The organism is Pseudomonas sp. NFX71 (assembly GCF_048079215.1).
Lineage (GTDB): Bacteria > Pseudomonadota > Gammaproteobacteria > Pseudomonadales > Pseudomonadaceae > Aquipseudomonas > Aquipseudomonas fluorescens_B.
Window position 1 is genome coordinate 3,682,152 of sequence record NZ_CP182230.1, and the last position, 453,242, is coordinate 4,135,393.

Sequence of the window (453,242 nt, forward strand, 5' to 3'; positions counted from 1 at the left end):
TCTTTGTCATCGCCACCGGCCCAAGCCTGGAACAGCACTTTGCGACCTTGCGTGCAATTCGCAATCAAGTCGAGCGGCCCTTGTTTATCTGCGTCGATACCGCCTATCGTCCGTTGCTCAAGCATGGCATTCGCCCCGATGTCGTCGTCAGCATCGACCAGCGCATTTCGGATCGACACCTGCCGGCTGAAAACACGGCCGACATCATGCTGGTGTACATGCCGATGCTCGATCCGCTGGTACTTGAGGGCTGGCAGGGGCCACGTTACGCCGGTTTTTCGGCGAGCCCGATCTACCAGGCATTACGTCGGCAAATGCCTAGGGGCGAGTTGTATGCTGGCGGCAGCGTGATTCATCCGGCGGTCGACCTAGCGGTGAAAGTGGGCGCCAACCAGATCACGTTGTTCGGAGCCGATTTCGCCTTCCCGGGCGACAAGACCCACGCTGACTGGAACGATGGCGATCTGGGGCCGCAACTGGGCGCGGCCAAGCACTGGGTACTCGATGGTCATGGTCAGCGCATCAAGACTCAGCTCAACTTTCGCAGCTATCTGTGTGAGCTGGAGCGTTTTATCGCGGGCCATCCGCAGGTACGTTTCTATAACAGTGGGCGCGCCGGGGCGATGATCGCAGGAACCGTTTTTCATCCGGAGTTTGCGTCATGAACGCGCTTGAAACCTTCGTCGTCGATGTGCAGCACTGTGCAGCCTTATTCCGTCTGGGGCGTGATGTAGAGGCCGGGTTGGTGATGATCGATCTGATGGGGGCGGTGCATGCGACATTTGAGTCCAGGTCGCAGGCCACTCAGCAGCAGTGGATATTTGTGCTCGACCAGATGTTCGCGTGCCAGGAAGCGCAGAACTGGCTAGCGCTGGCAGATTACCTGGAATATGAACTGGTCGAGGTGCTGACCGAGAGTCAGTCTGTTTAAGTCGTTTTGCTTCTGTCGGTGCCGGCGAATCTCGCCAACCTGTTGCCGACATTTCCCTGGCGCCATTTTTTGCTTTCGGAAGGTCGCCATCCCCTTGATTTACGGGGGGTGGCAACGTGATGGCAAATATTTTTGAAAATCCCCTAAAGCAACCTGCATTCCCGACGATAACTATTACGAAGGTTCTCTAGGCCATACCCGGCGGTTGCCAGGGCCGGAAGCCGCAGTACCCAACCAACGAGGAATTCGTCATGGCTTTAACAGTAAACACTAACGTCACATCGTTGAATGTTCAGAAAAACCTGAACAAGGCTTCCGATGCTCTGTCCACCTCGATGACTCGTCTGTCTTCCGGCTTGAAAATCAACAGCGCCAAAGACGACGCCGCTGGCCTGCAGATCGCTACCCGTATGACTTCGCAGATCCGCGGTCAGACCATGGCTATCAAAAACGCCAACGACGGTATCTCCATTGCTCAGACCGCTGAAGGTGCTCTGCAAGAGTCCACTAACATTCTGCAGCGTATGCGTGAACTGGCTGTTCAGTCGCGAAACGACAGCAACGGTACTGATGATCGTGTTGCACTGAACAAAGAATTTGCTCAGATGTCCGACGAGCTGACTCGTATCGCCAACAGCACTAACCTGAACGGCAAAAACCTGATCAACGGCGACGCTGGCACCATGACCTTCCAGGTCGGTTCCAACTCCGGTGCTGACAACCAGATTACCATCACTCTGTCCGACTCGTTCGACGCTGTGCAACTGGGTGTTGACTCCGACGCTATCGCGATCACCGGCTCCGACTCGGATACCGCAGAAGCTAGCTTCGCAGCTTCCATCGCGGCAATCGACACTGCTCTGGCGACCATCAACTCCAGCCGTGCCGACCTCGGTGCTGCACAAAACCGTCTGACCAGCACCATCTCCAACCTGCAGAACATCAACGAAAACGCCAGTGCTGCACTGGGTCGCGTACAAGATACCGACTTCGCTGCTGAAACTGCACAGCTGACCAAGCAACAAACTCTGCAACAAGCTTCCACCGCAGTTCTGGCCCAGGCCAACCAACTGCCATCCGCTGTACTGAAACTGCTTCAGTAATAGCTGGGTGAGTTTTGGCGGGGGAGTGCGCACGCGCGCTCTCTCGCTTTTTTAGTTTAAGAGGTGATGGACATGGATATGAGCGTGAAGCTGAACTTGTCTTATCCAGCTGCGAAGCCGGCGACTACTGTTGCTGACAAGCCGGTGGAGAAGCCTCGAGCCGATGCTGCCACAGTGGCAACGGTCAAGGATGAGCCGAAAGACGCGGTAACCGAGCAGGACAAACTTAAGATGGCCGTTCAGGAAATTGAAGATTTTGTCCAGTCGGTCAAACGTAATCTGGAGTTCTCTATTGACGAGCCTTCAGGCAAAGTTATCGTCAAAGTCATTGCCAGTGGCTCCGGTGAGGTGATCCGTCAGATCCCCAACGAAGAAGTCCTGAAACTGGCCAATAGCTTGAATGACGCAAGCAGTCTGCTGTTCAGCGCCAAAGCCTGACAGCTGGCACGAAATTTGTTGCTATGTTCTTTTGGGCGTTGTAGTGGTCAAAAGACCGGCGAGACACTGAAGGGAGATGGATCTACATGGCAAGTCCAATTCTACCGGGCCTGGGCTTAGGCTCTGGGCTTGATACCACTGCTATCGTCAAAGCGCTGGTTGATTCCGACAAGGCGGCTAAGCAGGGTCAAATCACCCGTGGGACTACGACCAACACCGCGAACATCTCCGGTATTGGTACCTTGAAATCCCTGATGGCAGCGTTTAAAAAGTCCATGACGGATTTGGGAAGCAAGACTTCCCCACAGTTTGGAGGATTTGCCGCAACTTCCTCCGATGTGAAAATCGCCACTGCCACGGCAGGTAACACGGCTGTCAACGGGACCTACAAACTTGACGTCAAGAACCTCGCGACCGCTTCCAAGGTGGCCAGCGCAGCGTTTGCCGGCGGCAATACCAGTCCGATTACAACAGGCTCGCTCACCATCACTCAGGGCGGCGGCACGTTCAACCTGGACATCACGGCGGGTGCGACGCTGCAATCGGTTCGTGATTCGATCAATGCAGATGCCTCGCTCAAGGGTGCCGGGATCAGTGCCAACATCGTGACGGACTCCTTCGGTTCGCGCTTGGTGCTGGGTTCTACCGCCACCGGCGCTGGCTCGGATATTTCGGTCAGTGGCATTCCTGAGCTGGCCATCGATGGATCGACAGTTGTCGGCACGAGCGGTGCGCCGATGACTGCCGCGTCCGCCGGTTCCATCGGTGCGTTGGCGGTCGACGCGAACTTCACTGTTGACGGCATGGCATTGACCAGCAAATCCAACACGGTGGATAAAGCTGTATCCGGGTTGACCTTCAACCTGGTGTCGGTGGGGCAAACGACCGTTACGGTAGCTCCTAACACCGACGGCCTGAAAGCATCGATCCAGAAGTTTGTCGACGCCTACAATGCAATCGCCAACAGTGTTACGTCGCTCACCAAACCCTCGCTGGACGCCGACGGCAAGCTGACCGTTCCAGCGGCATTGACCGGCGATGCATTGCCGCGTTCGATACTGTCAGCCATTCGCGGGCCTTTGTCGGAAACCGGCGCGGGTGACAAGCTCACCGTGCTGGCGCAGTTGGGGATTACCACCAACCAGAAAACCGGCGCTCTCGATTTTGACAGTACAAAGTTTACAGCTGCGATGAATGACAAAAAACTGGGCGGAGAAGTCCAGGAGTTGTTCACCGGTACTAACGGCCTGCTCGAGCGCATGGGCAAGGCTATCGCGCCGTTTGCGGACACCGGCGGTATTCTGGATCAGCGCACGACCAGTCTGAACAAGACCAAAGTCAAGCTGGCCAATGACCAAGAGGCTCTCGATCGCCGCATCGAGACGCTGACTGCGGTACTGACCAAAAAGTACAACGACATGGACTCGCTGGTCGGCAAGTTGAAGGCGACAGCCAGTAATATTACCTCGATGTTCGAGGCCATGACCGCGCAGCAGAAAAACTCGTAACACCCAAAGCGCCAAAAGCCCGGCAGCGTCGTTCAACGCTCCGGGCTTTTGTGTTTGGCGGCTAAAGTTTTTTGACGCGTCGTCGATACACTGGTTATACGAACCACAGATTTTTTGATGAGGTACAACATGAATCCAATGTTAGCCCTTCGCCAATACCAGAAGATTGGCGCCCAGGCGCAGACTTCCGAAGCCAGCCCGCATCGTCTGGTGCAGATGCTGATGGAAGGCGGCCTGGATCGTATCGCCCAGGCCAAAGGCGCGATGGAGCGTAAGGACATTCCGAACAAAGGGGTTCTTATCGGTAAGGCCATCGGTATCATCGGCGGTCTGCGTGAAGGTCTTGACCTGGAAAATCAGGCCGAATCTGTAGGTGAACTGGATAACCTCTACACCTACATGATGAAGCGTCTGACCGAAGCCAACACCAAGACCGATCCAAAGATTCTCGACGAAGTCGCCGATCTGCTTCGCACCGTCAAGGACGGCTGGGACGCTATCGCCGCGCCGGGTCCGCAGTTTTAAGGAGATCACCATGAGTCTTGTTTTGCAGCGAATCGAAGAAACCCGTGAAGGCCTGGTCGGTGCCCTGGCCGAGCGAAACTGGGAAGCCATTGGTGAATTGGACCTGGCTTGCCGTTCCTGCATGGAAGACGTCTTGAGTGAAGCTTCGGTGGACGAGGCCGCGTTGCGCGACAACCTTGAAGAGTTGCTGGGGGTCTATAAACAGCTTCTTGAGGCGGCGACGGGGGAGAGGCAGGCAATAGTCGATGAGATGTCGCAGATCCATCAAGCACAGAACGCAGCAAAGGTTTACCATCTGTTTGGTTAATTAATCCTAAGTTAATCCATGCCGTGTGCGCCATAAATTTGACTGTGCACGGTTTTTTGACTTAACTAGTGGCTGGTTGCAGATTTCAGGCGTCTACAGGCATAACGTGTCTGCAAGCGTCTAGCTTGCCCCCTCATTTCGGGCATTGAGTTGACTAGGGAAGTTGCTATTGCATGTGGCGTGAAACCAAAATTCTGCTGATTGATGACGATAGCGTCCGCCGCCGCGATTTGGCGGTGATTTTAAATTTTCTTGGCGAAGAAAATTTACCCTGCGGTAGCCATGACTGGCAGCAGGCTGTCGGCTCTTTGTCATCAAGTCGTGAAGTGATCTGTGTCCTCATCGGGACGGTCAATGCTCCTGGCGCACTTCCGGGCTTGTTAAAGACACTCTCTACCTGGGATGAGTTCCTTCCGGTTTTGTTAATGGGCGATAATTCTTCCGTTGACCTGCCCGAAGACCAGCGTCGGCGAGTGCTTTCGACCCTCGAAATGCCGCCCAGCTACAGCAAACTGCTCGACTCGCTGCACCGCGCCCAGGTCTATCGCGAGATGTATGACCAGGCTCGTGAGCGCGGGCGCCACCGTGAACCCAATCTTTTCCGCAGTCTTGTCGGCACCAGTCGGGCGATTCAACACGTCCGCCAGATGATGCAGCAAGTCGCCGACACCGACGCCAGTGTGCTGATCCTCGGCGAGTCCGGGACTGGCAAGGAAGTGGTCGCGCGCAACCTGCACTACCACTCCAAGCGTCGTGATGCGCCGTTTGTGCCGGTCAATTGCGGGGCGATCCCGGCCGAGTTGCTGGAAAGCGAACTGTTCGGTCACGAGAAGGGTGCCTTCACCGGGGCAATCACCAGCCGCGCCGGTCGTTTTGAGCTGGCCAACGGTGGCACGCTGTTCCTCGATGAAATCGGCGACATGCCGCTGCCGATGCAGGTCAAGTTGCTGCGCGTATTGCAGGAGCGCACTTTCGAGCGCGTGGGTAGCAACAAGACCCAGAGCGTCGATGTGCGCATCATTGCGGCGACCCACAAGAATCTCGAAAGCATGATCGAGATCGGCACCTTCCGCGAAGATCTCTACTATCGCCTGAACGTGTTCCCGATCGAGATGGCGCCGCTGCGTGAGCGCGTCGAAGACATTCCGTTGCTGATGAACGAACTGATCTCGCGCATGGAGCACGAGAAGCGTGGCTCGATCCGTTTCAACTCCGCCGCGATTATGTCGCTGTGCCGGCACGGCTGGCCGGGCAACGTCCGCGAGCTGGCGAACCTGGTGGAGCGCATGGCGATCATGCACCCGTACGGGGTCATCGGCGTCGTCGAGCTGCCGAAAAAATTCCGCTACGTCGATGATGAAGACGAGCAACTTGTCGACAGCCTGCGCAGCGATCTGGAAGAGCGGGTGGCCATCAACGGTCATACGCCGGACTTTACCGCCAATGCCATGCTGCCGCCGGAAGGCCTGGACCTGAAAGACTATCTCGGTGGTCTGGAGCAAGGCCTGATCCAGCAGGCGCTGGATGATGCCAATGGCATCGTGGCGCGCGCCGCCGAGCGACTGCGGATTCGCCGCACCACGCTGGTGGAGAAGATGCGCAAGTACGGCATGAGTCGTCGCGACGGTGATGAACAGGCGGATGATTGACGCCTGTTTTTCAAGTCGTTCAGTTGTAGGCAGTTTTTTTTAGGCACGGGTATTGCTACATCCCTCGCAACGTTCCGTTTAACTGACGGTCAGCCACGCGAGAGAGCACGATGCCCCACGCCGCCCAGATGTCTCCTGTCCCTGACGCTTCGGGGCACCCGTCGTCCGTAGAGCAGGCAAGCCGGCTTGGCCTTGAGCAGGCGTTCGCGCTGTTCAATCAGATGTCGAGCCAGTTGACCGACTCCTACAGCATGCTCGAGGCACGGGTCACCGAGCTCAAGGGCGAGTTGGCGGTGGTCAGCGCTCAGCGCATGCAGGAGCTGGCAGAAAAAGAACGCCTGGCCAACCGCCTGCAAAACCTCCTCGATCTATTGCCTGGCGGCGTCATCGTCATTGACGGCCAAGGCATCGTGCGCGAAGCCAACCCCGCTGCCTGTGAATTGCTGGGGCTGCCCCTCGAAGGCGAGCTGTGGCGTCATGTCATTGCCCGTTGCTTTGCGCCGCGTGAAGATGATGGTCATGAAATCTCGCTCAAGGACGGTCGGCGCCTGTCGATCGCCACTCGCTCGCTGGATGCCGAGCCCGGCCAACTGGTGCTGCTCAACGACCTGACCGAAACCCGTCACCTGCAAGATCAACTGGCCCGCCACGAACGCCTGTCGTCACTCGGCCGCATGGTCGCGTCGCTGGCTCATCAAATCCGCACGCCCTTGTCCGCCGCGTTGCTCTACGCCAGTCATTTGACCGAGCAAGAGCTGCCGGTGGCCACGCAGCAACGTTTCGCCGGCCGCCTGAAAGAGCGCCTGCATGAGCTGGAGCATCAAGTGCGCGACATGTTGGTGTTCGCGCGCGGCGAACTGCCGCTGACTGACCGTGTCACGCCGAAGATGCTCATGCAGTCCTTGCAGTCGGCCGCATTGACCCACGTGCAGGACCTGCCGATTCGCTGGCAGTGCGATAGCCATGCGGGAGAATTGCTGTGCAATCGCGACACCCTGGTCGGAGCGATCCTGAACCTGATCGAGAACGCCATCCAGGCCAGTGCCGGCGACGTCCGTTTGAAAGTTCATCTCTACAGTCGTGACAACACCCTGCGAGTCTCGGTCAGCGACAGCGGCAGCGGTATCGATGCGAAAGTGCTGGCGCGTCTCGGCGAGCCGTTCTTTACCACCAAAACCACCGGAACGGGCCTCGGTCTGACCGTGGTCAAGGCCGTGGCGCGTGCTCACCAGGGAGAATTGCAGCTGCGCTCGCGGCTGGGGCGCGGCACTTGCGCGCAGGTGATTCTGCCGCTTTTTTTTGATGAAAAGCGTAGCGCTCAGGGAGCGGAGTGAAGGACATGGCAATCAAGGTTTTACTGGTCGAGGATGACCGCGCGTTACGCGAGGCGCTGGCGGATACGCTGTTGCTCGCGGGGCACGACTACGAGGCTGTCGGTTCGGCGGAGGAGGCGCTCGAGGCAGTCGGCGCCGAGACGTTCAATCTGGTGCTCAGCGACGTCAACATGCCGGGCATGGATGGTCATCAGTTGCTCGGTTTGCTGCGGGCTCGTCAGCCGCAATTGCCCGTCTTGCTGATGACGGCTCATGGCGCCGTGGAGCGCGCGGTCGATGCAATGCGTCAGGGCGCGGTGGATTATCTGGTCAAGCCGTTCGAGCCCAAGGCGCTGCTGGATCTGGTGGCGCGTCATGCGCTGGGCAGCCTCGGCGCTCCCGACAGCGAAGGGCCCGTTGCGTATGAGCCGGCCAGTGCGCAATTACTCGAATTGGCGGCGCGAGTGGCGCGCAGCGATTCCACCGTATTGATCTCCGGTGAGTCCGGGACCGGTAAGGAAGTGCTGGCGCGCTACATCCATCAGCACTCGCATCGCGCCAGTCAGCCATTCATTGCGATCAACTGCGCGGCGATTCCCGACAACATGCTTGAAGCGACGCTGTTCGGTCACGAGAAGGGCTCGTTCACCGGCGCCATCGCAGCGCAGGCCGGCAAGTTCGAGCAGGCCGACGGCGGCACCATCCTGTTGGATGAAATTTCCGAAATGCCTCTCGGCCTTCAGGCCAAGTTGCTGCGTGTGCTGCAGGAGCGCGAAGTCGAGCGAGTGGGGGCACGCAAGCCCATTGCACTGGACATTCGTGTTGTCGCGACCACCAACCGTGACCTGGCGGGTGAAGTGGCGGCGGGCCGTTTTCGTGAAGACCTCTACTATCGCCTGTCGGTATTTCCCCTGGCCTGGCGTCCATTGCGCGAGCGCACCGCCGATATCCTGCCGCTGGCCGAGCGCCTGCTGGCCAAGCACGTCAATAAAATGAAGCATGCCGCGGCGAGACTCTCGCCCGAGGCGCAGGCGTGCCTGATCGGTTACCCGTGGCCGGGCAATGTGCGAGAGCTGGACAACGCGATTCAGCGTGCGTTGATTCTGCAGCAGGGCGGTTTGATTCAGCCTCAGGATTTTTGCCTGGCCGGACCGGTTGCCTGTGCGCCCTTGCCGACATTGGCGTCGGTGCCGATGCGGTCGATGGAGGTCGAGGCCGAATCGGCTGGGGCGCTGGGGGACGATCTGCGTCGTCGCGAATTCCAGATGATCATCGACACCCTGCGCTCTGAGCGTGGGCGCCGCAAAGAAGCGGCCGAGCGTCTGGGAATCAGTCCGCGGACGCTGCGCTACAAGCTGGCGCAAATGCGCGATGCCGGAATGGATGTGGAAGCTTATTTGTTCGCCACCTGATTCGCAGGCAAGGCAAAGCCTGGAAGGCTTTTGTTCAGGGCGGCCACGGAGCTGGCACCCTTGTTGCTAACACCTCACTACCCGCCGAGTGAGTGTCAAAAAATTGCGGGTCGCCAATGAGAGTAGACCATGAGCCAAGGTATTGAATTTAATCGATTGATGCTGGATATGCGTTCCATGCAAATGGATGCCATGTCTGCGCCTAAATCGACTGCCGCCGTCCCTGAACTGAGTGGCAGCAGCTTTTCCGACATGCTCGGTCAGGCCGTCAATAAAGTGAACGATACACAGCAGGCGTCCAGCCAGTTGGCCAATGCCTTCGAAATCGGCAAAAGCGGCGTGGACCTTACCGATGTGATGATTTCCTCGCAGAAGGCCAGCGTGTCTTTCCAGGCGTTGACCCAAGTGCGTAACAAGCTGGTTCAGGCTTACCAAGACATCATGCAGATGCCGGTTTAAGGACGAGATTGAGTCATGGCAGAAGCAGTCGCCGATAATGTTCCGGCCAAGGCCACTCCGATAGACGGCAAACCGCCGCTGTTCGGCTTGTCCTTCCTGGAAAACCTCTCCGAGATGACCATGTTGCGTCAGGTGGGCCTGTTGGTCGGCCTGGCTGCGAGCGTGGCGATTGGCTTCGCCGTGGTGTTGTGGTCCCAGCAGCCGGACTACCGGCCTCTGTACGGCAGCCTTGCCGGTATGGACGCCAAGCAAGTCATGGATACCCTGGCGTCCGCTGACATTCCCTACACCGTAGAACCGAATTCCGGTGCCTTGCTGGTCAAGGCCGATGACTTGTCCCGTGCGCGACTCAAGCTCGCGGGCGCTGGTGTCACTCCCAGCGACGGCAACATCGGTTTCGAGATCCTCGACAAGGACCAGGGCCTCGGTACCAGCCAGTTCATGGAAGCGACCCGTTATCGTCGCGGCCTCGAGGGCGAACTGGCCCGGACCATTTCCAGCCTGAACAACGTCAAGGGTGCCCGCGTGCACCTGGCGATTCCGAAGAGTTCGGTGTTCGTTCGCGACGAGCGCAAACCAAGTGCTTCGGTTCTGGTTGAGCTGTATTCCGGCCGCTCACTGGAGCCGGGTCAGGTGCTGGCGATCATCAACCTGGTCGCGACCAGCGTGCCTGAACTCAGCAAGTCGCAGATCACCGTCGTCGATCAGAAGGGCAACCTGCTTTCGGATCAGGCGGAGAATTCCGAACTGACCATGGCCGGCAAGCAATTCGATTACAGCCGTCGCATGGAAAGCATGCTCACCCAGCGCGTGCACAACATCCTGCAACCGGTGCTGGGCAACGACCGCTATAAAGCCGAAGTCTCCGCCGACGTAGACTTCAGCGCCGTCGAGTCGACCTCCGAGCAGTTCAATCCGGACCAGCCGGCGCTGCGCAGCGAGCAGTCGGTCAACGAGCAACGTACCGCCAGCAATGGCCCGCAAGGTGTACCGGGGGCGCTGAGCAACCAGCCGCCATCACCTGCTTCGGCGCCGCAAACCACCGGTGGCGCCACCGCGCAGGCCGGCATGGTGCAGCCAGGCCAGCCACTGCTGGACGCCAATGGTCAGCAGATCATGGACCCGGCCACCGGCCAGCCGATGCTGGCGCCGTACCCGGCGGACAAGCGTCAACAATCCACCAAGAACTTTGAACTCGACCGTTCCATCAGCCACACCAAGCAACAACAAGGGCGTTTGAATCGCCTGTCGGTGTCGGTAGTGGTGGACGATCAGGTCAAGATCAACGCAGCCAACGGTGAAACCACCCGCGCACCGTGGAGCGCCGATGAGCTCGCACGCTTCACCCGTCTGGTGCAGGACGCCGTCGGCTTCGACGCCAGTCGTGGCGACAGCGTCAGTGTGATCAATATGCCGTTCTCCGCCGAGCGCGGTGAAGTGATTGCCGATATTCCGTTCTACTCCCAGCCATGGTTCTGGGACATCGTCAAACAAGTGCTGGGTGTATTGTTCATCCTGATACTGGTGTTCGGTGTGCTGCGTCCGGTGCTCAACAACATCACCAATGGCGGCAAAGGCAAGCAACTGGGCCTGGGCAGCGACGTAGAGCTCGGTGGCATGGGCGGCCTGGACGGCGAACTGGCCAACGACCGCGTCAGCCTCGGTGGCCCGACCAGCATCCTGCTGCCGAGCCCGAGCGAAGGCTATGATGCACAGTTGAACGCAATCAAGAGTCTGGTGGCAGAAGACCCGGGTCGTGTGGCCCAGGTCGTGAAAGAGTGGATTAACGCAGATGAGTGATAACCGAGCCGCTGTCGCCAAACTGTCCCGGGTTGATAAAGCCGCGATTCTGCTGCTGTCCCTGGGGTCTACCGATGCCGCGCAAGTGCTGCGCCACATGGGGCCCAAAGAGGTCCAGCGTGTGGGTGTGGCCATGGCGCAGATGGGGAACGTGCACCGCGAGCAAGTCGAACAGGTGATGAGCGAGTTCGTCGACATCGTCGGCGACCAGACCAGCCTGGGCGTCGGCTCCGACGACTACGTGCGTAAAATGCTGACCCAGGCCCTGGGCGAAGACAAGGCCAACGGCCTGATCGACCGGATCCTGCTGGGCGGCAACACCAGTGGGCTCGACAGCCTGAAGTGGATGGAGCCGCGCGCCGTCGCCGACGTGATCCGTTACGAGCACCCACAGATCCAGGCGATCGTCGTGGCGTATCTCGACCCGGACCAGGCCGGCGAAGTGCTGGGCAACTTCGACCACAAGGTACGACTGGACATCATTCTGCGGGTTTCCTCGCTGAACACTGTGCAGCCAGCGGCCCTGAAAGAACTCAACCAGATTCTCGAGAAGCAGTTCTCCGGCAACTCGAATGCCTCGCGCACCACCCTGGGTGGCATCAAGCGTGCGGCCGACATCATGAACTTCCTCGACAGCTCGATCGAAGGCCAGTTGATGGACTCGATCCGCGAAGTCGACGAAGACCTGTCCGGTCAGATCGAAGACCTCATGTTCGTGTTCAACAACCTGTCCGATGTCGACGACCGCGGAATTCAGGCGTTGCTGCGCGAAGTGTCCTCCGATGTGCTGGTTCTTGCCCTCAAGGGCTCGGACGAAGGCGTCAAGGAAAAGATCTTCAAGAACATGTCCAAACGGGCGGCCGAACTGTTGCGCGACGACCTCGAGGCCAAAGGCCCGGTGCGCGTCAGCGACGTGGAAACTGCGCAGAAAGAAATCCTCACCATTGCTCGCCGTATGGCCGAAGCCGGAGAAATCGTTCTCGGCGGGAAGGGCGGCGAAGAGATGATCTAAGGTCACTATGTCGTCCAAACATGATGAGTCCCAGACCGACCTGATCCGTGCCAAGGACGTCGGTGGTTTCGATGTCTGGTCGCTGCCCAGTTTCGACCCGCATGTCCCGGAGCCCGAGCCTGAACCTGAGCCCGAGCCGCCGGAAATGGAAGAAGTGCCGCTGGACGAAGTTCAGCCACTGACCCTCGAAGAACTCGAAAGCATCCGTCAGGAGGCCTACAACGAAGGCTTCGCGACGGGCGAGAAAGAAGGATTTCACAGCACCACGCTCAAGGTTCGTCAGGAAGCCGAGGCCGTGCTGGCGCCGAAAGTCGCAGCACTTGAGCAACTGATGGCCAACCTGTTCGAGCCTATCGCCGAGCAGGACACGCAAATCGAAAAATCCTTGGTCGACCTCGTGCAGCACATCACCAAACAGGTGATTCAGCGCGAACTGGCCATCGATTCGACGCAGATCGAACACGTCATGCGCGACGCCCTCAAGCTGTTGCCGCTGGGCGTGGGCAATGTGCGGCTGTACATCAATCCGCAGGATTTCGAACAGGTCAAAGCCCTGCGCGAGCGCCATGAAGAAACCTGGCGCATCGTCGAGGACGAAGCGTTGTTGCCTGGCGGTTGCCGGGTCGAGACTGAGCACAGTCGCATCGACGCCACGGTCGAAACCCGGATCGCCAGGGTCATGGACAAGCTGTTCGATCAGTTGCACGAACAGGCCTTGCACCCGGCCGCGCCGGATCTGAGCCTGGAGCTGCCGATCGACGACAAGCCTGCCGTCGAAGTCGAACCGGAAGAACCCGATGCGCCTTGACCGCACCAGCTTCGCCAAGCGCCTGGGCGGTTACACCGAGGCCACGGAGCTGGCCGGCGCGCCGATCCTTGAAGGCCGTTTGCTGCGGATGGTCGGCTTGACCCTCGAAGCCGAAGGTTTGCGCGCGGCCATGGGCAGTCGCTGCATGGTGATCAACGACGACAGTTACCATCCGGTGCAGGTCGAAGCTGAAGTCATGGGGTTCTCCGGCAGCAAAGTCTTCCTGATGCCGGTCGGCAGCGTTGCCGGCATCGCGCCCGGCGCCCGTGTGGTGCCTATGGCTGACACCGGTCGCTTGCCAATGGGCATGAGCATGCTCGGGCGGGTGCTGGATGGCGCCGGTCGGGCGCTGGACGGCAAGGGCGGGATGAAGGCTGAAGACTGGGTGCCGATGGACGGCCCGACCATCAACCCGCTCAAGCGTCACCCGATCAGCGAGCCGCTGGACGTAGGCATTCGTTCAATCAATGGTTTGTTGACGGTCGGGCGTGGGCAGCGGCTCGGGCTGTTCGCCGGTACCGGCGTCGGCAAGAGTGTGCTGCTGGGCATGATGACCCGCTTCACCGAGGCCGACATTATCGTCGTCGGGCTGATCGGTGAGCGCGGTCGCGAAGTTAAAGAGTTCATCGAGCACATCCTCGGTGAAGAAGGCCTCAAGCGTTCGGTGGTCGTGGCGTCTCCGGCGGATGATGCGCCCCTGATGCGCCTGCGCGCCGCGATGTATTGCACGCGGATTGCCGAATATTTCCGTGACAAGGGCAAGAACGTCCTGTTGCTCATGGACTCCCTGACCCGTTTCGCCCAGGCCCAGCGGGAAATTGCCCTGGCCATCGGCGAACCGCCCGCAACCAAGGGTTACCCGCCATCGGTGTTCGCCAAATTGCCGAAACTGGTGGAGCGGGCCGGTAACGCGGAGAAGGGTGGCGGTTCGATCACGGCGTTCTACACCGTGCTGTCTGAAGGTGATGACCAGCAGGATCCGATCGCCGACGCGGCGCGGGGTGTACTCGACGGGCACATCGTCCTGTCCCGGCGTCTGGCCGAGGAGGGGCATTACCCGGCCATCGATATCGAAGCGTCCATCAGCCGGGTCATGCCGTCGGTGGTGTCGCCGGAACACATGGCCCGCGCCCAGTATTTCAAACAATTATGGTCGCGCTATCAACAGAGTCGTGACCTGATCAGCGTGGGCGCCTACGTCGCCGGCGGAGACCGGGAAACCGACCTGGCGATTTCCCTGCAGCCGCAGCTGGTCAAATACCTGCGTCAAGGACTTAACGACAACATCAGCCTGGGCGAAAGCGAATCCTACCTCGGTTCGATCTTCGCGCCCGCGGCTGGCGGCTAATCGATCATGGCCCAGAGTCGGGCGGGGCGGCTGGCGCCGGTGGTCGAAATGGCCGAGAAGGCCGAGAAAACCGCCGTACAGCGTTTGGGCCATTTTCAGGGGCAGGTTCGCCTGGCTGAAAGCAAGCTCGCCGACCTTGAGGCCTTTCGTCTCGACTACCAGGAACAGTGGATCATTCGCGGCAGCAGCGGCGTTTCGGGCCAATGGTTGCTGGGCTATCAGGGCTTTCTTGCGCAACTGGGCGTCGCCATCGATCAGCAGCGGCAAAGCCTGGCGTGGCATCAGAATAATTTGAACAAGGCGCGGGACACCTGGCAGCAGGCGTTTGCCCGGGTTGAAGGCTTGCGCAAGCTGGTTCAGCGCTATGCGGATGAGGCGCGGCAGCTGGAAGACAAGCGCGAGCAGAAACTGCTGGATGAGTTGTCCCAGCGGTTACCGCGGCAGGATCCGTATTGAATCAGTGGGACCGCGTTATCGTTCTTCGCGCGGCTTGCCCGCGAAGGGGGCCTTCAATATTCCACAACTTTCCAGCCTTGCCCCTATCCCCGCCAAGTGCTAAACCTTGTACACGTACGTTCGCCAATGACAAGGAAGCCGTTCAATGTCAGTCGTTACAGAAGTATCTCCGGATGGACAAAAGCTGACGATATCGGTCAAGGGACGATTCGATTTCGCCAAGCATCAGGAATTTCGTGAATCTTACGAAAACCTTCAGCCAAAACCCGAGTCCTTTGAAGTGAACCTGAAGGACGCCACCTACCTCGACAGTTCAGCGCTTGGCATGTTGTTGCTGCTGCGTGATCACGCCGGTGGCGAGCACGCCGAGATCAGGCTGACCCACGCCAACGCCGATGTGCGCAAGATTCTCGCCATCTCCAACTTCGAACAGATCTTCGACGTGGCGTGAAGGCCATGCAGCCGTTGTTCGAACCGCTGACGATCCTGATCGCTGAAGACAGCGCGGCTGACCGCATGCTGCTGTCGAGCATTGTCCGCCGCCAAGGCCATGAAGTGCTGACGGCCGCCAATGGCGCCGAAGCGGTCGAAGCGTTTCGCCAACAACGCCCGCAACTGGTGTTGATGGACGCCATGATGCCGGTGATGGACGGTTTTGAGGCGGCGCGGCAGATCAAGGCGCTGGCCGGGGAAACCCTGGTGCCGATCATCTTCCTGACCTCGCTGACCGAAAGCGAGGCGCTGGCCCGCTGTCTTGAGGCTGGCGGCGACGACTTTCTGGCAAAGCCCTACAACCAGGTGATTCTCGCCGCCAAAATCAAGGCGATGGACCGTTTGCGGCGGTTGCAGGCCACTGTGCTGAAGCAGCGTGATCAGATTGCCAGGCATCACGACTATCTGCTCAACGAGCAGCGTGTGGCCAAGGCCGTCTTTGATAAGGTCGCCCATTCCGGCTGCCTGAATGCCCCCAATATCCGTTACCTGCAATCGCCCTATGCGCTGTTCAACGGCGACCTGTTGCTGGCGGCATTCACCCCGGCCGGCGACATGCATGTGCTGCTCGGCGATTTCACCGGCCATGGCTTGCCAGCCGCCGTCGGGGCCATGCCGCTGGCTGAGGTCTTCTACGGCATGACCGCCAAGGGCTACGGCCTGTCGGAAACGTTGCGCGAGATGAACGCCAAGCTCAAGCGCATCCTGCCGGTGGACATGTTCTGTTGCGCAACATTGCTGTGCCTGAGTTTCCAGCGGCGTTCGGTGGAAGTCTGGAACGGTGGGATGCCGGACGGTTATCTGCACAGCATCGCCAGCGGTGAGCGCACGCCGCTGAAGGCCCGGCATTTGCCGCTTGGCGTGCTGAGTCCGCAGACCTTCGATGACCGCACCGAAGTGTTTCCGATGGCTGTCGGCGATCGGGTCTTCCTGTTGTCCGATGGCGTCATCGACACCTGCGACGCCAATGAGCAGCTGTTTGGCGTCGAGCGATTGCAACAGGTGTTTGCGGCCAACCGTCAGCCCGACCGGCTTTTCGAAGAGATCGAGCAGGCGTTGCGGGATTTTCGCGGTGAGGCCCGCGACGATGTCAGCATGGTCGAAGTCAGCCTGCTCGAAGCCGCGCAGCTGATTCCACCCGCCCTGGTCTATTCCGACAGTGGTCAGTCCTGCCCGCTGGACTGGTCGGTGAGTTTCGAGTTCCGTGCCGCGACCCTGAAGCGCTTCAATCCGCTGCCGTATCTTTTGCAATTGCTGTTGGAGGTCCATGGTTTGCGCGCGCAGAGCGGGGCGCTCTACAGTGTGCTGGCGGAGCTGTATTCCAATGCGCTGGAGCACGGCGTGCTGGGTCTGGATTCGAGCCTCAAGCGCGACGCTTCGGGTTTTACCCTCTATTATCAGCAGCGCAATGCACGTCTGGATGAGTTGCAGGACGGCTATGTGCGGGTGCATTTGCAGGTCGCACCAAAGGATGACGGCGGTTGCCTGGCGATTCGGGTCGAAGACAGTGGCAAGGGTTTTGATGTCGCGCGAGTGATGGCGCGCCCCGTTGATGGCATCCGTCTGTCGGGACGTGGTATCAGTCTTATCCGCCAGTTGGGCCGCAACGCCAGCTGGTCCGACGAAGGTCGAAGTGCCCGCGTGGAATTTTTCTGGGAGGCTCTGGCATAATCCGCGCATTCTTGATCAAGGAGTGAGCAAGTGGCTGCCACACATCTGGACCGCGACGTACTGAGTGCGTTGCAAGCTGTCATGGAGGAGGAGTATCCGACGTTGCTGGATACTTTTCTCGCCGATTCCGAAGAACGGTTGAGTCTGTTGCACGAGGCTGGGGCGGATGCCAAGTCGCTGGAAGAGGCCGCACACAGTTTCAAGGGCAGTTGCAGCAACATGGGTGCCCTGCGCCTCGCCGAGCTCTGCAATGAGCTCGAGCAGCGAAGCAAGAAGAGGTCTTTGGAAGGCATCGAGAAACTGGTCGGAGAAATCGACGGCGAATTCGCTATTATCCGTCCCCTCTACGAAGCAGAGCGCCAGCGCTTTCTCACTGACAATGCGACCGTCCGGCGCTTTTAGCGCCGCTTGAGCAAAACTGGCTCAACCCTTGCACGTATCACCGCAACTGTACCTACGATCCCAGTGCAGCGGAGACCGTTCATGCCCGTTACCCCCAATATTCTTCTCCAGGCCGCCGCGCAGGCCAAGACTCAAGCCGCCTCCGCCAATACACCGGCGCTGTCCGCTGAGCCCGGGGACAAGGCGTCCAGCTTCGCTCAGGTTTACGCCACTCAGGCCCAGAACAAACCCTCTGCGGCCTCTGATGGATCGGCGAAGCCGGTGCGCGATAAAACCCCGGACAGCCCCGTAAAAACGGACGTCGGCAACGACAAGTCTGCCGCTCCGGAACCGACGGTTGCCGATAGCGGCAAATCCTTGCCCGCCGATAAACCGGCGCCGAGCGACGACAAGGCCGCCAACGAGGATGTCGCCGATACGCCAGTGGTCGACGCTGCACCGGCCGATCCAGCGCTTGATCCTTCATTGCTGCCAGAGTTGCAACCCGTTGTGGCGGCGCCAGTTGCGGAGTCGGCACCTGTTGTCGCCACTGAGCAACCCAAAGTGGAAATACCTGTCACGCCAACGGTGACGACGGCGCAGACACCTGTGGCAGCGGCGGATAGCGATTTCGATCCCGAGGCCGACCCTCTCGATGCTCTCCCCGCTGTGCGCATGGCCATGGAGCAGGGCGGTCATATTTCGGCTGCCAGCCAGGCACAGCCCAAGGCAGCGCCGACGCCGGCCCAGACCCAGGCCGATGGCGAGCCTACCTCGGCGCAGAACTTTGCCGCCGGTATGGCTGGCATGCTCGATGTGCAGGCTGACAAGGACAGTACCAGCCAGGGGGGCGAAAAAGCTTTCAGTGGGTTGATCGATGATGGCCTCAAGGATTTGAAGTCTGCCACCAGCGATACCCGCGTCGATGATTTCGCCAATCGTCTGGCTGCACTGACCCAGGCTGCCACGCCGAAAACAGCCAATGCCATACCGGTGAATCAGCCGATTGCCATGCATCAGAGCGGCTGGACCGAAGAAGTGGTGAACCGGGTCATGTACCTGTCCAGTGCCAACCTCAAGGCGGCCGATATCCAGTTGCAGCCTGCCGAACTGGGTCGCCTCGATATTCGGGTGAACATGGTGCCGGACCAGCAGACCCAGGTGACCTTCATGAGTGCGCACCCAAGCGTTCGCGAAGCGCTGGATGGCCAGATGCATCGCTTGCGAGACATGTTCGCGCAACAGGGCATGGGTCAGGTAGACGTCAACGTCTCCGACCAGTCCCGTGGCTCTCAGCAAGGTCAGGACCAGGCGCAACAAAGCCAGAGCGGACGCACCAACGCCAGCGGCGGTCGTCTCGACGGCATGGATGAAGAGCTCGCGCCGACCGTTGCCGACGTGGCGGCCAGTGCGACCAGCGTCATCGGCTCCAGCGCGGTCGACTACTACGCCTGATAAAGCGCGGTGCCTCTCAAAAGATCGCAGCCTTCGTCAGCTCCTGCAGGGTATATACCTTCAAAATGCAGGAGCTGCGAAGGCTGCGATCTTTTGATTTTGGCTGCTGGCTGCCGCAGTCCACATACCCTCCGACACTTCTGGCATAACACTTGCTCTTGCCTTGCCGTGCGACTGTGAAAACCCGAATAGTGACGGATTATTGGCATGGCGAAGAGCGAAGCAGCAGTAAAAGACCCCGCAACCAAAGGCAAATTCAAGCTGATCATTGTGATCGTGGTGGCCCTGCTGCTGGCGATCGGCTTGTCCGTGGGGGCGACCTGGTTCTTCATGCACAGCGCCCAGAGCAAGCCTGCCGCCGCGGCTGAAGTCGCCCCGGTCGGCAAGCAGCCAGCGGTTTTCGAGCCCATGGCGCCGGCCTTCGTTGCCAACTACAACCAGAACGGCCGTCAGCGTTACATGCAGGTGAGCATCACCATGCAGGGGCGCAACCAGGCCGATCTGGAAGCGCTGAAAGTCCACATGCCGGTGATCCGCAATAACCTGGTCATGCTGTTCTCCGGACAGGATTTCGCGACGCTGGCGTCGCCGGTCGGTCAGGAAATGTTGCGTCAGAAGGCGACGGCCAGCGTCCAGGAAGTGGCGCAGAAAGAGCTCGGCAAAGTGGTCATCGAACAGTTGCTTTTCACTAATTTCGTACTGCAGTAGGAACACGACATGGCCGTGCAGGACCTGCTGTCCCAGGATGAAATCGATGCGCTGTTGCATGGCGTCGATGATGGTCTGGTACAGACCGATACCGCTGCCGAGCCCGGCAGCGTCAAAAGCTACGACCTGACCAGTCAGGACCGCATCGTCCGTGGACGCATGCCGACCCTGGAAATGATCAACGAGCGTTTTGCCCGCTACACCCGCATCAGCATGTTCAACATGCTGCGCCGCTCGGCGGACGTTGCCGTCGGTGGTGTGCAGGTGATGAAGTTCGGTGAATACGTGCACTCGCTGTACGTGCCGACCAGCCTCAACCTGGTCAAGATCAAACCGCTGCGCGGCACCGCACTGTTCATCCTCGACGCCAAGCTGGTGTTCAAGCTGGTGGACAACTTCTTCGGCGGTGACGGACGTCACGCGAAGATCGAGGGGCGTGAGTTCACCCCCACCGAACTGCGGGTGGTGCGCATGGTGCTGGAGCAGGCCTTCGTCGATCTGAAGGAAGCCTGGCAGGCGATCATGGAAGTGAACTTCGAGTACATCAACTCGGAAGTGAACCCGGCCATGGCCAACATCGTCGGCCCAAGCGAAGCCATTGTGGTGTCGACCTTCCACATCGAACTCGATGGTGGTGGCGGTGACCTGCACGTGACCATGCCGTACTCGATGATCGAGCCGGTGCGCGAAATGCTCGACGCCGGCTTCCAGTCGGACCTCGACGATCAGGACGAGCGCTGGGTCAATGCCCTGCGCCAGGACGTGCTGGACGTTGACGTGCCGATCGGGGCCACGGTTGCCCGTCGCCAGTTGCGCCTGCGCGACATTCTGCACATGCAGCCGGGGGACATCATCCCGGTCGAGATGCCGGAAGAAATGATCATGCGCGCCAATGGCGTGCCTGCGTTCAAGGTCAAGATGGGCTCGCACAAAGGCAACCTCGCGTTGCAAGTGATCGAGCCGATCGAGCGCCGTTAAGCGGCGCTGCTCCCATTCGCTATTAACTGACGGCACCCCGTTCAAGGGGTGCCCGCCGAGGACACATGATGGCTAACGACATGAATACCCAGGACGACCAGGCGCTGGCCGATGAATGGGCTGCGGCCCTGGAAGAAACCGGCGACGCCGGGCAGGACGATATCGATGCCTTGCTGGCCGCCGACGCCGCCAGTTCGCCGTCCAACCGTCTGCCGATGGAAGAGTTCGGCAGCGTGCCGAAAAACAACGATCCGGTCACGCTGGATGGTCCGAACCTGGATGTGATCCTCGACATCCCGGTGTCGATTTCCATGGAAGTGGGCAGCACCGACATCAACATCCGCAACCTGCTGCAGCTCAACCAGGGTTCGGTGATCGAGCTTGATCGCCTGGCCGGCGAGCCGCTGGATGTGCTGGTCAACGGCACGCTCATCGCTCACGGTGAAGTGGTGGTGGTCAACGAGAAGTTCGGCATCCGCCTGACCGACGTGATCAGCCCAAGCGAACGAATCAAGAAGCTGCGCTAAGTGAAAAAGGTTCTGGGGTTAGTGCTGGCCTTGCCGTTCAGTGTCCTGGCGGCCGAGCCCGTGGCGACTGTTGCCGCGGCACCTGCTGTCAGCAGTGGTGTGGCGGGACAATTGACGCAGCTGGTGCTTGGTTTGCTGCTGGTGCTGGGGTTGATCTTCTTCCTCGCCTGGCTGTTGCGCCGGGTCCAGCAGGCCGGGCCGGCCGGCAAGGGGCAGGTGATCGAACTGATCGGCTCCCGCGCCCTGGGCCCGCGTGACCGTTTGATGCTGGTGCAGGTTGGCAACGAGCAGATTCTGCTCGGCTTGAGCCCCGGCACCATCACTGCCTTGCATGTGCTCAAGGAGCCGGTGCAGGTGCCGGTTACCGAGAAAGCGACCCCGGAGTTTGCCCAGCGCCTGATGGAGCTGTTGGGCAAGGATCAGAAGGATAAGAAGTAATGGGTGCGCTACGCATCATCTTGACGCTGGCCCTGATGCTGGCCGCGCCGCTGGCCTTCGCCGCCGATCCGTTGTCGATCCCGGCGATCACCCTGGGCACCAATGCCCAGGGCGCCCAGGAATACTCGGTCAGCCTGCAGATCCTGCTGATCATGACCGCGCTGAGTTTCATTCCGGCGTTCGTCATGCTGATGACCAGTTTCACCCGGATCATCATCGTCTTCTCGATCCTGCGTCAGGCCCTGGGCCTGCAACAGACGCCGTCGAACCAGATTCTCACCGGCATGGCGTTGTTCCTGACGCTGTTCATCATGGCGCCGGTGTTCGACCGGGTTAACCAGGATGCCTTGCAGCCCTATCTGGCGGAAAAACTCACCGCGCAAGATGCCGTGGCCAAGGCCCAGGTGCCGATCAAGGACTTCATGCTGGCCCAGACGCGCAGTAGCGATCTTGAGCTGTTCATGCGTCTGTCCAAGCGCACCGACATCGCTACGCCGGATCAGGCGCCACTGACCATCCTGGTGCCGGCCTTCGTCACTTCCGAATTGAAAACCGCGTTCCAGATCGGGTTCATGATCTTCATTCCCTTCCTGATCATCGACCTGGTCGTGGCCAGTGTGCTGATGGCGATGGGTATGATGATGCTCTCGCCACTGATCATTTCCCTGCCGTTCAAGATCATGCTGTTCGTGCTGGTGGATGGTTGGGCATTGATCATCGGTACGTTGGCCAGCAGCTTCGGCGGTGTCTCTCCATGACGCCGGAAGTTGCGGTAGACATCTTTCGTGAAGCGCTCTGGCTGACCACCATGATGGTTGCCGTGCTGGTGATTCCGAGTTTGCTGGTGGGTCTGTTGGTGGCCATGTTCCAGGCTGCCACTCAGATCAACGAACAGACCCTGAGCTTCCTGCCGCGCCTGCTGGTGATGCTGGTCACGCTGATCGTCGCCGGCCCGTGGCTGGTGCAGACCTTCATGGAATACATTCTGCAGTTGTACGGCAATATTCCTCGGGTCATCGGCTAAGCCATGTCACTGCTGCAGCTGACCGACACCCAGATCAGTACCTGGGTCGCTTCGTTCATATTGCCGTTGTTTCGCATCGGCGCCGTCCTGATGACCATGCCGATTTTTGGCACGACCCTGGTGCCGACCCGTGTGCGATTGTATTTCGCGCTGGCAATCACAGTGGTTGTCGTGCCGGGCCTGCCACCGATGCCGCAGGTTCATGCGCTGGATCTGAGCGCACTGCTGCTGATCGCCGAACAGATCATAATCGGCGCATTGATGGGGCTCTCGCTCCAGCTGTTTTTTCAGGCGTTTGTCGTCGCCGGGCAGATCATTTCGATTCAGATGGGCATGGGGTTCGCCTCGATGGTCGACCCCACCAACGGTGTGTCGGCGGCAGTCATCGGGCAGTTCCTGACGATGCTCGTGACCCTGCTGTTTCTCGGCATGAATGGGCATCTGGTGGTGTTCGAAGTGCTGACGGAGAGTTTCACCACGATGCCCGTCGGCAGCGCCATGCTGATCAATCACTTCTGGGAACTGGCCAACAAGCTGGGTTGGGTGCTGGGGGCAGCGATGCTGCTGGTCATGCCGGCGATCACGGCGTTGTTGGTGGTTAACATTGCCTTCGGCGTGATGACTCGGGCGGCGCCGCAGTTGAACATTTTCTCCATCGGTTTTCCCCTGACCCTGGTGCTGGGGCTGGTGATTTTCTGGGTCGGTCTCGGCGACATTCTCAATCAGTATCAGCCCTTGGCCACCGAGGCCCTGCAGCTGTTACGTGACATGGCACAGGCGCGCTAGCCATGGCCGAGAGCGAGAGCGGTCAGGACAAAACAGAAGACCCCACGGAGAAGCGCAAAAAGGACTCCCGGGACAAGGGCGAGATCGCCCGCTCCAAAGAGCTCAATACCCTGGCAACCATGATGGCCGGTGCCGGGGGATTGTTGATCTATGGCGGCGGTCTGGCTCTGGATCTGCTGGAAATCATGCGCCTGAACTTTTCCCTGCCGCGGGAGGTGTTGCTGGATCCCGGGCAGATGGGGGAGTACCTGCTGCATTCAGGAAAGATTGCCCTTCTGGCGGTCCAGCCGATATTGCTGTTGCTGCTGCTGGCGGCTTTTCTGGGGCCGATTTCCCTGGGTGGCTGGCTGTTTGCCGGCAAGAGCCTTGCACCCAAATTCAGCCGGATGAACCCGGCGGCGGGGCTCAAGCGGATGTTCTCCAGTACGGCCGTGATCGAGCTGCTCAAGGCGCTGGCTAAATTTCTGCTGATCCTGTTTGTGGCTTTGTCCGTCCTGCGCTCTGACATCGATGACTTGCTGCGTATTGCCCATGAGCCGCTGGAACAGGCAATCATTCATAGCGTTCAGCTAGTGGGTTGGAGCACGTTGTGGATGGCGTGTGGGCTGATTCTGATCGCGGCGGTGGATGTTCCGGTGCAGCTTTACCAGAGCCACAAGAAACTGCTGATGACCAAGCAGGAAGTGCGCGATGAGCACAAGGATCAGGAGGGGAAGCCGGAGGTCAAGCAGCGGATTCGCCAGTTGCAGCGCGAGATGTCCCAGCGGCGGATGATGGCCGCGATTCCCGAGGCCGACGTGGTCATTACCAACCCGACGCACTACGCCGTGGCCCTCAAGTACGATGCGGAAAAAGGTGCTGCACCGGTACTGCTGGCCAAGGGTAGTGACTTCCTGGCGTTGAAAATCCGCGAGATCGCCGTGGCCAATGAGGTGTTGCTGCTGGAATCGCCGGCCCTGGCGCGTTCGATCTACTACTCCACGGAGCTGGAGCAGGAAATTCCAGGTGGGTTGTATCTGGCGGTCGCCCAGGTATTGGCCTACGTCTATCAGATCCGCCAGCACCGCGCTGGCAAGGGCAAGCGTCCTGAACCGCTCAAGGATGATTTGCCGATTCCGCCGGATCTGCGGCGCGATTCCTGATTACCTGCACTGACAGTGATGGCCCCATCGCGGGCAAGCCACGCTCCCACAGGTTCTGTGTTCAGCCCCGGTCTCTGTGGGAGCCGGGCTTGCCCGCGATGAGGCCGGTCCAGGCATCACCCATTCCGCTCAATAAACCCCTCTGTTCCAACCCTCGGCAAAAGTTGGAAGGCTTCTTGCAGTAGCCGCTCTGCGCCTGCTTCGGGCGTCAAAAGTTTGCTTTAAAGGAACGGGGAAAACCGGTGGATCGCTCTCAGTTTATCAACAATGCCCGCACAAACGTCGCCGACCTGAGTCGGGGCAATCTGGGCGTGCCGTTGTTGCTGCTGGTCATGCTGGCCATGATGATGCTGCCCGTGCCGCCGTTCCTGCTGGACGTGTTCTTCACGTTCAACATTGCGCTGTCGATTGTCGTGTTGCTGGTCTGCGTCTACGCCCTGCGGCCGCTGGATTTCGCGGTGTTCCCGACCATTCTGCTGGTGGCAACGCTGTTGCGGCTGGCGCTGAACGTGGCCTCCACGCGGGTGGTGATGCTCCACGGTCAGGACGGTCATGCCGCCGCCGGCAAGGTGATCCAGGCGTTCGGTGAGGTGGTGATCGGCGGTAACTACGTGGTTGGTATCGTGGTCTTCGCGATTTTGATGATCATCAACTTCGTCGTGGTGACCAAGGGTGCCGGGCGGATTTCCGAGGTGAGCGCGCGTTTCACCCTCGATGCGATGCCCGGCAAACAGATGGCGATCGACGCCGATTTGAACGCCGGTCTGATCGATCAAAACCAGGCCAAACTGCGTCGGATGGAAGTGGCCCAGGAAGCCGAGTTCTACGGTTCCATGGACGGTGCCAGCAAGTTCGTGCGCGGTGATGCCATTGCCGGTTTGCTGATTCTGTTCATCAACCTGATCGGCGGTATGGCCGTCGGTATTTTCCAGCACGGCATGACCTTCGGTGATGCTGGCAAGGTTTACGCGCTGTTGACCATCGGTGACGGTTTGGTGGCGCAATTGCCATCACTGTTGTTATCGACAGCCGCCGCGATCATGGTGACCCGTGCTTCCGGTTCGGAAGACATGGGCAAGCAGATCAATCGCCAGATGTTCGCCTCGCCCAAGGCGCTGGCCGTGGCGGCGGGTTTGATGGCGGTCATGGGCCTGGTGCCCGGCATGCCGCACTTCTCTTTTCTGAGCATGGCGGCCCTCGCGGCCGGCGGCGCGTACCTTTTCTGGAAGAAGCAGAACACCGTCAAGGTTCAGGCCTTGCAAGAGGTCAAGCGTCAGCAGGAGCTGCTGCCATCGCCGGCCCGCGCTCAGGAAACCAAAGAGCTTGGCTGGGACGATGTGACGCCGATCGACATGATTGGCCTGGAAGTCGGCTATCGCCTGATCCCGCTGGTGGACCGCAATCAGGGGGGGCAGTTGCTGGCGCGTATCAAGGGCGTGCGCAAGAAGCTGTCACAGGACCTGGGTTTCCTGATGCCGACTGTGCATATCCGTGACAACCTCGACCTCGCACCAAGTGCCTATCGACTGACCCTGATGGGGGTGATCCTGGCCGAAGCGGAGATCTATCCGGATCGGGAACTGGCGATCAACCCGGGCCAGGTCTACGGTTCGCTCAACGGCATCACCGCCAAAGATCCGGCTTTCGGGCTGGAGGCGGTCTGGATCGAAGTCAGTCAGCGTGCGCAGGCACAATCCCTCGGTTACACCGTGGTAGATGCCAGTACGGTAGTGGCAACCCACTTGAACCAGATTTTGTACAAGCACTCCAGTGAGCTGATCGGCCACGAAGAAGTGCAACAACTCATGCAATTGCTGGCCAAAAGCTCGCCTAAACTGGCCGAGGAGCTGGTGCCGGGCGTGGTGTCGTTGTCGCAGCTGCTCAAGGTGCTCCAGGCGTTGCTGGCCGAACAGGTGCCCGTACGGGACATTCGCAGCATCGCCGAGGCGATCGCGAACAATGCGGCCAAGAGTCAAGATACTGCCGCGCTGGTGGCTGCCGTACGCGTCGGCGTATCCCGTGCAATCGTCCAAAGCATTGTGGGGACTGAGTCGGAGCTGCCAGTTATCACTCTTGAGCCAAGGTTGGAACAAATATTGCTCAATAGTCTTCAGAAGGCAGGACAAGGCTCGGAAGAGGGCGTTCTGCTGGAGCCAAGCATGGCTGAAAAACTGCAACGCTCGTTGATCGAAGCGGCGCAGCGTCAGGAAATGCAAGGTCAGCCGGTGATTCTGCTGGTGGCCGGTCCGGTTCGCGCGATGCTGTCGCGATTTGGCCGGTTGGCAGTCCCGGGTTTGCATGTGTTGGCTTACCAGGAAATCCCTGACAACAAGCAAGTGACCATCGTTGCGACAGTAGGGCCCAACGGCTGAGGTAGTGGTTTATGCAAGTTAAGCGTTTTTTCGCCGCCGATATGCGTCAGGCCATGAAACTGGTTCGTGATGAGCTGGGCGCTGATGCCGCCATCATTGGCAACCGCCGGATCGCCGGTGGTGTCGAGTTGACGGCTGCCCTTGATTACAAACTGTCGGCGCTGGCTCCGCGTGTTCCGAACATGGAACTCGAGGACGAGCTGCGCAAGACCCAGTCGCGGATCGTGACCGCCCAGGCCGAACTGAGCCTGCGTAGCGAGGGCGAGAGCGACAAGTCCACCAATCGCCAGTTGTTCGCCGGCCTGCCACTCACCGCCGCCGAACCGCTGATCGAACCGACCTACACTGAACCCCGCCGTGCAGCCCCGGCCCCTGCGCCAGCCTCCGGCGGTGTCGATCCGCGGGCTTTCGATTCGATGCGTTTCGAACTCAACAGCCTGCGCGAACTGATGGAAGTACAACTTGGCTCCCTGGCCTGGAATCAGCTGCAAGGCAGCCGTCCGGCCCAGGCCAACCTGTGGCGTCGCCTGCAGCGCATCGGTTTGTCCGGTCCGTTGTCCCGCGATCTGCTGGAACTGATCACCGGCATTGACGAACCTCGTCAGGCCTGGCGCATGTTGCTGGCGCACCTGGCACGGATGATTGCCACGCCGGAAGTCGAGCCACTGGAAGAGGGCGGCGTGATTGCCATGGTTGGCCCTGCCGGCATGGGCAAGACCACCACGCTGGCCAAGCTCGCGGCCCGTTACGTGCTCAAGTACGGCGCGCAGAACATCGCGCTGGTGAGCATGGACAGCTACCGTATCGGCGCTCAGGAACAACTGAAGACTTTGGGTCGGATCCTCAACGTGTCGGTCACCCACATCGACCCGGGCCAGTCCCTGGTGCAGGCGCTGGACCCGTTGCTGCGCAAACGTGTAGTGCTGATCGATACCGCGGGTCTTCAGGCCAGCGATCCGGCACTGCGCATGCAGCTCGAAAGCCTGGCCGGTCGTGGCATCAAATCAAAAAATTATCTGGTTCTGGCAACCACCAGCCAGAAACAGGTTCTAACCGCCGCTTATCACAGTTACAAGCGCTGCGGGCTGGCTGGCTGCATCCTGACTAAACTGGATGAAACAGCAAGCCTGGGTGAGGTGTTGAGCCTGGCAATCAGTCATGAGTTGCCGGTGGCTTACCTGACCGATGGACCGCGGATTCCGGATGATTTGCATCTGCCGCGTCGTCATCAGCTGGTGAGCCGCGCCGTCAGCGTGCAAATGCAGGAAGAACCCAGCGAAGAAGCCATGGCTGACATGTTCGCTGATATTTACCACAGTCCGACCAAGCAGGTTGGCTGAGGTATTAATGAACAGTTTTTGTACCTACATCGATGGTCTGCCATGCATTGTTCCGTTTGTGAACGCGCAGCCAGTAATGTGGCCTCCGTCTATGCAAGACAAGGTAAAGAAATAACATGGGCAGCATGCATCCCGTACAGGTGATCGCGGTGACCGGCGGCAAAGGTGGCGTCGGGAAGACTAACGTGTCAGTGAACTTGTCCCTGGCTCTAGCTGAGCTCGGCCGGCGCGTCATGCTGCTGGACGCCGATCTGGGGCTGGCGAACGTTGACGTCCTGCTGGGACTGACACCCAAACGTACCCTGGCTGACGTAATCGAAGGCCGCTGTGAGCTGCGCGACGTGTTGTTGCAGGGGCCCGGCGGTATCCGCATCGTCCCGGCGGCGTCCGGCACGCAGAGCATGGTGCATCTGAGCCCGGCGCAACATGCCGGCCTGATCCAGGCGTTCAGCGATATCGGCGACAACCTCGACGTCCTGGTGATAGACACCGCTGCAGGTATTGGTGACTCGGTAGTCAGTTTCGTTCGCGCCGCGCAGGAAGTCTTGCTGGTGGTCTGCGACGAGCCGACCTCGATCACCGACGCCTACGCGCTGATCAAGCTGCTGAACCGCGACTACGGCATGAACCGCTTCCGCGTCCTGGCCAACATGGCCCAGAGCCCGCAGGAAGGTCGCAACCTGTTCGCCAAGTTGACCAAGGTCACGGATCGCTTCCTTGACGTCGCCTTACAATACGTCGGTGCGGTGCCGTACGACGAAAGCGTGCGCAAGGCCGTTCAGAAGCAGCGCGCGGTTTATGAAGCTTTCCCGCGTTCCAAGTGCTCCCTGGCCTTCAAGGCCATCGCACAAAAGGTCGATACCTGGCCGCTGCCTGCCAACCCGCGCGGACACCTGGAGTTTTTCGTCGAGCGCCTCGTGCAACAAACGGCAGGACCCGTGCTATGACAGCCAGCGGTTACAACCTTTACAAGAAATCGGCACGTGACGCGCAGTACGAGCTGATCGAGCGTTACGCGCCACTGGTCAAACGCATTGCCTATCACTTGCTGGCGCGATTGCCGGCCAGTGTCCAGGTCGAAGACCTGATCCAGGCCGGCATGATCGGTCTGCTTGAAGTGTCGACCAAATACGACGCCAGCAAAGGCGCGAGTTTCGAGACGTACGCGGGCATTCGAATCCGCGGCGCGATGCTCGATGAAGTCCGCAAGGGGGACTGGGCGCCACGCTCGGTCCACCGCAATACCCGCATGGTCAGCGACGCAATTCGCTCGATTGAAGCTAAAACCGGCCGTGACGCTAAAGATCACGAAGTTGCGGCCGAACTCCAATTGAGTCTCGACGATTACTACGGGATTTTGAACGACACCCTGGGCAGCCGGTTATTCAGTTTCGACGATCTTTTGCAGGACGGCGAACACGAAGGGCTGCACGAGGATGGCGCGAGTGCTCATCTCGAGCCGTCACGCGATCTGGAAGATGAACGCTTCCAGGCGGCGCTGGCGGACGCGATTGCCAATTTGCCGGAGCGTGAGCGACTGGTGTTGGCGCTGTACTACGACGAAGAGTTGAATCTCAAGGAAATCGGTGAGGTCCTGGGGGTCAGCGAATCTCGGGTCAGCCAGTTACACAGCCAGTGCGCGGCCCGTTTGCGGGGGCGTTTGGGGGAGTGGCGAGCGCGCTGAAGGCAGTGTGGGGACACTGCGAACGTGGCTGGTGTGGTGTTGAACTGCGCCGGTCTCGATCTGTTGTGCTCCAGACAGTCATTGAGTGCTTTGCCGGATTGATTGAAATGGCGCGTCCAGGTGCTGGGCGCGTTTAAGACTGCTTGGAGGTCGAATTGGACAAGAACATGAAAATCCTCATCGTTGATGACTTCTCAACGATGCGGCGGATCATAAAAAACCTGTTGCGTGACCTTGGGTTCACCAACACGGTGGAGGCTGACGATGGCACTACTGCCATTCCGGTTCTCAACAGCGGGAGCATCGACTTTCTGGTAACGGACTGGAACATGCCTGGCATGACCGGCATCGATCTGCTGCGCCACGTGCGCGCCGATGAAAAGCTCAAGCACCTGCCGGTGCTGATGGTGACCGCTGAAGCCAAGCGCGAGCAGATCATCGAAGCGGCCCAGGCTGGTGTTAACGGCTATGTGGTCAAACCCTTCACGGCCCAGGCGTTAAAAGAAAAAATCGAGAAGATTTTCGAACGCATCGGTTGAGAAACTGCGCCACGGGGGAGCTATGGACCACAACGAATCTTCACAGGGCGATTTTGAATCGACCCTGAAAAAACACGCGGTCGAATTGGTCGAAAGCCTTGAAAAAGGCAGGTTCGGCGACGCTGTGCAACTGATCCATGAGCTCAATCAGACCCGTGACCGCGGCCTGTATCAGGAAGTGGGCAAGCTCACCCGCGAGCTGCACAGCGCGATCGTCAATTTCCAGATTGACCCGCACATGCCGCAAGCCGAGGAAGTGTCGCAGATCACGGATGCCACTGAGCGCTTGGGCTACGTGGTGAAGCTGACCGAGGCTGCCGCCAACCGCACCATGGATCTGGTCGAAAACTCCACACCGCTGGTCAACAGCCTGAGCGATGAAGCTCAGGCGCTGAGCACGGATTGGGGGCGGTTCATGCGTCGCGAAGTCGGGGCCGAGGAGTTCCGCGAACTGGCTCGGCGTGTCGACGGTTTCCTGACACGCAGCAGCGCGGACAATCGCGCAGTGTCGAGCAACCTCAACGACATTCTGCTCGCTCAGGATTACCAGGACCTCACAGGTCAAGTGATCAAGCGTGTGACCCAATTGGTCACCGAAGTTGAAAGCAACCTGCTCAAGCTCGTGCTTATGGCCAGTCAGGTGGACCGCTTTGCGGGCATCGAACATGACCGTGAAGCGATGCTTGCTGAAAAAGATCCGCAAAAACATCTCTCTCAGGGTGAAGGTCCGCAGATTCATGCCGATAAAAGAGAAGACGTTGTGTCCGGTCAGGACGATGTGGACGATTTGCTATCCAGCCTGGGATTTTAGAAATTTAGAATTTTAGGTTTTTTAGGTTTTTAGACCTGTTAGGAGCACCCCCTTAATGAGCTTCGGCGCCGATGAAGAGATCCTTCAGGATTTCCTGGTTGAGGCCGGCGAGATTCTAGAGCAACTGTCCGAACAGCTGGTCGAGCTTGAAAGCCGACCGGATGATGCGGACTTGCTCAATGCAATTTTTCGCGGTTTTCACACTGTAAAAGGGGGCGCCGGCTTCCTCCAGCTCAACGAGCTGGTGGAGTGCTGTCACATCGCCGAGAACGTGTTCGACATCCTGCGCAAGGGTGAACGTCGCGTCGACTCGGAATTGATGGACGTGGTACTCGAAGCGCTGGACGCGGTGAACAGCATGTTCAGCGAAGTCCGCGAACGCAGCCCGATCACGGCTGCCACGCCTGAATTGCTCGCGGCCCTGGCCCGTCTGGCCGAGCCGCAAACCGCCGATGAAGCCGCACCTGTGGCTCAAGTGGTGGAAGAACCGGCTGCCGAAGCCGAATCAGGCGACATCACCGATAACGAATTCGAACAACTGCTGGACTCGCTGAACGCCGTCAAGGCTCAGGCCGAGGCGCCGGTGGCGGCTGCGCAGCCTGCCGCGGACGCAGCAGCCAGCGACGAAATCACCGATGCAGAATTCGAGTCGTTGCTCGATCAATTGCACGGCAAGGGCCAGTTCGCCGTCGACGCGGTGGCGGCACCTGCAGCCCCCGCCGCACCGGCTGCCCCGAAAGCGGCAGGCGACAGTTCCGACATCACCGACGACGAGTTCGAAGCACTGCTCGATCAACTGCACGGCAAGGGCAACTTTGCCGTCGACGCGCTGGAGTCGGCCATTGCTTCGGCCCCGGCCGCCGCGGTGCCTACCGCTAAAGCGGCCGGCAGCGATCTGATCTCGGACCACGAGTTCGAATCGCTGCTCGACGAATTGCACGGTAAAGGCAAGTTCACCGAAGTCGGTACCGGTTCTGCCGCTTCTTCGGTAGCCGCGCCTGTCGCCAAAGCCCCGGCACCTGTCGCCAAGGCGCCCGAGCCAAAAGCCGAAGCATCGAAGCCTGCTGCCGCTGCTGCACCGGCCCCAGCCCGTGCGCCGTCCGCGCCGCCGGCGGAAAAACCGGCCAGCGAAGCCGAGACCACCGTGCGGGTCGACACCGCGCGCCTCGACGAAATCATGAACATGGTGGGCGAGTTGGTACTGGTGCGTAACCGCCTGGTTCGCCTGGGTGCCAACAGCGCCGATGAAGCCATGTCCAAAGCCGTGTCGAACCTCGACGTGGTCACAGCTGACTTGCAAACCGCGGTCATGAAGACCCGGATGCAACCGATCAAGAAAGTCTTCGGGCGCTTCCCGCGTCTGGTTCGCGACCTGGCTCGCCAGCTCAAGAAAGAGATCAACCTGGAGCTGGTCGGCGAAGAAACCGACCTCGACAAGAACCTTGTCGAGGCACTGGCCGACCCGCTGGTCCACTTGGTGCGCAACTCGGTCGACCACGGTATCGAAGAGCCGGCTGACCGCGAAGCGATGGGCAAGCCGCGTAGCGGCAAAGTGATCCTGTCCGCTGAACAGGAAGGCGACCACATCCTGCTGTCCATCTCCGATGACGGCAAGGGCATGGACGCCGACGTGTTGCGCGGCATCGCGGTGAAGAAAGGCTTGATGGACAAGGATGCGGCGGACCGCCTGAGCGAGTCCGACTGCTTCAACCTGATCTTCGCGCCGGGTTTCTCGACCAAAACCGAGATCTCCGACGTGTCGGGCCGTGGCGTGGGCATGGACGTGGTGAAAACCAAGATCGCCCAGCTCAACGGCACCATCAACATCTACTCGACCAAGGGCAAAGGCTCGAAGATCGTCATCAAGGTGCCGTTGACCCTGGCGATCATGCCAACGCTGATGGTCATGCTCGGCAACCAGGCGTTTGCGTTCCCGCTGGTGAACGTCAACGAGATCTTCCACCTCGACCTGTCGCGCACCAACGTGGTGGACGGCCAGGAAGTGGTGATCGTGCGGGACAAGGCGTTGCCACTGTTCTACCTCAAGCGCTGGCTGGTCAGCTCCGCCGCTCACGAAGAGCAGCGCGAAGGCCATGTGGTGATCCTTTCGGTGGGCACCCAGCGGATCGGCTTCGTCGTCGATCAACTGGTCGGCCAGGAAGAAGTGGTCATCAAGCCATTGGGCAAAATGCTCCAGGGAACTCCGGGCATGTCCGGCGCCACCATCACCGGTGACGGCCGCATTGCGCTGATTCTCGATGTTCCGAGCATGCTCAAGCGTTACGCCGCACGGCGTATTTGATTCTGGGGGAGCGGGGCGACTGAGCCTCGCCCCCGCCTAACGGAGTGTTTATGGTAGTCAAGGTCCTGGTGGTGGACGATTCGGGGTTTTTCCGCCGCCGCGTCTCGGAAATTCTTTCAGCGGATTCGAATATCCAGGTTGTCGGCACGGCAACCAACGGAAAAGAGGCGATCGATCAGGCGCTGGCCCTCAAGCCGGACGTGATCACCATGGACTACGAGATGCCGATGATGGATGGCATCACGGCAGTGCGGCACATCATGCAGCGCTGCCCGACACCGGTGTTGATGTTCTCCTCGCTGACGCACGAAGGCGCCCGGGTCACCCTGGATGCGCTGGACGCCGGCGCGGTGGATTTCCTGCCGAAGAATTTCGAAGACATCTCGCGCAATCCCGAGAAGGTCAAGCAACTGCTGTGCGAGAAGATTCTCAGCATTTCGCGCAGTAACCGTCGTGTCAGCGCTTACAGCGCGCCGGCACCAGCCCCGGTCGCCGCGCCAGCCCCGACCCCAGCGCCCTCCAGCGTCGGCAGTTATGGCAGCAACGCGCCGGCACGCCCGGCACCGATCCCGGCCCGTGCACCTGCGCACGCACCGTCGTCGCCCGCGCCGAAACGCAAAGCCTACAAGCTGGTTGCCATCGGCACGTCCACCGGCGGCCCGGTTGCCCTGCAGCGTGTATTGACGCAATTGCCGGCCAACTTCCCGGCCCCGATCGTGTTGATCCAGCATATGCCGGCGGCGTTCACCAAGGCCTTCGCCGAACGCCTGGACAAACTCTGCCGCATCAGTGTCAAGGAAGCCGAGGATGGCGACATCCTGCGTCCGGGCCTGGCGCTGCTGGCACCGGGTGGCAAGCAAATGATGATCGATGGCCGTGGCGCGGTGAAAATCCTGCCGGGCGACGAACGTCTGAACTACAAGCCGTGCGTGGACATCACCTTTGGGTCTGCCGCCAAGTCCTACGGTGACAAAGTTCTGGCGGTCGTACTGACCGGCATGGGCGCCGACGGTCGTGAAGGTGCGCGTCTGCTCAAGCAGGGCGGCAGCTCGATCTGGGCTCAGGATGAAGCCAGCTGCGTGATCTACGGCATGCCGATGGCCATCGTCAAAGCCGAACTCGCCGATGCGGTGTACGGCCTCGATGACATAGGCAAGCACCTGGTCGAGGCGTGTATCTGATGGATGTACTCAGCCTTATCGGGATCATCATGGCGTTCGTCGCCATCATCGGTGGCAACTACCTTGAAGGCGGTCACCTCGGCGCGCTGGCCAACGGCCCGGCGGCGTTGATCGTGCTCGGCGGGACCGTCGGCGCTGCGCTGCTGCAATCGCCGATGAGCGCCTTCAAGCGCGCCATGCAGATTCTCGGCTGGATCCTGTTCCCACCGCGCGTGGACCTCGCCGGCGGCGTCGATCGCGTGGTGAACTGGAGCCTGACCGCCCGCAAGGAAGGTCTGCTCGGTCTGGAAGGGGTGGCCGACGCCGAACCCGACGCTTACTCGCGCAAAGGCCTGCAACTGCTGGTGGACGGCGCCGAGCCGGAAGCGATTCGCAGCATTCTGGAAGTGGATTTCTACACCCAGGAAAGCCGTGATATCGAAGCCGCCAAAGTCTTCGAAAGCATGGGCGGCTACGCGCCGACCATCGGCATCATCGGTGCGGTGATGGGCCTGATTCACGTGATGGGCAACCTGGCCGATCCGTCGCAGCTGGGCAGCGGCATTGCCGTGGCGTTCGTCGCCACGATCTACGGCGTGGCCAGTGCCAACCTGGTGCTGCTGCCGATTGCCGCCAAACTCAAATCCGTTGCATTGCGCCAATCGCGTTATCGCGAAATGTTGCTGGAAGGCATTCTGTCGATCGCCGAAGGTGAGAACCCTCGCTCTATCGAGTTGAAGCTTCAAGGCTTCATGGATTGATGGGGGTAATGGACTATGGCTCGTCGCCGGCAACCTGAAGAACATGTAAACCATGAGCGCTGGCTGGTTTCCTACGCCGACTTCATTACGTTGCTGTTCGCCTTTTTCGTGGTGATGTACTCGATCTCTTCGATCAACGAAGGCAAGTACAAGATCATTTCGGAAGCGTTGATCGGCGTGTTCACCGATTCGGATCGCGCGCTCAAGCCGATCCCCATCGGTGAAGAGAGACCGAAAACCGTGACCCCGGCCAAGCCGTTGGTCAAGGACAGCGAGCAAGTCGACGCCGGCATTGCCGGGGCCAGTGATCCGCTGAAAAGCATTGCCGATGACATCAGCGCCGCGTTCGGCGACTTGATCAGCTCCAATCAGATGACCGTGCGCGGTAACGAGCTGTGGGTCGAGATCGAACTCAATTCCAGCCTGTTGTTCGGCAGCGGCGACGCCATGCCCAGCGACATGGCGTTCAACATCATCGATAAAGTCGCCGCGATCCTGAAACCGTTCGACAACCCGATTCACGTCGAAGGGTTCACCGACGATCAACCGATCCGCACCGCGCAGTACCCGACCAACTGGGAACTTTCCTCGGCGCGTTCGGCGAGCATCGTGCGCATGCTGGCGATGCAGGGTGTGAATCCGGGTCGGCTGGCGTCGGTGGGTTATGGCGAATTCCAGCCGGTGGCCAACAACGCCACGGCGGAAGGCAGGGCACGCAACCGTCGCGTGGTGCTGGTCGTGTCACGAAATCTCGATGTACGCCGCAGCCTCACCGGCACCGGAACCGCCCATGCGCAACCGGATGCCGCGTTGAAGCGCGCTGGCACACAAACTGCACCTGCACCGGTCAAGTCGCCGGGACGAGAGAACGCCGTCAATTCTCCGTCACCCGCATTAATACGTTGAGCTATTTCCCGGTCGAGTCGACCGGGAGGAACAATCCGAATGAGAGTCTGGGCCGTTGCCAATCAAAAGGGTGGTGTTGGTAAAACCACTTCCTCTATCGCTTTAGCCGGGTTGCTGGCCGAGGCGGGCAAGCGCGTGGTCGTGGTCGATCTCGACCCCCACGGCTCGATGACCAGCTACTTCGGTTACGACCCCGACAGCCTGGAGCACAGCAGCTACGACCTGTTCCTGCACAAGGGCAGCGTGCCGCAAGGCTTGCCCGGTCAGTTGCTGTTGCCCACCAGTCACGCGAGTATTTCCCTGTTGCCGTCGAGCACTGCGCTGGCGACGCTTGAGCGTCAGTCGCCGGGCCAGAGTGGTTTGGGCCTGGTGATTGCCAAGAGCCTGGCGCAACTGTGGCAGGACTTCGATTACGCCGTGATCGACAGTCCGCCGTTGCTCGGCGTGCTGATGGTCAATGCCTTGGCGGCCAGTCAGCAATTGGTGATTCCGGTGCAGACCGAGCACCTGGCCGTCAAAGGCCTGGAGCGCATGGTCAACACCCTGGCGATGATCAACCGCTCACGTAAACAGCCGCTGGCATTCAGCATCGTTCCGACCCTGTTTGATCGGCGCACGCAAGCCTCGCTCGGGACTTTGCGGGTATTGCGCGACAAATATCCCGAAGAAATCTGGCAAGGCTACATTCCGGTGGACACGCGTTTGCGTGACGCCAGCCGCGCCGGTGTGACGCCTTCGCAATTCGACGGCAAGAGCCGCGGCGTTTTGGCCTATCGCGCACTGCTCAAGCACATGCTGACGCAGCAATCCGTTGCGCAGGTGGCGTGAGATGAATCGCCCGGTAAAAATCACGTCCCGTCCGCAACTTGCGCTCCAGTCCTATCTGGACAGCTTGCTGATGGACGCGACCGAGGAGTTGTCGCCGGAAATCGAAGCGATTCCCGAGGTGGTCGAGGTTGAAGCGGCGCTGGACGAGTTCCAGGCTGCGGTGCTTGAAGAGCAGGCTCGTGATGCGCAAAAACCGGCTGAGAAACCGACAGCCGTTGCCGCTCCGGTCGCAGCACCTGTGGTGAAAGCCCCGGTGGCACTGATCGAGGCGCCGGCGCCGGTTCTGGCCCCCGTCTCGACCATCGCGCCGCTGCTGCAAGCCCTGGTGCCACCGATCGTCGAAGTCCATCTGCCACCGAGCAACACGCCGCCACCGGTGGAAACCGACGGTCGTCCTGCCTGGGCCGCCGAGCCGTTCGAATGTCTGTTGTTCGATGTCGCCGGGTTGACCCTGGCGGTGCCGCTGGTGTGCCTGGGCTCGATTTACTCCCTGGCTGGTCAGGAGCTGACGCCGCTGTTCGGCCAGCCTGAATGGTTCCTCGGGATCCTGCCGAGCCAGGCGGGCAACCTGAAAGTGCTCGATACCGCCCGTTGGGTCATGCCCGACCGCTATCGCGATGACTTCCGTCAGGGCCTGCAATACGTTATTTCGGTTCAGGGCTACGAGTGGGGGCTGGCGGTGCATCAGGTCAGCCGCTCGTTGCGCCTGGACCCGAACGAAATCAAGTGGCGCAGTCACCGTGGTCAACGGCCATGGCTGGCGGGCACGGTGATTGAACACATGTGTGCGTTGCTTGACGTATCCGAACTGGCCGAGCTGATCGCCAGCGGTGGGGCAAAGCACATGAGCGGCAGCAAGCCGAACCACAAACCGACATAACAACACGCGGGGCAAGTGACTTGCCATCGCACCGAACACACACCGCTAGCGCGGTTTTTCGAGGGGTCAGGGTATGAATGATAAGGCGTCGTCTGCAAAAGGTTCCGAAGATCCGATCCTGCAATGGGTAACCTTCAAGCTGGACAATGAAACCTACGGCATCAACGTGATGCGCGTTCAGGAAGTCCTGCGTTACACCGAAATCGCCCCGGTCCCGGGTGCCCCGAGCTATGTGCTGGGCATCATCAACCTGCGCGGTAACGTGGTCACCGTGATCGACACCCGTCAGCGCTTCGGCCTGATGAATGCCGAGATCAGCGACAACACCCGGATCGTCATCATCGAAGCCGACAAGCAAGTGGTCGGCATCATGGTCGACAGCGTGGCCGAAGTGGTTTACCTGCGTCAGTCGGAAATCGAAACCGCGCCGAACGTGGGTAACGAAGAGTCCGCCAAGTTCATTCAAGGCGTGTGCAACAAGAACAACGAATTGCTGATCCTGGTCGAGCTGGACAAGATGATGAGCGAAGAAGAATGGTCGGAACTGGAGAGTATCTGATTGATTCTCGAGGTAGCGGTCATTGTCCTGTTCCTTTTCTGGGCAGGCACGCTGGCGATGTTTCTGGCGTATATTCGGGGCCAGCGGCAGATCGCTGCGCAACAGGCCCAGGGCGATGCGCTGCGTGATCAGCGCATCAAGGACCTGGCCAAGCGCGTTGACGACTATCAGAGCGGCAATGTGCGCATGGGTGAAGACCTGCACGAGCTGCGCGCCGTCGTCGGGCCGTTGCCGGACAAGCTGGCCCAGCTTGAGCAGCGCGACCCGTCGAGCCTGTCGTTCGCCCAGGCAGCACGCCTGGTCGGAATGGGCGCGAGCGTCGATGAACTGACTCAGTCCTGCGGGTTGACCCAGGCTGAGGCGGAGTTGATGAGCAAGTTGCACAAGAACTGACAGATCAAAAGATCGCAGCCTCGTCGAGTGCAACGAGGCCGCGATCTTTTGCATTCAACACACATCAATAATCATCCCCGCGCTCGGTGATGTCTTTCTCGACCATCAACGCACTCGGATCATGCCCCTGCGGGAACTTGCCCTTCAGATTCCATGCAAACGCAATGATCTCGGCAATCGTCCGATACAACTCCTCCGGAATACTGTCCCCCAGCTCCATCCTGGCCAGCAATTTCACCAGCTCGGCGTTCTCGTAAATCGGCACTTCATAATCGCGTGCAATCCTCAGGATTTCTTCCGCCAGCTCTTCGTCGCCCTTGGCCGTGAGGGTCGGTGCGTGGGTGCCGTCGTATTTGAGGGCGATGGCCTGGCGTGGCGTATCGGAATTTCTCATGCGGTTTCGTCGACCCAGCGTTGTTCGAGACGGGTTTGCGGCCCTTGGGGTGGTGTGCCGTGGTGGCAATCGAGATCGCCGACGTTCAGGCCGGCCGCCAGCAAGCGTTCGCGCAGGCTGGCCAGATTGCTCTCGATCAGGCTGGCGGTGTAGGGCCGCTCGGCCCACAGCTGGCTGGACAGGCTGCCGCCAATCAGCTGTGCCTGAATCTGCAGAGGGCCCAGCGGCTCCATGTCGAAGGCCAGGTCCACGCGCCACAACTGCTGCTTGGGCTCGCGTTCGTCACGGCGCTCATTGGGTTGATCTTTTTCGGGGGCTTCCTCGCGCTGGAACTTGAGCTGCAGCGGGACGATGTCCTGCATATTGCGCATCGGAATTTCCAGCTGCCAGGTGCTCATCAGCCGACCGTCGTTCGTCACGCCGGTCTGCTCCAGGCTAGACAGTTGATGGCTTTGCAGGCGTGAGACTGCCGCGGCGGCCAACCGCAGCAAGTGCTCCAGATCATCTTCGCCTTCCAGGCTTTGCAGGAAACGCTCGGGCAAGGGGAAACCGGTCGGCTGCGGTTTGGCGCTGACCTGACCGAGCATGCCGAGGGCGCTGCGCACGAAGCTCGGCATCGTCTGGGCCAGGGTATTGGCAGCAATGATCGCGTTGAGGTTGGTATTGGCCGGCAGCCCCTGGCTCAGTTGCGCGATCAGCTTGAGCAGGTCGCCTTTCATGTCTGGCGCCAGTGTCGGATTTTGCCCGGTGAGCAGTTTCGCCTCGAGAAACAGGCCGCTACTGGCCAGTGCCAGGGCCAGGCCTTTGGGCGTGCTCAGTTGCTGAACGTCCGGCAGACCGGCGAGCAGCTTGTCCACGGCGGCTCGCAGATCGCTGGAGGTCTGATTCGTGGCGGGCAGGTTTTGCAAGAGTTTGAGTAATCCGTCCAGCGAGCCCTGGCGGCTTTGCTGGCTGACCAGTTGCTGGGTGACTGCCAATTGTTCCTGCCGATTGCTCAGCGGGACGAATTTCAGGGTCTGGGTGTCTTGCACCAGCGCGCTCAACAACGTGCCGATGCGCAACGGCGTCGGGCTGTCGATGCTCAGGGTATTGCCGCTCAGTGACGTGTTGAGCAGGCTCACCAGCGAACGAAACACCGTCGGCTGCCCCGGCACTTGCGGCATTACCTGGGAAGTCAGCACTTTGCCTTGCAGCAAGGTGCCCACCGGCAGTTGTGCCGTGTCGAGGCGGGTGAGGGTGGCAACGCTGGAGGCGATGGCCTGTTGCACGGTGATGGCAAGGTTGCTCGCCGATGGCTGGGTGATCGCCAGGTTCGTGCCCTGAGGCAGCGGCTGACTGCTGGTGGCCTGAACCGTGGTCTGACGGCCGCTTTCGAGGGTGACCTTGAGCAACAGTTGAAAGGTCTGATCCGCCTGCTTGAGCGACAGCACTTCGGCCTTGGCGGATTGCCCGGCGGTGATCAGGCCCTCCATCGGCGTCAGCAGCTTCAGCAAATCGCCACTCACCACCTGCGGACGTGACGTCGCGGGCGTGGTCGGTGGTAGCGGGAGGATGTTCATTTCGCCTGTCATACGCGGTCACAACCTGAGGAAATTGCCCTCTTTAGAGTAGGGCATGGCATGTATAATGCCGCCCGTCTTTCGGAGAGTGGCGAAAACATTGCAATTGTTTGACGCAGCTCTCTAGAACAGGCCGCCAATGCATCTATGCTGCATCTCTTTAGCGGCCGCTCCGCCGCCGACTTGAACCGCAAAAGGCCCGTGATCTCTTGACCAGTCCTGTCCTGCAAACCGTTGCCCTCGCCTGTGAGCGAGACCTTCGGCTGCTCTTCGAAAATCTCGAATTGAGACTGGCCAGTGGCGAAATGTTGCAAATCAGCGGCCCCAACGGCAGTGGCAAAACCAGCCTTTTACGTCTGCTGTCTGGCCTGATGCAACCGACCACCGGTCAAGTACTGCTCAACGGCCAACCGTTGAACGAACAACGCAGTGAACTGGCGCGCAACCTGCTGTGGATCGGTCACGCCGCCGGCATCAAGGATTTGCTGACCCCGGAAGAAAACCTCAGCTGGCTCTGCGCCCTGCATCGACCGGCCTCCCATGAAGCCATCTGGGCCGCGCTTGCCGCAGTCGGACTGCGCGGTTTCGAAGATGTTCCCTGTCACACCCTGTCCGCCGGCCAGCAACGCCGTGTGGCGTTGGCGCGCCTGTACCTGGACAGTCCGCTGCTGTGGATCCTCGACGAGCCGTTCACCGCGCTCGACAAGCAAGGCGTTGCGCAACTCGAAGAGCACCTGGCCGCGCACTGTGAGCGTGGCGGTATGGTCGTGCTGACCACTCACCACACGCTGACCCGGATGCCGGTCGGCTATCGCGACATTGATCTGGGGAACTGGGCCGTATGAGTGTTTTCGGCCTGTTGGTCGCCCGTGAGGCTCGCTTGTTGTTCCGCCGTCCGGCGGAGTTGGCCAATCCGCTCGTATTCTTCGCCATCGTGGTTGCTCTGTTCCCGTTGGCGGTCGGTCCCGAGTCTCAATTGTTGCAAACCTTGTCTCCGGGACTGGTCTGGGTCGCGGCCCTTTTATCGGTTTTGCTCTCGCTGGACGGGCTTTTCCGCAGTGATTTCGAAGACGGTTCCCTTGAACAGTGGGTCCTTTCGCCGCACCCCCTGCCTCTTCTGGTTTTGGCCAAGGTACTGGCACACTGGGCATTCTCTGGTCTGGCACTGGTTTTGCTCGCTCCACTGCTGGCGTTGATGCTCGGTTTGCCAACCGCCTGTCTGCCGGTGTTGCTGCTTTCCCTGTTGCTCGGTACACCGGTGCTCAGCCTGCTCGGTGCGGTGGGCGCCGCCCTGACGGTGGGGTTGAAGCGTGGCGGCCTGTTGCTGGCGCTGCTGATTCTGCCGTTGTACATCCCGGTGTTGATTCTTGGCAGTGGCGCCTTGCAGGCGGCCTTGCAGGGAATGCCGGCGACCGGTTATCTCCTGTGGCTTGGTAGCCTGACCGCCTTGGCGATAACCCTTACACCTTTTGCAATAGCTGCTGGCCTGAAGATCAGCGTCGGCGAATAATAATGAGGTCTGATCATTTTTTGATCGCTTTCTTGTAAGAAAGGCAGACCCTTCGCTACTCGTGATGGCGAGTAGCACCCGTGATGGAAACAGTAATGAACTGGACCTGGTTTCATAAGCTCGGCTCACCCAAATGGTTTTACGGCATCAGCGGCAAACTGTTGCCATGGCTGAGCGTCGCGGCGTTGCTGCTGATCGGCGTCGGTGTCGTTTGGGGGCTGGCCTTCGCGCCGCCTGACTACCAGCAAGGCAACAGCTTTCGCATCATCTATATCCACGTTCCGGCCGCCATGCTGGCGCAGTCCATCTACGTGATGCTGGCGGTCTGCGGGATCGTCGGGCTGGTGTGGAAGATGAAACTGGCTGACGTCGCCCTGCAATGCGCGGCCCCCATCGGCGCGTGGATGACCGCCGTGGCGTTGGTCACCGGCGCGATCTGGGGCAAGCCGACCTGGGGCTCGTGGTGGGTCTGGGATGCGCGACTTACGTCCATGCTTATTCTGCTGTTCCTGTACTTCGGTCTCATTGCGCTGGGCAACGCCATCAGCAATCGTGACAGCGCGGCCAAGGCCTGCGCGGTGCTGGCGATTGTCGGCGTGATCAACATCCCGATCATCAAGTACTCGGTGGAATGGTGGAACACCCTGCACCAGGGCGCGACCTTCACCCTCACCGAAAAACCGGCAATGCCGGCCGAGATGTGGCTGCCACTGCTGCTGACGGCGCTGGGTTTCTACTGTTTCTTCGGCGCGGTACTGCTGCTGCGCATGCGCCTTGAAGTGCTCAAGCGCGAAGCCCGCGCCAGTTGGGTCAAGGCAGAAGTACAGAACAGTCTGGAGGCCGCTCGATGAGTTTTGCTTCATTCGGCGACTTTCTCGCCATGGGCCATCATGGCCTGTATGTCTGGTCAGCCTATGGCATCTGCCTGGTGGTGCTGGCCCTCAACGTGGCGGCGCCGGTTCTGGCCCGCAAGCGGTATCTGCAACAAGAGGCGCGTCGACTGCGCCGGGAGAACGGCAAGTGAATCCGCTGCGCAAAAAGCGTCTTATCATCATTCTCGCGATCCTGGTCGGTGTCGGCGCTGCTGTCGGCCTGGCCCTGAGCGCCCTGCAGCAGAACATCAACCTGTTTTACACACCGACGCAAATCGCCAATGGCGAAGCGCCGCAAGACACGCGCATTCGTGCCGGCGGGATGGTCGAAAAAGGTTCGCTGCAACGTTCCGGCGATTCGCTGGACGTGAAGTTCATCGTGACTGACTTCAACAAGTCCGTAACCATCAGCTACCGCGGCATCCTCCCGGACCTGTTCCGCGAAGGGCAGGGCATCGTCGCCCTGGGCAAGCTCAACGCCGACGGCGTGGTGGTGGCTGACGAAGTGCTGGCCAAGCACGACGAGAAATACATGCCGCCGGAGGTGACCAAGGCCCTGAAAGACAGCGGTCAGTCGGCACCCATTCCAGCAAAAGAGGGCTAATTGATGACATCCGGAATCTTTATCCCTGAATTGGGCCACCTGGCGATGATTCTGGCGCTGTGTTTCGCGCTGGTTCAAGCCGTGGTGCCGTTGCTGGGTGCCTGGCGCGGCGACCGCTTGTGGATGAGCCTGGCTCAGCCGGCCGCCTGGGGCCAGTTTGCCTTTCTGTTGTTCGCCTTCGGTTGCCTGACCTACGCATTCATGGCTGACGACTTCTCCGTTGCCTACGTCGCCAGCAACTCCAACAGCGCATTGCCGTGGTACTACAAGTTCAGCGCCGTGTGGGGCGCGCACGAAGGTTCGTTGCTTCTGTGGGCGTTGATCCTCGGTGGCTGGACCTTCGCGGTGTCGGTATTCTCCCGGCAGTTGCCTCAAGTGATGCTGGCCCGCGTGCTGGCGGTGATGGGCATGATCAGCACCGGTTTCCTGCTGTTCCTGATCCTCACCTCCAACCCGTTCGCCCGCATCCTCCCGCAAATTCCAGCGGACGGTCGCGACCTCAATCCGTTGCTGCAAGACATCGGCCTGATCGTCCACCCGCCGATGCTCTACATGGGTTATGTCGGGTTCTCCGTAGCGTTTGCGTTCGCCATCGCCGCGCTGCTGGGCGGCCGTCTTGATGCGGCGTGGGCGCGCTGGTCGCGTCCATGGACCATCGTCGCCTGGGCCTTCCTCGGCATCGGCATCACCCTCGGTTCGTGGTGGGCTTATTACGAACTCGGCTGGGGCGGCTGGTGGTTCTGGGACCCGGTGGAAAACGCCTCGTTCATGCCATGGCTGGTGGGTACCGCGTTGATTCACTCGTTGGCGGTCACGGAAAAGCGTGGCGTGTTCAAGAGCTGGACCGTGCTGTTGGCCATCGCCGCCTTCTCGCTGAGCTTGCTGGGAACCTTCCTCGTGCGTTCCGGCGTGTTGACCTCGGTTCACGCCTTTGCCTCCGACCCGGAGCGCGGCGTGTTCATCCTGATCTTCCTGCTGTTTGTGGTCGGCGGTTCGCTGACGCTGTTTGCCCTGCGCGCGCCGGTGGTGAAAAGCCATGTCGGCTTCAACCTCTGGTCCCGGGAAACCCTGTTGCTGGGCAACAACCTGGTGCTGGTGGTGGCGGCTTCGATGATCCTGCTCGGCACCTTGTATCCGCTGATCCTCGATGCCATGACCGGCGCCAAGCTGTCGGTCGGCCCGCCGTACTTCAACGCACTGTTCATTCCGTTGATGGCGTTGCTGATGGTGGTGATGGCGGTCGGCATGTTGGTGCGCTGGAAAGACACCCCGGTCAAATGGCTGATGAGCATGCTGACCCCGGTGCTGCTCGGCAGTGCCGCACTGGCGGTGGTGGCTGGCGTCGCTTACGGCGATTTCAACTGGGCGGTGATCGCGACCTTCATGCTCGCGGCCTGGGTGTTGCTGGCCGGCGTGCGCGACATCTTCGACAAGACGCGACACAAAGGCTTGATCAAAGGCCTGCCGACCCTGACCCGCAGCTACTGGGGCATGCAAATTGCGCATTTGGGCATCGCCGTGTGCGCGCTCGGTGTCGTGCTGTCGAGCCAGAACAGTGCCGAACGCGACCTGCGCCTGGCGCCGGGCGAATCCATGGACCTGGGCGGTTACCAGTTCGTGTTCGAAGGTGCCAAACACTTCGAAGGCCCGAACTTCACCTCCGACAAAGGCACCGTGCGGGTGATCCGCGACGGCAAGGAAATCAGCGTGCTGCACCCGGAAAAACGCCTGTACACCGTGCAGAACTCGGTGATGACCGAAGCCGGGATCGACGCCGGTTTCACCCGTGACCTCTACGTCGCACTCGGCGAACCGCTGGGCGATGGCGCCTGGGCCGTGCGCGTGCACGTCAAACCGTTCGTGCGCTGGATCTGGTTCGGCGGTTTGCTCACCGGGCTCGGCGGGTTGTTGGCGGCGATGGACCGGCGTTATCGGGTCAAGGTAAAAAGCCGCGTGCGCGAAGCACTGGGCATGTCGGGAGCGACTGCATGAGACGTTGGTTGATGCTGTTGCCACTGGTGATTTTTCTGGTGGTGGCTGTGTTCCTTTATCGCGGTCTGTACCTGGACCCGGCCGAGCTGCCTTCGGCAATGATCGGCAAGCCGTTCCCTGAGTTTTCCCTGCCAGCGGTGCAGGGCGACAAGACCCTGACCAAGGCTGACATCGTGGGCAAACCGGCGCTGGTCAACGTCTGGGGCACCTGGTGCATTTCCTGCCGGGTCGAGCACCCGGTGTTGAACAAACTGGCCGAGAAAGGCGTGGTGATCTACGGCATCAACTACAAGGACGTCAACGCGGACGCCTTGAAGTGGCTGAAGGAATTCCACAACCCGTATCAACTGGACATCCGCGACGACGAGGGCACGCTGGGCCTGAACCTTGGCGTGTATGGCGCTCCGGAAACCTTCTTCATCGATGCCAAGGGCATCATCCGCGACAAGTTCGTCGGTGTGATCGACGAACAGGTCTGGCGGGAAAAACTGGCGGCCAAGTATCAGGCGCTGGTCGACGAGGCCAAACCATGAAGCGCTGGATAGCTGCTGTTGTGCTGGGGCTGAGCATGGCTGGCGTGGCACACGCGGCCATCGACACCTATGAGTTTGCCAAAGAAGGCGACCGCGAGCGTTTTCGCGAGCTGACCAAAGAGCTGCGTTGCCCCAAGTGCCAGAATCAGGACATTGCCGATTCCAACGCACCGATCGCCGCTGACCTGCGCAAAGAGATTTTCCGCATGTTGGGCGAAGGCAAGGACAATCAGCAGATCATCGACTTCATGGTCGATCGCTACGGTGATTTCGTCCGCTACAAACCTGCTCTGAACGCCAAGACTGCCTTGCTCTGGTTCGGCCCGGCCGGCCTGTTGCTGGGTGGTTTTGTGATCATCGCCGTGATCGTCCGCCGTCGTCGCGTGCAACGCGCCGACAGCCCGGACGCGCTTTCTGCCGAGGAGCGCGAGCGCCTCGACCACTTGTTGGATAAAACCAAGAATGATTGATTTCTGGCTCGCTGCAGGTCTGCTGCTTCTGGTTGCCCTGAGTTTTCTGTTGATCCCCGTTCTGCGCGGCCGTCGCGCTCAGCTGGAAGAAGATCGTACGGCCCTGAACGTCGCGCTGTATCAGGAGCGCGTGGCCGAGTTGCAAACCGAGCAGGAAGAGGGTGTGCTCAACGCGTCGCAACTGGAAACCGGTCGCGCCGAAGCTGCCCGAGAGTTGCTCGCCGACACTGAAGGCGTCGAGGCACCGCGCGTGGCGCGCCTGGGCAAACCGTTGCCCTTGCTGGCGGCGATTCTGGTGCCGGTACTGGGGCTTGGGCTGTATCTGCATTTCGGGGCGAGCGACAAGGTCGAGCTGACTCGCGAATTCTCTCAGGCACCGCAGTCCATGGAAGAGATGACCCGTCGCCTGGAGCGCGCCGTCGCGGCTCAACCGGATTCGGCAGAAGGCCTGTACTTCCTCGGTCGGACCTACATGGCACAGGATCGTCCTGGCGATGCGGCGAAGATCTTCGAACGCACGGTGAACCTGGCCGGTCGTCAGCCGGAATTGCTCGGGCAATGGGCGCAGGCTCAATACTTCGCCGACGGCAAGAAGTGGTCAGACAAGGTTCAGGCCCTCACCGACGAAGCCTTGAAAGCCGATCCTAAGGAAGTCACCAGCCTGGGTCTGCTCGGCATTGCCGCGTTTGAAAGCGCGCGTTATCAGGATGCCATCGACTACTGGAATCGTCTGCTGGCGCAACTGCCGCCGGACGACAACTCCCGGGCGGCGCTGCAAGGCGGTATTGCCCGCGCCACTGAAAAACTCGAAGCCAGCGGTGGCAAGGTTGCCCAGGCGCCTGCGGTCAAGTCGGCACTGATCAAAGTCAGCGTCGATCTGGCGCCAGCGCTCAAGGCCAAGGTTCAACCGGGTGACAGCGTGTTCATCTTCGCTCGCGCCACCAATGGCCCACCGGCGCCACTGGCCGCCAAGCGCCTGACCGTGGCTGACTTGCCGGCGACTGTCGAATTGGGCGATGCCGACGCAATGATGCCGCAGTTGAAACTGTCGAACTTCCCTGAAGTCCAACTGGTTGCGCGCATCTCTCGTGCCGGCCAACCGACTGCCGGCGAATGGATCGGTCGCAGCCAGCCGCTGGCCAGCAGCACCACCGCGCCACAAAAACTGACCATCGACAGTCCGGACAAATAACAGGAAAACGCAACCATGACCGCTATCGCTCGTATCACCCTGCTCAGTCTGGTCCTGGGGTTAAGCGCGTGCGCGGTCCAGCGGCCGGAGCCGACGTCGCTGCCGCCGATTCCGCCCTCGCAGCCCAAGCCCACGCCGTCTACCTCGCCGACCCCGAGCAAGCCGAGCGTTCCGGCCAAACCTGCCAAGCCACTGCCACGCACCTCCGCCAGCTTCGCGCCGCCGCCGGGTGGCAACAGCCATTGGGATCCCAAGCTTGGTGTTTATGTGCTGGATGACCAGACCAATACCTTCTACCGCCAGCGCACGTATTATCGCTTCGACAATGGCTGGAGCCGGTCGATCAGCCCGAACGGGCCTTGGGAAGAGACGGATATCCATGGCGTGCCGGGTGGGCTGGGACGGCAATTCGGGCAGTAACGCAAAGGCGACCCTTCGGGGGTCGCCTTTTTTGTGGGCGTTGTGGTCCAGCAGGCGACAAGCGAAGAGGATGTTTTGATGTCCGGCAGGTTGATCTATCTCATCGGGCCTTCAGGTTCGGGCAAGGACAGCCTGCTGGATGCCGCTCGAACGCGCTTGGCCGAACGCGGCTGTCGTATCGTGCGGCGGGTCATTACCCGCTCCGCGGAAGCGGCCGGGGAGGCGGCGCTGGGCGTCAGCCTGCAGCAGTTCGCCGAGATGCGGGACCAGGGTGCATTTGCCCTCAGCTGGCAGGCTCATGGCCTGGCTTATGGCATCCCGCGGGAAATCGACGAGTGGCTGGCGGCGGGGGACGACGTGATGGTCAACGGTTCGCGTGCGCATTTGCCGCAAACCCGTGAACGTTATCCAGACGTGTGGGTGCTGTTGCTGACCGTGAACCAGGCGGTGTTGCGTCAGCGCCTGTTGGCGCGCGGACGTGAGTCGGAGGCCGAGATCGAACAGCGGCTGGCGCGTAATGCCCATTTCAGTGAGCGCCTGTTGGCGGAGGAACCGAGCGTGCACGTGCTCGACAACTCCGGATCGCTGGAGCATACCGTCGAGAGCCTGCTGACCTGCATCGGCAAGCCCGACCTATGCATTTGATCTTGTAGGGCATTGATCAGAGCATGGCCTTTCTGATTGAAAGTGATGATGACGCTCGCGTTACAGCGAATGCCTGCCGCCAGCACATGGCGATCGTCCATATCGGGCAACGTTAATCCTTCGATCAAATCTTCGTGACCCGTCACGCACGCCTTAACGCTTGTGCCTGCTCGGCGAGAAGCTTCATTGCTTGCTCGCTGGCAATGTTGCGCCGGGTTTTATAGTCCATCAAATCGGCAAAGTGCACACGTCGGTGCTTGCCGGTTTTGGGGTAGGCATCCTCCACAAACGCTCTATCTTGGCGGCAATCACACTTCGTAAAACAACCGAACGTCGTGATCAGGATTTTTGTGCTTGAGTAAAGATAACTCTAGAGTTACTTTTGTCTGGGCCGGAGCAAGGAGGCTGGTGGTGCAAAGCAGGTTATTGATCAAGGAGCTGGAGGAGGCGGGCTGGACGCTGGATCGTATTACCGGCAGCCATCATCTCTTCACCCATCGATACAACCCGTACACGATTCCCGTCCCTCACCCGAAAAAGGATTTACCGACCGGGACGGTTAAAAGCATCAGGAGGCGAGCCGGGCTTTACTGCCCGCCAGCCAGTTACGCAGGAGATCCATAATGCAATATCCAATCTGTATCGAGTGGGGCGACGAGACCACCGCCATCGGTATTCAGATCCCCGATATTCCGGGCGCCGCAACGGCCGGGGATACGTTTGAAGATGCCTATAACGCGGCGATCGAGATTGCCCATATCCTGCTTCAGGAAATAGCCGCTGACGGGGAATCGATTCCGATGCCGACTTCGGCAGCCGTCCATCGTGGCAACCCGGACTTTGCCGACATGGGATGGGGAATGCTGGAGCTGGACATCGCGCCGTATATGGGCAAGACCGAGAAGGTCAATGTCACGTTGCCCGGCTATGTGATCCAGCGGATTGACCGGTATGTGCGCGAGCACAATGTCAAAAGCCGTTCTTCCTTTCTGGCAGATGCGGCGATGGAGAAGCTGGTTCGGCACTGAATCGTGCCAGTGCCATCGATATCGCGAGCAGGTTCGCTCCCACAGGTTCGTGCAAACCCTTTGAGAGCGAACCTGCTCGCGAAAAGCCTTACGCCGTTGCCAGGGAAGGTTCTTTGGAAACACTCAAGAACCGCAACAATGCCAACAACGGAAACGCGCTGCCCACGATCACGATCCACAACCAGCCGCCGTGCTCATACACTGCACTGGCGACCGAGGAGCCGAAGGCGCCGCCGATGAAAATGCTGGTCATGTACAGCGCATTCAGGCGGCTGCGGCTTTTGGCGTCGAGGGCGTAGACCGCGCGTTGGCCCAGGACCATGTTCATTTGCACACAGAAGTCGAGCACCACGCCGGTGACGGCAAGGCCGATGACGCTGTAGGCCGGATGGATGAACGCCGGCAGGAAGCTCAGGCTGGCGAACAGCAGGGCCAGCAATGAAGCGATGCGGGTGTGGCCTGCGTCAGCCAGTCGACCGGCGATCGGCGCGGCGATCGCACCGATGGCTCCCACCAAAGCGAAGATCGCGATCTGGGTTTGCGACAGGCCGTGATTGCGTGCCAGTTCCAGCGGCACCGCTGTCCAGAACAGGCTGAACGTGGCGAACATGCAACCCTGGTAGAACGCACGCTGACGCAGTACCGGTTGCTGGCGCAACAGCGTCCACAGCGAGCCCAGCAATTGGCCATAAGAGGCGCTGTGATCGGGCTGGCGCTTGGGAATCGTCACCGCCAGCACGATGCTGATCGCCGCCATCAACACGGCGGCGATCACGAACATCGCGCGCCAGCCGAAGTGATCAGCCACAACGCTGGATACCGGCCGCGCCAACAGAATCCCCAGCAGCAAACCGCCCATGATTCCGCCGACCACCCGGCCACGGGTCTCCTCGGGCGCCAGGTGCGCGGCCAGTGGAATCAGGATCTGCACCGACACCGAGCTGAAACCCACCAGCAACGAGATCAACAGAAACACGTTGGGTTGATCGGTAAACGCAGCGCCCAACAGACTGGCAATCGCCACCACCGTGGTGATGATCATCAACCGGCGGTTTTCCAGCAGATCGCCCAGCGGCACCAGGAAGAACAGGCCCAGCGCGTAACCAATCTGGGTCAGCGAAACGATCAGGCTCGCCATGGTGCTGGTCAGGCCAATGTCCGGCGCGATCAGGCCGATGATCGGCTGGGCGTAGTAAATGTTGGCAACAATGGCGCCACAGCAAAAGGCGAACAGCAGCACCATGCCTTTGGTCATTGTCGTGGCGCCGTGAGGTGCCTGGTTCGCTGGGTTCATAACGTGTCTCGCTGAGCAAAATGGAATGCGCGCAGGCTAAGCGGCTGGCCGCAACGGCGGAAGTGGGATTGGAGTGATAGCAATCATTCCATTGCGGAATGAGAGGCGCCGGTGTGTACCGTTGCCGATGAACCCTGCGCCAGAATTTTGAAGTCTGATGATACATTCACTTACATCTTGTTCGATAGCGTGCTTATGTTCTCTTCACGATTCATAACCGGAAGGCACTTTCATGAACGCGATGTTCCGTCACCTGATTTGCGGCGCTTTGATCGGGTTGTTTATGGCAAGTCTCGCGCAGGCGGCCGACGCGCCGGGCATGCGCATCGGCTTGCGCGGCGAGATCACCGGAGTGACTCCAGAGGTGCTGAAAGTCCACGTCAACAGCGGCGAAAACGTAGTCATCAATTTGACCAGGGACACCAAGGTCCGCGCTGTAACCCTGGCCAATATCGAAGACATCAAACCGGGCAGCTACATAGGGTCCGCGGCCATTGCGCAGGAAGACGGTTCGCTCAAAGCCCTGGAAGTCCATGTCTTTCCACCGGAGCTGGCCGGCAGCGGCGACGGCCATCGGCCTTTCGATCTGGTCAAGGGCAGCAGCATGACCAATGGCAGCGTCGGCGATCTGGTGGTGAGCAATGGTCGTGTGCTGACCGTCAACTACAAAGGTGGTCAGCAGAAGATTCTGGTGCCGGAGGATGTGCCGATTGTGAACCTGTTGCCAGGGGACCGCAGCTTGCTGAAAGTGGGTGTGAAGATCGTGACGTTCGTGACGCAGAGTGCCGACGGGACGCTGACGGCGCAGTCGATTTCGGCCGGCAAGGATGGCGTCACACCGCCGATGTAGCTGCTTGGGGCAGAACCTGTGAGAGCGAGCCTGTGTGGCGAGGGAGCTTGCTCCCGCTGGGTCGCGAAGCGGCCCCAAAAACTTTGTGATTGCTTCGCAGCCGAGCTGGAGCAAGCTGCCTCGCCACACAAGGCTCGCTTGCACACTGATTCGTGGCGAAAAACGCCTACAAAAAAGGCGACCTTCTCGGGTCGCCTTTTTCATTGGCTCAGGAATTACTGGCCGTTGTAAATCTGATCAAAAATTCCGCCATCATTGAAGTGAGTCTTCTGCACGGTGCGCCAGTCGCCAAAGGTCTTCTCCACCGACAGGAAATCCACCTTCGGGAAGCGATCGTTGTACTTGGCCAGTACCGCCGGATCACGTGGACGCAGGTAGTTGGCGGCGGCAATTTCCTGACCTTCCGGCGACCACAGGTACTTCAGGTATTCCTCGGCTGCCGCGCGGGTGCCTTTCTTCTCGACCACTTTGTCGACCACAGACACCGGCGGCTCGGCTTCGGCGGAGACGGTTGGGTAAATGACTTCGAACTGGTCGCGGCCAAACTCGCGGGCAATCATTTCCGCTTCGTTTTCGAAGGTCACGAGCACGTCGCCGATCTGGTTGGTCATGAAGGTGGTGGTGGCGGCACGGCCACCGGTATCGAGCACGGGCGCTTGTTTGAACAGTTTGCCGACGAAGGCTTTGGCCTTGTTCTCGTCACCGCCGTTTTTGAGCACATAACCCCAGGCCGACAGATAGGTGTAGCGGCCGTTACCCGAGGTTTTCGGGTTCGGCACGATCACTTGCACACCGTCCTTGAGCAGGTCAGGCCAGTCTTTCAGCGCTTTCGGGTTGCCTTTGCGAACGATGAACACCGTTGCCGAAGTGAACGGCGCGCTGTTGTTCGGCAGGCGTGTGACCCAGTTGTCCGGGACCAGTTTGCCGTTGTCCGCGAGTGCGTTGATGTCGGTGGCCATGTTCATGGTGATGACGTCAGCCGGCAGGCCGTCGATCACGGAGCGCGCCTGTTTGCTGGAACCGCCGAAGGACATCTGCAGGGTGATGTTTTCGTTGTGCTCGGCTTGCCAGTGTTTCTGGAAGGCAGCGTTGTAGTCCTTGTAGAAATCGCGCATCACGTCATAGGAAACGTTGAGCAGAGTCGGTGCAGCCTGAGCCACGCTGGCCAATGCCAGGCCAGCGGCCAGAAGTGAGGCGCCAAAGAGTTTTTTCACTGCGCTTTCCTTGTTCTAATTTAAAAATGAGGCGATTTGCCAGCGACTATAACTGCGCTTGCATAGTCCTTTAAAGATTAAAAAGTACTTTGCTTATTCCTGTTTCTTAAACAGAGCATTGCCGCACCGCGAGCAAAATGCAGCGCCATGCTCATGGCTGTTTTTCTTGCACACCGGGCAGTCGTGTTGCAACTGTTCGCCGCGCATGGCGTTTGCCAGCTCCGCGGTGAAAATCCCCGTCGGCACCGCGATGATCGAGTAACCGGTGATCATCACCAGCGAGGAAATCACCTGGCCCAGCGGCGTCTTGGGCACGATGTCGCCAAAGCCTACGGTGGTCAGCGTCACGATTGCCCAGTAGATACCTTTCGGAATGCTGGTAAAGCCGTGCTCCGGACCTTCGATCACGTACATCAGCGTGCCGAACACGGTTACCAGTGTGCAGACGCTGACCAGAAACACCACGATCTTCTGCTTGCTGCCGCGCAGCGCCGACATCAGGTAATTGGCTTGTTTCAGATAAGGGCTGAGCTTGAGCACGCGGAAAATCCGCAGCATCCGAATGATCCGGATAATCAGCAAATACTGCGCATCGGCGTAATACAGCGCGAGGATGCCCGGCACGATCGCCAGCAAATCCACCAGTCCGTAAAAGCTGAACGCGTAACGCAATGGCTTCGGCGAACAGTAGAGCCGCAGGCCATATTCGATGGCGAAGATGACGGTGAAGCCCCACTCGATGTACGCCAGCACGTTGGCGTAGTTCTGGTGGATCGTGTCGATGCTGTCGAGCATCACGATGATGATGCTGGCAAGGATGATCAACAGCAGGATGCCGTCGAAGCGCCGTCCGGCCTTGGTGTCGCTCTGGAAAACCATGACGTAAAGGTCTTCACGCCAGTTTTTGCTGCTGTCCATGGAAAACGCCTGAATCGAGAATCAGCGCAGCCTAGGGTGATTCTCCCCGGTAGCGCAAGGCGCACTGTCGACGGCGGCCTGACGCAGCACGCGAATGCCTGCGCGGATCAGCCAGCACGCGAGGATGAATGGCGCGGTCAGCGTGGCCAGACCGAGCGCGGCGAAGCCCGGTGTGAGCAATACGGCAAGGGCAATGCCCAGCAGTGGCAACCAGGGCCGGCGGCGTTGTCCGCTGAAGGCGAGAGCGGCGAGCACGGCGTTGTAACCCCCGAGCCCCAGCAGCGCGGTTGACGTTTCGTGATGAAGCAAGGCGAACCCGAGTCCGACAACGGAGCCCAGCAAAGCCCACATAAACGCGCGACGGTCGGCGAGCAGCAAGCCCGCGGCAATCAGTGCCCCCGCCAGCGGATGACCGAGAAACATCACCTGACCAAGCCCCTTCAGCGCAGCGGCGAACAAGTTGAACGTGTTCATTTCGATCAGTGGCGCGGGGTGTTGTGGCGCGGCAAACGACAGCAGCAACCAGCTCATGCCGACGAAGGGCGCGGTGTAGGCCGGTAGGCAATAATGGTCGCGGGCGCGTTTCAACCATTGCTGGGTGAGCATGGCACTCAGTCCGCCAGCGGCAATGATCAGCGGCGGCAACAGGGCGGACCAGGGGAAATACAGGCTCAGCAGCAAGCCGAGGAGGACACCGTTGTAGCTGAACAGTCCGGCCTGACGATCGGCCTTGGCATAATTGCGACGTTGCGCGGTGAGCAAACCGGCGAGGCCGCCCAGCAGGGCACCACCCAGCAGGGCCGGTGCGGTAAAAAGAATCGCCAACAGACACAGCAGGCCGCACAGCGGATGGCGCTGGAGGAAAATCTGACTGAAGCCGTTGAGCAGGGCAGTCGCCCAATCGGGGCAGTGGGTGTTGAAGTGGTGGGCAGGCATGATGAAGTCTGGGGCAGTGGGAAAAACCAAGGTCTTGCATAAACGTTGTGGCGAGGGAGCTTGCTCCCGCTGGGCCGCGAAGCGACCCCGATTCGGCGAATGCGGTTTTTCTGTTGGAACCGTCATGCCAAAGCGACGGCTGCTTCGCCGTCGAGCGGGAGCAAGCTCCCTCGCCACAGAGCTCGTTCTTTAAATCAACGTTTCTATACGCAACGAGTTAGTCGACCCCGGCTGCCCAAACGGCACCCCCGCCGTGATCAATAATGTATCCCCGCGCTGCGCCATACCCTGCGCCTGCGCAATCTCCAGCGCCGTCGAACACACTTCGTCCACCTGCCGCAGCCGATCATTCACCACGGAGTGCACGCCCCACGCGACCGTCAAGCGGCGAGCTGTCTGCAGGTTCGGCGTCAGGTTCAGAATCGGCACGGTCGGCCGTTCCCGCGCCGCACGCAGGCTCGACGCCCCCGACTCGCTGTAATTGACCAGCACCGCCACCGGCAGCACGTTGCTGATACGGCGGATCGCGCAGCTGATCGCATCGGAAACGGTCGCCTCAGCCTTCGGCCGGCTGACGTCCAGTTGCGTTTGATAGTCCGGGCCGTTTTCCACCTGGCGGATGATCTTGCTCATCATCTGCACGGCTTCCATCGGGTACTCCCCGGACGCGGTTTCCGCCGACAGCATCACCGCATCCGCACCTTCGGCCACGGCGTTGGCCACGTCGGTGACTTCAGCGCGGGTGGGCGCCGGGGAGAAGCGCATCGACTCGAGCATCTGTGTCGCCACCACCACCGGTTTACCGAGTTCGCGGCAAATGCCGATGATGTTTTTCTGAATCTGCGGCACGCTTTCGGCCGGCACTTCGACGCCGAGGTCGCCACGGGCAACCATGATCGCGTCGCTCAGTTCAGCGATTTCCCGCAGCTGAGTGACTGCCGACGGTTTCTCGATCTTGGCCATCAAAAACGCTTTGTCACCGATCAGCTCACGCGCTTCGCGAATGTCTTCCGGGCGCTGTACGAACGACAGCGCGACCCAGTCCACACCCAGCTCCAGGCCGAAACTCAAGTCTCGACGATCCTTGGCCGTCAGCGGGCTCAGTTCCAGAACCGCCTGCGGCACGTTCACGCCTTTGCGGTCCGACAACTCACCGCCATTGAGCACCGTGGTGTCGATGGCATCGGCGTACTTGGTGACCACGCGCAGACGCAGTTTGCCGTCGTCCAGCAGCAGGTCCATGCCCGGCTCCAGTGCGGCGATGATCTCCGGGTGCGGCAGGTTGACCCGGCGTTGGTCGCCCGGCGTCGGGTCCAGATCCAGGCGCAGCGCCTGGCCACGATGCAGTTGCACCTTGCCTTCGGCGAACTTGCCGACCCGCAGTTTCGGGCCTTGCAGGTCCATCAGAATGCCCAACGGGTAATTCAGCTGACGCTCGACTTCACGTATCCATTGATAGCGCTGGGCGTGGTCGGCGTGATCGCCGTGGCTGAAGTTCAGGCGGAAGATGTTGACTCCGGCCTGCACCAGCTCGCGGATGTCTTCGAGGCCATCGGTGGCCGGGCCGAGGGTGGCGAGGATTTTGACCTTTTTATCAGGCGTCATGTTTAGGGCTCTCGAGAATCAGAATGGCGCGGAAATCGTTGACGTTGGTGCGGGTCGGCTCGGTAACGATCAGTGCGTCCAGCGCCGCGAAATAGCCGTAGCCATTGTTGTTGTCGAGTTCATCGCTGGCGCTCAAACCGAGGGCGGCGGCGCGGGCGTAGCTGTCCGGGGTCATGATCGCGCCGGCATTGTCTTCGGAGCCGTCGATGCCATCGGTGTCACCGGCCAGCGCGTAGACGCCGGGCAGGCCTTTGAGGCTGTCGGTCAGGCTGAGCAGGAATTCGGCGTTACGTCCGCCTCGGCCATTGCCGCGTACGGTGACCGTGGTTTCGCCGCCCGAGAGGATCACGCACGGCGCCGGCAATGGCTGGCCATGCAAGACCACTTGCCGCGCAATGCCGGCGTGCACCTTGGCGACTTCGCGGGACTCGCCTTCGAGGTCGCCGAGGATCAGCGGGCTGAAACCGGCCTGACGCGCTTTCACGGCGGCCGCTTCAAGCGACTGCTGTGGACGGGCGATCAATTGGAAATGACTGCGCGCGAGGCTCGGATCGCCGGGTTTGACCGTCTCCGAGTCGGGGCTTTGCAGCCAGTTGCGCACCGAGGCCGGGACCTCGATGCCGTAGCGCGTGAGAATCGCCAATGCTTCGGCGGAGGTGCTTGGGTCGGCCACGGTAGGGCCGGAGGCGATGACCGTGGCGAGGTCGCCGGGCACATCGGAAATGGCATAGGTATAAACAGTGGCGGGCCAGCAGGCCTTGCCGAGGCGACCGCCCTTGATCGCCGAGAGGTGTTTGCGTACGCAGTTCATCTCGCCGATGGTCGCGCCGGATTTGAGCAGGGCTTTGTTGATCGATTGCTTGTCGGCGAGGCTGATGCCGGCAGCGGGAAGTGCGAGCAGTGCAGAGCCACCGCCCGAAAGCAGGAAGATCACGCGGTCGTCTTCCGTCAGGTTGCTGACCAGTTCAAAGACGCGCCTGGCGACCGCTTGACCGGCGGCATCCGGCACCGGGTGCGCGGCTTCGACCACTTCGATTTTTTCGCATGGGGCGCCGTGGCCGTAACGCGTCACCACCAGACCGGACACTTCACCCTGCCAGCAGCGCTCGACCACCTGGGCCATGGCGGCGGCGGCTTTGCCGGCGCCGATCACGATCACTCGACCCGTGCGATCGGCGGGCAAATGGGCTTCGAGTACTTGCTGCGGATGGGCCGCGTCGATGGCTGTGGCAAACAGCTCGCGCAGGAATTGTTGCGGATCGACCGACATGGCGGGCTCCCGGAATTCTTGTTATTGGAAGAGCAACTCGGGTTCCTGTGGGAGCTAGCCTGCTAGCGATTCAGGCGCTGAGGTCTTTTAGACGCACCGCGTCGATTTCATCGCTGGCAGGCCAGCTCCCACAGGTTTCAGGGCAGGGCTTACTGCTTATCGCGAATCGAGAAATTCGCCATGTGCTCCAGGCCCTTGATCAGTGCCGAGTGATCCCAGTTGCTGCCACCGATGGCCGCGCAGGTGCTGAACACTTGCTGGGCGTTCGCGGTGTTCGGCAGGTTGATGTTCAGCTCCCTGGCGCCTTGCAGGGCCAGGTTCAGGTCCTTCTGATGGAGGCTGATGCGGAAGCCCGGGTCGAAGGTGCCTTTGATCATGCGTTCGCCGTGCACTTCGAGGATCTTCGATGAAGCGAAACCGCCCATCAGCGCTTCACGTACCTTGGCGGGATCTGCACCGTTTTTCGAGGCGAACAACAGGGCTTCGGCGACGGCCTGGATGTTCAGCGCGACGATGATCTGGTTCGCCACTTTCGCGGTTTGGCCATCGCCATTGCCACCGACAAGGGTGATGTTCTTGCCCATGGCCTGGAACAGCGGCAGTGCGCGTTCGAAGGCGTCGGCATCGCCGCCGACCATGATGCTCAGGGTCGCAGCCTTGGCGCCGACTTCACCGCCGGAAACCGGTGCGTCGAGGTACTGCGCGCCTTTTTCGTTGATTTTGGTCGCGAAGGCTTTGGTGGCGGTGGGCGAGATCGAGCTCATGTCGATCACGATTTTGCCTTTGCCGACACCGGCCGCTACGCCGTCGGCGCGGAACAGTACGTCATCGACCTGCGGAGTATCCGGCACCATGACGATGATGAATTCGGCTTCTTGCGCGACTTCTCTCGGGTTGGCCAAAGCGACGGCGCCACCGGCAACCAGGTCGGCAGGCGCGGCGTCGTGGTGCGCCGACAGGAACAGGCTGTGACCGGCTTTTTGCAGGTTCAACGCCATTGGGTGGCCCATGATGCCGGTGCCGATAAATCCGATTTTAGCCATGAGAAATTCCTCTTGTTTTTGTCTTGCCAAATAATGTGTGCAGCACACCCTGTGGCGAGGGGGCTTGCTCCCGCCGGGGGGCGCAGCGGCCCCAAAACCAACCGCTGTGGTGTATCAGGCAGAAGCGGCATTCAGGTTTTGCGCCTGCTTCGCAGCCGAGCGGGAGCAAGCTCCCTCGCCACAGTGGTTCTGCGTCAGCTTCAGATCGCGTTATGGGTTTTCAGCCAGCCCAGACCCGCTTCGGTGGTGGTCAGCGGCTTGTATTCACAGCCAACCCAACCTTGATAACCAATGCGGTCCAGGTGTTCGAACAGGAAGCGGTAGTTGATTTCACCGGTGCCCGGTTCGTTGCGTCCAGGGTTGTCGGCCAGCTGGATGTGGTTGATCTCGCCCAGGTGCGCGGCCATGGTGCGGGCCAGGTCACCCTCCATGATTTGCATGTGATAGATGTCGTATTGCAGGAACAGGTTGGTACTGCCGACCTGTTCGCGAATCGACAGGGCTTGCGCCGTGTTGTTCAGATAAAAACCCGGGATGTCGCGGGTGTTGATCGCTTCCATCACCAGTTTGATACCCGCCGCCTGCAGCTTGTCGGCCGCGTACTTGAGGTTGGCGACAAAGGTTTTTTCCACGGTGGCATCGTCGATGCCCTGTGGACGAATACCGGCCAGGCAGTTCACCTGGGTGTTGCCCAGCACTTGTGCGTAAGCGATGGCCAGATCGACACCGGCGCGGAACTCTTCGACCCGGTCCGGCAGGCAGGCAATGCCGCGCTCGCCCTTGGCCCAGTCACCGGCCGGCAGGTTGAACAGCACCTGGGTCAGGCCATTGGCGTCGAGCTTGGCCTTGATGTCGGCGGAGCTGAAGTCGTAGGGGAACAGGTATTCGACACCACTGAAGCCGGCCTTGGCGGCCGCTTCAAAACGGGCGAGGAAATCCTGTTCGGTGAACAGCATGGACAGGTTGGCTGCGAAACGCGGCATGGTGGTCTCCCGTATGTGTGGGGTGGTCGTTCCCGGATCCTTGTGGGAGCGACCCTACAAGTTAATCGAGCAACGAAATCGCCGTCGGCGCATCGTTGCCGACCAGCGCCAGGTCTTCGAATTCGTTGACGGCGTTGATCTCGGTGCCCATGGAAATGTTGGTCACGCGCTCCAGAATAATCTCGACGATCACCGGCACCTTGAACTCTTCGATCAGTTCCTGAGCCTTGCGCAGGGCAGGCTGGATCTGACCCGGTTCGAACACACGCAGCGCCTTGCAACCGAGGCCTTCGGCGACCGCGACGTGATCGACGCCGTAACCGTTGAGTTCCGGAGCGTTCAGGTTATCGAAGGACAGCTGCACGCAGTAGTCCATGTCAAAACCGCGCTGGGCCTGACGAATCAGCCCCAGGTACGAGTTGTTTACCACAACATGGATGTACGGCAGTTTGAACTGCGCGCCCACGGCCAGCTCTTCGATCATGAACTGGAAATCATAGTCGCCCGACAGTGCCACGACCTTGCGGGTCGGATCGGCCTTGACCACGCCCAGCGCTGCCGGAATGGTCCAGCCCAGCGGGCCGGCCTGACCGCAGTTGATCCAGTGACGCGGCTTGTAGACGTGCAGGAACTGCGCGCCGGCAATCTGCGAAAGACCGATGGTGCTGACGTAGCAGGTGTCTTTGCCGAACACCTGGTTCATCTCTTCGTACACGCGCTGCGGCTTGACCGGCACGTTGTCGAAGTGGGTCTTGCGCTGCAGGCTGGCTTTGCGCTGCTGGCAGTCTTGCAGCCAGGCGCTGCGGTTTTTCAGTTTGCCGGCGGCCTGCCATTCGCGAGCGACTTCGATGAACACGGTCAGCGCGGCAGCGGCGTCGGACACGATGCCCAGGTCCGGGGTGAACACGCGGCCGATCTGAGTGCCTTCGATGTCGACGTGAATGAACTTGCGGCCTTCGGTGTACACGTCGACCGAACCGGTGTGACGGTTGGCCCAACGGTTACCGATGCCGAGTACGACGTCGGATTTCAGCATCGTGGCGTTGCCGTAACGGTGCGAGGTCTGCAAGCCAACCATGCCGACCATCAGCGGGTGATCGTCCGGAATGGTGCCCCAGCCCATCAGGGTCGGAATCACCGGAATACCGGTCAGCTCTGCGAATTCCACCAGCAATTCGCTGGCGTCGGCATTGATGATGCCGCCACCGGCCACCAGCAACGGACGTTCGGCCTGATCAAGGAGGGCCAGGGCTTTTTCCACCTGAACGCGGGTCGCGCTCGGCTTGGCCAATGGCAGCGGCTGGTAGGCATCGATGTCGAATTCGATTTCGGCCATCTGCACGTCGAACGGCAGATCGATCAGCACCGGACCCGGGCGGCCGGAGCGCATTTCGAAGAACGCCTTCTGGAACGCGTAAGGCACCTGGCCCGGCTCCAGAACGGTGGTTGCCCACTTGGTCACTGGCTTGACGATGCTGGTGATGTCGACGGCCTGGAAGTCTTCCTTGTGCATCCGGGCGCGGGGTGCTTGCCCTGTGATGCACAGGATCGGGATCGAGTCGGCCGAGGCGCTGTAGAGCCCGGTGACCATGTCCGTACCGGCCGGGCCGGAGGTGCCGATGCACACGCCGATGTTGCCGGCCTTGGTGCGAGTGTAGCCCTCGGCCATGTGCGAGGCGCCTTCAACGTGGCGAGCGAGGACGTGATCGATGCCACCGACCTTCTGCAAGGCGTTGTACAGCGGGTTGATCGCGGCGCCCGGGATGCCAAAAGCGGTATCAACCCCTTCGCGGCGCATCACCAGAACGGCGGCTTCGATTGCTCTCATTTTGCTCATGGTTTTGTGCCTCTTACGTTTTGTAATTGTATACAAGTGGCTTTGCGCAGAGTGTATTCACGGCGGACGGCGCAGGTCAATCCATTTTCTCAAGCGACTGTTTCATTCGTCGGAAGCCTGTTCTGCTGTGGCTTTTCGTCGCATGGGGCGCTTTTCGATAATTATTGTATACAAAAAAATAACTCATTGTGTTCTATTTGTTGCATCGGTCTGCAGCACAAACGCGCAGTCCATTCGCTTTCCCTATAACAAAATGAGGACGGCACCATGAGCGCTTTAACCTTGAAAATGGCAGTCAACCTGACCAGTCAGGCCATCTCCGCCGCGCGTGCGATTTCGGCGGCCCCGTTGACCATTGCCGTGCTGGATGCCGGCGGGCATCTGCTTTCGCTGCAACGCGAAGACGGCGCCAGCCTGCTGCGACCGCACATCGCCATCGGCAAAGCCTGGGGCGCGATCGCACTGGGCAAAGGCTCTCGCCTGCTGGCACTGGATGCCCAGCAACGCCCGGCGTTTATTGCGGCTTTGAACGGTCTGGGGCAGGGCAGTGTGGTGCCGGCACCGGGAGGCGTGTTGATTCGGGATCAGGACGGGAATGTGCTGGGAGCGGTGGGGATCAGCGGGGATCTGTCGGATGTCGACGAACAGTGTGCGATCAATGCAATCGAGGCGTTGGGGTTGCGGGCGGATGCGGGGGTGAGTGCTTAATCTTTATTGATTGATCTATCGCCATCGCCGGCAGGCTGGCTCCCACAGGGGAATATCTGAGCATCAGAGATCACTGTGGGAGCTAGCGTGCAAGCGATAAAGTCACCGCAATCTTAATGATCCGGCTCACATCCTTTAAGCACCAACCGAATAATCGTCCGCGCCGCGGCTTCATAATCCTCTTCATCCAGCTTGGCCTTGCCGGTAATCGCGGTGATCTGCCAGTCAAAGTCGGCGTAGGTCTGGGTCGCGGCCCAGATGCTGAACATCAGGTGGTTGGGGTCGATGGGGGAGATCTGGCCGCGGTCGATCCAGGTCTGGATGCAATCGATGTTGTGCTTGGCCTGGCTGTTCAGTTGTTCGACCAGGTCGGCGCTCAGGTGCGGGGCGCCGTGCATGATTTCGCTGGCGAACACCTTGGAGGCGAAGGGCAGGTCGCGGGAGATGCGGATTTTCGAGCGAATGTAGCCGCTCAGCACTTCACTGGGCACGCCGTCGGCGTTGAACGGCGTCGAGGCCTGCAGGATGGGCTCGATGATGCTTTCCAGGACCTCGCGGTAGAGGTTTTCCTTGGATTTGAAGTAGTAGTAGACGTTGGGCTTGGGCAATCCCGCCTTGGCTGCGATGTCACTGGTTTTGGTCGCAGCGAAGCCCTTGTCGGCAAATTCTTCACTGGCGGCACGCAGGATCAGTTCTTTGTTGCGCTCGCGGATAGTGCTCATAAACCAGGTGGTTCCTTGCCTGTTCTGGCGGTTGCGCATGGTAGCACCGGCCTCGCGCGACGCTCAAGAATGCCCCGTGTGGTGCTCGGCCACGCTATGCTGCGCAGTATTCATTCAAGAAGGACACCTGATTCATGGCAGGAAGCAGTTTACTGTTGCTGATCGACGACATTGCCGCCGTACTCGACGACGTGGCGTTGATGACCAAAATGGCCGCCAAGAAAACCGCCGGCGTGCTCGGTGACGACCTGGCGCTCAACGCCCAGCAGGTCAGTGGTGTACGCGCCGAGCGGGAAATCCCGGTGGTCTGGGCGGTTGCCAAGGGCTCCTTTCTCAACAAACTGATCCTGGTGCCCTCGGCGTTGGCGATCAGTGCGTTCATTCCCTGGCTGGTCACGCCGTTGCTGATGGTCGGCGGCGCCTACCTGTGTTTCGAAGGTTTCGAGAAGCTCGCGCACAAGTTCCTGCACAGCAAGGCTGAAGATCAGGCAGAGCATGCGGAATTGGTCGAAGCCGTGGCCGATCCGGCGGTCGATCTGGTGGCGTTCGAAAAGGACAAGATCAAGGGCGCCATCCGCACCGACTTCATTCTTTCAGCGGAAATCATCGCCATCACCCTCGGCACCGTGGCGGATGCGTCGCTGACCCAGCAAGTCATCGTGCTCTCAGGCATCGCCATCGTCATGACCATCGGCGTCTATGGTCTGGTGGCCGGCATCGTCAAGCTCGATGACCTCGGCCTGTGGCTGACCCAGAAGCCCGGCCAGATGGCTAAAAGCATCGGCGGCGGGATTTTGCGTGCGGCGCCCTACATGATGAAAAGCCTGTCGGTGATCGGCACAGCGGCGATGTTTCTGGTGGGCGGCGGGATTCTCACCCACGGCGTACCGGTGGTTCATCACTGGATCGAAAGCGTCAGCGCGGGGGCGGGCGGTGCCGGGTTTATCGTGCCGACATTGTTGAACGCGGTGGCGGGGATTGTGGCGGGTGCGGTGGTGTTGGCGGGTGTGATGGTTGTCAGCAAGATCTGGAAAACAGTGAAAGGCTAACGCCTGACACAGTTGATTTGTGGTGTTTGAAGTACCGCGCATGAAAAAGGCCATTCGACTCGCATCGAATGGCCTTTTTTGTTGCTGCCGGATTACTCGGCGATCTGCAGCTTGCGCGACTCGGTGTACACGTAGCGCACCTTCTCATACTCGAACGGCGAGTTCAGCTGGCCATAGCGGAAGCTGGTCTGGTGGCGCTTGTCGATGCTGCGCAGGATCCACACTTCAGGGTGGTTGGAGCTGACTTCGGCGACGTTCAGGAAGTTGATCGCGTTTTCGGCGGTGAAGTCCACGGCCAGGCCGCCGGTGTCGCGGATGTTGGAAGGGCCGAGGATCGGCAGCACGAAGTAGGCGCCGCCCGGTACGCCGTAGAAGCCGAGCGTCTGGCCGAAATCTTCGCTCTGGCGCGGCAGGCCCATGGCGGTGGCCGGGTCCCACAGGCCGGCAATACCGATGGTGGTATTGAGCAGCAGGCGCGCGGTGGTTTCCATCGAACGCTTGCCCTTGAACTGCAGCAGGCTGTTCATCAGGTTCGGCACGTCGCCGAGGTTGTTGAAGAAGTTGCTGACGCCGGTGCGCAGGAAACCAGGCGTGATGTAGCGATAACCGTCGACCACCGGCAGGAACACCCATTGGTCGAAGCGGTAGTTGAAGTGATACACCCGGCGGTTCCACTCTTCCAACGGGTCGTACACGTTCAGTGCGTTGAGGGTGGAGCGCTCGAACTCGCGCTGGTCCAGGCCCGGGTTGAATTTCAGTTTGCTCAACGGCTCCTTGAAACCGTCATTGTCGATGACAACTGGCGCGTTGGCTTTGCTGTTGTCGGCATTGGCGACGCCTGCACAGAGTAACGCTGCGATAAGCAGGAGGTATTTAGCCACGGAAGAACTCCAGCATGGCGTCGCTGTTGACGCGGTAGTTAAGGTTGCCGCAATGGCCGCCCAGTGGATAAACGGTCAAGCGATCGCCGAAGGTCTTGCGCAGGAAACCGAGGTCGCCAGGGCCGAGAATCACATCGTCGGCGTTATGCATGACCGCGATTTTCGGGCTGTCGTGCAGGTAATCCTTCAAGGCATACAGGCTGACCTGGTCGATCAGTTGCAGCAGGCTGCCGCCGTCGGTGCGCGCGCGCCACATCGGGATCACTTGTTCGGTGATGTAGCAGTCGAAGTCGCACTGCAGCGCACGCTTGAGGTACGGAGTGAGCGTCGTGCCTTCTGTGATAGGCGTTTTCGGCGGCGTGATCAGGCCGCGACGGTTGATCAGGTCCGAGGTAAAGGCGATGTCGGCGGCCGAGAAGCGGAACGACGTGCCGATGAGCATGGCCATCTGTTCGTTGGTCAGGTGTTGCTTGGACTGCTGGAAGTCATAGAGCAGGGCATCGTTGAGGTCGATGTAGCCTTTTTGCTGGAAGTAGCGGGTCAGTTTGTTCAGTACCAGTTCATAGAACGTCGTGCTGTTGTTGATGCCCTTGACCTCTGTCTGGACGAGCCTGTCCAGGTTGGTGATCGAGGTGTAGAGGTTGACCGGCGGGTTGAGCAGCAAGACTTTCTTGAAATTGAAGCTGCGGCGGGTTTCGTCCAGATGCGCGACGAATGCGGCGTCCAGGGCACCCAGGCTGTAACCGGTCAGGTAGTAATCGGTGACGGCCACTTTCGGGTTTTGTGCCCGCACGGCCTGCATCACCCGGTACATGTCTTCGGCGTCATCCTTGGTGATACCGGGTGTGGCAAAGCGTGACGCAGCGCTCATGAAGTCGAAGCTGGTGGGCGACGACAGCTGTACTACGTGGTAACCGGCTTTGTAGTAGAGCTTTTTCAGGTATTCGTTGAGGCTGCTGTCATAGCGCGCGCCAGTGCCGGCGATCAGGAAGATCAGTGGGGCCGCTTTATCCTGGGTGGCGATGCGATAGGTCAGTTTCTTCACCGGCCAGAAGTTGTCCGGCAGTTCGAACTCACGCTCCGGGCGCAACGTGACGCTGCGGGTTTCCTGGTCGATGTCATCGTCAAGCGGCAACTCCGGACGCAGGTCCGGCGGCGTCGTGGCGATAGTCGCCTCGAACGGGTTGGTCAAAGGGTAGCCATAACTGGCGGCGTCGATATCGACCGCCAGTGCGGACGCACTCAAAATAAGGCCGCCAAACAGGGCGGCGAAGCGCAAGGAACGGAGCATGACTAGATCCCTTAGAGAGAATGGTGCCGGATGAAGTTCGCAGGCTATGACCACAGGGGTTGCGTCAAAGTGCCATGCATCGGCACCAATCAGGCCTAATTTCGGAGTAATGGTAGGTGGACGATACACTTTGCAGCGATTGACTGCCCAGTTAACTGTTGTTAACGCTTGCGTCAGGCTGTCGTCGGATTAAGCTGGCCGCCGTTTTCGCTTATTGGAGTGCCTCATGTCCCGCCGTTTGCCCGTGATTCTGCTGCTTGTCTTGCTGCCTTTATGGCTGGCCGCCAGTTATGGCGCGCGTTATGGCTTCATGGAGGATGCGCAGTGGGTCGGTCTCTGCGTCGACGACGCGAGCCGCTGGGAATGCGTGGTCCGTTCGAACCTGGGCTTGATGATTCATTTCCAGGTATTGGGCTGGACCGCCCTGGCGGCAGCGGTGATCGGCTTTGTGTTGCCGGGCCGGGCAGGGTGGTGGTTGGCGATACTGGCGCTGGTGTTCGGGTTTCCGGCGCTGGCGTTGTACAACACGACGATGGCTGTGTTTGCTGTGGTGATTGCTGCTTTGCGACTGGTCCGGGCGCCTCGTAGCGCCTGATCGTCAGCCCTCGCGGGCAAGTCGCGCTCCCACAGGATCTTTGTCGTACACAAAATCTGTATTCGCTGAAGAACCTGTGGGCGCGTGGCTTGCCCGCGTCAGGGCCGGTAGCAGCACTGAAAGATCAGCCCTTGCGCACCCGCAAACTGCGCCACAACGCCGCCACCATCAACACGCTCACCAATGCCCAGCCCCAGGCCTGCTGGTTTTGCAAACCTTCGCGATACAACTGCGGCGCAATGCCGGCACCGACGATGAAGGTCAGCAGGGCAATCTCTCGACGTGGCACGCTCACCGGACGGCACAGGTAAACCAGCGCCGGCAGGATGAACGCGACACTCGGGAAGCTGCGATAACGCGGATCCAGCACCAGCTCCAGCATCATCACCGCCGCCGCAAAACCTGCCACTGCCAGCAACCAGCCCGCCCTACGTTCCAGCGCAGCGAAGGCTTGCCCACGCCAACCCGTGCGAGCGCTCAATGTCAGCGCTGCATGCGCCAGCACCAGCAGGTTCAAACCGGTCAGCAAGGCGACCCACAACCATTCACTGGTAAATCGCGTGGTAACCCGCGCCAAATCGCCCCATGCACCAATCGAACAGGCTGCCAGCGCGCCCAGAAGCGGCAGAACCAAGGCCGCGCGGGTGCTGCGTACGCGTCCGCCCAGGATCAGTGTGCCGAGGAAGATCACGCCACCCACCACCAGCCACTGCGACCAGTACGGCACGTTCGACACTGGCCCCGCCAGCACGCCCTTGTCCTGACGATCGGCATCGAACAGCCCCCAGTAACCACCGACCGCCCCTTCACTGGCGCGTTTCCAGGGTTGGTCGAAGGCTTCGATCAGGTTGTAGTGCCAGCCTTCTTGCTCGGCCATGATCACAAAGTTGCGAATGAACTTGGCCTCGTTGACTCGGCTTGGGAGGGCGGTTTCGCGCTGACGGCCTTCGCTTGGCCAGCCGGTTTCGCCGATCATCACGTCTTTGGGTGCGAATTTGTTGCCGAACACCTGACGCACTTCGCGAACATGCTGCAGCGCGGCGTCGATGTTCGAAGGCTCATCCTCCCAGTAGGGCAGCAGGTGGATGGTCAGGAAGTCCACTGCGGGGGCGATTTCCGGGTGTTTGAGCCAGAACTCCCAGACGTCGGCATAAGTGACAGGCTGCTTGACCTGACTTTTGACCTTGCCGATCAGCCTGGCCAGCTGAGCGCCGGTGATTTCCTTGCGCAATAGAGTCTCGTTGCCGACGATCACCGACGTCACCACGTCCTGGTTGGCGTTGGCGGAGGCAATCAGCAGGTCGACTTCTTTCTCGGTGTCCACCGGATTGCTGTTGACCCAGGCGCCGATCATCAGCTTCAGGCCATGCTTTCGCGCCAGATCGGGCAGGGCCTCGAGGCCGGTCATGGAATAGGTGCGGATGCATTCGAAGCGGGTGGCCAGCAAAGCGAGGTCGGCGTCCATGCGCTCGGGGCGCAACTTGAACGGCTGATCGAACGGCGATTGGTCTTTGTCGAATGGGGTGTAGGAGGCGCATTGCAGCTTGTGCGTTGCGCTGGCCACGTCCGGCAGACTCACCGGTTTGCCGAGTCCGTACCAAAAACCGCCAAGGGCAAAAAGCCCCAGCAGGCAGGCGAATAAATATGCAAAAAAAGGAAAGCGTGATGTCGCGGGCATGGTCAGGCCGTCTGGGAGCAAAGCCGCGCATGTTACCTGCAATTGCCCCGCGCTTGGTGGCCTGCATGATTTTGACATGCAAAGTTCGGGCGGATCGGCGGGAGCGCTGAAGGTGGTCGTGATTAATGGCGTTCTGATGTCGTTTCTCGATGCCTTGAGGTCGCTGACAGCACAGGTTCCGGTTGGCGTCAGGTTGATTATCGAGGCGTCAGTTCCCTTGTTGATAAATCGCGCTGATGATCGAACGAGTTTGCGGTGGGCGTGATGGGGGCGCTGTGCACCATAACAATACGTTGACGCGACTCGGCATCCGTCGAGCGCAGCACTTTCGGGGAAGTAACGATGAAGATGCGACGACTTTTAGGCGCAGGTGCCGCTCTGGTACTTGCGATTGGCTCCACATTCGCCAATGCCGAGAGCAAGACCCTGAGCATCGGTTACGTTGATGGCTGGTCCGACAGCGTAGCGACCACCCATGTGGCCGCCGAAGTGATCAAGCAGAAGCTGGGTTATGACGTGAAGCTGCAAGCCGTCGCGACCGGGATCATGTGGCAGGGCGTGGCGACAGGCAAACTCGACGCCATGCTGTCGGCCTGGTTACCGGTGACTCACGGTGATTACTGGGCCAAGAACAAAGACCAGGTCGTCGATTACGGCCCGAACTTCAAGGACGCGAAAATCGGTCTGATCGTGCCGGAGTACGTCAAGGCCAAGTCGCTTGAAGATCTGAAAACAGACGATAGCTTCAAGAAGCGCATCGTCGGCATCGACGCCGGTTCGGGCGTGATGCTCAAGACCGAGCAGGCCATCAAGGACTACGACCTGACTGGCTATCAACTCAAGGCCAGTTCCGGCGCCGGCATGATTGCCGAGCTGACCCGCGCCGAGAAGAAAAACGAATCCATTGCCGTGACCGGTTGGGTACCGCACTGGATGTTCGCCAAGTGGAAACTGCGCTTCCTCGAAGACCCGAAAGGCGTGTATGGCGCGGCTGAAACCGTGAACAGCATCGGCAGCAAAGAGCTGGCAACCAAAGCACCGGAAGTGGCCAAGTTCCTGAAAAACTTCCAATGGTCTTCGAAAGACGAAATCGGCGAAGTCATGCTGGCCATTCAAGAAGGCGCCAAGCCTGAAGCGGCCGCGAAGGATTGGGTCGCCAAGCACCCGGAGCGCGTTGCAGACTGGATCAAATAATCTGAGCTGACGCGTTGGGTCAGCACCTCTGAAGGCCCCTTGGCACAAATGCCTGGGGGCCTTTTATTTTCTGCATGCTGGAAAATGGCGATTCTGTCATGTCGTTCTAATACTAAGGTCGTCTGGAACCTGCCCCGCAGCCGCATAGAGTGGATACCGTTCCACCAATAATCTGTGCTGCGAGGATAAAAACAATGAACGACAGCATTTACCTCTCGATTCAAAACAGCCCGCGCTTCAAGGAGCTGGTTAGTAAGCGAGAAAGGTTCGCCTGGATTCTTTCGGCGATCATGCTTGGGCTTTACTCCGGATTCATCCTTTTGATCGCTTACGGGCCGCATATTCTGGGCGCGAAGATCAGCCCTGAGTCATCGATAACCTGGGGCATACCGATCGGTGTCGGGCTGATTCTTTCGGCCTTCATCCTCACCGCGATCTACGTTCGACGCGCCAATGGCGAATTCGACGACCTGAACAATGCGATTCTCAAGGAGGCTCAGCAATGATCCGGCGTCTAATGGCTCTTTTGAGCATCGCAGCGTTCGCACCTGGCGCCTGGGCGGCTGAAGCCCTGACCGGTGCAGTGACCAAACAACCGCTGAACGTCGCCGCGATCCTGATGTTCGTGGCGTTTGTCGGCGCGACTTTGTATATCACCTACTGGGCTTCGAAGAAAAACAACTCGGCGGCCGACTACTATGCGGCCGGCGGCAAAATCACCGGTTTCCAGAACGGCCTGGCGATCGCCGGCGACTACATGTCCGCGGCGTCCTTCCTGGGTATTTCCGCCCTGGTGTTCACCTCCGGATACGACGGCCTGATCTACTCGATCGGCTTCCTGGTGGGCTGGCCGATCATTCTGTTCCTGATCGCCGAGCGCCTGCGTAACCTGGGTAAATACACTTTTGCCGACGTGGCGTCCTACCGCCTTGGGCAAACCCAGATTCGCTCGCTGTCCGCTTGCGGTTCGCTGGTGGTGGTGGCGTTCTACCTGATCGCGCAAATGGTCGGTGCCGGCAAGCTGATCCAGCTGCTGTTCGGTCTCGACTACCACGTTGCAGTGATCCTGGTCGGTATCCTGATGTGCATGTACGTGCTGTTCGGCGGCATGCTGGCGACCACTTGGGTGCAGATCATCAAGGCTGTGCTGTTGCTGTCCGGTGCCTCGTTCATGGCGCTGATGGTAATGAAGCACGTCAACTTCGACTTCAGTGCCCTGTTCTCCGAGGCGATCAAGGTTCACCCTAAAGGTGAGGCGATCATGAGCCCGGGCGGTCTGGTGAAAGATCCGGTCTCCGCGTTCTCCCTGGGCCTGGCGCTGATGTTCGGTACCGCTGGCCTGCCACACATCCTGATGCGCTTCTTCACCGTGAGTGATGCGAAAGAAGCTCGCAAGAGCGTGCTGTATGCAACCGGCTTCATTGGTTACTTCTACATCCTGACCTTCATCATCGGCTTCGGCGCGATCCTGCTGGTCAGCACCAACCCGGCTTTCAAAGATGCGGCTGGCGCGCTGTTGGGCGGCAACAACATGGCGGCGGTGCACCTGGCCAATGCGGTCGGTGGCAGTATTTTCCTGGGCTTCATCTCGGCGGTAGCGTTCGCGACCATTCTGGCAGTGGTTGCCGGTCTGACCCTGGCCGGTGCTTCGGCGGTGTCCCATGACCTCTATGCCAGCGTGATCAAGAAAGGCAAGGCGAACGAGAAGGACGAGATTCGTGTCTCGAAAATCACCACCATCGCACTGGCGGTGCTGGCGATCGGTCTGGGTATTCTGTTCGAAAGCCAGAACATCGCGTTCATGGTGGGCCTGGCGTTCTCCATCGCGGCGAGCTGCAATTTCCCGGTGCTGCTGCTTTCCATGTACTGGAAGAAGCTGACCACCCGCGGTGCGATGATCGGTGGCTGGCTGGGTCTGGTCAGTGCGGTAGGCTTGATGGTCCTCGGGCCAACCATCTGGGTGCAGATCCTGCATCACGAGAAGGCGATCTTCCCGTATGAATACCCGGCGTTGTTCTCGATGATCATTGCGTTTGTGGGGATCTGGTTCTTCTCGATCACTGACAAGTCGACTGCTGCGGATAATGAGCGGGCGCTGTTCTTCCCGCAGTTTGTTCGTTCGCAGACGGGTCTGGGGGCGAGTGGGGCGGTTTCGCACTAAGGTTTCGAGAGTGTTTGTGTAAGTTGGGTTGAACAGAAATGCCCCGGTCGAGAGATCGGGGCATTTTTCTGTGGGCGGTTATCGGACCCTTTGGGGCGATGGTCCCGACCGGTTTTTTTGAATATGTGCATATCCGTGTTTGGTGTAACGGCGCCTGCTAGTTTCGAGCTGACCTGACGGTTAGTTCGGTCAGGTGATCGCAGGTGAACACCAATGCCATGCCCAACGAAATTCCCACTGTGTGCGAGCCTGCTCGCGATGCCGGACTTCCATTCAACATTGATGTTGACTGGGACGACGCTATCGCGAGCAGGCTCGCTCCCACAGGGATTCATTGCAAATCGAGAGTGTGTGCACAGTCGCTTGCCACCCCGGTCGGCCCGAAGGCCGTCGAGGTTTTGATTTTGATCTAAGGCGCCCCGTTAAACCACGCTGGCCGAACGCAGGTATTGCGCAGCGGGTAAACCGGCAAGGATGCCGGTTTAGCCGCGCTGGGCCAGGGATGGCCCATCGCGGCGACCCGCGGAGCAATGCCTGTGTTCGGGCACACCGAGCTCAAGCGAGGTGCCGAGTGGTGGGGCAAGAGCGCTTGGTTACTTGGCGCTTTTCCAAGTAACCCGCTGTAAAAGCGGAACCAATAGGCGCCGTTACCGCAGGAATGGATATGCACATCCACATCCACACATTCAAAGCGCACAAACAAAAACGGCCTCTATATAAGAGGCCGTTCTCGATACAACTTTAAGACGTTATCGCAAGACAAGTCTTATTTGCGGTCTTCCAGCTTGGTGATATCACGCGACTCGTAGCCGGTGTACAGCTGGCGCGGACGGCCAATCTTGTACGGGCTGGAGAGCATTTCTTTCCAGTGGGAGATCCAGCCGACAGTCCGCGCCAGAGCGAAGATTACCGTGAACATGCTGGTTGGAATGCCGATCGCCTTGAGGATGATCCCCGAGTAGAAGTCGACGTTCGGGTACAGCGAGCGCTCGATGAAGTACGGATCGGTCAGGGCGATCTCTTCCAGGCGCATGGCCAGTTCGAGTTGCGGATCGTTGTTGATGCCCAGTTCCTTCAGCACTTCGTCGCAGGTCTGCTTCATCACGGTGGCGCGTGGGTCGCGGTTTTTGTAAACCCGGTGACCGAAGCCCATCAGCTTGAACGGATCGTTCTTGTCCTTGGCCTTGGCGATGTACTTGTCGATGTTCGAGACATCGCCAATTTCATCGAGCATGGTCAGAACAGCTTCGTTCGCGCCGCCGTGGGCAGGGCCCCACAGTGCAGCGATGCCGGCAGCGATACAGGCGAACGGGTTGGCACCCGAAGAGCCGGCCAGGCGTACGGTGGAAGTCGATGCGTTTTGCTCGTGGTCGGCATGGAGGATGAAGATCCGGTCCATGGCCTTGGCGAGTACCGGGCTGATCGGTTTGATCTCGCACGGGGTGTTGAACATCATGTGCAGGAAGTTTTCCGCGTACGTCAGGTCGTTGCGCGGGTACATCATGGGTTGGCCCATGGAGTACTTGTAAACCATCGCTGCCAGGGTCGGCATCTTGGCAACCAGGCGGATCGCGGAGATTTCGCGATGCTGCGGGTTATTGATGTCCAGGGAGTCGTGGTAGAAGGCCGAGAGGGCGCCGACTACGCCGCACATGACAGCCATCGGGTGGGCGTCGCGACGGAAGCCGTTGAAGAACGTCTTCAACTGCTCGTGAACCATGGTGTGGTTCTTCACGGTGCTGACGAACTGGGCCTTCTGTTCTGCGGTCGGCAATTCACCGTTGAGCAGCAGATAGCAGGTTTCCAGGTAGTCCGACTTTTCAGCCAGCTGTTCGATCGGGTAGCCGCGGTGCAGCAGAATGCCGTTGTCGCCGTCGATATAGGTGATCTTCGACTCGCAGGAAGCGGTCGACATGAAACCAGGGTCAAAGGTGAAACGGCCCGTGGCCGTCAGGCCCCGAACATCGATAACATCGGGACCAACGGTGCCGGTTAAAATGGGCAGCTCGACGGGGGCTGCGCCCTCGATGATCAACTGCGCTTTTTTGTCAGCCATGTGGCCTCCTATTTATGCTTGAAATCATCAGACAGACCCCCCACGCAGGGCCCGCACCACTATAGTGAGATAAATTCGAATGTCAATTTGCCTAAAGTCTTGCTCCAGAAGGCTTTAACCGGACTTTTTCCTCGAAATTGACTGCCATTTACGCCTTTTATGCAACTTGTGCAATGCGCTATTAGGGGAAGGGGAACGCGTTGTCATTAGTAGCCTAACTGTCTATACTCGGCCTCCGACCGCCAGGGGCTTTTGGGCCTGCTTTATTGGGGGTCGCACTCCCTGGGTGGTGGGTACCTGACCAGTGCACTCCCCAACAACTTTGCCCTGATTGTTAGGGGCTCTTCAGTGTGAAAAAAAGCCGTGAATAGCCAACGACCTGTAAACCTAGACCTAAGGACCATCAAACTCCCAGTCACTGCTTACACGTCCATTCTTCACCGAATCTCCGGTGTCATCCTCTTTGTCAGCCTGGCCATCATGCTTTATGCATTGGACAAGTCGCTCGACTCGGAAGAAGGCTTCGGTCAGGTGAAAGCGTGTCTGACCAGTCCGCTAGCCAAGCTAGTGATTTGGGGCATCCTGTCCGCCTTGCTGTATCACCTGGTTGCCGGTGTGCGCCATTTGATCATGGACATGGGCATCGGTGAGACGCTTGAAGGCGGCAAACTGGGCTCGAAAATCGTTATCGCCGTTTCCGTGGTGGTAATCGTTCTGGCAGGAGTTTGGATATGGTAACTAACGTCACGAACCTGTCGCGTTCGGGCCTCTATGACTGGATGGCACAACGTGTGTCTGCGGTCGTTCTCGCGGCTTACTTCATTTTCCTGATCGGATACGTGGTTGCCCATCCCGGCATCGGCTACGCCCAATGGCATGAACTGTTCGCAAACAACTGGATGCGTATTTTCAGTCTCCTGGCCCTCGTTGCCCTCGGCGCTCACGCCTGGGTCGGCATGTGGACCATCGCGACCGACTACTTGACGCCAATGGCGTTCGGCAAGTCCGCGACTGCGATACGTTTCCTCTTCCAGGCAGTATGCGGCGTTGCGATGTTCGCCTACTTCGTCTGGGGTGTGCAGATTCTTTGGGGTATCTGATTCATGTCTACTACAGTTAATACGCTTTCGTTCGACGCCATCATCATTGGCGGCGGCGGTGCCGGCATGCGCGCTGCGCTGCAGCTGGCACAGGGCGGTCACAAGACTGCCGTTGTCACCAAGGTTTTCCCGACTCGTTCGCACACTGTTTCAGCCCAGGGTGGCATCACCTGCGCCATCGCGTCCGCCGATCCAAACGATGACTGGCGCTGGCACATGTACGATACCGTCAAGGGTTCCGACTACATCGGTGACCAGGACGCTATCGAATACATGTGTTCCGTAGGCCCGGAAGCAGTCTTCGAGCTCGAGCACATGGGCTTGCCGTTCTCCCGTACCGAACAGGGTCGCATCTACCAGCGTCCGTTCGGCGGTCAGTCGAAAGACTTCGGTAAAGGTGGCCAGGCTGCCCGTACCTGCGCCGCTGCCGACCGTACCGGTCACGCATTGCTGCACACCCTGTATCAGGCCAACCTGAAGGCCGGCACCGTATTCCTCAACGAATATTACGGCGTCGATCTGGTGAAGAATGAAGATGGTGCCTTTGTCGGCATGATCGTCATCTGCATCGAAACCGGTGAAACCTCCTACGTTCGCGCAAACGCCACTGTACTGGCGACTGGTGGTGCGGGCCGTATCTACTCGTCCACCACCAATGCCCTGATCAACACCGGTGACGGCGTCGGCATGGCTCTGCGTGCTGGCGTGCCGGTACAAGACATTGAAATGTGGCAGTTCCACCCGACCGGTATCGCCGGCGCCGGTGTACTGGTAACAGAAGGCTGCCGCGGTGAAGGCGGCTACCTGATCAACAAGCACGGCGAGCGTTTCATGGAGCGTTATGCTCCGAACGCCAAAGACCTCGCCGGTCGTGACGTTGTTGCTCGCTCGATGGTTAAAGAAATCATCGCTGGCAACGGTTGCGGTCCCGATGGCGACCACGTAATGCTGAAACTCGATCACCTCGGTGAAGAAGTTCTGCACAGCCGTCTGCCAGGCATCATGGAACTGTCCAAGACCTTCGCTCACGTCGATCCTGCCGTTGCGCCGATCCCGGTCGTTCCAACCTGCCACTATATGATGGGCGGCGTTGCCACCAACATTCATGGTCAGGCAATCACTCAGGACGCTGACGGCGTTGATCAGATCATTCCTGGTCTGTTCGCGGTAGGTGAAGTGGCGTGCGTATCGGTTCACGGTGCCAACCGTCTGGGCGGCAACTCGCTGCTCGACCTCGTGGTGTTCGGCCGTGCCGCTGGCCTGTTCCTGGAGCAGACCCTGAAAGAAGGTGTTGATTACGCCCGTCCACGCCAGTCCGACATCGACGCTGCCCTGGCGCGTCTCGATGGCCTGAACTCGCGTACCGAAGGCGAAGACGTCGCCACTCTGCGTAAAGAGCTGCAAAGCTGCATGCAGAACTACTTCGGTGTATTCCGTACCGGTGAATACATGCAGAAGGGCATCGCTCAACTGGCTGATCTGCGTGGCCGTATCGCCAACGTCAAGATCAACGACAAGAGCCAGGCGTTCAACACTGCGCGTATCGAAGCGCTGGAACTGCAGAACCTGCTGGAAGTTGCTGAAGCCACCGCCATCGCTGCAGAGATCCGCAAAGAGTCCCGCGGTGCTCACGCCCGTGAAGACTACGAAGATCGCGATGACGAAAACTGGCTGTGCCACACCCTGTACTTCCCGGGTGACAAGCGCGTGACCAAGCGTGCTGTGAACTTCTCGCCGAAGACTGTTCCGACTTTTGAACCTAAGATTCGGACTTATTAAGGGTGGCCGCCATGTTGCAAGTCAGTGTTTATCGCTACAACCCTGATCAGGACGCTGCGCCGTTCATGCAGGAATTCCAGGTCGATACCGGTGGTAAAGACCTGATGGTGCTGGACGTGCTGGCCCTGATCAAAGAGCAGGACGAAGGTTTCTCCTATCGTCGCTCTTGCCGTGAAGGCGTTTGCGGTTCCGACGGCATGAACATCAACGGCAAAAACGGTCTGGCGTGCGTCACGCCGCTGTCTTCTGTCGTAAAAGGTAACAAGCTGATCGTTCGTCCGCTGCCAGGTTTGCCGGTTATCCGTGACCTGGTCGTCGATATGAGCATCTTCTACAAGCAATACGAGAAGGTTAAGCCATACCTGCAGAACGACACGCCGGCTCCGGCCATCGAACGTCTGCAGACTCCGGAAGAGCGTGAAAAGCTCGACGGTCTGTACGAGTGCATCCTGTGCGCTTGCTGCTCGACCTCTTGCCCGTCCTTCTGGTGGAACCCGGACAAGTTCCTGGGTCCAGCTGCTCTGCTGCAAGCGTATCGCTTCCTGGCAGACAGCCGCGACACCAAGACTGCCGAGCGTCTGGCTTCGCTGGATGACCCGTTCAGCGTATTCCGCTGCCGCGGGATCATGAACTGCGTCAACGTCTGTCCGAAAGGCCTGAACCCGACTAAGGCCATCGGTCACGTGCGTAACATGCTGCTGCAAAGCGGCGTGTGATTCAGCTGTAACTGCAGGACCGCTGTACCCGTAGATGCTACGGCGCAGGCTTCAACCGGCGCCGTAGTTTTAACCTGGGCAGCAGCTTACAAGGCTGCGGCTCTTATTTTGAAGAAATGAGACAAGCAGGGGCATCCGGGCTGGTACCCGGACTATCAGCGTGATCCTAAGTGGCTTGTTTTGGTCGCTGCATTCGGACTTCTGCAAGTTTGCTCGGTGTCGACGCCGGTGGTGTTCCCCTAACCGAGGGTGACCAAGCATGCAAGAAAGCGTGATGCAGCGCATGTGGAACAGTGCCCACCTTTCAGGTGGAAACGCTGCCTATGTGGAAGAGCTTTATGAGCTCTACCTGCACGACCCTAACGCTGTGCCAGAAGAGTGGCGCACCTACTTTCAGAAGTTGCCTACTGACGGCAACTCTGCCACCGATGTTTCGCACTCCACAATTCGCGATCATTTCGTCTTGCTGGCAAAGAACCAGCGCCGCGCACAACCGGTTTCCGCCGGCAGCGTGAGCAGTGAGCACGAGAAGAAGCAAGTTGAAGTGCTGCGATTGATCCAGGCCTACCGTATGCGTGGCCACCAGGCAGCCCAGCTTGACCCGCTGGGGCTGTGGCAGCGTCCTGCACCTGCAGACCTGTCGATCAATCATTACGGCTTGACCAATGCCGATCTTGATACGACCTTCCGTGCCGGCGACCTGTTCATCGGCAAAGAGGAGGCGAGCCTACGCGAAATTCACGAAGCGTTGCAGCAGACATATTGCCGCACCATCGGCGCTGAATTCACGCACATCACCGATTCCGAGCAGCGCCAGTGGTTCCAGCAGCGTCTGGAAAGCGTGCGTGGTCGTCCGACGTACTCCGCCGACATCAAGAGCCACCTGCTCGAGCGCGTGACTGCCGGTGAAGGTCTGGAAAAATACCTGGGCACCAAATACCCGGGCACCAAGCGTTTCGGTCTGGAAGGCGGCGAGAGCCTGATTCCAATGCTCGACGAGCTGATCCAGCGTTCCGGTTCCTACGGCACCAAGGAAATCGTTATCGGCATGGCCCACCGTGGCCGTCTGAACGTGCTGGTCAACACCTTCGGCAAGAACCCGCGCGAGCTGTTCGACGAGTTCGAAGGCAAGAAGAAGGTTGAACTGGGTTCCGGTGACGTTAAATACCACCAGGGCTTCTCGTCCAACGTCATGACCACCGGTGGTGAAGTTCACCTGGCCATGGCGTTCAACCCGTCCCACCTGGAAATCGTATCTCCAGTGGTCGAGGGGTCCGTTCGTGCCCGTCAGGATCGTCGTAACGACCCTACCGGCGAGAAGGTTCTGCCGATTTCCATCCACGGTGACGCGGCGTTCGCCGGTCAGGGCGTGGTCATGGAAACCTTCCAGATGTCGCAGACCCGCGGTTTCAAGACCGGCGGCACCGTGCACATCGTGATCAACAACCAGGTCGGTTTCACCATCAGCAACCCGCTGGACTCGCGTTCCACCGAGTACGCGACCGACGTTGCGAAGATGATCCAGGCGCCGATCCTCCATGTGAATGGTGATGATCCGGAAGCCGTATTGTTCGTGACCCAGCTGGCCATCGACTACCGCATGCAGTTCAAGCGTGACGTGGTGATCGACCTGGTCTGCTACCGTCGTCGCGGCCACAACGAGGCCGACGAGCCAAGCGGCACCCAACCTCTGATGTATCAGCAGATCACCAAACAGCGCACCACCCGTGAACTGTATGCCGATCGCCTGACTCAGAGCGGTGTGCTGGACGTTGAGCGTGTTCAGGCGAAAGTCGATGAATACCGCAACGCGCTGGACAACGGTCTGCATGTAGTAAAAAGCCTGGTCAAAGAGCCGAACAAAGAGTTGTTCGTGGACTGGCGTCCGTATCTGGGCCACGCCTGGACTGCGCGTCACGACACGCGTTTCGATCTGAAAACCTTGCAGGAACTGTCTGCCAAGCTGCTGGAAATTCCGGAAGGCTTCGTGGTTCAGCGCCAGGTCTCGAAGATCTACGAAGACCGTCAGAAAATGCAAGCCGGCGGCCTGCCGATCAACTGGGGTTACGCCGAAACCATGGCGTACGCGACCCTGGCGTTCGAAGGTCACCCGATTCGCATGACGGGTCAGGACATCGGTCGCGGTACGTTCTCGCACCGTCACGCTGTCTTGCACAACCAGAAAGACGCGGGCACCTACATCCCGCTGCAAAACCTGTACAACGGCCAGCCACGTTTTGACCTGTACGATTCGTTCCTGTCCGAAGAAGCCGTGTTGGCGTTCGAATACGGTTACTCGACCACCACGCCTGAGGCGCTGGTGATCTGGGAAGCCCAGTTCGGCGACTTCGCCAACGGTGCCCAGGTGGTTATCGACCAGTTCATCACCAGTGGCGAGCACAAGTGGGGCCGTCTCTGCGGTCTGACCATGCTGCTGCCGCACGGTTATGAAGGTCAGGGTCCGGAGCACTCTTCGGCTCGTCTGGAGCGTTACCTGCAGCTGTGCGCCGAGCACAACATTCAGGTTGCCGTACCGACTACGCCGGCTCAGATCTACCACTTGCTGCGCCGTCAGGTGATTCGCCCGCTGCGCAAGCCGTTGATCGTCCTGACTCCGAAGTCGCTGCTGCGCCACAAACTGGCCATCTCGACGCTGGAAGATCTGGCGGAAGGTTCGTTCCAGACCGTTATCCCGGAAATCGATGCCCTGGACCCGAAAAAGGTCGAGCGCGTTGTTCTGTGTAGCGGCAAGGTCTACTACGACCTGCTGGAAAAACGCCGTGCCGAAGGTCGTGATGACATCGCCATCGTGCGTATCGAGCAACTGTACCCATTCCCTGAGGACGACTTGAAAGAAGTCCTGGCTCCTTACACCAACGTCAAAAATGCCGTCTGGTGCCAGGAAGAGCCGATGAACCAGGGTGCGTGGTACTGCAGCCAACACCACATGCGTCGCAGCATCAGCAATCTCAACAAGTCTCTCGTACTTGAGTACGCGGGCCGTGAGGCTTCTGCTGCACCTGCATGCGGTTACGCATCGATGCACGCTGAGCAGCAGGAAAAACTGTTGCAAGACGCCTTTACTGTTTAACGCCTCGCGCACCTGAAACCGAATTTAAGGACTCACAGATAATGGCTATCGAAATCAAAGCCCCCACTTTCCCGGAATCGGTTGCCGACGGCACCGTTGCCACCTGGCACAAACAACCGGGCGACGCTGTAAAGCGTGACGACCTGATCGTCGACATCGAAACCGACAAGGTTGTGCTGGAAGTGTTGGCCACCGCTGATGGCGTGCTGGGCGCTATCGTCAAGAACGAAGGCGACACAGTTCTGTCCGACGAAGTCCTGGGCTCCATCGAAGCGGGCGGCGCTGCTGCCGCTGCTCCGGCTGCCGCTGCTGCTCCGGCCGCTGCACAGGCTGCTGCTCCTGCCGCCGAAGGCGAAGACGATCCTGTTGCTGCACCGGCTGCTCGCAAGCTGGCTGAAGAAAACGGCATCAACATCGCTTCCGTTGCCGGCACCGGCAAAGGCGGTCGTGTGACCAAGGAAGACGTGGTGGCCGCTGTTGCCGCCAAGAAAGCCGCTCCGGCTGCCGCACCTGCCAAGGCTGCCGCTCCGGCTGCCGCTGCTCCTGTGTTCGCCGCTGGCGACCGCATCGAGAAGCGCGTACCGATGACCCGCGTTCGCGCTACCGTGGCCAAGCGTCTGGTAGAAGCTCAGTCGAACATGGCGATGCTGACCACCTTCAACGAAGTCGACATGACCGAAGTCATGGCCCTGCGTTCGAAGTACAAGGACCTGTTCGAGAAGTCCCACAACGGCGTACGCCTGGGCTTCATGTCGTTCTTCGTGAAAGCGGCCACCGAAGCGCTGAAACGCTTCCCGGCTGTCAACGCGTCGATCGACGGTGCCGACATCGTTTACCACGGCTACGCCGACGTCGGTGTTGCTGTTTCCAGCGACCGCGGTCTGGTTGTACCGGTTCTGCGTAACGCCGAACTGATGAGCCTGGCTGAAATCGAAGGCGGCATCGCTACCTTCGGCAAGAAGGCTCGCGACGGCAAACTGTCGATGGATGAAATGACCGGCGGTACGTTCACCATCACCAACGGTGGTACCTTCGGTTCGATGATGTCGACTCCGATCGTCAACCCGCCACAAGCGGCCATCCTGGGCATGCACAACATTCTGCAGCGCCCTATGGCGATCAACGGTCAGGTCGTTATCCGTCCGATGATGTACCTGGCTCTGTCCTACGATCACCGTCTGATCGATGGCAAAGAAGCTGTGACCTTCCTGGTTACCATCAAGAACCTGCTGGAAGACCCGGCTCGTTTGCTGCTGGATATCTGATTTCGTTGCATGGGCCGCTGCAGGATGGCGGCCCACCTGTAATGACCAGCTTCGTCCCACGACGGTCCCCAAAAGGGGCCGTCCGGTTTGATTCGAGAAGGAATGACACATGACTCAGAAATTCGACGTGGTAGTGATTGGCGCGGGCCCTGGCGGCTACGTGGCTGCCATCAAAGCAGCGCAACTGGGCCTCACCACTGCCTGCATCGAGAAATACACCGACAAGGAAGGCAAACTGGCCCTCGGCGGTACTTGCCTGAACGTCGGCTGCATTCCATCCAAGGCGCTGCTGGACAGCTCCTGGAAGTTCCACGAAGCCCAAGACGGTTTCGCGATCCACGGCATCAACCACGCTGGCGTGACCATGGACGTGCCAGCAATGGTCGGCCGTAAAGCCAACATCGTCAAAGGCCTGACCTCCGGCGTTGCCACCCTGTTCAAGGCTAACGGCGTTACTTCGATCCAGGGCCACGGCAAACTGCTGGCTGGCAAGAAAGTCGAAGTCACCAAGCCTGACGGTTCGGTAGAAATCATTGAAGCCGAGAACGTGATCCTGGCTCCAGGTTCGCGTCCGATCGACATTCCACCGGCTCCGGTCGACCAGAATGTGATCGTCGACTCCACCGGCGCTCTGGAATTTCAATCGGTTCCAAAACGTCTGGGCGTGATTGGCGCTGGCGTGATCGGTCTGGAACTGGGTTCGGTCTGGTCCCGTCTGGGCGCGGAAGTGACTGTTCTTGAAGCGCTGGACACCTTCCTGATGGCCGCTGACGCAGCCGTTTCCAAGGAAGCGCTGAAAACCCTGACCAAACAGGGCCTGGACATCAAGCTGGGCGCTCGCGTCACCGGTTCGAAAGTGAACGGCGACGAAGTCGTTGTGAACTACACCGATGCCAATGGCGAACAGAACATCACTTTCGACAAGCTGATCGTAGCCGTTGGTCGCCGTCCGGTCACCACGGATCTGCTGGCCGCCGATTGCGGCGTGACCCTCGACGAGCGCGGTTTCGTGCACGTTGACGATCACTGCGCCACCACCGTACCGGGCGTTTACGCCATCGGTGACGTGGTGCGCGGCATGATGCTGGCTCACAAAGCTTCGGAAGAGGGCATCATGGTCGTCGAGCGCATCAAGGGCCACAAAGCCCAGATGAACTATGACTTGATCCCTTCGGTTATTTATACTCACCCGGAAATCGCATGGGTCGGCAAAACCGAGCAGGCCTTGAAGGCTGAAGGCGTTGAAGTTAACGTTGGCACCTTCCCGTTCGCAGCCAGTGGCCGTGCCATGGCAGCCAACGATACCGGCGGTTTCGTGAAAGTCATTGCCGATGCCAAGACTGACCGCGTATTGGGCGTCCACGTGATTGGCCCGAGCGCTGCAGAACTGGTTCAGCAGGGCGCGATCGGTATGGAATTCGGCACCAGCGCTGAAGACCTGGGCATGATGGTTTTCTCCCATCCGACCCTGTCTGAAGCCTTGCACGAAGCAGCTCTGGCAGTGAATGGCGGCGCCATTCACATCGCCAACCGCAAGAAGCGTTAAGACAATAAGAAACCACGGCGGTATGGCCCGTCGTGAGCCTTGCATGCAAGACTCACCGCGGAATATCCGCTGGACGCAGTCTTGCGTAGCTGCACCGGTTGTCCGGAAAGGCTACGCAAGCAGCAGTCACAGGTGGTGCGGCACTTGAACAAGTGCAGCACCGAATGCGCAGTACCTAACGAAGACGGTAATAAGCATGAATCTTCACGAGTATCAGGGTAAGCAGCTGTTCGCTGAGTACGGCCTGCCAGTTTCCACCGGTTATGCGGTAGACACCCCGGAAGCAGCAGCAGAAGCTTGCGACAAAATCGGCGGCACCGAGTGGGTTGTCAAAGCCCAGGTCCACGCTGGTGGTCGCGGTAAAGCGGGCGGCGTAAAGCTGGTTCGCAGCAAAGAAGACGCCAAGGCATTCGCACAGCAGTGGCTGGGCAAGCGTCTGGTGACTTACCAGACTGATGCCAATGGTCAGCCAGTCACCAAGATCCTGGTTGAATCGTGCACTGATATCGCTAAAGAGCTGTACCTGGGCGCTGTCGTTGACCGTTCGAGCCGTCGCATCGTGTTCATGGCTTCCACCGAAGGTGGCGTGGACATCGAGAAAATCGCTCACGACACTCCAGAAAAAATTCTGAAGGCCACTATCGATCCACTGGTTGGCGCTCAGCCATTCCAGGGTCGCGAGCTGGCATTCCAGCTGGGTCTGGAAGGCAAGCAGGTTGCTCAGTTCGCCAAGATCTTCGTAGGTCTGGCCAAGCTGTTCAAGGATCACGACCTGGCTCTGCTGGAAGTGAACCCGCTGGTGATCAAGGCTGACGGCGATCTGCATTGCCTCGACGCCAAGATCAACATCGACGCCAACGCCATGTACCGTCAGCCTAAGCTGAAGACTTTCCACGATCCGTCGCAAGACGATCCGCGCGAAGCGCACGCTGCCAAGTTCGAACTGAACTACGTAGCACTGGAAGGCAACATCGGTTGCATGGTCAACGGTGCTGGCCTGGCCATGGGTACCATGGACATCGTCAACCTGCATGGCGGCAAACCAGCCAACTTCCTCGACGTGGGCGGCGGTGCTACCAAAGAACGCGTTACCGAAGCGTTCAAGATCATCCTGTCCGACACTAACGTCGCTGCAGTACTGGTCAACATCTTCGGCGGCATCGTTCGTTGCGACATGATTGCCGAAGGCATCATCGGCGCTGTGAAAGAAGTCGGCGTGAAAATCCCGGTTGTTGTTCGCCTTGAAGGCAACAACGCTGAGCTGGGCGCTAAAGTACTGGCAGAAAGCGGTTTGAACATCATCGCTGCTACCAGCCTGACCGACGCTGCTCAACAAGTCGTTAAAGCTGCGGAGGGCAAATAATGAGCGTCCTGATCAATAAAGACACCAAAGTTATCTGCCAGGGTATTACCGGTTCGCAAGGTAGTTTCCACACCCAGCAAGCCATCGAATACGGCACCAAGATGGTTGGCGGCGTAACTCCTGGTAAAGGCGGCACCGAGCACCTGGGTCTGCCAGTGTTCAACACCGTGAAAGACGCTGTAGCTGCCACTGGCGCCACCGCCAGCGTGATCTACGTTCCAGCTCCTTTCTGCAAGGACTCCATCCTGGAAGCGGCATTCGGCGGCATCAAGCTGATCGTTTGCATCACCGAAGGCATTCCTACCCTGGACATGCTGGATGCCAAGGTCAAGTGCGACGAGCTGGGCGTAGTCCTGATCGGTCCTAACTGCCCAGGCGTGATCACTCCAGGCGAATGCAAGATCGGCATCATGCCAGGTCACATTCACTTGCCAGGCAAGGTCGGTATCGTTTCCCGTTCCGGCACCCTGACCTACGAAGCTGTGAAGCAGACCACTGACGCCGGTTTCGGTCAGTCGACTTGCGTCGGCATCGGCGGTGACCCGATCCCGGGTTCGAACTTCATCGACATCCTGAAGCTGTTCCAGGAAGACCCGAAGACCGAAGCGATCGTGATGATCGGCGAGATCGGCGGTTCGGCTGAAGAAGAAGCGGCTGCCTACATCAAGGCAAACGTGACCAAGCCGGTTGTTTCCTACATCGCTGGTGTGACTGCCCCTGCGGGCAAGCGCATGGGCCATGCTGGCGCAATCATCTCTGGCGGCAAAGGCACTGCAGACGAGAAGTTTGCTGCCCTGGAAGACGCAGGCGTTAAAACCGTGCGTTCGCTGGCAGACATCGGCAAGGCTTTGTCCGAGCTGACCGGTTGGGCGATCAAGTAAGCCTCGCGCTTAGCTGACGCTTCACCAAACAAAGGCCACCTTCAGGTGGCCTTTGTCGTTTCCGTGATTCCATATCTCCACAGGCCACAGTGCTTTTTGTGGCGAGGGCGCTTGCTCCCGCTGGGCTGCGAAGCGGCCCCCAAATCACGCAACCGAGGCATGTCGGGTGCGCCGCATTTCATGGTTTTACGGCTGCTTCGCAGCCGAGCGGGAGCAAGCGCCCTCGCCACAGGGTTCTGTGCAGGTAAATTAGATATGTAAACGCGACACGGAAATGTCGTAGATCGGAATGTTCGCCCTCTAACAGTGCGTTTTTAGCTCAAGTTCGTTAGGCTAGCCGCCATTTTGCGTCCGCGACCCACAAGGTTGCTTCGCGCTAAAGGGTCAGTCCTATGCGGACCGACAGCATTTCCCTCACCCATAAAGGGAAATCCCTCTCTAAATTCCGATTCAGTAGTGTGGTATTTCCTTAATGAAAGTGTTGAAAGGCCAGGACATCCTGGCACTTGGTTTTATGACGTTTGCCCTGTTCGTCGGGGCTGGCAACATCATCTTCCCGCCTATCGTCGGTTTGCAGTCCGGGCCTCATGTCTGGATGGCGGCGCTGGGCTTTCTGATCACCGCGGTCGGTCTGCCGGTGATTACCGTCGTGGCCCTGGCCAAGGTCGGCGGCGCCATGGATGCCTTGAGCAGTCCCATCGGCAAAGTCGCTGGCGGCTTGCTGGCCGCTGCATGCTACCTCGCGGTTGGTCCGCTGTTCGCGACGCCGCGCACTGCGACCGTATCGTTCGAAGTGGGCCTGGCGCCGCTGACCGGCGAAAGCCCGCTGGCGCTGTTTCTCTATAGCTCGGTGTACTTCCTGCTGGTGTTCTTCATCTCGCTCTACCCGGGCCGCTTGCTGGATACCGTTGGACGGTTTCTCGCACCGCTGAAGATCATCGCCCTGGCGGTTCTCGGCATTGCCGCGTTTGCTTTGCCTGCCGGTGATATCGGCGTGGCGACGCCTGAGTATGTCGCAGCACCGTTCTCCCAGGGCTTCATCAATGGTTACCTGACCATGGATACCCTCGGTGCGCTGGTGTTCGGCATTGTCATCGTCAACGCCATCCGCTCCCGCGGCGTCGAGTCGCCGGTGTTGATCACCCGCTACGCGATCATTGCCGGGCTGATCGCCGGCGTCGGTCTGGCGCTGGTGTATGTCAGCCTGTTCCGTCTCGGTTCGGGCAGCCATGAAGTGGCTGCCGGCGCGACCAACGGTGCGGCGGTATTGCACGCTTACGTTCAACACACTTTTGGTTCGTTGGGCAGCGGTTTCCTTGCGGTGCTGATCTCGCTGGCCTGCCTGGTCACGGCGGTCGGTCTGACCTGCGCCTGCGCCGAATACTTCAGCCGTGTGCTGCCGCTGTCCTACAAAACATTGGTCATTATCCTGGCCGTGTTTTCCCTGTTTGTGTCCAATCTGGGCCTCACCAAGCTGATCGCGTTCTCGATCCCGGTACTCACCGCGATCTACCCGCCGTGCATCGCGCTGGTCGCCCTGAGTTTCTGCAAGGACTTCTGGCATGAACAGGGGCGCATCGTCGGTCCGGTGATGCTGGTGTCGTTCATCTTCGGTCTGATCGACGCGCTCAAGGGCGCGGGTCTGGCGGACTGGATGCCGACGCAACTGGCTCACTTGCCGCTGAGCGAGCAAGGCCTGGCGTGGCTGGTGCCATCGGTCATGACGCTGGTGGTTGCAGTGGTATGCGACCGCCTGCTGGGTAAACGCGAAGAAGCCCTGGCTTAAGTCGCTTCATGCCCGCCACAAGCGGGTCTTGAGCTATAACAGAAATGCCCCGTATCAATCGATACGGGGCATTTTTTATGCGCGTGATGCAGTGCCTTTTTTTGTGAGCTAACGTCGAAACACTGCAAATCCCCTGCGGGAACCTCCGCAAACACATCACAAGGACCTGCATGTCGTTCATCCACGCCAACCTGATCCACATTCTCGCCGCCGCCTGGTTTGTCATCTGTTGGGGCGGCTATACCCGCTATGCGACATGGAAGGGCCGCGACACCGCGTGCCTGGCCAGTGTGCTGCACCTGTACCGCGAAGACTGGATGCGCCGCATGCTGCTGCGCGACAACCGTATCGCCGACGCCAGCGTGGTCGGCAACCTGGAACGCAACGCTTCGTTCTTCGCCTCGAGCACGCTGATTATCCTGGCTGGCATTCTCACCGTGCTGGGCGCGTCGGAACGGGCCGTGTCGTTGCTGGCGGATATCCCGATGGTGCAGCAGGCCTCCCAGGGGATGTCCGAGATCAAGTTGCTGTGCCTGGCGCTGGTGTTTGTGTATGCGTTCTTTACGTTCAGCTGGTGCATGCGCCAATACAACTTCGCGGCCATTCTGATCGGTTCGGCACCCATGGTCGGCGAGCGCCATGTCTCGGAGCAGGAGCGTAAAGCGTTTGCGGCCCGGGCGGCGCGTGTCATCTCGATGGCCGCCAACCAGTTCAACTTCGGCCTGCGCTCCTATTACTTCGGCATGACCATGCTGGCCTGGTTCGTCAGCCCCTGGTTGTTCATGTTGATGAGTGCCGGCGTAGTGCTGGTGCTCTATCGCCGGGAGTTTCATTCCGACGTTCTCGACGTGATGGTCTATACCCCTACAGAGGCGCCCTTGCCTGAAGCGAACAAAGAGGCTGCTTGATGAGTATTCCGTTCTGGTGTGTGTTGATCAGCGCCTTGCTGATTTACGTGGCCCGCATGCCGGTGGCCAAGGCCATGAAAGATCAGGGTGGTTACAACAATCACCTGCCTCGCCAGCAGCAGGCCCAACTCACCGGCTTCGGTGCCCGCGCGGTAGCGGCCCATCAGAACTGCTTCGAAGCCTTCATATTGTTCGCGGTGGGGGTGTTGATGGCGCACACCACGCAGACGGCGGGATGGCTGATTGACTCGCTGGCAATCATCTTTGTGATCACGCGAGTCATTTACTTACTGTGCTATTGGGGCGATCTCGCCTGGCAACGAAGTCTGGTGTGGGTTGTCGGGCTAGTGTGTTCGTTGCTACTGATGATTAGTCCGACTTTTAGAACTATTTTGCTCTAGCAGGGCAAATGACAGGCAAAAGAAAACCCGCACTTGGCGGGTCTTCTTTATCACGCTAAAAACTGATTTAGTTTTTAGGTGCTTCTTTCACAGCGGCTTCGTTCGATTCAGCCTGAGCTTTGGCGGCTTCGGCGTTTTCTTTCGCTGCGTCGTTCACTTTATCCTGAGCTTTGTTCATGTCTTGCTGAGCCTGCTCAGCATGTTCGTTGGCTTCTTGAGCTTTGTCCTCGGATTTTTTATCGCAGGCTGCGAGACCGAGGGAAGCGGTCAACATCAAGGCAATAGCTAAAGTCTTACGCATGGGGTGTTTCTCCTTATGGAAAATATCTACTTGGCCTTTCGAGCACAGCCAACAGGGTTAAGTTCCTCAATTCGTTCAGATATATAAGATAATTCCCACGGGAACTTTTACCGAATCCGCCTAGTGCGGTGTCGGAATACTAAGAAGAGTTTTTATCAAATGGCCGAAAACCCCGTTTTTGAGCGTGCGACGCGATTTTTATCGGCATTGCGACACTGTCAGGTACTCGGGCTGCGAGTTCACAGCGTCAGCAGTGGCGGGCTTACCGTGATTCTGCCGTACAGCCCGCAAATCATCGGTAACCCGCAAACCGGCGTGATCCACGGCGGTGCGCTGACGACCTTGATGGACACCGCGTGTGGCATGTCCACCCTTTGCGTGTTGCCCGAGTTCGAAGTCTGCCCGACCCTCGATCTGCGCATCGACTACATGCACGCGGCCGAGCCGCACAAGGATGTGTATGGCTTTGCCCAGTGCTATCGGGTCACCACGGACGTGATCTTCGCCCGTGGTTTTGCCTATCAGGATGATCCCGAACAGCCTATCGCCCATGTGGTGGGCACGTTCATGCGCATGGGCAAGGGCGTCAAAGGCACCAAAGGCTTCGGTGGCGCCATCGCCGGAGGGGCGAAATGATCGACAACTTCAAGGAACAACTGCAACAGGCCCATGAGCAGGGCGACTACGCCGCGCTGCTGCACCTGATTCCCTACGCCAAACTGATCGGCGTCGAATGCTCGCGGGTCGGGGATGACCTGCTGTTTCGCCTCCCGGCGAACAAGGACAACATTGGTAACCCTTTGCTGCCGGCAATTCATGGTGGTGTGATTGCCGGGTTCATGGAGCTGTCCGCCGCGCTGCACCTGCTGATTCTCACCGGTTCGCCGGGCGTGCCGAAGATCATCGACTTTTCCCTCGACTACCTGCGCACGGGGCAGTTTCGCGACACCTGGGCCAGATGCCAGGTGTGTCGTCAGGGTCGACGTGTCGCAAACGTGGCGGTAACCGCCTGGCAAAGCACCGAAGCCGAGCCAATTGCCACCGCCCGTGCCCACTTCAAAATCGATGAGCCCTTGAAATCCTGATCCGAGCCCCCAACTTTGATGACAACCCGCCGCCGACCCTGAAGGTCGCGGCCACTGCCATCTGATTGGAGTTTGATGACCATGAGTGTGGAAACTCAAAAGGAAACCCTGGGCTTCCAGACCGAGGTGAAGCAACTGCTGCACCTCATGATCCATTCGCTGTATTCCAACAAGGAAATCTTCCTTCGCGAATTGATCTCGAACGCCTCTGACGCTGTCGACAAATTACGTTTCGAAGCCCTGTCCAAGCCTGAGTTGCTGGAAGGTGGCGCCGAACTGAAAATCCGTGTGAGCTTCGACAAGGACGCTAAAACCGTCACCCTCGAAGACAACGGTATCGGCATGAGCCGTGAAGATGCGATCACGCACCTGGGCACGATTGCCAAATCCGGCACCGCCGATTTCATGAAACACCTGTCTGGCGATCAGAAAAAAGATTCGCACCTGATCGGTCAATTTGGCGTGGGTTTCTACTCCGCATTCATCGTCGCCGACAAAGTTGACGTGTTCAGCCGTCGTGCCGGTGCTGCCGCCAGCGAAGGCGTGCACTGGTCGTCGAAGGGCGAAGGCGATTTTGAAGTGGCCACCGTCGAGAAAGCCGAGCGCGGCACTCGCATCGTGTTGCACCTGAAGTCCGGTGAGGACGAGTTCGCCGATGGCTGGCGCCTGCGCAACATCATCAAGAAGTACTCCGACCACATCGCTTTGCCAATCGAGTTGCCGAAAGAAGTGGCCGCCGCCGAGGGTGAAGAGAAGCCAGCCGTTGAGTGGGAAACCGTCAACCGCGCCAGCGCCCTGTGGACCCGTCCTCGCACCGAGATCAAGGACGAGGAATATCAGGAGTTCTACAAGCACATCGCTCATGACTTCGAAAACCCGCTGAGCTGGAGCCACAACAAGGTCGAAGGCAAGCTCGAGTACAGCTCGCTGCTTTATGTTCCGACCCGTGCTCCGTTCGACCTGTACCAGCGTGAAGCGCCGAAAGGCCTGAAGCTGTATGTGCAGCGTGTGTTCGTGATGGATCAAGCCGAGTCGTTCCTGCCGCTGTACCTGCGCTTCATCAAAGGCGTGGTCGATTCCAATGACCTGTCGCTGAACGTGTCGCGGGAAATCCTGCAGAAAGACCCGATCATCGATTCCATGAAGTCGGCGCTGACCAAGCGTGTTCTGGACATGCTGGAAAAACTGGCGAAAAACGAGCCTGAGCAATACAAGGGCTTCTGGAAAAATTTCGGTCAGGTCATGAAAGAAGGCCCGGCAGAAGACTTCGCCAACAAAGAGAAAATCGCCGGCTTGCTGCGTTTCGCGTCCACTCAGGGTGAAGAAGGGGAGCAGGTCGTGGGTCTGGCCGAGTACCTGGCTCGCGCCAAGGAAGGTCAGGACAAGATTTACTACCTGACTGGCGAAACTTACGCGCAAGTCAAAAACAGCCCGCACCTGGAAGTCTTCCGCAAGAAAGGCATCGAAGTGCTGCTGTTGACCGATCGTATTGACGAGTGGCTGATGAGCTACCTCAGCGATTTCGACGGCAAGAGCTTCGTTGACGTGGCGCGCGGTGACCTGGACCTGGGCAACCTGGACTCGGAAGAGGACAAGAAGGCCGCGGAAGAAGTCGCCAAGTCCAAAGAGGGTCTGGTCGAGCGTCTGAAAACTGCACTGGGTGATTCGGTTGCTGAAGTGCGGGTTTCCCACCGTCTGACCGACTCTCCGGCGATTCTGGCTATCGGCGAACAGGACCTGGGCCTGCAGATGCGCCAGATCCTCGAAGCCAGTGGTCAGAAGGTTCCGGATTCGAAGCCGATCTTCGAGTTCAACCCGGCCCACCCGCTGATCGAGAAACTCGACAACGAGCAGAGCGACGAGCGCTTCGGCGACCTGTCGCACATTCTCTTCGATCAGGCGGCCCTGGCGGCCGGCGACAGCTTGAAAGACCCGGCCGCGTATGTGCGCCGCCTCAACAAGCTGCTGGTTGAACTGTCGGTTTAACGGCGTTGTACAAAAAAACCCGCTTCGGCGGGTTTTTTTATTCCTGGGCTTTAGCGGGCGGGGGGCAGTTCGATCCGCTCAACTTCCCCGGGCACCGTCGGCCAATCCCCGGCTGCCCAGCGCCGACGGGCTTCATCGATAGCCGCCGGATCGCTTGCCACAAAATTCCAGTTGATCCTTCGTGGCCCATCCAGCGGCGCACCACCCAACAGCACCGCATGACAGTCGCTCTCGGCGAACAACGTCATCTCTTCCCCCGCAGGCAGCACCACCAGCGCATGGGGGTCTATCAGCTCGCCATCGAGCTGCAATTCGCCGCTCAACACGTACAGCGCCCGTTCTTCATGCTCGGTGGGAATCAGCAGCGTGGTCGCTGTCTGCAGGTTCAGTTCCGCGTACAGCGTAGGAGAAAGCACCGGCACCGGCGATTCCAGGCAGAAGCCTGACCCGGCGATCATCCGGATCTTCACCCCGAGGTTGTCGCTGACCGGCAGTGTGGCCGCCGGATGGTGGCTGTAGTGTCCCGGTCCCTGCTCATGTTCCTTTGGCGATGCCAGCCAGATCTGCAAGCCGTGCATCGTGAATCCGCTGTCCTTCAATGCCTGGGGCGTGCGCTCGACGTGGGCAATCGCGCTGCCGGCGGTCATCCAGCTGACGTCTCCGGCCTCTACCACCTGATCGGAACCGAGGCTGTCCTTGTGCTGGATTTTTCCTTCGAACAAGTAGGTGAGGGTCGATAGACCGATGTGCGGATGCTGACGGATGTTCATGCCTTTGCCCGCTGGATAACGGGTTTCGAGCATGTGGTCGAAAAACACAAAAGGCCCGACGCTGCGGCATTTGGCTGACGGTAGCGGACGAAGAATCGGCTGGCCTTCAACATCTTCGGCGCGGGGGCGGATCACGAGGGGAGTGTTCATGGTGCATTCCAGGCTGAGCGGGTGACGCGTGGAGCATAACCCGCTTGCCCGGCCCTTGCCGCTATTGGCTGAACGCGCCTTCGGACAGATGGGTTTCGATGCTGACTTCAGTGGTGGTCATCAGCTTGTGCACAGGGCAACGGTCAGCCACGCGGTGCAGTTCGTCACGTTGCGCGTCGGTGAGCACACCTTTGAGGGTCAGTTTGACGTGCAAGACATATTTGCCTTTCTGTTCTTCGCTGTTGTCGCGTTTGACCTCGACACCAACACCCGTCAGCGGAATGTCTTTTTTCTTCGCGTACAGCTTCAGGGTCAGGGCCTTGCACGCGCCGAGCGCTGCGTCGAAGTAATCATGTGGCTCGGGTGCCGAGCCTTCACCGCCGGCGGAAGTCGGCACATCGGCAAAGAGTTCGTGGTCATCGATTTGTACGCTGTGACGATAACCTTCGGCGGAAACGGTATTGACGGTGACTGTCATGGGAAACCTCGGCAGTAGGAAAAGTCATTCGATCAAAAAAGACCTTGAAGGTATAGAGCATTCCTCCTGATACGCGTTCCACTTTCTTGTTTGAAGCAATTGCAATTCCCTGTGGCGAGGGAGCTCGCTCCCGCAGGACTGTGTAGCAGTCCCTTTTTTTGGGGGCGCTTCGCAACCCGGCGGGAGCAAGCTCCCTCGCCACAGGTTACTTTGCGTCAGGCGAAAAAAAGCCCCGCATTAGCGAGGCTTCTTGTGTCGATCCGGATCAGCTGCCTTTGACAGCCTTGCCGTTGACCTTGCCGTCGAGGAGCATGATGTTGTACTCCTTGCCGTCGGTTTCGACCTGTTGCAGGCGGACCAGCAGGTAATCCCAGTCCTTGGCGAACCACAGCACGGTGATGCGCTTGCTTTGTGTCGGATCGCGCACGCGCTCGACCTTGATCGCGTCGATCTGGCCAGCCTTGGTGTCGACTTTTTCCGAACCCAGCACGCGGAAGTCATAGGTATCGACTTCACCATCATCGACCACCTGATAGCTCATGCTTTTCTTGCCGGCGGCCACGTCGTGTTGCAGGGCCAGCTGATAGGTGGATTTGTCGACCATGCCGCGGTTGAGCGGAATGTTGACGGCGTCACCACGATCGGTGCCGGTGACCTTTTTGGTGGTCCAGTCGAAATCCAGGTCGGCCTTTTTGGCTTTGCCCAGGCCCCCGCGTTCAAAGTGGTAGGACTGTGGCAGCAGGGTGTCCTTGTCCAGGGTCAGGGTGCTTTCTTCGGTCAGGCTGGCGATCATCATCGAGGCCTTGAAGCTGAGCTTCCAGACGCCGTTGGCTTCCTTGGTCAGGCTGCGCTCGGCAGTGCCACTCATTGGAAGCTGCTTCCAGTCGGCGGTGTAGCTGGCGGAGAAGGGTTGAAGTTCTGTGGCCTGCGCGAAAGGCAGGGCAAGCAGAGCGCAAGCGAAGAGCAGGGCGCGACGCATAAAATCTCCTAGGTTCGAATCAAGTGGCCGCTGGCCGCGAGTAACTTGCCATCCAGTAAAGCACCTTGTTCACCGAGAGATAAACGACCTTCGGCAAACCAGCGTACGGCCATCGGGTAGATCAGGTGTTCCTGGGTGTGAACTCGCTGCGCCAGACTCTGCGGCGAATCATGCAACTCTACCGGTATTACTGCCTGTACGACCAGTGGTCCGCCATCGAGTTCCTCGGTGACAAAGTGCACGGAACAGCCGTGTTCAGTGTCGCCGGCCTCCAGCGCGCGCTGATGAGTGTGTAACCCTTTGTATTTGGGTAGCAGCGAGGGATGGATGTTGAGCAGGCGTCCCGCGTAGTGGCGCACGAAGTCAGCGCTGAGGATGCGCATGAAACCGGCCAGGACCACGAGTTTGGGATTGAAGGCGTCGATCAGTTCGATCAGCGCGGCATCGAAGGCTTCGCGGCCTTCGAACGCCTTGTGATCCAGGGAGCGGGTGTCGATGCCCGCATCCCTGGCACGTTGCAGGCCGTAGGCGTCGGCGCGGTTGGAAATCACCGCGGCGATGCGGACCGGGCTGTCGCCGGTCCGCGTGCTGTCGATCAGGGCCTGCAAGTTACTGCCGGTGCCGGACAACAGCACCACCACATCACAGGTCTGAGACATCAATGAGCCTTGAGGTTCTTCAGTTCAACCTGGGCCGCGCCTTCGGCAGCGGTGGCGATCTGGCCGATGACCCAAGGCTGCTCGCCCGCTTCACGCAGTACGTTCAGCGCGGTTTCAACGTGCTCTTGAGCCACGCAGATCACCATGCCAACGCCGCAGTTCAGCACGCGGTGCATTTCGTTTTCGTCGACGTTGCCTTTCTCTTGCAGCCAGTCGAACACGGCAGGGCGAGTCCAGCTTGCAACGTCAACCACCGCTTGAGCGCCTTTTGGCAGCACGCGCGGGATGTTGTCCAGCAGGCCGCCGCCCGTGATGTGGGCCATGGCTTTGACGGCGCCGGTGTCCTTGATCAGCTTCAACAGCGGCTTCACGTAGATGCGGGTCGGGGCCATCAGCAGGTCGGTCAGCGGCTTGCCGTCGAGCTGGATGTTTTCGATGTCGGCACCGGACACTTCGATGATCTTGCGGATCAGCGAGTAGCCGTTGGAGTGCGGGCCGGAAGACGGCAGGGCGAGCAGGGCATCGCCGGCAGCGACTTTCGAACCGTCGATGATTTCGGATTTTTCCACGACGCCGACGCAGAAGCCGGCCAGGTCGTAGTCTTCGCCTTCGTACATGCCCGGCATTTCAGCGGTTTCGCCGCCCACCAGGGAGCAACCGGACAGTTCGCAGCCTGCGCCGATACCGGTCACGACCTGGGTCGCGGTTTCAACGTTGAGTTTGCCGGTGGCGTAGTAGTCGAGGAAGAACAGCGGCTCGGCGCCGCAGACCACCAGGTCATTCACGCACATGGCCACCAGGTCGATGCCGATGCTGTCGTGCTTGTTCAGGTTCAGCGCCAGACGCAGCTTGGTGCCGACGCCGTCAGTGCCGGAAACCAGCACAGGCTGCTTGTAGCCGGCCGGGATTTCGCAGAGGGCGCCGAAACCGCCCAGGCCGCCCATGACTTCCGGGCGCGCAGTGCGCTTGGCGACGCTCTTGATGCGTTCGACCAATGCTTCACCGGCGTCGATGTCTACACCGGCGTCCTTGTAGCTCAGGGAGGGTTGCTTGCTCATGATCCAGGCCTTTAGGGGGGATTCAGGGGTAACGACCGAGTCCAGTGGGACCGCCGAAACAAACGAAGGGCATGTGCCTTGCGCGAATTTCAGGGTGCCCGGCTGTTGCCGGTCTGCGAAGGCGCGCGATTTTATCAGGCTTGAGGGGCAGCGGCCATCCTCAGGCCGACAGCAGGGGCATATCGATACAAAAAAACCACGATTGCCCGTGTTGGTCGCCTCCCGCTTGGCTGTATAAGGTATCGCGATTAACCGTCTATCGTTATGGCAGTGCGAAAAACTTAACCGGGACGCGTGAATGTTTTACGTCGGGCGATGGTCACAGCCTTGCTCGATTGTCTTCATGCGGTCAGTTCCAGCCGCCCTTGTCGTCAGGAATCTTCCATGCGTTTTTTCAGATCATTGTTTGTGGGCTGTTTGTCTCTGGCCAGCCTGGCGAGTCATGCCGAAACCGTCAAAAGCCTTTATCAGGTGCGCGAGCCTGTCACCAGTCAGGCGCCAGAAGAGCGTGATCAAGCCACCCAGCGCGCGCTCGACACGCTGGTGTTGCGCCTGACCGGCGATCCCAAGGCCGGGCAAAGTCCGGGGTTGGCGGCCATTCGCAAGGACCCGCAGCAGATCATCAGCCAGTACGGTTTCGAAGCCGGTCCGCCGGAAGTGCTGAAGGTGGATTTCGACCCGGCCAGCACCGAGCAGGCGTTGCGCCGTGCCGGGCTGTCGCTGTGGGGCGCGAACCGGCCATCGATCCTGACGTGGTGGCTGAACGACTCAACCGAAGGTTCGAGCCTGGTGGGTGATGGCCAGGCCAGTGCGGCGCCACTGCGTCGCGCGGCACAACACCGTGGTCTGCCGCTGCGCCTGCCACTGGCGGACCTGAGCGAGCAACTGGTCGCCACCGCGCCGAATCTTGAAGGCACCGATGCGACGCCGTTGCGCGGCGCATCGGATCGCTACAATGCTGACGCCTTGCTGGCCGTGCATGCCCGTGAAGAGGGTGGTCAGTGGCAGGCCAAATGGCATTTGTGGCTGGGCGATCAGAAGGAAGCGGGCAGCGTGCAGGGCGCGGATCAGGCCGCGGTCGCCGATGCGGTACTGCTCGCGGTCAGTCAGCGCCTGGCGCCCCGCTTTGTGGTCAAGCCCGGCAGTTCGGGCGAGCAGTTGCTGGAAGTGCAGGGCATGAACCTGGAGCGTTACGCGACACTTGGGCGTTTGCTGGAGCCGTTTGGCGCGCGCCTGCAGAGTGTTGACGCTGACCGGGCTCTCTACCGGGTCAATGGCAGCGCCGAACAGTTGCGGTCGCAGTTGTCGCTGGCGAAGTTGCAAGAGGTTCCGGCGGGTGAGGCCCCGGCACCGAGCGTGCCTGTTCAGCCGGTGGCCCAGGGTTCGGCGCCTGCTGTCGCGCCACCGCCCGCACCGGTGCCGCAGTTGCGTTTCCGTTGGTAAGGTTTTCTTTCTTTATATAGATGCATATGGAGTGGTACATGGCCGATACGCGGCGTTGGTTCTGGTTGGGTGGGGTGGTTCTGCTCTGCGCGTTTATCTGGCTGTTGCATCCGATTCTCACGCCGTTTCTGGTGGCGCTGCTGTTGGCCTATTTGTTCGACCCGCTGGTGGATCGGCTGGAAAAGGCCGGTCTGTCCCGGACCTGGGGCGTAGTGGCGGTGTTCGCGCTGTTCACCTTGATCTTCACCACCTTGTTGCTGGTGCTGGTGCCGATGCTCGCCAAGCAGTTGTTTCGCTTGTATGAACTGGCGCCGCAGATGCTCGACTGGTTGCAGCACACCGCATTGCCATGGGCGCAATCGAAGTTCGGGTTGTCGGATGGTTTCTGGAAGTTCGACAAGCTCAAGGCGGCGATCAGCGAACACATGGGCCAGACCACCGACATCGTCGGCGTGGTGCTGAGTCAGGCGACTGCATCGGGCCTTGCATTGATCGGATGGCTGGCCAATCTGGTGCTGATCCCGGTGGTGAGCTTTTATCTGTTGCGGGACTGGGACCTGATGATGGCCAAGATCCGCAGCCTGTTGCCTCGTGACCGGGAAGAGCGCGTGGTGATCCTGGCGGGCGAATGCCATGAAGTGCTCGGCGCGTTCGTGCGCGGGCAATTGCTGGTGATGGTGGCGCTGGGCGTGATCTATTCGGCGGGCCTGATGCTGGTAGGGCTCGAGCTGGGGCTGCTGATCGGGATGATCGCCGGCCTGGCGGCGATTGTGCCGTACATGGGGTTTGTCATCGGGATAGGTGCGGCGCTGATTGCCGGCCTGTTCCAGTTCGGTGGCGACTTGTACCCCATGGTTGGCATCGTCGCGGTGTTCATGGTTGGCCAGGCGCTGGAGGGCATGGTGCTCACACCGTTGCTGGTGGGCGACCGGATCGGTCTGCACCCGGTGGCGGTTATCTTTGCGATCCTGGCCGGTGGTGAGCTGTTCGGTTTTACCGGCGTGCTGCTGGCGCTCCCGGTGGCGGCGGTGATTATGGTTCTTGTGCGCCATGTGCATGATTTGTATAAAGATTCGGATATCTACGGTGGCGTCGACGAACCTGAGCTCTAGAGGTCTTCGATGACGCGTCGCGGGCAGCCTGGTCCAGTGCCAGGCTGGCCTCTGTCCCATGGGCGGCTGTCACATGCGCCGCCAAAGAAACGCTCATGAAACCAGTGCGATAACGCAAACCTTTGATTTTGCTTATGGTCTGTCGCATTGTGCGGCCAGCTTCACGGGTATAAACTTCGCAAACTTTACACAGAGGCCACTAACGGTTCCTTTGGAACTGTTCAGTCAGCATGAAACCGATTCAGCTGCCCCTAGGTGTGCGTCTGCGTGATGACGCTACCTTTATCAATTACTACCCAGGCGCCAATGCCGCTGCACTCGGCTATGTCGAGCGGCTGTGCGAAGCCGACGCCGGCTGGACCGAAAGCCTGATTTATCTCTGGGGCAAGCACGGGGTAGGGCGTACGCATTTGTTGCAGGCGGCCTGCTTGCGCTTCGAACAGATGGGTGAGACGGCGGTGTATCTGCCACTGGCCGAGTTGATGGATCGCGGCATCGAAATTCTCGACAACCTCGAACAGTACGAACTGGTCTGCCTGGATGATCTGCAGGCGGTGGCCGGCAAGGCGGACTGGGAAGAGGCGTTGTTCCATCTGTTCAATCGCCTGCGTGACAGCGGTCGGCGCCTGCTGATTGCCGCATCGACGTCACCGCGTGAACTGCCGGTGAAGCTGGCGGACCTGAAATCCCGACTCACGCTGGCGCTGATCTTCCAGATGCGACCGCTGTCCGACGAAGACAAATTGCGCGCCCTGCAACTGCGTGCGTCCCGTCGCGGATTGCACCTGACCGACGAAGTCGGACATTTTATCTTGACCCGTGGCACTCGCAGCATGAGTGCGCTGTTCGAGCTGCTTGAGCGTCTCGATCAGGCCTCCCTTCAAGCTCAGCGCAAGCTGACCATTCCGTTTCTAAAAGAGACGCTGGGCTGGTAAAGCCCAAGTCCTACAAGGCTTTTGGCATATTTCAGGCGCCAAAAAGTTCGCGTTCCTACAGGGTGTAGGCAGCGCAAGCGTCTAAATGGGGCTTAAGCGCTTAGATGGAAACGCGAAACCGGAAAGTCACATAAAGTTCGATTGAATTTGCAAATGAGGATGATAGCGGGCATAGTCTCGGCTTCTTTACAACTATCAGCCACGGTCGTGCCCATGCTAAATCGCTTTGCACCCCTCGTGCCTCTCGCACTCGTCACCCTGTTGTTCGGTTGCGCTGCCCACTCTCCAGTGTCGGAGCAAGCGCCTCAACAGCAGGTAAAAAATTCAGTTACTGCGCAATCCTCTTCCGTTCTTTTCCAGGAAGAGCTGGCCACCGATAAAGAGCTGGCTGACTTCGCCGACGGCAAGTCGTACCAGCTTCCGGTGCTCGCCGACAGCATCCTTGAGCGTGGCATGTCCCTGATCGGTACCCGTTACCGTTTCGGCGGCACCTCCGAGGCGGGTTTTGATTGCAGCGGTTTCATCGGTTACCTGTTCCGGGAAGAGGCCGGCATGAACCTGCCGCGCTCAACTCGCGAAATGATCAACGTGGACGCGCCGCTGGTTGCTCGCAGTGCGCTCAAGCCGGGCGATCTGCTGTTCTTCGCCACCAATGGCCGCCGCGGTCGTGTCAGTCACGCCGGGATCTACCTCGGTGACAACCAGTTCATCCACTCCAGCAGCCGCAAAAGCGGTGGGGTCCGGGTCGATAGCCTGGGCGACAGCTACTGGAGCAAGACCTTCATCGAAGCCAAGCGCGCACTCGCGATGGCCCCGACCGTGGTCACGGCACGCAAGTAATGCTTGATCCTGTCGCCACGTCAGTGGCGACAAAAAGCCTCTCTGCAACAGAGTAGGCGGATAGTTTGTAAGGCGAACTTAAAGTCTTACTTGAAGTTTGCCGCATAGCCGCTAGAATCCTGATCTATTATTGATGGCAAACCGCCTGCGTCCTGCGCAGGCGGTTTTCTTTTCTGCCCTGTCGGCAGAAAAAAGCCGCAGCCAGATCAGGATGTTCTGCTTATGACGATGTCGGCCCGCCTCGCACTCATGTTCTTCGCAGCGCTGCTCAGCGCCTGCGCCAGCCGTACACCGCCACCTGCGCCGGTGGTTCGTGCGCCGATTGTTTTCGGGTCACCCCAACCCTTTTCCCCTGAGGCCGAAGACGTGCTGTTTCGCGCGTTGGGTCTGGTGGGCACGCCTTATCGCTGGGGCGGCAACACGCCGGATTCCGGGTTCGATTGCAGCGGCCTGATCGGTTATGTCTACCGTGACGTCACCGGCATCTCGCTGCCGCGCACCACCCGCGAGATGATCAGCATGCAAGCGGCCAGTGTCGGCAAGGAAGGCCTGCAAACCGGCGACCTGATTTTCTTCGCCACCAATGGCGGCTCTCAGGTCAGCCATGCCGGGATCTACGTCGGTGAAGGCCGCTTCGTCCATGCGCCAGCCACGGGCGGCACGGTGAAACTCGACAGCTTGTCCAAAGCTTATTGGCAGAAAGCCTACCTCAGCGCCAAACGTGTCCTGCAACCTGAGCATCTGGCGCGTAACCCTTGATTCGCAGAGGTCGTCATGACCGCTCGCACGCTCAATCTCGATGATTCCCTGTATCAATACCTGCTCGACGTTTCCCTGAGGGAAACGCCGCTGCTCAAGCGTTTGCGCGATGAAACCCAGGCCCTGCCGATGGCGCGCTGGCAGGTGGCGCCGGAGCAGGGGCAATTCCTCGCATTGCTGGTAAAACTCACCGGTGCCAGGCGCCTGCTGGAAGTCGGCACCTTCACCGGTTACAGCGCGTTGTGCATGGCGGCGGCGTTGCCGGATGGCGGTTCACTGATCTGCTGTGACATGCCTGGTGACTACAACGCCACGGCGCGCCGTTACTGGCAGGAAGCAGGGCTCGCCGAACGAATTGACCTGCGCCTGGCGCCTGCGCTGGAAACCCTGGCTCAGTTGGATCAGCCCGGACAATTCGATTTGATGTTCATTGATGCCGACAAGGCCAACTATCCGGCCTACCTGGAGCACGCGCTGCGTCTGCTGCGCGTTGGAGGCCTGGCAGTGTTCGATAACACCCTGTGGAGCGGGCGGGTGCTGGAGCAGAATCCCGAGAGCGAAGACACCCGAGCCATCCAGGCGCTTAATCTCGCCTTGAAGGATGATGCTCGTGTGGATCTGTCGCTGTTGCCGTTGGGCGATGGATTGACGCTTTGCCGCAAGCGCTAAACGCGGTCCCCTGTGGGAGCGAGCCTGCTCGCGATAGCGGTGCGCCAGGTACATCAATGTCGGATGTGCTGACCCTATCGCTAGCAGGCTTGCTCCCACAGGTCTTGCGTGTGGCAGCTACTTTGCCGCAGAAACCCGCCACACTTTGTTCCCCACATCATCCGCCACCAGCAAGCTACCCTGCTGATCGATCACCACACCCACCGGCCGACCCATGGCTTTCTCTTCGTCATTGAGGAAGCCCGTGAGTACATCAATCGGTTGCCCAATCGGCTTGCCGGCACTGAACGGTACGAAAATCACTTTGTAGCCACTGTGCGGTTTACGGTTCCACGAACCGTGCTGCCCAATGAATGCGCCTTCCTTGAATTGCGCTGGCAGCGAGTTGCCTTCAGCGAACGTCAGGCCCAGCGATGCGGTGTGCGGGCCGACCGCGTAGTCCGGCGCGATGGCCTTGGCGACCAGGTCCGGATTTTGCGGTTCGACGCGAATGTCGACGTGCTGGCCGTAATAGCTGTAAGGCCAGCCGTAGAATCCGCCGTCCTTCACTGAAGTGATGTAGTCCGGCACCAGGTCGCTGCCGATTTCATCCCGCTCGTTGACGGCCGTCCACAGTGCGCCGGTCTGCGGCTCCCAGGCCAGGCCATTTGGATTGCGAATCCCCGAGGCGAAGATCCGGTGATTGCCGGTGGCGCGATCCACTTCCCAGATCGCCGCGCGACCTTCTTCCTGGTCCATGCCGTTTTCGGCGACATTGCTGTTGGAACCCACCGTGACGTACAGCTTGCTGCCGTCCTTGCTGGCAATGACGTTTTTGGTCCAGTGGTGATTCAGTGTGCCGCCCGGCAGATCAACCACTTTGATCGGCTGCGACTTGATGGCCGTGTCGCCATTCTCATAGTGGAAGCGCAGCAAGCGATCCGTGTCGGCGACATACAGGTCATTGCCAACCAAGGTCATGCCGAAGGGCGAATTGAGGTTTTCCAGAAACACCGTACGGGTTTCGGCGATGCCGTCATGGTCCTTGTCCCGTAACAGCGTAATGCGATTCGGGCTCGGTACACCGGCACCGGCGCGGCCCATGACTTTCTTCATGACCCAGCCTTTAACGCCTTTGCCATCGTCGGGTTTGGGCGGCGCGTTGGTTTCGGCGACGAGCACGTCACCGTTCGGCAGCACGTACAGCCAGCGCGGATGATCGAGATCTTCGGCGAACGCCGCCACCTGGGTGCCCGCTGCGGTGGTGGGTTTCGCACCGTCCGGCCAGCCGATTGCCGGGGCGATGTTCACCGTCGGGATCAGGGTTTTGTTCGGTTCTGGCAATTTGGGTGACGGGCCGGTGCCGTCGGAGACTTGCAGGCTGGAGGTTTCACCGCAGGCGGCGAGCCCTCCGGCCAGGGCGATGACGAGAACGAACGGGGGCTTGTGCATGCTGATCTTCCCTATAAATGCAGTGACCTGATCAATAGAGAAGCGCACACCCGCGATGGTTCAACCGGTCAGCCGCGGGCTTCCTTGAACAGCACGGCGATGCCAGGATGATAGTTGCCCGTTTCATTACGCAACTTGCGGTAGGCATAGGGGAAATACCAGGCGACGGCGCAGGAGTGTTCCTTTTGCAGATCGTCGACCATGTCCTGGAGTTCTTCCGGGGTGGCGCCATGCTGGGCTTTTTGCGGTGCAACGAACAGGCAACCGAGTTTCAGGTCACTGGCGTAGCTGATTCGCCTGGCGTCGCTGGTGATATCGGCCAGCGCCTGTGTCAGGTTCAGGTTGTTGACCCGTGGCCAACGCTGCGTGGCTTGAAGGTAGGCGCGTTCTTCGCTGGTGGCGATGAACAGGTCGGCGCGGGCGTTGCGTTCGCCTTCCTCGTTCTGTTTGCGGGTCGGTGTCTGTTGCAGCGTGACCATTTCCGCGGTCCATGCGGCGGCGGAGAGCAAGCCGAGGTTGGCTTTTTCGTCGTACCAGTAAGGCGTGTCGTTATCGCCGCGCACGGCGTTGTAACGGTCGATACAGTCAAACCAGCGCTCCAGCACCGGGCGCAGGAATTCCAGCTTCGGATTGCTGATGATCATGCCTTGCATGTGGCTCACCCTTGTTATTGTGTTGTCAGGTTGTGGCGCTTTGATATCACTGCTGAGAGTGTGGCACAAGATTGGCGTCAGTTAATTGATCAACGGCAGTTAATCGCCCGACGGCGTCCCGGCTTTAATTGACGCTCCACCCCCAACCCTCTAACCTTCGCGGCTTGTTTCAGGTGCTCTGTGGCCTTGGTCGACAGAGTGAAACAGGGAAGCCGGTGAGTGCATTCGTTCCATTCATGAACAATCACGATCCCGGCGCTGCCCCCGCAACGGTAAATGAGTGAAGACTGAGCATTGTTGCCACTGTGTCGATATCGGCATGGGAAGGCGCGCAGTCAGGCGGAGTGCCGCTCATGAGCCCGGAGACCGGCCTGATCCATCCAGCGGCATCACGGTGGGCGATGCCAGGCTTCTTGCCGTCTATTCTTGTGCCTGCCCGCCGTTATCCAGCCTCAACGGAGAGCTCCCCATGACTGATACTCCCGATCGTGACGAACGCCATCTGGCGCGCATGCTGCGCAAAAAAGCCGTGATCGATGAACGCATCGCCAACTCGCCGAATGAATGCGGCCTGCTGCTGGTGCTGACCGGCAACGGCAAAGGCAAAAGCAGCTCGGCGTTCGGCATGCTCGCCCGCTCCCTGGGCCATGGCATGCAATGCGGCGTGGTGCAGTTCATCAAGGGCCGCAACAGCACGGGCGAAGAACTGTTTTTCCGGCGCTTTCCCGAGCAGGTGCGTTTTCATGTGATGGGCGAGGGCTTTACCTGGGAAACCCAGGACCGCCAACGCGACATCGCCGCCGCCGAAGCCGCCTGGGCAGTGTCCCGTGAACTGCTTCAGGATCCGTCGATTGGCCTGGTGGTGCTGGATGAACTGAACATTGCCCTCAAGCACGGTTACCTCGATCTCGATCAGGTGCTCAGCGACTTGCAGGCGCGGCCTCCGATGCAGCACGTGGTGGTCACTGGTCGCGGCGCCAAGCCGGAAATGATCGAACTGGCCGACACCGTTACAGAAATGGGCGTCATCAAGCACGCCTTCCAGGCCGGCATCAAAGCGCAAAAAGGCGTCGAATTGTGAGTCAACCACGTCATTGCCCGGCGGTCTTGATTGCCGCGCCGGCTTCCGGTCAGGGCAAGACCACCGTCACCGCCGCGCTGGCCCGTTTGCATCGCAATCAGGGGCGCAAGGTGCGCGTGTTCAAATGCGGTCCGGACTTTCTCGACCCGATGATTCTCGAGCGCGCCAGCGGTGCGCCGGTCTACCAACTGGACATGTGGATGGTCGGCGAGCAGGAAAGTCGTCGACTGTTGTGGGAAGCCGCCGATGAAGCCGATCTGATCCTGATCGAAGGCGTCATGGGGCTGTTTGACGGCACGCCGTCCAGCGCTGACCTGGCGCGGCATTTCGGTGTGCCGGTGCTCGGGGTGATCGACGGGACGGCGATGGCGCAGACCTTTGGTGCGCTGGCGTTGGGGTTGGCGAAGTATCAGCCGGACCTGCCGTTCGCTGGCGTGCTGGCCAACCGGGTGGGCACCTTGCGCCATGCGCAGTTGCTTGAAGGCAGCCTGACTGAAGGCTTGCGCTGGTACGGCGCATTGTCCCGGGAGACCGGGATTGAATTGCCGAGTCGGCACCTCGGTCTGGTTCAGGCCAGCGAGTTGAACGATCTCGACCTGCGTCTCGATGCGGCGGCCGAATCACTGGCCAACAGCTGTGACGTTGCGCTGCCGCCACCTGTGGAGTTCGCCGCTCCAGAAGTGATCGCCGCCGAACCGTTGCTGGCCGGTGTACGGATTGCCGTGGCCCGTGATGAAGCCTTCGCTTTCACCTACGGCGCGAGCCTGGATTTGCTGCGAGCCATGGGTGCCGAATTGTCATTCTTCTCGCCGATCCGCGACACGCAATTGCCGGAGGCTGACAGTCTCTATCTGCCGGGCGGTTACCCGGAATTGCACCATGTCGCGCTGGCACAGAACACCTCCATGCTTGGCGCCATTCGCGCTCACCATGCGGCGGGCAAACCGTTGCTGGCCGAGTGTGGCGGCATGCTGTATCTGCTCGATTCGCTGACCGATGTCGAAGGTACTCGCGCAAAACTGGTGGGGTTGCTGGCCGGTGATGCGGTGATGCAGAAACGGCTGGCGGCGCTGGCGTTGCAGGCGGTGGAATTGCCCGAAGGTTCGCTGCGCGGCCACACCTATCATCATTCGTTGACCAGCACCGAACTTGAGCCGATTGCCCGTGGCCTCAGTCCTAACGGCGGGCGCGGAGCGGAGGCGGTTTATCGGCAGGGGCGGATGACGGCTTCCTATGTGCATTTCTATTTCCCGTCCAATCCGAACGCTGTAGCTGCGCTGTTTGCGCCTGACCGTGAAGCTGCCATCGCTGGCAGGCCAGCTCCCACAGTTGACCGTGTATTACCTGAAGAAACGCAGATCCCTGTGGGAGCTGGCCTGCCAGCGATGAGGCCATGACCGACAACGCATTCAGTGAAGCCGAGCGGGAAGCAGTGTATCGCGCGATAGCCGAACGCCGCGACATGCGCCACTTCAGCGGCGGCACCGTCGAACCTGAGTTGCTCCGGCGACTGCTCGAAGCCGCGCATCAGGCCCCAAGCGTCGGCCTGATGCAGCCTTGGCGATTCATCCGCATCAGCGATCGCACCCTGCGCGGCAAGATCCAAGTGCTGGTGGAAGAAGAACGCATCCGCACCGCCGAAGCCCTCGGCGAACGCACCGACGAATTCATGAAGCTGAAAGTCGAAGGCATCAACGACTGCGCGGAAGTGTTGGTCGCCGCGCTGATGGACGACCGCGAACGCCACATTTTCGGCCGCCGCACCTTGCCCGAAATGGACATGGCCTCGTTGTCCTGCGCGATCCAGAACCTGTGGCTAGCCTCCCGCGCCGAAGGACTGGGCATGGGCTGGGTCTCTTTATTCGAACCGCAAGCCCTGGCCGACCTGCTGGGTTTGCCCGCAGGGGCCAAACCTTTGGCGATTCTTTGCCTCGGGCCGGTCAAGGAATTCTATCCGGCGCCGATGCTGGTACTCGAAGGCTGGGCGCAGGCGCGTCCGCTAAGCGAATTGCTGTATGAGAATTATTGGGGAGTGAGTCAATGAGTGTGGCGTTGTTGAGTGTCGCCGCAGTGGCGCTGGATGCGCTGCTGGGTGAACCCAAACGCTGGCATCCGCTGGTGGCGTTCGGCCGTTTTGCCGACCGCATCGAACAACGTTTCAATGGTGAAGGACGCGGCTGGCGCAGCCACGGCGTTACCGCCTGGGTGATCGCGGTCGTGCCGCTGACCTTGCTCGCCACGGCTTTTTCCTGGGCGCCTTATGTCGGCTGGATCGTCGAGATTCTCGCGCTCTATTGCGCCCTCGGCCTGCGTAGCCTCGGTGAACACGTCACGCCGGTGGCCACGGCGCTGCGCAGTGATGATCTGGAGGAAGCGCGCACGCGTGTCGGTTACCTGGTCAGCCGCCAGACCAGTGAGCTGGATAAAACCGAGGTCGCCCGCGCCGCCACCGAATCCGTCCTGGAGAACGGCAGCGACGCGGTGTTTGCCGCGCTGTTCTGGTTTGCAGTGGCCGGCGCGCCCGGAGTGGTGCTCTACCGATTGAGCAATACGCTGGATGCGATGTGGGGTTATCGCACCGAGCGCTTCGAACGTTTTGGCTGGGCCGCGGCGAAGATCGACGACGTGCTCAACTACATTCCTGCGCGACTGGTGGCGTTGACCTACGCGCTGCTGGGCAAAACCCGACTCGCCTTGAAATGCTGGCGCACCCAGGGTCCGACATGGGACAGTCCGAACGCCGGCCCGGTGATGGCCGCGGGTGCTGGTTCGCTGGGCGTCGAGTTGGGCGGGGCGGCGATTTATCACGGTGAACTGCATCAGCGTCCGCAACTGGGCGAAGGCGCGCCGGCGGACGCCGACTCCATCGACCGAGGCTGGCAATTGGTCCAGCGCGGGGTATGGTTATGGCTGCTGATTCTCTGCGTGGGGGCTGAATTCTATGCTTGAGCATGGTGGACGGTTGCGCAAGGCGGCGCTCGAATACGGCATCGCCGAAGCTGATTGGCTTGATCTGTCCAGCGGCCTCGCGCCCTGGCCGTTTCCGGTCCCCGACATTCCGTTGCGCGCCTGGGCGCGATTGCCGGAAACCGATGACGGACTGGAACAAGCCGCCTGCGATTACTACGGTGCCGCGCAGGTGCTGCCAGTGGCCGGTTCGCAAATGGCGATCCAGTTGCTGCCGCGTTTGCGCCGGGTCGGCAAGGTCGGCGTGCTGTCGCCGTGTTACGCCGAGCACGCCGAAGCCTGGCGCCGCAGCGGCTACATCGTGCGTGAAGTGCTGGAGCAAGAGGTCGACTTTTTCCTCGACAGTCTCGATGTGCTGGTGGTGGTCAACCCCAACAATCCGACGGGCCTGAGCCTGACCCCGAGCCGTCTGCTCGACTGGCATTCCAGACTGGCCCAGCGCGGTGGCTGGCTGGTGGTGGACGAAGCGTTCATGGACAACACGCCACAGCTGAGCCTGGCGCCGTGCGCTCATCAGGTCGGCTTGATCGTGTTGCGCTCCTTCGGCAAGTTTTTTGGCCTGGCCGGTGTCCGGCTGGGGTTCGTGCTGGCGGAGCGCAAGCTGCTCAAGCTGCTCGCCGAACAAGTCGGGCCCTGGGCCGTCAGCGGACCGACTCGCGTGTTGGGGCAAGCCTGTCTGCAGGATACCGAAGGCCACGCCAGACAGCGTGTGCGCACCGAAGCGGCCAGCGAGCGTTTGGCTGCACTGTTGGAAAAGCACGGTTTCAAACCTCAGGGCGGTTGTGCCCTGTTTCAGTGGCTGACCACCGAACACGCCGAAGCACTCCATGAATTCATGGCCCGCCACGGCATTCTGCTGCGGTTGTTCACCCACAACAGCAGCCTGCGGTTCGGCCTGCCCGGTGAAGAAGCCGACTGGGCACGACTAGATCAAGCGTTCGACGCCTACGCCAGGGAAACCCGATGACAACGTTGATGGTGCAGGGCACGACTTCGGACGCCGGTAAAAGCACACTGGTGACGGCGCTGTGTCGCTGGGTCACGCGGCAGGGCGTACGAGTCGTGCCGTTCAAGCCGCAGAACATGGCGCTCAACAGTGCCGTGACCGCCGACGGTGGCGAGATCGGACGTGCACAAGCGGTGCAGGCTCAGGCCGCTTATCTCGACCCGCATACCGACATGAACCCGGTGCTGCTCAAACCCAACAGCGACACTGGCGCCCAAGTGATCATTCACGGGCGCGCTGTCACGACGATGAACGCGGTTGCGTATCACGACTACAAAGCCATCGCCATGCAAGCGGTGCTCGCGTCCCATGAGCGGCTGAGCGCGGCGTATCCGGTGGTGATGGTCGAAGGCGCAGGCTCGCCGGCCGAGATCAATTTGCGGGCCGGCGACATTGCCAACATGGGGTTTGCCGAGGCGGTGGATTGCCCGGTGCTGCTGATCGCCGACATCAATCGCGGCGGCGTTTTCGCACATCTGGTGGGCACGCTGGAATTGCTTTCTCCCACCGAGCAGGCGCGGATCAAAGGCTTCATCATCAACCGTTTTCGCGGCGACATTGCCTTGCTGCAACCCGGCCTCGACTGGCTGGAAGCGCGCACCGGCAAACCGGTGATCGGCGTGCTGCCCTACGTGATGGACCTGCACCTGGAGGCCGAGGACGGCATCGATCAGCGCCAGACCGACAAGGCCGACCAGGTGCTGAAGGTCGTTGTGCCGGTGTTGCCGCGCATCAGCAACCACACCGATTTCGATCCGCTGCGCCTGCACCCGCAAGTGGACCTGCAATTCATCGGCCCCGGCCAGGCGATTCCACCCGCTGACCTGATCGTTCTTCCCGGCTCGAAAAGCGTGCGCAGCGACCTCGCGTATTTGCGCGCCAATGGCTGGGACACCGCCATCGCCCGGCATTTGCGCTATGGCGGAAAGGTGTTGGGGATTTGCGGCGGCCTGCAGATGCTCGGCGAGCAGGTGCACGACCCGTTGGGCCTCGAAGGTGCGCCGGGCTCCAGTGCCGGTCTGGGTTTGTTGGCGTTCGAAACGCAGCTCGAAGAAGAGAAGCAACTGCGCAATGTGCGCGGGCGCCTGACGCTGGAAAACGCTGAAGTCAGCGGTTATGAAATTCATGCTGGCGTGACCACCGGACCCGCGTTGGAAAATGCCGCCGTGCAGTTGGACGATGGTCGTTGCGACGGCGCGCAAAGTGGTGACGGACAGATTTTCGGCACCTACCTGCATGGCCTGTTCGAATCGCCGGCGGCGTGCAGTGCGCTGTTGCGTTGGGCGGGTTTGCAGGAGGTGCAGGACGTGGATTACCACGGCTTGCGCGAGCGGGATATCGAACGTCTGGCGGATCTGGTGGAGAAGCATCTGGATACCCGGCTGCTGCGTGAGCTCTGCGGGATTTGATGAGGCCGGCACAGTCACCGAAGATTGAAAGGAATGAACCATGCTGCAACTGATCCTCGGCGGTGCCCGCTCCGGCAAAAGTCGCCTGGCCGAGAAACTCGCGTCCGACAGCCACCTGAGCGTGACCTACATCGCCACCAGCCAACCCCTGGACGGTGAAATGAACGAACGGGTCGCCCATCACCGTGCACGCCGTCCGGCCGAGTGGGCGCTGATCGAAGAGCCCGTTGAACTCGCCCGCGTCCTGCGCGAATCCGCCCGCGCCGATCGTTGCCTGCTGGTGGATTGCCTGACCCTGTGGATGACCAATCTGCTGATGCTCGACGACGCCGAGCGACTGACCGCCGAGCGCGAAGCCTTGCTGGACTGCCTGGCCGAATTGCCGGGTGAAATCATTTTTGTCAGCAACGAGACCGGAATGGGTGTCGTGCCGCTGGGCGAATTGACTCGCCGCTATGTCGATGAAGCCGGTTGGCTGCATCAAGCCTTGGCCGAGCGCTGTCAGCGAGTCGTCCTGACCGTCGCCGGCCTGCCCCTGACCTTGAAAGGAACTGCGTTATGACTCAAACCTGGTGGCTGAATCCGTGCAAGCCGGTTGACGCTCAAGCCGTCGAACAGGCTCAGGCACGGCAACAGCAGCTGACCAAGCCCGCCGGCTCTCTTGGGCGGCTCGAGTCGGTAGCGGTGCAATTGGCCGGGTTGCAGGGGCAGGTCAAACCGAGCCTGGATCAGTTGTGGATTGCGATTTTTGCCGGTGACCATGGCGTGGTCGCCGAAGGCGTGTCGGCGTTTCCCCAGGAAGTCACCGGGCAGATGCTGCACAACTTCGTCAGCGGTGGCGCGGCGATCAGTGTGCTGGCGCGCCAGCTCGGCGCTTCCCTCGAAGTGGTCGACCTCGGGACCGTGACGCCATCGTTGAATCTGCCGGGCGTGCGGCACTTGAACATCGGCGCAGGCACCGCGAATTTTGTTGAAGGTCCCGCCATGACTCAAGCGCAGGGCGCGCTCGCCTTGCAGGCCGGTCGTGACAGTGTGCAGCGTGCCAGCGCCGCCGGTACGCAGTTGTTCATCGGTGGCGAAATGGGCATCGGCAATACCACGGCGGCCAGCGCGTTGGCTTGTGCGTTGCTGGATTGCCCGGTGCTGCACTTGACCGGGCCGGGCACCGGCCTGAGCGCGGCGGGTGTCAGCCTCAAGGCCCAGGTCATCGAACGCGCTTTGGCTTTGCACCGCGCTCAGCGTGACGACGCGCTGCAAACCCTATTCAGCCTCGGCGGTTTCGAAATTGGAGCGTTGGTCGGCGCGTACCTGGCGTGTGCCCAGGAAGGCATCGCAGTGCTGGTCGACGGGTTCATTTGCAGCGTTGCGGCGTTGGTGGCGGTGCGCCTGAATCCTGACTGCCGCCCGTGGCTGTTGTTCGGTCATCGCGGCGCCGAGCCGGGTCATCGTCATGTGCTGGAAACCTTGAACGCCGAACCGTTGCTCGATCTCGGCCTGCGTCTGGGTGAAGGCAGCGGCGCTGCGTTGGCCGTGCCGCTGCTGCGCCTGGCGTGCGACCTTCACGGACAAATGGCGACGTTCGCCGAAGCGGCCGTGGCGGATCGTCCGGCATGACTTTGCGCCTTGATCTGTTGCGCCACGGCGAAACCGAACTCGGTGGCGGCCTGCGCGGCAGCCTCGACGACGCGTTGACCGACACAGGTTGGGCGCAGATGCGCGCGGCGGTGGTCGAGCAGGGGCCTTGGGATCGTCTGGTCAGTTCGCCGTTGCAACGTTGTGCGCGGTTCGCGCAAGAGCTCGGGGCGCAACTGGGCTTGCCCGTGCAGCTGGATAAGGATCTGCAGGAACTGCATTTCGGTGCGTGGGAAGGGCAGAGCGCGTTGGCGTTGATGCAAACCGATGCCGAAGCGCTGGGCCTGTTCTGGGCTGACCCTTATTCGTTTACGCCACCTCAAGGGGAGCGGGTCGAGGATTTTTCGACGCGGGTATTGGCGGCTGTCGCCCGGTTGCATGCGGCGTATGCGGGCGAACGTGTTTTGCTGATCAGCCATGGCGGCGTCATGCGTTTGTTGCTGGCGCAGGCGCGGGGCTTGCCACGTGAGCAGTTGCTGAACGTTGAAGTCGGCCATGGTGCGCTGTTTTCTCTGAGCATCGAGACTGGCGTCATCCTCAAGGAAGCGATCTGATCATGTTGCCGTTCTGGATCGCCCTGCAATTTTTGAGCAGTCTGCCGATTCGTCTGCCGGGCATGCCGGCGCCCGAGGAGTTGGGGCGCTCCCTGCTGTTTTATCCGTTGGTGGGGCTGCTGTTTGGCGCGATCTTGTGGGCGCTGAATTGGCTGTTGCTCGGCACGCCTTTGATACTGCACGCAGCGCTGTTGCTGACGGTTTGGGTATTGCTCAGCGGAGCGTTGCACCTCGACGGTCTGGCCGATAGCGCCGACGCCTGGCTCGGTGGATTCGGCGACCGTGAACGCACGCTGACGATCATGAAAGACCCGCGCAGCGGTCCGATCGCGGTGGTGACGCTGGTGCTGGTGTTGCTGCTCAAGTTCGCTGCGCTGCTGGCATTGATCGAGCAACAACACAGCGTTTTCCTGATCGTCGTTCCGTTGATTGGCCGTGCCGCGTTGCTGGGGTTGTTCCTGACCACGCCCTATGTGCGGGCCGGTGGTTTGGGGCAGGCACTGGCCGATCATCTTCCGCGATTGGCGGGCAAGTGGGTGCTGGCGGTCAGTGCGTTGGCGTGTGTGCTGATTGCAGGTCTCGGCGGTGTTTTGGCGTTGGTAATCGCTTTACTGGTCTTCTTTTGGTTGCGACAGGTGATGCTGCGGCGACTGGCCGGGACCACGGGCGATACGGCCGGTGCATTGCTAGAGTTGCTGGAAATGACGGTGATCGTAGGGCTTGCATTAGTTTTGTAGGATCGCCGCACCGCTTGCTCCTACGGGTGACATGTTTTAAAAATTTGCTTTCATTTAACCGCGGGTATATACACGCACCATGCTCGAATCCCAATGTTTATGCATCAACCTGCGTCGCGCCGCCCGTGGCGTCAGCAGGCATTACGACGGCGCTCTCGACGGCTTCGGAATCAACGTTGCCCAGTATTCTTTGCTGTGCAATCTGCAGCGTCTGAATGAACCGAGTATTTCCGTCCTGGCGGAGGCCATGGGCCTGGACCGCAGTACCCTCGGTCGTAATCTGCGAGTGCTGGAGGGCGAAGGCCTGGTCAGGCTGGTCGAGGGCGAAGACATGCGCAATCGCATCGTCAAGCTGACCGAGGCTGGCGCTGAGCGTTTGACCGCGGCGTTGCCAGCCTGGGAGGCGGCGCAGCAGCGACTGGTTGATCGACTGGGTGCCGAAAAACGCGAAATTTTGCTGAAGTTGCTGGACGAACTGGCGTGACGCCGGTTTTTCCGATCTTAAGCGGGTATATACCCGCTACCGGAGAATAAGAATGACATCGATGTGGCGTACTTGCGGTTGGGTTTTAGTGGGGAGTGCGCTGATCCTTGCGTTGTCTCTGGGCGTGCGACACGGCTTCGGGTTGTTCCTGGCGCCGATGAGTGCCGAATTTGGCTGGGGGCGTGAGACGTTTGCCTTTGCCATCGCCCTGCAAAACCTGATCTGGGGGCTGGCGCAGCCCTTCACCGGTGCGCTGGCCGACCGCTTCGGCGCGGCGAAAGTGGTGCTGATCGGCGGCGTGCTCTACGCGATGGGCCTGCTGTTCATGGGGTTGTCCGATTCGGCGGTCACCCTGTCGTTGAGCGCGGGCCTGTTGATCGGTATCGGGCTGTCGGGCACCTCATTTTCGGTGATCCTGGGCGTGGTTGGCCGCGTGGTACCCCCAGAGAAACGTAGCATGGGCATGGGCATCGCCAGCGCAGCCGGCTCTTTTGGCCAGTTCGCGATGGTGCCTGGCACGCTGGGTTTGATCGGTTGGCTCGGCTGGTCGGCGGCATTGCTGGCGCTGGGCCTGCTGGTCGCGCTGATCGTGCCGCTGGTGAGCATGCTCAAGGACAAGCCGTTGCCAGTTTTCGGTCATGAACAGACCCTCTCCGAAGCCTTGCGTGAAGCCTGTTCCCATTCGGGCTTCTGGCTGCTGTCGTTCGGCTTTTTTGTCTGCGGTTTCCAGGTCGTGTTCATCGGCGTGCACTTGCCGGCGTATCTGGTGGATCAGCATTTGCCCGCCACGGTCGGCACGACGGTGCTGGCGCTGATCGGCTTGTTTAACATCTTCGGTACTTACACGGCGGGCTGGCTCGGCGGGCGGATGTCCAAGCCGCGTTTGCTCACCGGCCTGTATTTACTGCGGGCCGTGGTCATTGTCCTGTTTCTGTGGGCGCCGGTGACGACGACCACGGCGTATCTGTTTGGCATGGCCATGGGCTTCCTGTGGCTGTCGACGGTGCCATTGACCAACGGCACCGTGGCGACCTTGTTTGGCGTGCGAAATCTGTCCATGCTCGGTGGGATTGTTTTCCTGTTCCACCAGCTCGGATCATTCCTGGGTGGCTGGTTGGGCGGGGTGGTGTATGACCGGACCGGGAGCTATGACTTGATCTGGCAGGTAGCGATTCTCTTGAGTCTGTTGGCGGCTGCCCTGAACTGGCCGGTGCGTGAGCGGCCGGTGGCGCGCCTGCAAACCCGGATGAGTGCGACATGAACAGCCTCTGGCCGCGGATCGCCGTGGCAACGGGCGGCGTGTTACTGCTGGCGTTGGCGTGGTGGGGTTGGCATCAGGGCGGGCTGGCGTTGATGCAATTGGGTATGGGTGCTTGCTAGCACGAGGTGAGGGCGAGTAAGTTCGTTTCAGACGACTTTTCAAGGAGGTATGGACATGCTGATGCGCTGGCTGGCCGTTCCCGCGTTACTGGTGGCGTTTACCGGATTGTCACAAGCCACCGAGTGCCCGGAGCTGTTGCAAGGCTCGTTGCCCAAGCTGCGCGCCAAGGAATCCATCGACCTGTGTCAGCGCTTTGCCGGTAAACCGCTGGTGGTGGTCAATACCGCCAGCTTTTGCGGTTTCGCTCCCCAGTTCAAAAGCCTTGAGGCGCTGAACCAGCGTTACAAGGGCCAGGGCCTGGAGGTGATTGGTGTGCCTTCCAACGACTTCAAGCAGGAGTCCAAGGACGGCGAAGAGACCGCCAAGGTGTGCTACGTCAATTACGGTGTGACCTTCACCATGACCGAACCGCAGAAAGTCCGCGGTGACGACGCGACCCACCTGTTCCGGGTGCTCGCTTCGCAGAGTGATGCGCCGAAGTGGAACTTCTACAAATACGTGGTCGATCGCAAGGGCAAAGTGATCGCCAATTTTTCCAGCCTGACCAAGCCTGATGACCCCGAGTTTATCGAGGCGGTGGAGAAAGCACTGGCCTCGCAGCCCTGATCGATACCCACTAAAAAGCCCCGCCTCTGTACAAGAGCGCGGGGCTTTTTTGATTCAAGCGGCGAGCGGTTCAGGCTCGCCGTGAGTCATCAGAAGCGGTAGGTTGCACCCACACCGAAACCGTTTGCCGAGTTTTCATACTTGGCGGTGTAGTTCTGGTTGCGAGCGTTGGTCTCGTTGATCTTGACCGACTCTTCGACCAGGTACGAATACGCGACGTCGATGGTCAGGTCGTCGGTCGGGCTCCAGCCGGCGCCCAGGCTGAAAATCTTGCGATCGCCAGTCGGAATGCGTGGGGAACGGTTCTCGTTGTTGGTCGGCGCCTGATCGACGGAGAAACCGGTACGCAGGACCCATTGCTTGTTCACTTGATACGAAGCACCGATGGCGTGAGCCCAGGTGTCATGCCAGTTCTGTTCTTCGGTGATGGTGCCAAACTGAGGGCGCAGGGCCGCTGGAACGCCTTCGTTCTCGACGGAGATCTCTTTCAGGCGGCTCCAGCGAGTCCAGGTGCTACCGGCGTAGAGCGTCCATTGGTCGTCCAGCTTATGAGTCAACGAGAAGTCGACCGATTCAGGCGTGGTGATGTCCAGCGACGCGTCGTACTTCTGGCTCGGGTTCTGACCCTGCAGCGCGAAGAGTTGGTAGTTGACCTTGGTGTTGCCCTCGAGCTTGTATTTCACTTTCGAGTGATAGGTCAGGCCGACGCGAGTGCTATCGGTGGCTTGAACCAGGATACCGAAGTTGTAGCCAAGCGCAGTGTCGTCACCTTCGATCTTGACCTTGCCGTCTGGACGGGCCTGCGTTGCCGACAGGTTCGATTCCAGAGTGCCGTCAATACGGTTGATGGTCGGACCGAAACCGATCGACACCTTGTCGTTGAAGGCATAGCTGACGGTTGGCTGCAGGGTGACGATTTTGACTTCGCTCTTGCTACCGAAGTAACGACCGGCAAAGTTGTTCTCATAGTCGGTCACCAGGCCGAACGGTGCGTATACACCGAGACCGAATGCCCAATGATCGTCGATAGGCTTGACGTAGTAACCCATAGGGACGCCCATGAAAGGGACCATGTCACCTTTGTTGGAGCCACCATTAGGGCGGGAACTGGCATCACTGATGTCTGTGTGTGCGTCAATAAATGCAACGCCACCGGTTACTTGTTCGCGCTTGAGGCGAGACATACCGGCAGGGTTGCCAAAAACGGTGGAAGCGTCGTCGGCAGAAGAAGATCGCCCGGCAAAACCTGTCCCCATTCCGCTGATGCTTTGCTCATTGAGGGCGAAGCCACTTGCGAAGATTTGGGTGGAGGCCACGGCAACGGCAAGGCTAAGGGTGGTTTTGAGCATTACTTTTTTCATTATTAGAACTCTTGGTGATCACCGGGCCGAAAATTACCAACATTTTCGTCCCAGCGCCATAGGCTGTATGCCTTGATTTAGAGCGGTTTTGTAGGACAATCCGACCAAATCGCGGCGTGTTGCGCGATCTTCGGAAAAGGGGGGGGATTAGCAGGCAACCTGATTCAATGGTGAAACACAGGTTTGCCAGGCATAGGTGAAGTCTCTCAGGCGTCCTTGAGGCTGGAAGGTCTGGCGCCAGATGCGGGCCATTCCCAGCAGGTCGTCTGCTTCGGGAAGCGGAGTGTTCTGTTCTTCGACCAGCAGCCAGGCGATGGCGGTGGCATAACGCAGGTTGACGGTCAGTTCGAGGTGCGGGCCGCTCAGGAAAGCATGCTGGCTGGCCAGGCCGCGGACCAGGCTGGCGCGCTCCGGATCAAGTGCCAGGTAATGGTCCCAGAGTGCCTGGTGGCGGGGTTCGGCGATTCGGTACAGGCCGTGTCCACGGCGATCGTGCAGGGCGGAGCCCAAGGCTGACTGACTGGCGGCGATGCCCAGCAGCAGGGATTCGGCGGTTGCGCTATGGCGCCCAAGGTAGATCAATGTCGGACGTATCACATAGCGGCACAGTTCGCTGGCAGCGATACCCATAAAACCCTCGAACATGAAGTGGTCGGCGAGTCCTGAAGGTAGCGTTGGCAGCGGGTGGATCGAATCAGGCTCGCCGGAAGCGGCTCAGGCCGCTTGAGTTGAAGTGTAGTGTCATATTCGCGCTGTAAAGGACTGTTTTTAAAATATTTCCGGCAGCCAGTTATAACCGTTATATCGGTTAGTGCTTACGCGGCGGGCGCGAAAACAGAAATATCGGGCAATAAAAAGCCCCGCTTTTCAGCGAGGCTTCTGAGGTTTTCAGCCTTTGCGGCGTATCAGGCAACCAGTGCCTGACGGGTACGCTCGATCACAGCCTGCAGCGGCTCGGCGCTGGAGTATTGATCGGGGTACAGGCGTTCGCTGTGACGAGCGATGCCGTGTTCGTTGACCAGTGTGAAGCTGAAGCAGCCTTTGCGAGCGGCCATGATCAGGCAGTTCATTGGGGCAAAAGCGTTGGTTAGGGTGCGGATAGCATCCTGGGTGTGGATTTGAGTAGTCATTTAATGGGTGTTCCTACAAGCGACACGGATAAGAACCGTGCAAAGTTAAAACGTTCCAGTGACGACGACCACCATTGGTCGAACGAAGAACCCGACTGGAACAAAGCAGCCAGTTTGAAGCGCTGATTAAATTGGCGCGCTTGGGCTGGCAGGTAGGTACTTAGGAGGGCAGGCAACACATCAAGGGCAAAGGTTCTGGGCCCGGGGTGAAGATCCTGATCAATTTGCAGGCTGGTTCGGTCAGAGTAAATGAGCTTCGCAACACCCTTTGTTTTCGATTCAAAGGCAGTGTTGACGCAAGTTTTACCTGGAAACCATCGAGGTGGTCGATCCCGCTTGTTCGATTGATGCTTCCTGTTGGAAGGCATATCGGGGGGATTTGTTCGACCAGAATTGACTTTCAGCTTGGTACTAACGCCGCGGATAGTAACGGATTGAATTGCAGAAAGGAAGTGTGTTAGCCAAAAACATCTTCTGGTATCACCTCGCAGGTGTTAATTGGCAGCCATGATCGCCTTGTAATGGCTCAAAATCCGACGGTCGGTCTGCGACGTTCATCGGGTCAAAGTAAGCCTGAACCAAGGGTTTGGCAGGGTTTATCCCCAGACCGGCTAACAAAATGCGCCGAAAAAGCGCATCGATATAACTGTCTCGGAGGCACTTGTGCACATAAGTTGCGCGAGTTGTCACCCCACTGTCATCTTGCCCTCCAGCGCAGTGGGTGCCTGCAACCAAAATTTAAGTCAATGAAAAACATCGCTTTTTTTTACTGGTGAAAAAATCGTCAGTTTGACTGCGAGCCCCATTCCACAGGGCTTTGCGAGAGTTCAAGGGCGGTTGTCCACTGAGTTATCCACAGCTTCTGTGGATTGTCCCGAGCGCTTGCTCTAGCACGGGCGTGCCGGGTTTTTTTAGGCTTTACCTGTAAGAAAAAAAGAGTAGAGTGGCGCGCCTTCCGATCTGCCCCACAGTGCTTTATGAAGTTTCGCTCAGTACCCGTTTCTGTAACCTCTACACCTCCCCGTGTTACCCCGCCCAAGCGCTTTTCGATGCGTGTGGCCGAGTGGCTGCTCGACAGCCCGCGCCTGGGTGAAAACAGCAACGTCAAACACTTCGCCGGGCGATTGCTCAAGCAACCGGCCCGAGAAGGCGTAGTGGCCGCGCAAAGCCGTCTCGGCCAGTTGATGTGCCGCGAATGCGGGAATGCCCGGGATCGCCGAATCGGCCAGGACCTTTTGCGTCAGGCCGCGCGGGCAGGGGATCGACGCGCCCAACAGGAACTGGGCCTGATCGAAGACTGAGCTGTCCAAGACCTGACACCTTGGTTAACCTTCAAGCTTTATCGAATGGGCAGGAATGGCGATGGCGATGGACTTGACCAGCATATTGCTCGGGCTGGCGGGGGCTGCACTGCCGTTGTTGGCATTGGCCTGGCAACTTCAGCGCCGGGCGAGCGCCTCGCAGTCGGATGTTGCCCTGCTGGAAGAACGCCTGGCCATGACCCAACTGGCCCAGGATGGACTGAACGCCCAGCTCGAAGCCTGTCGCGACGAGATTGCCGATCTGGGGCAGGCCAACGCCGCCAAACAGGCAGACCTTGCCGCGATGCGCCGTGAAGTCGAACTGTTGCAGATCGAGCGCGATGACGCCCGCGATGCGTCCCACGCCTGGAATATCGAACGGGCCGGCAAAGAGGCTGAGTTGCGACGTCTGGACGCCCAGGCCGCCTCCCTCAACGCCGAGCTGCGCGAGCAACAGGAAAGCCATCAGCAGCGTCTCAACGACCTGCAAGGCTCGCGAGACGAATTGCGTGCCCAGTTCGCCGAACTGGCCGGCAAGATCTTCGACGAGCGCGAGCAGCGTTTCGCCGAAACCAGTCAGCAGCGTCTGGGCCAGTTGCTCGATCCTTTGAAGGAGCGCATCCAGTCGTTTGAAAAGCGGGTCGAGGAAAGTTATCAGGCCGAGGCGCGCGAGCGCTTCTCGCTGGCCAAGGAGCTGGAGCGCCTACAACAGCTGAACCTGCGCCTGAGCGATGAAGCCACCAACCTGACCCGCGCCTTGAAAGGGCAGAAAACCCAGGGCAACTGGGGCGAGCTGATTCTTGAGCGGGTGCTTGAACACGCCGGCCTCGAGAAGGGCCGCGAGTATCAGACCCAAGTCAATCTCAAAGGTCCGGACGGTGAGCGGTTCCAGCCAGACGTGATCATTTATCTGCCGGGCGACAAGCAGGTGGTTGTCGACTCCAAGGTCAGCCTGACGGCTTATCAGCAATACGTGTCGGCGGAAGACGATGCCATCGGCCAGATCGCCATCAAGCAGCATGTGCTGTCGCTACGCACTCACGTCAAAGGCCTGGCCGGCAAGGATTACAAGCGGCTCGACGGTTTGCACAGCCTGGATTTCGTCTTGCTGTTCGTCCCCATCGAAGCGGCATTTTCCGCGGCGTTGCAGGCGGAGCCGAGCCTGTTCCAGGAGGCTTTCGACCGTAACATCGTGATCGTCAGTCCGACCACGTTGCTGGCCACCCTGCGTGTCATCGACAGCCTGTGGAAGCAGGAGCGCCAGAGTCAGAACGCCCGGGAAATCGCCGAACGGGCAGGTTGGCTGTACGACAAGTTCGTGCTGTTCATTCAGGACCTGGATGAAGTCGGCAATCGCTTGCAGCAACTGGACAAGGCCTACAGCTCGGCGCGTAACAAGCTGACTGAAGGCCGTGGCAATCTGGTCAGCCGCAGTGAGCAGCTCAAGTTGCTGGGCGCGCGAGCGAGTAAAAGCCTGCCGGCGGACCTGCTGGAGCGGGCGATGACCGATGTGGACGGGTTGGCAGAGTTGCCCGAGTAAAATCAAAAAGATCGCAGCCTTCGGCAGCTCCTGCAGATGTACACAAAACCCTGCAGGAGCTGCCGAAGGCTGTGATCTTTTGGGCTTACAACGGCAAATGCCGACTCAACAACGCCCGCAACGCTGCCGGTTTCACCGGTTTGGCCAGGTAGTCCAGCCCCGCTGCATGCACCTGGGCCACGGTTTCCGGGTGCCCATCGGCGCTGATCACCACGCCTGGCACCGGCTCGCCCAGGCGGGTTCGCAACCAGGCCATCAAGTCGGTCCCGGTCTCGCCATCGTCCAGGTGATAATCCACCAGCACCAGTTGCGGATGCATGCCATTGCCCAGCAGGGCCGCACATTCGTCGCGGTTGCGCGCTGTCCAGACCTGACAACCCCAGCGGGTCAGCAGGCTGTTCATGCCAACCAGGATGCTGTCTTCGTTGTCGATGCACAGCACCTGCGCGCCGCTCAGGAGTTTGCCGTTGAGCTCGGTGACGTTGGCCGGCGCCGCGATTTGCGCCTTGGCTAACGGAACGGTGACGCTGAATACACTGCCGCGCCCCGGCCAGGAACGCACTTGCAAGGTGTGGCCCAGAACGCGGCACAACCCGTCTGCAATCGCCAGGCCCAGGCCCAGACCTTTCTCGGCACGGGTCTGGTGGCTGTCCAGGCGTTTGAATTCTTCGAAAATCACTTTCAGTTTGTCTTGTGCAATCCCCGGCCCACGGTCCCAGACCTCCAGGCACAGTTCGCCCTTGTGCCGACGAACCCCCAGCAGCACGGGCCCCTTGGCGTAGCGAAAGGCGTTGGTCAGAAAGTTCTGCAAGATCCGACGTAACAGTTTGATGTCGCTGTTGACCCGGAGCGTGCTGCCGCGAACGCGGAATTTGAGCCCTTGGTCCCGGGCCAGCGCCTTGAATTCTGCGCCGAGCGTGTCGAACAGTTCATTGAGCACAAACGGCTTCGGATCCGGGTTGATCTTGCCGTTTTCCAGGCGGGAAATGTCCAGCAGATCGCTGATCAGGTCTTCGGCCGAGCGCAATGACGAATCCAGGTGATGGACCAGTTTCTGCGCTTCGCTGGACAAACTGTCTTCCTGATGGGACAGCGCTGCAGAAAACAGTCGCGCGGCGTTCAGCGGTTGCATCAGGTCGTGGCTGACCGCCGTGAGGAAACGGGTTTTCGACTGGTTGGCCGACTCGGCGGTGCCCTTGGCTTCGGTCAGCGCCACGTTGAGTTGCGACAGCTCGTGGGTGCGCTCGGTGACCCGCCGCTCCAGGCCTTCGTTGGCTTCGGTCAGCGCCTGCTCGGCTTCGCGGAACGCGGTGATGTCGGTAAAACTCATGACGAAACCGCCGCCCGGCATCGGGTTGCCGATCAGCTCGATCACACGACCATTGGGGAACAGTCGTTCAGAGGTGTGGGCGCGGCCCTGGCGCATCCAGTGCAAACGGCGGGCGACGTGCACTTCGGCTTCGCCCGGACCGCACAGACCGCGTTCGGCGTTGTAGCGAATGATGTCGGCAATCGGCCGGCCAACGCTGATCAAGCCGTCCGGGTAGTTGAACAGCTCCAGGTAACGCCGGTTCCACGCCACCAGTCGCAACGACTGGTCGACCACGCTGATGCCTTGTGTGATGTTCTCGATCGCGCCTTGCAGCAGTGCGCGATTGAACTGCAGCACTTCCGAGGCTTCGTCGGCGATTCGCACGACATCCTCGAGTTGCATTTCCCGACCTTCGATAGCGGCTTTTACTACGGCGCGGGTCGAGGAGGCGCCGAGCACACCGGCCAGCAAGCGCTCGGTGTGGGCGATCCATTCACCGTCGGCGTTCTGGTTCGGGTTGAAGCCTTTGCCCTGTCGGTAAGCGAAACGGATAAAACTCTGACGGGCGCGTTCTTCACCGACAAACCGTGCGGCCAGATGCAGCAGATCGTCGATTTGCACCGCCAGCATCGAGCGGGCGCTGGGGCGGGCACTGATCTCCTGGCCGATGAAACGGCCAGCCTGCCAGTGTTCCGAAACCCGTGTGCGCGACAGCACCGATACCCAGGCGAACAAGGTGAAGTTGGCGGCCAGTGACAGCACCACGCCCTGGGTCAGTGGGGTGAGCGGCAGGTTTAGCGGGTTGCTGTGCAACCAGGCCAGGCCGGGGAAACTGCTCAACGATAAACCGAGGCTGTGGGCGGCAATCGGCAGGACCAGCGTGTAGAACCACAGGAATGTCCCGGCGGCGAGGCCGGCGAACACGCCGCGGCGGTTGGCCTGTTTCCAGTACAGTGCGCCGAGCATGGCCGGTGCCAGTTGGGTCACGGCGGCGAAGGCGATCTGGCCGATGGTCGCCAGGCTCGCGGTGGAGCCCAAAAGGCGATAGCTGACGTAGGCCAGCAGCAGAATCACCACGATGCTGACGCGGCGCACCGAGAGCATCCACTGGCGGAATACTTCGAACGGCCGCTCGGCGTTATTGCGGCGCAGCAACCATGGCAACAGCATGTCGTTGGACACCATGGTCGACAGCGCCACGCTGGCCACAATCACCATGCCGGTTGCCGCCGAGGCACCGCCGATAAAGGCCAGCATCGCCAGCGCGGGGTGGGCTTGCGCCAATGGCAGGCTGATGACAAACGAGTCCGGCAACACCGAGCTGGGCAGCAGCATCTGACCGGCCAGGGCGATTGGGACAACGAACAAGGCCGCCAACGCCAGGTACGCCGGGAAGACCCACTTGGCCAGGCGCAAATCCTGTGGGTCGATGTTTTCCACCACCGTCACGTGGAACTGCCGGGGCAAGCAGATGATCGCCATCATCGCCACGCCGGTTTGCACCACCATCGATGGCCAGTTGATGGTTTCCTTCCAATACGCTTCAAGGCGCGGTGCGAGCATCGCCTGATCGAACAGGTCGTCGAAGCCGTCGTACAGGCCGTAGGTCACGAACGCGCCGACCGCCAGAAACGCGAACAGCTTGACCAGCGATTCGAAGGCAATCGCCAGCACCATGCCCCGGTGGTGTTCGGTGGCGTCGAGGTTGCGGGTACCGAACACGATGGTAAACAGCGCGAGCACCAGCGATACAATCAACGCCGTGTCCTGGGCGCGAGTGCCCATGGCGTCGGCACCGGCACCGATCAGCAGGTTCACCCCGAGCACGATGCCTTTGAGTTGCAACGCGATGTAAGGCAGTACACCGACCAGGCAGATCAACGCCACGACAATCGCCAGCGACTGGGATTTGCCGTAACGGGCGGCGATGAAGTCGGCAATGGAGGTGATGTTCTCCTGCTTGCTGATCATCACCATTTTTTGCAGGACCCACGGTGCGCAGACCAGTAGCAGGATCGGCCCGAGGTAGATCGGCAGGAACGACCAGAGTTGTTCGGCGGCCTGGCCAACGGCGCCGAAGAACGTCCAGCTGGTGCAATAGACCGCCAGCGACAAGCTGTACACCCAGGCGCGCACCCGCGGCGGTAACGGCGTACTGCGACGGTCACCGTAGAAGGCGATGGCGAACATGATGGCCATATAGGCCAGGGCAACGGCGGCGATCAGCCCGCTGGACAGCGACATGGGAACTCCAGACAAAAGATACCGGGACTCCCGCCCGGACAGACAGTCTCGCACGACCGTCTGCGTTAGTCAGTGTCGACCAAGGTCGTGGCGTGGTGGGGTGTCGCAGGCGGTGTTTCGGATGTATCCAAGGTGTTTTTTCAGGCCCCTTCTCGAGCAAGCCCGCTCTCACATTCGGCTGCATGCTTATAGGAAAACTCGGTTAAATGTGTGGGCCTTGCTCGCGAAGAAGCCCTCACTGACTCAACGCAATCTCGATCAACTGATGCAGCTCCTCAACCTCCAGCGGTGCCGCCGAAAACAGAATGCGAAACACCGAAGGCGCCGCCACCAGATTGATCAGTCGATCAACATTCGGTTTCGGTTGATCAGGATAGCGATCCAGAATCGTTTGCAACTGCCCGCCAATGAGCGCTGTGCAAAAGCCCGGCGTCAGGCTCGATTGCACATCGCGCAGCATGTTGCGGCCAGGTTCGGAGCTCATTTCGTCCAGATACTGCTCCGCCCACGCTCGCACGTCTCCCCGCAAGCTGCCGGTGTTGGCCGGTTCGCTATCGGGCTGCATGCGCGCCAGGGCAACATCCGCCAGCAATGTCGACAAATCGCCCCAGCGTCGATAAATGGTCGACGGCGTAACCCCTGCGCGCGCAGCAATTTGCGGGACGGTCACGGTGGAACGGTCCTGCTCTTCAAGAAGTGCGCGGACCGCCGAGTGAATCGACTCTTGCACCCGGGCGCTGCGTCCGCCAGGGCGTAAACCTTCTTTAATAGCCATGCATCGGACCTTAACACTAATAATTTGCTTTAAGCGCTGGCGAATAGCACACTCCGCAAAAGCAAAAAATTAGCTTTTGCGGAGTGTGCGCATGTCGAATTCAGCTTCCAACCGTTCAAGCCTGTGGTTTCTGGCGATCACTTTACTGAGTTTTCTCGCCGCTTCCACGGCACCGACGCCGTTGTATCACTTGTATCAGGAGCAAATGCAATTCTCGGCAACGACCCTGACCGTGATTTTTGGTGTGTACGCCATCAGTTTGCTGGTGGCGCTGCTGACCGTCGGTTCGCTTTCGGATCATCTGGGGCGCAAGCCGGTCATTTTCACGGCTGTCCTGCTGAACCTGCTGGCGATGCTGCTGTTTATCAATGCTGACAGCGTAGTTTGGTTGATCAGTGCGCGGGTCCTTCAGGGGTTTGCCACCGGGATGGCCACTGCCGTATTGAGTGCCGCGCTGCTCGACATCGATCGCCATCAGGGGCCGCTGGTCAACAGCGTTGCACCGCTGCTCGGCATGGCGATTGGCGGTATGGGCTGCGGCTTGCTGGCCGAGTTTGCGCCGCTGCCGTTGCAGTTGACCTATTGGGTGCTGCTCGCGCTGTTTGTGATGCAGGCGCTGTACGTCTGGCGCCTGCCGGAAAGCGTCAGTCCGCAGCCGGGGGCATGGGCCTCGTTGCGCCCAACCCTGCATGTACCGACCCAGGCACGCGCCACTTTGTGGCGGGTGTTGCCGCTGAATCTCTCGACCTGGGCGCTCGGCGGTTTTTTTGCCTCGCTTGCCCCCTCGTTGTTGCGCACCGCTACCGGTTCAACCTCGAATCTGATGGGTGGGGCGGCAGTAGCGGCATTGACACTGACTGGCGCTCTGATGATCTTCATCCTGCGTAACCAGCCCGCCGCCAAGGCTCTGAAGTTAGGGGGCACCTTCCTGCCAGCAGGTGTCGTGTTGCTTTTACTGGGTGTGCACAGCGCCAGCCTGCCTTTGTTTTTCCTTGGCACACTGGTGGCCGGTTGCGGATTCGGTGCCGGATTCCTCGGCTCGGTGCGCAGTCTGGTACCACTGGCGCTGCCCCATGAACGGGCAGGGTTGATGTCAGCATTTTATGTGCTCAGTTACCTGGCGTTCTGTTTGCCATCGTTGCTGGCGGGGAGCCTGACGCGGACGTTTGGCCTGGTGACCACCACCGACGGTTATGGCGCGGTGCTGATCATCCTGTCTGTCGGTGCCTTATTGGCGTTGCAGCGTGAGCAGCCCATCAAAGTCTGTAGCGCCGATGTTTAATGATCGCTAGCCTTGGCACTGCCATTCATTTCCACGGACCGACCATGAAAATCATCCGCAGCCAATCCTTCACCGCTGACCGTGCCTGGGGTGCGCTCGACATCGCGAACATGAATGGCATCACCACCCGTTTGCACTGGACCGACCAGCCCTACAAATGGCACATCAATGACGGTCAGGAAGTGTTCGTCGTGCTCGATGGCCAGGTGCAGATGCACTACCGCGAAGCAGGTCTGGAGAAAGAGGTGATGTTGAATGTAGGAGATATCTTTTACGCCGCTGTAGGCACCGAGCATGTGGCGCATCCGCTGGGTGTGGCGAGGGTATTGGTGATCGAATCGGAAGGCAGTGTCTGATGCTATATCTGCTAAATAGATAACAGTTAGAGATATTACCCGTTATATCGATATTCGATTCGGATCTACCATGGATTCCACCTCAACCGAGGAGAGGAATTCGACATGACATGCTCTGAAACCGCCAAGCCCGGCCTTAAACCGTTCAGTCATTTGCAGCATCCGCGCGAAGTGATCCGCCAATTCACTCCGAACTGGTTCGCCGCGACCATGGGCACCGGCGTTCTAGCGCTGGCGCTGGCGCAGTTGCCGGTCGCGAGCACGGGCTTGCAAGCGATTGCCGAAGCCCTCTGGCTGTTCAATATCTTTCTGTTCGCTGTGTTCACGGTACTGTACGCGGCACGCTGGGTGCTGTTCTTCGACGAAGCACGACGGATTTTCGGCCACTCCACGGTATCAATGTTTTTCGGCACGATTCCCATGGGACTGGCGACGATCATCAACGGTTTTCTGGTGTTCGGCCTGCCGCGCTGGGGCGAGGGCGTGATTCATGTTGCCGAAGCGCTGTGGTGGCTCGACGTGGCGATGTCGCTGGCCTGCGGGGTGCTGATCCCCTACATGATGTTTACCCGCCAGGAACACAGCATCGATCAGATGACTGCCGTCTGGCTATTGCCGGTGGTGGCTGCGGAAGTGGCGGCGGCCAGCGGCGGCTTGCTGGCGCCGCATCTGGCCGACGCTCATTCGCAACTGATGGTGCTGGTCACCAGCTACGTGCTCTGGGCATTTTCCCTGCCGGTGGCGTTCAGCATTCTGACGATCCTGTTGCTGCGCATGGCGCTGCACAAACTGCCCCACGAAAACATGGCCGCTTCGAGCTGGCTGGCGCTCGGCCCGATTGGCACCGGGGCGCTGGGGATGTTGCTGCTGGGGGGCGACGCACCGGCGATCTTTGCCGCCAACGGTTTACCGGGAATCGGTGAGATCGCCGCCGGGCTTGGGCTGGTGGCCGGGATCACCTTGTGGGGCTTTGGTCTGTGGTGGATGCTGATCGCGTTGTTGATCACCGGCCGTTACCTGCGCGCCGGCATACCCTTCAACCTCGGCTGGTGGGGGTTCACCTTTCCGCTGGGCGTCTATTCTCTGGCAACGTTGAAACTGGCCAGTACCTTGAACCTGACGTTTTTCAGTGCCTTTGGCTGTGTGCTGGTGGCGATGCTGGCCGTGATGTGGCTGATCGTCGCCAAACGCACCGTGCAGGGCGCATGGCGGGGCGAGTTGTTTGTCTCGCCGTGCATTGCAGGATTAAACAAATAACCGGCAAAGATTAGGTAAGGTGTGGCCTGGATCGACGATCGACATTCCAACAATGGTATCCACGCCACTCTCTACCCAAATTCAGGAACACGGAAGATGAGTCACCCCTCACAGTTCAGCCTGCTTCGCACTCGGCGCTTCCTGCCGTTTTTCGTGACCCAGTCCCTCGGGGCGTTCAACGACAACGTCTTCAAGCAGTCGTTGATCCTCGCCATTCTGTACAAGTTGACTATCGAGGGTGATCGTTCGATCTGGGTCAATCTGTGTGCGCTGCTGTTTATCCTGCCGTTCTTTCTGTTTTCGGCGCTGGCCGGTCAGTTCGGCGAGAAGTTCGCCAAGGACGCGCTGATTCGCCTGATCAAGCTCGGGGAGATCGCGATCATGGCGGTCGGTGCAGTCGGATTTGTCTTCGATCACCTGTCGCTGATGCTGTTGGCGCTGTTTGCCATGGGGACGCACTCGGCGCTGTTCGGGCCGGTGAAATACTCGATCCTGCCTCAGGCCTTGCGTGAAGAAGAACTGGTGGGCGGCAACGGGCTGGTGGAAATGGGCACCTTCCTGGCCATCCTCGCCGGGACCATCGGCGCCGGGATCATGATGTCGTCCGCGCATTACGCACCCATCGTGTCCACGGCGATCATCGGCATTGCAGTGCTGGGTTATCTGGCCAGTCGCAGCATTCCCCGGGCAGCGGCTTCATCGCCGGAAATGTGCCTGAACTGGAATATCTTCAGTCAATCATGGGCTACCTTGAAACTGGGCCTGGGGCAAACCCCGGCGGTATCGCGCTCGATTGTCGGTAACTCATGGTTCTGGTTTGTCGGGGCGATTTACCTGACGCAAATCCCGGCGTATGCCAAGGAGTGGATGCACGGTGACGAAACCGTGGTGACGCTGATTCTTACCGTGTTCTCGGTGGGTATCGCACTCGGCTCGCTGCTCTGCGAAAAACTGTCCGGACGCAAAGTCGAGATCGGGCTGGTGCCGTTCGGATCGTTCGGTCTGACCGTGTTCGGATTGTTGCTGTGGTGGCATTCCGGCTCAATTCCCGACAGCGTCAACGGCCATGGCTGGATCGAAATCCTCGGCTTTGGTCACACCTGGCTGGTGTTGATCGACATTCTCGGCCTCGGGGTTTTCGGCGGTTTCTACATTGTGCCGCTGTACGCGCTGATTCAGTCACGCACCCCGGAGAACGAGCGGGCGCGAGTGATCGCTGCCAACAACATTCTCAACGCGCTGTTCATGGTGGTCTCGGCGATTGTTTCGATCGTGTTGCTGAGCCTGGCCAAGTTGTCGATCCCGCATCTGTTCCTGGTGGTGTCGCTGCTGAACATCGGCGTCAACGCCTACATCTTCAAAATCGTCCCCGAATTCAGCATGCGCTTCATGATCTGGCTGCTCAGCCACTCCATGTACCGCGTGGAGCATCGCAATCTGGAGGCGATTCCGGATGAGGGCGCGGCGCTGCTGGTGTGCAATCACGTGTCCTTTGTCGACGCGTTGCTGATTGGCGGCGCGGTGCGTCGGCCGATTCGCTTTGTGATGTACTACAAGATCTACAACCTGCCGGTGCTGAACTTCATCTTTCGCACGGCCGGGACCATTCCTATCGCGGGACGTCAGGAAGACATTCAGATTTACGAAAGGGCCTTCACGCGCATCGCCCAATACCTGAAGGACGGTGAGCTGGTGTGCATCTTCCCTGAAGGCAAACTGACTACCGACGGCGAGATCAGCGAATTCAAGGGCGGGCTGACGCGGATTCTCGAAGAGACGCCGGTGCCAGTGATTCCGTTGGCATTGCAGGGGCTGTGGGGGAGTTTCTTCAGTCGCGATCCCGACAAAGGCGTGTTCCGTCGGTTGTGGTCGCGGGTGACCCTGGTGGCGGGGCCGGCGGTGGCGGTCGAGGTGGCAGAGCCTGCCAGGTTGCAAGGGATGGTCGGGGAACTGCGTGGCGCTGTGCGCTGATTCCTGTCAATGCGGGCCGCTACGGTTGCGAGCCCGCCGGCGACTCTTCAGCCCGCCATCGCCAATCGGTTGCGTCCTTCACGCTTGGCCACATACAGCGCGCTGTCGGCCCGGCGCAACAGGCTTTCGACTGACTCGCCGGGCAGCAGGGTCGCACAGCCGAGGCTGACGGTCAGCTCGATCAGCTTGCCATCGGCCAGATAATCCTTGGCCTGGGCGGCAAACCGCAGCCGCTCGCCGACCATGGCCGCCGCCTCGCGGCCGGTGTTGGACAGCAGAATCAGGAACTCTTCGCCGCCAAAGCGAAACACCATGTCGACGTTGCGCAACTGGCCTTTGATCGAGGCTGCAACGGCTTTGAGCACATCATCGCCGGCACTGTGGCCGTGGGTATCGTTGATCTGTTTGAAGTGGTCGATGTCCAGCATCAGCAGCGACAAAGGTTGCAGATGCCGACGCGACATGTCGATTTCCCGTTGCAGCGTCTGGTCCATGGCAATGCGATTGCCGGTGTCCGTGAGGGGGTCGCGCAAGGCGCTTTGGGTGGCGGCGCGGTAGAGCAGGGCATTACGCATCGGGTACAGCAATGCGGACAGCAGCGACTCGAGGTTGCCCTGCTCCTGCTCGCTGAAGCGCTGATTTCTGCGGAAAACCAGTTCGCCCAGGTGCTCGCCTTCATGGCTGAGGGTGTAACTGATCGAGTGGTGACCGCGCAGACCGAGCTCCAGCCGCAAGTCGCTGGCTTTGTGCTGGTAGCTTAAGGCGTCGAGCGGCACGAGTCGGTGAATTTCACGGTAGAAGAGCCCGAGAATGCGTTGTGGCTCAAGCGTGGTTTGCAGTTGCAGGCTCAGTTGCTGGCGCACTTGCGCAAGACTGACCGGCCGCTTCAGAAGCAGGGGCTGTTGACCAAAGCCCAGGCGTTGCAATTTGGCGCTATCGAAGTCAATTGCGTTGGTCTGGGAAGGTGATTTCATATGGCGTGCGCCCCTAAGCAGTAAGGCTGTCTTACAGGCTGGGTGAGAGCGGCTTTGGGCTGCGCGTCGTACTGGTCCATCAGTCCCGTAGGACATTTGGCGCAAGTCTAATCTGCTTTGTCGAAGATTAGTAACCTATCGACGCGAGCGTCGGCCCGTCTGCTTTCACACGGCGTGTCTGAGCAGATATAGAGCGAAACTCGTGCCATTCGTTTCATTCGGATTAAATTGCTTGTTAATCAATAACCTGTGTCGTTTTTCGGCGGTTTTTGCCGAGCCGGATGGCATTTATTTGACTGGCATGACCTTCAGTTATGTCACTTGTTGAGTGCCATGACAAAAATTCGCCACGGCACAAAAGCGACGCACGGCGTTACTGGGCGTTGAACGCCTGGCCGTTGATGCCGGTGCTGTCCGGACCCATCAGGTAGAGATAGACCGGCATGATCTCCTCGGGCGTCGGGTTGTTCAGCGGGTTTTCGCCGGGGTAAGCCTGGGCGCGCATGCTGGTGCGGGTGGCGCCGGGGTTGATGCTGTTCGAGCGCACCGGGGCCACGGTGTCGACTTCGTCGGCCAGGGTTTGCATCAGGCCTTCGGTGGCAAACTTGGAGACGCCGTATGCACCCCAATACGCACGGCCCTTGCGGCCGACGCTGCTGGAAGTGAACACCACCGAAGCGTCCTGCGACAATTTGAGCAGCGGCAACAACGTGCTGGTAAGCATGAACATGGCGTTGACGTTGACTTGCATGACGCGCATGAAGTTTTCGCCGGACAGCTGTTCGATCGGGGTGCGCGGACCAATGATCGATGCGTTGTGCAGCAAGCCGTCGAGGTGGCCGAACTCGGTTTCGATCATCGCCGCCAGCTCATCGTATTGATGGGGCAGGGCGGTTTCGAGGTTGAACGGGATCACGGCCGGTTGTGGATGGCCGGCGGCCTCGATTTCGTCATAGACCTGAGTCAGGTTGGCTTCGGTCTTGCCCAGCAACAGTACGGTGGCGCCGTGGGCGGCATAGGTTTTCGCAGCGGCAGCGCCGATGCCGCGACCAGCGCCGGTGACCAGAATGACCCGGTCCTTGAGCAATTCAGGGCGGGCGGAATAATCAAACATAAAAACCTCGTCAAAATCGTGCATCGAACCAGTGGCGAGCGGGCTTGCCGTGGCGAGGGGATTTATCCCCGTTCGGCTGCGGAGCAGCCGCAATTAACGGTTTGGGGCCGCTTCGCGACCCAACGGGGATAAATCCCCTCACCACTATGTTTCCGGCAAACCATCGGTTTAGCAGCTACAAAGCGCGCTATCCAAAACCTTGCGCAACTCCAGCGGATGATCGACCACCACATCCGCCCCCCAATGCCGCGGGTTATCGTCCGGATGAATGTAGCCATAGGTCACGGCGGCCGTTCGGGTGCCGGCATCGCGGCCGGACTCGATATCACGCAGGTCATCACCCACGAACAGCACGCTGGCCGGATCGAGGTCGAGCATCTTGCACGCGAGGATCAACGGCTCCGGGTCCGGCTTGCTGTTCTTCACGTGATCCGGGCAGATCAGCAGCGCCGAACGCTCGGCCAGCCCCAGTTGCTGCATGATCGGCTCGGCAAACCGCAGTGGCTTGTTGGTGACCACGCCCCAGATCAGGTTGGCTTTTTCGATATCGGCCAGCACTTCCACCATGCCGTCGAACAGCTTGCTGTGAACCGCACAGCCCGCGAGATAACGCTCGAGGAACTCCAGGCGAAGTGCTTCGAAGCCCGGAGATTCCGGGTCCATCGAGAAGGTCACGGCAACCATCGCCCTGGCGCCGCCGGAGATCTCGTCGCGGATGTGCTTGTCATTCATCGGCGGCAGGCCGCGGTCGGCACGCATCGCCTGACAGATCGCAATGAAGTCCGGCGCGGTGTCGAGCAGGGTGCCGTCCATGTCGAAAAGAACTGCTCTGATACGCATCTGCTTACTCCTCGCGCAGGGTCTGGATCATGTAGTTGACGTCCACGTCGGAGGCCAGTTTGTAGTGCTTGGTCAGCGGGTTGTAGGTCAGGCCGATGATGTCCTTGACGGTCAGGCCGGCCATGCGGCTCCAGGCACCGAGCTCGGAAGGGCGGATGAATTTCTTGAAGTCGTGGGTGCCGCGCGGCAGCAGCTTCATGATGTATTCGGCACCGACGATGGCGAACAGATACGCCTTCGGGTTGCGGTTGATGGTGGAGAAGAACACCTGGCCACCCGGCTTGACCATTTTGAAGCAGGCGCGGATCACCGACGACGGGTCCGGTACGTGCTCGAGCATTTCCAGGCAAGTGACCACGTCGAACTGCTCCGGCATCTCTTCGGCCAGGGCTTCGGCGGTGATCTGCCGGTATTCGACGCTCACGCCGGATTCCAGCTGATGCAGCTGAGCAACGGCCAGCGGCGCCTCGCCCATGTCGATGCCCATCACGGTCGCGCCGCGTTGAGCCATGGCCTCGCTGAGGATGCCGCCGCCGCAACCGACGTCGAGAACCTTCTTGCCGGCCAGGTTGACGCGTTCGTCAATCCAGTTGACCCGCAGCGGATTGATGTCATGCAGCGGTTTGAACTCGCTTTCGCGGTCCCACCAGCGATGGGCCAGGGCTTCGAATTTGGCGATTTCGGCGTAGTCGACGTTACTCATGGTTCATCCTCTAAAACTTGAAAAATCCTGTTGCCCCGGCGGTTCGCCCCGGGGTGCTTACGATTCGGTGTGGCCGCTGATGCGCCGGCCCCAGGCCTTGGCGGTGGCGCAAAGCTGTTCTTCATCGAGACGGGTCAGGCGACGGTCGTCGAGCAGTTGCTTGCCACCCACCCAAAGGTGTTTCACGCAGTCGCGACCGGTGGCATATATAAGCTGCGAAACCGGGTCGTAGACCGGTTGCTGCGCCAGGCCGGAAAGGTCGAACGCGACCATGTCCGCGGCTTTGCCGATTTCCAGCGAGCCGACCTCCGCCTCGATGCCCAGGGCGCGTGCGCCGTTCAGGGTGGCCATGCGCAGGGCGCGATGGGCGTCCAGCGCGGTGGCCGAGCCGGCGACGGCTTTGGCGAGCAATGCGGCGGTGCGGGTTTCGCCAAGCAGGTCGAGGTCATTATTGCTGGCCGAGCCATCGGTGCCGACGGCCACATTGACGCCAGCCTGCCACAACCGCTCCACCTGGCAGAAACCGCTGGCCAGCTTCAGGTTCGACTCTGGGCAATGAATCACATGGGTGTTGCTTTCTACCAGCATCACCAGGTCTTCATCGCTGATCTGAGTCATGTGAACCGCCTGGAAGCGTGGCCCCAACAGGCCCAGGCGCGCGAGTCGGGCCAACGGGCGTTCGCCGCGCTGCTCGACCGATTGCTGCACTTCGAAGGCGGTTTCGTGGACGTGCATGTGAATCGAGGCGTCCAGCTCTTCGGCGATCACCCGGATTTTCTCCAGGTTTTCGTCGCCCACGGTGTAAGGCGCGTGGGGGCCGAAGGTGACTTTGATGCGCTCGTGGTGCCTGAGATCGTTGAACAGTTCAACGCCCTGACGAATGGCTTCGTCCGCCGTGCTGGCGCCCGGGATCGGGAAATCGAGGATCGGAATCGCGATTTGTGCGCGAATGCCGCTGTTATGCACGCGTTCGCTGGCAACCTTCGGGAAGAAATACATGTCAGAGAAACAGGTGATGCCACCTTTGATCTGTTCAGCGATGGCAAGGTCGGTGCCATCGCGTACAAAGGCTTCATCGACCCACTTGGTCTCGGCGGGCCAGATGTGGTTTTCCAGCCAGGTCATCAGCGGCAGATCGTCTGCCAGGCCGCGGAACAGCGTCATCGCCGCATGCCCGTGAGCATTGATCAGGCCGGGGCTGAGCAACATGTCCGGCAGTTCGCGGATTTCGGTGGCGTCAAGCTTCAGCGCAGCCGCGCGCGGGCCGATAAAGACAATGCGCCCGTCGCGAATGCCCAGGCCATGCTCTTTGAGGACAACGCCAGCGGGTTCGACGGGTACCAGCCAGGTCGGCAGCAATAACAGGTCGAGCGCAACGGCAGTGTTCGGCATCGAGGGTCGGTTCCAGTGCTTTTGTAAAGGATGGCGAAGTATACCCGAGCGTCTTCGCGGGGGGATCGCTATAATCGGCGGCTTTGTTACTGAGTACGGGGTGTGGGATGCGCGATCGACTGTTGGCTGCGGAGAAGGTGAAGGCCATCGATTGGCGTGATGGCGCCCTGTACCTGCTGGATCAGCGTATTTTGCCATTCGAGGAAACCTGGATTGCCTACACCAGCGCTGCTGGCGTGGCCGAAGCCATTCGTTCGATGGTGGTGCGTGGTGCTCCGGCGATTGGCATCAGTGCTGCGTATGCCATGGTGCTGGCAGCCCGTGCCCGAATTGCAGAAGGCGGTGACTGGCAGGCTGCGTGGGAAGAGGATTACGCGTTGCTGGCCGATTCCCGGCCAACGGCGGTGAATCTGTTCTGGGCCTTGAGTCGCATGCGTGACCGCCTGGATCGTCTCAAGGAAGATGCAGACCCACTGGCGGCGCTGGAAGCGGAGGCCATTGCCATTCACGAAAGTGATCGCGAAGCCAACCTGACCATGGCGCAACTGGGTGTGGACCTGATCCGCAAGCATCAGGGCAACGCGCAGGCGATCCTGACCCACTGCAACACCGGCGCGTTGGCCACCGGCGGCTTCGGCACCGCGCTGGGGGTGATTCGCGGGGCGTTCATCGAGGGCATGGTCGAGCGCGTCTACGCCGACGAAACCCGTCCGTGGCTACAGGGTTCGCGTCTGACGGCGTGGGAGTTGGCCAACGAAGGCATTCCCGTGACCTTGAATGCCGACTCTGCCGCTGCCCATATCATGAAGACCAAAGGCATTACCTGGGTCATCGTCGGCGCCGACCGGATCACCGCCAATGGCGACGTGGCCAACAAGATCGGTACTTATCAACTGGCGGTGAACGCCATGCACCACGGCGTGCGCTTCATGGTGGTGGCGCCGAGTTCGACCATCGACATGAACCTGGCCAGTGGCGACGACATTCCGATTGAAGAGCGTGACGGCCGCGAGTTGCTGGAAGTGGGCGGCAAGCGAGTCGGGGCGGATGTCGATGCGTTCAACCCGGTGTTCGACGTGACCCCGGCGGATTTGATCGACGCGATCGTCACCGAGAAAGGCATCGTCGAGCGTCCGGATACTGCGAAGATGGCGCAGTTGATGTGCCGCAAGCGACTGCATTGAGGGCGTTCAGCGTCTTGTGAGTGGCCATCGCCAGCAGGCTGGCTCCCACAGGTTTTGTGATCGACACCGATCCTGTGGGAGCCAGCCTGCTGGCGATGAGGCACCCAATGCCAATAAACATCCGTAATTCGGTCGCGAATTCTGCATTCGGAGTGGCTCTGAGCCTCTCTCGTCGCCGTTAAGCCTGCCACCAGTCAACTAACTACACTCCATGCGCATCTGGGGGATAGGTGCGTGGCGGCTCTTGTGATAACATCCGGCGGTTTCCAAGGTAGCCCGATGTGGCTGCCTTTACTGCGCAGATCCATGGCATAACTCGTTGATTTGTCGTAAGTCGGTGCACTGGCAATCAGCCTGCATCGGCGAGCTTCGTTCGTCCCATATGGATGTGACGAAGTTTCACCAGAAAAAGGAATCAGGCTTCTCATGGGCGAACTGGCCAAAGAAATCCTCCCGGTCAATATCGAAGACGAGCTGAAGCAGTCCTACCTCGACTACGCGATGAGCGTAATTGTCGGGCGGGCACTGCCGGATGCGCGCGATGGCTTGAAGCCCGTGCACCGGCGTGTGCTGTTCGCGATGAGCGAGCTGGGCAACGACTTCAACAAGCCGTACAAGAAATCTGCCCGTGTTGTCGGTGACGTGATCGGTAAGTATCACCCTCACGGTGATACCGCGGTTTACGACACCATCGTTCGGATGGCGCAGCCATTCTCGCTGCGCTACCTGCTGGTAGACGGCCAGGGCAACTTCGGTTCGGTGGACGGCGACAACGCCGCGGCCATGCGATACACCGAAGTGCGCATGACCAAGCTGGCGCACGAACTGCTGGCCGACCTGCATAAAGAAACCGTGGACTGGGTGCCGAACTACGACGGCACCGAAATGATCCCGGCGGTCATGCCGACCCGTATTCCCAACCTGCTGGTCAACGGCTCCAGCGGTATCGCCGTGGGCATGGCGACCAACATTCCGCCGCACAACCTCGGTGAAGTCATCGACGGTTGCCTGGCCCTCATCGACAACCCCGAGTTGACCATCGATGAGTTGATGCAATACATCCCCGGCCCGGACTTCCCGACTGCCGCGATCATCAACGGTCGCGCCGGCATCATCGAAGCCTACCGCACCGGTCGCGGTCGCATTTACATGCGCGCCCGCTCGATCATCGAAGACATCGACAAGGTCGGCGGTCGTCAGCAGATCGTCATCACCGAACTCCCTTACCAGCTGAACAAGGCCCGTCTGATCGAGAAGATCGCCGAGCTGGTAAAAGAGAAGAAGCTGGAAGGCATCACCGAATTGCGCGACGAGTCCGACAAGGACGGTATGCGCGTCGTGATCGAGCTGCGTCGTGGCGAAGTGCCTGAGGTGATCCTCAACAACCTCTACGCCCAGACCCAGCTGCAAGCGGTGTTCGGTATCAACATCGTTGCGCTGATCGACGGCCGTCCGCGGATCCTGAACCTCAAGGACCTGCTGGAAGCCTTCGTTCGCCACCGTCGCGAAGTCGTTACCCGTCGTACCGTGTTCGAGCTGCGTAAAGCCCGCGAACGTGGTCACATTCTGGAAGGTCAAGCGGTTGCCCTGTCGAACATCGACCCGGTCATTGCCCTGATCAAGGCCTCGCCAACCCCGTCGGAAGCCAAGGAAGCGCTGATCAGCACGCCTTGGGAATCCTCCGCCGTGGTCGCGATGGTCGAGCGTGCCGGTGCCGATTCGTGCCGTCCGGAAAACCTCGATCCGCAATACGGTCTGCGCGAAGGCAAGTACTTCCTGTCGCCGGAACAGGCGCAAGCCATTCTGGAACTGCGACTGCACCGCCTGACCGGTCTGGAACACGAAAAACTGCTGGCCGAGTATCAAGAGATCCTCAACCAGATCGGCGAGCTGATCCGCATCCTCAACAGCGCCACGCGCCTGATGGAAGTGATCCGCGAAGAGCTGGAAGTGATCCGTGCCGAATACGGCGACGTGCGACGCACCGAAATTCTCGATGCCCGTCTCGACCTGACCCTGGGTGACATGATCCCGGAAGAAGAGCGCGTCGTGACCATTTCCCATGGTGGCTACGCCAAGACCCAGCCATTGGCTGCGTACCAGGCCCAGCGTCGTGGCGGTAAAGGCAAATCGGCTACCGGCGTCAAGGATGAGGACTACATCGCTCACCTGCTGGTCGCCAACAGCCACACCACGCTGTTGCTGTTCTCCAGCAAAGGCAAGGTGTACTGGCTGAAAACCTACGAAATCCCGGAAGCGTCCCGCGCAGCCCGTGGTCGTCCGCTGGTCAACCTGCTGCCGCTGGACAGTGATGAATACATCACCACCATGCTGCCGGTCGAGGAATACACCGAAGGTCACTTCATCTTCATGGCCACCGCCAAAGGCACCGTGAAGAAGACCCCGCTGGAATCCTTCAGCCGTCAACGCAGCGTCGGTCTGATCGCGCTGGAACTGGATGAAGGTGACGTACTGATCTCTGCCGCCATTACCGATGGCGATCGTGAAGTCATGTTGTTCTCCGACGGTGGCAAGGTCACTCGCTTCAAGGAAACCGACGTCCGCGCCATGGGCCGTACCGCTCGCGGTGTCCGCGGCATGCGTCTGCCGGAAGGCCAGAAGCTGATTTCCATGCTGATTCCGGAAGAGGGCAGCCAGATCCTTACCGCCTCGGCCCGTGGTTTCGGCAAGCGTACGGCGATCACCGAGTTCCCTGAGTACAAGCGTGGCGGTCAGGGCGTTATCGCCATGGTCAGCAACGACCGTAACGGCCGTCTGGTCGGCGCGGTTCAGGTGCTCGACGGCGAGGAGATCATGCTGATTTCCGACCAGGGTACGTTGGTTCGCACCCGTGTCGACGAAGTCTCCAGCCTGGGTCGTAACACCCAGGGCGTGACCCTGATCAAGCTGGCCAGCGATGAAACGCTGGTAGGGCTGGAACGGGTTCAGGAGCCGTCGGAAGTCGAAGGTGAAGAGCTGGAAGGCGAAGAGGGCGAAGAAGGTGCAGTGTTCGACGGTGAAGTCGTGATCGACGACGCTGCCGAAGACCAGCAACTCGACGCCGCTGCCGACGAAGAACCGCAAGAGTAAGCGGACAAACAGGGGGCGGATGAAAATTCGCCCCCTTGTTGTTTGTCCTCCAGGAACTGTGGAATTGATTTTAATGTAGGAGCTGTCGAGCGAAGCGAGGCTGCGATCTCTTGATCTGGCTCTTGCTTTCACTTGGCTCTAAAAGATCGCAGCCTCGCTCTGCTCGACAGCTCCTACAGATTTATTGCGTGACTACCACCAAATCAGAGCGAGATTGGATGTGAGCAAGAGAGCCTATAACTTCTGTGCCGGTCCTGCGGCACTTCCCGAAGCTGTCCTGCAGCGCGCCCAGGGTGAACTCCTTGATTGGCACGGCAAGGGCCTCTCGGTCATGGAAATGAGCCATCGCAGTGATGAGTTCGTGTCCATTGCGACCAAGGCCGAGCAGGATCTGCGGGATCTGCTGAATATCCCCTCGAACTATAAAGTGCTGTTCCTGCAAGGTGGTGCCAGCCAGCAATTCGCTCAGATTCCTCTGAACCTGTTGCCGGAAGGTCGCACCGCCGACTATATCGATACCGGTATCTGGTCGCAGAAAGCCATCGAAGAAGCTTCGCGCTACGGTCACGTCAACGTCGCCGCCACCGCCAAGCCTTACGACTATTTCGCTATCCCTGGTCAGAACGAATGGAAGCTGTCGAAAGACGCGGCCTACGTTCACTACGCACCGAACGAAACCATTGGCGGCCTGGAATTCAACTGGGTCCCGGAAACCGGTGACGTTCCGCTGGTCGCCGACATGTCCTCGGACATCCTCTCGCGTCCGATCGATGTTTCGCGCTTCGGCATGATCTACGCCGGCGCCCAGAAAAACATCGGCCCGAGCGGCATCGTCGTCAACATCGTTCGTGAAGACCTGCTGGGTCATGCCCGTTCCCTGTGCCCGACCATGCTCAACTACAAGGTCGCGGCCGATAACGGCTCGATGTACAACACCCCGCCAACCCTGGCCTGGTACTTGTCCGGCCTGGTGTTTGAGTGGCTGAAAGAGCAGGGTGGTGTCGAAGCCATCGGCAAGCTCAACGAAGTGAAACAGCGCACGCTGTACGACTTCATCGATGCCAGCGGCCTCTACAGCAACCCGATCAACAAGTCTGACCGCTCGTGGATGAACGTGCCGTTCCGTCTGGCTGACGATCGTCTCGACAAGCCATTCCTGGCCGGTGCCGACGAGCGTGGGCTGTTGAACCTCAAGGGGCACCGTTCTGTGGGCGGCATGCGCGCCTCCATCTATAACGCCGTCGACATCGTTGCGGTCAACGCACTGGTTTCGTACATGGCAGAGTTCGAGAAGGAACATGGCTAATGTCTGAGCAAGAACTCAAGGCACTGCGCCTGCGCATTGATGCCCTGGACGAAAAAGTCCTGGAGCTGATCAGTGAGCGCGCACGCTGCGCCCAGGAAGTTGCGCGAGTAAAGATGGCCTCGCTGGCCGAAGGCGAAGTGCCGGTGTTCTATCGTCCTGAGCGCGAAGCTCAGGTGCTCAAGCGCGTGATGGAGCGTAATCAGGGACCGCTGGGCAATGAAGAGATGGCGCGGTTGTTCCGCGAAATCATGTCCTCGTGCCTGGCCCTCGAACAGCCGCTGAAAGTGGCTTACCTCGGCCCTGAGGGCACCTTCACCCAGGCCGCGGCCCTGAAACACTTCGGTCACGCGGTGATCAGCAAGCCCATGGCGGCGATCGACGAAGTGTTCCGCGAAGTGGCGGCCGGTGCGGTGAACTTTGGCGTGGTCCCGGTGGAAAACTCCACCGAGGGCGCGGTCAACCACACCCTCGACAGCTTCCTCGAACACGACATGGTCATCTGTGGTGAAGTCGAGTTGCGGATTCACCACCACTTGCTGGTCGGTGAAAACACCAAGACCGACAGCATCAGCCGTATCTATTCCCATGCCCAGTCGCTGGCCCAGTGCCGCAAGTGGCTGGACGCACACTATCCGAATGTCGAGCGCGTGGCGGTGTCGAGCAACGCCGAAGCCGCGAAGCGGGTCAAGGGTGAGTGGAACTCGGCGGCCATTGCCGGCGACATGGCCGCAGGCCTGTACGGGCTGACCCGTCTGGCCGAGAAAATCGAGGATCGCCCGGACAACTCCACGCGATTCCTGATGATCGGCAGCCAGGAAGTGCCGCCGACGGGCGACGACAAGACCTCGATCATCGTCTCCATGAGCAACAAGCCAGGCGCGCTTCACGAGTTGCTGGTGCCGTTCCACGACAATGGCATCGACCTGACGCGAATCGAGACACGTCCTTCGCGCAGCGGTAAATGGACCTACGTGTTCTTTATCGACTTCGTCGGCCACCATCGCGATCCGCTGGTGAAAGGTGTGCTGGAAAAAATCAGTCAGGAAGCAGTGGCACTTAAAGTGTTGGGTTCCTACCCGAAAGCCGTTCTCTAAGGGGTAGCAAATGAGTGGCAACTTCCTCGCTCTGGCACAGCCAGGCGTGCAACAACTTTCGCCTTACGTTCCGGGCAAACCTGTGGATGAACTGGCGCGCGAGCTGAATATCGATCCGGCCAGCATCGTCAAACTGGCGAGCAACGAAAACCCGTTGGGTGCCAGTCCGAAGGCGCTGGCGGCGATTCGTGAAGAGCTGGCCGAACTGACTCGTTACCCGGACGGCAACGGTTTTGCGCTCAAGACCCTGCTGGCCGACCAATGCCGCGTCGAGCTGAATCAGGTGACGCTGGGCAATGGCTCCAACGACATCCTGGAACTGGTCGCTCGTGCTTATCTGGCACCGGGCCTGAACGCGGTATTCAGCGAGCACGCGTTTGCGGTCTATCCGATCGTCACGCAAGCTGTCGGTGCTACGGCCAAAGTGATTCCGGCCAAAGACTGGGGTCATGATCTGTCGGCCATGCTGGCTGCAATCGATGCCGATACCCGCGTGGTCTTCATCGCTAACCCGAACAACCCGACCGGGACCTGGTTTGGCGCCGAAGCGCTGGACGAGTTCCTGCAGGACGTACCGGAACACGTGCTGGTGGTGCTGGACGAGGCCTACATCGAATACGCCGAAGGCAGCGACTTGCCGGATGGTCTCGACTACCTGGCGGCCTACCCGAATCTGTTGGTCTCGCGCACCTTCTCCAAGGCTTACGGCCTGGCGGCGCTGCGGGTCGGTTATGGCTTGTCCACCGCGGTGGTTGCCGATGTGCTGAACCGTGTGCGCCAGCCGTTCAACGTCAACAGCCTGGCCCTGGCCGCTGCTTGCGCTGCACTGCAAGATACCGACTACCTGGCAGAAAGCCGTCGCCTGAACGAAACCGGCATGCAGCAGCTTGAAGCGGGTTTCCGTGAGCTGGGGCTGAGCTGGATTCCATCCAAGGGCAATTTCATCTGTGTCGACCTGGGTCGTGTGGCGGCCCCGGTTTTCCAGGGGTTGTTGCGCGAAGGCGTGATCGTGCGTCCGGTGGCCAACTACGGCATGCCGAACCACTTGCGCATCACCATCGGCCTGCCGGCGGAAAACAGCCGCTTCCTTGAGGCGCTGACCAAGGTCCTGGCTCGTGGTTGATGTCACTGCTCTGCAATCTGCTGAACCTATGATCGGTCGCCTGGTGGTGGTCGGTCTGGGGCTGATTGGCGGTTCGTTCGCCAAGGGTTTGCGTGAAAGCGGCCTGTGCCGCGAAGTCGTCGGTGTCGATCTCGATCCGCAGTCGCGCAAGCTTGCGGTTGAATTGGGCGTGGTCGATCGCTGCGAAGAAGACCTGGCGGTCGCTTGTCAGGGCGCAGATGTGATTCAGCTGGCCGTACCGATCCTTGCCATGGAGAAGATGCTCGGCCGCCTGGCCAGCATGGACCTGGGGCAAGCGATTCTGACCGACGTCGGCAGCGCCAAAGGCAATGTCGTGCGCGCCGCGACCGAAGCGTTTGGCGGCATGCCGGCGCGTTTCGTGCCGGGCCATCCGATTGCCGGTTCCGAGCAGAGCGGGGTGGAAGCCTCCAATGCCGAGCTGTTCCGTCGCCATAAAGTGATTCTGACACCGCTGGATCAAACCGATCCGGCGGCACTGGCAGTGGTTGACCGTTTGTGGCGCGAACTGGGCGCCGATGTCGAGCACATGCAGGTCGAGCGCCACGATGAAGTGCTGGCGGCGACCAGTCACTTGCCGCACTTGCTGGCGTTCGGTTTGGTCGATTCGCTGGCCAAGCGCAATGAAAACCTTGAGATCTTCCGGTACGCTGCCGGCGGTTTCCGCGATTTCACAAGAATCGCAGGAAGCGACCCGGTCATGTGGCACGACATCTTCCTCGCCAACCGCGAAGCTGTCCTGCGCACACTCGATACATTTCGCAGTGACCTCGACGCCTTGCGCGACGCGGTCGATGCAGGGGATGGGCACCAATTGTTGGGCGTATTCACTCGCGCCCGGGTTGCCCGCGAACATTTCAGTAAAATCCTGGCCCGCCGGGCTTATGTGGACGCTATGAACTCCAACGACCTGATTTTCCTGGCACAACCTGGTGGCCGCCTGACTGGGCGGATTCGTGTACCGGGCGATAAATCGATTTCCCACCGTTCGATCATGCTCGGCTCCCTCGCCGAAGGCGTCACCGAAGTCGAAGGCTTCCTCGAGGGCGAAGACGCCCTGGCGACCTTGCAGGCCTTCCGCGACATGGGTGTCGTGATCGAAGGTCCGCACCACGGGCGCGTGACCATCCACGGCGTCGGCCTGCATGGCCTGAAGCCTGCGCCGGGCCCGATCTATCTGGGCAACTCCGGCACCTCGATGCGCCTGCTGTCCGGCCTGTTGGCTGCACAGAACTTCGACAGCACCTTGACGGGTGATGCCTCGCTGTCCAAGCGTCCGATGAATCGCGTGGCCAACCCGCTGCGTGAAATGGGCGCCGTGATCGAGACCGCTGCAGAAGGTCGTCCGCCGATGATCATTCGTGGTGGCAACAAGCTCAAAGGCCTGACCTACACCATGCCGATGGCCAGCGCCCAGGTTAAATCCTGCCTGCTGCTGGCGGGGCTGTACGCCGAAGGCAAGACCACCGTCACCGAGCCTGCGCCAACCCGCGACCACACCGAGCGCATGCTGCGCGGCTTCGGCTATCCGGTCACCGTCAACGGTGCGACCGCGTCGGTCGAGTCCGGCCACAAGCTGACCGCCACCCACATTGAAGTGCCGGGCGATATTTCGTCGTCCGCGTTCTTCCTGGTGGCCGCTTCGATCGCTGAAGGCTCGGAGCTGGTGCTCGAGCACGTCGGCATCAACCCGACCCGTACCGGCGTGATCGACATCCTGCGCCTGATGGGCGCTGACATCACCCTGGAAAACCAGCGTGAAGTCGGCGGCGAGCCGGTAGCGGACCTGCGCGTGCGTGCGGCTAAACTCAAAGGTATCGAGATTCCCGAAGCGCTGGTGCCATTGGCCATCGACGAGTTCCCGGTGCTGTTCGTGGCGGCGGCATGTGCCGAAGGGCGCACCATCCTGCGCGGTGCGGAAGAGCTGCGAGTCAAAGAGTCGGACCGGATCCAGGTCATGGCTGATGGCTTGCTGGCGCTGGGCGTCAAATGCGAACCGACTCCGGACGGCATCATCATTGACGGCGGCCAGATCGGCGGCGGTGAAGTTCACGGTCACGGCGATCACCGGATTGCCATGGCCTTTAGCGTTGCTTCCCTGCGCGCCACTGCGCCGATCCGCATCCATGATTGCGCCAACGTCGCGACCTCGTTCCCGAACTTCCTGGCGCTGTGCGCACAGGTCGGTATCCGTGTTGCACAAGAGGCTCAGTCGTGAAAATCATTGCACCGGTCATCACCATTGATGGGCCAAGCGGCTCCGGCAAGGGCACTGTAGCCGGGATCCTGGCCAAGCGTCTGGGCTGGAATCTGCTGGATTCCGGTGCGCTTTATCGTTTGCTGGCGTTTGCCGCGCATAACCATGGCGTCGACCTTACCAACGAAGAGCTGCTGAAAAAACTGGCCGCTCATCTGGATGTGCAGTTCATCGCGGCGACCGACGGTCAGTTGCAGCGCATCATTCTTGAGGGGGATGAAGTCAGCGACGTCATCCGCACCGAAAGTATTGGTTCCGGCGCTTCCCAGGTCGCGGCGTTGCCGGCTGTGCGCGAGGCGCTGCTGCAGCGCCAGCGCGCTTTCCAGGAAGCACCGGGCCTGGTGGCTGATGGTCGCGACATGGGCACCGTGGTTTTCCCCGATGCGCCGCTGAAGATATTCCTCACTGCCAGTGCCGAGGAACGTGCGCGCCGTCGATACTTGCAGTTGAAGGGCAAAGTCGATGGTGTTAGTCTGTCGAGTCTGCTAGATGAGATACGTGCACGCGATGAGCGTGACACCCAGCGAGCGGTAGCCCCGCTCAAGCCGGCGGCTGACGCCATACAGCTGGATTCCACGGAATTATCCATCGATCAGGTGCTGGAACGCATCATGAGTGAGATCGCCATTCGCGATATCGCCGGGTGACCAAGAAGCTTCGCAGGGGACCAGTCATAGTCCTGCGGTGCTTCTTTTAAATGAAACTAACCCACATCGTCTGGGATGTGGAGATGGGCGTATTCTTCGCCCTCATCAACAGGAATTAAAATGAGCGAAAGCTTTGCGGAACTCTTTGAAGAAAGCCTAAAAACCCTGAACCTTCAGGCAGGCTCCATCATCACCGGTGTTATCGTTGATATCGATTACCAAGCTCGCTGGGTAACCGTTCACGCTGGCCTGAAGTCTGAAGCACTCATCCCGCTTGAGCAGTTCTACAACGACGCTGGCGAACTGAACATCAACGTCGGTGACGAAGTTCACGTTGCTCTGGACTCGGTTGAAGACGGCTTTGGCGAAACCAAGCTGTCCCGTGAAAAAGCCAAGCGCGCTGAATGCTGGATTGTTCTGGAAGCAGCCTTCGCAGCCGAAGAAGTGGTCAAGGGCGTTATCAACGGTAAGGTTAAAGGCGGCTTCACTGTCGACGTTAACGGCATCCGTGCGTTCCTGCCAGGTTCTCTGGTTGACGTCCGTCCTGTGCGCGACACCACGCACCTGGAAGGCAAAGAGCTGGAATTCAAGGTCATCAAGCTGGACCAGAAGCGCAACAACGTTGTCGTTTCCCGTCGTAGCGTCCTGGAAGCCGAGAACTCCGCCGAGCGCGAAGCTCTGCTGGAATCCTTGCAGGAAGGCCAACAAGTCAAAGGTATCGTCAAGAACCTCACCGATTACGGCGCATTCGTCGATCTGGGTGGCGTCGATGGCCTGCTGCACATTACCGACATGGCTTGGAAGCGTATCAAGCATCCTTCCGAAATCGTCAACGTTGGCGACGAGATCGATGTCAAGGTTCTGAAGTACGATCGCGAACGCAATCGTGTTTCCCTGGGCCTGAAGCAGCTGGGCGAAGATCCATGGGTTGCTATCAAAGCCCGTTACCCAGAAAGCACTCGCGTCACCGCTCGTGTAACCAACCTGACCGACTACGGCTGCTTCGCTGAGCTGGAAGAAGGCGTTGAAGGTCTGGTACACGTTTCCGAAATGGACTGGACCAACAAGAACATCCACCCTTCGAAAGTCGTACAAGTCGGCGACGAAGTGGAAGTTATGGTTCTGGACATCGACGAAGAGCGTCGTCGTATCTCCCTCGGCATCAAACAGTGCAAATCCAACCCATGGGAAGATTTCTCTGGCCAGTTCAACAAGGGCGATAAAATCTCCGGCACCATCAAGTCGATCACCGATTTCGGTATCTTCATTGGTCTGGACGGCGGCATCGACGGTCTGGTTCACCTGTCCGACATCTCCTGGAACGAAGTGGGCGAAGAAGCCGTTCGCCGCTTCAAGAAGGGCGACGAGCTGGACACCGTTATCCTGTCGGTTGACCCAGAGCGCGAGCGCATCTCCCTGGGTATCAAGCAACTGGAAAGCGATCCGTTCTCCGAGTACGTTCAAGAGAACGACAAAGGCGCAATCGTTAAAGGCATCGTGAAAGAAGTTGACGCTAAAGGCGCCATCATCACTCTGGCCGACGATATCGAAGCGACTCTGAAAGCCTCCGAAATCAGCCGTGACCGCGTTGAAGACGCGCGCAACGTTCTGAAAGAAGGCCAGGAAGTAGAAGCCAAGATCATCAGCGTTGACCGCAAGAGCCGTGTAATCCAGCTCTCCATCAAGTCGAAAGACGATGCTGAAGAGAAAGAAGCCATCCAAAGCTTGAAAGACAAGCCTTCGGATAGCATCGCTGCTGGTCCTACCACTCTGGGCGACCTGTTGCGTGCACAAATGGAAAAACAGAACTAAGTTCTGTCAGACCATAGAAAAAGGGCGACTTCGGTCGCCCTTTTTTGTGCCTGCGATTTGATGCAGCCAGGGATCGTCCGGTACAGAGTGTTCGCCCATGAAACCAACAGTCCCGCGAAGCTGTCTCTTTCTTTAATCGGATCAATCGCTTATTTGCAGCTAGTCTTTAGCAAAAAGCGAACGGCAGTCGGGCAGGGCGCCCGGCATAAGGAAAAGAATGAACAAGTTCATTGTCGCAATAGCATTAATGACATTGGCGGGTTGTACCACTAATGCCAGGACCCATGCGGTGCGCGGTGTCAGCGGTATTGAGGTCGATTGTTCAGGATTGGGGTCAGGGTGGGAAAAGTGTCACAAGCGCGCTGCCAAGGAGTGCAAGGGAGCCGGTTACAAGGTGGTCACGCGATCCGATGATGCCAAAGAGGAAGATGAGTATCCTTTCGGCTTCAATCCCGCGGGTTACCTGACACGCACCATGCTGGTTATCTGCCGATGAGCGGGGCCGGGGGCATGATCAATGTTCGCGCTGAATACCGCTGAAGATATGTAAGATCTCGGGCTGTTCAAATTCTTCCGGGCATGCTAAAACCTTTGAAGCGCTTTTCCTAGCTGCTTGAAAAAGAAGGGAAAAATATGACGAAGTCGGAGTTGATCGAACGAATTGTCACCCATCAAGGGCTGCTCTCATCAAAGGATGTGGAGCTGGCTATCAAGACTATGCTTGAACAAATGTCCCAATGCCTGGCCACTGGAGATAGAATTGAGATTCGTGGATTTGGTAGCTTCTCCTTGCATTATCGGGCGCCGCGAGTAGGGCGTAATCCGAAAACCGGTCAGTCCGTCAGTCTTGACGGTAAATTCGTTCCTCATTTCAAGCCGGGGAAAGAGTTGCGGGATCGGGTGAATGAGGAAGAAGAGAATGATCTCTGATGATCGGCAAGAGGTGTAGATGACTAGAGCAAACCGAGTAATCGCACTGACGTTGATAATGTTGCTAGTTGCGCTGGTGATCGTATTCATCCTGGAAAACAATCAGCCTGCAGCGTTAACCTTTTTCGGATGGTCCACTCCGCAACTTCCTTTAGCAGCTTATATCGTCCTGGCATTGTTGTTCGGTTGGGGCGCCGGTCCGGTAATGAGTCTGGTTATAGGTAAGGGAGTCAGGCGCCGAGGCAAGCGAAGAGACGGCTTAAAGGATTGAGTTGACTGAGAAGCGGAGCACTCTATGCAAAGGCCCCGCCTGAAACCGCCATTAGCCTATTACTGTTCTGCTCGTTCGCTGTCGGTTCCTCCCAAAAATACCCTAAGGCAATCAAGCCTCGAGTTGGCCTGCATGATATTTCGAGGCGAGAATAATCAGTGGGGCATAAGCGATAATCACTCCCCAGGTACCATCTAGTCCCAATTGAGTTACACAGTAAGCAATTGGCAATAACCAAAACAAATTGATGGCGCCGACGGCGAGCGTTACTGGTAAATGCTTGCCATATTGGCGTGACGCGAATTGATAGGCATGGCTGCGATGAGCCTCATAGACCTTATCGCCGCGAAGCAACCGACGTATCAATGTGAAGGTTGCGTCGACGATGAATACGCCTAACAGAATCAGCCAGGCCCAGAATAAATCCGAAGAAACCCAAGCAGCCAGCAAAGACAAAACTCCCAAGGAAATGCCCAGGAATCCACTCCCTGCGTCCCCCATGAATATTCGCGCTGGCGGGAAATTCCAGTACAGGAAGCCGAGCACGGCCACGGCCATCGTCAATGGTCCCCAGATAAGGCTCGAGGCGCCACTTAACCCATAGAGCAAACATGCGCTGAGACAAGCGGACAATGCTTCAATGCTTGCGATGCCATCAATTCCATCCATGAAATTGTAAAGATTAAGCAACCAGACCAGATAAACCACCGCGAGACAATGACCGATCCAGTGCAGGTTCAGCGTGATACCGAAAAACACTATCGGAGGAAGTCCACCCAGCCAGGCAAGCGCCCAAATGCCTGCTGCAAAATGCCCGAGCAGTCGCCACCGGGCCGCAATATGACCATGATCGTCCATAAAACCGATAACAGCCACGATCGCTCCACTTCCGCCTATTGCGATCGACTGCTGCCAAGGGACCAGTTCCAATACCCCAAAAACCGGTAGTGAAAGCAGGAACGTCACTACGATAGCAACACCGCCACCACGCGGCGTTGGAATGGTATGAGAGCTACGGGCATTAGGGATATCGATGATGCTTCGAGACAGCGCATATCGTCGCAGGGCTGCAGTTAACGCGAGAGAAAGAAGAGCAAGAGCCGTTGCCAGCCACAAGTAAATCATTGTTATTGATGTTCCCGAAAGTGCATCGCAGTGTTTCCCAATGCTTCATTCACGCTCAATGGGAGGCTGCCTGAAAGTTTATGAATATGTGTGATATCGACTTGGAACGACCCGCACAGACGCTGGTAAATTGTCTTTTTACCCAAGAGAGCGGTTCTGTGCTGAAGTACCCGCGAGGTATGGGAGCAAGTATAACTGGTCCGTCGGGTGCCTTTGCCAACTTTCTCGGCAAAGCTGTCGTAGATCATTCTTCCCCCCCCTGACACCCTCGACTGTTTCATATTCTGTAACCAACACATTTTTGACAGACTCCATCCATCGCCTAAATTTGAAAAGCAGCTTCGGAAAAGCTGCTTTCTCAATCGATGTCATGGAGCTTCATTTATGCGTACTGGCTACTTCTACTCTCTGGTTTTTGCCCTGCTCACCAGCACCTCCTTTACAGCTATTGCTGCGCCGACGGTCAAATCCGGGACTGAAAACGCACCTCTGGTCATGGAGATTTCCCCTCAGGTTCAGTCTGACAAGGTGGATTTGAACCAGGCCGATGCCTCAACACTGCAGCGCGAGCTGACGGGTGTAGGGGAAGCGAAAGCCAAGGCGATTGTTGCGTATCGGGAAAGTAATGGGCCATTTTCCTCAGTGGACGAACTGCTCGAAGTGAAGGGCATTGGCAAAGCCATCCTCGATAAAAACCGCGAAAAGCTCGAGGTGAACTAAGCTTGTAAATTCAGCGCCAGGGGCCGGTCATTGACCGGCCTTTTTGCTTTTCGGGGTCTGTGGAGATGGATTGCCTCCCGTCGGCGGAGGAAAAATTACGACTATCATATTGTATTTAAATTATGTCTATAATGAATACGTGAGGCGTTCTGAAGCGCAGGCACTTGTCTTCCTCTACATATTTCCAGGAGCACTGTCATGAATTCTCCCCAGACCCAAGGCACAGCCCTAGTCACCGGTGCTTCCTCCGGTATCGGTGCCATCTACGCTGAGCGGTTGGCGGCGCGTGGTTTTGATTTGTTATTGGTCGCTCGTGATCAGGAGCGGCTGGAGGCGGCGGCGAGCAAACTACGCGCCGAGCATGGTGTTCAGGTCGAGGTGCTCAAGGCGGACCTGACGCAAAAGGATGATGTGCTCAAGCTCGAGCAGCGCCTTCGCAGCGATTCGAGTATCAGCCTGTTGCTGAACAATGCCGGTGTCGCGGCGGATGGCTTGCTGGCCAACTCCGATCTGGATCAGCTGGAGCGCCTGATTCAACTGAACGTTACGACGGTCACGCGTCTGGCCTCAGCGGCTGCCGCCAGTTTCGCCAAGGCGGGCCGGGGCACAATCATCAACATTGCGTCAGTGGTGGCGTTATTCCCCGAGCGTTTCAACGCCACTTACAGCGCCAGCAAGGCTTATGTGTTAAGTCTGACGCAGTCGTTGAACGCCGAGCTGGATGGCACGGGGGTCAAGGTGCAGGCCGTATTGCCTGGCGTGACGCGCACCGAAATCTGGGAGCGCTCCGGTATCGACGCGAGCCAGATTCCGGATGACATGGTCATGGACGCAGGGGATATGGTCGACGCGGCTCTAGCGGGTCTGGACCAGGGCGAGTTGATCACCATTCCGTCGTTGCCGGATGCCAGCGAGTGGCACGCCTTTGTTGCGGCGCGACACGTGATGGCGCCAAACCTTTCCAAAAGCAAAGCCGCTGCGCGTTACAAATAAAGCGCCAGCATTGGCATGAGGATATTGCGGTATGAGTGATCGTCGAGTGGTTGTAACGGGCATGGGGCTGGTGTCGCCGCTGGGTAGTGGTGTCGAAGCGGTGTGGGCACGCCTGTTGTCCGGACGTTCCGGTTTGCGCAATTTACCGGACGACGTCGTGGCCGATCTGCCGGCCAAGGTCGGCGGTGCAGTGCCGACGCTGGCCGATGATGCCGAGGCCGGTTTTGACCCGGACCGGGCCACCCCACCCAAAGAACAGAAGAAGATGGACCGGTTCATATTGTTCGCCATGGAAGCGGCGCGTCAGGCGATCGAGCAAGCCGGTTGGCAGGCGCAAACCGCCGATGCTCAGGAGCGCACGGCTACCATCATCGGTTCGGGCGTCGGCGGTTTCGGTGCAATTGCCGATGCGGTGCGCACCACGGACAGCCGTGGCCCGCGGCGTTTGTCGCCATTCACCATTCCTTCTTTCCTGGTCAACCTGGCCGCGGGCCATGTGTCGATCCAGCATGGTTTCAAAGGTCCGCTGGGTGCTCCGGTAACGGCGTGTGCGGCCGGGGTTCAGGCGATTGGTGATGCGGCGCGGCTGATTCGTTGTGGCGAAGCGGATATTGCGGTGTGTGGCGGCGCGGAAGCGGCAATCGATCGGGTCAGCCTCGCCGGGTTCGCCGCTGCCCGGGCCTTGTCCAGCGGTTTCAACGACACCCCGGAACGTGCTTCGCGCCCGTTCGACCGTGATCGAGATGGCTTCGTCATGGGTGAGGGCGCAGGTCTTCTGGTGATCGAATCCCTGGAACATGCTCTGGCTCGTGGCGCGCAACCGCTGGCGGAACTGGTCGGTTACGGCACCAGTGCCGATGCCTATCACCTGACTGCGGGCCCCGAAGATGGCAGTGGTGCGCGGCGGGCGATGTCGTTGGCGTTGGCTCAGGCGGGTATTTCTGCGGACCAGGTACAGCATCTCAACGCTCACGCCACCTCGACACCGGTAGGGGATTTGGGGGAACTGGCGGCGATCAAGTCGTTGTTCGGGTCAGACAACAAGATAGCGGTCACGTCGACCAAGTCGGCCACCGGCCATTTGCTCGGCGCGGCGGGCGGGATCGAGGCGATCTTCACGCTGTTGGCGATCCGGGACCAGATCGCGCCGGCCACGCTCAATTTCGATAACCCGGACCCGGCTGCGCAAGGTGTGGATATCGTCCACGGCAAGGCGCGGCCGATGGCGATCGAATATGCGCTGTCCAACGGTTTCGGCTTTGGCGGGGTCAATGCCAGCGTATTGTTCAAACGCTGGCAGGGTTAATCCCGGGGTTGTTTGAGAAATGTGCGTGTGATGTCGAGAATCCGCTGAGCCAGTTCGGGGCTCTCGACACTGCGTGACAGTAGCAACGCCCCGACCAGCGCGGACATGATAAAGATGCTCTGGTCGGCGGCGTCCTCGCCTTCAAGCGTCCCCTGTATTTGTTCGAGCCTCGCATTGAGCACCACGTCCGAGGTCGGGCTTGGCTGTCCACGCAAACCGAGTTCCGATGACATCGTTGGCAGCGGACACCCTTCATCGGGTGAAGTCTGGTGCCATTCGGACAGATAGGTGTCGATGAACGCCTCCAGCGGATGCTCCTGGGCGAACAGCTGGGCGCAGGTGACGTCACATTGCTCGCCAGCCGCCTGCAGGGCTTTTTCTACCAGTTCATCCTTGGATTTGAAATGCGAGTAGAAGCCACCGTGAGTCAGGCCCAGCGCTTTCATCAGAGGTTGAAGGCCGGTAGCGCCAATACCGTCGCGGCGAAACCGCGCTGAGGCTTCCTTGATGATGCGTTGATGGGTCTGGGCTTTATGGTCCTGCGAGTAACGCATCTTGAATCTCCGCAACAATGCGCCATCTTAACCAATGAAAATGGGATGGTGACTGTACTTCTACTTCTAAAAAGCATGCAGATGCGTCCAACTCTGTCACAGCGCATTGAATAATCTGGCACGAATAGTGATTACTCATTCGCTGACGATTGTTGAACAATCAAGAGGCGATGAGCATGAACAGCGGACTGTCCCTGGCCGATCACATCACGTTGGAATTGCGCGCCGACATCATTGGCGGACGTTTGCTGCCTGGCATGGCGCTGGTGGAAAACGACCTGGTCTCGGCCTACAACGCTTCCCGCAACACCATTCGCGAAGCCTTGCATCGTTTGGGACAGGAAGGTCTGACCCGTTATGTGCGCAACAAAGGCGTGATGGTGCGCAAGCTGGGGGCTGCGGATGTGCGGGACCTGTTCAACGTGCGGCGCACCCTCGAATTGCAAGCCATCAGCGCGAGTCAGCCGCTGCGCGATTATCAGTCCGACCGGATGCTGGAGGCGCTGGAAGCCACCGAACTGGCCCGTGAACGCGAGGACTGGCGCGCCGTCGGCACCCACAGCCTGGCGTTTCATCAACATATCGTCGGATTGCTGCGCAGTCCGTTGTTCGATGAATTCTTCACCAATGTCGTCGCGCAACTGCGCCTGGTGTTTTGCACCGCGCCCGATGAATCGAGGTTCCAGGCGCCCTGGCTGGCGCGCGACCGGCAGATCCATGAGCTGCTCGCCGAAGGCGACAAGCGCGCTGCCGGAGATGCCATGAGCCTCTATCTCGACGACTCCGAACAGCTCCTGTTGCAAATGCTTGCTCCAAACTCCCATCACTGATCGAGGATTCGTGCCATGTACAAAGACTATCCGGCGGCTTATCAAGTGAGCAAAGGCTCGGCGTTGCAGGTGGACAAAGCCTTATACGAGAAGATCCGGGATTCGAAGGAGGGGCGCACGCTGATCGAGCAGTTTGAAGTGCCGATCCGCACCGGTCGCGCCTGGAACGTCCCGGCCGGGCACGTGTTTCGCGTGACGACGCCGGTCGGTCCGCAAGTAGGTGATTTCAACGTCTGGAATGCCAATGATCCGCGTGAACGCTTGTGGGCGGCGCGAACCCGCCAGTTGCAGGGCGCGCACGTCAGCACCCATGACCGGCTCTGGTCGAACCTGCCTTTTTTACGGCCGCTGGTGACCATCACCGATGACAGCCTGGCCGGTTACGGCATCGACGAACATGGTGGTCGCCTGCACGACTTGCTCGGCACTCGCTGCGATCCCTACGTGAACAAAATGCTCACCGGCGAAGACTTCCATCACCACTGCCACTCGAACCTGACCCGCGCGGTGTTGCCCCATGGCCTGACCGAATTCGACGTGCATGACGTGTTGAACATTTTCCAGTGCACGGGCCTCAACCACGACGACATGTATTTCATGAAAGCCTGTCCGGCGCAGAAGGGCGATTACCTGGAGTTTTTTGCCGAGATCGATCTGCTGTGTGCGCTGTCGACCTGTCCGGGCGGCGATCTGTCGCTGGCGATGTGGGGGCCGGATGCGCAGGACCCGCTCAGCGTGTGTCGCCCGCTTGGAGTAGAGATCTACAAGTTAGAGAATTCGTTGCTGGAAGGCTGGAGCCAACCGGAGCGGGCGGCCTACAAAGGGCTGCATGGCTTGCACATCGCCAAGGCCGATTGGGAAAAGTAACAGCGCTGTTGTGGCGAGGGAGCTTGCTCCCGCTCGACCGCGCAGCGGGCGCAAAAAAAAGTGCGAGGGACATCGAGGGCCGCTACGCGACCCAACGGGAGCAAGCTCCCTCGCCACAGTTATATGTCAGCGGTCCTGCGCATCCTTGGCGTCCGCTTGCGCATTACGTTCAGCGACTCGCTTGCGTTGCTCGTCGGTGAGTTCGACTTTGTTGGCGGTGTCGCGCAGCATCATCAAACCACCCACAATCGAGCCGATTGCAACGACCAGAATCAACCAGGCATACCAGGGCATAGGGCTCTCCTTGAGGGCAGGCCGATTGGCGGGTTTTGCCAACCGGTCGTGCATACCACTTTGAGCGATTCAATTTCGCAGTGGTTCCATTCTATGCCTGATCTGCCCGCAACACCTGCTGCGATTCAGAGCCCGGTCAACATCGCATCCGCCGGCGCATCCGCCCGCAGCTGTGCCGTCAGCATGAAGTACACGAAACCCGCCGCCATGAAGCCGAGGAAGATCGCCCCGATCAGGGTGTTGAACCAGGCCATCGCCACCAGGCACACCACCGCCAGCACCAACGCAATGAACGGCACCAACGGGTAGCACGGCGCGCGGAATGTGCGCTCCAGGTTCGGTTCGGTTTTACGCAGTTTGAACAGGCTGAGCATGCTCATGATGTACATCACGATCGCGCCGAACACCGCCATGGTGATCATCGCCGCCGTCAGCGTCATGCCGCCCAGGTTGATCAAGCCGTCGCTGTAGATCGCGGCGATGCCGATGACACCGCCGGCGATGATGGCCCGGTGTGGCGTCTGGAAGCGCGAGAGTTTGGCCAGCGACGCCGGCAGATAACCGGCGCGGGCGAGGGCGAAGAACTGCCGCGAGTAGCCGAGGATGATCCCGTGGAAACTCGCGACCAGACCGAACAGGCCGATCCACACCAGCATGTGTAACCAGCCGGAGCTTTCGCCGACCACGGTTTTCATCGCTTGTGGCAGCGGGTCGTTGATGTTGGACAGGGTGCGCCAGTCGCCGACGCCGCCGGCAAAGAACATCACGCCCATGGCCAATAGCACCAGGGTCAGAATGCCGCTGATGTACGCCTTCGGAATCGTGCGTTTCGGGTCCTTGGCTTCTTCGGCGGCCATGGCGGCGCCTTCGATGGCGAGGAAGAACCAGATCGCGAACGGGATCGCCGCAAACATCCCGGCAATCGCCGGTGCGCCGAACACATCGGAACCGGCCCAGCCATTCAGCGCAAAGTTGCTGAAACTGAACGCCGGCGCCACCACGCCCATGAACACCAGCAACTCGGCGACTGCCAGGACGCAGACCACCAGCTCGAACGTCGCTGCCAGTTTCACGCCGAGGATGTTCAGGCCCATGAAAACAATGTACGCGCCGACTGCCGCGTGCTTCGGATCAAGTGCCGGGAATTGCACGTTCAGATACGCGCCGATCGCCAGGGCAATGGCCGGTGGGGCGAAGACGAATTCGATCAGCGTCGCCAGCCCGGCGATCAATCCGCCTTTCTCGCCAAAGGCGCGGCGGCTGTAGGCAAAGGGACCGCCTGCATGAGGAATCGCGGTGGTCAGCTCGGTGAAGCTGAAGATGAAGCAGGTGTACATGGTGGCGACCATGAAGGAGGTCACCAGAAATCCCAGTGTCCCGGCCACGCCCCAGCCGTAACTCCAGCCGAAATACTCACCGGAAATCACCAGTCCGACCGCAATGCCCCACAGGTGCAGCGTGCCCAGCGTGGGTTTGAGTTGTGTGTTCATCGTTTGCTCCCTGAACGGTTTGGAAAGCTCGGGGAGGGCGTGTGCAGTGGGCGTGCCAGTGTTGTGATGGCAGTCGTAAAGCGTAAAAAGGTGTCGTATCGGGGATGTTTGCTCATGGATGCACGCATCTTTGTGCGCCAGTTGAGGGCAGGGTTGCCAGTTCTGCCGTCATCGCGAGCAGGCTCGCTGCCACATTGGACTGCGGTGGCCCAAACAACATCAAACCCCTGTGGGAGCTAGCTGTGATCTCTCTGTAGGTTGTTCACTCGGGGCTTTTCCGGGAAATTGGAGGTGCGAACCAAACCAAGCACCCGGAGGCCCCGAGTGAACGCTCATAAAAATGCCCGATTAACCGTTTCCGGTCGAGCCCTTCTTGTTCAACGAATCCTTAAGGAAGGCCTGAGACCTGTTGAGGTAGCTCAGTCTCAAGGAGTCAGTGTTCGCACTGCCTACAAGTGGCTTAATCGCTATCGAGCTGAAGGCGAGGAAGGACTGCAGGATCGTTCGTCCCGGCCCAAGTTCTGTCCGCATGCGCTTCCTGAGATGCGCCAGGAACAAGTGCTTGAGCTACGTCGCCAGCGAAAAACCTATCGCCAAATCAGCCAGGACTTGAAGGTGGGACACAGCACTGTGGGCAGGTTATTGAGCCGTAACGGCCTCAACCGTTTGGCATACCTGGAGCCGCCACCGCCAGTGATTCGCTACGAATATTCTCAGCCCGGAGGTCTGCTTCACCTGGACATCAAGAAGCTGGGGCGTTTTAACAAACCAGGTCATCGAGTGACACGAGACCGCCTAAAAGGCCGCTCTTACCATGTCGGTTGGGAATACGCCCATGTTGCCATCGACGATAACAGTCGAGTGGCACACAGCGGTTTGTACGCAGACCAAAGTGGGCGTAGCGCCTGCCTCGCGCTGATCCGGGCCCTGCGCTACTACGCAAGCCTTGGCGTTTGCTTCGAGCGGGTAATGACCGATAACGGCCCTTGCTACAAGTCCGGACGTTTCAAGCGTCTATGTCGACGGCTGGGGCTTAAACACATCTATACCAAACCTTACACACCACGAACGAATGGCAAGGCAGAGCGATTTATCCAAACCGCTCTGCGCGAATGGGCCTACGCCAGAAGTTACGAAAGCTCAGACCAACGTGCGACCTACCTGACGTCGTGGTTGCACGAGTACAACTGGCATCGCCCGCATGCCAGCCTGAGTTATTTGCCACCAATTAGCCGAATAGCATCCGTGAACAACGTGGTGGGTTTACACAGCTAGCCTGCTAGCGATGGGGCTCGCCCAAACACCGCTGTAACAACGCCATAAACCCACTCTTTACGCTTTCTTTATGCACAGCCAACACCCTCGATCTCGCTCCTTTACAGCCTTCGTTCCGACAATGACTCCACACGCGGCAATACGCCGTAACACGGAGAACTTCCATGAGCGTTCTGGACGGGGTGTCACTGCTGTTGGCAGTGGGGCTGTTCATTTATCTGTTGGTTGCGCTGTTGCGCGCGGACCGGAACTAGGAGCGGCTATGCACAGTTATGACTATTGGCTGATCCTGGCCTTCTTCGCCGTGGTGCTGATTCCGGCACCGTTTCTCGGGCGGTTCTACTACAAGGTCATGGAGGGGCAGCGCACCTGGCTGACACCGATCCTGGGACCGGTGGAGCGGGGCTGTTATCGGGTGGCCGGCGTTGATCCGCAGGCCGAACAGAGCTGGCAGAAATACACCCTGGCCTTGCTCGCCTTCAACCTTGCGGGCTTCTTGCTGTTGTTCGCGATTCTGTTGTTCCAGGACCACTTGCCGCTCAACCCGCAAAACCTGCCGGGTCAGGAGTGGACGCTGGCGTTCAACACCGCCGTCAGTTTCATGACCAACACCAACTGGCAGGCCTACAGCGGCGAAGCCTCGCTGAGCTACCTGAGTCAGATGGCCGGCCTTACCGTGCAGAACTTCGTCAGCGCCGCCACCGGGCTCGCTGTGCTGGTTGCGCTGTGCCGCGGTATTGGTCGCAAATCGACCAAGACCCTCGGCAACTTCTGGGTCGACATGACCCGCGCCACCCTCTACGGCCTGCTGCCGCTGTGCCTGCTGCTGGCGCTGTATCTGGTCTGGCAGGGTGTGCCGCAAACCTTCGCGCAGTACGTGAACGCAGTGACGATGCAAGGCGTCGATCAGGTGATTCCGCTCGGCCCGGCCGCCAGCCAGATTGCGATCAAGCAGCTGGGGACCAACGGCGGTGGCTTCTTCGGCGTCAACTCGGCGCACCCGTTCGAGAACCCGACGGCGTGGAGCAACCTGTTCGAAGTGTCCTCGATCATCCTGATCCCCGTCGCCCTGGTGTTCACCTTCGGCCATTACGTGAAGGACCTGCGTCAGAGTCGGGCGATCATCGCCTGCATGCTGGCGCTGTTCCTGATCGGCGGCGCCACCTCGCTGTGGGCTGAATACCAGCCGAACCCTTCCCTGAACAACGTCGCCGTCGAACAGACCGCGCCGCTGGAAGGCAAGGAAGCACGCTTCGGCACTACCGCCACGGTGCTGTGGTCGGTGACCACCACCGCCGCGTCCAACGGTTCGGTCAACGGTATGCACGACAGCCTTAATCCGCTGAGCGGCATGGTCGCGATGGTCAACATGATGGTCGGCGAAGTGATCTTCGGCGGCGTCGGCGCCGGGCTCTACGGCATGTTGCTCAACGTGTTGATCGCAGTGTTCCTCGCCGGCCTGATGATCGGCCGTACTCCGGAATACCTCGGCAAGAAATTGCAGGCCAAGGAAGTGCAACTGCTGGTGGTGACCTTGCTGGTGATGCCGGTCGGTGTGCTGGTGCTCAGTGCGATTGCCGCCAGCCTGCCAGGTCCGGTGGCGTCGGTAACCAACCCCGGCCCCCACGGTTTCAGCCAGTTGCTCTATGCCTATACCTCGGCCGGCGCGAACAACGGTTCGGCGTTCGGCGGTTTCGGCGCCAACACACCGTTCCACAACCTGATGCTCGGTCTTGGCATGTTGATCGGTCGCTTCGGTTACATCCTCCCGGTACTGGCCTTGGCCGGCAGCCTGGCGATGAAGAAAACCGCACCGATTGGCCAGAACAGCTTCCCGACCCACGGTCCGTTGTTCGTGACCCTGTTGACCGTGACCATTTTGCTGGTGGGCGGCCTGACCTTTCTGCCGACCCTGGCGTTGGGCCCAATCGCTGAACATCTGAGCATGGGCTTCTAAGGAGTCAATGATGAATATGCCCGCAACCAAACCCGCTGCCGTGAAGGCGCCGGAACAACCGAAAACCGCGATCTCGGCCCTGTGGCGCCCGGCGCTGGTGCAAGCCTTCGTCAAGCTAGACCCACGGCAATTGCAGCGTGCGCCGGTGATGCTGGTGGTCGAACTGACCGCCGTGCTGACCACCGTTTTGTGCTTTATTCCCGACAGCGCCGTGCCCACTTTCGTCGCCGCGCAAATCGCGCTGTGGCTGTGGTTCACCGTGCTCTTCGCCAACTTTGCCGAAGCCCTGGCCGAAGGTCGCGGCAAGGCCCGCGCCGACAGCCTCAAGGCTGGCAGCGAAGGCTTGAGCGCACGCCGCAAAACCAGCAACGGCGCCTTTCAAGTAGTGCCGGCCACCAGCCTGCGCAAGGGCGATGTGGTGCGCGTCGAAGCCGGGGAAATGATCCCCGGTGACGGCGAAGTCATCGAAGGCATCGCGGCGGTCAACGAAGCGGCGATCACTGGTGAATCCGCGCCGGTGATCCGTGAATCCGGCGGCGACCGTTCGGCTGTCACCGGCAACACTCGCCTGGTGTCTGACTGGCTGCTGGTGCGCATCACCGCCAACCCTGGCGAGTCGACACTGGACCGCATGATCGCGCTGGTCGAAGGCGCCAAACGCCAGAAAACCCCGAACGAAGTGGCGCTCGACATCCTGTTGATCGGCCTGACCCTGATCTTCCTGCTGGTCGTCGTGACCCTGCAACCGTTCGCCCACTTCGCCAACGGCAGCCTGCCGCTGGTGTTCCTGGTGGCTTTATTGGTCACGCTGATTCCGACCACCATCGGCGGTTTGCTCTCGGCCATCGGTATCGCCGGTATGGACCGTCTGGTGCGCCTGAACGTGATCGCCAAATCCGGCCGCGCCGTGGAAGCGGCGGGGGACGTGCATGTCCTGCTGCTGGACAAGACCGGCACCATCACCTTCGGTAACCGTCGTTGCACCGCGGTGTATGCCGCGCCAGGTGTGAACGCCAGGGAACTGGCCGAGGGCGCGCTGTTCGCCTCGCTGGCCGATGACACGGCGGAAGGTAAATCCATCGTCGAGTACTTGCGGGGCCTGCATCCGCAGCCTGAGCCGAGCACCGAGCTGTTGACCGCCGTACCGTTCAGTGCTGAAACGCGCCTGTCCGGCGTTGACTATCAGGGCCGCGTGTATCGCAAAGGCGCAGTGGATTCGTTGCTGGCGTTCGTCGGCCTGAAACGCGCTGATCTCGCCCCGGCCCTGTCCCGTGAAATCGACAAGATTGCCCAGAGCGGCGGCACGCCGTTGCTGGTCTGCGTCGACGGTAAGTTGCTCGGTGCGATTCACCTCAAGGACGTGGTCAAGCCCGGCATCCGCGAACGTTTTGCCGAGCTGCGCAAATTGGGGATTCGCACCGTCATGGTGACCGGCGACAACCCGCTGACCGCGGCAGCCATTGCGGCTGAAGCGGGCGTCGACGACGTACTGGCCGAAGCCACGCCGGAGAAAAAACTGGCGCGTATTCGTCACGAGCAGAACGACGGGCGCCTGGTCGCGATGTGCGGCGACGGTGCCAACGACGCCCCGGCCCTGGCCCAGGCAGACGTCGGCATGGCGATGAACGATGGTACGCAAGCCGCACGCGAGGCGGCGAACATGGTTGACCTCGACAGCGATCCGACCAAGTTGCTGGACGTGGTGCAGATCGGCAAGGAATTGTTGGTGACCCGTGGTGCGCTGACGACCTTTTCCATCGCCAACGACGTGGCCAAATACTTTGCGATCCTGCCGGCGCTGTTCGCCTCGATCTACCCGCAATTGGGCGTGCTGAACGTCATGCACCTGAGCAGTCCGCAGAGCGCGATTCTGTCGGCCATTGTGTTCAACGCCTTGATCATCGTGGTGTTGATTCCACTGGCGCTGCGCGGTGTGCGGGTGCAGGCGGCGAGTGCGGCGGCGTTGCTGCGTCGCAATCTGCTGATCTATGGACTGGGCGGGATTCTGGTGCCGTTCGTGGGCATCAAGGCGATCGACATGCTGTTGACGGCGTTGCATCTGGTTTGATGGTTAGCGTTGGCCTTTGTGGCGAGGGAGCTTGCTCCCGCTCGACTGCGCAGCAGTCGTAAAACCAGCCGATGCGGTGTACCTGAATAAACACTGTGTCCAGGTGGGGCTGCTTCGCAGTCCAGCGGGAGCAAGCTCCCCCGCCACAGGGTGATGTGCATGTTTTTAATGAATTCGAGGATTTTGAAATGTCCACAATGATACGTCCGGCCCTGAGCCTGCTGGTCTTGATGACCCTGATCACCGGCGTCGCTTACCCCTTGGTGGTCACCGGTGTCGCCCAGGTCGCGTTCCCGGATCAAGCCAACGGCAGCCTCGTACACGACGCCGATGGCAAGGTCCGCGGCTCCTCGCTGATTGCCCAGGATTTCACCGGTGATGCCTGGTTCCATCCACGGCCATCCGCCGGTGCTTTCGCCACGGTATCGAGCAGCGCCAGTAACCTCTCGCCAAGTAACCCGGCCTTGGCCACTCGGGTGATCGACGATGCCAACAAACAGCGAGTGCCAGGGCAGGGGCCGGTGCCGTTGGCGCTGGTGACCACTTCTGGCAGTGGCCTCGATCCACACTTGCCTCCGGCCGCAATTGCCTATCAACTGGCGCGAGTTGCGGCGGCGCGGAACCTGCCGGTGGCGACGCTCCAGAACCTGTTGGATGCGCACATCGAGCAGCCGCTGGTGGGGCCGCCGGTAGTGAATGTGCTGGCATTGAACATGGCGTTGGAAAAACTGTAGATCGGTGGTGGCGCCAATCGCCAGCAGGCTAGCTCCCACAGGGAGTGCTGAATTCTTGTGGGAGCCAGCCTGCAGGCGATGACGGCAGAACAATCACCTCATCAACCTCTGAAAAAAAGAGATATCAAAGCATGAGTGACTCTGGCCGCGCCGACGCGCTGTTAGCAGACCTGCCCCGTGACGGTCGTGGACGGCTCAAGGTTTTCCTCGGCGCCGCGCCTGGTGTCGGCAAGACCTACGCCATGCTGCAAGCCGCCCATACCCAACTTCGCCAAGGCGTGAAGCTTATTGCCGGCGTCGTCGAAACCCATGGCCGCGCCGAGACCGAGGCGCTGCTGGGCGGCTTGCCGCAGCAACCCTTGGTGCGCTCGGAATACCGGGGCGTGACCCTCGAAGAAATGGACCTCGACGGCTTGCTCGCCGCCAAGCCGAAACTGGTGCTGGTGGACGAGCTGGCCCACACCAATGCACCGGGCAGTCGTCACGCCAAACGCTGGCAAGATATTCAGGAACTGCTCGCCGCCGGCATTGACGTGTACACCACGGTCAACGTTCAGCACCTGGAGAGCCTCAATGATCAGGTGCGCGGGATCACCGGCGTGCAAGTCCGCGAAACCCTGCCGGACTGGGTGTTGCAAGAAGCCTACGAATTGCTGTTGATCGACTTGCCGCCACGGGAGCTGCTTGAGCGTCTGCGTGACGGCAAGGTCTATGTGCCGGAGCAGGCGCGGGCGGCCATCGATGCGTACTTTTCCCAGACCAACCTCACTGCCCTGCGTGAGCTGGCGATGCAAACCGCTGCGGCTCAGGTCGATAACGACCTGGCCCAGGGGTATCGTCAGCTTGGTCAGGCAGCACCGACGGTGCGCGGTCGTTTGCTGGTCGGTGTCGATGGCGATGCCCAGGCCGAGCGTCTGGTACGTCACGCCAGCCGTGTCGCCCAGCGTCGGCATCTGCCGTGGAGCCTGGTGCATGTGGACAACGGCAGCGTGCGTGATGAGCAATCACGCCTGCGTCTGCAAAGTGCCCAGCAACTGGCCGAACGCCTCGGCGGTGAAGTGGTGTTGCTGCGGGCCGGTGAGGTGGCGAAAACCCTGATTCAGCACGCCACTGAACGACGTGCCAGCCTGGTTCTGGTCGGCCAGTCCCGGCAGCGATTGCGCCGTCGGCTGTTCGGTGGCGGCCTGGCGGCGCGTTTGTTGCGCCATGCTCGCGGGCTCGAAATCAACGTCATCGACAGCGATCACGAACAGGATCCGCCACGACAACGCCCGGTACAGTCGCTGGTGTGGTTCGACTATGCGCTGGCGCTGGTCGCGACCGTGCTCGCCACTGCCCTGGCCTGGGCAGTGGCGAGTGTCTTGCCGCTGCCCAATATTTCGCTGGTGTTCCTTGCCGCCGTGTTGCTGGTGGCGGTGCGCAGCAGCCTCGGCCCGGCGCTGGCCTGTGCTGCGCTGTCCTTCCTGACGTACGACTTCCTGTTCATTCCACCGAATTTTTCCTTCAGCATCCAGCGTGAAGAAGACGTGCTGACCTTGCTGTTCTTCCTGTTGATGGCAGCGCTCACCGGCAACCTCGCGGCGCGCCAGCGGCGGCAATTGCAGGCCTTGCGCGACACCCAGGAGGAAACCACCGAACTGCTCGACCTGTCACGCAAACTTACGGCGGCCACTGACCGTCAGGCCGTGGTCAATGCCGCTGCCCAGCACCTCGAGGGCTGGAGCGATCTGCAATTGTGCCTGCTCAATCGCGATGGCCAGAGCGGCTGGAAAGTCGAAACCGGCGGCCCGCTGGAGTTTTCCGAAGCCGAGCGCGCGGCCGCCGACTGGGCCTGGCAACACGATCAACCGGCGGGCGCGGGCACTGGCACGTTGCCGTTCGGGCGTTGGTGGTGGTGGCCGCTGTCGGTGGAAGACGGGCCGCTGGCATTGCTCGGTGTCTGTGCCAAAGAAGGGCAGACCTTGAGCGGTCAGCGTCGACGGTTATTGACCGCGTTGAGTCAGCCGCTGGCCCAGGCCCTGGCTCGCGCGCAATTGGCCGAAGACCTGGAAGCGGCGCGGCTGCACGGCGAAACCGAGCAACTGCGCAGCGCCTTGCTGGCGTCGGTGTCCCACGATCTGCGCACGCCGTTGACGTCCATGCGCGGCAGCATCGACAGCCTGTTGGCGCTGGGCGAGGCGATCCCGCTGGAGGATCGTCGCGAACTGCTCGAAGGCACCCGGGATGAAGCCGAGCGCCTCGATCGCTACATTCAAAACCTGCTGGACATGACCCGCCTGGGCCACGGCGCATTGAAGCTGGCACGGGATTGGGTGTCGCCGGCCGACATTGTCGGCAGCGCCCTCAATCGCCTGCGTGCGGTGCTGGCACCGCTGCAGGTCAGCACCCAAGTGCCGGCCGAATTGCCGCTGCTGTACGTGCATGCCGCGCTGATCGAGCAGGCACTGGTCAACGTACTGGAAAACGCCGCGCGTTTTTCGCCACCTCACGGCCGTCTGCAATTACTCGCCGGCGCCGATGACAGCGAGCTGTTCTTCTCGGTCAGCGATGAAGGCCCGGGCATTCCGGAGGAGGAGCGGGCGAAGATTTTCGACATGTTCTACACCGCCGCGCGTGGAGATCGAGGCGGGCAGGGCACGGGGCTTGGACTGGCGATCTGTCAGGGCATGGTGGGCGCCCATGGCGGGCGAATCAGCGTCGGCGACGGTATCGAAGGGCGTGGCACGTGCATCACTCTTCACTTGCCTTTGCAGGAACAACCCGACGTTGACAGTGAGGGCTGACAGTGAAGCCTGATACCCTTTGGATTTCTCCATGCCACGATCAGAAACCATGAGCCAGACCGCGACCATTTTGGTCATCGACGACGAACCGCAGATCCGTAAATTCCTGCGCATCAGCCTCGCTTCCCAAGGCTATAAAGTGCTGGAGGCCGGCACCGGCACGGAAGGCCTGGCACAGGCCGCATTAAACAAACCGGACCTCCTCGTGCTCGACCTCGGTCTACCGGACATGGACGGCCAGCAAGTGCTGCGCGAGTTTCGTGAATGGTCGACAGTGCCGGTGCTGGTCCTGTCGGTGCGTGCCAGCGAGGGGCAGAAGGTGGAAGCGCTGGATGGCGGTGCGAATGACTACGTGACCAAGCCGTTCGGTATTCAGGAGTTTCTGGCGCGGGTGCGTGCCTTGTTGCGTCAGGCGCCGGTGGGTGAGGCGCAGCAAGCGGCGCTGGCGTTCGGCCCGTTGACCGTGGACCTGGCCTATCGCCGGGTGCTGCTCGACGGCGTCGAAGTGGCGTTGACCCGCAAGGAATACGCGGTGCTGGCGCAACTGGCGCGGCACCCGGGGCGGGTGATCACCCAGCAGCAATTGCTCAAGGACATCTGGGGGCCGACCCATACCGAGGACAGTCATTACTTGCGGATTGTGGTCGGGCACTTGCGGCAGAAGCTGGCGGATGACCCGACGCAGCCGCGGTTTATCGTGACAGAGGCGGGGGTTGGGTATCGGCTTTTGAGTGAAGGTGGTCTTTAGGGTTTTGTGTTGCTTGATCCGGCCCGATCGCGAGCAGGCTCGCTCCCACAGTGGATTTAGGTGATCCACAAATTTTGTGTCTACCAAAGATCAATTGTGGGAGCGAGCCTGCTCGCGATGGGGCCCTCACATTCACTCGAGAAACCTCAGGAATCCCGCTCACTCTCGTATCTATCCAACGTATCCCGCGCAATCTCGCGCCCCAGCGCGATCAATTCCGGCGCCTTGTAGAACTCGAAAAACCGGCACACCCGCTTCGGCACGTTGATCAGGATATCCGGTGGATAACCGGCAATCTTGTACTGCGCCAACGACGTCTGCATCACTTCGAAACTCTGGTTGATCAAATCCAGCAAGGACGCCGGCCCCACGTTGTCGATGATGAACGAGCCGGTGGCTGATTTCGGCGCGCCATCGCGTTCCGGAGCGGCCGCCGGTTGCTGGGCTTCGGGTTCGGCGGATTCGATCCAGGGGTTGATCTCGGCCGCTTCTGCGATCAATGCCTCCTTTTCCAGCAGCAGCAACTTTTCCGCTTGTTTGCGACGGAATGGCAACTTCGAGCCGACCGAGCTCATCAGGCTGTCGAACCGGGTCTTGAACGCGGCCGGGCGCTGGATCACCGGCAGTTGATAGTGGCGCTGGTTGGTGGAGTTGAGGTTGACCGCGATGATCAGGTCGCAATGGCTCGACACCACCGGCACGATCGGCAACGGGTTGAGGATACCGCCGTCCACCAGCATGCGATTGCCCTGCATCACCGGCGTGAACAGGCTCGGAATGGCCGCCGAGGCGCGCATCGCCTGGTGCAGGCAACCTTCCTGGAACCAGATTTCCTGCTGGTTGGTCAGGTCGGTGGCCACCGCCGTGTAGGGGATGCGCAAGTCTTCGATATTGATCTCGCCAACGATCTTGCGGATCTGCCCGAAGACTTTCTCCCCGCGAATCGCACCCAGTCGAAAACTGACATCCACCAGGCGCAGCACGTCGAGGTAATCCAGGCTCTCGATCCAGTTGCGGTATTCATCCAGTTTGCCGGCGGCATAAATCCCGCCAACCACGGCGCCCATCGAACAACCGGCGATGCAGGCGATGTCGTATCCACGCCGCTCGATCTCTTCAATGACACCGATATGGGCATAGCCCCGGGCTCCACCGGAACCCAGCACCAATGCGACACGCTTTTTCATGAATCGCCCTCGTCTGACAAGGTTCAACAATGCACCCAACGAGGGGCGTGCTTCAATCGCTAAGGTCGTTCAGCAGGGTGAACGCGTCGTTTTTTCGACACTCCATGGCGGCAGATGGTTATTCTCGCGAGCGCTATAGTTTCCGCAGCGGGCCAAGGCACTTTTCACGCGCCGGACCGTCTTACCTGCACGACTGTTTACCTATCTTTGAGGTGTGAGTGATGAAAGCCTGGATCTGTGTGCCTTTGATTGCGCTGGCGCTCGCCGGTTGTGCCGGCAAGACTGCGTACCGTGACAGCTGCGGTAGCGGGATCGATGCCGCGTGGCGTGAGCTGGACCTGGCCAAGGCCGAAGGTTTCGCCGGCACCGTCAGTTACTCCAAGGCCCTGTCGTTGCTGACCGGCGCCAAGACCCAGCAGCAATTCGAAGCGTTCGAAGGCTGCACCAAGAAAGCCGAGAAGGCGCGCTTTTATATTCGTGAATCACGCGCCGGGCGTTGAGGCATGATGTAGGCATCAGTAATTCGATTCAGGGAGCAAACGATGTCTGCCTTGGTTGATCGGTTAGTGGCCCATGTTCTGGGCCTGGAAGTCCGCCTGCTGTCGTGTCAGGCACGTTTGAATGCCCGCACCGATCCGGAAGCGTTGCATGATCTGCGCACCACGGTTCGCCGTTTGCGCAGTCTGCTGCGGCCGTTGCGCGGCTTGCCTGGGGTCGAGCAGCTGGAAGTGGCGGCGTCCCGGGTCGGAGACCTGACCACGCCGTTGCGCGATCGCGAAGTACTGGCGGCGTATTTGCTCGAGCACGATCAACCCGAGGCAGCGCAACGTCGCATGGCGCAGATGGCCGTGGCCTATCCGGCGGTCGCGGCAAGCACCGAGCTGGCGCAGTTGCTGATGATTTTCGACGCCTTCCCGCGTTTTCTGCGGGCATCCCAGCGACAGGGGTTGCTCAAGGGACTGCGCAAACGCATCGAAAAGCGCCTGGGCAAGCAGTGGAAAAAACTCGATGAGGCTTTGCACGACCCTGCCCATGATCGCCATCGACTGCGCTTGTTGATCAAGCGTGTACGGTATGGCATCGAGGCCTACCCTGAACTGGACCGTTTGCCGAAACCGGCCTTGCCGAGGCTCAAGTCGGCTCAGGCGGCCTTGGGGGATTGGCACGATTGCTGGCAATGGCTGGCCCGGGCCGAACACGAAGCGGATCTGCAACCTTGTGTGGCCGTGTGGAAAACCACCATGGCCAAGGCCGAAGGCCGTGCCGACATTGTTCTCGACAAACTCAGCGCCGCCTGTTTCAAATCCTGAAGCCACCACGGCCCAGCAGGAGCCGCCGAAGGCTGCGATCTTTTGATCTTTTGCGTCGTCATTCACGCCAAAATCAAAAGATCGCAGCCTTCGGCAGCTCCGACAAAGAGTGTGTACATCCGGCCCATCTGTCAGTGCTTTTGGCCAGAATAAGCGCTGTGCCATCCTCGCTGGCTGGTTAACATCGCTTCATTCCATATCTGCCCTTGAGGTTTTCATGCGCTTTTCCGATCTGCTCGACGCCGTCCGCAGCCAGCCGCTGGAGCTGTCTATTCCGGCCGAATGGGCGCAGGGGCGTGCCAGCTTCGGCGGTCTGGTCGCGGCTTTGCAATACGAAGCCATGCGCGCACGGGTGCCGGTGGATCGTCCCGTGCGCTCGCTGGCGATCACCTTTGTCGGGCCCGTCGAACCCGAAGTGCCGGTCAGTTTTGAAGTCGATGTCCTGCGCGAAGGCAAGGCGGTCAGCCAGGTGCTGGGCCGGGCGATGCAGAAGGGACAAGTGGTGACGTTGATCCAAGGCAGCTTTGGCGCCTCGCGGCCGTCCGAAGTGGCCGTAGCCGCCACGCCGGCTCCCGACATGAAGCACTGGGACGACTGCCAGGAGCTGCCGTATGTCAAAGGCATGACTCCGGAGTTCATGCGCCATCTGGCGATGCGCTGGAGTGTTGGCGGCCTGCCGTTCACGGGCAATAAATCCCGCGAGATGGGCGGCTGGGTGCGCTTGCGTGGTGATGTGAAGGAAGAGGCGGTCACTGAGGCGCATATCCTGGCATTGGTGGACGCCTGGCCGCCGGCGCTGTTGCCGCACCTGAATAAAGTCGCGATGGGCAGCACGCTGACCTGGACCATCGAATTCGTCCAGCCCTTGCTCGAGCTCAGCACCCTGGACTGGTGCAAATACCTCGTAGAAATCGAACATGCCGCTGACGGCTATGGTCATGCGGCCGCGAAGCTGTGGAGCGCGGACGGTCAGCTGATCGCCATGAGTCGCCAGACCGTGACGATTTTTGCCTGATCAGTGACGACGGTGGCGCTCACGCCAGGCGCGCCACCAACCGCCGCTGAGGAAAAAGCGCGGAAAGGTCAGGAACTGCTCGACCAGCAGGCGCGACACCGCATCTTTGCGATCACTGAACGGCTCGGAGGCCTGCGCCTCCAGGCTGTGCCCGTGGCGTTGCAGGCCCAATGCAGCGAGCAGGCCGATGACGCCAATCGCGAAGTTTGCAAAGCTCAGGCTGAACACCCCGCACACCAGCAGCAGAAACGCCACGATGAACAGCGGCACGGCAATCAGGTGCAACACCAGATTGGCCGGGTGCTGGTGGTTGTCCGGGTACGCGCGCCATTGCCAGGCGGGAAGGTTGGGGTGACGTTTGCCCATGATGCTGATCCTCGATCCATGTTGAACACATGATTGAAGAATAGGCGTGGCATGGGCGGGCGGCGAATCAAGGATGGCTATCGCAGTGATAGGTGCCATGGTCAGAATTGATGTTGATTGAGCCGGCGAAGGGGCCCTTACAGCTTGAGCAACCCTATCGCCTTGCTCAACTCCCCGGCCAACGCCGCCAACTCATGACTGGTCGTCGCCGAATCCACCGTCTGCTGCACCGTGTTCTCGGTCACATCGCGAATGCTCACCACCGCCCGGTTCATCTCTTCCGCCACCTGGCTCTGCTGTTCGGCCGCCACCGCGATCTGCGTGTTGCTTTCACGCATCTGCGCCACGGCGCTGGTTATTTCCACCAACGCGGCGCCGGCCTCTTGAGCCTGTTGCACGCAGTCGTCGGCCTTGAACGAGCTTTCCTGCATGAAATCCACCGCATCCCGGGTTCCGGCCTGCAACGCCGAGACCATCAGGGTGATTTCGTCAGTCGAGGCCTGTACACGTTTGGCGAGGTTGCGCACTTCATCGGCGACCACCGCAAAGCCACGTCCCATTTCCCCGGCCCGGGCCGCTTCAATCGCCGCGTTCAGCGCCAGCAGGTTGGTTTGCTCGGCGATGCTGTGGATCACATTGACCACGCCGTTGATCTTCTGACTGTCCTCGGCCAGACGCTGAATCATCTCGGCCGTTTGCTGTACGCCAGTGGACAGCCCGGCAATCGACTTCTGTACGCGACTGACCACTTCCTGACCGCTGCCGGCCAAGGTGTCGGCGGTTTGCGAGAGGTCGCGGGTGGCGCCGGCGTGCTGGGCGATGTGATAGACGGTGGCGGTCATTTCGTTGATCGCCGTGGCGGCCTGGTCGGTTTCGCTTTGCTGGCCCAGCATGCCGTGACGGACCTCGTTCATGCTCGATGCCAGGCGCGCCGCGCCGACATCCAGTTGCCGGGCGGTGCTGGCAACAGTGGTGACCACCCGTTGGTAACCGGCCTGCATGGCGTTGAACGCGCCGGCCATCTGCCCGACCTCGTCGGTGCAGGCCAGCGGCACACGGGCAGACAGATCGCCGGTTTTTTCAACGTGGAGCATCACGTCTTTCAAAGTGTTGAGCTGACTGAGCAAAAAACGGATCAACAGTTGCGACGCTCCGAGCATCGCCAGCATCAGGATGAACACCGCCACCGCGTAATTGGCGAAACGCTCGCCAAACACCTGGGTCAGGCTCGGGCCATGAGCGATCACTGCCACCTGCTGACCATCGGCGCGCGTGAACACCTCCGCGCCCATCAGCGGGTTGTCGCCAAACAGCGGCATCGAGTTGATCTTGACCCAGCCGTTGGCATCCGCCAATTCCAGCACGGGCTGCTCGTTCAGCAACGGCGCCTGCCCGCGGCTGAACGTCAGCAGGTTATCGGCCTTGGGCAGCGCTTGCCCGGCAGGCCAGGCGTTGAGCAATCGCGCCTGCGCTTGAGCAGACGCTTGAGCAGCCTGACTGCGGGCCTGCTGTTCGAGTTGTACGGCGTACAGCACCAACAACAGGGTGGTGACGAAGGCGACAGCGTTGACCGCCCAGAATTTATATTTCAGCGAGATGTTGCTAAGCCAGGCACCCATGGAGGTCTTCTCTGATAGCGGAAACAGCATTGGCAAGGTGCCAGCATTGTGCCGCTACCCGAGTCGGCGGATCTTGATGTGCATCAACATTCCCGACCGTGTTCCCGCGCAGGAATTGCGGGGCGTAATGCGCTATCCTTCGCGCCTTCAAAATTCCCTCGCTACAGGATTCCGCCCCCATGAAAGCCGCACTCGTCGAACTCATCAGCAAAATCAGCTCCGGGTGCATGAGCGAAGCCGAAATCCTCAAGGTCGCTGACGAAGCGGCCCAGGCCTACGCCGATCCAGAGGCTTTTCTGATGGCCAATCCGGACATCAACTACGACGACACCTTCCCGATTCCGTTGGGCGAATGGGTGGTCGTCGGCAGCCTGCCGGAAACCGTGCTGTTCCAGGCTGACACCTATATGGACTTGTTCGCGCAGATCGTCGCGTCGTTCGGCCCGGGCGTGGATTTCAACATCAAACCCAAGCAATTGGCCAAGACCGAAGCGCTGACCGCGCTCAATCGCATCCAGGTGCAGATGGGCAGCATGAACAAGGAAAACGGCGGCTACACGCTGATGAACTTCAGCCAGTTGCTGGACGACGAACTGCAAGTGGTGCTGGTCTATGGCAACGACGTACCGCGTGTGCTCGAGTTGTGTGCCGAGGTCGGCATCGCGGCCGCACCTTCCCTGGAAGCCCTGAAAGTGGCGATCCACGTTTGAATAAAACGGAACCCTGACAACGGCCGGCTATCCTAAGAGTGCACATCACTCTTAGGGAGCGACACCATGGGTTCCACGTTCAACGGCCTGGTTGGCCTGATCATTCTTGCCCTGGACATCTGGGCAATCATCAACGTGCTGAAAAGTGGCGCCGACACCGGGATGAAAATCGTCTGGGTCCTGCTGATCCTGCTGTTGCCGGTCCTGGGCCTGATCATCTGGGCCATCGCCGGGCCGCGGGGCAACGTGCGAATCTGACCCCTAAACACCGCCAAACCTGTGGGAGCTGGCCTGCCAGCGATGGCATCACTGCGGAGTCTCTGATAGACCGCAGCGATACTATCGCTGGCAGGCCAGCGCCCACAGGTTCGGCGTCGAGCCGTCAACTGACGTTCGACCTGTCATCTTCCGCGACGTAGAATGCGCGCCTTTCCCGGGCAATCGAGCTGATCGATTGGCCTTCATGGGCGGGTAACCGTCCGTTGCCACCGCATTCATCGGAGCACTTCCCATGAGCAACACTCCAACCAGCGATTACCTGGAAACCCTCTACGAAGGCTACGGCCAGCGTTTTCGCATGGAAAAACTGCTGCACGAAGTGCGCACCGAACACCAGCACCTGGTGATTTTCGAAAACCCGCGCATGGGCCGGGTCATGGCGCTGGACGGCGTGATCCAGACCACCGAAGCCGACGAATTCATCTACCACGAAATGCTCACCCACGTGCCGATCCTCGCGCACGGCAGCGCCAAACGCGTGCTGATTATCGGTGGCGGCGACGGCGGCATGCTGCGTGAAGTGGCCAAGCACGGTGGCGTCGAGCACATCACCATGGTCGAGATCGACGGCACCGTGGTCGACATGTGCAAGGAATTCCTGCCGAACCACTCCAAGGGTGCGTTCGATGATCCACGCCTGAACCTGGTGATCGACGACGGTATGCGCTTCGTCGCCACCACCACCGAAAAGTTTGACGTGATCATCTCTGACTCCACTGACCCGATCGGTCCGGGCGAAGTGCTGTTCTCGGAAAACTTCTACCAGGCCTGCCGTCGCTGCCTGAACGAGGGCGGTATCCTGGTGACCCAGAACGGCACGCCGTTCATGCAGATCGAAGAAGTCAAAACCACCGCCGGCCGCCTGCGCAGCCTTTTCCCGGACTGGCACTTCTATCAGGCCGCCGTGCCGACCTACATCGGTGGCTCGATGACATTTGCCTGGGGCGCGACCAATACCGCCTATCGCAAATTGTCCCGCGAAACCCTGCAACAGCGCTTCGCCGGCAGCGGCATCATCACCCGCTACTATAATCCGGAAATCCACATTGGCGCGTTTGCCTTGCCGCAATACGTACTGCAAGCCGTGAACAAGCCAAGCAACGACTAACGTTATTCACATCCCCTGTGGAAGCTGGCCAGCTCCCACAGGGTCAGTGTGTTTTCATGTGGGTGTGCCGTAATCCGTTTGAACGATCAGTCAGGCCAAAAGTCCAGATAGATGTACGCCCATTTGCGGGTTTGTTCGAGGAGGCACTGATGCAAAAGTGGAAAATCACTTTCGTGGATGATCACGGCGAAACAGTCGATGAAGTCTTTGAGTGCGACGAATGCCCGGACAACGAGCATGCCGCCAAACTCATCAAGGCCCGTCTCCTTCCTGTCGCTGCCGAACTGGATCTGAACGATCTGGAAGGGCGCACTGCTGATGCGAGCGTCAAGAATCTCAAGTCCCAGAACAGCATACAAATCCTCGGCATCACTCCCGTCTGAAACACTCTCTGGCACACTCGTGAAACACCAGGCCTTGGCAGCGGCGCTTACTTGAGGCTACTCTGCAATCGAGATCAGCGATTGGATCGCTAAGGTCTGGTCTTGTCAGCTACATGCTTGTTTCCCTTCGGCAACGTGGTTGCCGCAATGCTTGCACCATTCGGTTGCAGGCGTCGGGAGTACGGAAAGTCTATCCATCGGTTTGAGGAGGACGTTTCATGAGCACAGCCTATCAAGAAGACATCAGCAGCTCGGTGCTGCGCCGCATGAAAGAAGGCGGTTTCGACTTTTCACGATTCCATCCCATTGAGTTCTACGCCATTTTCCCGGACGAGGAGCGGGCACGCAGGGCGGCAGGGCACTATTCCGGCGAATCCATGAATGCTCAGATCAGCGTACGCGATGACGGCGCATGGGCCCTGGAACTGAGTAAAGTGATGTCCGCCACCTATGACGGCATCGGCGACTTTGAGCAGGACTTCGAGGCGGTGGTCGAGCCTTTGGGCGGCATCATCGAAGGATGGGGCGTCAAGCAGGAGGTACGAGGGCTACTCGCATAACACTATGAACAGCGACAACATCCACTAACGGCTGACCTTCGGGTTGGCCGTTTTCGTTTGTGCGTCTGAACATCAAAAGATCGCAAGCCTTCGGCAGTTCCTGCATAGGAATGCGTAGGAGCAGCCGAAGGCTGCGATCTTTTGACGTATTTTTGATTCATGACATTTCAAAGAAGCAAAAAAAAGCCGCCTGAACAGGCGGCTAAAAGGGAAGTTCGGTGAGCATTACCAGCGAATGCGCCAATTATCCACAGCCACTGCCGGGCAGTGAAATCAACTCTGACTATGCTGGTGATAGGCGAAAGCATTGCTTCGCAATGAAGCGGGGGCGATCAGGTTGGGGCAATTACCGCACAGGAATGGTGCGGTCGCTGCGCGACGAATATCCAACCGATTGATATCAAAGCGTTTATGCCGATGGCACGGGCCTTGCGAAGGTCTGTATGTCCGGGTGACAAGGAGTACGGCATGATCCGCACCTATTTTGATGAGATGTACGATGCCGGCGGCCAGGTCCGCCCGCATTATCGGGAGTTTGCCCGTTGGCTGGCCGAGACGCCTGACGAACTTCTCGCCCAACGGCGACGCGAGGCCGATCTGTTGTTTCATCGCGCCGGGATTACTTTCACGCTCTACGGGGACGAGCAGGGCACAGAGCGCCTGATTCCCTTCGACACCATTCCGCGCAGCATCCCCGCCAGCGAATGGCGGATTGTCGAACGTGGCTGCATCCAGCGGGTCAAGGCGTTGAACATGTTCCTCGCCGACCTCTATCACGAACAGCGCATCATCAAGGCCGGCATCATTCCGGCCGAGCAAGTGCTGGCCAACGAGCAATACCAGTTGGCGATGCAAGGCCTGGATTTGCACCGGGATATCTACTCGCACATCTCCGGTGTCGATCTGGTGCGCGATGGCGACGGCACGTACTACGTGCTCGAAGACAACCTTCGTACACCGAGCGGCGTGAGCTACATGCTCGAAGACCGCAAGATGATGATGCGCCTGTTCCCAGAGTTGTTCTCGGCCCAGCGCATCGCCCCTATCGATCATTATCCGAACCTGCTGCTCGACACCCTGAAAAGCTCCAGCCCGATCGATAACCCGAGCGTGGTGGTCCTGACGCCGGGTCGCTTCAACAGTGCGTTTTTCGAGCATGCATTTTTGGCGCGAGAAATGGGCGTCGAACTGGTGGAAGGCGCGGACCTGTTCGTGCGTGACGACAAGGTGTTCATGCGCACCACGGACGGGCCGAAAGCGGTCGATGTGATCTACCGACGCCTCGACGATGCGTTCCTCGATCCGCTGGCGTTCAACCCGGATTCGATGCTCGGTGTGCCGGGGCTGCTGTCGTCCTACCGCTCGGGCAATGTGGTGCTGGCGAATGCCATCGGCACCGGGGTGGCGGACGACAAATCGGTGTATCCGTTCGTGACGGACATGATCCGTTTCTATCTGGATGAAGAGCCGATCCTGAAGAACGTGCCGACGTTCCAGTGCCGCAATCCTTCTGAGCTGTCCCACGTGCTGGCCAATCTTCCGGATCTGGTGGTCAAGGAAACCCAGGGCTCCGGCGGTTACGGAATGCTGGTGGGGCCGGCGGCGACAGCGGCGGAAATCGAGTCGTTCCGCGCCCGCATCAAGGCCAAGCCACACGCGTACATCGCGCAACCGACGTTGTCCCTGTCGACTTGTCCGACCTTTGTCGAAAACGGCATCGCGCCACGCCACATCGACCTGCGTCCGTTTGTTTTGTCTGGCCGCGAAACCCGGGTCGTGCCCGGCGGTTTGACCCGAGTCGCCCTGCGTGAAGGCTCCCTGGTGGTGAATTCCTCCCAGGGCGGCGGAACCAAGGACACCTGGGTGGTCGAGGATTGAAGGAAGCCTGCCATGTTAAGTAGAACTGCCTCGGATTTGTATTGGATGTCGCGTTACCTGGAGCGGGCGGAAAACCTCGCACGGATGCTCGACATCAGTTATTCGCTGTCGCTGATGCCGCAGGATGGTCGCGGTGATGGTCTGCATGAGCTCGCCATGCCGCTGCTGATTACCGGCACCCTGGACGATTACCTCGAACGCCACGGCGAGTTGCATGCCGAACGGCTGCTGCACTTTTTCGCCCTGGACGCGGCCAACCCGGCGAGCATTTACAGTTGCCTCGGTTCGGCACGGGCCAGTGCCCATGCGGTGCGGGGGCGAATCACCGCCGACATGTGGGAAAACATCAACGCCACCTGGCTGGAAATACGCGGGATCGCCGAGCAAGGCTTGAGCCGCTACGGAATGAGCCGTTTCTGTGAGTGGATCAAGGAACGTTCGCACCTGTTTCGTGGCGCGTCCTACGGCACCATCATGCGTAACGATGCGTTCCGTTTCATTCGGCTGGGCACGTTTATCGAGCGCGCCGACAACACCTTGCGCCTGCTCGATGCTCGCTACGAAATGGCTGGCGATCAGGCCGAAGCGGTCAGCGACGGCACGGCCCACGCTTATTACCAGTGGAGTGCCTTGTTGCGGGCGTTGTCGTCGTTCGAGGCCTATACCGAAATCTACCGCGATGCGCCCGGTGCCCGGCATGTGGCCGAACTGCTGCTATTGCGTGCTGATGTGCCACGTTCGCTACGGGCCTGCACCGAAGAAATCGACCAGATCCTCGCCCAGCTGCCCGGCGCCAACGGCCGTCCCGCGCAACGCCTGGCCGCCGAGATGGACGCGCGCCTGCGCTACACCGGCATCACCGAAATTCTCGACGAAGGCCTGCACGCCTGGTTGACCGAGTTCATCCCGCTGGTGCGCCAGTTGGGTAACGCCATACACAGTTCCTACCTGGAGGCGGCATGAGACTTTCCATTAGCCACGAGACCACCTATCACTATGAAGATCAGGTGCGGGCGAGCATCCAGTACCTGCGACTGACCCCTCACGACAGCGAGCGCCAGCACGTGCTCAGCTGGCAACTCGACCTGCCGCGCCCGGTGCGTGCGCAACTCGATCCGTTCGGCAACATTCTGCACGTGCTGACCATGGACGAGCCGCATGAAGCGATCATCATCGGCGCCCGTGGCCAGGTCGACATCGACGAACTGCGTGAGGCCGAGCACGAGAGCCAGTCGGCGCTGCCGTTTTTGCGTTTCACACGCCTGACAGAAGCCGACGAAGCCCTGCGCGCTTTCGCGGAAAAGGAATGCAAGCAACGCCGGGATCGCACAGCGTTGATCGACTTGATGCATGGGCTGAACCAGCACATGACCTACACGCCAGGCTCCACCGAAGTGGATACCAGCGCGGCCCAGGCCTTTGCCGGGCGTTCTGGCGTGTGTCAGGACCACACCCACGCGTTCCTCGCCTGTGCTCGCAGCCTGGGCATTCCGTCGCGTTATGTATCGGGATATTTGTACAGCGAGAACTGCGAGCACCTGGCCAGTCACGCGTGGGCGGAAGCCTGGCTGGACGACGCGTGGTACAGCTTTGACGTGACCAATGAACTGGCGCGGCCGGAGCGCCATTTGAAGCTGGCGGTGGGCCTTGATTACCTGGATGCCTGTCCGGTGCGCGGGATGCGTCGCGGCGGCGGGTGTGAGCAGATGCATGCGAAGGTGTTTGTGTCGCCGACGCCGATGCCTGTGATCTCGGTCCAACAACAGTAATCACGAATTATCGGGGAGAAGGCGCTTTTGTGGCGAGGGAGCTTGCTCCCGCTCGACTGCGCAGCAGTCGTAAATCCGATAAAAGTGGTTTGCATGACGGATCGCATCGCCTGACTTGAGGGCCGCTTCGCGGCCCAGCGGGAGCAAGCTCCCTCGCTACAGGTCTATCTGCTACTTATTGGCTGTGATGTGCTTGCGTCCAGCCATATGCTTCAAATACCCCACCAACATCTCCAGATCGCCGTCGGGCAACACCTGCGCCGAAAACCCCGGCATCTTCGCCTGCGGCCACTGCCGCAAGCTCTGCGGATCGCGGATATACCGCTTCAAAAAGTCCGCGCCAAAATATTCGGTCGGGTTAAACGGAATATTAAGATCCGGTCCGAACTGCGCATCCCCGGCGCCATTGAGACGATGACACGCCAGGCAGTTCTTCTGAAACAGCGCAAACCCCAGATTCACCGGATGATCCGCCTTTAACGCCGGATCCGGCAACAGGGCAGGGAAGCGCTCTGCCACCGGCGCCATGCGCTTGATGCTCGCCACTTGAAAGGGCCATTGTTCGGGACTGATGTTGCCCGCCTGCGGGTTGGTCCAGACCAGATAAAACGGCCCCGCACCTGGCTTGCCTTCGGACAGTGGCGGCCACGGCATGGCCGGGTCTTCAATCGCCAGCCAGGCCCGCGCGCCCTTGGCATTGAGCAACGGCGCGGCTGCCAGTTCAGCGGCAAAACCATCCAGTGCCACCGCTTGCAAGTGATCGTCAGGCGTGATGCCGGTCAACAACGCCGCCAGGGGCACGGCGCGATAGCTCATGTCCCGTTTATAGGAAACGTCGTTGGTAATCGTGAGGGTCTGCACCTGAGGATGCTTGAGCAATTCCTCGGTTTGCCAGGTGCGACTGTTCGCGCCCAGCTCCAGGTTCAGCTGTGCGGCATAAAGGGGCGAGCCGAACAGCAAGGCCCCGAGCAGAATGAGCGTTTTCAAATGATCGCCGTCCATGTCGTGGAAGTGCCGCAAAGGTTGGCACACCCACGCTGGCCCGGGTAGCGAGCCAGTCACATTTTTGATGAGGCGATAAAAAACCTTGGCGCCGTATTTTAATAACCGACTAGCCGATCACCTTGGTCAGGTTCGGCAAAATCAACAACAGCGTAGTGGCGAAAAGAATAAGTCCGGCTTGACGTACTTTCGAATGTTTGAACATGGCTTGACCGCCTTTTTTGTTATTTCCTGATGCCTGCCTGCATATCTCCATGACGGCAGCGCGTTGCACTTCCTGTAGAGCGAGCGCCTCGGCAAAACCCGACGACAACTTCGCATATGTTCACCTTAGGGCCCGCGTCACTCGTGGTTTAGATCCCTTTCGTATGGAGCGCGCACAAATTGCTTTAAAAAAGGCATGAGGCCTATTGCCAGCTTCTTTGCCGCCCTTTTGCTAGACAGCTCGGTGTCCTGAAACGGTTAATCCGGTAACACACTACCGTCCGTCTGAGCGTGTCCGTCAACGTCTGTGAGCATTGCGGTCATTGAATCGGCGGTGGCTCGGCATAAGGTGAAGGCTCAGTATTTTCACCGTCAGGTTCGAGGACGTCATGACCCAAGCTTTGATTTTCGACGCGTTACGCACGCCCCGTGGCAAAGGCAAGGCCGATGGTGCCTTGCACAGCGTCAAACCGGTGAACCTGGTGGCCGGGTTGCTCAGGGCGCTGCAGCAGCGCACTTCTCTGGACACCAGCCAGGTCGATGACGTGGTGCTGGGCTGCGTGACGCCGGTCGGCGATCAAGGCGCCGACATCGCCAAAACCGTGACACAAGTGGCCGATTGGGACGTCAGCGTGGCAGGTGTGCAGATCAACCGCTTCTGCGCGTCGGGGCTCGAGGCGGTGAATCTCGGGGCGATGAAAGTGCGTTCCGGCTTTGAAGAACTGGTGGTGGTCGGTGGCGTCGAGTCGATGTCCAGGGTGCCGATGGGCAGCGACGGCGGCGCCTGGGCGCTGGACCCGGAAACCAATCTGCACAGCCATTTCACACCGCAAGGCGTGGGCGCCGACCTGATCGCCACCCTTGAAGGCTTCAGCCGTCAGGACGTCGATGCCTACGCGCTGCATTCCCAGCAAAAAGCCGCGCGGGCCCGGGCCGATGGATCGTTCAGTAAATCGCTGGTGCCGGTACGGGACCAGAACGGCATTCTCCTGCTCGATCACGATGAATTCATCCGCGCCGACTCCACGCTTGAAGGCCTGGGCAAGCTCAAGCCGAGCTTCGAGATGATGGGGCAAATGGGCTTCGATGCCACGGCGTTGCGGGTCTACAGCCACGTCGAGCGAATCAACCATGTGCACACGCCGGGCAACAGTTCCGGGATCGTCGATGGCGCGGCGCTGATGTTGATCGGCTCCGAAGCCAAGGGGCGCGCGCTGGGCTTGCAGCCACGGGCGCGGATCGTCGCCACGGCGGTTACCAGCACCGACCCGACCATCATGCTCACCGGCCCGGCGCCGGCCACGCGCAAGGCGCTGGCCAAGGCCGGGCTGCGGGTCGAAGACATCGACCTGTTCGAGGTCAACGAGGCGTTTGCCTCTGTCGTACTGAAATTCATCAAGGACATGACCATCGACCCGGACAAGGTCAACGTCAACGGCGGCTCCATCGCCATGGGCCATCCCCTCGGCGCGACCGGTTGCGCAATCCTCGGCACGCTGCTCGATGAGCTGGAAACCCGCCGCCTGCGCTATGGCCTGGCGACGTTGTGTGTCGGCGGCGGCATGGGCATTGCCACCATCATCGAACGCCTCTGAGCCCCCGATTTTCAGGAAAACAAGAGCCATGAACGAAGCAATCCGTTACGAAAAAGGGCAGGACCAGATCGTCGTCCTGACCATCGACATGCCGGGCCAGAGCGCCAACACCATGAACGCGGTCTACCGTGAGGCCATGGCTGCCTGCGTCGCCCGTTTGGTGGCTGAAAAAGACAGCATCGCCGGCGTCATCATCACCTCGGCCAAGAAAACGTTTTTCGCCGGTGGCGACCTGAATGAACTGATCAAGGTCGGCAAGCCTGAAGCCAAAGCGTTCTATGACATGGTGCTGACGCTGAAGGGCCAGTTACGCACCCTGGAAACCCTGGGTAAACCTGTCGTCGCCGCGATCAACGGCGCGGCGCTGGGCGGTGGCTGGGAAATCTGCCTGGCATGCCATCACCGCGTGGCACTGGACAATTCATCGGTGCAGCTCGGTTTGCCTGAAGTCACCCTCGGCCTGTTGCCTGGCGGCGGCGGGGTGGTGCGCATGGTGCGCATGCTCGGTCTGGAAAAAGCCTTGCCGTATCTGCTTGAAGGCAAGAAGGTCCGCCCGCAACAAGCCTTGCAGGCGGGTCTTATCGATGAACTGGCATCGGATGGCGAAGAGCTGCTGGCCAAGGCTCGAGCCTGGATCATCGCCCATCCAACGGCTGTGCAGCGCTGGGACGTGAAGGGCTATCAGATACCGGGCGGTACGCCATCGAATCCTAAAGTCGCGCAGATGCTGGCGATAGCGCCGTCGATCCTGCGCACTAAAACCCAGGGCTGCCTGCCCGCGCCGGAGAAAATTCTTTGCGCGGCGGTTGAGGGCGCGCAGGTGGATTTCGATACCGCGCACCTGATCGAAACCCGTTATTTCACAGAGCTGACCACCGGCCAGGTCTCGAAGAACCTGATCGGCACCTTCTGGTTCCAGCTCAACGAGATCAATGCGGGCGGCTCGCGGCCTCACGGGTTTACACCTTATGTGACACGTCGAGTGGGCGTTTTGGGCGCCGGGATGATGGGCGCCGGGATTGCTTTTGTCAGCGCATCGGCGGGCATCGACGTGGTGCTCAAGGACATCAACCTCGCGGCAGCGGAGAAGGGCAAGGCACATTCGGCGGCATTGCTTGACAAGAAAGTTGCCCGCGGCCAGATGAGCGCCGAGCAGCGCGATGCAGTGCTGGCGCGAATTAAAACCACCGAAAAGGATGCCGATCTGGCCGGCTGCGATCTGATCATTGAAGCCGTGTTCGAAGATCGCGAACTGAAAGCCAAAGTCTCTTCCGCCGCGCAACTTATCGTTGGCCCTGACGCAGTGATTGCTTCCAACACGTCGACCTTGCCTATCAGCGGTCTCGCCACCGCCGTACCGGACCAGAGCAAGTTCATCGGCCTGCATTTCTTCAGCCCCGTGGAAAAAATGCCCTTGGTGGAAATCATCAAAGGCGCCCACACCAGTGACGAAACCCTGGCCCGAGGGTTCGATTTCGTACTGCAAATCAAGAAAACGCCGATTGTGGTCAACGACAGTCGTGGCTTTTTCACTTCTCGAGTGTTCGGCACCTTCACCAACGAAGGCATTGCCATGCTTGGCGAAGGCGTGAGCGCAGCGATGATCGAGACCGAAGCCCGCAAGGCTGGCATGCCGATCGGGCCTCTGGCGATCTCCGACGAAGTTTCCCTCAGTCTCATGAGCCATATCCGCCAGCAAACCGCCAAAGACCTGCAAGCAGAAGGGAAACCGCTGATTGAGCATCCCGCGTTTGCCGTGATTGACTTGCTGCTCAACGAATACAAGCGTCCAGGCAAAGCCGCGGGCGGTGGTTTCTACGAGTACCCGGCCGGCGGCCAAAAGCATTTGTGGCCTGAGTTGAAAACCCGCTTCGAGAAAGCCGACGGACAGATTTCGCCAAAGGATGTGCGCGATCGCCTGCTGTTCGTGCAGGCCCTCGAAACCGTGCGCTGCGTGGAAGAGGGCGTACTGACATCGACGGCGGACGCCAATGTCGGGTCGATCTTCGGTATCGGTTTTGCGGCCTGGACTGGTGGCGCGCTGCAGTTCATCAACCAGTACGGTGTGAAAGACTTCGTCGCCCGCGCGCAATACCTCGCCGAACAGTACGGCGAACGGTTCGCACCACCGGCGTTGCTGCTGCAAAAAGCCGCCAGCGGGGAGGCGTTTTAAGGGACCGATGACGCACTCCGGGGCTTGCCTTGTCACCCTGTTTCGAGGCAGGCTCTGGGGTGTGCATTATTCCCATCACGTGTCAGGTATTTTTTATGTCGTTACGCATCTGCATTCTGGAAACCGACATCCTGCGTCCGGAACTGGTCGATCAATATCAGGGTTACGGGCAGATGTTCCAGCGTCTGTTTTCGCAGCAGCCTATCGCGGCCGAGTTCACCGTCTATAACGTGATGCAGGGCGAATACCCAAGCGATGATGAGGTTTTTGACGCCTATCTCGTCACCGGCAGCAAGGCCGATTCCTTTGGCACCGACCCGTGGATCGAAACCCTCCGTGCTTACCTGCTGACCCGTTACGAACGCGGCGACAAACTGCTGGGGGTGTGCTTCGGCCATCAGTTGCTGGCGTTGCTGCTGGGCGGCAAGAGCGAGCGCGCGACCCAGGGCTGGGGCGTCGGCACGCACAGCTACAAACTGGCGGCCAAGGCGCCGTGGATGAGCCCGCTGCGCGAAGAGCTGACGTTGTTGATCAGTCACCAGGACCAGGTGACGTCGCTACCGGAAAACGCCACGGTCATCGCTTCCAGCGATTTCTGCCCGTTTGCCGCTTACCACATCAACGATCAAGTGCTGTGCTTCCAGGGGCATCCGGAGTTCATTCACGATTACTCGCGGGCGTTGCTGGATATTCGCCAGGAAGTGCTGGGCGAGCAGATTTATTCGAAAGGCATGGCAAGCCTTGAGCATGAGCATCACGGCACCACCGTTGCGGAGTGGATGATGCGGTTTGTGGCGCATAAGCCAGAGGCGCAGTCGGTTTAGCAAGCTGACACAACACTTGTGGCGAGGGAGCTTGCTCCCGCTGGACTGCGTAGCAGGCCCATCCTATGGGGCCCCTTCGCTGCCCAGCGGGAGCAATGGGTTGTCAAAGCCACCCTGACTTCTTGAAACTCCCCCACAAACTCACGCACCCCACCGCTATAAACCCCAACACCGCGAAATATCCGTAATGCCAGGTCAGCTCCGGCATGTTCTGGAAGTTCATCCCGTAGATCCCGGCCACCGCCGTCGGGAACGCCAGAATCGCCGCCCACGCCGCAAACTTGCGCTGCACCACGCTTTGCCGTGAGGCCTCCAGCAACACCCCGACTTCAATCGTCTGACTGGCGATATCCGCCAGGGTTGTCAGGTCTTCCATCTGCCGTGTCACATGAATCTGCACATCACGAAAATACGGGCGCATGTTCTTGTCGATAAACGGAAAATTCAGTTTCTGCAGTTCCTCGCCGATCTCCACCATCGGCGCCGCATAACGACGCAGGCGCAATACGTCTCGGCGCAGGCCATGAAGCTTCTGGATGTCATGTTCATTCAGCGCGCTGCACAGCACGTTTCGCTCGAGCTCATCGATTTCGGCATGGATTGCTTCGCCTACCGGCTGGTAGTTTTCAATCACAAAGTCGAGGATGGCATAGAGTACGAAATCTTCCCCGTGCTCCAGCAACAGTGGACGCGCCTCACAACGCTGTCGGACAAGGGCGTAGGACGCCGAGTGACCGTTCCGGGCGGTGATGATGTAACCATTGCCGGCAAAGATATGAGTCTCGATGAACTCCAGTTTGCCTTCGTTGCGAATCGGCGAATACGTGACGATAAACAGGGCATCACCGAAGGTTTCCAGCTTCGGTCGACTGTGTTTTTCCAGGGCGTCTTCGATGGCAAGTTCGTGCAGGTTGAACTGGCGTTGCAGGTTCGTCAGCTCTTGGGCATTTGGTTCTTCAAGGCCGATCCAGACAAAGTGGCCGGGCTTGGCAGCCCAGGCCGCGCCTTCGTCGAGGGTAATATTGGAGACTTTCTTTCCAGCGCTGTAAACCGCAGCAGCAACAACTCTACCCATGATTCAGGTTCACTTCTTATTTGGCAGGTGGCAGTAGCAGGCATTGATCAGCTTAGCCTTGTCTGCTGCTTGAGAGTCAGTGAAATCTGCAGAGTTCGAAGCTCGCAGGCAAAAGAAAACCCGCACAGGGCGGGTTTCGTTTCACGCGGCTTGCAGTTGCCGATCCATCGAGGCGATGCAATCGCGCATCTGCTCGCGGCACTGGGCGATCAGCAGGGGCATGTCGTCCAGGCTCAGTCCGGCGGTTGGAATCGCCGGCAGTGAACGGATCAGAATTTTCCCACTGCGCCAGCGGTTCAATCGCATGTGCTTGACGTAACTGCTGACACAAACCGGGACGATCGGCACACCCGCCGCGATCGCCATCTGGAAAGCACCTTTCTTGAAGGGCAGCAGTTCTTCACCGAGGTTGCGCGTGCCTTCCGGGAATACCCAGATCGAGGTGTCTTCATGCTGCAAGGTGTGCGTCGTGGTCAACATGGACTGGCGCGCCTTGTGCGCATTGCCACGGTCGATCAACACATTGCCGGCCAGCCAGAACAACTGGCCGAACAACGGCACCCACTTCAGGCTCTTCTTGCCGATGCACACGGTGCGGCGGGGCACCACATTGCCGAACACAAACAGATCGTAGTTGGACTGGTGGTTAGCGATGATCACGCAGCTGTCAGGTTTGTCCATCAACGGACCGACCTCGGCCTTCACCCGCAAACGCAAAATACACATCGCCGGCCACGCATACAGACGCGCGCACAAACGGCTGTTGTCAGGATTGAACGGCCGACACAGACCCAGAATCACCCCGAGTACACCGGCCAGGATAAAGTGCAAGCCCATCAATAACATACGAAGCACGAACAGCATTTGCAGGCCCCACCGGGACAAAAGGTGGCGCAGTGTACGGATGTGCACTGTTTTCGGCAATTGCCGCTAAAAGGTAGGAGATGGCCGATGTTTGAGCGCATGTTTCCGACTTATTGGTCAGACGTGTTCTAGAGCGGTTGTAGGCTTTTCAACAGAGCTCGTATGAAAAAGCCCGACACGACGGTCGGGCTTTTCGGTGTAGCACGCTTGGGCTTAACCCATATGTTCCTGATCCAGGATGATTGCGTTATCCAGCGTATCCAGCAGTGCCTTGCGCACCTTCAGCTTGGTGTTCTTGTGTGCGTTCATGTTGATCTTCTTCAGTTGACGCGCCGCCGCCAGTGCAGCGCCCTGCAACTCTTCAGCCGATACCACCACGTCAAGGAAGCCTGCAACCACGGCACCCTGCGGATTGAACATCTCGCCATTGATGACCGAACGGTTGAATGCCGCTTTGCCCAAGCGATCACGGGCGATCTCGATACCGGCGTGGTGCATGGTCATGCCAATCTGCACTTCGTTCAGACCAATGCTGAACGGGCCGTCGACACCGATGCGGTAATCCGCCGACAACAACAGGAACGCACCCTTGGCCACGGCATGACCCGGGCATGCAACGATCACCGGGAACGGGTGCGACAGCAGGCGACGGGCCAGGGTTGAACCGGCCGTCACCAGCGCCACGGCTTCTTTAGGGCCGGCTGTCATCACCTTCAAGTCATAACCACCGGACAGAATCCCCGGCGTACCGGTAATGATCACCACTGCACGATCAGCCACCGCCTGATCCAGCGCAGCATTAAACGCAGCAATCACGTCCGGGGAGATGGCATTGACCTTGCCGTTGCTCAAAGTCAGGGTCGCGATACCGTCTTCGAGGTGGTAGGAAATCAACTCACTCATGACGCTATTCCTTGTATGAAAGTTGAGGCAGACGTTACCCACCGTCGCAGGCCAGGTAAAGCGCCGTGACTGACCCGCCAGTCACACTTTCCCCTCCGGGCAAGCCCAACCCGCCACGCCCGCCATGCCTCGCCTTCTATATAGATAAGAGAGTGCGAAGCCGGAGATTGGCGGGTTTGCCTTGCCCAGAGACCTGCAGAACGTCTAAATCGCTAACCGCATGAAAATTCTGCAAAAAAAGTTTGCCATCAGAAAAGCTTTCGACTACATTAGCGCGCCTCGACAGACAGAACATGTATGACGAGATACGGTGAAGTGTCCGAGTGGCTTAAGGAGCACGCCTGGAAAGTGTGTATACAAGAAATTGTATCGAGAGTTCGAATCTCTCCTTCACCGCCACATTCTGCAAACACAAACCCCTGATTTTCCTAGAGAAAGTCGGGGGTTTGTGGTTTCTGGCGTCTGAAAAATGTCCCAAGGGACTTTTATGGGGCTCAAGGGGCATCCTGGGCTGAGCTTGTCACACTGGGCAACAAGGGGACGGAGGCCAGAATATGTCCCGCCCACCACTGCTTAATGTGGCTAATGGCAAGGCGAATACGGCAGCGCGTTCGCCTATTTTACGGTGGACTCCATCGGCACTCCGTTTGCCGGCGGTGGCTTGAATACCGGTCTGCGGGACCTGGCGCGGTTTGGCGAGATGCTACGCAATGACGGTCGGGTCAATGGCCAACAGATCGCGCCCAAAGCCGTGGTCGATCCCTCGGCCGAGAGGGTGATTGTTCGGTACGCTTCCCATCCCGTTGCCGGCGTTTGATGCGCTGGCTCAACATTTATCCCGGTTGCCTTGAGTGCCAGGGCCATGAAAAAGGAAAACCTATGATCACCACCACAACCCACGCCATCGAAGGCCGACAGATCACCGCCTACCTGGACATTGTCAGCGCCGAGTCGGTGCAGGGCGTCAACGTTATTCGGGACATGTTCGCCGGGATGCGCGACTTCTTCGGCGGGCGCTCTCAGACATTGGAGCGTGCGTTGAAAGAAGCGCGGATTCAGGCGACCGATGAGATCAAGGAACGGGCGCGGGCGATTCAGGCCGATGCCGTGGTGGGGCTCGATTTCGAGATCAGCATGCCGGCCGGGAAGGGCGGGATGGTGGTGGTTTTCGTCACCGGGACGGCGGTTAAACTGAGGTGAGTCCGGTACGAATTGTTGTGTTGGTTTTGTAGGAAGCGGTGTAGCCCATTCGTCGGGCATCGGTGATATGAATTACAAGTCCGGTAATGACCGGCTAGTCTCAAAAGCTTGGTGGTCGATATGTTTCAGGCAAATAGGGCTTGCCGGTGTCGATCCCGCATTTTGAGAGGGGTGAAAAGATGGCTGATCCGTATATCGAAGACGACGGGGCTGAATTTCCGATCAACAATTGCGTGCAGTGTGGCCAGACAGACTATGAGTCGGGCTTTGGTGACGACAAGGTCAAGCTCGGCAAGATGAAAACCATGGTGCGCCAGGGACCGAAGGCGAAATTTCTACCCAAGGTAGCGACGCCGGTCAGGAAGTAGCTTCCATGAATAGACCCCGCATCGAGCGGGGTTTTTTATGCCTGAATGATTTTTGTCGAGGCTTGTTTTTTTTGGTCCGGCCTTTTCACAAAGTTTTCACAAGGTCCTACGTAATCTCAACTCATCCGTTAGAAAGCAACACCTGGCCCGTCTCCCCAGCGGGCTTTTTTTTGCCTGTCATAAAACCTTTTCCATAAACGTTGTCCAACCGTCGCCAATGGCGAGGTCGGGTTCGTGCGTCTGGACTTTCTCGCCGCTAAAGCATTCAATCTCGACCCTTTTTGATTTCCCCCTATTTTTGAGGTTCTTGTCATGCGTTTAACACTGCCCGCCCTGGTTCTGGGGCTTTTGGTTGCTCAAGGTGCAATGGCTGCTGGCGACGGCACGGCCGCGCTGGGTGGCGGTCTGGGTGGCGCGCTGGGTAACGTCGTCGGTCAAAGCATGGGCGGCAGCACCGGCGCAGCGATTGGTGCCGGTGTTGCGGGCGCAGCCGGCAGTGCCGTGGCAGCACGCAAAGGCAGCCGTACCAAGGCGGCGATCGGCGGCGGTGTGGGTGCAGCTGGTGGTTCGGTGATCGGCAACAGCCTGGGCGGCAAGACCGGTTCCACCATCGGTGCTGGTTTGGGCGGTGCGTTGGGCGGTGGCGTTGGCAGCAATCTGGCCAAGGGTCACAAGCGTCACTGATCCTGAGTGATCAGTTCAAAAGCCCGGCTTTGATGCCGGGCTTTTTGTATCTGGCTGTTTCTTCTTCGCAGCTAGCGCATCTTTGGCGGTCCAAACATCATCGCTGACCGGATTCAGTGGGGCAGGTGCTAGACTCCGCCGACCCGCAGCGCGTTCTTTTCCCCCGATGCGGAATTAGAGGTTCATATCATGCGTTTGACATTGTCCACGTTGGTTCTGGGACTTTTGGTCGCTCAAGGTGCGATGGCTGCCGGTGATGGCACCGCGGCTGTTGGCGGTGGTATTGGCGGTGCACTGGGTAACGTGGTCGGCCAGCAAATGGGCGGCAGCACAGGTGCAGCGATTGGCGCAGGTGTGGGTGGCGCGGCGGGCAGTGCGGTTGGCGCGCCTAAAGGCAGTCGCACCGCAGCGGCCGTTGGTGGTGGTTTGGGCTCGGCGGGTGGCTCGGTGATTGGTAACAGCCTCGGTGGCTCGACCGGTTCCACTATCGGCGCAGGCCTGGGCGGTGCAGCGGGTGGCGCGGTGGGCAATAACCTGGGCACCGACAGCGGCAGTTCCCATTCCGGAAACGGGCACAAAAACAAACACAAGAATAAACACAGGAATAAACATCGCTGACCCGATCGCGAATGACAGTAGAAACCCGGCCTGGCGCCGGGTTTTTTCGTTTGCGCGAGAAGTACTCCGGAACGTTTGCTCCCAGTCTGCCTCGAACTTCATACACACCTGAATATCGAGAGGTATGCCATGACACCTGAAACCGAAGGCAAGGAAGAAAAAGGTCCGAGCGGACTACCGTTTATCAATGATCCGGGTAATGAAGATCCGGGGTCGCTGATGGATGATGCAACGGTGCCGCTCAACGATGCCGATGAGGCGGGTGACATGGGCCAGACAGAGTTTGAAGACGAGGATGACGACGAAGACGAACAATGATCAGTCGCTGCGATCGGGGCGACCGATCGTCCCCCTGATCGAACTGCGTTCGTCACGCTGTCATCAAAATGTCAGGACCTGTTTTTCAGGCCCCTTGAGAGGTGACTTATGAACGCTGGCCCGAAAGACACCGATGACGATACCCCGGAGTACCCACTGCCTTCGCCGACCGACTCGCTGAGTCGCGATCAGCGGCCGCCGGATGATGACGAGGCGGGGGTGGAGCAGGTGCCTGATAGTGATGTAAAGCGCACTGATACTGATGTTGAAGCGTTGCCGGATGATCCGGATGTTGCAGGGGGAGATGGAGCTCACGAACCGAGTTAGATTATATTTTGTGGTCTTTCACCGCGTCGTCTTTAAGCTCGGCTGACTTTTTTTGTTTTCCAATAAAATCATTCCTCCATAAATCAAAGAAAGCTATTTGTTCGGAAATATCCTTGACGATGTTTTCGTCTTCATAATCGAAGGTGCGGACAATATCTTCGAATGATGCTGATTGCCCCAAAGTCATCTCATAGGCTACTGACCCATTGCTCATCTGAGAGCACATTCGCGATGGGAATACATTAAGTTTTGATCCTTTGCAAAGAAACTTTATTTCAGGAAATTCCTTGCGGATTTGTGCGAGGCAAAAAAATTGGTCGTGGTCGCTGTATGTTTTTCTGAATCCGTTTTCTCTTATAAAGGTTAAAGAGTCTAGATGCGCTTCAATTATTGCATTTTCAATTTTTGTGCCTGTTTTAAGTTTTATTTTATGTCTGAGCATCTGCGTTCTCGTTGTAATGTGGCGGCTGTGGAGTTTAAGTAATAAATGTTTCCAGGGTGGCGGGTTTTTATGGCGTTTCAGAATTGCCTTTAGATTCCTGGCCGCGTATGGTCAATGAAATTCCAAGTGACTCCAGCCAACGTTTGTAAAAAGTTCTTTGCTCTTCGATATTATTGGTGAGGTTTTCGTCTTCGTAATCAAAAATTCTTACCAGGTCCTCTTCCTCACTAGGGATCCCTAGTTTCAGTTCGTATGCAACAAGTCCGGTGGACATTTGCGAAGACATGCGAGAGGGATGAACATTCAGTTTGGCGCCTTTGCATAGAAATTTTATTTCAGGGTGGTCAGCTCTTAATAAACCGAAGCACGCATACATGTCATAGTCGCTGTAAGTTTTGGTTAGGCCATTTTTCATTATAAAAGTTAGTTCAAGCTTTCTCCTGTTGCATTGAATTGTGGCTGTTTCAATGGTTCCGTTATTGTCTATTGATATTTCTAGGTCTTTCATGGTCATTTCCTGAAAGGGTTGGGTATTGAATAGCCTTTATAGCTACCATCCTCATAAACGGGCGTAGCACCGACGATGTCATCGTTTTTTATGCCTCCCGGGACAGCTATTTCTACTTCGCGTCGATGAGGGGACATTAATCCAAGTTCTTTGTTTACATCGAGCCCACTTATATTTTTTAGTACATAAACATAACCGTCGGCAATCCAGTGGCCCGTGGCAAATTTTTTCGCTTGTTTTTCCTCTGTCGAAGTACTAACAAAGTAGCTTGGAGGGTTTTTGTTATCTACTGCGTGCAGGTACAGGTCTTCGCTGTCTCCCCATGGCTCAAATCCCCCCTCAAAAATTTCCCACGGTTCTCGCTCGTCACCTCGGTACAAATAATAGTTATCCTTTTTGATATTTGGAGTTTTGGGCTCCCCCTGATCAACCGTAACCCTGTCCACCAGGTCCTTGTCACCAGATGAAGTCCGCTTACACCCGTCCCCTCCCGGACACTCACTCAACCCCAACGGATCAACCCACCCCGTCGGACTCCGCGTGTACTGGTACTGATTCAATCCCCCGGCCAGCTTGCTCGGATCCGGCGTCAGGTACCGTCCAACATCCGGCTGGTAATACCGATGGCGGTTGTAGTGCAGGCCGCTCTCGGCATCAAAGTACTGCCCCTGAAACCGCAAGGGCTGGTCGAGGATCTGGTGGGTGTCGCGGTTAAGGCGGGTGAGGCGGCCATAGGCGTTGTATTGGGCTGCCCAGACGATTTCGCCGCTGTAATCCGTCAGTTCCTGCGGTGTACCGAGGTGGTCGAGTTGGTAATAGAACGGGCATGCCTTTAGCGGTCCCTTGCCATCAAGCATGGCCAACGGACGGAAAGTGCCCGGTTCGTAAACGTAACTGCGGTAGTGCTCGCGGCTGCTTTCGGCGACGAGGTGGTCGCCTTGCCAGAAGAATTCTGTGGTTTTGCCGTCGACGGTTTTGCCGATGCGGCGGCCGAAGGCGTCGTAGCGGTAGCTGGCGCAGCGGCCATCCGGGGTGGTGACGCCGATCAGCCGGTGCTGGCAGTCGTAGCTGTATTCGGTGACCAGTTTTTGCCCGGTGCCGCGGCGTTCGCGGATCAGGTTGCCGAAGGCGTCGTAGTCGTAGTGCCGGTCGCCCTGCCTCAGCAGGCGATTGCCGTTGACGGTGGTCGGGCCGGGGCGGTCCTGCATCAGCAGGTTGCCGGCCGGGTCGTGGGCGAAGCTTTCCGGTGGCTGGTCGCGAGAGTGGCGGACGCGGGTCAGTCGGTTGAGAGGATCGTAGTGGTAACTGCGCTGGCCGTGGCGGCTGTCGGCGAGGCTGTCGAGATTGCCGTTGAGGCTGTAGGCATAATCGCGGCGGTACAGCGGTTGCTGGTGTTGGCTGACGGCATGCGCCTTCAGACGGCCTTGATCGTCGTAGGAGAATTCGCTTAGCAGTAGGCCTTGCTGGCGCTGCTGTTCGCGACCGAAGGTGGATTGGTGGGTGGTGAGCCGCGTGCCGTTGAGATCGATGGCGGTCAGCGCGCCGCCCTTGGCGTGGCGATAATCGAGTTTGCTGCCGTCCGGCAGACGCATCCGCTTGAGCTGGCCGCAGGCGTCGTAGCCATAACGCAGCGTGCCCCAGCCCTGGTGTTCGGTGATCAGCCGATCCTGTTGGTCGTACTCGAATTCCAACGGGTGATCGTGACCGTCGTCAACGCTGACCAGCCGTCCCAGGCTGTCGTAGCAATATCGAATCTTGATGCCGTCGGGCAGGGTCTTGACCAGCAAGCGGCCGGCCGAGTCTCGTTCATAAGCGGTGACGAGTTGCGAGCCATCGTCGCCAGCCTCGGTTTTCTCCAGCAGATGACCATTGAGGTCATAGGCATACGCGGTGCGACGGCCGTCGAATCCGGTTTCCTGTCGGATCAAGCCATTGGGCGTGTAGTCCAGCCGATATTTTTCGCCTGACTCGTTTTCGATCTCGGTGAGTAACAGCTGTGCGTTGTCGTAGCGATAACGCAGCTGAGTTCCGTCGGGATTGATCCGGCGGCTGACCAGGTGCAAATCGTCGGCGTATTCGTAACGCGTGACGCGGCCCAGTTCGTCGCGCTCGGCGGTTATCTTGCCGTAGGCGTTGTAGCTGAAGGCGCGGACGGTGCCCGTGGGAAGCGTCGTAAGAACCAGCCTGCCCACGGCGTCCCATTGATAGCGGGTGACCGCACCGTGTTCGTCCTGACGAGTCGTCTGCCGGCCCAACGCATCGTAGGAAAACCGCCGCTGACCACCGCCCGGCAAGGTTTCTTCGACCCGTTGCCCCAAGGTATTCCAGACGAAGAGATGACGGCTGTTGTCCGGGTAACGGATCGACAGCAACTGACCTTTTTCGTCGTAGTGATAGTGGGTCGTCTCACCGTCAGGATCGGTCGCCTCGGTGATGTCACCCTGAGTGTTGCGCTGGTACTTCCACACCGCTTTGCCGCGATACCGCGCGTGCAGGAAACCGTTGCGGTACTCGTAGGACGTGGGCTCGTCCTCCGATGGAATCAGCGCAATCAGCCGTCCGACATCGTCGTAACGGTACTCAGTGACCGCGCCCTGCGGATCCTGCTCGGCAACCAGACGGCCCTTATCGTCATAGGCCTTTAGCGCTTCGCCACCTTCCAGCCCGACCCGGCGTACCAGGCGTGCGCGGTCGTCGTGTTGATAAACCTCTTCACTGCCATCACTGTTGCGGACCGTGACACTGCCCGCGTCATCCCAGACATACCGCGTGTCCATTTGCGAAAACGACGCCCAGTGTCGGACGCATCGCACAGCCTTGCCGGACCCTTCCCACTCCCAGAAGAAACTCGCGCCACCGGCCAGTTGCCGCTGCAAAATGACCTGTTGGCCGTCGTAGTCGTAGCGTTCGCTTTCACCGAGGGCATTGGTGGCTTCGATCAAGCGATGACAGGCGTCGTAGCGATAGGCAACGAGTGTCTGCTCGGTACGCCAGGCGTCTTCCAGCGTGGCAGCTGGGTGAAAGCTCTGATACTCGACGGCGACGAGGTGTCGGCGCTCATAGCGCAATCGCAGTGAACGCCCTGCGCCGCTGTCGAGGCGCGTGATTCTGTCGGATCTGTCGCGCTGCACCGTCAGCCGGTTGCCATAAGCGTCGCTGATCGCCGTCAGTCGTCCTGTCCGGAAGTGGTAAAAGCGCGTTGCTTCGCCGGCCAGTGCGAGGACCAGTTCTTCCGGCTCACCCCCCAGATAAATGGCCGCCCGCGACAGGCTGTTGTGGATGGCCGGTCGTTCGCTGTTCGGCAGCGGGAAAGTGATGCAGCGGTTTTCGTGGTCGATCCAACTGACGTTGTCGCCATCGATTTCCAACCGGTGCGCCAGGGAGTGACTCCAGCCAAATCCGAGCCCGCCGTCGATTTCGACGGCACTGGTGCGATAAACGCGGGTGAACTCGAACGGCAACAGACCATCCAGCGAGCCATCGATCAGCGTCAGCAGTTCTTCGCCGGTGACCATCGACACCGGGCAGCCGTTGGTCGCGGTGTTGTCCGCTGAATCGACACTGTCGCCGTTCGGGTTTTTCGCCGGGGCGGAGGCATCATCGCGATGTTCCTGCCGGGTCAGGCGGGTCCTGGTTTGGGATTTGTTGCGGGCAATGGCGAGTGGATTGTTGACCTGCACAACCGCTGATTGACGGTCGGTAATGCGCATTGGAACCGCTGGCGCAGGTTTGAGCGGCGCATCCCGGGCATTGACGATCAAAGGTTTAAGCGCACCTGCGTGACGGGTAAGGTCAGCGCTTGCCGTGAGCCCGGCCAGGCGCGAACTTGCCGCCGCCAGCCATTGTCGGGCTCGTTCGGACTTGATCTTGCCCAGTACTTTGGCGCTCATGCCGACGTGCAGTCCGGCAGGCCCCGTGAGGCGCACCAGCAGGAAACCGATCAGTATCTCTGTACGAATTTCCGCCACCACCTCGGCGACGTACTGCGGTGGCAACAGGCGCAACCAACTGGTGAAGGCCGCGAGGTGAATGAACATCAACGGCTCATCGCTTAACACCAGCAGGACGTTGGCGATGGCTTCGGTCGATGCGTTCAACAGCGTTTCGAGCTCAACCTCGCTCAGGTACTCCAGGAGTTTTTCGCTGTTGGCTTGCAGGTCTGCCATCAGGGCAAATACCTGCTTCACGTCATCCCACAAACCGTGCAGCGATTTCTCGAAGCCACGCCAATCGGCCCGCTGCAGCAGGCCATAGCGTTCAGTGAAACCTGCCTCGGTAAAACCCGCCCACAGCGGTTGAAACTCGGTTGTCCATTCGTTGCGCAACCAACCTTCAAGTTCGTCGATCACGCTTTGATAAGAGGCGTAAAGCGCTTTGACGTGTTCGGTGGATACGTCGGGAAAGAACGTGATGCGGTAACGCTGGCCACGCCAGCATTCAGGGATTTCGAGAATGCCGCTGGGGCCAATGACTTTGTGAATCGGCTCGCCAAACGTCGGTAAGCCGTTGTCCTCGGCCAGCAGGGGTTCGAGCATCACCGGCGTATCGCCGATCGGCACGAAACGCGCAGCTTCAAACAGGTGCACCAGGGTCAACGGGCCGCTGGCCGGGCACGTGGCGAGTGTCGAACTGACAGGCGCGGTGGAGTCCTTCGGTGCACTCAAGCGAACGTCGTTGCCGACCTTGAACACCTGCTCGACGTCCAGCGCCCAACCGGTCCAGAAGTTTTCCGCCCAGGCCTCGTAGTCGTTGAGGCAGAGGCGAAAATCCCCGAGCAACGCTTCGACGTCCGGTTGCCCCGGGTTCATGGCGGCGACCACGAGCAATCCGATGGCGTTGTTCAAGGCCAGGACCTTGTCGGGGTTGAACATTCGCAGTCCCTCGCGCGGATCAATTTTGATCGCGAGACTTTGCGGGGGATCAACGGGGAAAGAAGTCGGGAAAGGAGGCGTTTGGTGTAGGGCAAATCGCTAAATAATCGGCAGCACTTCCGAACCGGTGCTGGACCGTCGGGAGATTGCCCGTTGCTCTATGTCGGCCGCGCTCGTTATGCTGCTGAACCCTTTAATCAAATCCGCGATTCAGCCGTACTGGAGTCGGTCGGGATGTCATTAAAAACGGATCAGATGCGATGAATGCACCGCTGAAAGAGTTCGGCCCGATCAAAGCCGTGATTTTCGATATGGACGGCTTGCTGCTGGACACCGAGGGCATTTACACCGAGGTTACGTCGATCATTGCCGGGCGCTATGGCCGGACCTTCGACTGGAGCGTCAAGCAGAACATCATCGGCCGCGGCGCGGGCGATCTGGCGCGTTATGTGGTCGAGGCGCTGGAGCTGCCGATCACCGCCGAGGAGTTCCTGGTGATCCGCGAGCCGCTGATGCGCGAGCGTTTTCCTACAGCGTTGGCGATGCCTGGTGCAGAGGAGCTGGTTCGGCATTTGAAGGCCAACAACATTCCGATTGCGGTGGGCACCAGTTCTTCGCGTCAGTCGTTCGGCCAGAAAACCACGTTGCACCGCGACTGGTTTGCGCTGTTCGACTTCATTGTGACGGCCGATGACCCGGAGGTTGGCGCAGCCAAACCGGCGCCGGATATCTTCCTCACGGCAGCACGACGCCTGGGCGTGGCGCCTGAAGATTGCCTGGTGTTCGAGGATTCGCCGTTCGGTGTCACGGCGGCGAAAGCGGCGGGGATGACGGCGATTGCGATTCCCGATGCGGCGATGGCTGACGAAAAATACGCACACGCGGATGGCATTCTTCGTACGTTGAAAGCGTTCACGCCAGGTGCTTGCGGTTTGCCCGCGCTTGAGTGGGCTTAACGCGACAGGCAGCAAGACACAGGCAACTGTGGGAGCGAGCAAGCTCGATCCCACAGTTTGTGTGTTGACTGATCCGTATCAGGCACCGAAACCGCCGTCGATAGTCAAGCTGGCACCGGTGATGTAACCGGCTTCCGGCCCAACAAGGTAAGCGACGAAGCTGGCGATCTCTTCCGCTTTACCGTAACGACCCACCGCCATCAACGGGATCAGGCTTTCGGCGAAGTCGCCGCTGGCCGGGTTCATATCTGTATCGACCGGGCCCGGTTGCACGTTGTTGATGGTGATTCCACGCGGGCCGAGGTCGCGGGCCAGGCCCTTGGTCAGGCCGACCAGCGCCGATTTGCTCATGGCATAAGGGCCGCCACCGGCGAAGGGCATGCGGTCGGCGTTGGTGCTGCCGATGTTGATGATGCGACCGCCTTCGGTCATGTGTTTTGCGGCAGCCTGGGTGGCGATGAACACGCTGCGGACGTTGATCGCCAGCGTCTGGTCGAAGTCTTCGAGTTTGAAATCTTCCAGCGGGGCCACGGCCAGCACGCCAGCGTTGTTGACCAGGATGTCCAGGCGTCCGAAGGCTTTGACGGTGGCGCTCACGGCGTTGCGAATGGCCTCGGCGTCGGCACTGTCAGCCTTGATGGCCAGCGCTTTGCCGCCGCTGCCGGTGATGCTGTGTTGCAGTTCTTCGGCCTTGGCCGTGGAGCTGACGTAGGTGAAGGCAACGGTCGCGCCTTCAGCGGCCAGGCGTTTGACGATGGCAGCGCCGATGCCGCGGGACCCGCCTTGAATCAAAGCCACTTTGCCGCTGAGGTTCTGAGTAGTCATGTCGATCTCCAAAATCCCGAGGCGAGATGTCTCGGTTGATGGAGCCTAGTATCGATTCCCGATTACACGCTGAGTAGCCGGTAATTGCGATAGTCTGTGTAAACCAGAAGTTTATAGTGGCGCCTATGGAAACCTTCAGCAGTATCGAATGCTTCGTGCGCAGTGCGGAAGTCGGCAGCTTTGCCGAAGCCGCGCGGCGACTGAGCCTGACACCCGCAGCGGTGGGCAAGAGTGTGGCAAAACTTGAGGCGCACCTCGGCGTGCGGCTGTTTCAGCGCAGCACCCGCAGCCTGACGTTGACCGAGGCCGGTCAGTTGTTTCTCGGCGAAGTCAGTTCCAGTCTGCTCACCATCCAGAATGCGGTGGCAAACCTCGCCAGCGCCGAAGGACGCCCGGCCGGTACGCTGAAAGTCAGCATGGGCACGATGTTCGGCCGTTTGTATGTCGTGCCCCTGTTGGGCGAGTTTCTGCGGCGGTTTCCGGCAATCAACCCGGATTGGCATTTCGATAACCGACAGGTCGACCTGATCGCTCAGGGATTCGATGCCGCGATCGGTGGGGGATTCGAGCTGCCGCAAGGCGTTGTGGCGCGCAAGCTGACGCCAGCCCATCGGGTATTGGTGGCTTCAGCCGACTATCTGGCGGAGCGCGAGGCGATCGTCGAGCCCGATGATCTCAAGCATCACGATGGCATCCTCATTCGGTCGCCGCAGACGGGGCGCGTGCGTTCCTGGCAGTTGACCAGTCGCACTCGGCAACACAGTCCCCTGACACTCAAGGCGCGGATGACCATGAGCGATTCGGAAGCGGCCTGTGCGACCGCGGCTCAGGGGTTGGGCATTGCGCTGGTGAGCATGCCGTTTGCCGCGGGGTATCTGGAGGCCGGAACGTTGCAGCGGGTGTTGCCCGATTGGTATGTCGACGATGGCAATATTTCTATCTATTACGCTGAGCACAAATTGTTGCCGGGCAAGACTCGGGCGTTTGTAGATTTCATTATTGAGCAGTTTGCGGAGCAGGGGTTGGGGGCGCGGTTCAGTGCGGTTTGAGCCTGGCTTTGGACCGAGATGCTGCCATCGCGGGCAAATAGGGGATTTGTGAACGGCATAGATCCCTGTGGGAGCGTGGCTTGCCCGCGATGAACGATAACGCGGTCTACCGGCCAAACCGCCCCGGCCACCCAACGATGTTCTTCGGCCGCGGCGTGGCATACGTCCGCACTTTCGACGTCGACAACCCCAACCGCACCAGCGATTCGGCAATGGTCACCGCCGCCGTCACACCATCCACCACCGGAACCCCGGTGCGCCGGCGTATCTGTTCATCCAGCCCGGCCATCCCGCCGCAGCCGAGGCAGATCACCTCGGCCTTGTCTTCAACCACCGCCCGCTCAGCCTGACGAACAATCGCTTCCAGTGCCCGCTGCGGATCGGCTTCCAGCTCCAGCACCGCCAGACCACTGGCTCGCACCGAGGCACAGCGGTCCCAGAGCCCGGACAGTTTCAGGCGGTCTTCGATCAGCGGCACCGTCCGGTCCAGCGTAGTGACGACCGAATAGGCATGACCGAGGAACATCGCCGTGCTCGCCGCCGCATCGGTGATGTCCACTACCGGCACGTTGAGCAATTCTTGCAAGCCTTCGCGACCGTGCTCGCCATAACCGGCCTGGATCACCGCATCGAAAGGCTGGTCGTAGGACATCACCCGGTCCATCACAGCGATGGCGGCCAGGTAGCTTTCGAAATTGCCTTCGATGGAGTCGGCGCCGAAATGTGGCGTCAGGCCGATGATTTCGGTGCCTGGCGCGGCCACGGCTTGCGCCGAACGCGCAATGGCCTGGGTGATGGATTCAGTGGTGTTGACGTTGACCACGAGAATTCGCATGGGAAGTCCTTATAGCGGGTGGTTCTGCGGCCCGACGATGCCGGGCCGTCGTGGGGTTAATGGCTGACGTTGTCGACCGCGATGGCTTCACCGCTGACGTCCGCGTAGTGGGGCTGCCGCTTGGCGATAAGCAGGTAGAGCATCCCGGCAATGCCGGCGCCGATCAGCCAGGAGAAGGGTGATACGAGGTGGAAACCCGGCACCAGCGCCAGGACGATGGCGATCAGCGCTGCAGGAATGAACGCCGCCACCGCACGTAAATTGACGCCACGGCTGTAGTAATAAGCGCCGGCGGGATCCTCGCTGTACAACTGCGGCACGTTGACCTGACCTTTTCGTACAAGCCAGTAGTCGACCATGATCACGCCATACAACGGGCCGAGCAGGGCGCCGAGACCGGACAGGAAATACACGATCACCAACGGGCTGTTGTAGAGGTTCCACGGCAGGATCAGTACCGCAATGGTCGCGCTGATCAGCCCGGCGCGACGGAAGGTCAGGTATTTCGGCGCCAGGTTACTGAGTACGAAGGCCGGGGCGACGAAGTTGGCCATGATGTTCACCGCCACGGTGACGATCAGGAATGCCAGGCACCCGAGCACCAGAAAGAAGGTGTTGGGAATCGACGCGATGATTTCCGTCGGACTTTCGATGATCCGGCCGTTGATCTGAAATTGCGCACCGCACAGCAGGACGGTGATGCCGGCGAACACCAGAATATTCACCGGCAGGCCCCAGAAATTTCCGACCTTGATCGTCTTGCGGCACGGCGATGAACGGGCGAAGTCGCAGAAGTTGAGAATCAGCGTGCCGTAGATCGCCAGCCACAACGCGCCGCCAGCGAAGATATTGCGCCACATCTCGCCGCCGGTCAGCGGCTCGCGGATCGACCAGGCGATGGTCGCGTCGGCCTGAAAGTACATCCAGGCGGCGAGGGCCGCGACGGTCAGCAGAATGACCGGCCCGGCAAACGCTTCGTAGCGCCGCACCATTTCCATGCCGTAGGCGAGGATCGCCAGTTGCACCAGCCAGATGGCGACAAAACACACCCAGCCCAGGCTCGACAAGCCAAGGATCGAATCGTGATCGTAATCGGCGAAGCCCGGATGCACCGCTGTCAGCAGCACGCGAAACACAACCGAGGCGAGGTATGTCTGAATACCGAACCAGGCGATGGCGATCACGGCGCGGATCAGTGCAGGAATTTGCGCCCCGTGGATACCGAAACTGATCCGGCTGATGACCGGAAACGGCACCCCGGTTTTCTGGCCCATGTAGCCGGACAAGTTCATGAAGCAATACACCAGCGCTGCGCCGATCCCAAGCGACAGCAGAATCTGCCAGCCGCCCAGGCCCAACGCATACAAGCCGATGGCGAAGGAGTAGTTGGCGATGTTGTGAACGTCGTTGGTCCATAGCGCGAAAATGCTGTAGCGGCCCCAGCGCCGGCCTTCGGCTTTGGTCGGCGCCAGGTCTTTGTTGTGCAGTCGCGGGCTGAGCACCACAGGTTCTTGAAAGGTCTGATCGTGAGCGGTGGGTGGAAAGGAGGGCAGATCCAGCGCGATGTTGTTGGAGAGGCTAGTACGCATTCCGGCAGGCTCCGAGCTTGGCGTCGCGATGACTGTGCATGAGCGTTGGCTCGACAAATCTTCGTCGCGGGCGACAAGCATCATTGGTTACGGGGCATCTGCAGCCTGTACGGGATAGGGCGCTTCAGGCTTGCGGATCTTGAGTGTGTGTATGTTTTGAACTGATTGTATACAAAACATGTATGCACTTAAGCCAGATCCATGCCAGCCACAGGTCTATGATTTTTGCTGCTAATTTCGTTTTGTTATCGATATGAAATAAGTGGTTGAAATCAAGGCGATAAAAATTGACCGGATGAACAGGTATTTATTTTTCGGAGGGATTCGCTAGGGAGGCCTAGGAAGGAATTCAGGCAGGGCGGATGTAACAATTTGGGTCGAAGAAACAAAAAGTGCACACATAAATGGCACCGATGGTGACATTCGTGTGTACACATTTGTAGGCGGAACACTAACCCTGTGGGAGCGAGCCTGCTCGCGATTACGGACTGACATTCAACATTATTGTCGACTGTTACACCGCTATCGCGAGCAGGCTCGCTCCCACAAGGGATTGCACAGGGTAGGGGATTACACCTTCGACTTGCTGATAATGTTACCGGCGTGCAACCCGCATTCTTTCTGCGTCGCCTCTTCCCACCACCAACGACCTTCACGCTCGTGCTGGTTCGGCAGCACCGGACGGGTGCACGGCTCGCAGCCGATGCTGATGAAACCGCGCTCATGCAGGCTGTTGTAAGGCAGTTCAAGCATACGGATGTAACCCCAGATCTCCTCGCTGGTCATTTGCGCCAGCGGATTGAACTTGTACAGGGTGCGTTCCGGAGTGGAGAAGGCAGTGTCGATTTCCAGCACCGCGACGGCGCTGCGGGTGCCGGGGCTCTGGTCCCGACGCTGGCCGGTCGCCCAGGCGGTCACGCCGGACAATTTGCGGCGCAGCGGCTCGATCTTGCGGATGCCGCAGCACTCCCCATGGCCGTCCTTGTAGAAGCTGAACAGGCCTTTTTCCTTCACGAACGGCTCAAGTTTCGTGTAGTCCGGGGACACCAGTTCGATGTCGATCTTGTAGTGCTCGCGCACTTGATCGATGAAGCGGTAAGTCTCGGGGTGCAGACGGCCGGTATCGAGGCTGAACACTTTGACGTTCTTGTTCAGCTTCCAGGCCATGTCTACCAGCACCACGTCTTCGGCGCCGCTGAAAGATATCCACAGGTCATCGCCGAACTCGGCAAACGCGAGTTTGAGGATGTCCTGGGCGGATTTGTTGGCATAGGTCGTGGCGAGTTCCACGACATCGAACGATGGGCTCATCAGGGCGGCTTCCTACAGGTCGGTGGCGCTGGGCGCTCTATGTGGGCCTGATGGTAACAAAATCCTGCGGTGGCTGGCGCGCCCTCTGCGTTGCGCACGCCCGCCCGAGTCGCTAGAGTTCGGCAGTCCTTTTGCTCGCTCGACTCAATAATCAATACAAATGGGGTGTCTTGTGGAAATTGCCTGTCTGGATCTGGAAGGTGTGCTGGTCCCGGAAATCTGGATCGCGTTCGCCGAAAAAACCGGGATCGAATCCCTCAGGGCCACCACCCGGGACATTCCCGACTACGACGTGCTGATGAAGCAGCGCCTGCGGATCCTCGACGAGCATGGCCTGAAACTCGCCGATATCCAGGAAGTGATCGCCACGCTCAAGCCGCTGGACGGCGCTGTCGAGTTCGTCAACTGGCTGCGCGAGCGCTTTCAGGTGACGATCCTGTCGGATACGTTCTATGAGTTTTCCCAGCCGCTGATGCGTCAGTTGGGCTTCCCGACCTTGCTCTGTCATCGTCTGATTACCGACGACGCCGGGCGAGTGACGAGCTATCAGCTGCGTCAGAAAGATCCGAAACGTCAGTCGGTTCTGGCGTTCAAGAGCCTTTATTACCGAGTGATTGCAGCGGGGGATTCGTACAACGACACCACGATGTTGGGCGAGGCGGATGCGGGGATTCTGTTCCATGCGCCGGATAACGTGATTCGCGAGTTTCCGCAATTCCCGGCGGTGCACACCTTTGAGGATTTGAAGCAGGAGTTCATCAAGGCTTCGAATCGGGCGTTGAGTTTGTAGTCGCAACCCTGTGGCAGCTTGCTCCCGCTCGGCTGAAGACCAGCCGTAAAACCGGCGAATGCGTTCTGACTGAAGGTGTGCGGCGTCTGGTTTTGGGGGCGCTTCGCACCTCAGCGGGAGCAAGCTCCCTCGCCACAAGCTAAAGGTTTTGCAGGGTGTCGAGCAGTACTTTCACCTTGGTGATCGATTCCTGATACTCGGCCTGCCACTCCGAATCCGCCACGATCCCGCCGCCGCCCCAGCAACACACCTGCCCGTCCTTCACCAGCAAGCTGCGAATCGCGATGGAGCTGTCCATCTCGCCGCGCACGTCCAGATACAGCAATGAACCGCAATACAACCCGCGTCGGGTCGGCTCCAGCTCATCGATGATCTGCATCGCGCGAATCTTCGGCGCTCCGGTAATCGAGCCGCCCGGGAAGCTGCCGGCGATCAGGTCCAGGGCATCACGGTCATCCGCCAGTTCACCGGTCACGCTGCTCACCAGGTGATGCACATTCGGATAGCTTTCCAGACTGAACAACTCAGGCACCCGCACCGAGCCGATACGGCAAGTGCGGCCCAGATCGTTGCGCAACAGATCCACGATCATCAGGTTTTCCGCGCGGTCCTTGGGGCTGGCCAACAATTCGGCGGCGTTCGCCGCATCTTCGGCGGCAGTCAGGCCACGGGGACGGGTGCCTTTGATCGGGCGCGTTTCAACGTGGCGTTCGCTGACTTTGACGAAGCGCTCAGGCGACAGGCTCAGCACCGCGCCACCGGCGGGCAGGCTCTGGAAGCCGGAGAAGGGCGTCGGGCACGCCGCGCGCAACGCGCAGTAAGCGGCCCATGGATCGCCTTCGCACTCGGCGCGAAAACGCTGGGCGAAGTTGACCTGGTAGCAATCGCCAGCCTGGATGTACTGCTGAATACGCTCTAGTGCCTGGCGATATTGATCAGCGCTCAGATCGGCCTGCATCGGCGCTTTCAGTTGAAATGCCTCGACCGCTGCGACCGCAGGTTGAGTGAACAGCGTAATCAGACGCTGACGTTCGCTGTCGATCAGTGACGGGTGGAACACCAACTGACTGGTCATCCGTTGATGGTCGCTGATCAGCGCCCAGTCGTAGAGTCCGAAACGCGCATCGGGCAATTGAAGATCGTCCCGCGCCTGACTGGGCAGGTGTTCCAGATGCCGACCGAAGTCATAGCTCAGATAGCCCATCAAGCCGCCAGCGAAGGGCAGATCAAACGGAACTGCCGCTTCGCCGAGTCGTGTCAGGTTTGTGCGCAGACGCTGAAGGAAATCGCTGCCACTTTCGTCGGGCAACACCGTCAGTTGCTCGAGCGGCCAGGCGCTGAGCAGGTCATAACGCCCGCGATCGGCCGTTGGCCGGCCACTGTCGAGCAGCACGGCACCAGGAGCATGACGGATCGCCGCGAAGTACTCGGCGGGGTTGGCGCGATAGGGCAGCGGGTGTACGGAACAGGTCAGCATGGGCGGGGCAGATCAGCCATCGAGGCGGGGTGGCGATTGTAGTCCCCTCGGGGAATTGCTCCTAGAGGGGATGTCGCGAAGTGACCGATTGGCAGCGGCTGGCGCTAGGCCTGTGGCGAGGGAATTTATCCCCGTTGGACTGCGCAGCAGGCCTGATTTTGGGGCCGCTTCGCAGTCCGACGGGGATAAATCCCCTCGCCACAAGGTCAGCCTTCGACGGCCGGAATATGCCCGAACATCTCCTGAACAAACTCGACCCGCTCCTGCACCGTCTCGGTGATCCCGCGAGCCTTCAGCTCTTCCAGTCGCGCCTCGACCGCATGGGTGCGCAATGTCAGCCCGCAATCATTGGCAATCTGGATGTTCAGCCCCGGCCGGGCATTCAGCTCGAGAATCAGCGGTCCCTTTTCCTGGTCCAGCACCATGTCGACACCGATGTAACCCAGCCCGCACAGCTCGTAACAGCCGGCGGCGAGTTTCATGAAACCGTCCCAGTAGGGCAGTTGCACTCCGTCCACCGCGTTGGTGGTGTCCGGGTGTTTGGTAATGATGTTGTTCAGCCAGGTGCCGCGCAGGGTCAGGCCGGTGGCGAGGTCGACACCGACGCCGATGGCGCCCTGGTGCAGGTTGGCCTTGCCTCCGGACTGACGCGTCGGCAGGCGCAACATCGCCATCACCGGGTAGCCCATCAGCACGATGATGCGGATATCCGGCACGCCTTCATAACTGATGCTTTTGAAAATCTGATCGGGTGTCACGCGGTATTCGATCAGCGCACGATCCCGGTGACCGCCCAGTGAATAGAGGCCCGTCAGGATGCTGGAGATATGGTGCTCGATTTCCTCATGGCTGATGATCTTGCCGGACACTGTGCGATAACGCCCCTCGAAACGGTCGGCAACCACAATGATGCCGTCGCCACCCGCGCCCTGGGCCGGTTTGATCACGAAGTCGTTGCGTCCGCCGATGATCTTGTCGAGGTTGTCGATCTCTTTCTCGGTGGAGATCACGCCATACAGTTCCGGCACATGAATGCCGGCGGCGATCGCCCGTTCCTTGGTGATGATCTTGTCATCGACGATCGGGTACAGGCTGCGCTTGTTGTACTTGAGCACGTAGTCTGCGTTTCGCCGGTTGATCCCCATGATGCCCCGGGCTTCAAGGGCCTTCCAGGTCTTCCAGAAGCCGAACATCAGACGTCAGCCTTCTTCAGGAACGCCTTGAAACGCACCAGTTCAGTCAGGCGATAACCACGATAGCGTCCCATCGCCAGCATGAAGCCCACCAGAATCAACAGGACCGCCGGGAAGGTGAACACGAAGTAGGTCAGCTCTGGAACGCTCATGATCAGGTGTGCCAGGGTGGCGGCAAACAAGGTGCCGATCGCGACTTTCATCGCATGCCCGGAACCGCGTTCTTCCCAGGTAATCGACAGGCGTTCGATGGTCATGGTCAGAATCACCATCGGGAACAGCGCCACGGACAACCCGCGCTCCAGGCCGAGCTTATGGCTGAACAGGCTGATCGCTGCGATCAGTACCACCACAAACGTCAGCACCACCGACAGCCTTGGCAACATCTGCAGTTTCAGGTGCTCAAGGTACGAGCGCAGCGAGAGCCCCAGCGCGGTGATGATGGTAAACAGCACGATACCGAAGCCGAGCTGGGTTTCGCGGAAGGCGAGGGCGATCAGCACCGGGGTAAAGGTGCCGAGGGTCTGCAAGCCGATCAGGTTGCGCAGGATCAGGATCACCAGCACGCCGATCGGGATCATCACCATGATCATGAAGGTCTGCTGGGTTTGCAGCGGCAGGCCGTACAACGAGTATTCGAGGAAGTTGGCGTCGGTGTTTTCGTCGGTCAGCTTGGCCAGGCGAATGGCGTTCATTTCGCTGTTGTTCATGCTGAACGTGACGGTGGCTTTCTTGCCGCCATCGACAGTGATCAGGTTTTCATCGCCGGTCCACCACAGCAGGCGGTCGGTCGGCAGGCCTTGCTCGCCGGTTTCCGGGTTGAAGTACAGCCAGTCGGTGCCGTTGAAGCTGCGCAGCCAGAGTTCAGGTGTTTGCGGTTGGTCGGCGACCAGACGGATGGTGTGGACCTTTTCCACCGGCACGTGGGCGATAGACAGCACCAGTTCAACGATTTTGGCCTTGTGCCCACTGGACGGATCACCCCCCAGCAACAGTTTCACGTTGTCGTCATTGACGTTGTTGACCCGCTTGATCGCCTCGCCAATGAAGGTTTCGACGTCGGCCGAGTGCTGGCGAATCGGCGCGAGCAGGGCTTCGGCGGCGATTTTTTCCGGGCCTTCGACGGCGATGCTGTCGCGGAAGGTCGGGCCTTTGATCTTGGATTTTTCACCGGTGTAGCGCTTGGTCAGCACCAGGCGGTAATAAAGCGTCTGGTTGCCCTTGGCCCGGCGCGCCGACCAGGTGACCTTGCGGTTGCCGTCGACACGGTTTACGGCCACGCCGTAATTATTGGAGATGAAGCTTTCATTCAGGCTGACGTAATCGCGGCTCAGAGGCGGCACGAACATCTGGATCTTGACCGGGTCCTTGGCACTGGCGACGAACTCGACCTTGGCGTCGATGTTCCACAAGTCGTCGGTGGCGTCTTCGGTCACGGGAATGCCGAGCACGAAAATCTGATAGGCCGTAACTGAAATGCCCAGCACCACCAGGATGGCGATCAGCATTTTCAGATGGAGGGTAAGAGAGCGCATTGGAATTACTCTGCGGTATGAGCGTCGGTGGCGCAGGCGGGTTTGCCAGCAGCGTATTTAAGGCTGGGGTCGACCAGCGCATCAAAGCGCTTGAGCGCTTCGGAGCCGATCAGGAGCGGATATTGGAAGGCACTTCGGTCGGTCAAGTTCACTTCGATGCTGCGTAAAGCCGAACCCATGCAGATATCCAGCTCGATCACCGGACGGGCGGTGTATTTCTTGCCTTCGTCCGGATCGTAGTCGCCGGCGCGGCGCTTGATCTTGCTGACGCGGGCCAGTGGCCGTTCGATCGGGTGCGAGTGCGCCGCGTCGATCGCCAGATAGAAGCGCACCCAGGATTCGCCGTTGCGCTTGAAGCGTTTGATGTCGCGGGCGCTCAGGGAGGCGGTTTTCGCCCCGGTGTCGAGTTTGGCCGCGACTTCCAGGTTGATGCCGTCCAGCGAGGCGTACTCGTTGAGGCCGTACACGGTTTTTTCCCCCGCCGCGGCGACACCGGGCAGGCAGAGCATATAAAGGAAGGTGGGGAAGGGCTTGAGTCTCATAAATCCTGGTGCGCAGCGGTCCGTGTTTCGATTCAAGGCCCTGGCATCGCTGCGCAAGCTCCCTCGTATGCCTATCAGCTATTTATGACAGGCCGTGCAGATGTCACAAACAAATGCGGGCGGCATTCTAGCACGGTGGTTTCATGGCGCCAGCGCCGGGAGGCGGCTATAAACAGAGATGCTGCTTCGTTATGGGGCGGCCGGTTATTAGACGATTGTCGACAATATCCATTTATCCTTTGACTGCCAGACCTATATTCGCTAGTTTTTGCCGCATCAGCTTTCAAGGTGTCGACAATATGCTGGATCAACTCGATCCCCCGATCATTGCTCAGGACGATTCGGAAACACTTTCCGAGAACGTCTTTCGACGCATTCAGGCGGCCATCGTCAAGGGCGAGATCGCCCCGGGCAGCAAAATCTCCGAGCCGGAACTGGCGCGCACCTATGGCATCAGTCGCGGTCCGCTGCGCGAAGCGATCCACCGTCTGGAAGGCCAGCGCCTGCTGGTTCGCGTGCCGCACGTCGGGGCGCGAGTGGTTTCCCTGAGTCACGCCGAGCTGCTGGAACTCTACGAAATCCGCGAATCCCTCGAAGGCATGGCCTGCCGTCTCGCGGCGGAACGCATGACCGTCGAAGAAATCGACGAACTGCGCCACGTCCTTGAAACCCACGAGCGCGATGCGGCGTTTCAGGCCGGTGTCGGTTATTACCAGCAGGAAGGCGATTTCGACTTCCACTACCGAATCATCCAGGGCAGCGGCAACCGCACCCTGACGCAGATGCTCTGCGGCGAGCTTTATCAACTGGTGCGCATGTACCGCATCCAGTTTTCCACCACGCCCAATCGCCCGCGCCAGGCCTTTGCCGAGCACCACCGGATTCTCGACGCCATCGCCGACCGTGACGGTGAACTGGCCGAGTTGTTGATGCGCCGTCACATCGGCGCCTCCAAACGCAATATCGCCCGTCATTACCAGGACGGCGCCACTAAGACAGCCACTGAACGAGGTGAGTCATGAGTTCCAACAAGAGCACTCCAGGCCAGCGTTTCCGCGATGCGGTCGCCAGCGAACATCCGCTGCAAGTGGTCGGCGCGATCAACGCCAACCATGCGCTGCTGGCCAAGCGCGCCGGTTTCAAGGCGATTTACCTGTCGGGTGGCGGGGTGGCTGCCGGCTCACTCGGCGTGCCGGACCTGGGCATCACCAGCCTGGACGACGTGCTGACCGACGTGCGCCGCATCACTGACGTCTGCGACCTGCCGCTGCTGGTGGACGTGGACACCGGTTTCGGCTCCTCGGCGTTCAACGTCGCGCGCACCGTCAAGTCGATGATCAAGTTCGGCGCGGCGGCGATTCATATCGAAGACCAGGTCGGCGCCAAGCGCTGCGGTCACCGTCCTAACAAAGAAATCGTGTCGCTGCAGGAAATGGTCGACCGCATCAAAGCGGCGGTTGATGCGCGCACCGATGACAGCTTCGTGATCATGGCCCGCACCGACGCCCTGGCGGTGGAAGGTCTGGAGTCCGCACTGGATCGCGCTGCGGCGTGCATCGAGGCTGGCGCCGACATGATCTTCCCGGAAGCGATCACCGAACTGGAGATGTACAAGCTGTTCGCCAGCCGCGTGAAAGCGCCGATCCTGGCCAACATCACCGAGTTCGGCGCGACGCCGCTGTACACCACCGAGCAACTTGCAGGAGCGGATGTGTCGCTGGTGCTGTACCCGCTGTCGGCCTTCCGCGCCATGAACAAGGCCGCGGAAAATGTCTACACCGCGATTCGCCGCGACGGCACGCAACAGAACGTGATCGACACCATGCAGACGCGCATGGAGCTTTACGATCGCATCGACTACCACACCTTCGAGCAGAAGCTCGATGCGTTGTTTGCCGCGAAGAAGTAAAGATCCAAAGATCGCAGCCTCGTTTCACCCGGCAGCTCCTACGGGGATGTTGCCGGACGCAGTCGATGTAGGAGCTGCGGAAGGCTGCGATCTTTTTGGCAACACCCAAATTTGCCGATTCCCTAACAAATTCAAGAAAACTGGAGACAGCAATGGCCGAAGCAAAAGTACTCAGTGGCGCCGGGCTCCGTGGCCAGGTTGCCGGGCAAACCGCACTGTCCACCGTGGGCCAGTCGGGCGCAGGCCTGACCTACCGCGGCTACGACGTTCGCGAACTGGCGGCTGACGCCCAGTTCGAAGAAGTGGCCTACCTGCTGCTGTACGGCGAACTGCCGACCCAGGCGCAACTGGACGCCTACATCAACAAACTGGGCAAGTTGCGCGACCTGCCGCAAGCGCTCAAGGAAGTGCTGGAGCGCATCCCCGCGGATGCCCACCCGATGGACGTGATGCGCACCGGTTGCTCGTTCCTGGGCAATATCGAACCGGAGATGGATTTCTCCGAGCAGCACGACAAAACCGACCGCCTGCTGGCCGCGTTTCCGGCGATCATGTGTTACTGGTATCGCTTCAGCCACGACGGCAAACGCATCAACTGCGTGAGCGACGAACAATCCATTGGCGGCCACTTCCTGCACCTGCTGCACGGCAAGAAGCCAAGCGACCTGCACGTCAAAGTGATGAACGTTTCGCTGATCCTGTACGCGGAACATGAGTTCAACGCTTCGACCTTCACCGCTCGGGTGTGTGCATCGACCCTGTCCGACCTGTTCTCCTGCATCACCGCGGCCATCGGTTCCCTGCGCGGCCCGCTGCACGGCGGCGCCAACGAAGCGGCGATGGAAATGATCGAGCGTTTCTCGTCGCCGGAAGAGGCGGTCGAGGGCACCCTCGGCATGCTGGCGCGCAAGGACAAGATCATGGGCTTCGGCCACGCGATCTATAAGGATAACGATCCGCGTAACGAGGTAATCAAGGGCTGGTCGAAAAAACTCGCTGACGAAGTGGGCGACACCGTGTTGTTTCCAGTGTCCGAAGCCATCGACGCAACCATGTGGGAACAGAAGAGACTGTTCCCGAACGCTGACTTCTACCATGCGTCGACGTACCACTTCATGGGTATTCCGACCAAGTTGTTCACGCCGATTTTCGTTTGCTCGCGCCTGACCGGCTGGGCGGCGCATGTGTTCGAACAACGTGCCAACAACCGCATCATCCGCCCGAGCGCCGAGTATGTCGGCGTCGAACAGCGCAAGTTCGTGCCAATCGAACAACGCTGAATGGTGAAGGCCTGCACCGGGATCTGAACGCTACGCAGATCCCTGTGGGAGCGAGCCTGCTCGCGAAGACGGACTGACATTCAACATCGATGTCGGCTGATACACCGCTTTCGCGAGCAGGCTCGCTCCCACAGTGGATTGTGTGCATTTCAGGTGCTGTGCCAGGCCCCACCCTTTGAAACTACCGTGACCGAGTCCTGACGATGAACACTGAATTCCGTAAACCGCTGCCCGGCAGCCATTTGGATTACTTCGACGTCCGTGCGGCGGTCGAAGCCATCCAGCCCGGCGCCTACGACACCCTGCCGTACACCTCCCGCGTGCTGGCGGAAAACCTGGTGCGTCGCTGCGACCCGGCCACGCTCACCGAATCCCTGAAGCAATTCATCGAGCGCAAACGCGACCTCGACTTCCCATGGTTCCCGGCCCGCGTGGTGTGCCACGACATTCTCGGCCAGACCGCGCTGGTCGACCTCGCCGGCCTGCGTGACGCCATCGCCCTGCAAGGTGGCGACCCGGCGCAAGTGAACCCGGTGGTGCCAACACAACTGATCGTCGACCACTCCCTGGCCGTCGAGCGCGGTGGTTTCGATCCGGACGCGTTCGAGAAGAACCGAGCCATCGAAGACCGTCGCAACGAAGACCGTTTCCACTTCATCAACTGGACCAAGAAAGCGTTCAAGAACGTTGACGTGATTCCGCCCGGCAACGGGATCATGCACCAGATCAACCTGGAGAAAATGTCTCCGGTGATCCAGGTGCGCGATGGCGTGGCGTTCCCTGATACCTGCGTCGGCACCGACAGTCACACCCCGCACGTCGATGCCCTGGGTGTGATCGCCATTGGCGTCGGTGGCCTGGAAGCCGAGAGCGTGATGCTTGGCCGCGCATCGTGGATGCGTCTGCCGGAAAGCGTCGGCGTCGAACTGACCGGCAAACTGCAACCGGGCATCACCGCCACCGACATGGTGCTGGCGCTGACCGAGTTCCTGCGCAAGCAAAAAGTCGTCGGCGCGTGGCTGGAGTTCTTCGGCGAAGGCGCCTCCGCGCTGACCCTCGGCGACCGCGCAACCATTTCCAACATGGCCCCGGAATACGGCGCCACCGCGGCGATGTTCTACATCGACCAACAGACCATCGACTACCTCAAACTCACCGGCCGTGAAGACGAGCAAGTACAGTTGGTCGAGAACTACGCCAAGACCACCGGCCTGTGGGCCGACAGCCTGAAGGGTGCGCAATACGAGCGCGGCCTGACCTTCAACCTGTCCTCGGTAGTGCGCAACATGGCCGGCCCGAGCAACCCGCACGCTCGCGTTGCTACGTCTGACCTCGCCGCGCAAGGCATCTCCGGGAAATGGGACGACGTACCTGGCCAGATGCCGGACGGCGCGGTGATCATCGCCGCCATCACCAGTTGCACCAACACCAGCAACCCGCGCAACGTGATTGCCGCCGGCCTGCTGGCGCGCAATGCCAACAAGCTCGGGTTGACCCGCAAGCCGTGGGTCAAGTCGTCCCTGGCACCGGGTTCGAAAACCGTGGCGTTGTACCTCGATGAAGCGGGCCTGACGGACGAACTGGAACAACTCGGTTTCGGCGTCGTGGCCTTTGCTTGCACCACCTGCAACGGCATGTCCGGCGCGCTGGACCCGGTGATCCAGCAAGAGATCATCGACCGCGACCTGTACGCCACCGCCGTGCTCTCGGGCAACCGCAACTTCGACGGGCGGATTCACCCTTACGCCAAGAATGCATTCCTCGCTTCGCCGCCATTGGTGGTGGCGTACGCCATCGCCGGCACCATCCGTTTCGACATCGAAAAAGATGTGCTGGGCCTGGACGCAAACGGTAAGGAAATCCGCCTGAAGGACATCTGGCCGAGCGACGAAGAGATCGACGCGGTGGTGAAAGCCTCGGTCAAACCTGAGCAGTTCCGTCAGGTCTACATCCCGATGTTCGCCATCCACGAAGACACCGGTCCTAAGGTCACGCCGCTGTACGACTGGCGCGAGATGAGCACCTACATCCGCCGTCCGCCGTACTGGGAAGGCGCACTGGCCGGTGCGCGCCCGCTCAAGGGCATGCGCCCGCTGGCGGTGCTGCCGGACAACATCACCACCGATCACCTGTCGCCGTCGAACGCGATCATGCTCGACAGCGCCGCCGGCGAATACCTGGCGAAAATGGGCCTGCCGGAAGAGGATTTCAACTCCTACGCCACGCACCGCGGTGACCACCTGACCGCGCAACGCGCCACCTTCGCCAACCCGAAACTGTTCAACGAAATGGTCCAGGAAAACGGCAAGGTCAAGCAGGGTTCGCTGGCCCGCGTGGAACCGGAAGGCAAGGTCATGCGCATGTGGGAAGCCATCGAAACCTACATGGAACGCAAGCAGCCGCTGATCATCATCGCCGGCGCCGATTACGGTCAGGGTTCGTCCCGCGACTGGGCGGCCAAAGGCGTGCGTCTGGCGGGTGTGGAAGCGATTGCCGCCGAAGGGTTCGAGCGTATTCACCGCACCAACCTGGTGGGCATGGGCGTGTTGCCGCTGGAGTTCAAGCCGGGCACCAACCGCCACACGCTCGCCATCGACGGCAGCGAAACCTACGACGTGATCGGCGAACGCACACCGCGCGCCGAGCTGACGCTGGTGATCAATCGCAAGAACGGTGAGCGCGTCGAAGTGCCGGTGACCTGCCGCCTCGACACTGCTGAAGAAGTGTCGATCTATGAGGCCGGCGGCGTGCTGCAACGCTTCGCGCAGGACTTCCTCGAAGAATCGGCGGTTGCCGTCTAAATCAAGCTGTGCGGACGCGGGACTTCAAGTCCCGTGTCTGTCTTGAAGGAGCACCCATGGCTCACGCACCCCAGATCAAAATCGCCGCCACCTACATGCGCGGCGGCACCAGCAAAGGCGTATTTTTCAGCCTGAAAGACCTGCCCGAAGCGGCACAGATTCCCGGCCCGGCGCGCGACGCCCTGTTGCTGCGGGTGATCGGCAGCCCCGACCCGTACGACAAGCAAATCGATGGCATGGGCGGCGCGACTTCCAGCACCAGTAAAACCGTAATCCTGTCGAAAAGCCTCAAGGCCGATCACGACGTCGATTACCTGTTCGGTCAGGTCTCCATCGACAAGCCATTTGTGGACTGGAGCGGCAACTGCGGCAACCTGTCGGCGGCGGTCGGTTCGTTCGCCATCAGCAACGGCCTGGTGGACGCCAGCCGCATTCCGCACAACGGTGTGGCGGTGGTGCGCGTGTGGCAGGCCAACATCGGCAAGACCATCATCGCCCACGTACCGATCACCAATGGTGAGGTGCAGGAAACCGGTGATTTCGAACTCGACGGCGTGACCTTTCCGGCAGCCGAAGTGCAGGTCGAATTCATGGACCCGGCGGCGGAAGAGGAGGGCGGTGGCGGTTCGATGTTTCCTACCGGGAATCTGGTGGACGACCTCGAAGTGCCCGGCGTCGGGACGTTCAAGGCAACCATGATCAATGCGGGTATCCCGACTATTTTCGTCAATGCCGAAGACATCGGTTACACCGGCACCGAGTTGCAGGGCGCTATCAACGGTGATCCGAAAGCACTGGCGATGTTCGAGACCATTCGTGCTTACGGTGCGCTGCGCATGGGGCTGATTTCCAATCTGGATGAAGCCGCGAAGCGCCAGCACACGCCCAAGGTTGCCTTTGTGGCCAAGCCTGCGGATTACGTCGCGTCCAGCGGTAAAGCGATTGCGGCAGGTGATGTCGATCTATTGGTGCGCGCATTGTCCATGGGCAAGTTGCACCACGCGATGATGGGCACTGCGGCGGTCGCTATCGGCACTGCCGCCGCCATTTCCGGCACGCTGGTAAACCTCGCAGCGGGCGGCATCGAGCGCAATGCCGTGCGTTTCGGCCATCCGTCGGGCACCTTGCGCGTCGGTGCCGAGGCCAGCCTGGTGGACGGTGAATGGACAGTGAACAAAGCCATCATGAGCCGCAGTGCGCGGGTGTTGATGGAAGGGTTTGTTCGCGTGCCGGGAGATTCTTTCTGAACCCGACACGGAACCAGAGATAAACACAAAACCCTGTGGGGGCGAGCCTGCTCGCGATGGCGGACTGACATCCAGCATTCATGTCGACGGATACACCGCAATCGCGAGCAGGCTCGCTCCCACAGTGGACTGCATTTCAATCATAAGAATTTTTCATTAACTGAGATTGCCCTGAACCGAGGTCCCATCAACGAACCACTTCACGAGTGAATCGAACATGAGCACCAACGTCGACCAAAACAACCGCCCCGACTACGACACGGTCCTGCAGGACATTGCCGATTACGTCCTCAACTTCAAGATCGAGTCCAGGGAAGCTCTGGACACTGCCCGCAACTGCCTGATCGACACCCTCGGCTGCGGCTTGCTGGCGCTGCGTTTCCCCGAATGCACCAAACACCTCGGGCCGATCGTCGAAGGCACCGTCGTCCCGTTCGGCGCCCGCGTACCCGGTACCAGCTATCGTCTCGACCCGGTCAAAGCGGCGTGGGACATCGGCTGCATCGTGCGCTGGCTCGACTACAACGACACCTGGCTCGCCGCTGAATGGGGCCATCCGTCCGATAACCTCGGCGGCATTCTCGCGGTGGCCGATCACCTGTCGCAAAAGCGCCTGGCCAATGGCGACGCGCCGCTGACCGTTCGCGCCGTCCTTGAAGCCATGATCATGGCCCATGAGATTCAGGGCGTGATCGCGCTGGAAAACTCCTTCAACCGTGTAGGCCTTGATCACGTCATCCTGGTGAAAGTCGCTTCGACCGCCGTTACTGCCAAACTGATGGGCGCCAATCGCGAGCAGTTGCTGTCCGCGCTGTCCCATGCCTTTGCCGACGGGCAAGCGTTGCGCACCTATCGGCATGCGCCGAATGCCGGTTCACGCAAATCCTGGGCGGCGGGCGATGCGACCAGTCGAGGTGTGCGTCTGGCGGACATCGCGATGCGTGGCGAGATGGGCATTCCCGGGGTGCTGACCGCCAGGCAGTGGGGCTTCTACGACGTGTCGTTCAGCCACACCAACAACGACCTGGCGCTCAAGCCCGAAGACAGGCGTGCCTTCCGTTTCACCCGCTCCTATGGCAGCTACGTGATGGAAAACGTGCTGTTCAAAATCAGCTTCCCGGCCGAATTTCACGCGCAAACCGCTTGCGAAGCGGCTGTGACGTTGCATCCACAAGTCAGGAATCGCCTGCACGAGATCGACAGAATCGTCATCACCACCCACGAGTCGGCGATCCGCATTATTTCCAAGGTCGGCCCGCTGGCCAATGCGGCGGACCGCGACCACTGCATCCAGTACATGACCGCCGTGCCGCTGGCCTTCGGCAATCTGGTGGCCGAGCAGTACGAAGATGACTTCCATGCGGCGCATCCGATCATCGATGTGCTGCGCGAAAAAATGGTCATCGTCGAAGACCCGCAATACACCCGCGAATACCTGGAGGCGGACAAACGCTCGATCGCCAATGCGATACAGGTGTTTTTCAAGGACGGGTCCGGCACCGGGAAGGTGGTGGTTGAATACCCGATCGGCCATCGTCGGCGCCGTGCGGAAGGTATTCCGCTGCTGGAAGACAAGTTCAGGGCGAACCTGCTGACACGATTCACGGGTCAGCGTAGCGAGGAGATTTTTGCGTTGTGCAAGGATCAGGAGCGGCTTGAGGCGACGCCGGTCAACCGGTTTGTGGATTTGTTTGTTATCTAGAGGACCGCGTTATCGTTCAATCGCTAGCAGGCTGCTCCCACAGTTGATTTGTGTTCACCGCAGATCAACTGTGGGAGCCAGCCTGCTAGCGATGAGGCCAGAACAGGCAACAGAGAATTACTTGAACCGCCGCTCCACGCCTTTCTCCACCAGAATCTTCGCCGAAATCTCTTCAACGGAAAAATGCGTGGAATTGATGTGTGCAATGTTCTCGCGACGGAACAGATTCTCCACCTCGCGCACTTCGAACTCGCACTGCGCGTAGCTCGAATAGCGGCTGTTGGGCTTGCGCTCGTTGCGGATCGCGGTGAGGCGGTCCGGGTCGATGGTCAGGCCGAACAGTTTGTGCTGGTGGGCGCGCAGGGCGTTTGGCAGGGTCAGGCGTTCCATGTCGTCTTCGGTCAGCGGGTAGTTGGCCGCGCGGATGCCGAATTGCATGGCCATGTACAGGCACGTCGGTGTCTTACCACAACGCGACACCCCCACTAGGATCAAGTCGGCCTTGTCGTAATAATGCGTGCGCGCGCCGTCGTCGTTGTCGAGGGCGAAGTTCACCGCCTCGATGCGCTCCATGTAGTTGGAGTTGCCGCCGATCGAGTGAGACTTGCCGACGGTATAGGAAGAATGCTCGGTCAGTTCCTGTTCAAGCGGTGCCAGGAAGGTCGAGAAAATGTCGATCATGAAACCATTGGACGTCGCGAGGATCTCACGAATGTCCTGATTGACGATGGTGTCGAAGATGATCGGCCGAAAGCCGTCGGTTTCGGCGGCTTTGTTGATTTGTTGTACCATGGCCCGCGCTTTATCCACGTTGTCGATGTACGGTCGCGTGAATTTGCTGAAGGTAATGTTTTCGAACTGCGCCAGGAGGCTTTGACCCAGGGTTTCGGCTGTGATGCCGGTGCCATCGGAGATAAAGAAAGCAGATCGTTTCATTTGCACCTTGGGCCTTAAGCTAGTAACGAATCTTGGATATGATAGGCGCGATTTGCCGGCCGCCCTTGGCCCGCATTCTCACTTATTTTCCAGGTCCAGGCCATACAGCTGGCAAATGCTCCCTCGGAGCGCCGGCTTCTGAGCTTTTCCAACACAGTTAGTGGAGAGATCACCTTGGTAGAGTACGTAGTTTCCCTCGATAAGCTCGGCGTCCATGATGTGGAGCACGTAGGGGGCAAGAACGCATCCCTGGGCGAGATGATCAGTAACCTTGCAGGTGCCGGTGTATCGGTGCCCGGTGGCTTCGCCACGACAGCTCAGGCTTATCGTGATTTTCTGGAACTGAGCGGCCTGAACGATCAGATCCACGCCGCCCTCGACGCCCTGGACGTCGATGATGTCAACGCCCTGGCCAAGACCGGCGCCCAGATCCGTCAATGGATCATGGAAGCCGAATTCCCCGAGAAGCTCAACGCCGAGATCCGCACCGCATTCGCCACGCTTTCGGCCGGCAACCCTGACATGGCCGTGGCCGTGCGCTCTTCCGCTACCGCCGAAGACCTGCCGGACGCTTCCTTCGCCGGTCAGCAGGAAACTTTCCTGAACATCCGTGGTGTCGAAAACGTCATTCGCGCCGCCAAAGAGGTGTTCGCTTCGCTGTTCAACGACCGCGCCATTTCCTACCGCGTGCACCAGGGCTTCGATCACAAGCTGGTGGCTCTGTCGGCTGGCGTGCAGCGCATGGTCCGCTCCGAAACCGGCACCGCCGGCGTGATGTTCACCCTCGATACCGAATCGGGCTTCCGTGACGTGGTGTTCATCACCGGCGCCTACGGCCTGGGTGAAACCGTCGTACAAGGCGCGGTGAACCCGGACGAATTCTACGTCCACAAACAAACCCTCGAGGCCGGTCGTCCGGCGATCCTGCGCCGTAACCTGGGCAGCAAAGCGATCAAGATGATCTACGGCGAAGTCGCCACGGCCGGCAAGTCGGTCAAGACCATCGACGTCGACAAGGCCGATCGCGCACGTTTCTGCCTCAGCGACGCCGAAGTCAGCGAGCTGGCCAAACAAGCGATGATCATCGAGAAGCACTACAAGTGCCCGATGGACATCGAATGGGCCAAAGACGGTGACGACGGCAAGCTCTACATCGTTCAGGCCCGTCCTGAAACCGTGAAGAGCCGCACCCAGGCCAACGTCATGGAACGTTACCTGTTGAAAGAAACCGGCACCGTGCTGGTTGAAGGTCGCGCCATCGGCCAGCGCATCGGCGCCGGCAAGGTTCGCATCATCAAGGACGTGTCCGAGATGGACAAAGTCCAGCCGGGCGACGTTCTCGTTTCCGACATGACCGACCCGGACTGGGAACCGGTCATGAAGCGCGCCAGCGCCATCGTCACCAACCGTGGCGGCCGTACCTGCCACGCGGCGATCATCGCTCGCGAGCTGGGCATCCCGGCCGTGGTCGGTTGCGGCAACGCCACCCAGCTGTTGAAAGACGGCCAGGGCGTCACCGTTTCCTGCGCTGAAGGCGACACCGGCTACATCTTCGAAGGCGAACTGGGCTTCGATATCAAGAAAAACTCCGTCGATGCCATGCCTGATCTGCCATTCAAGATCATGATGAACGTCGGCAACCCGGACCGCGCCTTCGACTTCGCGCAACTGCCGAACGCCGGTGTGGGCCTGGCCCGCCTTGAGTTCATCATCAACCGCATGATCGGTGTGCACCCCAAAGCGCTGTTGAACTACGACGGCCTGCCGCAGGACATCAAGGACAGCGTCGACAAGCGCATCGCCGGTTACGACGATCCGGTTGGCTTCTACGTCGACAAACTGGTTGAAGGCATCAGCACCCTGGCCGCTGCGTTCACCCCGAAAAAGGTCATCGTGCGTCTGTCGGACTTCAAGTCCAACGAATACGCCAACCTGATCGGCGGCAAGCTCTACGAGCCGGAAGAAGAAAACCCGATGCTGGGCTTCCGTGGTGCTTCGCGTTACATCAGCGAATCGTTCCGCGACTGCTTCGAGCTCGAATGCCGCGCCCTCAAGCGTGTGCGCAACGAGATGGGCCTGACCAACGTTGAAATCATGGTGCCGTTCGTCCGTACCCTGGGCGAAGCGAGCCAGGTCATCGACCTGCTGGCAGAAAACGGCCTGGCCCGCGGCGAGAACGGTCTGCGCATCATCATGATGTGCGAACTGCCATCCAACGCGATCCTCGCCGAAGAGTTCCTCGAATTCTTCGACGGCTTCTCCATCGGCTCCAACGACCTGACTCAGTTGACGCTGGGCCTGGACCGTGACTCCGGGATCATCGCTCACCTGTTCGACGAGCGTAATCCGGCGGTCAAGAAGCTGCTGGCGAACGCCATTGCCGCGTGCAACAAGGCCGGCAAGTACATCGGCATTTGCGGTCAGGGCCCCTCGGACCACCCTGATCTGGCCAAATGGCTGATGGAACAGGGTATCGAAAGCGTTTCGTTGAACCCCGATTCCGTACTGGAAACCTGGTTCTTCCTGGCGGAAGGTCAGGCTTCGGCCTGATTCGTGAATGAAGCCTCGGTCGAGTGGCCGGGGCTTTAAGATTCAAGTAGGGCGGGCTCCTCTGGATGCCGCCCTTTTTTGTGCAAGAGCATTATGCAAAGCAGCAGCAACCTATTTCCTGTCGCCCTGATCAGCGCCGAGCGGCGCGGCGATCTGAGCGAAGACGTTTATCGTTTGAAACCCGGCAACAGTCCCGATGGCACTGTGGAGTTGGCCGTGACCCGATTGGGCATGGCGGATGAGCCCGCGCACGGGGGTGTGCCGGTGATTCTGTTGCACGGCAGTTTTTCCAATCGACGGTTCTGGTTTTCTCCCAAGGGGCTGGGACTCGGGGCTTACCTGACACGCCTGGGATTCGATGTATGGATTCCGGAAATGCGCGGCCATGGCCTGTCCCAGCGCAACCAGAACTACCGCAAAAACCGCGTCGCCGATTACGCTCGTTACGATCTGCCAGCCATCGGCGCGTTCGTGCGTGAGCAGAGTGGCCAGGTCCCGCACTGGATCGGCCACTCGCTGGGCGGGATAACCCTGGCGGCGGCGCTGGGTGGCGAGTACATCGGTGAACCGGTGGTGGCCTCTGCGGCGTTCTTCGGCACACAAGTCAGTCGCACCTACTGGCCGTTGAAGATCCCGCCGGTTGAGTGGAGCGGGCGCTTCATTCTCAAGCGTTTCGCCCAGCTGTCCGGGTCACGGCTCAAGCGCGGCCCGGAGGACGAGCCGATTGGCCTGGCCCTGGAAAGCATGCGCTGGTACGGTCTGTTCGGACGCTTTGGCGATGCCGACAAGGACTGGTGGGCCGGATTGGCCGATGTCCGCTTGCCCGTGTTGGCGGTGAGTGCGGCGGGCGACCATCAGGATCCCGCGTGGGCCTGTCGCAAGTTGTTTGACCAGGTGGGCTCCGAGCACAAGCAGTTCATCAACCTCGGTCGCGAACAGGGCTTTGGCGACAACTTCGGCCACGTGGAAATGCTCGTCAGTAAAGCGGCGCAGACTGAGGTCTGGCCGTTGGTGGCACGCTGGTTGGCCGATCAGCACACGCCGTTGTCGGGAGACAAGCCGGATTTGGCCGCGGCAGTCTGAGCCCGATGCTCTATCAAGGGCATTTCGCTCTGATCGGCTTGCGGCTAAGATATGACGCATTGAGCTTTTCCGGTCACTTTGCGACATCCTCGATTGTCTTCCTCTTTACAGGAGTTTCTCGATGAACCATTACATCACGCCTGACCTGTGCGACGCCTATCCTGAACTGGTGCAAGTGCTGGAGCCGATGTTCAGCAATTTCGGCGGCCGCGATTCCTTCGGTGGCGAAATCGTGACCATCAAGTGCTTCGAAGACAACTCGCGCGTCAAGGAGCAGGTCGAGCTCAAGGGCGATGGCAAGGTGCTGGTGGTCGATGGTGGTGGCTCCCTGCGTCATGCGTTGCTGGGTGACATGCTGGCCGAGAAAGCCGCGAACAACGGTTGGGAAGGGCTGGTGATCTACGGTTGCATCCGCGACGTCGATATCATCGCGCAGACCGACCTGGGCGTTCAGGCCCTCGCCAGCCACCCGAGGAAATCCGACCGGCGCGGGCTCGGCGACCTCAACGTGGTGGTGACCTTTGCCGGTGTGACGTTCCGTCCAGGCGAGTACATCTATGCGGACAACAACGGCGTGATCATCTCGCCAAGTCCGCTGAAGATGCCTGAATAAACGTTGAGCCAGGCAAAGGGGTGAGGATGTTCGAGGAAGACAACGCGCAGTGGGGGCTGGTGCATGCCCTGGTGCTGGATGGTAAAGGCGGTGCGCGTTCGATAGCCCGGACTGAACTCGATGATTTGCAGCTGCAGGCGCACGAAAGCCTGTGGCTGCACTGGGATCGCAGTCACCCGCAAACCCAGACCTGGCTGCGCAAATCCAGCGGCCTGAGTGAATTCAGCTGTGATCTGTTGCTGGAAGAAAACACCCGTCCGCGTCTCTTACAGCTTTCCGACAGCGAACTGCTGCTATTTTTACGCGGCGTCAATCTGAATCCGGGTGCGGAACCGGAAGACATGGTGTCGGTGCGGATTTTTGCTTCGGCACAGCGGGTGATTTCCCTGCGTCTGCGCCCGTTGCGCGCCACTGATGAATTGCTGGTGCAGCTCGCCGAAGGCAAAGGACCGAAAACTGCCTCCGAACTCATCCTTTATATGGCTCAGTACCTCACCAACAAGGTGCAGGATCTGGTCGGCTGCCTCTCGGAAGTGGTCGATGAGGAAGAAGAGAAGCTGGATACCGACGAACGGTATACACCCGAACATGACTCCATTTTGCAGATCCGTCGGAGGGCGGCTGCGCTGAAACGTTTCCTGGCACCGCAGCGGGATATTTTCGGACAGCTGACGCGGATAAAACTACCCTGGTTTGTCGAAGATGAAGGCGATTACTGGAACGAATTGAACAACAGCCTGACCCGCTATCTTGAGGAGCTGGAGTTGACCCGTGAGCGCGTGGGGCTGGTCCTGGAGGCCGAAGACCGGCGATTGAGCGTGCGCATGAACCGCACGATGTACCGCTTCGGGATCATCACCGGGATCTTTTTGCCGATGAGTTTCCTGACCGGTCTTTTGGGTATCAACGTGGGGGGCATTCCGTTCTCTGCCAGCCCCTACGGCTTCCTGATTGCCTGCCTGATGATGGTTTCGGTGGCACTGGGGCAGTGGTGGTTATTCCGACGTTTGCGCTGGGTCTGATGATGAGCCATGTGACCCGTGCAAATCTGGCCGCGTCTTTCACAGACATCACGAGAGGTGCGTATGCACGATCCGTTTGAACAGTCTTTGCGCGACATGCTGAACGCCTCGCCGTCCACTCGGGACGACGATGCGTGTCTGGGCCGTGTCCTGAAAACCGCCAATCGCCAGGTCGGCGCCGGTGATCTGTTCAGCCTGCTGGGCCGCTGGTTGCCCGCGCTGATGATCGCCCTGAATAACGGATCGGCGCACGTTTCGCCGGTTTCCCGTCACCGTAAACCTACCGTTCGCACTGCTGATAAGGCTGATTGAATATGGAACTTGATCTCTGGACTCAGAGCCTCGTCACTGCAATGACTGCGTTATGGACCAAGGTTGCGAATTTCATTCCGAACCTGTTCGGCGCACTGGTCGTGCTGCTGTTGGGTTTCGTCGTTGCGAAACTTTTGGATACTTTGCTGTCGAAGTTGCTCGCCAAGCTCGGTCTCGATCGCTTGATGGGCGGCACCGGTCTGACAAAATTGCTGTCCCGGGCCGGCCTTCAAGTACCGATTTCGACGCTGATCGGTAAAATCGTATACTGGTTCGTTCTGCTGATTTTTCTGGTTTCGGCCGCAGAATCCCTTGGACTTGAGCGAGTTTCAGCTACGCTGGACATGCTTGCTCTGTATTTGCCGAAAGTTTTCGGCGCTGCGCTGGTGCTGCTGGTGGGTGTTTTACTGGCTCAACTGGCCAATGGGCTGGTGCGTGGCGCGGCAGAAGGCGTAGGGCTGGATTACGCTGCAGGGTTGGGGCGAATTGCCCAGGGCCTGGTCATTATCATCAGTATTTCGGTCGCGATCAGCCAGTTGGAGGTCAAGACTGACCTGCTGAACCATGTGATCGTGATCGTATTGATAACCGTTGGTCTGGCGGTTGCGCTGGCCATGGGATTGGGAAGCCGGGAAATTGCCGGCCAGATTCTTGCGGGAATCTATGTGCGTGAGTTGTATCAGGTTGGGCAACAAGTGCGTGTTGGCGAGGTCGAAGGTCAGATCGAAGAGATCGGCACGGTTAAAACCACATTGCTGACCGATGAGGGTGAGCTAGTCTCTCTCTCCAATCGGATCCTCCTGGAGCAGCATGTGAGTAGCCGCTAACCCGGCAAACCCTGCTAATGTATGCCGCCGCAAAATGCCCTGAAGGGCTGCGGCGGACATTGACCTGACTGTCGGCCCGACTTGTTTTGAATAAAGCTCAATCGCTCTCCACGCGCTACGACCCCCGCGAGCTCTCTGATGAGGAGTTGGTCGCGCGCTCGCATACCGAGCTGTTTCACGTAACGCGCGCCTATGAAGAATTGATGCGGCGTTACCAACGAACATTATTTAACGTCTGTGCACGATATCTTGGGAACGATCGCGATGCAGACGATGTCTGTCAGGAAGTGATGTTGAAGGTGCTGTATGGACTGAAGAACTTCGAGGGGAAATCGAAGTTCAAGACATGGCTATATAGCATCACGTACAACGAGTGCATCACGCAGTATCGGAAAGAACGGCGAAAGCGTCGCTTGATGGACGCTTTGAGTCTGGACCCCCTCGAGGAAGCGTCTGAAGAAAAGGCGCCGAAACCCGAGGAGAAGGGCGGACTTGATCGCTGGCTGGTGTATGTGAACCCGATTGACCGTGAAATTCTGGTGCTACGATTTGTCGCAGAGCTGGAGTTTCAGGAGATCGCAGACATCATGCACATGGGTTTGAGTGCAACAAAAATGCGTTACAAACGCGCTCTAGACAAATTGCGTGAGAAATTTGCAGGCATTGCTGAAACTTAGTTCGGCGCAAATATCTCTTACGTGTAGGCAAGTTCTGATAGACTTGCCGCCGAGTTGTCCCCCGGTTTGCGGGACTGCTTCACAATCACCAGATGGGGATTTAACGGATGAAACTGAAAAACACCTTGGGCTTGGCCATTGGTTCTCTTATTGCAGCCACTTCGTTCGGCGCACTGGCACAAGGCCAAGGCGCAGTTGAAATCGAAGGCTTCATGAAGAAAGAGTACTACGACAGCCAGCGCGATTTCAAAAACGACGGCAACCTGTTCGGTGGTTCGATCGGTTACTTCCTGACCGACGACGTTGAACTGCGTCTGGGCTACGACGAAGTGCACAACGTTCGTGGCGAAGATGGTAAGAACATCAAGGGCTCCGACACCGCTCTGGACGCTCTGTACCACTTCAACAACCCAGGCGACATGGTACGTCCGTACGTATCCGCTGGTTTCTCCGACCAGAGCATCGGCCAGACCGGCCGTGGTGGTCGTAACGGCTCCACTTTCGCCAACGTTGGCGGCGGTGCCAAGCTGTACTTCACTGACAACTTCTACGCCCGTGCCGGCGTTGAAGCTCAGTACAACATCGACCAAGGTGACACCGAGTGGGCTCCAAGCGTCGGTATCGGTGTGAACTTCGGTGGCGGCTCCAAGCCTGCAGCCGCTCCAGTTCCAGCACCAGCTGAAGTCTGCTCCGACAGCGACAACGACGGCGTTTGCGACAACGTTGACAAGTGCCCGGACACCCCAGCCAACGTAACTGTTGACGCTGATGGCTGCCCAGCAGTTGCTGAAGTTGTTCGTGTAGAGCTGGACGTTAAGTTCGATTTCGACAAATCTGTTGTTAAAACCAACAGCTACGGCGACATCAAGAACCTGGCTGACTTCATGAAGCAGTACCCATCCACCACCACTACTGTTGAAGGTCACACTGACTCCGTCGGTCCTGACGCTTACAACCAGAAACTGTCCGAGCGTCGTGCAAACGCCGTTAAGCAAGTTCTGACCAACCAGTACGGTGTTGAATCGTCCCGCGTTCAGTCTGTTGGCTACGGCGAATCCCGCCCAGTTGCTGACAACAAAACTGAAGCTGGTCGCGCTGTAAACCGTCGCGTAGAAGCGCAGGTTGAAGCTCAAGCTAAGTAATTAGCCCGCAGCTCTGAGAAAAGCCCGGCTTAGGCCGGGCTTTTCTTTGCCTGCGATTTGGGTTCCAGCATTGGATCTGCGGCGTGGCGAGAAGATCGCAGCCTATGGCAGCTCCTACAAGGATGTACGCAGGGCCAATGTTGGAGCTGCCGCAGGCTGCGATCTTTTGATCTGCTCGTCAGCCGCCACCGCGCCAATCACCAGAATGGCCGGGCTTTTCAGCTCAAAGGCGTAGGCATCTTCTTCCATTGCCGTCAGATCGCTGCGGCATTCCCGCTGGTGTGGCAGGGACGCGTTTTCAATCATCGCCACCGGTGTATCTGCCGCCATCCCTCCAATCAGCAACTGCTCGCGAATCTCACTCAGCTTCGCCACGCCCATATAAACCACCAATGTCGTGCCGCCTTGGGCGAGGGCTTGCCAGTTCAGGCTGCTGCCATCCTGGGTGTGGGCCGTCACCAGCGTCACACCGCGCGCAACGCCCCGTAGCGTCAACGGAATATCGCATTGCGTTGCACCGGCGAGTCCGGCGGTGATGCCATTGACCAGCTCGACATCGACCCCGCGCTCGCGCAGCCACTGGGCCTCTTCACCGCCGCGACCAAAAATGCACGGGTCGCCGCCCTTGAGCCGCACCACGCATTTGCCCTGACGGGCATAACGCAGCATCAATCGATGAATGAACGCCTGAGGCGTGGAGCGACAGCCACCGCGTTTGCCCACGGCAATGATTCGCGCCCGTGGACAATGCTCCAGCACCGCTTCGTTCACCAGATCGTCGATCAACACCACATCGGCTTCGCTCAACGCTCGAACAGCCTTGAGGGTCAGCAATTCCGGGTCGCCAGGACCTGCACCCACCAGCCAGACTTTTGCGTTCATAGTGTTTTCCTCACGAGATGACGGCGATCGGCTGCGCAGTGGCGGCCAACAAACGCTTTATTTCCGGGACGCAGGAGCCGCATTGCGTGCCGCAGCCCAATTCTTGTTTCAAACCTTGCAAGTCCAGGCCTCGACGGATGCCGGCGCAGACCGCGTTCTGGCTGACGTTTTTGCAGTTGCACAGGGTTTTGGTGCCGGCGGTCGGCGCGCTGGCGTTACCAGGCGGCGCGCTCAGCGGTGCAAGCAGCCAGCGCCGCAGTTGCTGGTCGACGCGACCTTCGTGCCAGAGGTCCTGCAGCCAGTGCTGGGCGAGGGTTTCGCCAGCGAGACGAATCGAGGTAATTCGGCCGTTCTCGATCCGCACCCGTTTACCGATGGAGCGCCGAGGGTCGTCGTAGGCCAGTACCGGACCCTCGTTGAGCCTCAGGCAGTGGTCGATATCACGCAGTAATTGCGGGTCTGGCGCTGTGGCGCTGGAAGCGCGTATGAGCAGCGCGGGGCGTTCACGGCCAACAAGGCTGAGGCTGGCGTAGGAAAACGCCTCGCAGAGTGGTCGTAGCGTCTCAAAATGCTGTTGGATATCGCCCTCGACCAAGGCGAAAAGGTTCCAGGGCAGGTTTACCGGGTCAACTCTTACTCCGGTGTGTTTGAGTTCCGGTTGTTTCGACAATGGATCAAAAGCCGGTTGGGTGATCGAATTGACACCACCCTTCAGGAAGCGATCGCCCCAGTGCATGGGCAGGAAGGCCTGGCCAGGACGCACACTGTCGTCACTGCCGACGGCAACAATGAGCGCGCCGCGACGGCTTTTCAGGCTGACCAGCTCACCGGGTTGCAGTCCATGGCGGTGCAGGTCATCCGGGTGCAGGCTCAACACGGCTTCACTGACATGACCGAACAACTGCGCGGCCGTACCGGTGCGGCTCATGCCGTGCCATTGATCGCGCAGGCGGCCGGTAATCAGGGTCAGCGGGAATTCCCCATCACGTTGTTCCCGGGCGGCAAGATACGGATCGGCGATGAACCGGGCGCGTCCGCTGGCGGTCGGGAAAATACCGTCCACGTACAATCGGGTCGTACCTTCACTGGCGTTTGCAGGAAATGGCCATTGCTGCGGCCCGAGACGGTCGATCAGCTCATGGCTGATGCCGGACAAGTCCAGATCACGGCCGCGAGTCAATTGCTTGTACTCATCGAAGATCTGCGCCGGGGTCTCGAACGCAAACAGACTGGCTTGATCGGGACGCAGATGTTTTTCCAGGCGCTGTGCGAAATCTACCGTGATCGCCCAGTCGGAACGCGCTTCACCGGGGGCGACAATCGCACGGCGGACATGGGAAATCCGCCGTTCAGAGTTGGTGACCGTCCCTTCCTTTTCACCCCAGCTGGCGGCAGGCAACAGCAGGTCGGCGAACGCGGCGGTTTCGGTGGTGCGAAAGGCTTCCTGCAACACCACGAACGGGCAGGCTTCCAGCGCTGCGCGCACGGCGGTCTGGTCCGGCATCGATTGCGCGGGGTTGGTGCAGGCAATCCACAGGGCTTTGACGGTTCCGCTACGAACCTGCTCAAACAGCTCGATCGCGCTGAGCCCGGTGCGTTCAGGCAATGGGTCAACGCCCCAGTAGGCGGCCACTTCCGCGCGGTGCTCGGCATTGGCCGCTTCGCGATGGCCGGGCAGTAAGTTCGACAAACTGCCAGTTTCCCGTCCCCCCATGGCATTCGGCTGGCCGGTCAGGGAGAAAGGTCCTGCACCCGGACGGCCAATCTGCCCGGTGGCGAGGTGAAGGTTGATCAGCGCGCTGTTTTTCGCGCTTCCGGCGGTGGACTGGTTCAAGCCCATGCACCACAACGACAGGAAACTCGGCGAGGTACCCACCCACTCGGCACATTGTTGCAGTTGTTCAACGCTGATCCCGCACAGCTGCGAAACCATTGGTGGCGTGTAATCGCGAACCAGGTCTTTCAGTTCGGCCAGCCCTTCGGTGTGGGCCTTGATGAAATCGCGGTCGATCCAGCCTTCCCACAGCAACAGGTACAAGATCCCATGGAACAACGCGACATCGGTGCCCGGAAGAATCGCCAGATGCAGGTCAGCCAAGTCGCAGGTGTCGGTGCGACGCGGGTCGATGACGATGACTTTCATCTGTGGCCGGCGGGATTTTGCCTCTTCGAGGCGCCGAAACAGTACCGGGTGGGCGTAGGCCATGTTGCTGCCGACGATCATCACGCAGTCGCTGGATTCCAGGTCTTCGTAGCTGCATGGCGGTGCATCGGCACCGAGGCTGCGCTTGTAGCCGACCACTGCCGAGGACATGCACAACCGCGAATTGCTGTCGATGTTGTTGGTACCGACCAGTGCTCGCGCCAGTTTGTTGAAACTGTAGTAATCCTCGGTCAGCAGTTGCCCGGAAATGTAAAACGCCACGCTGTCCGGGCCGTGTTCGGCGATGGTTTTGGCGAAGACGCTGGCAGCGTGATCAAGGGCCGTGTCCCAATCGGTGCGGCTGCGGGCCAGGCCCTTGCCGAGGCGCAGTTCCGGATACAGCGCTCGGGCCGCGAGGTCACCGGTCAGGTGCAGGGTCGAACCCTTGCTGCACAGTTTGCCGAAGTTGGCCGGGTGGGCCGGATCGCCGTTGACGCCGAGGATGCGCTCGCCGTCATGCTCGATCAGCACGCCGCAGCCGACTCCGCAATAGCAGCAGGTGGAGGCGGTGATCTGGCGGTTCATCAACTGGCTTCCTTCAAGGTTTCACCAAACATCAGGTGATCGCGGCGCTCGCCGATGTCCTGGTTCTCACGAATCTGCCGGAAGTACCAACCGCCATCTGCCGTATCGCCGTACAGGCAGGCACCGACCAGCACGTCATCCTTGATGACCAGCTTCTTGTAAATCCCGCTGATGGGGTCGGAGAGGGTGATGGTTTCGGTGCCTTCGCCGCCCATGAAGTCGCCGGCGGAAAACAGGTCGATGCCGGTGACTTTCAATTTGGTCGAGGTCACCGAGCCCTTGTAGGTGGCGAACCCCAGCCGGGCGAGATGGTTGGCGCAGACCCTGGCCTGTTCGAACAGCGGCGCGACCAGGCCATAGGCGATGCCACGGTGGCTGGCGCACTCGCCGATGGCGTAGACCCGCGGATCGTAGGTTTGCATCGTGTCGCTGACCAGAATCCCGCGATTGCAGGGGAGGCCGGACTTTTCCGCCAGTTCGCTCGCAGGGCGAATGCCGGCGGCCATCACCACCAGATCGGCGGGAATGATGTCGCCATTGTGGAACTCGACCGAGCCGACCCGGCCATTGCCGGCATCGTGCAGGGCCCGGGTTTGCTCGCGAAGGCGAAACTTCAGGCCACGAGCCTCAAGCGCGGTTTGCAGCATTTGGCCGCTGACGTTGTCCAGTTGCCGCTCCAGCAACCACTCACCGTTGTGCACCACGGTGACGTGCATGCCGCGCAGCATCAGGCCGTTGGCCGCTTCCAGACCCAACAGGCCGCCGCCGATGACCACGGCGTGCTCGTGGGTTTTGGCGGTGTTGATCATGGCCTGGGTATCGGCGATGTCGCGGTAGCCGATCACGCCATGCAAAGTGTTGCCGGGGATCGGCAGGATAAACGGAGTCGAACCGGTGGCGATCAGCAGGCGGTCGTACTCGGCCTCGGTGCCGTCGTCGGCGATGACCCGGCGTTTGACCCGGTCGATCTCCACCACTTTGCGGTTGAGCAGCAACTTGATGTTGTTGTCGAGGTACCAGTCCAGGTCGTTGAGCACGATCTCTTCGAAGGTTTGTTCGCCGGCCAGTACGGGCGACAGCATAATGCGGTTGTAGTTGGTATGCGGTTCGGCGCCGAAGACGGTGATGTCGTACAGCTCGTTGCTCAGCTTGAGCAACTCTTCCAGGGTCCGAACCCCGGCCATGCCATTGCCGATCATCACCAGTTTTAGTTTTTTCATCAGGTTCTCCGGGTGCTCGGAACACATTTCGCGCAAACAAAAAAAGGCGTCCCGCTAGTTGCCTAGCGAGGACGCCTTTGTCCTGGTCCCGTTACTTCGGGAAGCGCATCCTTCGTCTTTGAAGGCTGGGCTTTATGTAAGTTGAAAGAGGTAATGCAGTGGTTGTGCCAAGTTATTCAAGGAAGGGATTTACGGGGCTGCGGGAGGGCATTTGAGGAACCGATTCAAATTTTCTGCACTGATTAGAGGCGGCTTGCCCGGTACTGGAGCATGCGAACCTGTGGCGAGGGAGCTCGCTCCCGCTCCCTCGCCACATAGGATCTGTTCGAATCAGGATGAATGGAGAACCAGAAACAACAGCACCAGATTTACCAGCAACGACCCCAGCGCCAACGTCCGCCAGACTTTCACGGGCTCGCGTTCCAGCAAAGGCCTTGGCCGCACACTCAAACTGCGCCGCTCGCCCTGTTCCAGTACCAGCAACCATTCTTCCGCCGTTTCATATCGCTCATCCGGGTTCGCCGCCACCGCGCGCTCCAGACTTTGCGCGATCCACTCGGACAGGTCGGGCCGGTAGCGACTGGCACTGACCGGTGCACCGAACCGCGGCCGCTGGAACGCTTCGATTTCGCCGTAGGGATAATGCCCGGTGAGCAGGAAATACAAGGTCACGCCCACCGCATACAAATCCTGTTGCGCCGACGGCGGATCGCCGCGAAAGGCTTCCGGCGCGATATAACTGGGCGTTCCAGGCAGGGTCGAGGCCTGGTCTTCAGACAGACCGGGGCAGTAGGCGAGGCCGAAGTCCAGCAGGCGCAGCTCGCCGTCGTCCCCCAGCAGCAGGTTTTCCGGTTTGATGTCGCGATGGAGAATCTGCCGGCGATGCAGCATGCCGACTGCCCGCAGCAAACGTTCCGCCAGGTCCTGCCATTGAGCCATTGGCAGCATTGCGTTTCGCGCGCTCAGTTGTGCCAGGGTAGACCCGGAATATTCACGCATCACGTAGTACAAATGCTGACGCTGATGGGCGGCATGGACTTCAGGAAAATGCCGGCCGGCCACACGCTTGAGAAACCACTCTTCCGACAGCAATGCCTGCCCGGCCAGGTGATCGTCGCGCAGTGCCGCGGGCAAGGTTTTCAGCAGCCAGGGTTGTTGCTGAGCGTCGCGCACCCGGTAAAGCAGGGACTGCTGGCTCTGCCCGAGTATCGTTTCTACCTGCCACCCCTCAAAGGACTGGCCCGGTTTCAGCGCCGGCGGCAGTGGCCATTGCTGCAGATGAATCAGCGCGTCGCCGATACTCGTTTCACCGAGTGCGTCGACCCGCACCAGCAAAGCGCTGGCATTGTCCTGACTGCCCGCAAGATGCGCGGCACTCACCAAGGTGTGTGCCGCGCTGCGCAGATCCGGTTGATCGCGCAGGATCGCCGCAATCGCGGTGTCACCCAGCACAGCCCAGATGCCATCGCTGAGCAGCACGAAACTCTCATCCTGGCGCAACTCGCCATCGAGAAAATCCAGCACCAGATGCTGATCGAGGCCCAGCGCCCGTTTGAGCACATGCTGCATGCCCGGTTGGTCCCAGACGTGGTCTTCGCTGATCCGTTGCAAGTGATCGGCGTGCCAGCGATAAACCCTGCAGTCACCGACGTGCGCCAGGGTAAATCGCCTGCCGCGCATGACCAGGGCACTGACGGTCGTGAGCAGCGGTTGCCCACCGCCATTGGCTTGCAGCCAGCGATTCTGTGCCAGTAGCAGGCGGTCGAGTGCCTGGGCGACGCCCCAGGTTTCCGGGGTGGCGTAATAGTCCAGCGCCAGCGCCTGCAAGGTCGAACGGGCGGCGAGCCCGCCATCGGCGCACTGGCTGACGCCGTCGGCGATGGCGAACAGGTAGCCCTTGCTCGCCGCCAGCGCCGGCGCGGGAGTGACCAGGCGCAGGGCGTCCTGATTCTCCTCGCGCGGCCCCATGGCGCTGGCTTCGGCGAAACTCAGTTGCAGGCTCATTCAGCCCTCACACCCGCGCGGCAGTGACGGCCGCAGAGCCCCAGGTGGTCCTCCAGCGACGTTTCACGCCGTGCAGGCCGAACCAGGCGAGGACGCCAAGACTGGCGAACAACCACAGGGCCAGTTGATAGCTGCCGGTGCTTTGCTTGATCGCACCCATGCCCGCCGCGAGGGCGAAACCGCCGATGCCACCGGCCATACCGATCAAACCGGTCATCACGCCGATCTCACGACGAAAGCGTTGTGGGACCAATTGGAAAACAGCGCCGTTACCCGCACCCAGACCGAGCATGGTGCACACAAAAAGTGCCAGCGCCGCATAGGAACTCGGCAAGTTGAAACCCACCGCCGCAATGCAGATCGCCGCCACCGTGTACATCGCCAGCAACGTGCGAATCCCGCCGAAACGGTCCGCCAGCGCACCACCCAAGGGACGCATCAGACTGCCGCCAAACACGCAGGCCGCCGTGTAGTAACCGGCGGTGACCGGGCTCAGGCCATATTGGTCGTTGAAGTAGCCGGGCAGGGCGCTGGCCAGGCCGATGAAGCCGCCGAAGGTCACGCTGTAGAAAAACATGAACCACCAACTGTCACGGTCACCCAGGGCCTTGAAGTAGTCGGACATCGACTTGGCTTTCGGCCGTTCAGGGGCATTTTTGGCCAGCCAGGCGAAGACGATAATGGTCAGGATCAGCGGAATCAGGGCGAAGCCGAACACGTTGCTCCAGCCAAACGCTGCGGCCAGCACCGGAGCGATCAGCGCAGCGAGCACAGTGCCCGAGTTACCGGCCCCGGCGATGCCCATGGCCTTGCCTTGATGCTGCGGCGGATACCACTGCGACGCCAGCGGCAACGCCACGGCGAAGGACGCACCGGCCATGCCGAGGAACAGGCCCAGCAACAGCGCTTGTTCATAAGTGTGGATGCCCAGTTTCCAGGCGCCGAACAGGGCGCAGATGACGATCACCTGGCCGATCAGCCCGGCGGTTTTCGGCGACAGGCGATCGGCGAGCATGCCCATGATGAAGCGCAATACGGCGCCCGCCAGAATCGGCGTGGCAACCACCATGCCGCGTTGTTGGGTGGTCAGGTGCAGGTCGGCGGCAATTTGCACCGCCAATGGGCCGAGCAGGTACCAGACCATGAAACTCAGGTCGAAATAGAGGAAGGCCGCGAACAATGTCGGGGTATGGCCGGATTTCCAGAAGCTTGAATTCATCGCGCACCTCAGCTGTGAGTCGTCTCGAGAAGGAGTCATGAGCTTGCAGGTGGGGCGCCGCAACGGCCGCACCACCGGCCCCGGGCTGTGGGGCCAAAACAAAAAAACGCCGCCACCGGATTCGCCTTGGGCAAATGAGGTGAGCGACGTCTTTGTCGTAGGTGGGGCAACCGCCGTTGGTTACCTGTAGCGGTTACCTAGCGAGATCTGTGCCACATCATGAATTGTGGCGAGGCTGCGATCTTTGCTTTGTCAGCCCAGCAACTCACTCATGGCAATAATCTGCTCCGCCACCTGAATCAGCTTCTGCTGCCGGCTCATGGCCTGACGGCGCATGAGGGTGTAGGCCTCTTCCTCGTTGCAGTCTTTCATCTTCATCAACAATCCCTTGGCCAGCTCGATGCGCTTGCGCTCGGCCAGTTGCAGGTCGCGGGCGTGCAGCTGGGCGCGCAGGGCCTGGTCGCTTTCGAAGCGCGCCATGGCCACGTCGAGAATCGGCTGCAAGCGTTGTGCGTGAATGCCTTCGACAATGTAGGCGCTGACCCCGGACTTGATCGCCTGGCGCATCACATCGGGGTCATGTTCGTCGGTAAACATCACGATCGGCCGCGGCTGGTCGCGGGATACCAGCACCACTTGCTCCATCACATCGCGGCCCGGTGACTCGGTATCGATCAGGATGACGTCCGGACGCACCGTTTCGACGCGCGCGGGCAGGTCGATGGTCAGGCCGGATTCGTCGATCACCTCGAACCCGGCTTCGGTCAGGGCTGCTTTCAGCCGGCCGACTTTCTTCGCGGTGTCGTTGATCAGCAGGATACGCAACATGTTCGCAGTCTCCTGTCAGCGGCTGGCGAGTAGGGGCGAGCTGTCGCTCATGGCGTGCAGCTTGAAGCTGCGGGCATAACCGGCAGGGTCGCAACCGTCCCAGCGTTTGCCGTCGATCAACTGGCTGCTGCGCATTTCCTCGCCCGACGAGGCAACACCGACGGCGGCCGCGGCCTCTCGATACAAGTCTAGTTGCTGGACCTGACGGGCCACCGCGAGGTAGTCCGGGTCGTCGCGCAACAACCCCCAGCGGCGGAACTGGGTCATGAACCACATGCCATCGGACAGGTACGGCAGGTTGACCGCGCCACCGCCATGGAAGCGCAATGCGTGCGGATCTTGCCAGTGATTGCCGAGGCCGTCGTTGTATTCGCCGAGCAGGCGCGGTTCGATGCAATCGAGCGGTGCATCGAGGTAATCCGGAGCGCTTAACAGCTGCGCGGTGCTGCGGCGATTCTCGACGCTGTCTTCGATGAAACGGCTGGCTTCCAGAATGGCCATCACCAGTGCCCGGGCGGTATTGGGGTATTGCTCGACAAACGCACGGGTGCAACCGAGGACTTTTTCCGGATGGTCGGGCCAGATCGACTGGGTCGTCGCCATCGTGAAGCCGAGCTGCTGTTTCACCGCGCTGGCGGCCCAGGGCTCCCCGACGCAGAACCCGTCGATACGGCCCGCTTGCAGGTGCGCGACCATCTGCGGTGGCGGCACCACCACGTTGTCGACGTCGTGCAACGGATGAATGCCCTGGCTTGCCAGCCAGTAGTGCAGCCACATGGCGTGGGTGCCGGTCGGGAATGTCTGGGCAAAGGTGAGTTTTGGGCGAGTTTGGTGCACGTGGCGGTCCAGTGCTTCAGGACCGGTCACGCCGAGCGCCTGCAAGCCATGGGAAAGGTTGATGCTCTGGCCGTTCTGATTCAGGCCCATCAACACCGCCATGTCGGTGGCCGCGACGCCACCGATGCCCAGGTGCACGGCGTATATCAGGCCGTAAAGACTGTGGGCGGCGTCGAGTTCGCCGCTGACCAGTTTGTCTCGCAGGTTGGCCCAGGAGGACTGGCGCTTGAGGTTCAAGGTCAGTCCATAGGGCTGGGCAAAACCCTGGGTGGCGGCGACCACCACCGAGGCGCAGTCGCTCAGGGCCATGAAACCGAGGTTGATGTCGGTCTTTTCCGGGGCGTCGCTGCCGTTGACCCAGGCCAACGGGCCGGCTGATGGTTCGTTCATCGCATCTTCACCTTGCAAAAAAAAGCGTCGTCCCGGGTCCTCGCATGAGCAAGGCCGGGTGACGACGCCATTGTCCTGGCACTCATCCCGCCGTTGGCATGAGTGCTGATACCTCAATGGGTGCAAGGCATATGCCAGCCCGGGGTTCATCAGTTTTCCATCAGGACTTGCCGCGCCATGTCTTTCATCCTGCCGACCCTTCATCGTCAGGCTGCAAAGGAGGTTGGCGTGCAAACCGAATCATTTCATGCCCCCACATTCCCGGAGGCTCGTTCCGGCGAGCGGGTGTTGTATCTGCGTGTCAGCGAGTCGACCGACCTGCTGGGTTCGGCGCAGTGCCACCGGTTGCCCGGTGGTTGGGAGGGGCTGATCGCGGTCAGCGAGGCGCTGCAAATGCGCGGTGGCTGTGTGCAGGTGCTGCCGCTGTCCGAAACACGGCTGGTGAAACTGCAGGTCTTTTTCGATCTCAGTGACACGTTGACGGAGCAACGGCCGGGCCATGCGCCGTGGGCGCTGTTGCCGGTCACGTACGAGACCGTTCGGTCGGAGCGCGCGCTGGAGCGCTGGTACATCGGGCAGGCCATGAGCGCAAGTCCGGCCTACCACGCTTTCGCCAGCGTGCTACGTCATACAGAGAGCTACGGGCTTGTGCGATTCCTGCTGGAGCAGGGCACCCGCAGTGAAAAACTGAGCGACCTGGCGCAACGCTATGGCGTTTCCGTATCGCACTTTCGTCGATTGTGCCGACAGGCGCTGGGCAGTGCGGCAAAGCCTGCATTGCGCGGCTGGCGCACGGCCCAGGCGCTGTTGAACATGAGTCTGCGGGACTGCTCGCTAACGGATGTCGCGCTGGAATTCGGCTTTGCCTCTTCTTCGCATTTCTCCAAGGAAATCCGCGAACTGGTGGGCTTCACGCCCAGCAGTCTTGCCGATATCACCTACCTTCCAGGCAAGTGAGCCGATGAACCGCCGATCGTTCTCCTTATCCCTTTTGCCCGTCTGCCTGGCCACGGTGTTGCTGCTCGCACCCTTTGCCGCACAGGCCTCTGTCTATAATTTCGAGGCCCGCGAACAAAGCGCGCGCACTTTTTTCAGCGAGCTGTCCGGCCCGCTGGGCAAGCCGGTCATCGTCAGCAAGGCCGCTGCAGCCAAGCGGATTTCCGGTACGTTCGACCTGCTCGCGCCGCAACGCACCTTTGAGCGAGTCAGCGCGCAAATGGGCCTGATCTGGTACAGCGATGGTCAGGCGATTTATCTGTATGACGCCCCGGAACTCAAAAGCGCGATGGTGTCGCTGCAAACCCTGACCGTGGCGAAGCTTCAGGCGTTCCTGGAACGCTCCGGGTTGCACGATCGCCGTTATCCGTTGCGCCACGATGGCCTGCGTACGTTCCATGTCTCCGGCCCGCCGATGTATGTCGATCTGGTCACGCAAGCGGCCGGCCTGATGGATAACCAGCGCTCGGAACTGTTGCTGGGCAAGCAGCAGATCGGCGTCATCCAGGTGCGAAACACCTTTGTGAGCGACCGCAAATACGAGTTGCGTGATGACAAGGTGACGATTCCCGGGCTGGCCACCGTGATTGAGGCCTTGCTGCGCGGCGAACGCAACGGCGTCGAGCCCGCGGTGGCGCACGTCCCGGCACAGCGACCGCAGGGCTTGATGCCGGCGTTTCCTTTGGAAGGCCTGGCGAGTTCCCCTTCGGATCAGGACCCGTCCGCGCCGCGAATCCTCGCGCGCGACACGGCTGCCGGGAACATTCGGGTCGTGGCCTATCCCGACACCAACAGCCTGTTGGTCAAGGGGTTGCCGGAGCAGGTGCGTTTTATCGAGAACCTGGTCAGTGCGCTGGACACGCCCAAACGCCACGTGGAATTGTCGTTGTGGATCATTGATCTGCACAAGGATGAGCTCAATCAGTTGGGCGTCAATTGGCAAGGCGTCGTGAATTCGGGCGGAAAATTCAGCGCGTCGCTCAACGCCGGCTCGGCGACCACGCTCGATGGTGCGTCGTTCGTCACCCAGGTCATGGCGCTGGAGCGCACGAGCCGGGCGAATGTGGTGTCGCGACCGGTGATCCTGACCCAGGAAAATGTGCCGGCGATTTTCGACAATAACCGCACCTTTTATGCGCCGCTGGTGGGCGAGCGCAGTGTTGATCTGCAGCACGTGACCTACGGCACGCTGGTGAGCGTATTGCCGCGTTTCGCCCAGGCGGACGAGATTGAAATGTCGCTCAATATCGAAGACGGCAACGAAATCGAGAACCCGGGCCAGGGTGAGCGGCCCAGCGCTCTGCCGACAGTCGGCCGCACCCGCATCAGTACGGTGGCGAGGGTGCCGCCGGGCAAGAGCCTGCTGGTGGGCGGTTTCACCCGCGATGACCACGGCGAACAGATTGGCCGGATACCGGTGCTGGGGTCGATTCCGTGGATAGGCCGGCTGTTCAGTTATCGGCAGAGTCGCTCGGCCAATACCGTGCGGGTCTTCCTGATTCAACCCAAGGAAATTCGCGACACGCTGGAGCCGAACGCCGTTGAACCGGCTCCACAGTTGCTGACCCCGGAACAGCACGAACGTTTGCGCCGTTCCTATTTTCGGGCGGCAATAAAATGATCCTGCCAGCGATTTCCAGCGGTGGGCGCGCGGCCCAGGCGCGGCTGAATGCCGAGAAGGCCGCCGAGCATCCGCAGCCACAGGCGACGGCGGAGACTGATCTCGACGACAGCGGCACGGCGGGCGTCCTGCAGCGTTTCGTGCAGATCAGCGATGAAATGTCGGCGGCATTGGCGCAGTTTCGTGGCCGCCGGCAGTTCGAACTGAAGTCCGACACCTTGACCGACAACTTCGAAAGGGTCCTGGACGACGACACCGTGCCCAAGGTTCGGCAGATTCTCAGCCTGGCACGGCTCGGCGACAAACCCATCAGCTGGTTGCTGCAAATGGCGCGGAAGCTGTTTGCCGATGACAGCGATCTGGCGTTGGTGCTGCGAGAACTGTTGCGTCGTAAAAAACTCGAGAAAAGCACCCGTCAGCGGCTCGAAACCCTTTTGCAGACGGTGGTCGCCCAGGCGTCTCCCAAGCGCATGAACGCCGGCATCAACGCCGCGCTCAAGGCCAGGATGTTCGGCGCGAGCATGGCTGTGCGCGCCGCGCTGTTGCGCGAAACGTACCGGGATTTTCTCGAGTCCGATGAAGGGCCGGTCAGCTGTTATCAGGACTGGATTGCGCTGTACGGCCCACTGCAGCGCACGAATGTGCTGGCCTTCATCGAAGCGGCGCTGCTCACCGATATCAGCGCCCAGGACCCGAGTTGCTCGCGCGCAGAGTTTGGCCAGCTGCTGGCCCGGCTGAATGACCTCAAGCGCCTGCGTTCAGCCGATGGTCTGTTCATCGGCGGCCTGCTGGGCGATGAACTGATCTGCCGGCACAACCCCGATGAATCCGACTGGCTGGTGTTCCTGTTCGGCCTGTTGACCTGGCCCGATGAGCTCGACCAGTTGTTGCTCGGCGTGCTCGGTGAGCGCGTGCTGCTGAGCCTGCACCGTGAGCGCTCGACGCTGCTGCAGACGGTGCGCCGGTTCAGCCTGCAGTTGCCGTTGCAACTGTTTGCCGATGAAGAGGCGCCGCTGCGCCTGGCGCGACAGTTTTCGCTGCTGGCCGACGTTGCCTACACCCACGAATGCATTGAACAGCGTCGTCTCGGCGGTTGCTCATGATTTTTTTCCGGAACTGACCTGCCATGTTCAATGTGTTTTTGCGCAACGTCAGCGCTCGCCCGGAGCTGCTGATCCTGACTCTCATGGTGATGATCATCGCCATGCTGATCATTCCGTTGCCGACGGTGCTGGTGGATTTTCTCATCGGCCTGAACATCGTCATTTCGCTGCTGGTGTTCATGGGCTCGTTCTACATCGAACGCATCCTCAGCTTCTCGACGTTCCCGGCGTTGCTGTTGCTGACCACCCTGTTTCGCCTGGCACTGTCGATCAGCACCAGCCGCTTGATCCTGAGCCAGGCCGATGCGGGCGAGATCATCGCGTCCTTTGGCGAGTTCGTGATCGGCGAAAGCCTTGTTGTGGGCTTCGTGATCTTTTCGATTGTCACCATTGTGCAGTTCATCGTGATCACCAAAGGCTCGGAGCGGGTCGCCGAAGTCGCGGCGCGCTTCTCGCTGGACGGCATGCCGGGCAAGCAAATGAGCATCGACGGCGACCTCAAGGCAGGCGCCATCACGGCCGAGGAAGCCAAGGAAAAACGCAGCGTGCTGGAGCGTGAAAGCCAGCTGTATGGCTCCTTCGACGGCGCGATGAAATTCATCAAGGGCGATGCGATCGCCGGCATCATCATTATTTTCGTCAACTTCATCGGCGGCATGGCCATCGGTGTCGGGCAAATGGGCATGGACATGTCCACGGCCCTGTCGACCTACACCTTGCTGACCATCGGCGATGGCCTGGTCGCACAGATTCCGGCGCTGCTGATCGCCATCGGCGCCGGCTTCATCGTGACCCGCGTCAACGGCGACGACAGCAACCTGGGGCGCAACATGCTGGCCCAGATGCTCGGCAATCCGTTCGTGATGGGCGTCACCGCGCTGCTGGCGGTGGGTGTCGGTCTGCTCCCCGGGTTCCCGCTGATGACGTTTCTGCCGATTGCCGCGGTGCTGGCGCTGGTGGTGTTTATCCGGCATCGAAAGGCTTCCAAGGGCACTGTTGACGGTGAGAGCCGTGTTGCAGCCACCGAGCAGGACGTGCTGCAAACCGGGTCGGGATTGCTCGATGACGTCGATAACATCGCCACAGAGACCATCGCCTTGATGTTGCTGGTGCCCACGTCGCAACTGGCGGCGCTGAACAAAGCCCGTTGGGCGGCGCGCTTTCGCAGTCAGTTTTTCGTCGACTACGGCTTGCGGATACCCGAACCGCAGTTCCGCGCGAGCGAGGCGTTGCCGGCTCATCAAGTGGCGGTACTGATCAATGAAGTGCGTGCCGAGCAATTCGATATCCATTTCGATCACTGGCGTCTGCTCGACTATTCGCCGGACCTCGAGCCCCTGGGTTTTGCCCTGGTGCGCGGCAACGACAGCAATCGCCTGGGCGGTGTCTGGGTCAACGCCGTCGACAAGGAGCGAGTGCAACAGTTGGGCTATCAACTGCGCCCGGCAGACGAGGAATGCTACCGCTGCCTGGTCACGTTGCTGGCGCGCAATATCCAGGAGTTTTTCGGCGTGCAGGAAACCAAGCAACTGCTCGACGAAATGGAAGCGAAATATCCCGACCTGCTCAAGGAAGTCTATCGCCATGTCACGGTGCAGAAGATCGCCGAGGTCCTGCAACGCCTGATCGGTGAGCGCATTTCCGTGCGCAACATGAAGCTGATCCTGGAGTCGCTGGCCCACTGGGCGTCACGGGAAAAGGATGTGCTGGCGCTGGTCGAACACGTTCGCGGAGCGATGGCGCGCTACATCAGCAACAAATTCGCCCACGGCAATGACTTGCGCGTCCTGCTGCTATCGGCGGAATTCGAAGAGGTGGTACGCCGGGGCATCCGGCAAACCTCGGGCGGCAGTTTCATCAACCTGGAGCCGGCCGAGTCGGAAGAGCTGATGGACCGCCTGAGCGTCGGCCTGGACAGCCTGCACATCGCGCACAAGGACATGGTGCTGCTGTGTTCGGTCGATGTGCGGCGCTACATCAAGAAACTGATCGAGGGGCGTTTCCGGGAGCTGGACGTGATGTCGTTCGGCGAAATCTCCGAGACCATCTCGGTCAATGTCATCAAGACCCTCTGAGGAAACCCTGTAAATGAGACCGATCGATATTGCTGACCTGCTGCGTGAAGCACTGCGACACAGCGGCTGCATGGACAGCCAGATAGGGCACTTCGACAGCCACAGCACCATTGAAATGCAGATGAAAAACCTGCCCGATGTCAGCGTGGCCGTGGTGGAAGGCGATGTGTGGATCTGGGCCGCCGTCGCGCAGGCGACCCCCGGCGTCATGAACCATTGCGCCTTCGAATTGATGCAGTTCTTGCTGGAAGGCAATGCTTTTTCTCGCACCGGCCAACTGCACCTGTGCGAAGTCCAGGGGCAGCTCGAACTGCGCTTGATGGCCAATGACCACGCCCTGGGGGACGCCGAGCGTTTCGCGCAGGCCCTGGATGCTTTTGTGCAGTCGATTGAAACACTGTGCGAACTGTTGCGCCGATGAGCATCCGGCTGGAACGGCAGGCCGCCCATCCCTTGCGTTTGAGCGGTCCTTTGATCGAAGCGGCGCTGGACGATGTGGTGGTCGGCGAGGTCTGCGAAGTGCGTCGTCATTGGCGTTCGCCGCTCGTGGCGGCCCGGGCGCAAGTCATCGGCTTCAAACCCGGCGCCGTACTGCTCAGTTTGCTCGGCGACGCCAAAGGATTGTCCAGGCAGTCGATGATTGTCCCGACGGGTTCGACATTGCGCCTGAGTTGCAGCGATGCCTTGCTGGGCAGCGTGGTCGATCCCCAGGGCAATATCGTCGAGCGACTGGCACCGTCGACAGCCTTCGAGCCGCAGGATTATCCGGTGGATGCCGACCCGCCGTCGTACCACCAGCGTCGGCCGGTAGCAGAACCGCTGAGCACCGGAGTCCGCGTTATCGATGGCTTGTTGACCTGCGGTGTCGGTCAGCGCATCGGTATTTTTGCCGCGGCCGGGTCCGGCAAAACAACCTTGATCAATATGCTGATCAGCCACACCGATGCGGACGTTTTCGTCATTGGCCTGATCGGCGAACGCGGGCGTGAAGTGACCGAGTTCATTGAACATCTGCGCCAATCCACGAAGCGATCACGTTGCGTGGTGGTGTTTGCCACATCGGATTTTTCCTCGGTGGACCGCTGCAATTCAGCGTTGCAGGCGACAGCCATCGCCGAGTATTTCCGCGATCAGGGCCAGCGTGTGGTGCTGTTGCTGGACTCGTTGACCCGTTACGCCCGTGCTCGCCGCGACCTGGCCCTGGCCGCGGGTGAAGCGCCGGCCCGGCGCGGCTATCCGGCGTCGGTGTTCGATGCGCTGCCACGTTTGCTGGAGCGGCCCGGCGTGACGGCTTCCGGGAGTATTACCGCCTGGTACACGGTCCTGCTCGAGAGTGACGATGAACCGGACCCGATCGCCGAAGAGATTCGCTCCATTCTCGACGGCCACATTTACCTCAGTCGTGCCCTGGCGGCCAAAGGTCATTACCCGGCGATCGATGTCCTGCGCAGTGTCAGCCGCGTGGCGACGCAAGTCACCAGCGCGCAGGTGCAACAACTGGCGGCGTCGACCCGTGAAACCCTGACGCGCCTGGAGCAGTTGCAGATTTTCCTCGACATGGGCGAATACACCCAGGGCGCCGATGCCGCCAACGACCAGGCCTTGCAGCGTCGCGAAGCCTTGACTCACTGGCTGCGTCAGCCGACGGACGAATGTTGCGAGCCTGACGAAACCCTGCGGAGCCTCAATGAACTCATTGCCTGACCGGCGCCGCCTGTTGGTGTTCAGCCAGTTCCGTCAGCAACGCGGTGAACAGGCCGTGCTGCGCACCCAACAACAGTTGCAGCCGCTGCGGGGGGAACTTGCCGGTTTCGAGGGGCAAGAGGCCTCGCTGCAAAACCTGCTGGCCAGCCATCGCGCCACCGATTGCGTTCTGGATCATGGGCAGTTGCTGGCGTTGCTGCGAACCCAGGCGGTCATCCGGCGGCAGATTGATCTGGTACGCCTTGAGCGCGACCGCGTGGACGGGCAGTGCAGGCAGATCGAGCTGTCGTTGCAAGCGCAACGCGAGCAACTGCGTGGCCTGCAGCGTAAACACGACACATACCAACGGTCGGTGCAGCAACTGGTGCGCGCGCAACGGCTGGAGCAGGTGCGCCGGGAAGAACGGGAGACAGAAGAGATGACTGGAGTAAAGCGATGAAGGGGGTTTCTACGGTTTCACCGGGACCGGCGCCAACGCTGGAACCTGCTACCGAGGGTTCTGCAGATGAACTGCGCGACACACTTGTACCGGCGCAAGAAGATGAGCTGCCGCAAGGTGTGCAGGATTTGCTTGCAACGCTGATTGTGCGTCATCGGCCTGTCATGGAGGCTGGCCGCAAAGGGGCCGGGCATTCGTTGATCTCCGCCCAGGGGGTCCCGGAGCTGATGTCTCATCCGCAACCGGTCCGGTTCCCCGGCCAGCCAGTCCAACCTTCGTTGAAACAACGAATGGAGGTTGTTGCCCCGGCCTTCGACAGGGTGGCCATGCCTGCGCAAGGGATTCCAGGGCGCATTGACGTGAACCCACATTCGTCGAGTACGGCTGAATCGCTGCCGGTCGAGCGGACAGCCACCGCCAGTACCCCGGCAACACTCGCCGCCGACGCGCCACCGCCCGAAGCACTGATGAACTTTCACTCCGTGCGGCATGCACCTGCGGCCGCAGCGGTTTCCATCCCCTTGCCCCCGATGCCTATGCCCAAGCCAGCCCTCGACATGATGATCGAAACGCTGCCCGGTTCCAGCCGTGGCCTGCTGCAGGTGCCCTTCAACAAAGGCGCCGCCAGCGGGCAAGTGACGATTTCCCGATTGCCCGACGAGCCCACTCAGAACTTGCTGCTCAGCCCGAGCAACACCCTGGTCTTCGAACAACTCAAGGCACCTTTTGAACTGGCTCGGGATCCCGGCTGGCGGTTGACCGACGACGGTGGCGAGCAGCAGCACCAAGGCTCCCATCACTCGCCGGATGAAGAGCAGACGGAGCAGCAGGAATTTCCAGCATGAGAGCGCTGACGTTGCGCCGGGTCGACGCAACGGCGCACGCCCGTACGCAAGCAGTTCAACGCTGGTGCGATGCCGGTCATGGTGCCGGCGTGGGCAGACCGGACCGAATGCCCGGCTACTTGCGGTTTTGCGCTCGCAGCAAGGAAGGGGACTGGCATGGCCTGATCCTGGCCCGCGACTGGCTGGATCAAGCATTACCGCAGTTGCGCTCATTGCTGATCGTCGAGTGCCCGCCGGCGAGCATCGTCGAGTTGTTCCGGGCTGTGCCGCGACCGCTGCCCATGGTGGACGAGCTGTCTTATCAAGCGTTGGTCGATCTCGAATTGATCGACGCCCCGGCCGAACTGCCGGCGCACGATTTGCTTTGGCTCGACACGGCTCATGGGCGCGTGTGGTTGACGCAGTTGCCACCGACACAGGCGTCCCGTCGCTCGCCTGGACCGTGGTCATGGCTGGCTGATTTGCCGCTTCGCCTGCAACTGCTGCTGGGCTTCAGCCACCTGCGTCCAGTGCGGCTGGGGCAGGGCGACGTCCTGCGCATCACCCACCGGACAGACCAATGCCTGTTGGCCGATCAATGCATCGGTGTGTTCACGTTCACTGAAGAGGGATTACACATGCAATCGACGGTTGCCGATTCAAATCAACAGACGGATGGCCCAGCCGATGCGGACATCGAACTGGGTGCTTTGCCGGTGCGCCTGGAATTCCTGCTCGCCGCTCATGAGATCGACCTGGGGACGTTGTCACAGATCATCGATGGCCAGCTCATTCCGCTGGCGGCCGATGTCGCCCGGCACATCGAGGTTCGCGCCAATGGCAAGCGCGTGGCCCGTGGGGAACTGGTGCAGCTGGACGATCAGTTGGGTGTGGAGTTGCTCGAAGTCTATCGGAACGACTTATCGGAACAGCGGCGATGAATGATGTCTCGCTGATTGCGCTGCTGGCGTTCGCTTCACTGCTGCCGTTCCTGGTGGCCGCCGGTACCTGTTACATCAAGTTTTCCATCGTGTTTGTCATCGTGCGCAACGCGCTGGGATTGCAGCAGGTGCCGTCGAACATGGCCCTCAACGCGATCGCCTTGATGCTGGCGATTTTCGTGATGACGCCGGTCATGAAGCAGGGTTACGGCTACTACAAGGAAGAAGCGGTGGCCTTCACCGACATCGAGTCGGTGGTGAACTTTGCCGAGAACGGTCTGGGTGGCTACAAGGATTACCTGCGCAAATACACTGACCCCGAACTGGCCCTGTTCTTCGAGCGTGCACAAGCGGTCCAGAGTAGTGATGCCGGGGTGGAGCTGCCCGCTGATGAACAACTCACACCTTCACTGTTTTCGCTGTTGCCGGCCTATGCGCTGAGTGAAATCAAAAGCGCATTCAAGATCGGTTTTTATCTCTATCTGCCGTTTGTGATCGTCGATCTGGTGATCTCCAGCATCCTCCTGGCGCTGGGCATGATGATGATGAGTCCGGTGATCATTTCGGTGCCGATCAAACTGGTGTTGTTTGTCGCGCTGGATGGCTGGGCGTTGCTGTCGACCGGTCTGGTCAAGCAATACCTGACGTTGCTGACATAGGGGAATAGAAATGAACGATCTGGTCTATGCCGGCAATAAAACCCTGTACCTGATTCTGTTGATGGTGGCCTGGCCGATCATTGTCGCCACGGTGGTCGGCCTGGTGGTGGGGTTGATTCAGACCGTGACCCAGTTGCAGGAGCAGACACTGCCGTTCGGATTCAAGTTGATGGCGGTGGCGGCGTGCCTGTTTCTGCTCTCGGGCTGGTATGGCGAAACCCTGCTCGATTTCAGCCGTGAAGTCATCCGTCTGGCATTGGGTTAGACCGATGTCGGTGACGCTGTTTTTCGATCTGTACGCGCTGTTCGCGGCGGCGGTCCTGGGGGTTGCACGGCTGGCGCCGATTTTTTTCATGTTGCCGTTTCTCAACAGCGGCGTGCTGACCGGGGCACCGCGCCAGGCTGTCATCGTGCTGGTGGCGTTGGGGTTCTGGACCTCTGTCGGCGAGCCGCTGCCGCGCCTCGACGGGTTGGCATTCTTAGGCTTGTTGCTGCGCGAGGCCGGCATTGGCGTACTGCTGGGCTGCCTGCTGTGCTGGCCGTTCTGGGTGTTGCACGCCATGGGTAACCTGATCGATAACCAGCGCGGGGCAATGCTCAGCAGTACGGTGGACCCGGCCAACGGCGTCGATACGTCGGAGCTGGCGAATTTTCTCCAGTTATTCGCCGCCGCGGTTTATCTCGAAGGTGGCGGCATGCTGTTGATGCTCGAAACCGTCGGCCACAGTTATCGCATTTGTACGCCGGCAAACGGCTGTGAGATGCACCTGCCAGCCGTGCTGAGTCTGCTGGATGCGCTGGTGAGCAAAACCCTGGTGATCAGCGCGCCGGTGGTGGCGACGCTGCTGGTCAGCGAAGCGCTCCTTGGATTGCTCTCGCGTTATGCACCGCAAATGAATGCATTCTCGGTGTCGCTGACGGTCAAGAGCCTGGTGGCGCTGGTGGTGCTGATGCTGTACTTCGGCGTGCACTTGCCCGACGAAGTCCTGCGCATGGGGAGCAAGTCCCAGGCGCTGGAGCACTATCTGGCTGGCGACGGGGAGGGTGGCGATGTCGTCCAGCGCCTCGAAGACTGAGAAGCCCACCCCGAAGAAACTGCGGGATGCGTCGCGCAAGGGGCAGACGTTCAAGGCCAAGGATCTGGTCGTCACCTGCCTGACCCTATGCGGCATCACCTACATGGTGTTCAACAGCTCGTTGCTTGAGGTCATGGAAGTCTACCGGCGCATCATCGCCAGCGACTTTGATGCCGACCTGCAAAAGTACTCGGCGATGTTGGTGGTGGTCGGGCTCAAGGCACTGCTGCCGCTGCTGTTGGTGTGTGTCTTGACCAGCGCGTTGCCGGCGTTGCTGCAAAGCGGTTTTGCCCTGGCCAGCGAAGCCTTGAAGCTGAATCTCGGGGCGCTGAACCCGATCAATGGCTTCAAAAAACTGTTCAGCCTGCGCACGGTCAAGGACACGGTCAAAGCGCTGTTGTACCTGGGCAGCTTTGCCCTGGCGCTGTGGATTGTCTGGGTCACCCAGCGGCAATTGCTGTTTGCCCAATTGTTTGCCCAGACCCCGGAGCTGTTCGCGATCTGGGGGCACTTGCTGCTGGTGCTGGTGTTGGCGTTTCTGGGCTGCGTGCTGTTGATCGTGGTGCTCGATGCGCTCAGCGAGTACTGGCTGTTCATGAAAGACCAGATGATGGACAAGGACTCGGTCAAGCGCGAACACAAGGAGCAGGACGGCAATCCCGAAATCAAGGGTCGCCGGCGTGACCTGCACCGGGAGTTGCTGTCGGAGCAGGTCAAGTCCGATGTGCGCAGCTCGCGGATGATCATCGCCAACCCCACCCACATTGCCATCGGCGTGTATTTCCGTCCGGAAATCACCGTGCTGCCGTTCATCTCCCTGATGGAAACCAACCAGCGCGCCCTGGCCGTTCGAGCGTATGCCAAAGAGGTCGGCGTACCAGTGATCAACGACATCGCCCTGGCCCGACGGATCTTCAAGACCCACCAGCGCTACAGCTTCCTCCAGGTGCAGGAAGTCGAGGAAGTCCTGCGCCTGTTGATCTGGCTCGAGCAGGTGGAGCAGGCCTGATCCCCCCCTTTCTTTATCCATCCCATCGTTGGCATGAGCGCAATTTGGCAGCGGGTCTGCCAGCGCTTTGGCTCAATGCGTTCGTCAGCGGCGCTGACGTTTTTTCAGGAGTGTGGCCGATGAGTCGCAACAACCAACAAGACGAGCAAATCGCTCTGGAAATCGTGGATGCCGTGCTCGCGGGGGCGCCGTTAAAGGACGTGCAGGGTCTCAGCGACGAGCACATGGACGGTCTTTATGCCTTTGCTTACCAGTTTTATGAGCAAGGCCGGCTGGACGATGCCGAGAAGTTCTTTCACTTCCTGTGCATCTACGACTTTTACAACAGCCAGTACTGGATGGGATTGGCGGCGGTGTACCAGCTCAAGCAAAACCATCAGAAAGCAATCGACCTGTACGCCATCGCCTTCGCCCAGGGCAAGAACGATTACCGACCGATGTTCTACAGCGGTCAGTGCCAGCTTGCCCTGGGCAAGATCGGCAAGGCCAGGTTGTGTTTCGGGTACGTACTGGAGCAGGCCACGGAAGAGGACCTGCGCAAACAGGCACAGGTGTATCTCGACACCTTGGCTCACATTGAAATGGACTGTTCGGAGGACTGAACATGAGTGAAATCAGAAGTACATTCAACCCGGCTTATGCCGGAGGGCTCAGCCGTACCGAAGCCTTTGAGATCTACGGCAAAGCCGCCAGCCAGGCAGCCAGAACGGTGGATTTTCAGAAGGCTGGCCAGGACGCGCTGGCCGGTTTGATGTCGGTGAATTACGACGGCGAGCACGGTAAATCCACAGCCACCCCGGGGCGTCCACAGTTGCATCTGCCACTGGCCCGCACGAGTGGCAAAGAGTCGGAAGGCGATTTGTTCACGCTGCTGATGGCGATGATCAGCGAGCTGATTGGCGAGGTCGACGTCAACAAGCTGAAAAACCGTTTGGCGATGTTGCAGAGCATGGCCGGTGCCAAGCAACAGGGGCATGAAAAACTGGCGTCTGATTATGCTGAGGCCGTCGCGGCTCTGGAAGCCGCCGAGGGCGCAGTTGGCGGCAGTCAGGAACAGCTCGAGAAATTGCGCGAGCGGGTTCAGCAACTCCAGGGCTTGCTGGACGAAAGCGAGGCGCGTCTGGCGAAGCTGGACCCCGAATCACCCGAGTATGCGAGTGAGTTGGCGCGTCGCGACCAGCTCAAAGGCGAGTTGGCGACTCATACCCAGACCTTTGAAAAAGCCACCGATGCCCATCTGAAATTGATCGAAACCGCCAACGCCGCCGCAAAAGTCCTCGCGATCGTGACCGCAAAAGTCCTCGAGGCAGGCGTCGGCGGACCTCAGGTTAAACAATCGGATGAAAAGGCGCTGAGCAGCAGCGCACTGGCCCTGCTGAACCGCTTGAAGATCATCGAGTTGCTCGGCGAGTCGGCGCAGAACAAGGAGGAGCTCAATCAGGAGCTGTTTCTGGAATTGCAGGCCAAGTTGCAGGAGAAAATGCAACTCGAGTCGGAAAAGTACCTGGAAGAAGTGCGTAAAGCCGAAGCGTTGCAGAGGACCATGGGCTGCATCGGCAAGATCGTTGGCGCCTTGGTGGCCATCGCCACCATCGCCGCCGGCGTTCTGACCGTCAACCCTGTCCTTATCGCGGTAGGTGTGATCGGGGCCGCGGTCATGATTGCCGATGAGGTGGTCAAGGAACTCACGGGCGTGTCGTTCATGGCCGAGGCGATGAAGCCGCTGATGACGGTGATGCAGGAAGCCATCCAGTTCTTTACCGACCTCTACACCAAAGCGCTCGTGGCGTTTGGTGTCGATTCCGAAACGGCGAAGGAAATCGCGCAAATCGCCGGCATGATCGCGGGCATCGCCGCCACCATTGCTGCCATCGCATTGGCCGCCATCGTCGGGGTTCAGGTAGTCGGGCCGATGATCGGCGCAGTCGCTTCGAGACTGGCATCCGTGGTGGCGCAGGCCGCTCCCGCCGCAGTGCAGGCAATGAAACAGGTGGCTTCCTCGGTCGGCAACACGCTGACTCAGATGCTGACCCAAATACGCAGTTTAGTTACCAAAGGCGCAGATGCCGTATCCCTGGCCCGTTACACCTCCAATCTCGAAATCGCTCAAGCCCTCACCGAGTTTGGCGGCGTGGCAGCCCAGGGCGTGCTGGGAGTCCGAAGCGGCGTGCATCAGGCCCAGGCGGCCGAACACCTGGCGGACGTGAAGGTGCGCATGGCAATCAGCGAAGAAATTACCTCCTACCTCACTCGGCTGGTCGAAGACTACGGCAAGGCGATGCAAGACCGGACCCGGCATATCGAACATGTTTTTGCCGATATGCAACGCAGTCACTCCGTCAGCCTGCAAATGGTCAGACACGTCTGAACCCACTCATAAAAGGTATTTGTCATGACCACGATCAACAACACCGGGGTGGTGTTTTCACGCCCAATGATTAGCCAGCAAGATGCGCTTCTTACTCAGAAAAGACCCGACGCGCTCAAAGAGCTTTCCCTTAGTAATGCGCTCACTGACAAGCAGATTCTTAATGACTCTTTGACCCGGACTCCTTTAACGGTGGAGCTCCAGAGCGCTATTGACGCCTACCAGATCGGGGAATCCGACTGGCAGGATTTTGCCGCAACCGCACTGATGCTCAACGATGAGGTCCGCGAAGATTTGGTGTTTGACCCAGGTGCCTGGGAGAAACACGCCAACGTGCTGGTCGCCGCGATCATCGCGTTGAACATCGCGCGGGTCGCCAATGCCCAACTGCGCGGGCATTTCAGTGTGATGGCCGCTGATGCCGCCAAGTCCCAGGGCGCCGCCATCATGGAATCCGGCAAGGCCGCCATGTACAGCGCCATTACGGCAGCAGTCGTCTCCGGTGCCATCGCCGGGTTTGCCATGGCCAAGACCTTTCAGGGGCAAGGGCTCAAGCATACGGATATCGACCTGCATAAGCGCAGTTCCCTGGACGCCGGCAACATCGAACGTGACCTTAAACATGATCGCAGTCGCGGTGACTGGAACCCGGAAACGACCTACAAGATCAAGGTGTTCGATGACTTTGGCCGGACGAAATCGGTGGATTTCAAACCTCAGGGTTCGACCCTGACACCCAAGGAGCAGGCATGGTTCGACGGTGAAATTCTCAAGGCGCAAAAGGTTGGCCAGACGTCGGACTGGCTCAGCCAGATGGGCAGCAAAGGCATTGAGAAGAAACTTGATATCGGCCGCGCGCTAAACGCCATTTCGATGGGCATGAGTCAGATGGTCTCCAGCATGGTTCGCATGGCCGAGCATGCGGCGCGGGAGAAAGAGGTATTGCAACAAAGTGCGCAAAACACGCAGAAGAGCTTGAGCGATGAAATTGGGCAGAAAGACTCGGCGGATTCGGCGCTGTTGCAAAAGCTCATGGATATCGTGATGCAGCTGTTTCAATCGCGGATTGAAGTCATTGGCAAAATGGCCTGAGTAGGGACGAAAATATGAGAATTTCCGATTTCACACCACCAGCGGCTAATCTGTCGGTCGATTTCAATGTTGTGACCAACGCACCTTTACCAACTGAAATGCCCCTCGAGGCTCAGGCCGCTTTTTCCCTCGCGCAATTGCTGGAGCGTTCGGCAAAGGTATTGAATCGCAATCTTGAAAATATGCTCAAGTGCCAACCGGCCGCCAAAAAAATGGTTGAGAACCTGTTGGCTGGCGGAGCGGCGCAAACCCTCATCGCGGAGTTTGGCGAGCGGGTTCAAACGAAAGACCTTCGCTGGCAAATGTGGGCACAGTATTTACCCCAATATGGTGCGGTGATGACGCATTGCCGGGAAACCCTGCCGATGGAACAGCGTCAGCGCCTTGATGCTGCGCAGGAAACTATCTTGCTCGGCCTGGGAGCAGGACAACCGCTGCCAACGCAAATCGACGAGAAGTTCAGTCAGAGTGTCAGTTCGTCTGATGATTTCTTCGACAAACTGCTCGAATTGATCGACCTGATCAAGAACGGCTACCTGGCCGGTTATGAACATATCATCAAGGCTTACTCGGACTTCTTTGCCGATTTCAACAAAGACATTACCGCAATGATGAAGGAGTGGATTGAAGGCACGAATGACGGGAAGGAAGTCGAAATAAACGCGGGCGCGATCAGGATCGCTTTGCAGAAGCTGATTGAAAAGTACTCACCTCCGAATCCGACGGCAGTATTGTTCCCGGCCCCAGGCATGGGCGGTGCTACAAAGGAGGAGGCAGAAAAATGGCTTAAAGCGTTAGGCTTGCCGGCCTCCTGCCTCCACCAGAACAATGACGGTACGTACAGCGTGGTCATGGACCTTAGCCCGTTGATCACCATGAGGGACAGTCTGCCACCTGACGTTTACGAGATTATTTGGGACACCGCCAAATTCCAGGCCTGGCAAACCGGCTTCAATGCCCAGGAAGAACGCATGAAAAACATGCTGCAATCCTTCACCCAGAAGTACTCCAACGCCAACTCCTATCATGACAACTTCAACAAGACGTTGTCTGCTCATCTTAGTCAGTATGCGGACATGCTTAAGGCGATGTTGAATTTCTGATCTAAGAAGTTTTTACGAAATACGTGGTTTTAAATGTTTATAACAGACGCGGTTTCGAACCTGTCAGGTCGGAGCTGTGTCTGTTGTTCTGTGGTTTCGATTGATAGCGGTGATCAGGATGCGGAGTAGTGATCTTGAAATTGAATGTCAGGTAATAAAAACCTTGTCGGATTATCTTTCGGTGGGCCACGGGGCAATCAAAACCAGTTCGCGGTTGGTGGAGGATTTGTATTTCGATTCCATGAGCATTATCGAGGTTGTCATGATGCTTAATGAAACATTTGGCGTCGAATTACCTGCCGTCGCGGTGTCCGAATGGAACACGGTCGCGGATATTCGAAATTTGGTGATACGTGTAAGGGACGTATGATGCCGAGTGGTGCGGGCTTTTTATTTTTAAGTTTGACAGGCGTTTAAATGATTAATGGTGTTGGCGGAAGTTCTCAGGTTCTAGCGGTGTCTAATATGCATTTGGCTGGCGCTGTTTTGCATGAGGTATTGCCATCGTATGAAAGACTGGATGTTCGAAGTGAATATTTTCTGGGTGATTTTTTAAGTCTTCACGGTGCACAGATCGGTAGGGATAGCGATGTTAGAGAAATGATGACCTATCATTCAGATAATAGTGATTGGTCCATTACTCCAGCGTGTAAAGAACAGTTGATGAGTGCGCTGATGGACCTTGTGCCTGAAGGCGGCAGTCAGGTGCATAATCGTGTTTTTCTTGATGCGATACGCGATTGGTATCAGGGTTTGGATAGTGCAAGTAAAGTCGATAATTACACAGCGGCTAAAGATCACTTGAGCGATAAAGGAAAAAATATCGCCAAAATGATTTTGCAAGCTAATCACAATCTTGGCAGTGGTTCTAATGAAATTCGGTTGCTGGATGTTGGTGGTAATGACGGGAAGCTCACGTCTTATGTTGCATCGCATATTGGCGATTATTTGCATGTGCCCATCAGCCCCTATGTCCTTGAGATCGAAACAGGTATAGCTTGGGATCACAATAGCAAGGTCGTTTCACTTGTTCAAAGCGAAATGTCTCGCCCCGTTAAAACTATTTATTACGACGGCAGTGACATGGCTTCTGGCAGAGTATCTGGTCAGGATGAGGGTAATCCACTTTCAGATGGTAAGGGCTTCGATTGTGCAATGTACCAGCACTCGCTGCATCATTTCCCCAGTCCGGAAATTCAGCAGGAAAGCCTGGCACGAATTTCCGAACTTCTAAATGATGGAGGCGTACTGACAATAACAGAACATAACAGCGTTTTAGGCGGGCATGAGCTTGACTTGATGCATATGGTGCTGCAAGTGTATGTGGAACTTCATCAGAATCCCGATATTTCAAGCTCGGAGTTGGAGGCTGTATTCAATGAGTTTGTTGAAAAAGAAACGCCCGCTAATTTTTTCTCCCAAACAAGACTTGTCGATATGGCGCAAAAAGTCGGGCTGACGCCGAGCAGCGTAACTGCGGTGGGAGAAAAGGCTGACCGAACTTACTCGATGACTTTCGTAAAAGACGGAGGGCTGCGCCTGGATCGCGATCGTTCATTCGAAGCGCTTGTTGATCCGGATTCATTAAAGGCCGGTATGAAAAAGTTTGAGACATCTTCTATGTTTAGTGGGAGTCGATCTTTGGATGGGATGTTTTAACCTGTAGTCAGTGGCTGTGTGTAAGCCGAGCTGATTGAATGTGTTATGGCGAATGCCTGGTTTGGAGCCAAGGCTTTTCAATCTGCAGTGCTCACGGCACTGCAGATTTTTTGTGTGGCAAGGCTGTTTTGTGACTTTGAGTGGTGCGATTTTCCAAAGGCTTTTATTGTAGAAATCGGCCTACATGCTTAGTCGTATATTCCTCTTTTGTCTGTGGCGTTTTCCTACGGAATTGTCTCTACCAACTTTCTATAGTCGCGCAGCTTTCATCTTCAAGCCGGTTCAATAACGGCTTGATCGCGCTTCAGTACCTTTCTATAGAGAAGTCTCCGAGTATGGACAGTGCCACTGATCAATCGCCATTCAGGTCGTTCGTTTTCGACCGTTGGCTACTGCAAAGCGATGGAACGCTGATGCGAGACGGACATGGAGTTCACGTCCCCCCCAAAGAGCTGAACGTACTGCGCCTGCTGCTCGGTTCGGCCGGCACAGTGATCAGCAAGGATTATTTGCTCGACATGGTATGGCCCGATGCCGATGCCGCCGAGGAATCGTTGACTCGCTGCATTTATGCCTTGCGCAAGCTGCTCAAGGAGAACAAGGATTTCATTGCGACGGTGTATGGCCAGGGTTACCGATTCACTTGTCCGGCTGTCGAACTCGACGGGCCGAGCCAGGCGAGAACGTCAGCACCCTCGCTGGCCGTTTTGCCTTTTCGCCATCTGCACGAGTCAGCCGCACTGGATTTGCAGGACGCAATGACCCGCCAGTTGTCCATGGCATTCGGCGATGCGCTGCACGTCATCCCCTCAGGTTTGATGGCTGCTTATGGCCAGTCGACCGACGCCCGTTATCTGGTCGAGCGTTTGAAGCCTGACTTTTACCTCAGCGGTCGTTGCACGCTCCGGGATGACCCGTCGCAATGGTCAATCGAGTTGATCCGTAGCAGCGATCATGTGCTGCTTCATGGACAAAGCGTGGGCGGAGGGGACCTGGGGGAGGGGCTCGGTGCATTGACCTGTCTTGTTGCCCAGCGCCTACCGGGACTGCGTCCTTCTGAAAGGGGCTGTGCTTCCTATCCGGCCCTGGTCGCCTATCTCAATGGTTTGTGCAATGTGGAGCGGCACACGCCACAAAGCCTGCGCGATGCGCTGGTGCAGTTTCGATACAGCCTGCAACTGGATGACCGTTATGCCCCTGTCTGGCGTGGCGTGGCCGATGTCTGGCTGGGCCAGGCGATGCTCGGGTTATGTGAGCAGGGGCATGCGCTGGATGAAGCTCATCTGGCAATTTCCAGGGCGTTGCCGCTGGACCCGGGGAGTACGCAAACCATCGCGCGGCTAGCCCTGCTGACCAGCCTTCGCGGATGCGAGGAGGCTGCGCAGGTGCTTTTTCAGCGCTGCCTGTCGAGCGCCGATCAGGCTGATGTTCATTACTTTCACGCCTGGCATCACTGGTATTGGCAGCGCCATGATCTGGCGATTCAAAGCATCGACAAGTGTCTGCGCCACGACGCGAACTGCATGCGGGCGCAGATTTTTCGGGTACGTATCGCCCTTGTCGGTGATCCCCAGGAAGCCGTGATGATGCATCGCGCAATGCAAGGCAACCGGCAAGCCGCGTCGTTTGACAGCGGCAGGCGGTTGGCATGATCCGCTGGGGCACTGGCGGCCTTCTGATGCTGATGTCTCTGGGTGCGGTTCCGGCGTATGCCTATTGTTGGGTCTCGGCGGGGCAGCAACATGCCATCGAGCCCGAGCTGCTTCAGGCCATTGCCGACGTCGAGTCGGGACAAATGGCGGACGCGATGAATTACAACAAGAATGGCACCCGCGATATCGGGCTGATGCAAATCAACAGCAGTCATCTGCACCGACTGAGCGCACAGGGCATTACCGAGCAGCGTCTGTTGGATGAGCCTTGTCTGTCGGTCGAAGTCGGGGCGTCGGTGCTGGCCGGTTTTGTATCACTTTATGGCTACAACTGGACGGCCGTGGGGGCCTATAACGCCGGCAATGCTCCGGGTCGGCAGGCGGCCCGTCTGCGTTATGCGCGCAAGGTCTGGCAACGCTACCAGACCTTGATGCCAAACACGCTTGCGCAGCCGCAGGACCTACTGGAGAAAACCCCGCGGCGTTAGCCCGGTCCATTCGGGTGGGATTCTGATCCCGCCCGGGGCCGTTCGGCAGAATTCGATCAGGAACTTCCCGGGCAGCGCTTCTAGGATGGGTTTTCATTCACTGCCTGGAACGTGATCGGTGACAGAACTGTCAGCCCCCCCTCTACAGCCCTGTGTTCTGCGGATCCTCAACGGCCCGCTTCAGGGGTGCGAATTCCCGCTTGGTGAGCCTCGAACGCTGTTCATTGTCGCACCGCTCGATTTGTTGGGCCGAGAAGCTCATTCAATCAGCGTTCCCGAGGATGCCATCTTCATTCCCTTGGACGCGGGCGGCTGCAATTTCGAGGTGCTGCTGGCAGACGGCGGGCAGGGCGGTGTGACCTTGCGACTGCTCAACGAGCACGGAGAAACCCGGCAGTGCGAATTCCAGCATCTGGAGCAGATCGGTGACTTGCAGGTGGCCTTGCGCGGTGAAGACCAAGGCTGGGCACCTGAACTCCTCGGCAAACAGCCCCCTTCTTTGACCGAAACGACTGCCCGCCACTGGCCGCAGCCAACCCTCGTCAAATGGGGCGGCGCAGGGTTGGCCCTCGTGCTGCTGATCACTTCGTTAGGCTTTTGGTCAGTGCCCGAGCCGGCGCCCGAGACCGATGTTCGCAGCCTGATTGGCGGCGCCAGTGCCGAGGTCGACGTGGTGCAGGGGCGGGACAAAACGGTTTACGTGTTTGTCGCTTCCGAGCGGGACGCCGGTTGGAGCCGGCAGGTGTTGATGCGCAACAACGGGGTGTCCGGCAAGGTGTTGGTGATCGATCAGGAGCGCCGTCGGCTGGAGAAACTGCTGGTCGACCACGACCCGCAACTGGCCTGGCATTCCCTCGACCTCAAGGACCCCGCGGTGCCGCGGCTGCTGCTCAGTGCCCAGCGCAATCTGCTCACGCCGCAAATGCAGGCGCAACTGCTCGACGTCTTGCTCAAGGCCGCGCCTTACGCTCGGGAAGTGACGGTTCAGGTCCAGGACGACAACCTGCTGGCAGACCTGGCCGAACAGGGGTTGCGTCGCCTTTCTCTGGCGTTCGACCGCGTCGGGCACGACGACAGTGTCACGTTCGCCATCGAAGGCGATTTGCAGGATTCCGAGTTGGCTGCGGCTCGCCAATACGTCGACGGCTTTTATCGGCAGTGGGGTGACCGCTACGTGAACTTCGCTGTCGCGCTCAAGGATGACTCGCTCAAGGGCAAGTCGTTTCAAACCGGCCCTCAGGGCTACATCAAGATGACGTCGTCGTCTTGGCATTTTCCCAAGTAAATCTAGAAGGTGACACATGTCTGGTATCGATTTCCCAATCGACTTTCACGATGATTTTCTCGGACGTCAGGCCGAAGCGTTCGAAAACGGTGCAGCAGGGCTCAAGACTGCTTTGGACAAGGCACTGGAGGATCTCAAGCTGGATGCGTCAGATCCCGGGAAGCTGGCGGCTTACCAGACCGCATTCTCCTCCTATACCGTATTCCGAAACGCCCAGACCAACACGATCAAGGGCTTCAAGGACATCGACATGGCGATCATCCAGGCCGCTCGCTGATTCCATTCCTTTTGACTGGCCATCGTTGTTCGGTGGCCATTTTCATGAGTGCACTGCATGTCTATTCAAAGCATTTCCCGTTCGTTCATTGAGCCCACGGCCGTTACTGAACTGCGCAGCCTGCAGGAAGGCCCGATCGTTTCCCTTGAAAATCGACTGATCGACGCGTTCGCCGGTGCAGCGGTCAACAGCGGCCAGGACGTGTCGTCGATCAATCAACTGATGCAGCGCCCTGATATCACCAGCCCCGAAGTATTGGCGCAGCTGCAGGAGCAAATGGGGCAATACAACGTCGACATCAATTTGCTCAACGTGTTGGTCCGTAAGGCTGTGAGCACCGCCGAAACGTTGTTGCGCGCGTCATGAGGGCGGGTGCGTTGCTGATGTTCCTGTGTCTGGCGTTGGTCGGCTGCCGGCAGCCGAGTCTGCTGGAAGGGCTCGATCAACAGCAGGCCAACGAAGTGCTTTCAGTCCTGCAACGCAACAACATCGCGGCGACGAAAGTCGACGCCGGCAAAACCGGGTACGCGGTGAAAATCAACCCGGTCGATTTCTCCGCCGCTGTCGATTTGCTCAACCTCTATTCGCTGCCGTCCAGGCCACGACTGCAAGTGGCGGAGATGTTTCCCAGCGATTCGCTGGTCGCTTCCCCCAGGGCTGAAAAGGCACGGCTTTACTCGGCGCTGGAACAGCGAATCGAACAGTCCCTGGGTCTGCTCGAAGGTGTGGTGTCGGCGCGGGTCCATGTCAGTTATGACCTGGATGCCGGTGAAGGCGGACGCAAGGCCGGGCCCATTCACCTGGCGGCCGTGGCCATTCATGAGCGAGACATCGAGCCACAGTTGCTGATTACCGACATCAAGCGCTTTCTCAAAAACAGTTTCGCCGCCGTCGAGTACGCAAACATCTCGGTGGTGTTGTCACAGCGCTCGCCCACGCAGCACGTCGCGCCGTCGATGTCAGCAACGCAAAGTGATTCGCGCCCGGTCTGGCTGCTGGCGTCGTTGGCTGCGGTGCTGTTGGCAGGTTGTGCAGGGTTAGGTTATCGACTGTTGAAAGGGGCGCCGCGTGACATCGTGCGCTGAACGCCTGCGGCGGATTCTTGCGGAGCCGCTGGATTATGTGCACCCGCAGCGGTTGAACATACCGATGGGGTTTGACAGCCCCGATGCTCGGCGCGTGCTCAACCGGATGCTTCTGGAAGGGCTTGGCGAGCAAGGACCATGGCCCCCGATGCCGCTGACGGCCGTCGCACAGCAGTGGATCCGGCAGTGGCGACAATTGCCTTACATCGCGTGCCTGATGGGTGCCTGGCGACTGTGTCCACAGCTCGCGCGAGGCGGTGCATTGCAGCAGTTGCCGATGCCGTTACGTCAATTCGCCAATTGCAGACCGGGGCCTCGCGCCAGCGTGCCGCTTGAGTCGTCATCGGAACCGTTGAAGCAAGTTGAAGCGGCGGGCTTCAACGCGCTGTCGGGTTTGTCCGGGTTCCTGCCGCCGCTGCTGCTCGAGCGGCTGGCGTTGCAATTCTCTCCACACGTGGTCGGCCTGCACACCCAGTGGCCGGCGACAGAAGCCGATCCGGCTCTTTTCTTTCTGGCGGTGCAGCATGCTCGACTCCATCCGAATCCTGACTGATGTGCCGGCATCGAGTGATGCCCTCGTGGCTCGCGCAGACCTCGACGCGGCGCGCCAGCGGCGCTCATTACAGCAACAGGCGCAACGCCGGGCCCGTGAATGCGTCGAGCAGGCTCAATCTGAAGCCCAGGCCATTCGTGCCCAGGCGTTTCAGGAGGGTTATGCAAATGGCATTCTGCGCGCCGCCGAAAACCTGGCGAACGGTTTGCTCGAGTCGCAGACGCTCGGGCTGCAGTTGCGCAAGGATCTGGCTCAGGCCGCGCGTCAGTTACTGCAAGAATTGCTGACGCGCGTTGAATGGCTGGATGAAATGCTCGAGCGCTGGCTGACGGAGCGGTCCGACACCGGGGCGCCGCTGCAGGTGGTGCTGCCTGCGCGCTGCAAACCTCAAGGTCAGGCGCTGCGGCTGCGCTTGCAAGGACTTTGGCCTGGCGCACTGGTGCTCGACTATCAACCCGAGGAGCGTTACGTGTTCCGTCTGTCCGATCAATTGCTTGAGTTTGATATCGAATCGGTCTGCCAACGACTGGAGCCACAGTTGTTGGCCCGACTGGGAAATCTGCCCGAGTCGGTGCGATGTCTCGATCAGGCCTCGATGATGCGTTTGGGTGAGCTGTGTTCAGGTTTCGGTACGAATCCTGTCGGAGGTGTGGAATGAAGATTGAAACGGTGATGAACACTCATCGGCTTGAGCAGATGTCTGCGGTCGTGCCGCTTGACTCACGCCTGTTGCAGGCGTCCGGCATAGCGCCCGATGTCAACGGCAGCAAGCGACCCGGCCCGGACCCCGAATTCGATGAGTTGTATCAGCGGCTATTGGCAATGGAGGGGCAGGGGGAAAAGGCCATCTACGAGTTCCTGCGTTCGCTGCGTGGCACGGACGGAGTCACACCGGCGTATCCAAGTGCGAAGGCGTTGATGGCTGTGACGCTGCAATTATTGGTTCGCTTGAAAGACGACGGGTTGGAAAAAACACAGCTCTATAAGGAGATCAAAGGCGCCAACGGTATGGCCTTCAGCATGAATGTGTTTGTCATGAGTTACACACGCGATGTGTTCCAGCCGATCGGCGACGATGCATGGGAAAAGAGCGAGTGGTGAGGCAGGGAAAACAACCCGCATAACAATAAAAGAGAGGATACAAGGATGACATTGATTGCTGGCTCGGCAGTAAGGGGTACTGCATTACCAGGCTTAACTCTCACATCGGCAGGTAATCCGACGCCGCGTAACGAGTCGGTGGCGCTTGATCCATCAGCACTCGTTGCATCGTCGCGTTTTTCAGCACTCGCATTGGGGACGCCCAGGCAAGTGGCTGCTGGCATGCAACGGGTGAATCGTGAAGTGACCCTTCAGATGGAGGAATGCTACAGGCCATTGGGTGAGACAGAACGGATTGTGGTTGGGCGGGTCAACGCATTCATTGAGCGTGGGCATCTGCCCGAGGAACTTGTCGATGAGTCACTGTTTGCACGGGTAATTGAGTTGAATGCTGCAGATACCGGGCAAACCCATGAAAGTCGAATGCAAACCGTGCTTCAGGCGGGCATGGAGTGGCTGGACGCGGTCAAGGGGCCCGGACTCAATCTACTCAATGTCGCTGGGCGTACAGGATTGATCGTTGCGTTGACGGTGGTGCTGCGCCAGGTCGTTGCCTACCACGTCGAACAATCTCTGCGCGAAGGCGATTCACCTGAGGCCGGCCGAGCGTGGGCAATGGTCGCAATGACAATGATCGGCCCGGCGCTGACCTTGATCGGAGCGATTCGAAATGAGTGTGACGGTACGGCGAATCTATCGTCGCGCCTGGGGCGTGTGTGCATGGCCAGCATCACGATGGGTGCCCTGATTGCGGCGCACCTCACAGGCGCGTCTGACAAGTTGCTTCCGGCGGTCGTCGGCGGGTCGATTTATACAGTGGCCAGAGGCTTGGCCAATGTTTTCATTCCATTACAGGACAATGCCGGCTCCGCCAACGCGGCAACCACCGGCGTAGCGACCGCAGCTTATGGCGCGGCGCAGTTTTTTCTGGCAGAACTGGGGCAGCTGGCACCGCTGAGTGGTGCGGCCCGAGCCACGGCAGAGCTTGGTTACAGTCTGGGCGCGGATGCTATCCAGGGCGTGCTCAATGGCTTCGGCATTGTTGTGGACGACGTCATTTCCATTCTTTGCAAAAGTTCGCACGTGTTATCTCCAGACCCTGGGTGGGACTCGGTGTTTTCCGATCCGGAAGCTTTGCGGCAAATGGTCCTGGAGGTCCGAGCGGAGGTCCGGCGACCGACGCGGACGCAGTTGGCGGATGCGCTGCTTGATATCGGGGCGTTACGACTTTCGGCGGGGCACGCCATCGCTTTGGTCATGGGCGCGGTAGCGTCGTTGCTGAGCAGTTCCAGGGTCGATGACGGTGACCAGGGCCATATCATGAGCGGCTGTCTCGCTTTGATGGCGATGATTATTTACTTTCCGCTGGTCTTTGGCAGTGCCAAACGCACCGATAACACCTACACACTGCAGGAGACGGTGGTTCCTTGAGCCCGGGCAAAGAGATCGCCTGTGCCGGTCAACCCCGGCTATAATCGCCGCCACTTTTCATTGCCCAGAGTCAAACCCGCCCATGTACACCCTGGCCCGTCAGCTGTTGTTCAAACTTTCCCCGGAAACCTCCCACGATCTGTCCCTGGACCTGATCGGCGCGGGCGGGCGTTTGGGCCTCAACGGCTTGCTGTGCAAGGCTCCGGCGAAGATGCCGGTGACGGTCATGGGGCTGGACTTCCCGAACCCGGTAGGCCTGGCGGCGGGCCTGGACAAGAACGGCGCGGCCATTGATGGTTTTGCGCAACTGGGTTTCGGTTTTGTCGAAATCGGCACCATCACCCCGCGTCCGCAGCCGGGCAACCCGAAACCACGGATTTTCCGCCTGCCGGAAGCCGAGGCGATCATCAACCGCATGGGCTTCAATAACCTCGGCGTCGATCACCTGCTGGCCCGCGTGGCAGCGGCCAAGTACAAGGGTGTGCTGGGCATCAACATCGGCAAGAATTTCGATACGCCGGTCGAACGCGCGGTTGACGATTACCTGATCTGCCTGGACAAGGTCTACGCCCACGCCAGCTACGTGACGGTCAACGTCAGCTCGCCGAACACGCCAGGCCTGCGCAGCCTGCAATTCGGAGACTCGCTCAAGCAGTTGCTGGCTGACCTGGCGACCCGTCGTGCGGAGCTGGCTTTGCGCCACGGCAAGCACGTACCGCTGGCCATCAAGATCGCACCGGACATGACCGACGAAGAAACCGCTCAAGTCGCGCAAGCGCTGATCGAAACCGGGATGGATGCGGTGATTGCCACCAACACCACCCTGAGCCGCGTCGGTGTTGAAGGCATGGAGCACGGTGACGAGGCGGGCGGCTTGTCCGGCGCACCGGTTCGCGACAAGAGCACTCACACCGTAAAAGTGCTGGCCGCAGAATTGGCCGGTCGCTTGCCGATCATCGCTGTGGGTGGCATCACCGAAGGCAAGCATGCAGCCGAGAAAATCGCGGCGGGTGCGAGCCTTGTTCAGATCTACTCTGGATTCATCTACAAAGGCCCGGCGCTGATTCGTGAATCCGTCGACGCCATCGCGGCGCTGCGCTGAAGGGCTCTTGTGGCGAGGGGATTTATCTGTGGCGAGGGAGCTTGCTCCCGCTCGGCTGCGAAGCAGTCGTAAACCCTGCAACCGCATTTTACCTGACATTCCGGATTGACCCGTTCCGGGGCCGCTTCGCAGCCCAGCGGGAGCAAGCTCCTCGCCACAAAAGCAGATTTCGGATTCCAGGTAATTTGCAGGCATAAAAAAGGGCTCCTCGAAGGAGCCCCTGGGCCGGAGCCCGCCGCCCGGATGGGGCGTGCGTGGTAAGTCGTTCAGTAATCAGGTTGTCGTGTCGGAGTGTGTGCCCTGTGTTAGCCGACGGCGTGAAGTTCGTTGAGTCTGTGGATTCCCGCAGTGCCGGTCATACCGTCCCAGTTGTCGCCGCGTCCTTCTCGCCAGCCGTTAATCCAGGCTTGGCGTACCGACGGTAGAGTAAATGGGCAAAGCTCACGGGATTTGCCACCAACGCCATATTGATATCCGCGCAAAAATGCTCTTTCCAACGGATCACGCTTAAGTCTTCTCATAGGGTGTTGCCCTCACTTGTTGACTGAATTTATCGCGTTGACCTCAATCGAGGTCTGGCAGAAATGTCTGCCGTTGGGGGGCTCGCTGCCGGCGTGGCGAGCCAGGGTGTTGACGTCCGTTGTGGCGCCAACCTGTGTTGAGTTCTAACCAATGCGTCACATCGAGGGAATGATCATTTTGTCATAAGGACGTAACCATAAAGATGCTATGGCCATAAGTAACACGATGTTTGCCCCGTATTTATTGGTCAAAGCCCTGTATGATCGGCCCTCCGCAAGATGATGGGGTTAATCCTTTAGTGAGAATGGCTCGTGTTGCGTCGAGGCATTATTCGACGAAGGGTCAACTTATGACATTTTGTTGCTTCAACTTTTTTATCTGCCCGTGCATCTAAGCTCTTCTAACCCGAGCAGCACGGGTGGGACGGCACACCTTCGTGCCACGCGGGCGCTCTTTTAGAAAAGCGCCTGATTGAAAACCGGGCCGGCAATGCGTTGCCGGTCCACTTAGCCAAAGGCTCTGGAATTACCATGTCCGATCGTTTCGAACTCTTCCTCACTTGCCCCAAAGGCCTTGAAGGCCTGCTGATCGAGGAAGCCGTCGGGCTTGGCCTTGAAGAAGCGCGTGAGCACACCTCTGCCGTGCGCGGCATGGCGACCATGGAAACCGCTTATCGCCTGTGCCTGTGGTCGCGTCTGGCGAACCGGGTACTGCTGGTGCTCAAGCGTTTCCCGATGAAAGATGCCGAGGACCTGTACCACGGCGTGCTCGATATCGAGTGGCAAGACCACATGCTCAACGACGGCACCCTGGCCGTCGAGTTCAGCGGCCATGGCTCGGGTATCGACAACACCCACTTCGGCGCCTTGAAAGTCAAAGACGCCATCGTCGACAAACTGCGCACCCCGCAGGGCGACCGCCCGTCCATCGACAAACTCAACCCGGACCTGCGCATTCACCTGCGTCTGGACCGTGGCGAAGCCATCCTCTCCCTCGACCTCTCCGGCCACAGCCTGCACCAGCGCGGCTATCGCTTGCAGCAGGGCGCGGCGCCGCTGAAGGAAAACCTCGCGGCGGCCATCCTGATCCGTTCCGGCTGGCCACGTATTGCGGCCGAGGGCGGCGCACTGGCTGACCCGATGTGCGGTGTTGGTACGTTCCTCGTCGAAGCGGCGATGATCGCTGCCGACATGGCGCCGAACCTGCGTCGTGAGCAGTGGGGTTTTACTGCCTGGCTCGGTCACGTACCGGCGCTGTGGAAAAAGCTGCACGAAGAAGCCACCGAGCGCGCCGCGGCCGGCCTGGCCAGGCCACCGCTGTGGATTCGCGGTTACGAAGCCGATCCCCGCCTGATTCAGCCGGGCCGCAACAACGTCGAACGCGCCGGCCTGAGTGAGTGGATCAAGATCTACCAGGGCGAAGTCGGCACCTTCGAACCACGTCCGGACCAGAACCAGAAAGGCCTGGTGATCTGCAACCCGCCGTATGGCGAGCGTCTGGGCGACGAGGCGAGCTTGCTCTACCTCTACCAGAACCTTGGCGAGCGCCTGCGTCAGGCCTGCCTGAACTGGGAAGCGGCGGTGTTCACCGGCGCCCCGGATCTCGGCAAGCGCATGGGCATCCGCAGCCACAAACAGTATTCGTTCTGGAACGGCGCGTTGCCGTGCAAGCTGCTGCTGATCAAGGTCACCCCGGACCAGTTCGTCACCGGTGAACGTCGCACCCCGGAACAGCGTCAAGTCGAGCGCGAACAAGCTGAAGTCGAAGTCGCCGACAACGATGTGGCGCCGGGCAAGTACGAGAAGTACAACAAGAACGGCAACCCGATCAAACCGGCCCCGGTAGTCGTCGAGCAGCCGCGCTTGAGCGAAGGCGGGCAGATGTTTGCCAATCGCCTGCAAAAAAATCTCAAGGCGCTGGGCAAGTGGGTCAAGCGTGAAGGCATCGACTGCTACCGCGTCTACGATGCCGACATGCCGGAATATTCGATGGCCATCGATCTGTACCAGGATTGGGTCCACGTCCAGGAATACGCCGCGCCGAAATCCATCGACCCGGAAAAAGCCTCGGCCCGCATGTTCGACGCCCTGGCAGCCATTCCGCAGGCGTTGAACATCGACAAGAGCCGCGTGGTGGTCAAGCGTCGCGAACGTCAGAGCGGCACCAAGCAATACGAGCGTCAGGCCGCGCAGGGCAAGTTCGTCGAGGTCAACGAAGGTGGCGTGAAGCTGCTGGTCAACCTCACCGACTACCTCGACACCGGGCTGTTCCTCGACCACCGGCCAATGCGCATGCGCATTCAGAAAGAGGCAGCCGGCAAGCGCTTCCTCAACCTGTATTGCTACACAGCGACCGCCAGCGTCCACGCGGCCAAAGGCGGCGCGCGCAGCACCACCAGCGTCGACTTGTCGAAAACCTACCTCGACTGGGCGCGTCGCAACCTGTCGCTGAACGGTTTCTCCGACAAGAACCGTCTGGAGCAGAGCGACGTGATGGTCTGGCTCGACGCCTGCCGTGACGAGTTCGACCTGATCTTCATCGACCCGCCAACCTTCTCCAACTCCAAGCGCATGGAAGGGATCTTCGACGTGCAGCGTGACCAGGTGCAACTGATCGACCTGGCGATGGCACGACTGGCGCCGGGGGGCGTGTTGTACTTCTCCAACAACTTCCGCAAGTTCGCCCTTGAGGAAAATCTCACCGAGCGTTACGCGGTCGAGGAAATCACGGCGCAGACCATTGATCCGGATTTTGCCCGCAATGGGAAGATCCACCGTGCCTGGAAAATCATGGCACGTTGACGCTTTCCGGCATTGGATCCACAGAGCCTTGATTTTTAAAGGCTCTTGGCTTCTTTCAGTGCTGGTCAAATTGATGGCTAATAGCTATAACTCAAGGCATGGCCAATGGGCTTTTCCGGCACCTGGCGTTTTGAGTTGCCTCTATGTCGCTGCACGCCGTGCGCCCCAAGATCCTGGGTTTTATCAGTGAAGATGTTTCGGCCTGGCTGGTCGCGCTGCTGGTATTGATCATCGGCGGAGTGCTTACGGGGCTGTTGGCCTGGTCGACCCTGAACCTGTTTCACCAGCAATTGCGGCAACGTTTCCAACTGATGGCCAGTGAACGTTACAGCCGTATCGAAGAGCGTTTTGAAGATCAGGAGCAGCGCCTCGACGGCCTGCGCCGGTTCTTCGCCAATTCCGATGACGTCGACCGCGAGGAATTCAACGGTTACACCCAACCTCTGCTGCACCGAACCCAGGCGTATTCGTTTGCGCGGCGGGTCAGCGGTGCCGAGCGCGCGGAATTCGAGCGCCAGGTGCGCGAGGAAGGTTTATCCGATTTCAGCATTCGTGAGCTCAACGCCGAAGGCCAGCTGCAACTGGCGGCCGAACGGGATGAATACGTGGTGGTGGTATATAGCCAGACGCAAAGCCGGCTCGGCTCGCCGTTGGGTTACGACTTGCTCGCGCAACCCCTGCGCCGCTCCACCCTGGAACGGGCCGACCAGAATACCCGGATGGCGGTGTCGCAGCCGCTGCACCTGGTCAGTATCGAGCCGGCGTATGCCCGGGGCGTGCTGCTGGTCGCGCCGGTCATCTCCCGCGACAGTCCGGGGTCCAAACCCTACGGTTACGTGATGGCGGTGATCAGCATGCGTCAGTTGCTGGCCGACGGGCTGCCGGAGGCGGGACACGATTACCTGTCGGTGCGCATCCTCGACCTGTCCACCGACGATCAACACGAAGTGCTCTATGAATCCCCCAACGGACCTGCCGTCAGTGAGTTGGCCGCGACCCGGTTGCTGGGGCTTGCCGATCACGATTATCAAGTCGATATCCAGCCAAGCGAAGCGTTCCTGCAAGCCAACCATTCTTCGGTCACCAGCGTGGTGGTGTTGGGTGGTTTGCTCAGCCTGATGCTCAGCGCGCTGCTTTATGTGCTGGTCAGCCAGCGCCAGCGGGCGTTGAGCATGGTGGAACAGCGGACCGAGGAGCTGCGCGCTCGTGAGCAGGAACTGCGCGGCACCCATGGTCAGCTGCGCGGCGTGCTGAATGCCGCGACTCAGGTGGCGATCATCGCCACCGACCTGCGCGGCGTCATCAGCACGTTCAACGCCGGAGCGGAGCAGATGCTCGGCTACTCCAGCATGGACGTGGTGGGCCACATGACCCTGGAAAACCTGCACCTGCCCCGGGAATTGGCGGCGCGCTCGGCGGAATTGAGCGCGCGCTACGGCAAGCCGATTCCGACCTGCCAGGCCATGTTGGTCGAGGGCGGCGAGGAGGGCGGTCACGAAGCGCGGGAGTGGACCCTGGTTCGCGGCGACGGCAGCCATTTGACGGTGAACATGCTGGCGACCCCGGTGCTCGACGAGCAAGGGCTGTGGGTCGGGCACCTGGCAATCTGCATCGACGTCACCGAGCGCAAGCGGGTGCATGAGGCGCTCGCCGCACGGGATCTGCTATTGAAGAAACTCAGCGCCCATGTGCCCGGCGGGATCTACCAGTTCAAGATGGAATTCGACGGACGCTTCAGTGTGATCTACGCCAGTGATGGCATTCGCGAGATTTACGAACTCGAACCGGACGTGTTGCTGCTCAACGCTGAAGCTATTTTCACCCGGATCCATCCCCAGGACACCACCCGGGTTCGCGCCTCCATCCGGGCCTCGGCAGACACGCTCAGCCCGTGGCGCGAAGAATACCGTGTGCTGCTGCCGGTGCGTGGCCTGCGCTGGGTCCGGGGTGAAGCGACTCCGGAAGAGCTGCCCGGCGGTGGCGTGCTCTGGCATGGCTACATTTCGGACATCTCCGACCTGAAACGGGTGGAAGAAGAGCTGCGGGCGCTGTCGATTACCGACTCGCTGACCGGGATCCACAACCGCCGCTACTTCCAGGAGCGCCTGACCTCCGAAATGGCCCGAGTCGAGCGCGGTGGCGGCGAATTGTCGGTGATCATGCTCGACATCGACCACTTCAAACGCATCAATGACCAGCACGGACATGCGGTGGGCGATCGGGTGTTGCAGGCCGTTTGCGAGCGTATCGGCCATCGGCTGCGTCGCACCGACGTGTTCTGTCGCCTGGGCGGCGAGGAGTTCATGGTGCTCTGCCCGGATATCGACGGCGAGCAGGCGTATGGGTTGGCGCTGGAGCTGTGGCAAGGATTGCGCAGCTCGCCGATCGAGGACGTCGGAATCGTTACCGCGAGTTTCGGGATCGCCAGCTGGCGCGTCGACGAGGGCGCGGATGCGTTGCTGCTGCGGGCAGACTCGGGGGTGTATGCGGCGAAGCAGGCGGGACGGGATCGGGTTCAGGGCGAGATGAATTAACCCCGACGGTACACAACCCCCCCTGTGGGAGCTAGCAGGCTAGCTAGCTCCCACATTGGATTTTCGGTGTTTACAACACCGAAGCCGTATCAGGCAGTTTCGGCTGGCGATACAAGTCCAGCAGCACCTGGTCCAGCACCGACGACGCACCAAACGGTGCCTTGTCGTTGAGGATCGCCACCACCGCCCAGGTATTGCCGTTGACGTCGCGGCTGTAGCCTGAGATCGCACGCACAGTGTTCAGGGTGCCGGTCTTGACGTGGGCTTCACCGCGCATCGCCGTCGTCTTCAGGCGTTTGCGCATGGTGCCGTCGGTGCCGGCAATCGGCATCGAGCTGATGAACTCGGCAGCGTACGGGCTGCGCCATGCGGCTTGCAGCATCGCGGCCATTTCACGCGCACTGACACGTTCTGCGCGGGAGAGGCCGGAACCGTTCTCCATCACCAGGTGCGGCGCGGTGATGCCTTTCTTCGCCAGCCACTGACGGACTACGCGCTGGGCCGCCTTGGCGTCGTCGCCGTCGGCGTCGGTGCGGAATTTCTGCCCCAGGCTCAGGAACAACTGCTGAGCCATGGTGTTGTTACTGTATTTGTTGATGTCACGGATGATTTCCGCCAGGTCCGGGGAGAAGGCGCGAGCCAGTACCTTGGCATCTTTTGGCGTGGGTGCCAGAACGTCCTTGCCCTGAATGCTGCCACCCAGTTCTTTCCAGATTGCCCGGACCGCGCCAGCGGTATAAGTCGAGTGGTCGAGCAGCGACAGGTAAGTCTGGGAACTGCAGCCCTCGCCCAGTTGACCGCCGACGGTCACGTTCACGGTGCCATCGGCCTGGGTCACCGGGTTGTAACGCACGCCACCGGTGCATTGCTTGGAGTTGACGGCCTTGACCTGGTTTTCGATGCGGATGCTGGAGATCGGCGGCTCGACCGAAATCAGCACCCGACCGTTGTCGTTGCGCGCCACGAAGCGCAAGGCCTTGAGGTTGACCAGCAGCGAGTCGGGTTTGACCAGGAACGGCTTGTTCTCGTCATTGCCGTCATCGTTGAACTCGGGCAATTGCGGTTGGACGAAGAAGCCACGATCCAGCACCAGGTCGCCGGTGACTTGGGTCACACCGTTGGCGCGCAGGTCGCGCATCAGCAGCCAGAGTTTTTCCATGTTCAGTTTCGGGTCGCCGCCACCCTTGAGGTAGAGGTTGCCGTTGAGAATGCCGCCGCTGAGCGTGCCGTCGGTGTAGAACTCGGTTTTCCACTGGTGGTTCGGGCCGAGCATTTCCAGCGCGGCGTACGTGGTGACGAGTTTCATGGTGGAGGCCGGGTTGACCGAGACGTCAGCATTGAAAATGGTCGGCGTGCCAGGACCGTTGAGCGGGATCATCACCAGTGACAGGGCGTTGTCTTGCAGCTTGCTGGCCTTCAGGGCTTTTTCGACGTTGGGCGACAGGCCGGTGTTGATGGAGGCGGCGGAAACGGGGAGGGCCAGGGGGAGAAGTAGACTGGCCAGCAACAATGGACGCAAAGATTTGATCATGTGAAATAAAACCCTACAGCCGAGGGGAAAAAAGACGAGGGCATGAAGATAAATTCCCTCAGTGGTCATGAAAGTGTCGACATTATGCCCCAAGGTGTAGCGGCTTGTGCCGTGCCCTGGCCACCTAATCCGCTATTTTTTACCGGCGGTAACGTGTCGAGCCCAGAGAATCGGGCAAATGGCGGCTTAAACTGCTAAAGTGCCGCCCGTTATTACTTATGAGGATTGTTCCAATGGCGACTAACCGTTCCCAGCGTCTGCGCAAAAAACTGTGCGTCGATGAATTTCAAGAGCTGGGTTTCGAACTGAACCTGGATTTCAAAGAAGATTTGGCTGATGAAGCCATTGATGCTTTCCTCGACGCGTTCCTGAAAGAAGCCATGGAAGCCAACGGTCTGGGCTATGTTGGCGGCGACGACTTCGGTCTGGTTTGCCTGCAGAAGCGTGGCTCGGTGTCCGAAGAGCAGCGTGCTGCTGTTGAAGCCTGGCTCAAAGGCCGCAGCGAACTGACTGAAGCCACCGTCAGCCCGCTGATCGACGTCTGGTACCCGGAAAAGCCGATCAATCCGGTAGCTTGATGTCATGAAAAACGGCGACCCGCGGGTCGCCGTTTTTTTATGTGAAAATCTTTTGCTCTTTCAGGCTTTACGCCCATTCAGAATCACCAGCGTCAACACCCCCGCCACAATCCCCCAGAACGCCGAACCGATGGAAAACAGCGTCAGCCCTGACGCCGTGACCATAAAGGTGATCAACGCGGCTTCACGTTCCTTCACTTCGGCCATGGCAATGCTCAAGCCATTGATGATCGAACCGAACAGCGCCAGCGCCGCAATCGACAGCACCAGTTCTTTTGGCAACGCCGCGAACAACGCCGCCAGCGTCGCGCCGAAGACCCCGGCGATCCCGTAGAAAATCCCGCACCAGACCGCCGCCGTATAACGCTTGTTGCGATCCTCGTGGGCATGCGGGCCGGTGCAGATCGCCGCGCTGATGGCGGCCAGGTTGATCCCGTGGGAGCCGAACGGCGCCAGCAGCAACGAGGCGATGCCCGTCGTGGTGATCAGCGGCGAGGCCGGTACCGTGTAGCCGTCGGCGCGCAGCACGGCGATGCCCGGCATGTTCTGCGAGGTCATCGCCACGACGAACAGCGGGATGCCGATGCTGATGGTCGCGGCCAGGGAAAAGTGCGGCGTGGTCCAGACCGGTGTCGCCACTTCCAGATGAAACGCACTGAAATCCAGCAGCCCCATGAACCCTGACAACGCCGTACCGATGAGCAATGCAGCGAGTACGGCGTAGCGCGGCGACAGACGCTTGACCACCAGGTACGTGAAGAACATTCCCAATACCAGTGCAGTGCGATGCTGGGCTGCGACGAAAATTTCGCTGCCGATCTTGAACAGAATCCCCGCCAGCAACGCCGCGGCCAATGACGCCGGAATCTTCTTCACCAGGCGTTCGAAGCTACCGGTCAAGCCACAAACTGTCACCAGCACCGCGCAGGTGATGTAGGCGCCAATGGCTTCGCCGTAGCTCACACCGCCCAGGCTGGTGATCAGCAACGCCGCGCCGGGTGTCGACCAGGCGATGGTGATCGGCGTGCGATAACGCAGGGACAGGCCGATCGAGCACACCGCCATGCCAATGGAGATCGCCCAGATCCACGAAGAAATCTGCCCGCTGGTCAGGCCTGCCGCTTGCCCGGCCTGGAACATCAGCACCAGGGAACTGGTGTAGCCGGTCATCATCGCGATAAATCCTGCAACGATGGCGGAAGGGGACGTATCCGCCAACGGGCGGAGCTGCGTGTGCGTGGCGTCGTTCATGACAGCGGTGTTCCTTCATGCGTACGAAAATATCCACAGCAACGCAAGAAATCTTGCAGGAGCCGGTTTTTGGCTACTGCAGGAGATCGCGCTGCGGATTCTGCGGATAAGCCTAAACTCAAACGTAAGCAATCGTTGCAATACAGCAAAGGCGACAAACAGCCGTACAGTCGTGTTGCCACCATCCATTGTGTACAATCGCGGTGTTTTTTACGCGATACTTGCCAGCGACCCTCTGTGCCGTATTACAGTCACGGTCAATTCGCCGCAGTTCTCCCGACTCGAGTGCCCATGAACGAACAGTTGCAACCCCTCAAGAAACAACCGCGAGCAGGCAAAGCCGGCCGCAGCGGGACCCAGGACGATATTGTCTACGCGCATATCTTCGAGGCCATCCTCGAACAGCGCCTGGCGCCCGGCACCAAGTTGAGCGAAGAAGCGCTGGGGGAAATTTTCGGGGTCAGTCGCACCATCATTCGCCGCGCGCTGTCGCGTCTGGCCCATGAAGGCGTCGTGCTGCTGCGGCCGAACCGTGGCGCCGTGGTTGCCAGCCCGAGTGTCGAAGAAGCGCGGCAGGTGTTCCTCGCCCGGCGTCTGGTCGAGCGGGCGATCACTGAACTGGCGGTACAACATGCCACCGCCGAGCAGATCGCCGAATTGCGCCAAATGGTCAACGACGAACGCGACAGCTTCTCCCGTGGCGATCGCGGTGCCGGCATTCGTCTGTCGGGCGAATTTCACCTGAAACTGGCCGAAGCGGCGAAGAACGCTCCGCTGATCAGCTTCCAGCGCAGCCTGGTGTCCCAGACTTCATTGATCATCGCCCAGTATGAAAGTGGCAACCGTTCGCACTGTTCCTACGACGAGCACACCCAACTGATCGACGCCATCGAAGCGCGCAACGGTGAGTTGGCGGTGAACCTGATGATGCATCACATGGATCACATCGACAGCAAACTCAACCTCGACGAGGAAAGTGCGTCGGATGATTTGCATGCGGTGTTCTCGCATTTGTTGCAGACCAAGAAGCCAGGGCGTTCGCCAGCGAAAATCTGATGGACCGGGGTGCCCCAATCGCTGGCAGGCCAGCTCCCACAGGTTGTTGGATGTACGGTAGATACTGTGGACACCACAAATCACTGTGGGAGCTGGCCTGCCAGCGATAGCAATCCGACCGGCAACAAAAATCCCCCAGGGCTGAACACCACTGGGGGATTTTTTATGCCTGAAAGAATTAGCGCTGATGCACCTGATTCCCTGCCGCATACGTCTGCAGAACCGTCCGGTCGTCCCCCAGCGTCATCAGCACAAACAACGTCTCGGCAATGTTATTGGCCTGCTTCAAGCGATAGCTCAGCAACGGCGTCGCGTTGTAATCCAGCACCAGGAAGTCCGCATCGGTACCCGGCAGCAACGTGCCGATCCTGTCTTCCAGACGCAACGCACGTGCACCGCCGAGGGTCGCCAGGTACAGCGATTTGAACGGGCTCAGTCGTGCACCTTGCAGCTGCATGACTTTGTACGCCTCGTTCAATGTTTGCAGCAGCGAGAAACTGGTGCCGCCACCCACGTCCGTGCCCAAACCGACGTTCAGCTTGTGCTTCTCGGCCATCGGCAAATTGAACAGGCCGCTGCCGAGGAAGAAGTTCGAGGTCGGGCAGAACGCAATCGCCGAGCCGGTTTCTGCCAGGCGCGCACATTCGTCGTCGCACAGGTGTACACCGTGGGCGAACACCGAGCGCTCGCCCAGCAACTGGTAGTGATCGTAGACGTCGAGGTAGCCCTTGCGCTCCGGGAACAATTCCTTGACCCACTCGATTTCCTTGAGGTTTTCGCTGATGTGGGTCTGCATGTACAGGTCCGGATATTCGCTCAGCAACTGGCCGGCGAGGGTCAGTTGTTCCGGGGTGCTGGTTGGGGCGAAACGCGGGGTGACGGCGTAGTGCAAGCGACGCTTGCCGTGCCAGCGCTCGATCAGCGCCTTGCTTTCGACGTAGCTGGATTCGGCAGTGTCGGTCAGGTAGTCCGGCGCGTTGCGGTCCATCATTACTTTGCCGGCGATCATCCGCAGGTCCAGCTGTTCGGCGGCCTCGAAGAATGAGTTCACCGATTGCGGGTGCACGCTGCCGAATACCAGCGCGGTGGTGGTGCCGTTGCGCAGCAGTTCCTTGATGAAAATGCCCGCGACTTCGTCGGCGTGAGCCTTGTCGGCGAACTGGCTTTCACACGGGAAGGTGTAGGTGTTGAGCCAGTCCAGCAACTGCTCGCCGTAGGCGCCGACCATACCGGTTTGCGGCAGGTGAATGTGGGTGTCGATGAAGCCGGGGGTGATCAGCGCATCCTGATAATGAGTGATCTCGATATCGGCGGGCAGGGTTGGCAGCAGTTCGCTGGCGTGGCCGAGCGCGCTGATCTGGCCGTTATCGACCACCAGCAAGCCGTCTTCGAAATACTCGTAGGAGGCTTCGATGCCAACGATGGCGGGGTCGGCGATGCTGTGCAGGATGGCGGCGCGGTAGGCTTTGCGAGTCAGAGGCATGAGCTTTCTCAGTGGGAGGCTTGGCTGCGGCGTGAAGCAGGCAGCAGTTTGGCAATCGATGATCCGGCGCTGGCGGTCTGCTGGCCGAAACTGGCGTTATAGGTGGCGATGATTTCGCCGGCGATGGAGATGGCGATTTCCACAGGCAATTTGCCTTTGACTTCGCCAATGCCCATCGGGCAGCGCATGCGTTGCAGCACGCTGCTGTCAAAACCACGGTCGCGCAGGCGATGTTCGAACTTCACCCGTTTGGTCTTCGAGCCGATCAGGCCGAAGTAGGCGAAGTCGTTGCGCTTGAGGATCGCGGCGGTGAGTTCGAGGTCGAGCTGGTGATTGTGGGTCATGACGATGCAGTAGCTGCTGGCGGGCAGGTCGTCGATTTCATCCACCGGCTCTTCGGTGACGATCTTGCGCACGCCGTGGGGGATCTGTTCGGGGAATTCGTCTTCCCGCGAATCGATCCAGCGTACCCGGCAGGGCAGGCTGGCGAGCAGCGGCACCAGCGCCCGGCCGACATGGCCGGCGCCGAATACGGCGATCTGCGCCTGCACCTGGCCCATCGGTTCGAACAGCAACACGGTCACGCCGCCACAGCACTGGCCCAGGCTGGCGCCGAGGCTGAAGCGTTCCAGGTGCGTGTCCTGTTTGCCGCTGGCCAGCATGTCGCGACCGATCTGCATGGCCTTGTATTCCAGATGCCCGCCACCGATGGTGTCGAAGGTCTGGGTGGCACTGATGACCATCTTCGAACCGGCATTGCGCGGCGTCGAGCCGAGCTCTTCGATGATGGTCACCAACACGCAGGGTTCACCCCGGTTTTGCAGGTCGGCGAGGGCGTCGATCCAGTTGTACATATTCACCTCGACATCTGTGTGGTCTGTCCGGGCCTCATCGCCAGCGGGCTAGCTCCCACAGTGGAATGCATTCCAAATGTGGGAGCTGGCCTGCCAGCGATTGGCCGCGCCTCGGTCCTTAGAGCGGAGCCAGCTCGGTTTCAGTTTCAACGGCCTTCGCCGCCTTCAACTGCCGCATCTGCTCACACCCCCACAACACCCGCTCCGGCGTCGCCGGTGCATCGATTTTCGGTTGATGCTTGTAGTCGCCCAGGCTCGCCACCGCATCCTTGATCGCACACCACGATGCAATGCCGAGCATGAACGGCGGCTCACCCACTGCCTTGGAATGGAACACCGTGTCTTCCGGGTTCTTGCGGTTCTCCACAAGCTTCACCCGCAGGTCCAGCGGCATGTCCGCCACCGCCGGGATCTTGTAGCTCGCCGGGCCGTTGGTCATCAGCTTGCCCTTGGCATTCCAGACCAGCTCTTCCATGGTCAGCCAGCCCATGCCCTGGATAAAGCCGCCCTCGACCTGGCCAATGTCGATCGCCGGGTTCAGCGAGGCGCCGACGTCGTGGAGGATGTCGGTGCGCAGCATCTTGTACTCGCCGGTCAGGGTGTCGATGATCACTTCGCAGCACGCCGCGCCGAAGGCGTAGTAATAGAACGGCCGACCACGCGCCTGACTGCGGTCGTAGAAGATTTTCGGGGTCTTGTAGAACCCGGTGCTCGACAGCGAAACCTGCGCGAAATACGCCTGCTGGATCAGCGCTTCGAAGGTCAGGATGTGATCGCGAACCCGCACGTGGCCGTTGTGGAATTCCACGTCTTCTTCACTGACCTTGTACTGTCGCGCAGCAAATTCCACTAGGCGTTGCTTGATGATTTCCGCCGCGTTCTGTGCGGCTTTACCGTTCAGGTCGGCGCCGCTGGAGGCTGCGGTCGGCGAGGTGTTCGGCACTTTGTCGGTATTGGTCGCGGTGATCTGCACGCGGTTCATTTCCACCTGGAACACTTCGGCCACGACCTGCGCGACTTTGGTGTTCAGGCCCTGGCCCATCTCCGTGCCGCCATGGTTGAGGTGGATGCTGCCGTCGGTGTAGACATGGACCAGCGCACCGGCCTGATTGAGGAAACTGGCGGTGAAGGAAATACCGAATTTAACCGGCGTCAGCGCCAGGCCTTTTTTCAGGATCGGGCTGTTGGCGTTGTAGCGCCGAATCGCTTCGCGGCGTTCGGCGTACTGGCTGCTTTCTTCCAGTTCGGCGGTCATTTCCTCGAGCATGTTGTGCTCGACGGTCTGGTAGTAATGGGTGACGTTGCGCTCGGTCTTGCCATAGTAGTTGGCCTTGCGCACCGCCAGCGGATCGAGGCCCAGATGGCGGGCGATCGCGTCCATCACTTCCTCGATGGCGACCATCCCTTGCGGGCCGCCGAAACCCCGGTAAGCGGTGTTCGACGCGGTGTTGGTCTTGCAGCGGTGACCGTTGATGGTCGCATCGCCCAGGTAATACGAATTGTCGGCGTGGAACATTGCGCGGTCGACAATCGACGCCGACAAGTCCGGCGAACAACCGCAGTTGCCTGCCAGTTCCAGGGCGATGCCATGGAGGCGGCCGGTGTTGTCGAAGCCGACGTCGTACTCGACGTAGAACGGGTGACGCTTGCCGGTCATCAGCATGTCTTCGACCCGCGGCAGGCGCATCTTGGTCGGTTGGCCGGTGAGGTGCGCGATCACCGCACACAGGCACGCCGGGCTCGCGGCCTGGGTTTCCTTGCCACCGAAACCACCGCCCATGCGGCGCATGTCGACGACGATCTTGTTCATCGAAACGTCCAGAACCTCGGCCACCAGTTTCTGCACTTCGGTCGGGTTCTGGGTCGAGCAGTAGACGATCATCCCGCCATCTTCAGTGGGCATCACCGAAGAAATCTGGGTTTCGAGGTAGAAGTGTTCCTGGCCGCCGATGTGCAGCGTGCCTTGAATACGATGTTCGGCGGTGGCCAGGGCACCGGCCGAATCACCCCGCTGATGCGTGTGGCTGTCGAGCACGAAGTGGCGTTTGCGCAAGGCTTCGACCACGTCCAGTACCGGTTCGAGATCTTCGTATTCGATGATCGCGGCCATCGCCGCTTTGCGCGCGGTTTCCAGGTCTTTCGCCGCAACGGCGAGCACGGGTTGACCGACGAACTGCACGTCATCGATGGCCAGCAATGGGTCGCCCGGCAGCAAGGGGCCGATGTCTTTCAGGCCTGGCACGTCTTTATGGGTGATGGCGATGCGCACGCCTTCGAAGGCGTAGCAAGGCTGGGTGTCGATGCTGATGATTTTCGCGTGGGCGCGGTCCGAGAGGCGGGCATAAACGTGCAGCTGGTTCGGAAATTCCAGTCGATCGTCGATGTACTGCGCTTCACCGGATACATGCTTGGCGGCGCTGTCGTGCTTGACGCTGCGACCGACACCGGTGGTCAGGTCCTTGGCGAACAGTTCAGCCAGTTCGGCCTGGGTCTTCTGTACGGCGTGATGGTTAGACATAAGCGGTCACCCGAGTCTCGATGTGCGGCGTTTGCAGTTCGATGAAGTATTTGCGCAGCAGGTTCTGCGCGCTGAGCAGGCGGTATTCCTTGCTGGCGCGGAAGTCCGAGAGCGGCGTGAAATCTTCGGCCAGGGCAGCGCAAGCGCGTTCGACGGTGGCGTTGTTGAACGGTGAACCGAGCAACACGGCTTCGCAGTGGGCGGCGCGTTTCGGGATGGCGGCCATACCGCCAAACGCCACGCGGGCATCAGCAATCACACCGTTCTCAAGGCGCAGGTTGAAGGCGGCGCAGACGGCGGAAATGTCATCGTCCAGACGCTTGGAAACCTTGTAGGCACGGAACAGCTGTTCGGCACTGGCACGCGGGATGATGATCTTCTCGATGAACTCGCTTTCCTGGCGCGCGGTGACGCGGTAATCGATGAAGTAATCTTCCAGCGCCAGGGTGCGGCGGGCCTCGCCTTTGCACAGGACGATTTGCGCGCCGAGGGCGATCAGCAGCGGTGGCGAGTCACCGATGGGCGAGGCGTTGCCGATGTTGCCGCCGAGGGTGCCCTGGTTGCGAATCTGCAGGGAAGCGAAGCGCTGCAGCAATTCGCCGAAGTCCGGGTACTCGGCTTTCAAGGCTTCGTAGCAATCGGAGAGGGCGGTGGCGGCGCCGATTTCCAGGCGATCGTCAAAACGTTCGATGCGCTTCATTTCGGCGACGTTGCCGACGTAGATCATCACCGGCAGGGTGCGGTGGAACTGGGTGACTTCCAGTGCCAGGTCCGTACCGCCGGCCAGCAGCCGGGCTTGTGGATAAGCGTCGTAGAGGTCAGCCAGATCGGCGACGGTCAGCGGCACCAGGCAGCGCTTGTCGCCACTGTTGAGTTCGCCGATATCGGTGGGGGCGATGGCTTTCAGGCGGGCGATGGTATCGGCTTCGCGAGCATCAAACTGGTCAGGTTGCTTGCCGCAGCAGGACTGCTCGGCCGCTTCCAGGATCGGCCGATAGCCGGTGCAGCGGCAGAGGTTGCCGGCCAGCGCTTCGTGCGCTTTATGCGCGTCCGGCTGATCGCTGTTCTTTTGCAGCGCGAACAGCGACATCACGAAGCCGGGGGTGCAGAAACCGCACTGCGAGCCGTGGCACTCGACCATGGCCTTCTGCACGCTGTGCAGTTCGCCTTGGTGCTTGAGGTCTTCGACGCTGATGAGTTGTTTGCCGTGCAACGACGAAACGAACGTCAGGCACGAGTTGAGGCTGCGATAGCGAATGTGTTCGCGGCCATCGTCATCCGTTTGCAACTCGCCGACCACCACGGTGCAGGCGCCACAGTCGCCGCTGGCGCAGCCTTCTTTGGTGCCGGGTTTGCCCACATGGTCGCGCAGATAGTTGAGCACGGTCAGGTTCGGGTCCAGGGCGTGCTCGCTACGGAGTTCCTGGTTTAGTAAAAACTGGATCACGGAAGGCCTCGCAGACTCATTATTGTTGTTAACCGACTTGGACCGAATTTATCAGGTCTGACTTTCGGGTCAATGATTTTCTGACTTAAAGGTCAGGAAATAGCATTTTGTCGATCAACAACCTGTTCCTTCATTATTGACCCTCACGGGATTGCCTGCTTTTTTGCGGGATTCGTGCCAAAAACCGCCGAGTGGGCACTCCGCCATGACCCTTCATCTGCGCTACACTGCGCCGCTTGTGCAGATCGAAGAGTTTGAAGGGACAACCATGACGTTCAAGGCGCCGGACAGCCTCGCCGAGCAAATTGCTCACCACCTCGCCGAACGCATCATTCGTGGCGAAATGAAGCCCGGGGAGCGCATCCAGGAACAGAAGGTCACGCAGGCCCTCAATGTCAGCCGCGGCTCGGTCCGTGAAGCCTTGCTGATCCTCGAGCGCCGCCACCTGATCGCGATTCTTCCGCGACGCGGCGCACATGTGACCGAACTCACCGCGCACAAGGTGCGGAGTCTGTGCGCGCTGATGGGCGAGATGTACATCCTGCTCGCCAATGCCGTGGCCACGGGGTGGAAAGTCCAGGCCGACCTGGCGCCGTTCGTGCAGATCCAGCAGCGCCTGACCGCAAGCTACGAGCGCCAGGACATTCACACCTTCGTCGACGACAGTTTCAATGTGATGCGTGCCACGTACGGGTTTGCCAACAACCCGTACTTGCAGGAAACCGTCGAGAATCTGCAGCCGGCCATGAGCCGTGCGTATTTCCTCGCCCTGGAGCAGCGCAAGGCCTCGATGAGCGAGTATCTGGAACTGTTCGAACGCTTGCTGGCGGCCGTGATCGCCCGTGACGATGCGCTGATCCGGACCGTGCTGACGGCGTATTGCCAGCGCAGTTGCGATCTGGTGATCTCTGCCCTGACGGACGCTTAAGCGTGCGGCTCAAGTGCATCAAGCTGGCGGGGTTCAAATCCTTCGTCGATCCGACCACGGTGAACTTCCCCAGTAACATGGCGGCGGTGGTCGGGCCCAATGGTTGCGGCAAATCGAACATCATCGACGCCGTACGCTGGGTGATGGGCGAGAGCTCGGCCAAGAACCTGCGTGGCGAATCGATGACCGACGTCATCTTCAACGGTTCGACCAGCCGTAAACCGGTGAGCCAGGCCAGCATCGAACTGGTGTTCGATAACTCCGACGGCACCTTGCTCGGCGAGTACGCCGCCTATGCGGAAATCTCCATTCGCCGCAAAGTCACCCGCGACAGCCAGACCACGTATTACCTGAACGGCACCAAGTGCCGTCGCCGCGATATCACCGATATCTTTCTCGGTACCGGCCTGGGCCCGCGCAGCTACTCGATCATCGAGCAGGGGATGATCTCCAAACTGATCGAGTCCAAGCCCGAAGACCTGCGCAACTTTATTGAAGAAGCGGCGGGCATCTCCAAGTACAAGGAGCGCCGGCGCGAGACCGAAAACCGCATTCGGCGCACCCACGAAAACCTGGAGCGCCTCACGGACTTGCGCGAAGAGCTCACGCGTCAGCTCGAACGCCTGCACCGCCAGGCCGAGGCGGCCAAGAAGTATCAGGAATACAAGGGCGAGGAGCGTCAGCTCAAGGCGCAATTGTCTGCTTTGCGCTGGCAGGCGTTGAACGAACAGGTCGGTCAGCGCGAAGCGATCATCGGCACCCAGGAAGTCACGTTCGAAGCGCTGGTTGCCGAGCAGCGCAACGCCGACGCGAGCATCGAACGCTTGCGTGACGGGCACCATGACCTGTCCGAGCGCTTCAATCTGGTGCAGGGGCGTTTCTATTCGGTCGGCGGCGACATCGCCCGGGTCGAGCAGAGCATCCAGCACGGTCAGCAACGTTTGCGTCAGTTGCAGGACGATTTGAAAGAAGCCGAGCGCGCGCGCCTGGAAACCGAATCGCATCTGGGCCACGACCGCACGTTGCTGCTGACCCTCGGCGAAGAGCTGGACATGCTCACGCCGGAACAGGAAGTCACCAGCGCTGCCGCTGAAGAGGCCGCCGCCGCGCTGGAAGAATCCGAAACCACCATGCACGGTTGGCAGGAACAGTGGGACACGTTCAACCTGACCGCCGCCGAACCGCGTCGCCAATCTGAAGTCCAGCAATCGCGCATCCAGCAGCTGGAAACCAGCATGGAACGCCTGGCGGATCGTCAAAAGCGTCTTGGCGAAGAGCGCGCGTTGCTCTCGGCGGACCCGGAAGACCTGGCGATCATGGAACTCAGCGAGCAACTCGCCGCGAGTGAAGCGACGCTGGAAGACTTGCAGGCCAGTGAAGAGGCCCAGGTCGAGCGCCTTGAGCAACTGCGTCAGGAATTGCAGCAAGCGCTGTCGGCCCAGCAACAGGCGCAGGGCGATTTGCAGCGCCTCAACGGCCGTCTCGCCTCGCTTGAAGCCTTGCAGCAAGCCGCGCTCGATCCGGGCACCGGCACTGCTGAATGGCTGCGCGAACAACATTTGGCTGATCGCCCGCGACTGGCCGAAGGCCTCAAGGTTGAAGCCGGTTGGGAGCTGGCGGTGGAAACCGTGCTTGGTGCCGATCTGCAAGCCGTGCTGGTGGACGATTTCGGTGATTTCGATCTGGCCGGTTTTGCCCAGGGCGATTTGCGTTTGCTCAGCCCCGCCAGTGATGGCGTGCGCGTGCCCGGCAGCCTGCTCGACAAGGTCGAGGCGCAGGTCGATCTGTCGCCCTGGCTGGGGCAGGTCAAACCGGTTGAAAGCCTCGAACAGGCCTTGGCCCTGCGTGGTCAGTTGAGCGCCGGCCAGAGCCTGATCAGTCGCGACGGTTATTGGGTCGGGCGCCACTTTCTGCGTGTGCGCCGGGCCAGCGAAGCGGAAAGCGGCGTGCTCGCCCGTGGTCAGGAAATCCAGCACCTGACTGTTGAGCGTGAAGAGCGTGAAGCCACGGTCGAAACTCTGGAAACCCAACTGCAAAATCTGCGGGCGCAACAGCGTCAGCAGGAAAACGGCCGCGAGCATTTGCGCCGTCTGCTGCAAGACGAAGCGCGTCAGCAAGGCGAATTGAAAGCTCAGTTGTCCGCGGGCAAGGCCAAGGTCGAGCAACTGACCTTGCGCCGTACCCGGCTCGATGAAGAACTCACCGAGCTGGCCGAACAGCGCGCTCTGGAGCACGAAAACATCGGCGAAGCGCGCCTGCAATTGCAGGAGGCCCTCGATGCCATGGCGCTGGACACCGAGCAGCGCGAATTGCTGTTGGCCCAGCGTGACAGCCTGCGCGAGCGGCTGGACCGCGTGCGCCAGGAGGCCCGTCAGCACAAGGATCACGCGCATCAATTGGCGGTGCGTCTGGGATCGCTCAAGGCGCAACACGACTCGACGCGTCAGGCGCTGGAACGGCTGGAGATGCAGTCCGAGCGCCTGACTGAAAAACGCGAACAGCTGAGCCTCAATCTGGAGGAGGGCGAGGCGCCGCTGGAAGAGCTGCGCCTCAAGCTCGAAGAGTTGCTCGACAAGCGCATGACCGTCGACGAAGAACTCAAGACCGCACAAATTGCCCTTGAAGACGCCGACCGTGAACTGCGTGACGCCGAGAAGCGTCGCAACCAGGCCGAGCAGCAATCGCAGTTGATTCGTGGCCAGATGGAAACGCAGCGCATGGAATGGCAAGCCCTGACCGTGCGCCGCAAGACCCTGGAAGATCAATTGCTGGAAGACGGCTACGACCTGCACGGCGTGCTCGCCACGCTGACGACCGAAGCCAGCGAAAAGGACGCCGAAGAGGAGCTCGAGCGCATTGCCGCGCGCATTCAGCGCCTCGGCGCGATCAACCTCGCGGCCATCGACGAATATCAGCAACAATCAGAGCGTAAACGTTATCTGGATGCGCAGAACGACGATCTGGTCGAAGCGCTGGATACCCTGGAGAACGTGATTCGCAAGATCGACAAGGAAACCCGCAACCGCTTCAAAGATACCTTTGATCAGATCAATGGCGGTTTACAGGCGCTTTTCCCAAAAGTTTTCGGTGGAGGACGCGCGTATTTGGAACTGACGGGCGAAGATCTACTCGATACAGGGGTGACGATCATGGCGCAGCCGCCCGGAAAGAAGAACAGCACCATCCATTTGCTCTCCGGCGGCGAAAAAGCCCTGACCGCACTGGCCCTGGTTTTTGCGATCTTCAAATTGAATCCGGCGCCGTTCTGCATGCTTGATGAAGTGGATGCGCCACTGGATGACGCTAACGTTGGACGCTACGCACGGCTGGTGAAAGAGATGTCGCAGACGGTGCAGTTCATCTACATCACCCACAACAAGATCGCCATGGAAATGGCCGATCAATTGATGGGGGTGACGATGCACGAACCGGGATGCTCGCGTCTGGTGGCAGTGGATGTCGAGGAGGCGATGGCGATGGTGGATGCCTGAACCAGCGCTTGAAGGGCGAGTATTTTTAGTCTGTAGGGCTTTTCTGATCGCTTCTACTTGCTGGCCAATCGACATATTCGCGCAAGCCATTGTGACAGACGGTGTAAAGTTGCCTTGGGTCGTGCTAGTTTAATGTCAATTTTTCGTATACGTGGGCAAAACGCCTGTCAGAACATAGAGTTGGCGCCACGTTTTAAAGCGGTTTGCGAGTTGTAAACCCCTTATTTTTCAGCATTTTTTATAGAGGCACGGGATTACATGGAAATCGGTCTGCGCGAGTGGCTGATCGTCATCGGCATTATTGTCATTGCCGGTATTCTTTTCGATGGCTGGCGTCGCATGCGCGGCGGCAAGGGAAAACTGAAATTCCGTCTGGACCGGAGCCTGTCCAATTTGCCGGACGAGGACACCAGCGCCGAGCTGTTGGGCCCGCCCCGCGTCCTGGATACGCACAAGGAACCGCAACTGGACGAGCACGACCTGCCGTCGGTGAGCATGCCTGCCCGTGAACCGCGGGAATCGGGTTCCAAGCGCGGCAAGCGTGGCCATGGCGAACCGTCGCAAGGCGACATGAACCTCAGCCTGGATCTGGATGGCGGCCCGAGCTTCAGCAGCCGTGACGACGATTTCCCGGATGACACCAAGGCCTCGCCGTCAGTCAGTGACAAGGAACAACCGCAAGCCGAAGAAGTGCTGGTCATCAGCGTGATCTGCCGCGACGCTGCCGGCTTCAAGGGCCCGGCGCTGTTGCAGAACATTCTGGAAAGCGGCCTGCGCTTCGGCGAGATGGACATTTTCCACCGCCACGAAAGCATGGCCGGCAATGGCGAGGTCCTGTTCTCGATGGCCAATGCGGTCAAGCCGGGCATCTTCGATCTGGACGACATCGACCACTTCAGCACCCCGGCCGTGAGTTTCTTCCTCGGTCTGCCAGGCCCGCGTCATCCGAAGCAGGCCTTCGACGTGATGGTGGCTGCGGCGCGCAAACTGTCCCAGGAACTGAACGGCGAACTGAAAGACGACCAGCGCAGCGTCCTGACCGCACAGACGATCGAGCATTACCGTCAGCGCATCGTTGAATTCGAACGTCGCGCCCTGACCCAGAAACGCTAAGGTCAAAAGATCGCAGCCTCGTTTCACTCGACAGCTCCTACAGAAAATCGCAATACCTGTAGGAGCTGTCGAGTGAAACGAGGCTGCGATCTCCTGATCTTGATGAAATGAGATTGAGCAGCCTCGGCTGCTCTTTTGCTTTATGAGAGAACACCCATGACCGCCGCCAAAACCCGCATTCTAGAGCTGCGCGCTGAGCTGGATCAGCACAACTATCGCTACCACGTGATGGACGAGCCGAGCATTCCGGACGTCGAATACGACCGGTTGTTCCATGAGTTGAAGGCCCTTGAAGCGGCCAACCCCGACCTCGTCACCAGCGACTCGCCGACCCAGCGCGTCGGCAGCGCGGCGCTGTCGGCGTTCACTCAGGTGCGCCACGAAGTGCCGATGCTCAGCCTCGGCAACGCCTTCGAAGAAACCGACATGCGCGAGTTCGATCGTCGGGTGACCGAAGGCCTCGATCTGCCGACCGGCGACCTGTTTGGCGGCGGCGGTGCGGTGGAATACAGCTGCGAACCGAAACTCGATGGCCTGGCGGTCAGCCTGCTTTATCAGGACGGTGTGCTGGTGCGTGGCGCCACCCGCGGTGACGGCACCACCGGCGAAGACATCAGCGTCAATGTGCGCACCGTGCGCAACATCCCGCTCAAACTGCAAGGCAGCGGCTGGCCGGCGACCCTCGAAGTGCGCGGCGAAGTGTTCATGTCCAAAGCGGGTTTCGAACGGCTCAACGCAACGCAACTGGAAGTCGGCGGCAAGACCTTCGCCAACCCGCGCAACGCGGCGGCGGGCAGTTTGCGCCAGCTGGATTCGAAGATCACTGCCAACCGCCCGCTGGAGTTCTGTTGCTATGGCATCGGCCAGGTTTCGGCGGACATTGCCGACACGCACATCGGCAATCTGAAACAGCTTCAGGCGTGGGGCTTGCCCATCAGTCGCGAGTTGAAACTGGCGCACGGTATCGATGAGTGCCTGGATTACTACCGCGACATCGGTGAACGCCGCAGCGGGCTGGCCTATGAAATCGACGGCGTGGTGTTCAAGGTCAACAGCATCGCCTCCCAGCGTGAGCTGGGTTTCCGCGCTCGCGAGCCGCGCTGGGCGATTGCCCACAAATTTCCGGCCATGGAAGAGCTCACCGAGTTGCTCGACGTCGAGTTCCAGGTCGGTCGTACTGGTGCGGTAACGCCCGTGGCGCGCTTGAAACCGGTCAAGGTGGCGGGCGTCACCGTGGCCAACGCGACGCTGCACAACATGGACGAAGTCGCGCGTCTGGGCCTGATGATCGGCGACACCGTGATCATCCGCCGTGCGGGCGATGTGATTCCGCAAGTGGTGCAAGTGGTCGTGGAGCGCCGTCCGGATGATGCGCGTCCGGTGCAGATTCCGCAGGAGTGCCCGGTGTGTGGGTCCCATGTCGAACGCACGCAGCTGGTCAAACGCAGCAAGGGGCGCGAGACCGTCAGTGAAGGCGCGGTGTATCGATGCGTCGGGCGACTGGCCTGCGGTGCGCAGCTCAAGCAGGCAATCATTCACTTTGTTTCGCGTCGTGCGATGGACATTGAAGGGCTTGGCGATAAAAGCGTCGAGCAACTGGTCGATGAAGGCCTGGTGAGTTCTCCGGCCGATCTGTATGCCTTGACGTTTGACGACATTGTTGATCTGGAAGGGTTTGCGGAGCTGTCGAGCAAGAAGCTGCTAAGCGCTATCGAAGACAGCAAGAAACCCAGCCTTGCGCGGTTTATCTACGCCCTCGGTATTCCCGATGTCGGTGAAGAGACGGCCAAGGTTCTGGCGCGCTCTCTCGGCTCGCTGGAGCGGGTTCAGCAAGCATTGCCGCACGTGCTCACGTACTTGCCGGATGTCGGCCTGGAAGTGGCTCACGAGATCCACAGCTTCTTTGAAGATGCGCATAACCAGCAGGTTATTGCGAAGTTGCTCAAGCATGGCCTGCAGATTCAGGATCAGGGCGAGCTGGGGGCCGAATTTGCCGCCAGCACGACGCTGGGCGGTTTCCTCGACAAGCTGAACATTCCGTCGGTCGGACCGGGCGGGGCGCAGAAACTGGCGGACAGATTCGGTTCGCTGGAAGGCGTGTTCGGCGCTGACTGGCTGGACATGCGTCAGACGCTGCCGGAGAAACAGGCCAATTCGGTCCGCGAGTTTTTTGCGGTTGCGGACAATCGGCAGATCGCTGAGGCCGCCGAAAAGCAGTTGCGTGATTTTGGCATGCACTGGCAGAGCGAGAAGAAAGTCGTCGAAGGACTGCCGCTGGCCGGGCAGACCTGGGTGCTGACCGGTTCGCTGGAATTGATGAGCCGTGACGTCGCCAAGGACAAACTCGAAAGCCTCGGCGCCAAGGTGGCCGGCTCGGTATCGGCCAAGACCCATTGCGTGGTGGCGGGGCCCGGGGCCGGCTCCAAGTTGGCCAAGGCCAATGAGCTGGGGTTGAAGGTGCTCGATGAAGAAGCGTTTGTCGATTTCCTGAAACAACACGGCATCCCGGTCTGACACAAAACCTGTGGCGAGGGGATTTATCCCCGTTCGGCGACGCAGTCGTCGCAAAACCGGTGCCCGCAATCTGTCTGTGATAATGCAATCGCCGGATTTGGGGCTGCTGCGCAGCCCAACGGGGATAAATCCCCTCGCCACAAAAGCAATGCACACCAGTGTGTTTATCGTGGGAACGATCTTCGCGCGGCAATGATCTAGTCTTGGCAAGCCCCAGGGAGAGATCGCCATGCACCGCTTCTTCGAACAGCTCAGCTCGCGCATTGCCGCCCCCTTCATCGGCGAGCGTTCGCGCAACAGCAAGGTCTGGCATTGCCGCTGTGGGCAGTCGCTGTTCTTTCGCAACAGCCAGTGCCTGGCCTGTTCGGCGGCGTTGGGCTATCAGCCTGAACACAGTCGCTTGTCGTCGCTGCAACCCGGCTTGCACGCGGACACCTGGATTCTCGATGCCGATCCAGACGCCGGTGTGTTCCGCCGCTGCGCCAATCTCGATTCCCCTGCCGCGTGCAACTGGCTGTTGCCCGCCAACGACCACGATGCGTTGTGTATCGCCTGTAGCCTGAATCGCACCATTCCTGATTTATCGATTCCTGAAAATCACGAACGCTGGCGCAAAGTCGAAACCGCCAAGCGTCGGCTGGTCGCGCAGTTGGTCAGCCTGGGGTTGCAGGTCATCCCCAAAACCGTGGACGAAGAGACCGGACTGGCCTTCGATTTCATGGGGGTAGATCTCGAAGGCAAACCGCCGACCACCGGTCATGCCAACGGCCTGATCACCCTTGATATCAAGGAAGCCGACGACGCCCACCGCGAGCAGGTCCGGGTGCAAATGCACGAACCCTATCGCACGCTGCTCGGGCACTTTCGTCATGAAGTCGGGCACTATTACTGGGATCGGCTGATCGCCAGCGGCCAGTGGCTGGAACCGTTTCGCAACCTGTTTGGTGATGAGCGCGCGAGTTACGCCGATGCCCTTGATCGCCATTACCAGCAAGGCGCGCCGCTCGACTGGCAGCAACAGTTCGTCAGCGCCTACGCCACCATGCATCCATGGGAAGACTGGGCAGAAACCTGGGCGCATTACCTGCACATGATGGACGCGGTGGACACGGCCCTGGGTTTCGGCATGAGCGCGCGGGACATGGATTTCGACTACCAGCCGTTCCCGCTCGACACGCTCTACGATCCGCAACATCCTGGCGGGGCGGCGTTCCTGTCCTTCGTCAATGCCTGGATCGAACTGGCCGGCATGCTCAACGAACTGTCGCGCAGCATGGGCCAGCCGGATTTCTATCCATTCGTCCTGCCGCCAGCGGTGATCGCCAAGTTGCACTTCATTCACCTGGTGATCCAGCAGGAAGGTGGCAGGGCGGATGAGGTGTTGGCGCAATAGGATTTTCAGGCGTACCGCATGTCCTTGAAGCCGTTCATATTTTTAATCCGCTCGAACGGTTGTAACTTCGTCTCAGACAGGTACAATGGCGCGGCTCGCCGTCAGGTGAGCGTCGTTATGGTGACCCCATCGGTCCCCCCGCAACGATTACCCGTGAACCTGGTCAGATCCGGAAGGAAGCAGCCACAGCGGGAACATTGTGTGCCGGGGTGTGGCTGGTGGGGTTGCCTCCATAACGCCTCGCGAGCCTTCTCTCGCGTTATCCATCAAAAAAACCGTCTTGTCGCTCTGCCATGGATTTCATCCAGGGCGGATTTTCGTCGTTTGCGTTTTTGAAAAGCGGACGCAAAAAAAGGAGGCCGACCTGTCGAATCACGACAAGTCGGCCTCCTTTTTTCATTTCTGCCACTAAGGCTTGGACAAGGCCTGGTCAACCGCTGCAATCAGCTTTCCCAGATCCTTCGGGGTGGCCTTGTGTATGACTGCGAACAGGTACGCCCGCTGTTCGTCTTCGTCGCCCATATCTGCGAAAAAGGCTTTCAGCTTCACGTCCAGCACGTCGGCAAGCAGGAACAGAGCTTCCACGCTGGGAGTGTAGGTGCCGGTTTCGAAGCGGCTGATGGTTTTGGGGTCAAAACCGGTTTTTTCGCCGAGTTCAGCCTGAGTAAGCCCCGCGACCTTGCGGTAACGCCGGATGGCTGGACCCAAACTTGAAATTTGCATCGCTCAATTCCCATTTAGAATCAAGAACTTAACGATAGATTTTTGCATTAGACAACTGCATGATCCATCACCTTGCTTTGCAAAATGTGATGCATTTCGTAGAATCGCCGATCCAAAGGGGTATTCGGTGATCTGTTTTCGGAAGTTCGGCTGATATGGATGAGCCCGCATTGCGCTCCTGCGAGCGGTATGCGGAGCCCTGATGCGATCCTGAGGCCTTGCAAAATGTTACCGAAATCGTTGTTCCTGCCCTTTATCAGGGTCTTTGAGCCTAGTTGATGTTCGGCTGCCAATGGGCCATCAATCGCTGTAAATGGAGTGATCACGTGGCTCTGCGCAGGACGATTCAAAACATCTCTTCCGGGCATTGTGCGCTGGTCGAGCGGTACCACCGCTAGCGACAGTGAGCCTGACTCATGGATGAGAAATACCGCAGGGCCGTGGATGCCGCCGCCATTTTTTCCGAGACGGACCTGACCGGCCGGATTACCTACGTCAACGATCAGTTTTGCGCCGTATCCGGCTATAGCCGCGACGAACTGCTCGGGCAGAACCATCGCCTGCTCAACTCCGGTCTGCACTCCGCTGATTTTTTTGCCGGGATGTGGCGCACCATCGCTTTGGGCAATGTCTGGAAGGGCGAGATCTGCAATCGCGCCAAGGATGGCCGTCTGTATTGGGTTGAAAGCACGCTGGTGCCGGTGCTGGATGACGCCACCGGGCGGATTCACCGTTACCTGGCGATTCGCTTCGACATCAGCGAAAAACGCCAACTGTTGCATTCCTTGCAATGGCGAGTCGGCCATGACGTGCTGACCGGTCTGCCCAACCGCGCGTTTCTCTCGGATCTGCTGGATCAGGCGCTGGCTTTCTCCCGCGAGGAAAACATTCCGCTGGCGGTGTGCATGCTCGACCTCGACGGCTTCAAGGCGGTCAACGACGGCTACGGGCACGCCAGTGGCGATTTGCTGCTGGTGGAGGTGGCCAAGCGTTTGCGCGACATCGTTCGCAGCGAGGATGTAGTGGCGCGGCTCGCCGGTGACGAGTTCGTGCTGGTGTTGCGTTATGTGCGTGATGTGCCGGAGCTGCGTGCGGCGCTGAACCGCGTGCTGGGGGCGATTTCCGCACCGTACGCGCTGCAGGGCAAGGTCTTGAATGTCTATGCCAGCATCGGCGTCACCCTGTTTCCCCACGACAATGAAGATGCTGAAACTTTGCTGCGTCATGCCGATCAGGCCATGTACGTGGCCAAGCAGAGCGGGCGCAATCGCTTCCATTTGTTCGATGTGTTCCGGGATCAAGAGGTCAAGGCCACTCACCAGACCGTCGAACGCGTACGCCAGGCGCTGGCCGCCGGTGAGCTGCGCCTGTATTTCCAGCCCAAGGTCAATATGCGTCATGGTGTTGTCGTTGGCTTCGAGGCGCTGTTGCGCTGGGAACACCCGCAAAACGGTACGGTGCCGGCCCGGGAGTTTCTGCCGCTGGTGGAGGAAACGGACCTGATCATCGATATTGGTGAATGGGTGATGGATCAGGTGTTGCTGCAGCTGGATCGCTGGCAGCAAGCGGGGCAGAGCTGGCCGATCAGCGTCCACATTGCCGCCCGGCATTTTCAGCGGGCCGATTTCGTCGATCGCCTCAGCCAGGTGCTCGCCCGGCATGCCCGGGTCGCGCCGCAGATGCTCGACCTGGAAATCGTCGAGTCGGTGGCCATCGAAAACATCCAGCATGTCAGCGCTTGTTTGCAGGCCTGTCAGGCCCTCGGGGTGCAGTTTTCATTGGGTGACTTTGGCACCGGATACTCATCGCTGAGCTACCTCAAGCGCTTGCGCACCCAGACTATCAAGATCGACAAGTCGTTCATCCGCGACATTCTGCATGATCACGATGACCTGGCCCTGACCACGGCGGTCATTGGCCTGGCCCGGGCGTTTGGCCGGCAGGTGATCGCCGAGGGGCTGGAAAGCATTGAGCATGGTGAGCGGCTGTTGCAACTGGGGTGCGAGGTTGCCCAGGGCTATTTCATCGCCCGGCCGATGCCGGCAGCGGAGGTGCCGGAGTGGGTCGAAGCGTTTGTTGCGCCACAGCAATGGCGGGGGGCTTGATCAAATCTCCCGACTTCGTTTGTCAGGCATGTGGGAGCGAGCGGTTTCAGGGTTTACCAACATAAAGCCGGATGATGTCATCGATTTCCCCGGACATTTTCATCCTCAGCAGGGTGCGCAGGATTCGCTGCACCGGCACTTTCGGATCGTTGCGCACGTAGCAACCGACACTTTGCTCCTGTAGCACCGCCACGCCTTGCAGTTGCCGCTCAGGCAGCAAGCGTTGATTGAACCAGTCCAGCGACCACTGGTTACTCACGGCATAGCGATAGCGTCCGGCCAGAAGCTTTTCCAGCACTTGTTCCTGGTTGCGCGCGTCTTCGCGAAGCAGGTGGCTGGCGTCAAACAGCGGTTGCAGGGTCGGGTAGCTGTAACCGAGCACCGTACCGATGGTTTGTCGCGGCAAGTTTGCCGGAGTCACCGCGATCTCCGGTTGTCGCCGGCTGATCAGCACGTCGGGCTGGGTCCAGAGTGGAATGCTCCAGAGGTAGTCCCCTGACTGATTCGGCAGCCACGATTGCGCGGCATAGCAGCGGACATCGACCTCGCCGTGTTCCATTGCGCCTTGCACCCGCGCTCGGGGCAGTACGTGAAATTCGGCCGGAACGCCGACCTGGGTGGCGAGGCTGACCATCACGTCATGCAGGATGCCCTGGGTCGGCTGGCCGCGCTCCAGTTGCACCATCGGCATCGCCCAGCTATCAGGCACCACGAAGCGCAACGGCGTTTCGGCAGCCGCGCCGTTCAGACTCATCAACAGCAGTGCCCCCAAGGCCAGCCGCATAAACGCTCCGGTACTGATGAAACCCGAGCCGATAAAAGCCCCAAAGTGCATCTTAGCCAGATTAGACGAGCGCGCCGGATGCAATTTTGGCCTTGCTCCGCTAGCATTAGCCGCTTGTGTTCCTTCGTGGCGACGGTTTTCGATGAGTTATCAGGTTCTTGCACGTAAATGGCGTCCGCGCTCGTTCCGCGAAATGGTCGGCCAGACCCATGTGCTCAAGGCTCTGATCAATGCCTTGGACAGCCAGCGGCTGCACCACGCCTACCTGTTTACCGGGACGCGCGGGGTCGGCAAGACCACCATCGCGCGGATCATCGCCAAATGCCTGAACTGTGAAACAGGTATCACTTCGACGCCCTGTGGCGAGTGCTCGGTGTGCCGTGAGATCGATGAAGGCCGCTTCGTCGACCTGATCGAGATCGACGCCGCGAGCCGGACCAAGGTCGAGGACACCCGTGAGCTGCTCGATAACGTGCAGTACGCCCCTAGCCGCGGGCGCTTCAAGGTCTACCTGATCGACGAAGTGCACATGCTTTCCAGCCATTCCTTCAATGCGCTGCTGAAAACCCTTGAAGAGCCGCCGCCCTACGTCAAATTTATTCTGGCGACGACTGACCCGCAGAAACTTCCTGCAACCATTCTTTCGCGGTGTCTGCAGTTCTCCCTGAAAAACATGACCCCGGAACGTGTGGTCGAGCATTTGACCCACGTGCTGGGCGTCGAGAACGTGCCGTTCGAAGACGACGCGCTGTGGCTGCTGGGCCGCGCCGCCGATGGCTCGATGCGCGACGCCATGAGCCTCACCGATCAGGCGATCGCCTTCGGTGAAGGCAAAGTCATGGCCGCCGACGTGCGGGCAATGCTCGGCACGCTTGATCACGGCCAGGTGTATGACGTTTTGCATGCGCTGATCGAAGGCGATGCCAAGGCGTTGCTCGAAGCCGTGCGTCATCTGGCCGAACAAGGCCCCGACTGGAATGGCGTGCTCTCGGAAATTCTTAACGTATTGCACCGTGTCGCCATCGCCCAGGCCTTGCCTGAAGGCGTCGACAACGGCCACGGCGACCGCGACCGAGTGTTGGCGCTGGCCCAGGCCTTGCCGGCCGAAGACGTGCAGTTCTACTACCAGATGGGCCTGATCGGCCGCCGCGACTTGCCGCTGGCGCCGGATCCGCGCGGTGGGTTTGAAATGGTGCTGCTGCGAATGCTGGCGTTCCGGCCCGCAGACACCGAAGACGCACCGAGGCAACCGCTAAAGCCAGTGGGGATCAGCCAGGCCACAGTTGATTCCGCAAACTCAGTGGCTGCCGCGCCGGTTGTTGCGCCGGTAGTCGCTGCGGCAGTTGCACCCGTCGCTGCGGCAGTTGCTCCAGCTCCAGCTCCAGCTCCCGTGCCGGTCGCGCCCGTTGTCGTGCCTGACCCGGTTATCGTGCCCGAGCCCGTCGCGGTTGAAGCCGTCGTCGATCTGCCATGGAACGACCCGGTGGAGCCCGAAGTCGTTCAGCAGCCAGCCGTCGAGCCGGTGCTGGAAACAGCCGGCGAACAACCCGAATTGCCCCCGATGCCGTTGCCGACGCCTGACAGCGTTGTGCCAGACGCGCCGGAGTGGGCCGCTGCGCCTATCCCCGAGCCGTCCGTGGCCGACGTCGACGCCGCTACCCCGGGCGTCGACTCCGACGACGAGCCGCCGCTGGACGAGGATTACATCGAGCCGGACATGGATTCGGCTTACAGCTACCTCGATGAACTGGCGAGTGAACATACTGCCGAACCAGCACCGGAGCCCGAGCCTGAGCCAGCCGCCATGCCTGCTACCGGCCTGGCCCTGCAATGGCTGGAGCTGTTCCCGAAACTGCCGATTTCCGGTATGACCGGCAGCATCGCCGCCAACTGCACGCTGATCTCCGTGGAGGGCGACCATTGGCTGATGCACCTGGATCCGGCCCACAGCGCCTTGTTTAACGCGACGCAGCAGCGTCGTCTCAACGATGCGTTGAACCAGTTTCACGGGCGCACGCTGACCCTGAGCATGGAGCTGATCAAGCCCGAGCAGGAAACCCCGGCCCAGGCTGCGTCCCGGCGCCGCGCCAACCGCCAGCGCGAGGCAGAGGAGTCGATTCACGGTGATCCGTTCATCCAGCAAATGATGCAGCAGTTCGGTGCGGTGGTCCGTAACGATACTATTGAACCTGTCGAAGCCCTGGCCAGTCAGGGCTAATAACTGAAGGCGTCCGGCCGCAAGGGCCGGGGCGCTGTTTTTATCCAAGTACTTTTGAGGTGATTCCCATGATGAAAGGTGGCATGGCCGGCCTGATGAAGCAGGCGCAGCAGATGCAGGAAAAAATGGCCAAGATGCAGGAAGAACTGGCCAACGCCGAAGTCACCGGTAAAGCCGGTGGCGATATGGTCACTGTGGTGATGACCGGTCGTCACGACGTCAAGCGCGTGACCATCGATCCAAGCCTGGTCGAAGGCCTGAGCGAAGATGACAAGGAAATGCTGGAGGCCGTGTTCGCCGCCGCCGTCAACGACGCCGTGCGCAAGATCGAAGCCAACAGCCAGGACAAAATGTCCGGTATGACCGCTGGCATGCAATTGCCACCGGGCATGAAACTGCCATTCTGATTCGCCAGGGCGCGTAGGATGAGCTAAAAAATGCCAGGCATTGCGCCTGGCATTTTTGTTTCTGCCTGATTTTGTAAATCCCTGTGGCGAGGGAGCTTGCTCCTCGCGGACCGGTCCGCGCTCGGGCGCAGCAGTCCCTTTTTTGAGGTCGCTTCGCGACCTGGCGGGAGCAAGCTCCCTCGCCACAATGAAAAGCAGAAACATCGAACGCGACACCGGCACAAAGGTCTGCTCCCCTATACCGCCGAATTCATCGATCAAAGGAGACGCTCACATGCCTGAAGCATTGACCCTCAACCAACGTATCGTTCTGGCCTCGCGCCCGGTGGGTGCACCGACGCCAGAGAATTTCCGCCTGGAACGGGAAGCGCTGCCGGACCTGGCCGACGGTCAGGTATTGCTCAAGACCCTGTTTCTGTCACTGGACCCCTACATGCGAGGGCGCATGAGTGACGCTCCGTCCTACGCGGCGCCGGTGGAAATCGACGAGGTGATGACCGGCGGGGCTGTCAGCCGGGTCGAGCGTTCGCTGAATCCCAAGTTTCACGAAGGTGATCTGGTCGTCGGCGCTACCGGGTGGCAGAGCCACAGCATCAGCGACGGCCGCAACATCATTCCGGTGCCGTCCGGGCTGCCGAGCCCATCGATGGCGCTGGGTGTGCTCGGCATGCCGGGCATGACCGCGTACATGGGATTGATGGACATCGGCCAGCCCAAATCCGGCGAAACCCTGGTGGTCGCTGCGGCGTCCGGTGCCGTGGGTTCGGTGGTCGGCCAGGTGGCGAAGATCAAGGGCCTGCGTGTGGTCGGTGTGGCGGGTGGCGCGGACAAGTGCCGTTATGTGGTGGATGAGTTGGGCTTCGATGCCTGCATCGATCACAAGAGCCCCGACTTCGCCAATGACCTGGCGCTGGCGTGTCCCCAGGGCGTCGACATCTATTACGAGAACGTCGGTGGCAAGGTATTCGACGCGGTGGTGCCGTTGCTCAACCCCAAGGCTCGCATTCCGCTCTGTGGTTTGATCGCGTCGTACAACGCCCACGAAGCTCCGACCGGCCCGGATCGCCTGCCGCAATTGCAGCGCACGTTGTTGACCAAGCGTGTGCGCATCCAGGGGTTCATCGTGTTTGATGACTACGGTGATCGCCAGCCGGAGTTTGTCAGCGCCATGGCGCCGTGGGTGCGCGACGGCAAGGTAAAATTCCGTGAAGACGTGGTCGATGGTCTTGAGAACGCACCCGAGGCGTTCATCGGTCTGCTGGAAGGACGCAACTTCGGCAAACTGGTGGTGCGGGTCGCGCAGGACTGAATAATTGACGCTCATACGAGGCGCGGGTATAAACCGCGTCTCGTTGTTTTGTCGGACGTTTCCCCATGAGCTTCAGCCCTTTGATTCGCCAACTGATCGATGCCCTGCGAATTTTGCCAGGTGTCGGTCAGAAAACTGCCCAGCGCATGGCATTGCAACTGCTCGAACGTGATCGCAGCGGTGGCTCGCGCCTGGCGTCGGCGTTGAGCCAGGCCATGGAAGGCGTGGGGCACTGCCGTTTGTGCCGCACGCTGACCGAAGACGACCTGTGCCCGCAATGCGCCGATACCCGTCGCGACGACACCTTGCTGTGCGTGGTGGAAGGTCCGATGGACGTCTACGCGGTGGAGCAGACCGGTTTCCGGGGGCGCTACTTTGTCCTCAAGGGCCATCTGTCACCGCTTGACGGGCTCGGGCCGGAAGCCATCGGGATTCCGCAGTTGCTGGCACGGATAGAAGAGGCGGGCACGTTTACCGAAGTCATCCTGGCGACCAACCCGACGGTCGAAGGTGAAGCCACGGCGCACTACATTGCCCAGTTGCTCAACAATAAAGGCCTGATCGCCTCGCGCATTGCCCACGGCGTGCCGTTGGGTGGCGAGCTGGAGCTGGTGGATGGCGGGACGTTGGCGCATTCGTTTGCCGGGCGTAAGCCGATAGCGCTGTAACCACATCAAAGTCAAAAGATCGCAGCCTTCGGCAGCGCCTGCAGAATTTTGTGTGCACCCTGTAGGCGCTGCCGAGGGCTGCGATCTTTTTTATGCTCCACCCATCTCCCTATTGAAAACCAAGCAAGCGCTCGGTTAACTTCGCTGGACCCCTCAGTGGAGTTCGCCGATGCCTGCCTTTCAGGAATACTTCGACCCCAGCCACCAATTGGTCCGTGACAGCGTCAGACGTTTCGTCGAGCGTGAAATTCTTCCGGACATCGACCAGTGGGAAGAGGCCGAGAGCTTTCCCCGCGAGCTTTACCTCAAGGCCGGTGCGGCAGGGATTCTGGGGATCGGTTACCCCGAAGCCCTGGGGGGCAGCCACGAAGGTGATCTGTTCGCCAAAATCGCCGCCAGCGAAGAGTTGATGCGCTGCGGCTCCGGTGGATTGGTCGCCGGGTTAGGCTCGCTGGACATCGGCTTGCCGCCGATCCTCAAATGGGCCAGGCCCGAGGTCCGGGATCGCGTCGTGCCGCCCGTGCTGGCCGGCGAAAAGATCAGCGCACTGGCTGTCACCGAGCCCAGCGGCGGCTCCGATGTGGCCAACCTGCAAACCCGCGCCGTGCGTGACGGTGACTGCTATCGGGTCAGCGGCAGCAAAACCTTTATCACCAGTGGCGTGCGCGCGGATTACTACACCGTCGCGGTGCGCACCGGCGAACCGGGTTTCGGCGGTATCAGCCTGCTGTTGATCGAGAAGGGCACACCGGGTTTTACCGTCGGCCGCCAATTGAAGAAAATGGGCTGGTGGGCGTCTGACACGGCCGAGCTGTTCTTCGACGATTGCCGCATACCTGCAGGCAATCTGATCGGCGCCGAAAACATGGGCTTCGCCTGCATCATGGGCAACTTCCAGAGTGAACGCCTGGCTTTGGCGCTGATGGCCAACATGACCGCGCAGCTGGCGCTGGAGGAAAGCCTGAAGTGGGCGCGTCAGCGCGAAGCGTTCGGCAAACCCATCGGCAAATTTCAGGTGCTCAAGCATCGCCTTGCGGAAATGGCGACGGCGCTGGAAGTGTCACGGGAATTCACCTACCGGCAGGCGGCGAAAATGGCTGCCGGGCAGAGCGTGATCAAGGAAATTTCCATGGCCAAGAATTTTGCGACGGACACGGCGGACCGGATTACCACGGATGCGGTGCAAATTCTCGGTGGCCTGGGCTATATGCGCGAGAGTCTGGTGGAGCGGCTGTACCGCGATAATCGGATTCTTTCGATTGGCGGCGGGACGCGGGAAGTGATGAACGAGATCATCAGCAAGCAGATGGGGTTGTAGTTGGCGGTGTGGCGGCTGGCCCATCGCGGGCTTGCCCGCGATGGGCATCCTTCCAGACTCGGCTTACTGATCGCTCAACGCAAACTGCGTCAGGCAGAAAGCAGGAATCCCCATGTCTTCCAGTCGCTGCGACCCACCCAGCTCCGGCAAATCAATGATCGCCGCCGCTTCATGCACCCGCGCACCCATACGCCGAATCAGGTTGGCCGCCGCAATCAGCGTGCCGCCGGTGGCGATCAAATCATCGAACATCACCACCGAATCGCCTTCGCAAAGACTGTCGGCGTGCACTTCAAGGAAGGCTTCGCCGTACTCGGTCGCATAGCCCTCGGCCAGCACGTCGGCCGGCAGTTTGCCTTGTTTGCGGAACAGCACCAGCGGCTTGTTCAACTGATAGGCCAGCACCGAACCGATCAGGAAACCACGGGCATCCATGGCACCGATGTGGGTGAAGTCAGCCTCGACGTAACGGTGGGCAAAGCTGTCCATCACCAGGCGCAGGGCCGTGGGCGACTGGAACAGCGGGGTAATGTCGCGAAAGATGACACCCGGTTTCGGGAAGTCGATCACAGGGCGGATCAGGGATTTTATGTCGAAGGAGTCGAAGACCATCGTCGAGTTGTCCTGGCAGGCTGCAAACGTCGCAGTATACCGGCGGCTGAACCGTTTCGCTCAGCCGCCATCGTCGCAATCAACCTTCGATCGAGCCACCGGCCAGGGCGCAGAGCTGGATCGGGTCAAGGATATGGATTTCCTTGCCTTCGGCGGCGATCAGTTCGTTTTGCTGGAAGCGCGTGAACACCCGTGACACGGTTTCCACCGCCAGGCCCAGGTAGTTCCCGATTTCGTTGCGCGACATGCTCAGGCGGAACTGATTGGCCGAGAATCCGCGAGCGCGGAAGCGTGCCGACAGGTTCACCAGGAACGTGGCAATGCGCTCGTCGGCGGTTTTTTTCGACAGCAGTAACATCATTTGTTGATCGTCGCGGATTTCTCGGCTCATCACGCGCATCAGCTGACGGCGCAACTGCGGCAGTTGCAGCGCCAGTTCGTCGAGGCGTTCGAACGGAATTTCACAGACCGAGGTGGTTTCCAGTGCTTGCGCCGAGACCGGATGTTTTTCCGTGTCCATGCCCGACAGCCCGACCAGTTCGCTCGGCAAATGGAAGCCGGTGAGCTGTTCTTCACCGCCATCGCTGAGGCCGAACGTTTTCAGGGCGCCAGAGCGTACTGCATACACGGAATCGAAAACGTCGCCCTGACGGAACAGGAATTCGCCCTTTTTCAACGGGCGACCACGTTTAACGATCTCGTCCAGCGCATCCATGTCTTCCAGATTCAGAGAAAGTGGCAGGCAGAGGGGAGCCAGGCTGCAATCCTTGCAATGGGCCTGGTTATGAGCACGCAGCTTTACTGGCTCGGACATTTTCTTAAATCCTTGTGGGAAAACACACATAAGACGTAAGGGTAACTCACGGGAAGACAATCAGGCCAGCGCTGTGCCGTTTTGTCACAGCGCGGTGAGGGGCGATGAAGCGTTAGATCACTCGCGAAAACCGTTGGCGGTTCTGTTCCTCCAGGTAGGCATCGAACACCATGCACACCGAACGCACCAGCAATCGTCCGGCGGGCAGTACGTTGATGCGGTCATTGTTCAATTCGATCAGCCCGTCTGCGGCCATGCCTTGCAACTGTGGCCACAGCTTGCCGAAGTAACCGCGAAAGTCGATGTTGAAGGCCTGCTCGATCTCGGTGAATTCCACGTTGAAACGGCAAATCAACTGTTGGATCACCGCCCGCCGGACACGGTCGTCGGCGTTGCACAGCAGGCCGCGGTTGGTCGCCAGTTGCGTGGAGGCCAAGGCGTTCTGGTACTGGTTGAGGTCGTTGCTGTTCTGGCAGTACAGGTCGCCGATCTGACTGATGGCCGAGACGCCCAGCCCGATCAAATCGCAATGACCGTGGGTGGTGTAGCCCTGGAAATTGCGTTGCAGGGTCGATTCTTCCTGGGCAATCGCCAGCTCATCGTCGGGCAGGGCGAAGTGGTCCATGCCGATATAGCGATAGCCGGCGGCGGTCAGTTGTTCGATGGTGCGCTGGAGCATCTCCAGTTTCTGCGCCGGCGTCGGTAGCTCGTCACTGTTGATTCGCCGTTGCGGCATGAAGCGCTCCGGCAAGTGCGCATAGTTGAACACTGACAACCGGTCCGGTTGCAGGTTGATCACTTCTTCGACGGTGCGGGCGAAATTGTCGGGTGTCTGTCTGGGCAGGCCATAGATCAGGTCAATGTTGATCGAGCGGAATTGCAGGGTCCGTGCGGCATCGATCACCGCCCGTGTTTCTTCCAGGCTTTGCAGGCGATTCACCGCTCGTTGCACGGCCGGGTCGAGATCCTGCAAACCGATGCTGACGCGATTGAAACCCAGTTCACGGAGCAGGCCCATGGTCGACCAGTCGGCTTCGCGCGGGTCAATCTCGATGCCGTAGTCGCCGGTATCGTCGTCCAGCAAACTGAAGCTTTTGCGCAACTGGGCCATCAGCTGGCGCAATTCGTCATGGCTGAGAAAGGTCGGCGTGCCGCCGCCGAAGTGCAGTTGTTCGACCTTTTGCGCCGGGTCGAGGTGGCAGGCGATCAGCTGGATTTCCTGCTCCAGGCGTTGCAGGTAGGGCAGGGCTCGGCCGCGATCCTTGGTGATGACTTTGTTGCAGGCGCAGTAGTAACAAATGTTCGCGCAGAACGGCACGTGCACATACAGCGACAACGGGCGCAGGGCCTTGCGGCTTTCCCGCAACGCATGGAGCAGGTCGAAGGAGCCGATATGACCATCGAACTGCGCGGCGGTCGGGTAGGAGGTGTAGCGCGGTCCCGCCAGGTCATAGCGGCGGATCAGATCGGTATCCCAACGAATGGCGTCGAGCATCATGCGGGCATTCCCCCGGATAGGCTGGCAGTGTCGGCAAGTCTATGGGAGGCGGCGTTGGGGCATCTTGATTTGCATCAACGGCGATGGGGGGCGGTGGTTGGTTTTTGTGGCGAGGGAGCTTGCTCCCGCTGGAATACGCAGCAGTCCTTTTTTTTGGGGCCGCTTCGCGCCCCAGCGGGAGCAAGCTCCCTCGCCACGGTTCAGTGCCCCATGAGCCAATGTTGATGCGGTCCAGGCAAGGTCCAGATGCCGAACAGCATGACCAGCAGTCCTCCGGTCATGCGCACGCTGCGTTTGCGCAACAGCGCCGTAACGCGCTCGGCCGCCAGCCCCGTCGCGAGCAACACCGGCCAGGTGCCAAGGCCGAACGCGAGCATCAGCAATGCACTGTCCAGCGCATTACCCTGGCTCGCTGACCACAGCAACGTGCTGTAAACCAGCCCGCAGGGCAGCCAGCCCCAGAGTGCGCCGAGCAACAAGGCGCGGGGCACGCTCGACACCGGCAGTAGTTTGTTCGCGACAGGCTGGATATGCCGCCACAGACCGCGCCCGAGGCTTTCGATGCGGGTCAGTCCGCTCCACCAGCCGGCAAGATAAAGCCCCATCGCAATCAGCAGCAATCCGGCGAGGATGCGCATGAACATCGCTGCCGGGCTGTTCGCCACCGCCCAACCCGCCAGGCCGATCAGCAGGCCGGCAGTGGCGTAGCTGAGAATTCGCCCGAGGTTGTAGGCCAGCAGCAATCGAAAGCGTCGGCTGCGTTGTTCCTTGGGAATCGCCAGGGTCAATGCGCCCATCAAGCCGCCGCACATACCCAGGCAATGGCCGCCGCCGAGCAGGCCGAGGATCACCGCAGACACCAGCAGTGGCGCCAACTCAAACATGCGGGGGCGCCTTGTCGTCCGGTTTGACCGGGTGGCCGCTGGCCTCATCGACCGCCGCGGTGTGATTCGGGTCCTGGTCGTCGAACAGGATGCTGTGGGCGGGGCCGTCGAGGTCATCGTACTGACCGCTGTCGACCGCCCAGAAGAAAATGTAGACCGCGATGGCCACGATCAGCAGCGCGGCCGGGATCATCACGTAGAGAGCTGGCATGGGAGGCTCCATGCCCGCGCGGCTCAGGCCGGCAGCGGGCGGGTTTCTGGCGTGGCGCTGGCGGCCGGCGTGCTCGGCAGGCGAGTCAGGCGCAGGGCGTTCAGCACCACGGTCAACGAACTGATCGACATGCCGACCGCGGCCCACACCGGCGTGATCCAGCCGAGGGCGGCGAACGGCAACATGAGGCCATTGTACAGGCCGGCCCACAGCAGGTTCTCGATGATAACCCGACGGGTACGCCAGGCGAGGCTGAAGGCCTGCACCAGCGCGTCGAGGCGGTTGGACAACAGCACGGCGTCGGCACTGGTTTTCGCCAGATCGGTGGCCGAACCCATGGCGACGCTGATGTCGGCGGCGGCCAGTACCGGCACATCGTTGACCCCGTCACCGAGCATCAACACCTTGCGACCTTCCTTGTGCAGCTGCTGCAGGACCTGCAATTTGTCGTCCGGGCGCAAACCGCCGCGGGCCTCGTCGATGCCCAGTTCCGCGGCGACGCTGGCGACCATGGGCGAGGTGTCGCCCGACAGCAGTAGTGTCCGCCAGCCGCGCGCCTTGCAGGCGTCCAGTAACGCCGGCGCATCGGCGCGCAAACGGTCATCGAGGACGAACCACGCCAGTGGTCCCTGACCGTCGCCGAGCAGCAGCCACTGACCGGCCTCATCGGGCATCAGCGGTACGGCGGCGTTGCTGAGTGCACAGACAAAACCCGGTTGGCCGATGCGCAGGCGCTGCTCGCCGACCACGCCTTCCAGGCCCAGCCCCGGTGTGCTGTGGACTTCCTCCGCGGCCAGCGGCGCGCGGCCGAATGCCCGGGCGATCGGGTGCTCGGATCGGTTCTCGAGGGCGGCGGCCAGGCTCAGGCACTGATCGCTGTCGAGTGCACCGAGGGGGCGGATCGAACGCAGCGTCAGGCGCCCTTCGGTGAGTGTGCCGGTCTTGTCGAAAATCACCGTGTCGATCTGGTTCAGGCCTTCGAGCACATGGCCGCGCGTCAACAAAAGCCCAAGCTTGTGCAGCGTGCCGGTGGCGGCGGTGAGGGCGGTCGGCGTGGCGAGGGACAAGGCGCACGGGCAGGTCGCGACGAGCATCGCCAGGACAATCCAGAAGGCTCGCGAGGAATCCAGTTCCCACCAAAGCAGGCCAATGCAGGCAGATGCGATGAGCGTCAGCAGCAGGAACCATTGCGCGGCGCGGTCGGCGATCTCTGCCAGGCGAGGTTTCTCGGCCTGAGCGCGGTCCAGCAGGCGGACGATGGCGGACAGCCGGGTGTCCTGGCCAAGGGCGAGGACTTCTACGGTCAGAGCGCCTTCGACGTTCAGGGTGCCAGCGGTAACGGCATCGCCGAGGGTTCTCGGTTGCGGCAGGTATTCGCCGGTCAACAGCGACTCGTCGATGCTTGACTGGCCGTCGAGGATCTTGCCGTCGGCCGGGAGGATCGCCCCGGGATGCACCAGCACGTGGTCGCCGACATGCAGTTCGCTGAGCAGGATGCGCTCGCTCTGGCCGTCGGCACTTAGCCGCAGGCATGAGGCGGGCAGCAGATTGACGAGTTGTGCCGTGGCGGCGGCTGTGCGCTCCCGGGCGCGCCGCTCCAGATAACGCCCGGCGAGCAGGAACAGCGCAAACATGCCGACGGCATCGAAATACAGCTCGCCGACCCCGGTGATCGACGTCCAGATCCCGGCGACATAGGCGCTGCCAATCGCCAGCGACACCGAGACGTCCATGGTCAGGTGGCGGGTGCGTAAATCGCGCATCGCGCCTTTGAAGAACGGCGCACAGCTGTAGAACACGATCGGCGTGGTGAGGAACAGTGCGACCCAGCGCAGGATCGTGTGCAGCTCGGGGCTGAGGTCGATGTTGAATTCCGGCCAGGTGGCCATGGTCGCCATCATCGCCTGGAACCACAGCAGCCCGGCGACCCCGAGTTGGCGCAGGGCCAGACGGTTTTCGCTGGCCAGTTGTTCGCTGGCGCGGTCGGCCTGATAGGGGTGTGCGGCGTAGCCGATGTGCCGCAGTTCGCTGAGCACCTGGCTCAGGGGCAATTGCGCATCGGCCCAGCGCACGTGCAGGCGATGGTTGGACAGGTTCAGCCGCGCTTCCGCCACCGCCGGCAAGCCGCGCAGGTGCTTCTCGATCAGCCAGCCGCATGCCGCGCAGCTGATGCCTTCCATCAACAGGGTGGTTTCGGCGAGCTCGCCGTCGTGGCGCACGAACGGCTTTTGCACGTCGGCGCGGTCGTACAGCGCCAGCTCGTCCACCAACTGTACCGGCAACGCTTCGGGGTTGGCCGAGGCTTCGCTGCGATGCTGGTAATAGCTTTCCAGTCCACCCGCGACAATCGCTTCGGCCACGGCCTGGCAACCCGGGCAGCAGAATTCGCGGGTTTCTCCGAGGACGACAGCGGTGAAGCGGCTGCCGGCCGGGACGGGCAGGGCGCAGTGGTAGCAGGGGAGTGGCGTGGTCATGTGTGTTGCCATGAAAACCATTGTGGCGAGGGAGCTTGCTCCCGCTCGGCTGCGTAGCAGTCGCAAGTCGGCGCACTCGCTAAGACTGAAAGGACCGGTTTGCAGGTTTTGGGGGCGCTTCGCCCCCCAGCGGGAGCAAGCTCCCTCGCCACATTTGATCGCATTCGCACATTTATTTCTTCAGGTCTTCAGCGCCTTGCAGCGGTTCGTCGCCCAGCAGCAGTTCCTTGTCATGGCTGACCAGTTCTTCTTCGAACATACGCCAGATGTGGTCGTCCTGAGTGCCCAGCAGTTCCACGAAGCGGCGGCCATCGACCTTGTCGCTCAACTGGCCGATGTAGCGGCCCTGTCCGGTTTCACTGCGGGTGAGGGTGATCTTGCGATCCTTCTCCGGCTGGGTCGGCGAGATCAGGTTCAGCTCCAGGGTTTTCGGCTGGCTGTTGCCGCTCAGGCGCAGATCGACTTCGCCGGTCACGTCATCCAGGTGCACGCTGGCGCGCAGGAGCAGGGTCTGTGCCAGCAGCTCGCGGTCGAGGGAGCGGTTGATGCCTTTGCCGGCCTCGTAGTAGTTGTCGTTGACCAGGTTGTCCGGGTTGTTCACCGCGATCGTTACCATGGACAAGGTCAGCGTCACCGAACAGGCGAGGATGGCGATGATGATCCACGGCCAAAGGTGCTTGTACCAGGGACTTGCGGCGTTTGCTGCGGGCATGATCACTTCTCTCAACGAATTTGTGGGCCGATGAAACGGCTCTTGGCTTCAACGTGGATACTTTCGTCATCGGCGTCCTTGAGGATGAATTTCACCTCGTTGGTACTCGATGGCAGTTTTTCCGGGGCAATGGACAGTTCGACCGGCTGGCTGAAAATCTCGCCGGCGGCGACCTTGATCTCGCGTTTGCCTTGCAGCTTCAGGTCCGGCAGGCCGGCGGCTTCCAGCACGTAAGTGTGGTCGCGCTGATCCTTGTTCATGATTTTCAGGCTGTAGACGTTTTCGATCCGTCCTTCGGCGTTCTCGCGGTACAGCACGCGGTCTTTGCTGACGTCGAAACCCACCAGCGAACGCATGAAAAACGCGCCCGCCAGCAATCCCATCATGGCCAGCAACACCAGGGCATAGCCGATCAGGCGCGGGCGCAGTTTATGGGTTTTCTGTCCGGACAGGTTGTGCTCGGTGGTGTAGCTGATCAGGCCGCGCGGGTAATCCATCTTGTCCATGATGCTGTCGCAGGCATCGATGCACGCCGCACAGCCGATGCATTCGATTTGCAGGCCGTCACGGATGTCGATGCCGGTCGGGCAGACCTGGACGCACATGGTGCAATCGATGCAGTCACCCAGGCCCAGGGCCTTGTAGTCGACACCTTTCTTGCGCGGGCCACGGGCTTCACCGCGACGCGGATCGTAGGAGACGATCAGCGTGTCCTTGTCGAACATCACGCTCTGGAAGCGCGCATACGGGCACATGTAGATGCACACCTGCTCGCGCAACCAGCCGGCGTTACCGTAAGTGGCGAGGGTGAAGAAACCGACCCAGAAATATGACCAGCCATCGGCCGCGCCGGTGAAGAAGTCGATGGTCAGCTCGCGGATCGGCGAGAAATAACCGACGAAGGTCATGCCGGTTGCGAAGCCGATCAAAAGCCACATCGAGTGTTTGCTGAGTTTGCGCAGGAACTTGTTGGCGCTCATCGGCGCCTTGTCGAGCTTGATGCGCTGGTTGCGGTCGCCTTCGGTGACCTTTTCGCACCACATGAAAATCCACGTCCACACGCTCTGCGGGCAGGTATAGCCGCACCAGACGCGACCGGCGTACACGGTAATGAAAAACAGGCCGAAGGCGCTGACGATCAGAATGCCCGAGAGCAGGATGAAGTCCTGGGGCCAGAAAGTGGCGCCAAAAATAAAGAATTTGCGTTCTGGCAGGTTCCACCAGACGGCTTGATGGCCGCCCCAGTTCAACCACACCGTGCCGAAATACAACAGAAACAAAAAGGCTCCGCCCATCATCCGCAGGTTGCGGAACAGGCCGGTGAAGGCTCGGGTGTAGATCTTTTCTCGAGAGGCGTAGAGGTCGACGCTGTTGTTCGCGTTTTTGGCAGGCGGGGTAACGTCGTGTACCGGAATCTGATTGCTCATCGGTTGCATCCCACGGCAGTGGAAAAATGCCCCGGTCAGTGCATGCCGACCGCGGTCAAAAAGAGGTGTTGCAGTGGCGCAATGATACGCCTGTCGCTCTAGCTCAAGGGTGCGACCTTTGGTCGCGTTGGGGAAAATTTACGAATGGTGTAGCAAATGTAACAAAGCATGATGCAGGTCAATTGACTATAGACGAATCGTACTCTGCCTCGGTGAACACTACACACCCTGATGGATTGCAGCGCCGGCGCTGCAATCCATCAGCAAAACTCAGTCCTCTTCTAAAAGGAGATTGCCGCCCCCCAGCTTGTCCAGCCCGGTTCCGTGGGGTTTTGGTCGATCAGCGCTGTTCGCGGTGTCTGCCGACCTTGCACGGCGCTTCAGTACAGTTGTTTCGCTAACAACTTCAGTCAGTGGCGGATCTTCACTCGGTCCGGCAGGGTTAACATTGCAGGAGTTTTGGGTGGTTGTTTTAGTGTTCATGTAATGACTTCCTTGTGTTGAATTAACTATAGCGTTTGCTCGTGTTGGTGTTTAAGCCAATCATCAAGTTGCAGGAAATTTATACTCTATCGAAGGGTGTTTTCCATTAAGTAAAGAATTCAAGATATAAGCGTGTCGTGGGTGGCGAGTTTTGTTGTGGGAAATGCTTTGTGTTTGTTTTGGTAGTTGCTTTTGTTTTGTATTTGATCGAAATTTTATGTGCTTTATTTAAATTCAATAGTGTTTAAGTGGAAATGGAATTCTATGAACATAAAAAAGTGTGCAAGATTACTTGCGTGCATGTGGACCCTGTCGCTGGCATCGCTCGCGCATTCATTTGAAGGTGCGCCGCGTCATATGGTCTTCGCTTCTGATCCACAGTATCCGTGGACGGATAAAACGGACAGAGGTGAAACCGAATCAGCTACAGCGTTGGAGCAGCGCGCGAAATGGCTGGTGGAAACACAGTACGACAGTATTGCCGAGTTCAGGCGGCACGAGGGCGGGAGCACGGCGGTGCCCGTGATGATCAATGGCGATATGACCGCCTTCGGTCATGCAGGTGAGCGTTCCTATGTCCAGCAGACGCTGGATACCAAACTTCAAGGGGCTTATGACTACGGGCTGGGTAATCATGATTATCAAAATAACGTGAATGATTGTTTTCTGAATAATTGCGCCGCTGGAAGCATTGAGGATCTGAAGAAGCGCTATTGGGGAAAGGCCGGAAGTATGGATCTGGCGGCACGGGCTTCATGGCCGAGCACTATTTATTACGGCAGCCTTGCGTACTCCAAGGATTATGGCGATGTGCACCTGGTGCAGTTACATAACGAGCCGACGTACTCGGTGAAATTCTCTTCAGGCACTTTTGTCCGCCCGACGGTTTTTGAAATTACCCCGGCACTTGATTGGCTTGAGCGCGACCTTCAGCAGGCACGCGCGCAGGGGAAAATCATTCTCCTGAACATGCATAAACCCAATGATTTCATGGGCGACTGGAGTCAAGAAAAACGGTTCAGGGAGATGATCGATAAATATGAAGTGACTGCAATGTTCGCCGGTCATCTTCATGGGAGTGGCGGCTCCATGTGGTACACGGGCAGTGTGCCGGGTTTCATCAGCGGCAGTGCATCCCAGCAGACTTATCTGATCGCCAGTTTTTCCGAGGATCGTAAAAACCTGCACGTCTATGCGGTCGACAACAACCAGTGGCAGAAACGTGAGCTGATAGCGACAGTGCCGGTGGCATCAACGTAGGCCAGTCGCCCATAAAAAAGGCCCCGCCAGATCACTGGCGGGGCCTTTTTTTGCATCAGGCGTTTGCCTTACTGAGCATCTTCCGCCGGAGCTTTCTCACCGTGAGACAAGCTGTAGACGTAAGCGGCCAACAGGTGAACCTTGTCATTGCCTTGCAGCTGTTCCTGCGCAGGCATCTGGCCCTGACGGCCGTAACGGATGGTCTGCTGCAGTTGAGCGAAGCTCGAACCGTAGATGAACGCCGCCGGGTGGGTCAGGTCAGGTGCGCCCATTGCTGGCGTACCTTTGCCGGCCGGACCGTGGCACGCCACGCAGTTGGCAGCGAACAGTTTCTGACCGGCAACCGGGTCGGCCTTGGTGCCTTCCGGCAGCTTGCGGCCATCGAGGTTGGTCAGGACGAACGCAGCAACGTCCGCCACGCCTTGCTCGCCGATCACTTCAGCCCACGCCGGCATGACCGCATGACGGCCACCCATGATGGTGGTCTTGATGGTTTCCGCTTCACCGCCCCAGCGCCAGTCGGCGTCGGTCAGGTTCGGGAAGCCGTAGGCGCCCTTGGCGTCGGAGCCGTGGCAGACCGAGCAGTTGGAGGCGAACAAACGGCCACCCATCTTCAGGGCTTGCGGGTCCTTGGCGACTTCCTCGATTGGCATGGAAGCGAATTTGGCGAAGATCGGACCGAACCTGGCGTCCGACTTGGCCATTTCCTTTTCCCACTCGTGAACGCCGGTCCAGCCGGTCTGGCCGTTGGCGAACGCGGTCTGCTTCTCGTTATCGAGGTAGTTGTAACCTGGCAGCAGGCCTTTCCAGTTGCCCAGGCCCGGGTACAGCACCAGGTAGCCCAGGGCGAAAATGATGGTGCCCACGAACAGCATGAACCACCATTTCGGCAGCGGGTTGTCGTACTCCTCGATCCCGTCGAAGGAGTGGCCAACCGTTTCTTCTGTTTGCTCGGCGCGCTGGCCCTTGCGGGTGGACAGCAGCAGCCAGGTCAAGGCGAAGATGGTGCCGAGACTGAGGACTGTGACGTACAGACTCCAGAACGTAGTCATTCTTTGTTACTCCTAGAAGCTTGCTCGACGTGCTTGATGGCTTCGGGATCATCCGCGAAAGGCAGCAAGGTCGCGTCTTCAAACTCCGACTTGCGCTTGGGGCTGAACACCCACAACGCCAGACCGATGAAGGCCACCATCACGACAACGGTGCCCAGGCCACGAATCATCCCGATATCCATCTAAATCACCGTTTGCTTTTGATGATGGTGCCCAGGCCTTGCAGATAGGCCACCAGCGCGTCCATTTCGGTTTTGCCCTTCACAGCATCCTGAGCGCCGGCGATGTCTTCGTCGGTGTAAGGGACGCCGAGCGTGCGCAAGACTTCCATTTTCTTGGCGGTGTCTTTGCCGTCGAGCTTGTTTTCCACGAGGAACGGGTAGGCCGGCATTTTCGACTCAGGCACCACGTTGCGCGGGTTATACAAATGCGCACGCTGCCAGTCGTCGGAGTAACGACCGCCAACACGGGCCAGGTCCGGACCGGTACGTTTAGAACCCCACAGGAACGGGTGGTCCCAGACGCTTTCACCGGCGACGGAGTAATGGCCGTAACGTTCGGTTTCAGCACGGAACGGGCGGATCATCTGCGAGTGGCAGCCGACACAACCGTTGGCGATGTAGATGTCGCGGCCTTCCAGCTCAAGGGCGGTACGGGGCTTCATGCCTTCGACCGGCTTGTTGGTGACGTCCTGGAAAAACAGCGGAACGATCTGGGTCAGGCCGCCGATGCTGACGGCGATAACCATGAAGAAGGCCAGCAGGCCAATGTTCTTCTCGACTGCTTCATGCTTCATCAGTGAGCTCCAACTACAGCAATCTGAGCGGCGGCTTCGGCTTCAGCCGGGTTCGAGGCACGTACGGTACGCCATACGTTGTAGGCCATGAACAGCATGCCGCTGGCAAAGAACGCACCGCCCAGGGCGCGAACGATGAAACCGGGGTGGCTGGCTTGCAGCGCTTCAACGAACGAGTAGGTGAGGGTGCCGTCGTCGTTGATTGCACGCCACATCAGACCCTGGGTGATGCCATTGACCCACATCGAAGCGATGTACAGGACGGTACCGATGGTCGCGAGCCAGAAGTGCGCGTTGATCAGGCCCACGCTGTGCATCTGCGCACGACCGAACAGTTTCGGGATCATGTGGTAGATCGCGCCGATCGAGATCATCGCTACCCAGCCCAAGGCACCGGCGTGTACGTGGCCGATGGTCCAGTCGGTGTAGTGCGAGAGCGAGTTGACGGTCTTGATGGCCATCATCGGGCCTTCGAAGGTCGACATCCCGTAGAACGCGAGGGACACGACCAGGAAGCGCAGGATCGGGTCGGTGCGCAGCTTATGCCAGGCGCCCGACAGGGTCATCATGCCGTTGATCATGCCGCCCCAGCTCGGAGCCAGCAGGATGATCGACATCGCCATGCCCAGGGACTGCGCCCAGTCTGGCAGTGCGGTGTAGTGCAAGTGGTGCGGACCGGCCCAGATGTACAGGGTGATCAGCGCCCAGAAGTGCACGATCGACAGGCGATAGGAGTAGATCGGACGCTCGGCCTGCTTCGGAACGAAGTAGTACATCATCCCCAGGAAGCCGGTGGTCAGGAAGAAGCCCACCGCGTTGTGCCCGTACCACCACTGGATCATCGCATCCGTCGCACCGGCGTAGGCCGAGTAGGACTTGAAGAAGCTGACCGGCAGGGACGCGTGGTTGACGATGTGCAGCATCGCCGTCACGACGATGAAGGCACCGTAGAACCAGTTACCCACATAAATGTGCTTGGTCTTGCGCTTGGTGATGGTGCCGAAGAACACCAGACCGTAGGTGACCCAGACGATGGCCAGCAGAATAGCCAAAGGCCATTCCAGCTCAGCGTATTCCTTGGTGGTGGTGTAACCCAGCGGCAAGGTAACGATGGCGCCGACGATCACCGCTTGCCAACCCCAGAAGGTGAAGGCTGCGAGGCTGTCGGAAATCAGTCGCGTTTGGCAGGTTCGCTGCACGACGTAATAAGAAGTGGCAAACAGTGCACAACCACCGAAGGCGAAAATCACCAGGTTGGTGTGCAGCGGGCGTAAGCGTCCAAAAGTCGTCCACGGCAGACCGAAGTTCAATTCCGGCCATACAAGCTGTGAGGCGATGAAGACACCGAGCCCCATGCCAAGGATCCCCCAGACCACCGTCATGATGGCGAACTGGCGGACTACCTTATAGTTATAAGCAGTCGGACTGATTGCTGTGCTCATTCTAAGGTTCCACGGTTTGGGTGTTTTATTAGGAGTAAAAATCGGCCGCAAGTATGGAGAAAGCAGGGGGTCATTGCAACGCGCCATGACCTGGGTCAATGCTTTCAAAAGCTGATTCTGCGGCCTTTCCATGCGCCGCGTAAGGACAAAATCGCCCTCGGACAAAATGTCGCAGCGAACGAAAGTGGTGAGGGGGGTCAGGTCAGTTGTAACGGGGTGTGTTCAAACACAACGATCGAGTGACCGACGGCAATTGGCACGACAGCCGGTATCTACCAGCCTTTGCGGCCTGTCATCGAGCAGATTCGTCGAACACATCGGGTTGGGTCGACCTGGAACCGGCTCATGCCAGTCCGCATCGGGGGAAGCTTAGACCCGATTCCGGTGAACCGAAAGGAGGACTAACGGAGGGTGCGACAATGGGTCGCAAAGGGGCAGGGAACTGCCGCATCCGGGGAGAATGCGGCAGTAGAGCTGTGAAGAATTATTCGCTTTTGCCTTCGGCCTGCAAACGCTCTGTATTCAGACCGTGGGACAGGCTGTACACATAAGCGGCCAGCAGTTGCACCTTATCGTTGCCGAGCAGTTCGTTCTGCGCCGGCATATGGCCCTGACGGCCATGGCGAATGGTTTGTTGCAGTTGCGCCAGGCTTGTCCCGTAGATGAACCCGGCCGGTTGCGTCAGATTCGGCGCGCCCATGGCTTCAGTGCCTTTGCCGTTTGCACCATGACAGGCTACGCACATCGTGCTGAACGCTTGCTGTCCGGCCTGCAGATCGGCGCCGCTGTCAGCCGGCAATGGCAGGGCGGCCAGGTCATGACGTACATAGGCGGCAACGTTTTTCACGCCGGCATCCCCAAGGATTTCACCCCAGGCCGGCATTGCGGCCATGCGCCCACCCATGATCGTGGTCTTGATCATCTCGGCGTTGCCGCCCCAGCGCCAGTTGCTGTCGGTCAGGTTCGGGAAGCCAAAAGCGCCCTTGGCATCCGAGCCGTGGCACACCGAGCAGTTCGACGCAAACAGGCGACCGCCCATTTTCAGCGCTTGCGGGTCCTTGGCCACTTCTTCCACCGGCATGGCGGCGAATTTGGCGAAGATCGGTCCGAACTTCGCATCGGCCTTGTTCATCTCCTTTTCCCATTCGTGGACGCCGGTCCAGCCGTCCTCGTAACCCGGCAGGACGCCTTTCCAGTTGCCCAGGCCCGGATACAAGACCAGATAACCTACGGCGAACACCAGCGTGCCGGCGAACAGCATGAACCACCACTGCGGCAGCGGGTTGTCGTACTCCTCGATGCCGTCGAAGCTGTGGCCCATGGTCTGGTCGACGCTGCCCTTGGTTTCGCCCTTGCGGGTGCCGATCAGCAGCCAGGTCAGGCCGATCAGGCTGCCGATGGTCAGTACGCAGATCCACGTACTCCAGAAAGTGGTCATGACCGGGTACTCCTTGTTTCAGGTTCTTGGGTGGCGTCGTCGGCCAGGGGTTCATCGGCGAACGGCAGCAAACGCGCTTCGGCGAATTCCGGGTTGCGCTTGCTGTTGAACACCCACAGCGTCAGGCCGACGAAGGCCACGAACACCACGACCGTGCCCAGGCCGCGGATCATTCCACTGCTCATTTCAAAGATCATGGGGCTCACCTCTTGCTCTTGATGGCAGTGCCGAGCACTTGCAGGTAGGCGACCAATGCGTCCATTTCGGTCTTGCCCTTGAGCGATTCGACGCTACCGGCGATGTCGTCGTCGGTGTACGGCACGCCAAGGGTGCGCATTGCCTTGATCTTGGTTTCGGTGTGGCTGCTGTCGAGCTGATTGGCCACCAGCCATGGATAGGCAGGCATCTTCGATTCCGGCACCACGTTGCGCGGGTTGTACAAATGCGCGCGGTGCCAGTCTTCGGAGTAGCGGCCGCCGACACGGGCCAGGTCCGGACCGGTACGCTTGGAGCCCCACAGGAACGGGTGATCCCAGACGCTTTCGCCGGCGACCGAGTAGTGACCGTAGCGTTCAGTCTCGGCGCGGAACGGCCGGATCATCTGCGAGTGACAGCCGACGCAGCCTTCGCGGATGTAAATGTCGCGACCTTCCAGTTGCAACGCGGTGTAGGGCTTCATGCCTTCCACCGGTTTATTGGTCACGTCCTGGAAGAACAGCGGGACGATCTGGGTCAGGCCGCCGATGCTCACGGCGAACACCATCAGCAACATCAGCAGGCCGACGTTTTTCTCGATTGTTTCGTGTTTCATGGCGGACTCCTCAGGCGATCTGCGCGGCAGCGGCGGCTTCGGCAGGCTGCGAGGCCCGCACGGTGCGCCAGGTGTTGTAAGCCATCAGGAACATGCCACTGAGGAAGATCGCGCCGCCCACCAGTCGCACGACGAAGCCTGGGTGGCTGGCCACCAGGGTTTCGACGAAGGAGTAGGTCAGCGTGCCGTCTTCGTTGACGGCGCGCCACATGAGGCCCTGGGCGATGCCGTTGACCCACATCGATGCGATGTACAGAACGGTGCCGATGGTCGCGAGCCAGAAGTGCGCGTTGATCAGGCCGATGCTGTGCATCTGCGCGCGACCGAAGATTTTCGGGATCATGTGGTACAGCGCGCCGATGGAAATCATCGCCACCCAGCCAAGCGCACCGGCGTGAACGTGGCCGATGGTCCAGTCGGTGTAGTGGGAGAGGGCGTTGACGGTCTTGATCGCCATCATCGGACCTTCGAAGGTCGACATGCCGTAGAACGCCAGCGATACCACCAGGAAGCGCAGGATCGGGTCGCTGCGCAACTTATGCCAGGCGCCCGAGAGCGTCATCATCCCGTTGATCATCCCGCCCCAGCTCGGCGCCAGCAGGATCAGCGACATCACCATGCCCAGCGACTGTGCCCAGTCCGGCAGCGCGGTGTAGTGCAAGTGGTGCGGACCGGCCCAGATGTACAGGGTGATCAGCGCCCAGAAGTGCACGATGGACAAGCGATAGGAATACACCGGACGCTCGGCCTGTTTCGGCACGAAGTAGTACATCATTCCGAGAAAACCGGCGGTGAGGAAAAAGCCTACGGCGTTGTGCCCGTACCACCACTGCACCATGGCATCGGTCGCGCCGGCGTACACCGAGTAGGACTTGGTGAAACTCACTGGCAACTCAAGGTTGTTGACGATGTGCAGGATGGCGACGGTGATGATGAACGCACCGAAGAACCAGTTGCCGACGTAGATGTGCTTGGTTTTGCGCTGGGCCAGTGTGCCGAAGAACACGATGGCGTAGGCGACCCAGACGATGGTGATCAGGATATCGATCGGCCATTCCAGCTCGGCGTATTCCTTGGAGCTGGTGTAACCCAACGGCAGGCTGATGGCCGCCAGGAGAATCACAAGCTGCCAGCCCCAGAAGCAGAACGCAGCGATTTTCGGCGCAAACAGCTGTGTCTGGCAGGTGCGTTGCACCGAATAGAACGAACTGGCGAACAGGGCGCAACCGCCGAAGGCAAAGATCACCGCGTTGGTGTGCAGCGGGCGCAACCGGCCGAAACTGGTCCACGGCAAATTAAAGTTGAGTTCAGGCCAGACCAATTGAGCCGCGAGAAAAACCCCGAGCCCCATGCCGACGATGCCCCACACCACCGTCATAATGGCGAATTGGCGGACCACCTTGTAGTTGTAGGCGGTACTGATAGAAGTGTTCATGGTTCCCCATCCACGGTTCAGCCGAAGTGAAGGCCTGTCTTTGCGAGCAAGTCGCAAGGCAGACGCTTCCTTCGCCTGGAGTTATAGGCAGACTAAAAGCGAGGCAAGCATGGACAAAGAGCACAAGGCCAGTATTGACGGGGATCAATGGGCGCAGTGTGTAGCCGAACATGGCTGGCTGTGGAGCGCCGCCGCGGCGCCGTCATCGACGACGCTGATTCTCGCCCATGGCGCCGGTGCGCCCATGGACAGCGCCTGGATGAACGACATGGCTGCGCGCCTTGCTGCGCTTGGCGTCAACGTGCTGCGCTTTGAGTTTCCGTACATGGCGCAACGGCGTGTCGAGGGGGGTAAGCGCCCGCCGAACCCGGCGCCGAAACTGCTGGAATGCTGGCGAGAGGTGTATGCGGTGGTGCGACGCCATGTCACTGGGCGTGTGGCGATTGGCGGCAAGTCCATGGGGGGGCGGATGGCGAGCCTGTTAGCCGATGAGCTTGAGGTGGATGCGTTGGTGTGCCTGGGGTATCCATTTTATGCGGTGGGTAAACCGGAGAAGCCTCGGGTCGAGCATTTGGCTGGGCTGAAGACGCCGGCGTTGTTTGTTCAGGGTGAGCGGGATGCATTGGGCAATCGCGAGGCGGTCGAGGCTTACACGTTGTCACCGAGTATCGAAGTGTTCTGGCTGGTGGCGGGGGATCATGATTTGAAACCGTTGAAGGCTTCGGGGTTTACCCATGAGCAGCATTTGGCGGCTGCGGCGGGCAAGGTTGCCGAATTCCTGCGGCGAGATGCATAACCCTGTGGGAGGGGTTTGTCCGCGATGAGGCCCAGACAGGCAACATCACTTTCAGAGTGACGATAAAAAACCCGGAAGCTTTCGCCGTCCGGGTTTTTGTCTTTCCAGCATCAATCAGCGGTTAAACCGCTCCACCAGCGAATACTGAGTATTCGCCGTCTTCGTCAGCTCTTCACTCAACAACGCCGAGTGCTGCGCCTGTTCCGACGTCTGGTCAGCCAGTTGCGAGATGTTGCTGATGTTGCGGCTGATTTCTTCGGCCACCGAGCTTTGCTCTTCGGTCGCGGCTGCGATCTGGGTGGTCATGTCGGTAATGTGTGCCACCGCTTCGCTGATCCCGACCAGCGCCTGATCTGCTTCCAGTACCCGCGCCACACCTTCTTCCGCCTGGCGATGCCCGGCTTCCATGGTTTGCACCGCTGAGCTCGCGGTTTGCTGGAGCTTGGCGATCAGGGCGTGAATCTGCCCGGTGGATTCGCTGGTGCGTTGCGCCAGTTGACGAACTTCGTCAGCCACCACCGCAAACCCACGGCCCATCTCACCGGCTCGGGCCGCTTCGATTGCCGCGTTCAACGCCAGCAGGTTGGTCTGGTCGGCGATGCCTTTGATCACGTCGACCACGCCGCCGATTTCATCGCTGTCCTTGGCCAGTTGGGTCACGGTCAGGCCGGTTTCGCCGACCACTTCCGACAGTCGCTGAATGGCTTCGCGGGTTTCCCCGGCGATGTCGCGGCCGCGACCGGTCAGGCGATTGGCTTCCTGAGTCGCGTCCGCGGTGCGTTGCACGTGGCTGGCGACTTCCTGCGTGGTGGCGGCCATCTGGTTGACGGCGGTGGCCACTTGTTCGGTTTCGACGCGCTGACGTTCCAGGCCGGTGGAGCTGCTGTGCGCCAGGGTGTCGGACTGTTTCGCCTGGTCGCTCAGGTGCTCGGCAGTGTCCTGCAGACGGGTCAGGCAGGTTTTCAGGCGGGCTTCCTGACTGAGGATCGACATCTCCAGGCGCGCCTGGGCGCCACGGCTGTCGGTGTACATCTGCGCGATCAGCGGGTCGGATGTAGTCTGTTCGGCCAGGCGCAGCAAGCGCTTGAGGCCGCGCTGTTGCCAGCTCAAACCCAGCAGGCCCAACGGCACCGAAAGGCCCGCAGCCAGGGCGAAGCCCCACTGGGAGTTGAGTGTGGCGCCGATCATGAAGCTCAGCTGGCTGACCAGAATGAACGGCAGCCAGTCCTGAAGCACCGGCAGCCATTTATCGGTGGAAGGAATCGCTGACTTGCCCTGGTTGATGCGTTGGTAGAGCGCTTCGGCACGCTGGATCTGTTCGGCGGTGGGCTTGACCCGCACCGACTCGTAACCGACCACCTGATTGCCTTCGAAAACCGGTGTGACGTAGGCGTTGACCCAGTAGTGGTCACCGGTCTTGCAGCGATTCTTGACAATGCCCATCCATGGCAAGCCTTGTTTCAACGTGCCCCACATGTGCGCGAATACCGCAGACGGTACGTCGGGGTGACGAACCAGGTTATGCGGCGCACGGATCAGTTCCTCGCGGGAAAACCCACTGATTTCGACGAACGCGTCGTTGCAGTAGGTGATCACGCCCTTGGCATCGGTGGTGGAAATCAACCGTTGCTGAGCCGGAAAGGTCCGTTCGCGTTGTGTGATGGGCTGGTTGTTACGCATGGCTTTTTTCAATCCGCAAGGCTTTGAGAGGTTGTCGGCATGGTCAGGGGTTTATTGAATTTTTATTTCAATAATCAGCGGCGCGTCGCAAAACGACCGTTACGTCAGCCGGCCAGCATCGGATAGGTGAACAGGCCGAAATGCAGCAGGTTCAAGCCGAAATGCGTGGCGATGGCTGCCGCCAATCCGCCGAAACGGTAGGCCAGACCATAGCCGACACCTGCCAGGGTCGCCAGTAACACCCATTGCCAGCCGGCAGCCAGATGCGCCAGACCAAACAACAGCGAGGCGAGCAGCAGTGCGAGGTTTTCGCCATAAGGCAGGTGTTTGAGGTGTCGGCTCAGACCGCCCTGGATGTAGCCGCGAAACAGCGCTTCCTCCACCAGCGTGACCAGCAGCAGATTGTTGAACAGCCACAACCAGGCCTGATCGGGCCATTTGGGGGCCCAACTGATCACGCCCAGCAACAGCGCGCCGCCGAGCGCCAGCAGGGCACTCAGTGTCAGTCCCATCGCGGTGGCAAAAATGCCAAGCCGCAGCGAACGCTGGCCGACAATCCACGGGCAGACCAGCAACAGCCAGAAACCAATCAGCGGTTTGTCCAGGTTCAGGTACATGGAAAAACGCACGGCATCGTCGGTGAAGCGTTGCGGATTGATACCGCGGCCGTTGTAGAAACCGGGAAGCCAATGCATGGCCAGTGCCAGCGCCATGAAAATGAACAGCGCGTGGCCGAGGTAGCGGCCTATGCGCAGGTGGTGTTGGCGTGCGGCGAAACCGGCGGTCAGCAATAGCGCAACGGAGATTCCGGCGAGCCAGCCGAGGTGGCCATAAGTCAGGGCCAGGCCGTAGCCAAAGGAGAGCAGGGCCAGATGAATCCATGGCAGGGCGAGCATGTGAAGTCCTTAATGTGACGCAAAACAAATGTGGTGAGGGGATTTATCCCCGTTGGGGCGCGAAGCGGCCCTAAATCTGAGTGCATGGTATTTCAGGCACACCGCATCACAAAGTTTGCGACTGCTTCGCAGTCGAGCGGGGATAAATCCCCTCGCCACAGGGCAGGTGATGGTTTGAGGAGGGTGATTATATGGACGTACCCAACAAACAAAAACACCGCCCGAAGGCGGTGTCTTTTGTCAGCAGGCGGTCAAGACGCAATCAACTGCCGCAACACGTAATGCAAAATCCCTCCCGCTTTGAAGTACTCCACTTCATTGAGCGTATCGATCCGGCACAGCACCTCGACTTTCTCGCGGCTGCCGTCCTCGCGGGTGATGATGAGCGTCAGGTTCATCCGCGGCGTCAACGCCACTCCCGTCAGACCAATGATATCCAGCGTTTCCTTGCCCGTGAGGTTCAGGCTCTTGCGGTTCTGATCCAGTTTGAACTGCAGCGGCAACACGCCCATGCCCACCAGGTTGGAACGGTGAATCCGCTCGAAGCTTTCGGCGATGACTGCTTTTACACCCAGCAGATTAGTGCCCTTGGCCGCCCAGTCCCGGCTCGAGCCGGTGCCGTATTCTTGCCCGGCGATGACCACCAGCGGGGTGCCCGAGGCCTGATAACGCATGGCCGCATCGTAGATCGCCATTCGTTCCCCGGTGGGAATGTAAATCGTGTTGCCGCCTTCCTCTCCTCCGAGCATTTCGTTGCGTATGCGGATGTTGGCGAAGGTGCCGCGCATCATCACTTCATGGTTGCCGCGGCGGGAACCGTAGGAGTTGAAGTCCCGCGGTTCCACGCCTTTCTCGCGCAGGTAGTTGCCCGCCGGGCTGTCGGACTTGATGTTGCCGGCCGGGGAGATGTGGTCGGTGGTCACCGAATCGCCAAGCAGCGCGAGGATTCGGGCACCTGCGACGTCCTTGACCACGGGCGGCGGGCCACCGATATCGTCGAAGAACGGCGGGTGCTGGATGTAAGTCGAATCATCCTGCCAGACATACGTTGCCGCCTGCGGCACTTCAATTGCCTGCCATTGCTCGTCGCCGGCAAACACCTCGGCGTATTCCTTGTGGAACATCGCGGTGTTGACCTGATTCACCGCGTCGGCGATTTCTTGGGTGCTTGGCCAGATGTCCCGCAGGTAAACAGGGTTGCCGTCCTTGTCGTTACCCAGCGGTTCGCTGCTGATATCAATGCGCACCGTTCCGGCCAATGCATAAGCGACCACCAGCGGTGGAGAGGCCAGCCAGTTGGTTTTCACCAGCGGATGCACCCGGCCTTCGAAGTTGCGGTTGCCCGAGAGCACCGAGGCGACGGTCAGGTCGGCTTTCTGGATGGCTTTTTCGATCGGCTCCGGCAACGGGCCCGAGTTGCCGATGCAGGTGGTGCAGCCATAACCGACAAGGTCGAAACCGAGTTGATCCAGATACTGAGTCAGGCCGGCGGCCTTGTAGTAGTCGGTGACCACTTTCGAGCCTGGGGCCAGCGAACTCTTGACCCACGGTTTACGCGTGAGGCCTTTCTCCACGGCTTTTTTCGCCACCAGCCCTGCTGCCATCATCACGCTGGGGTTGGAGGTGTTGGTGCACGAGGTGATCGCGGCGATGACCACCGCGCCGTTTTTCAAGCGATAGGTCTGGCCGTCGTACTCATAGTCCGTTTCACCGACCAAATCCGCGTTACCTACCGCGACGCCGCCACCGCCCTCACTTTCCAGGCGACCTTCTTCCTTGCTGGTGGGCTTGAACTGCAGACCGAGGAAATCACTGAACGCTTGCGCGACATTGGGCAGCGACACCCGGTCCTGTGGGCGTTTCGGCCCGGCGAGGCTGGCCTCGACGCTGCTCATGTCCAGCGCCAGGCTGTCGGTGAACACCGGCTCCTTGCCGGGCAGGCGCCACAGACCTTGTGCCTTGCTGTAAGCCTCGACCAGTTTCACGGTTTCCAGCGGCCGGCCGGACAGGCGCAGGTATTCCAGCGTCACGTCATCCACCGGGAAGAAACCGCAGGTGGCGCCATATTCCGGGGCCATGTTGGCGATGGTCGCTCGGTCGGCCAGCGGAAGGTCGGCAAGACCGTCGCCATAGAACTCGACGAATTTGCCGACCACGCCTTTCTTGCGCAGCATCTGGGTGACGGTCAGCACCAGGTCGGTGGCGGTGATGCCTTCCTTTAACTTGCCCGTGAGTTTGAAACCGATCACCTCCGGAATCAGCATCGACACCGGTTGGCCGAGCATCGCGGCTTCCGCTTCGATCCCGCCGACGCCCCAGCCGAGCACGCCGAGGCCGTTGATCATGGTGGTGTGGGAGTCGGTGCCGACCAGCGTGTCGGGGAACGCATAGGTGCGACCGTCCTCATCCTTGGTCCAGACGGTGCGGCCGAGGTATTCGAGGTTGACCTGGTGGCAAATCCCCGTGCCGGGCGGCACCACGCTGAAGTTGTCGAAGGCGCTCTGGCCCCAGCGCAGAAAGGCATAACGCTCGCCGTTGCGCTGCATTTCGATGTCGACGTTCTGTCCGAAGGCGCTTGCGCTGCCGAACTTGTCGACCATCACCGAGTGATCGATCACCAGATCCACCGGCGACAGCGGATTGATGCGCTGCGGGTCACCGCCGGCCTTGGCCATGGCGGCGCGCATGGCGGCCAGGTCGACCACGGCGGGCACGCCGGTAAAGTCTTGCATCAATACCCGGGCAGGGCGGTACTGGATTTCACGATCGGAGCGACGTTCCTTGAGCCAGGCGGCAATCGCCCGGAGGTCGGCGCCGGTGACGGTTTTTTCGTCTTCCCAGCGCAGCAGGTTTTCCAGCAACACTTTCAACGACATTGGCAGTTTGTCGAGATCACCGAGGCTCTTGGCTGCATCGGGCAGACTGAAGTAATGGTAGATCTTGTCGTCGACTTGCAGGGTTTTAAGGGTTTTCAGGCTATCGAGGGACGGCATTGAAATGACTCCTTTGGGTCCGCACGGCTACGGACTGACGGGACGAACAGAGCTTTAACCTAGCCCTGTTTAGGCGTTAAGGCTAATAACTGGACTCTATGGACAAGTCCGAGGTTCCGAACTCGGCTATCATGCGCCGGTTTTCGTGACAGGCTTTGCTTCAACGCAAGCCTGGGCATCGTGCAGTGGCTGAATTCTTCGCCAACTGCCCAGGAGTAAGAATGAACACCCTCTTTATGCATTGCCGGCCGGGCTTCGAAGGCGAAGTCTGTTCCGAGATTTCCGAACACGCTGCGCGGCTGAACGTCGCCGGTTATGCCAAGGCCAAGACCGCCAGTGCCTGCGCCGAATTCATTTGCACCGAAGAAGACGGCGCCGAGCGCCTGATGCGCGGTCAGCGTTTTGCCGATCTGATTTTTCCGCGCCAGTGGGCACGCGGGATTTTCATCGACCTGCCCGAAACCGACCGTATCAGCGTGATCCTCGCGCACATGGCAGACTTCCCGCTGTGCGGCAGCCTGTGGCTGGAAATGGTCGATACCAACGATGGCAAGGAACTGTCGAACTTCTGCAAGAAGTTCGAAGTACACCTGCGCAAGGCGCTGATGGCGGCCGGCAAACTGGTGGAAGATGCGAACAAGCCGCGCCTGCTGCTGACGTTCAAAAGCGGTCGCGAAGTGTTCATGGGGCTGGCCGAGTCGAACAACTCGGCGATGTGGCCGATGGGCATTCCGCGCCTGAAGTTTCCCCGCGAGGCACCGAGCCGCTCGACCTTGAAGCTGGAAGAGGCGTGGCACCACTTTATCCCGCGCGACCAGTGGGACGAGCGCCTGCACAGCGACATGACCGGCGTCGACCTCGGCGCAGCGCCGGGCGGCTGGACCTGGCAACTGGTCAACCGCGGCATGCTGGTGACCGCCATCGACAACGGTCCAATGGCGCAAAGCCTGATGGACACCGGTCTGGTGCAACATTTGATGGCCGACGGCTTCACCTACAAGCCCCGCCAGCCGGTGGACTGGATGGTCTGCGACATCGTCGAGAAACCGGCGCGCAACGCCGCAATGCTGGAGGAGTGGATCGGCGAGGGCCATTGCCGCGAAGCGGTGGTCAACCTCAAGTTACCGATGAAACAGCGTTACGCTGAAGTGAAACGCTTGCTGGAGCGCATCGCCGACGGGTTCAAGGAGCGCGGAATCCGCGTCGAAATTGGCTGCAAGCAGCTGTATCACGACCGGGAAGAAGTGACATGTCATTTGCGTCGGCTTGACGTGAAGAAACCCAAGTCCCGTTAAAAGGCTGTACGCGGTCCCTAAACAGGTATGGCGTCATGCCACAGATGACCGAATACCCGGGAATGCGCGACAATGCCGGCCAGTTACAGGAGTGAATCATGAGTGAAATGCTTGATACGCCGGTAGACGGCACCCTCGACGCCACCGGCCTCAACTGCCCCGAGCCGGTGATGATGCTGCACCAGCACATCCGTGACCTCGCGCCCGGCGGCCTGCTCAAGGTGGTTGCCACCGATCCGTCGACCCGTCGTGACATTCCCAAGTTCTGCGTGTTCCTTGACCACGAACTGGTCGCGCAACACGAAGAGGCTGGCACCTACCTGTACTGGATCCGCAAGAAGTCCGATTGACCCACAAAAAACTACGGTGGGAGCCAGCCTGCTGGCGATAGCTGATTCAAACTCAACATCATTGTTGACTGAATCACCGCAATCGCCAGCAGGCTGGCTCCCACAGGGTCAACTCAGCCCGTAGCGGATCCGCTTGCGTGCACTGCGCGTCAGGCGGATCGACAGCATCAGCGCGGCGCAGCTCAGGCCGACGATCAAACCTTGCCACAGCCCGCTCGGGCCACTCGGTGTGCCGAACCAGTCGGTCAGCCCCAGCGCGTAACCCACCGGCAAACCAATGCCCCAGTACGCGAAGAGCGTCAGGATCATCGTCACCCGTGTGTCCTGATAGCCACGCAACGCACCGGCCGCCGTGACCTGGATCGCATCGGAAAACTGGAACAGCGCCGAGTAAACGATCAGCATCGCCGCCACGCGAATCACCGTTGGGTCAGCCGTGTAGATGGCCGCGATGTGCTCGCGCAGCAACAGCATTATGCTCGCCGAAATACACGCGTAAGCCAGCGCCGTGCCCATGCCGACACCGGCGGCGAAACGGGCTTCGCGCGGTTCCTGACGACCGAGCGCCTGACCCACTCGTACGGTCACGGCCATGCCGATCGAGTAGGGAATCATGAACACCAGCGAACTGAAGTTCAGCGCGATCTGATGCCCGGCGACTACGGTGGCGCCCAGGCTGCCGATCAGCAGGGCTATCACCGCGAAGATGCTCGATTCGGCGAACACCGCGATGCCGATCGGCAGGCCGATGCCCAGTAGGCGTTTGATCACTGACCACTGCGGCCAGTCGAAACGGCTGAACAACTGGCTCGATTGATACGCCGGCGCCCAGCGCTCCCAGCCGGCCATGCCCAGCGCCATCACCCACATCACAATCGCCGTAGCCCAGCCGCAACCGACGCCGCCCATGGCCGGCACACCGAAGTGGCCATAAATGAAGATGTAGTTCAGCGGAATGTTCAGCGCGAGCCCGCACAAACCCAGGACCATCGCCGGGCGCGTGCGTCCCAGGCCGTCACTGAAACAGCGCAGCACATGGTAGAACGCGACGGCGGGCAAACCGCTGGCGATGCCGTGCAGGTATTGCATGCACGGGCCGATCAGTTCGGGATCGACCTTCATCAGGTGCAAGATCGGTTCGGCGCTGAACAGCATGCCGGTCGCCATCAAGCCCACCACCAACGCCAGCCACAACGCCTGCCGCACGATCGGGCCGATCTCGCTGTGCGTGCCGGCGCCAAAGCGCTGGGCGACTTTAGGTGTGGTGGCCAGCAGAGTGCCGGTCATCAGCAGAAACACCGGGACCCAGATCGAGTTGCCCAGCGCCACCGCCGCCAGATCCCGCGGTCCGACGCGACCGGCCATCACCGCATCAACGAAGCCCATCGCGGTGGTGGCCAGCTGCGCGATCATGATCGGCAACGCCAGGCTCAGCAGATTCTTCAGCTCGAGGCGAACCCGGGCCGGGCGGTTTATGGAAATGGCGGCGGGGCGGTCAGTTACGGAATTCAAGGGCGAAACGTCCAGAGATATTGAGGCGCGAGCCGGCGCATTCTACGCCTTGACGCAATGGTCAGGAAAAGTCCTGTGTTAGCCATTTGTAATCATTTTTCGAACATTGCGACTCTCCCCCCTGTGGCGAGGGAGCTTGCTCCCGCTGGGCAGCGAAGCGGCCCCAAGTCAAACACCTCGGTTTCAACAGACTCACCACATAGGACTGCTTCGCAGTCCGGCGGGAGCAAGCTCCCTCGCCACAGGGGATTAATGCCTGCTGGCCCATCACGTCCTTCTCCGCCTACACTGCCGATCCGCCAAAGGAGCCTGCCATGCTGATTGTTGCCGACGAAAATATTCCGCTGCTCGATGCCTTCTTCGAAGGTTTCGGTGAAATCCGCCGGGTGCCGGGACGTTCAATCGACCGCACTACCGTCGAACAGGCCGATGTGTTGCTGGTGCGCTCGGTGACCAACGTCAATCGCGCGTTGCTCGAAGGCAGCAAGGTGCGCTTTGTCGGCACGTGCACCATCGGCACTGATCACCTCGACCTCGATTACTTCCAGCAGGCCGGCATCACCTGGTCCAGCGCCCCCGGCTGCAATGCCCGTGGCGTGGTCGATTATGTGCTGGGCAGTTTGCTCACCCTCGCCGAAATTGAAGGCGCCGACCTCACCCGGCGCACTTACGGCGTGGTGGGGGCCGGGGAAGTGGGCGGTCGACTGGTCAAGGTTCTGCAAGGGCTGGGCTGGAACGTGCTGGTCTGCGATCCGCCACGGCAAGCGGCTGAAGGGGGTGATTTTGTCAGTCTTGAGCAAATCATCGAGCAGTGCGATGTCATCAGTCTGCACACACCGTTGAAAAAACACGGTGCCGGATCGACCTGGCATCTGTTCGACAAAAACCGTTTGAACCAGCTCAACCCCGGCACCTGGCTGATCAATGCCAGCCGCGGCCCGGTGGTGGACAACTCAGCCCTGTGCGACGTTCTGCTGCACCGCGAAGACCTGCAAGCGGTGCTGGATGTCTGGGAGGGCGAGCCTGAGGTCGATGTGGCGCTGGCCGACCTCTGCGTGCTGGCCACGCCGCACATTGCCGGTTACAGCCTCGACGGCAAACAACGCGGGACAGCGCAGATCTATCAGGCGTACTGCGCATTTCTCGGGCAGCCGGCGCGGGTCAGCTTGAGCGATTTGCTGCCGGCTCCGTGGTTGTCTCAGGTGACCTTGAACGCTGAGAGCGATCCTGCCTGGGCGCTGGCGATGTTGTGCCGTGGCGTGTACGACCCGCGCCGCGACGACGCGGATTTCCGACGCAGTCTTGTAGGCAGTGTGAGCGAGCAGCGTGCGGCGTTTGACGGACTGCGCAAGAACTATCCATCACGGCGGGAAATTGATGGGCTGCAGGTGCGGATCGAGGGGGATTCGCCGCAGTTGCGCAAGATTGTGGCGGCGTTGGGGGCTGTGGCTGTCTGAAGACCGCGTTGGCCCAATCGCGGGCTTGCCCGCGATTGGGTGCGCAAAACCTGCAAAAAACGCCCACAAAAAACCCGGCCATCAGGGCCGGGTCAAGAAGACGGTGGCTATATCAATCTTGTTTGGCAGGCTTGACCAATCGCTTCTCCAGTTCGCGGCAGGCGTCCTGGATCATGTTTTCAGTGATCGGAACTTCACGGCCTTTTTCGTCAATGATTGAGCAACCCAGAGACTGATCTGGCTGTGTGCGGATCACTTGAATCTTGTCATCGCTGCTGTGTTGCAAGGACATGGCCTGTCTCCTCTTCAGGTTGTGTGCTTACTGTAGAACCGCCAGGTGACCGGGCTGTGACAACTCCCTGCGATCTCTTCTGAGCGGCAATGCCAGTCCACCAGAAATACCGTAACGTTGCCACCCGGACTTTAGACCAATAGCGTCTAGGGGCTGGTCTTTGCGGTCATAATTAACCTGACTCATTGTGATTTACAGAGTTCCCCCCCATTGAGCGGTATAGCCGACCCCTAAACGTGTGAACTGGAACCCCCCCGATGCTATCTGCCCGTCACCGCCGCGCGATTCGCCTGGCCAGCCGTTTCCTTGTGCCCTATCGCTGGCAGGCGTTGGGTGCGTTGCTCGCACTGATTGTCACGGCGGGCATTACCTTGTCCATGGGGCAGGGGATCCGGCTGTTGGTGGATCAGGGATTCATGACCCAGTCGCCGCATTTGCTCAACCAGACCATCGGTCTGTTCATGCTGTTGGTGTTGGGTCTGGCGCTCGGCACGTTTGCGCGTTTTTACCTGGTGTCGTGGATTGGCGAGCGGGTGGTGGCCGACATCCGGCGTCAGGTGTTCAACCATCTGGTTTACCTGCATCCGGGGTTTTATGAAGACAATCGCAGCTCCGAGATCCAGTCGCGGCTGACCGCCGACACTACGTTGCTGCAATCGGTGATCGGCTCTTCGCTGTCGCTGTTTCTGCGCAATCTGCTGATGGTGATCGGCGGGATTGTGTTGCTGTTTATCACCAACCCCAAACTCACCAGCATCGTCGTTGTGGCGTTGCCACTGGTGATCGCGCCGATCCTGATCTTCGGCCGACGGGTGCGCAGCCTGTCGCGCCTGAGCCAGGACCGGATTGCCGACATTGGCAGCTACGTGTCTGAAACCCTTGGCCAGATCAAAACCGTGCAGGCCTATAACCATCAGGTCCAGGACGAACAGCGGTTTGCCGCGACCGTGGAGGAGGCGTTCAACACCGCCCGTAAACGGATATTCCAGCGTGCCTGGCTGATTACCCTGGTGATCGTGCTGGTGCTGGGCGCGGTCGGCGTCATGCTGTGGGTCGGCGGCATGGATGTGATGGCCGGGCGGATTTCCGCAGGTGAACTGGCGGCGTTCGTGTTCTACAGCCTGATCGTCGGCAGCGCGTTCGGCACGTTGAGTGAAGTCATTGGTGAGCTGCAGCGCGCTGCCGGCGCCGCCGAGCGGATTGCCGAATTGCTGCGCTCGGAAAACATTATCCAGCCACCGACGACGGGGCTGGTGACATTGCCGGAGCGAGTGACGGGTAACCTGGAACTGCAAAACGTGCGTTTTTCCTACCCGTCGCGTCCTGAAAGCTACGCCGTCGATGGCTTGAGTCTGACCGTCAAGGCTGGCGAAACCCTTGCGCTGGTCGGACCTTCCGGCGCGGGCAAGTCGACGGTGTATGACTTGTTGCTGCGTTTTTACGACCCGGCCGAAGGCCGCATTCTGCTCGACGGCGTGCCGCTGACTCAGCTCGATCCGCTCGACTTGCGCCGTTGCTTTGCGCTGGTCTCGCAAAACCCTGCGCTGTTCTTCGGCAGCATTGAAGAGAACATCCGCTACGGCAACCCGACAGCGACCCTGGAACAGGTCCGGGAGGCGGCAAAGATTGCCTATGCCCATGATTTTATCGAGGCAATGCCCAACGGCTACCAGACTCACCTCGGCGACGGTGGCCTCGGTTTGTCAGGCGGCCAGCGCCAACGCCTGGCCATCGCTCGAGCGCTGCTGGTGGACGCGCCCATCCTGCTGCTCGACGAAGCCACCAGCGCCCTCGATGCCCAAAGCGAGCACCTGATCCAGCAAGCCCTGCCCAGCTTGATGAAAAACCGCACCACCCTGGTTATCGCCCATCGCCTGGCCACGGTGAAAAACGCCGACCGGATCGCGGTGATGGATCAGGGCAAACTGGTGGCAGTGGGCACCCATCAGGAGCTGATCGCGAGCAATGCGCTGTATGCGCGGCTGGCGGCGTTGCAGTTCAATGATGGAAAGACCGAACTCGATCTCCACCTGTAGGAGCCGCCGCAGGCGGCGATCTTTTAATCTTGCTTAAAAAAATGCCCGCATCAATCGATGCGGGCATTTTTGTTTGCGGCTCAAGGCGACGATCAAAAGATCGCCGCCTGCGGCAGCTCCTGCATGACCGGCTCCCGGTTATTGATCGTCAAAATACCGCTCATGCCAATCCACCAACGGCTGTGGCGAGTTGAGCTTCTGGCCGTAGATCACCGAGTACGACAATACGTTCTGCACGTACTGGCGGGTTTCGTCGAACGGGATGCTTTCTACCCAGACGTCGAAGCTCAGGTGATCCGCGCCGCGCAGCCACTGGCGCACGCGACCCGGGCCGGCGTTGTAGGCGGCGGAGGCGAGGACGCGGTTGCCGTTGAACTGGCTGTGCACCTGGCTCAGGTAGGCGGCGCCGAGCTGGATGTTCTTGTCGGGATCGAACACATGCTGTGGCGAGGCCAGGGGAATGCTGAACTTGCGCGCGGTTTCCTTGGCGGTACCGGGCATCAGTTGCATCAGGCCGCTGGCGCCGACGCCGGAGCGGGCGTCGTCCATGAAGGCGCTTTCCTGTCGCGTGATGGCGAATACCCAGCTCGAATGCAGGCCACGGACCTTGGCTTCGCGCACCAGGGTTTCGCGGTGGGCCATCGGGAAGCGGATGTCCAGGTCGTCCCAGTATTGCGCCTGACTGATGGTGCGGATCGCCGGGAAGTACCATTTCAGGTCATAGGCCAGTTTCGCCTGGGCGACCATTTCGTCACGGTTGAAGTGGCGGCTGACGTAATACCACTCGCGACGACCGTCAACGATCTGCCCGCGTGCGTGGAATTCAAGGGCGCGACGTACACCTGGCGTGTTGCGCACTTTGTTGATCAGCGCCTGGCTAAGCACCAGCGGCTTGTTGTTCAGCGAGTACGGCAGCTGGGAGCGGTCGGCGGCGAGGAAGCCGTAGAAATCACGCTCACGGGCGAGGCCTTTGTAAAGCGTCTGCGCTTGCGGGTTCTGCGGCTGCGCCAGTTCCAGGCTACGGGCCTGCCAGTAGCGCCAGCGGTTGGTGGTCGCCAGGTCTTGTGGCAAGCGGCGAGTCAACTGATAGGCATCGTCCCAGCGGGCCAGGCGCAATAGCAGGCGCAAGCGCCATTCGGACACGGTGTTGTCGCGCAATTCCGGGTCGTACTTGGTCATCACGTCCAGCGCCCGGCTATCAAAGCGACGAGCGAGGGTCAGGCCGATTTCCCGGGCGATCGCGACTTTTTCATCACGGGAGAAATGCATGCTGCTGGCATAGCCGTCGAGCAAGGCCATCGCCTTGTCCGGGTCTTGCTTGGCCAGGCGGCGCAAGCCGAGGCTGACGATGTCAGACATCGGCTCATCGGCCGGGGTGAAGCGCGACGGCTGATTAAGCAGTTCAGGTTTCTGCGCCACATCCACCAACAAGCGACCGCGAGGGGCGAGGGTGGTCAGGCCATTGACCAGGCTGTTGGCCAGCGGATAGTTGCGCGCCTGGGCGGCAAGCTTGGTGCGTTCCCAGCGTTTCTGTTCGGTCAGTTGGCCTTCGGCGGCCCAGATCCCGAACAAGCCATCACACGCCCCAGGCAACGATTTACCGGTTAGCCAGAGTTTTTCGGCGTTGGCATAACCTTCGGTCTTCTGGTTGCGCGCGATCTGATTCTGCGCGTTCAGGCAGTCCAGTTCGGTGAAATTGAGCTTGGGGTCGTAGTACTTGACGAAAGTTGCCCAGTCTCCGCGATCGGCCAGCCAGCGCAACCAGCGAAGTTTCATCCAGTTGGCTTGCGGCAGATCGCCGTGTTCGGCGAGGAATTTCTCGATTTCGGCATTGCTCGCGGTTTTCAGACGCGCGGTCAGTTCGTCATACGCAAGATAAGGCTCCAACGGGTAATCACTGAGAGCCTGGCTGTAACGGAAGTACGGACCTGTATCACCCTTGGCCAGGGCACGCTTGGCTTCATCGTAGTATTGGCGTTGGGTAGACAGGTCCACCGCCTGTGCTGTTTGGATGGCTGTGGCAGAAAGAAGAAAACTGGATAAAAGACCAAAAAGGCGGCTGCGCATGAGACGTCCGAACAGAGAAATCATGACAAGCGTTGACGATGCCAACACTGAATTAACTGTAGCTTAGCCTTTTGCCAGCAGCAGGCGAAAGCTTTGCGGGCCCGCCAGCATCAGTTCGCAACATTTGTCATGCAGAGTGCCCCGAAGGTGAAATTGCCGGCCTTCTGAAGCCTCAAGTCAGGTAGAATGCGCGCCCGGTTTTTGGAGAAGCTCATGACCCTGCTCAAATTCAGCGATGTGTCCCTTGCTTTCGGCGCTATGCCGTTGTTGGACAAGGTGTCCTGGCAGATCGCCCGTGGTGAGCGGGTGTGCATCATCGGCCGCAACGGCACTGGCAAGTCCAGCATGATGAAGCTCGTCAAGGGCGACCAGAAGCCCGATGAGGGCTCCGTCTGGCGCGCTCCCGGCCTCAAGATTGGCGAATTGCCGCAAGAATTGCCGGTAGCCGACGAGCGGACCGTGTTCGACGTGGTGGCTGAAGGCCTGGACGGTGTCGGCGAGCTGCTCGCGCAGTATCACCACCTGAGCCAGAACATCGTCACCGACGCCGACCTGGACAAACTGATGCACGTCCAGCACGACCTCGAAGCCCGTGACGGCTGGCGCTTGCAGCAACTGGTCGACAGCACGTTGAGCCGCCTGCAGTTGCCGGCCGACAAGACCCTGTCCCAGTTGTCCGGCGGCTGGCGTCGCCGCGTCCTGCTGGCGCAGGCGCTGGTGTCCGAACCGGATCTGCTGCTGCTCGACGAACCGACCAACCACCTGGACATCGGTGCAATTGCCTGGCTCGAAGAAGCGCTGAAGGATTTCCAGGGCGCCGTGCTGTTCATCACGCACGACCGTTCCTTCCTGCAGAACCTCGCGACCCGCATCCTCGAACTGGATCGCGGCGGCCTGATCGACTGGAACGGCGACTACGCCAGTTTCCTTGTGCACAAAGAAGCCTCGCTGGCCGCTGAAGAAACCGCCAACGCGCTGTTCGACAAAAAGCTGGCCCAGGAAGAAGTCTGGATCCGTCAGGGCATCAAGGCCCGTCGCACCCGTAACGAGGGCCGCGTTCGTGCCCTGAAAGCATTGCGCGTCGAGCGCAGCGAGCGTCGTGAGCGCACTGGCAAGGCCAACATTCAGTTGGACACCGCTGACAAGTCCGGCAAGCAGGTGATGGTCCTCGAGAACGTGAGCTTCGCTCACCCGGGCGGCCCGTTCCTGATCAAGGATTTCTCGATGGTCCTGACGCGCGGCGACCGTATCGGTCTGCTCGGCGCCAACGGTACCGGCAAGACCACGCTGTTGAAACTGATGCTCAGCGGCCTGCAACCGACCAGCGGCACAGTGGAAGAGGGCACGCGCATCGACGTGGCGTACTTCGATCAGTTGCGTCATCAGCTGGACCTGGAAAAGACCGTTATCGACAACGTGGCCGAAGGTCGCGACTTCATCGACATCGATGGTCAAAGCCGTCACGTGCTGAGCTACCTCGGCGACTTCCTGTTCAGCCCGCAGCGTGCCCGCACGCCGGTCAAGGCGCTGTCGGGTGGTGAGCGCGCTCGTCTGTTGCTGGCGAAACTGTTCAGCAAGCCAGCGAACCTGCTGGTCCTCGACGAACCGACCAACGACCTCGACGTGGAAACCCTCGAACTGCTGGAAGAGGTCTTGCTGACCTTCAACGGCACCGTGCTGATGGTCAGCCACGACCGGGCATTCCTCGACAACGTGGTGACCAGTACCCTGGTCTTCGAAGGTGAAGGCAAGGTTCGCGAATACGTCGGTGGTTACCAGGACTGGCTGCGCCAGGGCGGTTCGCCGCGGCTGCTGGGCGTGACCGAGAGCAAGTCCGGCAAGGCCGACCTGACGTCGGCGGTCGTGACGGCTGAGGCTGCACCCGTGGCGGCAGTGACCGAAGCGCCGGTGGCGAAGAAAAAGCTCAGCTACAAGTTGCAGCGTGAGCTGGAAATGTTGCCGGCTCAGATCGAGGCCATGGAGCAGCAGATTGCAATCGTTGAGGCCCAGATGGCCGATGCCGGTTTCTATCAGCGTCCTGCTGCCGAGACCGCCGCGGTGATCGCGCAATTGGAGCAGTTGCAGGCTGAGCTCGACGTCATGGTCGAGCGTTGGGCGGAGCTGGATGCCTGATTGATCCTGCGATAAAAAAGCCCGGCTTCACTGACGTGAATGCCGGGCTTTTTGTAGGAGGGGGGTCAGCTTTTGTTTTGCAGGCGCACCGCAAGCACATCGCAAGGCGCACCGTGCAGCACGTCGTTGGCGGTTGAACCCAGCAATAGCGCCAGACCGTGCCGGCCATGACTACCCACCACGATCAGGTCACAGGTCTGTTCCTTGGCCAGGTGATGAATCTCCTGGCGCGGCTGGCCGTAGGTCAGGTGACTGTATTCCTTGGAGAGCTCCGGGTACTTCACGATCAATCGGTCCAGTCGCTCCTTGGCCTGATCGAACTGCTGCTGTTGCAGTTGTGACAGGTCCATCGGCACGTCGCCGCCGAACGCCATGGCCATGGGCTCGACAATGTGCACCAGGGACAACTTCGCGCCATTGCTCACTGACAACTCGCGAGCACGGTGGATGACAGGGTCGCACTCTTCGGTCAGGTCTACAGCGACCAGAATGTGGTGGTAGGGCATGAGGTGCTCCTCCTGAGGATGCAATATTGATAAGTATGGCTGGTTTCAAGCGCGTTGTTTTCAAAGTGACTCAAAGCGCTCATCAAGAATCGGGAGTACAGATATGACGGTCTGGATAGTGGTGTCAATCCTGTTGGTGGTGCTGAGCCCGCTGGCATGGCTGCGACCGTCCCGTGGTCAGAGCGGGCGCATGGCCCTGCGCATGGAGGCGCGGCGCATCGGGCTGGCCATGCAACTGGCGCCTCAGGAGTGGCCGCACTGGCTCAGTCAGGAACCGCCGAGCCCCTGCGCGCAGTACCATCGACCGCGTCGCGGCAATCAGCCAGCGTGCTGGAGTTATTGGCAGAAGTCGCCGGGTGTGTGGGTGAATCAGTGGCAGGAAATCTGCGAGGATCAAACGCTGCTCAATCATTTCGAAAAATTGCCAGCCAACGTCTACAAGGTCGAAGCGGACAAGCAGATGATCACGTTGTATTGGGGCGAGAAGGGCGAAGCGACGGTTTTGCAACAAATCGATGCCACCCTCAAGGCATTGGCCTGAAACGCGTTCCTGCGTATCACGCGGAACACATCATCAGGCAATAAAAAGCCCGACATTCATCATCGGGCTGGAGTTGGCCAGGCAGGCCGGTAATTCGTTGTGGGCTGATCTTACGCCGGGCATTCGCCGACGCGTTCAATTTTTTTCCTCAATCTCACGCCCAACGTAGCCCTTTAAACAAAGGCTGCCGCGAATTAGGGCGACTTTTCTAACTATTGATTCTATGAATGGCTTCACATGCATCCGTGTGTTGCTGGTGCTCGTGGTACGGAAATGACCGGAAAGTCGCGTTTCAACCCGTATTTTGGGCGATTGACAATTGCCGGAAATTCCGTGAAGGTGGCGTACCCAAATCAAACGGGCGTATGAATCGGGCGTTTGCATTGCAGACCGCTCCTACAGAATCCCGACTATCGCGTTGGCGGGTGTGCCGGGTGGATTGGCGTAGCATCGACGATAAACGTCCCTGCCGAGCCATTCGCCTGCGTCCGACGTGTACTGTTCAGCTTCCATATCGTGGAGATCAGTTGATGATTTACGAAGGTAAAGCCATCACGGTTAAGGCTCTTGAAAGTGGCATCGTCGAATTGAAATTCGACCTCAAGGGTGAGTCCGTCAACAAGTTCAACCGTCTAACCCTGAACGAACTGCGTCAGGCCGTAGACGCCATCAAGGCAGATGCTTCGATCAAGGGTGTGATCGTCAGCAGCGGCAAGGACGTGTTCATCGTCGGCGCCGACATCACCGAATTCGTCGAGAACTTCAAGCTGCCTGATGCAGAGCTTGTTGCAGGCAACCTCGAAGCCAACAGGATTTTCAGCGATTTCGAAGACCTCAACGTCCCGACTGTCGCCGCCATCAACGGCATCGCCCTGGGTGGCGGTCTGGAAATGTGCCTGGCGGCGGACTACCGCGTCATGTCCGCTACCGCGAAAATCGGCCTGCCGGAAGTCAAGCTGGGTATCTACCCGGGCTTCGGCGGTACCGTGCGCCTGCCGCGCATCATCGGTGCCGACAACGCCATCGAGTGGATTGCCGCGGGTAAGGAAAACCGTGCTGAAGATGCGCTGAAAGTCGGCGCTGTCGACGCAGTGGTTGCTCCCGAGAAGCTGGCAGAAGCGGCTCTGAACCTGATCAAAGGCGCCATCTCCGGCGAATTCGATTACAAGGCCAAGCGTCAGCCAAAACTGGAAAAACTCAAGCTCAACGCCATCGAACAGATGATGTCGTTCGAAACCGCCAAAGGTTTCGTGGCCGGTCAGGCTGGCCCGAACTACCCGGCACCGGTCGAAGCGATCAAGACCATCCAGAAAGCCGCGAACTTCGGTCGCGACAAAGCGCTGGAAGTCGAAGCTGCAGGTTTCGTCAAACTGGCCAAGACCTCTGCCGCGCAGAGCTTGATCGGTCTGTTCCTGAACGATCAGGAACTGAAGAAAAAGGCCAAGGCCTACGACGAAATCGCCAGGGACGTGAAGCAGGCTGCCGTATTGGGCGCCGGCATCATGGGTGGCGGTATCGCCTATCAGTCGGCCTCCAAAGGTACGCCGATCCTGATGAAGGACATCAACGAGCATGGCATCGAGCAAGGCCTGGCTGAAGCCGCCAAGCTGCTGGTGAGCCGCGTTGATAAAGGTCGCATGACGGCGGCGAAAATGGCTGAAGTCCTCAACGGCATTCGTCCAACCCTGTCCTACGGTGACTTCGGTCACGTGGACCTGGTGGTCGAAGCGGTCGTCGAGAACCCGAAGGTCAAGCAAGCCGTTCTGGCCGAAGTCGAAGACAAGGTCAAAGAGGACACCATCCTCGCGTCCAACACCTCGACCATTTCCATCACCTTGCTGGCCAAGGCCCTCAAGCGTCCGGAAAACTTCGTCGGCATGCACTTCTTCAACCCGGTGCACATGATGCCGCTGGTGGAAGTGATTCGTGGCGAGAAGTCCAGCGAGCTGGCCGTTGCCACCACCGTTGCCTACGCCAAGAAAATGGGCAAGAACCCGATCGTCGTCAATGACTGCCCGGGCTTCCTGGTCAACCGCGTATTGTTCCCGTACTTCGGCGGTTTCGCCAAGCTGGTCAGCGCCGGTGTGGACTTCGTCCGTATCGACAAGGTCATGGAAAAATTCGGCTGGCCGATGGGCCCGGCGTACCTGATGGACGTGGTCGGCATCGACACCGGCCACCACGGTCGTGATGTGATGGCTGAAGGCTTCCCGGACCGCATGAAAGACGACCGTCGTTCGGCTGTCGACGTGCTTTACGAAGCCAAGCGCCTGGGCCAGAAGAATGGCAAGGGCTTCTACGCCTACGAGACTGACAAGAAGGGCAAGCAGAAGAAAGTCGCCGATCCGTCGGTGCTGGAAGTGCTCAAGCCGATCGTTTTCGAACAGCGCGACGTCACTGACGATGACATCATCAACTGGATGATGATCCCGCTGTGCCTGGAAACCGTGCGTTGCCTGGAAGACGGCATCGTCGAAACCGCTGCCGAAGCCGACATGGGCCTGGTCTACGGTATTGGTTTCCCTCCATTCCGTGGCGGTGCGCTGCGTTACATCGATTCGATCGGTGTGGCAGAGTTCGTTGCCCTGGCTGACCAGTACGCTGATTTGGGCGCGCTGTACCACCCGACCGCGAAGCTGCGCGAAATGGCCAAAAACGGCCAGAGCTTCTTCGGTTAAGCGCCCCCAACTAGAGTGAGAGTGAATATATGAGCTTGAATCCTAGAGACGTCGTGATTGTCGACTTCGGTCGTACTCCGATGGGCCGCTCCAAGGGCGGCATGCACCGCAACACCCGCGCTGAAGACATGTCGGCGCACCTGATCAGCAAATTGCTGGAACGCAACGTCAAGGTCGACCCGAACGAAGTCGAAGACGTGATCTGGGGCTGTGTGAACCAGACCCTGGAGCAGGGCTGGAACATCGCCCGCATGGCGTCCCTGATGACTCAGATCCCGCACACCGCTGCCGGCCAGACCGTCAGCCGCCTGTGCGGTTCGTCGATGAGCGCACTGCACACGGCTGCGCAAGCGATCATGACCGGCAACGGTGACGTGTTCGTGGTTGGCGGCGTCGAGCACATGGGCCACGTGAGCATGATGCACGGTGTCGATCCGAACCCGCACATGTCCCTGTACGCGGCGAAAGCCTCGGGCATGATGGGCCTGACCGCTGAAATGCTGGGCAAAATGCACGGCATCACTCGCGAACAACAGGACGCTTTCGGCGTGCGCTCCCACCAACTCGCTCACAAGGCGACCGTGGAAGGCAAGTTCAAAGACGAAATCATCCCGATGCAGGGCTACGACGAGAACGGTTTCCTGAAACTGTTCGACTACGACGAAACCATTCGTCCGGAAACCACCCTGGAAAGCCTGGCGGCATTGAAGCCAGCGTTCAACCCGAAGGGCGGCACCGTGACGGCCGGTACTTCGTCGCAGATCACCGACGGTGCTTCATGCATGATCGTGATGTCGGCGCAGCGTGCACAGGACCTGGGCATCCAGCCTCTGGCGGTGATTCGCTCGATGGCAGTGGCAGGTGTGGATCCGGCGATCATGGGCTATGGTCCAGTACCGGCGACACAGAAAGCACTGAAGCGCGCGGGCCTTGGCATCAACGATATCGACTTCTTCGAGCTCAACGAAGCTTTCGCCGCGCAGGCCCTGCCAGTGCTGAAAGATCTGAAAGTGCTCGACAAGATGAACGAGAAGGTTAACCTGCACGGCGGCGCGATCGCCCTGGGTCATCCGTTCGGCTGCTCCGGTGCGCGTATCTCCGGCACTTTGCTGAACGTGATGAAGCAAAATGGCGGCACCTTCGGGGTAGCCACCATGTGCATTGGTCTCGGCCAAGGCATCTCCACCGTCTTCGAACGCGTTTAAGCGTTTCGTTGACGGAAGCCGGGGCCAAGTGCCCCGGTTTTTGTTTTTCCGGATTTATTTTTGTTTTTATTTTGAAAAGATTTGAGTGAGGGCCAAACCATGCCGATACAACCTGGGCTCTACCAACATTACAAAGGTCCGCAGTACCGCGTATTCAGCATTGCGCGGCATTCGGAAACCGAAGAAGAAGTGGTCTTCTACCAAGCCCTGTATGGCGATTACGGCTTTTGGGTGCGTCCCTTGAGCATGTTCCTGGAGTCGGTCGAGGTTGACGGCGAACAGGTGCCACGCTTTGCTTTGGTGCAAGCCGAACCGAGCCTTTTTTCGAAGGCATAAGCTGAGATCGCGCACAACCCTGCGCTTGACCTCACCTTGTAGCCACTATATATAGCGGTGCCGCGTCAGGCGCCAACCGCCTTTCACTTCTAGAATTCAGGAATTTTCTGATCCATGGGCAAATCGCTGGTCATTGTGGAATCCCCGGCTAAGGCCAAGACCATCAACAAGTATCTGGGTAACCAATACGTGGTGAAGTCGAGTATCGGCCATATCCGAGACCTGCCCACCAGCGGTTCGGCTAGCGCCAGCAAAGAGCCAGCCGCCAAGCGCGGCAAGGCTGCCGCGGGCGAAGGTCCGGTGCTCACGCCGAAAGAGAAAGCGCGCAAGCAGCTGGTCTCTCGCATGGGTGTCGATCCCGATCATGGCTGGAAAGCCAAGTACGAGATCCTCCCGGGCAAGGAAAAGGTTATCGAAGAGCTGCGCCGGCTCGCCAAGGATGCTGACACCATCTATCTCGCAACCGACTTGGATCGCGAGGGGGAAGCCATTGCCTGGCACCTGCGCGAAGCCATCGGGGGTGACGACAGCCGCTACAAGCGCGTGGTGTTCAACGAAATTACCAAGAAGGCGATTCAGGAAGCCTTCTCCAAGCCGGGCGAGCTGGACATCGATCGTGTAAATGCCCAGCAGGCGCGTCGTTTCCTCGACCGCGTGGTGGGTTACATGGTTTCGCCGCTGCTGTGGGCAAAGATCGCCCGTGGCTTGTCCGCCGGTCGTGTGCAATCGGTTGCCGTGAAGCTGGTGGTCGAGCGTGAACGCGAAATACGTGCGTTCAACCCGGAAGAGTACTGGGAAGTCCACGCTGACCTCGGCACCGCGAAGGGCGCCACCGTGCGCTTCGACGTGGCTCGTGAGAAAGGCGAGGCGTTCAAACCGTTGAACGAAGCCCAGGCCATGGCCGCGCTGGAGAAGCTCAAGGCCTCCAGCTACAGCATCGTCAAACGCGAAGACAAGCCGACCAGTAGCAAGCCGTCGGCGCCGTTCATCACATCCACCCTGCAACAGGCCGCGAGCAACCGCCTGGGCTTCGGTGTGAAGAAAACCATGATGATGGCCCAGCGTTTGTACGAAGCCGGCTACATCACGTATATGCGTACCGACTCCACCAACCTCTCGGCTGATGCCGTGACGATGGCGCGTACCTATATTGAAGGCGAGTTCGGCAAGAAGTACCTGCCGGAAACCCCGAACGTCTACAGCAGCAAGGAAGGCGCACAAGAGGCTCACGAAGCGATTCGTCCGTCCGACGCCAACACCGAGCCAAGCAAGCTGTCGGGCATGGAGCGCGATGCAGAGCGGCTCTACGAGCTGATCTGGCGCCAGTTCCTCGCCTGCCAGATGTTGCCGGCCCAATACTTGTCGACCACGGTCACTGTCGGTGCCGGGGATTTCGAGCTGCGCGCCAAGGGCCGCATCCTCAAGTTCGACGGTTACACCCGCGTCATGCCGCAAATCGCCAAGCCTGGCGATGACGACGTGCTGCCGGACATGGCCCAGGGCGACGTGATGAAGCTGATCAAGCTTGATCCGACCCAGCACTTCACCAAGCCGCCGGCGCGTTACTCGGAAGCGAGCCTGGTGAAAGAAATGGAAAAACGAGGCATCGGTCGTCCTTCGACCTATGCTGCGATCATTTCGACCATCCAGGACCGCGGGTATGTAGCGCTGCACAACCGTCGTTTCTATTCGGAAAAGATGGGTGACATCGTCACCGAGCGTCTGTCCGAGAGCTTCTCCAATCTCATGGACTACGGCTTCACCGCCGGCATGGAAGAGAACCTCGATGACGTGGCCCAGGGCGAACGCGACTGGAAAAACGTGCTGGACGAGTTCTACGGCGACTTCAAGAAAAAACTCGAAGTAGCCGAAAGCGCCGAAAACGGCATGCGTGCCAACCAGCCGGTGATGACTGACATTCCGTGCCTGACCTGTGGCCGACCGATGCAGATTCGTACCGCATCGACTGGCGTATTCCTCGGTTGCTCGGGTTACAGCCTGCCGCCGAAAGAACGCTGCAAGGCCACCGTCAACCTGGTGCCGGGCGACGAGATCGCGGCGGACGACGAGGGTGAATCGGAGTCGCTGGTTCTGCGCGGCAAGCATCGTTGCCCTATCTGCAGCACCGCGATGGACGCTTACTTGCTCGACGAGAAGCGCAAGTTGCACATCTGCGGCAACAACCCGGATTGCGACGGCTACGAAATCGAAGAGGGCACCTATCGCATCAAGGGCTATGAAGGTCCGAGCCTGGAATGCGACAAGTGTGGCAGCGAGATGCAACTCAAGACTGGCCGTTTCGGCAAGTTCTTCGGTTGCACCAACCCGACGTGCAAGAACACCCGCAAACTGCTGAAAAGCGGTGACGCGGCGCCGCCGAAGATGGACCCGGTGAAGATGCCTGAGCTGAAATGCGAAAAGGTCAACGACACCTACATCCTGCGCGACGGTGCTTCCGGGCTGTTCCTGGCGGCGAGCCAGTTCCCGAAAAACCGCGAGACCCGTGCTCCGCTGGTCATGGAAATCGTGCCGCACAAGGATGAGATCGATCCGAAGTATCATTTCCTCTGTGAAGCGCCGAAGAAAGACCCGGACGGCCTCCCGGCAGTAATCCGTTACAGCCGCAAAACCAAAGAGCAGTACGTTCAGACCGAAGTCGACGGTAAGCCGACCGGGTGGAAGGCGTACTACGATGGCGGCAAGTGGACAGTTGAAGACAAGCGTCCAGCAGCCAAAGCATAAAAGCCACAGGCACAAAAAGGCCGCATGACAACCCTCGGGTTTTCATGCGGCCTTTTTGTTTTGGGCTTGCGGTGAGCTTGGGTGATCCACGACACTGTCTGACCTGCGTGAAGCAATTATTTCGTTGTGGAGGCTGCCGTCATGGCCCACGAACTCTATACCCGTACCAACCAGAAGATTTATTTCGCCGGCCTGTCGCTTGAGGCGCTCGCGAAGGCCGAAGAGGGGCGGGCGATGAATTCCCTGGCGCTGATTCAGGCCGGGCGCGAATCGGCATTGTTTCACTTGTACGGCGCGTTGCTGGGGCTGTGTCATGAAATCGCTGGTTTCTATCGCTTGCCGCAGGCCAATGCGCCTCGGGCGGAAATGCTGCTGACCCGGGAAGTGCTTGAGGCCATCGCCATTCCTGAAATGGCCGAGATGGTCGAGTTGGCGCAGAACCCCGAAACCTGGCTGGCCAAGCTACTGTCAGCGCATGCGGCGCTGTTTCAGCCGCCCCGCGCTCCGCACAAACCCAAAGGCGACGTGACACAGCCGTTGATCCTGGCCGTTAATCTTGATGAAGAGGACGCGCCCGAAGAGTTGAGCCGGGAAGAACTGGAGGGTTGGCGTCAGAACCTCAAAGGTCTGGCGATCCGGTTTCGCGAAGGCTTGAACGAGTGCTGAGGGATTGAGTGTTCGATGGACGGATGCGAGAGACTGTCCGTTCAGGGATGAGCGTGCTGTCAGAAATTTCTCTTCCTAGTGGCATCTGGTCAAGATCCCGAGCGAAGCCTGGCCGATGCCTATATAATCCCCGCCTTTCGTGGAGAACAGACCTTTATGCCAACGTCCTTTCTAGAAATTGTCGAGTTACCAGACGGCCGAATCGAGCTGCGCAGGGCTGAGGACGAGGGTTCTCTGGTTACTTTGGATTTCTCCGAGGATGCCAAGGCGTTCCTGCAAGGCCAGCACGTGGAAGTCGCCAAGGCGATGTTGAGCGTGGGTGTTCAGATGGCTGGTCGCCTGGTTGAAGGCGATTTCAATACCGATGAGAGTGCTCGGGTTCTTCATTGATCCCCGTTCGTCGCATTTAACTGATACCGCTATTGATCGGCTTCTCTGTCCCTGGAGAAGCCCCGCATTGCTCAGCTCACTCTTCGTTCAGCCCAGTCGAATATTCAGGCTTTGTGCGTCCCCGGTCCGGGCGGCGCTGATCAACTGTTGCCGTGACGTGGTGCTCAACGGGTTGAGCCAACTGACGACGGTGTGGCTGCGACCCAGGCGCAAGGCTTCGCAGGTCAGCTGTTGTGCGCTTTGGGTGCCGCGCGGTTGCAGCAGCAAAATACGTTCACGATTCAGGCCGGCTTCTCGCAGCCAGGTTTGTGTCAGGCTGGCGGGCGGGGCGATCAGTGTCAGCCAGCGCGCATCCTGATCCTCGCTCAACTCCCTGAGGATCGGTGCCAGAAGGCTCAGGCAGTTCCCGGCCGCACCACGCAGTGACAGCTCACTGAAAACTTCGGGTTCGGCGCTCCAGGGCGACTCGACCACGTCGTTCAGAATCGGTGCCATCGGCTGCACCATGAAAGCCTCGAACAACGGCAGTTGGGCTTGCTGTGATGTGTGTGGGAACTGCATAAAGCCTCCTTTAGCGGCGAATGACGCCGACACTCAAGCCTTCGATCACCAGCTCCTGATCTTTCAGGTTCACTTCGATAGGGGCGAATTCAGGGTTCTCGGCAATCAGCCAGACTTTGCTGCCGTCACGCTTGAAGCGTTTGACTGTCACTTCGTCACCGATACGCGCCACCACGATCTGGCCGTTGCGGGCTTCGCGGGTGGTATGGACGGCCAACAGGTCGCCATCGAAAATTCCCACATCCTTCATGCTCATGCCATGAACTCGCAGTAAATAGTCAGCACGAGGATGGAAGAACGCAGGATTAATGTTGCAGGACTCTTCGATGTGCTGCTGGGCAAGGATCGGCGCACCGGCAGCGACCCGGCCAATGATTGGCAGGGTGGACTCGTCTGCCTTGGCTTCGAAGCCGGGGATGCGGATGCCGCGGGAGGCGCCTGGCGTCATCTCGATGGCGCCTTTGCGAGCCAGTGCCTTGAGGTGTTCTTCTGCCGCATTGGGCGACTTGAAACCCAGTTCCTGAGCGATTTCCGCGCGGGTCGGCGGGTAGCCGTTGTCTTCCAGGCAGCGTTTGATGAAGGCCAGAATCTCGGCTTGGCGTGGCGTCAGCTTTAGCATATTGATCGCTCTGTCTTTTTATACAGTGACTGGGATTATATACAGTGAAAGCATCTTGGCAATGCCCCATTTTTTTCCGGCCGCCGGACGGTCATTCAGCGTGCTGATTAACACGGCGCAGATGTATGGTTAAATAGCTGACCGAGCATTCCCGAAACGAACCGGCAGGCTTGACAAGGCCAGGGTTGAAACGTATGTTTCAAACAAGTGTTTGTCAGGCGGAGTAGCCATGGCCCAGTCGGAAACCGTTGAACGCATTCTCGATGCTGCGGAGCAGTTGTTCGCGGAAAAAGGTTTTGCTGAAACCTCACTGCGTTTAATCACCAGCAAGGCCGGGGTCAATCTGGCGGCTGTGAATTATCACTTCGGCTCGAAGAAGGCGCTGATTCAAGCCGTATTCTCGCGTTTTCTCGGACCGTTCTGCCTGAGCCTCGATAAAGAGCTGGAGCGGCGCCAGGCCAAGCCCGAGAACAAGCCGACACTTGAAGAACTGCTGGAAATCCTCGTCGAGCAAGCCCTGGTGGTGCAGCCACGCAGCGGCAACGATCTCTCCATCTTCATGCGATTGCTGGGACTGGCATTCAGCCAGAGCCAGGGTCACTTGCGTCGGTATCTCGAAGACATGTACGGCAAGGTATTCCGCCGCTACATGACGCTGGTCAACGAAGCCGCACCGCGCATTCCGCCGATCGAACTGTTCTGGCGTGTGCACTTCATGCTGGGTGCTGCGGCGTTCAGCATGTCCGGTATCAAGGCCTTGCGTGCGATTGCCGAAACCGATTTCGGCGTCAACACCTCCATCGAGCAAGTGATGCGCCTGATGGTGCCGTTCCTGGCGGCCGGCATGCGTGCTGAAACCGGGGTGACCGACACGGCCATGGCCACTGCGCAGTTGCGTCCGCGCAGCAAATCGACACCGGTTGCCGCCAAGGTTTAACCGCACACGGGTGGGCGCGGCAGCTGACATCCGCTAAGCTAGCCGCCCATGCCGACTCTCGTTCTGAACCCGCTCCCCATTTTTATCGCCGACCTGCAGGGCACAGCCCAGGGCGGCGAATGCGTGCGAGCCAGGTTTATCGTTATCAAGGAATCTCTATGACTGCTGGCCTGCAAGGCTCGTTGATGGTGGACGTCGCCGGTACCTGGCTGACGGCCGAGGATCGCCAATTGTTGCGCCAGCCCGAAGTGGGTGGCCTGATCATTTTTGCCCGCAACATCGAGCACCCGCGTCAGGTGCGCGAACTGAGCGCCTCGATTCGTGCCATTCGCCCCGATCTGCTGCTGGCAGTGGATCAGGAGGGCGGTCGCGTGCAACGCCTGCGCCAGGGCTTCGTGCGACTGCCGGCCATGCGCGCCATCGCCGACAATTCGAACGCCGAATACCTGGCGGAACAGTGCGGCTGGATCATGGCTACCGAAGTGTTGGCCGTGGGCCTCGACCTGAGCTTTGCCCCGGTGCTGGATCTCGATTACCAGCGCAGCGCCGTGGTCGGCACCCGTTCGTTTGAAGGTGATCCGGAGCGCGCGGCGCTGCTGGCCGGTGCATTTATCCGTGGCATGAACAGCGCGGGAATGGCGGCCACCGGCAAGCACTTCCCCGGACACGGCTGGGCGGAGGCGGATTCCCACGTCGCGATCCCGAATGACGAACGCAGCCTCGACGAGATCCGCGCCAACGACCTGGTGCCGTTCGCCCGGTTGAGCAAGCAATTGGCCGCCGTCATGCCGGCCCATGTCATTTACCCGCAAGTCGATTCCCAACCCGCCGGCTTCTCCCGTCGCTGGTTGCAGGACATCCTGCGCGGCGAATTGCAGTTCGATGGCGTGATCTTCAGCGACGATCTGTCGATGGCCGGCGCCCATGTGGTCGGTGATGCTGCCAGCCGAATCGAAGCCGCATTGTCTGCCGGTTGTGACATGGGCCTGGTGTGCAACGACCGCGCCGCTGCGGAACTCGCCCTGAGCGCCGCCCAGCGTTTGAAGGTCAAGCCGTCCGAGCGCATCGCGCACATGCGTGGCCAGTCGTACGCCAGCACTGAATACCGTCAGGATCCGCGATGGCTGACAGCCATTGGCGCGCTCAAAGACGCTCAACTGATTGAATAAGGACTTCACGTTATGACGGTTTACGCGATTATTGGTGGCACCGGCCTGACTCAACTCGAAGGCCTGAGCATTCGTCAGTCGTTGGCGGTGGACACTCCTTATGGCGCACCTTCGGCCGAAGTGCAGATCGGTGAGTATGCCGGCAAGGAAGTGTTGTTCCTCGCACGTCACGGGCACCCGCACCGTTTTCCACCGCATCAGGTGAACTACCGCGCCAACCTCTGGGCATTGAAGCAGGCCGGTGCCGAGGCGATCCTTGCAGTCAATGCAGTAGGGGGGATTCATGCCGCCATGGGCACCGGACATTTCTGCGTGCCGCACCAACTGATCGACTACACCAGCGGCCGCGAACACACCTATTTTGCCGATGACCTGGAGCAGGTCACCCATATCGACTTCAGCTATCCCTACAGCGAATCGCTGCGTCAGCAATTGATCGCGGCGCTGGCGGCTGAAGGCGTCGGCTACAGCAGCCATGGCGTGTATGCGTGCACCCAGGGCCCGCGTCTGGAAACAGTGGCGGAGATTGCGCGCCTGGAGCGTGACGGCTGCGACATCGTCGGCATGACCGGCATGCCGGAAGCAGCGTTGGCACGCGAGCTGGAACTGGATTACGCCTGTCTGGCATTGGTGGTGAACCCGGCAGCGGGCAAGTCGACAGCGGTGATCACCATGGCGGAGATCGAGCAGGCGCTGCATGACGGCATGGGCAAGGTCAAATCCACATTGGCGCGGGTATTGGCGGGTTGAGCTCAAGCGACCGGATGACCTCTCCGGTCGCCTCACGATTCACCGGGTTTCAAGCGGCGTTGATTCCATGACGAGAATAATTGAGCCGTAGCCTCTGGAAGTCGATGACTGCGGGCACCCAGCTTGCCTCTCACCGCTTTCACCCCCAGTCTGATTCCGGCTCAAGATACGAGCGGCTTGCCCATGACTGCCGCGACCCGGATTCGAACCGGCCGCAGTACTTTTCCCGGCCTATACTGCTCACCAGCAAGCAAAGACTTGCCCATCCAGATAACAAACACCGTGCCCCGAGGTTTTCATGCATCCCGCCATTCTCAACCTGAATCAGGTAGAACTTGAACCGCTGCCCGAAGCTCTTGCGCCGACCGGTGAAACGGCCGGGCGCTATCGGCAGCGGATGGCCCGCGTCGGTCAGCAACTGGGTGCGCAAAAGCTTGGCTATCGCTTGTGCGTGCTGGAACCGGGGATGCGTGGCAGTCCGTTTCACAGTCATCGGGTCAATGAGGAAATGTTTTATGTGGTGGCCGGGGAAGGGGAGATCCGTCTCGGGGCCGAGCGTTTTCCCATCCGTGCGGGTGACGTGATCGCCTGCCCGCCGGGCGGTCCGGAAGCGGCACACCAGATCATCAATACCAGCACCGGCGAGCTGCGCTACCTGGCGGTCAGCACCCAGCAATCGCCGGAAATCTGCGAGTACCCTGATTCTGGCAAATACGCGGTGATGGACGACTTCAAGGTCGATGCCGAGGGCAATGCGTCGGGCTTCGTCGCCATTGCCCGGCCGTCTGACGGCGTGGATTACTGGGACGGCGAGTAGGTACGCCACTCGCCAAATGTGCCGTCGGTTTATTCGAGCCGTGCCAGCCGCTCTTCCAGCGCCGCAATGCGCGCCTCCAGCTCTTCGATCCGCTCCACGGAAACACCGCTGCCGGCCCCACGCTCGACCGGATTTTGCCGCGCCGCGAGGATCGCTTCGATATCCGCCGGATCACCCAGCGCATGCATATAGCGATCCTCCCGCTGCCCGGCCTGCCGCGGAATCAGCAACGCTAGACCGCGAGCAATCAACCGTTCAAGTTGATGCACGACCTGTTCGGCATCTTCGAACTCATGCATGCGGCCGCTGCGGGTCAGCAGTTCGTTGACCGTCTGCGGACCTCGCAGAAACAGCAGTCCCGTCAGAATCACCTGTGCCGGCACCAGCTCCAGGGCCTTGTCGACCTTGTGTTCCCAGCGATCGGCCCGGCTGCCCATCACCAGTCTGGTAAACCCGCGACCTTCGAGGGCGCGCAGGCTCTGGCCGACCTGGCCCTGGGTGAGGTTCATCACCGGTTCGCGGCTGGTTTTCTGGTTGCAGGCAATCACCAGGGCATTGAGGGTCAGCGGATAGGTTTCCGGGCTGGTGGCCTGTTTCTCGATCAACGAACCGAGAATGCGGATTTCCGTGCTGTTCAGGCGTGGTTCGTCGAAAGTCGTTTCTTGCTCAGTGCTCATGATGCTGCGTCCTTACCCCGGTTCATAGTCTTCTCCTGCTGGCATGCACTTTAGATTGGCGCGCGCCAATGGCAAATGAATTCGTCGCGCCAACCGACAATGGTCATAAAAGCTACATCAATCCATAACGCTATTTTTACATTCCGGCGGGCACCGTATGCAGGGCCGCGAAATGACGGCTGCGCCTGACAGGCGCGGCGTCAGAACGTATCGACGACGTCACTGGCCTTACTGACTGCAACCTGGAGCAAGGCATGACGCTGAGATTGGGAACGACCCGTAATAATGCGCTGATCAGCGCGTGTCTGCCATGACCGTGCTGGTCACCGGCGCCGCCGGTTTCATCGGTTTTCATACGGTCAAGCGCTTGTGTGAGCAAGGTCTTGAAGTGGTCGGCATCGATAATCTCAACGACTACTACAGCGTGGAACTCAAACACGCCCGGCTCAAGGAGCTGCGTGCCTTGTCGGGCTTTCAGTTCCAGACGCTGGATATCGTCGACAAGCCTGCGCTATTGGCATTGTTCCAGAAGCACGACTTCACAGAAGTGATCCACCTGGCCGCCCAGGCCGGCGTTCGCTATTCGCTGGACAACCCGGACGTGTATGCGCAATCGAACCTGACGGGGTTTCTGAATGTGCTGGAAGCCTGCCGACACCATCGCCCCGAGCATCTGATCTATGCCTCGAGCAGCTCGGTGTACGGCACCAACAGCAAAATGCCGTTCTGCGTCGAAGATGCCGTCGATCATCCGGTTTCGCTGTACGCCGCGACCAAGCGCGCCAATGAGCTGATGGCCCACAGCTACTGCCATCTGTATGGAATCAAGGCCAGCGGCCTGCGCTTCTTTACCGTATACGGACCTTGGGGTCGCCCTGACATGGCGCTGTTCAAGTTCACCGAAGCGATCCTCAACGACAGGCCGATCGAACTCTACAACCAGGGCTTGATGTCGCGGGATTTCACCTACATCGATGACATCGTCGAAAGCATCGCGCGCCTGCGTCCACGTCCGCCGTTGCCGGAGTCGGCTGGCGAGGGCATCAACCGGATTTTCAATATCGGACGCGGCATGCCTGTGGCACTGCTGGATTTCGTCGATTGTCTGGAGTCGGCCCTGGACCGGCAAGCCCGGCGCAATTTGCTGCCGATGCAGGCGGGCGATGTGCTCAAGACCTGGGCAGACGTGTCGGCATTGGCGCAATGGGTCGATTTTCTTCCGCAGGTGTCGGTCGAGACCGGCGTTGCGCAATTCGTGAAGTGGTATCGCCACTTTTATCAGATTTGAAACATTGGCCCTCGATCATGAAAAATCCAGGGAAACAGGGGCCTCTATGAGCCAAGACCTATTTGTATCGGTGCTGATTCCGGCCAAGAACGAAGCAAGCAATCTCACCACGCTGCTGGAAGAAATCCGCATCGCACTGGCGGATGAAGCGTACGAAGTCATCGTTGTCGACGATGGCAGCACTGACGCCACCTTGCAGGCATTGCGCAACACCCGGCACAGCGGCCTGAGCACGTTGCGCATTCTGCGGCATGAGCATTCGCTGGGGCAGAGTACTTCGCTCTACCATGCCGCGCTCGCTGCCCGGGGCCAATGGCTGGCCACCCTCGATGGCGACGGTCAAAACGACCCGGCGGACATCCCCGGCATGCTGGCACTGGTGCGCAGTGAGCGCGCAGGCGTCGACCTGCAATTGGTGGCCGGGCATCGGGTCAACCGCCGCGACACCGCGAGCAAGCGCTGGGCTTCGCGGTTTGCCAACGGCATACGCCGGCGCATGCTCAAGGACCAGACGCCGGACACTGGTTGCGGGCTGAAACTGATCCAGCGCGCGGCGTTTCTGCGTTTGCCGTATTTCGACCATATGCACCGCTACATTCCTGCGCTGATCCAGCGCCACAACGGCCGCATGATCACCCACCCGGTCAACCACCGATCGCGCACGGCCGGGGTTTCCAAGTACGGCAACATTGACCGTGCGCTGGTGGGGGTTCTCGACCTGATCGGTGTCTGGTGGCTGATCCGGCGCACGCGTCTGAATACCCAAGCGCAGGAGATCGACGGATGAACCTGTCCCGCGAAACCCTGTGGCTGGTGGTCGGTTTCAGTGGCCAGATCGCCTTCACCGGACGCTTCGTCCTGCAGTGGCTGTACAGCGAATACAAAAAACGCAGCGTGATCCCGGTGAGCTTCTGGTACCTGAGCATCATCGGCAGCACGCTGTTGTTCGCCTATGCGATTTACCGGCAGGACCCGGTGTTCATCGCCGGCCAGGCGTTCGGCTCCATCGTTTACTTGCGCAACCTGCAATTGATTGCCCGCAGCAAAACCGTGAAGGACTGACCCATGCGCCGAACCCTGTCACCCGGCGTCGAATGCCTGGGGCTGATGCTGCTTGCTCTGTTGTTGGTTGGCGCGGGACTGGGATTGCGCCAGCCGCAGAATGTCGATGAAGAACGCTTCCTCGGTGTGGCGCTGGAGATGCTGCACAACGGTTCGTGGTTGATTCCCCATCGCGCCGCGGAGATTTACGGCGATAAACCCCCAATATTCATGTGGACCGTGGCGTTTTTCACCTGGATCACCGGGATGCCCGCCATTGCCCTGTATATTCCGGGGCTGCTGTCCGCTACTTCGGTCACGGCCATGCTCTACGACCTGGGCCGCCGACTCTGGAACCGGCGAGCCGGTCGAACGGCGGCGCTGTTGTACCTGGCGACCTATCAGACGTACAGCATTCTGCGCACCGGCCAGATCGACAGTTTTCTGATTCTGTTCACTTCGCTGGGCCTGTATGGCCTGGCCCGTCATCTGCTGCTCGGGCCTGCCTGGCGCTGGTTTTACGCCGGATGCGCCGCCATGGGGATCGGCGTGATCACTAAAGGGGTCGGCTTCGTGCCGGCCTTGATGCTGATTCCGTATGCCTACGCGGTGCGCAAAGGCTGGCCCGGTGTGGTGGCGATGCCGGGCGAGGCGCGCAAATGGTGTATGGGTGTTGTGGTGGTGCTGGGCGCGGTTGCCATCTGGCTGCTGCCCTTGGCGCTGTCCATCGCGCTCAATGGCGGCGCTGACGAGATCGCCTATGCGCGGGAAATCCTGCTGCGCCAGACGGCGGGGCGCTATGCCGCAGCCTGGGACCATCGCGAGCCGTTCTGGTATTTCTTCATCAGCGTTATTCCGCAATATTGGCTGCCGTTGGTACTCGCGTTGCCATGGCTGATTCCCGCCTGGGGCCGGCAATTGCGCAAGCGCGACGGTCGAGTGCTGGTGCTGCTGGGGTGGGTGCTGCTGGTCGTGCTTTTTTTCTGCCTGAGCAGCGGCAAGCGCAAGTTGTACATCTACCCGGCATTACCGGGGCTGGTGTTGATTGCCGCGCCGCTGATGCCGTGGCTGTTCAAGCGCTGGTTCCGTCGACGCCTGCTCGGCTGGCGGATATTTCAGGGGGTGGCCGTGACCTGGTTTGCGCTGTGGTTCGCCCGCGGTTTCATCGAGCCGGTCAAGGACGGTGCCAATCCCCACGAGGCGTTGATGGCGCAGGCGGCGGCCATGACCCAGGGCGCCGACCTGGTGTTGGTCAATTGGCGTGAGGGCCATTGGTTGTTCGCAAGGCAGCCGATCGTGCATTTCGGAATGGCGGGTTCAACGGTCGAGCAGGCGGCGCGGTGGCTGCGCGAACATCCGCAGGCGTACGCGTTGGTCCCGGATGATCAGCTCGCCCAGTGTTTCAATTCTCAGGCCGCCCGCGAGCTGGGTGAAACCTCCCGGGCGCAGTGGTCGATCGTCGGTGCCGACGCCGATAACGGCAATTGTCATCCTGGCCCGCCCGGCCATATCTATCGCTTCACCTGGGACCGTGCATCGCTATAATCGACCCCACGTTTTACATCTGTCACCACACGAGACTGCCATGACCATTTCCCTGTATGACGCTTCCGTTCCGGTTTTCAAACAAATGCTCACTGCCCTGAGCGATGTTCTGAACAAGGCCGAAGCCCACGCTACCGCCAAGAACATTGACCCAAATGCTTTCCTGCAAGCCCGTCTGTTCCCTGACATGTTCCCGCTGGTGCGTCAGGTGCAGATCGCGGTGGATTTCGCCAAGGGTGTTTCTTCGCGTCTGGCCGAGATCGAAGTGCCGAAGTACGACGACACTGAAACCACCTTTGCCGAGTTGCAAGCGCTGCTGACCAAGGTTCTGGGTTACATCGGTGAGATCAAGCCTGAGCAGATCAACGGCAAGGAAGGCATCGAGATCGTTACTCGTCCAGGCACGCCGAAAGAGAAGCGCTTCAGCGGCCAGGCTTACTTGCTGAGCTACGGCTTGCCGCAGTTCTTCTTCCACGTCACCACCGCTTATGCACTGCTGCGCCACAACGGCGTGGAAGTGGGCAAGCGCGATTACATGGGCGCGTTCTAAACCGCCCGGGTACAAAAAAGCCCCCGCAGCCTCAGGTTGCGGGGGCTTTTTCATGTGTAGGGATTAGCGCATCACGCCAACTGCTGAACCTTCTCCTTCTCCTTCTCCCCCAAACAAGCCGCCGCCGTAAACAGCACATCAGTAGACGAATTCAACGCAGTCTCCGCCGAATCCTGCAACACCCCGATAATGAAACCGACCGCCACCACCTGCATGGCGATTTCACTGGGAATACCAAACAGACTGCACGCCAATGGAATCAGCAATAGCGAGCCACCCGCCACACCCGACGCACCGCAGGCACAAATCGCCGAAACGACGCTCAACAGAATGGCAGTCGGAATATCCACAGCGATACCCAGCGTATGCACAGCCGCCAGCGTCAACACGGTGATGGTGATCGCAGCACCCGCCATGTTGATGGTGGCGCCCAGCGGAATGGAAACCGAATAAGTGTCCTCGTGCAGCCCCAGACGCTTGCTCAGTTCCAGGTTGACCGGAATGTTCGCCGCCGAGCTGCGGGTAAAAAACGCCGTGATGCCGCTTTCACGCAGGCACATGAGCACCAGTGGATACGGGTTGCGACGCAGCTTCCAGAACACGATTACCGGGTTCATCACCAGCGCCACAAACAGCATGCAGCCCAGCAAAACCGCCAGCAGATGCGCGTAGCCGACCAAGGCACCAAAACCGGAAGTGGCAAGCGTCGATGCCACCAGGCCGAAAATCCCCAGCGGCGCGAAACGAATTACCAGGCGCACGATCAGGGTCACGCCGTTAGACAAATCGCCGAGCACTTCACGGGTGGTGTCACCGGCATGGCGAATGGCAATGCCCATGCCAATGGCCCACGCCAGAATGCCGATGAAGTTGGCATTCATCAGCGCGCTGACCGGGTTGTCCACCACGCTCAGCAACAGACTTTTCAGCACTTCACTGATACCGCCCGGCGCCGTCACCGCGACGTCGTGAGTGGCCAGCACCAGGCTCGACGGGAACATCATACTGGCCACGACCGCGACCACTGCGGCGGCAAACGTGCCGAGCAGGTACAGAAACAGAATCGGCCGGATGTGGGTTTCCTGGCCGTGCTTGTGGTTGGCGATCGACGCCATGACCAGCACGAACACCAGAATCGGCGCGACGGCTTTCAACGCCGAGACGAACACTTTGCCGATAAACGCGGTGGACTTCGCCACCTCGGGCGCAACCAGCGCCAGGGCAATCCCGGCGAGCAGGCCGATGATGATTTGCGAAACCAGGCTCAAGCGTTTCAAGCGTTGCAGTAACGAAGGGGATGAAGCGGTCATAACGGCATCTCTGATTTTATTAGGTGCGGGGTTGTCGCGACATCGGGGCCATTAAATGGGCGATGATCAGGGTGTACGAATCGCAGGGCGCGGACTTTATCACAGCGTCGTCGTCATCCTTCAGACCTGTGACGATCTGCCGCCCGCCGGTTAAACGCGAATTGCAGGTTCGTGCAACCCCCTTCGGAAACACTCTGTTAACATTGCGCATCCTCATTTTCATCTCTGCCAGTGGGCCTTCGGGCTATCGCTGGTGTCGCCGTTTTCTGGAGTTCTGCATGCTGTTGCCCATCCTTCTGTTGTCCGCTGCCGGTTTTACGGTGCTGACCACGGAATTCGTCATCGTCGGCCTGTTGCCGGCGATTGCCCGAGACCTCGAAGTCACCATCCCGCAAGCGGGTTTGCTGGTGACCTTGTTCGCCTTCACCGTCGCCGCGTTCGGGCCATTCCTGACTGCGTACTTCGCCCGATTCGAACGGCGCAAGCTGTTCATCTCGGTGTTGATCATGTTCGGCCTGGCCAACACCCTCGCAGCATTTGCGCCGAACATTTGGGTGATGGCCGTTGCGCGGTTGATCCCCGCGCTCGGGCTGCCGGTGTTCTGGGCGCTGGCCAGTGAGACGGCGGTGGACATCGTCGGGCCGGATTACGCAGGACGCGCCATCGCCAAGATCGGTTTTGGCATCGTCTGCGCCACGGTGTTTGGGATTCCGGTCGGCACACTGATTTCCGATGCATTCGGTTGGCGCAGTGCCTTCGGCATTTTGGCGGTCATCGCGTTTGCCAAGGCGTTGTTGCTGTTTATCTACTTGCCGAAAACCAGCCTGCACCAGCATCAGGTGAGTTTCCGTTCACAGTTCAAGATCCTGCGCAGTCCGCTGATGATTGGGCACGTGTTGCTGTCGATCCTGGTGTTCAGCGGCATGTTCACCGCTTACACCTACCTGGCTGACATCCTTGAGCGGTTGGCCGGTTTCAACGGCACGGTGGTGGGCTGGTGCCTGATGGGCTTCGGCGCAGTCGGCTTGATCGGCAACTCGTTGGGCGGTCGTGCGGTGGATCGTCATCCGCTGATCGCTTCCGTGACGTTCTGCGCCTTCATGATTGCCGGCATGGTGGCGCTGGTGCCGAACATTCATTCGCCACTGGGGCTGGCGGCCGCGATGGGGATCTGGGGAGTGACGCAGGCTGCGTTGTTCCTGGTCAGTCATGTGCGTTTGATGAAGGCAGCGCCCGAGGCGCCGGCCTTTGCCGCGTCGCTGAACATTGCCGGGGCCAACCTCGGGATCGGTTTGGGTGCGATGGTCGGCGGGCGCGTGATCGACAGCGTTGGCTTGGGCGGGCTTGGCTTTGCGGCGGCGGCTTTCATCCTGGCTTCGATTCTGCTGGCCATGGCGCTGATGACCTTCAAGCCCCGCGAAATCTGCGCCTGACACCTTACATCGCGGTGAACAGTTCGCGCCGGGCACCTTCGGTAATCGCAACGATGCCGGGGTGCTTGACCTTGCGTTCCACCGAAATGGCGTAGAACGATTCGGTCACGGCGTCGGTCTGGCCAATCAGTTCCACGCTGCATTGGCGTTTCACTTCATCGGCAATCACGCTCGGGCCGATGAAAATCCCGCTGCCGGATTGGCCAAACGCCTGCATCAGGGCGCTGTCATCGAACTCGCCGACGATGCGCGGCTGGATCTGTTGCTCGGCAAACCAGCGCTGCAAGCGACTGCGCACCACGGTTTCCGGTCCCGGGATCAGCAGTGGCGCGCCGTGCAGGCTGCGGGGGAAATCCTGGCCGTACTGTGCCGCCAGTTCAGGGGTGGCGAAGAAGCTGATCCCGCATTCCCCGAGTTTCTGGCTGTAGCCCTTGATGTCCAGGTGCGACGGCATCGGGCTGTCGGAGATCACCAGGTCGAGGCGCTGAATCGCCAGGTCGGCGAGCAAGCGTTCGAGTTTGTCCTCGCGACAGGTGATACGCAGCGGCTCGCTCAACTCCATGGTTGGTGCAATCAGGCGATAAACGATGGATTTGGGCACAACGTCGGCCACTCCGACCCGAAACAGAATCTGCTGCTCGTTGGGTTGCGCCCGCAACATCAACTCCAGTTCGCCGCCGAGCTGAAACATCTGTTCGGCGTAGGGCAGGGCCTGACGCCCGGCTTCGGTGAGCTCCAACTGTCGGCCAACCCGGCGAAACAATTCGATGCCATACGTTTGTTCGAGCAAGGATATCTGCCCGCTGATGGTCTGCGGCGTCAGGTTCAGTTGCTCGCAGGCACGGACGATGCTGCCGGTCTTGGCCACCACCCAGAAATAATGCAGTTGTCGATAGTTGAGCATGGCGACCTACAGTTCGTTAAAACCGAAGTATAACCGCCAAAAATACGAATTTTCCTGAAGTGTTTGCCTCCCTAGAATGCCTCGCTATCAACGGGCCATCGTTTCGGCCTGTTCGGTTCTATCGAGGAAAGCATCATGAAGCTTAAAACCACGGCACTGCTGATCGCGTCTTTACTGATATTGGCCGGTTGCGACCAGGCTGAAAAAAGCGCTCAGCAACTGATGGGCAAGGCTGCCGAATCCGCCAAGCAGGCGATTGACGACACCCACAAGGCCGCCGAGCAAGCGATCAGCGATGCCACCGGCGGGCTGATCAGCAAGAAAGAACCATCGGGCGACGACAAAGAGAAATCCGAATCTTCGTCCCAGGAAATCTAAACCGTCTTAAACGAGTCAGGACTGACCCATGGAATACCTTTTAGAACTTGCTGCAAGCCCCACCGCCTGGGTTGCCCTGGCTACGTTGGTGGTGATGGAAATCGTGCTCGGCATCGACAACCTGATCTTCATCTCGATCCTGACCAATAAACTGCCGGAGCAGCATCGGCAGAAAGCGCGGCGCATTGGTATCGGCATGGCGCTGATCCTGCGACTGGCACTGCTGAGCACCATCGCGTTCATCGTCCAGTTGACTGAGCCTGTGATCGAGATCCTCGGCCACGCGTTCTCCTGGAAAGACATGATCCTGATCGCCGGTGGCCTGTTCCTGTTGTGGAAAGCGACCACCGAAATCCACCACAGCATGGACCCTGCGCCGGATGATCCGAAGTCGGCCACCTCGACCGTGACCCTGGGCTTTGCCGCAGCGATCGGTCAGATCCTGATGCTGGACATGGTGTTCTCCATCGACAGCATCATTACCGCTGTCGGCATGACCGAGCATTTGCCGATCATGATCATCGCGGTGGTGGTGTCGGTGCTGGTGATGTTGCTCGCGGCGGACCCGTTGGCCAAGTTCATCAACGACAACCCGACAGTGGTGATGCTGGCGCTGGGCTTCCTGATCATGATTGGCATGACGCTGATCGCCGAAGGCTTCGGCGCCCACGTACCGAAAGGCTATGTCTACGCGGCCATGGCGTTCTCGGCCACGATCGAGGGCTTGAACATGATGTCCCGGCGGGCCAAGCAGAAGCGCATCGCCGCTGAAGCGTAACCTGCGATAAACAAAAGGCCGCCTGCGCTCGCAAGAGCTCAGGCGGCCTTTTTTTTTGTTCGGGCCGTTTGAATGCGCGGGTCAATGTGCCGTCGCGTGGCGGGGAGCCGGTTTATCGGTCTTCGCTACCTGAAGGGGGTGGGCAGGGTGATGGTGCCGGCGCGTAATTCGCAGGACGCCCCACAACATGGCGGCGGCAACGGCCAGCCAGCCGGAAATCAACATGATTATGGTCATTGTCAGGCTCATCGGTGCCTCCTCTTTGCCCTGCTGCGGGCACACACTCTCTGCAAGTGACAGTCTAGTCGCTGCCATGTTTCAGGCTATTGACCAAAGGTCGCCTTCATCAACCAGTTCGCTCTATCGAATGCACTGAACTGCCGGTTAAGGCTATACCGCTGCTGCGTGGCGTCCTATGATCGACGGCCAGGCCGGGAGCAGAATGACGGCGATTGAACAACGGAGTGATGAGGGTGCGGGTAATGTCGCGAATTCGAATGGCAGCACTGATTGCCGGTTGTGTTGCGGGTCTGGCCGGCTGCGCGGGAAGCGTTGCGCCTGAGGTCAAGCGGCTGCCGGAACGGGTTGAGCTCAGCGGCACGTTCTACCGCGGGCAAGATTATCAAAGCGGACCTCAGGTCCTGGCGAGCATGCTGTCGCAACAGGGCATTGTGATTACACCGGGTTTGCTCGAAAAACCCCTGCACGTACCGGGCGCCGAAGCGCAATTGCAACAGAACATGCAAAACCTCGCCCGCGAGTACGGCATGGTCGTTTATCCCCTCGACAGCCATTTGCCTGCGCTGCTGACCCAGGTCGCGGCAGGCTATCCGGTGATGGTGCGTTTCACCGAGGGCTCGGCCTTTTGGGCGGAACCGCGTTACGCGATTCTCGCCGGGTACAACCGTCAGAAGCGGACCGTCCTGCTGCGCGCCGGGATGAATCGTCGGGAATTGATGAGCTTCGGTTCGTTTGAGTCGGCTTTCAAGGACGCCGGCGGTTGGGCGGTGCTGATCCAGAAACCGAACCAGATTCCGGCCAATGTCGATCAGCAACGCTGGTTGAAAGCGGCGAGTGACCTGGCTCAGGCCGGTCAGGAGCAAGCGGCGGCTCGTGCGAAGAAGGCACTGGGCGCTCAGTAGCTTTCCGTTCGTCATCTGCATTGCACTGCTGCGCGCGGTTGGCCTCTGAGGAATAAGGGCCCGGATTTTTCCGGGCCAGTTCCAAGGAGGCATTCATGACAAATCCCACTGCACCCACCGGCCCGCACTCGTCTGAGCATTCATCAGGCGACGAGTTGGGTTTTGACCCTGATTCGCCGGACCTCGCCGATCCGCAGGTCGATCCTGTCGGCCCGGCCAAGGCGCCCAAGGATGTAAAGCCTGGCGAGGATACCAAGGCCCCCGCGAAACCTTACGACCCGCTGGCAAATCTGAAACCCTGACGTTCAGTGCGAGGTGTATATGTCGACCGATTCGAGTTTTGACGACAAGCGTCCGGACAGTGTTCCCACCACCCCCGAAGACGACATTGATCCGGTGATGGACCCTGACAGCCCGATGCGCGACCCATTGGCCAGGCCTGTGGTGGTGCCGACCGAACATCCGCAGGGCAGAAGGGATCCGAGTGCCGGCGATGGCATTCCGGATGACGACCAGATGCCGCTGCCGAATGATTAACGCGTGTGTCTAGTCCTGAAATAGGTTTACACCTGTTTCACCCTAACGCCCGATGCACCGCATCGGGCGTTTTGTATTTTAAAGAGAGGTGCGGCCGCTCCTGGTTGTAGATCGTGACGGCCTCTCGCACCATCTGTGTGGCCTGCGCAAAATCCGCAGGTCGGTGGATCAAGAACTCTGTTTTCAAGATGCCGTTGACCCGCTCTGCCAAGGCGTTTTGGTAGCAGTCGTAGCCGTCGGTCATCGAGCAAGTGATGCCATGCTTTGCGTGCATTTCTTGATAAAGGGCCGAGCAGTACTGGGCGCCTCGATCCGAGTGATGGACTAGTTTCTGAACGCTTCGACGTCGCTTCAAAGCCATTCGAAAGGCTTGCACCACGGAGTCGGTGTGCAGACTTTCATGCACGTGATAGCCGACTATTTTTCTCGAAAAGACATCCGTCACTAAACTCAAATAGGCAACGCCATCACGGGTAGGCAGGTACGTAATATCGGCCACCCAGACCTGTTCTGGGCCGGTAGCGACTATTTGTTCCGGGCTTGGTTTCAGCAGATTGGGGTGTCGGCGGAAGCGATGATGGCTGTCGGTCGTCTTGTGATACGCCCGTTTTCTGCGGACCAACTGGCGGCTTTCCCGCAAAACCGCGAACAAACGATCCCGGCCAACATGGAGCTCCTGTTGCTCACGCTGCTCATGCATCATCGAATGCAGCTTGCGAGTGCCGATGCACGGTTGGCGAACACGGACCTTCTCTACAAACGTTATGAGCTGCTGATCCTGGTCGGCCCGAGCCCTGTAGACCCGGTTGCGTTTGTAATAGGCCTGACGGCTTATTCCCATAAATTGGCAAGCCCTGCTGACACTCAGGGTTTGGGTTTGCGCAACGACTTGCCGGGTCGCTTTTTTACGACAGATACGCCGTAGTCATTTTTCAGAACATCGACCACGGCTTCAAAGAATTGGGCTTTCTGAGTTGCCAGCGCCAGTTGTTCTTCGAGTTCTTTGATTCTTTGCTCGGGAGTCAGTGGCAAGGTTGGCTCGTCCATAGGTCTGATCCTCTGGGAACGAATGGAGGCGCCTTGGCTCCAGTCCTGGCGACCATGTTTGCGTAACCAAACCAGCACCGTCGACCGACCCTGAATCCCATAGCGCCGCTGAGCCTCTTTATAACTCAACTCGCCTTTTTCGACCTGGTGGACAACCGATAATTTAAAAGCCAGTGTGTAATCACGCTGACTGCGCTTCGTGCCCGTATCCATTGCACCTTCCTGAAAAGAAGTCAGAAGGTGTAAACCTTATTCAGGACGGGACAGTGGACGAAAAAAAGCCCCGACTGATCGGGGCTTTTGCTGTCAGCGTCGTTACTTCGAGGCTTCAACCACACCGCTCTGACGGTGCTTGAGGTTCTTTTCCGATTTGTATTGCAGGGCCACGGAAGGAACGTCGGCGCCCTTGCCGGTCTCGACCCAGTTGCGAATGCGACTGGCATCGGCAAAGTGCGTGTACTTGCCGAAGGCGTCGAGAATCACCAGCGCCACCGGACGATTGCCCATGCTGGTCACCAGCACGAGACAATGGCCGGCCTCGTTGGTGAAGCCGGTTTTCGTCAGCTTGATGTCCCAGTTCGGCTTGCCGACCAAATGGTCGGTATTGCGGAAGCCCAGGCTGTAGTTGGGTTTGCGGAACGAGACGGTTTTTTCCTTGGTGGTGCTCAACTCGGTCAATAACGGATACTTGTGCGCGGCGATCAGCAATTTGCTCAGGTCGCGGGCGGTAGAGACGTTACGAGGGGAGAGGCCGGTTGGTTCGACGAAGTGGGTGCTGGTCATGCCCAACGCCTTGGCCTTGGCGTTCATCGCGGCAATGAATGCGACATAGCCGCCCGGATAGTGGTGGGCCAGGCTTGCGGCGGCGCGGTTTTCCGAGGACATCAGGGCGATCAGCAGCATTTCCCGGCGCGGCAATTCGCTTTTGAGTTTCACCCTGGAAAATACGCCTTTCATTTCTGGCGTATCGCTGATGTTGATATTGATGTACTCGTCCATGTTCTGCCTGGCTTCGACCACCACGAGACCGGTCATCAATTTGCTGACGGAGGCGATAGGGACAACCACATCGGGGTTGCTGGCATAGATGACTTTGTTGGTCTGCATATCCAGCAGCAACGAGCTGCCGGAAGCCAGCTTGAGTTGTTTCGTATCTCGAGGTGCCGCGGTGGTATCGGCAGCATTGACCGTTGGCGTGATGAACGTCCCTGTAATTGCAAAAAATAGGCTCAGGATGGAAAGACGGATTTTCACGCTGGCAGACTCATAAGGTGTGGATTTGCCGTTCTGTAACGGGCTGTTTCTTGAAAACCGACGCATTTTAGGAGTATGGCTGAAGAACTGTCGATGGTTGTTCAATCAACCGGTGAAAGTCCTTGAACCCCCCCACAAAACAGCGGGTTTCCGGCGAATGGTAGCGTTCATTCTCCGGGCAAAAAGAACCCCGCCATTGGCGGGGTTCTTTTGTTCATCGCTGATGCTCAAGCGTGAACTCAGCTGTGCAGGGTTTCTGCCGCGTACAGCGTGTTTTCCAGCAGGCAGGCGCGGGTCATCGGGCCCACGCCACCAGGTACTGGCGTGATCCAGCCAGCGCGGGGCAGGGCGGTTTCGTAGATGACATCGCCGACCAGTTTGCCGTCTTCCTGACGGTTGATGCCGACGTCGATCACGATGGCCCCTTCCTTGATCCACTCACCCTTGACCAGGCCCGGTTTGCCGGCAGCGACAACCACCAGATCGGCGCGACCGACGTGGCCCGCCAGATCCTTGGTGAAACGGTGGGTGACAGTCACGGTGCAACCGGCCAGCAGCAATTCCATTGCCATCGGACGGCCAACAATGTTGGAGGCGCCGACAACCACGGCGTCCATCCCGTAAAGATCGGCACCGGTGCTTTCCAGCAGTGCCATGATCCCTTTTGGCGTGCACGGGCGCAGCAGCGGAATACGCTGGGCGAGGCGGCCGACGTTATAAGGATGGAAGCCGTCGACGTCTTTGTCCGGACGGATGCGCTCCAGCAATTTGGAAGCATCCAGGTGTTCAGGCAAAGGCAGCTGAAGCAGAACGCCGTCGATTGCCGGGTCGTCGTTCAGGCGATCGATCAGATCGGTCAGCGCTTCTTGAGTGGTTTCGGAAGGCAGGTCGTAGGCTTGGGAAATGAAGCCGACCTCTTCACAGTCTTTACGCTTGTGCGAGACATAAACCTGAGAGGCGGGATCGCTGCCGACCAGGATCACCGCGAGGCCCGGCGTGCGCAGGCCTTGCTGGCGACGCTCGGTAACGCGTTTGGCGATCTGCTGGCGCAGGCTGGCGGCGATCGATTTGCCGTCGATTAGTTGTGCAGTCATTGCGCGTGATTAACCATCGAGAGGGGAAAAAAAGAGAACGCATTCTCGCATGTCATGAGGTGAGGGCAAAGGCGCTTGGTCTGCAAATTCCCCTAACCCCTTTAATTAAATGAATTTTTTTTAAAAAGGATTTGACGACCCCCGGGGGGCTCTATACTATTCGTCGCACTTGTCGGGCACAGCCTAGCACTGGTTAAGAAGGCTGCGCGGAATTACGGTTCTGCAAAGCTGAAAAGCACTTAGTTTGTAGTCCTCCAAGAGTACAGATTAATAAGGCGCCCGTAGCTCAGCTGGATAGAGCATCCGCCTTCTAAGCGGATGGTCGCAGGTTCGAGTCCTGCCGGGTGCGCCATTAGGCAGCTTTGGCACAAGTAGCGCGATATGGTGGGCGTAGCTCAGTTGGTAGAGCACGGGATTGTGACTCCCGTTGTCGTGGGTTCGATCCCCATCGTCCACCCCATATTTCGAAAGGCGCCAGATTAACAGTCTGGCGCCTTTGCTTTAACGGCTATACGCGGATGTGGTGGAATTGGTAGACACACTGGATTTAGGTTCCAGCGCCGCGAGGCGTAAGAGTTCGAGTCTCTTCATCCGCACCAAATAAAGCTTCTCTCATGCCGGTTGGCCTGGTTGGAGCTCAACAAAGAAGTTGTTTGGCTTTTTTGTTACGCAATATGGTGGGCGTAGCTCAGTTGGTAGAGCACGGGATTGTGACTCCCGTTGTCGTGGGTTCGATCCCCATCGTCCACCCCATATTTCGAAAGGCGCCAGATTTAACAGTCTGGCGCCTTTTTTGTTTCAGTGTTTTGAGTATCGGCGGCTGCGGTTCCGGGTCGCAAGGGCAGGGCGTTTCGTCGTATTTATGTTTCTCGATGATGCCGCGTTGCCCGCCGGCCTTGCTTGCAGGGTTGGCTGTCAGGGCGATGATCGGCAACCGCTTCTATATATAGAAGGGTTGGCGCAGAGCCTTGGCGTGATGGGTTGTATTTGCCACCGGGGCGAGATGCATTCGTGCATTCGTCCCTCTAAATTGCCTGCTGCGTTTTTACCCGTTTTCAGTAGGGTGACTTCTTGAGTTTGACCTACTAGAATGCATGCCCTTGATTCTGGGGTCGGAAACGGCCGGCCAACGTCTGTGCAACGAGGAATATCCATGCAAGTTTCTGTTGAAAATACTTCTGCTCTTGAGCGCCGCATGAGCATCACCGTGCCGGCTGAGCGCATCGAGACTCAGGTCAACAAGCGTCTGCAGCAGACCGCCCAAAAGGCCAAGATCGCTGGTTTCCGTCCGGGCAAAGTGCCAATGAGCGAAATCAAGCGCCGTTTTGGTGCTGATGCGCGTCAGGAAGCTGTCGGCGACGTCATCCAGTCCTCGTTCTACGAAGCTGTTGTCGAGCAAAAGCTGAACCCGGCTGGCGCTCCTTCCATCGAGCCAAAATCCCTGGAAGCTGGCAAAGACCTGGAATACGTCGCGATTTTCGAAGTGTTCCCTGAGTTCACCGTTGCCGGTTTCGAAGGCATCACCGTAGAGCGCCTGAGCGCTGACGTGGCTGACGCTGACCTGGACAAAATGCTGGACGTCCTGCGCAAGCAGAACACCCGTTTCGAAGTGGCCGATCGCGCTGCCCAGAACGATGACCAGCTGAACATCGATTTCGTCGGCAAGGTCGACGGTGAAGTGTTCGCTGGCGGTTCCGCCAAAGGTACTCAGCTGGTCCTGGGTTCCGGCCGCATGATTCCTGGTTTTGAAGACGGTCTGGTTGGCGCTAAGGCCGGCGAAGAGCGCGTTCTGAACCTGACGTTCCCAGAGGACTATCAGAACCTCGACCTGGCAGGCAAAACCGCCGAGTTCACCGTGACCGTGAACACTGTTTCCGAGCCGAAACTGCCAGAACTGAACGAAGAATTCTTCGCTCAATTCGGCATCAAGGAAACCGGTCTGGAAGGCTTCCGCGCCGAAGTTCGCAAGAACATGGAGCGTGAACTGCGTCAGGCGATCAAATCCAAGGTCAAGAATCAGGTAATGGACGGTCTGCTGTCCACCAACCCGATTGAAGTGCCAAAGGCTCTGCTGTCCAACGAAGTTGACCGTCTGCGCGTGCAGGCTGTTCAGCAGTTCGGCGGCAACATCAAGCCAGACCAACTGCCGGCCGAGCTGTTTGAAGAACAAGCCAAGCGCCGCGTTGTACTGGGTCTGATCGTGGCTGAAGTGGTCAAGCAATTCGACCTCAAGCCTGACGAAGCTCGCGTTCGCGAAATGATTCAGGAAATGGCTTCGGCTTATCAAGAGCCTGAGCAGGTTGTGTCCTGGTACTACAAGAACGACCAGCAACTGAACGAAGTCCGTTCGGTTGTGCTGGAAGAACAAGTTGTGGATACTGTTCTGCAGAAAGCTAGCGTGACCGACAAATCGGTCTCTTACGAAGAAGCAGTCAAGCCGGTAGAAGCTCCACAAGCCGACTGATCGTTTTTGCGGTAGGAACTACACACCATAAGCCAGCCTTCGTGCTGGCTTATGCGTATTCAAGACATAACTATTTGGGAGTGACTGCAGAGCATGTTCCGTAATTCGTATATTCAGCAGAACTCTGATATCCAGGCCGCAGGCGGCCTGGTCCCGATGGTTGTCGAGCAGTCCGCTCGTGGCGAGCGCGCCTACGATATTTACTCGCGTCTTCTCAAGGAGCGAGTGATCTTTCTGGTTGGTCCGGTAGAGGACTACATGGCCAACCTGATTTGTGCGCAACTGCTGTTCCTTGAAGCGGAAAACCCGGACAAGGACATCCATCTCTATATCAACTCCCCGGGCGGTTCGGTGACGGCGGGCATGTCGATCTACGACACCATGCAGTTCATCAAGCCAAACGTGTCGACCACCTGTATCGGTCAAGCGTGCAGCATGGGCGCGTTCCTGCTGACGGCCGGTGCTCCGGGCAAGCGTTTCTGCCTGCCGAACTCGCGTGTGATGATTCACCAGCCACTGGGCGGTTTCCAGGGCCAGGCATCGGATATCGAAATCCATGCCAAGGAAATCCTCTTCATTCGCGAGCGTCTCAACACGCTGATGGCCAAGCATAGCGGGCGCACGCTCGAAGAAATCGAGCGCGATACCAACCGCGACAATTTCATGAGCGCAGAAGCCGCGCGTGAGTACGGCTTGATCGATGAAGTGATCACCCAGCGCCCCGCTTAAAATAAGCAGCTCAAAATAAGGTGGGTCGGCTGGTCCGATCACCAGCGGGCTTGAAAAAGCCCGCAATAGCCTTCATCTTGTGTTGCAAGCCTATCGGATTTGGATCGAACGAATGACTGACACCCGCAACGGCGAGGACAACGGCAAGCTGCTCTATTGCTCCTTCTGTGGCAAAAGCCAGCATGAAGTGCGCAAATTGATTGCCGGCCCCTCGGTCTTTATCTGCGACGAGTGCGTCGACCTGTGCAATGACATCATCCGAGAGGAGGTGCAGGAAGCCCAGGCTGAAAGCAGCGCGCATAAATTGCCTTCGCCTAAAGAAATCAGCGGCATCCTTGATCAGTACGTGATTGGTCAGGAGCGTGCGAAAAAGGTTCTGGCCGTAGCGGTGTACAACCACTACAAACGCCTGAACCAGCGTGACAAAAAGAATGACGACGTCGAACTCGGCAAAAGCAACATCTTGCTGATCGGCCCGACAGGCTCGGGTAAAACCCTGCTTGCCGAAACACTGGCCCGCTTGTTGAATGTTCCGTTCACCATCGCCGACGCAACCACCCTCACCGAGGCGGGTTACGTGGGTGAAGACGTCGAGAACATCATTCAGAAGCTGCTGCAGAAGTGCGATTACGACGTGGAAAAAGCCCAGATGGGCATTGTCTACATCGATGAGATCGACAAGATCTCGCGCAAGTCTGACAACCCGTCGATCACCCGGGACGTTTCCGGTGAAGGCGTGCAGCAGGCCCTGCTCAAGTTGATCGAAGGCACGGTCGCTTCTGTTCCGCCCCAAGGTGGTCGCAAGCATCCGCAGCAGGAATTCCTTCAGGTCGACACCCGTAACATCCTGTTCATCTGTGGCGGTGCGTTCTCCGGTCTGGAAAAGGTTATTCAAAACCGTTCCACCAAGGGCGGCATCGGTTTCAACGCAGAAGTGCGCAGCAAGGAAGAAGGCAAGAAAGTCGGTGAATCCCTGCGTGAAGTCGAGCCTGACGATCTGGTCAAGTTCGGTCTGATCCCGGAATTCGTCGGTCGTCTGCCGGTCCTTGCCACGCTGGACGAGCTTGATGAAGCTGCATTGATGCAGATCCTCACCGAGCCGAAAAATGCTCTGACCAAGCAGTATGCCAAGTTGTTCGAGATGGAAGGTGTGGACCTGGAATTCCGGGCCGACGCGCTGAAATCGGTCGCCAAACGTGCCCTGGAACGCAAAACCGGTGCCCGTGGACTGCGTTCGATTCTCGAAGGTGTATTGCTCGACACTATGTATGAAATCCCCTCGCAGTCCGAGGTGAGTAAAGTAGTGATCGATGAAAGCGTTATAGAAGGCAAGTCCAAGCCACTGTATATCTACGAAAACAGTGAGCCGGCTGCCAAGGCCGCGCCAGACGCTTAAGCGTCACGCAGCTGGAATAAAGAAGGGGCCTTCGGGCCCCTTTGCTTTTTGCGCGTTTTAACCCTGTCTTTGCGCTTGTTTTTTTTGAAGGCAGCCCCCATCTTGGTTTCAAGCTTACTTCCATCTGTTTACGGCCTTATGGCCGCCGTAGAGGCGAAATCATGAAGACAACCATCGAATTGCCTCTCCTGCCATTGCGTGATGTTGTGGTTTATCCGCACATGGTTATCCCGCTGTTCGTGGGGCGCGAGAAATCCATCGAAGCCCTCGAGGCTGCGATGACGGGCGACAAGCAGATCCTTCTGCTGGCTCAGAGAAATCCTGCTGACGATGATCCCGGTGAAGATGCACTCTATCGCGTAGGTACGATTGCTACCGTTCTGCAGCTGCTCAAGCTGCCTGACGGCACGGTCAAGGTTCTGGTCGAAGGTGAGCAGCGGGGCGCTGTGGAGCGCTTCAGCGAAGTGGACGGCCACTGCCGTGCCGAAGTCTCATTGATCGACGAAGTCGACGCGCCTGAACGCGAGTCGGAAGTGTTTGTCCGCAGCCTGCTGGCTCAGTTCGAACAATATGTGCAGCTGGGCAAGAAAGTCCCCGCTGAGGTCCTGTCGTCGCTCAACAGCATCGACGAGCCAGGCCGCCTGGTCGACACCATGGCCGCACATATGGCCCTGAAAATCGAGCAGAAGCAGGAAATCCTCGAAATCATCGATTTGTCGGCCCGGGTCGAGCACGTCCTGGCGTTACTGGATGCCGAGATCGATCTGCTGCAAGTCGAAAAACGCATTCGCGGCCGCGTCAAAAAACAAATGGAGCGCAGCCAGCGCGAGTACTACCTGAATGAGCAGATGAAGGCCATTCAGAAAGAACTCGGCGACAGCGACGAAGGCCACAATGAAATCGAAGAGCTGAAAAAGCGCATCGATGCTGCTGGCCTGCCGAAAGATGCCCTGGCCAAGGCCCAGGGCGAACTGAACAAGCTGAAACAGATGTCGCCAATGTCCGCGGAAGCCACCGTGGTGCGTTCGTATATCGACTGGCTGGTTCAGGTGCCGTGGAAGGCTCAGAGCAAAGTGCGCCTGGACCTGGCACGTGCTGAAGATATCCTCGACGCGGACCACTACGGTCTGGAAGAAGTCAAAGAGCGGATCCTCGAGTACCTCGCCGTGCAAAAGCGCGTGAAGAAGATTCGGGGTCCTGTGTTGTGCCTGGTCGGTCCTCCTGGTGTGGGTAAAACCTCCCTGGCGGAGTCGATTGCTCACGCGACCAACCGCAAATTCGTACGCATGGCCCTCGGCGGTGTGCGCGATGAAGCGGAAATCCGTGGTCATCGCCGGACTTATATCGGTTCGATGCCAGGAAGATTGATTCAAAAAATGACAAAAGTGGGCGTCCGCAACCCGCTGTTCCTGCTCGATGAAATCGACAAAATGGGCAGCGACATGCGCGGCGATCCAGCGTCGGCGTTGCTGGAAGTGCTCGATCCGGAGCAGAACCACAACTTCAACGATCACTATCTGGAAGTCGACTACGACCTGTCCGATGTGATGTTCCTGTGCACCTCGAACTCCATGAACATTCCGCCGGCGCTGCTCGACCGGATGGAAGTGATTCGTCTGCCGGGCTACACCGAAGACGAAAAGATCAACATCGCCGTCAAATACCTTTCGCCGAAGCAGATCACGGCCAACGGTCTGAAGAAAGGCGAGCTGGAATTCGACGCCGAAGCGATCCGCGACATCATCCGCTACTACACCCGCGAAGCCGGTGTACGTGGACTGGAGCGCCAGATTGCCAAGGTTTGCCGCAAGGCGGTCAAAGAGCATGCGCTGGAAAAACGCTTCTCGGTGAAGGTCACTGCCGACATGCTGGAACACTTCCTTGGCGTGCGCAAATTCCGCTATGGCCTGGCTGAATCGCAGGATCAGATCGGTCAAGTGACCGGGCTGGCATGGACTCAAGTGGGCGGCGAGTTGCTGACCATCGAAGCCGCTGTGGTACCAGGCAAAGGGCAACTGATCAAGACCGGTTCGCTGGGTGACGTGATGGTCGAATCGATCACTGCCGCGTTGACCGTTGTCCGCAGCCGCGCGAAGAGCCTGGGGATTCCCCTGGACTTCCACGAGAAGCGCGACACGCACATCCACATGCCGGAAGGGGCCACCCCGAAGGATGGCCCTAGCGCCGGTGTAGGCATGTGCACGGCCCTGGTGTCGGCATTGACCGGCATTCCGGTGCGTGCTGACGTGGCCATGACGGGTGAAATCACCCTGCGCGGTCAAGTGCTGGCGATTGGTGGTCTGAAAGAAAAACTGCTTGCGGCTCACCGTGGCGGGATCAAGACGGTGATCATTCCTGAAGAGAACGTACGCGATCTGAAGGAAATTCCTGACAATATCAAGCAAGATCTGCAGATTAAACCGGTTAAATGGATTGACGAGGTCCTGCAAATTGCGCTGCAATACGCGCCGGAGCCCTTGCCCGATGTAGCTCCGGAGATAGTTGCAAAGGATGAAAAACGCGAGTCTGACTCTAAGGAAAGAATTAGCACGCATTAGTACGCATTTGCCTGGGGGGCTTGTTGACAGCTTTTTAGAGCCCTTGTTATAAAGCGGCTCTTAAGTGTCTGTAGGCCATTCAGCACTCGTTTTTGCTTTCACCAAAAAACTTAGAATCATACTCAAATAGATATAAGGGGACTTAGAGTGAACAAGTCGGAACTGATTGATGCTATCGCTGCATCCGCTGATATCCCGAAAGCTGCTGCTGGCCGTGCGCTGGACGCTGTAATCGAATCCGTCACTGGCGCTCTCAAGGCTGGCGACTCTGTTGTTCTGGTTGGTTTCGGTACTTTCTCCGTGACTGATCGTCCAGCTCGCATTGGTCGTAACCCACAGACCGGTAAGACACTGGAAATCGCAGCAGCCAAAAAACCAGGTTTCAAAGCCGGTAAAGCACTGAAAGAAGCTGTCAACTAAGTTCGATTCAGGTTTTTGCCTATCCGGGTCGGGGTCATGCCTGACCTGGCAGCGGAGCGGTAGTCCAGTCGGCGAGTCGCCGGTCCGAGACGCCGAGGGTCGCAAGTTCGAACCCTTGGTCCGTTCCGCCAGTTACGAGAAGGCGCATCCTCGGATGCGCCTTTCTTCTATCCGGATTCTACCCACGCTCCACGGTTGCCTAATTTTGAAGTTCAACCGTTTCTGGGGGACGCATGCTGCAGAATATCAGGGACAATTCACAAGGCTGGATTGCCAAGACCATTATCGGGGTCATCGTTGCACTGATGGCTTTGACCGGTTTCGACGCCATTTTTCAGGCCACTACCCATCGTAACGATGCGGCCAAGGTCAACGGCGAGGAAATCAGCCAGAACGAGCTGAGCCAGGCGGTCGATATGCAACGCCGTCAGCTCATGCAACAGCTGGGCAAGGATTTCGATGCTTCCTTGCTCGACGAAAAAATGCTGCGCGAATCGGCCCTCAAAGGCTTGATCGACCGCAAACTGCTGCTGCAAGGCGCAGAAAACTCGAAATTCGCTTTTTCCGAAGCGGCTTTGGACCAAGTGATCCTGCAAACCCCTGAGTTCCAGGTGGACGGCAAGTTCAGCTCCGAGCGTTTCGATCAGGTTATTCGTCAGCTCGGCTACAGCCGCATGCAATTCCGCCAGATGCTGGCTCAGGAAATGCTGATCGGTCAGCTGCGCGCGGGTCTGGCAGGTAGCGGTTTCGTCACCGACGCACAGGTTCTGGCCTTCGCCCGTCTGGAAAAACAGACCCGCGATTTCGCGACCCTGAACGTCAAGGCTGACCCGGCGGCTGTGAAGCTGACCGACGATGAGGTCAAGGCCTACTACGACGAACACGCCAAGGAGTTCATGACGCCGGATCAGGTGATCATTGATTACCTTGAGTTGAAGAAGTCTTCCTTCTTCGATCAGGTCACCGTCAAGGACGAAGACCTGCAGGCGGCGTATCAGAAAGAAATCGCGAACCTGTCCGAGCAACGCCGGGCGGCGCACATTCTGATCGAAGTGAACGATAAGGTGACCGAGGCGCAAGCCAAGGCCAAAATCGAAGAAGTCCAGGCCCGTCTGGCCAAAGGCGAGAAGTTCGAAGCCCTGGCCAAGGAGTTCTCCCAGGACCCAGGTTCGGCGAACAACGGTGGTGACCTCGGCTACGCAGGTCCTGGTGTCTACGATCCGGCCTTCGAAACAGCGCTGTACGCGTTGGCCAAGGATCAGGTTTCGGCACCGGTCCGCACTGATTTCGGTTTCCACCTGATCAAGCTGTTGGGCGTCGAGGCTCCGGAAGTTCCGACCCTCGCCAGCCTGAAAGACAAGCTGACCCGTGAACTGAAAACCCAGCAGGTCGAGCAGCGTTTCGTCGAGGCGACCAAACAGCTGGAAGACTCGTCGTTTGAGTCCTCCGATCTGGCTCAGCCGGCACAGGACCTGAAACTGACCGTTCACACCTCCAAGCCGTTCGGCCGGGAAGGTGGCGAAGGCGTGACAGCCAACCGTGCGGTGATCACTGCCGCGTTCAGTCCTGAAGTGCTGGATGAGGGTGCCAACAGCACCGCCATCGAACTCGATCCGGAAACCGTGATCGTGTTGCGCGCCAAGGAGCACTTGAAGCCTGCGCAATTGCCGCTGGAAAGCGTGTCTGCCGCCATCCGAGGGCAATTGGCCAAGGAGCACGCCAGTGCTGCCGCCAAGACCAAGGCTGACGAGCTGATCGCCAGCCTGCGCGAAGGCAAGGCGCCACTGGACAAGGCGATTGAGGGTCAGAGCTGGAAAGTCACCGCAGCAGCGACACGCGCTCAGGAAGGGATCGACCCGACTGTGCTGCAAGCGCTGTTCCGCATGCCTAAACCAGCCGCCAAAGACAAGCCGACCTTCGGCAGCGTGACCCTGGCCGATGGTAGCCTGGTGATCGTGCGCCTGAACGGCGTCAATGAAGCCGCTGCGCCGACCGAAGAAGAGAAGGCTCAATACCGTCGCTTCCTCGCCTCGCGCATTGGCCAGCAAGACTTTGCGGCTTACCGCAAGCAGCTGGAAGCCGAAGCGGACATCAAGCGTTTCTGATGCCTGACTGAGTTTCCCGCGCAACACAAAGACCCCGGCCGAAAATCCGGGGTTTTTTGTGGGTGACGGAAAAGTGGGCAGACGCTCCCCGTCGCCTGGTTTTTTACTGAACGACTTTTTCCTGTAAATGGCAGTCATTACACTTGTAACTGTTTCAAGACACTAATCGGTGCGACGCTAAGCATCGATCTGTTGCACAATACGCCCCGGACCGTTTTCTTCAGGATGTTCAATGTTTAAATCATTTCCCGTGCGGGTTGTCGGGCTGGCTCTGGTGCTGGCGGCCGCGGCCGGTTGCTCGTCGAAAAAAGCCCCCATCTATGAGCATGAGAACTTCGACGACTCCGGAACGTTTTCGCGCAACTATCCGGTGACCGATGCGCAAACCTGCGAAGCCGCCCGTCGGGCGCTGCTCAGTCAGGGCTACATCATTACCAGCAGCGATCCGAAACTGATCAGTGGTCACAAAAGCTTCCAGCAGACTGGCGATACCCACATGGAGATAAGTTTCAGTGTGGTCTGTGCCGATGATGGCAGCGAAGGTCACCACGCCACCATGTTTGCCAACGCACTGCAGGATCGCTATGCGCTGAAGAAAACCAACAATTCCGCCAGCCTTGGCGTGGGCGTGCTGGGTTCGGTATCGATGCCGATCGGCTCGTCCGATGATTCGATGGTCAAGGTTGCCAGCGAAACCGTATCGTCGGCGAAGTTCTACGAGCGCTTCTTCACCTTGGTGGAGTTGTTCCTGCCGCCGGAAGCGAAAAAAGCCGCGCACATCGTCGAGAAGCCGAAAACCGACCTGGGCGTGCCTGAAACCAAGGCCGCACCGGCGGCATTGGCGCCGGAGCCTGCGCCCGCTGCTGAGCCTGCACCGGCACCTGCCGCGGAGCCGGTTGCACCCCCACCTGAACCCGCACCGGTTGCCCCGGCCGAAAACACTGAATCGGCGCCGTCGACGGAAAACGTCACGCCACCGCCGCAGTCGGATTTGCCTCCTCCGAGCGAACCGATTCCAGCCATGCCGGTCACCAGCCAGTAATCGCTCCTGACGTTCCGGGATCAGCCCACAGCTCGTTGATCCCGGAACAGCGTTCAATTGATCCGCGTCAACCCAGGCCGTATTCCTGCAGCCTGTATCGAAAAAATCCTGTGATAAATTCCTGACCGCCTGCTACGTTTTATTCAGTAGCGACGAAGCGTCGTGCCTGCGTCATTTTTCTTTCACTCGGGCACTTTATGCTCAAGGCGCTGGTCATTTATTCAAGCGTTTTTTCAATGAGCTGTGGGAGATTCACAATGGACGATTATCAAGAAGAGCTGCTCGAGTTTCAGGCGTTTGAACTGGACCCGCTGGAACCCGCCGAAGACGCTACCGAGCTGTAAGCGTCAGGCGGATTGGCGGTGACTGCGGCGAAATTCGCCGGGAGTCTGGCCGCTCCAGCGTTTGAAAGCGCGTTGAAACGCTTCGGCTGAGGCAAAGCCCAGCAGGTAGGCGATTTCACCGAACGCCAGTTCGGTGTCACGAATGTAGGTCATGGCCAGGTCGCGACGGGTGTCGTTGAGAATTGCACGAAACTGCGTGCCTTCCTCGGCGAGTTTGCGACGCAAGGTCCAGGTAGGCAGCTTCAGGCGTGCCGCCACTTCTTCCAGGTCGGGTTCCCGGCCACCATTGAGCAACGGCCCCAGTAACTGAGTGATGCGTTCACGCAGGCTGCGGGTGCGTGTCAGTTGTTCCAGTTCCCGTTCACACAGTTGCAACAGGTGCCGCCACGTACTCGGGCAGTGCAGCGGGTTGCGCTGGGCGAGGCTGTCCAGGCTCATGCGCAGCTGGTTCTGTTCGGCGCTGAACTGGATTGGGCAATCGCCCAGCACCGCATAAGCGTCGTGGTAATCCGGTTCGTCGAATTCGATTTCGATGCGTTCGGCGCTCAAGGGGACAGGGCTGACGCTGGACAATTGCTGCAACCATCCGGCGATGATCGAATCCACCACGAAGCGGTTGTAGGCGTTGTAAGGACTGATGGAATAGAACCGCAGCCAGGCGCCTTGGGCGTCTTCGTGGAAGCTCGATTGACCGCGATAGTTGGAGCCGTACAAGGCTTCGAAGCGAATCAGGCAACGTGCCGCTTCCCGTACTGTCGGCGCCTGCGCGGCGGTGACTCCGGCCAGGCCGGCCTGGCTCAGACGGCTGAGCTGGCCCATGCGCAAACCCAGCGCCGGGTTGTCGGTCAGTTGAATCGCGCCGTGGCCCAGGCGCATGTAACGCGGGATCGACAGCCGGGCGCAGGCTTCGCCAAGCCGCGCGGGGTCGAGGCCATACTGGTCGAGCAGGGGCTGAGGATCGATGCCGTGACTGCGCACCGCGTCGGCCAGGCTATGAACAAAGCCGACCGACAAATCGCCCAGACGCATCGGCAACGGTTTCATGGCTTACAACCAAAGATTCAGCAAGCGCGCGCCACGGACATTTCCACCGACGAAATGCTGGCCGTTGCTGCTGAGAAAGCTCTGCCCGGCGCTGCCCTGATCCCAGAATTGCCCGCGCAGGAACACACTCACACCGGCAATGGCCTGGCTGCTGGGCGGTTGAGCGGTCAGTGTCAGGCGATGCCAGGCCTGGCCTTCGCTGAGCTCGCCAGCCTTGAGACTGACGGAGCCGGGCGTCGACAAACCTTTGTAACCGCGCCATGGCTTGTCCCAGGTCCCGCGACCACTGACGAACGCCGGTACCGCGACCAACTGCGCACCCTGATCGTCGAGTTTACGGTAGTTGTCCGGGTACCAACTGTCGCTACCGATCAGCACGCCCAGACGGCCGGCCGGGGTGTCGACGACGCTGAGCGTGTGTTCGCCATTTGCTTCGATGACATCATGCTCGGCGAAAATCGGGTGCATCTGGCGCTGTGGCTGGCCAATCGGCAGACCATCGCGACCGAACACCACGCTGCTGTTGTACAGCGCGCCGCGACCGATTTTCAGGGTGCCGTCGATGATGCTCGGCTCAGGCAGCACGATGGAGCCCGCCACCAGTGTCACGTGAAATTCTTTCGCCAGACCACCGAACAGCGCCTGGTACTCCTTGGCCATGCCTTTGGCTTTCATGCGCAGGTGCGCATCGTCCAGGCGGTTGTCGCCCTTGGCGCTGATCAGGGCGCGGACGAACTGCAAGGGATTGCTCACCGCCAGCCAGTTCATGGCTTCCTTGAGGGTGGTGGCCTGGTACAGCTCGTCTTTTTCGCCACTGACCATCAACCAGGTGCCGACATGTTCAGGCAGCACGACGATGGTTTTTTCATTCAACAAGCCCTGTTCCTGGGCTTTCTGCAGATAGGCCGCGAGTTTGCGGTGCAGGCGTTCGGCGCTTTGATAGTCGGTGGGGAAGAGTTCCGGCTGGATGCCCAGCAGGTTGCCGCGATCGGCAGGGGTGCCTTGATCGATGGCGAGATCGATTCGCAGGTCCGACAGGTAATGACCCACCGGACGGTCCGCGGCCCACATGGCGTAGGTTGTCAGGGCGGCAATCAATGCCATGGAGAAAGTCAGGTACAGAAGTTTGCGCATGGGAAAACAGTCGACGGCCGTTTGCAGGTTTCATGATTGGCGTGCAGATAAGGAACGAGGCTACGGTAAAACAGCGGATCAAGGGGCTGTTTTTTTGATTTTTTTGCGGTTCTTGGCGGAATGATGGCCGATGACGCCAAACCAACGCAAAGTCGTGTCGCCATGATCGATATGTGCTGAATTCGTCATCGCCTTGGCCTAAAGCGATCAAGCCGTTGGTGGGGGAATGGGCCAGTCTGGACGGTCTGTTCAAGGAGGTGATTATGATCCGACTGTCTCTGGCCGAAGCTCGTGAGTTGGCCGAATCGATTTTGCTGCATAACGGTTTCAACCTTGCCCACGCTCAAGCGGTGACTGCCACGGTGATTGCCGGCGAACGCGATGGCTGTGCCTCCCATGGTTTGTATCGGATTCTGGGCTGTGTCAACTCGCTAAGGGCCGGCAAAGTGGCGGCTGATGCACAGCCGCAAGTCATCGATCAGGCGCCATCGATTGTGCGTGTGGATGCGGCGGGTGGTTTTTCACAATTGGCATTCCAGGCAGGGCTGCCGGTGCTGGCGCACAAAGCCCGGGCAAATGGTGTTGCTGCGTTGGCCATCAATCGCTGTGTGCATTTCTCTGCGCTGTGGGTGGAGATCGAACAACTGACGGCCGCCGGTCTCGTGGCGTTGGCCTGCAATCCCAGCCATGCCTGGGTGGCGCCTGCGGGTGGCAGTCAGCCGGTGTTCGGCACCAATCCCATCGCGTTCGGCTGGCCACGCTCGGGCAAGGACCCGTTTGTGTTTGACTTCGCCACCAGCGCGATCGCTCGTGGCGATATCGAGTTGCACCGGCGTGCCGGCAAAGCGATTCCCGAGGGCTGGGGCGTAGACGGTCAGGGACTGCCCAGTACCGACGCCAGCGTGGTGCTTGATGCGGGCGCGATGCTGACGTTCGGCGGGCACAAAGGCTCTGCGCTGGCGGCCATGGTGGAGCTGATCGCCGGGCCGCTGATCGGCGACCTGACCAGTGCCGAGTCACTGGCTTACGACGCCGGGAGCAAGTCGTCGCCGTATCATGGCGAGTTGATCATCGCTCTTGATCCGCGATGCTTTCTCGGCGACTCCACCGAGCAGCATCTGGCCCGCGCCGAAGTCTTGTTCGAGAGCATTCAAGGGCAGGGCGCACGGTTGCCATCGCAACGGCGCTACGAGGCTCGAGCGCTTAGCCTGGTGGAGGGCGTGGAGATTCCCGAGGGCTTGTACAACGACCTCAAAGCACTGCTGGAATGAGTGAACGAATGCGCCACCGGAAAACCCGGTGGCGTTTTTTTTACAGTGGGGCCCGCTGGCCAATGCCATCCACCAGGCGGGCGATGCCCAGCGGGTTGGCGTTTTTCAGCGGGTCCGGCAAGAGCGCGTCCGGGCAGTTCTGGTAACACACCGGGCGCAGGAATCGCTCGATGGCCAGGCTGCCGACCGAGGTGCCACGTGCATCGGAAGTGGCCGGGTAGGGGCCTCCGTGTACCATCGCATCGCAGACTTCGACGCCGGTCGGGTAGCCGTTGAACAAGACTCGGCCGACCTTTTGTTCCAGCAGCGGTAACAGCTCGCTGTGATTGTGCAGGTCGTCGGCTTCAGCAATCAGTGTAGCCGTGAGTTGCCCGTGCAAATGCTGAAGTGCCTGCTGCAGTTCGGCTTTGTCGGCCACTTCCACCAGTATCGTCGCGGGGCCGAACACTTCTTCCTGCAACAGCGGGTCGTCATCGAGCAACAGACTGACGTCAGCCTTGAACAGTTGTGGCTGTGCTTGCTGGGCTTGATAATCGCGGCCGGCCAGATGAGTGATTTTCGGATGTGCGTACAACGCCTGCACACCGTTGGCGTAGCTGTTCAGCGTACCGTGGTTGAGCATGGTCTGGTCCGGTTGTTCGGCCATCAATGCGCTGAACAATTGGGTAAAGGCACTGAACGCTGGCGAGCGAATACCGATCACCAGTCCGGGGTTAGTGCAGAACTGGCCGCAGCCGAGCACCACGGAGGCGGCGAGTTCGCTGGCAATTTTTGCGCCCCGCAGTTGCAGTGCGTCGGGCAATAGCACCACCGGATTGATGCTGCTCATTTCGGCGAACACGGGAATCGGTTGAGGTCGTGCTGAGGCCATGTCGCACAGCGCGCGGCCACCCTTGAGTGAGCCGGTAAAGCCCACCGCCTGGATGGCCGGATGCTTGACCAGCGCTTCGCCGACCCCCGCGCCGTAGATCATGTTGAACACACCTTTGGGCATACCGGTTTGCTCGGCCGCGCGCAGGATCGCATCGGCCACCCGTTCAGCGGTTGCCATATGCCCGCTGTGGGCCTTGAACACCACCGGGCAACCGGCGGCCAACGCAGCAGCGGTGTCGCCACCAGCGGTGGAGAAAGCCAACGGGAAATTGCTCGCACCGAACACAGCGACCGGGCCGACGCCGATCTGGTATTGGCGCAGATCAACCCGTGGCAGCGGTTTGCGATCAGGCAGGGCCCGGTCGATGCGTGCAGCATAAAAATCGCCACGACGCAGGACTTGGGCGAACAGGCGCATCTGGCTGCTTGTGCGAGTACGCTCACCCAGAATGCGTCCGTTCGGCAGCGCCGTCTCGCGGGTCACCAGCGCGATGAAATTATCGTCCAGTGCCTCCAGTTGTGTGGCGATGGCTTCGAGAAACTCCGCGCGGCGTATGGCCGACAGCGTGCGAAGGGTCGGGTAGGCGGCTGCTGCGGCCTGGGCGGCAGCGTCGACCTCTTCGGCGGTGGCCTGCATGAACGCGTAGGGCAGCGCCTCACCGGTACTGGCGTCATGGCTGCGCACGATGACCTTGCCGGCGGCGCTGCGCGCACCACCGATGTAGTTGTGTCCGATGATCTCGGGCATGAAAAGCTCCTGTCGGAATTTAGTGGCCCTGTAGGCGTCAGCTTGCTGGCGATGGTGTGTCCTAAGGCATCAATGTTGATTGACACACTGCCATCGCGAGCAAGCGGGCTCCTACAGGGGGATCGTGTCAGGCCAGTGAATCGCTGCGGCGCACAGGCGCAGGTTCGGCGTCGGTCAAGGCGGCGATGCGCGCGGCAGATTCGCTGTCCACCAGATGCAATGATTTACCCCGTGTTTCCCGAGTAAGACCGACAGCGACAATCGAGATCAGCGATGCACCGACCAGGTAAAACGCGATCGGTGTCGAGCTGTGATACTTGTTGAGCAAAGTGATCGCAATCAGCGGGGCGAGGGAGCCGGCGAAGATCGGCGCCACCTGGTAGCACAGGGACAACGCGGTGTAGCGCACGTGGGTCGGGAACATTTCCGCCATCAGCGCCGAGTAGGGTGCGTAGGTCATTGACTCGATCGCCAGGCCCAGGGTGATGGCGGCCATGATCAGCCAGTTGTTGCCGGTGTCCATCATCGGGAAACCGATGAAACCCCAGAACGCCGTGAGCACCGCGCCTGTCAGGTACACCGGCTTGCGCCCGACCAGATCGGACAGATAGCCCATCAGCGGAATCATGAAGAAGTGCAGCAGGTGGGCGCCGAACATCAGCAACAGAATTTCGGAAGTGTCTTTGTGCACTATCAGTTTCAGATAGGTAATCGAGAAGGTTACGACGGTGTAGTAGAGGATGTTCTCGGCAAACCGCGCACCGATACCGACCAGCACCGAGCGCCAGTGGTGACGCAGCACTTCAACCACGCCCAGTTGCTGTTGCCTGGTCTGCGCTTGACGGGCCTGGGCTTCCTTGAAAATCGGCGCGTCATCGACGCTGGTGCGAATCCAGTAGCCAATCAGCACCACGATGGCCGAGAACCAGAACGCCACGCGCCAGCCCCAGGCGAGGAATTGCTCCTCCGACAGGTTCGACGACAACAGCAGCAGCGCAACCGTCGCCACCAGGTTGCCGGCCGGGACACCGGCCTGCGGCCAACTGGCCCAGAAACCTCGACGATTGTCCGGGCAGTGCTCGGACACCAGCAGAATCGCACCGCCCCATTCGCCGCCAAAGGCAAAACCCTGGATCAGCCGCAGCAGCACCAGCAACACCGGCGCGGCATAGCCGATCTGGTTGAAGCCGGGCAGGCAACCCATCAGGAAGGTGGTGATACCGACCACCACCAGGCTCAGTTGCAGCAGGCGCTTGCGGCCGTATTTGTCGCCGTAGTGACCGAACACCAGGCCACCCAGTGGGCGGGCGAGAAAGCCTACGGCGTAGAGGGCGAAGGCGGCGATGATGCCGTCGATGGGACTGTCGGTCTGGCGGAAGAACAACTGGCCGAAGACCAGTGCCGACGCAGTGCCATAAAGGAAGAATTCATACCATTCGGCGACGGTGCCGGCCATGGCGGCGGCCACGACACGCTTGAGTCCCGAAGGTGTGGTTGCGCTTTGGGTGTGTTGAGCGTTGGGCATGCTGGCGTTTCCTGTAAGGGCGCAAAAAACAGGTAGCCGGGCCGGGCCTGCGAAGCCCCGCCCGGCAATCACTCAGAGACCGACGTCCGGCAAGTGCGGACGGTTGGCCAAGGCCTTGGCCATGATCTGCTCGACGAAGACCCGATCTTCTTCTGGCAGGGCCAGGCGTGGCGGACGGGTCAGCGCGCTGCCGCGACCGGCTATGGCTTCGCACAGCTTGATGCACTGCACCAGGTCGGCACGGGCGTCGAGGTGCAGGATCGGCATCAGCCATTCGTAAATCGGCATGGCTTCGGCATAGCGTCCGGCCTTGGCCAGTCGGAAGATGGTTTCGCCTTCTTTCGGGAACACGTTGGACATGCCCGACACCCAGCCTTCAGCGCCCACGGCAAGGCTTTCCAGCACCACATCGTCGAGGCCGGCGAACAGCACAAAACGGTCACCCACTTCGTTACGAATGTCGATGAAGCGGCGAGTGTCGCCAGAGGAATCCTTGAAGCACACCACGTTGTCGCAGTCGGCCAGGGCAATCAGGATGTCCGGGGTCACGTCGTTTTTGTAGATCGGCGGGTTGTTGTAGACCATCAGCGGCACGTCGGCGTTTTTTGCCACGTAGCGGTAATGCTCGGCGGTTTCGAACGGCTTGGAACCGTAGACCAGCGCCGGCATCAGCATCACGCCATCGACACCGACCTTGCGCACTGCGTTGGCGACCTTGGCCGCTTGCACACTGGTGAATTCGGCCACACCGCAAATCACTGGCACACGGCCGCGCGAGGCATCGACCGCGACTTCGGTCACGGCGATTTTTTCTTCAGCGGTCAGCGAAGTGTTCTCGCCTACCGAGCCACAAACCACCAGGCCCGACACGCCGTCACGGATCACGTTGGAAATGACCTGATGGGTTTTTTCCAGGTTGATCGAGAAGTCATCGTTGAATTGAGTGGTCACCGCGGGGAAGACGCCACTCCAGTTAATACGCTTGCTCATTGTTGCCTCCGGGTTGTTTATTGTATTTCGTATACGATATTTAAAATGAAAAGAATCGGCTAGTGCTTTTTTCAGGTTTGCGGGATTTCTTGCCAGCCGTCGGACCGGATCTTCGGTGCTTTAGCGATCAGGCACCGGGCCAGGTGTCTGACAGTCGATAGCCTTGTGGCCACGGATCACTTGGATCGAGCAGCAGTTGATGGGTGCCGGTAATCCAGGCCCGTCCGGATATGCAGGGGTAAATTGCGGGGTGCCCGGCCACTTCGGTCAGTGAGTCAATCCGACAGTGGAACTCGGAGCCGATAATCGAGCGCCCGATAAAGCGCTCGCCGACGCGCATCAAACCCTTGGCGTGCAACACCGCCATGCGTGCCGAGCAGCCCGTACCGGTCGGCGAGCGGTCGATCTTGCCCGGTTGAATCACCACTGCATTGGCGCCGGTGGCGATGCCGTTCTCATAAACGATGGGCGCGGCGATCTGGCAAAAGGAAATGTGCGACCACTCAGGGTTCAACGGATGCACGAAGCCCAATTGCTCATTGGCAGCACGGGTGATTTTCAGGCCGACCGCCACTAGATCGGCGGCTTCATCGGGACTGATTGCAAAGCCCAGGGTGTTGGCATCGGCGATCACAAAGCTGTCTCCGCCATAGGCGGTATCGACCTTGAGCGTGCCGACGCCTTCCACTTCGATCCACGCGTCGAGGCGATTGGCGAAGGACGGCACGTTTTTGATTTCTACCCGTTCGACCTTGCCGTCACGGCAATCGGCGACGGCCTCGATCAGGCCGCCGGGGGCTTCGAGTACCAAGCGGGTTTGAGGTTCGGTCATCGGCACAATTCCGGTGTCGAGCAACACGGTGGCCACGCACAAGGAGTTGGAGCCGGACATCGGCGGGGTATCTGCCGGTTCCATGATGATCCAGGCCATGTGCGCCCGTGGGTCCTTGGCCGGCACCAGCAGGTTGACGTGGCGGAACACCCCGCCACGCGGTTCGTTGAGCACGAAGTTGCGCAGGGTTTCATCCCTGGCGATCCAGCGCGACTGTTCCCACACCGTGGTGCCGGGCGGTGGTGCGACCCCGCCGACAATCACGTCGCCGACTTCACCTTCGGCGTGGCAGCTGACGACGTGAATCACTTTTGATGAGCGCATGGTTTGCTCCTTGTTTTGTCTGTCAGGGCCCTATCGCGGGCTTGCCCGCGATGGGGCCATTAGCTACTTCACCGATTTGAGGAACGCCGCGGTTTCAGCATGCACGGGATTACCAATGACTTGATCCGGTGAGCCGATCTCGTGCACCAGACCGTTGCGAAAGAACGCCACGCGGTCCGACACGTCCCGGGCGAAGCGGATCTCGTGCGTTACCAGCACCATGGTCATGCCGTCTTCGGCGAGCATGCGCATGGTGTCCAGCACTTCGCCGACCAACTGTGGATCGAGGGCCGAGGTGGCTTCGTCGAACAGCATGTAGTCCGGCGACATCGCCAGGGCGCGGGCAATGGCCATGCGTTGTTGCTGACCGCCCGAGAGCTTGCCAGGGAACACCTTGAGCTTGTCACCAAGGCCGACGTGCGTCAGTTGCTGCACGGCCAGCGCCTCGGCTTCGGCCTTGCTTTTGCCCAGGACCTTGCGCGGCGCGAGCATCACGTTTTCCAGGACGGTCAGGTGCGGGAAGGCGTTCCATTGCTGGAACACGATGCCGATTTTCTGTCGCAGGTGATTGAGGTCGGTTGCGCGGTGATGCACCTCGACGCCATCCACGCGGATGCTGCCTTTCTGGATCGGCTCCAGGCCATTGATGCACATCAACAGGGTCGATTTGCCCGAGCCGGAGCCGCCGATGATGGACACCACTTCACCCTTGTTCACCGTCAGGCTGACACCCTTGACCACATCAAGGTCGCCGAAGGATTTGTGTACGTTGTCGATCTCAATCATTTTCTTGCCACCTTCTTTCCAGACGAGCGCCGAGGCGTGCGACCACCAGGCTCATGACGTAGTAGATAAGGCCCGCGATGCACAGCACCAGCAGCGGTTCCTGAATTCGGGTCACGATGGTTTGCGAAGCGCGGAGCAGTTCGACGATGCCGATCCACATCACCAGCGCGGTGTCTTTCATCACCCCGAGCACCAGGTTCAGCCAGCCGGGGAAGGCCACCCGCGAAGCCATTGGCAGGACGATCCAGCGCAGGTCCTGGAAGAAACTCAGGCCCAGCGAACGGCTGGCCCGGCGCACGGTCAGCGGTACCGACAGCACGCCACCGCGCACGATTTCGGTGAAGTACGCGGCGGCGTAAACCCCGAGCACAATGCAACCCACGCTGAAAGCACTGATGTTCAGGCCGACGATGCTCTTGAGTGAGTTGAACAGCACGAACTGGATCAGCAGCGGTACGCTGCGAAAAACATCCAGCACCCACGCCAGTGGCAGGCTGGCCCGTGGCAACAGCGCACGCAGCAGGCCGAACACCAGCCCGGCGAACGTGCCGAGCAGGATTGCCCAGCAAGTCAGTTGCAGCGTGACCCAGGCGCCGTTAAGCAGGAACTGCAGGTCGTTCCAGGAAAAACTGGTGGAAAACATAGTCACGTCCTCAGTAACGGAACAGCCGCCAGGCCATCAGCCGGGCCGTCGCGACGATCGCCTTGGCAATCAGGTAATACAGCACCGCGGCGATGGTGAAATATTCGAAGGTGCGGAACGTCTTGACGTTGTAGTCCTGGGTCACGCCGGTGAGGTCATTGTTGAGCCCGACAATCACTCCCAGAGACGTCATCAACACCGCCCAGACCATCTGGTTGCTCAAGGGGTAGAACACGATCCGCAGCAGCTGCGGAACGACGATCATGCGGTAGGTCTGGAAGGCACTCATGCCCAGCGAGCGCGCGGCACGCACTTGCGTGCCAGGCACCGCCTTGAGCCCGCCGCGGAAATTTTCCGCGAGATAGCCGGCATTGTTGAAGGTGATCCCGGCCAGCAGAGCGAACCAGGAACTGACGTGCAGGCCCAGTGAGCCGAGGCCGAAGTACAGAACGTAGATCTGGAACAGCGACGGGGTATTGCGGGCAATCGACACCCAGCCGTTGCCGATACCGCGCAGCAGCGGGTGTCTGGTTTCGCGCATGACTGTCAGGGCCAGGGCGATCAGTACGCCGAAAATCATCGACAGCGCGGCGGTCTCGAAAGTGACCCAGGCACCGGCGAGCATGTCCGGCAAGGCGCGCAGGGTGGCGCGCCATTGGAAGGTGTAATCAAACATGCGCTAGGCTCTCCATCAGCAGGGCGGGTTGCAACCAGTTCGGCAGTCGCCCGCTGGCGCTGGCAGTGCAAGCGGCGTCAACGCACTCGGCGAGACTGGCGAAGTGCACTTTGCGTCCCACCAGACCGGGCGCGTAATGGGCGTATTTGCCCGAGTTGGTCATTAACGTTGTGGCGTTCGGCGGAATCACCGGCTCGCCGAGCATGCACCAGCAGGTGTCGGTCACCAGGGTGGCGCCGAAGGCTTCAATCACGCCGATGTGTCCGGCGTCACGCGCCTGTTCCAGCACTGCACGACCGCAAGTGATGGCGAGCACCACCTCAGGGTGTTTGTTCCGGCCGCGACACAGCCGTGCGAGGTGGGCGAACTCGCTGAGCGAAAAATGCGGGTTGCCCAGCGAGACCACCTCCACGTGGTTGTCACGGGCACTGTTGAGCTCGCGCCAACTGCGCAGCAAGTCCTCCAGGCGGATTGTTTCCACAGGCACCGGGACGTCGGCTTCCAGCACGTTTGCAGGGTCGAGTGCTTCGGGTGTGACCCCGGCGATATGAAACAACGGCGCGGCCGACGTGGTGGCGAACGCCGCCCCGAAAGCCTTCAGGTCGTCGAGGTCTGGCTGGCGCTGTTCCAGCCCCAGCACCACCGGAATCCGGCTGCCTGCGAGGGCACCGATGTGGTAGCCGAGCAAGGGGTAAAACGCATCGTCCAGCTCGCCCAGTTCCGGCAATTCGACGCGCATACGGGCCTTGCGTGGCGCGTCCAGATGACAACCGATCAGGGGCGCGCGGCCGGTCAGGGCGATGCAGATATCCAGGTAGTCCGGGTACTTCAGAGTGCGTGCGCCAAGCACGCTGTTGGCGTAGACCACCGCGTTGGATTCGGCCCAGACGATCTGCTCGCCGGCCTTCGGTGCGGTGTCGAGCAAGTAGGGGGCACAGGTGAAACTGAGCTGCGCGCCCATCGCCATGTAGGCATCACCCAAGGCACTGGCCGGTTCGCCGAGCAACGGGTCGATGCCCAACTCTCGCCAGCGACGCTGGTCCACGGAAATTGAATTGAGGGTGGTGGGCACGCGAACCTTTGCGCCCCAGTGCACCAGTTGTTCGGCAAAGCGCAGGCTCGCAGGTCCTGTGTAAATGCAACCGTCGATGTGGGCTTGAGAGATATCCACCAGTTGGTGGGCACCTTGCAGTTCGGCCATGCGCAGAACAATCTGCATGGCCACCTGCGCAGCTTTGCCATGCTCGCCGTCGAGCAGGGAACGGTCGAACCTGGTGAGCTCGATCGGCTCGTTGGATTTGCCTGTGTGCATCAGTATTTCGGTGGGCCGCCAGCCATCGATGGGCACGTGATCGAACGTCTCCAGCGAGGGGCCTTCGATTCGGGCGAAGGCTTTGCCGCGCAAGGTCGCAAAGGCCTCCTGGCCGATGCACAGCACCGGCAGAGAACGCTCGAAAATAGTCTGTGCCACGAGCACGCCCAACGTCAGAATCTCATCGGCTTCGGCCAGAACCAAAGCGGCAGGTGCATGACCGTTGCTGATCAGCTCCATCAGCACACTGCTGCCGGTACACGAACCGCGGCCACTGGGAATGGCCAGCACACGACCGCTCAGATGTTCGCCACTGAGCGGATGGTGACGGTCGATGACTTCACCTGTGCAAGGGTCGACACCGCCCCAGAAGCTCAGCCCGACATCGGCAAACAGCAGCGCGCCCTGGGCGGAGCCCGAGACCAGGTTACGACCGATGAGAGCAGTGGACCCAGGCATGTCGGACACCTCAGTAATAAACCTTCGGTACGGTCAGGTCGGTCGGCGGGATCTCGGTGCCGACCCATTTGACGAACAGTTCTTTATAGCGACCGCTGCGCACCTGCTGATTGACGAACAAGTTGAGGTAGTTGAGCAGGCCGTACTCGCTGCGTTTGGCGCCCAGAGACACATAGTCGATGGTGTAAGGCGCGTTGCCGGCGATTTTCAGGTTTTTGTATTTGCCCGACTTGATCGTCGCGGCGGCCACGGTATTGGTCACCACCGTGGCGTCGATGTGACCCTGCGCCACCGCCAGCAGTGTGTCGTTTTGTGACTGGTAGGCGCGGAAGGTGCCGCTGCCCCATTTCTTCACATCGCCTTCCAGGGCGATGGCTTCAAAAGTGCCGCTGGTGTTTCCCAGCGCTTTGCCCTTGATGTCATCGAAGCTATTGATGCCGGTGTTGTCGCGGGTCAGCACGACCATCTGAAAGGCAAAGTACGGCACGGTGAGGCCGACAGTCTTGGCCCGTTCAAGGGTGTCAGAGGTCGAGGCGACGATCACATCAGCCCGTCCGGAGATCAGTGCCGGAATGCGGTCCGGGAACGGCGTTTCCACCACTTCGGCCTCGACCCCGAGGATCTTCGCCAGGTCGTTGCAATAGTCCACGTCGAAACCGGCAGGCGCGTTGCTGGCATCGCGGAAACCCATGGGCGGGAAGTCCAGGGTCACGGCGCAGCGCAGCTTGCCAGAACCGATAATGTCGTCGAGCTTGTCGGCGTGCGCGGTGGCAATGAAGGAGGTACTGAGAACAGCGCTGAGGGCTACGGCAAATGCGGGGTTTTTCATAGAGGCCTCGTTCTGGGAAAGTGCTGTTAGATATCGTATTGAGGATTTCGTATACGATATTAACTATAGCAATGGCCGTGCCGGTTTTGCTTTTATCGCCGAATTTTTGCCAATCCTTGAAGCAGGGCGGCTCAGCGCAAGCGAATGGGCAACGGCGCGAGGGTGTCGATCAAGGAGGTGTTACGGAAGGGAGCACAGCGGGGGCTCAGCGCCCCTTAAAGGAACATTTTAACGACGGCTATCGCGGTACTCGCTGGGCGACAGACTGGTGAGGGCGCGGAATTGGCGGCTGAAGGCACTGTGGTCGGTGTATCCGCAGCGCAGAGCGATTTCGGTGATCGGCAAGTCGGTGTCAAGCAACAGACGCGAGCCTTCTTCCAGGCGGGACTTGTGGATCATCTGCCGTGGCGTGAGCTGGAACACCCGTTTGCAATGGCGTTCCAGTTGCGCCACAGAGAACCCGGCGATGGCTGTCAGTTCAGCAAGACTGATCGGTCGGGCGAAATGGCGGCGGATGTGCGCGTCTACGGCCGCCAGTTTCTGGAAAGCCGGATGGTTGGACTGGGGCAGTTGCAGGTCGCGGGAAATGCCGGCGAGGCCGACGATCCGCCCTTGTTCGTCACGCAGCGCGAGTTTATGGGTCAGGCACCAGACCGGCTGGTTGCCAAAATACAGATGCATTTCCAGTTGATCGGCCAGTTCACGGCCGGTGGACAACACGCGTTGATCCTGCGCGGTGTACAGCGGGCCGAAACGCTCAGGAAAGACTTGGTCGGCGGTCAAGCCGAGCAGTTGTTCGCTGTGCTTGAAGCCACAGCGCCGGGCCAGAGTCTGGTTGACGAAGATGTAGCGCGCCTCGCGGTCTTTGATGAAGAACACCACGTCCGCCAGGGTGTCGAGCAGCGTCGCGATGGGTTGCAGACTGTTCAGCAGCGTCGGCAAATCGCAGGGTTTGAACTGATTGAGTGAGGGGAACATAGTACTGGGGGCCTGGTGGCAACTACCGGGATCATAAAGACTCGGCAGCGCCCCCGAAACCCCGGCGCGAGCGTTTACGCGGGCGGGGTGTCGTCCAGGCACATCAGGGTTTCGATACGTGCCGGGCTGAACGGCGGTCGCGGGGCCGAGGGTTGCCAGTCGAACAGATACTGCACCGCGCCGCCACACACGCGTCCCTGACAGGCGCCCATGCCACAACGACTGGCCAGTTTTGCCGTGCGCCAGTCAACGTGCCCGGCCAGTGCAGCGTAGGGCACGTCTTCGCAACGACAGACCAGCGTGTCGGCCTGCGCCAGCGACTTGAGTTGCGGGTCGAGGCTGAAGGCGCTATTCAACGCCTTGGCGAAACCTTGCCAGCGCGCCCGACGTGGCCGCAATTGACGCGCCGCTGCGATGTTGCCGACGGCGGCATGCCCGGCAATTGCCCCTTCGACCAACGCCAGTTCACTGCCACCGAAACCGGTACATTCACCTGCCGCGTAGTGGTCGGCCCGGCTCGTGGCTTGCCAGGCATCGACCGCGAGCGCCGTGCCGTCGAGCGCACAGCCCAGCGCTTGACCGAGTTGGGTATTGGGAATCAGGCCGAAACCACAGGCCAGGCGATCACAGGCCAGTTCGACGATGTTGCCCTGTTGGCGCAGGCGCACTCCTTCCAGCCGTTCATTACCCAGGGCGGCCACGACGTGGGAGCCGGTGCGGTAATGACGATTAAACAGGCTAAAAGATTGCACAAGCTTGCCCGGCCAGCGCGGCAGTTGCAGGGCGAACCCGGCGACTGCGGAGGGCGAGGCCTGCTCGGCAATGCGCAATACGTCGGCACCGCTGTGTTTCGCGGTGGCCGCGCTGGCCAGTAACAACGGGCCGCTGCCGGCGATCACCACACGCTGACCCTGCACCGGCAGGCCGCCCTTGATCAGCGCCTGAAGGCCTCCCGCACCGGTCACCCCTGGCAATGTCCAGCCGGGGAAGGGCAGCAGCAACTCACGGGCACCGGTGCACAAAATCAGTTTGTCGTAGCCGATCAGCCATCCGTGATCGGCGTCTTCCACCAGCAATTGTTTGGGGCCGGAACAGGCGATCACACGGGTGCCACCGTGGTGGCGGATGTTACGGTTGGCGAGCAGTCGCTCGCGCATCTGTCGCGCTTGATTCGGCAGGCTGGCCTGAGGCCCGTCGCGCCAGATCTGGCCTCCCGGCAGTGGGTTGTCGTCGAGCACGATGATGCGTGCGCCACTGGACGCGGCAGCGAGGGCGGCGCTCATGCCGGCGGGGCCGGCACCGATGATCAGCAAGTCGGCGTATTCGTTCATGGTCGGGTCCGCACCTGCATGCCGTCATGGCACAGCGTCTGGCAGGCCAGTCGGCGGCGTCCGTCGATGGTCACCCGGCATTCCTGGCAAATACCCATTCCGCACAGCGGTGCGCGCCGCTGACCACTGATCGAAGTCCGACTGCAACCGTCACCGGCCAGGGCCAGTGCCGCGGCCACCGTCGTTCCTTCGGCGACGCGCAGGGTGCGGCCGTCCAGGATCAAATCAGGCATACACGGCCTCCCCGAGAAAGCGTTGCGGCAGATAGGCTTGCGCCGCTAATGGCGGCGTTTCATTGAACAGTTGCGCGACCAGCAAATCGGCGGTGCCGGGGGCCGTCGTGACCCCCAGACCCTCGTGTCCGACGGCCAGCCACAGGCCTTTGCGTTGTGGGTGTTGGCCAATCAATGGCAGCCCGTCCGGGCTGGCGGCGCGAAAACCGGTCCAGGCGCGGATGCCGTTGAGCTGAGCCAGGCCCGGCATGTACTCGGTGGCGCGCTTGAGCATTTTCGCCAGCATCCAGCCCTCGACCTGCGGGTCGGTGGTGCCGAATTGTCGCGAGGCACCGATGAACAGTTGCCCGGTCGGCCGGGGCTGAATGTTGCAGGCGGTCGAGGGGCCTGTGGCGTTGTGGGCGCTGGTGACATAACCCAGTTCCACCAGCGTGTGGGTGACCTTGCCGGGATAGCGGTCGGTGATCAGCAAGTGGCCTTTTTTCGGCTCGATCGGCAACTCGGGGCACAGGTCGTTGGCCTGGATGCCGTTGGCCAATATGACGGCCTCAGCGCTCAACCACTGGCCGTCGTCGAGTCGCACGCGATTGCCATCGACCTCGCAGACTCGCGCCCTGCGTTGTTCTATGTCGGCGGTGTCGAGCATCCAGTTGGCGGTTGCCGGGGCATAGAGAATGCCATCACCGTTGATCAACAAACCACCTTCAAGGCCTTCGCGCAATTCAGGTTCACGGGCGCGCAACGCGTGGCGAGCGATTAACTCGCAGGCAACGCCCTGGGTCTGAAGGTTCAGATATTTGCTGTGGGCCACGGCCATTTCTTCGGCATTGGCTGCCAGCCACAAAGTGCCGTTGCAGCGGTAGGCGCAGCCATCTGGTAAGTCCGGTGCCTGTTCGCGCCAGCGTTGCAGTGAGTATTGGCTCAGGGCCAGCTCGGCCGGGTTGTCGTCGAGCACCAGCAAGTGGCCCATTCCGGCGGCCGTCGCGCCGTGCAAGCCGGCGTCCAGCACCAGCACGCGCAAGCCGCGCCGCGCCAGCGCCTGAGCGCAAGCAGCGCCGATGATGCCGGCACCGATCACGATCACATCGGCCACCAGGCCTTGGCTCATGGGCGAATGCCCCAGGCGAACGGGTCGTCCTGTTCGATGATCAGGCTAGCCTCGGCACTGATGAAGGCACGGCCGCGAATCGTCGGTACGATGCGCTCGCCGTGGGGTTCGTAGGAGCCTTCGAACTCGCTGCCGATGACGCTGGCCTGTCGCCAGATCTGGCCCGGCTGCAATTTGTCATCGGCTGCCAGGCACGCCAGTTTTGCACTGGTGCCGGTGCCGCAGGGCGAGCGGTCGTAGGCCTTGCCGGGGCAGAGTACAAAGTTGCGGCTGTCGGCTTGCTCATCCTCGGCGAACAGTTCGACGTGGTCGATCACGCCGCCGTCTTCGCCGCGTATCCCCTGAACGTCCAATGCCTGCTGCACGGCGAAGGTGTAAGCGGTCAACGCATCCAGGTTGTCGCTGGCGACGCGCAGGCCATGGTCGGCGATCAGGAAAAACCAGTTGCCACCCCAGGCGATATCACCGACCACCTCACCGATCCCCGGCACCTGCAACGCCACGGCTTTGCGATAACGGTAGGCCGGCACGTTGCGCACGCTGACGGAACGGTCGTCGTGCAAGGTTGCCTGCACCGTGCCGACCGGCGTTTCGATGCTGTGCACGCCCGGGCCGATCTTGCCCAGGTGAGCAAGTGACGCCACCAGGCCGATGGTGCCGTGGCCGCACATGCCGAGGTAACCGGTGTTGTTGAAGAAAATCACCCCGGCGCAGGCCGCAGGGTCGACCGGCTCACACAACAGCGCGCCGACCAGCACATCGCTGCCCCGCGGTTCGAGCACGCAGGCGGTGCGCCATTGGTCGTGGTGTTCAGCCAGCCGTTGAAGACGTTCGGCCATGCTGCCGGTGCCCAGGTCGGGAAAGCCGGCGGTCACCAGGCGGGTGGGTTCGCCGCCGGTGTGGGAGTCAATCACGGTGATACGTTTCATGAATGGGCCACGTCCGTTCAGATGAGTGAACGCAAGAGTGGCCCGTGCGGGGGCTTGCAGGCTTGATGGTTTTATCCGGTGCCGATGACGAAATCGGCACAGTCCCGCGAGCGGTCAGTGGTGGTGGGGCAGGTGCTCGAACAGGGTTTTGCAGACCCCGGCGATGTGTTCGTCCAGCAGCTTTACCGCCCGGTCGACGTCACCGGCGCGGCAGGCTTCGAGGATCTCCCGGTGTTCGTGATCGGCGCGCTCCTTCCCCGCCGAGAGGCTCATCTGCATCCGCAGGTAACGTTCCAGTTTGTCGTTGACCGAACGGATCAAACTCACCAGAAACGGACGTTGTGCCGGTTCATAGAGGCAGGCGTGGAGTTCCCAATTAAGCTCGGCCCAGCGGCCCACGTCATCTTCGCCGACGAACTCCTGGCAGATACGTTCGGCGCGGGCGAAGGTCTCTTCCGTCATGTTGGGAATGGCCAGGCGCAGCACCTTGTCTTCGAGCAACATGCGTACTTCGAACATCTGCGCCAGTTCGGCATCGGACACCCGTGTGACCATCGCCCCGCGATTGCGCTGGAACATCACCAGACCTTCGGCTTCCAGGCGTTTGAGGGCTTCTCGTACGGGGATCTTGCTGACGTTGAACTGTCGGGCGATGTCGTCCTGACGAATCGGCTCGTCCTCGGCGAAATGCCCGGCGACGATGGCGTCACGCAGATGGCGAGTTATGATTTCAGAGGTCGAAGGCGCATTGCCCAAGTCTGGAGCGTTGAATTTGGGTAGGGTCACGGCGGCAGTCGTTCGGATTGAGTTGGAGATATGGTATACGAATTTTCGCTGGGCTCAGTGCTCTTGCGTTGCCTTCCGACAGCCGCCCCTGACTCTTTGTCGTTAATTGCCGAGGCGCCGGTGCAACAGTCCGATGCACGAGGTGTTGCGCATTTCGATCATTAAGTTGTCAGTTACGGTCATTGAGCGGCCGGGGGAGTGCTCATAGTCTGTTACACAAGACAGAGGGGCGCCAAAGAGCGCCCACACTTTTTCCGTGATCGCTCGTTGTGGAGTTACCGATGACCGCCGCTCATTACCCGCACCTGTTGGCCCCGCTGGACCTGGGTTTTACCACGCTGCGCAACCGTACCCTGATGGGCTCGATGCACACCGGTCTGGAGGAGAAACCCGGCGGTTTCGAGCGTATGGCTGCCTACTTTGCCGAACGTGCCCGTGGCGGCGTTGGCCTGATGGTCACGGGGGGTATCGGCCCGAACGACGAAGGCGGTGTGTACTCTGGCGCGGCCAAGCTGACCACTGAAGAAGAAGCGCTCAAACACCAGATCGTGACCCGAGCGGTGCACGAGGCGGGCGGCAAGATCTGCATGCAGATTCTTCACGCCGGTCGTTATGCCTACAGCCCGAAACAGGTTGCGCCGAGCGCCATCCAGGCGCCGATCAACCCGTTCAAGCCCAAGGAGCTGGACGAGGAGGGCATCGAGAAGCAGATCAACGATTTCGTCACCTGCTCGGCCCTGGCGCAAAAAGCCGAGTACGACGGCGTCGAGATCATGGGCTCCGAAGGTTATTTCATTAACCAGTTCCTCGCGGCCCACACCAACCACCGCACCGACCGTTGGGGCGGCAGCTACGAAAACCGTATGCGCCTGCCGGTGGAAATCGTCCGTCGCGTGCGCGAAGCCGTTGGCCCGAATTTCATCATTATCTTCCGTCTGTCGATGCTCGACCTGGTGGAGGGCGGCAGCACCTGGGAAGAAATCGTGACGCTGGCCAAGGCCATCGAGCAGGCCGGCGCGACCCTCATCAACACCGGTATCGGCTGGCACGAAGCGCGGATTCCGACCATCGCCACCAAAGTGCCGCGTGGGGCGTTCAGCAAGGTCACCGCCAAATTGCGTGGCTCGGTGAGCATTCCGCTGATCACCACCAACCGTATCAACACCCCGGAAGTGGCCGAGCAGATATTGGCGGAAGGCGATGCCGACATGGTGTCGATGGCGCGGCCATTCCTGGCCGACCCGGACTTCGTCAACAAGGCCGCCGCGGGCCGTGCCGATGAAATCAACACCTGCATCGGTTGCAACCAGGCGTGCCTCGATCACACGTTCGGCGGCAAGTTGACCACGTGCCTGGTCAACCCGCGGGCCTGTCATGAGACCGAACTCAATTACCTGCCGGTGCAGCAGATCAAGAAGGTCGCGGTGGTCGGTGCCGGCCCTGCGGGTCTGTCGGCTGCAACCGTGGCTGCCGAACGTGGCCATCAGGTGACGCTGTTCGATTCGGCCAGCGAAATCGGCGGCCAGTTCAACATCGCCAAGCGCGTGCCGGGCAAGGAAGAGTTCTTTGAAACCCTGCGCTACTTCAACCGCAAGTTGCAGACCACCAACGTCGAGGTCTGCCTGAACACCCGCGTTGACGTGGCGAAACTGGTGGAAGGCGGTTACGACGAGATCATTCTGGCGACCGGTATTGCTCCAAGAACGCCGGCGATTCCGGGTGTCGAGAACGCCAAGGTGCTGAACTACCTCGATGTGATTCTGCAACGCAAACCGGTGGGTAAACGTGTCGCGGTCATCGGCGCGGGCGGTATCGGTTTTGATGTGTCGGAATTCCTGGTGCATCAAGGCGTGGCCACCAGCCTCGACCGCGAAGCGTTCTGGAAAGAGTGGGGCATCGACACGCATCTGGAAGCCCGTGGTGGTGTGGCCGGCGTCAAGGCCGAAGTGCATGCGCCGGCCCGTGAAGTGTTCCTGCTGCAACGCAAGAAATCCAAGGTCGGCGACGGCCTGGGCAAGACCACCGGCTGGATTCACCGCACGGGTCTGAAGAACAAGCAGGTGCAGATGCTCAACAGCGTCGAATACTTGAAGATCGATGACGAAGGCTTGCACATTCGCATTGGTGAAACCGGCGAGCCGCAAGTGCTGGCGGTGGACAACATCGTGATTTGCGCCGGGCAGGATCCGTTGCGTGAGTTGCACGACGGGTTGGTCGCGGCCGGGCAGAACGTGCATTTGATTGGCGGCGCGGACGTGGCGGCAGAGCTGGACGCGAAGCGGGCGATCAATCAGGGCTCGCGGTTGGCTGCGCAGTTGTAATCACCGCAATCCCTGTGGCGAGGGAGCTTGCTCGCGCTCGGCTGCGCAGCAGCCGTAAATCAGTGATGGTGATTAACCTGACACAACACCATTGCTGAAAAAAGGAGTCCTTCGGACTCCAGCGGGCGCAAGCTCCCTCGCCACAAATTGGCTGCTAAGATGCTGGCTGTTTACCCAGAGCCGGCATCGATGTTTCTCCCTCCCAGTGACTGGCTACCCCAAGCCCCGCTCGAACCCCTTCGTCTTGATTGGCTAACCCGATCGAGCATCGAACTCTCCATCCTGCGCCTCGACCAGATCGACCCTCTGATCAGCGGCAACAAGTGGTTCAAGCTCATCGAACACCTCAAAGCCGCCGACCTCGCCGGTGCCGAAGGCATCATCAGCCTGGGCGGTGCTCATTCCAATCATCTGCATGCGCTGGCGGCTGCCGGCAAACGCTTGGGGTTCAAAACGGTGGGTTTGTTGCGCGGTCATCCGCAAGAAACCCCTACGGTCAAAGACTTGCAAGCATCCGGCATGCAGTTGCACTGGCTCGGTTATGGTGGTTATCGCGCGCGGCACGAGGCGGGTTTCTGGGAACCCTGGCGAGCGCAATATCCTGATCTGCTTCCTGTGCCCGAAGGTGGCGGAGGATTGCCCGGCGCAAAGGGCTGCATGCGGTTGAAGGTGATGGCCAGTGAGCAACTGAACAGTCTGGGCTGGAGCGGCTACGACGGTTGGTGGCTCGCCTGTGGAACCGGCACCACGCTGGCCGGCCTGGTGCTGGCCGAAGCGGGGGAGCATCCGGTTTACGGCGCGCTTGCTGTGCCCGACGACCATGGTGTGGCGCAGCAGGTCGAATCGATTGTGCAAGAAGCCGGCTTGCGCGACCCGGTGTGTGAACTGTTTGACGCCAGTCGCGGCGGCTTCGCCAAAGTCGATCCGTTGTTACTGGACTTCATCGCGCAGACCGAACAGGCCAGCGGCATTCCCCTCGAGCCGCTGTATACGGGCAAAGCGCTGTTGGCGCTCAAACAGCACATCGAGGCGGGTCGATTTGCCAAGGGCACTCGCCTGATCTTTGTCCACACCGGCGGCTTGCAGGGCCGCCGCGGGTTTCAATAAAAGGCGTTCAACCGCGCTTGGGCATCATCCGCAACAAGGTGTTATCGCCCACCACATAGTGATGATAGAGCCCCGCCACGGCGTGCAGCCCGATCAGCCAATAACCGATGGTGCCGCCGAGCACATGCCAGCCTTCGATCTGCCTGGCCAGCGCCTTGTCCTCCGACACCAGCAGCGGCAAATCAAAGCCATAGAACATCACCTGATGCCCCTTGGCACTGGTGACCAGCCAACCGAGGATCGGCATCGCGATCATGAAAATGTACAGCGCCCAGTGCATCAACCTGGCGAGGATGGTTTGCCAGTGCGGTGAGGCGGGGAAGATCTGCGGTGCCGGGCCGAGGCTGCGGGCGAACAATCTGAGCCAGACCAGCACGAATACAGTCAGCCCCAGCATGAAGTGCGATTCGGTGATCAGCGTTCGGCCGCCGCTGCCTTTAGGAAAGATCCCGCGAAATTCGATGCAGGCATACACCAGCGCCAGCAGGACCAGCATCAACCAGTGCAGGGTGATCGAGACGGTGCTGTAGCGTGAATCGGAGTTTTTCCACGGCATTCGGTGTTCCTCACAGGTCGGGTCAAGCCACCGTTCTTGGTCGACGGTGCACTTTCACTGTAATCCTGTTTCGCCGGGTTTGCCTGACGCCAGTGGCGGTTCAATGCTCTAGATCAGGTGATCGAGCAAAAAAAAGTGCCGCGTTCCCTTGTAGGAACGCGGCACTTTGGCTGGTGAATCAGTAGCTTTGCGGCATTTCACCCTTGGCCAGACGCTTGTTGATGTCGGCGATCACTTCCGGCAAGTCGGTGATGGTGTCGATCATGTAGTGCGGGCGCGAACCTTCGAACAGCGCGTGGATACGCTTGCGCTCGCTGGCCAGTTGATCGCTGCCGAGGGCGCGATAACCTTCGTAGTCCAGGCCCAGCGCGTTGCCCGAGCAGATCAGCGCGACGGTCCACATGCCAGCGCGACGGCCCTCGAGAATGCCGGGCACGGTGTCGTCGATCTTCACGCAAGCAGCAACATCGTCGATGCCCAGGGCGATGACGTTGGCCAACGCCTGAGCCGGCCATGGACGGCCGTTAGGCACTTCGTCGGTAGCCACCACGTGATCAGCGATGTAGCCGTTGGTGGCAGCCAGCTCGACCACTTTGTCCATGACCTGTTTCGGGTAACCGGAGCACGAGCCGATCTTGATCCCTTGCTGGCGCAGGTTGGCAATAGTGTCCAGCGCGCCCGGAATCAGTGCCGAGTGCTCGGCGATTTTCTCGATCTGCAACGGCATGAAGCGCTGGTAGATGGCGGTGACGTCATCATCGGTCGGCGTGCGGCCGAATGCCTTGCGATAGCGTTCGGCGACTGCCGGCTGATCGCACAGGGTGCGGATGTGGTCCCACTTGCCCATGCCCATGGGACCACGGGCTTCTTCGATGGACACCTGGACGTCGAATTCGGCGAAGGCCTCGACAAAAATCTGCGTGGGAGCGAAGGAACCGAAGTCGACGACGGTACCGGCCCAGTCGAGGATGGCGGCCTGGAGTTTAGTTGGGTTTGTGTAGTTCATGGTGATCAAATCCTGTGGCAACTGATTAATGAGGAGCTGCTTTTGGTGGGAGCGGCGGTGCGACGATTCGACTTGCTCGCGAAAGCGGTGCAGCGAGCGACATTTATGTTGAATGTCAGTCCGTATTCGCGAGCCCGCTCCCACAGGGGAAATCGGTGTGATTTAGATCTCTAACACTTCCATCTCGCGCAGCACGTCGGCAATCGCCGCCACGGCCGCGTGCATCTCGGTCTGGTTGACGTGGCCGATGCAGCCGACGCGGAAGGTTTCGACCTGGGTCAATTTGCCGGGGTACAGAATGAAACCCTTGGCCTTGACGCGTTCGTAGAATTCCTTGAACTGGTAGCGCGGGTCTTTCGGCGCGTGAAAAGTGACGATGATCGGCGCCTGGATGGCGGCGGGCAGGAAGCTGCGCAAGCCAAGTTTCGCCATGTCATCGAGCAACACTTTGCAGTTGTCGGTGTAGCGCTGATGCCGGACCGGCAAGCCACCTTCTTCGTTGTATTGCAGCAGGGCCTCGTGCAGCGCGGCGACCACGTGGGTCGGCGGTGTGAAGCGCCACTGGCCGGTCTTGGCCATGTAGGTGTGCTGGTCGAAAAGGTCCATCGCCAGCGAGTGCGAGTTACCGGCGGCATTGGCCAGCGATGCTTTGCGAGCGAAGACGAAACCCATCCCCGGTACGCCTTCCAGGCATTTGCCCGAAGCGGCGATCAGCGCGTCGAACGGCACCTGTTGCGCATCCACCGGCAGCGCGCCGAAAGAACTCATGGCGTCGATGATCAGGCGTTTGCCATGTTGCGCAATGACCTGGGCGATTTCCGGCAGCGGGTTGAGGATGCCGGTGCTGGTTTCGCAGTGAATCAGCGCGACGTGGGTAATGCTGGCGTCGGCCCGCAGCAGACGGTCAACGTCGGCGGCAGTGGTGGGTTCGTCTTCGGCGGTTTCAAACGTGCTGAAGGAACGGCCGAGCACTTCGCAGATTTTCGCCAGGCGTTTGCCATAGGCGCCGTTGATCAGCACCAGGACTTTGCCGTCACGCGGCACCAGCGTGCCGATTGCCGCTTCGACCGCGAAGGTGCCGCTGCCTTGCAGAGGCACGCAGTGGTGGCTGTCGCCGCCGTTGATGATCGCCAGCAATTGCTCGCAGAGGCTGGCGGTCAGTTGATTGAAGCGGTCATCCCATGAACCCCAGTCGACCATCATCGCCTGGCGGGTGCGGGCCGAAGTCGTCAACGGGCCGGGGGTGAGCAGGATGGGTTCGGCAGTACTCATTCTCGTGTCCTCGCAATCGATGGGATGAAGCTACGGGGCTTAAATTGCAATTTGCCGTGCTATCAATCAAATTGTTTGTTGTTATGCCAGCCATCAGTGAGGGTTATTCATGAACCTGTTCCAGCTCCGCGCCTTTGATGCGGTGGCCCGCGAGGGCAGCTTCACCCGGGCCGCCGCGCGGCTGTTCATTAGCCAGCCGGCAGTCACCGGGCACATCAAGGCGTTGGAGGAGCACTACCAGATCACTTTGCTGCGGCGCACCGCCCGACGGGTGGAGCTGACGGAGGAGGGCACCAAACTCGCAGCGATCACTCGGGCGATGTTTGGTCTGGCCGAAGAAGCGCAGGTAATGCTGGAGGCCAATCGTCAGTTGCTCACCGGCCGCCTGGAAGTGGCGGCGGACGGGCCGCACATGGTCATGCCGATGCTGGCCAGTTTGCGCGTGCGTTATCCGGGGATCACCGTGAACCTGCGCCTGGGCAATGCCCAGGAAACCCTGGCGGCGTTGTTATCGGAACATGCCGACGTGGCAGTGCTGACGGAGGTCGAGCCGCGCAAGGGTTTGCATTTGCAGGCACTGAGCGAGTCGCGGATATGTGCGCTGGTGCCCGCCGGTCATCCGTGGGCACAAAAGTCGAAGGGCGTGCAGCTCAAGGAACTGGATCAGGTCATCATGGTATTGCGCGAGCCAGGTTCGATCACCCGGCGCACGTTTGATGAAGCCTGTGTTCAGGCCAAGGTAAACCCGCGGGTGTTGCTGGAGCTGGACAGTCGCGAGGCCGTGACCGAGGCGGTCGCGGCGCAATTGGGGGTCGGGGTCGTGTCATCGGTGGAAGTCAGCCATGACCCTCGGGTAGCGGCGGTGCCGATCATGGGTGAGGGGTTGGTGAATCGGCACATGATCGGGTGTATGGAGCGGCGCAGGGACTTGAGGTTGATACAGGCGTTTTTCGGGTTGGCGCCGTAGGTGCTGTCTTCTGCAGCTTCTACAAAGGGGCTGCCCGCCACCGATTATTTTGTCGTGTTGGGGAGCTTGGATCGTCGCGGGTACCGGTCACGCGTTGTCACTTGGACAGTAAGCGTCAACGGTTGGTTGTGGATTTCGACGCCGTGGCCACGGTCCCGCTACCGCAATTGATGTACGAAGATTTTTTCAACCAGCGCTGATCCGGGTAGTACGAAAACAGCAACTGCCCGTCTTTCATCGAATCAATCAGCTTGTGTGCAATCGCCGGCCGTACCGCCGGGCAGCCCAGGCTTCTGCCGATTCGGCCATTGGCCCGTGCAAGCACCGGGCTGACATAAGGCGCTCCATGAATCACGATTGCCCGGTCAAACGCATTGTCGTTGAAACCCGGCTCCAGGCCTTCCATGCGCAGCGAATAACCGTTTTGCCCGACATAGCTTTGTTGCGTGCGATACAGCCCGAGACTGGTGGCAAAGCTTTCATTTTGATTGGAGAAGTTGACGGCCATGTTCTCGCCGCTGTTGCGGCCGTGGGCGACCAGTTCATGAAACAGCAACTTGCGCTTCTTCAAATCGAACACCCACAGGCGCTGTTCGGTCGAGGGCAGGGAATAATCGATCACCGCAAGTCTTTGGACAGGCGCAGCGCCTTGGGCGATGCTGCATTGCGAGGCGCGAACGGCGAGGTTAATGACGTTGGCGTTGGCTTTCGGGGCCGCTTTGATGAGGGCGGCCGCGAGCGAATCGGCGTAGGCTAACGGTACGGACATTGCAGTCAATAGCAGGGCCGGCAGCAGATAGCCAATACGTAGTGGCGCCATATAGATGTCTCATCATGTTAAGTTCGAGTCTAGCAGTGCATTGAAAGCCAGGCGTTGAATGCGGGAGATTAAGGATTATCCATGGTGCTTTTAACAAGGTTATTCGTCATAAGCCGCGTATTTTTTATGGGCTTTCTGATCAGCGGCACAGCGCTTGCGGAAACTTCGCCGATTGAGCCGACAATTGCGCCTAGCTCCGTTATCGAGGCGGAAGCAGGCGATAACGTCGGTCAGGCGATTCAGACCTCGCTTGAGCCGCTGAAAACCGCGTTTCCGCCGTTGCTGACCGCGCCGCGTCATCGGCGGGTGGATGTCAGCCGTCTGGTGATGGATTTTTATACGCATCGCGCTTATCGCGCAGCGTGGACCGATGACCGCGACGTCGCACAATTGATCGCCAGCTTGAGCGCGACTGACGCCGATGGTTTGAACCCGACGGATTTTCATATTGATGAGCTGATCCGATCCCGGACCACGATGCAGACTACGCCCGTCACCCCCGAGCAACGGGCGGCCTTTGATTTGGCGACGACGCATACGTTTATTACCGCGCTGCTGCAGCTGCGGCGGGGCAAGGTCGATCCCGCGCGGCTCGACATTCATTGGAATTTTGACGCCGATGGCGTCGACCCGCGCGACGACGTCAATGCTTTCTTCGCGGCGCTCGACAATCACGATGTAGCGAAGGCATTTGCCATCGCTCCGCCGCAAGAAGCGGTGTACGTGGGATTGCGTCAGGCGCTGGCGCAATTGCGTGGTATTCGGGATCGGGGCGGCTGGCCGCAAGTGGTTGTAGACCATTCGCTCAAGCCTGGCATGGACGAACCGGCTGTCGCGCAGTTGCGCGCGAGGATGGTCGCGGCAGGTTTTCTCGATCCGCGATTGATCCACGGTACGAAGTACGATGGCGTCGTCACCGCCGCAGTGAAAAAGTATCAGAACGAGCAATACCTCGGAGCGGATGGGATAGCGGGGGCGACGACGCTGGCGGCTTTGAATGTGCCCGTTGACGCACGCATTGATCAGGTTCGGGTGAACATGGAGCGGGCGCGCTGGCTGCTTTACAAGCTTCAAGGCACGTTCGTTATCGTTGATATTGCCGGCTACAAAGTAGCGATGTACCGCGATGGCCAGCCGATCTGGCGATCCCGGGTGCAGGTTGGTAAAGCGGCGCGCAATACGCCTATCTTTCAGGCGCAGATCACCTACGTCACGTTTAATCCGACCTGGACGGTGCCGCCGACGATCCTCAAGGAAGACGTGCTGCCGAAGATCCAGAGCAATCCCGGCTACCTGGCTGCCAACCGTATTCGTGTGATCGATCGCGAAGGCCACGAACTGGATCCTGCGGCCGTTGACTGGACCAACCCGCGTGGCATCAGTTTGCGCCAGGATGCCGGGCCCGATAGCTCATTGGGCCAGGTGGTCATCCGCTTTCCCAACAACTACGCGATTTATCTTCACGACACGCCGCATCGCGAGCTGTTTGCCAAGACTGTCCGCGCGACCAGTTCGGGCTGCATCCGGGTGGAGAACCCGCTGCAACTGGTGGAGTTGCTGTTCAACGACCCGGTTAAGTGGAACAGCGCCGGTATTCAGAAACAGCTGGCCAATGGCAAGACCGAGAATATTCGGCTACCGGTGAAAGTGCCGGTGTTGTTGGCCTACTGGACAGTCGATCTGGGCAGCGACGGGCGCGTCTCATTCAAACCGGATGTGTATGGCTACGATGAACCCTTGCTGCGGGCATTGAATCGACCTTCGCAAATGCCGGTGTTGAATCTACATGCGGCGACAGCATCGGCGGGAACTGGGCAGCCGTAGGGGAAATGGCTGTCAACCGTTCGGCACTTGCGCCGGGGCGCCAAAACAGCATCGCCTAATCTTTGATTTACTGGAAATTCTTCCGGTACTTACAAGGAAGGTGTGGCATGACTTCATTAAAGTTCGGCGCGTCCATCCTGTTGGTCTGCCTGGCAGGCTGCGCAACCACTCCGCGTAGTAACTACGAGCCACCGCCGGTGCCTGCATCGGCGGTGGCCCTTGATGACGCGCAGATAACCAGCACGCTGGTGGGAAGGAAATTTTACGGAACCACCCGAGAAGGCAGTCACCCTTATTCGATGAGTTTTGCGCCGAACGGAGTCGAGACATTCGAGATGGCGCCCTACAAACCGGAGAAGGAAAAGTGGACGCTGAAAGACGGGGTGATTTGTATTGAAGCGAAAGGCTACCCAACCGAATGCGGTCAGGTGAAGACCGCTAACAATGAGTATTGGTTTGTCGATCCGAAGAGCGGCAGAGTCAACGCGCACTTGAAACTGACGCCTTGAAGTTGAGCCGCATAGAGAAACGGGCGTTCATCTCACGCCCATTTCTCCTGTTCATGCCTTGCCCAGCGCCTCCCGCAAAAACTCCACCAGCCCTCGCTGCAATCCGGTCAGCGCGCCTTCGCGACTGATCAGCGCCAATTCTGTCGGCGGTAATTCGGGCAGATCAGTGCACACGGTGTGCTCTGGCAACACCGCCGAAGCGGGCAGCACCGACAGGCCCAATCCGGACGCCACCGCCGCCTGAATTCCCGTCAGGCTGTGGCTGCCAAACGCAACCCGCCACGGTCGCTGTGCCACATCCAGCAGGCGGATTGCCCGTTGCCGATAAATGCAGCCTTGTGGGAACAGCGCCAATGGCAAGACGCCCTGGGCGGAGTCGACCCCCGCACCTTTGACCCACACCAGCGCTTCCGGCCACGCCGCCCAGCTTGGGCCGCTGTCCGGTTCACGCTTGACCAGTGCAATGTCGATGGCGCCCGTCGCGAGCTTTTGCTTGAGATCGGTGCTCATGCCGCTGACGGTTTCCAGCCGCGCTTCAGGTCGGCTGCGGTTGAAGCCGGCGAGGATCACAGCCATACGCCGTGCATCGAAATCCTCCGGTACGCCAATGCGCAGTATTTCCAGGTCGAGATCACTGGCGAGGGCTTCCACCGCCTCCGAGGACAGGGCCAACAGGCGCCGGGCATAGTGAATCAGCAGCTCGCCGTGCTCGGTGACGCTGATGTTCTGTCCTGTGCGGTCGCGAAGCAGCAGCGCATGCCCGACCAGTTCTTCCAGTTTGCGAACCTGTTGGCTCACGGTGGATTGGGTGCGGTGTACACGTTCGGCAGCGCGGGTGAAGCTGCCTTCGTCCACCACGCAGACGAAGCTCTTGAGCAGTTCGAGATCGAGCATGGCGGGCTCCTTTGATATTCGATTTATCACTGACGAGTCGATATTAATTTAATTTCACACTATCACCGTTCGCTCGTAACCTGAAGATCACTTTTCAGAGGATAGGACCATGGCACTCAAAAACGCTCCACGCCCCGAGTGGCTGACCTTCGATTGCTACGGCACGCTGATTCAATGGGATGAAGGTTTGAAAGCCGTGGTCGCGCAGATCCTGCGCGACAAGGGTGATCACACCGTCGATGTCGATCGCCTGATCGAGGTGTATGACCGGCACGAACACCGGCTGGAGCAGACACCGCCGCATCGTGCGTTCCGGCAGTTGAGCACCCTTGGGTTGCAAATGGCGCTGGAGGATCTGGGGTTGGCGAGCTCGGACGAAGACAGTCAACGGCTGGCAGCGGCAATCCCGAAAATGCCGCCGTTTCCCGAGGTGATCGACACGCTTGCCCGGCTCAAGACGATGGGCTTCAAGTTGTGCATCGTGTCCAACACCGATGACGACATCATCGCCGGCAACGTGGCGCAACTCGGTGGCCACATCGATCGGGTCATCACCGCCCAGCAGGCCGGCGCCTACAAGCCCGATCCGCGGTTGTTCGACTACGCTCACGCGCAGCTGGGCGTCAGTCGTGATCAGGTGGTGCACATCTGCGCGAGCCCGACGCTGGACCACACCGCCGCGCGCGATATGCATTTTCGCTGCGTGTGGATCGACCGCGGCACCGGTCGCCAATTGCTGCCCGACTATCAACCCGATGCGATATTGAGCACGCTGGATCAAGTCCTGCCCTTGTTCGAATCCCTTGGCTGGTAAACCCCGGAGTCATTGTCATGGCACACACTCTTGCAGGCGGTTCCCGTTCCGCCCGTTACACCGACCTGAACCTGGACTTGCCGGCTGTCATCACGGCGCGCTCGGAATTGGCGGCGTGCTTTCAACTGGCGGCACTGCATGGGCTGGAGGAGGGGATCTGCAATCACTTTTCCGCCATGGTGCCGGGGCGCGATGATCTGTTTTTCGTGAACCCCTACGGCTACGCGTTTGCAGAAGTCACTGCGGACAACCTGTTGGTCTGCGACTTCCACGGCAACGTCGTGGCCGGCGAAGGCCAGCCCGAGGCGACCGCGTTTTACATCCATGCGCGCCTGCACAAACTGCTGCCGAGGGTCAAAGTGGCGTTCCACACGCACATGCCCCACGCCACGGCGTTGTGCTTACTGCAAGGCCCGCCGCTATTGTGGCTGGGGCAAACAGCGTTGAAATTCTACGGGCGTACGGCGGTGGACGAGGATTACAACGGCCTGGCCCTCGATGAGTCCGAAGGTGACCGGATTGCCAGCGTCATGGGCAATGCCGACGTCCTGTTTTTGAAGAACCACGGCGTGATCATCGCAGGGCCGACCATCGCCGAAGCCTGGGATGATCTGTATTACCTGGAACGCGCCGCCCAGGTGCAATTGATGGCGATGGCGACCCAGCGCGATCTCAAGCCAGTGCCTCCCGCCATTGCGCAACGTGCCTACGAACAAATGCGCCTGGGAGATGCAGAAAGTGCTCAAGCGCATTTGCGCAGTGCAATGCGACGCCTGCCCAAAGGACAATTGCCCCGCACCATCCCGTAGACTAAGCTCGCAAACATTAAGGGTTTTGGGCCTTCGCCCATGCCTTACCCTTGCAGGACGAGCTTTTGCCTATCTCCGGTGACGACCCGCGCGACGCCAGTGGCGTCAATTTGAAACGGCTACCCCTGCGCAAGGCGGCGGTGCTGTTTATTGTCGTGGTGTGTCTGTGCCTGTGCGGTTTGCTTTATCTGCAACTGGAGCAATCGCGCCGGCACGATCTGGCGGTGGCCGAAGTGGCGTCTTCGAACCTCACCCGCGCCATGGCCCAGCAGGCTGAAGACACATTCATGAAGGCCGACCTGGTACTGACCAGCCTGGCGGACTGGATTCAGGTTGATGGGTTCGTCCCGGCGCAGATCCCGCGTCTACAGAAAACGTTTGCCCGACGGGTACAGACACTCAGTCAGTTGCACGGGATCTTCCTGTTCGATCAAAAGGGGCAATGGGTCGTCACCTCATTCGAGGATCTGCCCCGCGGCCCCGGCGTGGCGGACCGCGACTATTTCCTGTTTCACCAGCAGAACGTATCGTCCCTGGCGCACATCGGCCCGGCGATTCGCAGTCGCGTGAATGGCGAGTGGATCATTCCGGTTTCCAAGCGGGTGAATGACAAGGACGGCCATTTCCAGGGCGTGTTGCTGGCCGGCATCAAAATGTCCTACTTCGATCAGTTTTTCAAAAGCTTCAGCATCGATGACGACGGCTCTATTTTTCTGGCGCTGACTGATGGAACGCTGCTGGCGCGACGGCCGTTTGTGGAAGCGCAGATTGGCCAGTCACTGGCCAAAGGGGAGATTTTCAGCAAGTACCTGGCAGGCGCAATGTCCGGCAACGCCATGATCAGTTCTGTACTCGATGGCACTGTCCGCTTGCAAGGCTACCGGCAACTCGACGCCTATCCGCTGGTGGTGTCCGCGGCCTCGTCCCGGGATTCGATTCTCAAGGGCTGGTATGACACGGCGTTTAAATCCAGCGTCATTGTGGCGCTGGTTGTGCTGGGCGTGGGGCTGTTCGGTTGGGTGTTCGTGCGCCAGGTGCGCCTCGGTGAACGGGTCGAGAAGGATTTGCGCAAGGCCAAGGAGGCGCTGAAGCTGATCGCGACCCATGACAGTCTCACCGGCCTGGCCAATCGCCGACTGTTCGAACAAGCGCTGGACCTCGAGTTTGGCCGTGGAATCCGGCAGTCGAGTTCGTTGAGCCTGATCATGCTCGATATCGATTACTTCAAGCGCTACAACGACGCTTACGGCCATGTCGCGGGTGACCATTGCCTGGCCGAAGTGGCGAGGGTGGTGAAGAGTTGCTGCCATCGAACCACCGATCTGGCGGTGCGTTACGGCGGCGAGGAATTCGCTGTGTTGCTGCCGAATACGGATATTCAGGGTGCGATGGTCATTGCCGAGCAGATCCGCCGCAGCGTCATGACCCGGAACATCAATCACAGCGCCGCGCCCAGTGGTTATGTGACGGTCAGTCTCGGTTGTTATGCCTTCGTACCGACGCGCCTGGACAGCACCGAAGTGCTCATTGAGCGCGCGGACGCGGCGTTGTATCAGGCCAAGCATTCCGGACGAAACCGTTCGGCGGTGCTGTCGATGGACGGCGGTGTCGGGGAACTGATGCGCTCGGATCGTTGAGATGAGGTCGGCTTGCGCGCGGTCAGCTACCGCCAGTTTCGCCTCCCGCACCTGAGCGACTGGAGCTGCCCGTTTCGCCGGAGCTGTCGCTTGAAGAGCCCGAGCCGCCATCGCCCTTATTGCCGCCGTCGCTGCTGTGGCCGCCGGAAGGCTCACCGGGATCATTGTTGGGCGCCATCGTCGATCCGGCCGACGCAACCACCGGAATGCGTGGATGTCACACACTGAACACACATGTCCGGAGCGCTGGCCCATGAAGAATCTGCGAGTCGCAACGTTCAACGTCAATGGCATGCGCGCCCGGCTGCCAAACCTGCTGGCCTGGCTGGAGCGGGAGAAACCGGACATCGCCTGCCTGCAGGAGCTCAAGTCGGTGGACAGTGCATTTCCTGCCGCAGAGCTTGAGGCTGCCGGCTACGGCGCGATATGGCAGGGTCAAGCCTCGTGGAACGGGGTGGCGATTCTGGCCCGGGATGCGCAACCACTGGAGAGTCGCCGTGGTTTGCCGGGTGACGACGGTGATACCCACAGTCGGTATCTGGAGGCCGCCGTGCACGGTGTCCTGGTGGGCTGCCTGTATCTGCCAAACGGCAATCCGCAGCCGGGGCCGAAGTTCGATTACAAGCTGGCCTGGTTCGAGCGGCTGATTGCCTACGCCAAGGATCTCCAGAGCAGCGAACACCCGGTGGTGCTGGCCGGTGACTACAACGTGGTGCCGACTGACCTGGATATCTATAACCCACGGTCCTGGCTCAAGGATGCGCTGCTGCAACCGGAAAGCCGCGAGTGTTATCAACGGTTGCTGGATCAGGGGTGGACCGACGCCCTGCGACATCTGTATCCGGAGGATCGGCTCTACACCTTCTGGGACTATTTCCGACAGCATTGGCAGAAAAATTCCGGGTTGCGCATCGATCATCTGTTGCTCAACCCGGCGCTGAGCCCTTATCTGCAAGACGCGGGTGTCGATGCGTGGGTGCGCAACGAGCCACATGCCAGCGACCATGCCCCGACGTGGATTCAACTGGGTTCACGCAAGCGCCGTTGATTGTCCATGCGTGGCGATTGGCGAAATCAATTGTCGGGTGGACCGCTTTTTCCCTTATACATGGCGCCCATCGGCGGAGAGATCCGCGGCCCCATGCATAAGGATCGAGCAATGAGCGAGCTACGTCTGAGCAATCTTGCGTTGTACCTGCAACGTCTGGGTTTCGACGCGCCACCGGCGCCAACCCTGGAAACCCTGCGTCAGCTGCAGTTTCGTCACACCGCTGCGTTCCCGTTCGAAAACCTCACCACGTTGTCTGGCGAGCCGGTACTCATCGACTTGCCGTCCATCGAGCAAAAAGTCCTGCACGATGGCCGCGGTGGTTACTGCTATGAACTCAACAACCTGTTCCTGGCCCTGCTTCAGGCGCTGGGTTTCGACGCTTGCGGCATTTCCGGCCGCGTGGTCATGGGCCAGCCCGAGGGGGCGTGGACCGCGCGTACGCACCGCTTGAGCCTGGTCACCCTGGGGGGCGTGCGCTACATCACCGATGTGGGATTTGGCGGTATGGTCCCCACCGCGCCGCTGCTGCTCGACACTCCGGAGGAGCAACTCACGCCTCATGAACCTTATCGGATTGAACGCCACGCAGACGGCTACACCCTGCGCGCCAATGTCGCTGGTGAGTGGCGCGCGATGTACATCTTCGACCTGCAACGCCAGGAAGACATCGATTACGCCGTCGGCAACTGGTATGTCTCAACCCATCCCGAATCATCTTTTGCCAAACAGCTTATGGTGGCGCGGACAGGGGAAGGGTGGCGCCGTACGCTGAACAATGGCAGTTTTGCCATCCACCGGATCGGTAGCGAGAGCGAGCGGCGGCAGATCACTGAGGTGGCTGATCTGGTCCGGTTGCTGGCGAGCGAGTTCGGGATCCGGGTGCCTGAGCACGCACATTTGAAGCAGGTGCTTGGGCGGTTGATCGAACAGGACTAGGGGCGGACGTCAGGCTCCATCAATTGACGGATTTCGCTGACGGCATCCAGCAACTTCTTTTCCAGGCTTTTCAGATCTGAGGGTGTTATGCCCTTTTTGAGATGCCCGGTCCCGGCAGGTGTGTTTCTGTCGCTGAGCAACGCGTGTCGCAGTGTGTTGTTGATCACCGTCTGGTAGCCATACCCCTCGCTTTCCGCAAGCGTGCGAGCGGCTTCTATGACCGTTTCATCCAGCATGATGGTAATGCGGGTCTTGCCTTTGCCGGGGGCAACCGCCCCACGCTTGGCATTGCTGAAGTCGTATTCATCTTTCATTACTCAAGCCTCCAAATATTGGCGACGCTCGTTTTTTGTGGCGAGACGCGCGGAAATGATTCGAACGAAATTCGGCTCACGGTAGGTGTACGCGACGACCAGCAGGCGACCTTTGGCGTCCAGCCCCATGATGATCCATCGTTGCTCGTCATGAAGATCATCCTGGAGCGTCAGCGCCCGTTCGTCATGGAACACGGCGTCAGTCTCTGCGAGGCTGATGCCTTGGTGCTTCAGTTTGTTCGCCGCGTTTTTTGCCTTGTGAGACTGAATTTCGAATGGCTTAATTATGCATACTTTATATGTATAAAAAAGAGAGCGACGCTACCGGCGGTCGCCAGGAACTCAAAAGACTAGCGGGGGAACGAACGAGGCTCGGGACGGATATATTTCAAGGTTTATTGAAGGATGCTGCGGGTGGGGATGGACACCTGTCCATAATCTGACTGGTCAGTTGTATACAACTCTATAGACATTTGTCCTGAGTCTTGCATACAGTGTGCGCATAACAAAAACCAGGGAACCCCCCAACCATGAAAACGCCCCATGTTTCACACCAACGGCCTGAGGACGAAAACCTCGGAGTCGGCGCGAATATGGCTTACGGCCTGCAACATGTTCTGACCATGTATGGCGGTATCGTCGCGGTGCCTTTGATCATCGGCCAGGCGGCCGGGCTCTCGCCGGCGGACATCGGCTTGTTGATTGCTGCTTCATTGTTTGCGGGGGGCTTGGCGACGTTGCTGCAGACCCTCGGTTTACCTTTTTTCGGTTGCCAGTTGCCGCTGGTGCAGGGCGTGTCGTTCTCTGGCGTCGCGACGATGGTGGCGATCGTCAGCAGTGGTGGCGAGGGCGGGTTTCAGTCGATTCTCGGGGCGGTGATTGCCGCGTCGTTGATCGGATTGCTGATCACGCCGGTGTTCTCGCGTATCACCAAATTCTTCCCACCGCTGGTGACGGGCATCGTGATCACGACCATTGGCCTGACGCTGATGCCGGTGGCCGCGCGCTGGGCCATGGGTGGCAACAGTCATGCACCAGACTTCGGCAGCATGGCGAACATCGGTCTGGCGGCAGTGACGCTGGTGCTGGTGCTGTTGCTGAGCAAGGTTGGCAGCGCGACCATTTCCCGGCTCTCGATTCTGTTGGCGATGGTGATCGGCACAGTCATCGCGGTGTTTCTCGGCATGGCAGACTTCTCGTCCGTCACCCAGGGCCCGATGTTCGGCTTCCCTACACCGTTCCACTTCGGCATGCCGACCTTCCACTTCGCAGCGATCCTGTCGATGTGCATCGTGGTCATGGTGACACTGGTGGAAACCTCGGCGGACATCCTCGCCGTCGGTGAAATCATCGACACCAAGGTCGACTCCAAACGCCTGGGCAATGGCCTGCGCGCCGACATGCTGTCGAGCATGATCGCGCCGATCTTCGGCTCCTTCACCCAAAGCGCGTTCGCCCAGAACGTCGGCCTGGTGGCGGTGACCGGGATCAAGAGCCGTTTCGTGGTGGCCACCGGCGGGTTGTTTCTGGTGATCCTCGGCCTGCTGCCATTCATGGGCCGAGTCATCGCCGCCGTGCCGACTTCCGTGCTGGGTGGTGCCGGAATCGTGCTGTTTGGCACCGTGGCGGCCAGCGGCATTCGCACACTGTCCAAGGTCGACTACCGCAACAACGTCAACCTGATCATCGTCGCCACCTCGATCGGTTTCGGCATGATCCCCATCGCTGCGCCGAATTTCTACGACCATTTCCCAAGCTGGTTCGCGACGATCTTCCACTCGGGCATCAGCTCCTCGGCGATCATGGCCATCGTGCTGAACCTGACCTTCAACCACCTCACTGCCGGTAACTCGGATCAGCAGTCGGTGTTTGCGGCGGGTACTGAACGGGTCCTGCGTTATCAGGATCTGGCCGCGCTGCGCGAAGGGGATTACTTCAGCGAAGGCAAGTTGCACGACTGCGACGGTAAAGAGGTCCCGGTGGTGGAGGTGGATCATGGGCATGGAGAACCACGGGCGGTGCCTGCGAAAAGCAGTGAGCATGTCTGACGTTTGAGCGTATGAAAAAAGGCCGATCTGTTGAGCGACAGATCGGCCTTTTTACAGATCAGAAGGTCGCAGTCATTCTTGCTCGCTTTGCGTCCAGCGCCCCATCAACGTATTGGACGGCAGTTGTTCATCCAATAGCTTTCTTGCCGTTTCCACTCCCGCCACCGGCAGCCCTTCAGGGTTCAACAAGCCAATCTGCACCAGCACACTGGCCTGGTCCCAGTAGATGTGCTCGTGGTACAGCTTGTCCCCGCGGAACTTGATCACACCCAGCATCGGAATCTCGACGTACCGGCCGGTCGGTGCGACGTTGGGCAGCATCCAGTCAATTTCAGTGCTGTGGGTGAAACACATGATGAACTCATCCACGATCTGCAATGCGCCGATGGTGCGGGAGATCGGGATGAGCTTCATGTCCGGTGGATTGCCGTGGACAAAATGGTGTTGATAGAAGCGGCTGAGTTCCCTGGCGCCGACGCCGCCGGTCATGGTCGGGATATGGTTGACGTAGGGTTCGGCGACCATGGTAGCCATGGTGGCGGGTACGTCGCGGGTCTCGAATTCGTGGCGGATGTGTTCTTCCCACAGGGCTGACAGGTTGAAGTGGGGGCCGATCTCGCGCTTGAGTGCGGCGATGCTGCGTTCATGGGCCATCAGCGTGGCAGGCTTGTCATAGTGTGAGCCCCCGGCCCTGGCGAAGGCATGGTCGACGCCTGGGTATACGTAGATTTCGGCTTTGTCGTTGCCGGCCAGGTGCTCGCTGATCCGGGCGCGGGCATTGGCGTCGCAGTAGCCATCATTCTCGGCAAAATGCAGTACCAGCCGGCCCTTCAGGTTTTTCGATTCGTGCAGCAGGTGTTCGATACCCATGCCGTAGTAGCCGACCGAGCAGGCCACATCGGTACGCGCGGCGGTCAGCCAGGCCAGTTTGCCACCCATGCAGAAGCCGACATAACCCAGGCCCGAACCTTCGACTTCAGGCAGGGCACGCAGGGCTTTGAAGCTGGCGTCGATGTCGGTGATGGCCTTGTCCACGTCCAGACGCTGAAACAGGTCGATGGCAACGGCGAAATCCGCTTCGGTGTAGCCCAGGTCAACGCCCGGTTGCAGGCGCCAGAACAGGTCCGGCACCAGTGCCACGTAGCCCTCTTCGGCATAGAAATCGGCCACCGCGCGCATATTGGCGTTGACACCGAAAATCTCCTGGCCGATCACCACCCCGGGGCCCTTGCCGCTGGCTGGCAGAGCCAGGTAACCGCCGAACGTGGCGTTGCTGTCCGTTGCCCGTATCTCAATCATCTTGCCCATGTTTTCTACCTCACTCGGTTATCAGGTTTTATTGGCTGTCACGGTGTTGTTGAAACCACACTCGCGGCGACACGCCACGGTCTGGCCCGAGGATCGAAAAGCCGCCGTCCACCGGCACGTCGACACCGGTCATCCAGCCGGCGCCGGCACTGCATAGAAAAGCCACCACGCTTGCGATCTCATGACCCCGGCCAATGCGCCCGAGCGGATGGAAAGGTGCCCCGACCCGATCGGCCAAGTGCGGATCGTTGTCGCTGAGGTCGGCGACGCTGGGCGACCAGGTCCAGGCCGGGGATACGCTCAGCACCCGGACTTGCTCCGGGGCCAGGGTCACGGCCAGGTTTTTCGTCAGTTGCAGGATGCCGGCCTTGGAGGCGGGGTAGAGTGCACGCCCGGCTGCGCCGAATTTACCGCCGGTGCTGCCAATGTTGATCACTACGCCGCCGCTGGGCAGATGCACCGCGGCCTTTTGGGTAAAGATCGCCGCCGATACCAGATTGACGTTCAGGGTTTTCAGCCACTGTGCGCGGTCAGAGGCCAGTCCCTGATCGGCGTACAGGCACGCGTTGTTGACCAGAATGTCGAGCCTGCCGAAGTGGGCCAGCGTGGCCGTGATGCACGCGTCGATATCTTCGTCGCGCTCCACGTCGCAGGCTGAAAACCCGCATCCCATTGCTTGCGCCAATGCTTGACCGCTATCGGCGTTACGCCCCACCAGCATCACCTGAGCGCCCTCGGCCAAGAGCTGTCGAGCGATGTCCAGACCCAGTCCCTGAGTGCTGCCGGTCACAATCGCCACTTTGCCTTCGAGCATCATGCCCAGTCCTCCAGTGCTTCGTTGACGTGACTGATACGGGCGATCAGCGCCATGCTCGCCAGCGAGGCCGCATGCGTGCCGCTGTCCGCACTGGCGCAGGCATCTGCCGCCACCGTCACTTCGAATCCGCAATCCACCGCATGGCGCACTGTGCTTTCCACCACCGAGTGTGTCGCCACGCCAGCGATTAACAGGTGCGTAGGGTTGAACTGGCGCACCACGGTTTCCAGCGGTGAGCCATAAAAAGCATTGATCCGGTTGTGGGTGACGACGAATTCATGGCGGCTGTCCAGCGGCGCCAGGGCACTGAAAAACTCCGCTCCCCAACTGCCTTCCCGGGCAGCGCCAAGGGTGGCGACAGTGCGCAGAATCGGCGCGTTCTGGATCAGGTCGGCATAGTCCGGTCGGAACGCCACGCGCACGTGAACGATCGGCCATCCCTTGGCGCGTGCGCCGGCCAGTAATCTGCCGGCGGCATCGAGCAGTGCAGCACGCAGGCTGTCATCGGACCCCAGCCCGACCCTTATCTTGCCGTCGGGGTGCAACACGTCATTCTGATAGTGCAGGGCGATCACCACCGGCGCGTTCATCACACGAAGACCTCAAGGTTGGCGAACACATCGTTGCAGTTGATGAGGTCGACGCGCTTGAGCTGGATCTGCCAGCCACCATTGTCCTGAGCGGCCAATTTATAGGTGTAGCGACCAGCGAGTTGACGTTGCTCCAGGCGCCACTCGCTGTACTGGAAGCTGGCGCTGACCACCAGCAGCCCCTGGGTGTCGAGACCCTCGACCATCACATTGCCGACCAGGTGCGCGGTCTGGGTTTGCGGTTGCTGGGACCAGTTGCGGGCGTTTTCCACCCGCCGAATCCGCACCTCGCGCAGCATGCGGTTTTCCCAGAACAGCGAGATATGATCGAACGGGTTGGCTTGCTCATGCTTGTGCGGCACCCAGTACATGCCGGTGTCGGTAAACAGCTTGTCCCACTCCCAGAAACGCCGCTCGTCCAGCAGGCGCGCCTCGCGGTAAAGAAACTGTTCGATCTGGCGCAGGGTCTCGACGGGAACCTGGGCGGGGGTCAACTGGCGCGTGTCGACGTCGATTCGGCGGTCAAGCAGCATGGGTGCTCTCCTTGGCGATCAGGGTGGCGGTCATGAACTGTTTCCAGGCGGCAAACTGGTTGCGCATCGGCAGTTCGCTGGTGCCGTTGGTGGACACCGCGCCGTCCTCCAGCGGCCTGTCGGTGCCAACATAGCGGTGCATGCTGATCCACTCGCCACCGCGGGTCATGTTGCCTTCCTGGCAGCGGGCATAGACTTCGACATCGTCGGGCATCACGTTGGAGGAGGGCGAGTTGATGACGTTGGCGTAGGTCAGCGCGCGGTCGAACACGGCATCCGGAGCACCCTTGCAGCGGAAGGTCTGGATCTCGACCATGGTCCGGTCCACGGCGATGGGGCGGATCACCCGGAACTGCATGAACACTGTGTGCGGCGAGCCGCTGCCGTAGATCACCGTGTTGTGACGGTTCATGCCCAGGATTTCCTTGGCGCGTTGCTCGCCGTAGGCCTGGCTCAGGCATTCGAAGTGAGCGCGGGAGACCTCGTCGCGTTCGGCAGCGCCCGGGTCGAAGATCGCTTCCATGTAGCCGTGGCCGTTATGGTAGGCGCGCAGTTCGAGTTTTTCCCAGAAGTCGTAGGGTTCGCCATTGCCGTCCATGATCAGCAGCTCGAAGGGCATTTCACCGATGGCCTGGGCTTCGTCACGCGCAGCGTCTACCGACGATTCATGGGTCACACGGGCGTGCATGGTGTCGTGCAGGTTCTCGTAGAACACCTTCCAGTTTGAGCGCTGCTGAACACGGAAGATGCCGCCGGCCACCTCGACTTCGCCGACCGGTGAACGGTCGCAGAGGTTGTCGATGGAGGTGATGACGCCACCCAGAAATGCTTTCAGGTCCGGTCCGAACGCCGCCTGGCTGGCGAACACGAAGCCGCGATAGGTCTCGACGCGGGCAAGGCTGACCAAGGAGAAATCCGGGTGTTTGGGGTCGTAGCAGGTGCCTTCGAAACCGCTCTTGAGCGGTGCCGACAAATGCTGGCCGTCGAGTTTGAAGGTCCAGGCGTGATACGGGCAGCGGAAGAATTTGCCGACACTGCCGTCACCGTCGGCCACCAGTTTGGCGCCCTTGTGCGGGCAGCGGTTGTACAGCACGCTGACCTGCTGCTTGGCGCCGCGCACCATGATCACGTCCTGATCACCTATACGCGTGGTGTGGTAGTCGCCGGGGTTCTTGACCTGGCTTTCATGGCCGACGTAGATCCAGGCGTTGCCGTAGATGCGCTCCATCTCCAGCTTGAACAGGGTCGGGTCGGTGTAGACGCTCTTGTGGACGCTGTCCTCACGGATCAAGGCAGCAATTTGCTCGTTGGTCGGTATCACGGGATGTCCTCGGTTTGTCACAGATCGAGCACCAGCAGCGCGCTGCGGGCACGGGAGACACAAGTGCAAAAACTGCCGCTGGCGCGGTCACGCTCCGACAGGCAGATATCGCGGTGATCGGGTTGCCCGTCGATGACCTGGGCGACGCACACGCCACAGTCACCCCGTCGGCAGTCGAACATCGGGTCCAGGCCGGCCTGGAGCATGGCGTCCAGTACGCTTTGCCCGGCGGCCACTTGCAGGCTCACGCCGCTTTCGCGCAGGTGCACCTCAAAACCTTGATCGCCGGCCATTTCCAGGGCGCCGCTGAACAGTTCGTAATGCAGGTGATCTTCTGCCCAACCCTGTTCTCGAGCGCAGGCCAGCACGCTGTTGAGCAGGGCGGTAGGGCCGCAGATGTAGAGGTGCAGGCCGGGTCTTGGCGCGGTCAGGATTGCAGCGGCCGGAAGGCGCTTTTGCGGGTCGCCGCCGCTGATCCAGCAATGGTTGTCCTGGCAGGCGCGGGCCTCTGGCAGATAGGCCATCTGTGCTTCATCGCGACCGGCGTAGTGCAGGGTGAAGGGCTTGCCCGCTGCTCGCAGCGACCGGGCCATGCCCAGCATGGGCGTGATGCCGATGCCGCCGGCGATCAGCAGTGCATGTGCGGTGTGCTCATGCAGTGGAAAGTGGTTGCGTGGCGATTCGGCCAGCAGTTCATCGCCGACCTTGAGCGAGTGCACCCAACGCGATCCACCTGTACTCGACACTTCGAGCTGGACGGCGATTTCGTAGTGCTCGCCGTCGGGCAGGTTGACCAGCGAATAGGCCCGGCGTTGAGTGCGGTTGCCGGGTACGTGCAACTCAAGGTGCGCCCCGGCGGTGAAACCCGGCAGTGGCCGGGCGTCGCTGGATACCAGCAGGACGCGGCGGATTCTGGGGGTCAATAGCTCGATGTGTTCGACCCTGAGCGAGAGGCTGGACATACGCAATTCCTGTCTGAATTCGTAGCCACTGTATGAAGCTTGAGGAGGGCAAAAAAGCCGTTAAAGGCAAACCGGTATCCACTTCTGGCGAGAGTGAATTGCAGGAGCGAGCGCGCTCCTGCAGGCAGGCTAACGCTTGAGGTGCACAAGCAGGGCTCGCAAGTGTTCGCCATCCGCCTGGGCCAGATCGTCCAGCACAGCGAAGTGATGACACCCTGCAAGTTCGACCAGGCTCACGGTCTGCCCGGCCTCGCGACAGGCACTGGCATACTCGCGCGAATGTCGAATCAACTCCGGCAATTCATTCGCGCCCACGGTCACCAGCAACGGTGCTCCATCGCCGATCAGCCTTTGCGGGCTAAAGCGCTGGATATCCTCTTTGCTCAGTTGCAGCTTGTCGTTCAACCAGCAGCGGCTGATGGGGTCGAGCTCCATCAGGCCGCTGATCGGCAGGGCCAGGGTCACTAGCGGATGTCGGCGATGCAGCGCGGTCAGATGGCCTCCCGCCGAGTGCCCGCAAAGCACCACCTGTCGACCGATGTTCAAGGCTTCACGGTGCGCCATCAGGTGGTCCAGTGCCTTGGCGATCTGCCCGACGATGGTGCTCATGTTCGCCTCGGGCGCCAGGGTGTACTCGAGCAGTCCGACGTTGAAGCCGGCCTCGATCAGCCCCTCGGCGATAAAGGCGTAGTCGTCCTTGTCCGAGGCCTGCCAGTAACCGCCATGAATGAACAGCAGCGTCGGCGCCCCGGCATCCGCGTGGGCGTACCAGTCGAAACGCTCGCGCGGGGCATCGCCATAGGACATGCCACGTTGCCAGGCGTGACTCGCATAGGTCTCGGCGCTGCGATGGCGAAAACGCTGCATGATCTGTGGAAAATCACCCACTGCTGCGACGTTGTTGTAAGCCTGATCGAGGTCCATGGCTGCTCACACTCCCAGGTAGCGTTGCGACAGTTCGGGTTGAGCCGCGAGCTCCACAGGCGTGCCATCCCAGACCTGCCGTCCTTTCTCAATGATGTGATGACGGTCAACTACCCGAGCCATTTCCTTGAGGTTCTTGTCGATCACCAGAATCGTCTCACCCTCGGCCTTGAGGGTGGCCAGGCAACGCCAGATCTGCTCGCGGATGATGGGGGCCAGGCCTTCAGTGGCTTCGTCGAGAATCAACAGGCTGGGGTTGGTCAGCAGCGCGCGGCCCACCACCAGCATTTGTTGCTCGCCACCGGACAGGGTGCGAGACAGCTGGTCCTGTCGCTCCAGCAGGCGCGGGAACAGTTCATAGACCCGCGCCAGGTCCCACTTGCCCCGCGTGGCGGTGGCCAGCAGGTTTTCCCGCACACTCAGGGTGCCGAAGGCGCGGCGGCCTTCCGGCACCAGTCCCAGGCCGGCCTTGGCGATGCGATAGGGCGCAGCACCACGCATTTCCGTGCCGTTGATACGGATGCTGCCGGCACTGGGCTTGAGCAACCCCATGATCGATTTGACCGTGGTGGTCTTGCCCATGCCGTTGCGGCCGATCAACGACACCACCTGGCCTTGCTCGATACTCAGGTGCATGTCGAACAACACCTGGCTCAAGCCATAGCCCGCTTTCAAGCCTTGAACCTCAAGCATGTTCTTCTCCCAGGTAGGCGGCCCGCACTTGCGGGTCGTTGCGCACTTGTTCGACGCTGCCGGTCAGCACCGTCTGACCGTAGACCAGCACAGTGATACGGTCGGCGAGGGCGAAAACCGCGTCCATGTCATGTTCCACCAACAGGATTGCGTAGCGGCCCTTGAGGCTGTGCAGCAACTCGGTCATGCGCGCGGATTCGTCGGCCCCCATCCCGGCCATCGGCTCGTCGAGCAATAGCACCGATGCTTCCTGAGCCAGTGCCAGTGCGATCTCCAGTTGCCGTCGTTCGCCATGGGAAAGCTCGTGGACCGGGTCTTGCGCGCGAGCGCCCAGGCCCACTTGCCGCAAGTAGCCCAGCGCCGGTTCCAGCAGGCGAGTGTCGCGGCTCAGCGGACGCCACATGCCGAACGTCTTGCCGTCACGAGCGGCGATAGCCAGGGCGACGTTCTCCAGCAGGGTGAACTCGGTGTACAGCTGACTGACCTGGAATGCCCGCGCAAGTCCCAGGCGCGGCCGCTGCCAGGCTGGTACGCGGGTGATGTCCTGACCATTGAGATGGATCTGGCCATGGTCTGGGAAAACTTCCCCGGCGATCTGCGCGATCAGCGTGGATTTACCGGCGCCGTTCGGGCCGATGATGGCGTGCAACTCGCCTTCGGCCAGTTCAAGGCTGGCGCCGTTGGTGGCTTTCACCGCACCGAAGGCCTTGTGCAAATCCTGAATCGACAGTTTTGCGCTCATGGGCGTGCCTCCACGGTGGTGTTCGATTTGACGGCAACCACGTTCGGTTTGCGCTGCAGCAAGCTCAGCAGCAGTCCGTAAACGCCTTTTTTGCCGAACAGCACCACCAGCAACAACAGCGGGCCGAAAATCAGCATCCAGTGTTCGGTCCACTGGCTCAGCACTTGTTCAAGGCCCAGGTAGGTGGCCGCGCCCAGCAGCGGGCCGAGCAGGGTGCCGACGCCGCCGAGGATCACCATCGCCATCAACTCGCCGGACTTGTGCCAGGCGCCCATGTCGGGGCTGACGAACAGCGCGTAGTTGGCCCACAGAATTCCCGCCAGGCCACCGCCGGTGCCCGCGATCACAAAGGCCGTCAGGCGATAGCGCAAGGGTTTGAGGCCCAGGCTGACGCTGCGCCGCTCGCTCTGCTTGAGCCCGCGTAGAACAAAACCGAAACGCGAATTGACCAGTCGTCGGCACAACAGCAACCAACCGGTCAGCAGCGCTACGCACAGGTAGTAGAAGTGGTTGGCGTCGCCCAGGTCCAGTGCGCCGAGGGTATTGCGCTCGTTGAGCAGGATGCCGTCGTCACCGCCGTACAGCGACAGCGAGCCGAGCACGAAGTAGAGCATCTGGCCGAACGCGAGGGTGATCATGATGAACTGCACGCCGCTGGTACGCAGCGACAGATAACCCACCAGCAACGAAAGCAACGCACATACCAGCAGGGCCAGAGGCCACACCACCAGCGCGCTGTTGCTGCCTTCCCAGCCCCACAGCGGCATGCCTTGTGACGTGTGGAAGGCAACGATGCCGACGATGTAACCGCCCAGTCCGAAGAACGCCGCATGGCCAAAGCTGACCATGGCGCCGTAGCCGATCAGCAAGTCCAGGCTGATGGCCGCCATGCCGTAGATCGCAAGGCGGGTGAAGAAGCTGACCAGGTAGGGTTCGTGCAGCCAGTGGGCCAGCAGCGGCATGCAGGCAAAGGTCGCCAGGCACGCAAGGTCAATGATAAGGCGTGGTGACATAGCGTTCTCCTCAGGCACGGGCCGGCAGCAGGCCGCGCGGACGCACCAGCAGCACCAGGGCCATGACGATGTAGGCGCTGGCGGAAATCAGCCCGGCGCTCAGGGTGCCGCTGGTTTCGCTGGGCAGCAGTTGGTCCAGCAGCGGCGGAATGTAGGCACGGCCCAGGCTGTCGACCATGCCGATCAGCAGGGCCCCGACCAGCGCACCGCGCACCGAACCGACACCGCCGACGACGATGACCACGAAGGTAGTGATCAGGATCTTTTCGCCCATGCCGATTTCCACCGACAGCAGCGGTGCAGCCATGAAGCCGGCCAGGCCGCACAGTACGCAGCCGAAGACGAACACCAGGGTGTACAGTCGAGCGATGTTGACGCCCAGCGCGCCGACCATTTCATGGTCGTCGGCACCGGCGCGAATCAGCATGCCGAGGCGCGTGTGGTTGATCAGCAGCCACATGCCGACCGCCACCACCAGCCCTGCGGCGATGAACAGCAGTCGGCTGACCGGGTACATCAATCCCGGCAGCACTTGGACAAAACTGGAATACCACTCGGGCGTGGGCATCGCCGGTGGGCTGCGACCGAAGATCAGGGTCAGCAGTTCGTTGCTGAAAAACACCACGGCCAGCGTCGCCAGCACCTGATCCAGGTGATCGCGTTTGTAGAGGTGACGCATGATCGACGTTTCAATCAGCGCGCCATAGCAGGCCGAGCCGATCAGCGCGGCCAGGCCGCCCAGCCAGAACGAGCCGGTCGCCATGGCGGTGTAGGCGGCACAGAAGGCGCCGACCATGTAAAAGGCACCGTGGGCGAGGTTGATCACGCCCATGATGCCGAAAATCAGGGTCAGGCCCGAGGCCAGCAGAAACAGCAAGGCGCTGTATTGCAGGCCGTTGAGAATCTGTTCGAGCAATAACATGACTGCGTTCCTCATGAAAACGCCCTGCAGGTTTCTGCAGGGCGAGGACGGGGGCTCAGGTGCCGGTCAGATCGAGCATTGAGCGGCGTAGCTGTCGACGTGGCGGGTCGCGAGCGTCTTGATCGGCACTTCGATCAGCTTGCCGTCGGCGCCGGCCTGTACTTGCAGCAGGTACCAGTCGATCACCGGGTGCTGGTTCTGGGCGAAGCTGAAGTCACCGCGAATGGAGTCGAACTTGACGTTCTTCATGGCCGAGCGGAAGGCCGCCTGGTCTTTCAGATTGCCCTGGGAGGTCTTCAGGGCGGCGCCGATCAGTCGTGCCGTGTCGTAGGTCTGGGCGGCATACACCGTCGGGGCGCGCTTGTATTTCTCGGTGAAGGCTTTGACGAAGGCCTGGTTGGCCGGGTTGTCCGATTGCGGGTTCCACAGGGTGACGATGTTGGTGCCCTTGGCCACATCGCCGGTGGCGGCAAGCATGCGTTCATCCATGGAGAACACCGGCACCACCATTGGGATTTGCGCCGACAGGCCCGAACCGCCGTACTGCTTGGCGAAGTTGATGCCGCCGCCGCCCGGGTGAAACTGGAAGATCGCATCCGGCGCCAGCGCACGCACGCGCGCCAGTTCCACCGAGAAGTCGAGCTGGTTGAGCTTGGTGTAGATCTCGGTCACTTCGCCCTTGAAGGTGCGCTTGAAACCGGCCAGTGCGTCACGGCCGCCCTGATAGTTGGGCGCCAGAATCACCATCTTCTTGTAGCCCAGCTCGTTGGCGGCGACACCGGCCATCTCGTGCGGGGTGTCGTTCTGGTAGGAGGCGACGAAGTAGTTGGCCATGCACTTTTCACCGGCCAGGGTCGAGGGCGCAGTGTTGTTGCTGACGTAGAAACCGTCCTTGGTGGCGGTGTTGATCACGGCCGCCAGCACGTTGGAAAAAATCACCCCGGTGTACAGCGAAATACCGTCCAGGCTCATGCGGTCGGCGATCTGCTTGGCCTTGGCCGGTTGCAGTCCGTCATCTTCCACAATGAGTTGCACCGGCACCCCGCCGAGCTTGCCGCCCTCCTGATCGATCGCCAGCTGGAAGCCGTCCCGCGAGTCTTCGCCCAGGTAGCCGGCGGGGGTGGAGAGGGTGGTGATGAAGCCGATTCGGACAGGCTCCACGGCCTGGGCAGCCGTCGCTGCACAGAGGGAGGTTGCCAGACATGCACGCAATACCAGGTTTTTCATGAGGCGGCCTATGAAGTAGGTCGTGCCAACGCACGGTGGATATCGATGAGGGCAGTGATTCAGTGTTCGGTCGGGCCGATTGATTGTTGTTATGGGGTGCCGTGTCAGCTGTTGCTCTCGGTGAACTTCTCCAGATAAAGGCGGCTTTGATCCAGGCCTTGCTGCTGTCGCCAGTCCTTGATCGACTCGACCATCGGCGGCGGGCCGCACAGGTACAGGTCGAACGGCTGGTCGCGCAGCTCGGCCAACTCCAGGTGTTCGGCGATATAGCCGGTCTTGCCCGGCCAGTCGGGGTTGGGATTGCTGACCACGGGCGTGAAACGGAACCCGGGGATGCGTGCGGCATAGGCCTCGATGCGCGAAACCTCGCACAGGTCCGCAGCCTCGCGCACGCCGTAGTACAGATGCACCGGATGGCCGCAGCCGTGCTGGTCGGCGATCTGGTCGAGCATGCCCAGGAACGCCGACAGCCCGGTGCCGCCGGCCACCATCACCAGCGGGCGGTCGATATGACGCAAGTAGAAAGCACCCAGCGGTGCTTCCATGTGGATCACGTCACCGACCTGGCAACGATCGCGAACGTAATCGGTCATCACGCCGCTGGGCAGCAAGCGAATGAGGAACTGCAGGTTGCTGCTGCCCGGCGCGCAGGCAAAGGAATACGAGCGCCGATGCTCGGTACCCGGTACTTGCAGGCGCGCGTACTGGCCTGGCAGGTAGTCGAGCGCCGCACCCGCTGCACCGACTTCCACATGCACGATGGCGGTGGTCGGGGATACCTGTCGCACTTCGCTTACGGTGCCTTGCAGACTGCTCGGGCCGCTGCTGCCGCAGAGACTGGAATCGAAGTCGAAGTAGAAGGCGGCGTCGGACTGCACACGCGTCTGGCAGGTCAGCACCTTGCGCTCGGCCAGGTCACTGGCCGACAGTGCTTCATCGTCCACATAGTCCTGAGTGTACTGCCCGGATTCGCAGCGGCCCTGGCAGGTCGCGCAAACCCCTTCGCGGCAGTCCAACGGAATCTTGATTCCGCTGCGCAGGGCCGCGTCGAGCAGGATTTCATTGTTCTGCACGTTGCAGAAGAGTGTTTTGCCATCGGCGAAACTGAAGGCGACCTTGTACGTCATGAGCGTTAATCCGCAGGGTTCAGAGATGGTAGAAATCGAGCACTGAGTTGATCGTGTCGTTGAGCAGCACTGCGTGTTTGCGGGCGATCTTCCAGCTCTCGCCGTCGGGGCGCAGGCGGTAGGTCGCGCGGCCGAAGAACTGCTCGGCGGTTTGCATGCGGTAGTACAGGGTGCTCCAGTTGACCCGGACCTCCAGCTCATCATCCTGCAGCGGCGCGATTCGCACGTTGCTGATCAGGTGCAGGGTGCGCGGCATCGGGATGGTCGATGCCGCCTTGCCGGTGCGAATGCGGAACACCCGGTCTTCCAGGCCACCCCGGTTGGGGTAGTAGATCAGCGACATGCCTTTTTTCGGGTCGGTGGTGTAGACGTGCTCCGAATCCCATTGCGGCAGGTGGAATTCGCTGTCATCGCTGAACATGGCCAGGTAGGTGTCCCAGTCCTGGGCATCGCAAGCCTCGGCGTTGCGGTAGAGAAATTGCTCGACGCGGTATTGCAGTTGCGAATTCATGTTCACACCTCACGCAGTTTCAACGGTTGTTGTTCGGCCGCCTTGCGCGCCAGGCCCTCCAGCAAAAAGCGCTGCCAGTTAGCGTGCTGGTTGACGTACAGGCCTTCATGGGTGAACTCAGTGCCCGTCAGCGCCGGGGCGATGCCAATGGTTTCGCTGTTGCGGGTAGCGCCTTCGACCCATTTGCCCTGGCCGCGGGAAATGTCGCTCCAGCGTTCCAGGCGAGCCTGGAAGCCACGCTGGGCTTCACGGAACTCCACCAGGTCATCGGGGGTGCCCATGCCGGATACGTTGAAGAAGTCTTCGAACTGACGAATGCGGTTTTCCCGATCGGCGTCCGACTCGCCGACCACGCCCAGGCAGAAGCTGTTGATCTCGGTCTTGTTCCAGGCCAGCGGGCGGATGATGCGCAGCTGCGAGCTGATCTGGTCGAGGAAGAACATGCTCGGGTAGACGTTCAGATTACGCAGGCGGTGCATCATCCACTCGGCCTTGCCCTGGCCGTGTTCCTTGACCAGGCGCGGCATGATGGTGGCGTAGCCCGGGCGCACGGCAGGGTTGGGCATGTCGCTGAACAGAACGCTGTGGCCGTTGTTGAAAGCGAACCAGCCGTCGTCGGTTTCCTTGTCGCCGGCCCCCAGCTTGCTGTAGTCCAGGGTGTCGCTGGAATTCAGGCCTTTCTCGGCGTTGACCTGTTGGCGGTGCTGCACGGTGGCCACGTAGTTGTAGTGGACGGTGCTGACGTGGTAACCGTCCAGGCCGTTCTCGTTCTGCAATTTCCAGTTGCCGTCGTAGGTGTAGGCCGACTTGCCTGGCAGCACTTCGAGCTGGCCGGTAGGAGACTGCGCCACCATCATGTCGAAGAACACCTTGGCGTCACCGAGGAAGTCTTCCAGGGTGTCGGTGCCCTCCACGTCGAGGCTGACGAACACGAAGCCGTTATAGCTTTCAATACGAGCCTTCTTCAGGCCGCGGGTAGCCTTGTCGAAGCCTTCGGAGTATTCGCCCGGCGCCTTGACCTTTACCAGCCGGCCGTCGCTTTTGTAGCACCAGGCGTGGAAGGGGCACGTAAAGGTTGACTGGTTGCCCTTGCCAACGCGGGTAAGGGTGGTGCCACGGTGTTGGCAGGCGTTGATCAAGGCGTTGAGACGACCTTCACCGTCGCGGGTGATGATCAGCGGCTGGCGGCCGGCACGCAGGGTCATGAAGTCGTGATTATTGGCGATCTCGCTTTCATGGCAGGCGTAAATCCAGTTCTTCTCGAAGATCAGTTCCATTTCCAGATTGAACAATTCCGGGTCGGTAAACATATCGCGAGCGATGCGATAAACACCGTCTTCCGGACGGAAGTCCAGGCAACTTTCTATATAACTTTTCCACTGTTCGATACTTCGTGCAGTTGTCATATCCCAGTCCTCGGCCAATGGGCTAATTCACGCCTTCATTAAATGACGTGGCGATGGACAGGGTCTATCCGCTTATTAGTGGAAACCCATCCGGAAAATAAGCCTTGATCTTGGGTTGCTGGTGGTTTTATCCCGTAAACACTGGGTTGTGTCGCATATGAAGGCTGAGCAAACGGCTAATTGTCTTCCAGTAACGGGATAGCCGCTGGGGAACTTGTTGCGGCTTAATTTCAATCGAAGCACCACCAGAGTGTCTCGCTGCAGGTCACTGGAAACTGCCATTACTCATGGCCCTGGTTTTAACCAGAAGTGCCTTCTATTCATGTGTTGCTCTAAACGCGGCAGGGGGAAGAAATAATATGTTGCATAAAACGTGGTTAGTTCGAGGGATTCAAACAGTTGGCTTGTTGACGCCAATACTGGCGCAGGCCGACGTGGTCTCTGACAGCCGGCTCACACTGGGTACCCGCAACTTTTACATCGATCGGGATTTCAAGCAGGACAACCCACCCCATTCACGGGTGGGCAGTTGGACTCAGGGTTTCGACCTGCGTTTCGCCTCCGGCTATACCGAAGGCCCGGTGCAGTTCGGCCTGGATGCCGAGGTGCAGTATGCCTACAGACTGGATGGCGGTGGCGGGCGCGGCGATGACTCCATCATCCCTTACAGCCGAAGCCGTCAGGAGCAGGCCGATGAGTATGGCCGTGGCGGGGCGACGCTGAAAATGCGCTATTCGAAAACCGAGCTGAAAGTCGGTGAACTGCGGCCGTTACTGCCGGTGGTGATCATTGATGATTCACGCCAGTTGGTCACGACCTATCGCGGTGGTCTGCTCGAATCCAAGGAAATCGACGGCCTGACATTGACCGCCGGGCGGCTGACGCAGATCGGTGCGCGTAACTCCTCCAACTACGAAAAACTGTACCTGCAGACCGGCTCGGGTGTGCGCCACGGCAGTGACGGGCTCAACCTTGCCGGTGCCAGTTATGCTTTCACTCCGTCGCTGACCGGTACTTACTTCTACGCGCAACTGGAAGACATCTACCAGCAGCACTACCTGGGCATCACCCATCTGGCAGACCTGGGCGACGGCTATGCGCTGAAGACTGACCTGCGTTACTTCAACAACAGCGAAGACGGCGACGCTCTCTACGGCGACATTGACAACCGTTCCTATGGCGCCATGACATCGCTGAAAAAGGGCGGTCACCGATTCGGCGTGGGATACCAGCGCATGCTCGGCGACAGCAACTTCCCGACACTGGGCGGTTATGTGCCGCAACCGTTCCTGGTGAACTGGTCGCGGGTGGCGTTCATCAAGCCCAACGAAAAATCCTGGCAACTGCGTTATGACTACGACTTTGCCGCCATGGGTCTGCCGGGCCTGAGTTTCATGACCCGATACTTGAAAGGCAGTTCGGTGGACCGCGGTGACAACCTCAGCCAGGCAGCGGAGCAGGAGCGCAACCTGGTGCTGTCTTACGTGGTGCAAAGCGGTCCGCTCAAAGGCGTGGGCGTGGAGGCCGGCAACGTCGTCGCCAAATTCAGCCACGGCAATGACTGGGTGGAAAACCGCCTGATCACGACTTACACCTGGAAATTTTGGTAACGTCCTGCCCTGAAATCGGACGCGGTTGCGCGCGGAAGTGACGCATCGGGTAGCGTTTTACCCATTGCGTCGACCGCTCTTGGCACCATCGCTGTGCGCGTCAAGGCCGCGCAACGCGTTCGATATCCACATAGTTTCCGATTACTGGCCGAAAAGTGCGGATTTCGCCTGTTCGCACCGGCTGGGCATAGCCCTTGCAAATCCAATGAGAATACGCGCCGAAGAGCGTGTCGATGTTCATTGCCGTGGGTGCACCGTCATGACCGAACCAAATGTTGTCCAGTTTCGAGATATCCGCATAGATCGCTACGACCTGGCTGGTGCCCGGGCGTGGATGGCCGGCATTTGCGGGCCGCACGAACTGCAGACCTCGCAGCCGAACCGGATTCAGTTTCACCACAAGGCCAATGTCTTCAAATCCATGTCCACGACCTTGGGCCGGATGGAATACGGCACAGACGTGACCATTGGCGTCGAGGATGCCGAACACCTCAATTGCTACAGCCTCAGCCTGCCGATTCGCGGCGAGCAGGAGTTGGTCAAGGATGGCCGTCGGTTGTACTCCAATCAGGATCAGGGACTGATCGTGACACCGCACGAAACCCAGACACTGAGCATGGCCGGTGACTGTCACAAGATCTCCGTGGTGATCACCCGCATGGCCATGCGCCAGACACTGGAAGGCATGCTGCAACGCCCGTTGGAAATGCCGCTGAAGTTCGAGCCGGTGATGGATGCGGTCAACGGCGCCTCTGCCTCCTGGTGGCGGCTGGCCCGTTACTACATCGATGAGCTGGAGCGCGGTCACGACCTGTTCAGTCAGGTGTTTTTCACCCGCGATATCGAAAGCGCGCTGATCAAGGGGCTCATCCTTTCCCAGCCCAATAACTACAGCGCCGAACTTCGTGATCAACTGGGCGTCAAGTTGCCGTATTACCTGGTGCGCGCAAAGGATTTCATAGAAAGCAACGCCCGCGAAGACATCCACCTGGAGGACATCGAGGCGGCGGCGGGTGTATCCCGCTTCAAACTGTTCGAAGGCTTTCGCAAGCACATGGGCGTCTCACCCATGGCTTACCTGAAAAAGTTTCGCCTCGGCGCCGTTCGCCAGGAAATCCTCGAAGACGCCTCGGTGCGCAACATCTCCGTGATCGCGATGTGCTGGGGGTTTTCGCATCTGGGCCGGTTCGCCAGCGAGTACCGCAAGCTGTTCAACGAAACGCCCAGTGCCACTTTGCAGCGCAGCGAAGCCCGTCGCAACCGGTCGCTTTGACATGACGACTTTCCACGCGGCCACCGCCAACAGCGTGGGCCTGAACCTATCGCTGATGTGCCGCGAGCCGGTCTTCACCAGTCGCTCGGCGCTGGAAACCCAGCGTTTGATGGGGCAGGCGCTGGTGGAACATGAGCTGGATTGGCCGCGGGGTGGCGTCGATACGGCGTTCTATCGCGGCCAGGTCGCCAGTTGCGAACTGTATGCGCTGCGTTACGGCGGCCAGGTAGAAATCCGGCCACAGCCTTTCGAAGATTTCGTGCTGGTACAAATGCCGCTGCGAGGCAGTGCCACTCTCGAGTCCGACGGCATGGGCTATGACGTCAGCCCGGGAGAAGTAGCGATCCTGTCTCCGCGCAAGCAGGCTCGAGTGGTGTGGGAGGAGGGTTGCGAGCAACTGATCCTCAAACTGCCACGGGCATTGCTCGATGCCAGCCAGAATGCGCTGGCCGATGACTTGCCGTCGGGCTTCACGTTAGCGCCGGTCAGCCGTCTGGAACGGCCACTGGCGGTGCGCTGGTTTCGTCTGGTCAGCGAGTTGCTGGAGCACTTGCCCGAGGGCGAATCGAGTGCACCGCCTTCACGCTGGTTGCAGCATCTGGAGCAAAGCCTGCCTCTGTTTCTGCTCAGCCATTGTGGCGTTGCTCAACAAGAGTCGCCTTTGCCGCGGCAGCCCTCCCGTCAACTGCAAAAAATCGACGCCTGTATGCGCGAGCACCTTGTTCAAGGCATCTCCCTGGCTGAACTGGCGGTTGCTGGCGGGGTGAGTATTCGCAGCTTGAACACCTTATGCCAACGCGAATACGGCCAAAGTCCGATGGTCCGCTTGCGCGGATTACGGCTTGAAGCCGCCAGGGAGTACTTGCTGGCGAGACCGCACACCAGCGTGACCGAGGTAGCGCTGGAGTTCGGGTTCGGGCATGTGGGGCGGTTTGCCAATTACTATCGGCAGCGCTTTGGAGAGTTGCCGAAGCAGACGATGAGGTCTCAGGCATGAGAGGGGTGAGGGGCGATTCCGGTTGGCCTGTTGCAGGCCAAGATTTCTGAATAATCATGCCGAAATGAAAAAACCCGCCATTAAGGCGGGTTTTTGGTGTTCAGAGATTTTGAAAGCATTCTCTGAACCTTGTCTGGCTCACGACCTGGACTCGAACAGAATAATAAGCATTTGTTCTACAATGAAATTATTCTGTTTTTTAGTATATATATCCCTACGATTATCCTAATCCAGCCCGTATTTTATTGGAGTTCTTTCGATATCCCTGGATCAGGAAAAAACATTCGAGTTTCCGCTCTTTTTGAGACAACGCGCGCATCTGAGTCATCTCGCTGCCAACCGCCGCCCAATGCTTTGAACGTGGCCACTGCAGCGCGAGCCGATTCAGTTTGTGCCTGGGCTCTGCCATCAGATGCCGCTAGGAGATGTTCATTGGCATCCAGCACTTCGATCAAGCTGACCACGCCTTTTTCATAGGCGGCAAACGATGTCGCTCTGGCTTTCGCATACGCCGACTCGCCCTGGGCGAGCTGGGTCGATTGTTGCTCGCGGTTGATCCGTGCCGAAACAGCGTTTTCCACATCTTCGCAGGCCCGCAGAACGGACTGGCGGTAAGCGGCCAAGGCTTCGGCTTCCTGGCCCTTTGCCAAATCAATCTGGGCGTTGATGCGGCCAAAATCGAACAGCCGCCAGCGTAATCCCAGTGCGGCCGAAGCCTGACTGGCGCCGTTGCTGAACAGGTTTGCGCTGGATACCGATGTAGCACTGCCGAGCAGCGCAGCCACAGACAGTTTGGGGTAGTACTCGGACATGGCTTCGCCGATGCGCGCGCTGGATGCCGCAAGACGGCGCTCCGCGACGATCAAGTCTGGACGCCGACGCAGCAGGTCGGCTGGAGCGCCCATATCCGAGAGGCCTGGCACCTCAGGGATGGGCGCCAGCTTAGTCAACTGCGCACTGTAAGTGCCGGGCACCTTGCCCAACATGACATCCAGCGCATTCATTGCCGTGTCAATGCCCGCTTGCAGTACCGGCACGGTGGCCCGCGCTTGGTTCAGCGCGCCTTGGGTCTGGTTCAACTGCAGTTCAGCCGCCAGGCCTTTTGCGTAGAGATGTTCGATGGTGGTGAGCAGTTGTTGTCGTGTGTCTACTTGCTGCCGGGCAATTTCCAGGCGTGCTTGCAGGCCACGGATGCTGATGTAAAGGTCGGCTGTTTGCGCGACCACTGCCAGGCGTGTGGCAATCGCTCCGGCTTGCGAGGCCTGATAATCGGCGAAGGCCGCTTCTTTACCTCGGCGCAGCCCGCCAAACACATCCAGCTCCCAGCCGGCATTCAAGTTCGCCTCATAGGCACTGCCGTAGCGATTATAGGAAGGGTCTGAGTTCAGCACTTGGCCCAACGGCGTCTCCAATGACTGACGGGCTCGGGCCGCTTGACCATTGACGGTAGCCGACGGCAGGAGGGCTGCGTTAGCTGCGCCCAAACCGGCGCGAGCCTGCTCGATCCTTGCGTTTGCCTGGGCTAAATCGAGGTTCTGTTCAAGTGCTCGATTTATCAGCTGACTGAGTATTGGGTCATTAAATGCGTTCCACCAAGCGGCGAGATCGTCATTTGCGGCGCCCAGTTGTCGTGCCTTGGACGTTTGCGCGGAGAAATGCTCGGGCAATTCCACACGGGGTTTTGAGTAGTCGGGGCCCACTGCGCAACCTGCAACCATACCCAAACACAGTAAAACGGCGAAACGAGGAGGAGGGTGCATGCGATACCTGCGAAAGGGTCGGTTTGTGACGATATTACAATTTGGTCACAAGTTGTCAACCACCTTTGGGATGAGTAAGCTGCTCGCATGAATCAGCCATCAGTTTCTTCGCCCAGCGCCCGTGGCCCAGCCGATCACGACATTCGAGACCAGATTGTCGCGGCGGCCAACGAACATTTCAGTCAATATGGTTATGGCAAAACAACGGTTTCTGACCTAGCCAAGGCCATCGGCTTTTCCAAGGCTTACATCTACAAATTCTTTGAATCCAAGCAGGCGATTGGTGAAGCAATCTGTACAAATTGCCTGACTGAAATCGTTGCGGCAGTGGAGCAAGCCATCAATGTAGACGGCATCTCGCCGACTGAACGTTTTCGGCGCCTGGTCAAAACCTTAATCGCTACAGGTGTGAGCCTGTTCTTTAACGACCGTAAACTCTACGACATCGCAGCGTTCGCCGCGTCGGAGCGATGGCCCAGCTCACAAGTCTATGACGCTCAGATCAAGAGCTTCGTGTTGCAAATCGTGCGTGAGGGGCGAGAGCTCGGCGAGTTTGAACGCAAGACTCCGCTGGACGAGACGGTAGAGTCGATTCATCTCGCTCTGCGGCCTTTCATGAATCCTCTGCTCTTGCAGTACAACCTCGATTTTGTTGAAGAAGCCCCTTCTCTCATCTCCAATCTTGTTCTGCGCAGCCTGATGCCTTAAACCTCTGCTGACGGATGCGCTGCGCATCCGTATCAGCGTGTGCGCCTGAAAAAACTAGATATCGAGCCTCTTTGCTTTGCTCTGATCAAGTGGGCGATGTTCATTCGTCTCGGTAGTGACTATTGACATAAATGGTCACTTGAATAAGCATGGTGTATCCGCTACCGAGAGGTCTTTATGATCCAGCGCCACCGCATGTCAGCCATTTTCATTGTCTTGTTGCCGTTTGCCCTAGCGGCCTGCAACGAGACCACGCCTGCCGATCCTCGCCTTCAAGTGCCCTTGGTGCGCATCGGCGTGGTTCAACCCTCCGCGCCTGCGGCACGGGTATTCACCGGTATCGTCGCGGCCCGAGTTCAGAGCGATCTCGGTTTTCGGGTACCTGGGAAGGTCTTGGAGCGTTTGGTGGATGCTGGACAGAGTGTCAAGCGCGGGCAGCCACTTATGCGAATCGATGCCAACGACCTGACGCTGACCGCGCGGGCACAGCAGGAAGCGGTACTGGCCGCCATGGCCCGAGCTCGGCAGGCCTCCGATGACGAGCTTCGCTACCGTGATCTGGTGTCCGTCGGAGCGGTATCTGCTTCAGCTTACGCAGGGTTCAAAGCAGCTGCCGACTCGGCGAAAGCCCAACTCAACGCTGCCCAGGCCCAGGCTGATGTGGCGAAAAACGCGACCGGTTATTCGACGTTGCTGGCGGATGCTGACGGGGTGGTAGTGGATACCTTGGCGGAGCCGGGGCAGGTAGTTGGCGCAGGGCAGGTGGTGGTACGCGTTGCCCATTCAGGGCAGCGCGAGGCCGTGATCCAGTTACCCGAGACGCTACGTCCTGCGCTGGGCTCGGCGGCGACGGTTGAGCTATACGGCCAGCACCAGACTGCAGGTAAAGCGCGGTTACGCCAGTTGTCCGACTCTGCCGACCGACAGACCCGAACGTTTGAAGCGCGTTATGTGCTGGAGGGGGCACTCTCCAACGCCACCCTCGGTTCGACGATCTCAGTGGTTATCGCTGACACGGATGTTGCTGATGCCAAGGAATTACAGGTGCCCATGGGGGCCCTCTACGACGCCGGTAAAGGCCCGGGGGTCTGGGTGGTGGGCGGGGAAGCGGAGCAGGTGGCATGGCGCCCGATCAAGGTTCGCGGCCTGAATAATGAGGCCAGCGTGCGCGTGACGGGGGATCTGCAGGTGGGTGATCGAGTTGTCGCATTGGGTGCTCACTTGCTGAGCGAGGGAGAGAAGGTCAGGACTGAACTCGCCGATGCTCCGCAAAATTCAGTGGTTGAGGTAAGTCGATGAGCGGCTTCAATCTTTCGGCGCTGGCCGTACGCGAGCGCTCAATCACCCTGTTTTTGATCCTGCTGATTTCTGTGGGTGGGTTGTACGCCTTCTTCAAACTGGGGCGTGCGGAAGATCCCGCATTCACCATTAAACAAATGACGGTGGTCACCGCCTGGCCTGGGGCGACGGCCCAAGAGATGCAAGACCAGGTGGTAGAAAAGCTGGAAAAACGCATGCAGGAGCTGCGTTGGTACGATCGGACCGAGACCTTTACCCGGCCCGGTTTGGCATTCACTACGGTGTACCTGCTCGACAGCACGCCGCCCTCAGCGGTCCAGGAGGAGTTTTACCAGGCGCGCAAGAAAATCCTGGATGAGCAGAAGGGGTTGCCGTCTGGGGTGATCGGCCCGATGGTCAATGATGAGTATTCCGATGTCACCTTCGCGCTCTATGCGCTCAAGGCCAAGGGCGAGCCCCAACGTCTGTTGGTGCGCGAAGCCGAGAGCTTGCGCCAGCGTCTGCTGCATGTGGCGGGTGTGAAGAAGGTCAACATCATCGGTGAACAGGCCGAGCGCATTTTTGTCGAGCTGTCCTACGAGCGTCTGGCGACACTGGGCATTTCTGCACGAGACATCTTCAGTGCGCTGAACACGCAAAACATGATAACGCCAGCCGGTTCGGTAGAAGCGAAGGGGCCCCAGGTTTTCATCCGGCTGGATGGCGCGTTTGATGACCTGCAGAAGATTCGCAATACCCCGCTGACAGTGCAGGGCAGAACCCTCAAGTTGTCCGATGTGGCTGAGGTCAAGCGCGGTTATGAGGACCCCGCGACATTCCTTGTACGCAACAACGGCGAGCCGGCACTGTTGCTCGGCGTGGTCATGCGCGATGGCTGGAACGGCCTGGATTTGGGGAAGTCGCTGGATGCTGAGGCCACCGCGATCAACGAGCAGATGCCTTTGGGCATGAGCCTGACCAAGGTCACGGATCAGGCGGTGAATATTGGCGCCTCCGTCAACGAGTTCATGGTGAAGTTTTTTGCTGCCTTGGGCGTGGTGCTGCTGGTGTGTTTTCTCAGCATGGGCTGGCGTGTCGGCGTTGTGGTTGCCGCGGCGGTGCCGCTGACTCTGGCGGCCGTGTTCATTGTCATGGCGGCCACGGGCAAAGACTTCGATCGAATTACCCTGGGCTCTTTGATTCTGGCGCTGGGGCTGCTGGTGGACGATGCAATCATTGCCATTGAAATGATGGTGGTGAAGATGGAGGAGGGCTACGACCGAATCAAGGCCTCCGCTTATGCCTGGAGCCACACGGCCGCGCCGATGTTGTCGGGGACGTTGGTGACGGCGATCGGCTTTATGCCCAACGGTTTTGCCAAGTCGACCGCTGGTGAGTACACCGCGAACATGTTCTGGATCGTTGGCATTGCGCTGATCACTTCCTGGGTGGTGGCCGTGGTGTTTACCCCTTACCTGGGCGTCAAACTGCTGCCGCAGATCAAGGTGCCTGAAGGCGGGCATACGGCGATTTACGGTACACCGAACTACCGGCGTTTCAGGCGCCTGTTGGGCAGTGTGATCCGCCGCAAAGGCCTGGTGGCGACATCCGTCGTGGGCTTGTTTGTTGTTGCGATTCTGGGCATGGGCGTGGTCAAGAAGCAGTTCTTTCCAACATCCGACCGACCTGAGGTGCTGGTTGAGGTGCAGATGCCTTACGGCACCTCTATCGAACAGACTGATGTGGCGGCGGCCAAGGTCGAGGCGTGGTTGGCTCAGCAGCCGGAGGCCAAGATCGTCACTGCTTACATTGGCCAGGGCGCGCCGCGCTTCTACTTGGCGATGGCCCCTGAACTACCCGATCCATCCTTCGCAAAAATCGTCGTCCTGACCGCGAATCAGCAAGAGCGTGAGGCGCTCAAGCTCCGCCTCAGACAAGCGGCGGCCGATGGCTTGGCGCCTGAAGCTCGGGTGCGGGTGACGCAGTTGGTATTTGGTCCTTATTCACCGTATCCGGTGGCCTTTCGGGTGATGGGCGCCGACCCCGCGGTGTTACGAGATATCGCCGCGCAGGTGCGTGCGGTCATGAGCGTCAGCCCCCTGATGAGGACCGTCAACACCGACTTAGGCGAGCGCGCACCGGCACTTCATCTCACGCTGGATCAGGATCGCCTGCAAGCATTCGGCTTGACCTCGACCGATGTCGCGCAACAGCTGCAATTCCTGCTTACGGGGGTGCCTGTCACCGAGGTGCGTGAAGACATTCGTTCGGTTCAGGTGGTGGCTCGCTCGGCGGGTGAAACGCGTCTGGATCCGTCGAAAATTGCCGCCTTCACGCTGACCGGCGTCCAAGGCCAGCGCGTGTCGCTGTCCCAGGTAGGGGCGGTGGATGTGCGCATGGAGGAGCCCATCCTGCGGCGTCGTGATCGGACGCCGACCATCACCGTGCGCGGTGACGTGGCTGAAGGTCTTCAGCCTCCCGATGTCTCCAGCGCCTTGATAACGCAGTTGCAACCCATCATCGAAAAGCTGCCGGCGGGCTACCGCATTGAGTTTGCCGGCGCGATCGAGGAGTCGGGTAAGGCAAACAAGGCATTGCTGCCGTTGTTCCCGATCATGATCGCGCTGATGTTGCTGACCATCATCATTCAGGTGCGCTCGATGTCGGCAATGATGATGGTGTTCGCCACCGCGCCTTTGGGCCTGATTGGTGTGGTGCCAATTCTGCTGCTGTTCCAGCAGCCGTTCGGGATCAACGCCTTGGTGGGATTGATTGCGTTGTCAGGGATTCTGATGCGCAACACGCTGATCCTCATTGGCCAGATTCACTCTAATAAGCAAGCCGGTCTGTCGCCTTATGACGCAGTGGTCGAAGCCACTGTGCAGCGTGCACGGCCAGTGATTCTCACGGCGTTGGCGGCGATGCTGGCGTTCATCCCGCTGACCCATTCGGTGTTCTGGGGAACGCTGGCCTACACCCTGATTGGCGGTACGTTTGCTGGCACCGTGCTGACCCTGGTGTTCCTGCCAGCGATGTACGCCCTCTGGTTCAAGATCAAGCCTGAGTCCGCGCATGAGCTTGCAGCGAACACTCATGTTGCTTGATACCTGCGTACCTGGATCGTCTCAAAAAGGAAAATCGATATGAGCTCGTTGGCCCAGATTACTTAGCAGTTTGATCCCGCTGCGCCCTTTGTGGCTCCGGCCAACTGGCTCCAGGGAAGAACTGTGTTTGACGGGCTATCTCCAGCCTGTCATTGCAGGCGGTGTTGTTTGAGGCATGGCCGGATTGTGAGCTCGCCAGACCGTAGCGATTTTTACCTAGCGTGCAGTGAACTCAGTGCAATAGTTGTTTCTGCTGTCCCACCTTCAGAGATTACCGCGTTCCTTGTGGCTCATCTGCCGCTCGACGGCTGTGTCGGTCCACAAACCTGACTCGATCAGTGCGCTGCAGGCCACGGTGATAAGCCGGAGGCGCTTTGCCTCGTGCATGATGCTCTGCAGGTAGTTTTGTACCCTTAAAGCAATGTCTATCGTTCCGCGCTTCTTGATCGCTTCCAGGGGCCGCATAAGGTCGTGGGTTTCCAGGTCGACAATGGCGCGAGCGCCGATCAGCGGGAAGAGGTGAGTTTTGAGGCGACTCATCACTGTCTTGGAATAGTCCGGTGCCCACTTGGCTGACATTTTCGTGTGCCAGTCCAGCGCAACGCTTTCAAAGGTGCGGCCCTTGATCAGAGCGTCCGTCCTGGCTTGGTTCTTGGCTCATTTGGGGTCAATTCCATCCGCCAGCATTCGCTTCACCTCCAAGCGTTTGCGGCGCGCATCGGCGAGGCCAACGATAGGGTAGTTGCCGAATGAGGTCAGTCCTTCCCGTCTGTCAGGTTTGACATATCTGAGACGCCAGCCTTTGCGACCATTGGGTTGGACTTGAAGGTAAAGGCTGTCGCCGTCGAAAAGCTTGTAGGCGCGGTCTTTGGGCTTGGCCGAACGGCAAGCGGAGTCGGAGAGTGGAGCAGTGGTGCGCGACATAAGGGTATTCCCTTTTATCGAACTGACCTTTATCCCAAGATCTGCCCTTAAAACGCCGCGCACCCACCGGAATCCGACGGAACGCCAAAACGAAAAAACCCGCCATAAGGCGGGTTTTTGGTGTTCAGAGATTTTGAAAGCCTTCTCCGAACCTTGTCTGGCTCCACGACCTGGACTCGAACCAGGGACCCAGTGATTAACAGTCACTTGCTCTACCAACTGAGCTATCGCGGAATGGCGTGTATGTTACTGATTCAAAAAGAGAAGTCAAGCACCTGCTGACAACTTGAGGAATTCATCGGGACGGACGGTGGTTTATCGGCGATTGGCGGTTACCAGAACGGCACCAGAGGTCTACCATGGCCGCCCGGAAGTGGTTACACGCGCTGCCGGCCATTCGCCGAAAAGGTACGCGCCATGAATCACCCAGCCCTCACACTTCGCAACAACGAGGTGTCCGCATGAGCATCGCTCAGATCAGCCTGCCCAAAGGGGTCGGTCCGCACGCCGAAAAACTGTTCGACGCCATCACTCAGGCCAGCACCGCTGACGAATTGAATCGCGCAGGCGGCAAGGCCGAAGGTTTTGTCCTGGGCCTGGAAAGCACCAAGGCCATCAAAAGCCAGGTCGCCGAATCGCTGTACGTCGCCTATGACGATGCAGCCAGCCAGCGCGCGACCGAACTGGCTTAACCGCCGAACGTCACGGTGGCGAGCATCAGTTTGGCGTAAAGCAGCGTCGCACCCAGCTGCACCAGCCACAAGGCCAGGCCACCGAGGAACACACCCGCAGCCACTTGCAGCACCAGGTTACTGCTGCGTTTGGCCGGGACGCGGGGGATGAAGTCATTCAGGTCATCCAGGTCATCGCGCTCAGCGCGCAGGTCATCGTTTTTCATGTGGGTTCTCGTCAGAATTCCGGAATGTACATAGAACTTGTGGAAGCGGGCTGGCCCGCGATAGGGCCCTCACATTCAACACAGTTGTTGGTTGGCCGACCACCATCACGGGCAAGCCCGGCTCCCACAGTAATATGATGTGGAGTCTAGAGCGCTCGACCATGAGGTTGAGAATTATCTGAGCCAATAAAAAAACGGGAAGCCCAGAGGCTTCCCGTTTTTCGTATTACCGTACGACTCAGATCACCGCAACGATGGCCTTGGTCACGACATCAATGTTGTTCTGGTTCAACGCGGCGACGCAGATGCGGCCGGTGTCCAGGGCATAGATGCCGAACTCGTTGCGCAGACGGGTGACTTGCTCAACCGTCAGGCCGGAGTAGGAGAACATGCCGCGCTGACGCCCCACAAAGCTGAAATCGCGCTGTGGCGCGTTTTTCGCCAGCAGGTCAACCATCTGGGTACGCATGCCGCGAATCCGCAGGCGCATTTCGGCCAGTTCTTCTTCCCACTTGGCGCGCAGCTCCGGGCTGTTCAGCACAGCGGCGACGATGCTTGCACCGTGGGTCGGCGGGTTGGAGTAGTTGGTGCGGATCACGCGTTTGACTTGCGACAGCACGCGCGCGCTTTCCTCTTTCGATTCGCTGACGATCGACAGGGCGCCCACGCGCTCGCCGTACAGCGAGAAGGATTTGGAGAACGAGCTGGAGACGAAGAAGGTCAGGTCCGATTCAGCGAACAGACGCACGGCGGCGGCGTCTTCGTCGATGCCATCGCCAAAGCCCTGGTAGGCCATGTCGAGGAACGGTACGTGACCCTTGGCCTTCACGGCTTCCAGAACGTTTTTCCAGTCCGCCGGGCTCAGGTCCACGCCGGTCGGGTTGTGGCAGCAGGCGTGCAGCACAACGATCGAGCCGTTCGGCAGGGCGTTCAGGTCTTCCAGCAGGCCGACACGGTTAACGTCGTGGGTCGCGGCGTCGTAGTAGCGATAGTTCTGCACCGGGAAACCGGCGGTTTCGAACAGCGCGCGGTGGTTTTCCCAGCTTGGGTCGCTGATCGCCACGACAGCGTTCGGCAGCAGTTGCTTGAGGAAGTCGGCACCGATTTTCAGTGCGCCAGTACCGCCCACGGCCTGAGTGGTGATGACACGGCCAGCAGCGATCAGCGGCGAGTCATTGCCAAACAGCAGTTTCTGAACGGCCTGGTCGTAAGCCGCGATGCCATCGATCGGCAAGTAGCCACGGGAAGCGTGTTGAGCGACGCGAATCGTCTCGGCTTCGACAACGGCGCGCAGGAGTGGAATTCGCCCCTCCTCGTTGCAGTAAACACCGACCCCCAGGTTGACCTTGTTGGTACGGGTATCGGCGTTGAATGCTTCGTTGAGGCCCAGGATTGGATCGCGTGGTGCCATTTCGACAGCGGAGAACAGGCTCATTTTTGCGGCGGCTCTGAATGGAGAGTGGAGGGACGTGTCGCGCTCCAGCCGAATGCACTAGAGCGGTGCACAAACGGGGAGCTAGTATAGAGGTCATCTGCGATTGATGGCGACAGTCGATTTGGCTTTTACCGTAAGTTTTCCCGATTATTTTTCGACCGTTAGTCGATTGATCCCATCAAAGACTTCAAGGGATGTAGGACGTTTGCCTTGAAAGCGAGGGCAATCGGCTCCACATTGAGCGCAATCCAGTTTTTTCCTCGGGCGACGTCGGTCGTTTGTGGTCTTTTTCGTAGCTGTCCGGCTTGACCGGACGGGCGCGACCCAGAGGGTATTTCATGTCTGAATTCCAGCTAGTCACCCGCTTCGAGCCCGCCGGCGATCAGCCGGAAGCCATTCGCCTGATGGTCGAGGGCATTGAAGCCGGGCTGGCGCACCAGACATTGCTCGGTGTGACCGGCTCGGGCAAGACGTTCAGCATTGCCAACGTCATCGCCCAGGTTCAGCGCCCGACACTGGTGCTGGCGCCGAACAAGACCCTGGCCGCGCAGTTGTACGGTGAATTCAAGGCGTTTTTTCCGAACAACGCCGTCGAATACTTCGTGTCCTACTACGACTACTACCAGCCCGAAGCCTACGTGCCGTCCTCGGACACCTTCATCGAGAAAGACGCCTCGATCAACGATCACATCGAGCAGATGCGACTCTCGGCGACCAAAGCGTTGCTGGAGCGCAAGGACGCGATCATCGTCACCACGGTGTCGTGCATCTATGGTCTGGGCAGTCCGGAAACTTATTTGAAAATGGTGCTGCACGTGGATCGGGGTGACAAGCTCGATCAGCGCGCTTTACTGCGTCGCCTGGCGGACCTGCAATACACCCGCAACGACATGGATTTCGCCCGAGCGACCTTCCGCGTGCGCGGTGATGTGATCGACATCCACCCGGCAGAATCCGATTTCGAAGCGATCCGCATCGAGCTGTTCGATGACGAAGTCGAGAGCCTGTCGGCCTTCGATCCGCTGACCGGCGAGGTGATTCGCAAGCTGCCGCGCTTCACCTTCTACCCGAAAAGCCACTACGTGACGCCGCGAGAAACCCTGCTCGGTGCCATTGAAGGGATCAAGGTCGAGTTGCAGGAGCGCCTGGAATACCTGCGCTCCAACAACAAACTGGTGGAAGCGCAACGTCTTGAGCAACGCACGCGCTTCGACCTCGAGATGATCCTCGAGCTGGGCTACTGCAACGGCATCGAAAACTACTCGCGCTACCTCTCGGGCCGTGCGTCCGGCGAGGCGCCGCCGACCTTGTTCGATTACTTGCCGGCCGATGCCTTGCTGGTGATCGACGAATCCCACGTCAGCGTGCCGCAGGTCGGTGCCATGTATAAGGGCGACCGCTCACGTAAGGAAACGCTGGTGGAGTACGGCTTCCGTCTGCCCTCGGCGCTGGACAACCGGCCGATGCGTTTTGACGAGTTCGAAGGCATCAGCCCGCAGACGATTTTTGTCTCGGCCACGCCGGGCAACTACGAGGCTGAACATGCGGGCCGGGTGGTCGAGCAACTGGTGCGCCCGACCGGTCTCGTGGACCCGCAAATCGAAATCCGTCCGGCGCTGACTCAGGTCGACGATTTGCTGTCGGAAATCACCAAGCGCGTCGCCCTCGAAGAGCGGGTGTTGGTCACCACGCTGACCAAGCGCATGTCCGAAGACTTGACCGATTACCTGGCCGACCACGGCGTGCGGGTGCGTTATCTGCACTCGGACATCGACACCGTGGAACGGGTCGAAATCATTCGCGATTTGCGACTCGGAACCTTTGATGTGCTGGTGGGGATCAACCTGCTGCGTGAAGGCCTGGACATGCCGGAGGTCTCGCTGGTGGCGATCCTTGATGCGGACAAGGAGGGCTTCCTGCGTTCCGAGCGCTCGCTGATCCAGACCATCGGTCGCGCGGCGCGTAACCTCAACGGTCGGGCGATTCTGTACGCGGACCGCATCACCGGCTCCATGGAGCGGGCCATCGGTGAAACCGAACGTCGACGCGACAAGCAGATTGCCTTCAACCTGGCAAACGGCATTACGCCGAAAGGTGTGTTCAAGGACGTTGCCGACATCATGGAAGGCGCCACCGTGCCAGGCTCGCGCAGCAAGAAGCGCAAAGGCATGGCCAAGGCCGCCGAGGAAAGCGCCAAGTACGAAGCGGAATTGCGTTCGCCGGGAGAGGTCGCCAAGCGCATCAAAGCCCTGGAAGAGAAGATGTACGCCTTGGCGCGCGACCTGGAATTCGAAGCGGCGGCGCAGATGCGCGATGAAATTACCAAGCTGCGGGATCGGTTGATCGCTGTTTGAGATTTGCAGTGCCTGTCAGGCCGCCATCGCGAGCAGGCTCGCTCCCACAGTTGACCCAGTGAGCGCGATCCAATGTGGGAGCGAGCCTGCTCGCGATGAGGCCAGTCTTGACGACACAATACTCAACTAGTGCGCCTCGCCAGCCTTCAACCCCGCCGGTAATTGCTTGGTCAGCAACACCGCAATCATGCTGATCCCCAGCGCAATCCCGACAAAATGAAACGCATCGTTGTAAGCCATGATCGACGCCTGTTGATGGGCGATCTCACTGAGTTTGCCCAGCGCCGCCGTTTCACTGCCAAACCGGTCGGTCAGCGACGCCATGCGCTCGGCGACCTGCGGGTTGCTCGGCACGATGGATTCACGCAAATAATCGAAGTAGGTCTTGGTCCGCGCATCCAGCAAGGTGGCGAGGAGGGCGATGCCGATTGCGCCGCCGAGGTTGCGCAGGATGTTGAACAGGCTCGACGCCGAGCCCGCATCCTGCGGCAGGATGTACGCGGTGGCGATCAGCGAGATGGTCACCATGATCAGCGGCTGGCCGAGTGCGCGGATGATCTGGATCTGATTGAACTGCGGTCCGGCAAAGTCCGGGTTCAGCACACCCGAGGAAAAACTCGCCAGGCCGAACAACCCGAAGCCCAGCGTGCACAGCCATTTCGGCGAGACGTATTTCATCAGCTTGGGCACCAGCGGAATCAGGAACAGCTGTGGCACGCCCATCCACATGATCACTTCGCCGATCTGCAGGGCGTTATAGTTCTGGATCTGCGCCAGGTACAGCGGCAACAGAAAGATCGAACCGTACAGCCCGACGCCCATTCCCAGGCTGGAGATACTCGATAAACCGAAGTTGCGATTGCCCAGGATGCCGAGGTTGATCAGCGGGTTGGGCTTGGAAAATTGCACGATCACAAAGGTGATCAGGCTGATCAGGGCGATGCTGCCGAGCGCAACGATCAGGTCCGATTCCAGCCAGTCCTTGCGATGGCCTTCTTCCAGAAACACCTGCAAACAACCGAGTCCGATACCGAGGGTGACAATCCCTGTGTAGTCGGTGCTTTTCAGTAATTCCCAGTGCGCTTCTTTTTTCTCCAGGCCATACATCAGGCCGGCGATCATGATCAGGCCCGGCGGGATGTTGATGTAGAAGATGTATTCCCAGCCCCAGTTCTCCGTCAGCCAGCCGCCGAGTGTCGGTCCGATGGACGGCGCGAACGTTGCGGTCATGGCGAACATCGCCATGCCTTTGGCGCGGTGGTGCTCGGGAAGCTTGATCAGCGTCAGGGTGAACGCCAGAGGAATCAACGCGCCGCCGGTGAAGCCTTGCAGTGCGCGGAAAATGATCATGCTTTCCAGGCTCCACGCCATCGAGCAGAGCAGGGACGCGGCAAGGAATCCAAGCGAAACCCATACCGCCAGTCGACGCGCCGAGAGCAGCTGCACCAGCCACGCCGTCAGCGGAATCATGATGATTTCCGCGACCAGGTACGACGTGGAAATCCAGGATCCTTCTTCCAGGGTCGCCGACAGCGCGCCCTGAATATCCTTGAGCGACGAATTGGTGATCTGAATGTCGAGCACCGCCATGAACGCGCCGAGCATCACACTCATCACCGCGATCCAGTCCCGCCGGGTCGGTTCGCCGGCCGGGCGGATCAGTTGATCACCGGCCATCGTCAGGGGCGTCTTTGATGTTCACTTTGGCGGTAACCGACATGCCCGGACGAATCTTTCCGTGCAGCGGGTTGTCCGCGGCGAACGTCAGTTTTACCGGAATCCGTTGTACGACCTTGGTGAAATTGCCGGTGGCATTGTCCGGCGGCAACAGGCTGAACTGCGCGCCTGAGGCCGCGAACAGGCTGTCGACCCGCGCTTCAATCGGCGTGTCGCTGTAGGCGTCGAACGTCAGTTCGGCTTTCTGGCCGGGCTGCATGTGGCCGATCTGGGTTTCCTTGAAGTTCGCCTGAATCCAGATGTCCTGATCCGGGACGATCGACAGCAAATAAGCGCCGGCCTGCACATACTGGCCTTCGCGGGCGGCGCGCTGGCCGATCAGGCCGCTGATGGGGGCGTGGATTTCGCTGCGGGTCAGGTTCAGTTCAGCCTGGGCCAGATCGGTTTTGGCGTTGGCGATCATGGCGTCGAGGCGCTTGATTTCGGCGCTCAGGGAATTGACTTGCTGGCGCTGGCTTTGAGCATCCGCCTGGGCTTTGGTTACCTGTGAGCGGGCGATGTGGTTGTCGGCGGAGAGGGTGGTGACTCGCTCTTCGGAAACGTAGCCCGGTTTGCGCAGGGTTTGCGCGCGGGACAAATCGATTTGTGAGCGACCGAGGCTGGCTTGACTGGAGGCCACTTGCGCCTCGCTCGCGGCAATCAGGCTGGCTTGCTGGGTCAGTTTGCTCTGGGCTTGCAGGCGTTCGGCCTGGCGAGTGGCGAGGGCGGCGTTGGCGCGGTCGACGGCGAGGTGGAAGTCATCGCCTTCGAGCTTGATCAGCAACTGGCCTTTCTCGACGTGCTGGTTGTCCTGCACCAGCACCTGATCGATGCGCGCGCCCAACTGGCTCGACACACGGGTGATCTCGCCCTGGACGTAAGCGTTGTCGGTGCTCTCATAAAACCGTCCCTTGAAGAGCCACTGGGCAAAGAAGCCGCCGGCAATCAGCAGGACGATCAACAGGAAAATAAACAGGCGACGCTTGAGTTGGGCAGGCATGGGGCAAACTGTAGTCGAGAAATTGTAAGGAAAGTTATCAGCAGGCGAATCTGGCATACAGTCGATAGTGGGTAAATGCCATCGGCTGATAATCCATCATTCATCCCGGCCCGAGCCCGTTGTAGACGCAAACTTGGCTTAAATGCCCTGTTCGCTGGAGCCGGGCGGGCAACGCCTGTTACCATTCGCCCTTTGTTTTATCTTCATTTCGAGACTTGCCATGACCACCGTCCGCACGCGCATCGCGCCATCGCCTACCGGGGACCCCCACGTAGGTACCGCTTACATCGCTTTGTTCAACTACTGCTTTGCCAAGCAGCACGGCGGTGAGTTCATCCTGCGGATCGAAGACACCGATCAATTGCGTTCGACCCGCGAGTCCGAACAGCAGATTTTCGACGCCCTGCGCTGGTTGGGGATCGACTGGAGCGAAGGCCCGGACGTCGGCGGCCCGCACGGTCCGTACCGTCAGAGCGAGCGCGGCGACATCTATCAGAAGTACTGCCAGCAACTGGTCGAAATGGGTCACGCCTTCCCGTGCTTCTGCACCGCCGAAGAACTGGACCAGATGCGCGCCGAGCAAATGGCTCGCGGTGAAACCCCGCGATACGACGGCCGTGCACTGTTGCTGTCCAAGGAAGAAGTCGCGCGCCGCCTGGCCGCCGGCGAGCCACATGTGATCCGCATGAAAGTGCCGAGCGAAGGCGTGTGCGTGGTGCCGGACATGCTGCGTGGCGACGTCGAGATCCCGTGGGATCGCATGGACATGCAAGTGCTGATGAAGACCGACGGCCTGCCGACGTACTTCCTGGCCAACGTGGTCGATGACCACCTGATGGGCATCACCCACGTCCTGCGCGGCGAAGAATGGCTGCCTTCGGCACCGAAACTGATTCTTCTGTACGAATACTTCGGTTGGGAGCAACCGGAGCTGTGCTACATGCCGCTGCTGCGTAACCCGGACAAGAGCAAGCTGTCCAAGCGCAAGAACCCCACCTCTGTGACGTTCTACGAGCGTATGGGCTTCATGCCGGAAGCGATGCTCAACTACCTCGGGCGCATGGGCTGGTCGATGCCGGACGAGCGCGAGAAGTTCTCGCTGCAGGAAATGGTCGACAACTTCGACCTGAGCCGCGTCTCCCTCGGCGGGCCGATTTTCGACATCGAGAAGCTGTCGTGGCTCAACGGCCAGTGGCTGCGTGATTTGCCGGTGGCAGAGTTCGCTTCGCGCCTGCAAACCTGGGCACTCAACCCTGAATACATGATGAAGATCGCGCCGCACGTGCAGGGTCGCGTCGAGACTTTCAGCCAGGTCGCACCGCTGGCCGGATTCTTCTTCGCCGGGGGCGTGAACCCGGATGCCAAGCTGTTTGAATCGAAGAAACTGTCGGGCGACCAGGTGCGTCAGCTGATGCAACTGATTCTGTGGAAGCTGGAAAGCCTGCGTCAGTGGGAGAAGGACAACATCACCGCGACGATTCAGGCGGTGATCGAATCCCTCGAGCTGAAACTGCGTGACGCCATGCCGCTGATGTTCGCTGCCATCACTGGCCAGGCCAGTTCGGTATCGGTGCTGGATGCGATGGAAATCCTCGGCCCGGACCTGACGCGTTTCCGTCTGCGCCAGGCGATCGACCTGCTGGGCGGCGTGTCGAAGAAAGAAAACAAAGAGTGGGAAAAACTCCTCGGCAACATCGCCTGATCCACACAGTAGGAGCTGGCGCAGGCTGCGATCTTTTGATCTTGCTCTTCGGCGTAGCCAAAAAGATCGCAGGCTGCGCCAGCTTCTACAGACCCGTGTTCTTTCCGAAGTCCCCCGTTTTCCGGGGGGAGGGCGGTAAGTGATTGTTATGTCGGCAAAAAACTTTGGAAATTGTTAAAAATAAATTTGACACGTTTCCAAAGCGCCATTAAGATTCGCCCCGTCCTCAGCGATGAGGGGCTATAGCTCAGCTGGGAGAGCGCTTGCATGGCATGCAAGAGGTCGACGGTTCGATCCCGTCTAGCTCCACCAATTTACACTTCAAGGTCTGGCCACACCGGCCTTGAAGCGATCAACACTCAGCGTTGATCTGTTGTATAGAAGGGTTTGCGTCCCCTTCGTCTAGTGGCCTAGGACACCGCCCTTTCACGGCGGTAACAGGGGTTCGAGTCCCCTAGGGGACGCCAGTTTTACAGAAGCGATGTTGCAAGATGTCGCTCCGCCGCGAGGCGAAAAATCCGGGGCTATAGCTCAGCTGGGAGAGCGCCTGCATGGCATGCAGGAGGTCAGCGGTTCGATCCCGCTTAGCTCCACCAATTTTACAGTTCAAGGTCTGGCCACACCGGCCTTGAATCGATCAGCCCTCAGCACTGATCAGTTGTATAGAAGGTTTTGCGTCCCCTTCGTCTAGTGGCCTAGGACACCGCCCTTTCACGGCGGTAACAGGGGTTCGAGTCCCCTAGGGGACGCCACGATTACCCGCTCTGCGGGATTTTATAAGGGTCATTCAATTATTGAATGGCCCTTTTGTTTGTCTGGCGTTTGGCCAAATCCCCTCATTTCTTTCAAACTGTGCTTCAGACCAACGGTCACACCCACGACTTGCGTAAAATTATTATGAGAATAATATTCTAGTCGTAATATTCGGAGGCAACGATGAACGATAAAAAAGCTCAAACCCGCGAACGCATCCTCAAGGCCGCCAGCGCAGCGCTGATTCAGCGCGGCCCGGCCGAACCGAGCGTGGGCGAAGTGATGGGCGCAGCCGGCCTGACGGTGGGCGGCTTCTATGCGCACTTCGAAAGCAAGGACGCAATGATGCTGGAAGCGTTCAAGCAACTGCTCGGTCATCGCCGTGGCCTGATCGCCGACATGGACACCGAATTGACCGGCGAAGAACGTCGCGCCTTGGTCGCTGCGTTTTACCTGTCACGCAAACATCGTGATTCCTCTGAGTCGGCATGCCCGATCCCGGCGTCTGTCGGTGAGCTGGGTCGCCTGCCGGACGCGTTTCGCGTGGCGCTGAATGAGCATGTGGAAATGATGGTCGCGCAGTTGGCGGCCAGCCCGGAAGACACCGACAAAGCCTTGGCCGACATGGCCTTGATGGTGGGTGGTTTGGCTCTGGCGCGAGCGTTGGGGCCGGGAGAGTTATCCGATCGATTGCTGCGTGCCGCCAAGTCGGCGGTGATATGACCTGAAGGCAATGGCCTGAGGAGTGAGAGCGATGAGCACGTTAAAGTGGGTTCGTGGCGTTAATGGCACCTTGGGCTGGTTTGCACCGAAACTGGTCGCAAGCAAAATGCGACTGGCATTCATGACGCCGCGGGATCTGCCGCCGCGAGACTGGGAATTGCCTCTGCTGGCGAAATCCGAGCGCATCACTTTACGCTTCGGCCTTTCAGCGTTGCGCTGGGGGCAAGGCCCGGCGGTGTTGCTGATGCACGGTTGGGAAGGCCGGCCGACGCAGTTTGCCAGCCTGATTACCGCGCTGGTGGATGCCGGTTACACCGTCGTCGCGTTGGATGGCCCTGCCCATGGTCGCTCACCGGGCAATGAAGCAAACGTCGCGCTGTTCGCCCGGGCCATGCTTGAGGCCGCCGCCGAGTTGCCGCCGCTGCAGGCGGTCATCGGTCACTCGATGGGCGGTGCCAGTGCCATGCTCGCCGTTCAGTTGGGTTTGCGCACTGAAACCCTGGTGACGATTGCTGCGCCGGCGCGAATTCTCGCGGTGCTGCGTGGTTTTGCCCGTTACGTGCGACTGCCGCCAAAAGCCCGTTCGGCGTTCATCCGCCAGGTAGAGAAAGACGTTGGCATGCGTGCCGCTGCACTGGATGTCTCGCACTATCAACTCGACATGCCCGGGCTGATCGTTCACGCCGAAGACGACTGCTTCGTTCCGGTCAAGGAGTCCCAGCTGATCCACGAAGCCTGGTTCGACAGCCGTCTGTTGCGACTGGAAGAAGGCGGTCATCAACGGGTATTGGCTGACCCTCGGGTGATTGATGGCGTGTTATCACTGCTGGCCGGCCGCAGCCTGCAATCGCGCCAATCGGCCTGAGCATCCGTTACACTGCCCCGGTCGACATAATCTGACCGGGAGTGGGGCATGGGCTGGGATCGGGCAACGCCATTTATCATTGATCTGGAGGTGGGCGCCGAGGACATCGACGGGTTGGGTCACGCGAACAACGCGGTGTATGTGACCTGGCTCGAGCGCTGCGCCTGGCGCCACTCTCAGCGGCTTGGCCTGGACCTGGTCGAGTACCGGCGGCTTGATCGGGCGATGGCGGTGGTGCGGCACGAGATCGATTACCTGGCTGCGGCCTATGAGGGCGATGAGTTGCAACTGGCGACCTGGATTGTCGATTGGGACCAGCGTCTGAAAATGACCCGGCACTTCCAGCTGAAACGCCCCAGCGACAACACCACGTTGCTGCGGGCGCAGACCACGTTTGTCTGTATCGAATTGTCCACGGGCAAGCCCAAGCGCATGCCCGCCGAATTCATCGAAGGCTACGGCCCGGCGTTGCAGGTTCCGAGCTGACACGATCGCTGTGGCGAGGGAGCAAGCTCCCACGCCACAGCGGTATGAACAAGTCTTTCGACAGGGAATCCAGTAAACTGCCGCACGTTTTTCGTCGAGTGTGTTTTTCATGCAAATTGCTTTGGCACCCATGGAGGGGTTGGTCGACAACATCCTGCGGGACGTGCTGACCCGTGTGGGCGGTATCGATTGGTGCGTCACCGAGTTCATCCGGATCAACGATCAGTTGCTCACGCCTGCCTATTTCCACAAGTTCGGCCCTGAATTGCTGACGGGCGCACGCACGGCGTCTGGCGTGCCTTTGCGCGTGCAGCTATTGGGCTCCGATCCGGTGTGCCTGGCGGAAAACGCCGCGCTGGCCTGCGAGCTGGGCTCCGAAGTCATCGACCTGAACTTCGGTTGCCCGGCCAAAACCGTCAACAAGTCGCGCGGTGGCGCGGTGTTGCTCAAAGAGCCTGAGCTGCTGAACCAGATCGTCGAGCATGTCCGCCGCGCCGTTCCAGCGCACATTCCGGTCACTGCGAAAATGCGCCTGGGCTTCGACAGCCCCGACGGTTCGCTGGTCTGCGCCACGGCCCTGGCCGAAGGCGGCGCGGAACACATCGTGGTGCATGCGCGGACCAAGATGGACGGTTACAAACCACCGGCACATTGGGAGTGGATTCCCCGAGTGCAGGAGGTGGTCAAGGTTCCGGTGTTCGCCAATGGTGATATCTGGAGCGTCGAGGACTGGCGCCGTTGCCGAGAAATCAGCGGCGTGGAAGACATCATGCTCGGCCGCGGGCTGGTGTCGCGTCCGGACCTGGCCCGGCAAATCGCTGCCGCCCGTGCCGGTGAAGAAGTGGTCGAAATGAGCTGGGCCGAACTGCTGCCGCTGATTCAGGATTTCTGGCTGCAAGCCAAGGCGCAGATGACGGCGCGCCAATCGCCGGGTCGCCTGAAGCAGTGGCTGGCGATGCTGACGCGCAATTATCCCGAAGCGGTTGAGCTGTTCACCGTCCTGCGCCGTGAAACCGAACTGGATCAGGTCTCGCGTTTGCTGGGGTTACAGGTGTTGGAGGCGGCTTAAAAAAATTTGAAAAAATCTCTTGAAAAGCAATCGGCGGTCCTTATTTAAGGATTACGCGATGCCGAATTCGGGTCGCGGAGACAAAAAAACTTGCTGATATGTTTTCAGGAGATTTGAATCATGAGCACTGCATTTTCCATGGCGCCACTGTTCCGTTCCTCGGTCGGTTTCGATCGTTTCAACGACCTTTTCGAAACCGCACTGCGCAATGAGCCAGGCAGCACCTATCCACCTTACAACGTTGAAAAACACGGCGACGACCAATACCGCATCGTCATAGCGGCCGCCGGTTTCCAGGAAGAAGACCTGGAACTGCAAGTGGAAAAAGGTGTGCTGACCATCAGTGGCGGCAAACGTGACGCGAACGAAGACGTCACTTATCTGTACCAGGGCATCGCGCAGCGGGCCTTCAAACTGTCCTTCCGCCTGGCGGACCATATCGAAATCAAGGCCGCCGGCCTGAGCAACGGTCTGTTGAGCATCGACCTGTTGAGGGTGGTTCCGGAAGAGGCGAAAGCCAAACGTATCCCGATCAACGGGACGCAAAAACCAGCACTGCAGCACTAAGGCAGGGCAATGAAAAGGGC

Annotated in this window: 419 protein-coding genes, 10 tRNA genes, 1 other RNA gene, 6 pseudogenes and 1 riboswitch (1 of these 437 only partly in view); of the genes and pseudogenes, 282 read left to right on the forward strand and 154 right to left on the reverse strand. The window is 59.8% G+C overall.

Annotated elements, in window-relative coordinates:
- The 42 genes from ACM1ZW_RS16990 to ACM1ZW_RS17195 all read left to right on the forward strand — a co-directional run.
- Positions 1-665: the 3' portion of a motility associated factor glycosyltransferase family protein gene (locus ACM1ZW_RS16990; protein WP_416738939.1), read on the forward strand. The gene continues 628 nt to the left of window position 1, outside the view; the window shows 665 of its 1,293 coding nt (coding positions 629-1,293); its start codon lies beyond the left edge, outside the window; its stop codon occupies positions 663-665.
- Positions 662-931 (forward strand): hypothetical protein, encoded by a 270-nt coding sequence (locus ACM1ZW_RS16995; RefSeq protein ID WP_416738940.1) that lies wholly within the window; start codon positions 662-664, stop codon positions 929-931. Before ACM1ZW_RS16990 ends, ACM1ZW_RS16995 begins: the two co-directional genes overlap by 4 nt.
- Positions 932-1,182: 251 nt before the next feature.
- Entirely contained in the window at positions 1,183-2,034 is an 852-nt protein-coding gene (locus ACM1ZW_RS17000) for a flagellin domain-containing protein (RefSeq protein ID WP_416738941.1), read from the forward strand.
- Positions 2,035-2,106: 72 nt separating this feature from the next.
- Complete coding sequence (locus tag ACM1ZW_RS17005; protein ID WP_416738942.1) at positions 2,107-2,472, forward strand: flagellar protein FlaG; 366 nt, start codon at positions 2,107-2,109, stop codon at positions 2,470-2,472.
- Positions 2,473-2,558: 86 nt separating this feature from the next.
- Positions 2,559-3,980: a flagellar filament capping protein FliD gene (gene fliD, locus ACM1ZW_RS17010; RefSeq protein ID WP_416738943.1), complete on the forward strand. Its 1,422-nt coding sequence runs from the start codon at positions 2,559-2,561 to the stop codon at positions 3,978-3,980.
- 129 nt (positions 3,981-4,109) lie between these two features.
- Positions 4,110-4,505, forward strand: coding sequence for a flagellar export chaperone FliS (gene fliS, locus ACM1ZW_RS17015; RefSeq protein WP_416738944.1), 396 nt, complete (start codon positions 4,110-4,112; stop codon positions 4,503-4,505).
- 10 nt (positions 4,506-4,515) lie between these two features.
- Entirely contained in the window at positions 4,516-4,812 is a 297-nt protein-coding gene (locus tag ACM1ZW_RS17020) for a hypothetical protein (protein WP_017337176.1), read from the forward strand.
- A 173-nt stretch (positions 4,813-4,985) separates the two neighbouring features.
- Positions 4,986-6,461 carry a sigma-54 dependent transcriptional regulator gene (locus tag ACM1ZW_RS17025; RefSeq protein ID WP_008044600.1) on the forward strand — a complete coding sequence of 492 codons (1,476 nt, stop codon included), beginning with the start codon at positions 4,986-4,988 and terminating at the stop codon, positions 6,459-6,461.
- Between the two features lie 128 nt (positions 6,462-6,589).
- Complete coding sequence (locus tag ACM1ZW_RS17030; RefSeq protein ID WP_416740818.1) at positions 6,590-7,795, forward strand: sensor histidine kinase; 1,206 nt, start codon at positions 6,590-6,592, stop codon at positions 7,793-7,795.
- A gap of 5 nt (positions 7,796-7,800) precedes the next feature.
- A complete protein-coding gene (locus tag ACM1ZW_RS17035; RefSeq protein ID WP_416738945.1) occupies positions 7,801-9,186 on the forward strand; it encodes a sigma-54-dependent transcriptional regulator in 1,386 nt (461 codons plus the stop codon).
- A 129-nt stretch (positions 9,187-9,315) separates the two neighbouring features.
- Entirely contained in the window at positions 9,316-9,645 is a 330-nt protein-coding gene (gene fliE, locus ACM1ZW_RS17040; RefSeq protein ID WP_017337179.1) for a flagellar hook-basal body complex protein FliE, read from the forward strand.
- A gap of 15 nt (positions 9,646-9,660) precedes the next feature.
- Positions 9,661-11,445, forward strand: a complete 1,785-nt coding sequence (gene fliF / locus ACM1ZW_RS17045) for a flagellar basal-body MS-ring/collar protein FliF (protein ID WP_017337180.1) — start codon at positions 9,661-9,663, stop codon at positions 11,443-11,445.
- Positions 11,438-12,457, forward strand: coding sequence for a flagellar motor switch protein FliG (fliG, locus tag ACM1ZW_RS17050; protein ID WP_003184041.1), 1,020 nt, complete (start codon positions 11,438-11,440; stop codon positions 12,455-12,457). The genes fliF and fliG overlap by 8 nt, the downstream gene beginning before the upstream one ends.
- A gap of 7 nt (positions 12,458-12,464) precedes the next feature.
- Complete coding sequence (gene fliH, locus ACM1ZW_RS17055) at positions 12,465-13,265, forward strand: flagellar assembly protein FliH (protein ID WP_416738946.1); 801 nt, start codon at positions 12,465-12,467, stop codon at positions 13,263-13,265.
- Positions 13,255-14,613 (forward strand): flagellar protein export ATPase FliI, encoded by a 1,359-nt coding sequence (fliI, locus tag ACM1ZW_RS17060; RefSeq protein ID WP_017337182.1) that lies wholly within the window; start codon positions 13,255-13,257, stop codon positions 14,611-14,613. The genes fliH and fliI overlap by 11 nt, the downstream gene beginning before the upstream one ends.
- A gap of 6 nt (positions 14,614-14,619) precedes the next feature.
- Positions 14,620-15,069 carry a flagellar export protein FliJ gene (gene fliJ, locus ACM1ZW_RS17065; protein WP_017337183.1) on the forward strand — a complete coding sequence of 150 codons (450 nt, stop codon included), beginning with the start codon at positions 14,620-14,622 and terminating at the stop codon, positions 15,067-15,069.
- Between the two features lie 145 nt (positions 15,070-15,214).
- Positions 15,215-15,520, forward strand: a complete 306-nt coding sequence (locus ACM1ZW_RS17070; protein ID WP_017337184.1) for an STAS domain-containing protein — start codon at positions 15,215-15,217, stop codon at positions 15,518-15,520.
- A gap of 5 nt (positions 15,521-15,525) precedes the next feature.
- The gene (locus tag ACM1ZW_RS17075; protein WP_416738947.1) at positions 15,526-17,232 is read left to right on the forward strand and encodes a SpoIIE family protein phosphatase; all 1,707 of its coding nucleotides are present in this window, start codon (positions 15,526-15,528) and stop codon (positions 17,230-17,232) included.
- A 30-nt stretch (positions 17,233-17,262) separates the two neighbouring features.
- Entirely contained in the window at positions 17,263-17,634 is a 372-nt protein-coding gene (locus ACM1ZW_RS17080) for an Hpt domain-containing protein (protein ID WP_416738948.1), read from the forward strand.
- Between the two features lie 81 nt (positions 17,635-17,715).
- Entirely contained in the window at positions 17,716-19,068 is a 1,353-nt protein-coding gene (locus ACM1ZW_RS17085; RefSeq protein WP_416738949.1) for a flagellar hook-length control protein FliK, read from the forward strand.
- Positions 19,069-19,275: 207 nt separating this feature from the next.
- Positions 19,276-19,776 (forward strand): flagellar basal body-associated protein FliL, encoded by a 501-nt coding sequence (gene fliL / locus ACM1ZW_RS17090; RefSeq protein WP_017337189.1) that lies wholly within the window; start codon positions 19,276-19,278, stop codon positions 19,774-19,776.
- 9 nt (positions 19,777-19,785) lie between these two features.
- Positions 19,786-20,754: a flagellar motor switch protein FliM gene (fliM, locus tag ACM1ZW_RS17095; RefSeq protein WP_008024584.1), complete on the forward strand. Its 969-nt coding sequence runs from the start codon at positions 19,786-19,788 to the stop codon at positions 20,752-20,754.
- A gap of 68 nt (positions 20,755-20,822) precedes the next feature.
- On the forward strand, positions 20,823-21,281 hold the full coding sequence (fliN, locus tag ACM1ZW_RS17100; protein ID WP_008151080.1) for a flagellar motor switch protein FliN: 459 nt from the start codon (positions 20,823-20,825) through the stop codon (positions 21,279-21,281).
- Positions 21,282-21,719 carry a flagellar biosynthetic protein FliO gene (fliO, locus tag ACM1ZW_RS17105; RefSeq protein ID WP_416738950.1) on the forward strand — a complete coding sequence of 146 codons (438 nt, stop codon included), beginning with the start codon at positions 21,282-21,284 and terminating at the stop codon, positions 21,717-21,719.
- Positions 21,719-22,477: a flagellar type III secretion system pore protein FliP gene (gene fliP / locus ACM1ZW_RS17110; RefSeq protein ID WP_008039813.1), complete on the forward strand. Its 759-nt coding sequence runs from the start codon at positions 21,719-21,721 to the stop codon at positions 22,475-22,477. Before fliO ends, fliP begins: the two co-directional genes overlap by 1 nt.
- Complete coding sequence (gene fliQ, locus ACM1ZW_RS17115) at positions 22,474-22,743, forward strand: flagellar biosynthesis protein FliQ (protein ID WP_008024593.1); 270 nt, start codon at positions 22,474-22,476, stop codon at positions 22,741-22,743. The genes fliP and fliQ overlap by 4 nt, the downstream gene beginning before the upstream one ends.
- A gap of 3 nt (positions 22,744-22,746) precedes the next feature.
- Entirely contained in the window at positions 22,747-23,529 is a 783-nt protein-coding gene (fliR, locus tag ACM1ZW_RS17120) for a flagellar biosynthetic protein FliR (protein WP_017337191.1), read from the forward strand.
- Between the two features lie 2 nt (positions 23,530-23,531).
- The gene (flhB, locus tag ACM1ZW_RS17125) at positions 23,532-24,671 is read left to right on the forward strand and encodes a flagellar biosynthesis protein FlhB (protein WP_017337192.1); all 1,140 of its coding nucleotides are present in this window, start codon (positions 23,532-23,534) and stop codon (positions 24,669-24,671) included.
- Between the two features lie 242 nt (positions 24,672-24,913).
- Entirely contained in the window at positions 24,914-27,043 is a 2,130-nt protein-coding gene (gene flhA / locus ACM1ZW_RS17130) for a flagellar biosynthesis protein FlhA (protein WP_017337193.1), read from the forward strand.
- A gap of 11 nt (positions 27,044-27,054) precedes the next feature.
- A complete protein-coding gene (gene flhF, locus ACM1ZW_RS17135) occupies positions 27,055-28,383 on the forward strand; it encodes a flagellar biosynthesis protein FlhF (RefSeq protein WP_017337194.1) in 1,329 nt (442 codons plus the stop codon).
- A 116-nt stretch (positions 28,384-28,499) separates the two neighbouring features.
- The gene (gene fleN / locus ACM1ZW_RS17140; protein WP_008001746.1) at positions 28,500-29,330 is read left to right on the forward strand and encodes a flagellar synthesis regulator FleN; all 831 of its coding nucleotides are present in this window, start codon (positions 28,500-28,502) and stop codon (positions 29,328-29,330) included.
- On the forward strand, positions 29,327-30,067 hold the full coding sequence (gene fliA / locus ACM1ZW_RS17145; RefSeq protein WP_007894214.1) for an RNA polymerase sigma factor FliA: 741 nt from the start codon (positions 29,327-29,329) through the stop codon (positions 30,065-30,067). The genes fleN and fliA overlap by 4 nt, the downstream gene beginning before the upstream one ends.
- A 167-nt stretch (positions 30,068-30,234) precedes the next feature.
- Complete coding sequence (locus ACM1ZW_RS17150) at positions 30,235-30,606, forward strand: chemotaxis response regulator CheY (RefSeq protein ID WP_003183998.1); 372 nt, start codon at positions 30,235-30,237, stop codon at positions 30,604-30,606.
- Between the two features lie 22 nt (positions 30,607-30,628).
- On the forward strand, positions 30,629-31,417 hold the full coding sequence (locus ACM1ZW_RS17155; RefSeq protein ID WP_017337195.1) for a protein phosphatase CheZ: 789 nt from the start codon (positions 30,629-30,631) through the stop codon (positions 31,415-31,417).
- 55 nt (positions 31,418-31,472) lie between these two features.
- Positions 31,473-33,719: a chemotaxis protein CheA gene (locus ACM1ZW_RS17160; RefSeq protein ID WP_416738951.1), complete on the forward strand. Its 2,247-nt coding sequence runs from the start codon at positions 31,473-31,475 to the stop codon at positions 33,717-33,719.
- A gap of 50 nt (positions 33,720-33,769) precedes the next feature.
- Positions 33,770-34,900 carry a protein-glutamate methylesterase/protein-glutamine glutaminase gene (locus ACM1ZW_RS17165; RefSeq protein ID WP_017337197.1) on the forward strand — a complete coding sequence of 377 codons (1,131 nt, stop codon included), beginning with the start codon at positions 33,770-33,772 and terminating at the stop codon, positions 34,898-34,900.
- Positions 34,900-35,640, forward strand: a complete 741-nt coding sequence (locus ACM1ZW_RS17170) for a flagellar motor protein (RefSeq protein ID WP_017337198.1) — start codon at positions 34,900-34,902, stop codon at positions 35,638-35,640. Before ACM1ZW_RS17165 ends, ACM1ZW_RS17170 begins: the two co-directional genes overlap by 1 nt.
- 15 nt (positions 35,641-35,655) lie before the next feature.
- The gene (gene motD, locus ACM1ZW_RS17175) at positions 35,656-36,546 is read left to right on the forward strand and encodes a flagellar motor protein MotD (protein WP_017337199.1); all 891 of its coding nucleotides are present in this window, start codon (positions 35,656-35,658) and stop codon (positions 36,544-36,546) included.
- Positions 36,547-36,585: 39 nt separating this feature from the next.
- Positions 36,586-37,374, forward strand: a complete 789-nt coding sequence (locus ACM1ZW_RS17180; protein ID WP_017337200.1) for a ParA family protein — start codon at positions 36,586-36,588, stop codon at positions 37,372-37,374.
- A 1-nt stretch (position 37,375) separates the two neighbouring features.
- Positions 37,376-38,254: a CheW domain-containing protein gene (locus tag ACM1ZW_RS17185; protein ID WP_017337201.1), complete on the forward strand. Its 879-nt coding sequence runs from the start codon at positions 37,376-37,378 to the stop codon at positions 38,252-38,254.
- A gap of 73 nt (positions 38,255-38,327) precedes the next feature.
- Positions 38,328-38,813 carry a chemotaxis protein CheW gene (locus ACM1ZW_RS17190; protein WP_008024622.1) on the forward strand — a complete coding sequence of 162 codons (486 nt, stop codon included), beginning with the start codon at positions 38,328-38,330 and terminating at the stop codon, positions 38,811-38,813.
- Positions 38,814-39,206, forward strand: a complete 393-nt coding sequence (locus tag ACM1ZW_RS17195; RefSeq protein ID WP_017337202.1) for a DUF2802 domain-containing protein — start codon at positions 38,814-38,816, stop codon at positions 39,204-39,206.
- 64 nt (positions 39,207-39,270) lie between these two features.
- Here ACM1ZW_RS17195 and ACM1ZW_RS17200 read toward each other — a convergent pair whose 3' ends face one another.
- Positions 39,271-39,600, reverse strand: a complete 330-nt coding sequence (locus tag ACM1ZW_RS17200) for an EscU/YscU/HrcU family type III secretion system export apparatus switch protein (protein WP_017337203.1) — start codon at positions 39,598-39,600, stop codon at positions 39,271-39,273.
- A complete protein-coding gene (locus ACM1ZW_RS17205; RefSeq protein WP_017337204.1) occupies positions 39,597-41,171 on the reverse strand; it encodes a flagellar hook-length control protein FliK in 1,575 nt (524 codons plus the stop codon). The genes ACM1ZW_RS17200 and ACM1ZW_RS17205 overlap by 4 nt, the downstream gene beginning before the upstream one ends.
- 197 nt (positions 41,172-41,368) lie before the next feature.
- On the opposite strand from ACM1ZW_RS17205, the gene ccmA reads away from it, so the two are divergent.
- From ccmA to phnN, 11 genes are all read left to right on the forward strand, one after another.
- Positions 41,369-42,004, forward strand: a complete 636-nt coding sequence (ccmA, locus tag ACM1ZW_RS17210) for a cytochrome c biogenesis heme-transporting ATPase CcmA (protein ID WP_017337205.1) — start codon at positions 41,369-41,371, stop codon at positions 42,002-42,004.
- Positions 42,001-42,669 (forward strand): heme exporter protein CcmB, encoded by a 669-nt coding sequence (gene ccmB / locus ACM1ZW_RS17215; protein WP_017337206.1) that lies wholly within the window; start codon positions 42,001-42,003, stop codon positions 42,667-42,669. The genes ccmA and ccmB overlap by 4 nt, the downstream gene beginning before the upstream one ends.
- 95 nt (positions 42,670-42,764) lie before the next feature.
- Positions 42,765-43,520, forward strand: coding sequence for a heme ABC transporter permease (locus ACM1ZW_RS17220; protein ID WP_017337207.1), 756 nt, complete (start codon positions 42,765-42,767; stop codon positions 43,518-43,520).
- A complete protein-coding gene (ccmD, locus tag ACM1ZW_RS17225) occupies positions 43,517-43,693 on the forward strand; it encodes a heme exporter protein CcmD (protein WP_017337208.1) in 177 nt (58 codons plus the stop codon). Before ACM1ZW_RS17220 ends, ccmD begins: the two co-directional genes overlap by 4 nt.
- Positions 43,690-44,145: a cytochrome c maturation protein CcmE gene (gene ccmE, locus ACM1ZW_RS17230; protein ID WP_017337209.1), complete on the forward strand. Its 456-nt coding sequence runs from the start codon at positions 43,690-43,692 to the stop codon at positions 44,143-44,145. The genes ccmD and ccmE overlap by 4 nt, the downstream gene beginning before the upstream one ends.
- 3 nt (positions 44,146-44,148) lie before the next feature.
- Positions 44,149-46,137 carry a heme lyase CcmF/NrfE family subunit gene (locus ACM1ZW_RS17235; protein WP_052909691.1) on the forward strand — a complete coding sequence of 663 codons (1,989 nt, stop codon included), beginning with the start codon at positions 44,149-44,151 and terminating at the stop codon, positions 46,135-46,137.
- Positions 46,134-46,670, forward strand: coding sequence for a DsbE family thiol:disulfide interchange protein (locus ACM1ZW_RS17240; RefSeq protein ID WP_414878525.1), 537 nt, complete (start codon positions 46,134-46,136; stop codon positions 46,668-46,670). Before ACM1ZW_RS17235 ends, ACM1ZW_RS17240 begins: the two co-directional genes overlap by 4 nt.
- Positions 46,667-47,140: a cytochrome c-type biogenesis protein gene (locus ACM1ZW_RS17245; RefSeq protein ID WP_017337212.1), complete on the forward strand. Its 474-nt coding sequence runs from the start codon at positions 46,667-46,669 to the stop codon at positions 47,138-47,140. The genes ACM1ZW_RS17240 and ACM1ZW_RS17245 overlap by 4 nt, the downstream gene beginning before the upstream one ends.
- Positions 47,133-48,332 (forward strand): c-type cytochrome biogenesis protein CcmI, encoded by a 1,200-nt coding sequence (ccmI, locus tag ACM1ZW_RS17250; protein ID WP_414878527.1) that lies wholly within the window; start codon positions 47,133-47,135, stop codon positions 48,330-48,332. Before ACM1ZW_RS17245 ends, ccmI begins: the two co-directional genes overlap by 8 nt.
- 15 nt (positions 48,333-48,347) lie before the next feature.
- Positions 48,348-48,752: a hypothetical protein gene (locus tag ACM1ZW_RS17255; RefSeq protein WP_414878528.1), complete on the forward strand. Its 405-nt coding sequence runs from the start codon at positions 48,348-48,350 to the stop codon at positions 48,750-48,752.
- Between the two features lie 78 nt (positions 48,753-48,830).
- Entirely contained in the window at positions 48,831-49,397 is a 567-nt protein-coding gene (gene phnN / locus ACM1ZW_RS17260) for a phosphonate metabolism protein/1,5-bisphosphokinase (PRPP-forming) PhnN (protein ID WP_416738952.1), read from the forward strand.
- A gap of 29 nt (positions 49,398-49,426) precedes the next feature.
- Here phnN and ACM1ZW_RS17265 read toward each other — a convergent pair.
- Positions 49,427-49,543: pseudogene (locus ACM1ZW_RS17265) on the reverse strand (PIN domain-containing protein); the annotation flags it as partial.
- Positions 49,540-49,680, reverse strand: a pseudogene (locus ACM1ZW_RS17270) (DNA-binding protein); the annotation flags it as partial. The pseudogenes ACM1ZW_RS17270 and ACM1ZW_RS17265, both read right to left, overlap by 4 nt.
- 128 nt (positions 49,681-49,808) lie before the next feature.
- On the opposite strand from ACM1ZW_RS17270, the gene ACM1ZW_RS17275 reads away from it, so the two are divergent.
- Complete coding sequence (locus ACM1ZW_RS17275) at positions 49,809-50,021, forward strand: type II toxin-antitoxin system HicA family toxin (RefSeq protein WP_017337217.1); 213 nt, start codon at positions 49,809-49,811, stop codon at positions 50,019-50,021.
- Entirely contained in the window at positions 50,021-50,425 is a 405-nt protein-coding gene (locus ACM1ZW_RS17280; protein ID WP_017337218.1) for a type II toxin-antitoxin system HicB family antitoxin, read from the forward strand. Before ACM1ZW_RS17275 ends, ACM1ZW_RS17280 begins: the two co-directional genes overlap by 1 nt.
- A gap of 88 nt (positions 50,426-50,513) precedes the next feature.
- On the opposite strand, the gene ACM1ZW_RS17285 is transcribed toward ACM1ZW_RS17280, so the two are convergent.
- Positions 50,514-51,719, reverse strand: a complete 1,206-nt coding sequence (locus ACM1ZW_RS17285; protein WP_031318544.1) for an MFS transporter — start codon at positions 51,717-51,719, stop codon at positions 50,514-50,516.
- Positions 51,720-51,951: 232 nt separating this feature from the next.
- Between ACM1ZW_RS17285 and ACM1ZW_RS17290 the strand changes: the two genes are divergently transcribed.
- Positions 51,952-52,569 carry a hypothetical protein gene (locus ACM1ZW_RS17290; protein ID WP_414878531.1) on the forward strand — a complete coding sequence of 206 codons (618 nt, stop codon included), beginning with the start codon at positions 51,952-51,954 and terminating at the stop codon, positions 52,567-52,569.
- 215 nt (positions 52,570-52,784) lie between these two features.
- On the opposite strand, the gene ACM1ZW_RS17295 is transcribed toward ACM1ZW_RS17290, so the two are convergent.
- From ACM1ZW_RS17295 to gcl, 8 genes are all read right to left on the reverse strand, one after another.
- Complete coding sequence (locus tag ACM1ZW_RS17295) at positions 52,785-53,783, reverse strand: sulfate ABC transporter substrate-binding protein (protein ID WP_017337221.1); 999 nt, start codon at positions 53,781-53,783, stop codon at positions 52,785-52,787.
- A gap of 93 nt (positions 53,784-53,876) precedes the next feature.
- Positions 53,877-54,701, reverse strand: a complete 825-nt coding sequence (locus ACM1ZW_RS17300) for an ion transporter (protein WP_414883274.1) — start codon at positions 54,699-54,701, stop codon at positions 53,877-53,879.
- Positions 54,702-54,722: 21 nt separating this feature from the next.
- Positions 54,723-55,637: an urea transporter gene (locus ACM1ZW_RS17305; RefSeq protein WP_416738953.1), complete on the reverse strand. Its 915-nt coding sequence runs from the start codon at positions 55,635-55,637 to the stop codon at positions 54,723-54,725.
- A gap of 189 nt (positions 55,638-55,826) precedes the next feature.
- The gene (gene pyk / locus ACM1ZW_RS17310; RefSeq protein WP_017337224.1) at positions 55,827-57,242 is read right to left on the reverse strand and encodes a pyruvate kinase; all 1,416 of its coding nucleotides are present in this window, start codon (positions 57,240-57,242) and stop codon (positions 55,827-55,829) included.
- Complete coding sequence (locus tag ACM1ZW_RS17315) at positions 57,232-58,512, reverse strand: glycerate kinase type-2 family protein (RefSeq protein WP_416738954.1); 1,281 nt, start codon at positions 58,510-58,512, stop codon at positions 57,232-57,234. The genes pyk and ACM1ZW_RS17315 overlap by 11 nt, the downstream gene beginning before the upstream one ends.
- Before the next feature lie 149 nt (positions 58,513-58,661).
- Positions 58,662-59,555, reverse strand: coding sequence for a 2-hydroxy-3-oxopropionate reductase (locus ACM1ZW_RS17320; RefSeq protein ID WP_416738955.1), 894 nt, complete (start codon positions 59,553-59,555; stop codon positions 58,662-58,664).
- Between the two features lie 200 nt (positions 59,556-59,755).
- On the reverse strand, positions 59,756-60,538 hold the full coding sequence (gene hyi, locus ACM1ZW_RS17325) for a hydroxypyruvate isomerase (protein ID WP_416738956.1): 783 nt from the start codon (positions 60,536-60,538) through the stop codon (positions 59,756-59,758).
- A gap of 61 nt (positions 60,539-60,599) precedes the next feature.
- The gene (gene gcl / locus ACM1ZW_RS17330; protein WP_017337228.1) at positions 60,600-62,375 is read right to left on the reverse strand and encodes a glyoxylate carboligase; all 1,776 of its coding nucleotides are present in this window, start codon (positions 62,373-62,375) and stop codon (positions 60,600-60,602) included.
- 267 nt (positions 62,376-62,642) lie between these two features.
- Between gcl and ACM1ZW_RS17335 the strand changes: the two genes are divergently transcribed.
- Entirely contained in the window at positions 62,643-63,083 is a 441-nt protein-coding gene (locus ACM1ZW_RS17335) for a GlcG/HbpS family heme-binding protein (protein WP_416738957.1), read from the forward strand.
- Between the two features lie 113 nt (positions 63,084-63,196).
- On the opposite strand, the gene ACM1ZW_RS17340 is transcribed toward ACM1ZW_RS17335, so the two are convergent.
- A complete protein-coding gene (locus ACM1ZW_RS17340; protein ID WP_017337230.1) occupies positions 63,197-63,805 on the reverse strand; it encodes a TetR/AcrR family transcriptional regulator in 609 nt (202 codons plus the stop codon).
- Between the two features lie 134 nt (positions 63,806-63,939).
- Between ACM1ZW_RS17340 and ACM1ZW_RS17345 the strand changes: the two genes are divergently transcribed.
- Positions 63,940-64,854 carry a DUF808 domain-containing protein gene (locus ACM1ZW_RS17345; protein WP_017337231.1) on the forward strand — a complete coding sequence of 305 codons (915 nt, stop codon included), beginning with the start codon at positions 63,940-63,942 and terminating at the stop codon, positions 64,852-64,854.
- Between the two features lie 92 nt (positions 64,855-64,946).
- Here the strand turns inward: ACM1ZW_RS17345 and ACM1ZW_RS17350 are convergent, their stop codons facing one another.
- Complete coding sequence (locus ACM1ZW_RS17350) at positions 64,947-65,735, reverse strand: VacJ family lipoprotein (RefSeq protein ID WP_017337232.1); 789 nt, start codon at positions 65,733-65,735, stop codon at positions 64,947-64,949.
- Positions 65,728-67,026 carry a serine protein kinase PrkA gene (locus ACM1ZW_RS17355; protein ID WP_017337233.1) on the reverse strand — a complete coding sequence of 433 codons (1,299 nt, stop codon included), beginning with the start codon at positions 67,024-67,026 and terminating at the stop codon, positions 65,728-65,730. The genes ACM1ZW_RS17350 and ACM1ZW_RS17355 overlap by 8 nt, the downstream gene beginning before the upstream one ends.
- 226 nt (positions 67,027-67,252) lie before the next feature.
- Here ACM1ZW_RS17355 and ACM1ZW_RS17360 point away from each other — a divergent pair, with 226 nt between their 5' ends.
- Positions 67,253-67,621, forward strand: a complete 369-nt coding sequence (locus tag ACM1ZW_RS17360) for a hypothetical protein (protein ID WP_416738958.1) — start codon at positions 67,253-67,255, stop codon at positions 67,619-67,621.
- 124 nt (positions 67,622-67,745) lie between these two features.
- On the opposite strand, the gene ACM1ZW_RS17365 is transcribed toward ACM1ZW_RS17360, so the two are convergent.
- Complete coding sequence (locus ACM1ZW_RS17365; RefSeq protein ID WP_017337235.1) at positions 67,746-69,341, reverse strand: beta-1,6-glucan synthase; 1,596 nt, start codon at positions 69,339-69,341, stop codon at positions 67,746-67,748.
- 300 nt (positions 69,342-69,641) lie between these two features.
- Between ACM1ZW_RS17365 and ACM1ZW_RS17370 the strand changes: the two genes are divergently transcribed.
- The 4 genes from ACM1ZW_RS17370 to ACM1ZW_RS17385 all read left to right on the forward strand — a co-directional run bounded on the left by ACM1ZW_RS17370 (position 69,642) and on the right by ACM1ZW_RS17385 (position 73,067).
- Positions 69,642-70,493: a glycine betaine ABC transporter substrate-binding protein gene (locus tag ACM1ZW_RS17370; RefSeq protein ID WP_017337237.1), complete on the forward strand. Its 852-nt coding sequence runs from the start codon at positions 69,642-69,644 to the stop codon at positions 70,491-70,493.
- A 194-nt stretch (positions 70,494-70,687) separates the two neighbouring features.
- The gene (locus ACM1ZW_RS17375) at positions 70,688-70,999 is read left to right on the forward strand and encodes a DUF485 domain-containing protein (protein ID WP_017337238.1); all 312 of its coding nucleotides are present in this window, start codon (positions 70,688-70,690) and stop codon (positions 70,997-70,999) included.
- Positions 70,996-72,654 carry a cation acetate symporter gene (locus tag ACM1ZW_RS17380; protein WP_017337239.1) on the forward strand — a complete coding sequence of 553 codons (1,659 nt, stop codon included), beginning with the start codon at positions 70,996-70,998 and terminating at the stop codon, positions 72,652-72,654. The genes ACM1ZW_RS17375 and ACM1ZW_RS17380 overlap by 4 nt, the downstream gene beginning before the upstream one ends.
- A gap of 203 nt (positions 72,655-72,857) precedes the next feature.
- Complete coding sequence (locus ACM1ZW_RS17385; protein ID WP_416738959.1) at positions 72,858-73,067, forward strand: hypothetical protein; 210 nt, start codon at positions 72,858-72,860, stop codon at positions 73,065-73,067.
- 353 nt (positions 73,068-73,420) lie between these two features.
- On the opposite strand, the gene gltA is transcribed toward ACM1ZW_RS17385, so the two are convergent.
- A complete protein-coding gene (gene gltA / locus ACM1ZW_RS17390; protein ID WP_017337241.1) occupies positions 73,421-74,710 on the reverse strand; it encodes a citrate synthase in 1,290 nt (429 codons plus the stop codon).
- 363 nt (positions 74,711-75,073) lie between these two features.
- On the opposite strand from gltA, the gene sdhC reads away from it, so the two are divergent.
- The 12 genes from sdhC to ACM1ZW_RS17450 all read left to right on the forward strand — a co-directional run bounded on the left by sdhC (position 75,074) and on the right by ACM1ZW_RS17450 (position 89,546).
- Positions 75,074-75,448, forward strand: a complete 375-nt coding sequence (gene sdhC / locus ACM1ZW_RS17395; protein ID WP_017337242.1) for a succinate dehydrogenase, cytochrome b556 subunit — start codon at positions 75,074-75,076, stop codon at positions 75,446-75,448.
- The gene (gene sdhD, locus ACM1ZW_RS17400; RefSeq protein ID WP_017337243.1) at positions 75,442-75,810 is read left to right on the forward strand and encodes a succinate dehydrogenase, hydrophobic membrane anchor protein; all 369 of its coding nucleotides are present in this window, start codon (positions 75,442-75,444) and stop codon (positions 75,808-75,810) included. Before sdhC ends, sdhD begins: the two co-directional genes overlap by 7 nt.
- Positions 75,811-75,813: 3 nt before the next feature.
- Positions 75,814-77,589, forward strand: a complete 1,776-nt coding sequence (sdhA, locus tag ACM1ZW_RS17405) for a succinate dehydrogenase flavoprotein subunit (protein ID WP_008032662.1) — start codon at positions 75,814-75,816, stop codon at positions 77,587-77,589.
- Between the two features lie 11 nt (positions 77,590-77,600).
- Entirely contained in the window at positions 77,601-78,305 is a 705-nt protein-coding gene (locus ACM1ZW_RS17410) for a succinate dehydrogenase iron-sulfur subunit (RefSeq protein ID WP_010456852.1), read from the forward strand.
- Positions 78,306-78,564: 259 nt separating this feature from the next.
- Positions 78,565-81,396: a 2-oxoglutarate dehydrogenase E1 component gene (locus ACM1ZW_RS17415; RefSeq protein WP_414878541.1), complete on the forward strand. Its 2,832-nt coding sequence runs from the start codon at positions 78,565-78,567 to the stop codon at positions 81,394-81,396.
- A gap of 41 nt (positions 81,397-81,437) precedes the next feature.
- A complete protein-coding gene (gene odhB, locus ACM1ZW_RS17420; RefSeq protein ID WP_017337245.1) occupies positions 81,438-82,661 on the forward strand; it encodes a 2-oxoglutarate dehydrogenase complex dihydrolipoyllysine-residue succinyltransferase in 1,224 nt (407 codons plus the stop codon).
- A gap of 109 nt (positions 82,662-82,770) precedes the next feature.
- A complete protein-coding gene (gene lpdA, locus ACM1ZW_RS17425) occupies positions 82,771-84,207 on the forward strand; it encodes a dihydrolipoyl dehydrogenase (protein ID WP_017337246.1) in 1,437 nt (478 codons plus the stop codon).
- Between the two features lie 196 nt (positions 84,208-84,403).
- The gene (gene sucC, locus ACM1ZW_RS17430) at positions 84,404-85,570 is read left to right on the forward strand and encodes an ADP-forming succinate--CoA ligase subunit beta (protein ID WP_007898980.1); all 1,167 of its coding nucleotides are present in this window, start codon (positions 84,404-84,406) and stop codon (positions 85,568-85,570) included.
- Entirely contained in the window at positions 85,570-86,451 is an 882-nt protein-coding gene (sucD, locus tag ACM1ZW_RS17435; RefSeq protein WP_007898976.1) for a succinate--CoA ligase subunit alpha, read from the forward strand. Before sucC ends, sucD begins: the two co-directional genes overlap by 1 nt.
- A 472-nt stretch (positions 86,452-86,923) precedes the next feature.
- Positions 86,924-88,237 carry a branched-chain amino acid transport system II carrier protein gene (gene brnQ / locus ACM1ZW_RS17440; RefSeq protein ID WP_017337247.1) on the forward strand — a complete coding sequence of 438 codons (1,314 nt, stop codon included), beginning with the start codon at positions 86,924-86,926 and terminating at the stop codon, positions 88,235-88,237.
- A 170-nt stretch (positions 88,238-88,407) separates the two neighbouring features.
- Entirely contained in the window at positions 88,408-89,145 is a 738-nt protein-coding gene (locus tag ACM1ZW_RS17445) for a DUF599 domain-containing protein (RefSeq protein WP_017337248.1), read from the forward strand.
- Entirely contained in the window at positions 89,145-89,546 is a 402-nt protein-coding gene (locus ACM1ZW_RS17450; protein WP_017337249.1) for an MAPEG family protein, read from the forward strand. The genes ACM1ZW_RS17445 and ACM1ZW_RS17450 overlap by 1 nt, the downstream gene beginning before the upstream one ends.
- A 67-nt stretch (positions 89,547-89,613) precedes the next feature.
- Here ACM1ZW_RS17450 and ACM1ZW_RS17455 read toward each other — a convergent pair whose 3' ends face one another.
- On the reverse strand, positions 89,614-89,847 hold the full coding sequence (locus ACM1ZW_RS17455; protein ID WP_017337250.1) for a hypothetical protein: 234 nt from the start codon (positions 89,845-89,847) through the stop codon (positions 89,614-89,616).
- A gap of 159 nt (positions 89,848-90,006) precedes the next feature.
- Between ACM1ZW_RS17455 and ACM1ZW_RS17460 the strand changes: the two genes are divergently transcribed.
- The 3 genes from ACM1ZW_RS17460 (at position 90,007) to htpG (ending at position 92,918) form a co-directional block, all read left to right on the forward strand.
- Positions 90,007-90,483, forward strand: coding sequence for a PaaI family thioesterase (locus ACM1ZW_RS17460; protein ID WP_017337251.1), 477 nt, complete (start codon positions 90,007-90,009; stop codon positions 90,481-90,483).
- On the forward strand, positions 90,480-90,932 hold the full coding sequence (locus ACM1ZW_RS17465) for a PaaI family thioesterase (protein ID WP_017337252.1): 453 nt from the start codon (positions 90,480-90,482) through the stop codon (positions 90,930-90,932). The genes ACM1ZW_RS17460 and ACM1ZW_RS17465 overlap by 4 nt, the downstream gene beginning before the upstream one ends.
- Before the next feature lie 81 nt (positions 90,933-91,013).
- Positions 91,014-92,918 carry a molecular chaperone HtpG gene (gene htpG, locus ACM1ZW_RS17470; RefSeq protein ID WP_031318553.1) on the forward strand — a complete coding sequence of 635 codons (1,905 nt, stop codon included), beginning with the start codon at positions 91,014-91,016 and terminating at the stop codon, positions 92,916-92,918.
- 50 nt (positions 92,919-92,968) lie between these two features.
- Here the strand turns inward: htpG and ACM1ZW_RS17475 are convergent, their stop codons facing one another.
- The 5 genes from ACM1ZW_RS17475 to purM all read right to left on the reverse strand — a co-directional run bounded on the left by ACM1ZW_RS17475 (position 92,969) and on the right by purM (position 97,012).
- Positions 92,969-93,838: a pirin family protein gene (locus tag ACM1ZW_RS17475; RefSeq protein ID WP_416738960.1), complete on the reverse strand. Its 870-nt coding sequence runs from the start codon at positions 93,836-93,838 to the stop codon at positions 92,969-92,971.
- Between the two features lie 61 nt (positions 93,839-93,899).
- Positions 93,900-94,316 carry an OsmC family protein gene (locus ACM1ZW_RS17480; protein ID WP_017337255.1) on the reverse strand — a complete coding sequence of 139 codons (417 nt, stop codon included), beginning with the start codon at positions 94,314-94,316 and terminating at the stop codon, positions 93,900-93,902.
- A 265-nt stretch (positions 94,317-94,581) separates the two neighbouring features.
- A complete protein-coding gene (locus ACM1ZW_RS17485; protein ID WP_017337256.1) occupies positions 94,582-95,295 on the reverse strand; it encodes a DUF3108 domain-containing protein in 714 nt (237 codons plus the stop codon).
- Positions 95,296-95,303: 8 nt separating this feature from the next.
- Positions 95,304-95,954, reverse strand: coding sequence for a phosphoribosylglycinamide formyltransferase (gene purN, locus ACM1ZW_RS17490; protein WP_017337257.1), 651 nt, complete (start codon positions 95,952-95,954; stop codon positions 95,304-95,306).
- The gene (purM, locus tag ACM1ZW_RS17495) at positions 95,954-97,012 is read right to left on the reverse strand and encodes a phosphoribosylformylglycinamidine cyclo-ligase (RefSeq protein ID WP_010456810.1); all 1,059 of its coding nucleotides are present in this window, start codon (positions 97,010-97,012) and stop codon (positions 95,954-95,956) included. The genes purN and purM overlap by 1 nt, the downstream gene beginning before the upstream one ends.
- 384 nt (positions 97,013-97,396) lie before the next feature.
- Between purM and ACM1ZW_RS17500 the strand changes: the two genes are divergently transcribed.
- From ACM1ZW_RS17500 to ACM1ZW_RS17525, 6 genes are all read left to right on the forward strand, one after another.
- A complete protein-coding gene (locus tag ACM1ZW_RS17500) occupies positions 97,397-98,455 on the forward strand; it encodes a DUF2066 domain-containing protein (protein WP_017337258.1) in 1,059 nt (352 codons plus the stop codon).
- Positions 98,456-98,493: 38 nt separating this feature from the next.
- The gene (locus ACM1ZW_RS17505; RefSeq protein WP_017337259.1) at positions 98,494-99,567 is read left to right on the forward strand and encodes an AI-2E family transporter; all 1,074 of its coding nucleotides are present in this window, start codon (positions 98,494-98,496) and stop codon (positions 99,565-99,567) included.
- 230 nt (positions 99,568-99,797) lie between these two features.
- Positions 99,798-100,502 carry a DnaA regulatory inactivator Hda gene (gene hda / locus ACM1ZW_RS17510; protein WP_017337260.1) on the forward strand — a complete coding sequence of 235 codons (705 nt, stop codon included), beginning with the start codon at positions 99,798-99,800 and terminating at the stop codon, positions 100,500-100,502.
- A gap of 213 nt (positions 100,503-100,715) precedes the next feature.
- Positions 100,716-101,342 carry a C40 family peptidase gene (locus ACM1ZW_RS17515; protein WP_017337261.1) on the forward strand — a complete coding sequence of 209 codons (627 nt, stop codon included), beginning with the start codon at positions 100,716-100,718 and terminating at the stop codon, positions 101,340-101,342.
- Positions 101,343-101,564: 222 nt separating this feature from the next.
- Entirely contained in the window at positions 101,565-102,101 is a 537-nt protein-coding gene (locus tag ACM1ZW_RS17520) for a C40 family peptidase (RefSeq protein ID WP_017337262.1), read from the forward strand.
- A 15-nt stretch (positions 102,102-102,116) separates the two neighbouring features.
- Positions 102,117-102,770, forward strand: coding sequence for an O-methyltransferase (locus ACM1ZW_RS17525; protein ID WP_416738961.1), 654 nt, complete (start codon positions 102,117-102,119; stop codon positions 102,768-102,770).
- Between the two features lie 117 nt (positions 102,771-102,887).
- On the opposite strand, the gene ACM1ZW_RS17530 is transcribed toward ACM1ZW_RS17525, so the two are convergent.
- A complete protein-coding gene (locus ACM1ZW_RS17530) occupies positions 102,888-104,201 on the reverse strand; it encodes a PQQ-dependent sugar dehydrogenase (protein ID WP_017337264.1) in 1,314 nt (437 codons plus the stop codon).
- A gap of 68 nt (positions 104,202-104,269) precedes the next feature.
- Positions 104,270-104,854, reverse strand: a complete 585-nt coding sequence (locus ACM1ZW_RS17535; protein WP_416738962.1) for a hypothetical protein — start codon at positions 104,852-104,854, stop codon at positions 104,270-104,272.
- Between the two features lie 154 nt (positions 104,855-105,008).
- Positions 105,009-105,244, forward strand: a riboswitch (cobalamin riboswitch).
- A 79-nt stretch (positions 105,245-105,323) separates the two neighbouring features.
- Between ACM1ZW_RS17535 and cobO the strand changes: the two genes are divergently transcribed.
- The 14 genes from cobO (at position 105,324) to ACM1ZW_RS17605 (ending at position 116,711) form a co-directional block, all read left to right on the forward strand.
- Positions 105,324-105,935, forward strand: a complete 612-nt coding sequence (gene cobO, locus ACM1ZW_RS17540) for a cob(I)yrinic acid a,c-diamide adenosyltransferase (protein WP_017337266.1) — start codon at positions 105,324-105,326, stop codon at positions 105,933-105,935.
- Positions 105,932-107,332, forward strand: a complete 1,401-nt coding sequence (locus ACM1ZW_RS17545; protein ID WP_416738963.1) for a cobyrinate a,c-diamide synthase — start codon at positions 105,932-105,934, stop codon at positions 107,330-107,332. The genes cobO and ACM1ZW_RS17545 overlap by 4 nt, the downstream gene beginning before the upstream one ends.
- Entirely contained in the window at positions 107,329-107,979 is a 651-nt protein-coding gene (gene bluB / locus ACM1ZW_RS17550) for a 5,6-dimethylbenzimidazole synthase (protein ID WP_414883287.1), read from the forward strand. Before ACM1ZW_RS17545 ends, bluB begins: the two co-directional genes overlap by 4 nt.
- The gene (gene cbiB, locus ACM1ZW_RS17555; protein ID WP_414878550.1) at positions 107,976-108,884 is read left to right on the forward strand and encodes an adenosylcobinamide-phosphate synthase CbiB; all 909 of its coding nucleotides are present in this window, start codon (positions 107,976-107,978) and stop codon (positions 108,882-108,884) included. Before bluB ends, cbiB begins: the two co-directional genes overlap by 4 nt.
- Positions 108,877-109,869 carry a threonine-phosphate decarboxylase CobD gene (gene cobD, locus ACM1ZW_RS17560; RefSeq protein WP_017337270.1) on the forward strand — a complete coding sequence of 331 codons (993 nt, stop codon included), beginning with the start codon at positions 108,877-108,879 and terminating at the stop codon, positions 109,867-109,869. Before cbiB ends, cobD begins: the two co-directional genes overlap by 8 nt.
- Positions 109,866-111,317, forward strand: a complete 1,452-nt coding sequence (locus ACM1ZW_RS17565) for a cobyric acid synthase (RefSeq protein ID WP_414878552.1) — start codon at positions 109,866-109,868, stop codon at positions 111,315-111,317. Before cobD ends, ACM1ZW_RS17565 begins: the two co-directional genes overlap by 4 nt.
- Positions 111,318-111,357: 40 nt before the next feature.
- A complete protein-coding gene (gene cobU, locus ACM1ZW_RS17570; protein WP_017337272.1) occupies positions 111,358-111,879 on the forward strand; it encodes a bifunctional adenosylcobinamide kinase/adenosylcobinamide-phosphate guanylyltransferase in 522 nt (173 codons plus the stop codon).
- Entirely contained in the window at positions 111,876-112,931 is a 1,056-nt protein-coding gene (gene cobT, locus ACM1ZW_RS17575) for a nicotinate-nucleotide--dimethylbenzimidazole phosphoribosyltransferase (protein ID WP_414883288.1), read from the forward strand. The genes cobU and cobT overlap by 4 nt, the downstream gene beginning before the upstream one ends.
- Complete coding sequence (gene cobC / locus ACM1ZW_RS17580) at positions 112,928-113,503, forward strand: alpha-ribazole phosphatase family protein (protein WP_017337274.1); 576 nt, start codon at positions 112,928-112,930, stop codon at positions 113,501-113,503. The genes cobT and cobC overlap by 4 nt, the downstream gene beginning before the upstream one ends.
- 2 nt (positions 113,504-113,505) lie before the next feature.
- Positions 113,506-114,240, forward strand: a complete 735-nt coding sequence (locus tag ACM1ZW_RS17585) for an adenosylcobinamide-GDP ribazoletransferase (RefSeq protein WP_017337275.1) — start codon at positions 113,506-113,508, stop codon at positions 114,238-114,240.
- A gap of 79 nt (positions 114,241-114,319) precedes the next feature.
- On the forward strand, positions 114,320-114,724 hold the full coding sequence (locus ACM1ZW_RS17590) for a MarR family winged helix-turn-helix transcriptional regulator (protein ID WP_017337276.1): 405 nt from the start codon (positions 114,320-114,322) through the stop codon (positions 114,722-114,724).
- A gap of 52 nt (positions 114,725-114,776) precedes the next feature.
- Complete coding sequence (locus tag ACM1ZW_RS17595) at positions 114,777-115,985, forward strand: MFS transporter (protein ID WP_017337277.1); 1,209 nt, start codon at positions 114,777-114,779, stop codon at positions 115,983-115,985.
- The gene (locus ACM1ZW_RS17600; RefSeq protein ID WP_017337278.1) at positions 115,982-116,104 is read left to right on the forward strand and encodes a hypothetical protein; all 123 of its coding nucleotides are present in this window, start codon (positions 115,982-115,984) and stop codon (positions 116,102-116,104) included. Before ACM1ZW_RS17595 ends, ACM1ZW_RS17600 begins: the two co-directional genes overlap by 4 nt.
- A gap of 55 nt (positions 116,105-116,159) precedes the next feature.
- Complete coding sequence (locus ACM1ZW_RS17605; RefSeq protein WP_416738964.1) at positions 116,160-116,711, forward strand: glutathione peroxidase; 552 nt, start codon at positions 116,160-116,162, stop codon at positions 116,709-116,711.
- An 89-nt stretch (positions 116,712-116,800) separates the two neighbouring features.
- Here ACM1ZW_RS17605 and ACM1ZW_RS17610 read toward each other — a convergent pair whose 3' ends face one another.
- The 3 genes from ACM1ZW_RS17610 to ACM1ZW_RS17620 all read right to left on the reverse strand — a co-directional run bounded on the left by ACM1ZW_RS17610 (position 116,801) and on the right by ACM1ZW_RS17620 (position 119,202).
- Positions 116,801-118,072, reverse strand: a complete 1,272-nt coding sequence (locus ACM1ZW_RS17610; RefSeq protein WP_414878557.1) for an OmpP1/FadL family transporter — start codon at positions 118,070-118,072, stop codon at positions 116,801-116,803.
- A gap of 147 nt (positions 118,073-118,219) precedes the next feature.
- A complete protein-coding gene (locus ACM1ZW_RS17615; protein WP_008033583.1) occupies positions 118,220-118,702 on the reverse strand; it encodes a hypothetical protein in 483 nt (160 codons plus the stop codon).
- A gap of 275 nt (positions 118,703-118,977) precedes the next feature.
- Positions 118,978-119,202: a hypothetical protein gene (locus ACM1ZW_RS17620; RefSeq protein WP_008031832.1), complete on the reverse strand. Its 225-nt coding sequence runs from the start codon at positions 119,200-119,202 to the stop codon at positions 118,978-118,980.
- Positions 119,203-120,179: 977 nt separating this feature from the next.
- On the opposite strand from ACM1ZW_RS17620, the gene ACM1ZW_RS17625 reads away from it, so the two are divergent.
- Complete coding sequence (locus tag ACM1ZW_RS17625; RefSeq protein WP_017337282.1) at positions 120,180-120,503, forward strand: sel1 repeat family protein; 324 nt, start codon at positions 120,180-120,182, stop codon at positions 120,501-120,503.
- 175 nt (positions 120,504-120,678) lie between these two features.
- Positions 120,679-122,043 (forward strand): DNA recombination protein RmuC, encoded by a 1,365-nt coding sequence (gene rmuC / locus ACM1ZW_RS17630; RefSeq protein WP_416740819.1) that lies wholly within the window; start codon positions 120,679-120,681, stop codon positions 122,041-122,043.
- Positions 122,044-122,128: 85 nt separating this feature from the next.
- On the opposite strand, the gene ACM1ZW_RS17635 is transcribed toward rmuC, so the two are convergent.
- Both ACM1ZW_RS17635 and ACM1ZW_RS17640 read right to left on the reverse strand, forming a co-directional pair.
- The gene (locus ACM1ZW_RS17635) at positions 122,129-125,599 is read right to left on the reverse strand and encodes a PAS domain-containing hybrid sensor histidine kinase/response regulator (RefSeq protein ID WP_017337284.1); all 3,471 of its coding nucleotides are present in this window, start codon (positions 125,597-125,599) and stop codon (positions 122,129-122,131) included.
- Positions 125,600-125,834: 235 nt separating this feature from the next.
- The gene (locus ACM1ZW_RS17640; RefSeq protein ID WP_017337285.1) at positions 125,835-126,374 is read right to left on the reverse strand and encodes a TetR/AcrR family transcriptional regulator; all 540 of its coding nucleotides are present in this window, start codon (positions 126,372-126,374) and stop codon (positions 125,835-125,837) included.
- A gap of 91 nt (positions 126,375-126,465) precedes the next feature.
- Between ACM1ZW_RS17640 and ACM1ZW_RS17645 the strand changes: the two genes are divergently transcribed.
- From ACM1ZW_RS17645 to ACM1ZW_RS17660, 4 genes are all read left to right on the forward strand, one after another.
- Positions 126,466-127,656 (forward strand): MFS transporter, encoded by a 1,191-nt coding sequence (locus ACM1ZW_RS17645; protein WP_414878560.1) that lies wholly within the window; start codon positions 126,466-126,468, stop codon positions 127,654-127,656.
- 44 nt (positions 127,657-127,700) lie between these two features.
- A complete protein-coding gene (locus tag ACM1ZW_RS17650) occupies positions 127,701-128,012 on the forward strand; it encodes a cupin (protein WP_017337287.1) in 312 nt (103 codons plus the stop codon).
- Positions 128,013-128,117: 105 nt separating this feature from the next.
- Positions 128,118-129,269, forward strand: coding sequence for a TDT family transporter (locus tag ACM1ZW_RS17655; protein ID WP_416738965.1), 1,152 nt, complete (start codon positions 128,118-128,120; stop codon positions 129,267-129,269).
- Positions 129,270-129,365: 96 nt separating this feature from the next.
- On the forward strand, positions 129,366-131,240 hold the full coding sequence (locus ACM1ZW_RS17660) for an MFS transporter (RefSeq protein WP_416738966.1): 1,875 nt from the start codon (positions 129,366-129,368) through the stop codon (positions 131,238-131,240).
- A 47-nt stretch (positions 131,241-131,287) separates the two neighbouring features.
- Here ACM1ZW_RS17660 and ACM1ZW_RS17665 read toward each other — a convergent pair whose 3' ends face one another.
- The 5 genes from ACM1ZW_RS17665 to ACM1ZW_RS17685 all read right to left on the reverse strand — a co-directional run bounded on the left by ACM1ZW_RS17665 (position 131,288) and on the right by ACM1ZW_RS17685 (position 136,263).
- Positions 131,288-132,214 (reverse strand): GGDEF domain-containing protein, encoded by a 927-nt coding sequence (locus tag ACM1ZW_RS17665; protein ID WP_017337290.1) that lies wholly within the window; start codon positions 132,212-132,214, stop codon positions 131,288-131,290.
- Between the two features lie 373 nt (positions 132,215-132,587).
- A complete protein-coding gene (locus ACM1ZW_RS17670) occupies positions 132,588-133,328 on the reverse strand; it encodes a YciK family oxidoreductase (RefSeq protein WP_008031809.1) in 741 nt (246 codons plus the stop codon).
- A 168-nt stretch (positions 133,329-133,496) separates the two neighbouring features.
- Positions 133,497-134,168 (reverse strand): N-acetylmuramic acid 6-phosphate phosphatase MupP, encoded by a 672-nt coding sequence (gene mupP, locus ACM1ZW_RS17675; RefSeq protein ID WP_017337291.1) that lies wholly within the window; start codon positions 134,166-134,168, stop codon positions 133,497-133,499.
- Positions 134,169-134,172: 4 nt separating this feature from the next.
- Positions 134,173-134,871, reverse strand: coding sequence for a bifunctional 2-polyprenyl-6-hydroxyphenol methylase/3-demethylubiquinol 3-O-methyltransferase UbiG (ubiG, locus tag ACM1ZW_RS17680; RefSeq protein ID WP_038982154.1), 699 nt, complete (start codon positions 134,869-134,871; stop codon positions 134,173-134,175).
- 57 nt (positions 134,872-134,928) lie between these two features.
- Positions 134,929-136,263: a TRZ/ATZ family hydrolase gene (locus ACM1ZW_RS17685; protein ID WP_414878564.1), complete on the reverse strand. Its 1,335-nt coding sequence runs from the start codon at positions 136,261-136,263 to the stop codon at positions 134,929-134,931.
- Between the two features lie 107 nt (positions 136,264-136,370).
- Between ACM1ZW_RS17685 and mtnA the strand changes: the two genes are divergently transcribed.
- The 10 genes from mtnA to ihfB all read left to right on the forward strand — a co-directional run bounded on the left by mtnA (position 136,371) and on the right by ihfB (position 149,724).
- Positions 136,371-137,447 carry an S-methyl-5-thioribose-1-phosphate isomerase gene (gene mtnA / locus ACM1ZW_RS17690; protein ID WP_017337294.1) on the forward strand — a complete coding sequence of 359 codons (1,077 nt, stop codon included), beginning with the start codon at positions 136,371-136,373 and terminating at the stop codon, positions 137,445-137,447.
- A gap of 426 nt (positions 137,448-137,873) precedes the next feature.
- Positions 137,874-140,537, forward strand: a complete 2,664-nt coding sequence (gyrA, locus tag ACM1ZW_RS17695) for a DNA gyrase subunit A (protein ID WP_017337295.1) — start codon at positions 137,874-137,876, stop codon at positions 140,535-140,537.
- 220 nt (positions 140,538-140,757) lie between these two features.
- Positions 140,758-141,843, forward strand: coding sequence for a 3-phosphoserine/phosphohydroxythreonine transaminase (serC, locus tag ACM1ZW_RS17700; protein WP_017337296.1), 1,086 nt, complete (start codon positions 140,758-140,760; stop codon positions 141,841-141,843).
- Positions 141,843-142,937 (forward strand): prephenate dehydratase, encoded by a 1,095-nt coding sequence (gene pheA / locus ACM1ZW_RS17705; RefSeq protein ID WP_017337297.1) that lies wholly within the window; start codon positions 141,843-141,845, stop codon positions 142,935-142,937. The genes serC and pheA overlap by 1 nt, the downstream gene beginning before the upstream one ends.
- A 10-nt stretch (positions 142,938-142,947) precedes the next feature.
- A complete protein-coding gene (hisC, locus tag ACM1ZW_RS17710) occupies positions 142,948-144,060 on the forward strand; it encodes a histidinol-phosphate transaminase (RefSeq protein WP_017337298.1) in 1,113 nt (370 codons plus the stop codon).
- Positions 144,061-144,088: 28 nt separating this feature from the next.
- Positions 144,089-146,296, forward strand: a complete 2,208-nt coding sequence (locus ACM1ZW_RS17715) for a bifunctional prephenate dehydrogenase/3-phosphoshikimate 1-carboxyvinyltransferase (RefSeq protein ID WP_414878977.1) — start codon at positions 144,089-144,091, stop codon at positions 146,294-146,296.
- A complete protein-coding gene (gene cmk, locus ACM1ZW_RS17720) occupies positions 146,293-146,982 on the forward strand; it encodes a (d)CMP kinase (protein WP_017337300.1) in 690 nt (229 codons plus the stop codon). Before ACM1ZW_RS17715 ends, cmk begins: the two co-directional genes overlap by 4 nt.
- A 120-nt stretch (positions 146,983-147,102) precedes the next feature.
- Positions 147,103-148,794, forward strand: a complete 1,692-nt coding sequence (gene rpsA / locus ACM1ZW_RS17725; protein ID WP_007899744.1) for a 30S ribosomal protein S1 — start codon at positions 147,103-147,105, stop codon at positions 148,792-148,794.
- A 217-nt stretch (positions 148,795-149,011) separates the two neighbouring features.
- Complete coding sequence (locus ACM1ZW_RS17730; RefSeq protein ID WP_416738967.1) at positions 149,012-149,290, forward strand: hypothetical protein; 279 nt, start codon at positions 149,012-149,014, stop codon at positions 149,288-149,290.
- A 137-nt stretch (positions 149,291-149,427) separates the two neighbouring features.
- The gene (ihfB, locus tag ACM1ZW_RS17735) at positions 149,428-149,724 is read left to right on the forward strand and encodes an integration host factor subunit beta (RefSeq protein ID WP_392886674.1); all 297 of its coding nucleotides are present in this window, start codon (positions 149,428-149,430) and stop codon (positions 149,722-149,724) included.
- A gap of 382 nt (positions 149,725-150,106) precedes the next feature.
- On the opposite strand, the gene ACM1ZW_RS17740 is transcribed toward ihfB, so the two are convergent.
- Positions 150,107-151,120, reverse strand: a complete 1,014-nt coding sequence (locus tag ACM1ZW_RS17740; RefSeq protein WP_416738968.1) for an MraY family glycosyltransferase — start codon at positions 151,118-151,120, stop codon at positions 150,107-150,109.
- Positions 151,121-151,504: 384 nt separating this feature from the next.
- Between ACM1ZW_RS17740 and ACM1ZW_RS17745 the strand changes: the two genes are divergently transcribed.
- The 3 genes from ACM1ZW_RS17745 to fabF all read left to right on the forward strand — a co-directional run bounded on the left by ACM1ZW_RS17745 (position 151,505) and on the right by fabF (position 154,139).
- Complete coding sequence (locus ACM1ZW_RS17745; RefSeq protein WP_416738969.1) at positions 151,505-151,840, forward strand: ComEA family DNA-binding protein; 336 nt, start codon at positions 151,505-151,507, stop codon at positions 151,838-151,840.
- A 198-nt stretch (positions 151,841-152,038) separates the two neighbouring features.
- Positions 152,039-152,833 (forward strand): SDR family NAD(P)-dependent oxidoreductase, encoded by a 795-nt coding sequence (locus tag ACM1ZW_RS17750; protein ID WP_017337327.1) that lies wholly within the window; start codon positions 152,039-152,041, stop codon positions 152,831-152,833.
- Positions 152,834-152,864: 31 nt separating this feature from the next.
- On the forward strand, positions 152,865-154,139 hold the full coding sequence (gene fabF / locus ACM1ZW_RS17755; protein ID WP_414878580.1) for a beta-ketoacyl-ACP synthase II: 1,275 nt from the start codon (positions 152,865-152,867) through the stop codon (positions 154,137-154,139).
- On the opposite strand, the gene ACM1ZW_RS17760 is transcribed toward fabF, so the two are convergent.
- A complete protein-coding gene (locus tag ACM1ZW_RS17760) occupies positions 154,136-154,693 on the reverse strand; it encodes a TetR/AcrR family transcriptional regulator (RefSeq protein WP_416738970.1) in 558 nt (185 codons plus the stop codon). The two genes, fabF and ACM1ZW_RS17760, sit on opposite strands and share 4 nt — an antisense overlap.
- A gap of 176 nt (positions 154,694-154,869) precedes the next feature.
- Here ACM1ZW_RS17760 and ACM1ZW_RS17765 point away from each other — a divergent pair, with 176 nt between their 5' ends.
- Both ACM1ZW_RS17765 and ACM1ZW_RS17770 read left to right on the forward strand, forming a co-directional pair.
- Positions 154,870-155,523 (forward strand): GntR family transcriptional regulator, encoded by a 654-nt coding sequence (locus ACM1ZW_RS17765; protein WP_017337330.1) that lies wholly within the window; start codon positions 154,870-154,872, stop codon positions 155,521-155,523.
- A gap of 15 nt (positions 155,524-155,538) precedes the next feature.
- Positions 155,539-156,390, forward strand: a complete 852-nt coding sequence (locus ACM1ZW_RS17770) for an urea carboxylase-associated family protein (RefSeq protein ID WP_416738971.1) — start codon at positions 155,539-155,541, stop codon at positions 156,388-156,390.
- A 126-nt stretch (positions 156,391-156,516) separates the two neighbouring features.
- On the opposite strand, the gene ACM1ZW_RS17775 is transcribed toward ACM1ZW_RS17770, so the two are convergent.
- Together ACM1ZW_RS17775 and eat are read right to left on the reverse strand one after the other, a co-directional pair.
- The gene (locus ACM1ZW_RS17775; protein WP_017337332.1) at positions 156,517-156,684 is read right to left on the reverse strand and encodes a DUF2897 family protein; all 168 of its coding nucleotides are present in this window, start codon (positions 156,682-156,684) and stop codon (positions 156,517-156,519) included.
- Between the two features lie 125 nt (positions 156,685-156,809).
- Positions 156,810-158,174, reverse strand: a complete 1,365-nt coding sequence (gene eat, locus ACM1ZW_RS17780; protein WP_416738972.1) for an ethanolamine permease — start codon at positions 158,172-158,174, stop codon at positions 156,810-156,812.
- A gap of 324 nt (positions 158,175-158,498) precedes the next feature.
- On the opposite strand from eat, the gene ACM1ZW_RS17785 reads away from it, so the two are divergent.
- The 7 genes from ACM1ZW_RS17785 (at position 158,499) to ACM1ZW_RS17815 (ending at position 167,739) form a co-directional block, all read left to right on the forward strand.
- Positions 158,499-159,449: an IS481 family transposase gene (locus ACM1ZW_RS17785; RefSeq protein ID WP_080995117.1), complete on the forward strand. Its 951-nt coding sequence runs from the start codon at positions 158,499-158,501 to the stop codon at positions 159,447-159,449.
- Positions 159,450-159,613: 164 nt separating this feature from the next.
- Positions 159,614-159,703: a K(+)-transporting ATPase subunit F gene (gene kdpF, locus ACM1ZW_RS17790; RefSeq protein WP_007899818.1), complete on the forward strand. Its 90-nt coding sequence runs from the start codon at positions 159,614-159,616 to the stop codon at positions 159,701-159,703.
- Positions 159,704-159,711: 8 nt separating this feature from the next.
- The gene (gene kdpA / locus ACM1ZW_RS17795) at positions 159,712-161,406 is read left to right on the forward strand and encodes a potassium-transporting ATPase subunit KdpA (protein WP_416738973.1); all 1,695 of its coding nucleotides are present in this window, start codon (positions 159,712-159,714) and stop codon (positions 161,404-161,406) included.
- Between the two features lie 10 nt (positions 161,407-161,416).
- Positions 161,417-163,474 (forward strand): potassium-transporting ATPase subunit KdpB, encoded by a 2,058-nt coding sequence (kdpB, locus tag ACM1ZW_RS17800; RefSeq protein WP_017337335.1) that lies wholly within the window; start codon positions 161,417-161,419, stop codon positions 163,472-163,474.
- 188 nt (positions 163,475-163,662) lie between these two features.
- Positions 163,663-164,208 (forward strand): potassium-transporting ATPase subunit KdpC, encoded by a 546-nt coding sequence (gene kdpC / locus ACM1ZW_RS17805; RefSeq protein WP_017337336.1) that lies wholly within the window; start codon positions 163,663-163,665, stop codon positions 164,206-164,208.
- A gap of 131 nt (positions 164,209-164,339) precedes the next feature.
- Positions 164,340-166,991 carry a sensor histidine kinase gene (locus ACM1ZW_RS17810; protein ID WP_017337337.1) on the forward strand — a complete coding sequence of 884 codons (2,652 nt, stop codon included), beginning with the start codon at positions 164,340-164,342 and terminating at the stop codon, positions 166,989-166,991.
- 49 nt (positions 166,992-167,040) lie between these two features.
- Entirely contained in the window at positions 167,041-167,739 is a 699-nt protein-coding gene (locus tag ACM1ZW_RS17815; protein ID WP_017337338.1) for a response regulator, read from the forward strand.
- A gap of 146 nt (positions 167,740-167,885) precedes the next feature.
- Here ACM1ZW_RS17815 and ACM1ZW_RS17820 read toward each other — a convergent pair whose 3' ends face one another.
- Complete coding sequence (locus ACM1ZW_RS17820; RefSeq protein ID WP_017337339.1) at positions 167,886-168,926, reverse strand: patatin-like phospholipase family protein; 1,041 nt, start codon at positions 168,924-168,926, stop codon at positions 167,886-167,888.
- 221 nt (positions 168,927-169,147) lie between these two features.
- Here ACM1ZW_RS17820 and ACM1ZW_RS17825 point away from each other — a divergent pair, with 221 nt between their 5' ends.
- From ACM1ZW_RS17825 to ACM1ZW_RS17835, 3 genes are all read left to right on the forward strand, one after another.
- Entirely contained in the window at positions 169,148-169,426 is a 279-nt protein-coding gene (locus tag ACM1ZW_RS17825) for a hypothetical protein (RefSeq protein ID WP_017337340.1), read from the forward strand.
- A 42-nt stretch (positions 169,427-169,468) separates the two neighbouring features.
- Positions 169,469-170,236, forward strand: a complete 768-nt coding sequence (locus ACM1ZW_RS17830; RefSeq protein ID WP_414878585.1) for a CHAD domain-containing protein — start codon at positions 169,469-169,471, stop codon at positions 170,234-170,236.
- A 217-nt stretch (positions 170,237-170,453) separates the two neighbouring features.
- Positions 170,454-171,251, forward strand: a complete 798-nt coding sequence (locus ACM1ZW_RS17835; protein WP_017337342.1) for an acyl-CoA thioesterase — start codon at positions 170,454-170,456, stop codon at positions 171,249-171,251.
- On the opposite strand, the gene ACM1ZW_RS17840 is transcribed toward ACM1ZW_RS17835, so the two are convergent.
- Entirely contained in the window at positions 171,252-171,617 is a 366-nt protein-coding gene (locus ACM1ZW_RS17840) for an Mpo1-like protein (RefSeq protein WP_008027303.1), read from the reverse strand.
- 137 nt (positions 171,618-171,754) lie between these two features.
- Positions 171,755-173,236: a methyl-accepting chemotaxis protein gene (locus tag ACM1ZW_RS17845; RefSeq protein WP_414878586.1), complete on the reverse strand. Its 1,482-nt coding sequence runs from the start codon at positions 173,234-173,236 to the stop codon at positions 171,755-171,757.
- A gap of 179 nt (positions 173,237-173,415) precedes the next feature.
- On the opposite strand from ACM1ZW_RS17845, the gene ACM1ZW_RS17850 reads away from it, so the two are divergent.
- The 8 genes from ACM1ZW_RS17850 (at position 173,416) to ACM1ZW_RS17885 (ending at position 179,923) form a co-directional block, all read left to right on the forward strand.
- Positions 173,416-173,946, forward strand: a complete 531-nt coding sequence (locus ACM1ZW_RS17850; protein ID WP_416738974.1) for a hypothetical protein — start codon at positions 173,416-173,418, stop codon at positions 173,944-173,946.
- A gap of 66 nt (positions 173,947-174,012) precedes the next feature.
- On the forward strand, positions 174,013-174,204 hold the full coding sequence (locus ACM1ZW_RS17855; RefSeq protein WP_017337345.1) for a PLDc N-terminal domain-containing protein: 192 nt from the start codon (positions 174,013-174,015) through the stop codon (positions 174,202-174,204).
- Between the two features lie 253 nt (positions 174,205-174,457).
- Complete coding sequence (speE, locus tag ACM1ZW_RS17860) at positions 174,458-175,333, forward strand: polyamine aminopropyltransferase (RefSeq protein WP_017337346.1); 876 nt, start codon at positions 174,458-174,460, stop codon at positions 175,331-175,333.
- Positions 175,334-175,482: 149 nt separating this feature from the next.
- Positions 175,483-175,716, forward strand: coding sequence for a hypothetical protein (locus tag ACM1ZW_RS17865; protein ID WP_150637829.1), 234 nt, complete (start codon positions 175,483-175,485; stop codon positions 175,714-175,716).
- Between the two features lie 218 nt (positions 175,717-175,934).
- Positions 175,935-176,276 (forward strand): ribonuclease E inhibitor RraB, encoded by a 342-nt coding sequence (locus ACM1ZW_RS17870; RefSeq protein WP_017337348.1) that lies wholly within the window; start codon positions 175,935-175,937, stop codon positions 176,274-176,276.
- 468 nt (positions 176,277-176,744) lie between these two features.
- Positions 176,745-178,154, forward strand: coding sequence for a circularly permuted type 2 ATP-grasp protein (locus tag ACM1ZW_RS17875; protein ID WP_017337349.1), 1,410 nt, complete (start codon positions 176,745-176,747; stop codon positions 178,152-178,154).
- A 12-nt stretch (positions 178,155-178,166) separates the two neighbouring features.
- Positions 178,167-179,117 (forward strand): alpha-E domain-containing protein, encoded by a 951-nt coding sequence (locus tag ACM1ZW_RS17880; protein WP_150711766.1) that lies wholly within the window; start codon positions 178,167-178,169, stop codon positions 179,115-179,117.
- Positions 179,114-179,923: a transglutaminase family protein gene (locus ACM1ZW_RS17885; protein WP_017337351.1), complete on the forward strand. Its 810-nt coding sequence runs from the start codon at positions 179,114-179,116 to the stop codon at positions 179,921-179,923. Before ACM1ZW_RS17880 ends, ACM1ZW_RS17885 begins: the two co-directional genes overlap by 4 nt.
- A 171-nt stretch (positions 179,924-180,094) precedes the next feature.
- On the opposite strand, the gene ACM1ZW_RS17890 is transcribed toward ACM1ZW_RS17885, so the two are convergent.
- Positions 180,095-180,925: a c-type cytochrome gene (locus tag ACM1ZW_RS17890; protein WP_416740820.1), complete on the reverse strand. Its 831-nt coding sequence runs from the start codon at positions 180,923-180,925 to the stop codon at positions 180,095-180,097.
- Between the two features lie 593 nt (positions 180,926-181,518).
- Here ACM1ZW_RS17890 and ACM1ZW_RS17895 point away from each other — a divergent pair.
- The 3 genes from ACM1ZW_RS17895 to ACM1ZW_RS17905 all read left to right on the forward strand — a co-directional run bounded on the left by ACM1ZW_RS17895 (position 181,519) and on the right by ACM1ZW_RS17905 (position 185,721).
- The gene (locus tag ACM1ZW_RS17895; RefSeq protein ID WP_017337353.1) at positions 181,519-182,724 is read left to right on the forward strand and encodes an acetyl-CoA C-acetyltransferase; all 1,206 of its coding nucleotides are present in this window, start codon (positions 181,519-181,521) and stop codon (positions 182,722-182,724) included.
- A 28-nt stretch (positions 182,725-182,752) separates the two neighbouring features.
- Entirely contained in the window at positions 182,753-184,897 is a 2,145-nt protein-coding gene (locus tag ACM1ZW_RS17900; protein ID WP_416738975.1) for a 3-hydroxyacyl-CoA dehydrogenase NAD-binding domain-containing protein, read from the forward strand.
- Positions 184,898-184,992: 95 nt separating this feature from the next.
- Entirely contained in the window at positions 184,993-185,721 is a 729-nt protein-coding gene (locus ACM1ZW_RS17905) for an amidotransferase (protein ID WP_414878588.1), read from the forward strand.
- Positions 185,722-185,824: 103 nt separating this feature from the next.
- Here the strand turns inward: ACM1ZW_RS17905 and ACM1ZW_RS17910 are convergent, their stop codons facing one another.
- From ACM1ZW_RS17910 to ACM1ZW_RS17920, 3 genes are all read right to left on the reverse strand, one after another.
- Positions 185,825-186,796: a magnesium and cobalt transport protein CorA gene (locus tag ACM1ZW_RS17910; protein WP_017337356.1), complete on the reverse strand. Its 972-nt coding sequence runs from the start codon at positions 186,794-186,796 to the stop codon at positions 185,825-185,827.
- Between the two features lie 141 nt (positions 186,797-186,937).
- Complete coding sequence (locus ACM1ZW_RS17915; RefSeq protein WP_017337357.1) at positions 186,938-187,660, reverse strand: lysophospholipid acyltransferase family protein; 723 nt, start codon at positions 187,658-187,660, stop codon at positions 186,938-186,940.
- A gap of 213 nt (positions 187,661-187,873) precedes the next feature.
- Entirely contained in the window at positions 187,874-188,563 is a 690-nt protein-coding gene (locus ACM1ZW_RS17920; protein WP_017337358.1) for a crotonase/enoyl-CoA hydratase family protein, read from the reverse strand.
- Between the two features lie 309 nt (positions 188,564-188,872).
- On the opposite strand from ACM1ZW_RS17920, the gene ACM1ZW_RS17925 reads away from it, so the two are divergent.
- From ACM1ZW_RS17925 to ACM1ZW_RS17960, 8 genes and pseudogenes are all read left to right on the forward strand, one after another.
- A tRNA-Ser gene (locus ACM1ZW_RS17925) sits at positions 188,873-188,962 on the forward strand.
- A 211-nt stretch (positions 188,963-189,173) separates the two neighbouring features.
- A pseudogene (locus ACM1ZW_RS17930) lies at positions 189,174-189,374 on the forward strand (6-aminohexanoate hydrolase); the annotation flags it as partial.
- Between the two features lie 68 nt (positions 189,375-189,442).
- On the forward strand, positions 189,443-189,763 hold the full coding sequence (locus ACM1ZW_RS17935) for a YbjQ family protein (protein ID WP_017337360.1): 321 nt from the start codon (positions 189,443-189,445) through the stop codon (positions 189,761-189,763).
- A gap of 179 nt (positions 189,764-189,942) precedes the next feature.
- Entirely contained in the window at positions 189,943-190,131 is a 189-nt protein-coding gene (locus ACM1ZW_RS17940) for a hypothetical protein (protein WP_031318578.1), read from the forward strand.
- 312 nt (positions 190,132-190,443) lie between these two features.
- On the forward strand, positions 190,444-190,815 hold the full coding sequence (locus tag ACM1ZW_RS17945; RefSeq protein WP_017337435.1) for a hypothetical protein: 372 nt from the start codon (positions 190,444-190,446) through the stop codon (positions 190,813-190,815).
- Positions 190,816-191,004: 189 nt separating this feature from the next.
- The gene (locus ACM1ZW_RS17950) at positions 191,005-191,433 is read left to right on the forward strand and encodes a glycine zipper domain-containing protein (RefSeq protein ID WP_017337436.1); all 429 of its coding nucleotides are present in this window, start codon (positions 191,005-191,007) and stop codon (positions 191,431-191,433) included.
- 129 nt (positions 191,434-191,562) lie between these two features.
- Positions 191,563-191,751 carry a hypothetical protein gene (locus ACM1ZW_RS17955; protein ID WP_017337437.1) on the forward strand — a complete coding sequence of 63 codons (189 nt, stop codon included), beginning with the start codon at positions 191,563-191,565 and terminating at the stop codon, positions 191,749-191,751.
- Positions 191,752-191,859: 108 nt separating this feature from the next.
- On the forward strand, positions 191,860-192,078 hold the full coding sequence (locus ACM1ZW_RS17960; RefSeq protein WP_017337438.1) for a hypothetical protein: 219 nt from the start codon (positions 191,860-191,862) through the stop codon (positions 192,076-192,078).
- A gap of 1 nt (position 192,079) precedes the next feature.
- Here the strand turns inward: ACM1ZW_RS17960 and ACM1ZW_RS17965 are convergent, their stop codons facing one another.
- The 3 genes from ACM1ZW_RS17965 to ACM1ZW_RS17975 form a co-directional block, all read right to left on the reverse strand.
- Positions 192,080-192,520: a hypothetical protein gene (locus ACM1ZW_RS17965; protein ID WP_017337439.1), complete on the reverse strand. Its 441-nt coding sequence runs from the start codon at positions 192,518-192,520 to the stop codon at positions 192,080-192,082.
- Positions 192,521-192,587: 67 nt separating this feature from the next.
- Positions 192,588-193,028 (reverse strand): hypothetical protein, encoded by a 441-nt coding sequence (locus ACM1ZW_RS17970; RefSeq protein WP_017337440.1) that lies wholly within the window; start codon positions 193,026-193,028, stop codon positions 192,588-192,590.
- Between the two features lie 2 nt (positions 193,029-193,030).
- Complete coding sequence (locus ACM1ZW_RS17975) at positions 193,031-197,899, reverse strand: RHS repeat-associated core domain-containing protein (protein ID WP_416738976.1); 4,869 nt, start codon at positions 197,897-197,899, stop codon at positions 193,031-193,033.
- 260 nt (positions 197,900-198,159) lie between these two features.
- Between ACM1ZW_RS17975 and ACM1ZW_RS17980 the strand changes: the two genes are divergently transcribed.
- Positions 198,160-198,855 (forward strand): HAD-IA family hydrolase, encoded by a 696-nt coding sequence (locus ACM1ZW_RS17980; protein WP_017337442.1) that lies wholly within the window; start codon positions 198,160-198,162, stop codon positions 198,853-198,855.
- A 78-nt stretch (positions 198,856-198,933) separates the two neighbouring features.
- Here the strand turns inward: ACM1ZW_RS17980 and ACM1ZW_RS17985 are convergent, their stop codons facing one another.
- Positions 198,934-199,680, reverse strand: coding sequence for a 3-oxoacyl-ACP reductase family protein (locus ACM1ZW_RS17985; RefSeq protein ID WP_017337443.1), 747 nt, complete (start codon positions 199,678-199,680; stop codon positions 198,934-198,936).
- A 125-nt stretch (positions 199,681-199,805) separates the two neighbouring features.
- Here ACM1ZW_RS17985 and ACM1ZW_RS17990 point away from each other — a divergent pair, with 125 nt between their 5' ends.
- Positions 199,806-200,729: a LysR family transcriptional regulator gene (locus ACM1ZW_RS17990; RefSeq protein WP_414878596.1), complete on the forward strand. Its 924-nt coding sequence runs from the start codon at positions 199,806-199,808 to the stop codon at positions 200,727-200,729.
- A gap of 106 nt (positions 200,730-200,835) precedes the next feature.
- On the opposite strand, the gene ACM1ZW_RS17995 is transcribed toward ACM1ZW_RS17990, so the two are convergent.
- The 3 genes from ACM1ZW_RS17995 to ACM1ZW_RS18005 all read right to left on the reverse strand — a co-directional run bounded on the left by ACM1ZW_RS17995 (position 200,836) and on the right by ACM1ZW_RS18005 (position 204,464).
- Positions 200,836-201,564, reverse strand: coding sequence for an aspartate/glutamate racemase family protein (locus tag ACM1ZW_RS17995; protein ID WP_414878597.1), 729 nt, complete (start codon positions 201,562-201,564; stop codon positions 200,836-200,838).
- A 56-nt stretch (positions 201,565-201,620) separates the two neighbouring features.
- Complete coding sequence (locus tag ACM1ZW_RS18000; protein WP_416738977.1) at positions 201,621-203,153, reverse strand: NCS1 family nucleobase:cation symporter-1; 1,533 nt, start codon at positions 203,151-203,153, stop codon at positions 201,621-201,623.
- 570 nt (positions 203,154-203,723) lie between these two features.
- Entirely contained in the window at positions 203,724-204,464 is a 741-nt protein-coding gene (locus ACM1ZW_RS18005; RefSeq protein ID WP_414878599.1) for a phosphoadenylyl-sulfate reductase, read from the reverse strand.
- 172 nt (positions 204,465-204,636) lie between these two features.
- Here ACM1ZW_RS18005 and thrH point away from each other — a divergent pair, with 172 nt between their 5' ends.
- On the forward strand, positions 204,637-205,254 hold the full coding sequence (gene thrH, locus ACM1ZW_RS18010; RefSeq protein ID WP_017337448.1) for a bifunctional phosphoserine phosphatase/homoserine phosphotransferase ThrH: 618 nt from the start codon (positions 204,637-204,639) through the stop codon (positions 205,252-205,254).
- Between the two features lie 139 nt (positions 205,255-205,393).
- Here thrH and pabB read toward each other — a convergent pair whose 3' ends face one another.
- The 4 genes from pabB to ACM1ZW_RS18030 all read right to left on the reverse strand — a co-directional run bounded on the left by pabB (position 205,394) and on the right by ACM1ZW_RS18030 (position 210,001).
- Complete coding sequence (pabB, locus tag ACM1ZW_RS18015; protein WP_017337449.1) at positions 205,394-206,731, reverse strand: aminodeoxychorismate synthase component I; 1,338 nt, start codon at positions 206,729-206,731, stop codon at positions 205,394-205,396.
- A gap of 206 nt (positions 206,732-206,937) precedes the next feature.
- Positions 206,938-207,924 carry an alpha-L-glutamate ligase-like protein gene (locus tag ACM1ZW_RS18020; RefSeq protein ID WP_253438844.1) on the reverse strand — a complete coding sequence of 329 codons (987 nt, stop codon included), beginning with the start codon at positions 207,922-207,924 and terminating at the stop codon, positions 206,938-206,940.
- The gene (locus tag ACM1ZW_RS18025) at positions 207,924-209,459 is read right to left on the reverse strand and encodes an inactive transglutaminase family protein (protein WP_017337451.1); all 1,536 of its coding nucleotides are present in this window, start codon (positions 209,457-209,459) and stop codon (positions 207,924-207,926) included. Before ACM1ZW_RS18025 ends, ACM1ZW_RS18020 begins: the two co-directional genes overlap by 1 nt.
- 5 nt (positions 209,460-209,464) lie before the next feature.
- Positions 209,465-210,001, reverse strand: coding sequence for an ATP-dependent zinc protease (locus ACM1ZW_RS18030; protein ID WP_017337452.1), 537 nt, complete (start codon positions 209,999-210,001; stop codon positions 209,465-209,467).
- Between the two features lie 302 nt (positions 210,002-210,303).
- Between ACM1ZW_RS18030 and ACM1ZW_RS18035 the strand changes: the two genes are divergently transcribed.
- The 6 genes from ACM1ZW_RS18035 to prpD all read left to right on the forward strand — a co-directional run bounded on the left by ACM1ZW_RS18035 (position 210,304) and on the right by prpD (position 218,940).
- Positions 210,304-211,023, forward strand: a complete 720-nt coding sequence (locus ACM1ZW_RS18035) for a GntR family transcriptional regulator (RefSeq protein WP_193393024.1) — start codon at positions 210,304-210,306, stop codon at positions 211,021-211,023.
- A complete protein-coding gene (prpB, locus tag ACM1ZW_RS18040; RefSeq protein WP_017337454.1) occupies positions 211,020-211,910 on the forward strand; it encodes a methylisocitrate lyase in 891 nt (296 codons plus the stop codon). Before ACM1ZW_RS18035 ends, prpB begins: the two co-directional genes overlap by 4 nt.
- A gap of 152 nt (positions 211,911-212,062) precedes the next feature.
- On the forward strand, positions 212,063-213,190 hold the full coding sequence (gene prpC / locus ACM1ZW_RS18045) for a bifunctional 2-methylcitrate synthase/citrate synthase (RefSeq protein ID WP_017337455.1): 1,128 nt from the start codon (positions 212,063-212,065) through the stop codon (positions 213,188-213,190).
- 203 nt (positions 213,191-213,393) lie between these two features.
- Positions 213,394-215,991, forward strand: coding sequence for a Fe/S-dependent 2-methylisocitrate dehydratase AcnD (acnD, locus tag ACM1ZW_RS18050; RefSeq protein ID WP_414878601.1), 2,598 nt, complete (start codon positions 213,394-213,396; stop codon positions 215,989-215,991).
- 56 nt (positions 215,992-216,047) lie between these two features.
- Positions 216,048-217,238 (forward strand): 2-methylaconitate cis-trans isomerase PrpF, encoded by a 1,191-nt coding sequence (gene prpF / locus ACM1ZW_RS18055; protein WP_017337457.1) that lies wholly within the window; start codon positions 216,048-216,050, stop codon positions 217,236-217,238.
- Positions 217,239-217,455: 217 nt separating this feature from the next.
- Complete coding sequence (gene prpD / locus ACM1ZW_RS18060; protein ID WP_414878603.1) at positions 217,456-218,940, forward strand: 2-methylcitrate dehydratase; 1,485 nt, start codon at positions 217,456-217,458, stop codon at positions 218,938-218,940.
- Between the two features lie 117 nt (positions 218,941-219,057).
- On the opposite strand, the gene ACM1ZW_RS18065 is transcribed toward prpD, so the two are convergent.
- Positions 219,058-219,876: a pyruvate, water dikinase regulatory protein gene (locus tag ACM1ZW_RS18065; RefSeq protein ID WP_008027418.1), complete on the reverse strand. Its 819-nt coding sequence runs from the start codon at positions 219,874-219,876 to the stop codon at positions 219,058-219,060.
- Between the two features lie 174 nt (positions 219,877-220,050).
- Here ACM1ZW_RS18065 and ppsA point away from each other — a divergent pair, with 174 nt between their 5' ends.
- The 8 genes from ppsA (at position 220,051) to ACM1ZW_RS18105 (ending at position 228,102) form a co-directional block, all read left to right on the forward strand.
- Positions 220,051-222,426, forward strand: coding sequence for a phosphoenolpyruvate synthase (ppsA, locus tag ACM1ZW_RS18070; RefSeq protein ID WP_414883413.1), 2,376 nt, complete (start codon positions 220,051-220,053; stop codon positions 222,424-222,426).
- 93 nt (positions 222,427-222,519) lie between these two features.
- A complete protein-coding gene (locus ACM1ZW_RS18075) occupies positions 222,520-223,509 on the forward strand; it encodes an alpha/beta fold hydrolase (protein ID WP_017337460.1) in 990 nt (329 codons plus the stop codon).
- A gap of 121 nt (positions 223,510-223,630) precedes the next feature.
- A complete protein-coding gene (gene rraA, locus ACM1ZW_RS18080; RefSeq protein WP_017337461.1) occupies positions 223,631-224,122 on the forward strand; it encodes a ribonuclease E activity regulator RraA in 492 nt (163 codons plus the stop codon).
- 26 nt (positions 224,123-224,148) lie between these two features.
- On the forward strand, positions 224,149-225,144 hold the full coding sequence (locus ACM1ZW_RS18085) for a zinc transporter ZntB (RefSeq protein WP_416738978.1): 996 nt from the start codon (positions 224,149-224,151) through the stop codon (positions 225,142-225,144).
- A 63-nt stretch (positions 225,145-225,207) separates the two neighbouring features.
- Entirely contained in the window at positions 225,208-225,456 is a 249-nt protein-coding gene (locus tag ACM1ZW_RS18090; protein WP_007944521.1) for a hypothetical protein, read from the forward strand.
- Positions 225,457-225,458: 2 nt separating this feature from the next.
- A complete protein-coding gene (locus ACM1ZW_RS18095; RefSeq protein WP_008027407.1) occupies positions 225,459-226,283 on the forward strand; it encodes a mechanosensitive ion channel family protein in 825 nt (274 codons plus the stop codon).
- 86 nt (positions 226,284-226,369) lie between these two features.
- Positions 226,370-226,960, forward strand: a complete 591-nt coding sequence (gene sigX / locus ACM1ZW_RS18100; RefSeq protein WP_017337463.1) for an RNA polymerase sigma factor SigX — start codon at positions 226,370-226,372, stop codon at positions 226,958-226,960.
- Between the two features lie 107 nt (positions 226,961-227,067).
- Positions 227,068-228,102: an OmpA family protein gene (locus ACM1ZW_RS18105; protein ID WP_414883415.1), complete on the forward strand. Its 1,035-nt coding sequence runs from the start codon at positions 227,068-227,070 to the stop codon at positions 228,100-228,102.
- Between the two features lie 114 nt (positions 228,103-228,216).
- Here ACM1ZW_RS18105 and cobA read toward each other — a convergent pair whose 3' ends face one another.
- The 7 genes and pseudogenes from cobA to ACM1ZW_RS18140 form a co-directional block, all read right to left on the reverse strand.
- On the reverse strand, positions 228,217-228,984 hold the full coding sequence (gene cobA, locus ACM1ZW_RS18110; protein WP_414878605.1) for a uroporphyrinogen-III C-methyltransferase: 768 nt from the start codon (positions 228,982-228,984) through the stop codon (positions 228,217-228,219).
- Between the two features lie 10 nt (positions 228,985-228,994).
- The gene (locus ACM1ZW_RS18115; protein WP_416738979.1) at positions 228,995-231,712 is read right to left on the reverse strand and encodes a molybdopterin-dependent oxidoreductase; all 2,718 of its coding nucleotides are present in this window, start codon (positions 231,710-231,712) and stop codon (positions 228,995-228,997) included.
- A gap of 20 nt (positions 231,713-231,732) precedes the next feature.
- Positions 231,733-232,932: pseudogene (locus ACM1ZW_RS18120) on the reverse strand (NAD(P)/FAD-dependent oxidoreductase); the annotation flags it as partial.
- A gap of 330 nt (positions 232,933-233,262) precedes the next feature.
- Complete coding sequence (locus ACM1ZW_RS18125) at positions 233,263-234,936, reverse strand: bifunctional protein-serine/threonine kinase/phosphatase (protein WP_017337468.1); 1,674 nt, start codon at positions 234,934-234,936, stop codon at positions 233,263-233,265.
- 7 nt (positions 234,937-234,943) lie between these two features.
- Positions 234,944-236,155, reverse strand: a complete 1,212-nt coding sequence (locus ACM1ZW_RS18130; RefSeq protein WP_414878607.1) for a nitrate/nitrite transporter — start codon at positions 236,153-236,155, stop codon at positions 234,944-234,946.
- Positions 236,156-236,407: 252 nt separating this feature from the next.
- Positions 236,408-236,983: an ANTAR domain-containing response regulator gene (locus ACM1ZW_RS18135; RefSeq protein ID WP_017337471.1), complete on the reverse strand. Its 576-nt coding sequence runs from the start codon at positions 236,981-236,983 to the stop codon at positions 236,408-236,410.
- A gap of 15 nt (positions 236,984-236,998) precedes the next feature.
- Positions 236,999-238,210, reverse strand: coding sequence for a CmpA/NrtA family ABC transporter substrate-binding protein (locus ACM1ZW_RS18140; RefSeq protein WP_017337472.1), 1,212 nt, complete (start codon positions 238,208-238,210; stop codon positions 236,999-237,001).
- A 177-nt stretch (positions 238,211-238,387) separates the two neighbouring features.
- On the opposite strand from ACM1ZW_RS18140, the gene ACM1ZW_RS18145 reads away from it, so the two are divergent.
- The 30 genes from ACM1ZW_RS18145 (at position 238,388) to ACM1ZW_RS18290 (ending at position 265,853) form a co-directional block, all read left to right on the forward strand.
- Positions 238,388-239,167: a helix-turn-helix domain-containing protein gene (locus ACM1ZW_RS18145; protein ID WP_416738980.1), complete on the forward strand. Its 780-nt coding sequence runs from the start codon at positions 238,388-238,390 to the stop codon at positions 239,165-239,167.
- A 4-nt stretch (positions 239,168-239,171) separates the two neighbouring features.
- A complete protein-coding gene (gene sctC / locus ACM1ZW_RS18150; RefSeq protein WP_414883418.1) occupies positions 239,172-240,827 on the forward strand; it encodes a type III secretion system outer membrane ring subunit SctC in 1,656 nt (551 codons plus the stop codon).
- Positions 240,824-241,930 (forward strand): type III secretion system gatekeeper subunit SctW, encoded by a 1,107-nt coding sequence (sctW, locus tag ACM1ZW_RS18155; RefSeq protein WP_017337475.1) that lies wholly within the window; start codon positions 240,824-240,826, stop codon positions 241,928-241,930. Before sctC ends, sctW begins: the two co-directional genes overlap by 4 nt.
- 23 nt (positions 241,931-241,953) lie before the next feature.
- Positions 241,954-244,005, forward strand: a complete 2,052-nt coding sequence (locus ACM1ZW_RS18160) for an EscV/YscV/HrcV family type III secretion system export apparatus protein (protein WP_416738981.1) — start codon at positions 241,954-241,956, stop codon at positions 244,003-244,005.
- A 13-nt stretch (positions 244,006-244,018) separates the two neighbouring features.
- On the forward strand, positions 244,019-244,426 hold the full coding sequence (locus tag ACM1ZW_RS18165) for a hypothetical protein (protein ID WP_017337477.1): 408 nt from the start codon (positions 244,019-244,021) through the stop codon (positions 244,424-244,426).
- The gene (gene sctN / locus ACM1ZW_RS18170; RefSeq protein WP_414878612.1) at positions 244,423-245,709 is read left to right on the forward strand and encodes a type III secretion system ATPase SctN; all 1,287 of its coding nucleotides are present in this window, start codon (positions 244,423-244,425) and stop codon (positions 245,707-245,709) included. The genes ACM1ZW_RS18165 and sctN overlap by 4 nt, the downstream gene beginning before the upstream one ends.
- Entirely contained in the window at positions 245,693-246,148 is a 456-nt protein-coding gene (locus ACM1ZW_RS18175) for a type III secretion protein (RefSeq protein WP_017337479.1), read from the forward strand. Before sctN ends, ACM1ZW_RS18175 begins: the two co-directional genes overlap by 17 nt.
- Positions 246,145-246,993, forward strand: a complete 849-nt coding sequence (locus ACM1ZW_RS18180; protein WP_416738982.1) for a hypothetical protein — start codon at positions 246,145-246,147, stop codon at positions 246,991-246,993. The genes ACM1ZW_RS18175 and ACM1ZW_RS18180 overlap by 4 nt, the downstream gene beginning before the upstream one ends.
- A complete protein-coding gene (locus ACM1ZW_RS18185; RefSeq protein ID WP_416738983.1) occupies positions 246,990-247,913 on the forward strand; it encodes a FliM/FliN family flagellar motor switch protein in 924 nt (307 codons plus the stop codon). Before ACM1ZW_RS18180 ends, ACM1ZW_RS18185 begins: the two co-directional genes overlap by 4 nt.
- The gene (locus ACM1ZW_RS18190) at positions 247,910-248,572 is read left to right on the forward strand and encodes an EscR/YscR/HrcR family type III secretion system export apparatus protein (protein WP_416738984.1); all 663 of its coding nucleotides are present in this window, start codon (positions 247,910-247,912) and stop codon (positions 248,570-248,572) included. The genes ACM1ZW_RS18185 and ACM1ZW_RS18190 overlap by 4 nt, the downstream gene beginning before the upstream one ends.
- A gap of 10 nt (positions 248,573-248,582) precedes the next feature.
- Positions 248,583-248,837 carry an EscS/YscS/HrcS family type III secretion system export apparatus protein gene (locus ACM1ZW_RS18195; protein WP_017337483.1) on the forward strand — a complete coding sequence of 85 codons (255 nt, stop codon included), beginning with the start codon at positions 248,583-248,585 and terminating at the stop codon, positions 248,835-248,837.
- A gap of 4 nt (positions 248,838-248,841) precedes the next feature.
- Positions 248,842-249,648 (forward strand): type III secretion system export apparatus subunit SctT, encoded by an 807-nt coding sequence (gene sctT, locus ACM1ZW_RS18200; protein ID WP_017337484.1) that lies wholly within the window; start codon positions 248,842-248,844, stop codon positions 249,646-249,648.
- Positions 249,623-250,657, forward strand: coding sequence for an EscU/YscU/HrcU family type III secretion system export apparatus switch protein (locus ACM1ZW_RS18205; RefSeq protein WP_416738985.1), 1,035 nt, complete (start codon positions 249,623-249,625; stop codon positions 250,655-250,657). The genes sctT and ACM1ZW_RS18205 overlap by 26 nt, the downstream gene beginning before the upstream one ends.
- Positions 250,658-250,776: 119 nt before the next feature.
- On the forward strand, positions 250,777-251,259 hold the full coding sequence (gene sicA / locus ACM1ZW_RS18210; RefSeq protein WP_017337486.1) for a type III secretion system translocator chaperone SicA: 483 nt from the start codon (positions 250,777-250,779) through the stop codon (positions 251,257-251,259).
- 2 nt (positions 251,260-251,261) lie between these two features.
- A complete protein-coding gene (gene sctE / locus ACM1ZW_RS18215) occupies positions 251,262-253,025 on the forward strand; it encodes a type III secretion system translocon subunit SctE (protein ID WP_017337487.1) in 1,764 nt (587 codons plus the stop codon).
- Between the two features lie 24 nt (positions 253,026-253,049).
- Complete coding sequence (locus ACM1ZW_RS18220; RefSeq protein ID WP_416738986.1) at positions 253,050-254,117, forward strand: cell invasion protein; 1,068 nt, start codon at positions 253,050-253,052, stop codon at positions 254,115-254,117.
- Between the two features lie 14 nt (positions 254,118-254,131).
- Positions 254,132-255,220, forward strand: a complete 1,089-nt coding sequence (locus ACM1ZW_RS18225; RefSeq protein ID WP_017337489.1) for an IpaD/SipD/SspD family type III secretion system needle tip protein — start codon at positions 254,132-254,134, stop codon at positions 255,218-255,220.
- Between the two features lie 118 nt (positions 255,221-255,338).
- Positions 255,339-255,590 carry an acyl carrier protein gene (locus tag ACM1ZW_RS18230; protein ID WP_416740821.1) on the forward strand — a complete coding sequence of 84 codons (252 nt, stop codon included), beginning with the start codon at positions 255,339-255,341 and terminating at the stop codon, positions 255,588-255,590.
- Positions 255,591-255,637: 47 nt separating this feature from the next.
- Positions 255,638-256,879, forward strand: coding sequence for a class I SAM-dependent methyltransferase (locus tag ACM1ZW_RS18235; RefSeq protein WP_416738987.1), 1,242 nt, complete (start codon positions 255,638-255,640; stop codon positions 256,877-256,879).
- 413 nt (positions 256,880-257,292) lie between these two features.
- Positions 257,293-258,531, forward strand: coding sequence for a winged helix-turn-helix domain-containing protein (locus tag ACM1ZW_RS18240; protein ID WP_416738988.1), 1,239 nt, complete (start codon positions 257,293-257,295; stop codon positions 258,529-258,531).
- Positions 258,532-258,557: 26 nt separating this feature from the next.
- A complete protein-coding gene (locus tag ACM1ZW_RS18245) occupies positions 258,558-259,019 on the forward strand; it encodes a transglycosylase SLT domain-containing protein (RefSeq protein WP_144425234.1) in 462 nt (153 codons plus the stop codon).
- Positions 259,020-259,137: 118 nt separating this feature from the next.
- Positions 259,138-260,304 (forward strand): PrgH/EprH family type III secretion apparatus protein, encoded by a 1,167-nt coding sequence (locus ACM1ZW_RS18250; RefSeq protein ID WP_416738989.1) that lies wholly within the window; start codon positions 259,138-259,140, stop codon positions 260,302-260,304.
- Between the two features lie 16 nt (positions 260,305-260,320).
- Positions 260,321-260,581 (forward strand): type III secretion system needle filament subunit SctF, encoded by a 261-nt coding sequence (gene sctF / locus ACM1ZW_RS18255; protein WP_017337497.1) that lies wholly within the window; start codon positions 260,321-260,323, stop codon positions 260,579-260,581.
- A 57-nt stretch (positions 260,582-260,638) separates the two neighbouring features.
- Positions 260,639-260,947, forward strand: coding sequence for a type III secretion system inner rod subunit SctI (gene sctI / locus ACM1ZW_RS18260; protein WP_017337498.1), 309 nt, complete (start codon positions 260,639-260,641; stop codon positions 260,945-260,947).
- The gene (locus ACM1ZW_RS18265; protein ID WP_414883429.1) at positions 260,944-261,666 is read left to right on the forward strand and encodes an EscJ/YscJ/HrcJ family type III secretion inner membrane ring protein; all 723 of its coding nucleotides are present in this window, start codon (positions 260,944-260,946) and stop codon (positions 261,664-261,666) included. Before sctI ends, ACM1ZW_RS18265 begins: the two co-directional genes overlap by 4 nt.
- Positions 261,650-262,219, forward strand: a complete 570-nt coding sequence (locus ACM1ZW_RS18270) for a secretion system protein (protein WP_414883430.1) — start codon at positions 261,650-261,652, stop codon at positions 262,217-262,219. The genes ACM1ZW_RS18265 and ACM1ZW_RS18270 overlap by 17 nt, the downstream gene beginning before the upstream one ends.
- Positions 262,191-262,877, forward strand: a complete 687-nt coding sequence (locus ACM1ZW_RS18275; RefSeq protein WP_416738990.1) for an oxygen-regulated invasion protein OrgB — start codon at positions 262,191-262,193, stop codon at positions 262,875-262,877. The genes ACM1ZW_RS18270 and ACM1ZW_RS18275 overlap by 29 nt, the downstream gene beginning before the upstream one ends.
- Positions 262,874-263,320 (forward strand): hypothetical protein, encoded by a 447-nt coding sequence (locus tag ACM1ZW_RS18280; protein ID WP_416738991.1) that lies wholly within the window; start codon positions 262,874-262,876, stop codon positions 263,318-263,320. Before ACM1ZW_RS18275 ends, ACM1ZW_RS18280 begins: the two co-directional genes overlap by 4 nt.
- 45 nt (positions 263,321-263,365) lie before the next feature.
- A complete protein-coding gene (locus tag ACM1ZW_RS18285; RefSeq protein ID WP_416738992.1) occupies positions 263,366-264,751 on the forward strand; it encodes a hypothetical protein in 1,386 nt (461 codons plus the stop codon).
- Positions 264,752-264,833: 82 nt separating this feature from the next.
- On the forward strand, positions 264,834-265,853 hold the full coding sequence (locus tag ACM1ZW_RS18290) for a quinone-dependent dihydroorotate dehydrogenase (RefSeq protein WP_017337504.1): 1,020 nt from the start codon (positions 264,834-264,836) through the stop codon (positions 265,851-265,853).
- Positions 265,854-266,158: 305 nt separating this feature from the next.
- Here the strand turns inward: ACM1ZW_RS18290 and rmf are convergent, their stop codons facing one another.
- Positions 266,159-266,374: a ribosome modulation factor gene (gene rmf / locus ACM1ZW_RS18295; RefSeq protein ID WP_003223300.1), complete on the reverse strand. Its 216-nt coding sequence runs from the start codon at positions 266,372-266,374 to the stop codon at positions 266,159-266,161.
- A 531-nt stretch (positions 266,375-266,905) separates the two neighbouring features.
- On the opposite strand from rmf, the gene rlmKL reads away from it, so the two are divergent.
- Positions 266,906-269,176, forward strand: a complete 2,271-nt coding sequence (gene rlmKL, locus ACM1ZW_RS18300; RefSeq protein ID WP_414883434.1) for a bifunctional 23S rRNA (guanine(2069)-N(7))-methyltransferase RlmK/23S rRNA (guanine(2445)-N(2))-methyltransferase RlmL — start codon at positions 266,906-266,908, stop codon at positions 269,174-269,176.
- A 143-nt stretch (positions 269,177-269,319) separates the two neighbouring features.
- Positions 269,320-271,710 (forward strand): diguanylate cyclase, encoded by a 2,391-nt coding sequence (locus ACM1ZW_RS18305; protein WP_414878628.1) that lies wholly within the window; start codon positions 269,320-269,322, stop codon positions 271,708-271,710.
- Between the two features lie 70 nt (positions 271,711-271,780).
- On the opposite strand, the gene dacB is transcribed toward ACM1ZW_RS18305, so the two are convergent.
- Positions 271,781-273,241, reverse strand: a complete 1,461-nt coding sequence (gene dacB / locus ACM1ZW_RS18310; protein ID WP_017337507.1) for a D-alanyl-D-alanine carboxypeptidase/D-alanyl-D-alanine-endopeptidase — start codon at positions 273,239-273,241, stop codon at positions 271,781-271,783.
- 233 nt (positions 273,242-273,474) lie between these two features.
- On the opposite strand from dacB, the gene ACM1ZW_RS18315 reads away from it, so the two are divergent.
- A complete protein-coding gene (locus ACM1ZW_RS18315; RefSeq protein WP_007896965.1) occupies positions 273,475-273,819 on the forward strand; it encodes a YggL family protein in 345 nt (114 codons plus the stop codon).
- 60 nt (positions 273,820-273,879) lie between these two features.
- Here the strand turns inward: ACM1ZW_RS18315 and ACM1ZW_RS18320 are convergent, their stop codons facing one another.
- Positions 273,880-275,070: a benzoate/H(+) symporter BenE family transporter gene (locus tag ACM1ZW_RS18320; protein WP_017337508.1), complete on the reverse strand. Its 1,191-nt coding sequence runs from the start codon at positions 275,068-275,070 to the stop codon at positions 273,880-273,882.
- Between the two features lie 291 nt (positions 275,071-275,361).
- On the opposite strand from ACM1ZW_RS18320, the gene ACM1ZW_RS18325 reads away from it, so the two are divergent.
- Positions 275,362-276,126: a GntR family transcriptional regulator gene (locus ACM1ZW_RS18325; protein ID WP_008027375.1), complete on the forward strand. Its 765-nt coding sequence runs from the start codon at positions 275,362-275,364 to the stop codon at positions 276,124-276,126.
- Between the two features lie 178 nt (positions 276,127-276,304).
- Here the strand turns inward: ACM1ZW_RS18325 and guaD are convergent, their stop codons facing one another.
- From guaD to xdhA, 4 genes are all read right to left on the reverse strand, one after another.
- Positions 276,305-277,609 carry a guanine deaminase gene (guaD, locus tag ACM1ZW_RS18330; protein WP_416738993.1) on the reverse strand — a complete coding sequence of 435 codons (1,305 nt, stop codon included), beginning with the start codon at positions 277,607-277,609 and terminating at the stop codon, positions 276,305-276,307.
- An 8-nt stretch (positions 277,610-277,617) separates the two neighbouring features.
- The gene (gene xdhC / locus ACM1ZW_RS18335) at positions 277,618-278,463 is read right to left on the reverse strand and encodes a xanthine dehydrogenase accessory protein XdhC (RefSeq protein WP_416738994.1); all 846 of its coding nucleotides are present in this window, start codon (positions 278,461-278,463) and stop codon (positions 277,618-277,620) included.
- Positions 278,464-278,581: 118 nt separating this feature from the next.
- On the reverse strand, positions 278,582-280,981 hold the full coding sequence (gene xdhB / locus ACM1ZW_RS18340; protein ID WP_416738995.1) for a xanthine dehydrogenase molybdopterin binding subunit: 2,400 nt from the start codon (positions 280,979-280,981) through the stop codon (positions 278,582-278,584).
- Positions 280,974-282,428 carry a xanthine dehydrogenase small subunit gene (gene xdhA, locus ACM1ZW_RS18345; RefSeq protein ID WP_017337512.1) on the reverse strand — a complete coding sequence of 485 codons (1,455 nt, stop codon included), beginning with the start codon at positions 282,426-282,428 and terminating at the stop codon, positions 280,974-280,976. Before xdhA ends, xdhB begins: the two co-directional genes overlap by 8 nt.
- Before the next feature lie 268 nt (positions 282,429-282,696).
- On the opposite strand from xdhA, the gene ACM1ZW_RS18350 reads away from it, so the two are divergent.
- The 6 genes from ACM1ZW_RS18350 (at position 282,697) to ffs (ending at position 292,091) form a co-directional block, all read left to right on the forward strand.
- Positions 282,697-283,356 (forward strand): GntR family transcriptional regulator, encoded by a 660-nt coding sequence (locus ACM1ZW_RS18350; RefSeq protein ID WP_031318616.1) that lies wholly within the window; start codon positions 282,697-282,699, stop codon positions 283,354-283,356.
- 2 nt (positions 283,357-283,358) lie between these two features.
- A complete protein-coding gene (gene smc / locus ACM1ZW_RS18355; RefSeq protein WP_017337514.1) occupies positions 283,359-286,847 on the forward strand; it encodes a chromosome segregation protein SMC in 3,489 nt (1,162 codons plus the stop codon).
- A gap of 258 nt (positions 286,848-287,105) precedes the next feature.
- Positions 287,106-287,960 carry a cell division protein ZipA gene (gene zipA, locus ACM1ZW_RS18360; protein WP_017337515.1) on the forward strand — a complete coding sequence of 285 codons (855 nt, stop codon included), beginning with the start codon at positions 287,106-287,108 and terminating at the stop codon, positions 287,958-287,960.
- Between the two features lie 156 nt (positions 287,961-288,116).
- Complete coding sequence (gene ligA, locus ACM1ZW_RS18365) at positions 288,117-290,474, forward strand: NAD-dependent DNA ligase LigA (RefSeq protein ID WP_416738996.1); 2,358 nt, start codon at positions 288,117-288,119, stop codon at positions 290,472-290,474.
- 229 nt (positions 290,475-290,703) lie between these two features.
- Positions 290,704-291,867 carry a putative zinc-binding metallopeptidase gene (locus ACM1ZW_RS18370; RefSeq protein WP_414878633.1) on the forward strand — a complete coding sequence of 388 codons (1,164 nt, stop codon included), beginning with the start codon at positions 290,704-290,706 and terminating at the stop codon, positions 291,865-291,867.
- 127 nt (positions 291,868-291,994) lie between these two features.
- An RNA gene (ffs, locus tag ACM1ZW_RS18375) (signal recognition particle sRNA small type) lies at positions 291,995-292,091 on the forward strand.
- 184 nt (positions 292,092-292,275) lie between these two features.
- Here the strand turns inward: ffs and ACM1ZW_RS18380 are convergent.
- A complete protein-coding gene (locus ACM1ZW_RS18380) occupies positions 292,276-292,590 on the reverse strand; it encodes a helix-turn-helix domain-containing protein (protein WP_017337518.1) in 315 nt (104 codons plus the stop codon).
- A 416-nt stretch (positions 292,591-293,006) separates the two neighbouring features.
- Here ACM1ZW_RS18380 and ACM1ZW_RS18385 point away from each other — a divergent pair, with 416 nt between their 5' ends.
- Positions 293,007-294,695 carry a putative bifunctional diguanylate cyclase/phosphodiesterase gene (locus ACM1ZW_RS18385; RefSeq protein ID WP_416738997.1) on the forward strand — a complete coding sequence of 563 codons (1,689 nt, stop codon included), beginning with the start codon at positions 293,007-293,009 and terminating at the stop codon, positions 294,693-294,695.
- Positions 294,696-294,741: 46 nt separating this feature from the next.
- On the opposite strand, the gene ACM1ZW_RS18390 is transcribed toward ACM1ZW_RS18385, so the two are convergent.
- On the reverse strand, positions 294,742-295,479 hold the full coding sequence (locus tag ACM1ZW_RS18390) for a substrate-binding periplasmic protein (protein WP_416738998.1): 738 nt from the start codon (positions 295,477-295,479) through the stop codon (positions 294,742-294,744).
- 142 nt (positions 295,480-295,621) lie between these two features.
- On the opposite strand from ACM1ZW_RS18390, the gene dnaX reads away from it, so the two are divergent.
- From dnaX to ACM1ZW_RS18415, 5 genes are all read left to right on the forward strand, one after another.
- Positions 295,622-297,697, forward strand: coding sequence for a DNA polymerase III subunit gamma/tau (dnaX, locus tag ACM1ZW_RS18395; protein ID WP_416738999.1), 2,076 nt, complete (start codon positions 295,622-295,624; stop codon positions 297,695-297,697).
- A 68-nt stretch (positions 297,698-297,765) separates the two neighbouring features.
- Positions 297,766-298,104 carry a YbaB/EbfC family nucleoid-associated protein gene (locus ACM1ZW_RS18400; RefSeq protein ID WP_008028561.1) on the forward strand — a complete coding sequence of 113 codons (339 nt, stop codon included), beginning with the start codon at positions 297,766-297,768 and terminating at the stop codon, positions 298,102-298,104.
- A gap of 274 nt (positions 298,105-298,378) precedes the next feature.
- Entirely contained in the window at positions 298,379-299,413 is a 1,035-nt protein-coding gene (locus ACM1ZW_RS18405; protein WP_017337522.1) for an NADP-dependent oxidoreductase, read from the forward strand.
- Between the two features lie 65 nt (positions 299,414-299,478).
- The gene (recR, locus tag ACM1ZW_RS18410) at positions 299,479-300,081 is read left to right on the forward strand and encodes a recombination mediator RecR (protein ID WP_017337523.1); all 603 of its coding nucleotides are present in this window, start codon (positions 299,479-299,481) and stop codon (positions 300,079-300,081) included.
- 169 nt (positions 300,082-300,250) lie between these two features.
- Positions 300,251-301,399, forward strand: a complete 1,149-nt coding sequence (locus tag ACM1ZW_RS18415; protein ID WP_416739000.1) for an acyl-CoA dehydrogenase family protein — start codon at positions 300,251-300,253, stop codon at positions 301,397-301,399.
- A 63-nt stretch (positions 301,400-301,462) separates the two neighbouring features.
- Here the strand turns inward: ACM1ZW_RS18415 and ACM1ZW_RS18420 are convergent, their stop codons facing one another.
- The 9 genes from ACM1ZW_RS18420 to ACM1ZW_RS18460 form a co-directional block, all read right to left on the reverse strand.
- Positions 301,463-302,011, reverse strand: coding sequence for an adenine phosphoribosyltransferase (locus tag ACM1ZW_RS18420; protein ID WP_414878641.1), 549 nt, complete (start codon positions 302,009-302,011; stop codon positions 301,463-301,465).
- Positions 302,012-302,090: 79 nt separating this feature from the next.
- On the reverse strand, positions 302,091-302,825 hold the full coding sequence (fnr, locus tag ACM1ZW_RS18425) for a fumarate/nitrate reduction transcriptional regulator Fnr (RefSeq protein ID WP_017337526.1): 735 nt from the start codon (positions 302,823-302,825) through the stop codon (positions 302,091-302,093).
- A 112-nt stretch (positions 302,826-302,937) separates the two neighbouring features.
- Entirely contained in the window at positions 302,938-304,320 is a 1,383-nt protein-coding gene (hemN, locus tag ACM1ZW_RS18430) for an oxygen-independent coproporphyrinogen III oxidase (protein ID WP_416740822.1), read from the reverse strand.
- Between the two features lie 203 nt (positions 304,321-304,523).
- Entirely contained in the window at positions 304,524-305,207 is a 684-nt protein-coding gene (locus ACM1ZW_RS18435; RefSeq protein ID WP_017337528.1) for a sulfite exporter TauE/SafE family protein, read from the reverse strand.
- Positions 305,200-305,418, reverse strand: a complete 219-nt coding sequence (gene ccoS, locus ACM1ZW_RS18440; protein ID WP_017337529.1) for a cbb3-type cytochrome oxidase assembly protein CcoS — start codon at positions 305,416-305,418, stop codon at positions 305,200-305,202. Before ccoS ends, ACM1ZW_RS18435 begins: the two co-directional genes overlap by 8 nt.
- 23 nt (positions 305,419-305,441) lie before the next feature.
- Positions 305,442-307,892, reverse strand: coding sequence for a heavy metal translocating P-type ATPase (locus tag ACM1ZW_RS18445; protein WP_416739001.1), 2,451 nt, complete (start codon positions 307,890-307,892; stop codon positions 305,442-305,444).
- 172 nt (positions 307,893-308,064) lie between these two features.
- Positions 308,065-308,604: a FixH family protein gene (locus tag ACM1ZW_RS18450; protein ID WP_017337531.1), complete on the reverse strand. Its 540-nt coding sequence runs from the start codon at positions 308,602-308,604 to the stop codon at positions 308,065-308,067.
- An 11-nt stretch (positions 308,605-308,615) separates the two neighbouring features.
- Entirely contained in the window at positions 308,616-310,031 is a 1,416-nt protein-coding gene (ccoG, locus tag ACM1ZW_RS18455) for a cytochrome c oxidase accessory protein CcoG (RefSeq protein WP_017337532.1), read from the reverse strand.
- Between the two features lie 270 nt (positions 310,032-310,301).
- Positions 310,302-310,514, reverse strand: a complete 213-nt coding sequence (locus ACM1ZW_RS18460; protein ID WP_416739002.1) for a hypothetical protein — start codon at positions 310,512-310,514, stop codon at positions 310,302-310,304.
- Positions 310,515-310,778: 264 nt separating this feature from the next.
- Here ACM1ZW_RS18460 and ACM1ZW_RS18465 point away from each other — a divergent pair, with 264 nt between their 5' ends.
- Entirely contained in the window at positions 310,779-311,774 is a 996-nt protein-coding gene (locus tag ACM1ZW_RS18465; RefSeq protein WP_414878643.1) for a metallophosphoesterase family protein, read from the forward strand.
- Between the two features lie 68 nt (positions 311,775-311,842).
- On the opposite strand, the gene ccoP (ACM1ZW_RS18470) is transcribed toward ACM1ZW_RS18465, so the two are convergent.
- The 8 genes from ccoP (ACM1ZW_RS18470) to ccoN (ACM1ZW_RS18505) all read right to left on the reverse strand — a co-directional run bounded on the left by ccoP (ACM1ZW_RS18470) (position 311,843) and on the right by ccoN (ACM1ZW_RS18505) (position 318,748).
- A complete protein-coding gene (ccoP, locus tag ACM1ZW_RS18470) occupies positions 311,843-312,826 on the reverse strand; it encodes a cytochrome-c oxidase, cbb3-type subunit III (RefSeq protein WP_414878644.1) in 984 nt (327 codons plus the stop codon).
- Positions 312,823-313,008 carry a CcoQ/FixQ family Cbb3-type cytochrome c oxidase assembly chaperone gene (locus ACM1ZW_RS18475; protein WP_003175465.1) on the reverse strand — a complete coding sequence of 62 codons (186 nt, stop codon included), beginning with the start codon at positions 313,006-313,008 and terminating at the stop codon, positions 312,823-312,825. Before ACM1ZW_RS18475 ends, ccoP (ACM1ZW_RS18470) begins: the two co-directional genes overlap by 4 nt.
- A gap of 5 nt (positions 313,009-313,013) precedes the next feature.
- On the reverse strand, positions 313,014-313,622 hold the full coding sequence (gene ccoO, locus ACM1ZW_RS18480; protein WP_017337535.1) for a cytochrome-c oxidase, cbb3-type subunit II: 609 nt from the start codon (positions 313,620-313,622) through the stop codon (positions 313,014-313,016).
- A complete protein-coding gene (ccoN, locus tag ACM1ZW_RS18485) occupies positions 313,622-315,064 on the reverse strand; it encodes a cytochrome-c oxidase, cbb3-type subunit I (RefSeq protein ID WP_017337536.1) in 1,443 nt (480 codons plus the stop codon). Before ccoN (ACM1ZW_RS18485) ends, ccoO (ACM1ZW_RS18480) begins: the two co-directional genes overlap by 1 nt.
- Positions 315,065-315,548: 484 nt before the next feature.
- A complete protein-coding gene (gene ccoP, locus ACM1ZW_RS18490; protein WP_017337537.1) occupies positions 315,549-316,502 on the reverse strand; it encodes a cytochrome-c oxidase, cbb3-type subunit III in 954 nt (317 codons plus the stop codon).
- Positions 316,499-316,699 carry a cbb3-type cytochrome oxidase subunit 3 gene (locus ACM1ZW_RS18495; RefSeq protein WP_017337538.1) on the reverse strand — a complete coding sequence of 67 codons (201 nt, stop codon included), beginning with the start codon at positions 316,697-316,699 and terminating at the stop codon, positions 316,499-316,501. The genes ccoP (ACM1ZW_RS18490) and ACM1ZW_RS18495 overlap by 4 nt, the downstream gene beginning before the upstream one ends.
- 5 nt (positions 316,700-316,704) lie before the next feature.
- Positions 316,705-317,313, reverse strand: coding sequence for a cytochrome-c oxidase, cbb3-type subunit II (gene ccoO / locus ACM1ZW_RS18500; RefSeq protein ID WP_017337539.1), 609 nt, complete (start codon positions 317,311-317,313; stop codon positions 316,705-316,707).
- A 10-nt stretch (positions 317,314-317,323) separates the two neighbouring features.
- Complete coding sequence (gene ccoN, locus ACM1ZW_RS18505; RefSeq protein WP_017337540.1) at positions 317,324-318,748, reverse strand: cytochrome-c oxidase, cbb3-type subunit I; 1,425 nt, start codon at positions 318,746-318,748, stop codon at positions 317,324-317,326.
- A 109-nt stretch (positions 318,749-318,857) separates the two neighbouring features.
- Between ccoN (ACM1ZW_RS18505) and ACM1ZW_RS18510 the strand changes: the two genes are divergently transcribed.
- The gene (locus tag ACM1ZW_RS18510; protein ID WP_017337541.1) at positions 318,858-319,544 is read left to right on the forward strand and encodes an alpha/beta family hydrolase; all 687 of its coding nucleotides are present in this window, start codon (positions 318,858-318,860) and stop codon (positions 319,542-319,544) included.
- A 114-nt stretch (positions 319,545-319,658) separates the two neighbouring features.
- On the opposite strand, the gene ACM1ZW_RS18515 is transcribed toward ACM1ZW_RS18510, so the two are convergent.
- The 3 genes from ACM1ZW_RS18515 to acnA form a co-directional block, all read right to left on the reverse strand.
- Positions 319,659-321,224: a methyl-accepting chemotaxis protein gene (locus ACM1ZW_RS18515; RefSeq protein WP_416739003.1), complete on the reverse strand. Its 1,566-nt coding sequence runs from the start codon at positions 321,222-321,224 to the stop codon at positions 319,659-319,661.
- 104 nt (positions 321,225-321,328) lie between these two features.
- Entirely contained in the window at positions 321,329-322,120 is a 792-nt protein-coding gene (locus ACM1ZW_RS18520; RefSeq protein ID WP_416739004.1) for a CPBP family intramembrane glutamic endopeptidase, read from the reverse strand.
- Between the two features lie 251 nt (positions 322,121-322,371).
- Positions 322,372-325,113, reverse strand: coding sequence for an aconitate hydratase AcnA (gene acnA, locus ACM1ZW_RS18525; RefSeq protein ID WP_052909693.1), 2,742 nt, complete (start codon positions 325,111-325,113; stop codon positions 322,372-322,374).
- A 221-nt stretch (positions 325,114-325,334) separates the two neighbouring features.
- Between acnA and rlmM the strand changes: the two genes are divergently transcribed.
- Complete coding sequence (gene rlmM / locus ACM1ZW_RS18530; protein ID WP_017337545.1) at positions 325,335-326,408, forward strand: 23S rRNA (cytidine(2498)-2'-O)-methyltransferase RlmM; 1,074 nt, start codon at positions 325,335-325,337, stop codon at positions 326,406-326,408.
- A 98-nt stretch (positions 326,409-326,506) separates the two neighbouring features.
- The gene (gene tusA, locus ACM1ZW_RS18535; RefSeq protein ID WP_017337546.1) at positions 326,507-326,758 is read left to right on the forward strand and encodes a sulfurtransferase TusA; all 252 of its coding nucleotides are present in this window, start codon (positions 326,507-326,509) and stop codon (positions 326,756-326,758) included.
- Between the two features lie 108 nt (positions 326,759-326,866).
- Here the strand turns inward: tusA and ACM1ZW_RS18540 are convergent, their stop codons facing one another.
- Complete coding sequence (locus ACM1ZW_RS18540; protein ID WP_414878648.1) at positions 326,867-328,270, reverse strand: MATE family efflux transporter; 1,404 nt, start codon at positions 328,268-328,270, stop codon at positions 326,867-326,869.
- A gap of 314 nt (positions 328,271-328,584) precedes the next feature.
- On the opposite strand from ACM1ZW_RS18540, the gene pdxB reads away from it, so the two are divergent.
- A complete protein-coding gene (gene pdxB / locus ACM1ZW_RS18545; RefSeq protein ID WP_414884702.1) occupies positions 328,585-329,727 on the forward strand; it encodes a 4-phosphoerythronate dehydrogenase PdxB in 1,143 nt (380 codons plus the stop codon).
- A gap of 112 nt (positions 329,728-329,839) precedes the next feature.
- Here the strand turns inward: pdxB and ACM1ZW_RS18550 are convergent, their stop codons facing one another.
- Positions 329,840-330,019, reverse strand: coding sequence for a PA1571 family protein (locus tag ACM1ZW_RS18550; RefSeq protein ID WP_017337549.1), 180 nt, complete (start codon positions 330,017-330,019; stop codon positions 329,840-329,842).
- Between the two features lie 257 nt (positions 330,020-330,276).
- On the opposite strand from ACM1ZW_RS18550, the gene ACM1ZW_RS18555 reads away from it, so the two are divergent.
- Positions 330,277-332,055, forward strand: a complete 1,779-nt coding sequence (locus ACM1ZW_RS18555; protein ID WP_017337550.1) for an ABC transporter transmembrane domain-containing protein — start codon at positions 330,277-330,279, stop codon at positions 332,053-332,055.
- Between the two features lie 138 nt (positions 332,056-332,193).
- Here the strand turns inward: ACM1ZW_RS18555 and ACM1ZW_RS18560 are convergent, their stop codons facing one another.
- On the reverse strand, positions 332,194-334,122 hold the full coding sequence (locus ACM1ZW_RS18560; RefSeq protein WP_017337551.1) for a transglycosylase SLT domain-containing protein: 1,929 nt from the start codon (positions 334,120-334,122) through the stop codon (positions 332,194-332,196).
- A gap of 213 nt (positions 334,123-334,335) precedes the next feature.
- On the opposite strand from ACM1ZW_RS18560, the gene ACM1ZW_RS18565 reads away from it, so the two are divergent.
- Entirely contained in the window at positions 334,336-336,255 is a 1,920-nt protein-coding gene (locus ACM1ZW_RS18565; RefSeq protein ID WP_017337553.1) for an ATP-binding cassette domain-containing protein, read from the forward strand.
- 65 nt (positions 336,256-336,320) lie between these two features.
- Here the strand turns inward: ACM1ZW_RS18565 and ACM1ZW_RS18570 are convergent, their stop codons facing one another.
- Positions 336,321-336,761, reverse strand: a complete 441-nt coding sequence (locus ACM1ZW_RS18570) for a universal stress protein (RefSeq protein WP_414884700.1) — start codon at positions 336,759-336,761, stop codon at positions 336,321-336,323.
- Between the two features lie 103 nt (positions 336,762-336,864).
- Here ACM1ZW_RS18570 and ACM1ZW_RS18575 point away from each other — a divergent pair, with 103 nt between their 5' ends.
- From ACM1ZW_RS18575 to ACM1ZW_RS18605, 7 genes are all read left to right on the forward strand, one after another.
- Positions 336,865-337,302 (forward strand): hypothetical protein, encoded by a 438-nt coding sequence (locus ACM1ZW_RS18575; protein WP_416739005.1) that lies wholly within the window; start codon positions 336,865-336,867, stop codon positions 337,300-337,302.
- A 530-nt stretch (positions 337,303-337,832) separates the two neighbouring features.
- Entirely contained in the window at positions 337,833-339,980 is a 2,148-nt protein-coding gene (fadB, locus tag ACM1ZW_RS18580) for a fatty acid oxidation complex subunit alpha FadB (RefSeq protein ID WP_416739006.1), read from the forward strand.
- Between the two features lie 29 nt (positions 339,981-340,009).
- Positions 340,010-341,185 (forward strand): acetyl-CoA C-acyltransferase FadA, encoded by a 1,176-nt coding sequence (gene fadA / locus ACM1ZW_RS18585; RefSeq protein WP_008028488.1) that lies wholly within the window; start codon positions 340,010-340,012, stop codon positions 341,183-341,185.
- A gap of 99 nt (positions 341,186-341,284) precedes the next feature.
- On the forward strand, positions 341,285-341,521 hold the full coding sequence (locus tag ACM1ZW_RS18590) for a DUF1653 domain-containing protein (RefSeq protein WP_017337558.1): 237 nt from the start codon (positions 341,285-341,287) through the stop codon (positions 341,519-341,521).
- A gap of 114 nt (positions 341,522-341,635) precedes the next feature.
- Positions 341,636-344,263: a type I DNA topoisomerase gene (gene topA, locus ACM1ZW_RS18595; RefSeq protein ID WP_017337559.1), complete on the forward strand. Its 2,628-nt coding sequence runs from the start codon at positions 341,636-341,638 to the stop codon at positions 344,261-344,263.
- A gap of 141 nt (positions 344,264-344,404) precedes the next feature.
- Complete coding sequence (locus ACM1ZW_RS18600) at positions 344,405-344,929, forward strand: DUF6586 family protein (RefSeq protein ID WP_017337560.1); 525 nt, start codon at positions 344,405-344,407, stop codon at positions 344,927-344,929.
- A gap of 156 nt (positions 344,930-345,085) precedes the next feature.
- On the forward strand, positions 345,086-345,319 hold the full coding sequence (locus ACM1ZW_RS18605) for a hypothetical protein (protein ID WP_214381987.1): 234 nt from the start codon (positions 345,086-345,088) through the stop codon (positions 345,317-345,319).
- Between the two features lie 87 nt (positions 345,320-345,406).
- On the opposite strand, the gene sulA is transcribed toward ACM1ZW_RS18605, so the two are convergent.
- Complete coding sequence (gene sulA / locus ACM1ZW_RS18610; protein WP_416739007.1) at positions 345,407-345,880, reverse strand: SOS-induced cell division inhibitor SulA; 474 nt, start codon at positions 345,878-345,880, stop codon at positions 345,407-345,409.
- Between the two features lie 10 nt (positions 345,881-345,890).
- Positions 345,891-346,499, reverse strand: a complete 609-nt coding sequence (gene lexA, locus ACM1ZW_RS18615) for a transcriptional repressor LexA (RefSeq protein WP_007944149.1) — start codon at positions 346,497-346,499, stop codon at positions 345,891-345,893.
- Positions 346,500-346,728: 229 nt separating this feature from the next.
- On the opposite strand from lexA, the gene ACM1ZW_RS18620 reads away from it, so the two are divergent.
- From ACM1ZW_RS18620 to ACM1ZW_RS18635, 4 genes are all read left to right on the forward strand, one after another.
- Positions 346,729-347,436 carry a TetR/AcrR family transcriptional regulator gene (locus ACM1ZW_RS18620; protein WP_162437418.1) on the forward strand — a complete coding sequence of 236 codons (708 nt, stop codon included), beginning with the start codon at positions 346,729-346,731 and terminating at the stop codon, positions 347,434-347,436.
- Positions 347,437-347,594: 158 nt separating this feature from the next.
- Complete coding sequence (gene nagZ, locus ACM1ZW_RS18625; RefSeq protein ID WP_416739008.1) at positions 347,595-348,605, forward strand: beta-N-acetylhexosaminidase; 1,011 nt, start codon at positions 347,595-347,597, stop codon at positions 348,603-348,605.
- A gap of 12 nt (positions 348,606-348,617) precedes the next feature.
- Positions 348,618-349,355 (forward strand): S-methyl-5'-thioinosine phosphorylase, encoded by a 738-nt coding sequence (locus ACM1ZW_RS18630; protein ID WP_017337565.1) that lies wholly within the window; start codon positions 348,618-348,620, stop codon positions 349,353-349,355.
- Positions 349,356-349,653: 298 nt separating this feature from the next.
- Positions 349,654-350,172, forward strand: a complete 519-nt coding sequence (locus ACM1ZW_RS18635; RefSeq protein WP_416739009.1) for a cupin domain-containing protein — start codon at positions 349,654-349,656, stop codon at positions 350,170-350,172.
- Between the two features lie 29 nt (positions 350,173-350,201).
- Here ACM1ZW_RS18635 and ACM1ZW_RS18640 read toward each other — a convergent pair whose 3' ends face one another.
- Positions 350,202-350,849 (reverse strand): YceH family protein, encoded by a 648-nt coding sequence (locus tag ACM1ZW_RS18640; RefSeq protein WP_414878654.1) that lies wholly within the window; start codon positions 350,847-350,849, stop codon positions 350,202-350,204.
- Between the two features lie 310 nt (positions 350,850-351,159).
- Between ACM1ZW_RS18640 and ACM1ZW_RS18645 the strand changes: the two genes are divergently transcribed.
- Genes ACM1ZW_RS18645 through ACM1ZW_RS18665 form a run of 5 tightly spaced genes read left to right on the forward strand, consistent with a single transcriptional unit; the run spans position 351,160 to position 355,273 of the window.
- Positions 351,160-352,137, forward strand: coding sequence for an NAD-dependent epimerase (locus ACM1ZW_RS18645; RefSeq protein WP_017337568.1), 978 nt, complete (start codon positions 351,160-351,162; stop codon positions 352,135-352,137).
- Between the two features lie 46 nt (positions 352,138-352,183).
- On the forward strand, positions 352,184-352,924 hold the full coding sequence (locus ACM1ZW_RS18650) for a glycosyltransferase family 2 protein (protein WP_017337569.1): 741 nt from the start codon (positions 352,184-352,186) through the stop codon (positions 352,922-352,924).
- Positions 352,921-353,199, forward strand: coding sequence for a lipid-A-disaccharide synthase N-terminal domain-containing protein (locus tag ACM1ZW_RS18655; protein ID WP_017337570.1), 279 nt, complete (start codon positions 352,921-352,923; stop codon positions 353,197-353,199). The genes ACM1ZW_RS18650 and ACM1ZW_RS18655 overlap by 4 nt, the downstream gene beginning before the upstream one ends.
- Before the next feature lie 3 nt (positions 353,200-353,202).
- Positions 353,203-354,723: an ArnT family glycosyltransferase gene (locus ACM1ZW_RS18660; RefSeq protein ID WP_414884694.1), complete on the forward strand. Its 1,521-nt coding sequence runs from the start codon at positions 353,203-353,205 to the stop codon at positions 354,721-354,723.
- Positions 354,724-354,763: 40 nt separating this feature from the next.
- Entirely contained in the window at positions 354,764-355,273 is a 510-nt protein-coding gene (locus ACM1ZW_RS18665) for a DUF1993 domain-containing protein (RefSeq protein ID WP_414878657.1), read from the forward strand.
- Between the two features lie 71 nt (positions 355,274-355,344).
- Here the strand turns inward: ACM1ZW_RS18665 and sstT are convergent, their stop codons facing one another.
- Positions 355,345-356,583 carry a serine/threonine transporter SstT gene (gene sstT, locus ACM1ZW_RS18670; RefSeq protein ID WP_017337573.1) on the reverse strand — a complete coding sequence of 413 codons (1,239 nt, stop codon included), beginning with the start codon at positions 356,581-356,583 and terminating at the stop codon, positions 355,345-355,347.
- 278 nt (positions 356,584-356,861) lie between these two features.
- Here sstT and ACM1ZW_RS18675 point away from each other — a divergent pair, with 278 nt between their 5' ends.
- The gene (locus tag ACM1ZW_RS18675; protein WP_017337574.1) at positions 356,862-358,016 is read left to right on the forward strand and encodes an MFS transporter; all 1,155 of its coding nucleotides are present in this window, start codon (positions 356,862-356,864) and stop codon (positions 358,014-358,016) included.
- 4 nt (positions 358,017-358,020) lie between these two features.
- Here ACM1ZW_RS18675 and nhaR read toward each other — a convergent pair whose 3' ends face one another.
- Positions 358,021-358,920 (reverse strand): transcriptional activator NhaR, encoded by a 900-nt coding sequence (gene nhaR / locus ACM1ZW_RS18680; protein ID WP_017337575.1) that lies wholly within the window; start codon positions 358,918-358,920, stop codon positions 358,021-358,023.
- Between the two features lie 135 nt (positions 358,921-359,055).
- Here nhaR and ACM1ZW_RS18685 point away from each other — a divergent pair, with 135 nt between their 5' ends.
- Together ACM1ZW_RS18685 and ACM1ZW_RS18690 are read left to right on the forward strand one after the other, a co-directional pair.
- On the forward strand, positions 359,056-359,298 hold the full coding sequence (locus ACM1ZW_RS18685; protein ID WP_416739010.1) for a hypothetical protein: 243 nt from the start codon (positions 359,056-359,058) through the stop codon (positions 359,296-359,298).
- Positions 359,299-359,326: 28 nt separating this feature from the next.
- Entirely contained in the window at positions 359,327-360,076 is a 750-nt protein-coding gene (locus ACM1ZW_RS18690; RefSeq protein WP_017337577.1) for a TerC family protein, read from the forward strand.
- An 81-nt stretch (positions 360,077-360,157) separates the two neighbouring features.
- On the opposite strand, the gene ACM1ZW_RS18695 is transcribed toward ACM1ZW_RS18690, so the two are convergent.
- Positions 360,158-360,325, reverse strand: a complete 168-nt coding sequence (locus tag ACM1ZW_RS18695) for a hypothetical protein (RefSeq protein WP_017337578.1) — start codon at positions 360,323-360,325, stop codon at positions 360,158-360,160.
- A gap of 166 nt (positions 360,326-360,491) precedes the next feature.
- Here ACM1ZW_RS18695 and ACM1ZW_RS18700 point away from each other — a divergent pair.
- The 3 genes and pseudogenes from ACM1ZW_RS18700 to ACM1ZW_RS18710 all read left to right on the forward strand — a co-directional run bounded on the left by ACM1ZW_RS18700 (position 360,492) and on the right by ACM1ZW_RS18710 (position 361,755).
- Positions 360,492-361,218 (forward strand): annotated as a pseudogene (locus ACM1ZW_RS18700) (peptidase C39 family protein).
- Between the two features lie 95 nt (positions 361,219-361,313).
- On the forward strand, positions 361,314-361,520 hold the full coding sequence (locus ACM1ZW_RS18705) for a DUF6021 family protein (protein WP_017337580.1): 207 nt from the start codon (positions 361,314-361,316) through the stop codon (positions 361,518-361,520).
- A gap of 19 nt (positions 361,521-361,539) precedes the next feature.
- On the forward strand, positions 361,540-361,755 hold the full coding sequence (locus ACM1ZW_RS18710) for a hypothetical protein (protein ID WP_017337581.1): 216 nt from the start codon (positions 361,540-361,542) through the stop codon (positions 361,753-361,755).
- Between the two features lie 37 nt (positions 361,756-361,792).
- On the opposite strand, the gene ACM1ZW_RS18715 is transcribed toward ACM1ZW_RS18710, so the two are convergent.
- From ACM1ZW_RS18715 to folD, 3 genes are all read right to left on the reverse strand, one after another.
- Positions 361,793-363,015, reverse strand: a protein-coding gene (locus tag ACM1ZW_RS18715; RefSeq protein ID WP_416739011.1) for an IS3 family transposase whose coding sequence is annotated in 2 segments (ribosomal slippage) — positions 361,793-362,664 and positions 362,664-363,015 — 1,224 coding nt in all. Because the reading frame shifts where the segments join, the coding sequence is not laid out codon by codon here.
- A gap of 102 nt (positions 363,016-363,117) precedes the next feature.
- Positions 363,118-364,056 (reverse strand): D-alanyl-D-alanine endopeptidase, encoded by a 939-nt coding sequence (gene pbpG / locus ACM1ZW_RS18720; protein ID WP_017337582.1) that lies wholly within the window; start codon positions 364,054-364,056, stop codon positions 363,118-363,120.
- Between the two features lie 239 nt (positions 364,057-364,295).
- Positions 364,296-365,150 (reverse strand): bifunctional methylenetetrahydrofolate dehydrogenase/methenyltetrahydrofolate cyclohydrolase FolD, encoded by an 855-nt coding sequence (gene folD / locus ACM1ZW_RS18725; protein WP_414878661.1) that lies wholly within the window; start codon positions 365,148-365,150, stop codon positions 364,296-364,298.
- Positions 365,151-365,425: 275 nt separating this feature from the next.
- On the opposite strand from folD, the gene ACM1ZW_RS18730 reads away from it, so the two are divergent.
- From ACM1ZW_RS18730 to ACM1ZW_RS18785, 12 genes are all read left to right on the forward strand, one after another.
- Positions 365,426-365,502: transfer RNA gene (locus ACM1ZW_RS18730), tRNA-Arg, on the forward strand.
- Between the two features lie 32 nt (positions 365,503-365,534).
- Positions 365,535-365,610 (forward strand) — tRNA-His (locus ACM1ZW_RS18735).
- A 54-nt stretch (positions 365,611-365,664) separates the two neighbouring features.
- Positions 365,665-365,749: transfer RNA gene (locus ACM1ZW_RS18740), tRNA-Leu, on the forward strand.
- A 78-nt stretch (positions 365,750-365,827) separates the two neighbouring features.
- Positions 365,828-365,903: transfer RNA gene (locus ACM1ZW_RS18745), tRNA-His, on the forward strand.
- A gap of 400 nt (positions 365,904-366,303) precedes the next feature.
- Complete coding sequence (gene tig / locus ACM1ZW_RS18750; RefSeq protein WP_017339699.1) at positions 366,304-367,614, forward strand: trigger factor; 1,311 nt, start codon at positions 366,304-366,306, stop codon at positions 367,612-367,614.
- Between the two features lie 93 nt (positions 367,615-367,707).
- Positions 367,708-368,343 (forward strand): ATP-dependent Clp endopeptidase proteolytic subunit ClpP, encoded by a 636-nt coding sequence (gene clpP, locus ACM1ZW_RS18755; protein WP_017339698.1) that lies wholly within the window; start codon positions 367,708-367,710, stop codon positions 368,341-368,343.
- Positions 368,344-368,455: 112 nt separating this feature from the next.
- Positions 368,456-369,739, forward strand: coding sequence for an ATP-dependent Clp protease ATP-binding subunit ClpX (gene clpX, locus ACM1ZW_RS18760; RefSeq protein ID WP_007946893.1), 1,284 nt, complete (start codon positions 368,456-368,458; stop codon positions 369,737-369,739).
- Between the two features lie 161 nt (positions 369,740-369,900).
- Entirely contained in the window at positions 369,901-372,297 is a 2,397-nt protein-coding gene (gene lon / locus ACM1ZW_RS18765) for an endopeptidase La (protein ID WP_052909694.1), read from the forward strand.
- A 147-nt stretch (positions 372,298-372,444) separates the two neighbouring features.
- Positions 372,445-372,717 (forward strand): HU family DNA-binding protein, encoded by a 273-nt coding sequence (locus ACM1ZW_RS18770; RefSeq protein ID WP_002552737.1) that lies wholly within the window; start codon positions 372,445-372,447, stop codon positions 372,715-372,717.
- 233 nt (positions 372,718-372,950) lie between these two features.
- The gene (locus ACM1ZW_RS18775; RefSeq protein WP_416739012.1) at positions 372,951-374,822 is read left to right on the forward strand and encodes a SurA N-terminal domain-containing protein; all 1,872 of its coding nucleotides are present in this window, start codon (positions 372,951-372,953) and stop codon (positions 374,820-374,822) included.
- A 232-nt stretch (positions 374,823-375,054) separates the two neighbouring features.
- A complete protein-coding gene (locus tag ACM1ZW_RS18780; RefSeq protein ID WP_017339694.1) occupies positions 375,055-375,864 on the forward strand; it encodes a DUF2242 domain-containing protein in 810 nt (269 codons plus the stop codon).
- 197 nt (positions 375,865-376,061) lie between these two features.
- On the forward strand, positions 376,062-376,208 hold the full coding sequence (locus ACM1ZW_RS18785) for a hypothetical protein (RefSeq protein WP_191623712.1): 147 nt from the start codon (positions 376,062-376,064) through the stop codon (positions 376,206-376,208).
- Between the two features lie 3 nt (positions 376,209-376,211).
- Here ACM1ZW_RS18785 and ACM1ZW_RS18790 read toward each other — a convergent pair whose 3' ends face one another.
- The gene (locus ACM1ZW_RS18790; RefSeq protein ID WP_414878662.1) at positions 376,212-377,252 is read right to left on the reverse strand and encodes an AraC family transcriptional regulator; all 1,041 of its coding nucleotides are present in this window, start codon (positions 377,250-377,252) and stop codon (positions 376,212-376,214) included.
- Positions 377,253-377,255: 3 nt separating this feature from the next.
- Positions 377,256-378,386, reverse strand: coding sequence for a carbon-nitrogen hydrolase family protein (locus tag ACM1ZW_RS18795; protein ID WP_416739013.1), 1,131 nt, complete (start codon positions 378,384-378,386; stop codon positions 377,256-377,258).
- Positions 378,387-378,649: 263 nt separating this feature from the next.
- Between ACM1ZW_RS18795 and ACM1ZW_RS18800 the strand changes: the two genes are divergently transcribed.
- On the forward strand, positions 378,650-379,657 hold the full coding sequence (locus ACM1ZW_RS18800; protein ID WP_416739014.1) for an Ldh family oxidoreductase: 1,008 nt from the start codon (positions 378,650-378,652) through the stop codon (positions 379,655-379,657).
- Between the two features lie 40 nt (positions 379,658-379,697).
- Here ACM1ZW_RS18800 and ACM1ZW_RS18805 read toward each other — a convergent pair whose 3' ends face one another.
- From ACM1ZW_RS18805 to ACM1ZW_RS18875, 15 genes are all read right to left on the reverse strand, one after another.
- Positions 379,698-381,278, reverse strand: coding sequence for an aldehyde dehydrogenase (NADP(+)) (locus ACM1ZW_RS18805; RefSeq protein ID WP_416739015.1), 1,581 nt, complete (start codon positions 381,276-381,278; stop codon positions 379,698-379,700).
- A gap of 127 nt (positions 381,279-381,405) precedes the next feature.
- Positions 381,406-382,803 carry a fosfomycin efflux MFS transporter AbaF gene (gene abaF / locus ACM1ZW_RS18810; protein ID WP_414878666.1) on the reverse strand — a complete coding sequence of 466 codons (1,398 nt, stop codon included), beginning with the start codon at positions 382,801-382,803 and terminating at the stop codon, positions 381,406-381,408.
- A 72-nt stretch (positions 382,804-382,875) separates the two neighbouring features.
- Positions 382,876-383,793, reverse strand: coding sequence for a dihydrodipicolinate synthase family protein (locus ACM1ZW_RS18815; protein ID WP_150632559.1), 918 nt, complete (start codon positions 383,791-383,793; stop codon positions 382,876-382,878).
- 127 nt (positions 383,794-383,920) lie between these two features.
- Positions 383,921-384,949: a trans-3-hydroxy-L-proline dehydratase gene (locus ACM1ZW_RS18820; RefSeq protein WP_414878667.1), complete on the reverse strand. Its 1,029-nt coding sequence runs from the start codon at positions 384,947-384,949 to the stop codon at positions 383,921-383,923.
- A gap of 63 nt (positions 384,950-385,012) precedes the next feature.
- A complete protein-coding gene (locus ACM1ZW_RS18825; RefSeq protein ID WP_414878668.1) occupies positions 385,013-385,735 on the reverse strand; it encodes an amino acid ABC transporter ATP-binding protein in 723 nt (240 codons plus the stop codon).
- Positions 385,728-386,378 (reverse strand): amino acid ABC transporter permease, encoded by a 651-nt coding sequence (locus ACM1ZW_RS18830; protein ID WP_414878669.1) that lies wholly within the window; start codon positions 386,376-386,378, stop codon positions 385,728-385,730. The genes ACM1ZW_RS18825 and ACM1ZW_RS18830 overlap by 8 nt, the downstream gene beginning before the upstream one ends.
- 10 nt (positions 386,379-386,388) lie before the next feature.
- Positions 386,389-387,054 (reverse strand): amino acid ABC transporter permease, encoded by a 666-nt coding sequence (locus tag ACM1ZW_RS18835; RefSeq protein ID WP_150712582.1) that lies wholly within the window; start codon positions 387,052-387,054, stop codon positions 386,389-386,391.
- Positions 387,047-388,825 (reverse strand): aconitase X, encoded by a 1,779-nt coding sequence (locus ACM1ZW_RS18840; protein ID WP_416739016.1) that lies wholly within the window; start codon positions 388,823-388,825, stop codon positions 387,047-387,049. The genes ACM1ZW_RS18835 and ACM1ZW_RS18840 overlap by 8 nt, the downstream gene beginning before the upstream one ends.
- A gap of 10 nt (positions 388,826-388,835) precedes the next feature.
- Positions 388,836-389,654: a transporter substrate-binding domain-containing protein gene (locus ACM1ZW_RS18845; RefSeq protein WP_414878672.1), complete on the reverse strand. Its 819-nt coding sequence runs from the start codon at positions 389,652-389,654 to the stop codon at positions 388,836-388,838.
- A 228-nt stretch (positions 389,655-389,882) separates the two neighbouring features.
- Complete coding sequence (locus ACM1ZW_RS18850; RefSeq protein WP_416739017.1) at positions 389,883-390,632, reverse strand: helix-turn-helix domain-containing protein; 750 nt, start codon at positions 390,630-390,632, stop codon at positions 389,883-389,885.
- Between the two features lie 74 nt (positions 390,633-390,706).
- A complete protein-coding gene (locus ACM1ZW_RS18855) occupies positions 390,707-391,963 on the reverse strand; it encodes an FAD-dependent oxidoreductase (RefSeq protein ID WP_416739018.1) in 1,257 nt (418 codons plus the stop codon).
- Entirely contained in the window at positions 391,960-392,196 is a 237-nt protein-coding gene (locus ACM1ZW_RS18860; protein ID WP_414878675.1) for a 2Fe-2S iron-sulfur cluster-binding protein, read from the reverse strand. Before ACM1ZW_RS18860 ends, ACM1ZW_RS18855 begins: the two co-directional genes overlap by 4 nt.
- Entirely contained in the window at positions 392,189-393,304 is a 1,116-nt protein-coding gene (locus ACM1ZW_RS18865; protein ID WP_414878676.1) for an NAD(P)/FAD-dependent oxidoreductase, read from the reverse strand. Before ACM1ZW_RS18865 ends, ACM1ZW_RS18860 begins: the two co-directional genes overlap by 8 nt.
- Positions 393,301-394,233 carry a 4-hydroxyproline epimerase gene (locus ACM1ZW_RS18870; protein WP_416739019.1) on the reverse strand — a complete coding sequence of 311 codons (933 nt, stop codon included), beginning with the start codon at positions 394,231-394,233 and terminating at the stop codon, positions 393,301-393,303. The genes ACM1ZW_RS18865 and ACM1ZW_RS18870 overlap by 4 nt, the downstream gene beginning before the upstream one ends.
- A 114-nt stretch (positions 394,234-394,347) precedes the next feature.
- Positions 394,348-395,019, reverse strand: a complete 672-nt coding sequence (locus ACM1ZW_RS18875; RefSeq protein WP_223451005.1) for a GntR family transcriptional regulator — start codon at positions 395,017-395,019, stop codon at positions 394,348-394,350.
- A gap of 281 nt (positions 395,020-395,300) precedes the next feature.
- On the opposite strand from ACM1ZW_RS18875, the gene ACM1ZW_RS18880 reads away from it, so the two are divergent.
- Entirely contained in the window at positions 395,301-397,340 is a 2,040-nt protein-coding gene (locus ACM1ZW_RS18880) for an FAD-dependent oxidoreductase (RefSeq protein WP_017339691.1), read from the forward strand.
- A gap of 189 nt (positions 397,341-397,529) precedes the next feature.
- The gene (locus tag ACM1ZW_RS18885) at positions 397,530-398,447 is read left to right on the forward strand and encodes a 1-aminocyclopropane-1-carboxylate deaminase/D-cysteine desulfhydrase (RefSeq protein ID WP_416739020.1); all 918 of its coding nucleotides are present in this window, start codon (positions 397,530-397,532) and stop codon (positions 398,445-398,447) included.
- Between the two features lie 7 nt (positions 398,448-398,454).
- On the opposite strand, the gene ACM1ZW_RS18890 is transcribed toward ACM1ZW_RS18885, so the two are convergent.
- The 3 genes from ACM1ZW_RS18890 to ACM1ZW_RS18900 all read right to left on the reverse strand — a co-directional run bounded on the left by ACM1ZW_RS18890 (position 398,455) and on the right by ACM1ZW_RS18900 (position 401,281).
- Positions 398,455-399,003 (reverse strand): cytochrome b, encoded by a 549-nt coding sequence (locus tag ACM1ZW_RS18890; protein ID WP_017339689.1) that lies wholly within the window; start codon positions 399,001-399,003, stop codon positions 398,455-398,457.
- A gap of 178 nt (positions 399,004-399,181) precedes the next feature.
- On the reverse strand, positions 399,182-400,009 hold the full coding sequence (gene phnX, locus ACM1ZW_RS18895; protein WP_017339688.1) for a phosphonoacetaldehyde hydrolase: 828 nt from the start codon (positions 400,007-400,009) through the stop codon (positions 399,182-399,184).
- 162 nt (positions 400,010-400,171) lie between these two features.
- A complete protein-coding gene (locus tag ACM1ZW_RS18900; RefSeq protein WP_416739021.1) occupies positions 400,172-401,281 on the reverse strand; it encodes a 2-aminoethylphosphonate--pyruvate transaminase in 1,110 nt (369 codons plus the stop codon).
- A 109-nt stretch (positions 401,282-401,390) separates the two neighbouring features.
- Between ACM1ZW_RS18900 and ACM1ZW_RS18905 the strand changes: the two genes are divergently transcribed.
- Positions 401,391-402,248 (forward strand): LysR substrate-binding domain-containing protein, encoded by an 858-nt coding sequence (locus ACM1ZW_RS18905; RefSeq protein ID WP_017339686.1) that lies wholly within the window; start codon positions 401,391-401,393, stop codon positions 402,246-402,248.
- 115 nt (positions 402,249-402,363) lie between these two features.
- Here the strand turns inward: ACM1ZW_RS18905 and ACM1ZW_RS18910 are convergent, their stop codons facing one another.
- On the reverse strand, positions 402,364-403,068 hold the full coding sequence (locus ACM1ZW_RS18910; protein ID WP_017339685.1) for a murein L,D-transpeptidase catalytic domain family protein: 705 nt from the start codon (positions 403,066-403,068) through the stop codon (positions 402,364-402,366).
- An 81-nt stretch (positions 403,069-403,149) separates the two neighbouring features.
- Between ACM1ZW_RS18910 and ACM1ZW_RS18915 the strand changes: the two genes are divergently transcribed.
- Both ACM1ZW_RS18915 and ACM1ZW_RS18920 read left to right on the forward strand, forming a co-directional pair.
- Entirely contained in the window at positions 403,150-404,892 is a 1,743-nt protein-coding gene (locus ACM1ZW_RS18915; RefSeq protein WP_416739022.1) for a L,D-transpeptidase family protein, read from the forward strand.
- A 107-nt stretch (positions 404,893-404,999) separates the two neighbouring features.
- Positions 405,000-405,401: a hypothetical protein gene (locus ACM1ZW_RS18920; RefSeq protein ID WP_017339683.1), complete on the forward strand. Its 402-nt coding sequence runs from the start codon at positions 405,000-405,002 to the stop codon at positions 405,399-405,401.
- Positions 405,402-405,452: 51 nt separating this feature from the next.
- Here the strand turns inward: ACM1ZW_RS18920 and ACM1ZW_RS18925 are convergent, their stop codons facing one another.
- Entirely contained in the window at positions 405,453-406,295 is an 843-nt protein-coding gene (locus ACM1ZW_RS18925) for a LysR family transcriptional regulator (RefSeq protein ID WP_414878682.1), read from the reverse strand.
- 109 nt (positions 406,296-406,404) lie between these two features.
- Here ACM1ZW_RS18925 and ACM1ZW_RS18930 point away from each other — a divergent pair, with 109 nt between their 5' ends.
- The 5 genes from ACM1ZW_RS18930 (at position 406,405) to ACM1ZW_RS18950 (ending at position 411,542) form a co-directional block, all read left to right on the forward strand.
- Positions 406,405-407,109 carry a haloacid dehalogenase type II gene (locus tag ACM1ZW_RS18930; RefSeq protein ID WP_414878683.1) on the forward strand — a complete coding sequence of 235 codons (705 nt, stop codon included), beginning with the start codon at positions 406,405-406,407 and terminating at the stop codon, positions 407,107-407,109.
- Between the two features lie 17 nt (positions 407,110-407,126).
- Positions 407,127-407,918 (forward strand): aldolase, encoded by a 792-nt coding sequence (locus ACM1ZW_RS18935; RefSeq protein ID WP_017339680.1) that lies wholly within the window; start codon positions 407,127-407,129, stop codon positions 407,916-407,918.
- Between the two features lie 65 nt (positions 407,919-407,983).
- The gene (locus tag ACM1ZW_RS18940; protein WP_017339679.1) at positions 407,984-409,555 is read left to right on the forward strand and encodes a GGDEF domain-containing protein; all 1,572 of its coding nucleotides are present in this window, start codon (positions 407,984-407,986) and stop codon (positions 409,553-409,555) included.
- A gap of 253 nt (positions 409,556-409,808) precedes the next feature.
- Entirely contained in the window at positions 409,809-410,603 is a 795-nt protein-coding gene (locus ACM1ZW_RS18945; protein ID WP_017339678.1) for an exodeoxyribonuclease III, read from the forward strand.
- A gap of 111 nt (positions 410,604-410,714) precedes the next feature.
- On the forward strand, positions 410,715-411,542 hold the full coding sequence (locus tag ACM1ZW_RS18950; protein WP_017339677.1) for an arylamine N-acetyltransferase family protein: 828 nt from the start codon (positions 410,715-410,717) through the stop codon (positions 411,540-411,542).
- On the opposite strand, the gene ACM1ZW_RS18955 is transcribed toward ACM1ZW_RS18950, so the two are convergent.
- Both ACM1ZW_RS18955 and ACM1ZW_RS18960 read right to left on the reverse strand, forming a co-directional pair.
- A complete protein-coding gene (locus ACM1ZW_RS18955) occupies positions 411,539-411,856 on the reverse strand; it encodes a BrnA antitoxin family protein (protein ID WP_017339676.1) in 318 nt (105 codons plus the stop codon). The two genes, ACM1ZW_RS18950 and ACM1ZW_RS18955, sit on opposite strands and share 4 nt — an antisense overlap.
- Before the next feature lie 3 nt (positions 411,857-411,859).
- Complete coding sequence (locus tag ACM1ZW_RS18960) at positions 411,860-412,141, reverse strand: BrnT family toxin (protein WP_416740823.1); 282 nt, start codon at positions 412,139-412,141, stop codon at positions 411,860-411,862.
- Between the two features lie 245 nt (positions 412,142-412,386).
- Between ACM1ZW_RS18960 and ACM1ZW_RS18965 the strand changes: the two genes are divergently transcribed.
- The gene (locus tag ACM1ZW_RS18965) at positions 412,387-413,904 is read left to right on the forward strand and encodes a nucleobase:cation symporter-2 family protein (RefSeq protein WP_017339674.1); all 1,518 of its coding nucleotides are present in this window, start codon (positions 412,387-412,389) and stop codon (positions 413,902-413,904) included.
- A gap of 72 nt (positions 413,905-413,976) precedes the next feature.
- Here the strand turns inward: ACM1ZW_RS18965 and ACM1ZW_RS18970 are convergent, their stop codons facing one another.
- The 15 genes from ACM1ZW_RS18970 to antA all read right to left on the reverse strand — a co-directional run bounded on the left by ACM1ZW_RS18970 (position 413,977) and on the right by antA (position 428,000).
- Positions 413,977-415,212, reverse strand: a complete 1,236-nt coding sequence (locus tag ACM1ZW_RS18970; protein ID WP_017339673.1) for a dienelactone hydrolase family protein — start codon at positions 415,210-415,212, stop codon at positions 413,977-413,979.
- Between the two features lie 28 nt (positions 415,213-415,240).
- Positions 415,241-416,029 (reverse strand): SDR family oxidoreductase, encoded by a 789-nt coding sequence (locus ACM1ZW_RS18975; protein ID WP_414878688.1) that lies wholly within the window; start codon positions 416,027-416,029, stop codon positions 415,241-415,243.
- Positions 416,026-416,619, reverse strand: coding sequence for a cysteine hydrolase family protein (locus ACM1ZW_RS18980; protein ID WP_017339671.1), 594 nt, complete (start codon positions 416,617-416,619; stop codon positions 416,026-416,028). The genes ACM1ZW_RS18975 and ACM1ZW_RS18980 overlap by 4 nt, the downstream gene beginning before the upstream one ends.
- Positions 416,619-417,152, reverse strand: a complete 534-nt coding sequence (locus ACM1ZW_RS18985; protein WP_416739023.1) for an aromatic-ring-hydroxylating dioxygenase subunit beta — start codon at positions 417,150-417,152, stop codon at positions 416,619-416,621. Before ACM1ZW_RS18985 ends, ACM1ZW_RS18980 begins: the two co-directional genes overlap by 1 nt.
- On the reverse strand, positions 417,142-418,473 hold the full coding sequence (locus tag ACM1ZW_RS18990; RefSeq protein ID WP_416739024.1) for an aromatic ring-hydroxylating dioxygenase subunit alpha: 1,332 nt from the start codon (positions 418,471-418,473) through the stop codon (positions 417,142-417,144). The genes ACM1ZW_RS18985 and ACM1ZW_RS18990 overlap by 11 nt, the downstream gene beginning before the upstream one ends.
- Positions 418,474-418,490: 17 nt before the next feature.
- Positions 418,491-419,435 (reverse strand): PDR/VanB family oxidoreductase, encoded by a 945-nt coding sequence (locus tag ACM1ZW_RS18995; RefSeq protein ID WP_416739025.1) that lies wholly within the window; start codon positions 419,433-419,435, stop codon positions 418,491-418,493.
- Between the two features lie 129 nt (positions 419,436-419,564).
- On the reverse strand, positions 419,565-420,359 hold the full coding sequence (locus ACM1ZW_RS19000) for an alpha/beta hydrolase (protein WP_416739026.1): 795 nt from the start codon (positions 420,357-420,359) through the stop codon (positions 419,565-419,567).
- Between the two features lie 6 nt (positions 420,360-420,365).
- The gene (locus ACM1ZW_RS19005; protein WP_150631566.1) at positions 420,366-421,052 is read right to left on the reverse strand and encodes an ABC transporter ATP-binding protein; all 687 of its coding nucleotides are present in this window, start codon (positions 421,050-421,052) and stop codon (positions 420,366-420,368) included.
- Positions 421,045-421,794 carry an ABC transporter ATP-binding protein gene (locus ACM1ZW_RS19010; protein WP_416739027.1) on the reverse strand — a complete coding sequence of 250 codons (750 nt, stop codon included), beginning with the start codon at positions 421,792-421,794 and terminating at the stop codon, positions 421,045-421,047. Before ACM1ZW_RS19010 ends, ACM1ZW_RS19005 begins: the two co-directional genes overlap by 8 nt.
- Positions 421,791-422,807 carry a branched-chain amino acid ABC transporter permease gene (locus ACM1ZW_RS19015; RefSeq protein ID WP_416739028.1) on the reverse strand — a complete coding sequence of 339 codons (1,017 nt, stop codon included), beginning with the start codon at positions 422,805-422,807 and terminating at the stop codon, positions 421,791-421,793. Before ACM1ZW_RS19015 ends, ACM1ZW_RS19010 begins: the two co-directional genes overlap by 4 nt.
- Positions 422,808-422,817: 10 nt before the next feature.
- Positions 422,818-423,729, reverse strand: a complete 912-nt coding sequence (locus tag ACM1ZW_RS19020; RefSeq protein WP_017339663.1) for a branched-chain amino acid ABC transporter permease — start codon at positions 423,727-423,729, stop codon at positions 422,818-422,820.
- A gap of 66 nt (positions 423,730-423,795) precedes the next feature.
- A complete protein-coding gene (locus ACM1ZW_RS19025; protein WP_017339662.1) occupies positions 423,796-424,956 on the reverse strand; it encodes an ABC transporter substrate-binding protein in 1,161 nt (386 codons plus the stop codon).
- A gap of 104 nt (positions 424,957-425,060) precedes the next feature.
- Complete coding sequence (gene antC / locus ACM1ZW_RS19030) at positions 425,061-426,083, reverse strand: anthranilate 1,2-dioxygenase electron transfer component AntC (RefSeq protein ID WP_017339661.1); 1,023 nt, start codon at positions 426,081-426,083, stop codon at positions 425,061-425,063.
- A gap of 19 nt (positions 426,084-426,102) precedes the next feature.
- Entirely contained in the window at positions 426,103-426,594 is a 492-nt protein-coding gene (antB, locus tag ACM1ZW_RS19035; protein ID WP_017339660.1) for an anthranilate 1,2-dioxygenase small subunit, read from the reverse strand.
- 2 nt (positions 426,595-426,596) lie between these two features.
- Positions 426,597-428,000: an anthranilate 1,2-dioxygenase large subunit gene (antA, locus tag ACM1ZW_RS19040; RefSeq protein ID WP_416739029.1), complete on the reverse strand. Its 1,404-nt coding sequence runs from the start codon at positions 427,998-428,000 to the stop codon at positions 426,597-426,599.
- Between the two features lie 359 nt (positions 428,001-428,359).
- Between antA and ACM1ZW_RS19045 the strand changes: the two genes are divergently transcribed.
- From ACM1ZW_RS19045 to ACM1ZW_RS19055, 3 genes are all read left to right on the forward strand, one after another.
- The gene (locus ACM1ZW_RS19045) at positions 428,360-429,610 is read left to right on the forward strand and encodes an OprD family porin (RefSeq protein WP_031319027.1); all 1,251 of its coding nucleotides are present in this window, start codon (positions 428,360-428,362) and stop codon (positions 429,608-429,610) included.
- 259 nt (positions 429,611-429,869) lie between these two features.
- Positions 429,870-430,883, forward strand: a complete 1,014-nt coding sequence (locus tag ACM1ZW_RS19050) for an AraC family transcriptional regulator (RefSeq protein ID WP_017339657.1) — start codon at positions 429,870-429,872, stop codon at positions 430,881-430,883.
- Position 430,884: 1 nt separating this feature from the next.
- Entirely contained in the window at positions 430,885-431,880 is a 996-nt protein-coding gene (locus ACM1ZW_RS19055) for an AraC family transcriptional regulator (RefSeq protein ID WP_416739030.1), read from the forward strand.
- Between the two features lie 242 nt (positions 431,881-432,122).
- Here ACM1ZW_RS19055 and ACM1ZW_RS19060 read toward each other — a convergent pair whose 3' ends face one another.
- Positions 432,123-433,640 carry an efflux transporter outer membrane subunit gene (locus ACM1ZW_RS19060; RefSeq protein WP_416739031.1) on the reverse strand — a complete coding sequence of 506 codons (1,518 nt, stop codon included), beginning with the start codon at positions 433,638-433,640 and terminating at the stop codon, positions 432,123-432,125.
- A gap of 87 nt (positions 433,641-433,727) precedes the next feature.
- Here ACM1ZW_RS19060 and ACM1ZW_RS19065 point away from each other — a divergent pair, with 87 nt between their 5' ends.
- The 3 genes from ACM1ZW_RS19065 (at position 433,728) to ACM1ZW_RS19075 (ending at position 438,730) form a co-directional block, all read left to right on the forward strand.
- Positions 433,728-434,348 (forward strand): TetR/AcrR family transcriptional regulator, encoded by a 621-nt coding sequence (locus ACM1ZW_RS19065; RefSeq protein ID WP_017339654.1) that lies wholly within the window; start codon positions 433,728-433,730, stop codon positions 434,346-434,348.
- A gap of 177 nt (positions 434,349-434,525) precedes the next feature.
- The gene (locus ACM1ZW_RS19070; RefSeq protein ID WP_416739032.1) at positions 434,526-435,647 is read left to right on the forward strand and encodes an efflux RND transporter periplasmic adaptor subunit; all 1,122 of its coding nucleotides are present in this window, start codon (positions 434,526-434,528) and stop codon (positions 435,645-435,647) included.
- Complete coding sequence (locus ACM1ZW_RS19075; protein ID WP_017339652.1) at positions 435,644-438,730, forward strand: efflux RND transporter permease subunit; 3,087 nt, start codon at positions 435,644-435,646, stop codon at positions 438,728-438,730. Before ACM1ZW_RS19070 ends, ACM1ZW_RS19075 begins: the two co-directional genes overlap by 4 nt.
- A gap of 297 nt (positions 438,731-439,027) precedes the next feature.
- Here the strand turns inward: ACM1ZW_RS19075 and ACM1ZW_RS19080 are convergent.
- Together ACM1ZW_RS19080 and ACM1ZW_RS19085 are read right to left on the reverse strand one after the other, a co-directional pair.
- A pseudogene (locus tag ACM1ZW_RS19080) lies at positions 439,028-439,654 on the reverse strand (integrase arm-type DNA-binding domain-containing protein); the annotation flags it as partial.
- 158 nt (positions 439,655-439,812) lie between these two features.
- Positions 439,813-439,888, reverse strand: a tRNA-Asn gene (locus ACM1ZW_RS19085).
- Between the two features lie 227 nt (positions 439,889-440,115).
- Here ACM1ZW_RS19085 and ACM1ZW_RS19090 point away from each other — a divergent pair.
- A complete protein-coding gene (locus ACM1ZW_RS19090) occupies positions 440,116-440,346 on the forward strand; it encodes a hypothetical protein (protein ID WP_008007186.1) in 231 nt (76 codons plus the stop codon).
- On the opposite strand, the gene ACM1ZW_RS19095 is transcribed toward ACM1ZW_RS19090, so the two are convergent.
- Both ACM1ZW_RS19095 and ACM1ZW_RS19100 read right to left on the reverse strand, forming a co-directional pair.
- Positions 440,343-440,552, reverse strand: coding sequence for a hypothetical protein (locus ACM1ZW_RS19095; RefSeq protein WP_017339649.1), 210 nt, complete (start codon positions 440,550-440,552; stop codon positions 440,343-440,345). The genes ACM1ZW_RS19090 and ACM1ZW_RS19095 overlap by 4 nt on opposite strands.
- Before the next feature lie 238 nt (positions 440,553-440,790).
- Positions 440,791-441,987: an amino acid aminotransferase gene (locus ACM1ZW_RS19100; protein WP_017339648.1), complete on the reverse strand. Its 1,197-nt coding sequence runs from the start codon at positions 441,985-441,987 to the stop codon at positions 440,791-440,793.
- Between the two features lie 338 nt (positions 441,988-442,325).
- Between ACM1ZW_RS19100 and uvrB the strand changes: the two genes are divergently transcribed.
- A complete protein-coding gene (gene uvrB / locus ACM1ZW_RS19105; RefSeq protein WP_150632484.1) occupies positions 442,326-444,341 on the forward strand; it encodes an excinuclease ABC subunit UvrB in 2,016 nt (671 codons plus the stop codon).
- A gap of 126 nt (positions 444,342-444,467) precedes the next feature.
- On the opposite strand, the gene ACM1ZW_RS19110 is transcribed toward uvrB, so the two are convergent.
- Together ACM1ZW_RS19110 and ACM1ZW_RS19115 are read right to left on the reverse strand one after the other, a co-directional pair.
- Complete coding sequence (locus ACM1ZW_RS19110) at positions 444,468-445,958, reverse strand: MDR family MFS transporter (protein ID WP_193393025.1); 1,491 nt, start codon at positions 445,956-445,958, stop codon at positions 444,468-444,470.
- Between the two features lie 49 nt (positions 445,959-446,007).
- Positions 446,008-447,057 (reverse strand): HlyD family secretion protein, encoded by a 1,050-nt coding sequence (locus ACM1ZW_RS19115; RefSeq protein WP_416739033.1) that lies wholly within the window; start codon positions 447,055-447,057, stop codon positions 446,008-446,010.
- A gap of 220 nt (positions 447,058-447,277) precedes the next feature.
- Here ACM1ZW_RS19115 and gltX point away from each other — a divergent pair, with 220 nt between their 5' ends.
- The 10 genes from gltX to ACM1ZW_RS19165 all read left to right on the forward strand — a co-directional run bounded on the left by gltX (position 447,278) and on the right by ACM1ZW_RS19165 (position 453,222).
- Positions 447,278-448,759 carry a glutamate--tRNA ligase gene (gene gltX / locus ACM1ZW_RS19120; protein WP_416739034.1) on the forward strand — a complete coding sequence of 494 codons (1,482 nt, stop codon included), beginning with the start codon at positions 447,278-447,280 and terminating at the stop codon, positions 448,757-448,759.
- A 236-nt stretch (positions 448,760-448,995) separates the two neighbouring features.
- A tRNA-Ala gene (locus ACM1ZW_RS19125) sits at positions 448,996-449,071 on the forward strand.
- Positions 449,072-449,150: 79 nt separating this feature from the next.
- Positions 449,151-449,226: transfer RNA gene (locus ACM1ZW_RS19130), tRNA-Glu, on the forward strand.
- A gap of 53 nt (positions 449,227-449,279) precedes the next feature.
- A tRNA-Ala gene (locus ACM1ZW_RS19135) sits at positions 449,280-449,355 on the forward strand.
- Between the two features lie 80 nt (positions 449,356-449,435).
- A tRNA-Glu gene (locus tag ACM1ZW_RS19140) sits at positions 449,436-449,511 on the forward strand.
- Between the two features lie 184 nt (positions 449,512-449,695).
- A complete protein-coding gene (locus ACM1ZW_RS19145) occupies positions 449,696-450,235 on the forward strand; it encodes a TetR/AcrR family transcriptional regulator (protein WP_017337622.1) in 540 nt (179 codons plus the stop codon).
- 31 nt (positions 450,236-450,266) lie between these two features.
- Entirely contained in the window at positions 450,267-451,100 is an 834-nt protein-coding gene (locus ACM1ZW_RS19150) for an alpha/beta fold hydrolase (protein WP_017337623.1), read from the forward strand.
- A 48-nt stretch (positions 451,101-451,148) separates the two neighbouring features.
- Positions 451,149-451,586, forward strand: coding sequence for an acyl-CoA thioesterase (locus ACM1ZW_RS19155; RefSeq protein ID WP_017337624.1), 438 nt, complete (start codon positions 451,149-451,151; stop codon positions 451,584-451,586).
- Between the two features lie 109 nt (positions 451,587-451,695).
- Positions 451,696-452,655: a tRNA dihydrouridine synthase gene (locus ACM1ZW_RS19160; protein WP_017337625.1), complete on the forward strand. Its 960-nt coding sequence runs from the start codon at positions 451,696-451,698 to the stop codon at positions 452,653-452,655.
- 120 nt (positions 452,656-452,775) lie between these two features.
- Entirely contained in the window at positions 452,776-453,222 is a 447-nt protein-coding gene (locus tag ACM1ZW_RS19165; RefSeq protein ID WP_017337626.1) for an Hsp20 family protein, read from the forward strand.
- Positions 453,223-453,242: the final 20 nt, after the last annotated feature.

Coding starts and splice junctions, on each gene's coding strand:
- ACM1ZW_RS18095 (WP_008027407.1), top strand. CDS start 225,459: ATGGAACTTGATCTCTGGACTCAGAGCCTCGTCACTGCAATGACTGCG.
- ccoN (WP_017337540.1), bottom strand. CDS start 318,748: ATGAACACTTCTATCAGTACCGCCTACAACTACAAGGTGGTCCGCCAA.
- eat (WP_416738972.1), bottom strand. CDS start 158,174: ATGAACACACAACTCAAACCCACGCTGGGCACGCTGCACCTGTGGGGC.
- ACM1ZW_RS17600 (WP_017337278.1), top strand. CDS start 115,982: ATGAACAGCCTCTGGCCGCGGATCGCCGTGGCAACGGGCGGCGTGTTA.
- ACM1ZW_RS18565 (WP_017337553.1), top strand. CDS start 334,336: ATGACCCTGCTCAAATTCAGCGATGTGTCCCTTGCTTTCGGCGCTATG.
- hda (WP_017337260.1), top strand. CDS start 99,798: ATGAAACCGATTCAGCTGCCCCTAGGTGTGCGTCTGCGTGATGACGCT.
- ACM1ZW_RS18600 (WP_017337560.1), top strand. CDS start 344,405: ATGGCCCACGAACTCTATACCCGTACCAACCAGAAGATTTATTTCGCC.
- ACM1ZW_RS18025 (WP_017337451.1), bottom strand. CDS start 209,459: ATGCGCTCTCTTACCCTCCATCTGAAAATGCTGATCGCCATCCTGGTG.
- ACM1ZW_RS17665 (WP_017337290.1), bottom strand. CDS start 132,214: ATGAAATCACCTTCCCAGACCAACGCAATTGACTTCGATAGCGCCAAA.
- ACM1ZW_RS17730 (WP_416738967.1), top strand. CDS start 149,012: ATGAACAAGTTCATTGTCGCAATAGCATTAATGACATTGGCGGGTTGT.
- bluB (WP_414883287.1), top strand. CDS start 107,329: ATGACCGACAACGCATTCAGTGAAGCCGAGCGGGAAGCAGTGTATCGC.
- ccmD (WP_017337208.1), top strand. CDS start 43,517: ATGAGTTTTGCTTCATTCGGCGACTTTCTCGCCATGGGCCATCATGGC.
- htpG (WP_031318553.1), top strand. CDS start 91,014: ATGAGTGTGGAAACTCAAAAGGAAACCCTGGGCTTCCAGACCGAGGTG.
- phnX (WP_017339688.1), bottom strand. CDS start 400,009: ATGAACTACACAAACCCAACTAAACTCCAGGCCGCCATCCTCGACTGG.
- ACM1ZW_RS18225 (WP_017337489.1), top strand. CDS start 254,132: ATGAGAATTTCCGATTTCACACCACCAGCGGCTAATCTGTCGGTCGAT.
- ACM1ZW_RS17865 (WP_150637829.1), top strand. CDS start 175,483: ATGCAAAAGTGGAAAATCACTTTCGTGGATGATCACGGCGAAACAGTC.
- ACM1ZW_RS17940 (WP_031318578.1), top strand. CDS start 189,943: ATGGCTGATCCGTATATCGAAGACGACGGGGCTGAATTTCCGATCAAC.
- ACM1ZW_RS17890 (WP_416740820.1), bottom strand. CDS start 180,925: ATGGACGGCGATCATTTGAAAACGCTCATTCTGCTCGGGGCCTTGCTG.
- ACM1ZW_RS19070 (WP_416739032.1), top strand. CDS start 434,526: ATGATCCAGCGCCACCGCATGTCAGCCATTTTCATTGTCTTGTTGCCG.
- ACM1ZW_RS17885 (WP_017337351.1), top strand. CDS start 179,114: ATGAGACTTTCCATTAGCCACGAGACCACCTATCACTATGAAGATCAG.
- ACM1ZW_RS18685 (WP_416739010.1), top strand. CDS start 359,056: ATGAAGCTTAAAACCACGGCACTGCTGATCGCGTCTTTACTGATATTG.
- ACM1ZW_RS18090 (WP_007944521.1), top strand. CDS start 225,208: ATGCACGATCCGTTTGAACAGTCTTTGCGCGACATGCTGAACGCCTCG.
- fliJ (WP_017337183.1), top strand. CDS start 14,620: ATGGCCCAGAGTCGGGCGGGGCGGCTGGCGCCGGTGGTCGAAATGGCC.
- ACM1ZW_RS18390 (WP_416738998.1), bottom strand. CDS start 295,479: ATGCGGCTGGCCTTGGGGGCACTGCTGTTGATGAGTCTGAACGGCGCG.
- ACM1ZW_RS17345 (WP_017337231.1), top strand. CDS start 63,940: ATGGCAGGAAGCAGTTTACTGTTGCTGATCGACGACATTGCCGCCGTA.
- ACM1ZW_RS17760 (WP_416738970.1), bottom strand. CDS start 154,693: ATGCGTTACTCGCAGGACCATAAAGCCCAGACCCATCAACGCATCATC.
- ACM1ZW_RS18085 (WP_416738978.1), top strand. CDS start 224,149: ATGTTCGAGGAAGACAACGCGCAGTGGGGGCTGGTGCATGCCCTGGTG.
- ACM1ZW_RS19155 (WP_017337624.1), top strand. CDS start 451,149: ATGGGCTGGGATCGGGCAACGCCATTTATCATTGATCTGGAGGTGGGC.
- ACM1ZW_RS17855 (WP_017337345.1), top strand. CDS start 174,013: ATGGGTTCCACGTTCAACGGCCTGGTTGGCCTGATCATTCTTGCCCTG.
- uvrB (WP_150632484.1), top strand. CDS start 442,326: ATGTCTGAATTCCAGCTAGTCACCCGCTTCGAGCCCGCCGGCGATCAG.
- ACM1ZW_RS17640 (WP_017337285.1), bottom strand. CDS start 126,374: ATGGCTATTAAAGAAGGTTTACGCCCTGGCGGACGCAGCGCCCGGGTG.
- ACM1ZW_RS18520 (WP_416739004.1), bottom strand. CDS start 322,120: ATGCTCGCCCTGCCATGGATTCATCTGGCCCTGCTCTCCTTTGGCTAC.
- ACM1ZW_RS17380 (WP_017337239.1), top strand. CDS start 70,996: ATGATCCGGCGTCTAATGGCTCTTTTGAGCATCGCAGCGTTCGCACCT.
- rlmM (WP_017337545.1), top strand. CDS start 325,335: ATGAACACCCTCTTTATGCATTGCCGGCCGGGCTTCGAAGGCGAAGTC.
- mupP (WP_017337291.1), bottom strand. CDS start 134,168: ATGCGTATCAGAGCAGTTCTTTTCGACATGGACGGCACCCTGCTCGAC.
- ACM1ZW_RS18415 (WP_416739000.1), top strand. CDS start 300,251: ATGCCTGCCTTTCAGGAATACTTCGACCCCAGCCACCAATTGGTCCGT.
- ACM1ZW_RS19075 (WP_017339652.1), top strand. CDS start 435,644: ATGAGCGGCTTCAATCTTTCGGCGCTGGCCGTACGCGAGCGCTCAATC.
- ACM1ZW_RS18650 (WP_017337569.1), top strand. CDS start 352,184: ATGAGCCAAGACCTATTTGTATCGGTGCTGATTCCGGCCAAGAACGAA.
- ACM1ZW_RS18835 (WP_150712582.1), bottom strand. CDS start 387,054: ATGTTTGATTACACCTTCCAATGGCGCGCCACCCTGCGCGCCTTGCCG.
- ACM1ZW_RS19065 (WP_017339654.1), top strand. CDS start 433,728: ATGAATCAGCCATCAGTTTCTTCGCCCAGCGCCCGTGGCCCAGCCGAT.
- flhF (WP_017337194.1), top strand. CDS start 27,055: ATGCAAGTTAAGCGTTTTTTCGCCGCCGATATGCGTCAGGCCATGAAA.
- sdhD (WP_017337243.1), top strand. CDS start 75,442: ATGGTAACTAACGTCACGAACCTGTCGCGTTCGGGCCTCTATGACTGG.
- ACM1ZW_RS18870 (WP_416739019.1), bottom strand. CDS start 394,233: ATGAAACGTATCACCGTGATTGACTCCCACACCGGCGGCGAACCCACC.
- ACM1ZW_RS18655 (WP_017337570.1), top strand. CDS start 352,921: ATGAACCTGTCCCGCGAAACCCTGTGGCTGGTGGTCGGTTTCAGTGGC.
- ACM1ZW_RS18205 (WP_416738985.1), top strand. CDS start 249,623: ATGTCGTCCAGCGCCTCGAAGACTGAGAAGCCCACCCCGAAGAAACTG.
- fliE (WP_017337179.1), top strand. CDS start 9,316: ATGAGCCAAGGTATTGAATTTAATCGATTGATGCTGGATATGCGTTCC.
- ACM1ZW_RS18970 (WP_017339673.1), bottom strand. CDS start 415,212: ATGGGCAAGATGATTGAGATACGGGCAACGGACAGCAACGCCACGTTC.
- dnaX (WP_416738999.1), top strand. CDS start 295,622: ATGAGTTATCAGGTTCTTGCACGTAAATGGCGTCCGCGCTCGTTCCGC.
- ihfB (WP_392886674.1), top strand. CDS start 149,428: ATGACGAAGTCGGAGTTGATCGAACGAATTGTCACCCATCAAGGGCTG.
- odhB (WP_017337245.1), top strand. CDS start 81,438: ATGGCTATCGAAATCAAAGCCCCCACTTTCCCGGAATCGGTTGCCGAC.
- ACM1ZW_RS18800 (WP_416739014.1), top strand. CDS start 378,650: ATGATCCGACTGTCTCTGGCCGAAGCTCGTGAGTTGGCCGAATCGATT.
- sicA (WP_017337486.1), top strand. CDS start 250,777: ATGAGTCGCAACAACCAACAAGACGAGCAAATCGCTCTGGAAATCGTG.
- ACM1ZW_RS17825 (WP_017337340.1), top strand. CDS start 169,148: ATGAAAGCCTGGATCTGTGTGCCTTTGATTGCGCTGGCGCTCGCCGGT.
- rlmKL (WP_414883434.1), top strand. CDS start 266,906: ATGTCCGATCGTTTCGAACTCTTCCTCACTTGCCCCAAAGGCCTTGAA.
- ACM1ZW_RS17085 (WP_416738949.1), top strand. CDS start 17,716: ATGCCCGTTACCCCCAATATTCTTCTCCAGGCCGCCGCGCAGGCCAAG.
- ACM1ZW_RS18555 (WP_017337550.1), top strand. CDS start 330,277: ATGCTATCTGCCCGTCACCGCCGCGCGATTCGCCTGGCCAGCCGTTTC.
- ACM1ZW_RS18665 (WP_414878657.1), top strand. CDS start 354,764: ATGACCATTTCCCTGTATGACGCTTCCGTTCCGGTTTTCAAACAAATG.
- kdpA (WP_416738973.1), top strand. CDS start 159,712: ATGCACAGTTATGACTATTGGCTGATCCTGGCCTTCTTCGCCGTGGTG.
- motD (WP_017337199.1), top strand. CDS start 35,656: ATGGCTCGTCGCCGGCAACCTGAAGAACATGTAAACCATGAGCGCTGG.
- ACM1ZW_RS17070 (WP_017337184.1), top strand. CDS start 15,215: ATGTCAGTCGTTACAGAAGTATCTCCGGATGGACAAAAGCTGACGATA.
- ACM1ZW_RS18465 (WP_414878643.1), top strand. CDS start 310,779: ATGAACATAAAAAAGTGTGCAAGATTACTTGCGTGCATGTGGACCCTG.
- ACM1ZW_RS17500 (WP_017337258.1), top strand. CDS start 97,397: ATGCGTTTTTTCAGATCATTGTTTGTGGGCTGTTTGTCTCTGGCCAGC.
- fadA (WP_008028488.1), top strand. CDS start 340,010: ATGAGCTTGAATCCTAGAGACGTCGTGATTGTCGACTTCGGTCGTACT.
- ACM1ZW_RS18075 (WP_017337460.1), top strand. CDS start 222,520: ATGCAAAGCAGCAGCAACCTATTTCCTGTCGCCCTGATCAGCGCCGAG.
- purM (WP_010456810.1), bottom strand. CDS start 97,012: ATGAGCAAGCAACCCTCCCTGAGCTACAAGGACGCCGGTGTAGACATC.
- ACM1ZW_RS17915 (WP_017337357.1), bottom strand. CDS start 187,660: ATGCTGTTCGTGCTTCGTATGTTATTGATGGGCTTGCACTTTATCCTG.
- ACM1ZW_RS17745 (WP_416738969.1), top strand. CDS start 151,505: ATGCGTACTGGCTACTTCTACTCTCTGGTTTTTGCCCTGCTCACCAGC.
- ccoO (WP_017337535.1), bottom strand. CDS start 313,622: ATGAAGCATGAAGCAGTCGAGAAGAACATTGGCCTGCTGGCCTTCTTC.
- clpX (WP_007946893.1), top strand. CDS start 368,456: ATGACTGACACCCGCAACGGCGAGGACAACGGCAAGCTGCTCTATTGC.
- ACM1ZW_RS17990 (WP_414878596.1), top strand. CDS start 199,806: ATGGAAACCTTCAGCAGTATCGAATGCTTCGTGCGCAGTGCGGAAGTC.
- ACM1ZW_RS17715 (WP_414878977.1), top strand. CDS start 144,089: ATGATCGGTCGCCTGGTGGTGGTCGGTCTGGGGCTGATTGGCGGTTCG.
- ccoS (WP_017337529.1), bottom strand. CDS start 305,418: ATGCCAGCTCTCTACGTGATGATCCCGGCCGCGCTGCTGATCGTGGCC.
- sucD (WP_007898976.1), top strand. CDS start 85,570: ATGAGCGTCCTGATCAATAAAGACACCAAAGTTATCTGCCAGGGTATT.
- ACM1ZW_RS18935 (WP_017339680.1), top strand. CDS start 407,127: ATGGCACACACTCTTGCAGGCGGTTCCCGTTCCGCCCGTTACACCGAC.
- ccoN (WP_017337536.1), bottom strand. CDS start 315,064: ATGAGCACAGCAATCAGTCCGACTGCTTATAACTATAAGGTAGTCCGC.
- ACM1ZW_RS17750 (WP_017337327.1), top strand. CDS start 152,039: ATGAATTCTCCCCAGACCCAAGGCACAGCCCTAGTCACCGGTGCTTCC.
- ACM1ZW_RS17620 (WP_008031832.1), bottom strand. CDS start 119,202: ATGACTACTCAAATCCACACCCAGGATGCTATCCGCACCCTAACCAAC.
- pyk (WP_017337224.1), bottom strand. CDS start 57,242: ATGACGCCTGATAAAAAGGTCAAAATCCTCGCCACCCTCGGCCCGGCC.
- ACM1ZW_RS17660 (WP_416738966.1), top strand. CDS start 129,366: ATGAGTCACCCCTCACAGTTCAGCCTGCTTCGCACTCGGCGCTTCCTG.
- ACM1ZW_RS18160 (WP_416738981.1), top strand. CDS start 241,954: ATGTTCAATGTGTTTTTGCGCAACGTCAGCGCTCGCCCGGAGCTGCTG.
- ACM1ZW_RS18320 (WP_017337508.1), bottom strand. CDS start 275,070: ATGAACGACGCCACGCACACGCAGCTCCGCCCGTTGGCGGATACGTCC.
- ACM1ZW_RS18560 (WP_017337551.1), bottom strand. CDS start 334,122: ATGCGCAGCCGCCTTTTTGGTCTTTTATCCAGTTTTCTTCTTTCTGCC.
- ACM1ZW_RS17465 (WP_017337252.1), top strand. CDS start 90,480: ATGATCGACAACTTCAAGGAACAACTGCAACAGGCCCATGAGCAGGGC.
- sucC (WP_007898980.1), top strand. CDS start 84,404: ATGAATCTTCACGAGTATCAGGGTAAGCAGCTGTTCGCTGAGTACGGC.
- ACM1ZW_RS18135 (WP_017337471.1), bottom strand. CDS start 236,983: ATGTTGCGTATCCTGCTGATCAACGACACCGCGAAGAAAGTCGGCCGG.
- ACM1ZW_RS17025 (WP_008044600.1), top strand. CDS start 4,986: ATGTGGCGTGAAACCAAAATTCTGCTGATTGATGACGATAGCGTCCGC.
- ACM1ZW_RS18660 (WP_414884694.1), top strand. CDS start 353,203: ATGCGCCGAACCCTGTCACCCGGCGTCGAATGCCTGGGGCTGATGCTG.
- ACM1ZW_RS18115 (WP_416738979.1), bottom strand. CDS start 231,712: ATGAACCGCCAGATCACCGCCTCCACCTGCTGCTATTGCGGAGTCGGC.
- ACM1ZW_RS18985 (WP_416739023.1), bottom strand. CDS start 417,152: ATGCTGCTTGACCGCCGAATCGACGTCGACACGCGCCAGTTGACCCCC.
- ACM1ZW_RS19160 (WP_017337625.1), top strand. CDS start 451,696: ATGCAAATTGCTTTGGCACCCATGGAGGGGTTGGTCGACAACATCCTG.
- ACM1ZW_RS17530 (WP_017337264.1), bottom strand. CDS start 104,201: ATGCACAAGCCCCCGTTCGTTCTCGTCATCGCCCTGGCCGGAGGGCTC.
- ACM1ZW_RS18575 (WP_416739005.1), top strand. CDS start 336,865: ATGACGGTCTGGATAGTGGTGTCAATCCTGTTGGTGGTGCTGAGCCCG.
- sstT (WP_017337573.1), bottom strand. CDS start 356,583: ATGACCGCTTCATCCCCTTCGTTACTGCAACGCTTGAAACGCTTGAGC.
- rraA (WP_017337461.1), top strand. CDS start 223,631: ATGAACCATTACATCACGCCTGACCTGTGCGACGCCTATCCTGAACTG.
- ACM1ZW_RS19050 (WP_017339657.1), top strand. CDS start 429,870: ATGACCGAACCAAATGTTGTCCAGTTTCGAGATATCCGCATAGATCGC.
- ACM1ZW_RS17960 (WP_017337438.1), top strand. CDS start 191,860: ATGAACGCTGGCCCGAAAGACACCGATGACGATACCCCGGAGTACCCA.
- hisC (WP_017337298.1), top strand. CDS start 142,948: ATGAGTGGCAACTTCCTCGCTCTGGCACAGCCAGGCGTGCAACAACTT.
- ACM1ZW_RS18820 (WP_414878667.1), bottom strand. CDS start 384,949: ATGCGCTCATCAAAAGTGATTCACGTCGTCAGCTGCCACGCCGAAGGT.
- ACM1ZW_RS18185 (WP_416738983.1), top strand. CDS start 246,990: ATGAGAGCGCTGACGTTGCGCCGGGTCGACGCAACGGCGCACGCCCGT.
- ACM1ZW_RS18950 (WP_017339677.1), top strand. CDS start 410,715: ATGAGCGAGCTACGTCTGAGCAATCTTGCGTTGTACCTGCAACGTCTG.
- abaF (WP_414878666.1), bottom strand. CDS start 382,803: ATGCCCAACGCTCAACACACCCAAAGCGCAACCACACCTTCGGGACTC.
- ACM1ZW_RS18850 (WP_416739017.1), bottom strand. CDS start 390,632: ATGTTCCCCTCACTCAATCAGTTCAAACCCTGCGATTTGCCGACGCTG.
- ACM1ZW_RS18180 (WP_416738982.1), top strand. CDS start 246,145: ATGAAGGGGGTTTCTACGGTTTCACCGGGACCGGCGCCAACGCTGGAA.
- topA (WP_017337559.1), top strand. CDS start 341,636: ATGGGCAAATCGCTGGTCATTGTGGAATCCCCGGCTAAGGCCAAGACC.
- ACM1ZW_RS18165 (WP_017337477.1), top strand. CDS start 244,019: ATGAGACCGATCGATATTGCTGACCTGCTGCGTGAAGCACTGCGACAC.
- ACM1ZW_RS17970 (WP_017337440.1), bottom strand. CDS start 193,028: ATGAAAGACCTAGAAATATCAATAGACAATAACGGAACCATTGAAACA.
- ACM1ZW_RS17480 (WP_017337255.1), bottom strand. CDS start 94,316: ATGACAGTCACCGTCAATACCGTTTCCGCCGAAGGTTATCGTCACAGC.
- ACM1ZW_RS17450 (WP_017337249.1), top strand. CDS start 89,145: ATGAGTATTCCGTTCTGGTGTGTGTTGATCAGCGCCTTGCTGATTTAC.
- ACM1ZW_RS18460 (WP_416739002.1), bottom strand. CDS start 310,514: ATGAACACTAAAACAACCACCCAAAACTCCTGCAATGTTAACCCTGCC.
- ACM1ZW_RS18145 (WP_416738980.1), top strand. CDS start 238,388: ATGTCTTTCATCCTGCCGACCCTTCATCGTCAGGCTGCAAAGGAGGTT.
- ACM1ZW_RS18030 (WP_017337452.1), bottom strand. CDS start 210,001: ATGAGACTCAAGCCCTTCCCCACCTTCCTTTATATGCTCTGCCTGCCC.
- ACM1ZW_RS18290 (WP_017337504.1), top strand. CDS start 264,834: ATGTACACCCTGGCCCGTCAGCTGTTGTTCAAACTTTCCCCGGAAACC.
- ACM1ZW_RS17170 (WP_017337198.1), top strand. CDS start 34,900: ATGGATGTACTCAGCCTTATCGGGATCATCATGGCGTTCGTCGCCATC.
- ACM1ZW_RS17635 (WP_017337284.1), bottom strand. CDS start 125,599: ATGTCGCTGTCCAGCGGGCTGATCGCCGCCGTTGCCCTGGCCTATATG.
- ACM1ZW_RS19005 (WP_150631566.1), bottom strand. CDS start 421,052: ATGCTTGAGGTTCAAGGCTTGAAAGCGGGCTATGGCTTGAGCCAGGTG.
- ACM1ZW_RS17485 (WP_017337256.1), bottom strand. CDS start 95,295: ATGCGTCGCGCCCTGCTCTTCGCTTGCGCTCTGCTTGCCCTGCCTTTC.
- ACM1ZW_RS19060 (WP_416739031.1), bottom strand. CDS start 433,640: ATGCACCCTCCTCCTCGTTTCGCCGTTTTACTGTGTTTGGGTATGGTT.
- ACM1ZW_RS17650 (WP_017337287.1), top strand. CDS start 127,701: ATGAAAATCATCCGCAGCCAATCCTTCACCGCTGACCGTGCCTGGGGT.
- ACM1ZW_RS19010 (WP_416739027.1), bottom strand. CDS start 421,794: ATGAGCGCAAAACTGTCGATTCAGGATTTGCACAAGGCCTTCGGTGCG.
- ACM1ZW_RS17605 (WP_416738964.1), top strand. CDS start 116,160: ATGCTGATGCGCTGGCTGGCCGTTCCCGCGTTACTGGTGGCGTTTACC.
- ACM1ZW_RS18780 (WP_017339694.1), top strand. CDS start 375,055: ATGTTTAAATCATTTCCCGTGCGGGTTGTCGGGCTGGCTCTGGTGCTG.
- ACM1ZW_RS17285 (WP_031318544.1), bottom strand. CDS start 51,719: ATGAACCCAGCGAACCAGGCACCTCACGGCGCCACGACAATGACCAAA.
- ACM1ZW_RS17035 (WP_416738945.1), top strand. CDS start 7,801: ATGGCAATCAAGGTTTTACTGGTCGAGGATGACCGCGCGTTACGCGAG.
- ACM1ZW_RS17290 (WP_414878531.1), top strand. CDS start 51,952: ATGAACGCGATGTTCCGTCACCTGATTTGCGGCGCTTTGATCGGGTTG.
- ACM1ZW_RS17020 (WP_017337176.1), top strand. CDS start 4,516: ATGAGTCTTGTTTTGCAGCGAATCGAAGAAACCCGTGAAGGCCTGGTC.
- ACM1ZW_RS17165 (WP_017337197.1), top strand. CDS start 33,770: ATGGTAGTCAAGGTCCTGGTGGTGGACGATTCGGGGTTTTTCCGCCGC.
- ACM1ZW_RS18220 (WP_416738986.1), top strand. CDS start 253,050: ATGACCACGATCAACAACACCGGGGTGGTGTTTTCACGCCCAATGATT.
- ACM1ZW_RS18125 (WP_017337468.1), bottom strand. CDS start 234,936: ATGAGCCTGCAACTGAGTTTCGCCGAAGCCAGCGCCATGGGGCCGCGC.
- sctN (WP_414878612.1), top strand. CDS start 244,423: ATGAGCATCCGGCTGGAACGGCAGGCCGCCCATCCCTTGCGTTTGAGC.
- ACM1ZW_RS18645 (WP_017337568.1), top strand. CDS start 351,160: ATGACCGTGCTGGTCACCGGCGCCGCCGGTTTCATCGGTTTTCATACG.
- ACM1ZW_RS17185 (WP_017337201.1), top strand. CDS start 37,376: ATGAATCGCCCGGTAAAAATCACGTCCCGTCCGCAACTTGCGCTCCAG.
- ACM1ZW_RS18860 (WP_414878675.1), bottom strand. CDS start 392,196: ATGCCTGATTTGATCCTGGACGGCCGCACCCTGCGCGTCGCCGAAGGA.
- ACM1ZW_RS17845 (WP_414878586.1), bottom strand. CDS start 173,236: ATGGGTGCCTGGCTTAGCAACATCTCGCTGAAATATAAATTCTGGGCG.
- ACM1ZW_RS17320 (WP_416738955.1), bottom strand. CDS start 59,555: ATGGCTAAAATCGGATTTATCGGCACCGGCATCATGGGCCACCCAATG.
- acnD (WP_414878601.1), top strand. CDS start 213,394: ATGAACACTGAATTCCGTAAACCGCTGCCCGGCAGCCATTTGGATTAC.
- hyi (WP_416738956.1), bottom strand. CDS start 60,538: ATGCCGCGTTTCGCAGCCAACCTGTCCATGCTGTTCACCGAACAGGAT.
- ACM1ZW_RS17610 (WP_414878557.1), bottom strand. CDS start 118,072: ATGAAAAAAGTAATGCTCAAAACCACCCTTAGCCTTGCCGTTGCCGTG.
- ACM1ZW_RS17355 (WP_017337233.1), bottom strand. CDS start 67,026: ATGCTCCGTTCCTTGCGCTTCGCCGCCCTGTTTGGCGGCCTTATTTTG.
- gltX (WP_416739034.1), top strand. CDS start 447,278: ATGACCACCGTCCGCACGCGCATCGCGCCATCGCCTACCGGGGACCCC.
- ACM1ZW_RS18975 (WP_414878688.1), bottom strand. CDS start 416,029: ATGATGCTCGAAGGCAAAGTGGCGATTGTGACCGGCAGCACTCAGGGA.
- ACM1ZW_RS17515 (WP_017337261.1), top strand. CDS start 100,716: ATGCTAAATCGCTTTGCACCCCTCGTGCCTCTCGCACTCGTCACCCTG.
- ACM1ZW_RS17950 (WP_017337436.1), top strand. CDS start 191,005: ATGCGTTTGACATTGTCCACGTTGGTTCTGGGACTTTTGGTCGCTCAA.
- ubiG (WP_038982154.1), bottom strand. CDS start 134,871: ATGAGTAACGTCGACTACGCCGAAATCGCCAAATTCGAAGCCCTGGCC.
- ACM1ZW_RS17280 (WP_017337218.1), top strand. CDS start 50,021: ATGCAATATCCAATCTGTATCGAGTGGGGCGACGAGACCACCGCCATC.
- ACM1ZW_RS17670 (WP_008031809.1), bottom strand. CDS start 133,328: ATGTTTGATTATTCCGCCCGCCCTGAATTGCTCAAGGACCGGGTCATT.
- ACM1ZW_RS18890 (WP_017339689.1), bottom strand. CDS start 399,003: ATGCCGTGGAAAAACTCCGATTCACGCTACAGCACCGTCTCGATCACC.
- ACM1ZW_RS18510 (WP_017337541.1), top strand. CDS start 318,858: ATGGACAAAGAGCACAAGGCCAGTATTGACGGGGATCAATGGGCGCAG.
- ACM1ZW_RS18640 (WP_414878654.1), bottom strand. CDS start 350,849: ATGAGCACTGAGCAAGAAACGACTTTCGACGAACCACGCCTGAACAGC.
- ACM1ZW_RS17895 (WP_017337353.1), top strand. CDS start 181,519: ATGACCCAAGCTTTGATTTTCGACGCGTTACGCACGCCCCGTGGCAAA.
- sctE (WP_017337487.1), top strand. CDS start 251,262: ATGAGTGAAATCAGAAGTACATTCAACCCGGCTTATGCCGGAGGGCTC.
- prpF (WP_017337457.1), top strand. CDS start 216,048: ATGGCTCACGCACCCCAGATCAAAATCGCCGCCACCTACATGCGCGGC.
- cobT (WP_414883288.1), top strand. CDS start 111,876: ATGACTCAAACCTGGTGGCTGAATCCGTGCAAGCCGGTTGACGCTCAA.
- ACM1ZW_RS17410 (WP_010456852.1), top strand. CDS start 77,601: ATGTTGCAAGTCAGTGTTTATCGCTACAACCCTGATCAGGACGCTGCG.
- ACM1ZW_RS18795 (WP_416739013.1), bottom strand. CDS start 378,386: ATGCGCAAACTTCTGTACCTGACTTTCTCCATGGCATTGATTGCCGCC.
- cobO (WP_017337266.1), top strand. CDS start 105,324: ATGACTGATACTCCCGATCGTGACGAACGCCATCTGGCGCGCATGCTG.
- ACM1ZW_RS18815 (WP_150632559.1), bottom strand. CDS start 383,793: ATGAGCAAGCGTATTAACTGGAGTGGCGTCTTCCCCGCGGTGACCACT.
- sctI (WP_017337498.1), top strand. CDS start 260,639: ATGTCTATTCAAAGCATTTCCCGTTCGTTCATTGAGCCCACGGCCGTT.
- ACM1ZW_RS18590 (WP_017337558.1), top strand. CDS start 341,285: ATGCCGATACAACCTGGGCTCTACCAACATTACAAAGGTCCGCAGTAC.
- ACM1ZW_RS18445 (WP_416739001.1), bottom strand. CDS start 307,892: ATGACCACGCCACTCCCCTGCTACCACTGCGCCCTGCCCGTCCCGGCC.
- ACM1ZW_RS17770 (WP_416738971.1), top strand. CDS start 155,539: ATGTACAAAGACTATCCGGCGGCTTATCAAGTGAGCAAAGGCTCGGCG.
- ACM1ZW_RS17955 (WP_017337437.1), top strand. CDS start 191,563: ATGACACCTGAAACCGAAGGCAAGGAAGAAAAAGGTCCGAGCGGACTA.
- ACM1ZW_RS19165 (WP_017337626.1), top strand. CDS start 452,776: ATGAGCACTGCATTTTCCATGGCGCCACTGTTCCGTTCCTCGGTCGGT.
- ACM1ZW_RS18280 (WP_416738991.1), top strand. CDS start 262,874: ATGAAGATTGAAACGGTGATGAACACTCATCGGCTTGAGCAGATGTCT.
- fliI (WP_017337182.1), top strand. CDS start 13,255: ATGCGCCTTGACCGCACCAGCTTCGCCAAGCGCCTGGGCGGTTACACC.
- phnN (WP_416738952.1), top strand. CDS start 48,831: ATGTCCGGCAGGTTGATCTATCTCATCGGGCCTTCAGGTTCGGGCAAG.
- ACM1ZW_RS17460 (WP_017337251.1), top strand. CDS start 90,007: ATGGCCGAAAACCCCGTTTTTGAGCGTGCGACGCGATTTTTATCGGCA.
- ACM1ZW_RS17520 (WP_017337262.1), top strand. CDS start 101,565: ATGACGATGTCGGCCCGCCTCGCACTCATGTTCTTCGCAGCGCTGCTC.
- ACM1ZW_RS17900 (WP_416738975.1), top strand. CDS start 182,753: ATGAACGAAGCAATCCGTTACGAAAAAGGGCAGGACCAGATCGTCGTC.
- ACM1ZW_RS18930 (WP_414878683.1), top strand. CDS start 406,405: ATGGCACTCAAAAACGCTCCACGCCCCGAGTGGCTGACCTTCGATTGC.
- prpC (WP_017337455.1), top strand. CDS start 212,063: ATGGCCGAAGCAAAAGTACTCAGTGGCGCCGGGCTCCGTGGCCAGGTT.
- ACM1ZW_RS17235 (WP_052909691.1), top strand. CDS start 44,149: ATGACATCCGGAATCTTTATCCCTGAATTGGGCCACCTGGCGATGATT.
- xdhC (WP_416738994.1), bottom strand. CDS start 278,463: ATGTACAACTGGATCGACGCCCTCGCCGACCTGCAAAACCGGGGTGAA.
- ACM1ZW_RS17190 (WP_008024622.1), top strand. CDS start 38,328: ATGAATGATAAGGCGTCGTCTGCAAAAGGTTCCGAAGATCCGATCCTG.
- ACM1ZW_RS17505 (WP_017337259.1), top strand. CDS start 98,494: ATGGCCGATACGCGGCGTTGGTTCTGGTTGGGTGGGGTGGTTCTGCTC.
- ACM1ZW_RS18825 (WP_414878668.1), bottom strand. CDS start 385,735: ATGATTGAGATCGACAACGTACACAAATCCTTCGGCGACCTTGATGTG.
- ACM1ZW_RS18405 (WP_017337522.1), top strand. CDS start 298,379: ATGCCTGAAGCATTGACCCTCAACCAACGTATCGTTCTGGCCTCGCGC.
- ACM1ZW_RS19045 (WP_031319027.1), top strand. CDS start 428,360: ATGTTGCATAAAACGTGGTTAGTTCGAGGGATTCAAACAGTTGGCTTG.
- ACM1ZW_RS19095 (WP_017339649.1), bottom strand. CDS start 440,552: ATGAAAAACGATGACCTGCGCGCTGAGCGCGATGACCTGGATGACCTG.
- kdpF (WP_007899818.1), top strand. CDS start 159,614: ATGAGCGTTCTGGACGGGGTGTCACTGCTGTTGGCAGTGGGGCTGTTC.
- ACM1ZW_RS18400 (WP_008028561.1), top strand. CDS start 297,766: ATGATGAAAGGTGGCATGGCCGGCCTGATGAAGCAGGCGCAGCAGATG.
- ACM1ZW_RS18845 (WP_414878672.1), bottom strand. CDS start 389,654: ATGAAAAACCCCGCATTTGCCGTAGCCCTCAGCGCTGTTCTCAGTACC.
- rmf (WP_003223300.1), bottom strand. CDS start 266,374: ATGAGAAGACTTAAGCGTGATCCGTTGGAAAGAGCATTTTTGCGCGGA.
- ACM1ZW_RS17565 (WP_414878552.1), top strand. CDS start 109,866: ATGACAACGTTGATGGTGCAGGGCACGACTTCGGACGCCGGTAAAAGC.
- ACM1ZW_RS17655 (WP_416738965.1), top strand. CDS start 128,118: ATGACATGCTCTGAAACCGCCAAGCCCGGCCTTAAACCGTTCAGTCAT.
- ACM1ZW_RS17180 (WP_017337200.1), top strand. CDS start 36,586: ATGAGAGTCTGGGCCGTTGCCAATCAAAAGGGTGGTGTTGGTAAAACC.
- lon (WP_052909694.1), top strand. CDS start 369,901: ATGAAGACAACCATCGAATTGCCTCTCCTGCCATTGCGTGATGTTGTG.
- ACM1ZW_RS17935 (WP_017337360.1), top strand. CDS start 189,443: ATGATCACCACCACAACCCACGCCATCGAAGGCCGACAGATCACCGCC.
- fliP (WP_008039813.1), top strand. CDS start 21,719: ATGGGTGCGCTACGCATCATCTTGACGCTGGCCCTGATGCTGGCCGCG.
- brnQ (WP_017337247.1), top strand. CDS start 86,924: ATGAAAGTGTTGAAAGGCCAGGACATCCTGGCACTTGGTTTTATGACG.
- ccoP (WP_017337537.1), bottom strand. CDS start 316,502: ATGACCACTTTCTGGAGTACGTGGATCTGCGTACTGACCATCGGCAGC.
- ACM1ZW_RS17945 (WP_017337435.1), top strand. CDS start 190,444: ATGCGTTTAACACTGCCCGCCCTGGTTCTGGGGCTTTTGGTTGCTCAA.
- fabF (WP_414878580.1), top strand. CDS start 152,865: ATGAGTGATCGTCGAGTGGTTGTAACGGGCATGGGGCTGGTGTCGCCG.
- ACM1ZW_RS17155 (WP_017337195.1), top strand. CDS start 30,629: ATGGACCACAACGAATCTTCACAGGGCGATTTTGAATCGACCCTGAAA.
- fliA (WP_007894214.1), top strand. CDS start 29,327: ATGACAGCCAGCGGTTACAACCTTTACAAGAAATCGGCACGTGACGCG.
- ACM1ZW_RS17985 (WP_017337443.1), bottom strand. CDS start 199,680: ATGACTACTCAGAACCTCAGCGGCAAAGTGGCTTTGATTCAAGGCGGG.
- fleN (WP_008001746.1), top strand. CDS start 28,500: ATGGGCAGCATGCATCCCGTACAGGTGATCGCGGTGACCGGCGGCAAA.
- ACM1ZW_RS17200 (WP_017337203.1), bottom strand. CDS start 39,600: ATGAGAAATTCCGATACGCCACGCCAGGCCATCGCCCTCAAATACGAC.
- ACM1ZW_RS18435 (WP_017337528.1), bottom strand. CDS start 305,207: ATGTTTGAGTTGGCGCCACTGCTGGTGTCTGCGGTGATCCTCGGCCTG.
- folD (WP_414878661.1), bottom strand. CDS start 365,150: ATGACTGCACAACTAATCGACGGCAAATCGATCGCCGCCAGCCTGCGC.
- ACM1ZW_RS17910 (WP_017337356.1), bottom strand. CDS start 186,796: ATGGGTAGAGTTGTTGCTGCTGCGGTTTACAGCGCTGGAAAGAAAGTC.
- ACM1ZW_RS18705 (WP_017337580.1), top strand. CDS start 361,314: ATGACAAATCCCACTGCACCCACCGGCCCGCACTCGTCTGAGCATTCA.
- prpB (WP_017337454.1), top strand. CDS start 211,020: ATGAGTTCCAACAAGAGCACTCCAGGCCAGCGTTTCCGCGATGCGGTC.
- xdhB (WP_416738995.1), bottom strand. CDS start 280,981: ATGTCTAACCATCACGCCGTACAGAAGACCCAGGCCGAACTGGCTGAA.
- ACM1ZW_RS17000 (WP_416738941.1), top strand. CDS start 1,183: ATGGCTTTAACAGTAAACACTAACGTCACATCGTTGAATGTTCAGAAA.
- cobD (WP_017337270.1), top strand. CDS start 108,877: ATGCTTGAGCATGGTGGACGGTTGCGCAAGGCGGCGCTCGAATACGGC.
- ACM1ZW_RS18965 (WP_017339674.1), top strand. CDS start 412,387: ATGAAAACGCCCCATGTTTCACACCAACGGCCTGAGGACGAAAACCTC.
- ACM1ZW_RS18865 (WP_414878676.1), bottom strand. CDS start 393,304: ATGAGCCAAGGCCTGGTGGCCGATGTGATCGTGATCGGTGCCGGCATC.
- ACM1ZW_RS19025 (WP_017339662.1), bottom strand. CDS start 424,956: ATGAAAAACCTGGTATTGCGTGCATGTCTGGCAACCTCCCTCTGTGCA.
- ccmI (WP_414878527.1), top strand. CDS start 47,133: ATGATTGATTTCTGGCTCGCTGCAGGTCTGCTGCTTCTGGTTGCCCTG.
- ACM1ZW_RS18515 (WP_416739003.1), bottom strand. CDS start 321,224: ATGCGTAACAACCAGCCCATCACACAACGCGAACGGACCTTTCCGGCT.
- ACM1ZW_RS17595 (WP_017337277.1), top strand. CDS start 114,777: ATGACATCGATGTGGCGTACTTGCGGTTGGGTTTTAGTGGGGAGTGCG.
- mtnA (WP_017337294.1), top strand. CDS start 136,371: ATGCGCGATCGACTGTTGGCTGCGGAGAAGGTGAAGGCCATCGATTGG.
- ACM1ZW_RS19115 (WP_416739033.1), bottom strand. CDS start 447,057: ATGCCTGCCCAACTCAAGCGTCGCCTGTTTATTTTCCTGTTGATCGTC.
- ACM1ZW_RS18925 (WP_414878682.1), bottom strand. CDS start 406,295: ATGCTCGATCTCGAACTGCTCAAGAGCTTCGTCTGCGTGGTGGACGAA.
- ACM1ZW_RS17005 (WP_416738942.1), top strand. CDS start 2,107: ATGGATATGAGCGTGAAGCTGAACTTGTCTTATCCAGCTGCGAAGCCG.
- ACM1ZW_RS18775 (WP_416739012.1), top strand. CDS start 372,951: ATGCTGCAGAATATCAGGGACAATTCACAAGGCTGGATTGCCAAGACC.
- ACM1ZW_RS18710 (WP_017337581.1), top strand. CDS start 361,540: ATGTCGACCGATTCGAGTTTTGACGACAAGCGTCCGGACAGTGTTCCC.
- ACM1ZW_RS18005 (WP_414878599.1), bottom strand. CDS start 204,464: ATGAGCCCATCGTTCGATGTCGTGGAACTCGCCACGACCTATGCCAAC.
- ACM1ZW_RS18285 (WP_416738992.1), top strand. CDS start 263,366: ATGACATTGATTGCTGGCTCGGCAGTAAGGGGTACTGCATTACCAGGC.
- ACM1ZW_RS17975 (WP_416738976.1), bottom strand. CDS start 197,899: ATGTTCAACCCCGACAAGGTCCTGGCCTTGAACAACGCCATCGGATTG.
- ACM1ZW_RS17880 (WP_150711766.1), top strand. CDS start 178,167: ATGTTAAGTAGAACTGCCTCGGATTTGTATTGGATGTCGCGTTACCTG.
- ACM1ZW_RS18350 (WP_031318616.1), top strand. CDS start 282,697: ATGACGTTCAAGGCGCCGGACAGCCTCGCCGAGCAAATTGCTCACCAC.
- ACM1ZW_RS17645 (WP_414878560.1), top strand. CDS start 126,466: ATGTCGAATTCAGCTTCCAACCGTTCAAGCCTGTGGTTTCTGGCGATC.
- rpsA (WP_007899744.1), top strand. CDS start 147,103: ATGAGCGAAAGCTTTGCGGAACTCTTTGAAGAAAGCCTAAAAACCCTG.
- ACM1ZW_RS18905 (WP_017339686.1), top strand. CDS start 401,391: ATGAACCTGTTCCAGCTCCGCGCCTTTGATGCGGTGGCCCGCGAGGGC.
- ACM1ZW_RS18325 (WP_008027375.1), top strand. CDS start 275,362: ATGAACGAACAGTTGCAACCCCTCAAGAAACAACCGCGAGCAGGCAAA.
- nhaR (WP_017337575.1), bottom strand. CDS start 358,920: ATGCTCAACTATCGACAACTGCATTATTTCTGGGTGGTGGCCAAGACC.
- ACM1ZW_RS17740 (WP_416738968.1), bottom strand. CDS start 151,120: ATGATTTACTTGTGGCTGGCAACGGCTCTTGCTCTTCTTTCTCTCGCG.
- ACM1ZW_RS17160 (WP_416738951.1), top strand. CDS start 31,473: ATGAGCTTCGGCGCCGATGAAGAGATCCTTCAGGATTTCCTGGTTGAG.
- cbiB (WP_414878550.1), top strand. CDS start 107,976: ATGAGTGTGGCGTTGTTGAGTGTCGCCGCAGTGGCGCTGGATGCGCTG.
- gltA (WP_017337241.1), bottom strand. CDS start 74,710: ATGGCTGACAAAAAAGCGCAGTTGATCATCGAGGGCGCAGCCCCCGTC.
- ACM1ZW_RS17220 (WP_017337207.1), top strand. CDS start 42,765: ATGAACTGGACCTGGTTTCATAAGCTCGGCTCACCCAAATGGTTTTAC.
- ACM1ZW_RS17255 (WP_414878528.1), top strand. CDS start 48,348: ATGACCGCTATCGCTCGTATCACCCTGCTCAGTCTGGTCCTGGGGTTA.
- cobC (WP_017337274.1), top strand. CDS start 112,928: ATGACTTTGCGCCTTGATCTGTTGCGCCACGGCGAAACCGAACTCGGT.
- fadB (WP_416739006.1), top strand. CDS start 337,833: ATGATTTACGAAGGTAAAGCCATCACGGTTAAGGCTCTTGAAAGTGGC.
- ACM1ZW_RS18065 (WP_008027418.1), bottom strand. CDS start 219,876: ATGAAACGATCTGCTTTCTTTATCTCCGATGGCACCGGCATCACAGCC.
- ACM1ZW_RS17525 (WP_416738961.1), top strand. CDS start 102,117: ATGACCGCTCGCACGCTCAATCTCGATGATTCCCTGTATCAATACCTG.
- pdxB (WP_414884702.1), top strand. CDS start 328,585: ATGCTGATTGTTGCCGACGAAAATATTCCGCTGCTCGATGCCTTCTTC.
- hemN (WP_416740822.1), bottom strand. CDS start 304,320: ATGCTCGACGCCATTCGTTGGGATACCGATCTGATCCGCCGCTATGAC.
- ACM1ZW_RS17965 (WP_017337439.1), bottom strand. CDS start 192,520: ATGCTCAGACATAAAATAAAACTTAAAACAGGCACAAAAATTGAAAAT.
- recR (WP_017337523.1), top strand. CDS start 299,479: ATGAGCTTCAGCCCTTTGATTCGCCAACTGATCGATGCCCTGCGAATT.
- ACM1ZW_RS17535 (WP_416738962.1), bottom strand. CDS start 104,854: ATGCAAGGCATGATCATCAGCAATCCGAAGCTGGAATTCCTGCGCCCG.
- kdpB (WP_017337335.1), top strand. CDS start 161,417: ATGAATATGCCCGCAACCAAACCCGCTGCCGTGAAGGCGCCGGAACAA.
- fliS (WP_416738944.1), top strand. CDS start 4,110: ATGAATCCAATGTTAGCCCTTCGCCAATACCAGAAGATTGGCGCCCAG.
- ACM1ZW_RS18305 (WP_414878628.1), top strand. CDS start 269,320: ATGTCGCTGCACGCCGTGCGCCCCAAGATCCTGGGTTTTATCAGTGAA.
- ACM1ZW_RS18230 (WP_416740821.1), top strand. CDS start 255,339: ATGCGGAGTAGTGATCTTGAAATTGAATGTCAGGTAATAAAAACCTTG.
- lpdA (WP_017337246.1), top strand. CDS start 82,771: ATGACTCAGAAATTCGACGTGGTAGTGATTGGCGCGGGCCCTGGCGGC.
- ACM1ZW_RS18840 (WP_416739016.1), bottom strand. CDS start 388,825: ATGCCTGGGTCCACTGCTCTCATCGGTCGTAACCTGGTCTCGGGCTCC.
- ACM1ZW_RS18880 (WP_017339691.1), top strand. CDS start 395,301: ATGACCGCCGCTCATTACCCGCACCTGTTGGCCCCGCTGGACCTGGGT.
- antC (WP_017339661.1), bottom strand. CDS start 426,083: ATGACGTACAAGGTCGCCTTCAGTTTCGCCGATGGCAAAACACTCTTC.
- ACM1ZW_RS17030 (WP_416740818.1), top strand. CDS start 6,590: ATGTCTCCTGTCCCTGACGCTTCGGGGCACCCGTCGTCCGTAGAGCAG.
- ACM1ZW_RS17300 (WP_414883274.1), bottom strand. CDS start 54,701: ATGGACAGCAGCAAAAACTGGCGTGAAGACCTTTACGTCATGGTTTTC.
- fliR (WP_017337191.1), top strand. CDS start 22,747: ATGTCACTGCTGCAGCTGACCGACACCCAGATCAGTACCTGGGTCGCT.
- flhB (WP_017337192.1), top strand. CDS start 23,532: ATGGCCGAGAGCGAGAGCGGTCAGGACAAAACAGAAGACCCCACGGAG.
- ACM1ZW_RS18475 (WP_003175465.1), bottom strand. CDS start 313,008: ATGGATATCGGGATGATTCGTGGCCTGGGCACCGTTGTCGTGATGGTG.
- sctF (WP_017337497.1), top strand. CDS start 260,321: ATGTCTGGTATCGATTTCCCAATCGACTTTCACGATGATTTTCTCGGA.
- ACM1ZW_RS18900 (WP_416739021.1), bottom strand. CDS start 401,281: ATGAGTACTGCCGAACCCATCCTGCTCACCCCCGGCCCGTTGACGACT.
- gyrA (WP_017337295.1), top strand. CDS start 137,874: ATGGGCGAACTGGCCAAAGAAATCCTCCCGGTCAATATCGAAGACGAG.
- ACM1ZW_RS18380 (WP_017337518.1), bottom strand. CDS start 292,590: ATGCAAATTTCAAGTTTGGGTCCAGCCATCCGGCGTTACCGCAAGGTC.
- ccoO (WP_017337539.1), bottom strand. CDS start 317,313: ATGAAACACGAAACAATCGAGAAAAACGTCGGCCTGCTGATGTTGCTG.
- nagZ (WP_416739008.1), top strand. CDS start 347,595: ATGACTGCTGGCCTGCAAGGCTCGTTGATGGTGGACGTCGCCGGTACC.
- sdhA (WP_008032662.1), top strand. CDS start 75,814: ATGTCTACTACAGTTAATACGCTTTCGTTCGACGCCATCATCATTGGC.
- fliL (WP_017337189.1), top strand. CDS start 19,276: ATGGCGAAGAGCGAAGCAGCAGTAAAAGACCCCGCAACCAAAGGCAAA.
- ACM1ZW_RS17775 (WP_017337332.1), bottom strand. CDS start 156,684: ATGCCCTGGTATGCCTGGTTGATTCTGGTCGTTGCAATCGGCTCGATT.
- ACM1ZW_RS17475 (WP_416738960.1), bottom strand. CDS start 93,838: ATGAACACTCCCCTCGTGATCCGCCCCCGCGCCGAAGATGTTGAAGGC.
- fliD (WP_416738943.1), top strand. CDS start 2,559: ATGGCAAGTCCAATTCTACCGGGCCTGGGCTTAGGCTCTGGGCTTGAT.
- ACM1ZW_RS17980 (WP_017337442.1), top strand. CDS start 198,160: ATGAATGCACCGCTGAAAGAGTTCGGCCCGATCAAAGCCGTGATTTTC.
- fliH (WP_416738946.1), top strand. CDS start 12,465: ATGTCGTCCAAACATGATGAGTCCCAGACCGACCTGATCCGTGCCAAG.
- ACM1ZW_RS18265 (WP_414883429.1), top strand. CDS start 260,944: ATGAGGGCGGGTGCGTTGCTGATGTTCCTGTGTCTGGCGTTGGTCGGC.
- ACM1ZW_RS18695 (WP_017337578.1), bottom strand. CDS start 360,325: ATGAGCCTGACAATGACCATAATCATGTTGATTTCCGGCTGGCTGGCC.
- ACM1ZW_RS17455 (WP_017337250.1), bottom strand. CDS start 89,847: ATGCGTAAGACTTTAGCTATTGCCTTGATGTTGACCGCTTCCCTCGGT.
- ACM1ZW_RS18630 (WP_017337565.1), top strand. CDS start 348,618: ATGACGGTTTACGCGATTATTGGTGGCACCGGCCTGACTCAACTCGAA.
- lexA (WP_007944149.1), bottom strand. CDS start 346,499: ATGCTAAAGCTGACGCCACGCCAAGCCGAGATTCTGGCCTTCATCAAA.
- ACM1ZW_RS18420 (WP_414878641.1), bottom strand. CDS start 302,011: ATGGTCTTCGACTCCTTCGACATAAAATCCCTGATCCGCCCTGTGATC.
- ACM1ZW_RS18130 (WP_414878607.1), bottom strand. CDS start 236,155: ATGAATTCAAGCTTCTGGAAATCCGGCCATACCCCGACATTGTTCGCG.
- ACM1ZW_RS18690 (WP_017337577.1), top strand. CDS start 359,327: ATGGAATACCTTTTAGAACTTGCTGCAAGCCCCACCGCCTGGGTTGCC.
- ACM1ZW_RS17840 (WP_008027303.1), bottom strand. CDS start 171,617: ATGGGCAAACGTCACCCCAACCTTCCCGCCTGGCAATGGCGCGCGTAC.
- ACM1ZW_RS17375 (WP_017337238.1), top strand. CDS start 70,688: ATGAACGACAGCATTTACCTCTCGATTCAAAACAGCCCGCGCTTCAAG.
- ACM1ZW_RS18675 (WP_017337574.1), top strand. CDS start 356,862: ATGCTGTTGCCCATCCTTCTGTTGTCCGCTGCCGGTTTTACGGTGCTG.
- ACM1ZW_RS17920 (WP_017337358.1), bottom strand. CDS start 188,563: ATGAGTGAGTTGATTTCCTACCACCTCGAAGACGGTATCGCGACCCTG.
- pabB (WP_017337449.1), bottom strand. CDS start 206,731: ATGCTGACCTGTTCCGTACACCCGCTGCCCTATCGCGCCAACCCCGCC.
- antB (WP_017339660.1), bottom strand. CDS start 426,594: ATGAATTCGCAACTGCAATACCGCGTCGAGCAATTTCTCTACCGCAAC.
- ACM1ZW_RS18450 (WP_017337531.1), bottom strand. CDS start 308,604: ATGCCCGCAGCAAACGCCGCAAGTCCCTGGTACAAGCACCTTTGGCCG.
- ACM1ZW_RS18885 (WP_416739020.1), top strand. CDS start 397,530: ATGTTTCTCCCTCCCAGTGACTGGCTACCCCAAGCCCCGCTCGAACCC.
- ACM1ZW_RS19100 (WP_017339648.1), bottom strand. CDS start 441,987: ATGAGCCTGTTCTCCGCTGTCGAAATGGCACCACGCGATCCAATCCTG.
- ACM1ZW_RS18175 (WP_017337479.1), top strand. CDS start 245,693: ATGAACTCATTGCCTGACCGGCGCCGCCTGTTGGTGTTCAGCCAGTTC.
- ACM1ZW_RS17810 (WP_017337337.1), top strand. CDS start 164,340: ATGAGTGACTCTGGCCGCGCCGACGCGCTGTTAGCAGACCTGCCCCGT.
- ACM1ZW_RS18195 (WP_017337483.1), top strand. CDS start 248,583: ATGAACGATCTGGTCTATGCCGGCAATAAAACCCTGTACCTGATTCTG.
- ACM1ZW_RS17765 (WP_017337330.1), top strand. CDS start 154,870: ATGAACAGCGGACTGTCCCTGGCCGATCACATCACGTTGGAATTGCGC.
- ACM1ZW_RS18830 (WP_414878669.1), bottom strand. CDS start 386,378: ATGTTTTCCACCAGTTTTTCCTGGAACGACCTGCAGTTCCTGCTTAAC.
- ACM1ZW_RS18275 (WP_416738990.1), top strand. CDS start 262,191: ATGCTCGACTCCATCCGAATCCTGACTGATGTGCCGGCATCGAGTGAT.
- ACM1ZW_RS19015 (WP_416739028.1), bottom strand. CDS start 422,807: ATGTCACCACGCCTTATCATTGACCTTGCGTGCCTGGCGACCTTTGCC.
- prpD (WP_414878603.1), top strand. CDS start 217,456: ATGAGCACCAACGTCGACCAAAACAACCGCCCCGACTACGACACGGTC.
- fliN (WP_008151080.1), top strand. CDS start 20,823: ATGGCTAACGACATGAATACCCAGGACGACCAGGCGCTGGCCGATGAA.
- ACM1ZW_RS17245 (WP_017337212.1), top strand. CDS start 46,667: ATGAAGCGCTGGATAGCTGCTGTTGTGCTGGGGCTGAGCATGGCTGGC.
- ACM1ZW_RS18915 (WP_416739022.1), top strand. CDS start 403,150: ATGGTGCTTTTAACAAGGTTATTCGTCATAAGCCGCGTATTTTTTATG.
- sctC (WP_414883418.1), top strand. CDS start 239,172: ATGAACCGCCGATCGTTCTCCTTATCCCTTTTGCCCGTCTGCCTGGCC.
- acnA (WP_052909693.1), bottom strand. CDS start 325,113: ATGCCGTCCCTCGATAGCCTGAAAACCCTTAAAACCCTGCAAGTCGAC.
- ccoP (WP_414878644.1), bottom strand. CDS start 312,826: ATGACTACGTTCTGGAGTCTGTACGTCACAGTCCTCAGTCTCGGCACC.
- ACM1ZW_RS18315 (WP_007896965.1), top strand. CDS start 273,475: ATGGCGACTAACCGTTCCCAGCGTCTGCGCAAAAAACTGTGCGTCGAT.
- sulA (WP_416739007.1), bottom strand. CDS start 345,880: ATGCAGTTCCCACACACATCACAGCAAGCCCAACTGCCGTTGTTCGAG.
- ACM1ZW_RS16995 (WP_416738940.1), top strand. CDS start 662: ATGAACGCGCTTGAAACCTTCGTCGTCGATGTGCAGCACTGTGCAGCC.
- ACM1ZW_RS18105 (WP_414883415.1), top strand. CDS start 227,068: ATGAAACTGAAAAACACCTTGGGCTTGGCCATTGGTTCTCTTATTGCA.
- ligA (WP_416738996.1), top strand. CDS start 288,117: ATGACCGCCGCCAAAACCCGCATTCTAGAGCTGCGCGCTGAGCTGGAT.
- ACM1ZW_RS18805 (WP_416739015.1), bottom strand. CDS start 381,278: ATGCCCGAGATCATCGGACACAACTACATCGGTGGTGCGCGCAGCGCC.
- ACM1ZW_RS17205 (WP_017337204.1), bottom strand. CDS start 41,171: ATGACAGGCGAAATGAACATCCTCCCGCTACCACCGACCACGCCCGCG.
- ACM1ZW_RS17995 (WP_414878597.1), bottom strand. CDS start 201,564: ATGCGAATTCTCGTGGTCAACGTCAACACCACTGAATCCATCACCCAG.
- ACM1ZW_RS17335 (WP_416738957.1), top strand. CDS start 62,643: ATGAGCGCTTTAACCTTGAAAATGGCAGTCAACCTGACCAGTCAGGCC.
- ACM1ZW_RS17340 (WP_017337230.1), bottom strand. CDS start 63,805: ATGAGCACTATCCGCGAGCGCAACAAAGAACTGATCCTGCGTGCCGCC.
- ACM1ZW_RS17370 (WP_017337237.1), top strand. CDS start 69,642: ATGAAGATGCGACGACTTTTAGGCGCAGGTGCCGCTCTGGTACTTGCG.
- ACM1ZW_RS17685 (WP_414878564.1), bottom strand. CDS start 136,263: ATGCCGAACACTGCCGTTGCGCTCGACCTGTTATTGCTGCCGACCTGG.
- ACM1ZW_RS17360 (WP_416738958.1), top strand. CDS start 67,253: ATGTCCCGCCGTTTGCCCGTGATTCTGCTGCTTGTCTTGCTGCCTTTA.
- ACM1ZW_RS18920 (WP_017339683.1), top strand. CDS start 405,000: ATGACTTCATTAAAGTTCGGCGCGTCCATCCTGTTGGTCTGCCTGGCA.
- ACM1ZW_RS18855 (WP_416739018.1), bottom strand. CDS start 391,963: ATGAACGAATACGCCGACTTGCTGATCATCGGTGCCGGCCCCGCCGGC.
- ACM1ZW_RS18620 (WP_162437418.1), top strand. CDS start 346,729: ATGGCCCAGTCGGAAACCGTTGAACGCATTCTCGATGCTGCGGAGCAG.
- ACM1ZW_RS18995 (WP_416739025.1), bottom strand. CDS start 419,435: ATGTCCAGCCTCTCGCTCAGGGTCGAACACATCGAGCTATTGACCCCC.
- pheA (WP_017337297.1), top strand. CDS start 141,843: ATGTCTGAGCAAGAACTCAAGGCACTGCGCCTGCGCATTGATGCCCTG.
- ACM1ZW_RS17445 (WP_017337248.1), top strand. CDS start 88,408: ATGTCGTTCATCCACGCCAACCTGATCCACATTCTCGCCGCCGCCTGG.
- fliQ (WP_008024593.1), top strand. CDS start 22,474: ATGACGCCGGAAGTTGCGGTAGACATCTTTCGTGAAGCGCTCTGGCTG.
- ACM1ZW_RS17905 (WP_414878588.1), top strand. CDS start 184,993: ATGTCGTTACGCATCTGCATTCTGGAAACCGACATCCTGCGTCCGGAA.
- ACM1ZW_RS17850 (WP_416738974.1), top strand. CDS start 173,416: ATGAAAGCCGCACTCGTCGAACTCATCAGCAAAATCAGCTCCGGGTGC.
- ACM1ZW_RS17625 (WP_017337282.1), top strand. CDS start 120,180: ATGAAGTTTCGCTCAGTACCCGTTTCTGTAACCTCTACACCTCCCCGT.
- ACM1ZW_RS18495 (WP_017337538.1), bottom strand. CDS start 316,699: ATGATCTTTGAAATGAGCAGTGGAATGATCCGCGGCCTGGGCACGGTC.
- guaD (WP_416738993.1), bottom strand. CDS start 277,609: ATGCCTCTGACTCGCAAAGCCTACCGCGCCGCCATCCTGCACAGCATC.
- ACM1ZW_RS19055 (WP_416739030.1), top strand. CDS start 430,885: ATGACGACTTTCCACGCGGCCACCGCCAACAGCGTGGGCCTGAACCTA.
- fnr (WP_017337526.1), bottom strand. CDS start 302,825: ATGTCCGAGCCAGTAAAGCTGCGTGCTCATAACCAGGCCCATTGCAAG.
- ACM1ZW_RS17150 (WP_003183998.1), top strand. CDS start 30,235: ATGAAAATCCTCATCGTTGATGACTTCTCAACGATGCGGCGGATCATA.
- ACM1ZW_RS18910 (WP_017339685.1), bottom strand. CDS start 403,068: ATGGCGCCACTACGTATTGGCTATCTGCTGCCGGCCCTGCTATTGACT.
- ACM1ZW_RS17815 (WP_017337338.1), top strand. CDS start 167,041: ATGAGCCAGACCGCGACCATTTTGGTCATCGACGACGAACCGCAGATC.
- ACM1ZW_RS18605 (WP_214381987.1), top strand. CDS start 345,086: ATGCCAACGTCCTTTCTAGAAATTGTCGAGTTACCAGACGGCCGAATC.
- purN (WP_017337257.1), bottom strand. CDS start 95,954: ATGTCTCAGACCTGTGATGTGGTGGTGCTGTTGTCCGGCACCGGCAGT.
- cobA (WP_414878605.1), bottom strand. CDS start 228,984: ATGAACGCAAAAGTCTGGCTGGTGGGTGCAGGTCCTGGCGACCCGGAA.
- kdpC (WP_017337336.1), top strand. CDS start 163,663: ATGTCCACAATGATACGTCCGGCCCTGAGCCTGCTGGTCTTGATGACC.
- tusA (WP_017337546.1), top strand. CDS start 326,507: ATGAGTGAAATGCTTGATACGCCGGTAGACGGCACCCTCGACGCCACC.
- fliF (WP_017337180.1), top strand. CDS start 9,661: ATGGCAGAAGCAGTCGCCGATAATGTTCCGGCCAAGGCCACTCCGATA.
- ACM1ZW_RS19000 (WP_416739026.1), bottom strand. CDS start 420,359: ATGGACCTCGATCAGGCTTACAACAACGTCGCAGCAGTGGGTGATTTT.
- ACM1ZW_RS18945 (WP_017339678.1), top strand. CDS start 409,809: ATGAAGAATCTGCGAGTCGCAACGTTCAACGTCAATGGCATGCGCGCC.
- ACM1ZW_RS17820 (WP_017337339.1), bottom strand. CDS start 168,926: ATGAAAAAGCGTGTCGCATTGGTGCTGGGTTCCGGTGGAGCCCGGGGC.
- ACM1ZW_RS19150 (WP_017337623.1), top strand. CDS start 450,267: ATGAGCACGTTAAAGTGGGTTCGTGGCGTTAATGGCACCTTGGGCTGG.
- sctT (WP_017337484.1), top strand. CDS start 248,842: ATGTCGGTGACGCTGTTTTTCGATCTGTACGCGCTGTTCGCGGCGGCG.
- ccoG (WP_017337532.1), bottom strand. CDS start 310,031: ATGAGCAATCAGATTCCGGTACACGACGTTACCCCGCCTGCCAAAAAC.
- ccmB (WP_017337206.1), top strand. CDS start 42,001: ATGAGTGTTTTCGGCCTGTTGGTCGCCCGTGAGGCTCGCTTGTTGTTC.
- fliG (WP_003184041.1), top strand. CDS start 11,438: ATGAGTGATAACCGAGCCGCTGTCGCCAAACTGTCCCGGGTTGATAAA.
- ACM1ZW_RS18955 (WP_017339676.1), bottom strand. CDS start 411,856: ATGAAAGATGAATACGACTTCAGCAATGCCAAGCGTGGGGCGGTTGCC.
- ACM1ZW_RS17240 (WP_414878525.1), top strand. CDS start 46,134: ATGAGACGTTGGTTGATGCTGTTGCCACTGGTGATTTTTCTGGTGGTG.
- ACM1ZW_RS17615 (WP_008033583.1), bottom strand. CDS start 118,702: ATGGGTATCGCTGCCAGCGAACTGTGCCGCTATGTGATACGTCCGACA.
- sctW (WP_017337475.1), top strand. CDS start 240,824: ATGATCCTGCCAGCGATTTCCAGCGGTGGGCGCGCGGCCCAGGCGCGG.
- ACM1ZW_RS18140 (WP_017337472.1), bottom strand. CDS start 238,210: ATGAACGAACCATCAGCCGGCCCGTTGGCCTGGGTCAACGGCAGCGAC.
- ACM1ZW_RS17315 (WP_416738954.1), bottom strand. CDS start 58,512: ATGTCGGTCGATCCGCAACAATTCCTGCGCGAGCTGTTTGCCACAGCC.
- ACM1ZW_RS19145 (WP_017337622.1), top strand. CDS start 449,696: ATGAACGATAAAAAAGCTCAAACCCGCGAACGCATCCTCAAGGCCGCC.
- ACM1ZW_RS19090 (WP_008007186.1), top strand. CDS start 440,116: ATGAGCATCGCTCAGATCAGCCTGCCCAAAGGGGTCGGTCCGCACGCC.
- ACM1ZW_RS17415 (WP_414878541.1), top strand. CDS start 78,565: ATGCAAGAAAGCGTGATGCAGCGCATGTGGAACAGTGCCCACCTTTCA.
- ACM1ZW_RS18385 (WP_416738997.1), top strand. CDS start 293,007: ATGGATGAGAAATACCGCAGGGCCGTGGATGCCGCCGCCATTTTTTCC.
- clpP (WP_017339698.1), top strand. CDS start 367,708: ATGTTCCGTAATTCGTATATTCAGCAGAACTCTGATATCCAGGCCGCA.
- fliM (WP_008024584.1), top strand. CDS start 19,786: ATGGCCGTGCAGGACCTGCTGTCCCAGGATGAAATCGATGCGCTGTTG.
- ACM1ZW_RS17835 (WP_017337342.1), top strand. CDS start 170,454: ATGCGCTTTTCCGATCTGCTCGACGCCGTCCGCAGCCAGCCGCTGGAG.
- ACM1ZW_RS17590 (WP_017337276.1), top strand. CDS start 114,320: ATGCTCGAATCCCAATGTTTATGCATCAACCTGCGTCGCGCCGCCCGT.
- ACM1ZW_RS18785 (WP_191623712.1), top strand. CDS start 376,062: ATGCTCAAGGCGCTGGTCATTTATTCAAGCGTTTTTTCAATGAGCTGT.
- ACM1ZW_RS17585 (WP_017337275.1), top strand. CDS start 113,506: ATGTTGCCGTTCTGGATCGCCCTGCAATTTTTGAGCAGTCTGCCGATT.
- ACM1ZW_RS18635 (WP_416739009.1), top strand. CDS start 349,654: ATGCATCCCGCCATTCTCAACCTGAATCAGGTAGAACTTGAACCGCTG.
- dacB (WP_017337507.1), bottom strand. CDS start 273,241: ATGATCAAATCTTTGCGTCCATTGTTGCTGGCCAGTCTACTTCTCCCC.
- ACM1ZW_RS19020 (WP_017339663.1), bottom strand. CDS start 423,729: ATGTTATTGCTCGAACAGATTCTCAACGGCCTGCAATACAGCGCCTTG.
- ACM1ZW_RS18020 (WP_253438844.1), bottom strand. CDS start 207,924: ATGTTCGGCTTCTGGAAGACCTGGAAGGCCCTTGAAGCCCGGGGCATC.
- ACM1ZW_RS18240 (WP_416738988.1), top strand. CDS start 257,293: ATGCGAGACGGACATGGAGTTCACGTCCCCCCCAAAGAGCTGAACGTA.
- zipA (WP_017337515.1), top strand. CDS start 287,106: ATGGAAATCGGTCTGCGCGAGTGGCTGATCGTCATCGGCATTATTGTC.
- tig (WP_017339699.1), top strand. CDS start 366,304: ATGCAAGTTTCTGTTGAAAATACTTCTGCTCTTGAGCGCCGCATGAGC.
- ACM1ZW_RS18245 (WP_144425234.1), top strand. CDS start 258,558: ATGCTGATGTCTCTGGGTGCGGTTCCGGCGTATGCCTATTGTTGGGTC.
- ACM1ZW_RS18370 (WP_414878633.1), top strand. CDS start 290,704: ATGCACCGCTTCTTCGAACAGCTCAGCTCGCGCATTGCCGCCCCCTTC.
- ACM1ZW_RS18980 (WP_017339671.1), bottom strand. CDS start 416,619: ATGAACGCGCCGGTGGTGATCGCCCTGCACTATCAGAATGACGTGTTG.
- ACM1ZW_RS18790 (WP_414878662.1), bottom strand. CDS start 377,252: ATGAAACCGTTGCCGATGCGTCTGGGCGATTTGTCGGTCGGCTTTGTT.
- ACM1ZW_RS18000 (WP_416738977.1), bottom strand. CDS start 203,153: ATGCGTACTAGCCTCTCCAACAACATCGCGCTGGATCTGCCCTCCTTT.
- speE (WP_017337346.1), top strand. CDS start 174,458: ATGAGCAACACTCCAACCAGCGATTACCTGGAAACCCTCTACGAAGGC.
- ACM1ZW_RS18235 (WP_416738987.1), top strand. CDS start 255,638: ATGATTAATGGTGTTGGCGGAAGTTCTCAGGTTCTAGCGGTGTCTAAT.
- ACM1ZW_RS17075 (WP_416738947.1), top strand. CDS start 15,526: ATGCAGCCGTTGTTCGAACCGCTGACGATCCTGATCGCTGAAGACAGC.
- cobU (WP_017337272.1), top strand. CDS start 111,358: ATGCTGCAACTGATCCTCGGCGGTGCCCGCTCCGGCAAAAGTCGCCTG.
- ACM1ZW_RS18550 (WP_017337549.1), bottom strand. CDS start 330,019: ATGTCCTTGCAACACAGCAGCGATGACAAGATTCAAGTGATCCGCACA.
- gcl (WP_017337228.1), bottom strand. CDS start 62,375: ATGAGCAAAATGAGAGCAATCGAAGCCGCCGTTCTGGTGATGCGCCGC.
- ACM1ZW_RS17830 (WP_414878585.1), top strand. CDS start 169,469: ATGTCTGCCTTGGTTGATCGGTTAGTGGCCCATGTTCTGGGCCTGGAA.
- ACM1ZW_RS18190 (WP_416738984.1), top strand. CDS start 247,910: ATGAATGATGTCTCGCTGATTGCGCTGCTGGCGTTCGCTTCACTGCTG.
- ACM1ZW_RS18570 (WP_414884700.1), bottom strand. CDS start 336,761: ATGCCCTACCACCACATTCTGGTCGCTGTAGACCTGACCGAAGAGTGC.
- ACM1ZW_RS17305 (WP_416738953.1), bottom strand. CDS start 55,637: ATGCCTGCCCACCACTTCAACACCCACTGCCCCGATTGGGCGACTGCC.
- ACM1ZW_RS17875 (WP_017337349.1), top strand. CDS start 176,745: ATGATCCGCACCTATTTTGATGAGATGTACGATGCCGGCGGCCAGGTC.
- antA (WP_416739029.1), bottom strand. CDS start 428,000: ATGACAACTGCACGAAGTATCGAACAGTGGAAAAGTTATATAGAAAGT.
- ACM1ZW_RS17870 (WP_017337348.1), top strand. CDS start 175,935: ATGAGCACAGCCTATCAAGAAGACATCAGCAGCTCGGTGCTGCGCCGC.